The organism is Stenotrophomonas sp. 63632_Sma (assembly GCF_056482875.1).
Genome location: NZ_CM151220.1, coordinates 3,844,996 through 4,295,070, shown reverse-complemented (window position 1 = coordinate 4,295,070; position 450,075 = coordinate 3,844,996). Strand labels below are relative to the sequence as shown.

Annotated in this window: 408 protein-coding genes, 1 tRNA gene, 4 pseudogenes and 3 riboswitches (1 of these 416 only partly in view); of the genes and pseudogenes, 240 read left to right on the top strand and 173 right to left on the bottom strand. The window is 66.4% G+C overall.

Going from position 1 to position 450,075, the window contains the following annotated elements; genetic code table 11:
- Positions 1-376 precede the first annotated feature (376 nt).
- From queF to ACZK45_RS19900, 10 genes are all read left to right on the top strand, one after another.
- Positions 377-1,195 (top strand): NADPH-dependent 7-cyano-7-deazaguanine reductase QueF, encoded by an 819-nt coding sequence (gene queF / locus ACZK45_RS19945; RefSeq protein ID WP_478445133.1) that lies wholly within the window; start codon positions 377-379, stop codon positions 1,193-1,195.
- Between the two features lie 219 nt (positions 1,196-1,414).
- Positions 1,415-1,708: a LysM peptidoglycan-binding domain-containing protein gene (locus ACZK45_RS19940; RefSeq protein WP_005419771.1), complete on the top strand. Its 294-nt coding sequence runs from the start codon at positions 1,415-1,417 to the stop codon at positions 1,706-1,708.
- Positions 1,709-1,752: 44 nt separating this feature from the next.
- Positions 1,753-2,265 carry a hypothetical protein gene (locus tag ACZK45_RS19935; RefSeq protein WP_125895952.1) on the top strand — a complete coding sequence of 171 codons (513 nt, stop codon included), beginning with the start codon at positions 1,753-1,755 and terminating at the stop codon, positions 2,263-2,265.
- A 916-nt stretch (positions 2,266-3,181) separates the two neighbouring features.
- Positions 3,182-5,404, top strand: coding sequence for an NADP-dependent isocitrate dehydrogenase (locus tag ACZK45_RS19930; RefSeq protein ID WP_478445132.1), 2,223 nt, complete (start codon positions 3,182-3,184; stop codon positions 5,402-5,404).
- Positions 5,405-5,712: 308 nt separating this feature from the next.
- Positions 5,713-6,675 (top strand): hypothetical protein, encoded by a 963-nt coding sequence (locus ACZK45_RS19925; protein ID WP_478445131.1) that lies wholly within the window; start codon positions 5,713-5,715, stop codon positions 6,673-6,675.
- Positions 6,668-7,216, top strand: coding sequence for a GTP-binding protein (locus ACZK45_RS19920; protein ID WP_005411282.1), 549 nt, complete (start codon positions 6,668-6,670; stop codon positions 7,214-7,216). Before ACZK45_RS19925 ends, ACZK45_RS19920 begins: the two co-directional genes overlap by 8 nt.
- The gene (locus tag ACZK45_RS19915; protein WP_478445130.1) at positions 7,209-7,625 is read left to right on the top strand and encodes a roadblock/LC7 domain-containing protein; all 417 of its coding nucleotides are present in this window, start codon (positions 7,209-7,211) and stop codon (positions 7,623-7,625) included. The genes ACZK45_RS19920 and ACZK45_RS19915 overlap by 8 nt, the downstream gene beginning before the upstream one ends.
- Positions 7,626-7,678: 53 nt before the next feature.
- Positions 7,679-8,038, top strand: coding sequence for a hypothetical protein (locus ACZK45_RS19910; protein ID WP_005419760.1), 360 nt, complete (start codon positions 7,679-7,681; stop codon positions 8,036-8,038).
- A 168-nt stretch (positions 8,039-8,206) separates the two neighbouring features.
- Positions 8,207-9,937: a bifunctional isocitrate dehydrogenase kinase/phosphatase gene (gene aceK / locus ACZK45_RS19905; RefSeq protein ID WP_071229347.1), complete on the top strand. Its 1,731-nt coding sequence runs from the start codon at positions 8,207-8,209 to the stop codon at positions 9,935-9,937.
- Positions 9,938-10,012: 75 nt separating this feature from the next.
- Positions 10,013-10,903 (top strand): energy transducer TonB, encoded by an 891-nt coding sequence (locus ACZK45_RS19900; RefSeq protein WP_032130286.1) that lies wholly within the window; start codon positions 10,013-10,015, stop codon positions 10,901-10,903.
- 34 nt (positions 10,904-10,937) lie between these two features.
- Here ACZK45_RS19900 and ACZK45_RS19895 read toward each other — a convergent pair whose 3' ends face one another.
- From ACZK45_RS19895 to trxA (ACZK45_RS19885), 3 genes are all read right to left on the bottom strand, one after another.
- Positions 10,938-12,512: a sensor domain-containing diguanylate cyclase gene (locus ACZK45_RS19895; protein WP_032130287.1), complete on the bottom strand. Its 1,575-nt coding sequence runs from the start codon at positions 12,510-12,512 to the stop codon at positions 10,938-10,940.
- 210 nt (positions 12,513-12,722) lie between these two features.
- A complete protein-coding gene (rho, locus tag ACZK45_RS19890; protein WP_029379723.1) occupies positions 12,723-14,465 on the bottom strand; it encodes a transcription termination factor Rho in 1,743 nt (580 codons plus the stop codon).
- A gap of 228 nt (positions 14,466-14,693) precedes the next feature.
- Positions 14,694-15,023, bottom strand: a complete 330-nt coding sequence (gene trxA, locus ACZK45_RS19885; protein WP_005411275.1) for a thioredoxin — start codon at positions 15,021-15,023, stop codon at positions 14,694-14,696.
- A gap of 510 nt (positions 15,024-15,533) precedes the next feature.
- On the opposite strand from trxA (ACZK45_RS19885), the gene rhlB reads away from it, so the two are divergent.
- From rhlB to ACZK45_RS19845, 8 genes are all read left to right on the top strand, one after another.
- On the top strand, positions 15,534-17,258 hold the full coding sequence (gene rhlB, locus ACZK45_RS19880; protein ID WP_478445129.1) for an ATP-dependent RNA helicase RhlB: 1,725 nt from the start codon (positions 15,534-15,536) through the stop codon (positions 17,256-17,258).
- Positions 17,259-17,432: 174 nt separating this feature from the next.
- Positions 17,433-18,119 carry a cell division ATP-binding protein FtsE gene (gene ftsE / locus ACZK45_RS19875; RefSeq protein WP_032129538.1) on the top strand — a complete coding sequence of 229 codons (687 nt, stop codon included), beginning with the start codon at positions 17,433-17,435 and terminating at the stop codon, positions 18,117-18,119.
- 3 nt (positions 18,120-18,122) lie between these two features.
- Positions 18,123-19,070 (top strand): permease-like cell division protein FtsX, encoded by a 948-nt coding sequence (gene ftsX, locus ACZK45_RS19870; protein WP_180838255.1) that lies wholly within the window; start codon positions 18,123-18,125, stop codon positions 19,068-19,070.
- Between the two features lie 7 nt (positions 19,071-19,077).
- Positions 19,078-19,920, top strand: coding sequence for a response regulator (locus tag ACZK45_RS19865; protein WP_032129540.1), 843 nt, complete (start codon positions 19,078-19,080; stop codon positions 19,918-19,920).
- A gap of 9 nt (positions 19,921-19,929) precedes the next feature.
- Positions 19,930-20,643 carry a uracil-DNA glycosylase gene (gene ung, locus ACZK45_RS19860; RefSeq protein ID WP_049400766.1) on the top strand — a complete coding sequence of 238 codons (714 nt, stop codon included), beginning with the start codon at positions 19,930-19,932 and terminating at the stop codon, positions 20,641-20,643.
- A gap of 278 nt (positions 20,644-20,921) precedes the next feature.
- Complete coding sequence (gene rpoH / locus ACZK45_RS19855) at positions 20,922-21,797, top strand: RNA polymerase sigma factor RpoH (RefSeq protein ID WP_180838257.1); 876 nt, start codon at positions 20,922-20,924, stop codon at positions 21,795-21,797.
- A 273-nt stretch (positions 21,798-22,070) separates the two neighbouring features.
- Positions 22,071-23,117, top strand: coding sequence for an RHS repeat domain-containing protein (locus tag ACZK45_RS19850; RefSeq protein ID WP_478445128.1), 1,047 nt, complete (start codon positions 22,071-22,073; stop codon positions 23,115-23,117).
- Entirely contained in the window at positions 23,114-23,608 is a 495-nt protein-coding gene (locus ACZK45_RS19845) for a DUF2247 family protein (protein ID WP_478445127.1), read from the top strand. Before ACZK45_RS19850 ends, ACZK45_RS19845 begins: the two co-directional genes overlap by 4 nt.
- A 225-nt stretch (positions 23,609-23,833) precedes the next feature.
- Here the strand turns inward: ACZK45_RS19845 and purD are convergent, their stop codons facing one another.
- Genes purD through purH form a run of 3 tightly spaced genes read right to left on the bottom strand, consistent with a single transcriptional unit; the run spans position 23,834 to position 27,654 of the window.
- Positions 23,834-25,117, bottom strand: a complete 1,284-nt coding sequence (purD, locus tag ACZK45_RS19840) for a phosphoribosylamine--glycine ligase (protein ID WP_478445126.1) — start codon at positions 25,115-25,117, stop codon at positions 23,834-23,836.
- A gap of 58 nt (positions 25,118-25,175) precedes the next feature.
- Positions 25,176-26,054 carry a hypothetical protein gene (locus ACZK45_RS19835; protein WP_478445125.1) on the bottom strand — a complete coding sequence of 293 codons (879 nt, stop codon included), beginning with the start codon at positions 26,052-26,054 and terminating at the stop codon, positions 25,176-25,178.
- Positions 26,055-26,070: 16 nt separating this feature from the next.
- The gene (gene purH / locus ACZK45_RS19830) at positions 26,071-27,654 is read right to left on the bottom strand and encodes a bifunctional phosphoribosylaminoimidazolecarboxamide formyltransferase/IMP cyclohydrolase (RefSeq protein WP_049423484.1); all 1,584 of its coding nucleotides are present in this window, start codon (positions 27,652-27,654) and stop codon (positions 26,071-26,073) included.
- 223 nt (positions 27,655-27,877) lie between these two features.
- Here purH and ACZK45_RS19825 point away from each other — a divergent pair, with 223 nt between their 5' ends.
- Genes ACZK45_RS19825 through ACZK45_RS19800 form a run of 6 tightly spaced genes read left to right on the top strand, consistent with a single transcriptional unit; the run spans position 27,878 to position 33,678 of the window.
- On the top strand, positions 27,878-28,495 hold the full coding sequence (locus ACZK45_RS19825; RefSeq protein WP_071229372.1) for a CDP-alcohol phosphatidyltransferase family protein: 618 nt from the start codon (positions 27,878-27,880) through the stop codon (positions 28,493-28,495).
- Positions 28,496-28,529: 34 nt separating this feature from the next.
- The gene (locus ACZK45_RS19820) at positions 28,530-30,281 is read left to right on the top strand and encodes a bifunctional alpha/beta hydrolase/class I SAM-dependent methyltransferase (RefSeq protein WP_180838261.1); all 1,752 of its coding nucleotides are present in this window, start codon (positions 28,530-28,532) and stop codon (positions 30,279-30,281) included.
- Entirely contained in the window at positions 30,281-31,609 is a 1,329-nt protein-coding gene (locus ACZK45_RS19815; protein WP_478445124.1) for a phosphatase PAP2/dual specificity phosphatase family protein, read from the top strand. The genes ACZK45_RS19820 and ACZK45_RS19815 overlap by 1 nt, the downstream gene beginning before the upstream one ends.
- A complete protein-coding gene (locus ACZK45_RS19810) occupies positions 31,606-32,043 on the top strand; it encodes a hypothetical protein (RefSeq protein WP_180838262.1) in 438 nt (145 codons plus the stop codon). The genes ACZK45_RS19815 and ACZK45_RS19810 overlap by 4 nt, the downstream gene beginning before the upstream one ends.
- A gap of 13 nt (positions 32,044-32,056) precedes the next feature.
- Positions 32,057-32,686, top strand: coding sequence for a lysophospholipid acyltransferase family protein (locus tag ACZK45_RS19805; RefSeq protein WP_032129554.1), 630 nt, complete (start codon positions 32,057-32,059; stop codon positions 32,684-32,686).
- Positions 32,683-33,678: a phosphatidate cytidylyltransferase gene (locus ACZK45_RS19800; RefSeq protein WP_032129555.1), complete on the top strand. Its 996-nt coding sequence runs from the start codon at positions 32,683-32,685 to the stop codon at positions 33,676-33,678. The genes ACZK45_RS19805 and ACZK45_RS19800 overlap by 4 nt, the downstream gene beginning before the upstream one ends.
- Before the next feature lie 185 nt (positions 33,679-33,863).
- Here the strand turns inward: ACZK45_RS19800 and fis are convergent, their stop codons facing one another.
- The 3 genes from fis to prmA form a co-directional block, all read right to left on the bottom strand.
- The gene (gene fis / locus ACZK45_RS19795; RefSeq protein WP_005419706.1) at positions 33,864-34,139 is read right to left on the bottom strand and encodes a DNA-binding transcriptional regulator Fis; all 276 of its coding nucleotides are present in this window, start codon (positions 34,137-34,139) and stop codon (positions 33,864-33,866) included.
- 115 nt (positions 34,140-34,254) lie between these two features.
- On the bottom strand, positions 34,255-35,025 hold the full coding sequence (locus tag ACZK45_RS19790) for a DUF3426 domain-containing protein (RefSeq protein ID WP_478445123.1): 771 nt from the start codon (positions 35,023-35,025) through the stop codon (positions 34,255-34,257).
- 42 nt (positions 35,026-35,067) lie between these two features.
- Positions 35,068-35,988: a 50S ribosomal protein L11 methyltransferase gene (gene prmA, locus ACZK45_RS19785; RefSeq protein WP_049463300.1), complete on the bottom strand. Its 921-nt coding sequence runs from the start codon at positions 35,986-35,988 to the stop codon at positions 35,068-35,070.
- A gap of 163 nt (positions 35,989-36,151) precedes the next feature.
- Between prmA and ACZK45_RS19780 the strand changes: the two genes are divergently transcribed.
- Positions 36,152-37,117, top strand: a complete 966-nt coding sequence (locus tag ACZK45_RS19780) for a hypothetical protein (protein WP_032129558.1) — start codon at positions 36,152-36,154, stop codon at positions 37,115-37,117.
- Positions 37,114-37,488 (top strand): hypothetical protein, encoded by a 375-nt coding sequence (locus ACZK45_RS19775; protein ID WP_010481078.1) that lies wholly within the window; start codon positions 37,114-37,116, stop codon positions 37,486-37,488. The genes ACZK45_RS19780 and ACZK45_RS19775 overlap by 4 nt, the downstream gene beginning before the upstream one ends.
- 129 nt (positions 37,489-37,617) lie before the next feature.
- Here the strand turns inward: ACZK45_RS19775 and accC are convergent, their stop codons facing one another.
- The 5 genes from accC to ACZK45_RS19750 form a co-directional block, all read right to left on the bottom strand.
- Positions 37,618-38,985, bottom strand: coding sequence for an acetyl-CoA carboxylase biotin carboxylase subunit (gene accC / locus ACZK45_RS19770; protein WP_032129559.1), 1,368 nt, complete (start codon positions 38,983-38,985; stop codon positions 37,618-37,620).
- A gap of 10 nt (positions 38,986-38,995) precedes the next feature.
- A complete protein-coding gene (accB, locus tag ACZK45_RS19765) occupies positions 38,996-39,475 on the bottom strand; it encodes an acetyl-CoA carboxylase biotin carboxyl carrier protein (protein WP_032129560.1) in 480 nt (159 codons plus the stop codon).
- 53 nt (positions 39,476-39,528) lie between these two features.
- Entirely contained in the window at positions 39,529-39,954 is a 426-nt protein-coding gene (locus ACZK45_RS19760; RefSeq protein ID WP_097048608.1) for a lysozyme inhibitor LprI family protein, read from the bottom strand.
- Positions 39,951-40,400, bottom strand: coding sequence for a type II 3-dehydroquinate dehydratase (aroQ, locus tag ACZK45_RS19755; RefSeq protein ID WP_049423471.1), 450 nt, complete (start codon positions 40,398-40,400; stop codon positions 39,951-39,953). Before aroQ ends, ACZK45_RS19760 begins: the two co-directional genes overlap by 4 nt.
- 350 nt (positions 40,401-40,750) lie before the next feature.
- Positions 40,751-41,479 (bottom strand): DOPA 4,5-dioxygenase family protein, encoded by a 729-nt coding sequence (locus ACZK45_RS19750; RefSeq protein ID WP_049401742.1) that lies wholly within the window; start codon positions 41,477-41,479, stop codon positions 40,751-40,753.
- A 165-nt stretch (positions 41,480-41,644) separates the two neighbouring features.
- On the opposite strand from ACZK45_RS19750, the gene ACZK45_RS19745 reads away from it, so the two are divergent.
- A complete protein-coding gene (locus ACZK45_RS19745; protein ID WP_478445122.1) occupies positions 41,645-42,472 on the top strand; it encodes an isocitrate lyase/PEP mutase family protein in 828 nt (275 codons plus the stop codon).
- A gap of 74 nt (positions 42,473-42,546) precedes the next feature.
- On the opposite strand, the gene ACZK45_RS19740 is transcribed toward ACZK45_RS19745, so the two are convergent.
- Positions 42,547-43,080, bottom strand: coding sequence for a hypothetical protein (locus ACZK45_RS19740; RefSeq protein WP_180838671.1), 534 nt, complete (start codon positions 43,078-43,080; stop codon positions 42,547-42,549).
- A gap of 126 nt (positions 43,081-43,206) precedes the next feature.
- On the opposite strand from ACZK45_RS19740, the gene ACZK45_RS19735 reads away from it, so the two are divergent.
- The gene (locus ACZK45_RS19735) at positions 43,207-43,803 is read left to right on the top strand and encodes an NAD(P)H-dependent oxidoreductase (protein ID WP_277778241.1); all 597 of its coding nucleotides are present in this window, start codon (positions 43,207-43,209) and stop codon (positions 43,801-43,803) included.
- Between the two features lie 16 nt (positions 43,804-43,819).
- Positions 43,820-44,413 carry a TetR/AcrR family transcriptional regulator gene (locus ACZK45_RS19730; protein WP_180838672.1) on the top strand — a complete coding sequence of 198 codons (594 nt, stop codon included), beginning with the start codon at positions 43,820-43,822 and terminating at the stop codon, positions 44,411-44,413.
- 5 nt (positions 44,414-44,418) lie between these two features.
- Here the strand turns inward: ACZK45_RS19730 and ACZK45_RS19725 are convergent, their stop codons facing one another.
- Positions 44,419-45,213 (bottom strand): D-alanyl-D-alanine carboxypeptidase family protein, encoded by a 795-nt coding sequence (locus tag ACZK45_RS19725; protein WP_180838673.1) that lies wholly within the window; start codon positions 45,211-45,213, stop codon positions 44,419-44,421.
- A 118-nt stretch (positions 45,214-45,331) separates the two neighbouring features.
- Here ACZK45_RS19725 and ACZK45_RS19720 point away from each other — a divergent pair, with 118 nt between their 5' ends.
- Positions 45,332-46,885, top strand: coding sequence for an alkaline phosphatase (locus ACZK45_RS19720; RefSeq protein ID WP_478445121.1), 1,554 nt, complete (start codon positions 45,332-45,334; stop codon positions 46,883-46,885).
- Between the two features lie 42 nt (positions 46,886-46,927).
- Positions 46,928-47,494 (top strand): GIY-YIG nuclease family protein, encoded by a 567-nt coding sequence (locus ACZK45_RS19715; protein WP_317217635.1) that lies wholly within the window; start codon positions 46,928-46,930, stop codon positions 47,492-47,494.
- Between the two features lie 7 nt (positions 47,495-47,501).
- Here the strand turns inward: ACZK45_RS19715 and ACZK45_RS19710 are convergent, their stop codons facing one another.
- Complete coding sequence (locus ACZK45_RS19710; RefSeq protein WP_180838676.1) at positions 47,502-47,645, bottom strand: hypothetical protein; 144 nt, start codon at positions 47,643-47,645, stop codon at positions 47,502-47,504.
- A gap of 98 nt (positions 47,646-47,743) precedes the next feature.
- On the opposite strand from ACZK45_RS19710, the gene ACZK45_RS19705 reads away from it, so the two are divergent.
- Positions 47,744-48,643: a LysR substrate-binding domain-containing protein gene (locus ACZK45_RS19705; RefSeq protein ID WP_478445120.1), complete on the top strand. Its 900-nt coding sequence runs from the start codon at positions 47,744-47,746 to the stop codon at positions 48,641-48,643.
- Between the two features lie 72 nt (positions 48,644-48,715).
- Here ACZK45_RS19705 and ACZK45_RS19700 read toward each other — a convergent pair whose 3' ends face one another.
- The 3 genes from ACZK45_RS19700 to ACZK45_RS19690 form a co-directional block, all read right to left on the bottom strand.
- On the bottom strand, positions 48,716-49,432 hold the full coding sequence (locus tag ACZK45_RS19700) for an ABC transporter substrate-binding protein (protein WP_253145239.1): 717 nt from the start codon (positions 49,430-49,432) through the stop codon (positions 48,716-48,718).
- Between the two features lie 62 nt (positions 49,433-49,494).
- Positions 49,495-51,018 carry a carotenoid oxygenase family protein gene (locus ACZK45_RS19695; RefSeq protein WP_279912993.1) on the bottom strand — a complete coding sequence of 508 codons (1,524 nt, stop codon included), beginning with the start codon at positions 51,016-51,018 and terminating at the stop codon, positions 49,495-49,497.
- Between the two features lie 25 nt (positions 51,019-51,043).
- Positions 51,044-51,466 (bottom strand): DUF2141 domain-containing protein, encoded by a 423-nt coding sequence (locus ACZK45_RS19690; protein WP_478445119.1) that lies wholly within the window; start codon positions 51,464-51,466, stop codon positions 51,044-51,046.
- Positions 51,467-51,622: 156 nt separating this feature from the next.
- Here ACZK45_RS19690 and ACZK45_RS19685 point away from each other — a divergent pair, with 156 nt between their 5' ends.
- From ACZK45_RS19685 to ACZK45_RS19675, 3 genes are read left to right on the top strand one after another with little or no spacing between them, the layout of a single operon-like run.
- Complete coding sequence (locus ACZK45_RS19685; RefSeq protein WP_107433198.1) at positions 51,623-52,723, top strand: sensor histidine kinase; 1,101 nt, start codon at positions 51,623-51,625, stop codon at positions 52,721-52,723.
- The gene (locus ACZK45_RS19680; RefSeq protein ID WP_478445118.1) at positions 52,720-53,358 is read left to right on the top strand and encodes a response regulator transcription factor; all 639 of its coding nucleotides are present in this window, start codon (positions 52,720-52,722) and stop codon (positions 53,356-53,358) included. Before ACZK45_RS19685 ends, ACZK45_RS19680 begins: the two co-directional genes overlap by 4 nt.
- 22 nt (positions 53,359-53,380) lie before the next feature.
- Positions 53,381-53,752, top strand: a complete 372-nt coding sequence (locus tag ACZK45_RS19675) for a VOC family protein (RefSeq protein ID WP_125895608.1) — start codon at positions 53,381-53,383, stop codon at positions 53,750-53,752.
- Between the two features lie 8 nt (positions 53,753-53,760).
- Here the strand turns inward: ACZK45_RS19675 and ACZK45_RS19670 are convergent, their stop codons facing one another.
- Positions 53,761-54,600: an arylamine N-acetyltransferase family protein gene (locus ACZK45_RS19670; RefSeq protein ID WP_125895609.1), complete on the bottom strand. Its 840-nt coding sequence runs from the start codon at positions 54,598-54,600 to the stop codon at positions 53,761-53,763.
- 203 nt (positions 54,601-54,803) lie between these two features.
- Between ACZK45_RS19670 and ACZK45_RS19665 the strand changes: the two genes are divergently transcribed.
- Positions 54,804-57,341, top strand: coding sequence for a methyl-accepting chemotaxis protein (locus ACZK45_RS19665; RefSeq protein ID WP_478445117.1), 2,538 nt, complete (start codon positions 54,804-54,806; stop codon positions 57,339-57,341).
- Positions 57,342-57,419: 78 nt separating this feature from the next.
- Here ACZK45_RS19665 and ACZK45_RS19660 read toward each other — a convergent pair whose 3' ends face one another.
- The 5 genes from ACZK45_RS19660 to ACZK45_RS19640 all read right to left on the bottom strand — a co-directional run bounded on the left by ACZK45_RS19660 (position 57,420) and on the right by ACZK45_RS19640 (position 65,884).
- Complete coding sequence (locus ACZK45_RS19660) at positions 57,420-59,942, bottom strand: PepSY domain-containing protein (RefSeq protein WP_478445116.1); 2,523 nt, start codon at positions 59,940-59,942, stop codon at positions 57,420-57,422.
- 806 nt (positions 59,943-60,748) lie between these two features.
- On the bottom strand, positions 60,749-61,312 hold the full coding sequence (locus ACZK45_RS19655) for a TlpA family protein disulfide reductase (protein ID WP_478445115.1): 564 nt from the start codon (positions 61,310-61,312) through the stop codon (positions 60,749-60,751).
- Positions 61,309-63,690: a protein-disulfide reductase DsbD family protein gene (locus tag ACZK45_RS19650; protein WP_125892151.1), complete on the bottom strand. Its 2,382-nt coding sequence runs from the start codon at positions 63,688-63,690 to the stop codon at positions 61,309-61,311. The genes ACZK45_RS19655 and ACZK45_RS19650 overlap by 4 nt, the downstream gene beginning before the upstream one ends.
- Positions 63,687-64,025 carry a divalent-cation tolerance protein CutA gene (cutA, locus tag ACZK45_RS19645; RefSeq protein WP_006396762.1) on the bottom strand — a complete coding sequence of 113 codons (339 nt, stop codon included), beginning with the start codon at positions 64,023-64,025 and terminating at the stop codon, positions 63,687-63,689. The genes ACZK45_RS19650 and cutA overlap by 4 nt, the downstream gene beginning before the upstream one ends.
- Positions 64,026-64,093: 68 nt before the next feature.
- On the bottom strand, positions 64,094-65,884 hold the full coding sequence (locus tag ACZK45_RS19640) for an endonuclease (protein WP_125892153.1): 1,791 nt from the start codon (positions 65,882-65,884) through the stop codon (positions 64,094-64,096).
- A gap of 351 nt (positions 65,885-66,235) precedes the next feature.
- Here ACZK45_RS19640 and ACZK45_RS19635 point away from each other — a divergent pair, with 351 nt between their 5' ends.
- Both ACZK45_RS19635 and groL read left to right on the top strand, forming a co-directional pair.
- Entirely contained in the window at positions 66,236-66,523 is a 288-nt protein-coding gene (locus ACZK45_RS19635; RefSeq protein WP_006396661.1) for a co-chaperone GroES, read from the top strand.
- A gap of 81 nt (positions 66,524-66,604) precedes the next feature.
- Positions 66,605-68,254 carry a chaperonin GroEL gene (groL, locus tag ACZK45_RS19630; protein ID WP_014038666.1) on the top strand — a complete coding sequence of 550 codons (1,650 nt, stop codon included), beginning with the start codon at positions 66,605-66,607 and terminating at the stop codon, positions 68,252-68,254.
- Positions 68,255-68,342: 88 nt separating this feature from the next.
- On the opposite strand, the gene ACZK45_RS19625 is transcribed toward groL, so the two are convergent.
- On the bottom strand, positions 68,343-69,266 hold the full coding sequence (locus ACZK45_RS19625; RefSeq protein ID WP_125892155.1) for a LysR substrate-binding domain-containing protein: 924 nt from the start codon (positions 69,264-69,266) through the stop codon (positions 68,343-68,345).
- Positions 69,267-69,511: 245 nt separating this feature from the next.
- On the opposite strand from ACZK45_RS19625, the gene ACZK45_RS19620 reads away from it, so the two are divergent.
- From ACZK45_RS19620 to ACZK45_RS19585, 8 genes are all read left to right on the top strand, one after another.
- Positions 69,512-70,147 (top strand): glutathione S-transferase family protein, encoded by a 636-nt coding sequence (locus ACZK45_RS19620; protein ID WP_478445114.1) that lies wholly within the window; start codon positions 69,512-69,514, stop codon positions 70,145-70,147.
- Between the two features lie 13 nt (positions 70,148-70,160).
- Complete coding sequence (locus ACZK45_RS19615; protein WP_293794631.1) at positions 70,161-71,189, top strand: LLM class oxidoreductase; 1,029 nt, start codon at positions 70,161-70,163, stop codon at positions 71,187-71,189.
- A gap of 55 nt (positions 71,190-71,244) precedes the next feature.
- A complete protein-coding gene (locus ACZK45_RS19610) occupies positions 71,245-71,745 on the top strand; it encodes a MarR family winged helix-turn-helix transcriptional regulator (RefSeq protein WP_032130045.1) in 501 nt (166 codons plus the stop codon).
- Positions 71,742-72,485, top strand: a complete 744-nt coding sequence (locus ACZK45_RS19605) for a DNA alkylation repair protein (RefSeq protein WP_478445113.1) — start codon at positions 71,742-71,744, stop codon at positions 72,483-72,485. Before ACZK45_RS19610 ends, ACZK45_RS19605 begins: the two co-directional genes overlap by 4 nt.
- 54 nt (positions 72,486-72,539) lie before the next feature.
- Positions 72,540-72,878 (top strand): DUF6616 family protein, encoded by a 339-nt coding sequence (locus ACZK45_RS19600; protein WP_088027429.1) that lies wholly within the window; start codon positions 72,540-72,542, stop codon positions 72,876-72,878.
- 112 nt (positions 72,879-72,990) lie between these two features.
- A complete protein-coding gene (locus ACZK45_RS19595; protein ID WP_005414620.1) occupies positions 72,991-73,248 on the top strand; it encodes a hypothetical protein in 258 nt (85 codons plus the stop codon).
- Between the two features lie 295 nt (positions 73,249-73,543).
- Entirely contained in the window at positions 73,544-74,617 is a 1,074-nt protein-coding gene (locus ACZK45_RS19590) for a 3-deoxy-7-phosphoheptulonate synthase (protein WP_049462798.1), read from the top strand.
- Between the two features lie 955 nt (positions 74,618-75,572).
- Positions 75,573-76,109, top strand: coding sequence for a type II TA system antitoxin MqsA family protein (locus ACZK45_RS19585; protein ID WP_478445112.1), 537 nt, complete (start codon positions 75,573-75,575; stop codon positions 76,107-76,109).
- A gap of 203 nt (positions 76,110-76,312) precedes the next feature.
- On the opposite strand, the gene ACZK45_RS19580 is transcribed toward ACZK45_RS19585, so the two are convergent.
- From ACZK45_RS19580 to ACZK45_RS19565, 4 genes are all read right to left on the bottom strand, one after another.
- Positions 76,313-79,378, bottom strand: coding sequence for an efflux RND transporter permease subunit (locus tag ACZK45_RS19580; RefSeq protein WP_478445111.1), 3,066 nt, complete (start codon positions 79,376-79,378; stop codon positions 76,313-76,315).
- On the bottom strand, positions 79,375-82,452 hold the full coding sequence (locus ACZK45_RS19575; protein ID WP_478445110.1) for a multidrug efflux RND transporter permease subunit: 3,078 nt from the start codon (positions 82,450-82,452) through the stop codon (positions 79,375-79,377). Before ACZK45_RS19575 ends, ACZK45_RS19580 begins: the two co-directional genes overlap by 4 nt.
- Entirely contained in the window at positions 82,449-83,615 is a 1,167-nt protein-coding gene (locus tag ACZK45_RS19570) for an MdtA/MuxA family multidrug efflux RND transporter periplasmic adaptor subunit (protein ID WP_478445109.1), read from the bottom strand. Before ACZK45_RS19570 ends, ACZK45_RS19575 begins: the two co-directional genes overlap by 4 nt.
- A gap of 290 nt (positions 83,616-83,905) precedes the next feature.
- Positions 83,906-84,523: a trimeric intracellular cation channel family protein gene (locus ACZK45_RS19565; protein ID WP_005411215.1), complete on the bottom strand. Its 618-nt coding sequence runs from the start codon at positions 84,521-84,523 to the stop codon at positions 83,906-83,908.
- An 84-nt stretch (positions 84,524-84,607) separates the two neighbouring features.
- A riboswitch (glycine riboswitch) is annotated at positions 84,608-84,711 on the bottom strand.
- Between the two features lie 13 nt (positions 84,712-84,724).
- Positions 84,725-84,814, bottom strand: a riboswitch (glycine riboswitch).
- 40 nt (positions 84,815-84,854) lie between these two features.
- On the opposite strand from ACZK45_RS19565, the gene ACZK45_RS19560 reads away from it, so the two are divergent.
- From ACZK45_RS19560 to ACZK45_RS19545, 4 genes and pseudogenes are all read left to right on the top strand, one after another.
- Positions 84,855-85,121: a GIY-YIG nuclease family protein gene (locus ACZK45_RS19560; protein WP_005419660.1), complete on the top strand. Its 267-nt coding sequence runs from the start codon at positions 84,855-84,857 to the stop codon at positions 85,119-85,121.
- A 73-nt stretch (positions 85,122-85,194) separates the two neighbouring features.
- Entirely contained in the window at positions 85,195-85,608 is a 414-nt protein-coding gene (locus ACZK45_RS19555) for a hypothetical protein (protein WP_049400991.1), read from the top strand.
- 68 nt (positions 85,609-85,676) lie between these two features.
- A complete protein-coding gene (locus ACZK45_RS19550; RefSeq protein WP_478445108.1) occupies positions 85,677-86,108 on the top strand; it encodes a nuclear transport factor 2 family protein in 432 nt (143 codons plus the stop codon).
- Positions 86,109-86,112: 4 nt separating this feature from the next.
- Positions 86,113-86,550: pseudogene (locus ACZK45_RS19545) on the top strand (hypothetical protein).
- A 99-nt stretch (positions 86,551-86,649) separates the two neighbouring features.
- Here the strand turns inward: ACZK45_RS19545 and ACZK45_RS19540 are convergent.
- A complete protein-coding gene (locus tag ACZK45_RS19540) occupies positions 86,650-87,930 on the bottom strand; it encodes an NAD(P)/FAD-dependent oxidoreductase (RefSeq protein ID WP_478445107.1) in 1,281 nt (426 codons plus the stop codon).
- 123 nt (positions 87,931-88,053) lie between these two features.
- Between ACZK45_RS19540 and ACZK45_RS19535 the strand changes: the two genes are divergently transcribed.
- Together ACZK45_RS19535 and ACZK45_RS19530 are read left to right on the top strand one after the other, a co-directional pair.
- Positions 88,054-88,833: an NYN domain-containing protein gene (locus ACZK45_RS19535; RefSeq protein WP_010481148.1), complete on the top strand. Its 780-nt coding sequence runs from the start codon at positions 88,054-88,056 to the stop codon at positions 88,831-88,833.
- Between the two features lie 144 nt (positions 88,834-88,977).
- A complete protein-coding gene (locus tag ACZK45_RS19530; RefSeq protein ID WP_478445106.1) occupies positions 88,978-89,598 on the top strand; it encodes a glutathione S-transferase family protein in 621 nt (206 codons plus the stop codon).
- An 80-nt stretch (positions 89,599-89,678) separates the two neighbouring features.
- Here ACZK45_RS19530 and ACZK45_RS19525 read toward each other — a convergent pair whose 3' ends face one another.
- Positions 89,679-91,856: a primosomal protein N' gene (locus ACZK45_RS19525; RefSeq protein WP_125892178.1), complete on the bottom strand. Its 2,178-nt coding sequence runs from the start codon at positions 91,854-91,856 to the stop codon at positions 89,679-89,681.
- A 412-nt stretch (positions 91,857-92,268) separates the two neighbouring features.
- Between ACZK45_RS19525 and ACZK45_RS19520 the strand changes: the two genes are divergently transcribed.
- From ACZK45_RS19520 to sppA, 4 genes are all read left to right on the top strand, one after another.
- The gene (locus ACZK45_RS19520) at positions 92,269-93,273 is read left to right on the top strand and encodes a hypothetical protein (RefSeq protein WP_478445105.1); all 1,005 of its coding nucleotides are present in this window, start codon (positions 92,269-92,271) and stop codon (positions 93,271-93,273) included.
- Entirely contained in the window at positions 93,266-93,844 is a 579-nt protein-coding gene (locus tag ACZK45_RS19515) for a DUF3106 domain-containing protein (protein WP_293794621.1), read from the top strand. Before ACZK45_RS19520 ends, ACZK45_RS19515 begins: the two co-directional genes overlap by 8 nt.
- Before the next feature lie 239 nt (positions 93,845-94,083).
- Positions 94,084-95,448: an MATE family efflux transporter gene (locus tag ACZK45_RS19510; RefSeq protein WP_110713888.1), complete on the top strand. Its 1,365-nt coding sequence runs from the start codon at positions 94,084-94,086 to the stop codon at positions 95,446-95,448.
- 116 nt (positions 95,449-95,564) lie between these two features.
- A complete protein-coding gene (gene sppA / locus ACZK45_RS19505) occupies positions 95,565-97,487 on the top strand; it encodes a signal peptide peptidase SppA (RefSeq protein WP_049400998.1) in 1,923 nt (640 codons plus the stop codon).
- A gap of 73 nt (positions 97,488-97,560) precedes the next feature.
- Here the strand turns inward: sppA and ACZK45_RS19500 are convergent, their stop codons facing one another.
- A complete protein-coding gene (locus tag ACZK45_RS19500) occupies positions 97,561-97,773 on the bottom strand; it encodes a hypothetical protein (protein WP_125892184.1) in 213 nt (70 codons plus the stop codon).
- A 111-nt stretch (positions 97,774-97,884) separates the two neighbouring features.
- On the opposite strand from ACZK45_RS19500, the gene ACZK45_RS19495 reads away from it, so the two are divergent.
- On the top strand, positions 97,885-98,661 hold the full coding sequence (locus ACZK45_RS19495) for an SDR family oxidoreductase (protein ID WP_010481164.1): 777 nt from the start codon (positions 97,885-97,887) through the stop codon (positions 98,659-98,661).
- A 94-nt stretch (positions 98,662-98,755) separates the two neighbouring features.
- Here the strand turns inward: ACZK45_RS19495 and ACZK45_RS19490 are convergent, their stop codons facing one another.
- The 9 genes from ACZK45_RS19490 to ACZK45_RS19450 all read right to left on the bottom strand — a co-directional run bounded on the left by ACZK45_RS19490 (position 98,756) and on the right by ACZK45_RS19450 (position 108,363).
- Positions 98,756-99,502, bottom strand: a complete 747-nt coding sequence (locus ACZK45_RS19490) for a hypothetical protein (RefSeq protein WP_125892186.1) — start codon at positions 99,500-99,502, stop codon at positions 98,756-98,758.
- 35 nt (positions 99,503-99,537) lie between these two features.
- A complete protein-coding gene (locus tag ACZK45_RS19485; protein WP_049401000.1) occupies positions 99,538-100,215 on the bottom strand; it encodes a DUF4124 domain-containing protein in 678 nt (225 codons plus the stop codon).
- Between the two features lie 43 nt (positions 100,216-100,258).
- A complete protein-coding gene (gene tsaC / locus ACZK45_RS19480; protein ID WP_019338925.1) occupies positions 100,259-100,849 on the bottom strand; it encodes an L-threonylcarbamoyladenylate synthase type 1 TsaC in 591 nt (196 codons plus the stop codon).
- Positions 100,850-100,996: 147 nt separating this feature from the next.
- Positions 100,997-103,483: a DNA topoisomerase I gene (locus ACZK45_RS19475; protein WP_336685182.1), complete on the bottom strand. Its 2,487-nt coding sequence runs from the start codon at positions 103,481-103,483 to the stop codon at positions 100,997-100,999.
- 193 nt (positions 103,484-103,676) lie between these two features.
- The gene (locus ACZK45_RS19470; protein WP_478445104.1) at positions 103,677-104,609 is read right to left on the bottom strand and encodes an RDD family protein; all 933 of its coding nucleotides are present in this window, start codon (positions 104,607-104,609) and stop codon (positions 103,677-103,679) included.
- A gap of 49 nt (positions 104,610-104,658) precedes the next feature.
- Complete coding sequence (locus ACZK45_RS19465) at positions 104,659-105,417, bottom strand: pilin (RefSeq protein WP_478445103.1); 759 nt, start codon at positions 105,415-105,417, stop codon at positions 104,659-104,661.
- A 39-nt stretch (positions 105,418-105,456) separates the two neighbouring features.
- The gene (locus ACZK45_RS19460; RefSeq protein WP_005411195.1) at positions 105,457-105,930 is read right to left on the bottom strand and encodes a DUF494 family protein; all 474 of its coding nucleotides are present in this window, start codon (positions 105,928-105,930) and stop codon (positions 105,457-105,459) included.
- A gap of 43 nt (positions 105,931-105,973) precedes the next feature.
- A complete protein-coding gene (gene dprA / locus ACZK45_RS19455) occupies positions 105,974-107,101 on the bottom strand; it encodes a DNA-processing protein DprA (RefSeq protein ID WP_125892190.1) in 1,128 nt (375 codons plus the stop codon).
- Positions 107,102-107,229: 128 nt separating this feature from the next.
- Positions 107,230-108,363 (bottom strand): LysM peptidoglycan-binding domain-containing protein, encoded by a 1,134-nt coding sequence (locus tag ACZK45_RS19450; RefSeq protein WP_032128553.1) that lies wholly within the window; start codon positions 108,361-108,363, stop codon positions 107,230-107,232.
- Positions 108,364-108,489: 126 nt separating this feature from the next.
- On the opposite strand from ACZK45_RS19450, the gene def reads away from it, so the two are divergent.
- The 4 genes from def (at position 108,490) to ACZK45_RS19430 (ending at position 113,126) form a co-directional block, all read left to right on the top strand.
- On the top strand, positions 108,490-109,002 hold the full coding sequence (gene def, locus ACZK45_RS19445; protein ID WP_008267110.1) for a peptide deformylase: 513 nt from the start codon (positions 108,490-108,492) through the stop codon (positions 109,000-109,002).
- A 120-nt stretch (positions 109,003-109,122) separates the two neighbouring features.
- A complete protein-coding gene (gene fmt, locus ACZK45_RS19440) occupies positions 109,123-110,046 on the top strand; it encodes a methionyl-tRNA formyltransferase (protein WP_478445102.1) in 924 nt (307 codons plus the stop codon).
- Between the two features lie 3 nt (positions 110,047-110,049).
- Complete coding sequence (gene rsmB, locus ACZK45_RS19435; RefSeq protein WP_010481181.1) at positions 110,050-111,381, top strand: 16S rRNA (cytosine(967)-C(5))-methyltransferase RsmB; 1,332 nt, start codon at positions 110,050-110,052, stop codon at positions 111,379-111,381.
- 23 nt (positions 111,382-111,404) lie between these two features.
- Positions 111,405-113,126, top strand: a complete 1,722-nt coding sequence (locus ACZK45_RS19430) for an ArnT family glycosyltransferase (RefSeq protein ID WP_478445101.1) — start codon at positions 111,405-111,407, stop codon at positions 113,124-113,126.
- A gap of 18 nt (positions 113,127-113,144) precedes the next feature.
- Here the strand turns inward: ACZK45_RS19430 and ACZK45_RS19425 are convergent, their stop codons facing one another.
- Together ACZK45_RS19425 and ACZK45_RS19420 are read right to left on the bottom strand one after the other, a co-directional pair.
- On the bottom strand, positions 113,145-114,266 hold the full coding sequence (locus tag ACZK45_RS19425; protein WP_125892196.1) for a glycosyltransferase family 4 protein: 1,122 nt from the start codon (positions 114,264-114,266) through the stop codon (positions 113,145-113,147).
- Positions 114,267-114,309: 43 nt separating this feature from the next.
- Entirely contained in the window at positions 114,310-115,128 is an 819-nt protein-coding gene (locus ACZK45_RS19420; RefSeq protein ID WP_107433229.1) for a glycosyltransferase family 2 protein, read from the bottom strand.
- Here ACZK45_RS19420 and ACZK45_RS19415 point away from each other — a divergent pair.
- Positions 115,127-116,185, top strand: coding sequence for a CDP-glycerol glycerophosphotransferase family protein (locus ACZK45_RS19415; RefSeq protein WP_478445901.1), 1,059 nt, complete (start codon positions 115,127-115,129; stop codon positions 116,183-116,185). The two genes, ACZK45_RS19420 and ACZK45_RS19415, sit on opposite strands and share 2 nt — an antisense overlap.
- Before the next feature lie 97 nt (positions 116,186-116,282).
- On the opposite strand, the gene ACZK45_RS19410 is transcribed toward ACZK45_RS19415, so the two are convergent.
- The 4 genes from ACZK45_RS19410 to ACZK45_RS19395 form a co-directional block, all read right to left on the bottom strand.
- The gene (locus ACZK45_RS19410) at positions 116,283-117,827 is read right to left on the bottom strand and encodes a PH domain-containing protein (RefSeq protein WP_293794017.1); all 1,545 of its coding nucleotides are present in this window, start codon (positions 117,825-117,827) and stop codon (positions 116,283-116,285) included.
- A complete protein-coding gene (locus tag ACZK45_RS19405; RefSeq protein WP_478445100.1) occupies positions 117,824-118,324 on the bottom strand; it encodes a PH domain-containing protein in 501 nt (166 codons plus the stop codon). The genes ACZK45_RS19410 and ACZK45_RS19405 overlap by 4 nt, the downstream gene beginning before the upstream one ends.
- A 75-nt stretch (positions 118,325-118,399) precedes the next feature.
- Positions 118,400-119,536, bottom strand: a complete 1,137-nt coding sequence (gene ribA, locus ACZK45_RS19400; protein WP_125892204.1) for a GTP cyclohydrolase II RibA — start codon at positions 119,534-119,536, stop codon at positions 118,400-118,402.
- An 87-nt stretch (positions 119,537-119,623) separates the two neighbouring features.
- Positions 119,624-120,544, bottom strand: a complete 921-nt coding sequence (locus ACZK45_RS19395; protein WP_032128563.1) for a lauroyl acyltransferase — start codon at positions 120,542-120,544, stop codon at positions 119,624-119,626.
- A gap of 60 nt (positions 120,545-120,604) precedes the next feature.
- On the opposite strand from ACZK45_RS19395, the gene dtd reads away from it, so the two are divergent.
- The 17 genes from dtd to ACZK45_RS19310 all read left to right on the top strand — a co-directional run bounded on the left by dtd (position 120,605) and on the right by ACZK45_RS19310 (position 136,917).
- Complete coding sequence (gene dtd / locus ACZK45_RS19390) at positions 120,605-121,045, top strand: D-aminoacyl-tRNA deacylase (RefSeq protein ID WP_478445099.1); 441 nt, start codon at positions 120,605-120,607, stop codon at positions 121,043-121,045.
- Between the two features lie 90 nt (positions 121,046-121,135).
- Positions 121,136-122,989 (top strand): RNA polymerase sigma factor RpoD, encoded by a 1,854-nt coding sequence (rpoD, locus tag ACZK45_RS19385; protein ID WP_032128565.1) that lies wholly within the window; start codon positions 121,136-121,138, stop codon positions 122,987-122,989.
- A gap of 258 nt (positions 122,990-123,247) precedes the next feature.
- Positions 123,248-124,648: a type II toxin-antitoxin system HipA family toxin YjjJ gene (gene yjjJ, locus ACZK45_RS19380; RefSeq protein ID WP_065428852.1), complete on the top strand. Its 1,401-nt coding sequence runs from the start codon at positions 123,248-123,250 to the stop codon at positions 124,646-124,648.
- Between the two features lie 124 nt (positions 124,649-124,772).
- A tRNA-Ile gene (locus ACZK45_RS19375) sits at positions 124,773-124,848 on the top strand.
- Positions 124,849-125,024: 176 nt separating this feature from the next.
- Positions 125,025-126,239: a tyrosine-type recombinase/integrase gene (locus ACZK45_RS19370; protein WP_478445098.1), complete on the top strand. Its 1,215-nt coding sequence runs from the start codon at positions 125,025-125,027 to the stop codon at positions 126,237-126,239.
- Between the two features lie 322 nt (positions 126,240-126,561).
- Entirely contained in the window at positions 126,562-126,792 is a 231-nt protein-coding gene (locus ACZK45_RS19365) for a hypothetical protein (protein WP_180847077.1), read from the top strand.
- A complete protein-coding gene (locus tag ACZK45_RS19360; protein WP_401740923.1) occupies positions 126,792-127,478 on the top strand; it encodes a hypothetical protein in 687 nt (228 codons plus the stop codon). The genes ACZK45_RS19365 and ACZK45_RS19360 overlap by 1 nt, the downstream gene beginning before the upstream one ends.
- A gap of 560 nt (positions 127,479-128,038) precedes the next feature.
- On the top strand, positions 128,039-128,950 hold the full coding sequence (locus ACZK45_RS19355; protein WP_180847081.1) for a DUF6387 family protein: 912 nt from the start codon (positions 128,039-128,041) through the stop codon (positions 128,948-128,950).
- Positions 128,951-129,109: 159 nt separating this feature from the next.
- Positions 129,110-129,310: a helix-turn-helix transcriptional regulator gene (locus ACZK45_RS19350; protein WP_019338908.1), complete on the top strand. Its 201-nt coding sequence runs from the start codon at positions 129,110-129,112 to the stop codon at positions 129,308-129,310.
- Positions 129,307-129,561, top strand: coding sequence for a hypothetical protein (locus ACZK45_RS19345; RefSeq protein ID WP_478445097.1), 255 nt, complete (start codon positions 129,307-129,309; stop codon positions 129,559-129,561). The genes ACZK45_RS19350 and ACZK45_RS19345 overlap by 4 nt, the downstream gene beginning before the upstream one ends.
- Entirely contained in the window at positions 129,558-129,788 is a 231-nt protein-coding gene (locus ACZK45_RS19340) for a helix-turn-helix transcriptional regulator (protein ID WP_164115661.1), read from the top strand. Before ACZK45_RS19345 ends, ACZK45_RS19340 begins: the two co-directional genes overlap by 4 nt.
- Complete coding sequence (locus ACZK45_RS19335; protein WP_401740929.1) at positions 129,788-130,483, top strand: phage antirepressor N-terminal domain-containing protein; 696 nt, start codon at positions 129,788-129,790, stop codon at positions 130,481-130,483. The genes ACZK45_RS19340 and ACZK45_RS19335 overlap by 1 nt, the downstream gene beginning before the upstream one ends.
- Entirely contained in the window at positions 130,425-131,006 is a 582-nt protein-coding gene (locus tag ACZK45_RS19330; protein WP_081352269.1) for an HNH endonuclease signature motif containing protein, read from the top strand. Before ACZK45_RS19335 ends, ACZK45_RS19330 begins: the two co-directional genes overlap by 59 nt.
- A gap of 4 nt (positions 131,007-131,010) precedes the next feature.
- Complete coding sequence (locus tag ACZK45_RS19325) at positions 131,011-131,511, top strand: hypothetical protein (protein WP_478445096.1); 501 nt, start codon at positions 131,011-131,013, stop codon at positions 131,509-131,511.
- Positions 131,512-131,837: 326 nt separating this feature from the next.
- On the top strand, positions 131,838-132,554 hold the full coding sequence (locus ACZK45_RS19320) for a hypothetical protein (protein WP_401740935.1): 717 nt from the start codon (positions 131,838-131,840) through the stop codon (positions 132,552-132,554).
- A 202-nt stretch (positions 132,555-132,756) separates the two neighbouring features.
- Positions 132,757-134,211, top strand: a complete 1,455-nt coding sequence (locus ACZK45_RS19315; protein WP_401740938.1) for a hypothetical protein — start codon at positions 132,757-132,759, stop codon at positions 134,209-134,211.
- A gap of 3 nt (positions 134,212-134,214) precedes the next feature.
- Positions 134,215-136,917, top strand: coding sequence for a hypothetical protein (locus ACZK45_RS19310; RefSeq protein WP_478445095.1), 2,703 nt, complete (start codon positions 134,215-134,217; stop codon positions 136,915-136,917).
- On the opposite strand, the gene ACZK45_RS19305 is transcribed toward ACZK45_RS19310, so the two are convergent.
- Positions 136,914-137,105 (bottom strand): hypothetical protein, encoded by a 192-nt coding sequence (locus ACZK45_RS19305; protein WP_401740943.1) that lies wholly within the window; start codon positions 137,103-137,105, stop codon positions 136,914-136,916. The genes ACZK45_RS19310 and ACZK45_RS19305 overlap by 4 nt on opposite strands.
- 569 nt (positions 137,106-137,674) lie before the next feature.
- On the opposite strand from ACZK45_RS19305, the gene ACZK45_RS19300 reads away from it, so the two are divergent.
- Positions 137,675-138,346 carry a hypothetical protein gene (locus ACZK45_RS19300; protein WP_401740945.1) on the top strand — a complete coding sequence of 224 codons (672 nt, stop codon included), beginning with the start codon at positions 137,675-137,677 and terminating at the stop codon, positions 138,344-138,346.
- Between the two features lie 164 nt (positions 138,347-138,510).
- On the opposite strand, the gene ACZK45_RS19295 is transcribed toward ACZK45_RS19300, so the two are convergent.
- On the bottom strand, positions 138,511-139,131 hold the full coding sequence (locus ACZK45_RS19295) for a hypothetical protein (RefSeq protein ID WP_401740948.1): 621 nt from the start codon (positions 139,129-139,131) through the stop codon (positions 138,511-138,513).
- A 355-nt stretch (positions 139,132-139,486) separates the two neighbouring features.
- On the opposite strand from ACZK45_RS19295, the gene ACZK45_RS19290 reads away from it, so the two are divergent.
- From ACZK45_RS19290 to ACZK45_RS19270, 5 genes are all read left to right on the top strand, one after another.
- On the top strand, positions 139,487-139,738 hold the full coding sequence (locus ACZK45_RS19290; RefSeq protein WP_447906918.1) for a hypothetical protein: 252 nt from the start codon (positions 139,487-139,489) through the stop codon (positions 139,736-139,738).
- A gap of 89 nt (positions 139,739-139,827) precedes the next feature.
- Positions 139,828-140,037, top strand: coding sequence for a hypothetical protein (locus ACZK45_RS19285; RefSeq protein ID WP_478445094.1), 210 nt, complete (start codon positions 139,828-139,830; stop codon positions 140,035-140,037).
- Between the two features lie 741 nt (positions 140,038-140,778).
- Entirely contained in the window at positions 140,779-141,867 is a 1,089-nt protein-coding gene (locus ACZK45_RS19280; protein WP_478445093.1) for a hypothetical protein, read from the top strand.
- Between the two features lie 529 nt (positions 141,868-142,396).
- On the top strand, positions 142,397-142,705 hold the full coding sequence (locus ACZK45_RS19275) for a hypothetical protein (protein WP_478445092.1): 309 nt from the start codon (positions 142,397-142,399) through the stop codon (positions 142,703-142,705).
- 626 nt (positions 142,706-143,331) lie between these two features.
- Entirely contained in the window at positions 143,332-143,601 is a 270-nt protein-coding gene (locus ACZK45_RS19270) for a hypothetical protein (RefSeq protein WP_329855328.1), read from the top strand.
- A gap of 59 nt (positions 143,602-143,660) precedes the next feature.
- Here the strand turns inward: ACZK45_RS19270 and ACZK45_RS19265 are convergent, their stop codons facing one another.
- Complete coding sequence (locus ACZK45_RS19265; RefSeq protein ID WP_478445091.1) at positions 143,661-143,894, bottom strand: hypothetical protein; 234 nt, start codon at positions 143,892-143,894, stop codon at positions 143,661-143,663.
- 264 nt (positions 143,895-144,158) lie between these two features.
- A complete protein-coding gene (locus ACZK45_RS19260; protein WP_478445090.1) occupies positions 144,159-144,350 on the bottom strand; it encodes a hypothetical protein in 192 nt (63 codons plus the stop codon).
- A gap of 549 nt (positions 144,351-144,899) precedes the next feature.
- Here ACZK45_RS19260 and ACZK45_RS19255 point away from each other — a divergent pair.
- On the top strand, positions 144,900-145,349 hold the full coding sequence (locus tag ACZK45_RS19255; RefSeq protein WP_478445089.1) for a BLUF domain-containing protein: 450 nt from the start codon (positions 144,900-144,902) through the stop codon (positions 145,347-145,349).
- Here the strand turns inward: ACZK45_RS19255 and ACZK45_RS19250 are convergent.
- Positions 145,346-145,621 carry a hypothetical protein gene (locus ACZK45_RS19250; protein WP_478445088.1) on the bottom strand — a complete coding sequence of 92 codons (276 nt, stop codon included), beginning with the start codon at positions 145,619-145,621 and terminating at the stop codon, positions 145,346-145,348. The genes ACZK45_RS19255 and ACZK45_RS19250 overlap by 4 nt on opposite strands.
- 470 nt (positions 145,622-146,091) lie before the next feature.
- On the opposite strand from ACZK45_RS19250, the gene ACZK45_RS19245 reads away from it, so the two are divergent.
- Positions 146,092-146,592 carry a hypothetical protein gene (locus ACZK45_RS19245; protein ID WP_478445087.1) on the top strand — a complete coding sequence of 167 codons (501 nt, stop codon included), beginning with the start codon at positions 146,092-146,094 and terminating at the stop codon, positions 146,590-146,592.
- A 145-nt stretch (positions 146,593-146,737) separates the two neighbouring features.
- Here ACZK45_RS19245 and ACZK45_RS19240 read toward each other — a convergent pair whose 3' ends face one another.
- The 4 genes from ACZK45_RS19240 to ACZK45_RS19225 all read right to left on the bottom strand — a co-directional run bounded on the left by ACZK45_RS19240 (position 146,738) and on the right by ACZK45_RS19225 (position 148,714).
- Positions 146,738-147,067: a helix-turn-helix domain-containing protein gene (locus ACZK45_RS19240; protein ID WP_478445086.1), complete on the bottom strand. Its 330-nt coding sequence runs from the start codon at positions 147,065-147,067 to the stop codon at positions 146,738-146,740.
- Positions 147,067-147,435 carry a hypothetical protein gene (locus tag ACZK45_RS19235; protein ID WP_478445085.1) on the bottom strand — a complete coding sequence of 123 codons (369 nt, stop codon included), beginning with the start codon at positions 147,433-147,435 and terminating at the stop codon, positions 147,067-147,069. Before ACZK45_RS19235 ends, ACZK45_RS19240 begins: the two co-directional genes overlap by 1 nt.
- Before the next feature lie 269 nt (positions 147,436-147,704).
- Complete coding sequence (locus ACZK45_RS19230) at positions 147,705-148,427, bottom strand: type II TA system antitoxin MqsA family protein (RefSeq protein ID WP_478445084.1); 723 nt, start codon at positions 148,425-148,427, stop codon at positions 147,705-147,707.
- A gap of 2 nt (positions 148,428-148,429) precedes the next feature.
- Entirely contained in the window at positions 148,430-148,714 is a 285-nt protein-coding gene (locus tag ACZK45_RS19225) for a type II toxin-antitoxin system MqsR family toxin (protein WP_478445083.1), read from the bottom strand.
- Positions 148,715-149,245: 531 nt separating this feature from the next.
- Here ACZK45_RS19225 and ACZK45_RS19220 point away from each other — a divergent pair.
- Positions 149,246-149,893, top strand: a complete 648-nt coding sequence (locus ACZK45_RS19220) for a hypothetical protein (RefSeq protein ID WP_478445082.1) — start codon at positions 149,246-149,248, stop codon at positions 149,891-149,893.
- A gap of 60 nt (positions 149,894-149,953) precedes the next feature.
- Positions 149,954-150,640, top strand: a complete 687-nt coding sequence (locus ACZK45_RS19215; protein ID WP_478445081.1) for a hypothetical protein — start codon at positions 149,954-149,956, stop codon at positions 150,638-150,640.
- A gap of 24 nt (positions 150,641-150,664) precedes the next feature.
- Here ACZK45_RS19215 and ACZK45_RS19210 read toward each other — a convergent pair whose 3' ends face one another.
- Positions 150,665-151,057: a DoxX family protein gene (locus ACZK45_RS19210; protein ID WP_032128569.1), complete on the bottom strand. Its 393-nt coding sequence runs from the start codon at positions 151,055-151,057 to the stop codon at positions 150,665-150,667.
- A 118-nt stretch (positions 151,058-151,175) separates the two neighbouring features.
- On the opposite strand from ACZK45_RS19210, the gene ACZK45_RS19205 reads away from it, so the two are divergent.
- Together ACZK45_RS19205 and ACZK45_RS19200 are read left to right on the top strand one after the other, a co-directional pair.
- Positions 151,176-151,595 carry an H-NS histone family protein gene (locus tag ACZK45_RS19205; RefSeq protein WP_006395620.1) on the top strand — a complete coding sequence of 140 codons (420 nt, stop codon included), beginning with the start codon at positions 151,176-151,178 and terminating at the stop codon, positions 151,593-151,595.
- 49 nt (positions 151,596-151,644) lie between these two features.
- Complete coding sequence (locus tag ACZK45_RS19200; RefSeq protein ID WP_125892319.1) at positions 151,645-152,052, top strand: hypothetical protein; 408 nt, start codon at positions 151,645-151,647, stop codon at positions 152,050-152,052.
- A 21-nt stretch (positions 152,053-152,073) separates the two neighbouring features.
- Here the strand turns inward: ACZK45_RS19200 and ACZK45_RS19195 are convergent.
- Positions 152,074-152,715 (bottom strand): annotated as a pseudogene (locus tag ACZK45_RS19195) (glutathione S-transferase family protein).
- Positions 152,716-152,842: 127 nt separating this feature from the next.
- On the opposite strand from ACZK45_RS19195, the gene ACZK45_RS19190 reads away from it, so the two are divergent.
- Complete coding sequence (locus ACZK45_RS19190) at positions 152,843-153,259, top strand: hypothetical protein (RefSeq protein WP_125892323.1); 417 nt, start codon at positions 152,843-152,845, stop codon at positions 153,257-153,259.
- 7 nt (positions 153,260-153,266) lie between these two features.
- Here the strand turns inward: ACZK45_RS19190 and ACZK45_RS19185 are convergent, their stop codons facing one another.
- Positions 153,267-154,070 carry an AraC family transcriptional regulator gene (locus ACZK45_RS19185; RefSeq protein WP_125892380.1) on the bottom strand — a complete coding sequence of 268 codons (804 nt, stop codon included), beginning with the start codon at positions 154,068-154,070 and terminating at the stop codon, positions 153,267-153,269.
- A gap of 65 nt (positions 154,071-154,135) precedes the next feature.
- On the opposite strand from ACZK45_RS19185, the gene ACZK45_RS19180 reads away from it, so the two are divergent.
- Complete coding sequence (locus tag ACZK45_RS19180) at positions 154,136-155,029, top strand: DMT family transporter (protein ID WP_253143463.1); 894 nt, start codon at positions 154,136-154,138, stop codon at positions 155,027-155,029.
- Positions 155,030-155,037: 8 nt separating this feature from the next.
- Here ACZK45_RS19180 and ACZK45_RS19175 read toward each other — a convergent pair whose 3' ends face one another.
- Positions 155,038-156,066, bottom strand: a complete 1,029-nt coding sequence (locus ACZK45_RS19175) for an IclR family transcriptional regulator (protein WP_049423782.1) — start codon at positions 156,064-156,066, stop codon at positions 155,038-155,040.
- A gap of 258 nt (positions 156,067-156,324) precedes the next feature.
- Positions 156,325-159,159 (bottom strand): TonB-dependent receptor, encoded by a 2,835-nt coding sequence (locus ACZK45_RS19170; RefSeq protein WP_125892328.1) that lies wholly within the window; start codon positions 159,157-159,159, stop codon positions 156,325-156,327.
- A gap of 554 nt (positions 159,160-159,713) precedes the next feature.
- On the opposite strand from ACZK45_RS19170, the gene ACZK45_RS19165 reads away from it, so the two are divergent.
- Entirely contained in the window at positions 159,714-160,166 is a 453-nt protein-coding gene (locus ACZK45_RS19165) for a PA2169 family four-helix-bundle protein (protein ID WP_005419568.1), read from the top strand.
- Positions 160,167-160,251: 85 nt separating this feature from the next.
- Here the strand turns inward: ACZK45_RS19165 and ACZK45_RS19160 are convergent, their stop codons facing one another.
- Positions 160,252-161,742 carry an MFS transporter gene (locus ACZK45_RS19160; RefSeq protein WP_346485215.1) on the bottom strand — a complete coding sequence of 497 codons (1,491 nt, stop codon included), beginning with the start codon at positions 161,740-161,742 and terminating at the stop codon, positions 160,252-160,254.
- Between the two features lie 107 nt (positions 161,743-161,849).
- On the opposite strand from ACZK45_RS19160, the gene ACZK45_RS19155 reads away from it, so the two are divergent.
- Together ACZK45_RS19155 and cml are read left to right on the top strand one after the other, a co-directional pair.
- On the top strand, positions 161,850-162,755 hold the full coding sequence (locus ACZK45_RS19155; RefSeq protein WP_180837313.1) for a LysR family transcriptional regulator: 906 nt from the start codon (positions 161,850-161,852) through the stop codon (positions 162,753-162,755).
- Between the two features lie 198 nt (positions 162,756-162,953).
- Entirely contained in the window at positions 162,954-164,141 is a 1,188-nt protein-coding gene (cml, locus tag ACZK45_RS19150; protein ID WP_125892332.1) for a CmlA/FloR family chloramphenicol efflux MFS transporter, read from the top strand.
- A gap of 66 nt (positions 164,142-164,207) precedes the next feature.
- Here cml and ACZK45_RS19145 read toward each other — a convergent pair whose 3' ends face one another.
- Positions 164,208-167,564 carry an autotransporter domain-containing protein gene (locus tag ACZK45_RS19145; RefSeq protein ID WP_180837309.1) on the bottom strand — a complete coding sequence of 1,119 codons (3,357 nt, stop codon included), beginning with the start codon at positions 167,562-167,564 and terminating at the stop codon, positions 164,208-164,210.
- A 188-nt stretch (positions 167,565-167,752) separates the two neighbouring features.
- On the opposite strand from ACZK45_RS19145, the gene ACZK45_RS19140 reads away from it, so the two are divergent.
- The gene (locus ACZK45_RS19140) at positions 167,753-167,953 is read left to right on the top strand and encodes a hypothetical protein (RefSeq protein ID WP_125892384.1); all 201 of its coding nucleotides are present in this window, start codon (positions 167,753-167,755) and stop codon (positions 167,951-167,953) included.
- A 77-nt stretch (positions 167,954-168,030) separates the two neighbouring features.
- Here ACZK45_RS19140 and ACZK45_RS19135 read toward each other — a convergent pair whose 3' ends face one another.
- Complete coding sequence (locus ACZK45_RS19135; RefSeq protein ID WP_125892336.1) at positions 168,031-168,654, bottom strand: TetR/AcrR family transcriptional regulator; 624 nt, start codon at positions 168,652-168,654, stop codon at positions 168,031-168,033.
- Between the two features lie 121 nt (positions 168,655-168,775).
- Here ACZK45_RS19135 and trxA (ACZK45_RS19130) point away from each other — a divergent pair, with 121 nt between their 5' ends.
- Together trxA (ACZK45_RS19130) and ACZK45_RS19125 are read left to right on the top strand one after the other, a co-directional pair.
- Positions 168,776-169,096, top strand: a complete 321-nt coding sequence (gene trxA, locus ACZK45_RS19130) for a thioredoxin (RefSeq protein WP_478445080.1) — start codon at positions 168,776-168,778, stop codon at positions 169,094-169,096.
- Positions 169,097-169,157: 61 nt separating this feature from the next.
- On the top strand, positions 169,158-169,508 hold the full coding sequence (locus tag ACZK45_RS19125; RefSeq protein ID WP_049423747.1) for a VOC family protein: 351 nt from the start codon (positions 169,158-169,160) through the stop codon (positions 169,506-169,508).
- Positions 169,509-169,523: 15 nt separating this feature from the next.
- On the opposite strand, the gene ACZK45_RS19120 is transcribed toward ACZK45_RS19125, so the two are convergent.
- Positions 169,524-170,144: a TetR/AcrR family transcriptional regulator gene (locus tag ACZK45_RS19120; RefSeq protein ID WP_125892340.1), complete on the bottom strand. Its 621-nt coding sequence runs from the start codon at positions 170,142-170,144 to the stop codon at positions 169,524-169,526.
- Positions 170,145-170,270: 126 nt separating this feature from the next.
- Here ACZK45_RS19120 and ACZK45_RS19115 point away from each other — a divergent pair, with 126 nt between their 5' ends.
- Positions 170,271-171,743, top strand: coding sequence for an MFS transporter (locus ACZK45_RS19115; RefSeq protein ID WP_478445079.1), 1,473 nt, complete (start codon positions 170,271-170,273; stop codon positions 171,741-171,743).
- 10 nt (positions 171,744-171,753) lie between these two features.
- Here the strand turns inward: ACZK45_RS19115 and ACZK45_RS19110 are convergent, their stop codons facing one another.
- The 3 genes from ACZK45_RS19110 to ACZK45_RS19100 all read right to left on the bottom strand — a co-directional run bounded on the left by ACZK45_RS19110 (position 171,754) and on the right by ACZK45_RS19100 (position 174,118).
- Positions 171,754-172,059, bottom strand: coding sequence for a KGG domain-containing protein (locus ACZK45_RS19110; protein ID WP_032128582.1), 306 nt, complete (start codon positions 172,057-172,059; stop codon positions 171,754-171,756).
- A gap of 135 nt (positions 172,060-172,194) precedes the next feature.
- Positions 172,195-172,869 (bottom strand): CerR family C-terminal domain-containing protein, encoded by a 675-nt coding sequence (locus ACZK45_RS19105; protein WP_478445078.1) that lies wholly within the window; start codon positions 172,867-172,869, stop codon positions 172,195-172,197.
- Positions 172,862-174,118, bottom strand: a complete 1,257-nt coding sequence (locus ACZK45_RS19100; RefSeq protein ID WP_180837301.1) for a M24 family metallopeptidase — start codon at positions 174,116-174,118, stop codon at positions 172,862-172,864. Before ACZK45_RS19100 ends, ACZK45_RS19105 begins: the two co-directional genes overlap by 8 nt.
- Before the next feature lie 207 nt (positions 174,119-174,325).
- Here ACZK45_RS19100 and ACZK45_RS19095 point away from each other — a divergent pair, with 207 nt between their 5' ends.
- Entirely contained in the window at positions 174,326-175,810 is a 1,485-nt protein-coding gene (locus ACZK45_RS19095; protein ID WP_125892348.1) for a DUF4434 domain-containing protein, read from the top strand.
- A gap of 5 nt (positions 175,811-175,815) precedes the next feature.
- Here the strand turns inward: ACZK45_RS19095 and ACZK45_RS19090 are convergent, their stop codons facing one another.
- The gene (locus ACZK45_RS19090) at positions 175,816-176,280 is read right to left on the bottom strand and encodes a MarR family winged helix-turn-helix transcriptional regulator (protein WP_049423760.1); all 465 of its coding nucleotides are present in this window, start codon (positions 176,278-176,280) and stop codon (positions 175,816-175,818) included.
- Positions 176,281-176,330: 50 nt separating this feature from the next.
- Between ACZK45_RS19090 and ACZK45_RS19085 the strand changes: the two genes are divergently transcribed.
- From ACZK45_RS19085 to ACZK45_RS19075, 3 genes are all read left to right on the top strand, one after another.
- Positions 176,331-177,242 carry a S41 family peptidase gene (locus ACZK45_RS19085; RefSeq protein WP_125892350.1) on the top strand — a complete coding sequence of 304 codons (912 nt, stop codon included), beginning with the start codon at positions 176,331-176,333 and terminating at the stop codon, positions 177,240-177,242.
- A gap of 98 nt (positions 177,243-177,340) precedes the next feature.
- Entirely contained in the window at positions 177,341-178,234 is an 894-nt protein-coding gene (locus ACZK45_RS19080; RefSeq protein ID WP_125892352.1) for an NAD-dependent epimerase/dehydratase family protein, read from the top strand.
- Between the two features lie 210 nt (positions 178,235-178,444).
- Complete coding sequence (locus tag ACZK45_RS19075) at positions 178,445-180,976, top strand: methyl-accepting chemotaxis protein (protein WP_478445077.1); 2,532 nt, start codon at positions 178,445-178,447, stop codon at positions 180,974-180,976.
- Between the two features lie 95 nt (positions 180,977-181,071).
- Here ACZK45_RS19075 and ACZK45_RS19070 read toward each other — a convergent pair whose 3' ends face one another.
- Complete coding sequence (locus ACZK45_RS19070) at positions 181,072-181,458, bottom strand: DUF2628 domain-containing protein (protein WP_071227807.1); 387 nt, start codon at positions 181,456-181,458, stop codon at positions 181,072-181,074.
- 217 nt (positions 181,459-181,675) lie between these two features.
- On the opposite strand from ACZK45_RS19070, the gene ACZK45_RS19065 reads away from it, so the two are divergent.
- Positions 181,676-181,846, top strand: coding sequence for a hypothetical protein (locus ACZK45_RS19065; RefSeq protein WP_165929944.1), 171 nt, complete (start codon positions 181,676-181,678; stop codon positions 181,844-181,846).
- Between the two features lie 60 nt (positions 181,847-181,906).
- Here the strand turns inward: ACZK45_RS19065 and ACZK45_RS19060 are convergent, their stop codons facing one another.
- A complete protein-coding gene (locus ACZK45_RS19060; RefSeq protein WP_478445076.1) occupies positions 181,907-183,952 on the bottom strand; it encodes a TonB-dependent receptor domain-containing protein in 2,046 nt (681 codons plus the stop codon).
- Between the two features lie 493 nt (positions 183,953-184,445).
- On the opposite strand from ACZK45_RS19060, the gene mdoH reads away from it, so the two are divergent.
- From mdoH to hemC, 5 genes are all read left to right on the top strand, one after another.
- Complete coding sequence (gene mdoH / locus ACZK45_RS19055; RefSeq protein WP_032128590.1) at positions 184,446-186,371, top strand: glucans biosynthesis glucosyltransferase MdoH; 1,926 nt, start codon at positions 184,446-184,448, stop codon at positions 186,369-186,371.
- A gap of 50 nt (positions 186,372-186,421) precedes the next feature.
- A complete protein-coding gene (locus ACZK45_RS19050; RefSeq protein WP_080291776.1) occupies positions 186,422-187,081 on the top strand; it encodes an alpha/beta hydrolase in 660 nt (219 codons plus the stop codon).
- A 3-nt stretch (positions 187,082-187,084) separates the two neighbouring features.
- Positions 187,085-188,128 carry a histidine kinase gene (locus ACZK45_RS19045; protein ID WP_279912289.1) on the top strand — a complete coding sequence of 348 codons (1,044 nt, stop codon included), beginning with the start codon at positions 187,085-187,087 and terminating at the stop codon, positions 188,126-188,128.
- Positions 188,129-188,138: 10 nt separating this feature from the next.
- On the top strand, positions 188,139-188,870 hold the full coding sequence (locus ACZK45_RS19040; RefSeq protein WP_010481294.1) for a LytR/AlgR family response regulator transcription factor: 732 nt from the start codon (positions 188,139-188,141) through the stop codon (positions 188,868-188,870).
- A gap of 627 nt (positions 188,871-189,497) precedes the next feature.
- Positions 189,498-190,409 carry a hydroxymethylbilane synthase gene (gene hemC, locus ACZK45_RS19035; protein ID WP_478445075.1) on the top strand — a complete coding sequence of 304 codons (912 nt, stop codon included), beginning with the start codon at positions 189,498-189,500 and terminating at the stop codon, positions 190,407-190,409.
- Between the two features lie 115 nt (positions 190,410-190,524).
- Here the strand turns inward: hemC and ACZK45_RS19030 are convergent, their stop codons facing one another.
- Together ACZK45_RS19030 and ACZK45_RS19025 are read right to left on the bottom strand one after the other, a co-directional pair.
- On the bottom strand, positions 190,525-191,301 hold the full coding sequence (locus ACZK45_RS19030) for a DUF481 domain-containing protein (RefSeq protein WP_010481298.1): 777 nt from the start codon (positions 191,299-191,301) through the stop codon (positions 190,525-190,527).
- 107 nt (positions 191,302-191,408) lie between these two features.
- Entirely contained in the window at positions 191,409-192,011 is a 603-nt protein-coding gene (locus tag ACZK45_RS19025; protein WP_049399177.1) for a LolA family protein, read from the bottom strand.
- Positions 192,012-192,092: 81 nt separating this feature from the next.
- On the opposite strand from ACZK45_RS19025, the gene ACZK45_RS19020 reads away from it, so the two are divergent.
- Positions 192,093-193,064, top strand: a complete 972-nt coding sequence (locus ACZK45_RS19020; RefSeq protein WP_010481302.1) for a helix-turn-helix transcriptional regulator — start codon at positions 192,093-192,095, stop codon at positions 193,062-193,064.
- A gap of 26 nt (positions 193,065-193,090) precedes the next feature.
- Positions 193,091-193,885, top strand: a complete 795-nt coding sequence (locus ACZK45_RS19015; protein WP_049399178.1) for a MetQ/NlpA family ABC transporter substrate-binding protein — start codon at positions 193,091-193,093, stop codon at positions 193,883-193,885.
- Positions 193,886-193,980: 95 nt separating this feature from the next.
- On the opposite strand, the gene glpK is transcribed toward ACZK45_RS19015, so the two are convergent.
- The 3 genes from glpK to ACZK45_RS19000 all read right to left on the bottom strand — a co-directional run bounded on the left by glpK (position 193,981) and on the right by ACZK45_RS19000 (position 197,856).
- Positions 193,981-195,480, bottom strand: coding sequence for a glycerol kinase GlpK (glpK, locus tag ACZK45_RS19010; protein ID WP_125893384.1), 1,500 nt, complete (start codon positions 195,478-195,480; stop codon positions 193,981-193,983).
- 79 nt (positions 195,481-195,559) lie between these two features.
- Positions 195,560-197,038: a glycerol-3-phosphate dehydrogenase gene (gene glpD, locus ACZK45_RS19005; protein WP_253143449.1), complete on the bottom strand. Its 1,479-nt coding sequence runs from the start codon at positions 197,036-197,038 to the stop codon at positions 195,560-195,562.
- 182 nt (positions 197,039-197,220) lie between these two features.
- Entirely contained in the window at positions 197,221-197,856 is a 636-nt protein-coding gene (locus ACZK45_RS19000) for an OmpW/AlkL family protein (protein WP_032129052.1), read from the bottom strand.
- A 186-nt stretch (positions 197,857-198,042) separates the two neighbouring features.
- Between ACZK45_RS19000 and ACZK45_RS18995 the strand changes: the two genes are divergently transcribed.
- The 3 genes from ACZK45_RS18995 (at position 198,043) to lpdA (ending at position 202,354) form a co-directional block, all read left to right on the top strand.
- Positions 198,043-198,558, top strand: coding sequence for a DNA-deoxyinosine glycosylase (locus ACZK45_RS18995; RefSeq protein ID WP_478057580.1), 516 nt, complete (start codon positions 198,043-198,045; stop codon positions 198,556-198,558).
- Between the two features lie 167 nt (positions 198,559-198,725).
- The gene (gene aceF, locus ACZK45_RS18990) at positions 198,726-200,438 is read left to right on the top strand and encodes a dihydrolipoyllysine-residue acetyltransferase (RefSeq protein ID WP_071229582.1); all 1,713 of its coding nucleotides are present in this window, start codon (positions 198,726-198,728) and stop codon (positions 200,436-200,438) included.
- Positions 200,439-200,545: 107 nt separating this feature from the next.
- Positions 200,546-202,354, top strand: a complete 1,809-nt coding sequence (gene lpdA / locus ACZK45_RS18985; RefSeq protein ID WP_478445074.1) for a dihydrolipoyl dehydrogenase — start codon at positions 200,546-200,548, stop codon at positions 202,352-202,354.
- Positions 202,355-202,807: 453 nt separating this feature from the next.
- Here lpdA and ACZK45_RS18980 read toward each other — a convergent pair whose 3' ends face one another.
- On the bottom strand, positions 202,808-203,626 hold the full coding sequence (locus ACZK45_RS18980) for a hypothetical protein (protein WP_010481314.1): 819 nt from the start codon (positions 203,624-203,626) through the stop codon (positions 202,808-202,810).
- Positions 203,627-204,085: 459 nt separating this feature from the next.
- On the opposite strand from ACZK45_RS18980, the gene ACZK45_RS18975 reads away from it, so the two are divergent.
- The 9 genes from ACZK45_RS18975 to ACZK45_RS18935 all read left to right on the top strand — a co-directional run bounded on the left by ACZK45_RS18975 (position 204,086) and on the right by ACZK45_RS18935 (position 211,303).
- A complete protein-coding gene (locus ACZK45_RS18975; RefSeq protein ID WP_006394654.1) occupies positions 204,086-204,451 on the top strand; it encodes a hypothetical protein in 366 nt (121 codons plus the stop codon).
- Between the two features lie 31 nt (positions 204,452-204,482).
- Complete coding sequence (gene atpB / locus ACZK45_RS18970) at positions 204,483-205,283, top strand: F0F1 ATP synthase subunit A (protein WP_010481316.1); 801 nt, start codon at positions 204,483-204,485, stop codon at positions 205,281-205,283.
- A 73-nt stretch (positions 205,284-205,356) separates the two neighbouring features.
- Positions 205,357-205,662 (top strand): F0F1 ATP synthase subunit C, encoded by a 306-nt coding sequence (gene atpE / locus ACZK45_RS18965; RefSeq protein ID WP_005411133.1) that lies wholly within the window; start codon positions 205,357-205,359, stop codon positions 205,660-205,662.
- Positions 205,663-205,768: 106 nt separating this feature from the next.
- Positions 205,769-206,239 carry a F0F1 ATP synthase subunit B gene (locus ACZK45_RS18960; RefSeq protein ID WP_005419512.1) on the top strand — a complete coding sequence of 157 codons (471 nt, stop codon included), beginning with the start codon at positions 205,769-205,771 and terminating at the stop codon, positions 206,237-206,239.
- A 2-nt stretch (positions 206,240-206,241) separates the two neighbouring features.
- Complete coding sequence (locus ACZK45_RS18955) at positions 206,242-206,769, top strand: F0F1 ATP synthase subunit delta (protein ID WP_032129048.1); 528 nt, start codon at positions 206,242-206,244, stop codon at positions 206,767-206,769.
- 44 nt (positions 206,770-206,813) lie between these two features.
- Entirely contained in the window at positions 206,814-208,361 is a 1,548-nt protein-coding gene (atpA, locus tag ACZK45_RS18950) for a F0F1 ATP synthase subunit alpha (RefSeq protein WP_478445073.1), read from the top strand.
- A gap of 97 nt (positions 208,362-208,458) precedes the next feature.
- Positions 208,459-209,322: a F0F1 ATP synthase subunit gamma gene (gene atpG, locus ACZK45_RS18945; protein WP_032129046.1), complete on the top strand. Its 864-nt coding sequence runs from the start codon at positions 208,459-208,461 to the stop codon at positions 209,320-209,322.
- Positions 209,323-209,360: 38 nt separating this feature from the next.
- Positions 209,361-210,767 carry a F0F1 ATP synthase subunit beta gene (atpD, locus tag ACZK45_RS18940; protein WP_032129045.1) on the top strand — a complete coding sequence of 469 codons (1,407 nt, stop codon included), beginning with the start codon at positions 209,361-209,363 and terminating at the stop codon, positions 210,765-210,767.
- A gap of 113 nt (positions 210,768-210,880) precedes the next feature.
- On the top strand, positions 210,881-211,303 hold the full coding sequence (locus ACZK45_RS18935) for a F0F1 ATP synthase subunit epsilon (protein WP_005419509.1): 423 nt from the start codon (positions 210,881-210,883) through the stop codon (positions 211,301-211,303).
- A gap of 204 nt (positions 211,304-211,507) precedes the next feature.
- Here ACZK45_RS18935 and ACZK45_RS18930 read toward each other — a convergent pair whose 3' ends face one another.
- Positions 211,508-211,891, bottom strand: coding sequence for a GtrA family protein (locus ACZK45_RS18930; RefSeq protein ID WP_478445072.1), 384 nt, complete (start codon positions 211,889-211,891; stop codon positions 211,508-211,510).
- Positions 211,892-211,974: 83 nt separating this feature from the next.
- On the opposite strand from ACZK45_RS18930, the gene glmU reads away from it, so the two are divergent.
- Positions 211,975-213,342 carry a bifunctional UDP-N-acetylglucosamine diphosphorylase/glucosamine-1-phosphate N-acetyltransferase GlmU gene (gene glmU, locus ACZK45_RS18925; protein ID WP_478057578.1) on the top strand — a complete coding sequence of 456 codons (1,368 nt, stop codon included), beginning with the start codon at positions 211,975-211,977 and terminating at the stop codon, positions 213,340-213,342.
- Complete coding sequence (locus tag ACZK45_RS18920) at positions 213,311-213,844, top strand: GNAT family N-acetyltransferase (RefSeq protein ID WP_478445071.1); 534 nt, start codon at positions 213,311-213,313, stop codon at positions 213,842-213,844. Before glmU ends, ACZK45_RS18920 begins: the two co-directional genes overlap by 32 nt.
- 47 nt (positions 213,845-213,891) lie before the next feature.
- Here ACZK45_RS18920 and ACZK45_RS18915 read toward each other — a convergent pair whose 3' ends face one another.
- The 7 genes from ACZK45_RS18915 to ACZK45_RS18885 form a co-directional block, all read right to left on the bottom strand.
- Complete coding sequence (locus ACZK45_RS18915; protein WP_049399192.1) at positions 213,892-215,244, bottom strand: sensor histidine kinase; 1,353 nt, start codon at positions 215,242-215,244, stop codon at positions 213,892-213,894.
- Complete coding sequence (locus tag ACZK45_RS18910; RefSeq protein ID WP_346485708.1) at positions 215,241-216,587, bottom strand: sigma-54-dependent transcriptional regulator; 1,347 nt, start codon at positions 216,585-216,587, stop codon at positions 215,241-215,243. The genes ACZK45_RS18915 and ACZK45_RS18910 overlap by 4 nt, the downstream gene beginning before the upstream one ends.
- Positions 216,588-216,710: 123 nt before the next feature.
- Positions 216,711-217,088, bottom strand: a complete 378-nt coding sequence (locus tag ACZK45_RS18905; protein ID WP_478445900.1) for a PDZ domain-containing protein — start codon at positions 217,086-217,088, stop codon at positions 216,711-216,713.
- Positions 217,089-217,104: 16 nt separating this feature from the next.
- A complete protein-coding gene (locus ACZK45_RS18900) occupies positions 217,105-218,322 on the bottom strand; it encodes an ABC transporter permease (RefSeq protein WP_049399196.1) in 1,218 nt (405 codons plus the stop codon).
- Between the two features lie 20 nt (positions 218,323-218,342).
- Positions 218,343-219,641 carry an ABC transporter permease gene (locus tag ACZK45_RS18895; RefSeq protein ID WP_478445070.1) on the bottom strand — a complete coding sequence of 433 codons (1,299 nt, stop codon included), beginning with the start codon at positions 219,639-219,641 and terminating at the stop codon, positions 218,343-218,345.
- 10 nt (positions 219,642-219,651) lie between these two features.
- Entirely contained in the window at positions 219,652-220,377 is a 726-nt protein-coding gene (locus ACZK45_RS18890; RefSeq protein WP_032129038.1) for an ABC transporter ATP-binding protein, read from the bottom strand.
- A 35-nt stretch (positions 220,378-220,412) separates the two neighbouring features.
- Positions 220,413-221,690, bottom strand: coding sequence for an efflux RND transporter periplasmic adaptor subunit (locus tag ACZK45_RS18885; RefSeq protein WP_180837270.1), 1,278 nt, complete (start codon positions 221,688-221,690; stop codon positions 220,413-220,415).
- 203 nt (positions 221,691-221,893) lie between these two features.
- Here ACZK45_RS18885 and glmS point away from each other — a divergent pair, with 203 nt between their 5' ends.
- Positions 221,894-223,732: a glutamine--fructose-6-phosphate transaminase (isomerizing) gene (gene glmS, locus ACZK45_RS18880; RefSeq protein ID WP_478445069.1), complete on the top strand. Its 1,839-nt coding sequence runs from the start codon at positions 221,894-221,896 to the stop codon at positions 223,730-223,732.
- Positions 223,733-224,175: 443 nt separating this feature from the next.
- Positions 224,176-224,607, top strand: a complete 432-nt coding sequence (locus ACZK45_RS18875) for a CBS domain-containing protein (RefSeq protein WP_006394252.1) — start codon at positions 224,176-224,178, stop codon at positions 224,605-224,607.
- A gap of 67 nt (positions 224,608-224,674) precedes the next feature.
- On the opposite strand, the gene ACZK45_RS18870 is transcribed toward ACZK45_RS18875, so the two are convergent.
- Both ACZK45_RS18870 and gloA read right to left on the bottom strand, forming a co-directional pair.
- Positions 224,675-225,103, bottom strand: a complete 429-nt coding sequence (locus tag ACZK45_RS18870) for a VOC family protein (protein ID WP_049399207.1) — start codon at positions 225,101-225,103, stop codon at positions 224,675-224,677.
- Positions 225,104-225,195: 92 nt separating this feature from the next.
- A complete protein-coding gene (gloA, locus tag ACZK45_RS18865; protein WP_293791893.1) occupies positions 225,196-225,714 on the bottom strand; it encodes a lactoylglutathione lyase in 519 nt (172 codons plus the stop codon).
- Between the two features lie 122 nt (positions 225,715-225,836).
- Here gloA and ACZK45_RS18860 point away from each other — a divergent pair, with 122 nt between their 5' ends.
- Positions 225,837-226,949, top strand: coding sequence for a PLP-dependent cysteine synthase family protein (locus ACZK45_RS18860; RefSeq protein WP_478445068.1), 1,113 nt, complete (start codon positions 225,837-225,839; stop codon positions 226,947-226,949).
- A 69-nt stretch (positions 226,950-227,018) separates the two neighbouring features.
- Here ACZK45_RS18860 and ACZK45_RS18855 read toward each other — a convergent pair whose 3' ends face one another.
- Complete coding sequence (locus tag ACZK45_RS18855; protein WP_005411111.1) at positions 227,019-227,423, bottom strand: hypothetical protein; 405 nt, start codon at positions 227,421-227,423, stop codon at positions 227,019-227,021.
- 170 nt (positions 227,424-227,593) lie between these two features.
- Between ACZK45_RS18855 and ACZK45_RS18850 the strand changes: the two genes are divergently transcribed.
- Positions 227,594-229,624 (top strand): M3 family metallopeptidase, encoded by a 2,031-nt coding sequence (locus ACZK45_RS18850; RefSeq protein WP_478445067.1) that lies wholly within the window; start codon positions 227,594-227,596, stop codon positions 229,622-229,624.
- A 152-nt stretch (positions 229,625-229,776) separates the two neighbouring features.
- Here the strand turns inward: ACZK45_RS18850 and ACZK45_RS18845 are convergent, their stop codons facing one another.
- Complete coding sequence (locus tag ACZK45_RS18845) at positions 229,777-230,580, bottom strand: SDR family oxidoreductase (protein WP_478445066.1); 804 nt, start codon at positions 230,578-230,580, stop codon at positions 229,777-229,779.
- Positions 230,577-231,143 (bottom strand): DUF1415 domain-containing protein, encoded by a 567-nt coding sequence (locus ACZK45_RS18840; protein ID WP_032129027.1) that lies wholly within the window; start codon positions 231,141-231,143, stop codon positions 230,577-230,579. Before ACZK45_RS18840 ends, ACZK45_RS18845 begins: the two co-directional genes overlap by 4 nt.
- 193 nt (positions 231,144-231,336) lie before the next feature.
- On the opposite strand from ACZK45_RS18840, the gene ACZK45_RS18835 reads away from it, so the two are divergent.
- The 3 genes from ACZK45_RS18835 (at position 231,337) to ACZK45_RS18825 (ending at position 235,200) form a co-directional block, all read left to right on the top strand.
- Positions 231,337-232,803: a benzaldehyde dehydrogenase gene (locus ACZK45_RS18835; RefSeq protein ID WP_478445065.1), complete on the top strand. Its 1,467-nt coding sequence runs from the start codon at positions 231,337-231,339 to the stop codon at positions 232,801-232,803.
- 17 nt (positions 232,804-232,820) lie between these two features.
- Positions 232,821-233,948 (top strand): NAD(P)-dependent alcohol dehydrogenase, encoded by a 1,128-nt coding sequence (locus tag ACZK45_RS18830; protein WP_049399218.1) that lies wholly within the window; start codon positions 232,821-232,823, stop codon positions 233,946-233,948.
- A 157-nt stretch (positions 233,949-234,105) separates the two neighbouring features.
- On the top strand, positions 234,106-235,200 hold the full coding sequence (locus ACZK45_RS18825) for a helix-turn-helix domain-containing protein (RefSeq protein WP_478445064.1): 1,095 nt from the start codon (positions 234,106-234,108) through the stop codon (positions 235,198-235,200).
- 35 nt (positions 235,201-235,235) lie between these two features.
- Here the strand turns inward: ACZK45_RS18825 and ACZK45_RS18820 are convergent, their stop codons facing one another.
- Complete coding sequence (locus ACZK45_RS18820; protein WP_006471121.1) at positions 235,236-235,718, bottom strand: YajQ family cyclic di-GMP-binding protein; 483 nt, start codon at positions 235,716-235,718, stop codon at positions 235,236-235,238.
- A 219-nt stretch (positions 235,719-235,937) separates the two neighbouring features.
- Here ACZK45_RS18820 and ACZK45_RS18815 point away from each other — a divergent pair, with 219 nt between their 5' ends.
- From ACZK45_RS18815 to ACZK45_RS18795, 5 genes are all read left to right on the top strand, one after another.
- Positions 235,938-236,834 carry a DMT family transporter gene (locus ACZK45_RS18815; RefSeq protein ID WP_049399222.1) on the top strand — a complete coding sequence of 299 codons (897 nt, stop codon included), beginning with the start codon at positions 235,938-235,940 and terminating at the stop codon, positions 236,832-236,834.
- A gap of 200 nt (positions 236,835-237,034) precedes the next feature.
- Positions 237,035-238,042, top strand: a complete 1,008-nt coding sequence (locus ACZK45_RS18810) for a methionine ABC transporter ATP-binding protein (protein ID WP_032129022.1) — start codon at positions 237,035-237,037, stop codon at positions 238,040-238,042.
- Positions 238,039-238,728, top strand: a complete 690-nt coding sequence (locus ACZK45_RS18805) for a methionine ABC transporter permease (protein ID WP_032129021.1) — start codon at positions 238,039-238,041, stop codon at positions 238,726-238,728. The genes ACZK45_RS18810 and ACZK45_RS18805 overlap by 4 nt, the downstream gene beginning before the upstream one ends.
- Positions 238,729-238,992: 264 nt before the next feature.
- A complete protein-coding gene (locus ACZK45_RS18800) occupies positions 238,993-239,271 on the top strand; it encodes a type II toxin-antitoxin system RelE/ParE family toxin (RefSeq protein ID WP_080356578.1) in 279 nt (92 codons plus the stop codon).
- A gap of 10 nt (positions 239,272-239,281) precedes the next feature.
- Positions 239,282-239,581, top strand: a complete 300-nt coding sequence (locus ACZK45_RS18795; protein WP_049463234.1) for a HigA family addiction module antitoxin — start codon at positions 239,282-239,284, stop codon at positions 239,579-239,581.
- Between the two features lie 40 nt (positions 239,582-239,621).
- On the opposite strand, the gene ACZK45_RS18790 is transcribed toward ACZK45_RS18795, so the two are convergent.
- The gene (locus ACZK45_RS18790; protein WP_180838455.1) at positions 239,622-240,224 is read right to left on the bottom strand and encodes a lipocalin family protein; all 603 of its coding nucleotides are present in this window, start codon (positions 240,222-240,224) and stop codon (positions 239,622-239,624) included.
- A gap of 127 nt (positions 240,225-240,351) precedes the next feature.
- On the opposite strand from ACZK45_RS18790, the gene ACZK45_RS18785 reads away from it, so the two are divergent.
- Positions 240,352-240,678: a hypothetical protein gene (locus ACZK45_RS18785; RefSeq protein ID WP_049399225.1), complete on the top strand. Its 327-nt coding sequence runs from the start codon at positions 240,352-240,354 to the stop codon at positions 240,676-240,678.
- Positions 240,679-240,747: 69 nt separating this feature from the next.
- A complete protein-coding gene (locus tag ACZK45_RS18780) occupies positions 240,748-242,844 on the top strand; it encodes a prolyl oligopeptidase family serine peptidase (protein ID WP_180838454.1) in 2,097 nt (698 codons plus the stop codon).
- A 136-nt stretch (positions 242,845-242,980) separates the two neighbouring features.
- On the opposite strand, the gene ACZK45_RS18775 is transcribed toward ACZK45_RS18780, so the two are convergent.
- Entirely contained in the window at positions 242,981-244,168 is a 1,188-nt protein-coding gene (locus ACZK45_RS18775; RefSeq protein WP_125893421.1) for a pyridoxal phosphate-dependent aminotransferase, read from the bottom strand.
- A gap of 192 nt (positions 244,169-244,360) precedes the next feature.
- On the opposite strand from ACZK45_RS18775, the gene ACZK45_RS18770 reads away from it, so the two are divergent.
- The 9 genes from ACZK45_RS18770 (at position 244,361) to hslU (ending at position 252,209) form a co-directional block, all read left to right on the top strand.
- Positions 244,361-246,472, top strand: coding sequence for a S9 family peptidase (locus tag ACZK45_RS18770; RefSeq protein WP_049399231.1), 2,112 nt, complete (start codon positions 244,361-244,363; stop codon positions 246,470-246,472).
- A 54-nt stretch (positions 246,473-246,526) separates the two neighbouring features.
- On the top strand, positions 246,527-246,952 hold the full coding sequence (locus ACZK45_RS18765; RefSeq protein ID WP_125893423.1) for a YbaN family protein: 426 nt from the start codon (positions 246,527-246,529) through the stop codon (positions 246,950-246,952).
- A gap of 87 nt (positions 246,953-247,039) precedes the next feature.
- Complete coding sequence (gene lptM / locus ACZK45_RS18760) at positions 247,040-247,312, top strand: LPS translocon maturation chaperone LptM (protein WP_180838450.1); 273 nt, start codon at positions 247,040-247,042, stop codon at positions 247,310-247,312.
- A complete protein-coding gene (gene dapF / locus ACZK45_RS18755; protein ID WP_478445063.1) occupies positions 247,305-248,156 on the top strand; it encodes a diaminopimelate epimerase in 852 nt (283 codons plus the stop codon). The genes lptM and dapF overlap by 8 nt, the downstream gene beginning before the upstream one ends.
- Complete coding sequence (locus ACZK45_RS18750; protein ID WP_032129013.1) at positions 248,153-248,827, top strand: DUF484 family protein; 675 nt, start codon at positions 248,153-248,155, stop codon at positions 248,825-248,827. Before dapF ends, ACZK45_RS18750 begins: the two co-directional genes overlap by 4 nt.
- Positions 248,828-248,840: 13 nt before the next feature.
- Positions 248,841-249,731, top strand: a complete 891-nt coding sequence (xerC, locus tag ACZK45_RS18745) for a tyrosine recombinase XerC (RefSeq protein ID WP_032129012.1) — start codon at positions 248,841-248,843, stop codon at positions 249,729-249,731.
- A gap of 77 nt (positions 249,732-249,808) precedes the next feature.
- Positions 249,809-250,009, top strand: a complete 201-nt coding sequence (locus ACZK45_RS18740; RefSeq protein WP_010481389.1) for a DUF3079 domain-containing protein — start codon at positions 249,809-249,811, stop codon at positions 250,007-250,009.
- Positions 250,010-250,181: 172 nt separating this feature from the next.
- Positions 250,182-250,733 carry an ATP-dependent protease subunit HslV gene (hslV, locus tag ACZK45_RS18735; RefSeq protein WP_005411093.1) on the top strand — a complete coding sequence of 184 codons (552 nt, stop codon included), beginning with the start codon at positions 250,182-250,184 and terminating at the stop codon, positions 250,731-250,733.
- A gap of 102 nt (positions 250,734-250,835) precedes the next feature.
- Complete coding sequence (hslU, locus tag ACZK45_RS18730) at positions 250,836-252,209, top strand: ATP-dependent protease ATPase subunit HslU (protein WP_014038532.1); 1,374 nt, start codon at positions 250,836-250,838, stop codon at positions 252,207-252,209.
- Positions 252,210-252,263: 54 nt separating this feature from the next.
- On the opposite strand, the gene ACZK45_RS18725 is transcribed toward hslU, so the two are convergent.
- The 3 genes from ACZK45_RS18725 to smeT are packed head-to-tail and all read right to left on the bottom strand — an operon-like array spanning position 252,264 to position 254,457.
- Entirely contained in the window at positions 252,264-253,256 is a 993-nt protein-coding gene (locus ACZK45_RS18725; RefSeq protein ID WP_121504353.1) for a Gfo/Idh/MocA family protein, read from the bottom strand.
- A gap of 35 nt (positions 253,257-253,291) precedes the next feature.
- Positions 253,292-253,801 (bottom strand): MepB family protein, encoded by a 510-nt coding sequence (locus tag ACZK45_RS18720; RefSeq protein WP_478445062.1) that lies wholly within the window; start codon positions 253,799-253,801, stop codon positions 253,292-253,294.
- The gene (smeT, locus tag ACZK45_RS18715) at positions 253,798-254,457 is read right to left on the bottom strand and encodes an efflux transporter SmeDEF transcriptional repressor SmeT (protein WP_032129009.1); all 660 of its coding nucleotides are present in this window, start codon (positions 254,455-254,457) and stop codon (positions 253,798-253,800) included. Before smeT ends, ACZK45_RS18720 begins: the two co-directional genes overlap by 4 nt.
- 227 nt (positions 254,458-254,684) lie before the next feature.
- Here smeT and smeD point away from each other — a divergent pair, with 227 nt between their 5' ends.
- The 3 genes from smeD to smeF all read left to right on the top strand — a co-directional run bounded on the left by smeD (position 254,685) and on the right by smeF (position 260,515).
- The gene (gene smeD, locus ACZK45_RS18710) at positions 254,685-255,869 is read left to right on the top strand and encodes a multidrug efflux RND transporter periplasmic adaptor subunit SmeD (protein WP_032129008.1); all 1,185 of its coding nucleotides are present in this window, start codon (positions 254,685-254,687) and stop codon (positions 255,867-255,869) included.
- Between the two features lie 12 nt (positions 255,870-255,881).
- Positions 255,882-259,004: a multidrug efflux RND transporter permease subunit SmeE gene (gene smeE, locus ACZK45_RS18705; protein ID WP_049399247.1), complete on the top strand. Its 3,123-nt coding sequence runs from the start codon at positions 255,882-255,884 to the stop codon at positions 259,002-259,004.
- A gap of 110 nt (positions 259,005-259,114) precedes the next feature.
- Positions 259,115-260,515: a multidrug efflux RND transporter outer membrane subunit SmeF gene (gene smeF / locus ACZK45_RS18700; protein WP_125893439.1), complete on the top strand. Its 1,401-nt coding sequence runs from the start codon at positions 259,115-259,117 to the stop codon at positions 260,513-260,515.
- A 142-nt stretch (positions 260,516-260,657) separates the two neighbouring features.
- Here smeF and ACZK45_RS18695 read toward each other — a convergent pair whose 3' ends face one another.
- The 4 genes from ACZK45_RS18695 to ACZK45_RS18680 all read right to left on the bottom strand — a co-directional run bounded on the left by ACZK45_RS18695 (position 260,658) and on the right by ACZK45_RS18680 (position 262,456).
- Entirely contained in the window at positions 260,658-261,080 is a 423-nt protein-coding gene (locus tag ACZK45_RS18695) for a low affinity iron permease family protein (RefSeq protein WP_032129005.1), read from the bottom strand.
- Positions 261,081-261,142: 62 nt separating this feature from the next.
- Positions 261,143-261,469 carry a hypothetical protein gene (locus ACZK45_RS18690; RefSeq protein ID WP_014038526.1) on the bottom strand — a complete coding sequence of 109 codons (327 nt, stop codon included), beginning with the start codon at positions 261,467-261,469 and terminating at the stop codon, positions 261,143-261,145.
- 75 nt (positions 261,470-261,544) lie between these two features.
- Complete coding sequence (locus ACZK45_RS18685) at positions 261,545-261,805, bottom strand: hypothetical protein (protein WP_125893441.1); 261 nt, start codon at positions 261,803-261,805, stop codon at positions 261,545-261,547.
- 198 nt (positions 261,806-262,003) lie between these two features.
- The gene (locus ACZK45_RS18680) at positions 262,004-262,456 is read right to left on the bottom strand and encodes a nucleoside deaminase (protein ID WP_005411083.1); all 453 of its coding nucleotides are present in this window, start codon (positions 262,454-262,456) and stop codon (positions 262,004-262,006) included.
- A gap of 80 nt (positions 262,457-262,536) precedes the next feature.
- Here ACZK45_RS18680 and ubiE point away from each other — a divergent pair, with 80 nt between their 5' ends.
- The 4 genes from ubiE (at position 262,537) to ACZK45_RS18660 (ending at position 266,928) form a co-directional block, all read left to right on the top strand.
- Positions 262,537-263,298 (top strand): bifunctional demethylmenaquinone methyltransferase/2-methoxy-6-polyprenyl-1,4-benzoquinol methylase UbiE, encoded by a 762-nt coding sequence (ubiE, locus tag ACZK45_RS18675; protein WP_005411082.1) that lies wholly within the window; start codon positions 262,537-262,539, stop codon positions 263,296-263,298.
- A gap of 223 nt (positions 263,299-263,521) precedes the next feature.
- Positions 263,522-265,450 carry a M1 family metallopeptidase gene (locus ACZK45_RS18670; protein WP_125893445.1) on the top strand — a complete coding sequence of 643 codons (1,929 nt, stop codon included), beginning with the start codon at positions 263,522-263,524 and terminating at the stop codon, positions 265,448-265,450.
- Between the two features lie 123 nt (positions 265,451-265,573).
- Positions 265,574-266,305 (top strand): hypothetical protein, encoded by a 732-nt coding sequence (locus tag ACZK45_RS18665; RefSeq protein ID WP_019337678.1) that lies wholly within the window; start codon positions 265,574-265,576, stop codon positions 266,303-266,305.
- Positions 266,305-266,928, top strand: coding sequence for an HAD family hydrolase (locus ACZK45_RS18660; RefSeq protein WP_125893461.1), 624 nt, complete (start codon positions 266,305-266,307; stop codon positions 266,926-266,928). The genes ACZK45_RS18665 and ACZK45_RS18660 overlap by 1 nt, the downstream gene beginning before the upstream one ends.
- Before the next feature lie 102 nt (positions 266,929-267,030).
- On the opposite strand, the gene ACZK45_RS18655 is transcribed toward ACZK45_RS18660, so the two are convergent.
- A complete protein-coding gene (locus ACZK45_RS18655) occupies positions 267,031-267,969 on the bottom strand; it encodes a carbohydrate kinase family protein (protein WP_049463230.1) in 939 nt (312 codons plus the stop codon).
- 283 nt (positions 267,970-268,252) lie between these two features.
- Between ACZK45_RS18655 and ACZK45_RS18650 the strand changes: the two genes are divergently transcribed.
- The 9 genes from ACZK45_RS18650 to ACZK45_RS18610 all read left to right on the top strand — a co-directional run bounded on the left by ACZK45_RS18650 (position 268,253) and on the right by ACZK45_RS18610 (position 280,411).
- Positions 268,253-269,299 (top strand): rod shape-determining protein, encoded by a 1,047-nt coding sequence (locus tag ACZK45_RS18650; protein ID WP_005419402.1) that lies wholly within the window; start codon positions 268,253-268,255, stop codon positions 269,297-269,299.
- A 121-nt stretch (positions 269,300-269,420) separates the two neighbouring features.
- Positions 269,421-270,659: a rod shape-determining protein MreC gene (gene mreC / locus ACZK45_RS18645; RefSeq protein WP_478445061.1), complete on the top strand. Its 1,239-nt coding sequence runs from the start codon at positions 269,421-269,423 to the stop codon at positions 270,657-270,659.
- On the top strand, positions 270,656-271,141 hold the full coding sequence (gene mreD, locus ACZK45_RS18640; RefSeq protein WP_032130319.1) for a rod shape-determining protein MreD: 486 nt from the start codon (positions 270,656-270,658) through the stop codon (positions 271,139-271,141). Before mreC ends, mreD begins: the two co-directional genes overlap by 4 nt.
- Before the next feature lie 3 nt (positions 271,142-271,144).
- On the top strand, positions 271,145-273,232 hold the full coding sequence (mrdA, locus tag ACZK45_RS18635) for a penicillin-binding protein 2 (protein WP_125893449.1): 2,088 nt from the start codon (positions 271,145-271,147) through the stop codon (positions 273,230-273,232).
- Positions 273,229-274,341 carry a rod shape-determining protein RodA gene (rodA, locus tag ACZK45_RS18630; protein ID WP_032130317.1) on the top strand — a complete coding sequence of 371 codons (1,113 nt, stop codon included), beginning with the start codon at positions 273,229-273,231 and terminating at the stop codon, positions 274,339-274,341. The genes mrdA and rodA (ACZK45_RS18630) overlap by 4 nt, the downstream gene beginning before the upstream one ends.
- 192 nt (positions 274,342-274,533) lie before the next feature.
- The gene (gene rodA, locus ACZK45_RS18625) at positions 274,534-275,613 is read left to right on the top strand and encodes a rod shape-determining protein RodA (RefSeq protein ID WP_049421382.1); all 1,080 of its coding nucleotides are present in this window, start codon (positions 274,534-274,536) and stop codon (positions 275,611-275,613) included.
- Positions 275,614-276,673: 1,060 nt separating this feature from the next.
- On the top strand, positions 276,674-277,819 hold the full coding sequence (gene mltB, locus ACZK45_RS18620) for a lytic murein transglycosylase B (RefSeq protein WP_478445060.1): 1,146 nt from the start codon (positions 276,674-276,676) through the stop codon (positions 277,817-277,819).
- Complete coding sequence (locus ACZK45_RS18615; RefSeq protein ID WP_478445059.1) at positions 277,816-279,090, top strand: septal ring lytic transglycosylase RlpA family protein; 1,275 nt, start codon at positions 277,816-277,818, stop codon at positions 279,088-279,090. Before mltB ends, ACZK45_RS18615 begins: the two co-directional genes overlap by 4 nt.
- Positions 279,091-279,190: 100 nt before the next feature.
- Complete coding sequence (locus ACZK45_RS18610) at positions 279,191-280,411, top strand: D-alanyl-D-alanine carboxypeptidase family protein (RefSeq protein WP_032130313.1); 1,221 nt, start codon at positions 279,191-279,193, stop codon at positions 280,409-280,411.
- A 174-nt stretch (positions 280,412-280,585) separates the two neighbouring features.
- On the opposite strand, the gene ACZK45_RS18605 is transcribed toward ACZK45_RS18610, so the two are convergent.
- On the bottom strand, positions 280,586-281,659 hold the full coding sequence (locus ACZK45_RS18605) for a lipid A deacylase LpxR family protein (RefSeq protein WP_032130312.1): 1,074 nt from the start codon (positions 281,657-281,659) through the stop codon (positions 280,586-280,588).
- A gap of 261 nt (positions 281,660-281,920) precedes the next feature.
- On the opposite strand from ACZK45_RS18605, the gene ACZK45_RS18600 reads away from it, so the two are divergent.
- The 7 genes from ACZK45_RS18600 to gnd all read left to right on the top strand — a co-directional run bounded on the left by ACZK45_RS18600 (position 281,921) and on the right by gnd (position 289,379).
- Positions 281,921-282,199 carry a YbeD family protein gene (locus tag ACZK45_RS18600; protein WP_005411067.1) on the top strand — a complete coding sequence of 93 codons (279 nt, stop codon included), beginning with the start codon at positions 281,921-281,923 and terminating at the stop codon, positions 282,197-282,199.
- Positions 282,187-282,897, top strand: a complete 711-nt coding sequence (lipB, locus tag ACZK45_RS18595; RefSeq protein ID WP_032130311.1) for a lipoyl(octanoyl) transferase LipB — start codon at positions 282,187-282,189, stop codon at positions 282,895-282,897. The genes ACZK45_RS18600 and lipB overlap by 13 nt, the downstream gene beginning before the upstream one ends.
- Before the next feature lie 18 nt (positions 282,898-282,915).
- Complete coding sequence (lipA, locus tag ACZK45_RS18590; protein ID WP_049421379.1) at positions 282,916-283,926, top strand: lipoyl synthase; 1,011 nt, start codon at positions 282,916-282,918, stop codon at positions 283,924-283,926.
- A 252-nt stretch (positions 283,927-284,178) separates the two neighbouring features.
- A complete protein-coding gene (locus ACZK45_RS18585) occupies positions 284,179-286,356 on the top strand; it encodes a carboxy terminal-processing peptidase (protein WP_032130309.1) in 2,178 nt (725 codons plus the stop codon).
- Between the two features lie 242 nt (positions 286,357-286,598).
- The gene (locus ACZK45_RS18580) at positions 286,599-287,207 is read left to right on the top strand and encodes a DUF2242 domain-containing protein (protein ID WP_032130308.1); all 609 of its coding nucleotides are present in this window, start codon (positions 286,599-286,601) and stop codon (positions 287,205-287,207) included.
- Positions 287,208-287,224: 17 nt separating this feature from the next.
- Positions 287,225-288,463, top strand: coding sequence for a hypothetical protein (locus ACZK45_RS18575; protein ID WP_478445899.1), 1,239 nt, complete (start codon positions 287,225-287,227; stop codon positions 288,461-288,463).
- A gap of 10 nt (positions 288,464-288,473) precedes the next feature.
- Positions 288,474-289,379 carry a phosphogluconate dehydrogenase (NAD(+)-dependent, decarboxylating) gene (gene gnd / locus ACZK45_RS18570; protein WP_014648435.1) on the top strand — a complete coding sequence of 302 codons (906 nt, stop codon included), beginning with the start codon at positions 288,474-288,476 and terminating at the stop codon, positions 289,377-289,379.
- 232 nt (positions 289,380-289,611) lie between these two features.
- Here the strand turns inward: gnd and ACZK45_RS18565 are convergent, their stop codons facing one another.
- Positions 289,612-290,655 (bottom strand): oxidoreductase, encoded by a 1,044-nt coding sequence (locus tag ACZK45_RS18565; protein WP_293794433.1) that lies wholly within the window; start codon positions 290,653-290,655, stop codon positions 289,612-289,614.
- Between the two features lie 171 nt (positions 290,656-290,826).
- Between ACZK45_RS18565 and ACZK45_RS18560 the strand changes: the two genes are divergently transcribed.
- The 4 genes from ACZK45_RS18560 (at position 290,827) to ACZK45_RS18545 (ending at position 295,213) form a co-directional block, all read left to right on the top strand.
- The gene (locus ACZK45_RS18560; protein WP_006470382.1) at positions 290,827-291,210 is read left to right on the top strand and encodes a BON domain-containing protein; all 384 of its coding nucleotides are present in this window, start codon (positions 290,827-290,829) and stop codon (positions 291,208-291,210) included.
- A gap of 232 nt (positions 291,211-291,442) precedes the next feature.
- The gene (locus ACZK45_RS18555) at positions 291,443-293,260 is read left to right on the top strand and encodes a sensor histidine kinase (protein ID WP_032130516.1); all 1,818 of its coding nucleotides are present in this window, start codon (positions 291,443-291,445) and stop codon (positions 293,258-293,260) included.
- Positions 293,257-293,697, top strand: coding sequence for a response regulator (locus ACZK45_RS18550; protein ID WP_005411057.1), 441 nt, complete (start codon positions 293,257-293,259; stop codon positions 293,695-293,697). The genes ACZK45_RS18555 and ACZK45_RS18550 overlap by 4 nt, the downstream gene beginning before the upstream one ends.
- A 4-nt stretch (positions 293,698-293,701) precedes the next feature.
- A complete protein-coding gene (locus ACZK45_RS18545) occupies positions 293,702-295,213 on the top strand; it encodes a two-component system sensor histidine kinase NtrB (protein WP_478445058.1) in 1,512 nt (503 codons plus the stop codon).
- Positions 295,214-296,167: 954 nt separating this feature from the next.
- Here the strand turns inward: ACZK45_RS18545 and ACZK45_RS18540 are convergent.
- A complete protein-coding gene (locus ACZK45_RS18540) occupies positions 296,168-296,911 on the bottom strand; it encodes a proteasome-type protease (protein WP_149908680.1) in 744 nt (247 codons plus the stop codon).
- Between the two features lie 92 nt (positions 296,912-297,003).
- Here ACZK45_RS18540 and folK point away from each other — a divergent pair, with 92 nt between their 5' ends.
- Positions 297,004-297,489 carry a 2-amino-4-hydroxy-6-hydroxymethyldihydropteridine diphosphokinase gene (gene folK / locus ACZK45_RS18535; protein WP_164138662.1) on the top strand — a complete coding sequence of 162 codons (486 nt, stop codon included), beginning with the start codon at positions 297,004-297,006 and terminating at the stop codon, positions 297,487-297,489.
- Between the two features lie 31 nt (positions 297,490-297,520).
- On the opposite strand, the gene ACZK45_RS18530 is transcribed toward folK, so the two are convergent.
- Complete coding sequence (locus ACZK45_RS18530) at positions 297,521-298,258, bottom strand: pteridine reductase (protein ID WP_293794463.1); 738 nt, start codon at positions 298,256-298,258, stop codon at positions 297,521-297,523.
- Between the two features lie 59 nt (positions 298,259-298,317).
- Between ACZK45_RS18530 and ACZK45_RS18525 the strand changes: the two genes are divergently transcribed.
- Both ACZK45_RS18525 and ACZK45_RS18520 read left to right on the top strand, forming a co-directional pair.
- On the top strand, positions 298,318-299,502 hold the full coding sequence (locus ACZK45_RS18525) for a class I SAM-dependent methyltransferase (protein WP_478445057.1): 1,185 nt from the start codon (positions 298,318-298,320) through the stop codon (positions 299,500-299,502).
- Complete coding sequence (locus tag ACZK45_RS18520) at positions 299,499-299,891, top strand: VanZ family protein (RefSeq protein ID WP_125895637.1); 393 nt, start codon at positions 299,499-299,501, stop codon at positions 299,889-299,891. The genes ACZK45_RS18525 and ACZK45_RS18520 overlap by 4 nt, the downstream gene beginning before the upstream one ends.
- 145 nt (positions 299,892-300,036) lie before the next feature.
- Here the strand turns inward: ACZK45_RS18520 and ACZK45_RS18515 are convergent, their stop codons facing one another.
- The 3 genes from ACZK45_RS18515 to ACZK45_RS18505 form a co-directional block, all read right to left on the bottom strand.
- Positions 300,037-302,394, bottom strand: coding sequence for a beta-N-acetylhexosaminidase (locus tag ACZK45_RS18515; protein ID WP_478445056.1), 2,358 nt, complete (start codon positions 302,392-302,394; stop codon positions 300,037-300,039).
- Positions 302,395-302,505: 111 nt separating this feature from the next.
- Positions 302,506-305,214 carry a TonB-dependent receptor gene (locus ACZK45_RS18510; RefSeq protein ID WP_478445055.1) on the bottom strand — a complete coding sequence of 903 codons (2,709 nt, stop codon included), beginning with the start codon at positions 305,212-305,214 and terminating at the stop codon, positions 302,506-302,508.
- Positions 305,215-305,357: 143 nt separating this feature from the next.
- Positions 305,358-306,374, bottom strand: coding sequence for a glucokinase family protein (locus ACZK45_RS18505; protein ID WP_032130422.1), 1,017 nt, complete (start codon positions 306,372-306,374; stop codon positions 305,358-305,360).
- 376 nt (positions 306,375-306,750) lie between these two features.
- Between ACZK45_RS18505 and ACZK45_RS18500 the strand changes: the two genes are divergently transcribed.
- The 6 genes from ACZK45_RS18500 (at position 306,751) to ACZK45_RS18475 (ending at position 315,742) form a co-directional block, all read left to right on the top strand.
- Positions 306,751-308,040 (top strand): sugar MFS transporter, encoded by a 1,290-nt coding sequence (locus ACZK45_RS18500; protein ID WP_106469126.1) that lies wholly within the window; start codon positions 306,751-306,753, stop codon positions 308,038-308,040.
- 39 nt (positions 308,041-308,079) lie between these two features.
- Positions 308,080-309,147, top strand: a complete 1,068-nt coding sequence (locus ACZK45_RS18495) for a LacI family DNA-binding transcriptional regulator (RefSeq protein WP_006391719.1) — start codon at positions 308,080-308,082, stop codon at positions 309,145-309,147.
- A 7-nt stretch (positions 309,148-309,154) separates the two neighbouring features.
- On the top strand, positions 309,155-310,183 hold the full coding sequence (locus ACZK45_RS18490; RefSeq protein ID WP_049400482.1) for an SIS domain-containing protein: 1,029 nt from the start codon (positions 309,155-309,157) through the stop codon (positions 310,181-310,183).
- Positions 310,183-311,331 (top strand): N-acetylglucosamine-6-phosphate deacetylase, encoded by a 1,149-nt coding sequence (nagA, locus tag ACZK45_RS18485; RefSeq protein WP_478445054.1) that lies wholly within the window; start codon positions 310,183-310,185, stop codon positions 311,329-311,331. Before ACZK45_RS18490 ends, nagA begins: the two co-directional genes overlap by 1 nt.
- Positions 311,331-312,413: an acyltransferase family protein gene (locus tag ACZK45_RS18480; RefSeq protein ID WP_478445053.1), complete on the top strand. Its 1,083-nt coding sequence runs from the start codon at positions 311,331-311,333 to the stop codon at positions 312,411-312,413. Before nagA ends, ACZK45_RS18480 begins: the two co-directional genes overlap by 1 nt.
- A gap of 299 nt (positions 312,414-312,712) precedes the next feature.
- Positions 312,713-315,742, top strand: a complete 3,030-nt coding sequence (locus tag ACZK45_RS18475) for an autotransporter family protein (RefSeq protein WP_478445052.1) — start codon at positions 312,713-312,715, stop codon at positions 315,740-315,742.
- A gap of 108 nt (positions 315,743-315,850) precedes the next feature.
- Here ACZK45_RS18475 and ACZK45_RS18470 read toward each other — a convergent pair whose 3' ends face one another.
- A complete protein-coding gene (locus ACZK45_RS18470; RefSeq protein ID WP_478445051.1) occupies positions 315,851-316,279 on the bottom strand; it encodes a hypothetical protein in 429 nt (142 codons plus the stop codon).
- A gap of 417 nt (positions 316,280-316,696) precedes the next feature.
- Between ACZK45_RS18470 and ACZK45_RS18465 the strand changes: the two are divergent.
- The 4 genes and pseudogenes from ACZK45_RS18465 to ACZK45_RS18450 all read left to right on the top strand — a co-directional run bounded on the left by ACZK45_RS18465 (position 316,697) and on the right by ACZK45_RS18450 (position 318,855).
- Positions 316,697-317,732 (top strand): annotated as a pseudogene (locus tag ACZK45_RS18465) (S41 family peptidase).
- A gap of 3 nt (positions 317,733-317,735) precedes the next feature.
- The gene (locus ACZK45_RS18460; RefSeq protein WP_478445050.1) at positions 317,736-318,071 is read left to right on the top strand and encodes a hypothetical protein; all 336 of its coding nucleotides are present in this window, start codon (positions 317,736-317,738) and stop codon (positions 318,069-318,071) included.
- A gap of 49 nt (positions 318,072-318,120) precedes the next feature.
- On the top strand, positions 318,121-318,555 hold the full coding sequence (locus ACZK45_RS18455; RefSeq protein WP_125895628.1) for an SseB family protein: 435 nt from the start codon (positions 318,121-318,123) through the stop codon (positions 318,553-318,555).
- Positions 318,556-318,657: 102 nt separating this feature from the next.
- Entirely contained in the window at positions 318,658-318,855 is a 198-nt protein-coding gene (locus ACZK45_RS18450; RefSeq protein WP_125895627.1) for a hypothetical protein, read from the top strand.
- 46 nt (positions 318,856-318,901) lie between these two features.
- On the opposite strand, the gene ACZK45_RS18445 is transcribed toward ACZK45_RS18450, so the two are convergent.
- From ACZK45_RS18445 to ACZK45_RS18435, 3 genes are all read right to left on the bottom strand, one after another.
- Positions 318,902-320,122 (bottom strand): multifunctional CCA addition/repair protein, encoded by a 1,221-nt coding sequence (locus ACZK45_RS18445; protein ID WP_478445049.1) that lies wholly within the window; start codon positions 320,120-320,122, stop codon positions 318,902-318,904.
- Positions 320,123-320,230: 108 nt separating this feature from the next.
- On the bottom strand, positions 320,231-320,467 hold the full coding sequence (locus ACZK45_RS18440; protein ID WP_049429401.1) for a hypothetical protein: 237 nt from the start codon (positions 320,465-320,467) through the stop codon (positions 320,231-320,233).
- 68 nt (positions 320,468-320,535) lie between these two features.
- A complete protein-coding gene (locus tag ACZK45_RS18435; protein ID WP_478445898.1) occupies positions 320,536-322,521 on the bottom strand; it encodes a transglycosylase SLT domain-containing protein in 1,986 nt (661 codons plus the stop codon).
- A 151-nt stretch (positions 322,522-322,672) separates the two neighbouring features.
- Here ACZK45_RS18435 and ACZK45_RS18430 point away from each other — a divergent pair, with 151 nt between their 5' ends.
- A complete protein-coding gene (locus ACZK45_RS18430) occupies positions 322,673-323,080 on the top strand; it encodes an ExbD/TolR family protein (protein ID WP_478445048.1) in 408 nt (135 codons plus the stop codon).
- 9 nt (positions 323,081-323,089) lie between these two features.
- On the opposite strand, the gene ACZK45_RS18425 is transcribed toward ACZK45_RS18430, so the two are convergent.
- Positions 323,090-323,695, bottom strand: a complete 606-nt coding sequence (locus ACZK45_RS18425; RefSeq protein WP_478445047.1) for a hypothetical protein — start codon at positions 323,693-323,695, stop codon at positions 323,090-323,092.
- 99 nt (positions 323,696-323,794) lie between these two features.
- Between ACZK45_RS18425 and ACZK45_RS18420 the strand changes: the two genes are divergently transcribed.
- Positions 323,795-326,656: a TonB-dependent receptor gene (locus ACZK45_RS18420; RefSeq protein WP_032128961.1), complete on the top strand. Its 2,862-nt coding sequence runs from the start codon at positions 323,795-323,797 to the stop codon at positions 326,654-326,656.
- A 70-nt stretch (positions 326,657-326,726) separates the two neighbouring features.
- Here ACZK45_RS18420 and ACZK45_RS18415 read toward each other — a convergent pair whose 3' ends face one another.
- From ACZK45_RS18415 to ACZK45_RS18400, 4 genes are all read right to left on the bottom strand, one after another.
- Entirely contained in the window at positions 326,727-327,161 is a 435-nt protein-coding gene (locus ACZK45_RS18415; protein ID WP_121504385.1) for a hypothetical protein, read from the bottom strand.
- Between the two features lie 172 nt (positions 327,162-327,333).
- Entirely contained in the window at positions 327,334-329,478 is a 2,145-nt protein-coding gene (gene fhuE, locus ACZK45_RS18410; RefSeq protein ID WP_049421357.1) for a ferric-rhodotorulic acid/ferric-coprogen receptor FhuE, read from the bottom strand.
- Between the two features lie 172 nt (positions 329,479-329,650).
- Positions 329,651-330,202 carry a M23 family metallopeptidase gene (locus tag ACZK45_RS18405; RefSeq protein WP_125895801.1) on the bottom strand — a complete coding sequence of 184 codons (552 nt, stop codon included), beginning with the start codon at positions 330,200-330,202 and terminating at the stop codon, positions 329,651-329,653.
- A 77-nt stretch (positions 330,203-330,279) separates the two neighbouring features.
- Positions 330,280-330,762 carry an Lrp/AsnC family transcriptional regulator gene (locus tag ACZK45_RS18400; protein ID WP_032128965.1) on the bottom strand — a complete coding sequence of 161 codons (483 nt, stop codon included), beginning with the start codon at positions 330,760-330,762 and terminating at the stop codon, positions 330,280-330,282.
- A 72-nt stretch (positions 330,763-330,834) separates the two neighbouring features.
- On the opposite strand from ACZK45_RS18400, the gene ACZK45_RS18395 reads away from it, so the two are divergent.
- The gene (locus ACZK45_RS18395) at positions 330,835-331,710 is read left to right on the top strand and encodes an EamA family transporter (RefSeq protein WP_032128972.1); all 876 of its coding nucleotides are present in this window, start codon (positions 330,835-330,837) and stop codon (positions 331,708-331,710) included.
- Between the two features lie 58 nt (positions 331,711-331,768).
- On the opposite strand, the gene ACZK45_RS18390 is transcribed toward ACZK45_RS18395, so the two are convergent.
- The 4 genes from ACZK45_RS18390 to ACZK45_RS18375 all read right to left on the bottom strand — a co-directional run bounded on the left by ACZK45_RS18390 (position 331,769) and on the right by ACZK45_RS18375 (position 335,054).
- Positions 331,769-332,506 carry an endonuclease/exonuclease/phosphatase family protein gene (locus tag ACZK45_RS18390; RefSeq protein ID WP_005419292.1) on the bottom strand — a complete coding sequence of 246 codons (738 nt, stop codon included), beginning with the start codon at positions 332,504-332,506 and terminating at the stop codon, positions 331,769-331,771.
- A gap of 53 nt (positions 332,507-332,559) precedes the next feature.
- Positions 332,560-333,390: a thiol:disulfide interchange protein DsbA/DsbL gene (locus ACZK45_RS18385; RefSeq protein ID WP_032128967.1), complete on the bottom strand. Its 831-nt coding sequence runs from the start codon at positions 333,388-333,390 to the stop codon at positions 332,560-332,562.
- Between the two features lie 106 nt (positions 333,391-333,496).
- Positions 333,497-334,147: a thiol:disulfide interchange protein DsbA/DsbL gene (locus ACZK45_RS18380; protein ID WP_478445046.1), complete on the bottom strand. Its 651-nt coding sequence runs from the start codon at positions 334,145-334,147 to the stop codon at positions 333,497-333,499.
- Positions 334,148-334,253: 106 nt separating this feature from the next.
- Positions 334,254-335,054 carry a c-type cytochrome gene (locus ACZK45_RS18375; protein WP_032128969.1) on the bottom strand — a complete coding sequence of 267 codons (801 nt, stop codon included), beginning with the start codon at positions 335,052-335,054 and terminating at the stop codon, positions 334,254-334,256.
- Between the two features lie 155 nt (positions 335,055-335,209).
- Between ACZK45_RS18375 and yihA the strand changes: the two genes are divergently transcribed.
- Both yihA and ACZK45_RS18365 read left to right on the top strand, forming a co-directional pair.
- On the top strand, positions 335,210-335,812 hold the full coding sequence (gene yihA / locus ACZK45_RS18370; RefSeq protein WP_041864681.1) for a ribosome biogenesis GTP-binding protein YihA/YsxC: 603 nt from the start codon (positions 335,210-335,212) through the stop codon (positions 335,810-335,812).
- 40 nt (positions 335,813-335,852) lie between these two features.
- Positions 335,853-336,284, top strand: a complete 432-nt coding sequence (locus ACZK45_RS18365; RefSeq protein WP_478445045.1) for a hypothetical protein — start codon at positions 335,853-335,855, stop codon at positions 336,282-336,284.
- A 65-nt stretch (positions 336,285-336,349) separates the two neighbouring features.
- Here ACZK45_RS18365 and ACZK45_RS18360 read toward each other — a convergent pair whose 3' ends face one another.
- The 3 genes from ACZK45_RS18360 to ACZK45_RS18350 all read right to left on the bottom strand — a co-directional run bounded on the left by ACZK45_RS18360 (position 336,350) and on the right by ACZK45_RS18350 (position 339,533).
- Positions 336,350-337,324 carry an MBL fold metallo-hydrolase gene (locus ACZK45_RS18360; protein ID WP_180838416.1) on the bottom strand — a complete coding sequence of 325 codons (975 nt, stop codon included), beginning with the start codon at positions 337,322-337,324 and terminating at the stop codon, positions 336,350-336,352.
- 683 nt (positions 337,325-338,007) lie between these two features.
- On the bottom strand, positions 338,008-338,832 hold the full coding sequence (locus tag ACZK45_RS18355; protein WP_049400270.1) for a helix-turn-helix transcriptional regulator: 825 nt from the start codon (positions 338,830-338,832) through the stop codon (positions 338,008-338,010).
- A complete protein-coding gene (locus tag ACZK45_RS18350) occupies positions 338,829-339,533 on the bottom strand; it encodes a VIT1/CCC1 transporter family protein (protein ID WP_049421856.1) in 705 nt (234 codons plus the stop codon). The genes ACZK45_RS18355 and ACZK45_RS18350 overlap by 4 nt, the downstream gene beginning before the upstream one ends.
- Before the next feature lie 152 nt (positions 339,534-339,685).
- Here ACZK45_RS18350 and ACZK45_RS18345 point away from each other — a divergent pair, with 152 nt between their 5' ends.
- Positions 339,686-341,050 carry a glutamate--cysteine ligase gene (locus ACZK45_RS18345; protein WP_478445044.1) on the top strand — a complete coding sequence of 455 codons (1,365 nt, stop codon included), beginning with the start codon at positions 339,686-339,688 and terminating at the stop codon, positions 341,048-341,050.
- Positions 341,051-341,095: 45 nt separating this feature from the next.
- Here ACZK45_RS18345 and ACZK45_RS18340 read toward each other — a convergent pair whose 3' ends face one another.
- Both ACZK45_RS18340 and ACZK45_RS18335 read right to left on the bottom strand, forming a co-directional pair.
- Positions 341,096-341,692: a GrpB family protein gene (locus tag ACZK45_RS18340; protein ID WP_346487065.1), complete on the bottom strand. Its 597-nt coding sequence runs from the start codon at positions 341,690-341,692 to the stop codon at positions 341,096-341,098.
- A gap of 31 nt (positions 341,693-341,723) precedes the next feature.
- Positions 341,724-342,980 (bottom strand): NnrS family protein, encoded by a 1,257-nt coding sequence (locus ACZK45_RS18335; RefSeq protein WP_478445043.1) that lies wholly within the window; start codon positions 342,978-342,980, stop codon positions 341,724-341,726.
- A 162-nt stretch (positions 342,981-343,142) separates the two neighbouring features.
- Here ACZK45_RS18335 and ACZK45_RS18330 point away from each other — a divergent pair, with 162 nt between their 5' ends.
- Positions 343,143-344,468: an IS4 family transposase gene (locus tag ACZK45_RS18330; protein ID WP_478445890.1), complete on the top strand. Its 1,326-nt coding sequence runs from the start codon at positions 343,143-343,145 to the stop codon at positions 344,466-344,468.
- 48 nt (positions 344,469-344,516) lie between these two features.
- Here ACZK45_RS18330 and ACZK45_RS18325 read toward each other — a convergent pair whose 3' ends face one another.
- A complete protein-coding gene (locus ACZK45_RS18325; protein WP_005419275.1) occupies positions 344,517-345,575 on the bottom strand; it encodes an NAD(P)-dependent alcohol dehydrogenase in 1,059 nt (352 codons plus the stop codon).
- Between the two features lie 107 nt (positions 345,576-345,682).
- On the opposite strand from ACZK45_RS18325, the gene ACZK45_RS18320 reads away from it, so the two are divergent.
- Positions 345,683-346,567 (top strand): LysR family transcriptional regulator, encoded by an 885-nt coding sequence (locus tag ACZK45_RS18320; protein ID WP_049400266.1) that lies wholly within the window; start codon positions 345,683-345,685, stop codon positions 346,565-346,567.
- Positions 346,568-346,696: 129 nt separating this feature from the next.
- Positions 346,697-347,359, top strand: coding sequence for an SMI1/KNR4 family protein (locus tag ACZK45_RS18315; protein WP_478445042.1), 663 nt, complete (start codon positions 346,697-346,699; stop codon positions 347,357-347,359).
- Between the two features lie 51 nt (positions 347,360-347,410).
- On the opposite strand, the gene ACZK45_RS18310 is transcribed toward ACZK45_RS18315, so the two are convergent.
- Entirely contained in the window at positions 347,411-348,073 is a 663-nt protein-coding gene (locus ACZK45_RS18310) for a TetR/AcrR family transcriptional regulator (protein WP_049421841.1), read from the bottom strand.
- 75 nt (positions 348,074-348,148) lie between these two features.
- Here ACZK45_RS18310 and ACZK45_RS18305 point away from each other — a divergent pair, with 75 nt between their 5' ends.
- Complete coding sequence (locus ACZK45_RS18305; RefSeq protein WP_107433164.1) at positions 348,149-348,844, top strand: DAPG hydrolase family protein; 696 nt, start codon at positions 348,149-348,151, stop codon at positions 348,842-348,844.
- Positions 348,845-348,856: 12 nt separating this feature from the next.
- Here ACZK45_RS18305 and ACZK45_RS18300 read toward each other — a convergent pair whose 3' ends face one another.
- Positions 348,857-349,273 (bottom strand): VOC family protein, encoded by a 417-nt coding sequence (locus tag ACZK45_RS18300; RefSeq protein ID WP_478445041.1) that lies wholly within the window; start codon positions 349,271-349,273, stop codon positions 348,857-348,859.
- A gap of 59 nt (positions 349,274-349,332) precedes the next feature.
- Positions 349,333-350,436 carry an alkene reductase gene (locus tag ACZK45_RS18295; RefSeq protein ID WP_478445040.1) on the bottom strand — a complete coding sequence of 368 codons (1,104 nt, stop codon included), beginning with the start codon at positions 350,434-350,436 and terminating at the stop codon, positions 349,333-349,335.
- A 129-nt stretch (positions 350,437-350,565) separates the two neighbouring features.
- Here ACZK45_RS18295 and ACZK45_RS18290 point away from each other — a divergent pair, with 129 nt between their 5' ends.
- Positions 350,566-351,471: a LysR family transcriptional regulator gene (locus tag ACZK45_RS18290; protein WP_049461842.1), complete on the top strand. Its 906-nt coding sequence runs from the start codon at positions 350,566-350,568 to the stop codon at positions 351,469-351,471.
- Positions 351,472-351,518: 47 nt separating this feature from the next.
- Here ACZK45_RS18290 and ACZK45_RS18285 read toward each other — a convergent pair whose 3' ends face one another.
- On the bottom strand, positions 351,519-354,608 hold the full coding sequence (locus tag ACZK45_RS18285) for a TonB-dependent receptor domain-containing protein (RefSeq protein ID WP_121504397.1): 3,090 nt from the start codon (positions 354,606-354,608) through the stop codon (positions 351,519-351,521).
- A gap of 212 nt (positions 354,609-354,820) precedes the next feature.
- Between ACZK45_RS18285 and frmR the strand changes: the two genes are divergently transcribed.
- The 5 genes from frmR to ACZK45_RS18260 all read left to right on the top strand — a co-directional run bounded on the left by frmR (position 354,821) and on the right by ACZK45_RS18260 (position 359,167).
- Complete coding sequence (frmR, locus tag ACZK45_RS18280) at positions 354,821-355,096, top strand: formaldehyde-responsive transcriptional repressor FrmR (protein WP_005411009.1); 276 nt, start codon at positions 354,821-354,823, stop codon at positions 355,094-355,096.
- Positions 355,097-355,162: 66 nt separating this feature from the next.
- Positions 355,163-356,272: an S-(hydroxymethyl)glutathione dehydrogenase/class III alcohol dehydrogenase gene (locus ACZK45_RS18275; RefSeq protein ID WP_012512082.1), complete on the top strand. Its 1,110-nt coding sequence runs from the start codon at positions 355,163-355,165 to the stop codon at positions 356,270-356,272.
- Between the two features lie 8 nt (positions 356,273-356,280).
- On the top strand, positions 356,281-356,640 hold the full coding sequence (locus tag ACZK45_RS18270; protein ID WP_012512081.1) for a YqcC family protein: 360 nt from the start codon (positions 356,281-356,283) through the stop codon (positions 356,638-356,640).
- A gap of 63 nt (positions 356,641-356,703) precedes the next feature.
- Positions 356,704-357,534, top strand: coding sequence for an S-formylglutathione hydrolase (fghA, locus tag ACZK45_RS18265; protein ID WP_253143910.1), 831 nt, complete (start codon positions 356,704-356,706; stop codon positions 357,532-357,534).
- Positions 357,535-357,721: 187 nt separating this feature from the next.
- Positions 357,722-359,167, top strand: a complete 1,446-nt coding sequence (locus ACZK45_RS18260) for a GGDEF domain-containing protein (protein ID WP_125895596.1) — start codon at positions 357,722-357,724, stop codon at positions 359,165-359,167.
- A gap of 54 nt (positions 359,168-359,221) precedes the next feature.
- On the opposite strand, the gene ACZK45_RS18255 is transcribed toward ACZK45_RS18260, so the two are convergent.
- The gene (locus ACZK45_RS18255) at positions 359,222-359,692 is read right to left on the bottom strand and encodes a hypothetical protein (RefSeq protein WP_049400257.1); all 471 of its coding nucleotides are present in this window, start codon (positions 359,690-359,692) and stop codon (positions 359,222-359,224) included.
- 5 nt (positions 359,693-359,697) lie between these two features.
- The gene (locus ACZK45_RS18250) at positions 359,698-360,144 is read right to left on the bottom strand and encodes a universal stress protein (protein WP_253143913.1); all 447 of its coding nucleotides are present in this window, start codon (positions 360,142-360,144) and stop codon (positions 359,698-359,700) included.
- 141 nt (positions 360,145-360,285) lie between these two features.
- On the opposite strand from ACZK45_RS18250, the gene ACZK45_RS18245 reads away from it, so the two are divergent.
- The 4 genes from ACZK45_RS18245 to ACZK45_RS18230 all read left to right on the top strand — a co-directional run bounded on the left by ACZK45_RS18245 (position 360,286) and on the right by ACZK45_RS18230 (position 365,399).
- Positions 360,286-361,203, top strand: a complete 918-nt coding sequence (locus ACZK45_RS18245) for a LysR family transcriptional regulator (RefSeq protein WP_032129879.1) — start codon at positions 360,286-360,288, stop codon at positions 361,201-361,203.
- A 153-nt stretch (positions 361,204-361,356) separates the two neighbouring features.
- On the top strand, positions 361,357-362,886 hold the full coding sequence (locus ACZK45_RS18240; protein ID WP_032129878.1) for an MFS transporter: 1,530 nt from the start codon (positions 361,357-361,359) through the stop codon (positions 362,884-362,886).
- A 21-nt stretch (positions 362,887-362,907) separates the two neighbouring features.
- A complete protein-coding gene (locus ACZK45_RS18235) occupies positions 362,908-363,990 on the top strand; it encodes an HlyD family secretion protein (RefSeq protein ID WP_006384446.1) in 1,083 nt (360 codons plus the stop codon).
- On the top strand, positions 363,987-365,399 hold the full coding sequence (locus ACZK45_RS18230) for an efflux transporter outer membrane subunit (RefSeq protein WP_125895595.1): 1,413 nt from the start codon (positions 363,987-363,989) through the stop codon (positions 365,397-365,399). The genes ACZK45_RS18235 and ACZK45_RS18230 overlap by 4 nt, the downstream gene beginning before the upstream one ends.
- 216 nt (positions 365,400-365,615) lie before the next feature.
- Here the strand turns inward: ACZK45_RS18230 and ACZK45_RS18225 are convergent, their stop codons facing one another.
- The 5 genes from ACZK45_RS18225 to ACZK45_RS18205 form a co-directional block, all read right to left on the bottom strand.
- Positions 365,616-365,954, bottom strand: coding sequence for a hypothetical protein (locus tag ACZK45_RS18225; protein ID WP_032129876.1), 339 nt, complete (start codon positions 365,952-365,954; stop codon positions 365,616-365,618).
- Positions 365,955-366,031: 77 nt separating this feature from the next.
- Entirely contained in the window at positions 366,032-366,973 is a 942-nt protein-coding gene (locus ACZK45_RS18220; protein ID WP_032129875.1) for a DegV family protein, read from the bottom strand.
- Positions 366,974-367,068: 95 nt separating this feature from the next.
- The gene (locus ACZK45_RS18215; protein ID WP_049421816.1) at positions 367,069-367,701 is read right to left on the bottom strand and encodes a 2-hydroxychromene-2-carboxylate isomerase; all 633 of its coding nucleotides are present in this window, start codon (positions 367,699-367,701) and stop codon (positions 367,069-367,071) included.
- A 20-nt stretch (positions 367,702-367,721) separates the two neighbouring features.
- On the bottom strand, positions 367,722-368,984 hold the full coding sequence (locus ACZK45_RS18210) for an amidohydrolase family protein (RefSeq protein ID WP_253143916.1): 1,263 nt from the start codon (positions 368,982-368,984) through the stop codon (positions 367,722-367,724).
- The gene (locus ACZK45_RS18205) at positions 368,984-370,393 is read right to left on the bottom strand and encodes an amidohydrolase (RefSeq protein WP_049462465.1); all 1,410 of its coding nucleotides are present in this window, start codon (positions 370,391-370,393) and stop codon (positions 368,984-368,986) included. Before ACZK45_RS18205 ends, ACZK45_RS18210 begins: the two co-directional genes overlap by 1 nt.
- Positions 370,394-370,544: 151 nt before the next feature.
- On the opposite strand from ACZK45_RS18205, the gene ACZK45_RS18200 reads away from it, so the two are divergent.
- Both ACZK45_RS18200 and ACZK45_RS18195 read left to right on the top strand, forming a co-directional pair.
- A complete protein-coding gene (locus ACZK45_RS18200; RefSeq protein WP_005414446.1) occupies positions 370,545-371,321 on the top strand; it encodes an AMP nucleosidase in 777 nt (258 codons plus the stop codon).
- Positions 371,322-371,364: 43 nt separating this feature from the next.
- Complete coding sequence (locus tag ACZK45_RS18195) at positions 371,365-371,904, top strand: DUF924 family protein (RefSeq protein ID WP_006384394.1); 540 nt, start codon at positions 371,365-371,367, stop codon at positions 371,902-371,904.
- Positions 371,905-371,981: 77 nt separating this feature from the next.
- On the opposite strand, the gene grxD is transcribed toward ACZK45_RS18195, so the two are convergent.
- The gene (gene grxD, locus ACZK45_RS18190; RefSeq protein ID WP_049421809.1) at positions 371,982-372,908 is read right to left on the bottom strand and encodes a Grx4 family monothiol glutaredoxin; all 927 of its coding nucleotides are present in this window, start codon (positions 372,906-372,908) and stop codon (positions 371,982-371,984) included.
- A gap of 59 nt (positions 372,909-372,967) precedes the next feature.
- Between grxD and ACZK45_RS18185 the strand changes: the two genes are divergently transcribed.
- Positions 372,968-373,747: a polysaccharide deacetylase family protein gene (locus ACZK45_RS18185; RefSeq protein WP_125895592.1), complete on the top strand. Its 780-nt coding sequence runs from the start codon at positions 372,968-372,970 to the stop codon at positions 373,745-373,747.
- A gap of 68 nt (positions 373,748-373,815) precedes the next feature.
- Here the strand turns inward: ACZK45_RS18185 and ACZK45_RS18180 are convergent, their stop codons facing one another.
- The 3 genes from ACZK45_RS18180 to ACZK45_RS18170 are packed head-to-tail and all read right to left on the bottom strand — an operon-like array spanning position 373,816 to position 376,432.
- Positions 373,816-374,532 carry a class I SAM-dependent methyltransferase gene (locus tag ACZK45_RS18180; protein ID WP_125895591.1) on the bottom strand — a complete coding sequence of 239 codons (717 nt, stop codon included), beginning with the start codon at positions 374,530-374,532 and terminating at the stop codon, positions 373,816-373,818.
- Between the two features lie 4 nt (positions 374,533-374,536).
- Positions 374,537-375,154 carry an SGNH/GDSL hydrolase family protein gene (locus ACZK45_RS18175; RefSeq protein ID WP_478445039.1) on the bottom strand — a complete coding sequence of 206 codons (618 nt, stop codon included), beginning with the start codon at positions 375,152-375,154 and terminating at the stop codon, positions 374,537-374,539.
- A 3-nt stretch (positions 375,155-375,157) separates the two neighbouring features.
- Entirely contained in the window at positions 375,158-376,432 is a 1,275-nt protein-coding gene (locus ACZK45_RS18170; protein WP_125895589.1) for a pyridoxal phosphate-dependent aminotransferase, read from the bottom strand.
- Positions 376,433-376,546: 114 nt separating this feature from the next.
- On the opposite strand from ACZK45_RS18170, the gene rsgA reads away from it, so the two are divergent.
- On the top strand, positions 376,547-377,656 hold the full coding sequence (rsgA, locus tag ACZK45_RS18165) for a ribosome small subunit-dependent GTPase A (RefSeq protein ID WP_478445897.1): 1,110 nt from the start codon (positions 376,547-376,549) through the stop codon (positions 377,654-377,656).
- Positions 377,657-377,860: 204 nt separating this feature from the next.
- The gene (locus ACZK45_RS18160; RefSeq protein WP_049463662.1) at positions 377,861-379,114 is read left to right on the top strand and encodes a flavohemoglobin expression-modulating QEGLA motif protein; all 1,254 of its coding nucleotides are present in this window, start codon (positions 377,861-377,863) and stop codon (positions 379,112-379,114) included.
- Between the two features lie 423 nt (positions 379,115-379,537).
- Here ACZK45_RS18160 and ACZK45_RS18155 read toward each other — a convergent pair whose 3' ends face one another.
- The 5 genes from ACZK45_RS18155 to ACZK45_RS18135 form a co-directional block, all read right to left on the bottom strand.
- Positions 379,538-381,835 carry a TonB-dependent receptor gene (locus tag ACZK45_RS18155; RefSeq protein ID WP_478445038.1) on the bottom strand — a complete coding sequence of 766 codons (2,298 nt, stop codon included), beginning with the start codon at positions 381,833-381,835 and terminating at the stop codon, positions 379,538-379,540.
- A 160-nt stretch (positions 381,836-381,995) separates the two neighbouring features.
- Positions 381,996-382,520 (bottom strand): hypothetical protein, encoded by a 525-nt coding sequence (locus ACZK45_RS18150; RefSeq protein WP_125895072.1) that lies wholly within the window; start codon positions 382,518-382,520, stop codon positions 381,996-381,998.
- Positions 382,521-382,727: 207 nt separating this feature from the next.
- On the bottom strand, positions 382,728-383,468 hold the full coding sequence (phbB, locus tag ACZK45_RS18145) for an acetoacetyl-CoA reductase (protein WP_005419193.1): 741 nt from the start codon (positions 383,466-383,468) through the stop codon (positions 382,728-382,730).
- Positions 383,469-383,492: 24 nt separating this feature from the next.
- Positions 383,493-384,821 (bottom strand): CitMHS family transporter, encoded by a 1,329-nt coding sequence (locus ACZK45_RS18140; RefSeq protein ID WP_125895106.1) that lies wholly within the window; start codon positions 384,819-384,821, stop codon positions 383,493-383,495.
- Positions 384,822-384,896: 75 nt separating this feature from the next.
- Positions 384,897-386,036, bottom strand: a complete 1,140-nt coding sequence (locus ACZK45_RS18135) for an OprO/OprP family phosphate-selective porin (protein ID WP_253143950.1) — start codon at positions 386,034-386,036, stop codon at positions 384,897-384,899.
- Positions 386,037-386,278: 242 nt separating this feature from the next.
- Here ACZK45_RS18135 and ACZK45_RS18130 point away from each other — a divergent pair, with 242 nt between their 5' ends.
- The 5 genes from ACZK45_RS18130 (at position 386,279) to ACZK45_RS18110 (ending at position 390,788) form a co-directional block, all read left to right on the top strand.
- Positions 386,279-386,968 carry a response regulator transcription factor gene (locus ACZK45_RS18130; RefSeq protein WP_049463657.1) on the top strand — a complete coding sequence of 230 codons (690 nt, stop codon included), beginning with the start codon at positions 386,279-386,281 and terminating at the stop codon, positions 386,966-386,968.
- A complete protein-coding gene (locus ACZK45_RS18125; RefSeq protein WP_478445896.1) occupies positions 386,961-388,352 on the top strand; it encodes a sensor histidine kinase N-terminal domain-containing protein in 1,392 nt (463 codons plus the stop codon). The genes ACZK45_RS18130 and ACZK45_RS18125 overlap by 8 nt, the downstream gene beginning before the upstream one ends.
- Entirely contained in the window at positions 388,349-389,404 is a 1,056-nt protein-coding gene (locus ACZK45_RS18120) for an ABC transporter substrate-binding protein (RefSeq protein ID WP_121504409.1), read from the top strand. Before ACZK45_RS18125 ends, ACZK45_RS18120 begins: the two co-directional genes overlap by 4 nt.
- Before the next feature lie 180 nt (positions 389,405-389,584).
- Positions 389,585-390,169 (top strand): hypothetical protein, encoded by a 585-nt coding sequence (locus ACZK45_RS18115; RefSeq protein WP_146257004.1) that lies wholly within the window; start codon positions 389,585-389,587, stop codon positions 390,167-390,169.
- Positions 390,138-390,788 (top strand): response regulator, encoded by a 651-nt coding sequence (locus tag ACZK45_RS18110; RefSeq protein ID WP_005414428.1) that lies wholly within the window; start codon positions 390,138-390,140, stop codon positions 390,786-390,788. The genes ACZK45_RS18115 and ACZK45_RS18110 overlap by 32 nt, the downstream gene beginning before the upstream one ends.
- A gap of 518 nt (positions 390,789-391,306) precedes the next feature.
- Here the strand turns inward: ACZK45_RS18110 and ACZK45_RS18105 are convergent.
- Positions 391,307-393,949 (bottom strand): hybrid sensor histidine kinase/response regulator, encoded by a 2,643-nt coding sequence (locus tag ACZK45_RS18105; protein ID WP_478445037.1) that lies wholly within the window; start codon positions 393,947-393,949, stop codon positions 391,307-391,309.
- 66 nt (positions 393,950-394,015) lie between these two features.
- Entirely contained in the window at positions 394,016-395,185 is a 1,170-nt protein-coding gene (locus ACZK45_RS18100; RefSeq protein WP_071228137.1) for an OprO/OprP family phosphate-selective porin, read from the bottom strand.
- A 332-nt stretch (positions 395,186-395,517) separates the two neighbouring features.
- Here ACZK45_RS18100 and ACZK45_RS18095 point away from each other — a divergent pair, with 332 nt between their 5' ends.
- Positions 395,518-396,861: a dicarboxylate/amino acid:cation symporter gene (locus ACZK45_RS18095; protein ID WP_049398388.1), complete on the top strand. Its 1,344-nt coding sequence runs from the start codon at positions 395,518-395,520 to the stop codon at positions 396,859-396,861.
- Positions 396,862-397,091: 230 nt separating this feature from the next.
- Entirely contained in the window at positions 397,092-399,383 is a 2,292-nt protein-coding gene (locus tag ACZK45_RS18090) for an NADP-dependent malic enzyme (protein ID WP_032129106.1), read from the top strand.
- A 523-nt stretch (positions 399,384-399,906) separates the two neighbouring features.
- Here the strand turns inward: ACZK45_RS18090 and ACZK45_RS18085 are convergent.
- The 4 genes from ACZK45_RS18085 to ACZK45_RS18070 form a co-directional block, all read right to left on the bottom strand.
- On the bottom strand, positions 399,907-400,050 hold the full coding sequence (locus ACZK45_RS18085) for a hypothetical protein (protein WP_478445036.1): 144 nt from the start codon (positions 400,048-400,050) through the stop codon (positions 399,907-399,909).
- A complete protein-coding gene (locus ACZK45_RS18080; protein ID WP_071228138.1) occupies positions 400,047-400,862 on the bottom strand; it encodes a hypothetical protein in 816 nt (271 codons plus the stop codon). The genes ACZK45_RS18085 and ACZK45_RS18080 overlap by 4 nt, the downstream gene beginning before the upstream one ends.
- A gap of 206 nt (positions 400,863-401,068) precedes the next feature.
- Positions 401,069-401,809 (bottom strand): basic secretory protein-like protein, encoded by a 741-nt coding sequence (locus tag ACZK45_RS18075; RefSeq protein WP_293796018.1) that lies wholly within the window; start codon positions 401,807-401,809, stop codon positions 401,069-401,071.
- Positions 401,806-405,150, bottom strand: a complete 3,345-nt coding sequence (locus tag ACZK45_RS18070) for a GH92 family glycosyl hydrolase (protein WP_478445035.1) — start codon at positions 405,148-405,150, stop codon at positions 401,806-401,808. Before ACZK45_RS18070 ends, ACZK45_RS18075 begins: the two co-directional genes overlap by 4 nt.
- A gap of 421 nt (positions 405,151-405,571) precedes the next feature.
- Between ACZK45_RS18070 and ACZK45_RS18065 the strand changes: the two genes are divergently transcribed.
- The 4 genes from ACZK45_RS18065 to ACZK45_RS18050 all read left to right on the top strand — a co-directional run bounded on the left by ACZK45_RS18065 (position 405,572) and on the right by ACZK45_RS18050 (position 408,865).
- Positions 405,572-405,769 carry a zinc-finger domain-containing protein gene (locus ACZK45_RS18065; RefSeq protein ID WP_005410967.1) on the top strand — a complete coding sequence of 66 codons (198 nt, stop codon included), beginning with the start codon at positions 405,572-405,574 and terminating at the stop codon, positions 405,767-405,769.
- A gap of 15 nt (positions 405,770-405,784) precedes the next feature.
- Positions 405,785-406,900: a glycosyltransferase gene (locus ACZK45_RS18060; RefSeq protein ID WP_180838230.1), complete on the top strand. Its 1,116-nt coding sequence runs from the start codon at positions 405,785-405,787 to the stop codon at positions 406,898-406,900.
- Positions 406,881-408,212, top strand: coding sequence for an O-antigen ligase family protein (locus tag ACZK45_RS18055; protein WP_478445034.1), 1,332 nt, complete (start codon positions 406,881-406,883; stop codon positions 408,210-408,212). The genes ACZK45_RS18060 and ACZK45_RS18055 overlap by 20 nt, the downstream gene beginning before the upstream one ends.
- A gap of 203 nt (positions 408,213-408,415) precedes the next feature.
- On the top strand, positions 408,416-408,865 hold the full coding sequence (locus tag ACZK45_RS18050) for an REP-associated tyrosine transposase (RefSeq protein WP_478445033.1): 450 nt from the start codon (positions 408,416-408,418) through the stop codon (positions 408,863-408,865).
- Between the two features lie 146 nt (positions 408,866-409,011).
- Here ACZK45_RS18050 and ACZK45_RS18045 read toward each other — a convergent pair whose 3' ends face one another.
- Complete coding sequence (locus ACZK45_RS18045) at positions 409,012-409,929, bottom strand: LpxL/LpxP family Kdo(2)-lipid IV(A) lauroyl/palmitoleoyl acyltransferase (RefSeq protein WP_293796000.1); 918 nt, start codon at positions 409,927-409,929, stop codon at positions 409,012-409,014.
- A gap of 60 nt (positions 409,930-409,989) precedes the next feature.
- On the opposite strand from ACZK45_RS18045, the gene waaA reads away from it, so the two are divergent.
- Together waaA and ACZK45_RS18035 are read left to right on the top strand one after the other, a co-directional pair.
- On the top strand, positions 409,990-411,288 hold the full coding sequence (gene waaA, locus ACZK45_RS18040) for a lipid IV(A) 3-deoxy-D-manno-octulosonic acid transferase (RefSeq protein WP_049398381.1): 1,299 nt from the start codon (positions 409,990-409,992) through the stop codon (positions 411,286-411,288).
- 229 nt (positions 411,289-411,517) lie between these two features.
- Entirely contained in the window at positions 411,518-412,735 is a 1,218-nt protein-coding gene (locus ACZK45_RS18035; RefSeq protein WP_478445032.1) for an APC family permease, read from the top strand.
- A gap of 100 nt (positions 412,736-412,835) precedes the next feature.
- Here the strand turns inward: ACZK45_RS18035 and ACZK45_RS18030 are convergent, their stop codons facing one another.
- The 3 genes from ACZK45_RS18030 to ACZK45_RS18020 all read right to left on the bottom strand — a co-directional run bounded on the left by ACZK45_RS18030 (position 412,836) and on the right by ACZK45_RS18020 (position 415,675).
- The gene (locus tag ACZK45_RS18030; RefSeq protein ID WP_049460783.1) at positions 412,836-414,194 is read right to left on the bottom strand and encodes a TolC family outer membrane protein; all 1,359 of its coding nucleotides are present in this window, start codon (positions 414,192-414,194) and stop codon (positions 412,836-412,838) included.
- Between the two features lie 16 nt (positions 414,195-414,210).
- On the bottom strand, positions 414,211-414,858 hold the full coding sequence (locus ACZK45_RS18025) for a protein-L-isoaspartate O-methyltransferase family protein (RefSeq protein WP_478445031.1): 648 nt from the start codon (positions 414,856-414,858) through the stop codon (positions 414,211-414,213).
- 136 nt (positions 414,859-414,994) lie between these two features.
- Positions 414,995-415,675, bottom strand: a complete 681-nt coding sequence (locus ACZK45_RS18020; RefSeq protein WP_125895088.1) for a TetR/AcrR family transcriptional regulator — start codon at positions 415,673-415,675, stop codon at positions 414,995-414,997.
- 123 nt (positions 415,676-415,798) lie between these two features.
- Here ACZK45_RS18020 and ACZK45_RS18015 point away from each other — a divergent pair, with 123 nt between their 5' ends.
- Both ACZK45_RS18015 and ACZK45_RS18010 read left to right on the top strand, forming a co-directional pair.
- Positions 415,799-416,938, top strand: a complete 1,140-nt coding sequence (locus tag ACZK45_RS18015; RefSeq protein WP_478445030.1) for an efflux RND transporter periplasmic adaptor subunit — start codon at positions 415,799-415,801, stop codon at positions 416,936-416,938.
- Between the two features lie 3 nt (positions 416,939-416,941).
- Positions 416,942-420,103 (top strand): efflux RND transporter permease subunit, encoded by a 3,162-nt coding sequence (locus ACZK45_RS18010; RefSeq protein WP_478445029.1) that lies wholly within the window; start codon positions 416,942-416,944, stop codon positions 420,101-420,103.
- 157 nt (positions 420,104-420,260) lie between these two features.
- Here the strand turns inward: ACZK45_RS18010 and ACZK45_RS18005 are convergent.
- Together ACZK45_RS18005 and ACZK45_RS18000 are read right to left on the bottom strand one after the other, a co-directional pair.
- Positions 420,261-420,404 (bottom strand): annotated as a pseudogene (locus tag ACZK45_RS18005) (LysR family transcriptional regulator); the annotation flags it as partial.
- Between the two features lie 119 nt (positions 420,405-420,523).
- Positions 420,524-421,429: a LysR family transcriptional regulator gene (locus ACZK45_RS18000; protein WP_478445028.1), complete on the bottom strand. Its 906-nt coding sequence runs from the start codon at positions 421,427-421,429 to the stop codon at positions 420,524-420,526.
- A 117-nt stretch (positions 421,430-421,546) separates the two neighbouring features.
- On the opposite strand from ACZK45_RS18000, the gene ACZK45_RS17995 reads away from it, so the two are divergent.
- Entirely contained in the window at positions 421,547-422,320 is a 774-nt protein-coding gene (locus tag ACZK45_RS17995) for an SDR family oxidoreductase (protein WP_012512043.1), read from the top strand.
- 269 nt (positions 422,321-422,589) lie between these two features.
- Here the strand turns inward: ACZK45_RS17995 and leuB are convergent, their stop codons facing one another.
- The 9 genes from leuB to ilvC all read right to left on the bottom strand — a co-directional run bounded on the left by leuB (position 422,590) and on the right by ilvC (position 432,244).
- Positions 422,590-423,651: a 3-isopropylmalate dehydrogenase gene (leuB, locus tag ACZK45_RS17990; RefSeq protein WP_180838222.1), complete on the bottom strand. Its 1,062-nt coding sequence runs from the start codon at positions 423,649-423,651 to the stop codon at positions 422,590-422,592.
- Positions 423,641-424,219, bottom strand: a complete 579-nt coding sequence (gene leuD / locus ACZK45_RS17985; protein WP_125895096.1) for a 3-isopropylmalate dehydratase small subunit — start codon at positions 424,217-424,219, stop codon at positions 423,641-423,643. Before leuD ends, leuB begins: the two co-directional genes overlap by 11 nt.
- Positions 424,219-425,637 carry a 3-isopropylmalate dehydratase large subunit gene (gene leuC, locus ACZK45_RS17980; RefSeq protein ID WP_125895098.1) on the bottom strand — a complete coding sequence of 473 codons (1,419 nt, stop codon included), beginning with the start codon at positions 425,635-425,637 and terminating at the stop codon, positions 424,219-424,221. The genes leuD and leuC overlap by 1 nt, the downstream gene beginning before the upstream one ends.
- A 60-nt stretch (positions 425,638-425,697) precedes the next feature.
- Positions 425,698-426,477 carry a class I SAM-dependent methyltransferase gene (locus ACZK45_RS17975; protein WP_125895100.1) on the bottom strand — a complete coding sequence of 260 codons (780 nt, stop codon included), beginning with the start codon at positions 426,475-426,477 and terminating at the stop codon, positions 425,698-425,700.
- A gap of 10 nt (positions 426,478-426,487) precedes the next feature.
- Positions 426,488-428,074, bottom strand: coding sequence for a 2-isopropylmalate synthase (locus tag ACZK45_RS17970; RefSeq protein ID WP_032130450.1), 1,587 nt, complete (start codon positions 428,072-428,074; stop codon positions 426,488-426,490).
- Positions 428,071-429,162, bottom strand: coding sequence for a threonine dehydratase (locus tag ACZK45_RS17965; protein WP_032130451.1), 1,092 nt, complete (start codon positions 429,160-429,162; stop codon positions 428,071-428,073). Before ACZK45_RS17965 ends, ACZK45_RS17970 begins: the two co-directional genes overlap by 4 nt.
- A gap of 96 nt (positions 429,163-429,258) precedes the next feature.
- Positions 429,259-429,510, bottom strand: a complete 252-nt coding sequence (locus ACZK45_RS17960) for an ACT domain-containing protein (protein ID WP_014038403.1) — start codon at positions 429,508-429,510, stop codon at positions 429,259-429,261.
- Entirely contained in the window at positions 429,494-431,230 is a 1,737-nt protein-coding gene (ilvG, locus tag ACZK45_RS17955) for an acetolactate synthase 2 catalytic subunit (protein ID WP_478445027.1), read from the bottom strand. Before ilvG ends, ACZK45_RS17960 begins: the two co-directional genes overlap by 17 nt.
- A gap of 39 nt (positions 431,231-431,269) precedes the next feature.
- On the bottom strand, positions 431,270-432,244 hold the full coding sequence (ilvC, locus tag ACZK45_RS17950; RefSeq protein WP_049450533.1) for a ketol-acid reductoisomerase: 975 nt from the start codon (positions 432,242-432,244) through the stop codon (positions 431,270-431,272).
- 613 nt (positions 432,245-432,857) lie between these two features.
- Here ilvC and ggt point away from each other — a divergent pair.
- A complete protein-coding gene (gene ggt, locus ACZK45_RS17945) occupies positions 432,858-434,651 on the top strand; it encodes a gamma-glutamyltransferase (protein ID WP_478445026.1) in 1,794 nt (597 codons plus the stop codon).
- A 558-nt stretch (positions 434,652-435,209) separates the two neighbouring features.
- On the opposite strand, the gene ACZK45_RS17940 is transcribed toward ggt, so the two are convergent.
- Complete coding sequence (locus tag ACZK45_RS17940) at positions 435,210-436,787, bottom strand: BCCT family transporter (RefSeq protein ID WP_049400562.1); 1,578 nt, start codon at positions 436,785-436,787, stop codon at positions 435,210-435,212.
- 245 nt (positions 436,788-437,032) lie between these two features.
- A riboswitch (TPP riboswitch) is annotated at positions 437,033-437,134 on the top strand.
- 82 nt (positions 437,135-437,216) lie between these two features.
- Between ACZK45_RS17940 and thiC the strand changes: the two genes are divergently transcribed.
- The 6 genes from thiC to ACZK45_RS17910 all read left to right on the top strand — a co-directional run bounded on the left by thiC (position 437,217) and on the right by ACZK45_RS17910 (position 446,758).
- Entirely contained in the window at positions 437,217-439,061 is a 1,845-nt protein-coding gene (thiC, locus tag ACZK45_RS17935; RefSeq protein ID WP_071228157.1) for a phosphomethylpyrimidine synthase ThiC, read from the top strand.
- A gap of 137 nt (positions 439,062-439,198) precedes the next feature.
- Positions 439,199-439,870, top strand: a complete 672-nt coding sequence (locus tag ACZK45_RS17930) for an ion channel (protein ID WP_032128402.1) — start codon at positions 439,199-439,201, stop codon at positions 439,868-439,870.
- A 260-nt stretch (positions 439,871-440,130) separates the two neighbouring features.
- Complete coding sequence (locus ACZK45_RS17925; RefSeq protein ID WP_107431606.1) at positions 440,131-442,455, top strand: winged helix-turn-helix domain-containing protein; 2,325 nt, start codon at positions 440,131-440,133, stop codon at positions 442,453-442,455.
- A gap of 115 nt (positions 442,456-442,570) precedes the next feature.
- Positions 442,571-443,470 carry a helix-turn-helix transcriptional regulator gene (locus ACZK45_RS17920; protein ID WP_032128400.1) on the top strand — a complete coding sequence of 300 codons (900 nt, stop codon included), beginning with the start codon at positions 442,571-442,573 and terminating at the stop codon, positions 443,468-443,470.
- A 49-nt stretch (positions 443,471-443,519) separates the two neighbouring features.
- Positions 443,520-446,378: a TonB-dependent receptor gene (locus ACZK45_RS17915; protein ID WP_293795575.1), complete on the top strand. Its 2,859-nt coding sequence runs from the start codon at positions 443,520-443,522 to the stop codon at positions 446,376-446,378.
- A 170-nt stretch (positions 446,379-446,548) separates the two neighbouring features.
- Positions 446,549-446,758 (top strand): hypothetical protein, encoded by a 210-nt coding sequence (locus tag ACZK45_RS17910; RefSeq protein ID WP_032128398.1) that lies wholly within the window; start codon positions 446,549-446,551, stop codon positions 446,756-446,758.
- A 56-nt stretch (positions 446,759-446,814) separates the two neighbouring features.
- Here ACZK45_RS17910 and ACZK45_RS17905 read toward each other — a convergent pair whose 3' ends face one another.
- Positions 446,815-447,936, bottom strand: coding sequence for an HDOD domain-containing protein (locus ACZK45_RS17905; protein ID WP_032128397.1), 1,122 nt, complete (start codon positions 447,934-447,936; stop codon positions 446,815-446,817).
- Between the two features lie 152 nt (positions 447,937-448,088).
- Positions 448,089-448,625 (bottom strand): inorganic diphosphatase, encoded by a 537-nt coding sequence (gene ppa, locus ACZK45_RS17900; protein WP_005410935.1) that lies wholly within the window; start codon positions 448,623-448,625, stop codon positions 448,089-448,091.
- A 184-nt stretch (positions 448,626-448,809) separates the two neighbouring features.
- Here ppa and ACZK45_RS17895 point away from each other — a divergent pair, with 184 nt between their 5' ends.
- From ACZK45_RS17895 to ACZK45_RS17885, 3 genes are all read left to right on the top strand, one after another.
- Positions 448,810-449,283 carry a hypothetical protein gene (locus ACZK45_RS17895; RefSeq protein WP_197616267.1) on the top strand — a complete coding sequence of 158 codons (474 nt, stop codon included), beginning with the start codon at positions 448,810-448,812 and terminating at the stop codon, positions 449,281-449,283.
- A gap of 72 nt (positions 449,284-449,355) precedes the next feature.
- Positions 449,356-449,856, top strand: coding sequence for an RNA polymerase sigma factor (locus ACZK45_RS17890; protein ID WP_014038389.1), 501 nt, complete (start codon positions 449,356-449,358; stop codon positions 449,854-449,856).
- 104 nt (positions 449,857-449,960) lie between these two features.
- On the top strand, positions 449,961-450,075 hold the 5' portion of the coding sequence (locus ACZK45_RS17885; RefSeq protein ID WP_478445025.1) for a FecR family protein. Its footprint extends 818 nt past the window's final position; the window shows 115 of its 933 coding nt (coding positions 1-115); its start codon is at positions 449,961-449,963; its stop codon lies off the right edge, out of view.

Below are 450,075 nucleotides of genomic sequence, written 5' to 3'. Positions count from 1 at the left end.
CATCCGGAATGTCTGAAGGATTGGCTTTTGATTTTGATTTTTCTGATCTTTCCCGTGGTGGTGGCCGCGTGCAGGGAACTGTCAGGGGCCGGGTGGGTAGGCGGGGCGGGGGTGTCCGCGGCATGGGCCCGAGGCATGCCTCGGGCGGGCTGGGCAGGACGCCCAACCCCGGTTTTGCCGTGTGCGCAGGACAGCGCACACGAGCAAGCCGCGGCCAAGCCCCCAAGGACGGGTTAACGGCGTCCCCCGACCCGCCTGCCCACCCGGCCAGGCCGATAGACCGCCTTTCGCGACCATCCAACACAACCACCACGGAGGGGCTCCGCCGTTGGCCGGCCCGGCCGAAGGCCCGCCGTCCGCGCGATACAATGCCCCCATGAACACCCCACAGGATTCCAGCCTCGGTCGCGAGGTCAGTTACCCGTCGCAGTACGATCCCGGCCTGCTGTTTCCCATCCCCCGCAGCGGTGCCCGCGCCGAGATCGGCCTCGACGACGCCGCGCTGCCGTTCGTCGGCCATGACCGCTGGCATGCCTTCGAGCTGAGCTGGCTCGACACGCGTGGCAAGCCGCAGGTCGCCGTCGCCACCGTGCAGGTGCCGTGCACCTCGCCGCGGCTGATCGAATCTAAGTCGTTCAAGCTGTACCTGAATTCCCTCAACAGCACCCGTATCGACAGCGCCGAGGCACTGCGCGCGCGCATCGTCGACGACCTGTCTGCCTGCGCCGGTGCGCCGGTCCAGATCGAGTTCGGCCTGCCGGGCCTGCGTGAGACGCCGCTCGGTGAATCCATCGACGGACTGGACGTGGAGATCGACTGCTACGGCCCGCCGCAGGCGGACTTTCTGACTGCCGACGCGGGCGAGGTGGTGGAGGAGACCCTGGTCTCGTCGCTGCTGAAGTCCAACTGCCCGGTCACCGGCCAGCCGGACTGGGCGACGGTCAGCCTGCGTTACCGCGGGGCGAAGATCGACCGCGCCGGCTTGCTGCGCTATCTGGTCAGCTACCGCGAGCACGCCGAGTTCCACGAGCAGTGCGTTGAGCGGATCTTCAGCGAGGTGTCCGCCCGCTGCCAGCCGCAGTGGCTGGAAGTGGAGGCGCGCTATACCCGCCGTGGTGGCCTTGATATCAACCCTTGGCGTGCCAGTCCCGGCATCGCCGCCCCCGCTGCGACCTACCGCGAACTGCGGCAATAACTGCCGCAGGCGATTACGGGTAGTGCCGGCCGCTGGCCGGCAACCGCAGGGAACCCGCATCCAGGGCCAGCGCAAGCCGGCCAGCGGCCGGCACTACCGGGCGTCTATTCCCCCGATTGTTCAGCCGCCCCGGGGGGCGGCTTCACATCTGCACCATCCCCATTTAACAACCTCCATGGCACCGTGCGAATCACGTAGTCATGCAGACGGGAGTTGTGGATGAGTACCGAGAAGAAAGCCGATTTCTCCGGCGTCAGTGGCAGTGTCGACAGTACCGCCGAGCAGGTGCCGAAGGCGGACTTCTCCGGCGTCAGCGCTTCGGTGGACAGCACCGCAGACGTTGTCAGCGGCGGCACCTATACCGTGCAGAAGGGTGACTCGCTGTCGAAGATCGCCAAGCAGCATCTGGGCGACGCCAATGCCTGGAAGAAGATCTTCGAAGCCAATCGCGATGTGCTTGACGACCCGGACAAGATCTTCCCGGGCCAGACCCTGAAACTGCCGCCGAAGTAAACGGCGATCGAACGCCGTCCGACAATCCCTGGGAGGAACCCCGAATGATCAAGACCACCCCGCTCCAGACCGCCCTGATTGCCGCCCTGCTGGGCAGCGTTGCCCTGGTCGGTTGCAAGAAGAAAGAAGAGTCGACCGACAGCAACGCCGCCCCGGCAGCGACCACCCCGGCCGAACCTGCAGCTCCCGCGCCGATGACCGGCGCACCGCCGCCGATGGCCGAAGCCGCTGCGGTCAGCGTCTCCTCGGTCACCGTCGGCAAGACCGCAGCCGCCGACAAGTCGGTTGCGACGACGGCATTGTTCGCACCGAAGGATGACGTCATCGTCTCGGTCAAGACCGACGGTGCTGCCAACAACGTCACCGTTGGCGCGAAGCTGACCTACCAGGACGGCCAGGTGGCCGGCGAACAGAACGCCACCCTGAACACCAGCGGTGCGGAAACCACCAACGTCACGTTCAAGAATGCAAAGGGCTGGCCGGCCGGCAAGTACCGCGCCGAAGTCACCGTCGATGGCAAGGCGGCCGGAACGCCGCAGGAGTTCGAGGTCAAGTAAGTCCTGCCGACTCTCTCCCGGCAGGGCTCACGATGGACGCAGCCGCGAGGCTGCGTCCTTTTTTGTTGGGCGATGCCCGCTTTAGGGAGGCTAGCGGGGTACGCTGAACGGAACACGGACAGGTCGGGGGACAGCATGCTCAGCTGGATTGCGCTCACACTCGCAATGGGACCCGCGAATCTCTGGAGCTACAGCTGCGACCACTTCCTATACGGCGCCTGTCTGCGCGTGCCAACAGGCATGTCCGTGACCTACGAGGCACCTGTTGACTTTGGTCTGCACCGCATCAGGCATGAAGGTAGGGAAGTCGCCTTGATCTACGAGGGCGATGCCCCCGAAAAGCCTGCGTCAGGAAGCACGCCGGATCTGCGCTTCACGGACGGCGGATATGTCGTGTCGGGGTATGCAAGGGCGGAAGGACCTTCCACCCGGTACGACGTCTACGTTCGACCCGGATCATCTGGCGCCGGTTCGCTGCATATCCGAGGCTCTGCAGCGACGGCTGATGAACTCGCCAGCCTGGCCGCCGTCGTTGGGGGATTCCGAATCTGCAACTTCCAGCAAAGCAAGCGCTCGCAGACCTTGATCTGTCCAAGGCGTGCCGAGTGGGGGCAGCGATTGTCGGAGTGGGTCATGCGTGCCTCAACGAGCGAGAAGTCGAATTAGCCATCAAGCCTCAGCTTCCTGACCGGAAGCGAGCCAACGACGAAACACAGCGGTCCAGTACCGCCGCGTATGGCACAGCTTTGCCCCGCGCGGCTGAAAACGCGACAATGCAGGGGTTTCCCCGCCGCGCGCCCACCCTGACGGCGACGGGGGAAAGCGCGGGGCCCGGCCTCGCGCGCGACACGGTTGCACGTGGCCCGGCGCTGGCGCCGGCCTTCCCCTGAGCATTGCTACAGAGTCCAAGTCCCCCATGTCCAAGATCCTCTACACGCTGACCGACGAAGCACCGTTCCTGGCCACCCAGTCGCTGCTGCCGATCGTCGACGCCTATACCTCCACCGCAGGCATCGCGGTGGAAACCCGTGACATCTCGCTGTCCGGCCGCATCCTGTCGCTGTTCCCGGAACTGCTCAGCGACGCGCAGAAGGTCAGCGACGATCTGGCCGAGCTGGGCCAGCTGGCGACCACGCCGGACGCCAACATCATCAAGCTGCCGAACATCTCCGCCTCGGTGCCGCAGCTGAAGGCGGCCATCAAGGAACTGCAGGACCAGGGCTATCCGCTGCCGGATTACCCGGAAACCCCGGCCGACGACCAGCAGCGCGACTACAAGGCGCGCTATGACAAGGTCAAGGGCAGCGCGGTGAACCCGGTGCTGCGCGAAGGCAATTCGGACCGCCGCGCGCCGCTGTCGGTGAAGAACTACGCGCGCAAGCACCCGCACCGCATGGGTGCCTGGGCGCCGGATTCGAAGTCGCACGTCGCGCACATGGCCGCCGGTGACTTCTACGGCAGCGAAAAGTCGGCCACCCTGGCCAACGCCGGTTCGCTGAAGATCACCTTCCACGGCAAGGACGGCAGCACCGTCGTGCTGAAGGAAAAGACCGCAGTGAAGGCGGGCGAGATCGTCGATGCCGCCGTCATGAGCCGCAAGGCGCTGGCCGCGTTCATCGCTGAGCAGATTGCCGATGCCAAGGCCCAGGGCGTGCTGTTCTCGCTGCACCTGAAGGCGACCATGATGAAGGTCTCCGACCCGATCATGTTCGGCGTGGCGGTCAACGAGTTCTACAAGGACGTGCTGGCCAAGCACGCCGACGTGCTCAAGCAGGCCGGTTTCGATGCAAACAACGGCATCGGTGACCTGGCTGCGCGCCTGCCGTCGCTGCCAGAGGCCACCCGCGCTGCGATCGAAGCCGACCTGGCGGCCGAGTACGCACAGCGCCCGGGCGTGGCCATGGTCAACTCGGACAAGGGCATCACCAACCTGCACGTGCCGAGCGACGTGATCGTCGACGCCTCGATGCCGGCGATGATCCGTGACTCCGGCAAGATGTGGAACGCCGAAGGCAAGCTGCAGGACACCAAGGCCGTCATCCCGGACCGCTGCTACGCCGGTGTGTACCAGGCCGTCATCGACGACTGCAAGGCGCACGGCGCCTTCGACCCGGCCACCATGGGTTCGGTGCCGAACGTCGGCCTGATGGCACAGAAGGCCGAAGAGTACGGCTCGCACGACAAGACCTTCCAGATCGCCGCCGACGGCGTGGTCAAGGTCACCGACGATGCCGGCACCGTGGTGTTCGAGCACGCCGTGGAAGCCGGTGACATCTGGCGCATGTGCCAGACCAAGGACGCGCCGATCCAGGACTGGGTCAAGCTGGCCGTCGAGCGCGCCCGCCTGAGCAGCACCCCGGCCGTGTTCTGGCTGGACGCCGCCCGCGCCCACGACGCGCAGGTCATCGCCAAGGTCGAGCAGTACCTGAAGAACCACGACACCGCCGGCCTGGACATCCGCATCCTGCCGCCGGTGGAAGCCACCGCGTTCTCGCTGGACCGCATCCGCAAGGGCGAGGACACCATCTCGGTGACCGGCAACGTGCTGCGCGACTACCTGACCGATCTGTTCCCGATCATGGAGCTGGGCACCAGCGCCAAGATGCTGTCGATCGTGCCGCTGATGGCTGGTGGTGGCCTGTTCGAGACCGGTGCCGGTGGTTCGGCCCCGAAGCACGTGCAGCAGTTTGTTGAAGAGGACTACCTGCGCTGGGATTCGCTGGGTGAGTTCCTGGCCCTGGCCGCGTCGCTGGAACACCTGGGCAACCGCTACGACAACGCCGCGGCCCGTGTGCTGGCCAAGGCGCTGGACGAAGCCAACGGCCAGTTCCTGGACAACGACAAGTCGCCGTCGCGCAAGCTGGGTGGCATCGACAACCGTGGCAGCCACTTCTACATCGCGCTGTACTGGGCCCAGGCCCTGGCCGCGCAGGACGAGGACGCCGCACTGAAGGCGCGCTTCGCCCCGCTGGCCAAGGCGCTGACCGACAACGAGCAGAAGATCGTCGAAGAGCTGATCGCAGTGCAGGGCAAGGCCGTGGACATCGGCGGCTACTATCGCCCGGACGTGGCCAAGGCCAGCAAGGCGATGCGCCCGAGCGCGACCTTCAACGCCGCGCTGGAGCAGCTGCGCGGCTGATCCATCGCCGTTCGGCCGTGACACCGGAACCCGCGCTTCGGCGCGGGTTTCTTTTTGGGCCAGGATTACTGCGGCCCTTCATCCACGCATGGCGTGGATCTACCGGGGTCCAGAACCGTGACATCCATCGGCTGTCGGAATGCCGTCAAAGGGGCATGAAACTTGCCCGCGATGGCCGTCGCAGAAACGATAGGAGGCAGTCTGCAACCGCCTTCAATCTGAGCAGTCGATCACGACGGTCTTCGCTGGCAATGCCCTAGCCTTGGCGACGCGAGACCACCGGGGAGGTGGTCGCTCGGGGAACACGGATGGCACGCGTGCTGGTAGTGGGAACCGACATCCAGGGCGAGCAGGCCCTGCTGCAACGGCTGCGCCTGGCGTCGGCACTGCCGGATGGCCAGATCCGCCGCAGCCAGGATCTGGACGATTGCGACCTGCTGGTCATCCGCGATACCCCTGCACTGCGCAACGCGGCCCAGCGCATGCGCCAGCAACGCCCGCGATTGCAGTGCTGGATCGAGGATATCGGCGGCCAGCTGCGCGATGGCGACGGGCACCAGGACGTGCTTGATGACAGTGCCATCGGCCGCGCGCTGCGCCGCATGCAGTTGATACCGGAGCCCCTGGCCATGCATGCACCTGCGCCGATCCGCCTGGCCGATGGTGCACATGCCATCACCCGCCTGCTGCGCGAGCGGCTGCCGCTGCGACAGGGCCAGGCCCTGCTGAGTGATGCGGGTGATCCCGTCCTGCTGATGGACCTTGAGCATGACCAGGCCGTGCTGCTGCAGGAACCGGCTACGGCCCTGGTGGAGCGTTTGGCCGATGCCTTCGAACGCCTGCAGCTGGATGCGCTGACACCCGCACGCCTGCATGGCCTGGCCGGCGAGCGGCCACGCCAGCCACTGCGGCCGCTGCTGTGGCAATGGGCGCAACGCAGCCGCCATTGGCAGGCACTGGACGAACGCCTGCGCGGTGCTTCGGTAAAGCTGCTGCGCTGGCCCGATTTCCGTGTGCTGGGCCATGACCATGATGGCTTCCGCCTGTGCTCGCTGCTGCTCAAGCGCGCGTGCACGGTGGACGAGTGCGCGATGTTGCTTGATCTGCCGCCTGCGGCCGTGCGCGATTTCATTCATGCCGCTTACCTGTGCGGTTACGCGCAGCTGCAGGCAGCGCCGGCGGTACCGCTGGCGGAACGCGCTGTCGGCGCTGACAACGGCCTGCTCGCCCGCCTGTGGCGTCACCTGCGTGGGAGCGAGCGCAATGCGTGAGCACAAGGTGGTGGTGCTGGGCGGCATGGGCAGTGGCAAGTCGACCCTGGTGCGCAGCATCGCGGCCGGCGCGGTGGTCGACACCGACGTGGCCAACAGCGACCGCCTCGGTGCCGACAAGGCCTCCACCACGGTCGCCCTGGACTATGCGGATATCGACCTGCCCAATGGCGAGCGGCTGCGCCTGTATGGCACGCCGGGACAGCAGCGTTTCGATTTCCTCTGGCCGATCCTGCTGCAGGGCGCCCGCGGCGCCGTGCTGCTGCTGGATGCGCGGCGCGCGGGCGTGGTTGCCGAACTGGAGGATTACCTGCAGGTGCTGCGGCCGTTCGCATCGTCATTGGCGCTGGTGGTGGCCGTCACCCATCTCGACCAGGCACCGCACGCCGCGCTGGATGACTGGGCCGCCCGTGCCTGCCTTGATGACCAGCCGCTGCCGCTACTGGCCGTGGATACCCGCGACCGCGAACAGGGATTGCTGCTGATGGATGTATTGATGGGCGAGATGGAAGCGCACGCACTGGTGGCCGCGCATGGCTGACGGGCAGGTGGCGCTACTGCCCGACGCCGGCCAGCGTGAGCGCCTGCAGCCCTTGCTGCAGGACCTGCAGCAGCGGGTCGAAGGCGTGCGTACGGTAGTGCTGGCCAGCGTCGATGGCTTTGCCCTGGTCAGTGCCGGCGCCGATGGGCGTGGCGAACGACTGGCAGCGATGACCAGCGCGATGCTGGCGCTGGCCGCGGCAGTGGGCCGCGAACTGCTGCTGGGCGATCTGCAGACGCTGATGCTGGAGGCCGCGGGCGGCAAGGTACTGATGCTGGCGATCCAGGCTGAAGGGCGCGCACCGCTGCTGCTGATGGCGGCCTGCGACCAGCGCAGCGTGATCGGCCAGGTGCTGTGGCAGAGCAGGGAATGTGGCCAGGCGATCCTGGCCGAACTCGGCGGATCGTGAGCCCGGCCGCAGGGGAACGAGGGGCTCGAACCAACATCGACAAGGGGTGCGACGTGGCTGGATTGAATGAATCGTTGAACGCACTGATGGGCATCGACGGCGCGCAGGCAGTGGCGCTGGTCGACTACGAAAGCGGCATGCTGCTGGGCGAAGCCGGTGCCGGCATGGACATGGAAGTGGCCGCCGCCGGTAACACTGAAGTGATCCGCGCCAAGATGAAGACCGCCGCGTCGCTGAACCTCAACGACAGCATCGAGGACATCCTGATCTCGCTGGGCAAGGCGTACCACATCATGCGCCCGGTGGCGAAGAAGAAGGGCCTGTTCTTCTACATCGTGCTGGACCGGACCAAATCCAACCTGGCGCTGGCGCGGCGCAAGGTGCAGGACGTAGAGGCCGAACTGGCGATCTGATCCGCCGGCGCGTTGTAGAGTCGAGCTTGCTCGACTGCTTCTGCCCCTGCCTTCTGTAGAGTCGAGCCGTGCTCGACTTCGGCCAAAAGCAGTCGAGCATGGCTCGACTCTACACAAGCCACCCCACGCCAGCGTATGGTGAAGCCGGTCCTCCCGGATGAGCCCTGCATGTCCACGCCTGACATCGTTGCCGAGCTGGCGCCGCGTATCGCCGGTGCCATCCGCGATGGTTTCGAGCAGTACCATGCCCGCTTCGCGGCGATCACCGCGCGGGCGCGGCAGCGCTTCGAGCAGCGCGATTGGGCTGGTGCGCGACAGGATGCGGTCGAGCGCATCGCCCTGTACGACCTGTGCATCGCCGAGCAGATGGATGCGTTGCGCCGCCTCGCCGGTGACGCGATCGGCGAGCGTGCGCTGTGGCTGCAGGTGCACGCGCAGTACAGCGGGCTGCTGCAGGGCCTGATCGACGCCGAGCTGTACAAGACCTTCTACAACACGCTGTCGCGGCGCCTGTTCGCTACCCGCGGCGTGGACCCGGCGCTGGAATTCATTGCTTTCGACGTCGAGCCCTCCGATGCAATCACCCATCCTGTCGCGCGGCATACCTACGCGGTCTCGCCGACGCGGCCGGTGGAGGCCCTGCAACGCGTGCTGGCCGACTACCGTTTCGACATCCCCTATGCGCACCAGCTGCGCTGTGCGGCGGCCATCGCCGTGCGCCTGCAGGACGACCTCGCCCATTGGGGGGACACGCCGGTACGCAGCATCGAACTGCTCGACACGGTGTTCTACCGCGAGCGCCGCGCTTACCTGGTTGGCCGCGTGTTCGGCGAGCATCGCTTTTCGCCATGCGTGATTGCCCTGGTCAACGATGCGCGCGGCCTGCGTGCCGATGCGGTGCTGACCCGGCGCCGTGATGTCGCCCATCTGTTTGGCGTGTCGCGCAGCTACTTCCAGGCTGACCTGGGCACCGTGGGCGACGCGGTGGTGTTCCTGCGCAGCCTGCTGCCGGGCAAGCCGATCGACGAGATCTACACGGTGCTGGGACGTGCCAAGCAGGGCAAGACCGAGCGCTACCGAACCTTCTTCCGCCACTTCAACGAGCATCCGCAGGAACGGCTGGTGCATGCCGAAGGCACGCCGGGCATGGTCATGGCGGTGTTCACCCTGCCCAGTTATCCATTGGTGTTCAAGCTGATCCGCGACCGTTTCGCCTGGCCCAAGGCAATGTCGCGGCAGCAGGTGGAAGAGAAGTACGCGCTGGTGTTCAATCTCGATCGTGTCGGCCGCCTGCTTGATGCGCAGCCTTATCGCCACCTGCGTTTCCCGCGCGAGCGCTTCGCGCCGGCCCTGCTGGAAGAGCTGCTGCAGCAGTGCGCGCAGAGCGTACGTGTCGATGGCGACGAGGTCGAAGTCGCACTGTGCTATGTGCAACGTCGTTTCCGTCCTTTGAATCTGTACCTGCGCGAGCAGTCCGGCGAGGCGGTGCGTGCGGCGGTGCTCGACTACGCGCAGGCGATCACCGACATGGCGCGCAACAACATCTTCCCCGGCGACATGCTGCCGAAGAACTTCGGTGTGTCACGGCACGGCCGGGCCGTGTTCTATGACTATGACGAGCTGTGCCTGGTCAGCGACTGCGTGTTCCGCGCCTGGCCGCAGCCACGCACGCCGGAGGAAGCGATGGCCGACGAGCCGTGGTTCCATGTCGGCCCGCGCGACGTGTTTCCCGAGCGCTTCGGTCCGTTCATGGGCCTGCCTGCTGCGGAGCTGGCAGCCGTGCGCGAGCACTACCGGCACCTGTTCGACCCGGGCTGGTGGCAGGGCCTGCAGGAACGCTTCGCCCGGGGTGATTATCCGGACACGCCGCCCTACGCGGGCGCACACCGGCTGGCGTGAACCGGCTGGCGTGAACCGGCTGTCATGGCGGCTGGGACTGGGATAGGCTCGCCGTTCATCACCAAGGATCCGGCAATGATGCGTTCCCCACTGTTTCTCGCCCTCGCGCTGGCCGTAGGTGCCGGCGCCCCCCTGCTTGCAGGCGATGCCACTGCGCAGACCGCACGTGCTGTACGTGCGACTGCGGAAATGAGCATGGTGCTGTCCGGTCATATCGAGGTCACGCCGGAGGGCGCGGTCCGTTCGCTGGTGCTGGACCAGAAAGCCATGGTGGCCCCGAGCATCGCCTCCTTCGTGGAAGGCACCATCGGTGGCTGGCGCTTCGAGCCCACGCTGCGCGATGGCCAGGCGGTGGCCACGCGGGCCCCTTTGCGCGTTCGCCTGCGCGGCAAGGCTGCGGCCGATGGCGGTTATGAAATCAGCATGACCAGTGTCGACTTCAGCGAGTACGATCCGAAGGCCACCGATTCGGTGACCCAGCTGCACATGACGCCGCCGCGCTACCCGGAAGCGGCCTACCGTAACGGTGGCCAGGGTGAGGTGCTGCTGTTGGTCAAGGTGGCCCGTGACGGAACGGTGGCCGATGTGGCCGCCGAGCAGGTGAACATGGCCGTGGTCGCACCTGAGCGGACCCTGGCGAAGATGCGCGACATCCTGGCCAGAGCCAGTGTCAGCACCGCCCGCACGTGGACCTTCAAGCCGCCGACCACCGGCGAGGACAGCACCCGGGACAGCTGGACGGTTCGCATCCCGGTGAACTTCGCCCTGAACAATGATCCCAATGCAGTGGCGGAACGCTATGGCCGCTGGCGCGCCTTCATTCCGGGGCCGCGGCAGACCGTCCCGTGGCGCGAGGCGGACCCGGTCGAGCAGGTCGGCAGCGATCTGCTGCCGGAAGGCGGCGTCTACATGGTGGACGGCGCCAAGCGCGGCCTGCGCCTGCTGACCCCGCTGGCGCAGGGCTGAGACCCGCTGCGGAGCCGGGCAGCCCGGCTCCGCGTCAGTCGGCGTACGGGTAGACCACCACCCGGTTGCGGCCCTGTTCCTTGGCCATGTACAGGGCCTTGTCGGCCAGCCGCAGCGCCTGTTCTGCGTCGACATGGAAGCTGGGGAAGTGGGCCACGCCCAGCGATACGGTGATGGTGCCGACCGGTTCGAACGGATGGTCGGCGATGTGCTGGCGCAGGCGTTCACCGGCCTGGCGGGCCGATTCAGTACTGATGCCCGGCAGCAGCAGCAGGAACTCCTCGCCGCCGGCGCGGCAGAGGATGTCGCTGTCGCGCGAGTAGCGGCGCATCTGGTCGGCGATGTGGACGATGGCGTTGTCGCCGACGTCATGCCCGTAACTGTCGTTGATCGACTTGAAGCGATCGATGTCCAGCGCCAGGATCGCGAACGGAATGCCCTGCACCTGCAGCGCATCCAGCGCCTGCTGCAGCCCGCGGCGGTTGAGCAGGCCGGTCAGCGGGTCGGTGCGGCTGGCACGGTTGAGCGTGCCGATACGATCCTGCAGCGCATTGAAGCTGTGCAGCACCGCCTGTTTGAGCTGGGCGACCTCGAAGTACCAGGCGCGGATGCCGCTGACGTGGTTGATCGCGTTGCCGGTGTCCTCGCCGCCCTGCACATTGCGCGCCAGTTGCCACAGCGGCATCGAAATGCGGCGCGCGAACCACCAGGTGACCAGCAGCGACAGCAGGCCGAGTGGAATCGCATTCCAGATCACTGCGGTCATCAACCGCGACAGCGGCTGCAGGGTGGCCTCGGTCGGGCGCTGCGCGATGATGCCCCAGCCGGTGGCCGCCACCGGTGCATAGCCGGCCAGCATCGACACGCCGCGGTTGTTGCGTACCTGCTGTGCGCCCCGTTCTCCGCGCACCACGGCCTTCACCGCCGGGTTGCCGACCACGTAGTCACCCACCCGCTTGCCATCGGCGTGGTACAGCAGGCGGCCATTGCGGTCCACCACGTACAGGTAGGAACCGTCGCGGTAGTAGTGCTTGCCCAGCAGCGTGTGCAGTGCACTGCGCTGGCGCAGGTACAGGGTGCCGCTGACATAGCCGCGATAGCGGCCCTGGCGGTCGAAGATCGGGTGCGACAGCGACACCAGCAGCTTGCCGGTGGCCGATTGGTAGGGATCGCTGATCATCGGCTGGCGCGCCGCCAGTGCCGCGTTGTTGCCGACACTGTGCAGCACCTCACCCTGCAGCTGCAGGGTCTGCGGCGAGGTGGCGATCACCAGGCCGTCGGCGTCCACCACCAGTGAGGAGTTGAAGCTGCTGGACTGCAGCTGCAGGCGGCTGGCTTCATCCTGGGCCTGCTTCGGATCAAGGTCGTCCTCGCCCAGGCGGGTCGCGGCATAGGCCAGCTGCTGCTGCGCGGCCAGCAGGAAGTTCTGGGTGGTCTCGGCCAGCTTGGTGGCGTAGACGCGGTTGGCTTCCAGGGTATTGCCGACCAGCTGGTCGCGCTGCACCCGGTAGCTGGCCAGCAGGGTGTTGGCCAGCGCGATGATGGCGCTGAGCAGGGCCAGGGCGAGGATCAGCTTGCCCAGGTTGAGGCGGGGAGACAGCGTTCGCATGCGTCGACGGATCCGGCAGAAGGCTGGACCCGACCGGTTCTCCGGAAGGGGCGACAGCGGGAATCGGTGGCAGGGCCCACGGGGGCCGGGCAGGGTATCGCGCGGATTATCGCCAAAAGCGGGCGCCAGCGAAGTGAAGTGCGTCGCCCTGCAGGCAAAAAAAAACCTGCCGCAGCGAGCGGCAGGTTTCTTCTGATGCAGCGCCAGGGATCAGCGCTTCATCGAACCGAAGAACTCGTCGTTGGACTTGGTGTTCTTCATCTTGTCCAGCAGGAACTCCATCGCGGCCATTTCATCCATCGGATGCAGCAGCTTGCGCAGGATCCAGATCTTCTGCAGCAGCTCCGGTTCGATCAGCAGGTCTTCGCGGCGGGTGCCGGAACGGTTGATGTCGATGGCCGGGAACACGCGCTTTTCAGCGATACGGCGGCTCAGGTGCACTTCGCTGTTGCCGGTGCCCTTGAACTCTTCGTAGATCACCTCGTCCATCTTCGAGCCGGTGTCGACCAGCGCGGTGGCGATGATGGTCAGGCTGCCGCCTTCTTCCACGTTGCGCGCGGCACCGAAGAAGCGCTTCGGGCGGTGCAGGGCGTTGGCGTCCACACCACCGGTCAGCACCTTGCCCGAGCTCGGCACCACGTTGTTGTAGGCGCGGGCCAGGCGGGTGATCGAGTCGAGCAGGATCACCACGTCCTTCTTGTGCTCGACCAGGCGCTTGGCGCGCTCGATGACCATTTCGGCCACCTGCACGTGGCGCGCGGCCGGCTCGTCGAAGGTCGAGCTGATGACCTCGCCGCGCACGGTGCGCTGCATCTCGGTCACTTCTTCCGGGCGCTCGTCGATCAGCAGCACGATCAGGTGCACGTCCGGATGGTTGGTGGTGATGGCGGTGGCGACCTGCTGCATCATCATGGTCTTGCCGGCCTTCGGCTGCGACACGATGAGCGAGCGCTGGCCCTTGCCCTGCGGGGCCATCAGGTCGAGGATGCGGCCGGTGATGTCTTCCGACGAACCGTTGCCGCGCTCCAGGGTGAAGCGGCGGCGCGGGAACAGTGCGGTCAGGTTCTCGAACAGCACCTTGTTCTTCGACGCTTCGATCGGCTCGCCGTTGATGGTGTCGACGATGTTCAGCGCGAAGTAGCGCTCGCCGTCCTTCGGGAAGCGGATGCGGCCGGAGATGTGGTCGCCGGTGCGCAGGTTGAAGCGGCGGATCTGGCTGGGCGAGATGTAGGTGTCGTCTGGGCCGGCCAGGTAGCTGGCTTCAGCCGCGCGCAGGAAGCCGAAGCCGTCCGGCAGGATTTCCAGCACGCCATCGGCGGCAACGCCGTCACCGTGGCGGGTCAGCACCTTCAGCAGGGCGAAGATCACGTCCTGCTTGCGGGCACGGGCCACGCCTTCGGAGATCTGCAGCTGCTCGGCGATTTCCAGCAGCTTCTGTGCCGGCATGCGCTTGAGGTCGCTCAGCGAGTAGACCGGGAAGCCCTCGGGCACGTTGGCGTGCGGGCGCGGCACGAACGGCTGCTGCTCGCCGCCGTCGTTGGGCAGGCCATCGTCGCGGAAGCGGTTGTTGCGGTCACGGTCGCGGCGGTTGCGGAAGCGGTCACGGCGGTTGCCCTGACCTTGTCCCTGGCCCTGCTGGCCGTTCTGGTTGTACGGGTTCTGGCCCTGGTTCTGGCCGCCCCCCTGGTGGTTCTGCTGGCGCGGCTGGCCGGATTCGCGACCCTCACCGCCTTCGCCACCGCCACTGCTGGCAGGGGCCTCGGCGGCGGGCGCGCTCGGTGCAGGGGCAGCAGCCGGTGCCTCGGGCGCGGCGGCCAGCGGCAGGGTCGGCTGCGCCGGCGCGGCGCTGGTTTCGGCGGCTGCCGGAGCGGCGGCCTTGCTCACGCGGGGCTTGCGCACGCGCTTTTCGGCGGGCGCATCGGCGCTGCCGGTTTCGGAAGTGTTATCGGACAAGAGCGTTATTCCTCGCTTGAAGGTGCGAGCGCCCGGCTGGGGCGGCGAACGTTGGGAATGGGTCTGGAAGAAACTGCGTCCAGAGGGTGCGGCACGCGAACGCGGCCGGATATGCCGACACTATCATCGGCCTGCGGCGCCACGCAAGGGTCGCCGGGAACAGCATTCATCATGGGCGCGGGGCGCCCGCCGGCAGCCGCGGTCGGCGGCTGCCGGAGAACAGCAGGATCAGGCCAGGGCCTTGTCCAGCAGGCCAGCCAGCTGGGCCTTGCCCACCGCACCGATCTGCTCGCCGACCTTCTCGCCGTCCTTGAACACGACCAGGTACGGAATCGAACGCACGTGGTACTTGGCGGCCAGCGCACGGTTGTGGTCGACGTTGACCTTGGCGATCTTGGCGCGGCCCTGGTAGGCATCGGCCAGTTCGTCCAGCGCCGGGGCGATCATCTTGCACGGGCCACACCACTCGGCCCAGAAATCGACCAGCACCGGTTCCTTGGAATTCAGCACTGCGCTATCAAAGTCGGCGTCGCCGACATGTACAACCTTGTCGCTCATCTTGGTTTCTCGTCTTGGATTGCACCCGGCCATGCCGGAGGTGGGTGAACTGGGCCATGCCCGGTGGCGCGACCCTCGTCGTTGCCTCGCGGCGCACTGCCGCGGTGCGTTCGGCGGGATGCCTGGACGCTCACGGCCGGCAGTGTACCCCTATCGCAGGGCGGGGACAGGCGCCGGCTGGAACCCAGCGTATCGTGATCGCTTCGATGCCTGGTATGTGTCGGATTTCACTGTCTTCCTGTACATGGGGCTGGCAGCGGGCGACACCAGCGGCCCTGGCAGGGCCGTTCAAGTCCGGTGTGGCTGGGTGAAGGGTGCCGTCTCTTGACTTTATGAGACAGCTCATTCCGGTTTGCCGGCCCGAGTGCGTTAAACTGGGGCATTGTGCGGCGCGCGGACCGGGTGGTCCCAGCCTGCCAACCCGCCGCAGGGGCCGCAGTTTGCGACGGTGCCCCTAGACGATGAAGTGCCAGCCGCCCCACGGGCCGGCGGCCATACCAAGACGGACTCATGAGCGACAAACCGCTGACCGATTTGACCTTCTCCTCCTTCGAGCTGCATCCGGCCCTGCAGGCCGGCCTTGAAGGAGCCGGATTCACCCGCTGCACCCCGATCCAGGCGCTGACCCTGCCGGTCGCGCTGCCCGGTGGTGATGTTGCCGGCCAGGCCCAGACCGGCACCGGCAAGACCCTGGCCTTCCTGGTCGCTGTCGTGAACCGCCTGCTGACGCGTCCGGCCCTGGCCGACCGCAAGCCGGAGGATCCGCGCGCGCTGATCCTCGCCCCGACCCGCGAACTGGCCATCCAGATCCACAAGGATGCAGTGAAGTTCGGTTCCGACCTGGGCCTGCGTTTCGCCCTGGTCTACGGCGGCGTGGATTACGACAAGCAGCGCGAACTGCTGCAGCAGGGCGTGGACGTGATCATCGCCACCCCGGGCCGCCTGATCGACTACGTGAAGCAGCACAAGGTGGTCTCGCTGCACGCCTGCGAGATCTGCGTGCTGGACGAAGCCGACCGCATGTTCGACCTGGGCTTCATCAAGGACATCCGCTTCCTGCTGCGCCGCATGCCCGAGCGCACCACCCGCCAGACCCTGCTGTTCAGTGCCACCCTCAGCCACCGCGTGCTTGAGCTGGCCTACGAGCACATGAACGAACCGCAGAAGCTGGTGGTTGAAGCCGAGACCATCACCGCCGCGCGCGTGCGCCAGCGCATCTACTTCCCGGCCGACGACGAGAAGATCCCGCTGCTGCTGGGTCTGCTGTCGCGCAGCGAGGGCGCGCGCACCATGGTCTTCGTCAACACCAAGGTGTTCGTCGAACGCGTCGCCCGTTCGCTGGAAAAGGCCGGCTACCGCGTCGGCGTGCTGTCCGGCGACGTGCCGCAGAAGAAGCGTGAGAGCCTGCTCAACCGCTTCCAGAAGGGCCAGCTGGAAATCCTGGTGGCCACCGACGTGGCCGCGCGTGGCCTGCACATCGATGGCATCAAGTACGTCTACAACTACGACCTGCCGTTCGACGCCGAAGACTACGTGCACCGCATCGGCCGTACCGCGCGCCTGGGCGAAGAGGGCGATGCGATCAGCTTCGCCTGCGAACGCTATGCGATGGGCCTGCCGGACATCGAGGCCTACATCGAGCAGAAGATTCCGTCCGAGCCGGTCACCAAGGAACTGCTGACCCCGCTGCCGCGCCCGGAACGCCCGGCCCCGGCTGCGGGCGAGGAAGGCGAGGACAACGAAAGCGTCGGCCAGATCTTCCGCGAAGCGCGCGAAGCCCGCGCTGCCGAGGAAGAGCGCCGTGGCGGTGGCCGCAGTGGCGGCCGTTCCGGCAGTGGTGGTGGCCGCGGTGGCCGCGACGGTGAGTGCAGCGGCGAGCGCCGTTCGCGTGGCCCGCGCAAGCCGCGCGTGGAAGGCGAGCAGGGCGCTGCCGCCCCGGCCGCCGGTGCCGAAGGCGCTGCCGCGCAGGCCCCGCGTCCGCCGCGCCCGCCGCGTGCTGAAGGCGCACCGGAAGGTGCGGTGGACGGTGAGCACAAGCCGCGCAAGCGCCGTCGTCGTCGCCACGGCCGTCCGGTCGAAGGTGCCGAGGGTGTGCAGAACGCCGCCGGCAATGGCGCCAGCCCGGTCACCCCGGTGCAGGTGGTGGCCAAGCCGGTGCGCACGGCTGCTGATACCGGCGATTCGTTCCTGACCCGCATCGGCCGCAAGATCCGCCGGATGCTGTCGGGTAGCTGATCGGCGCTGCCGATCAGCGGGTAGCACCCGACCGTTGGTCGGGTGACCTTGGTGTGCCGACCAACGGTCGGCACCCACCCTGGCCGGCAACCCACACCGCCGCCGGCCAGCGGCCGGCACTACCGATGGCGCGACCGTCTCCACGACGTCGCGCCGGTCCTGCATAATCGGGGCATGAGTGTCCTGCGCTTCGACAATGTCAGCAAACAGTACGCCGGTGGCCACGAGGCGCTGACCGATGTCAGCTTCGAGGTCGCGCCGGGCGAGATGCTGTTCGTCACCGGCCATTCCGGTGCGGGCAAGAGCACCCTGCTCAAGTTGATCCACCTGGACGAGCGGCCCAGCCGCGGCGCGGTGGTGTTCGACGAGCGCAACCTGCTGAAGGTGCGCGGTGGCGACGTGCCCCGCCATCGACGCGCGGTCGGCGCGGTCTACCAGGACCACCGCCTGCTGATGGACCGCTCTATTGCCGAGAACGTGGCGCTGCCGCTGATCCTGCGCGGCACCCGCCGTAGCGACATCAACAAGCGCGTGCGCTCGGTGCTCGAGCGGATGGGCCTGGGCCATCGCGAGAAGGCGCTGCCCTCGCAGCTGTCGGCCGGTGAGCAGCAGCGCGTCGGCATCGCCCGCGCCATTGTCGGTGAGCCCAAGCTGCTGGTGGCCGATGAGCCGACCGGCAACCTCGACCCGACCCTGGCGGCGGAGATCATGGCCCTGTTCGCCGAGCTGCCCGCGCGCGGCACCAGCGTGCTGGTGGTCAGTCACGACCTGCCGCTGTTGCGCCGCATGCGCAAGCGCGTGCTGATCCTTGACCACGGCCGGCTGGTGGATGACATCTCGCCGCAGGACCTGGCGGAGTAATCGATGGCGAAGAACGAAAACAGCGAAGCCGCCGCCCCGTCGCGTGTGGGCGTCTGGTTCCAGCACCACGTGCACAGCGTGGTGTTCAGCCTCGGCCGCGCCTGCCGCAAGCCGTGGGCGACCCTGCTGACGGTGATGGTCATGGCGCTGGCGCTGGCCCTGCCGCTGGGCCTGTCGATCGCGCTGGACAACCTCAAGCAGTTCGCCGGCAGCGTGCAGCAGTCGCGCGACATCAACGTGTTCCTGAAGGGCAACGTCGATGGTCCCGGCGCGCTGCGCCTGGCCGGCCAGCTGCGCGATCGCGATGACGTGGCCGAAGTGAACGTGCGCACGCCCGAGCAGGGCCTGCAGGAACTGCGCGATGCCGGCCTCGGCGAGGCGATCGATGCACTCAACGACAACCCGCTGCCCTCGCTGCTGGTGATCACTCCGGGCCAGGGCAAGGACGACGCACGCCTGGCGCGCACGCTGGAAAGCCTGCCCGAGGCCGACCTGGTGCAGCACGATGCGCTGTGGCGCCAGCGCCTGGATGCCTGGCTGGCGTTCGGTGCGCGGCTGGTGCAGGTGCTGTCGGTGCTGCTCGGCGTGGGCGCCGCGCTGGTGGTCGGCAACACCGTGCGCCTGGACATCCAGGCCCGCCGCGAAGAGATCGGCGTGCTGCAGCTGCTCGGCGCCAGTGATGGCTTCATCCGCCGCCCGTTCCTGTACCTGGGCGCGTGGTATGGCCTGGGTGCCGGCGCGGTGGCGCTGGCCCTGATTGCTGCGGCCGGCGCTGCCCTGCGCGTGCCGCTGGCCGAACTCTCGCGCAGCTACGGCAGCCCGTTCGTGCTGCACGGCCTGGACCTGCTGCATGGCAGCCTGGTCCTGCTCGGCACACTGCTGCTGGGCTGGCTGGGCGCGTGGCTGGTGACCGGCCATTTCCTTCGCCAGACCCGCCCGACCGATACCTGAGACCGGCATGCAACCGCAAGCGCTGAAGCACCTTGAAGGGCCCGCGACGCGGGTGATGGTGGTCGATGGGTCAAAGCTGGTCCGCAAGCTGATCGCCGACGTCCTGCAGCGCGACCTGCCGGGCGTGGAAGTGATCGGCTGCGACAGCATCGAGGATGCGCAGCTGGCGCTGGCGCAGGGCCCGGTGGATCTGGTGACCACCTCGCTGACCCTGCGCGATGGCGACGGCCTGGCGCTGGCGCGGATGGTGCGCGAAGCGGCCGGCCAGGCCTATGTGCCGGTGATCGTGGTCTCCGGCGATGCCCAGCAGCACCTGGAGCAGCGCCGCTTCACCGAGTACGTCACCGACTATTTCGACAAGGCGCTGGGCCACGAGGCACTGGCGACCTTCATCCGCGGCTACGTGCAGCCGCAGACCATTCCCGGCGCCACCATCCTCTATATCGAGGACAGCCGCGTGGTCGCCGAGGCTACCAAGCGCATGCTGGAACGCCAGCAGTTGAACGTGCTGCACGTGGTCAGCGCCGAAGAGGCGTTCACCCTGCTCACTGCCGAGTCGCTGGGCCGCAGTCGCCACCGCATCGACCTGGTGCTGACCGACGTCACCCTGAAGGGCGAACTGAGCGGTCGCGACGTGGTGCAGCGCGTGCGCGTGGACTTCGGCTACGGCAAGCGTCGCCTGCCGGTGCTGGTGATGACCGGCGATGGCAACCCGCACAACCAGACCGGGCTGCTGCAGTCCGGTGCCAACGACCTGGTGCTCAAGCCGATCGAAGAGCGCCTGCTGGTCACCAAGGTGCTGTTCCAGCTGCGCCTGGCCCGGTTGAACGATGGACCCCTGATTCGATGAAGTGGCGTGATGATTGATGAAGTAGCCGGCACCCCGACGATCCAGCTCGAGCCGAGCTGGAAGCAGCATGTCGGCGATTACCTGATGCAGCCGCAGATGCGCGAGCTGTCCAGCTTCCTGCGCCAGCGCAAGGCCAGCGGTGCGGCGGTGTTCCCGCCCGGCCCGCAGATCTTCGCTGCGTTCGATGCCACGCCGTTCGAGCAGGTGAAGGTGGTGATCCTCGGCCAGGACCCGTACCACGGCCGCGGTCAGGCGCATGGGCTGAGCTTCTCGGTGGCGCCCGGAGTGCCGGTGCCGCCGTCGCTGCTGAACATCTACAAGGAGATCGAGAGCGATCTCGGTATCCCGCGTCCGGACCATGGCTGCCTGATCCCGTGGGCGCAGCGCGGTGTGCTGCTGCTCAATGCCGTGCTGACGGTGGAAGAGGGCCAGGCCGGTGCCCACCAGGGGCGTGGCTGGGAAGGTTTCACCGACCACGTGGTGGATGTGCTCAACCGCGAACGCGACGGCCTGGTGTTCATGCTCTGGGGCGCGTACGCGCAGAAGAAGGGCAAGGTCATCGACACCCGCCGCCACCGTGTGCTGAAGTCGCCGCACCCGTCGCCGCTGTCGGCCCACCGCGGCTTCCTGGGCTGCCAGCATTTCTCGATGGCCAACGAGTACCTGCAGCGCCGCGGCCAGGCCCCGATCGACTGGTCGCTGCCGCCGCGTTCGGCGCTCTGACCGCCGGCGGGTGACCGGGGCTGAACGCCGGGCAACGTTTCCGGGCCTGAATGGGCTTTGCGGACGGCCCGTTCAGCTCCGCTTGACCGGAATCGGCCGGTTTCCAGCAGGTAATTGATTGAATTCCAAGGGATTGTGAATCCCGAAAAGCGTGCTCGCCACTGTCATCAAATCGCGCTACGGTAGGGCTCTGTTTGGGACCAGTGTTGCATCAATAGGATGCTGGAACTTTTTCCTCCTTTAGCAGTCCAAATGCCGGACTGCTAAGATGGGTGCCTATGAGCCAGAACACCTCTACTGCCCTTGTGGCAAACAATCTCCCGATTCCCAGTGCGCTCGGTTCGCTGGACGCCTACATCGGTGCCGTGCACCAGATTCCGGTGCTGTCGGTCGATGACGAACAGGACCTGGCCCGTCGCTTCCGCGACGGCAACGATCTGGACGCCGCCCGCGAGCTGGTGCATTCGCACCTGCGCTTCGTGGTGCACGTGGCCCGCGGCTACAACGGCTACGGCCTTGCGCTGGGCGACCTGATCCAGGAAGGCAACATCGGCCTGATGAAGGCGGTCAAGCGCTTCGACCCGGACATGGGCGTGCGCCTGGTCTCCTTTGCCGTGCACTGGATCCGTGCCGAGATGCACGAGTTCATCCTGAAGAACTGGCGCATCGTGAAGGTCGCCACCACCAAGGCGCAGCGCAAGCTGTTCTTCAACCTGCGCAAGTCGAAGACGCGCCTGGGCTGGATGAACGCGGCTGAGGTCAGCGCGGTGGCGAAGGACCTGAACGTGTCCGAGCGCGAGGTCATGGAAATGGAGTCGCGCCTGTCCGGTCGCGATATCGGTTTCGATGCGCCGGCCGACGAAGACAACGAACACGCGCCGCCGTCGCCGGCTGCGTACCTGGTTGCCAACGACGAAGACCCGTCGATGGCCTACGAACGTGCAGACAGCGAAGACAACCAGATGCAGCTGCTGCGCGAAGGCCTCGCCGAGCTGGACGCCCGCTCGCGCGACATCATCCGCCGCCGCTGGCTGGATGCCGACAGCAAGGTGACGCTGCAGGAGCTGGCCGACGAGTACGGCGTGTCGGCCGAGCGTATCCGCCAGGTTGAAGCCAATGCGCTGAAGAAGATGAAGGCGCTGTTCACCGCGTAAGGCATAGATCTTTGGTTCGGTTCCTTTTTCCGGCCCCCGTTCTGATGAAAAGCCCCGGCGTTGGTCGGGGCTTTTCGTTTGACCGGCATGGCTGTTGGTAATGCGGGCCGCTGATCGGCTGCTTCAGTAGTACCAGCCCATGGCGGGCAATCATGCGCTTCCAGTAGCCGTTCAATCCCTCGCGAGGTTTATAGCCGAGGGCCTGGTCCAATTCAGAATGGTCCCTCTGGCCTCAGTCCTGGAGTTGGACTCCGATGACTGCCTTCCTGTGCTATGAATGCCAAGCCTTGCTTCAAGGCTCTTTCATGGATTGGAATGATGCGTAGGTTCGGGGGAACTGCAGGCGGTGTGTCGACCCGCTTCGGGGGATCTGAAGATCGAACTCGCAAGCTTGGTGCCATAGGCGCCTGGCTGTGCTGCGTGCTGCTGATGGGCCTTGGCCTGTCACCATCCGCAATCGCCCAGACAACGATCACATACATTCACACTGATGCCCTCGGCTCGGTTGTGGCCGAAAGCGATGCCAACGGCAACGTCATCAAGCGATATGACTACGAGCCCTACGGGGCCGTGGTAGGCGGTCAGGTCACGGATGGACCTGGGTACGCCGGACATGTGAGCGACTCGGCCACAGGGCTGAGCTACATGCAACAGCGCTACATGGATCCACAATTGGGTGTGTTTTTGTCGGTAGACCCAGTCACCGCTCACCAAATGCCAGTTGAGCAGTTCAATCGGTATCGATACGCGAACGGGAATCCGTACAGGTTCGTCGATGCGGATGGAAGGCAGGCCGCAGAGCGATTCGTTGAGCAGCATCGGAGGGATATTGCTGCCGGAAATGGCGCCGTATACGAGCCGATGAGACCGGCCGCAATCGCTGTTACAGCGGCAATGGCTGCCCCAGTGCTGATCGAAGCTGGCATGGTTGCAATGGCCAATCCAAGTGTCGTATCGGCAGCTACCAGTATCGCTGCTGATATCGCAGGAGTTACAGGTGCCGGTGGAGCAGGTGTGGCGGCATCCAAAGCTCTGAGTGCAGAAGGTCGGGCACTTTTGAATTCCCGGCCTGTGGGAAGTGCACTCAAAGCGGACGCTGGGCACAATTCAGCGACCTTTATGCGAGAGACCGCTGCAGAAGCAGGTGTTCATACTCCATTGACAGGAGGCGACGGCGTGGTTCGCACTCTGACTCAGCTCCCCGGTGAACTCAATGGAAAGGCCGGTCGTTTTGAATACATAGTAGACAAAGCTGGCGACTTGACCCATCAAAGATTTGTAGAAGGTGGCAGCATGAACGGAATACCAAACAAGAGATGAGTGTCTATATGAGAACGTATGATTGTATTCAACCCTACGGGCCCTGGAGTCAGACCGAGGTGGCGTGGGCAATGGGGCGCCATCTGATCGACTTTGAGGTGGTGAAACAATGCGAGTCCGGGCAGAAGGAGCTGAAGGGGGAATTCAATCTGAATTCCCTGATTCAAAGACTGGAAAGCGTTTCTCCTGAGGAACGCAACAGAGTAGCTACACAGCTGACGGTACTCGATGAAAATCTAAACGAAGATGAAGTCTCCAGAAGGTGGCTTGTTGCACTCCTCGCGGATCTTTATGCCAAGCGCGATGTGGTTGCTGATCCGCTCGGAGAGGTCGAGAAGATCTACGCTGATTTTGACTATCCGGAGTCTGTGGAAAGCTTTGTAAGGTACATGCCAGCTTCTGGTGGCTATGATCCCGCAGCGCATTCACATGAGCAGAACGTGGCGCGGCTCTTTGAGAACTGGAAAGCGTTTCTTGATTCCGCGAGATAGCGGATGAATTCCAGACAATCTCCCTCGCTTGGCGTGCGCCGCCTTGTCAGCGAGAGTACCGTCCTGGCTTTCCATGCCGAGGACGGTGAAGACATCCAGAATCCCTTATCTGGTCCATCGCAAGGGTGAAGCGCTCGAATCAACGTATTGCGACAGCCCTGCGCCGATACCTTCCGCCTGAATCCATCGACGGAAGGGCTGCAGAGGCTGGACATGGCGCCTCCCTCACCCCTCGCGTGCGATCGCGCGCCAGCCGATGTCGGTGCGGTGGAATTCGTTGGCCCAGGTTACCTTGGCCACGCCGGCATAGGCCTTTGCCTGCGCATCGCGCACGCTGTCGCCCAGCGCCGCCACGCACAGCACGCGGCCGCCGGCGCTGACCACCTGGCCCTGTGCATCCAATGCCGTACCGGCGTGGAATACCTTGGAAGTGGCCGGCACGCCGTCCAGGCCGGAAATCACGTCACCGGTGATCGGCGCTTCCGGGTACGGCCTGGCCGCCAGCACCACGCCCAGCGACGGGCGCGCGTCCCAGTGTGCTTCCACCTGGTCCAGGCGGCCGTCGATGGCGGCTTCCACCAGCTCGACCAGATCCGACTGCAGGCGCAGCATCACCGGCTGGGTTTCCGGGTCGCCGAAGCGCACGTTGAATTCGATCACCTTCGGTGCGCCGTTGGCATCGATCATCAGGCCGGCGTAGAGAAAGCCAGTGAACGGGATGCCGTCGGCGATCATGCCCTGCACGGTCGGGTTCACCACCTCGCGCATCACGCGGGCATGCACCTCCGGCGTCACCACCGGGGCCGGCGAATAGGCGCCCATGCCGCCGGTGTTCGGGCCGGTATCGCCGTCGCCGACGCGCTTGTGGTCCTGCGAGGTGGCCATCGGCAGCGCATGCACGCCGTCCACCATCGAAATGAAGCTGGCTTCCTCGCCGTCGAGGAATTCCTCGATCACCACACGTGCGCCGGCATCGCCGAACGCGTTGCCGGAGAGCATGTCACGCACCGCGTCTTCGGCTTCGGCCAGGGTCATTGCGACGATCACGCCCTTGCCAGCGGCCAGGCCATCGGCCTTGACCACGATCGGTGCGCCCTTCTCGCGGATGTAGGCTAGGGCGGCGTCCACGTCGGTGTGCACGGCGTAGAACGCGGTGGGGATGTCGTGGCGGGCCAGGAAGTCCTTGGCGTAGGCCTTGCTGCCTTCCAGCTGCGCGGCAGCGGCGGTCGGCCCGAAGATACGCAGGCCAGCAGCGCGGAAGCGGTCGACCACACCGGCCACCAGCGGTACTTCCGGGCCGACCACGGTCAGCGCCACGCCTTCGGCCTGTGCCAGCGCCAGCAGGCCGTCGATATCGGTGACCTTGACCGCCACGTTGCGGCACTTGTCTTCGCTGGCAGTGCCGGCGTTGCCGGGCGCCACGATCACTTCGGTGACACGGGAGGACTGGGCCAGCTTCCATGCCAGGGCGTGTTCGCGGCCGCCAGAGCCGATGACAAGTACGTTCATCACGAGATTCCAGATTGCGTGGGAAGGGAAGATCGATATCCCCGGCGGCGCGCGTGGTTCACTCGCAGCCTTCGCGTCGCAGCGATTCGGGGAAGGAATAGGCCCAGGTCTTCGGGTCCAGGGTGAAGCGGTGTTGCTGCCGGACCTGCTTGCCACCGCAGGTGGTGCCGGTTTCGTCGATCAGCAGCGGCCAGACCCGCGCGCTGCGGTCGCTGTCGTCGAAACGCAGGGCGAAATCGATGCTGAAGCGGCGGGTGCGGCAGTCATTGGCGGTGTCCGGGTCGGTACTGGCGTCGACCGTGTCGCACTCGTACTGGGCGTCATTGTCGATATGGCTGCGCACGTTGCCACTGGCCACCAGGCCGTTCGGGCCCGGCAGGATCAGCGACTGCGAGAGCAGCGAGAAGCCCTGCCCGAACCAGCCGTCCTCGACGCGGAAACCATAGAAGTCACTGCCGGCGCGGATGATGCTGGCGGTGCCGGGCTGGCCGCCGCTACCGAAGCGCTCGCCGGTCAGTTCGCTAGTCACCTCGAAGCCATCGCCCTTGGGGCGCAGCACAAAGAACTCGATGGTTCCCGGGTCGATGTGCGCGCCATCGACCAGCGCACCGCACACGGCCAACAACTGCTGCCAGCTGTCCCCGCTCACCACCGGTTGTTCCGCGCAGACCTGCCAGTCCACCGCATGGGTATCGCCATCGTCGGTCCAGCTGCCGCGCCATTCAGCGGAGAGCGTGGCGTTGCTGCCGTAGCGCTGGACCAGGAAAGCCTGCAGTCGTGCGGTGCGGCTGACATGCTGCGCCGGTGAGGCGGGGGCCATCGCAGGCGCATCTGCCTTCGGGCTCGCGCTGGGCTCGACAGCAGGCTTGCAGCCGGCCAGCATGGCCGCGCCCGCGAGGGCGAGGGCGGCCAGCGATTTCATTGAAACTGTGGACATCCGTGTCGCTCCAGGATCAGTGGCGGAAGTGGCGCACGCCGGTGAACACCATGGCCAGGCCATGTTCGTCGGCGGCGGCGATCACTTCGGCATCGCGCATCGAACCGCCCGGCTGGATGACCGCCTTGATGCCGGCGGCGGCAGCGGCATCGATGCCGTCGCGGAACGGGAAGAACGCGTCGGAGGCCATCACCGAGCCCTCGACCACCAGGTTCGCATCGGCGGCCTTGATGCCAGCGATGCGGGCCGAGTACACGCGGCTCATCTGGCCGGCGCCGACACCGATGGTGCGGTTGTCCTTGGCATAGACGATCGCGTTGGACTTCACGAACTTGGCCACCTTCCAGGCGAACAGCAGGTCGGTGAACTGCTTGTCGGTCGGCGCCAGCTTGCTGACCACCTTCAGTTCGTCGCGGGTCATGCCGCGGTTGTCCGAGGACTGCAGCAGCAGGCCCGAGCCGACGCGCTTGCTGTCGAAGTTGTTCAGGCCATCGCCGTGCGGGATGCGCAGCACGCGCACGTTGGCCTTCTTCTGCGCGTATTCCAGCGCGGCCGGCTCGTAGTCCGGGGCGATCAGCACTTCGACGAACTGGCGGTCCAGAATCACCTTGGCGGTGGCGGCGTCCAGCGGTTTGTTGAAGGCAATGATGCCGCCGAAGGCGCTGGTCGGGTCGGTGGCGTAGGCCAGCTCGTAGGCATCGCCGTTGCCGGCACCGACGGCCACGCCGCACGGGTTGGCGTGCTTGACGATGACGCAGGCCGGCGCATCGAACTGGCGCACGCATTCCCACGCCGCGTCGGCATCGGCCAGGTTGTTGTAGCTCAGTTCCTTGCCCTGCAGCTGCTGGAAGGTGGCCAGCGTGCCCGGCACCGGATACAGGTCGCGGTAGAACGCGCCGCTCTGGTGCGGGTTCTCGCCGTAGCGCAGGTCCATCACCTTCACGAAGGTGGAGTTCATCTGTGCCGGGTACTCGGTACGCGCCGGCACCGCAGCGTCGGTGGCGGTGACCGCCGACAGGTAGTTGCTGATCGCGGCGTCGTACTGGGCGACGCGGTTGAACGCGGCCACCGAGAACGCGAAGCGGGTGGCAGCCGACAGCTGGCCGTTGTTGGCCTCCAGCGAGGCCAGCAGCTCGGCGTACTGCGACGGATCGGTGGACACCGCCACGCGGGCGAAGTTCTTGGCCGCCGAGCGCAGCATGGCCGGGCCGCCGATGTCGATGTTCTCGACCGCGTCGGCCAGGGTGCAATCGGCCTTGGCGGTGACCGACTCGAACGGGTACAGGTTCAGCACCAGCAGGTCGATGGCGCCGATGCCGTGCTCGGCCATCACCGCATCATCCAGGCCCGAACGGCCCAGCAGGCCGCCGTGCACCATCGGGTGCAGGGTCTTGACCCGGCCGTCCATCATTTCCGGGAAGCCGGTGACGTCGGCCACGTCCTTCACGGCCAGGCCGGCATCGCGGATCGCCTTGGCGGTGCCGCCGGTGGACAGCAGCTCCACGCCGCGTGCCGCCAGCGCAGTGGCCAGCTCGACCAGACCGGTCTTGTCGGAAACGGAGAGGAGGGCCCGGCGGACGGGCAACAGATCAGCAGTCATGGGACAGAATCGGCAGCGGAGCGGGGCCGATATTGTAGGCGGTGGGGGCCGGTGGCGGGCGCTGGAAGGGGCAATTTGCCATGGCAATCGACGTAAGGCCGGGTCGGGCACATCGATCCGGACCGGTCCGGGGGCTGGGCTGTGGACCGGAGCCGGGTTGTCGGAATCTGCCGACGATGGGGTAGGCTGTGCCCGCACTGCCAAGGATCAGCGGGTACGGATCATGTCGATCTATGCATTGAAAGGACGTTTCCAGGACCTGTTGCGTCCAGCCGTACGCGGTCTGTACCGCATGGGGATCACCGCCAATACGGTGACCGTGGCCGCCGCCGTGGTCTCGCTGCTGGTGGCTGCCGCCGTGTGGTGCTGCGCGCCGGCCCAGCCCCTGCTGTACCTGCTGCTGCCGCTGTGGATGCTGCTGCGCATGGCACTCAACGCGGTGGACGGCATGCTGGCCCGCGAGTTCGGCCAGCAGTCGAGGCTGGGCGCCTATCTGAACGAGCTGTGCGATGTGATCGCCGACGCGGCGCTGTACCTGAGCCTGCTCAGCGTGCCGGGCGTGCGCCCGGAAGCGCTGTGGCTGCTGGCCTGGACGGCGGCCCTGAGCGAGTACACCGGGGTGCTGGGGCTGATGGTCGGTGCCAGCCGCCGCTATGACGGCCCGATGGGCAAGAGCGACCGCGCGTTCGTCATCGGCGTGCTGGGCCTGCTGCTGGCGTTCGGCTGGGGGGCTGCGATGACTGTCACTGGCGTGGCCGCGGCCATGGCGGTGCTGTGCGTGCTGACGATGATCAATCGCGTCCGTCGCGGACTGCGGGAAGCGGCGGTTTCGCCGAATTAATCAAGCAGATACAAAAAGACAATCAGGAGATTGCATGCGTCAGGCGCAGGAACGGGAATTCCACAGCTTCGACCAGGTACCGCTGTTCTACCGGTACTGGGCGAGCACCACCGCGACCCCAGCCACCAAGGCTGTCGTGCTGCTGCATCGCGGCCATGAACATTCTGGCCGGGTCACCCACCTGGTCGATGAGCTGGACCTGCCCGACACCGCCTTCTTCGCCTGGGATGCACGCGGTAATGGGCGTTCGCCCGGCGCACGAGGCGATGCCCCGGGCTTCCCGGCGCTGGTGCGTGATCTGGACAGCTTCATCGCCCACATCGGCGCCGAGCATGGCATCGCGGTGGAAGACATCGTGGTGATCGCACAGAGCGTGGGGGCGGTGGTCGCCGCCACCTGGGTGCACGACTACGCGCCGCGCCTGCGCGCGCTGGTGATGGCTTCGCCGGCGTTCAAGGTGAAGCTGTACGTGCCGTTCGCACGCCCGGGCCTGGCCTTGATGCAGAAGCTGCGCGGCAATTTCTTCGTCAACAGCTACGTCAAGCCGCAGTGGCTGACCCACGATCCGGCGCGGGTGGAAAGCTACCGCACCGATCCGCTGATCACCCGGCCGATCTCGGTGCGCGTGTTGCTGGGCCTGTACGAAGCGGCCGACCGCATCGTCGCCGATGCGCAGGCGATCAGCGTGCCGGTGCAGCTGCTGGTGTCCGGCTCGGATTTCGTGGTGCACCGTGGCCCGCAGGACCGCTTCTACGAGCGCCTGTCCAGCCCGATCAAGGAGCGCGTGCATCTGCCGGGCTTCTTCCACGACACGCTGGGCGAGCGCGATCGGGCGCCGGCGCTGGCGCGTATCCGCAGTTTCATCCAGGCACGTTTCGCCGAGCCGCTGCGCGAACTGTCGCGGCGCGATGCGCACCGCCATGGGCCGACTTTCGAAGAATCGGAGATCCTGGCCTGGCCACCGGAACGCAACAGCCTGGCCGACCTGCGCTGGCGCGTGGTACGTGGCGGCCTGCGCTTCGGCGGAACGTTGTCCGAAGGCATCGCGCTGGGCCTGCAGACCGGATTCGATTCGGGCAGCACGCTCGACTACATCTATCGCGATGAGGCGCGCGGCAAGGGCCCGTTGGGGCGCATGATCGACCGCAACTATCTGGATGCGATCGGCTGGCGCGGCATCCGCGTGCGTGGCAAGCACCTGCAGGAGCTGCTGCGCGATGCCGCCCAGCGCCTGCGCGGGCAGGGCGCGCCGGTACGCGTGCTGGACGTGGCCGCTGGTCATGGCCGCTACGTGCTGGAAGCGTTGGGAACGGGCGAGCAGCGTGCGGACCGCATCGTGCTGCGCGATTTCAGCGATCTGAACGTGACCCAGGGCAAGGCGCTGATCGAGCGCCTCGGCGCGACCGACATTGCCCGCTTCGAACAGGGCGATGCGTTCGATCCCGCGCAGCTGGCGACCGTGGACCCCGCACCCACGCTGGCGGTGGTTTCGGGGCTGTATGAATTGTTCCCGGACAACGATGCGGTGCTGCGATCGCTGCAGGGGATTGCTGCAACGGTGCCGGTCGGTGGCTACCTGGCCTACACCGGCCAGCCGTGGCACCCGCAGCTGGAGTTCATCGCACGCGCACTGACCAGCCACCGTGGCGGCGCCGCGTGGGTGATGCGCCGCCGTACCCAGCAGGAAATGGACGAGCTGGTGCGCCTGGCCGGGTTCGAGAAGGTGGCGCAGCGTATCGACGAATTCGGCATCTTCACGGTGTCGCTGGCGCGCCGGACAGAGTGATGGCGACGCTCGCCGCATCCCCGCTGGCCGCAGAGGGGCGCCCCTGGCGGCGCGCCCTGTTGTGGCTGGCCCTGCTGGGCCCATTCTTCTTCGCCAGCTATGGCTTCGCCAACTGGATGGCCGGCCGCCATGCCGAACTGCCGGTGATGGCGTTCGGATGGGAAACGCAGATTCCGTTCGTACCGTGGACGATCGTGCCGTACTGGTCGATCGATCTGTTCTATGCGGTTTCCTTCTTCCTGTGCCGGCAACGGTTGGAGCTGGACCGGCATGCGTTGCGGTTGTTCAGTGCACAGTTGATCGCGGTGACCTGCTTCCTGCTGTGGCCACTGCGCTTCAGTTTCGAGCGGCCGGAGATCGGCGGTGTGTTCGGCTGGTTGTTTGATGTACTGCTGGGCTTCGACAAGCCGTTCAACCAGGCGCCATCACTGCACATCGTGTTGCTGATCGTGCTGTGGGTGAAATTCGCGCAGTACCTGCATGGGGTGTGGCGTTGGGTACTGCATGTGTGGGCGCTGCTGATCGGCGTCTCGGTGCTGACCACATTCCAGCATCATTTCATCGATATCCCGACCGGCCTGCTGGCCGGTTGGCTGTGCGTCTGGCTGTGGCCGGAGCAGGGCACGCCACCCTTGCGTGCCTGGCGCACCGCGCGTGACGCCAAACGTTGGCGCCTGGCAGCGCTGTACCTGCTGGGGGCCGCTGCATTGCTGGTGCCGGTGGTGCTTCTGCGTGGCGCGGCGTTGTGGCTGCTGTGGCCGGTGGTATCGCTGCTGCTGGTGGCGCTGGCCTATGCCGGGCTGGGTACGGCGGTGTTCCAGAAGCGCGCCGATGGACGTCTGGCAATGGCGGCACGCTGGCTGCTGGCGCCGTACCTGGGCGCAGCCTGGATCAATTCGCGGCTGTGGACGCGGCGTGCGCCGCAGCCGGTGCCGGTGATGGACGGTGTATGGCTGGGGCGTGTTCCCTGCGCTGCATTGCCGGCACCCTTGGTCGGCGTGGTCGATGCCTGTGCCGAACTGTCCTGTCGTGCACCGGGCGCGGCGTATGCCAGCGTGCCGATGCTGGACCTGGTGGTGCCCACGCCGCACCAGTTGCGCGAGGCGGCCGAGGCGATCGAGCGGCTGCGTGCGCATGGACCGTTGCTGGTGTGCTGCGCACTGGGCTATTCGCGCAGTGCTGCCAGTGTGGCGGCCTGGCTGTTGCGCAGTGGTCGTGCCACCGATACCGATGCCGCGGTGGCGATCGTGCGCACGGCACGTCCGGGCATCGTGCTGGGCGCGGCGCATCTGCATGCCATCACTGCTGCAGCGGGAGCACGCACGTGAGTAGGGTTCCCGATCTGGCGACCATGCAGCTGCTGCTGCGGCAGGGCCGTTGGCCGGCCGGCCTGTCGCTGGGCCTGCTGCTGGTGGCGCTGCTGCTGCTCGGCACCGAACCTGGCCTGGCGATGATTGCCGCCGGCGTGTTGCTGCTCAGTGTTGCCGCGGGCATCGCACAGATCTACCACGCGTGGCGGGTGGCGCTGGATGCCAGCCTGCTGCAGCTGCTGCGCGATGAAGGCCTGGAGGGTGACGCCGCCGCGCGCCGCACCGACCAGCTGCTGCACGCCAGTGGCCTGCGCCGCATGCAGCCCGACGCGCCGCTGCGCGGCTGGGATGCGCGCTGGGCCGGCATGCGCCGCCTGCTGCTGCGCCAGTACCTGCTGACAGCGGTGCAGTTCGCACTGCTGGTGCTGGCCGTGTTGTGGCCGCAGACGTGAACGGGAGGGACCGATGTTCGCTGAATTGATTGCGCGCGCCTGCAGTGGCGCGATCCATGTAGTGACCGGCGCCCGCGCGCTGTGGATCGGCTGTGCGCCGTCCAGCGAACGGCGCGTGTATTACGGCAACCACGCCAGCCATGGTGACTTCGTGCTGATCTGGTCGTCGATGCCACCGGCACTGCGGCGCCAGGTGCGCCCGGTGGCCGCGGCCGAATACTGGCAGCGCGATGGCCTGCGTCGCTACCTGATCGATGCGGTGTTCAACGGCGTGCTGGTCGAGCGCGAGGCCGGCCATCGCCAGCAGGATCCACTGCAGGCCCTGCGTGACGCGGTGGACGAAGACTGCTCGCTGATTCTGTTTCCGGAAGGTACCCGCAACGTGGGCGAAGAGCCGCTGCTGCCGTTCAAGAGCGGCATCTATCACCTGGCACGGCAACGCCCGGAGCTGGAATTCGTACCGGTGTGGATCGACAACCTGAAGCGGGTGATGCCCAAGGGCCGGTTCCTGCCGCTGCCGCTGCTGTGCACGGCCACCTTCGGTACGCCGCTGCGGCTGCAGGCCGACGAGGACAAGGCCGCCTTCCTGGCCCGCAGCCGGCAGGCGCTGCTGGACCTGGCGCCGAACGGGGGCAGGGCATGAGCTTCCTGATCGATGTGTCCGGCGACCTGGCCACGCAGAGTGTCGGCCAGCAGACCGGCCTGCTGTTTGCTGGCGTGGGTGCGGTGCTGGTGCTGGCCACGCTGGTGGCCGAGACATTGCGCTGGCGCCAGCGTGGGCAGCCCAGCGCGGTGATCGCCAACCTGGTCTCGCGCATCCGCGCGTGGTGGGTGATGGCGATCGTGGTCGGGCTGGCGCTGTTCTTCGGTCGTGCCGGGGTGATCGTGTTGTTCGCGATCATCTCGCTGTTCGCACTGCGCGAGTTCATCACCCTGGCGCCGACCCGCTCGGGCGACTACTACGCGCTGCTGGCCGCGTTCTACATCGTGCTGCCGTGGCAGTACTACCTGGTCTGGATCGACTGGTACGGCATGTACACGCTGTTGATTCCGGTCTATGCGTTCCTGTTCCTGCCGATCCTGTCGACCATTGGCGGTGATACCACGCACTACCTGGAGCGGACCGCGAAGGTGCAGTGGGGATTGATGATCTGCGTGTTCTGCATCTCGCATGTGCCGCTGCTGCTGAACCTGCACGTGCCCGGCCATGACCCGTCGCGCAACGTGCTGCTGTTCGCCTTCCTGGTGATCGTGGTGCAGTCTTCGGACGTGCTGCAGTACATCTGGGGCAAGTTGCTGGGCAGGCATCTGATTGCGCCGAAGCTGTCGCCGTCGAAGACGGTGGAGGGCTTCGTGGGCGGTGTGCTGAGTGCCAGTGCGCTGGGTGCGGCGCTGTGGTGGATCACCCCGTTCACGCCGCTGCAGGCGTTCGGCCTGTCGCTGCTGATCAACCTGATGGGGTTCTGGGGCGGCCTGGTGATGTCGGCGATCAAGCGCGACCGTGGCATCAAGGACTGGGGCCACATGATCGAGGGTCATGGCGGCATGCTCGACCGGCTTGACTCGGTATGCTTCGCCGCGCCGGTGTTCTTCCATGTGGTGCGGTACTACTGGAAGGCGGGCGGCGGCGGTTGATTCTGCCGGCTTCCATCCACGCATGGCGTGGATCTACTGGCGGGCGGGGGCGGTTTACTCTGCCGGGCTTTCATCCACGCATGGCGTGGATCTACCGGTAGTGCCGGCCGCTGGCCGGGCACTGCAACATCCTGCCGTCGTTCATGGGGTTGCCGGCCAGCGGCCGGCACTACCCTCGTGCGCGCTTACGCGCTGATGCCGTATTCCTTCAGCTTCTTGCGCAGGGTGGCACGGTGGATGCCCAGCATCGCGGCGGCGCGGCTCTGGTTGCCTTCGCAGTGATTGAGCACTTCCACGAACAGCGGAATCTCCATCTCGCGCAGCACGATCTCGTAGACATCGTCCGCATCGCAGCCATCAAGGTCACGCAGGTAGCGGCGCACGGACTGGGCGACGTGTTCACGCAGCGGTGGCCGGGGAGCGCCACGACTGTTGTCAGGACGAGAAAGGACAGCGTTCAAGGGGGGTTCCCGATTCGGTTGGCCCGTGCGCGCGGAGCGCGCGGCCGGACGAGGTGGTGGCGGCCAGTCTAGCGCGAGCGTGCCCGGCCTGCCACGGCTGGTCGCCTCTCCCCGGTCAGAGGAAGTCGAAGGTGAATGCGACGGTGGACGCAGCGGGCTCCTGCAACCGGAAGGCGACGCGCGCGCTCTGGCCCGGTTCCAGCAGGGCTGCACCGGGGTTCTCGCCCAGGTACTGCGCGGGCGTGAACACGCCGCTGCCGATCACCCGGCCATCGGCATCGGACAATGACAACCGCAGGTCCGGCCACGCCTGTGCCCAGCGCGCATCGTTGCGGATGCTGGCCTGTACCTGCAGCACACCGGCCTGGCCCGGCAGGGGGCGGATCTCGCGGCTGGTCATGGTGAACGCAGCGGGTTCGTGCCAGGCAGGCAGGCTGCAGCGCAGCACGCCGCACAGCGTGCCCAGCCATGCGCGGTTGCCGGCGTCGGCGGCCAGCCGCGCGCGGTCGGCCAGCACGCTCTGCAGTACCAGCAGCAATGCCAGCCCGGCGACCAGCAGCCAGTGCCAGCGGGGTGTTGGCAGCGTGCGCGTGCGCGCGCTGCCGAGGAAGCTGGGGGCATCATTGGCGACCGCCGTTGCCTGCACCGCGACCGGCGCCGGTTCGATGGCCGCTGCTTCATCAACGATGACAACGTCATCGTCGTGTCGCATCTCTGTCGCCGGTGGGCGTACCAGGTCGATGGGCTCGGCCTGCATCTGCTCCACAGGCGTTGAGTGCCCGGCTTCGTCCTGCATGCGCGCATCGGTCGCAGGCGCAGGCTCACCCTCCGGCGTCGTGCGCAGGAAGGTGGCCAGGGGACGGCGCGGTGGGTTCGGCTCGGACATGCTCAGGGCGCGGGCTCGGATCCAGCGGTCATTCAACCACGATCAGGCGCGGCGCACGCCGGTGATGCGCATCCAGTCGCCATCCTGGGTGGCCTGCAGATCGTCGAACCATGCTGCGTAGCGCTGCAGCAGTTCGCCTTCCTGGCCATGCAGGATGCCGGACAGGGCGATGCGGCCACCGGCAGCAACGCGCGCAGCCAACAGTTCGGCCAGCGCATCCAGCGCCGAGGCGAGGATGTTGGCGACCACGATCGGATAGGTCGCGACCGGTTCGTCCTGCGGCAGGTACACATGCATGCGGGCCTGCTCGCCGTTGCGCTCGGCATTGTCGGCGGTGGCGACCAGGGCCTGCGGATCGTTGTCCACGCCGATGGCTTCGGCGGCGCCCAGCTTCAGCGCGGCCAGTGCGAGGATGCCCGAGCCGCAACCGAAGTCGAGCACGCGCTGGCCCTGCAGCAGGCCATCGACCGCCAACTGGTCCAGCCAGCGCAGGCACAGTGCGGTGGTCGGGTGGGTGCCCGAACCGAACGCCAGGCCCGGGTCCAACCGCACCACGGCGGCATCGGCGGCCTGTGCGGCATCGGGCAGTTCATGGTTCCACGGCACGATCCAGGTGCGGCTGCCGAAGTCCATCGGCTGGAACTGGTCGAGCCAGGCACGTTCCCAGTCTTCATCCTCGACCGCGCGGAAGCTGCCGCTGCTCCAGTCCAGCTCCGGATCGAAGGATTCCAGTGCGGCCAGCAGCAACAGCGCGTTGCTGTCGGCGGGGAACAGTGCGCTCAGCACCAGCGTGTCCCACAGCGGGGTCTCGCCCACGCCCGGTTCGAGAATGGCCTGTTCGTTGCTGGTATCGGCCTCGGCATCGAGCAGGGTCACGGCCAGTGCACCAACGTCCTCCAGCGCATTTTCATAGCGGGGCTGGGTGGCTTCGGTGCAGCGCAGGGTCAGTTCCAGGAACGGCATGGTGGTGGGGGCAATCGCAGGAAAGGGGGCCATGCTAGACCATCGGGGCGTCTCCGTATTGCCTGAGATGCCGCTCCGAGATGAACGAAGCCCGTTCAGACAGGCCCGTCGGGCCTTGCTAAACTTCGTGCTTTCCTATGCGCCGCATCGCCTACCGCCGCCGATGGCCTTCGCTCCGACCCTGAAAACCTGGTTGCTCGTACTGCCGGCTGTGGCCGTGCTGGGCGTGGCCGGTTATCGGGCCAGCGGCCATGCTGCGACGTCTTCGGTAGCGTCGGCGGATCTGGCAGGTGCGGTCGCGGCCGCTGACAGTGCGGCGCCGCTGCCGGTGATGCCGGAGGCGCTCGCGCGCCGCCTGGCACCCTTCGAGCGTGGCAACGCATTGCCGTCCGGGCTGCCCCTGGATCTCCGCGCCGATATCGAAGACGCCACCGACCTGTATGCCTATGCTCAGCGGTTGCGTGCCCAGGCGGACGAAGGCAACCACGAGGCGCGCTGGATGCTCAGCCGTGTCTATGACTACTGCGCGCAGTACGCGGTCGATCCGGGTGGCTACCGCTTGGACAACAACGTGCTGGCCGGGCTGGGCCTGACCGCCGCACCGGCGATGGTGCAGGCGCGCGAACGCGTCGCGCAGCGTTGTGGTGGTTTCGTGCCGGGCGACAAGCTGGGCACGGCCTTGGTGCTGTCCGAACGTCGCAAGGCGGCCGCACAAGGCAATCTGGCTGCTGAGGCTGCGTTGTTCGCCGAGGGCGAACCGCTGCAGGACAGCCCCGAGTACCGCCGTGACCTGGTTGAACGGGTGCGCACCTCGCGCGACCCGGAGGCCTTCATGGCGATCGCACCGGGCATGGGCGTGCGCGCCTCGGGTGACCGCGCGCTCAACGGCCTGGTGGCGGGCGAGCAGCTCAGTGAACTCGCATGGCGGCTTGCGGCCTGCGAACTCGGTCTACCGTGTGGGGCAGACAGTGTGCTGGTCAACAGTTTTTGTGCGAACGGAGGGATCTGTTCGCAGGATGGTACGCAGGATTTCCGGGATTTCGTGTATGACGCTGCGGTATCGCGGCAGGGCGCTGGGAAGATGAAGGAATGGATCAAGCGATTGGTTGGAAAGAGGAACGAGCAATGAACTACCGCCGATTCCTGCACGGGGCCAAGTTCTGGTTCTGGGTGGCCCTGTTCGTGGCCTACTCGGCCGGCGCGGTTGGCCTGTTGATGATCGATACCTATGAAGATCGCTACCGGCATCTGTCGAAGGTGGAACTGACCACGGTGAAGGCGCAGGAAGACGTGCGCCGTGCCGGTGCCAGCCAGGTGGCCGCGGTCTATCGCGCGCAGAGTGGCATGCCGTTCGCGTCGCTGCCGGCGGGCAGCACCTTCCAGGTGGTGTGGCCGGATGGTTCGACCGAGACCATGGTGATCGTCGACCCGACGTCGCCCAATGGCGTGCGTCCGCTGGCGAACTCGCAGATTCCGGCCGAAGCTGCCGACAAGCGCTGATGCGCCTGCTGTAGCGCCGAGCCCACGCTCGGCTGAGCTTTCCGGCAAGCCGAGCATGGGCTCGGCGCTGCAGCAACAGAAAAGGGCGGGGATATTCCCGCCCTTTTCATGTCCAGCACGTGGCGCCGATCAGGTCAGCGCGATCGGCTTGTTCTTGCGTTCGGCCAGGCGCTTTTCCAGGTAGTGGATGTTCTGGCCACCGGCCTGGAAGCCCTTGTCGCGCATGATCCGCTGCTGCAGGGCGACGTTGGTCTTGATGCCATCGACCACCATTTCGCTCAGTGCCACCCGCATGCGGGCAATGGCGGTTTCGCGGTCCGGGCCGTGCACGATCAGCTTGCCGATCATCGAGTCGTAGTTCGACGGCACGCGGTAGCCACTGTAGATGTGGGTGTCCACGCGCACGCCGGGGCCGCCCGGAGGATGGAAGCCGGTGATGGTGCCCGGGCTCGGCACGAAGGTTTCAGCATCTTCGGCGTTGATGCGGCACTCGATGGCATGGCCGGTCAGCACCACGTCGCTCTGCTTGATCGACAGCTTCTGGCCGGCGGCGATCTTCAGCTGCTCGGCCACCAGGTCGATGCCGGTGACCATTTCGGTGACCGGATGTTCCACCTGGATGCGGGTGTTCATTTCGATGAAGTAGAAGCGGCCGTCCTCGTACAGGAACTCGAACGTGCCGGCACCACGGTAGCCGATGCGTACGCAGGCTTCGGTGCAGACCTTGCCGATCTGCTCGCGCTGCTCGGCGGTGATGCCCGGTGCCGGCGCTTCTTCCACCACCTTCTGGTGGCGGCGCTGCATCGAGCAGTCACGCTCGCCCAGGTGGATGGCGTTGCCCTGGCCGTCGGCCAGTACCTGGATTTCCACGTGGCGCGGGTTCTCCAGGAACTTCTCCATGTAGACCTCGCCATTGCCGAACGCGGCCTTGGCCTCGCTCTTGGTGGTTTCGATCGAGGTCTTCAGCGAGGCTTCGGCGTGCACCACGCGCATGCCGCGGCCACCGCCACCACCGGCCGCCTTGATGATGACCGGGTAGCCGATCTCACGGGCGATCTTGGTGTTGGCGACGATGTCTTCGCCCAGCGGGCCGCCCGAGCCGGGCACGCACGGCACGCCGGCGGACTTCATCGCGCGGATGGCTTCGACCTTGTCACCCATCATGCGGATGGTGTCGGCCTTGGGGCCGATGAAGATGAAACCGGACTCTTCCACGCGCTCGGCGAAGTCGGCGTTCTCCGACAGGAAGCCGTAGCCCGGGTGGATGGCCTGGGCGTCGGTGACTTCCGCCGCGGCGATCAGTGCCGGGATGTTGAGGTAGCTCTGCGGCGACGGCGCCGGACCGATGCAGACCGACTCGTCGGCCATGGCCACGTGCTTGAGGTTGCGGTCGACCGTGGAATGCACGGCCACCGTGCGGATGCCGAGGGTGTGGCACGCGCGCAGGATGCGCAGCGCGATTTCCCCTCGGTTGGCGATGACGACTTTGTCGAGCATGGCGTGCCCCTCAGCCGATCACGAACAGCGGCTGGTCGAATTCGACCGGCTGGCCGTTCTCGCCGAGGATGGCGACGATGGTGCCGGACTTGTCGGCTTCGATCGGGTTGAACATCTTCATCGCTTCGATGATGGCCAGGGTCTCGCCTTCCTTGACCTGCTGGCCAACGCTGACGAACGCAGGCTTGTCCGGGGCGGACGACGCGTAGAAGGTGCCGACCATCGGCGAGCGCAGCACGTGGCCTTCCGGCAGCGCCGGGCCCGGCTTGGCGGTGCCACCGGTGGAGGCTTCGGTCGGCGACTGCATCGGCATCGCCTGCGGCGCCGGAGCGGCCGGAGCGGCGTACACCGGGGCGGCGACCGGGGCGGCATAGCCGGCCACCGGGGCGCGCGACAGGCGCACCGACTCTTCGCCTTCCTTGATTTCGATTTCAGCCAGGTTCGACTCTTCCAGCAGGTCGATCAGCTTCTTGATTTTGCGGAGATCCATGGTGGCCTCTTTGCTCTTGATGTCAGTGTGGTGGGAAGCGCATCGCGCTCGGGTCAAAGCAGTTCGTAGAACTCGCGCAGCTGCCGCGTACGGTCGCGCGTCTGGGTGATCAGGCACTGCATCTTCGCAGGGTTGCGCGAGGTGCCGTCTGCATTGAAGGCGTAGACTGCCTCGCAGTCTGCATCGCGCAGGGTTATCCAGATGCGCTGGGCCTTCACCAGCTGCTGTTCGGCCGCTGCGCAGCGACTGCAGCTGCCATCGGCGGCCTGCGCCTTCAGTTCGCCGCGCGCCTGGACGTAAACGGCGTTCAATGCGCTGTCGGCGTCATCCAGGCGATCGGAATCGCACATGTCGCGCTCGTAGCCGCCGGTCGCCTGCGCGCAATCAATGCCGGCGGCCGCGCGCTCGGCGGCGACGCTGGCGCCGCACACGCCGGCCCACAGCACGATGCAGGCAAGCACTCTTGGGAGCATCTTCACGCGCGGGCCGCCTGCACGCGCAGCAGCGCCGCGTCCATCGCGTAGCGGTAGCTGTCGGCGCCGAAACCGCAGACCACGCCCACGGCTTTGTCACTGAAGTAGCTGTGCTGGCGGAACGGTTCGCGGGTATGCGGGTTGGACAGGTGGATCTCGATGAACGGCACCGCCACCGCCGCCAGCGCATCGCGCAGGGCGACCGAGGTGTGGGTGAAGGCGGCGGGGTTGATCAGGATGAAAGCGGTTCCGTCGTCGCGTGCGGCCTGCACGCGGTCCACCAGCACGTGCTCGGCATTGGACTGCAGGCTCTCCACCGCGTGCCCGGCAGCCGAGGCCTGGGCGGCCAGCGCCTGGTCGATGTCGGCCAGCGTGGTGTGGCCGTAGACCTCCGGCTCGCGGGTGCCGAGCAGGTTGAGGTTGGGGCCGTGCAGGACCAGCAGCTTCGCCATGGGATCCGGAAGACGGGAAAGGGCGGCAGTCTGGCGGAACCGGCGGATGCTGTCCAGTTCGGCGAAGTTTGCAGCGTTTCAATCGATTGTTTGAAATTCCCCGGAGGGCTTGCGGCCGTATGGCGCGCGCTGGATCAAGGCGCGCTGAACGCCGTGCAGCTGGGGGATGCGTGCACGTAGGCCGACGATGGCGGCAGGCCGGGCGATGACCGATGCCGCAACGGGCGGTGATGCGGTAGATCCGCGCCATGCGTGGATGAAGGAAGTTCGGTGCGCAGCAGGCTACGCACCCAACGAGGGGCAGCCCAAGGTCCGCTGCACGCCACCCACCGCCCCCGCCACGCACCCGCTCACGTCTCCAGCGGCACCGTCGGCACCACGTTCGGGAACACCTCCTCCAAGGGCTCCCGTTCCCCCGGCTTCGGTGCCGGCCAGTTGTAGGCGTTCACCGGCTGCGCGCGGTTCACCCACAACGCGTAATACAGATGGTCGGCGCGGCCATCACCGGTATTGGGGTGGATCAGGATGGTCAGGCCCAGGCTGTTGAGCTGCAACCAGGGCACCAGCACCGGCAGCAGGTCGTTGGTGAAGCCGAAATAGAACGACGGGGTGACGTGCGGTCCGCGTGGTTCCAGGTTCCAGTTGCCCAGCTCCACCGGGAAGCGTTCGGCCGCCCAGCGCCGCAGCAGCGCAGCTTTCTCGAAGCTGTCCTCGTCGAAGTAGATATGCGCGTGATAGCTCTTGATGTCGGTGTAGGCACGTGGGGTCGCGGGCAGGGTGGCCTCCCCGGGACGCACGCTGGCTGGGCGCGGGGTCGGTTCGCTGGCGGTGACCTGGCCCCAGGGGCTGCTGCCCTTCACCGGCGGCGGGACGATGGCACGGAAGCCGGGGCGCCCGGGTTCGGTGGTGTTCACCGTGCTTTCGCCGCGCGGGGCTGCGGCGGCGGTCGACGCACTGGCCAGGCCGCCGGCGGCCAGACCGGCCGATGCGATCAGGCGGCGGCGTGTGGGCGAAAGCAGGTCGGCCCAGTGGGCGTCATCGTCGCCGGCGTCGATCAAGGTCAGCGGGTCCGGGTGCATGAAGGGCTCCGTGGCGGCATCGTGTGGGCAGGCAAGCACGCTCGGGCACCTGCATCCACAGCGTCCAATAAGCAGGTGGCATCACCTCATGCAGGTTTGCGCCGTCGTCGTTGAGCCCGGCTGCAGGGCGGGCTAGGGTGCAGGTCTGCCGCCCCGGAGCCCGCCATGACCTCGCCCGATGCCGATACCCAACGCAAGCGCGCGGCCTTCCGCCAGCTGCATGCAGCAGGGTGCTTCGTACTGCCCAATCCATGGGACGTGGGCAGTGCGCGCTACCTGCAGCGGCAGGGCTTCCAGGCACTGGCCACGACCAGTGCCGGCTGTGCCTGGAGCGAAGGGCGGCCGGACGGAGCGGTTTCGCTGCAGGCCACGCTGGACCATCTGCGCCTGATGGCGGCAGCGACGCCGCTGCCGTTGAACGCCGATTTCGGCGATGGTTTCGGTGATACGCCGCAGAAGGTGCAGGAGGCGGTGGCCGCAGCAATCGACACCGGCATCGCGGCGTTGTCGATCGAGGATGCCAGCGGCGTCGCCGATGCACCGCTGCGTCCGATCGATCAGGCGGTGGAGCGCCTGCGCGCTGCCCGTGCAGCCATCGACCGCGCGGGCGGCGACGTGCTGCTGGTTGGCCGTGCCGAGAACTTCTTCGTCGGCGTGCCGGATCTGCCGGACACCCTGCAACGCCTGCGCGCCTATGCCGAGGCCGGTGCAGACGTGCTGTATGCACCTGGCATCAGCACGCGCGAGCAGATCAGCGCGGTGGTCGCCGCTGCGGGGCTGAAGCCGGTGAACCTGCTGGTTGGTGGGCCAACACCGCTGAGCCTGCAGGACATCGCCGCACTCGGCGTGCGCCGGGTCAGCCTGGGCGGTGCGCTGGCGCGTGCGGCGTGGGGTGGGCTGATGCAGGCGACCCAGCCGATCGTGCAGGACGGCCGCTTCGATGGCCTGCAGCAGGCGGCTTCCGGGGCCGCGTTGAACGCGCTGTTCCGTTGAGGGAAACGCCGGCACTGGCCCAGGCCAGCAGACGGAAGTAGATCCACGCCATGCGTGGATGGATGCGCCTGCGATTACAGCGCTTCCATTCCACCCTTGGGCAGCGTCACCCCAGGCTCCAACGCCGGCAGCAGTTGCCGCAGCAGCGCGGGATTGTCCAGCAACGCAGCACCGTCAATGAAACTCCATTGGGCTGTGCCGACGCGGCGCACGGCGAGCATGAACGAGGTGCTGCGCATCGGCGCCTCGCGCACGCGCAGCAGCGACTGGCGTGGCACGAAGCAGACTTCCTCATCACCGGCTGCATAGGTGCGGCCCGGCACGCCGGCCTCGTCGCTGATGATGGTGACCCCGGCCTTGCGCAGCTCTTTCAGGGTGTCGCGAGTCATACGCGCATAGGCCTCATCGCCCCCGGCCAGGCGCTTCAGGCTGGGATGGGTTCGGGCGATGATCAACTCGGCATCGCCGCGGGCGAATGCGCCCATCATCGCCTGCACGTCCTGGCGCAATGCGGCTGAGTCTTCCGGACTGAGCTCACCGGCCAGCGCTGGCGCAACGGCCATTGCCATCGGCAGGGCCAGCAGAAGGGCGAGCAGGTATCGGTGCATCGTCGGGTATCTCAGCGGGAACCGCCGCACTATACGGCGGATGCGGAAACAGCGTCCCACGCATGGCGCTGGTGTCCCGGGCGCCATTACCTACTATTGGTAGATAGTAAATTCCGGACATCCCCCATGCACACCCTCATCGTTACCGCCCATCCTGAATCCGCCGCGTTGACCCATGCCATCGCCAGGCGCATCGGCGAAGCCATCACCGCAACGGATGCCGCCAATACCGTGACCCATGCCGATCTGATGGCCGAAGGCTTCGATCCGCGCTTCAACACGCACGACCAGGCGCTGTTCCGTGGCACCGGCGCACCTCCAGCCGACGTCGCCGCCGAGCAGGCGCGGCTGGATGCTGCCGATACGCTGGTACTGGTCTACCCGCTGTACTGGTGGTCGTTTCCCGCGCTGCTGAAGGGCTGGATCGATCGCGTGTTCACCCAGGGCTGGGCCTACCAGGACGGTGCAGACGGCAAGGTGCAGAAGAAGCTGCAGCGGTTGCGCGTGCACCTGGTCGGCATCGGTGGAGCGGGCGCGGACATGATCGAACGGCGCGGTTACGGCGCCGCGATGAAGACGCAGATCGACATGGGCATCTTCGACTACTGCGGCGCGCGCGTGCTGACGTCAGACCTGCTGCTGGATGCCGATACCGGTGCGGCCGAAACGCATCTGCAGACCGCGCTGGCGATCGGCCGTAAAATCGGAACTCCGATGCACTGATCGCCGTGTTCCGCCGATGCCTGCCAACGCCGCTCCCACGCGCCGCCGATTGACCCGCGAGCAACGCGCCCGCCAGTTGCTGGACGTGGCCTGGGCGCTGGTTGGCGAAGAAGGCACCGACGCGTTGACCCTGGGTCGGCTGGCCGAGGCCGCGGGCGTGACCAAGCCGGTGGCCTACGATCACTTCGTGACCCGCAACGGCCTGCTGGCCGCGCTCTACGATGACTACGACGGTCGCCAGACGGTGGTCTTCAACGAGCGCATCGGCCGCGCACGGGCGCAGTTGGCCGATCGTGCGGCGGCCATCGCCTCCGGCTACATCGACTGCATCCTCAGCCAGGGCAGTGAAGTGCAGGGCATCCTCGCCGCGCTGGTGGGCGCTCCGGAACTGCACGAGGTACGGCGGCGTTACCAGCAGGATTTCATCGACAACTGCGACGCCTGGCTGGGCCCGTTTGCTGCCGACGGCACGGTATCGCTGGCGGGACGCTGGGCGATTCTCGGTGCGGCCGAAGCCCTGTCCGAAGCCGTGGCAGCAGGCGCGCTGGACAAGGCCGCAGCCGAAGCCGAGCTGCAGCGGCTGATCGTGGCAACGGTCAAGCGACGCTGAGCCGCTCAGGCGTCGGCGGTGCTGTCGGCCAGCGCCGCGAACCCGGCGGCCAGCCGCTCGCGCACAAGGGCATCGCGTGCGTCGCGGCTTTCAGAACCCAGCACCACGGTGATCAGGCGTACCGGCTGATCCCGCCCGGGCACTGCCCGGCAGGCGGTGGCGGCCAGGCAGAAGCCTGCGGCCTGGGTGTAGCCGGTCTTCAAGCCATCCACGCCGTCATCGCCAAGCAGGGCGTTCTGGTTGCTGCGGCTGAAGCTGCCGTGCGCGAACACGCGCTGCGCGGTGATCGCCAGGATCTGCGGATGATCGTTCAACAGGCAGGCGGCCAGCACCGCCATGTCGCGCGCGCTGGACGCATGGTGCGGGGTGGTGATGCCGGACACGCTGGCGAACCAGCTGCTGCGCAGGCCGAGCTGGCGCGCGTGCCGGTTCATGCGCTCCAGGAACGCAGGCTGTGATCCGTCCAGATGGCGCGCGATGGCCAGCGCCGCGTCATTGCCGGAGACGATCATCAGTCCTTCCAGCAGGCGCGCGAGGGTGACTGTTTCACCGGGCACCAGGCCCATGCGTGTTTCATCATCGGCCACCGCGTGCACATCCCCGGTGGCGATGGTGACCGCTTCGTCCCACGCGCCTCCGTTCTCTTCGACGCATTCGTACGCCGCATAGGCGGTCATCAGCTTGGTCAGCGAGGCCGGTTGCCTGGCGATGTCCGCGTTGTGCTGGTGCATCACCGCGAACGTTGCCGCATCGAGGGTGATGGAGGACAGCGGTGCACGCGCAGGAGCAGGAGACGGCATGGAAGGGCCGATGGAGGAGGGCCTGCAGGATAGCCCGCGGCGGCTGCATGAAGCTGCAATATTGCAACGATATAACGTATCGACATTGTGGGCCGCCGATGGCCCGACGGGACACCCGATGACTGCACGCATTCCACGCCGCTGGCTTCATTCTTCGTTGCTGCTCGCGCTGGCCGCACTTGGCGGCTGCCAGCCCAATCTGCGCGCCGAGGCTGTTGCTTCCGGCCCAGCGCGCCCGCACAACGTGATCGTGATGATCAACGACGGTGCCGGTTGGGGCACCTGGGACGCCGCCGCCTACTGGCAATACGGCAGCCGCGAACGGGCGCCGTATGCGGATTTTCCGCAGCGCCTGGCGGTAACCACCTTCCCGTTGAATGCCAGCAGCCAGCCGACCCGCGACAACGCGCAGACCCTGGGCTACGACGCGGGCAAGGCCTGGGATGACACGCCGGTTCCTGCGCAGGACCTGCCGTTTGCGGGCTACCAGTACCTGGCTGCGGTGGCTACCGACAGTGCGGCGGCGGGCACCGCGTTGTCCTCGGGCATCAAGACCTACAACAACGCCATCAACTTCAACAACGATGGCAATCCGGTCGAGTTCAATACGCTGCGCGCCAAGCGGCTGGGCATGGCCACCGGCGTGGTGACTTCGGTACCGTTCGCGCATGCCACGCCGGCCGCGTTCGCGGCGCAGAACGAATCGCGCAACAACTATCACGCCATCGCCCATCAGATGCTGGCGCAGGGGCATATGGATCTGGTGATGGGCACCGGAGGCCCGGGCTACAGCGTTGATGGTCGCGCCTGTGACGAGAGTGCCGGCGCGGCCAAGGCCGAGGGCTGCGCGAACCCGTGGGAATGGGTGTCGCAGCAGGATTGGCAGCAGCTGGAAGCGGGCAGCACCATCGGCGGCAATCCGTCGGGGCCGTGGCGCCTGATCCGCAGCAAGGAAGCGTTCGCCGCGCTGGCGCAGGGACGGTTGCCGGCAGACCGGCCGCTGATCGGCGTGCCGCGCGTGGCCAACACGCTGCAGCAGGCGCGCCAGCTGCAGGTGCTGGGCAAGGATGCGGCCACACCTTCCGGTGTGAGGAAGATCGACAGCGTGCCGGATCTTGCGACCATGACCCGTGGTGCGCTGCAATTCCTGCAGCAGCGTTCGTCCAAGGGGCTGTTCCTGATGGTGGAAGGTGGCGCCACCGACTGGGCCGCCCATACCAGTGCCTGCGGCACTGAATGGCACTACGGCCAGTGCAGCGACCAGCCGCAGTACGGCCGGCTGATCGAGGAAACCGTGGAGTTCAACGACGCGGTGACAGCAGTGATCGAGTGGATCGAACGCAACGGTGGCTGGGAGCGCAACCTGCTGATCGTCACCACCGACCACGACAACAGCATGCCGATGGGCCCGGATGCACAGAACGTCGCCTTCGAGCCGGTGCGCAACAACGGCCGTGGGCGCATGCCGGGGATGAGCTTCCGTCCCACCGGCAACCATTCCAATGCGCTGGTGCCGTTGTGGGCCAAGGGCGCGGGCGCGGAGCTGCTGGGCCAGCGCGTGCGGGGCGTTGATGCCGGCTACCGTCAGCACGTGCGCTGGAACGACGGCAGTTACATCGACAACACCGATGTGGCTGCGGCGGTGCAGGAAGCGCTGCAGCGTCCACGGTAACGCCCGGTTGCACGCGGGCTGTTGTCGAGGCAGCCTGCGTACATGCAGTCGGATATCCGCATCGACGGTCGTGTCTTCGCCTACGTCTTCCCCTGTGCGTGGGAAGACTACGCGAAGATTGGTTTCTCACGTGATCCGCTTGGGCGCATCAGCGCATTGCATCGGCGTTGGTTCGAGTTCTTCGATCTCGACGCCGGTGCGCTGGTGGAAGCGGAAAGCGAGCGCGATGCGCGGGATCTGGAGCTGCAGCTGCGTTCGCCGTTCAAAGCGCACCGCGCGCCGGCGCCGATGACGGTCCAGGACAAGGCTGGAGGCCGCACCGAATGGGTGCGTGGTGCCAACCACGCTTTGTCGCTCGCGGTTGCCGGCCTGGGCGAACAGGGCTATCGCTGTTATCCACTGAAGGGGTGGCTGCGAGCCGCCCTTCGCCTGCGCATGGACCGGTTGCACGACTGGGCTGCGGTGCAGCTTCCCGAAGAGGAAGGCCTGCGGATCCCCGGTGGCCCCGGCGAGGGCGCGCTGCGTGACACCCTCGACGGTTGTCGGGCATTGGACATCGATCCGATCCCGTGGCTGCCTGAACACATCCAACGCTGGTATGCAGGTTGAGGAGCGTTCAACGGGCTCGCGGCGGCTGAACCGGCGCGGCCGGTTGCCGCGCGCACTGCGGGGCAGGTGTGGACGGGCTGGCCAGCTGGCATGCCAGCTCGGCACTGGCCACGTGGCCGTGCAGGAACAACAAGCCGCTGAAGATGTTCATGAGCGTGCCTCCACTTGAGTGGATTGCACGATACGGGCAGCATGGACGGGCAAAAAGCGACATTTCCGCAAGCATGCCTTGAGAGAAATTCAAGCCTGATGTCCCGCCCTCCGCTCCATGCCCTGCAGGGCTTCGTGGCTGCTGCCCGGCTCGGCAACCTGTCGCGCGCGGCGGCGTCGATGAACCTGACCGTCAGTGCGCTCAGCCATCAGATGCGGCAACTGGAAGAACGGCTCGGGCAGCCGCTGCTGATCCGCCAGCCGCGTGGTGTCACCCTCACCCTTGAGGGGCAGCGCCTGCTCGACCAGGTCGGACCGCATCTGGATGCGATCAACGAAGCCTTCCAGCCCTATGCCGCACGTGCCGAGCACGTGTTGACGATCAGCGCGGTGCCGTCGATGGCGTCGGCCTGGCTGGTGCCGCGCCTGGGTCACTTCGTGGCCGAGCATCCACAGATCGAGATCAACCTGCAGTCGAGTGAACGCCTGATCGATTTCGAGCGGCAGCGCCAGTTCGACGCCGCGCTGCGTCTGGGCAGCGGGCAATGGCCGGGCCTGGTGGTGGAACCGCTGTTCGACGAGTGGCTGGTGCCGATGGCGAGCCCGGCGCTGATCGAACGCATAGGCGGCATTGACCGTGTGCCGTTGACCCGGTGGCCGCTGCTCGGTGATCCGGACGGCGCGTGGGGCGCCTGGTTCGCGTTGAGCGGGCAGAGCCCGCCGTCGCGTTTCGTGGCGGTGCTGGATGATTCGGAGGCGCACCATCGCGCCGCTCTGGATGGCGTGGGCGTAGCGCTCGGGCGGGTGACGCGGGCGCGGCTGCTGCTGGATTCGGGCCAGCTGGTTGCACTGTCCAGCCAGCGCCTGAAAACCGACTGGCCGCATTGGCTGGTGTACCCGCAGCGCTCGGCCAGCCATCGCGGCTTCCTCGCGTTCCGCGACTGGCTGCATGCGCAGGCCGCCGAGCATGTGCGGCACATGGCAGACGCACATCTATAGCGCCGAGCCATGCTCGACCATTGCATCTGGATCTGTAGCGTCGAGCCATGCTCGACTGCTGGTGCTCTGCAGTCACCGAACCAGCGTGACCGCCTGCCCGGCACGCGCGAACGCTGCCTCAAGCAACGGGCCGGCCTTGATCGCCTCCACTTCCTCGAACAACGCCCGCAATGCATCGGCCGGGCGTGAGGCCGGCGCCGCCACTGCCTGCTGGATCGCGGTGAAGCGGTCGGCCAGCACACGGTGGCCGGGATGCGCCTGCGCCCATGCTTCCAGCGGCTGGCGTACACCGGCGGCGGCATCCAGGCGCTGCTGATCGAACAGGGTGATGGCCGCCGCCGAGGTCTCCGCCCGCTCGATCGTGGCATGGCGCAGTTCGCGACTGAGGAACAGGTCATAGGCCGCGCCACGCCCCACCGCGATGCACAGCCCCTCGCGATCCAGGTCGGCCACCTGCTGCGCCGGGCTGTCCTCGCGCACCAGATAGGTGCCTTCGATCTCCACATACGGAGCACTGAAGGCAATGCGGTCGGCACGTGCCGGATCGATGGCCAGGAAGGCCAGATCCCAGCCGTCTTCGCCTGCTGCCTCGACCACCGAGGCTGCGGCATCGTGGCAGGTGAAGCGTGCCTGCACCCCCATCCGTTGCGCCAACGCGGTAGCCAGTTCCAGCGAGGGGCCGCGCGGTGAGCGCGCATCGCCCTGTGCCAGCACCGGGTTGCCCAGGTTGATCGCCACGCGCAGGAAACCGTGCGGTGCCAGCGTACTTCGGTGGTCGGCCAGGGACATGCGGGACTCCACGGGGCAGGGGAGACCCAGCATGCCAATAACGGTGTCCGCGTGGCGTGGAATCAGCCGCGCGCGGCGAAGGTGCCGTGGAAGCCCAATGGCACCGCATACGGCAGCCAGGCCTGTGCCAGCGGACCGTCGTCCAGGTGGCGGGCATCGAGCACCGCCAGGCCGCTGCGCTTGTTCACCGGGTCAAGCAGGGTGCCGATCAGCCAGCCATCATCGGCGTTGCGGCTGCCCGGGCGCGGTACGAACACATGCTCTTCGGCCATGATGTCCGGGCCATAGTTCCACAGCTGGCGGCGCCCGTGCTCGATGTCGAACGCGGCCACGGCGTTGAAGTACGGCGCATTGGCCGTGCCGTCGATGGTCGGCGCATACAGCCGTGCGCCACGTGTGTTCGCCGAGCGCGGGTCGAACAACGGGAACTCCACTGCGCTGATGCCCAACATCTGCCAGCGGGCCTGTCCACGACGCAGGTCCAGATGCAGCTCGACCAAGCTGGCGCCACTGTTGGCAGCGTGTGCGCCATCACCGGCCATCGCTTCCTTCATCGGCGAGCGCGCCTCATTGATGTCGTCGTGGCGCACTGCACGCAGCACGATGCCGCCATCGCGGGTGAACGCGTCGCCGAAGTGGTAGATCGCCGCGAACGGGGCCTCGAACCATTGCGCCTTGTCCGGCGCATCCTTGGCGACCACCGCGATGCGTACAGGACGCTGAGGCGCGAACTGCATGCGCTCGAAGAAGCTGCCGCCTGCGCCGGTGAAATCGAACGGCATCATCACGAACACCAGGTGCTGGTCGGTCATCGCGAAGGCATGCAGGTAGCCATGCTCGGGTGTTTCGATCACATTGGCGCTGCGCAGCTGGCCGTTCGCACCGATGTGCCAGACCAGCAGGCCATGGCCCCCCATCAGGCTGATCGAGCCGAAGTTCCAGAGGCTGCCGTCGCGGTCGCGCAGCGGGTGCGCCGAGAACGGCAGTGCAGCGAGGTCCGGACGCCAGGTCACCGGACCCAGTGTCTGCAGCGAATCGGGATCCACTTCGAACGCCGAGCCGGACTCGCACAGCGCGAACAGGCGGCCATTGATCATGGTTACCGAGGTGTTTGCCACGTTGGCATCGTCGTTGTTTCGAACTGCCAGCGCACCGGGAACGCTGGTGCCGGCAGCCGGATACTGGAAGCGGCCGGCCTTCTGTTCACGGGTGAATTTCGGCGTGGCGACCATGCGCCCGTGATGGGTCAGGCTGCCGTCACCATTGAAGCGCCAGCCATGCACCATGCCGTCGCCGTCGAACCAGTGGTCGTAGCGGAAGCCATCGCGCTCGGTCCAGGCCGGGCCGTTGCGGTAGAGCGTACCGGCCAGGCCTGACGGCAGCTTTCCCTGCAACTGCACGGTGGCCGGGCCGAGGCTTTCGCTGCCGACGCTGCGCCAGCCGAGCAGCCACGGGTGTTCCTGCATGCCCTGCGCGAACCGCGCCGGGTCGCCGGCGAAGGCAGGAGCGCTGCGCAGCGCGGTGGCGCCCAGGGCCAGACAGGCACTGCTGCTGAGCAGGGTACGAAGGAAGCGGCGACGGTCCATGGTGGCCTCGGGTATGGATGCGGAATCAGCGCAGGGTGATGTCGATGGCGGTGCCGGCGGCCGGCACGTCGACGCTCGCCTCGTCGAAGGTCGGCTTGCGCATCACCTGCGGGTTGTTGCTGAAGCCGTAGCCTTCCACCGGCATCCCGACCAGGTTGGTGTCGAGCTTGCCGTTGTCGTTCTCGTCGTGGGTGAGCAGCACGGCATAGCTGCCGGCCGGCACGCCCTTGAACGTGAAGTGGGCGCTGTCGCCGCTGGGCGCCGCCTGCTGGGCCTGCACGGGCCTGGCCTTGCCGTCCCAGGCGGCGGCGCTGTCGACCAGCGCAACGCGCAGGGTGCCGGTCTGCACGCGAACGTCGTGCACGGTCACGGCCAGGTCGGCGGCGTGGACACTGCCGGCCAGGGCCAGGGCAGTCAGGGCGGTGCTGAGCAGGGCGGTGCGGATCATGGCAGTGGCTCCGGAAGTGTGTGTGGCGGTGTGGCGCCAGTCTGCGTGGGGTGCTGCACCGGGTTCAGGGCCAGTGGTCATCGATTCGACGTGCCAGAAGTCACTTTCTGCGCCGGACCCATTGCCGCCGGCGTGCGCGGCCGTCAGCATCTGGCCATGCCCAGCCTGTTCCGCCATCTGTTGCGTCCGCTCAGCCTTGCCGGCCTGATCACCGTGCTGGTGGTCGGCCTGTCGTTCGCAGTGCAGCGCAGTGGCGCCGGGCTGAGCCTGCTGTTGCTTGCTGTGTTCCTGCTGCTGTTCGTGGTGCACGGCTGGGCGTCGATGCCATCCCGCGTGCGCGCCGCTGCTGCGGTGTTGCAGGCGCTGCTGGCGGTTGTGCTGGTTGCGCTGCAGCCGCGTACCGGTACCGCCCCGGTGCTGCTGGTGGTGCTGGTTGCACAGCTGGCCGAACACTGGCCGCCGCGCTTCGTGCTGGGCGTTGCGCTGCTGGCCAACCTGGCGGTGTATGCCGTGCTGCGCCACAGCGGCTTCAGCCAGCCGCTGCTGGTGGTGCTGCTGTATGGCGGTTTCCAGGCCTTCGCCGCGCTGACCGCGCACTATGCGCGCAGCACGGCGCTGGCCCGCGATGATCTTGCACGGGTCAATGCCGACCTGCTGGCCACCCGCGCGCTGCTGGCCGACAGCGCACGCGATGCCGAGCGCCTTCGCCTTGCGCGCGAGCTGCACGATGTGGCCGGGCACAAGCTCACCGCGATGCGGCTCAACCTGCGCGCCCTGGCCGCTGACCCTGCGCTGGCCGGCCGCGAAGGGCTGGTGCTGGCCGAACAGTTGTCCGGCGAGTTGCTGGCCGACATCCGCCAGGTGGTGCAGTCGATGCGCGATGATCGCGGCCTCGATCTGGCCACCGCGCTGCATGCGCTGGCCGCACCCTTCCCACGACCGAAGCTGCAGCTGCAGATCGGCGACGGGGTGCGCGTGGCTGACCCGTTGATGGCCGAGACCGTGCTGCGGCTGGTACAGGAAGCCCTGACCAACGCCGCCCGGCACGGCAATGCAGACACCGTGTGGCTGACGATCAGTGAAGAGGATTCCCAGTTGCGTATCGATATCCGCGATGATGGCCAGCGCGCCGAACGCATCCGCGAGGGCAATGGCATCGCCGGCATGCGCGAGCGTCTGGCGGCCGTACAGGGGCGGCTGGAGTTGGCCCGAACGGCGCAGGGCGGCATGCATCTGACCGCGCGGTTGCCGGCATGAGTACCGCCATGATCAGGGTGGCGCTGGCCGATGACCAGGCGCTGGTCCGCGCCGGCCTGCGTGCGCTGCTGCAGGGCCTGGGGGTGGACGTGGTGCTGGAGGCCGAGGATGGCCAGGCCCTGCTGGATGCGCTGGATACGCAGCGCGTGGACGTGGTGCTCAGTGACATCCGCATGCCCGGGCTGGATGGGATCGAGGCACTGCGCCAGCTGCGGGCGCGCGGCGATGCCACGCCGTGGCTGCTGCTGACCACCTTCGATGAAAGTGATCTGCTGCTGCGCGCCAGCGAGGCCGGCGCACAGGGCTTCCTGCTCAAGGATGCCGCGCCGGCCGACCTGCGCGAGGCCATCGAACGCGTCGCCGCTGGCGAAACCCTGCTGCTGCCGGTCAGCACCGAGCCGGTACGCGCCCGCTACCGCTTCCACGATGAAGCACCGCCCACCGATACCTTCGGCGAACGTGAAGTGGCAATCCTGCGCCTGCTGGCCGGGGGCTACAGCAACAAGGAGATCGCGCGCAGCCTGTTCCTGGCCGAGGGCACGGTGAAGAACTACGTGTCCGCCATCCTCGACAAGCTCGGCACCCGCGACCGTACCCGCGCGGTCCTGAAGGCGATTACCCTGCGCATCATCTGAGTGGAGGTGGCAAGGAGTGTCTGTGAACCCGATCCTGCATGTGGAAATCCCGGCCAGTGACCTGGACCGGGCCATCACGTTCTACCAGCGATGGCTGCAGGTTGCGGTGGACGAACCCATCGTGCTGCACGACTGCCGGATGGCCTATCTGCCGTTTTCCGATGAGGCCGCCGGTGCCAGCATTGCGCTGGTGCACGGCGCGGACTATCTGCCTTCCGAGCAGGGCGCGCGCATCTACATCGGCGTCGATGACCTGGATGCCAGCCTCGACCGTGCGCTGCAGGCCGGAGCCGAGCTGCGCTTCGGACCGGCCGATGCCGGCGATTGGCGCGTGGCCGAGATCCGCGACAGCGAAGGCAACCGCATTGCGTTGCAGGCGCGCACAGCGCCGTAACGTCGACTCTACAGCGTCGCGGCGCGCGAGCGCTGCAGCCAGTCGTTGATCGCTGGATCCAGCCGCGGGTCGTCCGGCAGCTGGATGCCGAAGCGCTGCTCCAGCACGTCGCGCACATCACCCACATCATGCAGCGGGCGCTTGTCCGGTGCCTGTCCGGGGCGGTACTCGGTGTAGTTGCCGCTGCCGATGGTGCAGCGCCAGTCCGGCCCGGTCAGCGACGCGCGCAGCTGGCCGGGGAAACTGGAATCGGGATGGGTACAGACGTACCAGTTGCCCACCACGTTGTCGATCGGCGCCGGCGCCTGCAGATCGAAGCGGTACATCGCCCGCCAGCCCTCGCTGGATTCGGCCGACAGCATGAAATCTCCGCCGTCTTCCAACCGCTGCAACAGGTAGCGTTCGTGCGGGGTGGCCTGCGGCTGCGGGTCATGCAGGCGCAGCGGTACGGTCGGGGTCAGGCTGCCAAAACCGGCATCCACCAGCCAGTCATCGCCGTCCACGTGCACGCGCAGCAGCAGATGGGTACGCGCGGTCAGTTCGCCGTCCTGGGCGGCCAGCAGTACGCGCGCGCTCAATGGCTGGGCATCGAAGCCCAAGGCCTGCAGCAGCGCCAGCAACCCACCATTGAGTTCGAAGCAGTAGCCACCGCGGCGCTCGTCAATCAGCTTGCGCTGCACGCTGTCCAGGTCGATCGGCACCGCATCGCGCAGCAGGCAGCTGAGGGTTTCGAAGGGCAGCAGTGCGTTGTGGCGCTGCTGCAGCAGGGTCAGGCCGGCCAGGGTCCGTGGTGGCGGCGCATCCAGCTGCAGGCGCTGCAGGTAGCGGGGGACATCAAGCGTCGTCATGGGGGCACCGGGCGGGGAAGGGAGGTCCACTTTGCTCCCCCAACCGGGGTTGAGGTCAAGCACGGCGGCCGTGTCATGCCCCCGTCGCCTGCACCCGGTACAAAGACCGCGTCCGCCAGCGACGGCGGGACGCAGACGAAGAAAGGTCTAAAGTTGCTCTGAATCCGGCCGATACAGGTGCGTCCTTCCGCCTGGAGTCTGTCATGTCGGCCGTTGTCCCCCACCTCCGGTCCCTGCGCACGCGTCTTGCCACGTTGCGCTCGGCGTCCCCCGGCCTGCTGCTGTGGCTGCAGCCGCATCGGCTCAGCGTGGCCAACAAGCTCAAGGCGACCCTGTGGGTCTGTGGTCTGGGCCTGGTGGCGATCGCCGCTGTCTACGCCTGGACTGGCCATGCCAACGCCCTGGCCGCGCGCGGCCAGGCCAGCTACCAGCGCGGCAGCGATCTGGCTGCCAGCCTGTCCACGCGGGTGGCCGAAGCGCGCCGCCTGCAGACCCAGTATGCACGCAGTTTCGATGATGCTGACCGCAGCCAGTTGCTGGCAACACAGAAGGCCCTGCAGGCTGACCTGCAGGCGCTTCGCGCGATGCCGATGGACGCCGGCCGGCGCAAGGCGCTGCAGGTGCTGACCGAATCGGCCGACGCGTTCTCGCAGGGTGTCGCCGCCCTGTTTGAACGTGTCGATGAAATGGGCCGCGGTGATGCCGGTCTTGCCGCACAGCTGCAGCAGGCCGCCGACACCCTGCAGGTGCAGGTGGATGCGCTGCAGCGGCCGTCGCTGGCGCTGTCCCTGCAGAAGATGCGTAGGCAGGAGGCACTGCTGCTGCTCGACGGTGATTCCACTCACGCCGACCGCGCCAGCGAGGAAAAGCTGCCGTTCGACCTCGCGCTGGCGGGCCTGCCTGCGGATGCGCAGGACGCCCTGCGCAGCGGGATGGAGGGCTATCAGGGCGCACTGCTGGGGTATACCGCTGCCCGCGTCGGCCTGGATGTGGAAGCGCAGTCGCTGCTGGATACCGCCGCGGGCGTAGCGCCGGCGCTTGCCGCTTTCCAGCAGGCACAGGTGGCAGCGCTGGCCAGGGCTCAGGCGCGCCAGCAGGCCGGTGCGCGGACGATGAGCGTGCTGTTCGCACTCACCCTGCTGCTGGTGGCCGGCGTGCTGATCACCAGCCTGGTGCTGGTGCTGCGTGCGGTGCGCCAGCCGATCCAGGACACCCTGCGTTTCGCCAGCGATATCGCCGACGACCGCCTCGACACCACCCTGCGCGTCTACAACGCCAACGATGAGATCGGCCAGCTTGCCCAGCGCCTGGTCGACATGCAGCAGCGCCTGCGCGCGCGCATCGAGACCGAACGTGCTGTGGCGCGCGGCAACACCCGGGTGCGCCAGGCGCTGGACAGTGCGCAGACCGGGCTGATGGTGGTCGATGCCGAAGGCCTGGTGGCGTACGCCAATCCGGCGCTGCTGGAGCAGCTTGAACTCCAGGTTGAAGATCTGGTGGGGAGCGATGCGGTACGCCTGCATCCGGCGCTGGCCAGCCTGGCTGGCGTGCGACAACGCGAAGAACGCGAGATCGGCCATTGCGGTGTCCGCTATCAGCTGATCGCCAATCCCATTGTCGACGAGGGGCATTTCCTCGGCGTGGCAGTGGAGTGGCGCAGCCGCGCGCTGGAAACGCTGCTGGAAACCGAAGTGGCAGCACTGGTCGACGCCGCCGCACATGGCGACCTGCACGGCCGCATCGCGCTGGAGGGAAAACAGGGCTTCGTGCGCACGTTGTCGACCAGCATCAACCGCCTGCTGGCGACCTTCGAGACCAACCTCGGCGATCTGCAGGCGCTTCTGGCGGCGCTGGCCCGTGGTGACCTCAGCGTGCGCATGGAAGGTGAGCTGCAGGGCGTGTTCGCACGCATGCGCGACGATGCCAACGCCACGGTCGCGCAACTGGGCCGCATCGTCACCCGCATCCAGCAGGCGACGTCCAGCCTCGACACCGGCGTTGGTGAGATCGTTGCCGGGCACCATGATCTGTCGCAGCGTACCGAACAGCAGGCGGCCAACCTGGAAGAGACGGCAGCGTCGATGCACGAGTTGACCGACACCGTTGGCCGCAATGCCGATGCCGCGGGCCGCGCCGATGCCTTGGTGCAGGGGGCGGCGGCGGTGGCCCAGCGCGGTGGCGAGGCCGTCGGCCAGGTGGTCGCGACCATGCATGGCATCAGCGAGGCCTCGCGGCGGATCGGCGACATCACCCAGCTGATCGATGGCATCGCTTTCCAGACCAACATCCTCGCGCTGAATGCCGCGGTGGAAGCCGCGCGCGCAGGTGAGCAGGGCCGCAGCTTCGCCGTGGTGGCTGCGGAAGTGCGCCTGCTGGCCCAGCGCAGTGCCGAAGCGGCCAAGCAGATCAAAGGACTGATCGAGGATTCGGTGGCGCGTGTTGGCCAGGGCAACCAGCAGGCCGAGCAGGCGGGCATCACGATGGGCGAGATCGTTGGCAGCGTGCAGCAGCTGGCCGAGCTGCTGGCCGGTATCCGCAGTGCATCGCAGGACCAGCATGCCGGCATCGCGCAGGTGAAGCAGACCATCGTGCAGATGGAAGCCAGTACACAGCGCAACGCCAGTCTGGTGGAAGAGGCGGGGGCCTCGACCGCGCAGATGCAGGCGCAGGTGCATGCCCTGGCAGAAGCCGTGGGCGCGTTCCGTCTGCAGTCGATGCCACAGGCGCGCGCTGCGGCCTGATCCCGCTCCGGTAGTGTCGGCCGCTGGCCGGCACCGTCGATGATCCTGCCGGCCAGCGGCCGGCACTACCCTTGTGGCTCAGTACACGTCGCGCCGGTAGCGCCCGGTCTCCAGTAGCGTTTCCACAACCTCATCGCCCAGCGCAGCGCGCAGCACCTGGTCCACGCCTTCGGCCATGCCCTGCAGCGAGCCGCAGACATGAATCACCGCGCCACGCTGCATCCATTCGCGCAGCGCATCGGTGGCGGCATGCAGGCAATCCTGCACGTAACCACCTTCGCCATCGCGCGAGAACGCCAGGTCCACCCGCGCGAGATGGCCATCGGCCTGCCACGCTTGGATCTCGTCGGCGAACAGGAAGTCGTGCGCGCGCTGGCGCTCACCGAACAGCAGCCAGTGCCCGTGCTCGCCTGTGTGGGCAGCTTCGCGCAACAAGCTGCGCAGACCCGCGATGCCGGTGCCGTTGCCGATCAGCACCATCGGCACACCGCCAATGCGATGGAAACCGGGGTTGCGATGCACACGGGCCACGATGCTGGCACCGACCGGGGCATGCAGCGCCAGCCAGCCCGAGCCCAGCCCGGCTCGACCCGACAGGTCATGCACCAGGCGCACCACCAGTTCCACCACTTCATCACTCGTGGAGGAGGCGATGGAGTATTCGCGTCCGGGCAGCGTTGGCAATCCGGACAGCCACAGGCAGGCATCCTGCACCGCCAGCGCGGCGTCGGCCTCGGGCAGCTCGCGTTCACTGGCCAGCGCCAGCAGGGTGCGTGGGTGGCCGTCCACCAGCAGCGGCTGCAGCGGATCCAACCCATGTGCCTTCAACACGGCGCTGGCGTGCCGTGCGTTGTGCCGGGGCGCGATATGCAGGATGTCGCCCGCCTGCCACTGCACGTCGGCCGGTGGCGCAAGACGGATGCGCCAGATTGCACCACCGATGCTGCCCGGATTGAGCGGGTCGCGGCCGAGCAGCCGCCACTCATGCATCTGCGTGGCCGCCGGCAGCACGCTGTCATCGGTGACGATGCCGGTCAGCGCGCCCAGCTGCAGCTGCCATTGGCGCAAGGCCGCTACCGAGGCGGCATCGACTTCGACGCGGTCGAACAACGGGCGCGCGCCGTTGCCGAGCAGCCAGCCATCAACCTGGCGACCGAAGCCGCAGTAGTGCGGGTACTGTCGGTCACCCAGCGCCAGCAGTCCAAACTGCAGGCCTGACAGGTCGAGTGTCTGTGCCATCAGCCGTCGTGCAGCGCCTCGCGCCGCATCCGGTGGCTCGCCGTCGCCGAAGGTGCTCAGTACCCACAGCACCTGCGCGGTGCGTGCCAGCTGCGCGGCATCGACGCGGGCCAGTGGCAGCACCTGCACCGCATGACCGGACGCCTGCAGCTGCGCGGCGGCGCGCCATGCCAGTTGTTCTCCCAGTCCACTCTGGCTGGCATGCACCACCAGCCACGGCGTACCACCGCCATCGGCAGGCGTTGCTGGCAGCGACTGGCGCAGGTCACGCGCGGCGCGCTGGCTGCGGCGGCGGTCCAGGTAGAGCATCCAGCCGGTGATGAAGAACAGGCTCATGCCCAGGCTGCTGAGCATCACCACCACGCGCCCGGGCACGCCGAAGTAGCTGCCCGAGTGCAGCGCGAACACGCTGGTGGCCAGCTGCGCGCCGGCGCCCTGGCGCGCATAGGGGCGGGCATCGAGCGTGGCCCCCGTGCCTGGGTCCAGCTGCAGCAGATCATGCGCGCGGTCATGCTGGCCGCCGCGCTGCGACGGATCACCGGCCATCACCCGCACGTTCAGTGCCTGCCCCGGCTTCTCCGGCAGGCGCAGGTCGATGTAGCCGGTGCGCACGCCGGGCAGTGCGTACAGCGTGGCTTCGATGCGTTCCAGGTTCAGGGCGGCGTCGGTGGCGACCTTGTGCCTGGCGGCCGGTGCGACGCCCAGCAGGGTGTTGGCGGCACTGCGATACCAGTCGAACGACCACCACAGGCCGGTCAGCGCACTCATCAGGTAGATCAACAGCACCCAGGTGCCGACCACCGAGTGCAGGCTCCACAGGAAGCCACGGCCGCGGCGTTTCCATTCCACCGCCAGCCAGCTGCGCCAGTGCCACCAGCGCCGCGGCCAGCGCAGGTAGAGCCCGGACAGGGTGAAGAACAGCAGCGCGATGGCACAACTGCCGGTGATCCATTTGCCGCGCTCGCCGGCGGCGAGGTGGCGATGCAGATCCTCGACGAAATCGAACAACGCCTGCCCGCGCAGGGCGCTGAAGCGCTCGCCGGTGTACGGATCGAAGTAGACCCAGTGTTCCTTGCCACCGGCGAAGCGCGCCACCGAGGGCCGTTGCCCGGTGGCATCCACGCGCAGGCGTTGCAGGGGGCGATCACTGCCGGCCTGCAGCAGCGGCACCAGTTCGCTGAGTTCAAGCGGAAGCTGGCCGTCGGCATGGTGCTCGGCGATCTCGGCGAAGCCGGGATTGGCCGCCCGCAGCAGTTCATCCTCGAAGGACAGCACGGCGCCGCTGAGGCCCATCACGGCCAGCACGGCACCAGCGGTGATGCCCAGCAGCCAGTGCAGTTGGAACAGGACGTTCTTGAACATCGAAGGAGGAGGGCCTGGAAGGCTGCCGCCCGCATCCTGCGCAACAGCAAATGAGAATTAGTCGCGGAATTCTCCGTGGCGCCCCGGCTGTGGTCAAGCAGGGGATATCGGCCGGGCGGCGCCCGGCACCCGCGGTAGTGCCGGCCGCTGGCCGGCAACCTCAGAAGCAACAGCCGAAGCAACAGCGGGTTTCCTGTGAGGAGGCGGGGTGGGTCCGGTTGCGGGGGACGGCGTGAATACGTCCATGTAGCCTCGGTCGCGCCATCCATGGCGCTCACGCCCCCTCAACCGGACCCACCCCGCCTTCGACAGTTTCCTACGATCTGTCGGAACGGCGTTTTGCTTTGGTGGGTGCCGACCGTTGGTCGGCACGGGGTCTGATTCCGCTCTGAATATCGATATCTGACAGATGTGTCGACCAAGGTCGACACCTACCAACAGCCGCGAAGATCTGTCAGAGGTAGGGCGGTGTGGGTGTGCAGGACCGTTGGCGCCATGGGCCCGCGGCATGCCTCGGGCGGGTTGGGCAGGACGCCCAACCCCGGTCTTGCCGGGCGCGCAGGATTGCGCGCACGAGCAAGGCGCCATCGAGCCCCCATGGGTGAGGGCGCTTTGCTTGCGAAGCACTGCTTCGCAAGCGCCCGAACGCACAGCCGCCAGCGGCTGGGCCGGACCGCGGAGCGGGGTTTACGGCGTGTCCTGACCACCCACAGTGCCCCGCCATCCCACGGAATGCCCGCTTTGGCTTTGGCTGTTGCCGTTGCATTGAGCAGGGTGCAGGGCTGCAAGCCCTGCAAAAAACACCCTCACTTCACCCAGCTGTCGATCTCGCCGTGGGCGAACGGTCCCAGCTTCGCCTTCACCAGCCGGCCCTGTGCATCGAACAGCACGCTGTAGGGCAGCAGGCCCTGCGTATTGCCCAGCTGCACGCTGGCATCGCGCGGCCCCGGGGTCTCGATCACGATCGGGTAGTCCACCGGTACCTGCTGCAGGAAGCGGCGCACGTCTTCCGGCGTATCCAATGCCAGGCCCAGCACCTGCACGCCTTTGCTGCCCTGGGTATGGGCAAAGCGTGCCAGCTCCGGCATCTCTTCCACGCAGGGGGCACACCAGCTGGCCCAGACGTTGATCAGCAGCGGGCGACCGGCGAAGCGCTGGCGCAGGCCCAATGGTTGGCCCTCTAGATCCGGCAGCGTCAGCGCCGGCAGTGGGTCACCTACCTGCAGCGCAGGCGTCGCGGGGGCGGCAGGGGAAGCGACCGGCGCTGCGGCAGGTGCAGCCGGCGTTGGTGCCAGCCGGTACCCGGCCCACAGGCCGAGGCCGGCGGCCAGCACCGCTGTCCACAGCAGCGCTGGCCGTTGCCATTTCATCGTGCGGTGCGCAGCAGCGCTTCCTCGACCACCGCCTGGGTCAGCAGGGTCGGCAGCACGGTCGGCGGTGCGCCGGGGCCGTACACCACGTACAGCGGCACGCCCACGGCCTTGTGCTCTTCCAGGAACGTGGTGATCTGCGGATCGACGTTGGTGTAGTCACCGCGCATGTACACCGCGTTGGTGCGCTTGAGCAGTTCCTTGAACTCTGGGCGCGACAGCACGGCGCGCTCGTTGGCCTTGCAGCTCACGCACCAGTCGGCGGTCATGTTCACGAACACCACGCGGTTGTCGGCGCGCAGGCGATCCAGCAGCTGCGGCGAGTATTCGACCACGTTGTCAGTGGCCGCCTGTGCGGCACGCGCCGGCGCTGCCAGCTGGGTCACGCCCCAGGCCGGAACCAGTGCACCGATCGCCAGCAGCACGCCGAGCAGGGTGACGGCGCGCGAGCCGGTCCAGCGGTTGCGTTCAAACAGCCACAGGCCGAAGGCCAGCAGCAGTAGGCCACCCAGCACCAGCGCCATGCCGTCCACGCCGCGCTGCTTGCCCAGCACCCACAGCAGCCACAGCACGGTGGCATACATCGGGAAGGCCAGCACGTGCTTGAGCGTTTCCATCCACGGGCCCGGCTTGGGCAGGCGGCGCGCCAGCGCCGGCACGAAGCCGATCAGCAGGAACGGCAGCGCCAGGCCCAGGCCGAGGAACAGGAACACGGTCATCGCCTTCAGCGGCGGGGCAATGAACGCGTAGGCAATCGCGCCGCCCATGAACGGGCCGACGCAGGCACTGCCGACCACGCAGGCCAGCGCACCGGTGAAGAAATCACCGGCCGGGCCACTGCGGCTGGCCAGCGACTGGCCGAGGTTGCCGATGCCGCCGCCCAGTGTGAACACGCCGGACAGGCTCAGGCCCACCGCGAACATGATGTAGGCCAGCGCCGCCACCACGCCCGGGTGCTGCAGCTGGAAGCCGATGCCGACGGCGTTGCCGATCGCGCGCAGGCCAACCATCAACGCACCGATCACCGCGAACGCGACCAGTACGCCCAGCGTGTACCAGAGGGCATGGCTGCGCGCGCGCTGCGGGCTTTCGCCGCTCTGCGCCAGGCTCAGGACCTTCAGCGACAGGATCGGCAGCACGCAGGGCATCAGGTTCAGTACCAGGCCACCGGCCAGCGCCAGCAGCAGGACCCATACGAACGAACGGTCCGGATTCGGCGTGGTCACCGGCGGTCGCGTGCGCAGCGCGTTGTCACCCTGTGCATCGGCGGCGAACTCACGGCTGGCGGTGCCGTCACCTGCAGCAGGGGCCGTTGCATCCGTATTGGGCACGGTTGGCAGCAGGCGCAGCGGTGCGCCGTTGGCGGCTTCGCGTGGTGCGCCGTTGGCAGCGGGCAGCGGGCTGATCACTTCATTGCGCGGTGGCGCCTGGTCGGCGCTGCTGCTGACCTTCCCGGCCGGAATGGACAGCTTCACCCGGCGGGTCATCGGCGGGTAGCAGATGCCATCGGTCTGGCAGCCCTGGAAGGTCACCACCAGGGTGCTGTCGACCGCATCGGCGACGGAGCGGCGCAGCGGCAGCGGCACTTCCACCTGGTTGAAGTAGACCGAGACATCGCCGAAGTGCTCGTCGCGATGCGACTGCGCGGCCGGCCAGCGCGGCTTGTCGGCCAGCACACCGGTGCTGCCTTCCAGCTTCAGCGAGGTGCGGTCGCGATACAGGTAGTAGCCCGGTGCCGGGCTGAAGCGCAGCAGCAGGGTATTGCCGTCGCTGGCGATGGCGTCGAAGCCGAACGCCTGCTCCGACGGCAGCGGCAGCGCCTGGCTGTTGCTGGCCGCACCCGGCAGGCGCAGGCCGCCGCTGTTGCCGGCACCGGCCAGCGGGTTGTTGAACGGGCTGGCCGCACCGGTGCGTGCAGCCGGGGCGTTGGCCTGTGCACCGGCACCGGGCAGGGTGACCTGCACCACGCGCTTCTGCGGCGGGTAGCAGACACCGGCATCGGCGCAGCCCTGGTAACGCACTTCCAGGCTGATGGTGCCGGCGGCGTCGGTCGGCGTGCCGGGCAGGGTGGCCTGCAGCCGCTCGCGATAGGTTTCAACCTCGCCGAAGAAATCGTCGTGGTGCTTGTCGCCCTTGGGCATCTGCAGCGCGCCGGCGTTGAAGGCCGGGTCGGCCTTGACGCTGGTGCGGTGGCGATACAGGTAGTAGCCCGGCGCGATCTTGAACTGCAGCTGCACCTGGCCGCGTTCGGGGGCGGTCGCTGTCAGCGCGAACGCCTGGTCCACCGGCAGCAGGTCCTTCTCATCCAGCGCGAAGGCCGGCAGCGAGAGCCACAACAGGGCGCACAGGGCGGCGCCACGCGCAAACAAAGTCTTCAATCAGTGTCCTCCCGGGTCTGTGCCCGGATCCAGTCCAGATACGCCGGCAAGCCGGCCCGGGTTTCGACCGCGATGCACTCCGGGAGTTCATACGGATGCAGTTCGACGATCCGGGCGATTGCGTCATCGACGCGGCTCGCGGTGGTCTTCACCAGCAGCTGCAGTTCGGTGTCGGTAGTGACCTCGCCCTGCCAGCGGTAGGTCGACTGCGCGCCCTCCAGCCGTGTGACGCACGCGGCCAGGCGCTCGCCAACAAGCGCGTGCGCGATGCGCTCGGCACTGGCCCGGTCCGGGCAGGTGGTCAACAGCAGCAGGACGGGATCGACGGTCGACATGACCGTCGAGTATAGGGCCGCCGCCGGGTCAGGGCCCGGCGGCGGCAATGGACCGCTGCGTTGCGCGGTCAGTTGGCCAGCTGGCAGGTGGCCGGCTTGGCCGAGGTGAACAGGGCCGGGGTGGCCCACTCGGGGTGGTCGATGAACGGGTTGCGGTTGCCCTGGAAGCTGTAGATCACGTCGTTGCGGGCACGCTCGGCATCATCCGGCGGATCGGACAGGTGCCAGTCGATCAGCGTCGAGAGCAGGCCCATGTAGGCCGGCGAACTGCTGGTCTTGACGATCCTGCTGCGGTCGTCGGTCAGCTCCAGGTCCGGCTCGGACTGGCCGGTGGCCGCATCCTTGCCGCCCTCGTAGCGGATCGCCATGTACATCACCGCACGCGCCATGTCGCCCTTGCGCTTGCCCCACACCTCGAAGGTGCCGGTGTTACCGTCCGGCGTGCGCACCCAGTTGGAGTTGCCCGGGTAGCCGCCGCTGCCGCCGCCCTGGCCGTTGTTGGCCTCGGTGGCGCGCTCGCCGCAGTTGGCGTCGCACTTGCCGAACGGCTTGTTGCCACGGTCGGCGTTCCACTGCGCATCGGTCAGGTACAGCATGTGGGTGTCGGTGTACGGCGCGTAAGGCAGGCCCTTGTCACCGGTGGTGCTGGCAAAGCCCAGCGAGTTCGGCCAGGTGTGCTCGCGGTTGTACTTCAGGCCACTGCCGCTGCCGGCGCGGTCGGTCACCTTGGCGTAGCTGCGGTTGCGGTACGCATCCAGGATCCTGCCGCTGTTGTTCGGATCCTCGTCGGCGATTTCCAGGATGGTCCACGTACTGGTGCCCGAGCCGCTGTACGGGTAGGCGGTGTGGCCCTTGATGGTGGCGTGCAGCGAGCAGCGAAGCTGGCTGGGGCTGCTGGTGTTGACCCTGGAGTAGTAACCGGCCGGCACGCCGGGGTTGCCCGGGTCCGGATTGCCGCCGGTGGTTGCCACGGTGAAGGCGATGCGGCTGTCGGCAGCCGGGTGTGCGCCCTGCAGGTCGGTGATGCGCGCGGCGCGGATGTCGAAGCGGCAGGCTTCACCGGCCACCAGCGCGGTGTTGGTGGACAGCTTCACGCTGCGGCCGCTGGCCGGGTAGGTCAGCGGCACGCTGCCGGAGGTGCCGCAGCTCAGGGCGAAGGCGCCACTGGCCAGGTTCACCGTCTCGCTGAACACCACTTCCAGGTCGGCGGCAGCCGGGAAGGTGCTGCTGCCCTGCGCCGGGGTGGTGGTGGACACCGACGGCGGCGTGTTCGGGCCCGGGGTGCCACCCCCGCTGAAGGTCTGGCCGTTGTTGCAGCTGCCAAACGTCTGCTTGGCCGATTCGGCCCAGGTGAAGTGGGCGTACTGGCTGCCACTGCCGGTAAGCTGAAGCGAGGTGCCCGGGGCCGTGCTGTTGGTCTCGGCCACCGGAATGTTCTGGCTGGTCATGCCGGCGGCAGGGCCACCGGAGGCGGTGATGGCGCCCTCGTAGCTGAGGAACTGGACCACCTTGCCGCTGGCATCGACCAGGGCGATGCCGTCGTTCGGACCGTTCTGCAGGCCGTTGGTCGGGTAGCTGACCACGGCCAGGGTGGCGCTGCCGCAACCCGCGGCGGTGCCGGCCGGGACCGGGTTGTTGGCGTAGACCGTGGCCGCCGAAGGATTGCTGCCGTTGTAGAGGTGGAGGCGGTAGCCGGACAGGTCCTCGCCCGCGGTAGCGACCACTTCGATGGCTTCGCCGACGTCACCGGCGGCGGTGCTGTCGTCGTAATGCAGTTCGTTGATGAAGACCTCGGCCTGGGCCGGCGCGGCGGCCAGCGCCAGCAGGCAGGCGGCGGCAAGCGGGGACAGCAATCGCATCGACTACTCCTTGTGATTGGGAATGCGCGGCCGAGCCTAAGGCCGATCCAGTGACACTTTGTCGTAAATGAACGTCAGATATCTGACAGTGGGACATCTATCACTAAATAGCACCCCTTGCCCCCTTGGCTTGCCGCACTGCATCCCTATACAGGCGTCCACGCAGGGAGGCAGGTTTCCCGGTCCCGAGAAAAATTTCGGGATCAGCCCTTGAAAGGTCTGTGGAGGTCTCCATCTCTGTCGTGCTCCCGACTTGTCGGGCTTTTTCACGCGCGTTGCTGGCACTCGTCTGGTGCGACTGCTAACATCGCCGGACTTTTTTAGACCAATCAATAACTTAAGAGGTCTCTCATGAGCATCAAGCCGCTGCACGACCGCGTTGTGGTCAAGCCGATCGAAGCCGACGAAATCTCCGCCGGTGGCATCGTCATTCCGGATTCGGCCAAGGAAAAGTCCACCAAGGGTGAAGTCGTGGCCGTCGGCCCGGGCAAGCCGCTGGACAACGGCAGCGTGCGCGCTCCGTCGCTGAAGGTCGGCGACAAGGTCATCTACGGCCAGTACGCCGGCAGCTCGTACAAGAGCGAAGGCGTCGAGTACAAGGTCCTGCGCGAAGACGACGTGCTCGCCGTCATCGGCTGAGCCTCGGCGCGACCTGCTTTTCTGTAAGACATCCCCTTTCGTCGCCGGGCCCGGCCCGGTGCAAACATCGAGGTAATCGCAATGGCTGCCAAGGATATTCGTTTCGGTGAAGACGCCCGTTCGCGCATGGTGCGCGGCGTCAACGTTCTCGCCAATGCCGTCAAGGCCACCCTGGGCCCGAAGGGCCGCAACGTCGTGCTGGAAAAGAGCTTCGGCGCGCCGACCATCACCAAGGACGGCGTGTCCGTCGCCAAGGAAATCGAACTGGCTGACAAGTTCGAGAACATGGGCGCGCAGATGGTGAAGGAAGTTGCTTCGCGCACCAACGACGACGCCGGCGACGGCACCACCACCGCCACCGTGCTGGCCCAGGCCCTGATCCGCGAAGGCGCCAAGGCCGTTGCCGCCGGCATGAACCCGATGGACCTCAAGCGTGGTATCGACAAGGCCGTCGTGGCCGCCGTTGCCGAGCTGAAGACCATCTCCAAGCCGACCGCCGACGACAAGGCGATTGCCCAGGTCGGTACCATCTCGGCCAACTCGGACGAGTCGATCGGCCAGATCATCGCTGACGCGATGAAGGAAGTCGGCAAGGAAGGCGTGATCACCGTTGAAGAAGGCTCGGGCCTGGACAACGAGCTGGACGTGGTCAAGGGCATGCAGTTCGACCGCGGCTACCTGTCCCCGTACTTCATCAACAACCAGCAGTCGCAGACCGCTGACCTGGATGACCCGTTCATCCTGTTGCACGACAAGAAGATCTCCAACGTCCGTGACCTGCTGCCGGTGCTGGAAGGCGTCGCCAAGGCCGGCAAGCCGCTGCTGATCGTTGCCGAAGAAGTTGAAGGCGAAGCGCTGGCGACCCTGGTGGTCAACACCATCCGTGGCATCGTCAAGGTCGTGGCCGTCAAGGCTCCGGGCTTCGGCGACCGTCGCAAGGCGATGCTGGAAGACATGGCCGTGCTGACCGGCGGCACCGTGATCTCCGAAGAAGTGGGCCTGTCGCTGGAAAAGGCCACCATCAAGGACCTGGGCCGCGCCAAGAAGGTGCAGGTCTCCAAGGAAAACACCACCATCATCGATGGCGTGGGTGACAAGGCTGCCGTCGACGCACGCGTCGGCCAGATCAAGACCCAGATCCAGGACACCTCCTCGGATTACGACCGCGAGAAGCTGCAGGAACGCGTGGCCAAGCTGGCCGGTGGCGTTGCCGTGATCAAGGTCGGTGCTTCGACCGAAATCGAAATGAAGGAAAAGAAGGATCGCGTCGACGACGCCCTGCACGCTACCCGTGCAGCCGTTGAAGAAGGCGTGGTCCCGGGCGGCGGCGTGGCCCTGGTCCGTGCGGTCACCGCACTGGCCGGCCTGAAGGGTGCCAACGAAGACCAGAACCACGGCATCCAGATCGCCCTGCGCGCGATGGAAGCCCCGTTGCGCGAAATCGTGGCCAACGCCGGTGAAGAACCGTCGGTCATCATCAACAAGGTCAAGGAAGGCACCGGCAGCTTCGGCTACAACGCCGCCACCGGCGAGTTCGGTGACATGCTGCAGTTCGGCATCCTGGACCCGACCAAGGTGACCCGTTCGGCGCTGCAGAACGCAGCTTCGATCGCTGGCCTGATGATCACCACCGAAGCCATGGTTGCCGAAGCTCCGAAGAAGGACGAGCCGGCCATGGGTGGCGCCGGTGGCATGGGCGGCATGGGTGGCATGGGCGGCATGGACTTCTAAGTCCCCACGTTCGCCCCGCAATGAAAAACCCCGCCGCAAGGCGGGGTTTTTTTGTGGCCGGCCGCAACGGCATCGCTTTCCGAGCGGCTCATCCTGCGTCCTGCAGGGTGTGTGTGCCTGCTTCCTGCGGCGTCATCAATGCTGCATGCAACCAGGTCATGAAAGCAGGTATCGCCGCGTTGGCCTCGCCGTCCGCACGCGTCACCGCGTAGTAGGCGAAGGCCTGTGGCCAGGGCTGGTCGATCACCACCTGCAGCCGGCCATTGGCGAGTTCTTCGGCCGCGTGGATGTCGCGCACCAGGGCGATGCCTTGCCCGGCCACCGCCGCGCGGATCAGCAACAGGTCGTCATCGAACGCAGGGCCGCGCTCCAGTCGTTCATCGACGGGCAGATCCAGTGCCTGGAACCACAGCCGCCAGTCGCTGCGGTCGGCGTCCTGCAGCAGCGGCAGCTGCAGGCAATCCTGTACCGAGCTGACCGTCGGTGCGCCGGCCAACAATGCTGGACTGGCCACCGGCAGCAGTACCGGCGCCAGAAGATGCTCGGCATGCAGGCCAGGGTAGCGGCCCAGTCCATGACGGATCGCGATGTCCACGCCGTCGCGGCGCAGGTCGACCAACGCCGCGCTCGAGTCCAGCTGCACGTCCACCTGCGGATGCAACGCACTGAACCCGCCCAGTCGCGGCGCCAACCACTGTGCGGCGAAGCTCGGTGCCGCGCTGATGCGTAGCGTGCACCGTGTTTCCCAGCGTTCGAGTGTCTGCAGGCTCTGTGCGATCTGATCGAAGGCCTGCAGCAGCTCCGGATACACGCGCGCGCCGGCTGCACTGAGCACCACGCCATGCCGGGTGCGGTCGAACAGGCTCACGCCCAGCCGCTCCTGCAGCTGTCGAAGCTGCTGGCTGATTGCACCAGGTGTCACCCCCATCGCATCGGCGGCGGCGGTCAGGCTGCCATGTCGGCCGGTTTCAACGAAGGCCCGCAGGCCCAGCAGCGGCAGCACCGCACCCATCTCAACTCTCCTGTAACCGCGTCGGCACGCGCCGCGCTGCGACAGCATATCGACCGCACTGCAGGCTGTCGCGCGCGCGTCGCGCACGTTGAGCCCCGCTCAACTCCCCGTGCAGAAGACATCGTTTCCCCGCGACGCAGGCCTTTCCTAGACTGCCTGCACGGCTGCTGCAGCGCCCGTTCCCGCATCGCCCGGCCACCTTCAACGGCCGATGCATGCCGTCGCTCCCTGCGTCCAGGATTCCCATGAACGAACCTTCGCTGCACCTGTACTCCGACAGTTCTCCCAATGGCTTCAAGGCCACCATCGCACTGGAAGAACTGGGTCTTCCCTATCACCTTCACCACGTCCACATCGCCGATGGTGAACATCGCCATCCCGACTTCCTGCGGCTCAACCCGCATGGCCGCATTCCCGTGCTGGAAGATCGCGCGCGCGGCATCGTTGTCTTCGAGTCGGCGGCGATCCTGATGTACCTGGCCGAACAGGGCAATGCGTTGCTGCCTTCCGAACCGGCTGCGCGCTGGGAGACGCTGACCTGGCTGATGTTCCATGCCGCCAGCGTCGGCCCGATCCTCGGCCAGCGCGTGCACTTCGAGCATTTCGCACAACAGCCCGATTTCGCGGCAATCGAACGCTACCGCCGCCTGAGCGACGAGCTGTTCGGCGTACTCGACCAGCGCCTGCAGGGACGCGAGTGGTTGGCTGGTGATCACTACTCGATTGCCGACATCGCCCACTTCGGCTGGCTGCACATCGCCCGCATCATCGACATCGATTTGTCGCGGCATCGCCATCTGGATGCGTGGTACGCACGGGTTGCCGCACGCCCTGCGGTACAGCGCGGCGTGCAGCTGCCCGAGCCGGCCACCGGACCGTAAGGAGGCGACGCATATGAACGATACCATTGCAGTGCCGGGCGCGTCGGCGCCGGTCTTTGCCACGCACCCGGGCTACCAGCGCATGTTCCGCGCCGACGCGCTGACCCTGGGCATCTACCTGCCGCTGCGCTTCTACCAGGGCGACATGGCCGTGCTGCAGGGCCAGGCGCGGCTGGTGGAGGAGATCGACCGCCATGGCTTCGCTGCGGTATGGGTGCGTGACGTACCGCTGTTCGATCCGTTGTTCGGCGATGCGGGGCAGCTGTTCGATCCATTCACCTACCTTGCGTGGCTGGCAGCGCGCACACAGCGCGTGGCCCTGGCCACCGGCAGCGTGGTGCTGCCACTGCGCCATCCGATCGATCTGGCCAAGGCCGCGGCGTCGATCGATCAGCTGTCCGGTGGGCGGCTGGTGATGGGTGTGGCGTCCGGTGATCGACCGCTGGAGTTCCCGGCCTATGGACTGGAGCACGCGGCGCGCGGAGAGCGTTTTGCCACCGCAATGAACGAGATGCGCCGTTGGCTGCAACCGGGCACGGATGGGCGGATGACACATGCCGGTGCCGGGCAGGGCGTGCAGTTGCTGCCGCCCACGGTCAGTGGCCGCGTTCCGCTGATCGTCACCGGTGGCGCACGCCAGCCACTGGAATGGATCGGCCAGCATGCCGATGGCTGGCTGACCTACCCAGAGGCCACCCATGACAACGCTGGTCCGCAGCGGCTGGCCGCGAAGATCGGCGCCTGGCGCGCGCTGATTCCGGACGGCGGCTTCCGTCCGCACATGACCAACGAATGGATCGACCTGGTGGATGATCCGGATCATCCACGCATGCCGCTGCGGGGTGGCTTCACCCTGCGCACCGGCCGCAAGGGTCTGATCGATCTGCTGCAGGCCTGGCAGCGGGCCGGCGTCAACCATGCCGCACTGGGGATCCAGTTCGCCGAGCGGCCTGCCGGCGAGGTGCTGCAGGAGCTGGCCGAGGAGGTACTGCCGTTGTTCCCGTCGCATCCCGGGCCGGCGGCGAAGGTGATGGACTGGTAGCCACGCCGAAGCGGATGGCATATGATTAGGCGCCTAAGCATATGCTCATCACGAGATGATCGAAGCCAAGCACCATGCCCTGATGGATGAGGCGCAGCGACGCGGCCACGCCAACGTCGCGCAGCTGCGCCTGTGCTTCCAGCTGCTCTCGTTGTCGTCGTCCATCGACCACGATTGCGCCACCCGGCTGGCGCCACACGGGCTCAGTGAGGGTCGCTTCATCGTGCTGTTCCTGCTGCATGGGGCCGGTGGCACGTTGTCGCCCCACGAGCTGGCCGAACGCGCAGGCGTGACCCGCGCCACCATCAGCGGCCTGCTCGATGGCCTGCAGCGCGAAGAACTGCTGCAGCGTCGCAGCGATGCTGAGGATGGCCGTCGCCTGCAGATCGTATTGACCGCACGGGGAAAACGCTTGGCCGAGACACTGTTTGACCAGCACACACAGTGGATCGGTGGCCTGTTCAATGGTCTGGATACCGATGAACAGCAGCAGCTGTCGCGGTTGCTGCACAAGGTCTGGCAGCACACCGATGCTGGACGAGAGTCTGCAGCATGAGCCCGGCGATTGCGGCGCAACGCCTGCATGAACTCAACACCGGTCGCGTTGCCACCACCCATCTGGCCGAATGCCTGGCAGTGGATTTCGCCGCGTTGCTGCAGGTGGTGGCGCCTGAGCTTGCACCGGAAGCGCTGCAACGCATGCGGGATGCCTCAGGCAAGAAGGGCATCACGCTGCGCATGGCCCTGGCCGCGCAACTGCTGCGTGAGGCGGGGCAGGGTGCGCCTGAGTTCTGGCAGGATCACAGCTCCGATACCGTGCGTGGCTGGGCCTGCTATCTGGTCGGCAGCGATGCCCGCGCAACGTTGGCAGAGAAGCTGCAGCAGATGCGCACGCTGGCCGATGACCCACACTTCGGTGTGCGCGAATGGGCGTGGCTGGCGCTACGCACGGACATCGTTGCCGCGCCGATGCAGGCGCTTGAGTACCTGCAACCCTGGACACAGGAAACATCGCCGTACCTGCGCCGCTTTGCCTGTGAAGCGCTGCGCCCACGCGGTGTCTGGGCCACGCATATCGCACTGTTCAAGCAGCATCCGGAACTTGCGTTACCCATGTTGGAAGCACTGGCTGACGACCCGGAGCGCTATGTGCAGGATTCGGTCGGCAACTGGCTCAATGACGCCGGCAAGACTCAGCCGCAGTGGCTGCGCGAGCTGTGCACGCGTTGGCAGCACGAGCGCCACAGCGACGCCAACGCCTACATCCGCAAACGCGCACTGCGCTCGTTCCGGTAGTGCCGGCCGCTGGCCGGCAACCCCGCAACCTCGTAAACCTCAAGGAAGAACCTCATGTCCCATACCTTCATCGAGCTCTACACCGCCACACCTGCCTGGACCACACTCCCACCCGAGCAGCGGAATGCCTTCTTCGCCCGTATTGGCGCCGGCATGCAGCAGTTCGATCCAGCCCGCATCACGCCGCTGGCGATGGGCCGCATTGCCACGGGCGTACCGCACGGCAGCGATGAGCAGTTCTATGCGGTCTGGCGCTGTGCAAGCCGCGAGGAGGTCGATGCGCTGGTGGCCGGCATCGCCGCGACCGGCTGGCATGCGTACTTCACCACCACCCATGCGGTAGGCGCGATGGACAGCATGGCCCAGCACCTGGCCGACCTGGCCGCCCTGTAGCGGGGCGGCAGACGCCGGCAGATCCCGGGCCTCGGCATGGGAGGCACATGCGCCTGTCACCCAGACACGGTAAACAGTGCATTGCCCATGTCCATCCGCAGGGAAGTTGATCATGCAGAGCACGCTCCAGGTCACGCTGTTCGGCCCTCTTGGCGACAGCCCGGCGTTGCAGTTGCCGGGCCTGGAGGGGCCGTCGGTGGCCATCCCGGAATCGGCCCTGCGGCGGTTGGTTTCCGACCTCTACACCGCGCGTTCCCTGCTCAACCCTGAGCAGCTGGACGAAGCCCGGCAGGAACTGGATCGCGTGCTGGAGCGCTGGGCCGACATCCATGAGGGCCTGCTGCTGGATGTGGAAGTGCATGGTAAATGAGCAACTTCGCGCGGCTGCCGCCGCGTAGGCATGGCTGGTGCGCACCTCGCTGAACCGCGTCCCCAGTTGCGGATGAAACATTTTGCACTGCGCAAAAGCTGTGTTATCAATAGATCCCATGAACGCAGCCGCCGCCCGCTTTTACTGGTATTACTTTCCGAAGCCACTGGCGGAGGAAGGACTGCGCTCACCCTGAAGAAAGCTTCAGACGCATTCCCGAAAGCCGCCAGCGAACCTGGCGGCTTTTTTCATGCCGCCACGCTGGGGACCCCCAACGTTCCGGAGATCTCCTGCAATGCCCCCGCACACCGACGACCTGCGTATCCGCACCATCGAACCGCTGACACCGCCTGCCCAGCTGCTGGCGATGCTGCCCTGTGACGATGAAGCCTCCGACACCGTCAGCGCCTCGCGCGCGGCCCTGCACCAGATCCTGCATGGCCGTGACGACCGCCTGGCGGTGGTGGTGGGCCCGTGCTCGATCCACGACCCGAACGCTGCCATTGAATACGCCCAGCGCCTGAAGCCGCTGCGTGACGCGCTGGCCGGAGAACTTGAAATCGTCATGCGCGTGTACTTCGAGAAGCCGCGCACCACGGTGGGCTGGAAGGGCCTGATCAACGACCCGGACCTGGACGGCAGCTTCAGGATCGATAAGGGCCTGCGCATCGCCCGCGGCCTGCTGCGCGACATCAACAAACTCGGCCTGCCGGCCGGTGTCGAATTCCTCGACGTGATCTCGCCGCAGTACATCGCCGACCTGGTGGCATGGGGCGCGATCGGGGCACGCACTACCGAAAGCCAGGTGCATCGCGAGCTGGCGTCGGGGCTGTCGTGCCCGGTCGGCTTCAAGAACGGCACCGATGGCAACGTGAAGATCGCCGCTGACGCGGTGGGTGCCGCGTCCAATCCGCATCACTTCCTGTCGGTCACCAAGCAGGGCGGTACCGCCATCGTGTCGACCACCGGCAACCCGGACTGCCATGTGATCCTGCGCGGCGGCAAGCAACCGAACTACGACGCGGGCAGTGTTGCCGAGGCCTGCCAGGTGCTGGCCAAGGCCAAGTTGCCGACGCGTCTGATGATCGACGCCAGCCATGCCAACAGCCTGAAGAACCCGGAGAACCAGCCGAAGGTGATCGAGGACATCGCCGTTCAGCTGGAAGACGGCGAACAGCGCATCGTTGGCGTGATGATCGAGAGCCATCTGGTCGGTGGCCGCCAGGAACTGGTGGAAGGCCAGCCGCTGGTCTATGGGCAGAGCATCACCGATGGCTGCATCGACTGGGACACCACCGTGACGGTGCTGGAGCGACTGGCTGCGGCCGTGCGCGCCCGTCGCGACGTGAAGGTGTCCGAAGCAGCTTGATGGAAGCCGCCTGAGTGCGGCACGTGTGTGGATGGCGGCCAGCGCCTGCGGGGGTGCGGCCGCGATCAGGGCCGGTCGGAGTTGGAGACCGGCCCATCTGCACCGGCGATGCGCCTGGCGCTGCGCATGAGCGACAGCGCCAGGTACATCGCCGGGGTGGCAGTAGATCCACGCCATGCGTGGACGATTCGCCGTCCCCGGCAATGACGGCTACGACCCGCTGGAGGCCACATCAGCGCCGCCAGCGCGCTTCAGGCTACTGATGAGCCTGCTTCTGGCAGATATCCGTCAGAACCATACTTCACTGATTTCGCTGAAAAATTTCCGCGCAGCAGGCGGGCCTTGCGTTTGTCACGCCTGGCCTGCCGCAAACGCCCATTCCGACCGTTCCGCCTATGGCTCACGGTTGTCCTTCCGGGAGTCGCCAACCCACGGCGGCAGGAGCGGAAGGCAAGTCATGGACTTGACAAAATTTATCACGGTGATAAATTGAGGCCCGAGCTGTGGAGGGTCGATCCGGCGCAGTTGCCGCAGCCAACGGAATGCGGCAGGTCGCGCCGAACGATCAATGTTCGCGGATCTCCCTTGATTGATCTGTTGGCTTTGCAGGAGTGCGTGCGCACAGGCGGGTTGCAGCCTGACGATGTCTGGGTGGCTACCCGCAAAGCACAGAGAGATCTGGAAAACCTTCGCTGGACGCTGGGCGACCTTCTGGACTGTCTGCTGTGCCTGCAAGCGGAGGACCATAGGGGATCAGAGTGGTGCAGGGACCAGTTGGGCACCTGGCATCCATGTGACGCCTACGCAGTTCGCTATGACGATGTGCAGAAGTGCCGGATGAACCGATCCGACATCAACTATTACCTGAAATTTTCTGTTGGCCGGTGTGGAACGTTGCGGCTCGTATTTCTCAGCTGCCATCTGTAGAGCATCATGCGTTTCATTGGAGCGCGCCATGAACAAAGCCACGTCCCGACTCTGTCCCGCCTGCGAGCAGGCACCGCTGGTGGCATCCACACGCGAACGGCACTTCACTCCGCGCGGCAATCCTGTGGTCGTCGAACTGCTGGCGATGGAGTGCCCCGCATGCGGCGCTACGGCAACCAGCGCCGCACAGCAGATCGAGAACCTGAGACGACTTGCCGCACGGCGCGCCCACTACGGCGGGCTGCTGCTGGGCGAGGATGTGTTGGCGTTCCGGCGCCGCTACGGCTTGACCCAGCGCGCAGCGGCCATGCTGTTTGGAAAAGGCGCGATCGCGTTTTCCCGCTACGAGAACGAGACGACCTATCCCGACGATGCCACAACCATGCTGCTGTCGTTGGCTATGGAGAAGCCCGAGGTCGTGCGCTGGCTTGCCGAGCGCACCGGCACGGCGGTCCCGCTGCTGGACAGGCTGCAGGACGTTGCAACCAAGCCTCCCCGGCGTGTGTCGCGGGCCCATCGGGTTGCACCCGGCACGCCAACTGGTCCAGTCCGCGCAGTGCGTTGATCCGACTTGGATACGTAGAGTCGAGCTTGCTCGACTGCGGAAAAACGTGCACCAACGGCAGTCGAGCAAGCTCGACTCTACTCAATGTCCGCCGTAGATCCACGCCACGCGTGGATACCGCTCTTCTGTAGCGTCGAGCCATGATCGACTTGCGCGAGAAGCGCGTTGGTTCCCTGCAAAGAGCAGTCGAGCATGGCTCCACGCTACATGGCCTTCTTCGCGCGCAACCTCGCCAAGGCCAGATACATCGCCGGGATCGTGTACAGCGTCAGCCACTGGCTGACCAGCAAGCCGCCGACAATCGCAATGCCCAGCGGTTGCCGCAGCTCCCAGCCTTCGCCGTTGGCCAGCATCAGCGGCAGCGTGCCCAGCAGCGCTGCCAGCGAGGTCATCAGGATCGGCCGCAGGCGCAACCGTGCGGCTTCCATCACTGAATCCTGCGCGCTCAGCCCGCGTCGCTCGCCGGCCAGCGCGAAATCCACCAGCAGGATGGTGTTCTTCATCACCACGCCCACCAGCAGGAACAGGCCGAGCAGGGCGATCAGGTTCAGTTCGTTGCCGAACAGCCACAGCGCCAGCAGCGCACCGACACCGGCCGAGGGCAGGGTGGACAGGATCACCAGCGGCTGCAGGAAGCTCTCGTAGAGGATGCCCAGCACCAGGTAGACCGCCAGCGTGGCGCCCAGCACCAGCCATAGCTGGCGCGCGCGCAGCTGATCCAGCCCGCCGGCTTCACCGGACAGTTTTCCCTGGACCGAACGCGGCAGCATCAGTTTCGACATCGCACCATCGATCGCCTGCGTGGCCTGTTCCAGGCCCATCCCCGGTGCCAGCGCGAACTCGATCCAGATCGAGGCGAACTGCTCGCTGTGGTACACCCGGTCCGGTGCCATGCCATAGCGCCAGCTGGCGATGCTCGACAGCGGAATGCGCTGGCCGTTGCCATCGATCACCTGCAGTCGTGACAGCGTGCCCGGGTCCTGGGTGTGCTTCGGGTCCAGCTCCATCACCACGCGGTACTGGTTGAGGCTGTCGTACAGCGTGGCGACCTGGCGCTGGCTGAAGGAGTTGTTGAGCATGTTGGCCACCGTGCGCAGGTCGACGCCGTGGCGCGCGGCTGCTTCGCGGTCGATGTCCAGCATCACCTGGCGCATGCCTGCTTCGCCCTGTGCTTCCACGTCCACCAGTTCGGGCAGGCCACGCAGCGCGGCCGCCACCTTTGGCGCCCATTCGCGCAGTGGTGCTGTATCGGCCGACAGCAGCTGGAACTCGTACTTGCCGCTGCTGCCGGCGCCCTCCAGGCGGATGTCCTGGTCCACCCACAGATAGAGATTGCCGCCGGGCAGCTTGGGCAGCCGCGCGCGCAGGCGGTCGATCACCTGTTGGCTGGACACCTTGCGCTCGGCCAGCGGCTTCATCTTGATCATGATGAAGGCGTTGTTGACCCCGTTGCTGCCACCGATGTAGCCGATGATGTCCTCGATGGCCGGATCGGACAGCAACAGCTTCCTGTACGCATCGATCTTCGGTTGCATGGCCTGGAAGGACAGGCCGTCATCGCCGCGCGCGAAGCCGCGCAGCTGCGCGGTGTCCTGCTTGGGCACGATGCCCTTGGGCACCTGCTGGAACAGCCACGTGTTAAGCGCGATGACTGCAACGAAGGCCAGCAACGGCCAGCGCAGCCGGCGCAGGCTGGCCTGAAGCGTGCGCAGGTAGGCGCTGCGCACACGTTCGAACAGCGCATTGCTGCCCCGCTGCCAGCGCGAGGGTTGCTGCGCGGCATCCACGAACAATCGTGCACACAGCATCGGCACCAGGCTCAGCGCGACCAGCACGGAGACCGTCATGGCCGCCACCAGGGTCAACGAGAATTCGCGGAACAGGCGTTCGACGAAGTCGTCCAGGAACAGGATGGAGACGAACACCACGGCCAGTGCAACGTTCATCGACAGCAGCGTGGCACCGACTTCCGATGCACCCCGTACTGCCGCCTGCCAGCGGTCGGCGCCCAGTTCGCGATGGCGGGCGATGTTCTCCAGCACCACGATGGCATCGTCCACCACCAGCACGGCGGCGACGATCAGCGCCATCAATGAAAGCGTATTGAGTGAGAAGCCCATCAGCGCGATCAGCGCCAGCGTGCCGAACAGCACCACCGGAATGGCCACGCTGGGCACCAACGCTGCACGCCAGTGGCCGAGGAAGCCGAGCACCACCAGCACCACCAGCACGATCGCCAGCACCAGCGTGAGCTCTGCTTCGTGCAGGGTGGCGCGGATCACCGGCGAGCGGTCCATCACCAGCCGCATGTCCACGCTGGAGGGCAACAGCGCATGCAGTTGCGGTAGCTGCGCCTGGATGGCATCAACGGTGGCGATGATGTTGGCGCCGGGTTGGCGGCTGACGATCAGCAGCACGGCGGGGCGTTCGTTGTGGAAGCCGCTGGCGTAACGGTCTTCCACGCCATCGGCAACGGCGGCGACATCGCCCAGCCGCAGCGTGCGGTCGTCGCTGACCTTCAATGCCAGTTCGCGGTACTGCGCGGCCTGGCGCAGCTGCAGCGGCGCTTCCAGCTGCCACTGCTGGCGGTCATCGCCCACGGCACCCAGCGGGCGCATGGCGTTGGCGCGGCCGATGGCCTGGGCCACGTCCTCCAGTGCCAGGCCTGCATGGTTCAGTGCATTCGGGTCCAGCGATACACGCACGGCGGGCAAGGCGCTGCCGCCCACCTGCACTTCGCCCACGCCCGGCACCTGCGACAGCTTCTGCGCCAGCACGGTGGAGGCCAGGTCATACAGCTGGCCTGGCGAACGCGTGTCCGAGGTCAGTGCCAGCGCCAGGATCGGTGCCTGTGAGGGATTGACCTTGCGGTACTGCGGCATGCCGGGCATGCCACTGGGCAACTGTCCGCGTGCAAGATTGATGGCGGCCTGCACTTCACGCGCTGCCTCATCGATGTCGCGGCCGAGTACGAACTTCAGTTCGATCTGGGTCTGGCCCTGGGTGCTGGCCGAGTCGATGCGTGAGATGCCGGGCAGGCTGCCCAGTGCGCGCTCCAGCGGCGTGGCGACGGTGGCTGCCATCGACTCGGGCGAGGCGCCGGGCAGGCTGGCACTGACTTCAATGGCCGGGTAATCGACCTGCGGCAGCGGCGCCACCGGCAACAGGCGCAATGCCAGCAGGCCGGCCAGCACCAGCGCCACCGCCAGCAGGATCGTCGCTACCGGGCGCTGCACGCAGGCCTGCGCCAGGCGCGCGATGGGGGTCACGCGCGCGCCTCGTCAACGGTCACCGGGGACGTCGCACGGCCACGCTGCAGGCGATCAAAGGCCAGGTAGATCACCGGCGTGGTGAACAGGGTCAGTACCTGGCTGACCAGCAGCCCCCCCACCATCACCCAGCCCAGTGGCTGCCGCAGCTCGGCGCCGGAACCACTGGCCAGCATCAGCGGCACTGCGCCGAACAGCGCGGCCAGCGTGGTCATCAGGATCGGCCGGAAGCGCAGCAGCGCGGCCTGATGGATCGCCTCGCGCGGTGACATGCCGCGTGTGCGCTGCGCGTCCAGCGCGAAGTCGATCATCATGATCGCGTTCTTCTTCACCAGGCCGATCAGCAGCACGATGCCGATCACCGCGATCAGGTCCAGGCTGCGTCCGCTTACCCACAGTGCCGCCAGCGCACCGACGGTGGCCGAGGGCAGGGTGGAGAGGATGGTGATGGGGTGGATGAAGCTCTCGTAGAGCACGCCCAGCACGATGTACATCACCACCACCGCAGCCAGGATCAGCCACAGTGTGGACGACAGCGAGCTGCTGAAGGCCGCTGCGGCACCCTGCAGGCGAAGTTCGATGCTCTGCGGCAGATCCACGTGTGTGCGTGCGGCGTGCACAGCCTCCACCGCTTCGCCCAGCGAAGCGCCCGGGGCAAGGTTGAACGACAGCGTGGCCGCCGGGAACTGGCCCACGTGATTGCGTAGCAGTGCGGACGGACCCACCTCTACCCGCGCCACTGCACCCAGCGGCACGGTCTGCCCACTGCTGCTGCGCACACGCAGGCCCGTGATCGCCTCCGGCCCGGGCTGTCGTGAAGGATCGGCCTCCAGCACCACCCGGTACTGGCTGGCCTGGGTGAAGATGGTCGAAATCTGGCGCTGCCCATAGGCGTCGTACAGCGCATCGGCGACTGCTTCCACGCTTACGCCCAGGCGCGCCGCCGCATCGCGGTCGATCGCCACGCGCGCCTGCCGGCCCTGCATCTGCAGATCGCTGGCGACATCGCGCAGTGCAGGTTGCTGGCGTAGCGCCTGCAGCAGCTTCGGGGTCCAGCGTTCCAGTGTTTCAAGATCCGGCGTGGTCAGGGTGAACTGGTACTGGGTGCGGCTGATGCGGTCTTCGATGCCCAGCTCCTGTACCGGCTGCAGGTACAGGGTGATGCCGGGGATCTTCGACACGCGCTGTTGCAGTCGCGCCATCACTACGGCGGCGCCATCGCGGTCGCCGTGCGGTTTCAGCTCGATCAGCAGGCGGCCGGTATTGAGCGTGGCATTGTTGCCGTCCACGCCGATGTGGGACGACACGCTGGCCACCGCCTCGTCGGCTTCGATGGCCGCCGCCAGCGCCTGCTGGCGCTCGCGCATGGCCTGGAACGAGATCGCCTGCGGCGCTTCGCTGATGCCCTGCACCAGGCCGGCATCCTGCACCGGGAAGAAACCCTTGGACACGGCGAAGTACAGCGCCACGGTCAGTGCGAGGGTGGCAACGGTGGCCAGCAGCATCAGCGGCTGGCGCTGCAGCACCCAGCGCAGCTGGCGGTCGTAGAGGCCGATGACGCGGTCGAAGACATCGGGCGCATGTGCAGTCTTCGCGTGCGGCTTCAGGAACCGCGCGCACAGCATCGGCGTCAGCGTCAGCGAGACCACCAGCGAAATGCCGATGGCTACCGCCAGTGTCACTGCGAACTCATGGAACAGTGCGCCCACCAGGTCGGCCATGAACAGCAGCGGGATCAGCACCGCGATCAGCGAAACGGTCAGCGACACCAGGGTGAAGCCGATTTCCGCTGCACCCTTGAGCGCCGCCTCGCGGGGGCTTTCGCCTTCCTCCAGATGGCGGGCGATGTTCTCCAGCATCACGATGGCATCGTCCACCACGAAGCCGGTGGCGATGGTCAGCGCCATCAGGGTGAGGTTGTTGAGCGAGTAGCCGGCCAGCAGCATCACCGCAAAGGTGCCGATGAGCGACAGCGGTACCGCGACGCTGGGAATGAGCGTGGCCGGCAGATTGCGCAGGAACACCCAGGTGACCAGCACTACCAGGCCGATGGCCAGTACCAGTTCTTTCTGCACGCCGCGCACCGACGCGCGGATCGATTCGGTACGGTCGCTCAGTACATTCATCTGCACGCCGGCGGGCAGCGTGGCCTGCAGCTGCGGCAGCAGCGTACGCACCTGCTCGACCACGGCGATCACGTTGGCGCCGGGCTGGCGCTGGATGTTCACCAGCACTGCCGGCGTGGTACCGCTCCAGGCGGCCAGCTGCCGGTTCTCGGCGCCATCGGTAATGGTGGCTACATCGCCCAGCCGCAGCGGCGCGCCGTCGCGCCAGGCCAGTACCAGGGCACGGTACTCATCCACGCTGCGCATCTGATCGTTGGCATCGAGCATCACCGCGCGGATCGGGCCGTCGAAACTGCCCTTGGGCAGGTTGACGTTGGCGGCGGCGATGGCGGTGCGGATGTGGTCCATGCCCAGGTTGTTGGCGGCCAGCGCCGCTGGATTGACCTGGATGCGCACCGCCGGGCGCTGGCCACCGGCCAGGCTGACCAGGCCGACGCCGGGCAACTGCGCCAGGCGCTGGGCGATGCGCGTATCCACCAGATCGTGCACCTGCGGCAGCGACAGGCCTTGCGAGGTCACCGCCAAGGTCAGGATGGGGGTGTCGGCCGGGTTGACCTTGCGGTACACCGGCGGCACCGGCAGGTCCCCGGGCAGGAAGCTGCCCGCCGCGTTGATGGCGGCCTGCACGTCCTGCTCGGCCACACCCAGCGACACCTCCAGCCCGAACTGCAGGGTAATGACCGAGGCGCCACCGGAACTGGTCGACGACAGTTGTTTCAGGCCGGGAATCTGGCCGAGCTGGCGCTCCAGCGGTGCGGTGATGGTGCGTGTGGTCAGTTCGGGGCTGGCCCCCGGATACAGCGTGGTGATCTGGATGATCGGGTAATCGACCTGCGGCAGCGCCGCCACCGGCAGCAGGCGATAGGCCAGCACGCCGGACAGCAGCAGCGCCACCATCAGGAGAGTCGTTGCGACCGGGCGCAGGATGAACGGGCGCGAGAGGTTCATGCGCCGGCCTTGGTCGCGGCCTCCTCGGTGATGATCTCCACCGCCGTGCCGTCTTCCAGCCCGTCGATGCCTTCGATCACCACCTTGTCCCCTGCGGCCAGCCCGGAGCGCACGGCCACGCGTCCATCATCGGCCGGACCGAGCACCACGGTGCGGCGCTGTGCCTTGCTGTCCTTGTCGACGATATGCACGTAGTTGCCCTGGCTGCCGAACTGCACGGCGGCATCGGGAATCAGCAGCGCGGGCTGCTCGCCCAACTGCAGGCGGACGTTGACGAACTGGTTGGGGAACAGCGCCAGATCGCGGTTGTCGAAGTGTGCACGCAGTTTCAACGTGCCGGTGGTGGTATCGATGCGGTTGTCGACGCTGGACAGCGAGCCGCGGGCCAGCTGCCGGCGTTCTTCGCGGTCCCAGGTTTCCACAGCCAGTGCCGGTTGCGCCTGCACGGCATCGAGCAGCGCCGGCAGCTCGGGTTCGGGCACGGTGAACAGCACGCTGATCGGCGCGGTCTGCGCCAGCGTCACCAGGCCTTCGGCATCGCTGGCGCGCACCAGGTTGCCCACGTCCAACCGGCGCAGCCCGACGCGGCCACTGACCGGCGCGGTGATGCGGGTGTACTGCAGCTGCAGGCGCGCTTCATCAACAGACGCCTGATCGCTGAGGCGGCGGCCCTGCAGCTGGCGCACCTTGCTCTGCTGGTCGCTCAGTTCCTGCCCGGACACGTAGTTCTGCTTCTGCAGTTCGCGGTAGCGCTGCAGCTGGCGCTCGGCGTTTTCCAGCTCGGCCAGATTCTGCTGCTGGGTACCCTGCGCCTGTGCCAGCTTCACTTCATACGGGCGCGGGTCGATCTGCGCCAGCAGATCGCCGGCCTTCACCTGCTGGCCTTCCTGGAAATGCAGCCGTAGCAGTTCGCCATCCACGCGGCTGCGTACCACCACGCTGTGCAGCGGGGTGACCGTACCGACCGCCTTCAGGCGCAGCACCAGCGGCTCGGCGCTGGCGCGTGCCACGCGTACCGGCACCGTCTTGCCCGGCGCATCGTCGCTGCTGCCGGCGCCGTTCCGGGGCCACAGCCACCACGCCAGAACGGCGACGAGGGCGATGGCCAGCACCGCCCACAACAGGCGGGCACGACGGAAGCGGGAATTTTCGGCGACAGACATGGGGCATCCTGCGCCCTGCGCGCGCAGGGACATGCGGGCCCGTCGGCGCGTTCACGGCACCACGGGCAGCGGGGAGGGAGTTGTCTGGCGGGGCCGCGGGCGCGGCGTGGCTGGATGCCGTCGCGGCAGCGACGGGGTGACAATGGTAGCCAATCACCCCGGCCAATGCCGCATGACCATGGTCATGTTCTGCAATGCGTCGAACGGGCTCGACCAATCTTGTAGAGTCGAGCCATGCTCGACTGCGTCTGCCAGGAATAGTCGAGCATGGCTCGACTCTACGAAGAGGCTCAATGCACTTCGTCGTGATAGACGAACTTCGGCATTTCCCAGCGGTAGTGGATCGCCAGCAGGCGCAGCGCGAAGCCGCCGCCGAGGCAGCACAGGATCGCGGTGGCGTCGGCCACGCCCCAGTGCAGCAGCAACAGGTAGGCCGCGCCGGTCAGCAGCGCGATGATCGCGTACAGCTCCTTCTGGAAGATCAGCGGCACCTCGTTGCAGAGAATGTCGCGCAGCACGCCGCCGAAGGCGCCGGTCAGCATGCCGGCGATCAGCACGATCGGCATGGCATGGCCGGCCTCGCGCGCGATCGAGCAGCCGATCAGGGTGAAGGCGATCAGGCCCAGGCCATCGAGCACCAGGAAGGTGCGGCGGAAGTGGTGCATCCAGCGCGCCACCCAGGTGGCGATCAGCGCCGCGCACACGGTGAAGCCCAGGTACTCGGGATGCTTCACCCAGCCCAGCGGGTAGTGGCCGAGCAGGATGTCGCGCAGCGAACCGCCCCCGAGGGCGGTGACGCAGGCGATCATGACCACCCCGAACAGGTCCATGCGGCGACGGCCGGCGGACAGCGCGCCGGTCATGGCTTCGGCGGAAATGGCGATCAGGTAGATGATGGACAGCAGCATGGGACAGGCTCCGGGCGCGGTGGGGCCGGCCATGCGCGACTACCGCCACTGCCTGCGCAATGACGGGATGACGATGACCGGTGCCGCTCCCGCTGTCCTTTTGCCTGAGAGTTCAGCGGCGTTGGCCGCGTGCCCCTTCGGCGGATCGTCCCGGGCGTGCCCGGTGACCTCTCTCCAGCTCGGCGAGTCGAATGCATGGTTGGTGGGATTCCAGCCCACCGGCCTGAGCGATCATGGGAGCCTGCGCCTTCGGCGGGCGCCAGCGCGGCGCCTCTCTCCTGCATTCGGGCGCCAGTATATCCGCTGCAGTGCAGCAAGGCATAATCCGGGCATGGCCCCGTCCCTCCGCCCGTGGTTCCTGTACCTGCTCGAATGCCGCGATGGCAGCTATTACGCCGGCATCAGCACCGACGTGGACGCGCGTTTTGCTGCCCACCAGGCCGGCAAGGGCGCACGCTACACCCGGGCCCGGCCGCCGCTGCGCGTGCTGGCCGTGCGCGAGTACCCGGACCGGGCCGCCGCCTCGCGCGCCGAGTGGCAGCTCAAGCAGCAGCCGCGCGAACGCAAGCTGGCCTGGCTGCAGGCGCCGGTCCTGTAGATCCACGCCATGCGTGGATGGTGTGCTGGGCCATGCCATCATCGCCACATCCATCGACACAGGAAGCGGTCCGATGAAATCCTGCTGGATGCTGATGTTGACGTTCTGTATCCCCCTGTCGGCCTGCGCCCAGACTCCGCCACCGCTGCAGCACGGGCAGATCGGCAGCGCCGCCGAACTGGCCGCACAGCGCGGCCCGGACACGCCCGAGCCCATCCACCTGCGCCGCGACCAGGTGCCGCCCGATCTGGTCGACCTGATCCCGCTGGCCGAAAAATGGGGCATCGGCGATGACCTGCTGCGCGATGAGATGCAGGAACATGCCACCGACGCGGAAAAGCGCGCGATAGCTGATGCGCTGAAGCATCGGCATGCGCGCATCTCCGCCTGGCTCGACAGTTTCCCGCAGGGCCAGCCGATGACCGACGAAGCGGCCGCGTTCCTGTACATGCAGCTGAGCGTCGACGAAATGGGCCTGATGCAGTAGATCCACGCCATGCGTGGATGCGGCTTGCCCATGCGATGATCGCCCCGCGCCCAGAGCCGGAGACCCGGATGTCCACGATTGCCCTGCTGTTCGCTCTTTCCGCAGCAACGAGCCCTGCCGCCGACCCGGCCACCATCGCGGCCATCGAAGCCACCTGCCACGATTACGTCGACGGCCAGCTGGAGGCCGACCCGCAGCGCGTCGCCCGCTCCCTGCACCCGGACCTGGCCAAGCGCGCGGTGCTCGGCGATACACCCGACGAACGCCTGGGCCTGCGCCGCATGTCGAAGGAAGAGCTGGTCGCGTTGACGAAGCAGGGCGCGCTGAAGACCCCGAAGGATCAATGGGACCGCCGCTGCACGGCGCTGGACGTGACCGGCAACGCCGCCTCGGTGCGGCTGGAAACCCCGTGGTTCGTCGACTACTTCCACATGGGCCGCTTCGACCAGCGCTGGGTCATCGTCAATGCACTGTGGTACCCGAAACCGAAGGCGCCGTAGAGCGATGCGTGCTGCCGGCAAAGCATGGATCTCCGTCGTCATGCTGGCCGCGGGCATCGCACTGCTGCCTGGCCTGCTGTACCTGCTCGGGCTGGCGCTGGTGGAAGGCCGGCCGAAGCCGGCGGACCGCGCACCCAGTGGTATGGCTGCGTGCAACAGTGAGCAGCGCACGGGATTCCAGCCGATGAATCCATAGAGCTTCACGACGCGGTTCTTCGATCCTGAAGCGTTGAAGAAGGCGACTGATGTCGAGCGCGAAGCGTTCTGGGTTGCACGCCGCCACCTGATGCGGCAGCCAAGGCACGACATGCTGCGCTGGCATCTCAGCAGTACCGCACTGACAGTCTGGATCACCCGGCATTGGAGTACCGCGCAGATTGCCGATGCCGCGAGGAAGGAGGATTTCTGCCGCACCTGGTCGAAACGGCGGGTGGCCCGATGAACCGGTAGATCCACGCCATGCGTGGATGGTGTTGACGGGGTCAGAGCCCTTTCCTGCGGAAAGGGATCCGACCGCGCAGCAGCCGGCCAGCGGCCGGCACTACCGTCGGGGTCGCCGGTCTTCCTGGTCATCACCGAAGATGATGCGCGCGCTGCGCTGGTAGCTCCAGTACGCCACCGCCCAGTTCAGCAGCACCACGATGCGGTTGCGGAAGCCGATCAGGAAGAACACGTGCGCGGCCAGCCAGAACCACCAGGCCAGGATGCCCGACAACTGCAGCCGGCCCAGGTGGACGATCGCGGCCATGCGGCCGATGGTGGCCAGGTTGCCGAAGTCGGCGTACTTGAACGGCCCCGGTGCTGCCTTGCCATGCAGACGCGCGCGGATCACCTCGGCCACGTACTTGCCCATCTGCTTGGCGGCGGGCGCGACGCCGGGCACCGGCTTGCCATTGGCCTGGTTCAGCGCGGCCAGATCGCCGGCCACGAACAGTTCGGGGTGCCCGGGCAGGGTGAGGTCGGGTTGCACCTGCACGCGGCCGGCGCGGTCCAGTGGCACCTCCAGGGTGCGCGCCAGTGGTGAAGCGGCCACACCGGCGGCCCACACCACGGTGCGTGCCGGCACGAATTGATCACCGAGCTTGAATCCCAGGCTGTCGATGTCGCTCACCGGGGTACCGGTCAGTACTTCCACGCCCAGTTTTTCCAGCTGCCGACGCGCCTTCAGCGAAAGCACTTCCGGGAACGAGGACAACACGCGCGGGCCGGCTTCGACCAGCCGCACCTTGGCGCTGGCCGGATCGATGTGGCGGAACTCGTTGCGCAGCGTATGCCGCGCGATTTCTGCCAGGGTGCCGGCCAGCTCAACACCGGTGGGACCGCCGCCGACCACGGCAAAGCTCAACCACGCCGCTTTCTTCGCCGGGTCCGGTTCGGCCTCGGCGCGCTCGAACGCCAGCAGCAGCTTGCGGCGCAGCGCGATGGCATCGTCCAGCGTCTTCAGCCCGGGCGCATCATCGGCCCACTGGTCGTTGCCGAAGTAGGCGTGGGTGGCGCCGGTAGCCAGCAGCAGGCTGTCGTAGTCCAGCGTGCTGCCATCGGCCATGCGGATCTGCCGGGCCTGCTTGTCGATGGTCACCACTTCGCCCAGGCGGACTTCCACATTGCGCTGGTGGCCGAGGATGTGGCGCAGCGGTGCGGCGATATCCGGGGCGGACAGGCCGGCGGTGGCCACCTGGTACAGCAGCGGCTGGAACAGATGGTGGTTGCGGCGGTCGACCAGGGTGATGCGTATGCGCTCGCGGGCCAGGGCACGGGTGGCCCAGAGGCCGGCAAAACCGCCGCCGACAACAACCAGGTGGGGAACGCGCTCGCGACTCATCGACTCACTCCAGTGGGGGCATTGGGGGAAGCGCCTGGCATCTTCGCACGATGGCGCCCTGTCACGTCAGCGCCCGCATGGATCGGCGATACTCGGGTTCAGGCAACCGCCCGTGAGGAGCCCATGAGCGAACCGGAAAAGCGCATCGCCCTGTTGATCGACGCCGACAATGCGCCGGCCTCGAAGATCGACGAGGTCCTGGCCGAAGTCGCCCGCTACGGTGTGGCCAACGTGCGCCGCGCCTATGGCAACTGGAAGAGCCCGCGGTTGAAGGGTTGGGAGGCCGTGCTGCACGAATATGCGATCCGCCCGATCCAGCAGTTCGCCTACAGCAAGGGCAAGAATGCCTCGGACATGGCGATGGTGATCGATGCCATGGACCTGCTGTACGCGCGCAATCTCGATGGCTTCGCCATCGTGTCCAGCGATGCCGATTTCACCCCGATGGTGATGCGCCTGCTGACCGACGGTGTGAAGGTCTATGGCTTCGGCGAGAAGAAAACCCCGGAGCCGTTCGTCAACGCGTGCTCGAAGTTCACCTATCTGGAAGCGCTGGGCCAGACCCATGCCAGCGTGCCGGATACCGAACAGGCGTCCAGCGAACAGGCATCGAACGAGCCTGTTGCCAACGACGATGCCCGGCCACGCAAGAGCGGTGCGGAAATGCGCAGCGATACGCGGCTGGTGAAGATGCTGCGCCGTGCGGTGTCCTCGGCCGAGGGCGAGGATGGCTGGTCGCACCTTGGCCCGGTCGGCAGCCAGATCGGCAACCAGGCCTCGTTCGATCCGCGCAACTACGGTTACGGCAAGCTCAGTGACCTGCTGGCAGCGATCGGGCTGTTCGAGCTGAAGAAGGACGGCAAATCCTCCTACGTGCGCGCGCTGCCGAAGAAAAACCGGTAGTGCCGGCCGCTGGCCGGAAAAGAACCGGTAGTGCCGGCCGCTGGCCCGCAAGCCCCAGATGCCAGATCCCGCATCCGGCACGCACATCTCCACTCCGATCAGGCGTATCGTTGCCGCTCGCATTGCCAGCAAGGAAAAACCCGCATGTTGAAGATCTGGGGCCGCCGCAATTCCAGCAACGTCCGCAAGGTGCTGTGGTGCGCCGAGGAAATCGGCCTGCCGTACGAATCCATCGAGGTTGGTGGCAGCCATGGCGGCACGCAGACGCCGGAGTACCTGGCGATGAATCCCAACAGCCTGGTGCCGGTGATCGAAGACCATGGCCTGCCGCTGTGGGAATCGAATGCCATCGTGCGCTATCTGAGTGCGCGCTACGCGCTGGGCACGCTGTACGCCGAAGACCCGATGGAACGCGCCCAAGCCGAGAAGTGGATGGACTGGAGCACCTCGCGCATGGCGCCGCTGTACACCGACCTGATCTGGGGCATCATGCGCACCGCCCCGGCCGACCGCGACGAAGCGCGCATCAATGCCGCCATCGTGCGTGCCGGTGACTACCTGGCGATTGCCGATGCCACGTTGGCCAGACAGCCGTGGCTGTCGGGCGAGACGTTCGCGATGGGTGACATCCCGCTGGGCTCGCTGATCTATGCCTGGTTCGAATTGCCCATCCAGCGCCCGGAACTGCCGCACCTGGCCGACTGGTACGCCCGCCTGCGCGAACGCCCGGCCTACCAGCGCGGCGTGATGTCGCCGCTGACCTGAGGGGTAGCGCCGGGCCATGCCCGGCGAGCGTGGTATGCGGAGGACCGCCGGGCATGGCCCGGCGCTAGCGTTCGTCTGCCTCAATACAGATCCGTCGGATCCACATCCAGCGACCAGCGCACCTTGCGTGCCTCCGGCAGCGCATACAGCTGCGGCACCAGCTGGGCCAGCACGCCATGCAGCGGTGGCCGCTGAAGCGCGGACAGCAACAGCTGCGTGCGCTGGTAACCGGCACGCCGCGGCATCGGCGCCGGCATCGGCCCATAGGCCTCGACCACGTTCTGTTCGCCCAGCAACTGCCGCGCCGCCAGCAGGAACGCATTGGCATGCTCGACCTGCTGTGCCTCGGCGCGCATCAGTGCCAGATGCGCGAACGGCGGGAATCCGGCGGCCTGGCGCTGGTTCAACTCGGCCTGCGCGAACGGGTGGTAGCCACCGCTCACCAGGGTTTCCAGCAGCGGATGCCCGGGGTGATGAGTCTGCAGCCAGACCTCACCAGGATCACGTGCACGGCCGGCGCGGCCAGCGACCTGGATCAGCTGCTGTGCCAGTTTTTCACTGGCGCGGAAGTCCGCGGAGAACAAACCTTCGTCGATGCCCACCACCACCACCAGTGTCAGCTTCGGCAGGTCGTGGCCCTTGGCCAGGATCTGCGTGCCGACCAGGATGCCGGGCTGGTCACCCAGTTTCGCCAGCTGCTGTTCCAGTGCGTCGCGTCGTGAGGTGGTGCCGCGGTCGATGCGCACCACCGGAAAATCGGCGAAGGCGGCGGTGAGGTGCTCTTCCAGGCGTTCGGTACCGATGCCCTGTGGCTGCAGCGCCAGGCTGCCGCAGGCCGGGCATGCCAGCGGCGCCGGTTGCCGCGCACCGCAGTGGTGGCACTGCAGCCGGCGGCCGCCACCATGCACGGTCATCGGTGCATCGCAGCGGTTGCACGGTGCGGTCCAGCCGCAGTCGTGGCACAGCAGCACCGGCGCATAGCCACGGCGGTTCTTGAACACCAGCACCTGCTGGCCACGCTGCAGGTGCTCGCCGATGCCGGCCAGAACATCGGCCGAGAGGCCATCGTGCAATGGCCGTTTGCGCACATCGAGGATGCGCACGCGCGGTGGTCGTGCATCGCCGGCACGCTGCTTCAGGCGCAGGTGGGCGTAGCGCCCGGCATAGGCGTTGTGCAGTGTTTCCAGCGAGGGCGTAGCACTGCCGAGCAGCACGGGAATGCCGAGCGCCTTGGCGCGCACCAGGGCGAAATCGCGCGCGTGGTAGCGGATGCCGTCCTGCTGCTTGTAGCTGCCGTCATGTTCCTCGTCGATGATCAGCAGACCGGCCTGCGGCAGCGGCGTGAACACTGCCGAGCGGGTGCCGACAATGACGCGTGCTTCACCACGTGAGGCGGCTGCCCAGACGCGAGCGCGCTCGTTATCGTTCAAGCCCGAATGCAGCGCATGCACGGCGATGCCGAGGCGGCCGCGGAAGCGTGCCAGGGTCTGCGGAGTCAGGCCGATTTCCGGCACCAGCACCAGCGCCTGCCTGCCCTGTGCCAGGCAATGGATGATCGCCTGCAGGTAGACCTCGGTCTTGCCGCTGCCGGTCACGCCATCCAGCAGGAAAGGCTGGAAGCCGTCGGCGGCGTTGATCGCAGTCACGGCCTCGGCCTGGTCCGGGTTGAGCGTGGGCCCGGGCAACGGCTGCGCATGCTGCGGTGCCACCGTCATCGCCACGCGCTCGGCCAGTGCACGCTTGGACAGACTGCGTGCGGCGGTGCGCCAGTCCTCCATGCGTTCGCCCAGTACGTCTTCATCCACCACGGCCTCGGCCAGCAGTTCGGCCAGCTGCCGCGGGCGGCTGCCGGCGCGCAGCTTCCCGCGCTGGGCATGGCCTTCGGGTGTCAGTTGCCAGCCCCAGTGATGGGTGTCGGGCAGGGCCTCGCCGTGGCGCAGCGGGCCGGGCAGGGCGGTGCTGAGTACTTCGCCCAACGGCGCGTGGGTGTAGCGCGCCAGCCACTGCAGGCTCTGCCACAGCTCACCCTGCAGCAGCGGCTGCGGGTCGCACCAGGCCAACGCCTGGCGGAGTCCCTGGCCGTCGTCGGTCTGGCCGTGTCCCACCACCACACCGACCAGCTCACGGTTGCCGAACGGCACCTTCAGGCGGCAGCCGACCGCAACCGTGGGGGCCACGCCCTCCGGCGACAGGTAGTCGAACAGGCGGGGCAGGGGGACGGGCAGGGCGACCTGCAGGGTCGGAATCGGTGAAAGCATCGGGCCAGTGTACCGGGCCATGCGCGCGCGAATGGCGGGGTGGGCGGCGGCGGGACGGCGCCCGTTGAATCATAAATGTCACCTAAATATCGGTGTCCATTGGAGATTCAGTCTTATCCACATGTTCTGTGGATAACGCTGTGCGTTACCGGTCGGCGGGCGCGCAGGAGGCCGATGGCGACGGCCTCACGCTCCGGTTGGTCAAAAAATCGCCATACTTTAAAATCCATCAAAATCAATTACTTAAGTTTGAAACAGTGCTGAAACAGAGTGAATTCAGCTGGATGCCACAGTTTCCTGCGCAGGCAGCGTGGTGCTGTGCACAACCTGCAGCACGAAGTGCCTGTGGGCGCAAGTCCTACGGGCGCCGATGGCCTGCCGCTATCATGCGGGCAGACCTTTGGAGTGATCGATGACGGCTGTGCCCGCCCCTGTTTCCTCGACCGCGGCCGGTGCGCTGTCGGCGTTCCTGCGAGGTGTTGAACGCCGCGCCCTGGTGGTGGCTGAACTGCAGTGCGGCGATGCTGCCCGGGCCGAACAGACACTGGTGGCGGTGATGCGCGCGTTTGCGGCGGTCGCCAGTGACCTGCCGATGGCGCAGTGGCCAACCCGCTTCTGGACCCTGCTGGGCCAGCGCCAGGCGCTGCGTGAGCCGGTGGGCGGCCAGTGGGAGCCGCCGCTTGCCGCCTTGGGCCAGATGGGACCGTTGCCGCGCCTGGCGCTGTTGCTGCGGGTGGGCGGCAGCCTGGATGAAGGTATCGCCACGCGCGTGCTCGACCAGGACGAAGCCGGCTACCAGCAGCTGCTGGCCGATGCCTGCCCGCGTGACGCGCACGGCCAGCCCGACGCCTCGGCCTGGCGCCAGCTGGCCGAACAGGTGCAGCTGCGCATCCGCGATCTGCCCGTCAAACGCCTGCAGCAGCTGCAACAGCCGGCCGCACCGACGAACAGCAGTGAAGCGCCGACCTCCAGCTGGCGCACCCCGCAGCGCGACGAGCGGGCTGCAGCCACTGGCAAGCGCCGCCGCGCCAATGCCAAGCCGCGCTGGCGCGGTCCGTTGATCCTGCTGATAACCGTGGTGGTACTGCTGGCCGCCGCGCTGGGCTGGCGCCATTGGCAGGGACATTCGTTCGGCAGCGACGCACCGCTGCCGGAAGGCGTGGTTGGTGAGGCGGGTCCCGTCACGGTGGAAGCACTGCCGCCGAGCAAGGTCAATGCCACGCCGGACGCGACCCCTGCGCAGGCGACGGACGACGCCACGATGCTGGCCGACAGCGACTATCCGCTGGTGGCCGATGCCGATCTGTATGCATGGACCGCCGCGGGCGGCCCGCTGCCGGTGGACGAGTCGCAATCCAAGCCGAGCCGGCCGGAGCCGGCCAGCGCCACGCTGGAAACCGCTGCTGCCGATGAATAAGACCGTATTCGCCAGCCTGCTGCTGGCCCTGCCGTTGTCGCTGTCCGCCGCGCCGCAGACCTTGAACGTGCCGCTGCCGCCGCCAGTGCCGGGCAGTTCACCGGCGGCCCCGGCCACCACAGGTACGACGCCCGCTACGTTCGCCCAGCTCGATGCCCAGCAGCAGCGCCAGCGCCGCGCCGACTACGCCGCATGGCGGGCATTGCCGGAGGGCGAGCGTGAGCGGATCCGTCAGGCCGCTGCGCGATTCAATGCGTTGCCGGCCGACCAGCAGCAGCGCCTGCGGCAGCAGTTCCAGGCGCAGGACCAGGCCTTCCGCGAAGGCTGGCGGCTGGGCCCGCAGCTGGGCCTGGAGTTCCCCAAGCTGCACGGCCTGTTCGGCTTCGTGCCGCCGGAACAGCGCGAGGCCGCGCTGGCCGTGCTGCGCCAGCTCAGCCCGGCGCAGCTGGCCCAACTGACCCTGGTGGCACAGCGCACGCCACCGCAGGAGCGCGACAAGGTCCGCGGCGCGTTCCTCGCGGTGCCGCCGGCCGAGCGCGATACCTGGCTCAAGCGCCAGGCCGGGCAGTAGAAAGAAAAGGGGACGGAGGGGATTAAGTCGTATTCGGCACAGTCGGGCTTGAAACGACTTAATCCCCTCCGTCCCCTTTTTCTGTTCGTAACGCGATCGCAACGCGTGATGCCGGGGCCTGCCGGAACCCAGCATTCACGCCATGTCATGGGAATGCGTGCGCTGCGCGCGTAAGATGGCGGCCCGCAACCCGGTGCCTGTGCCCTTCGCGCGCAACCGTAGTTCGCGTCAAGCACCTTATGTCTACTGCAACCTCCACGCCGCGCTTCAGCAAGGAAGTCGGCGCTACCGGTCTGCTCGCCCTGCCGCTTGTGCTCGGGCATGTGTCCACCGGTCTGATCTCCTTCGTCGACAATGTCATTGCCGGCCACCACGCCACGGCGACCCTGGCCGCGGTGACCATCGGCACCGCCCTGCTGTGGCTGCCGATGCTGATCCCGATCGGCACCCTGATCTCACTCACCGCCTCGGTGTCGCAGCTGCATGGCGCTGGCCGCGAGCGCGAGATCGGCCCGCTGTTCCGCCAGGCACTGTGGCTGGCGCTGGGCCTGGGCCTGATCATGTTCACCTTCCTCACCGTGGTGCCGCCGCTGCTGCCTGCGTTCGGCATCGCACCGGACATCGTGCCGGGGGCCACCGCGTTCCTGCACGCGGTGCGCTGGGGCGGACCTGCGCTGACCCTGTACTTCTGCATGCGCTATCTCAGCGAGGGCATGCACTGGACGCTGCCGACCATGCTGCTCGGCTTCGGTGGCCTGCTGGTGCTGGCACCGATGGGCTACGTGCTGGCCAACGGCAAGCTCGGCTTCCCGGAAATGGGCGCCGAGGGCCTGGGCATCGCCTCGGCGGTGATGATGTGGCTGCAGGCGATCGCCTTCGCCACCTACCTGTGGTTCACCAAGCGCTTTGCCCACCTGCAGCTGTTCTCGCACTTCGAAGGACCGCGCTGGAAGGCGATCTGGGACCTGCTGCGCACCGGCCTGCCGATCGGCATCACCGTGCTGATGGAGGGCGGCCTGTTCATCGTCACCGCGCTGCTGATCGGCCGCCTTGGTGCCAATGAAGCGGCCGCGCACCAGATCGCGATCAACGTCGCCCAGCTGTGCTTCATGATCCCGATGGGCGTGGCCGAGGCCACCACCGTGCGCGTCGGCCATGCGGTCGGCCGTGGCGATGGCTTCGGCGTACGCCGTGCGGCCTGGGCCGGCTACGCGATCATCATGGGTACGCAGACCCTGTCGGCGGCGGTGCTGCTGTTCGGCCATGACGCCATCGTCGGTGTCTACACCAACGACCTGGCAGTGGCCGGCCTGGCCTCCACCCTGCTGCTGTACGCGGCCACCTTCCAGTTCCCGGATGGCATCCAGGTGCTGTCGGCCGGCGCGCTGCGCGGGCTGAAGGACACCCGCGTGCCGATGTTCATCGCCATGTTCGCGTACTGGGGCCTGGGCATGCCGCTCGGCGCCGGGCTCGGCCTGGGCCTGGGCATGGGCCCGCAGGGCATGTGGATCGGCCTGATCGTCGGCCTGACCGCCGCCGCCATCCTGATGGGCTGGCGCCTGCGTCGCAGCAGCCTGCGCATCGGCCAGTCGGCACTGTCCTGATCCGCCCCGCCCGCCGCGATGACCCGTGGCGGGCGATCCCCTGACTTGTGTCCGATGCCGCATCACACGGCACCGGCTATGCTGGCACCACGGCAAGAAGCCATCCGGAGCGTTCCATGAATCAACCCGTGCCCCCGCTGCCCCCGGCGCGTCGCAACCCCGTCGCCAGTTTCTTCATCGGGCTGTGGGACGTCATGAACTTCACCCGCCGGTTGATCCTCAACCTGGTGTTCTTCGGCCTGCTGTTCCTGCTGCTGGTGATGTTCGTCATCGCCGCCGGCATGGGCGCCGGTGCCAGCAAATCGCTGCAGGACCGCACCACCCTGGTGATCGCGCCGGAAGGCCGCCTGGTCGAGCAGTTCAGCGCTGACCCGGTCAGCCGCGCGCTGGCCAAGGCGGTGGGCGACAACGGTGCCGAAGAGATCCAGCTGCGCGACCTGCTGCGGGTGATCGAGTCGGCCAAGGAAGACAAGAAGATCGAGCGCGTGGTGCTGGAGCTGGACAAGCTGCAGCCGTCGGGCTTCGCTTCGCTGCGTGAAGTGGCCGCGGCACTGCAGGACCTGCGTGCGTCCGGCAAGCAGCTGGTGGCCTACAGCGAGAGCATGGGCCAGTCGCAGTACCTGCTGGCCGCACAGGCCGACGAGGTCTACCTGGACCCGATGGGGTCGGTGGTGCTCGAGGGCCTGGGCCGCTATCGCCAGTACTTCCGCACCGGCCTGCAGGACAAGCTGGGTGTGGACGTGCACCTGTTCAAGGTGGGCGAGTACAAGTCCGCCGCCGAACCCTACGTGCTCGACGCCGCTTCGCCGGCCTCCAAGGAAGCCGACCTGTTCTGGATGAACGACGTGTGGCAGCGCTACCTGGGCGACATCGCCAAGGCCCGCCGCCTGGATCCGGCACAGCTGGCCGCCGGCATCGACACGCTGCCGGAAGGCATCGCCGCTGCCGGTGGTGACCTGGCCAAGTTCGCCCTGCAGCAGAAGCTGGTGACGTCGCTGAAGACCCGCGAGGAATTCGAGGATCTGATGATCGAGCGCGGCGTGGCTGACGACGATGCCGACGGTGGTTTCCGCAACATCGACTTCGGCTCCTACCTGGGCCAGCTCGATGCGCGCCGCAACCCGGTCGACAGCCGTCCGCAGGTGGCGGTGGTGGTGGCTGCTGGCGAAATCAGCGGTGGCGACCTGCCGGCCGGCCGCATCGGTGGCGAATCGACCTCGGCGCTGCTGCGTGCCGCGCGTGACGACGAGAACGTGAAGGCCGTGGTGCTGCGCGTGGATTCGCCGGGTGGTGAAGTGTTCGCCTCCGAGCAGATCCGCCGCGAAGTGGTGGCCCTGCAGGCCGCCGGCAAGCCGGTGGTGGTGTCGATGGGCGACCTGGCCGCCTCCGGTGGCTACTGGATCAGCATGAATGCCGATCGCATCTATGCCGATCCGTCGACCATCACCGGTTCGATCGGCATCTTCGGCATGGTGCCGAACTTCAGCCGCGCGCTGGACAAGATCGGCGTGCACACCGACGGTGTCGGCACCACCCGTTTCGCCGGTGCGTTCGATGTCACCCGCCCGATGGATCCGGCCGTGGGCCAGGTCATCCAGTCGGTGATCAACAAGGGTTACGCCGACTTCACCGGCCGCGTCGCCGACGCCCGCAAGAAGCCGGTCGAGGCCGTCGACGAAGTGGCCCGTGGACGCGTGTGGAGCGGTGCGCAGGCCAAGGAACGTGGCCTGGTCGATGCCTTCGGTGGCCTGAAGGATGCGGTGGCCGATGCCGCCAGCCGCGCCAAGCTGGGCAAGGCTGACGCCTACCGCGTGCGTTACATCGAGAAGGCGGCAACGCCGTTCGCGCAGTTCGTCAGCGGTTTCGCCGGCAGCCGTGCAGGTGCCTGGATGCTGTCCGACTCGGGCATGGCGCGGATGGTGCTGGCGCGCACGATGCCGGAAGTGGATACGCAGCTGCGCTTTGTCGAGAACGCGGCCCGCGAGAAGGGCAACGGCACGCCGGTGAAGGCGCTGGCGTACTGCTTCTGCGGGTTCTGATCGGAAGCCATCCACGCACGGCGTGGATCTACTGGAAGCGCCCGGCCTCGGCCGGGCGTTTTCGTCTGCGGGGTTACTGCGTCGCGTCGGCCTCGGCCTTGCGCTCACGCGCGGCGGCATCGTCCACGGTCTTCTGCACGCCCTTGGCGCGGTCCAGCGGTTCGTTGATTGCGCGCGACATCGCCCGGGGCACCGGTGGCTTTTCCGGGTTCGGCGCCGGTGGGCGCTGGCAGCCCGCCAGCAGCGCGGTGGCCAGCAGGGACGTGAACAGGATCAGGATGCGCATGGCGGCACTCCGTGATGGGCGTGCGGGCAGTGTCGCATCCTCGGTAGGGGGCGGCCGTGAGCGCGTATCCTTGCCGCATCGAAACACAGCGGGCGCGGCCCGGGAGAACACATGACCCAGCAACGGTGGCGCCTGGACGGCCAGACCGCCCTGATCACCGGCGCCAGCGCCGGCATCGGCCTGGCCATCGCGCATGAACTGGCTGGCTTCGGCGCCGATCTGATGATCGTCGGCCGTGATATCGACATGCTGGAGACCGCGCGCGACGAACTGCTGGACGTGTATCCGCAGATGCAGGTGCATGCGCTGGCCGCCGATGTCTCCGACGACGAGGACCGCCGCCAGATCCTGGACTGGGTGGAGGATCATAGTGATGGCCTGCACATCCTGGTCAACAACGCCGGCGGCAATGTCACCAAGGCGGCCACGGAGTATTCCGAGGACGAATGGCGGAAGATCTTCGAGACCAACCTGTTCTCGGCCTTCGAGCTGTCGCGCTATGCACATCCGTTGCTGGCACGCCACGCGTCGTCATCCATCGTCAACGTTGGCAGCGTGTCCGGCCTGACCCATGTGCGCAGCGGCGTGGTCTACGGCATGACCAAGGCGGCGATGCATCAGATGACCCGCAACCTGGCCGTCGAGTGGGCCGAGGATGGCATCCGGGTCAACGCGGTGGCGCCGTGGTACATCCGCACGCGGCGCACGTCCGGTCCGTTGGCGGACCCGGACTACTACGAGGAAGTGATCAACCGCACGCCAATGCGCCGCATTGGTGAACCGGAGGAAGTGGCCGCAGCCGTGGGCTTCCTGTGCCTGCCTGCGGCCAGCTATGTGACCGGCGAGTGCATCGCGGTGGACGGCGGTTTCCTGCGCTACGGGTTCTGATCTTTCAGCAGGTAGTGCCGGCCGCTGGCCGGCAACTGCAACCATCTGAAGATCCTGTGGTTGCCGGCCAGCGGCCGGCACTACCGGGTGGCCGTTACCCCGGTACCGGGCAGTTGCTGGCCTCCAGCACACCCTGCAGCCGCTCGCGTTCACCGCGCGCGGTATCGCGGTTCTCCGGCGCGGCGAAGCGCTCACGGCCGCGGGCATCGCGGAAGCGCTGCTGCCAACCACCGCAGCGCTGCGCTTCGGGAAGCGCTTCGCAGTGGTCGCGCACCACTTCACAGCTGGCGGCATTCACCGGCGTCACTCCGCCAAGGCCCTGTACCGTCATCAGCTCGCAGCGGCCGGGCGCGGCTTCGTACTCGTACAGGTAGCCGCCGCCCTGGCTGTCGGTGCACTGGAAGATCGGAGGAAGCGGCGGCTTCGGTGGACCGTCACCTGCGGCGGCGCGGGCCTCGGCATCGCGGCGCAGCGTCGCGCTGTCGAGGATCTGGTCGTCTCCTGCGTGTTCGACCATGCCTGCTTCCATGATCGTGCGTCCTTCGTCCGCGCGTCGTGGTTTTGCTGGGGCCGCAGGGGCAACGGCCGGTCCGGACGGCACCGGCGCGGGTGTTTCAACGGGCGCAGATGCAGGTTCGGCGGCTACAGGCGCAGCGGCGGCCGGCTGCGAGTTGGCCGGGTCGGGGATGCGCAGCACCTGCTGCTTGCTGCCGGTGGCGCACGGCGTGCGCTGCAGGGTAGGGACGTCACTGCTGCTGGAGGTACAGCGGTAGATCACGCCCTCTTCGGCCAACGCGCTTCCGGGCAGCAGGACCAGGAGCAGCCAGATCACTCGGTTCATGCGCACAGCGTACAGGCTGCGACGGCGTGCTGCGCTCAGCGTTCGCAATCGCGCGACAGGCGCGCATCGATACCGCGCTGTTCGTTGCTGATGGCGGTGCGTTCACTCTGCAGCGCGCTGTTGTAACGGCGATCCAGCTCCCAGCGGCGGTCACTCAGCCGTGCGCAGACTTCCTGTGGTGGCAACGCATGGCAGCTGTCGCGGACCAGCACGCTGCCGGCCGGCACCTGCACGTCCATGCCGATCGAGGGGCGCCGATAACCCGTGCCTTCGCCGATCGGCGTGCCGATGGCCGGGCGTGGTCCGGGATAGGCTGGACCACGATGGCCGTGCGGCAGCCAGACACTGGTCCACAGCGGCACCCAGCGCGGATTGCCTTCGTTGTTGTCGCTGGTATAGCGCCGTCCGTCCTCGCTCACGCACTCGTACATCGGCTGCGGCGGCTGGATGTAGACGTGGCGGACTTCGCGCTCGCGGATGACCGGGGTTTCGCTGGGCGGCGGAGGCGTGGCATCACTGCGCACCACCCGTGGAGCGGGATCGCGCGGGCGCTGCAGGTCGCGCACCTGCTGGCGGCCGCTGTTGCACGGCCTGTCCTGCAGGGCGACGGCACCGTTGCTGGCAACGCAGCGGTAGACACGCACGTCCTCGGCCGCGGGTGCCGTCCACGGCAGCAGCAGGCACAGGCTCAAGGTGGCGCGTAGCAGGGTCATGGCGGCAGGGTGCGTGATTGTCCGCAGCAGCGCAATCGCCGGCTCAGGAGCGCAGCACGTTGCCGCTGAGCGCGTCGCGGATCGGGGTGGGCTGGGCCAGGCCGCCGGTCTGCCCATCGAGGATGCCGTCGAGCAGGCGCAGCAGGCGCGGGTCCAGTTCTTCGCGGCTGCGTGCCGGTGGTTCGCCGGCCAGGTTGGCGCTGGTGGAGACCAGCGGGCCGCCCCAGGCGCGGCAGAGTTCGGCCACCAGCGGGTGCGCGCTGATGCGCACCGCGATACCGCTGTGTTCGCCGGTGACCCAGGGCTGCGCGCGCGGGCCGGCAGGCAGGATCCAGGTGTTGGCACCGGGCCAGCTGGCCAGCACCGCGCGCTGGCGGGCGTCGGGCAGCGCCTGCAGCCGCACCCAGCCTTCCAGCTGCGCCAGTTCGGCCGCGACCAGGATCATGCCTTTCTCGATCGGGCGCTGCTTCAGCCGCAGCACCATGTGCACCGCAGCTTCGTGCGAGGGATCACAGCCCAGACCCCAGACCGCTTCGGTCGGGTAGGCGATCACGCCGCCCGCGCGGAGCGTGGCGACAGCAGAGTCCAGGGTGAGTTCTTTCATGGCGGCGACCGGCCCGGCGTGGGCCTTCATTATCCCCCTGCCGCGTGCAGAAGGGGTGGACCCTGGCACCCGGTAGTGCCGGCCGCTGGCCGGCATCAGCGGTAGGTACTGACTGCTGATGGTGGGTGCGGACCGTTGGTCCGCACACCTTGACCCTCATCCACGCATGGCGTGGATCTACTTCTTTGCAGCGGCCTTCTTCGCCGGGGCTTTCTTCGCGGCGGCCTTCTTTACTGCTTTCTTGGCCGCGGCCTTCTTGGCAGGCGCTTTCTTTGCAGCGGCCTTCTTCGGCGCCGCTTCCTTCTTCACCGCGGCCTTCTTTGCCGGGGCCTTCTTCGCGGCAGCCTTCTTGGCGCCGAAGCCCTTGCGCACCGGCTTGCCGGTTTCTTCCATCAGCTGCTGCACTTCGGCCAGGGTCAGCGAGGCCGGTTCGCGATCCTTGGGGATCTTGCCGTTCATCTTGCCGTCGCTGATATACGGGCCGAAACGGCCGTTCAGCACCTGGATGTCGCTGCCCTCGAACTCCTTGATGATCCGGTTGCGCGCGATCTCTTCCTTCTCTTCGATCAGGAACACGGCGCGGGCCAGGTCGATGGTGTACGGGTCGTCTTCCTTCTTCAGCGAGGCATACGTGCTGCCGCGCTTGGCGAACGGACCGAAACGGCCGATGCCGACGCTGACCGGTTCGCCCTTGTCCTCACCCAGCGCGCGCGGCATCAGGAACAGTTCCAGCGCGTCTTCCAGCGAGATGGTGTGCATCGACTGGCCGGGGCGCAGCGAGGCGAACTTCGGCTTCTCCTCGGCGTCCTCGGCGGTGCTGCCGATGGCAGCGTAAGGCCCGAAGCGGCCGAGGCGTACGCTGACCGGCTTGCCGGTCTTGGGGTCGGTGCCGAGCTCGCGCGCGCCACTGGCCTCGGCACGGTCGACCGATTCCTTCTTGTCTTCCACCAGCTCCTTGAACGGCTCCCAGAAGCGGGCCATCAGCGGGATCCACTCTTCTTCGCCACGCGAGACGGCGTCGAGCTCGTCTTCCAGCTTGGCGGTGAAGTCGTAGTCCACGTACCGGGTGAAGTGGCTGGACAGGAACTTGGACACCGCGCGGCCGACGTCGGACGGGCGGAAGCTGCGGCCTTCCATTTCCACGTACTTGCGGAACAGCAGGGTCTGGATGATCGAGGCGTAGGTCGAGGGACGGCCGATGCCGTACTCTTCCAGCGCCTTCACCAGCGCCGCTTCGGTGTAGCGCGGCGGCGGCTGGGTGAAATGCTGTTCGGCCTGGATGCGTTCCAGCGGCACGCGGTCGCCGGGCTTCATCGCCGGCAGCTTGCGGCCTTCGTCCTCGTCTTCGGCGCTCTTGTTGTCCTTGCCTTCTTCGTACACGGCCAGGAAGCCGGGCACCACCACGGTGGTGCCGCTGGCGCGGAACACGTGTTCGCTGCCGGCGGACAGATCGACGCTGACGGTGTTGAGGGTGGCCGGAATCATCTGGCAGGCCACCGCACGCTTCCAGATCAGCTCGTACAGCTTGCGCTCGTCATCGGTCAGGTAGCGCGCCACCTGCGCAGGCGTGCGCAGCGCCGAGGTCGGGCGCACCGCTTCGTGCGCTTCCTGGGCGTTCTTCGACTTGGTCTGGTAGGTGTTCGGCTGGTCCGGCAGCGAGGCGATGCCGTAGTCGCGGGCGATCACGTCGCGGATCTCGGCCAGCGCGTCCTGCGACAGGTTCACCGAGTCGGTACGCATGTACGAGATCAGGCCGACGGTGCCTTCGTCGCCGATGGCCACGCCTTCATACAGCTTCTGCGCCACCTGCATGGTCTTGCGGGTGGTGAAGCCGAGCTTGCGCGAGGCTTCCTGCTGCAGGGTGGAGGTGGTGAACGGCGGTGCCGGGCGGCGCTTGCGCTCCTTGCTGGCCACGTCGGTGACATGCAGCGAGCCCTGCGCGGCCTGCTGGATGCGCAGGCGGGCGGCCTCGGCGGTGTCGCCGTCGGTGATGGTGAACTGTTCGAACTTCTGCCCGTCCAGCTTGATCAGCTTGGCGTTGAAGTGCTGCGACGGGTGCGCGCACTCGGCGGCGATCGACCAGTACTCGCGGGCGATGAAGGCTTCGATCTCTTCCTCGCGCTCGACGATCATGCGCAGCGCCGGGCTCTGCACGCGGCCGGCGGACAGGCCGCGCTGGACCTTGCGCCACAGCACCGGCGACAGGTTGAAACCGACCAGGTAGTCCAGCGCGCGGCGCGCCTGCTGGGCGTCGACCAGGTCGCTGGCGATCGCGCGTGGCTGGCTGATGGCTTCCTTGATGGCGCGCGGGGTGATCTCGGTGAACACCACGCGCTGCATCGGCTTGTCCTTGACCAGCCCGCGTTCCTTCAGGATCTCGGCGATGTGCCAGCTGATCGCTTCACCCTCGCGATCCGGGTCGGTCGCCAGCAGGATGTCGTCGGCGCCCTTGGCGGCCTTGGCGATTGCATCGACGTGCTTCTCGTTCTTGTCGATGACGTCGTAGTGCATGGCGAACCCGTTGTCCGGGTCGACTGCGCCTTCCTTCGGAATCAGGTCACGCACATGCCCATACGAGGCCAGGACCGTGTAGTCCTTGCCGAGGTATTTGTTGATCGTCTTGGCCTTGGCCGGCGATTCGACGATGAGCAGGTGCTTGGGCATGGCAGCAGGGTCTGTGGGGCGAACCGTGGGGAAGGGGCCGCTAGGGTGGAGCAAACGGCCGCATTAGTGAAGCGGCCACGGGCAAATCCATAAACTGAACGCCCGGTAATGTGCCGGGCGTTCAGGTTTCACCTTGTTAGAGGAATCACGCCCGGCCAGCCCCTGTCAAGCAGCCAGACGTGAGGATGGCCGTTCAGGAGGCCATCTTGGCGATGAAGCCGACCGCGAATACCAGCAGGGCCAGGCCCACCAGCGACAGCAGGCCGGTCAGCACCAGTACCAGCACGGTGACCGTTCCCAGCTCCCGGCGCTGCAGCTGCGGCTGGTCGGTGTAGGCCCAGCGGTCGACCACCAGGGTGTCGCAGATCATGTCGTGCAGGCCCTGCTTGCGCTCGGTGAAGGCGGCCATCAGGAAACCGATGCCGAGGGTGAAGGTGCTGAGCACCGCGGCCCAGTAGCGACCAAATGCGCGGGCCTTGGTCAGGCGCTCGCCATTGCTGCGCACGACCTTGATGCCGACCGCCATCTTGCCCAGCGTGGCACCGCCCTGCGAGGCATGGAACCAGGTGTAGTACGCCATGCCGATGGCCAGGTTGATCAGGGCACTGGCCAGCTGGGCCACGATTTCGATGGCCGATTCGCCGCTGCCCACCGCACCCATGCTGGCACCAAGCACCACACCGAGGATGGCGCCGATGATGCCGCCGGGGATGGCCAGCACGAAGTAGTCGATCATGTAGGCCGCCACGCGCTTCCAGAAGCCCGCGTAGACCACTTCGCCGCCCATCACCGGCTGGGCATGGCCGCCGCCGCCGAGCGCCGCAGGGGCGCTGTAGGGCGAACTGCTGAGCGCGCCGGTGCCAGGCAGTGGCGCCGTACCGTTGTCGATGGCGGCATAGTCGCCACGCAGGTCGAAGCCGCCACTGCCGGTGGCCGTGCTGGCGTCGGCCAGTGTCTGCAGTCCCAGTTCGTCGACCACCTGGCGCAGCGCAGCCCACTGCGCCATGCCTTCGCGCCAGACCAGGGTGTCCAGGTTCAGCTGGCCGCGCTGGAAGCGCTGGCGGATCTCCTGGACCGGCAGCGGGCCCTGGCGTTGCTGTCCTTCGGCGTAGTACCACTCAGTCATTGCATGTTCCCTGTTGAATCATCCTTGGAGGTGCTGGCGTGCGCGTGGTTCAGCCGCGGCACGTCGGCGGCAGGTACTTGTCGTTGCTTTCGCCACTGCATTCCCAGCGGCCGCTGTCGCGATCGTATTCCAGCCACAGCAGGTCGCCATCAAGGCTCTTGCCGGGCAGCGCCAGGGTGGCTTCGATGCCGCAGTGGCCATTGTTGAAGCGACCGATGTTCACTGCCGAGAGACCGACCTGGGTGAAGTCGCCCGGGGCCGGGAAGCCGGCGTCGTTGGCGCCCGGGCAACGGCCTTCGTCATCGGCGAAATGCTGCACCTGGTCCTTCAACGGCTGCAGCGCGGACACTGCGCCGGCGACCTTGGCGCGCACGGTGTAGTCCTTGTAGGCGGGCAGGGCGATGGCGGCCAGGATGGCGAGGATCGGTACCAGCACCAGCAGCAGGCCGCCGCCGATGATCGCAGTGAGGGCGCAGCCGGACAGCTTCTTCTTCGGCGCCGGCAGGGCGGTGGCCGATGCACTGGTGGTGTAGGGCGTGGACGGCGGCAGTACCGGCGGCTGCGGCGGAGGCGGTGCCACCGGTTCCGGATCGGGCTCGGGTTCCACCGGCGGTGCGGCAGCGTCCAGCGCCGGCACGATCAGGCCGAGTTCGTCGACCACGGTGCGCAACGGCTGCCATTGCGGCAGGCCGTCGCGCCAGACCAGGGTGTCCAGGGAGATCTGGTTGTTGCGGAACAACTCGACCAACTGTTCCGCCGGCAGCGGACCCTGCTGCCGGTTGCCTTCTGCATGGAACCACTCGCTCACGGGGACGCTCCTGAATGCGCTATGCCCCCAAGTGTACGGTCAGTGCAGGGGTTCTGGCTCGTCCATGAACATCTGCGTCTCCATCCAGGCGTACGCCGCCTCGGAGCCGGGCTGGTTGAACAGCACCATCAGCACGACCCACTTCAGGTCGTCCAGGTCCAGTTCGTCCTGGTCCAGGGCCATGGCCCGGTCCAGCACCAGCTCGCGCTGGTCGGCGTCGAGGATGCCGTGCTGTTCCAGGTACAGCAGGAAACCACGGCATTCCACGTCCAGCTTGTCCAGCTCGGGGCCGTGGTAGACGCGCACGGGGCCATCGACCCGTGCCTGGGCCACGCTCGGCCGCTGCGCGGCCAGGGCATCGAGCCAGTCGAATGCCTTGTTGATCTCGGTTGGGCTGAAACCGGCCTGGATCAGGCCGTTCTGGAGCGAATCGCGGTCACGGATCAGGTCCGCATCTTCGCTGAAATAGTGTTCAAACAGGTACAGCAGTACGTCCAGGATGCTCTCTTTCATTGCCCCTCGGCCTGCGTCGCGCGACGCTGTGGAGGTGAAGAAACTAGGGAGTTCGACAGTAGCGGCCGTGTACGCACACCACGATTCCCGCCAGTTCCATGGCCAGCAGCATGGAGGACACCTGGGGCGCCGTCAATCCACAGCGCGTGATCAGTGAATCCATACCGCTTGGGTTGTGGTCCAGGGCCCGCCACAAGCTCTGGTAGTCAGGGTCGTCGGCCCAGCGCGCCGGCAGGAGTGCCGGCGGTGCCTGTTCAGTGGGGGTGGCGAGCCGTGATTGCAAGCCCGGCAGCTGCTGGCGAAGGGCGGGCGCCAGCAGTTCAAGGACCTCCTCCGGGCGCTCGACCAGTGCGGCACCCTCGCGGATCAACCGGTGGCAGCCCGCGGCGCGTGGGTTGAGTACCGAACCGGGCAGGGCACAGACCTCGCGGCCGGCCTCGGCGGCCAGGCGTGCGGTGATCAATGCGCCGGAGCGCTGGGCGGCCTCGACCACCACCGTCGCCAGCGCCAGCCCGGCCACCAGGCGGTTGCGGGCTGGAAAGTGACCGGGGCGTGCCGGTGTGCCCGGGAGGTATTCGCTGAGCACTGCGCCTTCGGTGGCGATCCGGGCCTGCAGCCTGGCGTGGCTGTCCGGGTAAGCCCGGTCCGGGCCGGTGCCGATCACCGCCACGGTGCAGCCACCGGCGTCCAGCGTGGCCTGGTGGGCGGCCGCGTCGATGCCTGCCGCCAGGCCGCTGGTCACCGCCAGCCCGGCTTCGACGAAGCAGCCGGCAAACCGGGCGGCCAGGGCGCGTCCGCCCGGCGTCGGCGAGCGGCTGCCGACCAGCGCCACCGACGGGCGCCAGGCCAGGCTGGGGTCGCCGGCGATGAACAGCGCCAGGGGTGGGTTCGGGACATCCAGCAGGGGCGGGGGGAATGCCGGATCGGTGAAGGCCAGCAGGTGCTGGTTGTCGTCTTCCAGCCAGCGCCGTGCCACGGCCCAGGCCCGGGTGTCCGGGCATTCCAGCGCGGCGCACTGCTCGGGCGTGCAGCCGTGCGCGCGCCAGTTCGCGGCGCCCTGCGCGATCGCAATCTCCGCGCTGCCTGCGGCCTGCAGCAGTGCCCGCCGTGGCGCCAGCGCGCCGCCTGCCATCAACAGGCGCAGCAGCGCCTCGTCAGCTTGGTTGGTCATCTCCCCACTATCGAGCGCATACAACAAAGGCGCCCTAGGGCGCCTTCGCATGTGGCTGTCAGGTTTTGCCGGAGGTGCCTGTAGAAGCGGAAGTGACTACCTGCAGTGGCCGGGCAACCCGGGACTGGTTACTTCGCGTCCGGGTGCAGTGCGTTGAACCCCACGCGCACCGGCTTCACGCCCTGCATCACCAGCGCGTAGCTGACGTTGTCGAAGGTACGGAACACCATGGCGTGCGCGGCGTATTCGTCCGGCAGCGAAACCCGGCCGGCGCCGGTGCTGAGCGAATCGTCCATGCGCGACGAGGTGGGGTACTTCATGCGGTGCGCCACGTGGCGGCCCGGGCGCCACAGCGAGAACACGGTGCCGTTGTCCACGCCCTGGGCGCGACCTGCGGAAATCGCGATCACATCGCGCGGGCCAGCGGCGGTGAACATGTCGGTGACGGCCAGCACGCGCACATCGACGCCCTCGACACCGGCGGCCGGGACATGGGGGACGAACTGCAGGTCGTACGGCTTGGCCTCGACCGGGACCAGGCGGTCGCCGGCACGCACCTCGCGGCCGCCTTCGTTCTTGTCCAGCACCAGGGTGGACGCCTCGACCTTGCCGCCGGCGACATGGGTGATGGTGCCGGTGGCGACCTGGGCCAGCTCATAGCCGAGTATGCCGCGGCGGTGGTTGGGGGCGTTGTAGGCCCGCCACAGGTTGCCGCTGCCGGGGGTGACGTCGCCGTTGGCGGTCAGGTCCTCGGTCGGCTTGGGCTGGGCGTAGCGCACGGTCGGGCGGACCACGGCCCAGCGCTGGCCCAGCTGGGCGTCGGCCAGGCGCACGTAGACCGCACTGCCGCTGGTGACGCGCAGGCGTTCTTCTTCCAGGCCGGCCACGTAGGGTAGCTGCTCGATGCTGTCGACCACGCTCAGCTGCTTCAGGAACGGCTCGACCTGGGCCAGCGGAATGGCATCGATCGGGGCTTCCTGGCGCGGGCCGGGCTTGGCAGCGACGGTCACCCGGTCCAGATAGGCCAGGCTGAGCACGTCACCGGGATAGATCAGGTGCGGATTGGCGATCTGCGGATTGGCCTGCCAGATCTCCGGCCACAGCCACGGCTTCTGCAGGAAACGTGCGGCGATATCCCACAACGTATCCCCTTTTCGGACCACATAGGTGTCCGGGTGCCCGCCATTCACTTCCACGGCGGTAGCATAGGCAGCCACGGTCAGCATCGCCGCGGCGACGACCGTACGAAAACGAAGCAACATAGGTGTGAAGCCCTGATTCCCCAACAGGTCCGCGCACTATAGTCCAGAAACCGGGGCGCAAGGCAAGCGTTGGAGCTAGAATCTGCGACGTATGCCGGCGTGCCGGCCCCCTATCCGGAAACAGCCATGGCCCTTCTCCCCATTCTCGAGTTCCCCGATCCGCGCCTGCGTACCAAGGCTGCGTTGATCGAAGCCGCCGAAGTCACCACGCCGGCCTTCCAGGAACTGATCGACAACATGTTCCTGACCATGTACGACGCCCCGGGCATCGGCCTGGCCGCCACCCAGGTGGACGTGCACAAGCGCTTCATGGTCATCGACGTCAGCGAAGAAAAGAATGAACCGCATGTGTTCATCAACCCGGAAATCGTCGCCAAGGACGGAGGCCGGGTGTATCAGGAGGGCTGCCTGTCGGTTCCGGGCATCTTCGCCGACGTGACCCGCGCCGATACCATCACCGTGAAGTACCTGGACCGCAACGGCCAGGAACAGCAGCTGGAAGCCGGCGAAGTGCTGGCCACCTGCATCCAGCACGAGATGGATCACCTGGACGGCAAGCTGTTCATCGACTATCTGTCGCCGCTCAAGCGCGAGATGGTGCGCAAGAAGCTGGCCAAGCAGCGCAAGCACGTGGCGTGATCGCCAATCCGGGCCGCCCATCGGGTGGCCCGTGCCTGCGCGACGCGCGCGGGCTGTACGGCGCCGGCCGACGGCGCCGTTTTCTTTCCTGCACGAATCCATCCTGCAAGTGGGGTAGCCATGAGGATTGTCTTTGCCGGTACGCCGGAATTCGCGGTGTCGTCGCTGCGCGCGGCTGCGCGCCACCATGAGGTCGTGGCCGTCTACACCCAGCCTGATCGTCCGGCCGGCCGTGGCCGTGGCCTGGCGCCGTCGCCGGTCAAGCTTGAAGCCGTGGCCCGTGGCATTCCGGTCTATCAGCCCGAATCGCTGAAGGATGAAGCCGCCCAGCAGCAGCTGCGCGACCTGCAGCCGGACCTGATGGTGGTGGTGGCCTATGGCCTGATCCTGCCCAAGGCGGTGCTGGCCATTCCGACCCACGGCTGCTGGAACGTGCATGCCTCGCTGCTGCCGCGCTGGCGCGGTGCCGCGCCGATCCAGCGCGCGATCCAGGCCGGCGATGCGAAGACCGGCGTCTGCCTGATGCAGATGGAGGCCGGCCTGGATACCGGCCCGGTGCTGCTGCACCAGGAGCTGCCGATCGCGGCCACCGATACCGGTGGCCAGCTGCATGACAAGCTGGCGGAACTGGGCGCGCAGGTGCTGTCCGACGGCCTGGGCCTGCTGCGGGCCGGCATCAAGCCGATCGCGCGGCCGCAGCCGGAGCAGGGCGTGACCTATGCGCACAAGCTGGACAAGGCCGAGGCCCGTCTGGACTGGGCGCTGGATGCAGGGGCGCTGGCACGCACCGTGCGCGCCTTCAATCCGTGGCCGATCGCCGAGGCGACGCTGGCTGGCGAGCGGGTGCGCATCCATGGCGCGGTGGCGCTGGATGAGGCCCACGGCCAGGCGCAGGGCACGGTGCTGGCGGCCAGCCGCGATGGCATCGATATCGCCTGTGGCCAGGGCGCACTGCGCCTGCGTGTGCTGCAGCGGGAAGGTGGCAAGGCGATTACTGCGGCCGACTACCTCAACGCCCGCCGCGATCTGCGCGTGGGGGCATAAGCGGTGTCGAAGCAGAACGATTTCTCCGTCGCCAAGGCGGCGCCGGGCGCGGCCACGCGCATGCTGGCCGCACGTGTGCTGGCACAGGTGTTCACCCGTGGCCGTTCGCTGAAGGCCGAACTGGCCTGGGCGCTGCCGAAGCTGGCCGACAGCCGCGACCGTGCGCTGCTGGAAGCCCTGTGTTTCGCCGTCCTGCGCCGCCGCAGCACCTATGACGCGGCGCTGCAGTCGTGGATGCAGAAGCCGCTGTCGGCGCGTGATGCCGATCTGCGCACGCTGCTGATGGTCGGGTTCGCCCAGCTGGACGTGCTGGAGCTGCCGGCGCACGCGGCGCTGTCGGCCACCGTCGATGCCGCGCGTGCCCTGGGCCGTGAGCGCCAGGCGGGCCTGGTCAATGCGATCCTGCGCCGCGCGCAGCGCGAAGGTTTCCCGGAGCAGCCAGCGCGCGATGCCTTCCCGGAATGGCTGGCCGATGCGGTGGAACGCGATTGGCCGGCACAGGCCGACGCGATCTTCAGCGCCAGCCTGCAACCGGCGCCCCTGTGGCTGCGCGCCAACCGCCAGCAGGGCGGTCGTGACAAGGCACTGGCCGCGCTGGCCGAAGCCGGCATTGCCGCAGAAGCCAGTCCGCTCAGTGCCGACGCGTTGCGCCTGGCCTCTCCGGTTGCCGTGAATCAGCTGCCCGGCTTCGCCGAGGGCGCGATCTCGGTGCAGGACCTGTCGGCGCAGTGTGCCGCCGATGCGCTAGCCCCGGTGGCCGGTGCCCGCGTGCTGGATGCTTGTGCGGCCCCCGGCGGCAAGTCGGCGCACCTGCTCGAGCGCGACCCCAGCCTGCGCCTGCTGGCGCTGGATATCGACGCGCGCCGCCTGGCCCGTGCACGCGATACCTACACCCGTACCGGCGTGGGCGAGCATGCGCAGACCCTGGCGGCAGATGCCAGTGATCCGGGCGCCTGGTGGGATGGCGTGCCGTTCGACGCGATCCTGCTTGATGCGCCGTGCTCGGCGACCGGCGTGATCCGCCGCCAGCCTGATGTGATGTTCCACCGTCGCGCCGAAGACATCGATGCACTGGTCGGCGTGCAGGCGCGCCTGCTGGAAGCCTGCTGGTCGATGCTGCGCCCGGGCGGCGTTCTGTTGTATGCCACCTGTTCGATCCTGCGCGCCGAGAACATCGATCAGGTGCGCGCGTTCCTGAAGTGGCATCCGGATGCCGTGGCGCAGCCGCTGGGCGATGCATTCGGCGTGGATTGCGAAGGGGTGGCGCGCCAGCGGCTGCCGGGTGAAAACGATGCTGACGGTTTCTTCTACGCGCGTCTGTTAAAAGCAGCCTGACCCCCGCTGCCGTTTCGAGTCCCATGCTGAAAGCCCACGCGTCGCGCCAGACGTGGTTGTTGGTGGTGATGGCCCTGCTGGTGCTGGGGGCCGGCCTGGGCCTCCGTGATCCATGGCCCTCGGATGAGCCACGTTTCGCGCTGGTGGCCAAGCAGATGGTCGACAGTGGCTACTGGTTGTTCCCGCATCGCGGCCCCGAGCTGTATTCGGACAAGCCGCCGATGCTGATGTGGTTGCAGGCGGCGATGTACAGCCTGGTCGGCCACTGGCGGGTGGCGTTCCTGCTGCCCTCGCTGCTGGCCGCGCTGGGCACGCTGTGGTGCGTGGTCGATCTCGGCCGCCGCCTGTGGACGCGGCAGGTGGGGCTGTACGCGGGCTGGGCACTGCTGTTCGCGCTGCACTTCACCTTCCAGGCGAAGAAGGCGCAGATCGATCCGCTGGTGGTGCTGTTCATCACCCTGGCCAACTACGGCCTGCTGCGCCATCTGCTGTTGGGTCCGGCCTGGCGCTGGTGGTGGCTGGGCTGGTTCTTTGCCGGCATCGGTGTGATCACCAAGGGCGTAGGCGTGCTGGCGCTGATGATGATCGCGCCGGCGGCAGTCGCATCCGTGCTGCACTGGCCGCGGGTACGCCTGCACGTGCGCGACCTGCGTTTCTGGCTGGCACCGTTGGCCTTCCTGCTGGCGGTGTCGTTGTGGCTGGCGCCGATGCTGCTGGCAGGCTTCGCCACCGGTTCGGAGCCGTACCGCGCCTACATGGACGACATCCTGTTCCGGCAGACCGCGCGGCGCTATACGCAGTCCTGGGACCATCACCAGCCGTGGTGGTACTTCCTGGCGATCATGCCGTCGATGTGGATTCCCGCGTTTCTGCTGCTGCCCTGGGCGCTTCCGGCCTGGTTCCGGCGGCTGCGCCGGCGCGATGCGCGCTACCTGCTGCCGTTGGCCTGGTGGCTGCTGGTCGTGCTGTTCTTCTCCCTTCCGCACGGCAAGCGCGACGTCTACATCCTGCCGGCATTGCCGATGTTCTGCCTGGCGCTGGCGCCGTTGCTGCCCGGGTTGCTGAGGCGGCGCGATGTGCAGCGCGTGCTGGGCGCATTCACCGCGTTGCTGGCACTGGCGCTGGGGCTGGTCGGTGCGCTGGCGCTGCTGGGTGATCCGGATTTCGAAGTGCGCCTTACCCATGGCCGCGGGTTGCTTCCCGGTGCCACCGATGCGCTGGCCTGGGCGGCGCTGGCGATGGCGGTCTGGTCGGCCTTGAGCCTGTGGGTGTGCGGGCGCCAGCGTCGGCACGTTGCCCTGGCCTCTACCCTGGCAGGAGTCTGGGTGCTGTACAGCCTGGTCGGTTATCCGGTGTTGAACGACTCCAGCTCGGCCCGTGGCCTGATGCGTGAAGTGAGTGCACGCATCGGCCCGCAGGCCGAGCTGGGACTGGTGGCATGGAAAGAGCAGAACCTGCTGATGGCCGATCGCCCGGCGGCCACCTTTGGATTCGAAGCACGTTGGCATCAACAGCTGCAGGCGGCCGTGCGCTGGCAGCGGCTGGTTCCGCAGCAACGCTGGCTGCTGGTGAACGAGGATGCGATGCAGGCCTGCATCGATCGTGCGCGGGCCGAGATGGCGGGCATTTCCAATCGTCGCCGCTGGTGGCTGGTGCCTGCCGATGCGGTCGCCGGCGACTGCCGGCCGTCAGTGGCGGAACTCGAGCACGAGCGCCGCCTGCAGGGGCCCGGCATCACCGATTGAGCGTTCGGGGAGCGTGGCTCAGGTGCTGGCCAGGGCGGCGTGATAGCTGGCCAGCGTGGCGTCGGCGAATGTCTGCAGGCCGAACTCCCGCTGTGCATGGCGGCGTGCTGCGCGGCCCTGTTCCGGCAGCGCATCGCGCTGTGCGTACAGCGCCTGTACCTGGGCGGCGATGGCGTCGATGTCGCGTGTGGCAACCACCCAGCCATCGACGCCTTGTTCGATGTTCTCCGGCAGGCCCGCGTAGTCGCTGACCAGCATCGGCTTGGCGCTGGCCATCATCTCGCGGCAGGCGAAGGAGATCGTCTCGACGTCATGGGACAGTACGAAGCCAGCATCGCCGGCCGCGATCAGGACACGGGTATCGGCCAGCAGGCCGGTGAAGTGCACCTGCGCGGCCACCTCGCCCAGCGCCTGCACCTGTTCGCGCTGCTGCGCGCTGGGCAGGTGGCCGGCCACGGCCATGTGCACATGCGGACGCACCGCATCGGGCAGTCGTGCGATGGCCCGGGCCAGGTCGATCCAGCCCTTGTAATCGTCGGTGCCGGCGTTGCTGACCAGCACCAGCGCCTGTGGATCCTGCGTCCACTGCTGGCGCAGCGCGCTGCCGGTGCCGGCCGGCTGCGGTGAGTAGCGCTCCAGGTCAACGCCATTGCGGACCACGTCGATCGGGCAGCGACGGTACGGGCCCTGTTCCAGCAGGCGCTTGGTGTCGGCCGAGACCGCGATCAGCCGATCGGTGGCCCAGCGTGCGCGCAGCGCATTGCCAAAGGTATTGGTGGGTTTGCTGTTGTGCTTGGTCAGCACGATCGGCGGGCGGCGCATGCCCAGCAGCCCCTGCATCACGAAGCGGTGGTCGCGTGCACCGTTGACATGGATCAGGTCGATGCCTTCATCGTGCACCAGCCTGCGCAGCGCGCGCTGTTCGGCCAGCTGCCGGGGCAGCGTTGGCAGGCCGCTGCCGAACGCAATCGGCAGTGTGCGGGCAATGCCTTCATCGGCCATGGTCCGCAGCAGGCGGCTGTCGGCCGGCGCGGCGACGTGGAGCGTGTGCTGGCCGTGCAGCGCACGCGCCAGCGAGACGATGTACGTGGTGTGGCCGCCACCGTCGCCGTAGTGGAAGTTGGTGTACAGGATTTTCATGGGGGGTCTTCAGGCAACGCCCACGCAGTGTGACACAGCGTGGTCAAGGCTGGTCCGCGGAAGGTGCCGGGTCGGCCACCGCCTGTCCATTGCCCAGCATCCACAGCATGATGGTCTTCTGCCGCACGTAGTTGGCGCGGACGTAGGCGTAGACCAGACCATGCCAGCCGTCGCGGAAGCCGCCACGGAACAGGAAGCCGCGCCAGAACCGCCAGGCCGGCGCCAGCACCAGCTTGCCCAGCGTGGCCCGCTTGCCGCGTGCGAACTCGTGCTCGGCCATCATCCGCGCGTACTTCTCGGTCTTGGCCAGCTGCTGCTGCAATGACCGGTACGGATAGTGGATCAGGTCGCCGCGCAGGGTGCCCACACTACCGTCGACACTGGCCGCCTCGTGGATCTCGCGCTTGCCGCGCCAGCCGCCGCGGCGGCGGTCGAACAGGCGCATCACCCGGTCCGGGTAGGCATTGCCATGGCGCAGGAACTTCCCGAAGTACTCCGAGAGGCGGGCGAAGCGGTAGCCGGCCTGGCCGCCGAAGCCACCGTCGCGGGCCTGCTCGATGGCCGTGCGCAGCTCGGGGCTGATGCGCTCGTCGGCGTCCAGGCACAGCACCCAGTCGTGGCTGGCCTGCTCGACGCAGAACGCCTTCTGGCTGCGGAAGCCCTCGAACCGGCGCTGCAGCACGCGGGCACCGGCGGACTCGGCGATGGCTACGGTGGCATCGGTGGACTGCGAGTCCACCACCACGATCTCATCGCAGAAGGCCAGCGAGGCCAGGCAGTCGCCGATGCGCCCGGCCTCGTTGAACGCGATAATGCACGCCGAGATGCGAGGCCGTTCGATGGGAGCGGTCGTGGAGGACATGATGGCCGGGTACCTGTTGTTTGCGACGGAGCGCTATGCGCTGCCTATTCTCGCCCCGTTGGCGCAGGCCTTGCACGCGTCCGGGCAGGAGGTGGCGGCCTGGTTCGAGGACGGCGCGGCCGGCAGCAGCCTGCCGGGGGTGCCCAACGTGGGCCTGAAGCAGGCCCTGGCAATGCGTCCGCGGGCGGTGTTCAGCGCGGCCAACTGGGTGCCGACCTTCCTTTCGGGGGCCAAGGTGCAGCTGTTCCATGGCTTCAACGTGGAGAAGCGGGACAGTGCGCGCGGCCACTTCCGGGTGCGCGGCATGTTCGACCTGTACTGCACGCAGGGGCCGGCCACGACCGCACCGTTCCGCGAGATCGCCAGCCTGCAGGGCCACTTCGCCGTGGCCGAGACTGGCTGGCCGAAGCTGGACCCGCTGTTCCGCGATGACGGAGGCGAGAGTTCCGCGCTGCGCGCACCGGCCGGTGACCGCCCGGTGATCCTGTTCGGTTCCACCTTCACCGAGCGGCTCAGCGCGGCTCCGCACCTGCATGCGCAGATCGCCGCTGATATCGCCGCCGGTGACCACTACTGGCTGCTGACCCTGCACCCGAAGTGCCCACCGGAACTGTTCGAACGCTACCGCGCGCTGGCCGGTGCCAATGCCCGCTTCATCGAGCCGGAGCAGGTGATGGCCGCGCAGCGTGCCGCCGATGTGCTGGTGTCGGACACCTCATCGATCGTTTCGGAGTTCATCGTGCAGCACAAGCCGGTGGTGACCTTCCGCAACCGCGTGCCGAAGCTGCACATGATCGACTTCGATGATCCTGCGCAGCTGCAGGCGATGCTGCAGCGCGCGCTGCACCCGGACGCCGCGCTGCAGGCGGAAATCGTGCGCTACGCCGATGCCATCCACCCTTACCGCGATGGCCGCTCCAGTGAACGGGTGATCGCGGCCACCGAGGATTTCCTGTCCGGTGAAATGGGTGCGTTGCGGCGCAAGCCATTCGGCAGCTGGGTGCGCGATCTGCAGATCCGCAAGGACCTGGGGTATTGGGGCCCGTCGCAGCGCTGATGCCTCGCTGACCCCGCTCGCGGTAGTGCCGGCCGCTGGCCGGCAACCTCGGGAATGGCGGCAGTTGCCGGCCGGCGATCGGCACGACCTGTAGTGCTTACCAGCGCAGCTTGCGCCGCGCCAGCGCCACGGCCAGTTGATCCATCACCTGTTGGGCCTGTGCCTGCGGCAGATGATGCAGCGTCAGCGCCACATCACCATGCGCGCCGGCGGTATCCAGCTGCAGGCTGCTGGTGCCCAGCAGTTTGTCCAGCGGCGAGCGTTGCAGGCGCAGGCCCTGCACCTTGTCCAGCTCGGCCCAGCGCCACCAGCGCTTCCACCAGCCGCCGCGCACCGCCACATAGTGTTCGTCCAGGTACCAGCCCATGCGTGCCATCTGCCGGTGCGCGACCAGCAGCGCCACCGGTAGCCACGCCAGCACCAGCAGGCCCCATGGGCCCCAGCGCCAGTACGCGGCCGCAGCCAGCAGCGGCACCAGCACCAGTGCGCCCAGGCACAGCCGCCACCAGCCGCGCTGCGGAATGGACTGCCATTGCAGCGGAGGCCACTGCAGCTGCGGCAGCAGGTGCTGCACCAGCTGCTCACAACGTGTACTGGACGCCAGCGGCGCGAGTTCGCGCAGGGCGCGGTCCTCATCGCGCGCGGGGCCACCGGCGGCACTGTCGATGCGCAGCTGACGCAGCCCGAACCAGCGCTGCAAAGTACCTTCGCGCAGCGTCCAGGCCTGGATGCGCCGGCGCGCCACGCTGCTGCGGGTGCGGCTGAGCAGACCGGCCGATACGGTCAGGCGTCGGTCCTGCTCGCTGAGGGTGAAGCCGTGGTAGCGCAGCAGCGTCAGCACCACCGACAGCACGCGCAGCGCCAGCCAGCCCAGCAGCAGCGCGGCAGCCAGCAGCAGAAACGCGCCGGTCACGCCGGGGTGCAGATGGCTGGCGTAGCCAAAGGCTTCGCGTCCACCGCGCTGGAGGGCATCGTCCATCACCGGCCGTGGCACGGTCTGGAACAGCACGCCGAACGCGGCGATCGCCAGCGCCCAGCCGCGGTTGGAGAGCAGGCCCATGCGTACCACGTCCCAACTCGACAGGCGCAGCAGTACCTGCTCGTTCTCAGTCGCGGTGCTGGCAACCGGGTCGGGCTCGGTGATGCCGGCGGCCTGCGGCGCCTGCCCGCGCTGGCGGACCAGCCGTTCCAGCGCCAGCGCCTGGTCCAGCTTCAGCACCCGCATCTCCGCTTCCGGGCGCACGCCACCGGCCGATTCCAGGCGCAGCTCGGCCACACCAAACAGACGGTGCAGCGGGTTCTGTCGCACCTCCACGTTGTGGATGCGCGCGAACGGAATCTCGCGCCGGTTGCGCGCGAGCAGACCGCTGCGCACGGTGATCGCATCACTGCCGATACGGTAGCGGTAGCTGAGGTACTGCAGCACCGACACCAGTACCAGTGCGGCAATTGCCGTCAGCGGAATCAGCTGCGCCCACATCGGGTCGCGGTCGCCGCGCTGGCCGAACACCAGCAGTGCGACCAGCGGCAGGAAGTAATGGCGCAACTGCATCAACAGTACGAACAACCACGACCACGGATGCAGGCGGTGGTCCTCGCCACCGGCGGGCAGTGCTGCAGGCAGAGGCGGTGGCAGGCTCACAGGGCGTCGGCGTCCTGGTCGAGCTGGTGGGACAGGGTATCGCGCAGGCGCTCGGCATCCGCCTCGTCCAGGCCGCTGACGGTCACCGCGCTCATGCGGGTGCCGGCGGTGTGCACGATCAGCGTGGCCAGGCCAGCACGGCGTTCCAGTGGTCCACGGCGCAGGTCCAGGTGCTGCACGCGCGACAGGGGAATGCGGGTTTCCAGCTGCCACATCAGGTCACGGTGCAGGCCCAGGCCCTGTGCGTCCAGCCGCCAACGGGTGCGGACCAGGCGGCGGTGGCCGAGCCACGCGCCACATGCAGCCCCCACCAGCAGCCCAAGGGCGGCCGTCCACAGGCCGCCGGGCAGGTCGAAGAACCACGCGGCTGCGGCCAGCGGCAGGCCCGGCACAAACAGGCCGCCGAAGGCACCTTCCAGTGCGGCCAGCCGCGCGGCGCGGCGCGGCAGCGACTGCCAGGCATCGGTGGTCGGAGCAGTAAGGGGAACGTCGGTCACGCGGGCTCCGTCAGGTGGCAGGGCGGGCGGTGGCGGCCGTGGCCGCACCGCGCAGACGGTAGCAGGTCGGCTGCGTTACTGGGCAGCCTGGATCAGCGCGTCCACATCCAGCATGTGGCCGGCACGATCGGCCTTGGTACGCAGGTAGTGTTCGTTCTCGGCGGTGATCTCGCCGGTGACCGGAATGCAGTCCAGCACTTCGATGCCGGCATTGCGCAGGCGCTGCGCCTTGGTCGGGTTGTTGCTGAGCAGGGCCACACGCGAAATGCCCAGGCCGCGCAGCATCGCCACCGCGCTGCCGTAGCGCCGTTCGTCGGCGCCGAAGCCGAGCTGTGCATCGGCATCGATGGTGTCCAGGCCGTCATGCTGGTAGCCATAGGCACGCATCTTGGCCGCGATGCCGGTACCGCGGCCTTCCTGGTCCAGGTACAGCAGCACGCCGCCGCCCAGTTCCTTCAGCTTGCGCAGGCCGCGCCGCAGCTGGTCGCCGCAGTCGCACTTGAGCGAACCGAACAGGTCGCCGGTCAGGCACGAGGAGTGCACGCGTACCGGTACCACCGCCGACAGATCCGGTTCGCCGACGATGATCGCGACCTGGTCACGCTGGGCGACGCCACCACGGAACACCGCGAACGTGGTCATGCCGACATCGCGCAGCGGTACCGGCGAACGCGCCACCAGTTCGTAGTCATGCGCGGCATGTGCTGCGCCCTCGGCCAGGTCGCACAGCGCAACCTCGGCCGCGCCATCGAAGGTGCGGTCTTCGGCGTCCAGGCGCACCGCCACCATCGCCGGCAGCAACAGGCCGAGGCGGGCCAGTTCCACCGCGCCTGCATCGAAGGCGTCACCGGCGCTCCAGCCGTCCGGCATCGGGCCCGGTTCACGCAGGTAGCCCAGCGAGGGCAGGGCATCGAAGGCAATACCCGCCAGCGGCAGGCGTGCTCCTTCCGGGGCCTCCACGCCGAGCACGCGGGCGCGGGTAGCGGTCAGGAACAGGTAGTGGCGCTCGCGCGCGGCGCTGGCGAACGTGGCGAAGCTGCTGGCGGTGGCGCTGTCCAGTGCGATCACCGCCAGGCGCTGGCCCTGGCCATCGTGGAGCAGCACCGGGCGACCGGCGCGCAGTTCGGCCACCGCGCGTTCGCAGCGGATCGCGGCGGGATCGCCGAACAGGGAAGAGGCAGCAGGCATGGCAGGACCGGGGGAGGCGGACATCGCAGTCTCTATGGGGGCGCCGGCGTCGTATTCAACGTGGTGCGGCCGCCGGTCGCAGGTGCCAGGTGGGCCTGAGTGCGGCAGCCGTCAGTGCGGATGCTCTTCGGTCGCATACGGGTCTTCCTCGCCGCTGCCCGGTGGCCGCAGCGTATAGCGCTTGTAGGTCCACTGGTACTGGGCAGGATCGCGGCGCGCAATGCGCTCGATGCCGGCATTGAGCGCGGTGGCGGCCACCTGCGGGTCCGGGTCGGCCACGGCCGGGTCGGTCGGCTCGATGTGCAGGGCAAATTCCATGTCCGGCCCGATGCGCTCGCACCAGCCGTACAGCACGGTGGCGCCGGTGCGCTCGGCCAGCCGGTTGACCAGGGTCATGGTCAGCGCCTGCACGCCGAAGAACGGCACGAACACGCCGTCGCCTGCCTTGGGCTGCTGGTCGGGCAGGATGCCGGTGGCACCGCCGTCCTTGAGTACCTTGAACAACTGGCGCACGGCCGGGCCTTCGGCGCGCACCTGCTGTACGTTCTGGCCGCCCCGCACCAGCTGCAGGAAGGCATCGCTGGCCTCGTCCTCCGGTGGCTTGTAGACGATGGCGATCTGCCCGCGCGAGGCCAGCCACTGGTTCAGCAGCTCCCAGTTGCCGAAGTGAGGTGCGGCCACGATCACGCCCTTGCCGCTGGCCAGGGCCGCGTCGTACAGGGCCTCGCCGTGGCGCTGCTTCAGGTGCAGGCGCAGGTTGTCGGCCGGCGCCTGGCTCCACAGGCGCAGGGTCTCGATGGCCTGCAGGGCGGTGGAGCGCAGCAGCTCCCGGTGCAGGCGGTCGCGCGTGGCGCGGTCCAGGTCCGGGTAGGCCAGCTCCAGGTTGCGTCGGGTGACGCGGCTCTCACGGGCGTTGAGACTGATCCAGGTCCAGGACAGGGCACGGGCGATTCCCCGCAGCAGCGGCCAGGGCAGGCGGGCGAACAGGGTGGTGGCGCGGTAGACCAGCCGGGCTTTGCGTTGCGGATTCATCTGCGCCAGTTTAGCCAAGGGCGCTGCTATCGTGGCCGGCCCCGTTCATTGGAGCCCACGATGCTCGTCCTTATCCAGCGTGTCAGCCAGGCTGCCGTCCACGTCGATGACGAAGCGGTCGGCCAGATTGGTCCGGGCCTGCTGGCGCTGGTGGGCATGGAACCGGGCGATACCGAGGCCCAGCTGCGGCGCATGGCCGAGCGCCTGCTGGGCTACCGGGTGTTCGCCGACGAGGCCGGGAAGATGAACCGCTCGCTGCGCGACACCGGCGGCGGCCTGCTGCTGGTCAGCCAGTTCACCCTGGCGGCCGATACCCGTTCGGGCATGCGGCCCAGCTTCACCAGCGCCGCACCGCCGGACGAGGCTGAACGCGGGTTCAATCGATTTGTCGAGATCTGTCGTGAAAATCACGTGCCAGGGGTGGAAACGGGCCGATTTGGTGCCCATATGGTCGTCAGCCTGGTCAATGACGGTCCCGTGACCTTCCTTCTTAGGCCCTGAGCCTGCGGGACCACCGCCCGGCAGGCGGGGCCCCGGGCTGGTATAATGCTACGTTCCCTATTTCTCCCTAGCCGGTGGCGCGAGCACTACATGGCCAACGAACGTCCTGCCCAATCCGAAATCAAGCAACTGATCAGCAAGGGCCTGGAACAGGGCTACCTGACCTACGCCGAAGTCAATGACCATCTGCCGGACGACATGGTCGACCCGGAACAGATCGAAGACATCATCGGCATGATCAACGGCATGGGCATCGATGTCCATGAAGTTGCGCCGGATGTGGAAACCCTGCTTCTCAACGATGGCAACACCGGTAACCGCGAAGTCGATGACACCGCGGCCGAAGAAGCTGCCGCCGCGCTGAGCGCGCTCGACACCGAAGGTGGCCGTACCACCGACCCGGTGCGCATGTACATGCGCGAAATGGGCACCGTCGAGCTGCTGACCCGCGAAGGCGAAATCGCCATCGCCAAGCGCATCGAGGAAGGCCTTTCGCAGGTCCAGGCCGCCCTGGGCCAGTTCCCGGTCTCGGTCGAGTCGCTGCTGACCGACTACGAAGCCCACAAGGAAGGCAAGAAGCGCCTGGCCGAAGTGATCGTCGGCTTCAACGATCTGGCCGATGAAGTGCCTGCGCCGGCCGCTGCCGCGTCCGATGACAGCGATGATGCCGACGCCGAAGGCGACGAGGACGAGGACGATGATGTCGAGGGTGGCGAGGAAGAAGCCGCACCGACCGGTCCGGATCCGGAGGAAGTCGCTGCGCGCATGCAGGCGCTGAGCGATGCCTTCAATGCCTTCAAGAAGGCCGCCACCAAGGGCGACAAGAAGAACCTGCCGCGCCTGCGCGAAGAGATGTCGGCGGTGTTCGTCACCCTGAAGCTGCCGCTGCCGCTGACCGACGTGCTGACCAAGCAGCTGCGCGACACCATGGCGTCGATCAAGGCCCATGAGCGCCGCGTGCTGAATCTGGCGACCGTCACCGCCCGCATGCCGCGCAAGGACTTCATCCGTTCCTGGGAAGGCAACCAGACCAATCTGGAATGGGTGGAAGATGCGCTGAAGCGCAAGCAGAAGTGGTCGTCGGCCCTGCGCGAAGTGAAGGACCAGATCATCGCCGAACAGCAGGCGACGATCGACATCGAGAAGCTGACCCAGCTGGACCTGGAAGAGCTGAAGGAAATCAGCCGTGCCATGGCCTACGGTGAAGCCAAGGCGCGCAAGGCCAAGAAGGAAATGGTCGAGGCCAACCTGCGCCTGGTGATCTCGATCGCCAAGAAGTACACCAACCGCGGCCTGCAGTTCCTCGACCTGATCCAGGAAGGCAACATCGGCCTGATGAAGGCCGTGGACAAGTTCGAGTACCGCCGCGGTTACAAGTTCTCGACCTACGCCACCTGGTGGATCCGCCAGGCGATCACCCGCTCGATCGCCGACCAGGCGCGCACCATCCGTATTCCGGTGCACATGATCGAGACGATCAACAAGTTGAACCGCATTTCCCGCCAGATGCTCCAGCAGTACGGCCGCGAGGCTACGCCGGAGGAGCTGGCCAAGGAAATGGACATGCCGGAAGACAAGATCCGCAAGGTGATGAAGATCGCCAAGGAGCCGATCTCGATGGAAACCCCGATCGGCGACGACGAGGATTCCCATCTGGGCGACTTCATCGAGGACACCAACGTGGAGTCCCCGATCGAGAACACCACCAACATCAATCTGTCTGAAACCGTGCGCGACGTGCTGGCCGGCCTCACCCCGAGGGAAGCCAAGGTGCTGCGCATGCGCTTCGGTATCGATATGAACACCGACCACACCCTTGAGGAAGTCGGCAAGCAGTTCGACGTGACCCGCGAGCGCATCCGCCAGATCGAAGCGAAGGCCCTGCGCAAGCTGCGTCACCCGAGCCGCTCGGAGCAGCTGCGCAGCTTCCTGGATATCGATTGATTTCCAGCGGCTGTTGAAGCGTTGAGAGAAACCCCGCTTCGGCGGGGTTTTTCTTTGCCCACCATATCCCTGCAAAGGCCGGCCCATGCTCGGCTGAGGCTTATGATTACGTAACAAGTAATGTAACGGAAGGCCCGCGTCGAAGCTGGCTCTTCGTGAATATGCCCATTATTTTCAAGCTCATAGGTGCACTGCCGCGCTTGCAGTCCCGCTTTTTTGATGCTAATTACGTAACAAATTTCGTATTACGTAATGCACATGCCACGCGCTCAACGCCCACAGGTACTGGATCTGATCGCTCAGCTGGCCCCCGGCCAGCCGCTACCTGCCGCGGCGCTGGCCGAGCGTCTGGGGGTGGACCGGATGGCGCTCAGCCGGCTGGTGGCCGCCAGTGGCCCGCAGGTGGTGCGCATGGGCAGCACCCGGGCAACCGCCTATGCACTGCGGCGGCCCACCCGGGCCGGCAGCGAATGGCCGCTGTACCGGCTGCGCGAAGATGCGACGCTGGAGGAGCTGGGGCGGGTAATTGCGCTGGTAGGAGGCGGCTTCCACGTCGATGCCGGGCCTGACTGCCCGAACCTGCGACGCGCGCCCGAAGGTGACGTTGCCGCCTTCTTTCCTGACTTGCCGTGGTACCTGGATGACCTGCGACCGCAGGGATTTCTTGGTCGCAGCTTCGCCCATGGCCGTGCGCAGGCGCTCGGCCTGCCGAAGGACCTCAAGAGCTGGCAACCGGACGATGTGTTGATGGCCCTGGTAACCGCTGGCGGGACTGAAGCGGGCGATCTGCTGCTCGGTACCGCCGCCGTGGAGGCGGCGATGGAGACGTTGCAGGTGCCGATCGATCGGGTTGCGGCCGACGATCGTCTTGCACAGTATCGCGAGCGTGCGCGTGCTGCGCTGGACGGAGAGGACGTGGGCTCCTCGCCGGGTGGCGAGCAACCCAAGTTCACCGCCACCGTAGAGGCCTACGGCAGGCGCCGCTCGGTCCTGGTCAAGTTCGCGCAGCCCGATGAAGGCGCCGCCGCCCAGCGCTGGAGCGATCTGCTGGTCTGCGAACATCTGGCGCTTGAGGCCCTGCGCGAGTCCGGGCAAGCCGCGGCGTCCAGCGAACTGCTGCAGTCGCCTACGCACACCTTCCTGGAAATCGAGCGCTTCGACCGCACGCCCGATCTGCTGGGGCGGCGAGGCCTGGTCTCGCTGCTGTCGCTATCGTCTGCGTTCACCGGCGAGGTCACCCCAGCGTGGCCGGTTGCAGGCGCCGAACTGCGTGATCAAGGCTGGCTGACGGCCGACACCGTGCAGGCGATGGGCCGACGTCACGCGTTCGGGCGGCTGATCGGCAACAGCGACATGCACCACGGCAACATCGCCTTCCACTTCATTGATCGCGGCCCGCTGCCGCTGGCGCCGGTCTACGACATGCTGCCGATGTCGCTGGCGCCGTCAAAGCTGGGCGTGTTGCGCGCGGACGAGCCGCTGTCGCCGGTCGCGCCGCTGGGCAGTGGTGATCTGCAGCATCTGCGCTGGGCGGCACCGGTGGCTGAAGCATTCTGGCAGTGCGTGGCTGTTGACGGGCGGATCCAGTCGCCGGCAATGCGGTCGTTGGCGGGGGCGAACGCCGAGCGGGTGCGGGAGATGGGCGCGCGGTTTGGGTGAGCCAGCTGTTGCGCAAGCCTGGGCGCGTGGCGTTGCGCAGCGATGGCTGAGGGTTTTTCAGTGTGTCTTGGCGCCGGCGGGTAGCCGGTTGAGCGCAGGCTCCACTACACTGTAAAGCTGCGCAGGGCCTATAGCTCAACGGTTAGAGCAGGGGACTCATAATCCCTTGGTTCCAGGTTCGAATCCTGGTGGGCCCACCACATCAACGTCCAGCGAAGTCCAGAGACGTCCGCGAAGTCCTTAAGTGGCTTGATTTCAGCGCTACGACGCATCCATAGCCGTCCAGCGGCATCCACTTGCATCCACAAAAAAAGTGAGTCAGGCTGTGTGTCAGCGGGCTAGACGCCCCTGGACGACTCACAGGCGCTCGACTCACATGCTGACCGACACCAAGTTGCGCTCGCTCAAGCCGAAGGCCAGCCCCTTCCGTGTGGCTGATGCCAACGGCTTGTGCATTGAAGTGCGCCCCTCGGGAGCCAAGGTGTGGCGCTACCGTTACCGCTATCTGGGAAAGGCCAGCATCGTGACGCTCGATGAGTACCCGTCGATGTCGCTGCAGGCTGCCCGCGTCGAACGCGACCGTCTGCGCTCGCTCCTGCGCGGCGGGGCTAATCCCGCTCAAGTGGCCAAGGTCGAAAAGGCAGTCCAAGGAGAACGGGCCGCAAACACCTTCGGAGCCATCGGCTTGGAATTGCTCGCCAAGCGAACGAAGGAGGGCCTTTCCCCTGGATCCGTCGTGCGCGAGCGTCGGCTGATCGAGAAGGACCTGGCTGGGTTGGCGGATCTTCCGGTTGGAGACATCACTGCTCCGGTTCTGCTGGCTGCGCTTAGGAAGCTGGAACAGCGAGGCGTAGTCGAGACTGCCCATCGGGCGAGAGCCCACGCCGGCCGAATCTTCCGCTACGCCATCGCTACGGGTCGTGCTGACCGGAATCCCGCTCAGGACCTCACAGGAGCGCTTGAGCAGCCTCAGACCAAGCACTTTGCCAGCGTGACCGACCCTGCCGTTATAGGTGGTCTTCTGCGTGCGCTGTGGGGCTACCAGGGGGCACTGGTCACACAGGCCGCGCTAAAGCTAGCCCCGATGCTATTTGTCCGTCCCGGGGAGCTGAGGCAGGCGAAGTGGGCCGACATCGACCTTGATGCGGCAGAGTGGCGCTACGTCACCAGCAAGACCAAGACTCCGCACATCGTTCCGCTCTCGAGCCAAGCAGTGGAAGTGCTGAGGGACTTGTATCCCTACACCAAACGCAGCGAGTTCGTGTTCCCGGGTGTCCGTAGTGCTCAGAAACCTATGAGCGAGAACACTCTGAACGCGGCGCTGCGAAACCTTGGATTCGACTCAGACACGATGGTGGGCCATGGCTTCCGAGCGATGGCAAGAACGGTGCTGGATGAAGTGCTTGGCTATCGCCCGGACTACATCGAGCATCAGTTGGCGCATGCCGTAAAGGATCCGCTTGGGCGGGCCTACAACCGGGCAACCCACCTGCCGGAACGCCGGAAGATGATGCAGGCCTGGTCTGACTATCTCGACCAGCTGCGCGTTACAGAACCGAACGTGCTGGCCTTCAAAGCTAAGCGCGCCTAACCACCGGAGATAGGCCTTTGAGGAGGGCCGAACAAAGAAGCACAGCCGCATAAACAAAGCGGCCGAGAAAGGGGCTGGAACCCCTAGCTCGGCCTACCACAACCGACTATTGGAGAGTCGATCATGGATTGCAGCATTGTACTTGTTGCGCCTGAACGGGCGCGCTCGGCCGAAAACCGGCCCACATCTCAGGCCGTACTGGCCATCAGGATAGTCCGCGCTTGCCACAGCTGGTTCAGCGCCAACGACGACCTCAATACCTACCGAGTCTGCCTCGCACTTTTCGCCGCCGCACTGGCCCTCCAATTCTGGGGGCGCTCCAATGGCTAAGCGCAATCAAGGCGAGTCGGCGCCCCTGAGCAGGGAAGATGCCCTTTTCCAGGCGCTGAACTCAGCAAGCCTTGCCATGGGTGACATTGAGGGGATCTGCCAACTGCTCTTCAACGAGCAATCGATGTTCGAGGCCGATTTCCCGGCTCCGATAGCTGCTGCCATCAGCATGATCCGCGAGCGGGCTTCTGCTGCAGGAAACGCGATGCAGGAGGTGCTGTGATGCTCAGCTCGACTGTAGCGAGGGCTACGCAGGAAAAGGATGTACTCGAAGTCCGTATTGAGGCGCTGCTTGAAGCTGGCGTACCGATCCGAACTTTGATCGGACATCAGCTCTGCAGCATAGACTGGCTTGCTGCTCGAATCGACCACAAGTTCCGGCTTTGCTATCACGGCGAGCGCGGTGAAGTGATTGTTGAGTCCGTTTCTGCAGCCAGGCTCCTCACTCGTGGCAGGGAGCTAGGTTGGCATCCGCTGGATGAAGAACCATTTGAGCTTGGATGGCCAGACCTCTTCAGGGAGCCGCTGTATCACCACCGACACGGCGTTCATTGGTATGCGACCGCTATCTCGGACACGGATCGGATGCTCCCACTCGCGTTTCCTAAGTCTGTCCTCGAGAGAGACAGACTAGCCACGGAAGCAGCGGCTGAGAGGGCTGAAAGTCGATTGCGTCGCCAGCAGAAGACGAGGGACAGAGCCTTGGCTGCCAAAGACCGCCAAGCTGATCTGGATAACTTGACGCGTATCTCAGAGCGGATGCTGCAGGAGGCCGCACAGGCCGGACGCCCTATTTCAGTTTCGACCGCGCGGCGAAGGGCAAAGGCATGGATGCACCAATGGGAGAAGGACGTTGCCACCATCATGAAGCGCTTCACAGATAGCCAGGAGGGCAACCATGGCCAGTAATGCAAGTAGGTTCAGGCGGCCGGTCCGATTCAATCGGAACCGTGCAAACCCCATCCATCGCTTGCCCTTCTACCGCCAGAGCCATGCCAAGGTTGGGGACTACTGGCGGATGCCGGAAGCCCGTGGGCATCTGATGGGCCGAGAGGTGGGGCGGGTCTGTTGCATCGCGTTCCTCCAAGCTCTCCAGGAGGCTGCAGCAGACCCACGCACTAGCAAGAGTGCCCACCTGGCCGATATTGTCTGCTCGGCAGTTGAGGCCTACGGGGGGAGTCTGGACAGCGCTCAGCGAGGCGTTGTCGATGGATTCTTTGGGTCTGGATCACCGCTGAGGGAGGTTCTGATGCGAGGCCTTGGATCCAAGAGGGGGGCTGACTACACCATGGAGCAATTGGAGGGTGCTCTCAGCGACTTGGCATCGGTCACCCTTGAGGAGTACGCCGGTAGACGCATGGTTCCAGTGCAATGTCTGATCCCTGATAGGTCCGACCATCCTGCTTTCGAATTGTCATCCCTGGACGCAAGGCCTCAGTAAGAGGCAGCTTGAATTGAGGAACAACTACATGGCCCGTCCCAAACCCGCCAGCCGAATTCCCGACTGGTTCAATCTTGATGCATACGACCGCTTGTCTGGTTTGGACGCCAATGGCTGGCTCACTGTAGTCAGTGGACTTCGCCAGCTGCTTGATGAAATTCCAGAGTTCTATCGAATTGACGATGAAGACGCCGGGGTTAGTCTGGGGGAGCTTGAGGCGACCTTCATAAGCTTCCAAGAGGACGAGGGCATGGGATGGGCCGATTGGAAGAAGCAGGACTATGCCGTCGACAAGGATGCCTTTAACTTTGGCAGCGTACAGTCATTGAGCAACTGGACAGTTGCGCATATGGGTGCAACGCTCGAACACATCAGGAATGGCCCTGAATTGTTGGCCGGCATTAGGACGGCGGTTGAGCTTGAATCGAAGAGGGAATTCAAAGAATCGAGGAAAGCACTTAAGGCAATGGAATCTCTAGATGAATTTGCCAACACGCCTTTCTTCGTTTCGTTGCGAGATTCAAGGGAAGCTTCAGGTTCTGGTGTCGGGCTGCCCAGGCGTAGAACGCTCTCTGTCAACATGCGAGCTCCTGACGAAATACTCCGAAAGGACTTCGACCGGTGGCTTCAGGCGATGCGCGCTCTTCAAGGGCATCAGGCTGCGAAGAAGTCATTTACGGACACTGATTTCAAAAGGTGGGTGCGCAACGCGTACGTCCCGCTGCTCGTGCTGAACAAGTGGAAGGAACTCACCGGTGCGAGGATCACCTACGGGGACCTTTGTGAAGCGGCATTCCCACCAATGAGACGAGTGGAAGTAGATGACGTCCGCAAGACTTTCCTGCCAAACGCCAAGGCCTGGGCGTCGCTGGAGACAATTGATGCTCTTGCTGCGCAGGCAGCCCGGGAAGACGAAAAGTCGGAAGATTTTAGCGACTGAGTTTTTCCGGAAATTTCGGTAAGCATCGATGGCCCGGACAAGAATGAGGGCCTTATTTGGCCCTTCTAGTGCAAGCGCTATGTGCATAGTTTTACATCCGCCCGGACACAGCCGGGCGGGTGCGGACGCCGGTTCGTACCCATCTAACAGGTACGGACAATGGTCATTTCCACGAACGCTCTCGACCCCCTGCTCCACCGAATCCCCGACGCGTGCCGCCGGCTCAGCGTCAGCCGGACGACCCTCTACGAGTTGATCAAAGCGGGCGAGATCCGCTCGGTCAAAATTGGAACTCGATCCCTGATCCCTGAGGTCGATCTCCAGCGTGTGCTGTCCTCCAGACTGGAGGCCGTGCGATGAGCGGATTCGACTTCTCCGATCTGAGCCCAGATCAGCGACGTCTGCTGGACCTCGGTGGCTGGACCGTAGACCACCCCCATGCCGAGACCAAGCCGGGCCGTAAGGATGCCTGGGGCCTGATCGAGCGCGGGCTCCTTCTCGCTGTCAGCGTTCGGAGGCGTGACAGCTACGGCGCTTACTCCCTCACTGAGTACCGGGTGCCGGACACGGCCCGCCGGGTTTGGGCTCAGCATAAGGAGACCTCGGTATGACCTCCGATGCTATCCGGCTTGGGCGCGTGGCCGCTCAGGGCCGAACCCTAATGCGCCTGCCCGAGGTAATCGCGGCTTGCGGCATGTCCCGCTCTCTCATCTACAAGATGGCGAAGGATGGCCGGTTCCCCAGACCTATCCGAGTAGCTGCCCGCTTGTCTGCGTGGGACTCGGAGGCGGTGCGGTGCTGGATCGACTCCCGTTGCGAAGAGGGGAGGGCGGCCTGATGGCTACTGGAATCGTCCACGTCGAGTTCCACGGTGCCGAACTCACCGGCCGTCTCCATCAGGGACAACCCTTTGTCGCCATGCGGCCCATCGTGGAAGGCATGGGTCTGGATTGGTCCAAGCAGCTCGAGAAGCTGAAATCTCACCCCGTCCTGGCTCGACAACTGTCTACCTTAAGGGGGATGGTTGCTGGCGATGGCAAAGGTCGCCAGATGCAGGCATTGCCCCTGTCTAGGCTCCCGTTCTGGCTGGCCACAGTGAACCCTAACAAGGTGAAGGCTGCCATTCGGGAGCGCGTGGTGCTGTTCCAAGAGCAGGCGGCTGACGTTCTCGCAGCGGCATTCCTCTCAAATGGCACGAGGCAGGATGCGGCAATGGCAAAGCGTGTCGCAGGCACCGTAATGTGCCGGATCCTGCACGACACCCTGGTTGGGCTGGGCAGGGACCCGAAGGGTTACGACTACGCCACCGAGCATCGACTCGTGAATCACTGCATCACTGGGGTCTTTGGCAGTGTCTGTGAGGACTCGCTTTCCACAGACCAGCTCAAGCTGCAGCAAGAGCTCAGGATGCAGAACGCGGTGTGGATCGGGCAGGGCAAGCCATATCGTGATCGCAAGCCTCTCCTTGAGCAGCATGCAGCCACTTGGTGCAGCTCTCAGCGGATCGGTTGGGAGGCCCCCAATGCTTCCTAGCGCGACTGACAGGATATTGCATTGCGCCAGCGGTCTCCTCGTCTCGCCGAGTACTGGGGAGCTATGGAGCGCCTGCGGGCGGACAGTAGGCCGGAGATACCGTGACGGGTACATCAGGGTCATTCATCGCCGGGCAGGTGGTTCCTGCACAACCTGGTATGCCCACAGGCTCGTGTGGGAGGCCGTCCACGGTCCTGTACCCAAGAGGATGGAGGTGGACCACCTCGATGGTGATTCGTCGAACAACAGGCTGGACAACCTGCAATTGGTGACTGGTTCGGAGAATCGCCGACTTCAACGAGCACGGAACATAGCCAAATTCGGCAGCCCCTCCTCCCAGTGCAAGCTCAGCGTTGCAGAGGTGGAAGCGGTCCTGCGCACGGTGGGAATCGTTCCAACCAAGGTTTGGGCGCGCCGCTACGGCGTGAATAGTTCAACTATCAGGTGCATCCGCAAGAAGAAGACTTGGCGTCACGTGGATGCAGGGACGACCTGTAGAGCCAAACGTCCTAAGCGCGGCTGAGGCCGTGTTCCTTGCCCTTGGGGGGCACATGCACAGTACAAGCCAAGACCGCGCCCAGCGGTCTCCAGAGGGCGGCGCAAGCTATGGCCAGGCGCAACCCAAGAAGAACACTGACAGGCGGCGCCAGAAGCTCGTAGGGCGGTCGAAGGGCGCGCCGTTCCTGATGCTTGAGCACAGGATTTCCGACTCGCCGGAGTTCGGCCAGCTATCTGGTAACGCCGTAAAGCTGCTGCTGGAACTGGCCCGGCAATACAGGCCTGGCAAAAACGGCGATTTGAGCATCCCCTGGTCGATGCTCTCGACCCGTGGTTGGAGGAGCAAGGCGACCGTGCACGGCGCCAAGCTTGAGCTCCTCTCCGCAGGCTGGATCATCGAGACGCGCAAAGGTGGCAAGAACATGTGCAGCCTGTACGCGCTGACCTATTACGCCGTCGATGAGTCCGAAAAGCACCTTGAGCCACCGACCGTAACTCCACTGAACCTGTGGAGGAATCGCAATGGGTAGTCGCTATGTAGGCCAACTAGGTCGCTATGCAGGCCAATCCCGCTATGAGTTGGCCCGCATAGAGACCTACGAGGTCGCAATGCAGGCCAGTCAGGCGGTTATCCACACCCCTTCGAGGTCGCTATGTGTACACCCTTCTAGATATATACCAAGCGGAGCGCGCTCTTCTTGCTTCAAGGCATTGGCTTTAGGGCTTCAGGCCACGGCGGTCGTTTCTGGACGCCTCCAAGTAGAAGCGCGAACCGGTTCGCCAGGCGGAGTAGTCCGTCTGCCGGACTGGTCGCACTGGGAGGCCGCCCATGGCATCTCGAGACCATGAGCGGTACTTGGAGATGGTGCTGCTGGAGAACGAGGCAGTCGACTTGGTGGTGAGGAGCGTCGCTGGTGCGTTTGGCTTCGGGGCGCCCACACAGCACGCTGTCCGGCATGCGCCGAGGCCGCGCTCAAGCGAGGAGTCCTGCTCGGATGACTGTGCGTACCTGCCTATCCATCGGGTGCACTCGATTGAGCAGGCCGCAACTAAGTACCTGCCGACGCAGGCGGCGGCCCGTAAGCAAGTGCTGGATAGGTTCAACCCGAAGGATCGCCAATCGGTGCTGGATTTTGATCAGAAGGCATTGATGCGCTCGCCGGCTGCGGCTGATCGTACTCGCCAGCTACGGAGCTGGAAGACGCAAGGATCGTTTAAGGCCGCGCCTGTCAGGGGGCAGAGCAGGCTGGTGCTGCACGCTCTAGCGGATGCCCAGCTGGACGGTCCGCTTGGCGCCTGGCTGATGCTGTACGCCATCGGTGACGAGAGAAGATGGCCGTTGGTCTGTCGGCACATGACTGCGTGCGGACATCCAGACTGGGCTTCGCTGGAAGCGGTCCGGAGATTGCTGGCCGGCCGCCAGCAGCAGTCTTATCGGGAGTCCGCCAAGGGCCACGCCCGCCAAGAGCAGCGGTTTCGTGTCGAGGTGCAGTCGGCTGAGAGGCGCCTACTTGAATGGCTGGGCCGCGCCAGCCGGAGAGTTGCCGCCGCAATGGGCGCTTCCTGCGAGTAGTAGACCCATGTGGACGCCAGTGGACGCGGGAGTCAGAAACACCCGGATCCCGACCTATCTAGTAGGACCCCATGTCCCCCCAAGGGCGGGTCCAGGCGGCAGCCCCCGAGAGCTGCCGCCTTCTTTTTTTTGCCGATGAAGGCGCGCCAGACGCTCCTTCCCACTCGCAGCCAGGCGACTACAGACGGAGTACCCGAATCCAATGGCCACCTTCTATGATTCTTTCGCTCAAGGAATGCAGAACGGTCTTGAGCGCCAAAAGGCAGTCACGCAGCGCAATATGCTGGCAGAGTTGCAGCAGCTGGCACCCAAGGTCATCGCGGGAGATTTGTCCGCGACCGATCGTGCGTTTGCCCTTGATCCGAAGACTGCGCAGTCCTATCAGGCCGAAGGAAATCGACAGCAAGACAAGCTCGTTGGCTTGGCGAAGTCGCTCACCAAGTTCGCGGGCAATCCGCAGATGCAGGCTGGTATTTACCGAAGTGCCGTTCCGTATTTGAAGCGCAGTTTCGGCGCCGAGATCCCTGACGAGTTCGACGCCGCCTCGGTCATGCCGATTGTCGATCAGGTGCTGGCTGTTGCCGCTGGTCGACCGACAGCCCAGGGCGAGCAGTTCACGCTATCGCCAGGGTCCAAGCGTTTTGACGCGACGGGAAACGTGGTTGCCGAAGCCCCCTTCGCCCCGACCAATGCTGATGTGATTGATGTGCCTGACGGTCGAAACGGATCCTACAAGATGGTCTGGGACCCAAGGACGCGCCAGCTCTCGCCGCTACCCGGTGGGCGAGGTGGCAATCCCACGGCCGGCACTTCTTCAGCCGGTGCAACTGTGTTCCGGGCGCCCAATGGTGAGCTGGTAGATATAGAGCAGGTCACGGAGCCTGCGGTGCGTGAATCGATCCTACGGAATCCTGAAGAGTGGGGTCTCGTTCCCGATGGTAGCCATGCGCAGCTGCCCGATCGGAGTGTCTCCCCTACTGGGGCCCTAGGCTACACACCACCGAAGCCACAGAGCGCGCCCAGCGGATACACGTACCAGGGCGACAGCTTAGTGCCAATCCCTGGTGGGCCAGCAGACAACTCATCACCTCAAGCCGTAGCAAGCGGGGAGCAGAGTCTGCGGAAGGAAGTGACCCAGAACCTCAAGGATGACCAAGGCGTCCTCTCCATGTACCGCAATGTGCAATCAGCTGCCAGTCGACCTAGCGCGGCGGGTGACCTCAGCCTGATCTTCGCCTTCATGAAAATGCTGGATCCTGGCTCGGTTGTCCGAGAGCAAGAGTTTGCGAATGCGCAGAACGCGGCGGGCGTACCGGACCAGGTCCGTAATGCCTACAACAAAGCCATTAGTGGCCAGCGGCTGAATCCCACGCAGCGCCAGGATTTCCTCAACCAAGCTGCCCAGCTCGCAACCAATGCGGAAGGGCGAATCACCGGGACAACCCGCAAGTACCAGGAGATCGCACGCCAGTACGGATACGACCCGGTACGCGGCACGGGAATGGCCGATTTCTCCGGGGTCACTGGCAGCGTCAGTAGAGGTCCCGAGCCGGCCGCTGGCCCTGCGCGCCCTCAGACGGATGCAGACTTCAAAGCTCTTCCCAGCGGCTCTCTCTACATCGACCCGGACGATGGTCGAACCTACCGAAAGAGGTAAGCAATGGCCCGTTTCGATGGAATCCCGGTAGATTCGCCGGTTAAGAGCAAACCACGATTCTCTGGTGAGCTGGTGGAACCTGCGGGCTCCACTGCAGCTTTGGCGTCCACCGGTCAGCGCAGCCGAGTCGCACCGGATGGATGGCGGTACGGCCCTAGTCGCGACCTTGCCTATGGCGCTAGGTCGGTGCTGCAGGGGGCTGGCGGCTTGCTCGGCGCTGTCGGTGGCGATGCTTTCAATAACTACGTGGCCAATCCCATCGCGCGCGCTGTGGGAATGCAGGAGTCTCGCGCCTACCGTGAGGAAGCCTCCGCTCTGGCTGACCGGCTTGGCCTGCCGAAAGCTCAGACTTCTGGCGACCGCGTGCTGGGCGACGTGGGCGAGGCGCTGACCGGAACCGGATTGACGCTTGGCATTGGCGGCGGCATCAACGCCCTAGCTAACCTTGGGCGTCGCGCAGCGGCCCCGGTCACGAACCAGCTGGCCAGCTTCCTATCTGCTCAGCCGACCCTGCAGGCCGTGTCTGCTGCTACTGGCTCAGGAGCCTCTTCTGTTGCGCGAGAGGCGGGAGCTTCTCAAGGCAATCAGCTGTTGGCCGGTCTGGCAGGCGGTTTGGCGCCGGGGGCAGGAAGTGGGCTTGCCAGTCTCGCTACAGCAGGCCGTGTAAGTGCCGCCGGAACCGTGCCGACGCTTGCCGCCGGCGCCACTCGGCGGGCTGTCCGGGGAAACGATCCCAGCGCGATGCAGGCTGCGATAGATGACTTTGCTGCCGCTGGGGTTACCCCGAGCGTAGGCCAAGCGTCGGGTAGCCGTACCGCCAAGGCGATGGAAACCTATCTTGGCAATAGCCCTGGTGGTGCGGGTCGACTGGCTGCGCTTGCAGAGCAGCAGGCCAACGCAGCTCGCGGCGCAACCGACCGCCTGTCGAACAGTCTTGCCAATGGCGGCGCGGACCTTACTCCTACACAGGTCGGGTCCAACGTCCAGCAGGGGATTTATGGACCCGGGGGGTACTACGAGCGGACCAAGTCGGTATCTGATCGTCTCTATGACGAGGTCGGGCGCCAGATCGCCCCTGCTGCCAGGTTCGAAGTCTCGAAAACTAAAGAGGCGCTCAAGAGAGTCAATGGAAGCATCGAGGGGGCACCCAACGTAGGGCGGTACTTCCAGAATGCCAAGCTGCAGGGAATTGAGAGCGCACTCGTCAAGGACACTGACGGGATCCAAGGAGCCCTGTCCAGGCCGGGGGTTGCTGCTCAAGCTGATGAGCTTCGTGCCAATTTGACCGAACAGGCGGCCATCCGTAAGGCAGAGATTGCCCAAGGCACGAATCAACAGCGGCAGGACATGGTCTCCGAGATTGGTCGTCGTCGGCAGGAGCTGCAAGCTGACGCTCAGCGTCTTCGCGAACGAATCACCGATGCAGTAGAAGGCAGGCGGGCCGAGCTGTACAGACAGGCTGATGAACTGCAGCTCCAGCTTCGTGCGGAGCAGCAAGCTGCTGCGGCTGAGAACCGCCGACGAGCGATGTTCCCTGAGACGCGTAACTCGCTTGTGCGTGTCCTGAGTGACGACGAAATTGCCAGCCGAGTCCCGACTCGCAGGAGCATCGACTCCAGCATGCCGACTAGTGCCGAAATCGAGGCTCAGATCCCAAGTGCCCGGGATATTGATTCTCAGCTGATGCCTCTCCGCGAGGTGGAGCGCCGTCTCCCGCAGGAGGCTACATACGCATCTTCGAGCTTTGGCGATGACTTCATTGAGCAGCAGGTGAACGCTTATCTGCAATCTCAGGCTGATGGAAAGCTGCCTTATGAAGCGCTCTCCAAGCTTCGGACCATGGTCGGACGGGAAATCGATACCAATTCGTTGGTGGATCCCGTGCCCCGTAGCAAGTGGAAGGAGATTTACGGGGCGCTCACCCAGGACATGGAGGCCGCCGCGACCACTCCTGCGGCAAAGAAGGCCTGGGCACGCGCCAACAACTACTACCGCTTGAGGCAGGCCCGTTTGGAGAGCATCCGGCGAACGATCGACAAGGCGGGTGGTCCAGAGGCCGCCTATCAGGCGATGTTCTCGGGGGTGAACAATGGTGCTACTCCGCTCAAGCGAGTTATGGACGCACTTTCTCCGAGTGTGAGAGGCGACGTCGCCGCGGCCTTCCTGCAGAAGATGGGCAGGGCAACCAAGGGGCAGCAGGACGCGAGCCGGGACGCCTTCTCTATGAGCTCCTTCCTGACCAACTGGGCTGACGTAAGTCCGGAGGCGCGGAGGGTGCTGTTTAGCAATGCCAGGTTCGGTACTGACTACGTGCAGAACGTGGACAAGCTGGCTCGAATGGCGGGAGCCATCAGATCGGGCAGCGGTGTTTTCGGTAACCCGTCCGGTACAGCCAGGCAGACAGCTCTCGGGCTCACTTTAGGCGGTACGACGCTGATGGCGGCTCAAAGCCTGATGCAAGGGCAGCCGAAGCAGGCAGCTATTGTCACCGCGTCGACGTTGGGGTTGGCCGGCGCCAACAACCTTCTGGCCAGAATGATGACCAACCCCAAGGCGGTGCGCTGGCTGGCGCGGAATACAGAGCGAGATACCAGCGACGTCATGGGACAGCTTAACGCGCTGATCCAGATCGGGCGGGAAGAGGACGACGACGGCATCGTCGAGCTGGGCCAGCGCTTGAAGGCAGACGCAGCTGTGCAGCGTTAGCCGCCGAAGAAGGTCAGAACCGAGTACACCAGCCCAGCGACTGCGGCGAGACCCAGGGGGACGGCAACGACGGCCAAGGCGATGGATCTGCCGCCAGCCTTCCCCTCAGGGTAGCGCTGGTTGAAGGCCTCGCTCTTCATGGCGTCCCAGCTCTTCTGGGGATCGTAGTTGTTGGTCTTCCAGTCCATAGCGATGCCTCAGTTGGTCTTGGCGCCGTTGCGCTTGGTCTTGGATGTCACATAGGCCATGCAGCCTTCCACGAACGACTTGGAGCTCCCTCGGCAGTTCTGCACGGAAGACGTGCCTTGCTCTGAGGCCCAAGCATAACCTGCCTTGTGTCCGCTGCAGTCTGAGGAGCACTTGTAGCCCATAAACGTCCCAGGTGGATCGGGCTGTACAGGGCGCTTGTCCACCCAACGGTACTTGATGGTCCGGCATGCACTGTCAGTCGGTAGGGGCGTAGAGGTGTACGTCCGTAGCCCATCTCGAACGCAGGCGTACAGGACCCCCTCGTTGCCCTCATAGGTCTGGGCGGAGGTGACGCCGGTGGCCGTCAAGAGGGCCATAAAGGCGAGCGCGGTCGGGAACAGTCTGTCCATGAGTCCTCCCCTGTTTGGGCGGATCGTACACCAGTGGGCTGGCGCGGACCTTAGGCCGACTACCACCGATTTTGAGACCAGTACGCGCGCGTTGGGCCGTCCAGCGACGTCCACATAGATCCAGCAGTTTGAACGAGACAAGTGAGGGGAAGTACCCGATGGACCCAAGCATCGCCGAGCTGAAGATCACACGCCGCCCAGGCCAATCGGACGAGGAGCTCCATGCCAAGCAACTGGCAGATGGGGTTAACAGCAACGCGTTCCTGGCGCTTCTGTTTGCTCAGCATTCTGGCTTTGCCAAGGGTTCGGAGATTGGCGAGCTTGTAGGGGCCACTCAGCAGGCAGTGGAGCGAGCTAAGCGGGGAGGAACCGAGCAGGCGGACTCACTTCTCACCAGTCAAGCCATAGCTCTCAATGCGGTGTTTCTGGAGATGAGTCGGCGAGCAGCTCTCAACATGGGCAGCCATCTTAGGGCCACCGAGACGTACATGCGGCTCGCCTTGAAGGCTCAGTCCCAGTGCCGCTCGACCCTGGAGACCTTGGCCGAGATCAAGAACCCCAGAGCCGTGGCGTTCGTGAAGCAGGCCAACATTGCCGGTGGCCACCAGCAGGTGAACAACCTTGCCCCGGAAAGTCCCGGGCTGGTCCCGGAAGAGGCTGGGCGCGCGGGAACAAAAAGTCGGCCGAACGAACTATTGGAGGAGATCTCAGATGCGCAATGGCTGGACCCCAGAGCGGCGCCAGCGGCAGGCGCAGGCAATCCAGAACTGGCGACCGTGGGAGCGGGCGACCGGCCCGCGAAGCGTCGAAGGAAAGGCCAAGGCGGCTAGGAACGCCTGGAAGGGGGGCGAACGCCCGCTGCTGCGCAATCTGGCCGCAATCCTCAGAGAGGTGAGTTGCTGATGTTGGGCCATGGCGATGTGCTTTGCCTTGCCTCAGCCGGCATTGACCTTGATGGGATCGAACTCCTCGATTGCATGTGCGTGGCTCACGACTACAGGCCGGATGGAGGCGGCAAGCACCGGAGATAAGTCTGCGGAGAAGTCAGCGCAGATGCCGATGCAGACACTGAAGGCTGAGGCTGTTCCTTATGTTTCGGGAACAAGGGGCCGCCGGCGGCGAATTGCCAGGCGGAAGAAATGATTAGCAACACCACCGCTATCGTATTAAAAAGACTTCCGGTTGCCATGATTCTGCCCATCTCAGCCACCGAGACTTGGCCACCCTGACGGAGGCGCGCTGCTGTATTTCTATCCGCATATGCGCCGTAGCCAGTAAAGAGGGCCGCACAAAAAGCCATTGCTATGGGGCCGCTGTCAAGTGATCGATTGAACATGGGCAGCACTGACAGACTGAAGACACCAGCCAGAACAACAAAGGCTATCGCTCCTAGAATCAGGGTTGAACGTCGGGCAACTGCGTCAGCCGGTTTGCCAGTCAGCGTGTTGAGCTGCTGACTGAGCTGGGCAAGCTTTGTTTCCAGCTCTGCGACCTTGGCCGCGAGATCCTCCTGCTTCTTAGGAAGGGGCAAGATGAGGTGACGCAGGCGAAGGATGGCTACGGTATTTCTCTCGTCGCGAAAAATCTTGCCAAGAAACTTCGTGAGTACGGTCATTCTTCTGCATCCATGCGATTCGATGCAGATCCTATCGGCAGAGTTCGGGAAAATTTGAGCCAAGGTCGGGTGATCGCCTGCAGACGGCGAGGGGTCAGGGCTTTGGCTCAAAAAACAGACAAGTAATTGATTCTCAAGCAAAACTCAAAATTGAGTTTTGCAGCACCATCGGGCGCCTACTTTGCGGACCTCTTTCCCCAGCAGTTGCCGCCTATTTCGAGACCAGTACGCACACGCGAGCGGGGCCGGCCGGGTCTTCGAGTTTTCCGACGCCTTTACGCGGGCGCGCGATGCGAGCGGAACGGCCTAGGTAGGCCTACGTCCAGTTTTTGGAGTCCCTAACAGGAGCGGTTCCATGTTGCTTTGTGATGCCCCCCAGGTCCTTTCGGCAGAGGGGGAGGTGGACTACGTAGACCTGATCACCCGCGCCGGCCTGGCGAAAGACCTGATCGGCAAGATCAACTGGCACTATCTCCTGCATGAAGACGGGTGCCCTGGGGAGATCGGTGAGGCGTGTGCCTGTGGCCTTGTCGTGGCCTTCGTAGGCCGGACCGCCATGGTCATGGTAGATAGCCAATACCGACACAGGACCGATCTGATCAACTAGTCCAGGTGTGCTGGGGTCTTAGAAGCATGGTTGACCCTGATAGGATGAACGAAGGCCCTGGATTGGCCGGGGCTGCCAAGGGGATGGTGATGAGCATCGAAAATCAGGTCGACCAGAGTTTAGTCGCCCACATCTACGCGACAGCGGCAGCAGAAGCCATTGCCAGACAGAATGGTCCTGCATTCGAGGATATCTTGGCTCAGTCCATCGTAGCTGCAAGGGTTTTCGCTGACGAGATGGGTAAGCGCAATGGCCAGCAGATTGATGGCTGGCTTGGCGCCGTGAAAGGCATGAGGTGATGACCGGCACCGGCCAGTGGTCGGCCGGTGCTCCCAACCGCCCATCAAGGAGATTGAATGGGCAATTCCGATTGGCTAGCCGTCCAGGCCGAGCACGAGAAGAACAGGCGGCTCTATGGCGGGAAGTCGCCGCGTGGGTCGGTTTGGCGTGCGCTACTAGCTGCACTCGCTTGGTCCATTGGCTCTGTTGTTGCGCTATCTGTGGCTCTCGGCCTGGCCGGCTTCCTTCTGGCTCGGTATGGCTCTGATGAGTACGTGCTGGTGTGCGAAGGGACAATCTCCGCAGAGGGTAGGGATCGAGCGCCCGCGACCATGTACGCCGAGATGCGCGAGTTTGGGCAGATCATCCGGCTATGGAGCAAGGATGCGGGAACAGTGAGGATGGAGATCCCCAATGACTTTTACGACGCTGGCCAGCTTCGCTCTACCGGCAGTCTTACGTCCATTTACACTTTCACGGGTCTCTCTGGCCACTTCTCGGACCTGAGCGGCGCCGTAGCCATGCGTATGGGAAAAGGCCGAGAGTTCCAAGGGAAGTGCGTGCGCCGTGGTCAGCCGACCAGTTAGCCAGATAGGCCGGTTCGCTCGCTAAGAGGATGATTAGAGCATGGCCCGGGGACTTGATTAGGCGGCCCCAGCAACTGAATTTTGCCAGGCCCTAGACCAAGTCATCGCGGGCGGCTGTCCCCGGGCGCAACTTCAATAGAATCGAACCCGTAGGGGGACGAGGGATCATTCAAGATGTCCGGATACTTCAAGGTATCGATGAGTGCGGCAAAGGCCATCGCAAGCGCAAGCGAAGGGCCGGATCTGCTCGCTGGCTATATGACGCTGGCGTCATACGCCTATGGTCCGAAGCGTGAGCACACAGCTGCGGGCGCGAAAGCGATTCGCCTGACAACTGGATGCTCTGACTTCCGGTCAAAGAAGGTTCTGAAGCGTCTTCTTTCATTCGGGGCGGACCACGAGTTGCCTCAAGGTCTGATAAGCGCGACCGGATGTAAGAAGGCCAACGCTGACGAATACAGGATCGAGCATTGGGGGGATGAATTTGCCTATCTACCATCCCTGCTCACCGATCGGCATCCTGATTTCGGGTCGCACCTTGCCCGTCTCCTGCTGATGGATGAGCCAGAGTCGGTCACCAGAGATGCCTTGATCGTGCTGCTGCACGTGTATGCGTCCACTGATTACGCTGAGTGGTTCGGTTGCCCGCCTGACACCATGCCCTACAGAGATTGGGAACTGTCCGGGACTGCCGGCCAGGACTTTGAGCTTGGATATCAAGGGGACGTAGGGGCGCTTCAGCTGTGGCTCGTCTCCGAAAAAGATGAGGACGCTTGGCAAGTTCCGCGCCAGGTAGTTGCGAGTCTCTTCGGGTCTGACTCTGAGGAGAACATTGTCCGCTTCTGGAGGGCTTGGGACTGCCTGATCCAAGCGGGGTCGCTCGTCACCGTGGTGTCGGTGCAATCCGGGGGGAGGGCCTACCCGCTATGGGTGTACTCCAGGGGCTATCGGCAATCCCTAGTGGAGCATCATGGAATTGTTGCGGATCTAGGGAGGGAGGCGCAGCTCGCTGCCTGTGCAAGCGGGCTGGATCCAGACAACCTGGTGATCCGATACGCGGTAGACGACTTGGGGGGATCCGGCTCGGGGCTCTTCTACTGTTTCGGCAAGTCGCCGAAAGTCCGAACGATCGTAGCCCCCCGCCTGCATGCGCCGACACCCCTCAATCTCGATGGATTGAAGGAGGCAGCTGCGGTGACTAGGAACATCTCCCGGGAAATCAGGGCGGCCCGCCGCGCCGACCGCGAAGCCTACGCTGGGTAAACCGCTACTTCCATGGTACTTCCATGACCTTCCATGTGATTTCCAAGACAACAGGCGCAAAGCGGAGCCTGACAGCCTCAGGAGCCAAACCCGCCAATGGCATTTGCCAAACACTGGCAGACGACTACTTCACTGAGCTGGAGCGTTGGCAGGCAAGGCGTAAAATTGCCCTTCGGTCAAACACGCACCCTGAAAACGTGATCGACCTCTGCGCGGTGCGCCGTAGTCGGAAGAGTGCGCCATGAGTCAGGCTCTGGACTGGAGGTTACGGCACGGCAACGCCGCCTTCCAACGCTCGGGTTGCTCAAGGAGCGCAGTTACTTCGGCTCCCATTTGAGACCATTAGGAGAAATGGAGATGGAACTACTGAATCGAGACTACCAGCGACAGCTACTGTTCTCGCTGGCAGAGCACTATCCCCAACCAGTTGAAGCTGGGACGCTGGCTCAGAGCGCGTTCGGGCCAGTCAATGTCAACATTGCCTACCATGCATGAGCATGGGCTGGTTCGCGGGGAATGGATAGGCAGCTTGGACCGTGGCGAGACGCTTTTGCAGGCGACTATCACTGCGCGCGGAATGGACTTTCTTGCCGATGATGGGGGGTTAGGCGCAATTTTGGGCGTCGTCACCATCAGACTTGACGATGAGACTCTGAAGGCAATTATTGAGCAGAGGGTTCGTGGTTCCGAACTTTCTGAGGACGAGAAAAATCGTTTCGTGGATCAGTTGCGGAAGCTGCCGGGTGAGACAACGAAGCATCTAGTTCTCAAGCTGGTGGACGCAGGTTTGGACAACTGGCAGAGGGCCCTTCCAGTGCTTCAGGGATTGCTGAGCTAATTGGCGCTAAGCGAAGTTCCTCGGACTCAGTCGTTAGGGGCCGTTGAGCGGGGCGCAATCCCGCCACCGGCTGCGCCTGGCATCTCAAAATGCGTCGCAGCGCGAGGTGTTCGAGTCCTAATTGGAAATAGATGACGAGAGCGGCGATCCTGGCTAGGCTGATTGGTCCAGCCGTTGTAAACGGGTGTGGCCATGAACGAACGCCATAGCTCGGTGCCATTTGAGCTCAGAGCGATAAACGCGGCTGCTGTCGGGGAACTCTTGGGGCTGACGCCTCGATCCGTCCTAGAGACGGTGGCGTGTCGCCCAGACTTCCCGGTACGCCTGACCATGCGCCCGGCCACGTGGGTAGCCGGGGAGGTGTTGAAGTGGCGAGAGACTAACCGATACGGTCAGCGAGCTCGTCGGCATCGGAAAAGCTAAGGATGGGCGCGTAGGCAGAGCCGTTGAAGAGGTGTCCTCTAGTCTTCTTGGATGGTGACATATCGGCGATGGCACCAAATCCAGTCTCCGGCGCGTGGTGGATGCTCTCAGGCGATGGCTTGTAGGGCCGGAGCACACGGTGCACAAGTTTCTGTGTCGTTTGCCGATATCGCTCCAGATGTCTAAACAAAGGAGCGGAGAACATGGACGATCAGATGATCTGCCCGATGTGCATGGGATACGTGCCACGCGGTGCCGTCGTGTGCCGGGGGTGCAAGGCCAGGATTGAGTACGGCAGTCCCGGATGGGCTTCTTTGTTGGTCTTGATCTGTTCCATTTCCTTCGGAATCTGGTCGGGCGCCGTCCTGGCATGGTGGATTGGGCTGATCGGTGGCGTGGTCTTGTTCGGCCTTGGATCTGCTGGGCTCGAGCGCCTGTTTCGCAACCGGGTCGTCTTCCGCCTCAAGTACTGAGTACGGTCTGAGGTGCCTGAGAGAAGTCGATCTAGTGGCCGAAAGGCGCATTGGCCCCGTCAGAAGTCATCAGGATCGTAGGGCTCAAGATCTGGCGTTGCTCCGGCTAGGCCGAGGGCTTCATTGAGCGCCCCCATAGTTGTCCAGATCCCGCCGCTTCCGTCGTACAGAAAGCGGATGCCGCATTCGTTGGCCCATCGAATCACAGTGGCAAGCCTAGGCTTCTTGCCTGGCTGGCAGAGTTCCTGCAGGTCGCGGAACTGAAGGATCGCTTGTTCAAGCGGATAGCTCATCTGGCGGGGAACGTGCGCCCTTCCTTCAGGCATTGGGACAGTCTCTTCTCAAGCGCGGAAGAGTCGTTCTGAAGCGCCTCCAGTCCTGTGCAAGCGCGCCGATCGTGCAGATCAAGGTGGAAACGGAGATACATGCCGCCTACCCACAGGGACAGGAGTACGGATAGGGAGATGGGCAGCCACATGGGTAACTCGATTTCTAGGATGTCCAGCATGGCTTCGCGCAGGCTTGTCTGGTTGTAGCCGTACCGTCTCAGACGCAGCTTATAGCCGCCAGTCAGGACAATCCTGACGTCCCTCTTGTGCCGATAGCCGACACCGAGTCGGTTTCGTGGCCACGGCCTCGATGCGGGTATTGATGGTTGAACCCATGGCCCAGAACGGCAGCAGGCCCCAGGACAGGCGAGTGATCTGCCTGCCATCGCCGCGACCCAGGATCACCGACGCGCGCTGCATCGGCGCCAAGTTTTAGCGCGCCTAGAACTCGCGCAGGCCGGGGGCAAGGTCAGTCAGCCCCGGCTGGCCGAAGTCGACAACGGGCAGCTGGACGAATCGGCCGCACATGGAATCAGGCCGGCATCGCTTGGGGTAGCGTGTGCCCCAGCACGTGGTCACATTCGACCAGGCGAGCATTGCTGACAGCCTGACGCTCGCCGCATGCGGCGCAGGCGAGTAGGGTGCCGCCTTGCATCGTCTGCAGCTGCGGCGCCTTGGAATGGGTGATGTGCTTGCAGTGGTTGCAACGGACGCTGATAGCGGTCACGCGGTCGAGGTTGCCATCGGGGTTGCGTACTGCGTCAAGGTCTAGAACGTAGAAAAGGCCTGTATCTGGCATTGCTAACTACCGGGAAATTTTGCGCATGCTGCGCTTTGTGGTGCCTGCATCTTGTGACGAAGGTCCGAATTCAGCAACACCCGAACCTGACGCGTTCAGAACGATCCAACGACCTCACGCTCACATGAGCCCGCTGCTGCTACGGTGGTCCTTCATCAGGGAGGTGCGCAATGCCCATCAGGGCGGTTGTATATGTGAGCGGTGCCGGAGAGGGAATCGCCGGCGACAAGCTGGGCCTGTCCAACGGAAAGCTGGATCAGATTGTGGACGACGCGGCCCGGTTCAACCGTAACGCTGGGGTTACGGGGGTGCTCCTCTTCGATGGCGAGCGCTTCCTCCAATATTTGGAGGGGCCAGAGGACGGATTGGCAGTGGCCTATTCCAGGGTCTTGGGTGCCACCAGCCACAACGGCATTGTGGAGCTGCAGCGGGGACGGGTAGGACAACGCCGCCTGCCGTTCTGGCCCATGAAGTGGCTGCCAGTTGAGCCCGAGGAGCTTAAGCGCGCGGCCCATGCGGATTGGACCCGGTTCAATCAGCGCGGCGATGCCCAGGCCGCCTACGCGACTGCGATGGATCTGTTAGTCGCGTTAGTCGAGCCGTACGCGATCGCAGCCTAGCGCTTGCTGTTTGGCTCGCCGATTTGCTCGGTCAGAACCGTCAGCGATTGCTCAAAAGCGGCGGCGAAGAGATCGCCGCCGTCGCGCTTATGCTTCGCCGCAATGCTGGGTAGCAGACGCAACCAAGCATCAGTCAACTGCTCGGGTGCCGGGTGGGTCAGGACAGAAACCCGCAGCGCATACTCCATTGCCTTGAGATAGCCGCGATGAACCTCGATCGCGACTTCGCAGGAGTGGAGGCGGTCGAGCAGTTCGGGGATGCCATCGGTCATTTCGGGTCCTCGATATCGAGTTGCTCGTCGGGCTTGGGGTCGAAGAGCGCCAGGAGTCGTTCGCGACGGCACTGCTCGAGCCAGTGATGCCAGATCTCCATTTCGTCCATCAATCCTGTAGCTCCGCAAGCAGGGCACGTAAGCGTGGTTCCCGTTCGATCCTTTTGAAAGCCTGCACCCTCAGTCATCGACGACCTGAGTCCACAGTTTTTGCAGGTTGCTCGCACCTGCTCCAATCGGATGATTGCGCCATTGGGCGCAAGCAGGGGCAGGATCGAATGGATCCTGAAGGCGTTAGGTGGGTGCATAGCCGTGCCATTTGAGGGCTGGACACGGGAGCAAAGGATTCTGCACCGAAGAAGAGCCGCGAAGCAGCAGTCTGTGCCACCCAAGGTGAACTGTTCATCACAGCAAGCTGAAGCGAAGACCACATCGCAGAGTGTGAGACCGCCGGCCGTATCCTTCCGGCCATGCTTCCCTCTCACGGCTACCAAGGTTTCCGCACCGCTCCCGTTCCCTCTGGCTGGGTCCAGATGGGGGAGGGCTGGGTCTTGTGGTGGAGCGGCCGACAGATCGCCAACATCAGACGCGGCAAGGATGGCGCTGTGCGTGTGCGTCTGGATGCCCGGAAGTTGTGGCAGATCACGGAAGTTCCGGCCGCCAGCATCGCCCAAGGCAGGCGCTACGCCGAGCGCTGGTGCGCGGCCAGACTCTACCCAGAGATGCGTCTGCGCGCCGCCGTGGCTCGGATGGTGGACGACAGCCCGAGGGAACCTCTACCTCCACCGCCCGGCCTGCCGCCTACTCCCGAGCAGTTGCAGCAGGCTCGCCGCTTGGCCGAGGCAGGATTGAAGGAGCTGGAGCGGGTCAAGGAGGCCCTGGAGCCACGTCGGCCGCCAGCGGTGACCAAGCCCAGGGTGGAAGACCCGATGAAGACTTGGCTTAGGACGGGTAGGGCTCGGCCGAGGTGATGGCAACTTGGCTCGCAAAGGGCAACTCGCGGCTTTCCCACCTGATCGGGGATGCTGGACCATCACCGACATCGGACGAACTGGCCCTAGCTACGAAGATCTGCAGACGGACTAGTCCGGCTCCCGGACATCTCCGCCTCACGGACTACTTCTTCTTTCGACGTACAGCCTCAGTCTTGGCAGCAGACTTGGTTGTCTTCGTCGCCAAGAGTTTTTCGAGACGCTCATCAGCATCAGAAACGAGCGATCCGATGAAAGTTGCCTTCGGGAAGACCGGCATGGGTGGGGGTATGTACCGCGACCGCTGCCACCATGCCTCTAGATCGGCGACATGAATTCGATCAGATTTCGCGCTTTGCCCCAGACGCATCGCAGTGAGCTGTCCGTCGTTGATCGCCCTGCGAAGGGTTCGAGGGTGGCATGCACAAAGCTCAGCTGCCTGAGCGAGCGTCATCAGCTTGTCAGCCAGATCCATCAGCCCTTCCCCCTTCGTTGGTCATAGCGCCTCAGGCGGGCAAGAGCCTCTTCCACCTGCGCAGACCTTGGGGGAATAGATGGAGTGTTGGAGCCAACACGCCCACGCGTGGTCCAGTCGCTGGCGTTGTGAATAGCCCGATAGAGTTCACTCTTCTCATAGAGCTGCTTGCCCATGAAGTTCCTAGGAACAAGGCCGAGATCGGGAGCGTTCTTCCGAAACTGGCCGGACGACACGCCGCAATAGTGCGCCGCCTCGTCAACAGTGAGCCACTCCTTGCCTGAAATATCGAAACGAAGGACCGCCAACTGCTGGCGGAGAGCTTTGATCTCGTCCTGCAGGGAAATGTCGGATTCAGGGGTGTCCATCAAGATCTCCGCCTACGTGTCCCCGAACACCCTGCCACAGCACGAGCCACGCCGGAACCCTGCAGGTCAATCAACGGGATTTCAAACCCATAACACGATAGGGAGAGGCCGCAGCCTCTCTTCTATGCCGACACAACGCCGGTTCCCTACTGACTACTGACCAGGGGCCTATCGTGCTTACCGAATCACCCCTGCCTCCGCGTCCAACCTCTCAGCAATACAAGGTTAATAGCTGTAATCCAGCGCGGCGCGGATGCGGGAGTCGGAAGTCAGCGACTCTTTTTGGCAACCGAAGCCTTAGCTGCACTGCGCTTCGCATGGGGGATATTAGGTCGTTCGGCCGCCGCCTTTGCTGCAACAAGTCGACCCACATCAACTTGTTTACGCTTTCCTGCCCGGTTGACTTGGCCTAGCACACCGCCAGCCCTGACGTTGATAATCACGTCCTGGCCCGCCACTTTGATGACCTTATTGGGCTTAAAGCTCTTGGCCTGTGCGCCCGTCGCGTAGCGCTGCGTGCGTACATTGACCTTGGTCACCACCACGCCAGGAAGTTCAGCGGCTAGCAGGGGATTCTTATCCAACAGGTGCATGAGATTGAACGCGGCCGGGCCTGGGTCAGCTTTACCACTTTCATATCTGGAAACACCGTTGTGGCCACCACCAACCAACAGGCCGACTTCGCCCTGCGTCAACCCGAGGCGCTTGCGTATCGCTTTGAAGATGGCTCCTTCGGAACGCCGCTCTTCCATGACCAACTCGTCGCCGGCAGCCGCAAAACGGCGGTCGCTCTCGTCATCAAGAAAAACTTCTTCGCAAACTTGGCACCGGTCACCGGCCAAGTCCCTGACAGTGCCGGACAGGTCGCCCACGGTGACGGGGAACGTCTCGCGATTGAAATGAACCAACGACCCCGCCGAACCGCAGACAGGGCACTGGCCAACCGCGAGGCGGGGCAGGGTGTCGTGATGGGTGGTCTTGGTCTTAGTCATAGTTATTTCGCCTTGAATGAAATCACAGCCTTAGGCGTGTCGCCGTTCGGTGGGATGTACAACTGGACCTTCACATAAGCCAATCCCTTGCCAGTAGGGACGTGGTAGACGTCTTGCCACATCGATTCATTGGCAAAGCTGGTCATCGACTTGTAGAAGCAAAGGTCTGGGTCCATTGCAAGAATCGCGGCCTTGGCCTCTTGTTCGGACAACTGCATGAGTTGGTAGCCTTGCCGGGCGCTAAGGGTGAAACACTTCTCGCCGTGCTGGGCAACCAACGCTTTCATCTGGCCTACATCGAAATGGGGGGTTTGCTTTTCAAGCACCCCGTCAGCCCGTCGGACTACGCCCTTAGGAAATTTTTTTGATGCCATTGGGATTGGTCCATGCCTTGTGGGATCGGATCAACGTCCCTGTTGTCCCGGGCTAAAAATACCCTAACAGGTGAAATTTTTCAATGATCCCTGAGTCGGCTGGTGTCCCACGTCGGGAAGGGTTCATGCCTAGTCGTTCAGCTTGATCTGGTCGGCTACGTCGCACTTGAAGAGCGCCTCGGCATGTGGACGGGCTAAGGGTTCACCACGTGGCGGAACTGACAGCGTGGCAGGGGGGGGCATCTATTTGGCCGACGATACACAAGCACTCGATGGAAAGTGAGGCAAAAAGAGAGTCAAGGAAGCAATTAAGTGTGAATTTCACAATTAAAATCAATTGGTTATCCGGCGTGTGCGGTTGCTGGTGGGCCACCAACCCAGCGTGCATGAACGGCTGCTGGTCTGCCTTCAAGGCAACATCTGATCCACACGCAAGGATCGAACATGCCCGACACCCGCCCCCCGGTGGAAGACTTCACCACTGAAATCGAAGACAGCCGGCATCTGTTCGCCTGGTGCCTGGTGCGCTACGGCCAGATTCCCGAAGCGCTGGCAATCGAACAGGCACGCGAACGCTATCCGGACCAGGCCGCCGGCCACGAATACGAGCACGAACTGCTCTTCCACGACGAGCCCTGGCATTGGGCGATGCTGCATGTGCTGGGCGAAGGGTACTGGCACCAGAACCCGGAACTGTTGCAGCCGTCGCTGGAGTACGACACCGAATCGGACGCGCTGTGCCTGGCGCGCGGCGAGCCGATTCCCTTGCTGGATGAGGATGAGTATCTCGGTGCGCTTGCGCACGCGCGCCATATGCATGCGTGGACGTTGATCCATCAGGCAGGGATTGACGAAGAGCAGGCACAGCGGCAGGCGCTTGAGTACTACGCGTACTTCCAGCCGCATCATCGCTGGCGCATGTGCGTCCACGATGCGCGCGCTGCATGGGTCGACGTGATGAGCGTACTGCACATCAATGACTACTGGAGCCGGCCCGAACTGCAGAGGCCGCCTGAGGCGTACTGGCGCGCGTCACGTGCATTCGCCCTGGCACAGGGGCTCCAGCTGCCGGAAATTCCGCCTCCCTCATGAGAGGGCGCTGCAAGGGTGGCATGATGCGGCTTCCGCCGATCCGTACGACAAGGAGCCCGCATGAAGCGCAGTGCCCGTATGTTCGTCGCCCTGACTACCCTTGCGGCACTGCCTGCCGCTGCCGAGCCGTCCGACTCACCCAGGCGCCCGTTGGTTGACACCCTGCAACGCCTGATCGTCGACAAGGCACCGCAGACGCGCGTAGCAACACCGGACCACGAGCGCATCACCGCACGGCGCATCGATATCGTCGATGACACGGGGGTGATCCGCATGACGCTGTCCGGAAAGACACCGGCACCGATCATCGATGGCCTGCAGTACAAGCGCGCCTTCAACGTGGCCGGCATAGTGCTGTACGACGACAAGGGCAGCGAACGCGGTGGCTTCGGCACCGCCGATGTCGACGGCGGCATGGCGGTGCTTGCGCTGGACCATCCGGCGATGGATGCGATCGGCTGGCGGGTATCACCCGATGGTGCGGTGAGTTTTTCGATCAACCAGGCGCCGAAGCTGATCCGCGAGCCTGCGCTGGGCAACAAGCTGATTCCTGGGGTGCAAGCACCGACCCGCATCGGTCTGGTGGTCGGGCCTGACGGCACGCCGGCCATCGCCTTGAACGACAAGGCAGACCGCACGCGACTGCGCCTGACTGTCACTGCGGAAGGCTACGGTGCGATCGAGTTCCTCGATGCGCAGGGCAAGGTGATCCACACATTGGCGCCGGAGGCTGAGCTTCGGCGCTAGCGCGTGGGGGGCGCCGATCGGCGCTTACCCGCGCCGCCCTCTGCCATCAATGCTGTACCGCCCGGCCCCGGTGCAGGCCAGCAGCAGGAAGCCACCGGCCAGCCCCAGGTTCTTCAGGAACATGATCTGTTGGGTCTGGTCGGCGAAGTTGTGATGGAAGATGAAAGCGGTGACCAGGCTGAAACCCACCAGCACGATCGACACCAGCCGGGTCTGGAAGCCGAACAGGATGCACAGTCCGCTGCCGATCTCGAAGGCGATGGTGGGCCAGAGCAGGATGCCGGGCACGCCCATCGCTTCCATGTAGCCCTGGGTGCCGCTGAGATCACCGAGCTTGCCCAGGCCGGAGATGAGGAACAGCGCCATCAGCAGGATGCGTGCAAGCAGGTAAGCGAGCGAATGGGATGAGTGGCTCACGTCGGTGTCCTCGGAGATGGCCGGCGAAGGCGATCGGAGCCCACCGGCAGTGAAGCCCGTGTCTACGCCAAAGGCAAGGCGCCTTGACAGCTGGCCGTCCGCAGGAGACCTTTCTCCCATGACGATTGATATTGAATCGCTCAGCCTTCGGGAGCTGGGCGCCTTGGTGGTTGCCGCTGAACAGCGGAAACAGCTGATTTCCAGCCGCCGTCCGGCCAGTGCGGTACGGCGGATGTTGAAGGCCGCCGCGGCCGAAGCCGGTTACACCCTCGAAGAACTCTTCGGTGGCGAAGCCTCGGAAACACCTGCGCCCGCCCGCAAATCCGCCCGCCGTAAATCCGGCAAAGTCGCGCCCAAGTATCGCGACCCGGAATACAAGCGCCTGACCTGGACCGGTCGCGGACGCATGCCGCGCTGGTTGGCGTCCAAGGTGTCGATGGGCCACAAGGCGACCGATTTCCTGATTCCTGGCTTGGCCAGGCCGACCGCTGGCAAGACCAGCACCATCGGCAAGCGGACCGTCATCAAGAAGGGATGAGGCTGCGGCACTGCTACCCTGCCCGGGTCTTTCAACCAAGGAGCACGGGATGGCACACGAGGGTGGCATGACGATCACGCCGAAAGTCCTGTACACAGCCGCAGGCGCGGCCGTGCTGGTCAGCCTGCTGGCCTGGGCGGTGGAATGGAGCGGGATGGCCTATGTCTGCCCGTACTGCCGCGTGCAGCGCACGGTCATCGGCGTGCTGGGTGTGCTGACGCTGTTCGCGCGACCGGGCGGCTTCATCGTGCCGTGGTTGTCGTATACCGCGGGCGGCTTCGCATTCGTGGTCGCGGCGATGCAGCACTTCAACGGCTGGAAGCGTATTTCCGCCGGAGATTTCAGCTTCAACGCGCAGTGGTATATCGACCCGTGGCTGCTGTCAGGTTGCGCGATGCTGATCCTGGTGGCGCAGCTGATGCTGGTGCAGACCGCATGTCGGCGCAGTCTGCACTGAAGCCTGCCCACGGGCGTAGCGTCAGGCGTTCTGGAACACCGCCAGCTGCGCAGCAAACGCACGCTGGTAGGCGGGGCGCTGCGTTGCACGGCCCACATAGGCCACCACCTGCGGGTACTCATCGAGGAGGCCGCTGCTCTTCAGGCGCAGCAGCACCGAAACCATCATCAGGTCGCCGGCGCTGAACTCGCCCTCCAGCCACAACGCCGATCCCAACCAGGCGGACAGCTGTGACAGCCGCATACGCACGCGCTCATCGAGCATCGGCAGACGCTGCGCATACCAGGGCTGCTCGCGCTCCAGCACCCAGGCCATCGAGCGCTCGACGATGGGCGGCTCCACCGTATTCAATGCAGCGAACACCCACATGATCGCGCGCATGCGTGCATCTGGATCAGCAGGAAGCAGGCCGACATGCTGCTCGGCCAGGTGCAGCACGATCGCGCCGGATTCGAACAGGACCTGGCCGCCGTCCTGCTAGGTGGGGATCTGCCCGAAGGGGTTGCGCGCCAGGTGCGCGGGCTGCTTCAGCTCGGCAAAGCCGAGCAGCTGCACGTCATAGGGCACGGCCAGCTCCTCCAGCGCCCAGCGTGCGCGCATGTCACGGGCCAGGCCCTGGCCGCGGTCCGGGGAAGTGGCGAAGGCTGTGAGGATCGGGCACATCGTGGCACTCCTGCAGGTCGAAGGGCCTGCCTTTCCTGTTCCGACGAACCACGGGGCGGGAAATCGACACCCTTCCCGGGACGGCGGGCGATACACTGCCCGCCACCCACCACTCCTGTGCCTCCTCATGTGGCAGCGCCGCACTTCCCTGGCCGAACTGCAGCAGCAACGCGATGTGCTGCAGGCTGAGATGGATGCTGACGCCCAGCGATGGGTCTCACAGCTTCCGCCGGATGATCTCGTGGCAGCGCTGACGCCGCAGGCGCGCCGGCTTCAGGAGCTCAATCAGCTGATCCTGCGGGCTACACCACCGCGTGAGCTGATGAAGCGCCTGAAGGCGCTTGAGCGCCAGCTGCTCGAGCCCGGTACACAGAGCGCAGGCGTGCGGAGGGGACTGGAAGATGAACTGCGCGATCTGCACCTCTACTTCAGCAATCCCCGCCGTCGCCCATTGACGGCAAAGGTCATTCTCATCCTGTTCGCCTGCGTTCTGGCCGCCTTGTTCCTGCCGAGGCTGCTTGTGGACCTGCTGATCGCTCTCTAGGCCGGCCTCACCCCGCCCGATGCAGTTTCCGGTACTGGTCCGGCGTGCACTGCGCGTGCCGCTTGAACATCTCGGCGAAGGCGCTGACGCCGGAATAGCCCAGCTCCTCGGCGATCCGGCTGATCGGCCTGCGGGTGCACAGCGCCTCGGTGGCGCGCACGAACTTCACCCGTCCACGCCAGTCGCCGAGCGACATGCCCAGCTCGCTACGTGCCAGGCGTTCGAGCTTGCGCACGCTCATGTGGTGGCGCAGCGCGATTTCGGCAACCGATTCGGCCATCGACAGGTGTTTCTCCATGTACGCCATCACCTGCTTCAGCGCATCGCTGCTGGCGATCGGCAGGAAGCTGGGCAGTACGGCCGCATTGACGATCTGGTCGATCACCACGGCGGCCATGCGCCGCTGGGCCGGGGTCTGCGGATCGGTCACGCCCTGTCGTGCCAGTTCGTGCAGCAGCTCGCGCAGCAGCGGGCTGACTTCCAGTGCACGGCAGCGATCAGGCAAGCGGCGTGACAAGGCCGGCGACAGATAGGCCGAGCGGTAGGCCAGCTGCGAGCGGTTGCGCGAGTAGTGGGCCATTCCCGGTGGAATCCAGATCGCGTAGTGCGGCGGGGACACCATCCATTCGCCGTCGATCTTCATCTCCATCACACCCTGCGCGACGAAGTTGAACTGGCCCCACGGATGGCTGTGCGTGCCCCAGTCCGTGGGCTCCATCGCACCCTGCCGGAAGTAGATCGGACCGGGCAGCTTGTGGAAGGTGGGGATTGGCTCCATCGGTTGCCGCAAGCCGGGGTCGGTGTGGCGCATTTTCGGGATGTCCTCGATATGCGCCAAGCGTACGCTGGCCATTCCCCTACGTACACCCGCGTTCCGTGAACTATCTTTTCCCGATCCTCGCCTGCCTGCTGTGGGGCGCGAACACCATCGTTACCAAGCTTGCTTCGGGCTCGGTCGGTCCCATCGACATCGGCTTCTTCCGCTGGCTGGTCGCGGCGGTGGTCCTGCTGCCGTTGGCGCTGCCACGTCTGCGCGAAAACCTGCCGACCGTGCGCGCCAATCTCGGGCGCTTCCTGGTGCTGGGCTGCCTGGGTGGGGTGATGTACCAGTGCCTGGCCTACTATGCGGCGCACTTCACCTCGGCCACCAACATGGGGGTGATCCAGGCGCTGATTCCGTTGATCGCGCTGGCGCTGTCGCGCGTGTTCATGGGCCATCCGGTGCGAGGCACTTCCATTCTTGGCGCGGTGATCTCCACTGCCGGTGTGGTGGCGGTGGTCTCGCAGGGCGACCTGGCACGGCTGGCGGCGCAGGGCCTGAACCGCGGCGACGCGATCATGCTGATCGGCGCATTGGCCTTCGCCGCCTACAACGTGCTGATGCAGCGCTGGAAGATTCCGCTGTCGGTGCTGGAGTCGCTGTTCCTGCAGGCCATCGCTGCATCGCTGATCCTGTTGCCGGTACAGCTGCTGGTCGGCACCGGGGTGAACAACCTCACGGCGGTCGGCTGCATCGGCTTCGCCGCCGTGTGCGCTTCGATCCTGGCGCCGCTGACCTGGATGACCGGACTGTCACGCCTGGGCGCTGCGCGCGTCTCTGGCTTCTTCAACCTGGTGCCAATCGTGACCGCCGCGTTGGCTGTACTGCTGCTGGGAGAATCGCTCAGTGGCTGGGTACTGGGCGGTGGCCTGCTGGCGGTGTCCGGCGTGGTGTTCGCCGAGTACAGCGCCAGGCGCGCCGCCGCAGTGCCGAGCGAGCAGCCCGCATAGGGCTTCGGTCATGCGGGATACGTGTCTCCGCTCAGCGCCTGTTCCACCCGCTGTTGCAGCGCGTCTGCATCATGGCCGCGTTTGCCCTGCAGGCTGAGATACAGCGAAAGCGGATCCACCACATCGCCAATACTGGTGAATGCCGGCGGATAGGCCCAGATCTGCAGCCGTGCGCTCTGAAGGCAGTCCGGGCCGGGCATGGGAAGTGCGCCCAGCAACCGCCACGCATCGATGTGCAGTGCGCGGGTGCCACCGATCGGGGGCGGTGACGTTTCAGCAAGCGCATCGAGGCCTGCCATCGGCGCCGGATGCCCCGCATCGCGGAGTGCCTCGGCGGTCGGGCCCCAGCAGACATCCACTTCCTTCAGGATGGGGGAACGCAGGAACGGCTGTGCCCTGGCCCAGACCTCGTCGCGGTTGCCGGCCAGCTTCAGGAAGCGCTCGCGGCCCCCGGTGGAGCGTTCAACCAGGCCGCGACCGACCAGTTCGGCAGACAGGCGCGACGCCGTCATCGAGGTGTAGCCGGCGACGGCACTGATCTCGCGCGGCGACCACCAGCGCGACTGGCCGCTCAGCAGCACGTGGATCAGTACGGCCTGCGCCGAAGGCAGCAGCGAGATGGCTTTCTTCTCATGATCGGGGTCGTCGCGGAACTCAATGGCCAGGCTCGGCGCGAACAACTGGGTGTGCGGGACCACGAAGTCGATGTGGTTCTCGACCAGGAAGCGGCGCTGGGTCGGCGTGAGATAGGGCGATACGTACAGCACCAGTGCATTCGCTGCAGAGCGCAGGCAGCGCACATCCTGGATCACACGGGTGCTGGATTCGCCCGGCTCGCGGGCCACGGCGAGCATGGCGGGGGTTTCCCCGTACAGCATCAGCCCGGCGAGGTGGTAGCGCGATGCCATCGCGTGGGGAATGGCATGCAATGAAGCAAGTGGATGCACTGCCGAGGCGAGCCCGGGAAGAATCCTGCGCAGGTACCGCTGCGCGTCAGCGACCAGGTCGGTCAGGCCGGTGCGAACTGCCGTCGTCATCTCGTACTTCCCTTGCGGCGGCATGTCCGGAAGATCGGAACCCGGCCACACCGTCACATTCAGTGGTGAACCTGGAGACGGGTGTGCAGTGTCGGGGCGCGTGGCGATCCATGCGGTCCTGCTCCTTAGCCGTCATGACATCAAGTGTTGCCGGGAACCTTGGAGATTCCGTCGAAAAACGATGGAGATTGGGTGGAGGCGGTGTGCATCGTGGCCGGCGGACTCCCCTTCCGCCGGCCACGAGCACGGACCTGCCCGTCAGAAGCGCTGCGAGTACTTCACGTACACGGTGCGGCCGATATCGAAGCCGCCGTAATAGGGGAAGGAGCTGGACGGCTTGGAGAACATGATCGGGCCCTGGTGGTTGAACACGTTGTTCGAACCCAGCGCCACGGTGCCGTCCCACGGCAGCTTGTAGCTGACCTGGATGTCGTGGAAGGCATTGGAGCCGACCTTGCGCAGGGCATCCGGTTCACCGTAGGCGTAGCGGTCGGGCAGGGTGCACGGACGGTTCGGTACGCAGTTTTCAACCATGCCGGAGTAGTAGCGCACGGTGTACTGCGTGCTGAAGTTGCCGAGCTGCCAGTTCACACCCAGGTTCGAGCGCAGGCGGGAAATGCCCGGCTGGCCGATCCGGCCCATCATGATCGTATCGCCGGCCGAGTTCTGGTTCTCCTCGTCGTACTTGGAGACATAGCTGTTCTGCAGGTCGATGGTGAAGCGGCCGAACGAGAACTCGGGCAGGCGGTAGCGGATACCCAGGTCCCAGCCTTCGGTTTCCATCGAGCCCAGATTGGCCAGACCGTAGAACATGCTGGTGATGTGGCCATCGCCAGCGCGCTTGACGCTGCCACAACGCGAAGCGTTGCCGAGCACGTAGCAGTCACGCAGGATGCGGTCGACGCTGTCCTGGATGATCATGTTGGTGATCTTGTAGCTGTACCAGTCGAGGTTGATGTCCAGCCCGTCCACCCAGCGCGGGCTCCAGACCACGCCCACGGTCTTGCTCTTGGACTCTTCCGGGCGCAGCTTCGGATCGGAGCCGGTGGTGAACTCGTCAGGCGTGGCGCACGGATAGCTGGCGCAGGGCTTCAGGCTCTGGTTCAGCTGCTGGTAGCCCAGCGGGACGCCGGCGGCGTTGCAGGCGGCATTGCCGTTGACGCTGTTGGTGGCGCCGATGCCGCACGGGTCGACATAGGTTTCGAAGCTGGTTCCCAGGCCGCCATACAGATCGGAGATGCTCGGTGCGCGGAAGCCTTCGGCGAAGGTGCCACGGATCATGAGCTCTTCGATCGGACGCCAGGCGAAGCTCGCCTTGGAGTTGGTGGTGCTGCCGAAGTTGCTGTAGTCGGAGTAGCGCGTAGCCAGGTTCACGGTCAGTTCCTTGGCGAACGGCAGGTCGCGCAGGATCGGCACGTTCACTTCGGCGAAGAACTCGTTGAGGCTGTAGTCACCGGCGGTGGTGGATGCGCCCAGTGCAGTGCTCTGGCGCGACTGGGCGAAGGCATCGGGCACGAAGCGGCCTTCTTCCTTGCGGTACTGATACCCCAGGGCGACGGACAGGTCACCGGCAGGCAGTTCGATCACCGGGCCGGAGATGTTGGCGAAGTAACTGCGGGTCTTGGTGATGCCGGTATCGTTGAACGTCGGGAACAAGAAGCGCTGCAGTTCGGGATCGGAGAGAGAGCCAGCCCCCGCGACCCCGAACGGCAGCAAAGGATTCCAGGCCAGGCAACCCGAGACCGGCGATGCCGCCGTGCCACACCGGGCCACACCGTTGGCATCGAGGTAGGAGGGCCCCAATGCCTGCCGGGAAGCGATCAGGCTCATGTCGCCACGGCCTGTTTTTGTAACTTCATTGCGGTTGAACAACGCGCCGACTTCCCAGTCGTACGTCTTGGTCCCCAGCTCGAAGTAGCCGGACAGACTGGGTGCAACCCGCAGCGACTTCAGCTTGCTTTCGGTCGTGCGCGGCACTTCCCACAGGCGGCGATTGAACGCGATGCCGTGGTCGAGCGGGTTGAATACGCTGGCCGCGTCCAGGGGCGTGCCGAACTTGGTCGACTGGTACGGGTAGCCCGCGATCTGCTGGTCGGTGGTGCGCTCGTTGTAGCCGATGTCGGCAGTGAACTTGATCTGGTCGGTCAGCGCATAGTCCGTGCTCAGGAACAGCGAGCGGCGCTCGATGCCGGTCTGCAGGTGCATCTGGTCGTTGCCGTTGGCGAACTCGGCCGGCGTGATCGGGTGGTAGTCGTTCGGGTTCTTCGGATCGCCGCCACGATTGAGGGTCTTGAATACGGCATCACCGGTATTGCACTTGTAGAGCGCCGGGTCGCACCACGAACCGTTCTGGCTGATGTTGCTCCAGTCCGCGCCCGGATAGTTGGGGCCGGCGCCGCCGTACCGGGAGAACTCCCGGTCGCGGGCAAACACCGGGTCTGACTTCTGGTATTCCAGTGCGAGCGTGTACCCGCCACGCTCCCCACGGGCGCCGGTGACCAGCGAGAATGTGCTGTCCTTGCCATCGCCCTGGCTGAACTGCCCGTGCTGCATGGACACTTCCAGGCCTTCGTAGTTCTTGCGGGTGATGATGTTGACCACGCCAGCGATTGCATCCGAGCCGTACAGCGAGGAGGCGCCGTCCTTCAGCACGTCGATGCGTTCCACCGCGCTCATCGGAATCTGGCTGAGATCCTGCAGGCCGCTGGTGGTGGCGCCGAGCCGCTTGCCGTTGACCAGAACCAGGGTGCGCGTGGCACCCAGATTGCGGATGTTGACGTAGTAGCCGCCAACGTTCTCGCCGGACGCCAACGCGCGCGCACGCGAGATGGTCGGCGCGCCGGTGGAGGTCAGGTTCTGCAGCAGGTCGGCGATGGTGGTGAAGCCCTGCTGCTCGATCATCGCGCGGGTGATGGCGATGATCGGCTGCTGCGTTTCGATATCCACGCTGCGGATGGCCGAACCGGTAACCTGGATGCGATCGAGGTTCTTCGGTGTTCTATCGCTGTCATCCTGCGCATGCGCGGCCGGTGACCAGGCAGCGGCCAAGGCCGTGCCCACTGCCAGGGAAAGCAGGGTGTACTTGTAGTGCATTTGGCTCTCTCCAAATCCAGTTGAATGGGTTTCCGCATCGCTGCGTGGAAACCGATCTGAAATCCCGCTGTGCGGAATCGGAAGGAACCTAACACTCCGTTTACAACTCGATTACGTTATGGACGCGTTATCGTCGCGCGCCGGATACAGCGTTCATGCACAGGCCATGCACGAAACCGCGACGCGCACCAAGGGTGCTCTGCTTCAGTCTGGCTGCGGGCTGATGACAGACTCCAGGAGACATCCGATGAATACCCCCGGCAAACCAAGACCCACGTGGAAACAGTGGCATGTGCTGTTGCTGGTGCTTGCCATCGCATTGTTGGTGACGCTGATCATCGTCATCGCGCCATGGTGAATCGTCGGCGTTCTGCTCAGGTACCGTGAACGCGGAAATGCGACGGGATGAAGGAGTCAGGGCGCGTTGAGGGTGGTGATGCATGCATCAATTCGTACTCACCCAATCGGCACATTCAAACCTCCACAGTGGTCCCGAAGGCAACGCACTCGCGCTGTCATTCTCCATAGACCATCGAGCACACAGGAGCGATTCCATGAGCACCCAGTCCACCATCGAACACCGCCTCAACGATCTGATCGAGATCGCCCGCGACGGAAAGTCGTTCTACGAGGAAGCTGCGACCAAGGTGAAGGATGCCGAACTGTCGGCCCTGTTCACTCGTATTGCCGGCGTCAAGGGCCGCATCGTCGCCGCACTGAGTGGCTCCGTTGCTGCCAGCGGTGGCAAGCCGGCCGAGCACGGCACCGTGGTCGGTTCGATGCAGCAGTTCTATGGCAAGGTCCGCGCTGCATTCGGCGACACCAACTATGGTTACGTGGCCGAGCTGGAAGAGTCCGAAGACCGGCTGCTTGGCGCGTTCAAGGACGTGCTGAAGGATAACGAACTGCCGCCGGCCGTGCGCCAGGAAGTCACCCAGCTGCTGCCTGAAGTGCAGGAGTGCCATAACGTGATGCGTGCTCGCAAGCACGCCATGAAGGCGGCCTGACGATCATCGGCGGCCTTCTCCCCGGGGCCGCCACGGTCGGGGCAGCGTGGCTGCCCCGGCCATCTTTGCAACCAGCGCTCCAACATCATCGCCGCGTGGTGCTACGGCCCAGCAGCAACACCGCAAGGCTGGCCAGCAGCGCGGCGATGGCCGACGTCCACAGTGCACTGGCAAATCCATGGCTGTAGATCGCCTGTGCGAAGGCGGCGGTGCGCGCATCGGCGAAGGTGCCGGTAGCGATCGCATCGGCCATGGGCAGTACGTTGCGCGCGGGAACCGCCGCGGACAGTGCGCTGCGGATGCCCAGGCTCAAGGCACTGGACAGTACGGTGAATCCGAGCAGGATGCCGACAAAGCGCGTGGTCGCGCTGATGCCGGAGGCCATGCCGGCGCGCTCGCGCGGTGCCGCGCCGATGATGGCTTTGGATGTCTCGCCATTGAGGATGCCGCCGCCGGCACCGATCACCACCATTGCGACGAGTGCCAGCCACGGCAGGTGCTGCCACGCGGCCAGTCCGGCCACGGCATTGCCCGCGGCGGTGACCGACAGCCCGATCGCCAGCACCGCCGGACTGGTCAGATGGCGACCGAGCCGCCGGCCCACGCTGGGAAACAGCAGCATCGCCGCAGCGAACGGAAGCATGCCAGCACCGGCAGCCAGTACGCTCAGGCCGATGCCGTTCTGCAGGTACTGCGGCAGCATCGATGCCATCACCTGTGCGCTGACCGAATAGCCGACCATGGCAATGAGTGCGCCGACGAAACGCGGACTGGCCAGCAGCCCGAGATCGACCATGGGATGTGACCGTGCCCGTTCAACGATGACGAAGGCAACAGCCATGATGATGGCCAGGCCCAGCCCAATCAGCGCCGGGGCCGATGACCATCCTTCTGCCAGTCCTTCCACCAGGAAGAACACGATGCCGAAGATGGCAGCGCTGAACGTGATGATGCCGGGTGGATCGAGCGGGCGGACCACGCTGTCTGACGACTCGGGTATCCAGCGCAGCGTGCCGTAGCCGAGCAGGCCCAGGAACGGCAGGATCGCGACGAACACCGCGCGCCAGCCCCAGAGTGCGGACAGCACGCCGCCGATCAGCGGTGAGAGCACCATCATCACGCCCATGGCTGTGCCCCAGAACGCCCATGCAGTGTCCTTGGCGGCCCCCTCGTGGTACGTGTGGCCGATGATCGACAGCGAGGGTGCCAGCAGAAAGGCCGCGCCAATGCCCTGCAGAGCCCGCGCCAGGTAGAGCAGGGCAGCACCGGGCGCCAGTGCACAGAGCAGAGAGGTGAGGGCGAACAGGCTGATGCCGATCAGCAGCACCCGGCGGCGGCCGTAGCGGTCGGCGACAGCGCCGGCGGGCAGCAGCAGTGAGGTGAAGGACAGGATGTAGGCACTGATCACCCACTCGATATCCGCGAATCCGGCGTGCAGGTCACGCGCGATGCTGGGCAATGCGACCGCGACGGCATTGGTCTCCAGCACGGTCATCGTGCAGCCCAGCGAGGCCACCAGCAGGACCGCGTCAGGCAGCGTGTGCCGTGCAGGCGAAGGGGGAGGAGAGGGCGGCACCGGTCACTCGCAGGAAGGGGAGGACGGCCATTCCATCAATGATCGGTGTTTGTTTCATTCTCGGTGTTTTCTGGTTACGTTAGCTTTAACCTAACGAAATGCCGCCCATGGAACGCCGTCACCTGGAGTACTTCGTGACCCTGGCCGAGGAACTGCACTTCGGTCGTGCGGCCCTGCGCCTGGGAATTGCCACTCCCACGCTGAGCGTGCAGATCCAGGACATCGAGCGTCGGCTCGGCACGCGCCTGTTCGACCGCGGCCGGCGCGAGGTGCTGCTGACCTCGGCAGGCGAGGTGTTCCTGGCGGAAGCCCGTGATGTGCTGCGCCGGTTCGAACAGGCCGAAACCCTGGGCCGGCGCGCGGGGCGGGGTGAAATCGGCAAGATCGAGATCGGCTATGTCGGCTCGGCGCTGTATGCCGGAGCATTGCAGGATCAGCTCAGCCGGTTCCGCAGCCGCTACCCGGGCGTGGAACTGCAGGTGAGCGAATGGCCGATGGGCGAGCTCCCGCAGCTGCTGCAGGAAGGACGGGTGGATGTGGTGTTCTGCCGGCCTCCGATGGATGTGCCCGACAGTTTCGGCGAACACACCCTGGTCGAAGACCAGTTCTGCGTGGCCCTGCCGGAAACCCATCCGCTGGCGCAGGCCCGGTCGCCGGTGCAGCCGGCGTCATTGGCCCGGGAGGGTTTCGTCATGCCGGAGCAGCCGGTGGGCGCAATGGAAGTCGGGCGCCGCGGCGGGTTCATTCCACGTATCCGTTCCCAGCCCGGGCATCTGGCGGCGGTGTTGGCCGAGGTGTCGGTCGGCGTTGGTTCGGTGGCGATCGTGCCATCGGTACTGCAACGCACGCTGGTGCTGCCCGGAATGATCTATCTGCCACTGGCGGGCCCCACCATCGTCTCGACCATCGCTGTGCAGTACCGGCGGGCAGAGACTTCGCCAGTGGTGCGGCGGCTGATCGAGCAGGTGAAGGATACACCGTGCAGGCGCATCGACATGTTGCCCCTGGCCTGAGCGCCGCGCGGCAGGTGGACGATTGCTACACTGGTGCCACCTGCATTCGCATTCGATGGACACCATGAACAACGGGAACGGTCCGCAGACAGTTCGCTGAGCCGCAACAACGATGCAGACGTTGTTGCGGTGATCATCCCTGCGATGCACGCGAATTGGATGGATCACCGCCGGATTCACTCTGGGCGGAGACTCCCCATGTTCAATCGACAGGCCCCGCGTTGGGCCCACCCGCTGCCATCGGCCATTGTGCTGATGGCGCCGTTCGACCTCCTGGCCTCGCTGGCCATGGACATCTATCTTCCTGTGGTGCCGGTGATGCCGCAGGCATTGCAGACATCACCGACGCTGGTGCAGCTCACCTTGAGCATCTACCTGCTGGTACTTGGCCTCGGCCAGTTGCTGTTCGGCCCGTTGTCCGACCGCATCGGGCGGCGGCCGGTCCTGTTGCTGGGGGCGTTGCTGTTCGCGCTTTCGTCGTTCGCGCTGGCCATGTCCAGCAGTGGCGCGGCATTCCTGGCCTGGCGAACCGTACAGGCGGTGGGGGCGTCGGCGGCACTGGTGGCGACCTTTGCCACGGTGCGTGATGTGTATGCTGATACAGCCGAAGGCGCGTCGCTGTACGGGCTGTTTGCCTCGATGCTGGCCTTCGTGCCGGCGCTGGGACCGATCCTCGGCGCGCTGCTGGCAGGCGCCTTCGGCTGGCGCGCGATCTTCGTTCTGCTCGGCGTACTGGGCATGATCGCCGGCATGCGCGCGGTACGGCATTGGCAGGAAACCCGCCCGCAGTGCCGGGACGCGTCGCGACCCGCGGTACGACGCATCCTCGGCAGCGGCGCGTTCTGGGTCTACACGCTGGGCTTCAGTGCGGGCATGGGCACGTTCTTCGTGTTCTTCTCGGTCGCGCCCCGGCTGCTGGTCGGGCGCATGCAGTACTCGCCGCTGTCGTTCAGCCTGGCCTTCGCCACGGTGGCGCTGGTGATGATCGTCACGGCGCGGATGGCGAACGTGTGCATTGCCCGCTGGAACGTGCGCGGTACCTTCCTGCGTGGCCTGTGGGTGATGGTGGCCGGGGTACTGCTGATGGCGTTGGCCGCAGCGCGGCCTCCCTCGTTCGTCGGAGTGGTGCTGCCCATGTGGGGCATCGCGGTGGGGCTGGTGATGGTGGTTTCGGTGGCTGCAAGCGGCGCGCTGCGTGATTTCGCCGATGCGTCAGGTACGGCGGTGGCCCTGTACTACGCCGTGCAGAGCCTGATCGTGGCAGGCATCGGCACGCTGGTTACCCTCGTGCTGCCCGGCGATACAGTGTGGCCGCTGGTGGCCTATGGGTTGCTGTTGCCACTTGCCAGCCTGGCAGGTGCCGCCGCGCTGCGGCATCGCGCATAACGCTGGGTGGCGGGCAAAAAAGGGGGCGGCCGCAAGGCCGCCCCAACCCGTCAAGAGAGCACGTGTTTAGAAGCGCACAGACCAGCGTGCGGTGGCGCCATGGTCGCGGCTTTCACTGCCGAACTGGCCGCTGTAGCCCAGCTCCAGCTGCTGCCGCGGGGTCAGCCACGCCGACAGGCCCAGCTCGGCCACCACGGCGTTGTCGGCAATTGGTGCGCCCTCGACCGCGAAGGTGCTGCTGCTGTTGGCGAAGGCCAGGTTGGCCACCTGGCTGCGGTCGCCAGAGGCGCGGCGATAGCCCACGCCACCGCGCAGGTGCAGCCAGCTGTCCTGCTGGAACGATGCCTTCAGGCCCTTGTCGAAGCGCAGGCCAGCGGTGGCGATGGTGGTGCCGGTGTCGTCCACCTTGCCGTGCAGTGCGGCCGCGCCGCCACGCTCGTTGATCTGCTTCAGGTCCACTTCCACGCGGGCGACCTGCAGGTACGGCTCCAGCCCGCCTTCCGCATTGCCGAAGCGGTAGCCCGCTTCGATGAAGGCCTGGCGCGTACGTGCGTTGTAGCGCGCGCTGAGGCTGTCGCTGAAGCCGGCGAAGGCAACATCACGCGTGCTCTTCACTTCGTTGCGGCTCCATGCCACGCCACCACGCAGGCCGAAGCCGCCCCAGGTGTGGCTGGCATAGGCGCCGAAGTGCGTGTTGTCGATCTTCGACTTGGCACGACGCTCCTGCTGCTTCACGTCGGTGCGGCCTGTACCGGCCAGCACGCCGATCTGCCAGCCACCGAACTCGCGGTCGATGCCGACCAGCAGGCCGTTGCTGTTGGCGTCGGTGCGCGCGGTGTTGCTGTTGCCATCCAGCTTGCTGTTGCCGCCCAGTGCCTGCACCCAGGCGCCGGTGGCATCACCCGCATCGGCACCGGGTGCGGTGGCACCGGCACGACGTGACAGTGCGGCATCGCGCACATAGCGGCTGCCCTCGACCAGGGCCAGCGCCGTGGCCGGATGCAGCTCGCCGCTGAGGCCATCGAGCACGCCACCCACCTGTTGCGGGAACAGTTGGGTCAGCGGCTTGGGCAGGCCCTGGTTGATCGCCAGTCCATCGGCCACCGCCGCGGCCGCACGCTGGTTCGGCGTGGTGGCGGCGCTGGCGAGCGAGGCACCCCGGGTCACGTCGATGCGGGTGCCATTGGCGCCGTAGGCCAGGCTGAACTGCAGGAACGGCGAGAACGCGCTGAAGTCGGTTTTCGCGAACTGGCCGCTGACACCGCCGTCGGCGCGGATGAAATTGAACTGCTCGCCGAGGTAGTAGGTACCCGGCTCCGGCAGCGCGACCAGGGTGCCGCCGAGAGTGGCGGTGCCGGTTACGTGCAACTGGTCACTGCGGCCGCCCGGGGCAAGTTCGGCGGCATAGACGCCGGTTGCACCCTGCACGTAGTTGCCGTTGATGGTCAGCGTGCCGATCGAATTGCCGGGCGCGATGATGCCGTCCACACGGGTGTTGCCCAGCGTGCCGATGCCCTTCAGCAGGCCGTTGGCACCGACCGTGGTGGTGCCGCCGGTCTGCGTGCCGTTGAAGGACACCACGCCACCGTTGACCGTCAGGTTGCTGTCCTTCAGCAGGCCGCTGCTGCTGACCGTGCTCACGCCTCCAGTGGTGTTCAGGGCGGTGGAGACCAGCGAGCCGTTGAGCAGGAACTGGCCACCCTGGACTTCGACCGCTGACGTGAGTGTGTTGGTGCCGTTCAATTCCAGCGTGCCGTCCTGCAGCACTGCGCCGTTGAAGGTGTTGCCACCACTCAGGCGCAGCCAGCCGATGCCGGACTTGGTCAGCTTGCCGGGGCCGCCGATGTCGTTGGTCCAGTCATCCCAGGCATCGCCTTCCCACACCTTCAGGCCACCGGCCTTCTGGTTCATCACCACGTTGGTGTCCACGCGCAGCGAGCCGTAGCCTTCGATGGCCTTGCGCAGGTCGACCATGCCCCAGCCGTAGATCGGATCGATGCCTGCTGCACCCAGGTCGCGTGCGGTGGTCAGCAACACGTCGCGGACCTGGGCGTTGTCCAGATAGGGGAAGCGCTCCATCAGCAGGCCGAGCGCGCCGGTGATGTGTGGCGCCGCCATCGACGTGCCCGTCTTGGTGCCATAGACGTACTGGGTGCTCTCGCTGTCGATGATCAGGCGGACATAGGCGGAAGTGTTCTCGACGCGACCCTGGATATCACCGGACACAATGGTGCTCAGGATGTCGGTGCCCGGTGCCGAGATGCACCAGTTGGCGGCAACGCCGCAGATGCTGGAACTGCCATCGATCACGTAGTCGGTTTCGCCCGCAGCAGCGTTGGGCCGGCGGACGTTGGCCACGGCCAGCCAGTACGGTTCAAGTTCCGGCCTCCAGCGCGGCATGGCGGCCGTGATTCCGGCGACGGCGCCACTGCCGTTACCAGCCGACCACACCTGGATGAGGGTGGAGGAGGGGGCATCGCCATCGTTGGCGTAGATGCTGCCATACACGCCGTAGCCGTCACCGATCGCTGCATACTGTGCATCCAGCGCGGCAGCAGTCATGTTGCGGGTAGAGATACCCCAGCTGTGGTTGATGGCGCGCACGCCCTGCGCCTGGATCTGCGCATACATATCCAAGGTAGCGGTGTCATCGGGATCGGTGCGATATAGCGCGCGCGGACGATAGAAGTTGTCCGGATCCAGGCGCCACTCATAGTAGGTATCACCAAACACACGGGCTGCGGTCAGGTTCGAACCGAATGCTACGCCATGCATGCCTTTGCCATCGCGGTTGGCACCGATGGTACCCAGCACGTGGGTGCCGTGGTCGGCGTAGCTGAAGCCATAGGGCTGGCCTGCCGCGATCAGGCGTGCGGCCAGTGCGGCGGGAACGCCGGGGCCAAGGCCGTAGTAGTTGTAGCCTGGCTGCTCGCCACGGGTTTGTTCGCAGGCACCGGTACCGGCCACCACGCCTGGCGTGGCGCAGTCCGCGCCGATGGTGATGCTGGACGTATTGCGCCCCGCAAATTCCTGATGGGCCAGTGCCGAGCCCGAATCGAACAGGGCAAGACGTACGCCCTGGCCGGTCAGTCCACGTGCATAGGCGTAATCGGCCCCCATCGCACCCAGCCCCCAGTCAGCGTTGAATTCATCGCTGCGCCAACTGGCTGCATCGCCGGGGTTGCCGAGAACGGACGTGTTGGCCGCCGCTGGCGTGGTGGCCGTCGGTGCTGCGGACGCGCCGACGCCTGGTTGCGCCCAGGCCGCCTGCAACTGGCGCTGTTGTTGCCAGACCTCGAATGAGTCGTTGGCCATGGCGGGCAACGTGCTGGCAAGCAGCAATGTGCTGGTGACCGCCAGCGCGAGGCGGCTGTGCAGGGGAGAACGGGAGTGGGACGAACGGCCGTGCAGCGGGTGATTCATCGGACAACTTCCTTGATTGACGGACAACAAGGCCGTTAACCCCGCAGCGCGCCGATCACCCCCAGTGGTGTTAAGGAAATTTAATGAACAGGTTAATGTTCCGTGACACGGGCGTTCACTCCATCTCCCGAGGGCCTCGCTACCGTGGCCCGGCCTGGGCTCACCAGGCTTATCAAGGAGTGATGTCGATGCGTACTTTCAGGAAAATGATCGTGGGTGCGGTGTTCGCCTTGACCTGCAGCGGTTCGGTTGCTGTGGCTGGGCCGATTCCGCCATGCGATCTTCCCTGTTGGAAGGCTTACCAGGCCTGTCTGTCCGGTGGCGGTGACGCGATGGAATGCCAGTACGAATACGATCGTTGCGTCATGGATCGCTGCGGCGCCGTGTAAGCAGTGGCAACGCAGGACTGATGGCGAGCCCCGTCATTGACGGGGCTCTTCTGTTTCAGTGCAACGGACGCCTGCGATCAGTGCTGGCGCGCGGCCCGCAGTGCGTTGCAGTCCCAGATCGCCATCAGCGCATCCACGGCAGCATGCAGCTCGGTGGCACGGCGCCCATCCCGGGCCTGGATGGCGATGCCCTTGAGGAACACGTCGAAGGCGGTGGCCAGCGCGGTGCAGTCGACGTCCGGGCAAAGTTCGCCCACATCACGGCCAGCCTGCACGCAGGCGGTGATGGCCTGGCTGGTCTGCCGGCGCGCCTGCTCGACCTGTGCGGCGATGTCCTCATGGCCTTCGAAACAGTTCAGGCCGGACAGTACCGCCATGCAGCCGCGCGGGCGGGTGCGCGAGGTCTGTGCGGTCACAGCGGCATGCAGGGTGCGTCGCATCGCCTCGCGTGGGCCGTCGGTGGTGTCCGCCAGCAAAGTGGCCAACTGGCCGCAGGACTGCATGTAGAGCGACAGGCATTCGCCGAACAACGCCTCCTTGGAGCCGAACGCCGCATAGAAGCTTGCAGGCGAAAGCCCTCCCAGCGCGCTGCGCAGGTCGTTGAGCGTGGTTGCCTCGTAGCCGCGTTCCCAGAACAACAGCATCGCTTGTTCCACAGCGTCGTCGCGGTCGAATTCGCGGGGGCGGCCAGTGCGCGCCATGAGTAAGCCAGGGTCAGGGGAATGACTTAAAGACTAGTCATTCCAGAATTCATTGACAAGTCAGCCGGTGGCACTCAACTTATGGAGCGTACATTCCATAACTGATGCAGGGAGTTTGAACATGATCAGCCAGTTGACCAGCGGCAACTTCGACATGGCCGTACGCAACGCGCCGGGCGTGCACGTAATCCGTTTCTGGGCCGAGTGGTGTCACCCATGCCGGGTGATGCAGCCGATGTTCGAGCAGGCAGCGGATGAGTTGAACAGACTGGTTCATTTCGCTGAGGTGAACATCGACGAATCGCCGGCGCTGCCCAACGAGTTCGGCGTGATGAGCATTCCGACCATGGTGGTGGTGCGCGATGGCAAGCCGGTGGCCCGCACCGTTGGCGCGTTGCCGAAGAGCGCGATCACCCAGCTTGCGATGAGCCATCTGGGCTGAGCACGCTTGCAGGCCATGCACGCAGCGGCGAGGATGGGGAATCGCATCGGAGCCGCCGCACATGGCCGTCAAACGTGTCGTCGCCAACATCGCCACGCCTGACCCTGCGCGTGCCGCAGCGTTCTATGGCGAGCTACTGGGCATGCCGGTGGTGATGGACCACGGCTGGATCGTCACCCATGGCGGCGAGGGTAGCGCGCTGGCGCAGGTCAGCTTTGCCACTGAAGGGGGATCCGGCACCGCAGTGCCGGACCTGTCGATAGAAGTGGACAATCTGCAACAGGTACTGGAGCGCATGCGCGCGGCCGGCATCCCGCTGGAATATGGCCCCGCCGATGAGCCCTGGGGGGTGCGCCGCTTCTTCGTCCGTGACCCGTTCGGGCGGTTGTTGAACATCCTCGCCCACATCTGAGCAACAGAAAGCCCGTCAGCGACGTTTGGCACCGGTTGGTGGCACGCCGACCATGCGCAGGCAATCGGCCTGCACGGCTTCGATGAACGCATCGGCATCCTGTGTCGGCGTGGCGATCAGGTCGTCGGCGGCGCCGTGCACGCCGGCGTAGATCAGCGAGGCGGTGACCTGCGGCGCTGGAAGCTGCCACAGTCCAGCGGCGTTGCCCGCCTCGAGGATGCCCAGCAGTTGCTGCTGGATCGCATTGCGTTCGGCATTGCCGCGCTGGTGGTGGTGATGGTTGGCGTACACCACATCGTGCAGTGCATGGGTGCGCACGTAGAGCTCGATGTTGGCGCGGATCCAGGCACGCAGGCGTGCCACGCCATCGCCGTCGGGCTGCTGCTGCACCGTCTGGTCGACCGCTTCCATGAACTGCCGCGTGTAGCGTTGTGCCAGCGCCTGCTGGATCTCGGTGCGCGAGGCGAAGTAGGTATAGAACGTGCCCTTGGCCACATCAGCCGCGGCGACGATGTCGCTGATGGTGGTGGCGTCTACCCCCTTTGACAGGAACAGTGCCTGCGCGGCGTCCATCAGTTCTTCCTGACGGGTTTCCGCGGGCTTGGTGCGAGGCCTGGCGACAGCTGGGGTCTGCATGGTGGGCAAGGTCCGGGTGCGACGGTGGCCATTCTAGCTGTCCTACGGCATTGACTGACCGCCAGTCATTGACCGACGGTCAGTCAATGGCTACGATGCGCGGACGTCCTCCCCCGGGATCCACCCATGCAGCGTTTCCAACGTCCGGCCCTGGTGCTGGCCGCCTACCTCGGCACGTTCCTCGCGTCGCTGGACATCAGCATCGTCAACGTCGCGCTGCCGACCCTGCAGCAGGCGTTGAATACCGACATGGCCGGCCTGCAGTGGGTGATCAATGCGTATGCGATCGCGTTGTCGGCGCTGATGCTGTCGGCGGGGCCGCTCGGGGACCGTTACGGTCATCGGCGGATGTGGCTGCTCAGCGTCGCCACCTTCACTCTTGGCTCGTTGCTCTGTGCCTGTGCCGGCAATCTTGCGACGCTGGTGGCTGGACGCGCGGTGCAGGGCATCGCGGGCGCGCTGCTGATTCCCAGCGCGATGCCGATTCTCAGTCATGCATTCCCTGATCCGCGCCAGCGCGCGCGGGCGATCGGTGGCTGGTCGGCGTTCAGTGCGCTGGCCCTGGTGCTTGGCCCGCTGCTGGGAGGCGTGCTGGTACAGCGCGTCGGATGGCCCAGCATCTTCCTGATCAACTTGCCGTTGGGCCTGCCCGCACTGGCGCTGGGCGCCTGGGGAATTCCGGAGCGGCGGCATCCGCAGCACGCTGCGCTGGACCCTGCCGGGCAGCTGCTCAGCGTCATCGCCCTGGGTGCGCTGAGCTATGGCCTGATCGCGATCGGCGCGCATGGCCTGCTGGCCCCGGTGACGCTGCTGGCGCTGGGCGTGGCAGCTGCCGGGTTGATCCTGTTCGGCATCGTCGAACGCCGGGTGGCACGCCCATTGCTGCCGCTGGACCTGTTTGCCGACCGCCGCTTCGGCATGTTCAACCTGGCCTCGTTCGTGCTGGGCTTCACTGCCTATGCCAGCCTGTTCTTCCTGTCGCTGTTCTTCCAGCAGGCGCAGGGGCACAACGCTGCGCTGGCAGGCTCCCAGTTGGCCCCGCAGTTCCTGTTGATGGGTGCCGTCTCGCTGTTGTTCGGGCGTCTGGTCGCCCACCTCGGGCTGCACGCCGCGCTGGTGCTGGGCTATGCCCTGGCCGGGGCGGCGCTGTGCGCGATGGCCACGTTCGAACCGGCTACTTCGCACGCCTATTCCAGTGCTGTGCTGGTGCTGCTTGGCATTGGAATGGGGCTGGCAGTGCCGGCGACCGGCATGGCGGTCATGGCCAGCGCGCCGGTCGAGCGCGCGGGTATTGCCTCAGCCACGATGAACGCGTTACGTCAGGCAGGCATGAGCCTGGGCATCGCGCTGCTGGGCAGCCTGATGGGCCAGCGCGCCGTGCAGCAGTTCGCCGCGTCCGCGCAGGCGGCCGGGCAGCGGGGGCTGGTGGCACAGGCGCGCGAACTGATCCTGCAACCGGGCTCGATGCACGCCACGCCGCAGATGCTGACGTGGTATCGCAGTGCGATGGCCAGTGGTTTCGGATGGGCGATGGCTGTGGCCGGTGCGCTGGCCCTGCTTGCGGCGCTCGGGCTGTATCGGCAGCGCGCACCGGCCTGACGCGCTGCATTCAGCCCTGCTGGCGTTGCGGACCCGCTGCCGTGCGTTCGATCTCCTGAGGCTGTTGTTGCTGCTGGCGCGCATTGGCGTGGCGAGCGTGTCCACCTTCACGACCGATCTCGGCCATGTGCTGGCGGTTGCGGCTGATCGCCTCGCCGCCCTTGCGGCCTGCGACACGTGCCTCGGCCGGACTGAATTCATGCGCGTTCCCGGAGGCATGTGCGGCGCGCCCGCCCTTGGCAGCGATCGCGCGCTGCTTTTCCTGGTCCATTGATGCGAAACCCCGGTTGGAGCTGCGCGGGTTCTGCTCAGTCATGTGAAATCTCCTGCGGTGTGGGCGTCGCCTTCGTAGACGACGGCATCCATGCTTGGCCATCGCACGCTAAGTCCAGGTCGCCATCTTCGCCCCGGTTTTCACGCGCCCTGCGCACGGGGCTGATCAGGCAGCCATTCAGGCGGGCGCTGCCTTCGCTGCCGCCAGTGCCATGCCACTGACCACCGACCCGATCGTCTCTACGTCCGCCAAGGGAGCTCCCTGGTTCAGTCGCGCCTGCAGAGCCCCATGGGAGACCGCGAAGACGATCGCTTGGCCGAGCAGGGCGTGGGTACGCAGCACCGTCTCGGCGCTGGATGGTTCGCTGCCGCGCAGGCACGCTACGCACGCGGCCAGCGTGGTGTGCAAGGGTTCGAACAGCGTACGGTGGGCACTGGCGAACGCCGCCGTCGGTTGGATCTGTTCGCGCGCCAACAGCAGCGTGCGTGGACCCGCATCCGGCGCCGAAAGCAAGGCATGGACGAATGCCCGCATCAACTGCTGCAGCTGCTGCGCGGCCTGCCGCGCGCCCTTGGGTGGCGTTGCCGGCAGCGGCAATCGCTCGGCAATGGCTTGAGCGCAGCGCTGCAGTACGGCGGCATACAGTTCCTGCTTGCCACCGAAGTGATAGGGAATGGCTGACTGGCTGCAGCCGGCCATGTCCACCAGCTGGCGGGTACGCACACCCTCCACGCCGAACGCGCTGAACAGCTGCAGCCCCGCGTGCAGCAGTCGGCCTCGGGTCTGCCCGCTGCGCGTCTCGGCCGCGCGCCGTCGTGCCGGTGTCTGCAGATGGGCGATGAACTCAGGCATCGGCCTGCATCAGCCGTGTCGAGTTTTCATTGAGCGCGGTACCCGCGTCCGCGCCGACGATGACCGTACCGCCGATGTTGGCCATGTGCCGGCCGAATGCACAGTTCGGTTCGAAGGCGAAGCACATGCCGGCCTGAAGGGGCAGTTCGCGCCCGACAGTCGGCAGCGGCGCGATGTGCGCATAGCGCGCGGCCTCCGGCAGCGCTTCGATGCCCGGTGCACGGCCGAAGCCAATCGGTCCATAGGGGTTGAGGCTGTGGACCAACGGGTGCACGTGCCAGCCACCCGCCTCCAGCAGGGGCGCTTCCATCGCGTCGACGACATCGCCGAAGGTATTGCCCACGCGCAGTGCGGACAGGCCTGCTTCGTAGCTGCTGCGTGCGACGGCAGCGGCGCGATGGATGTCGTCGTGCACCTCGCCAATGGCAACCGCGGCCTGATGCTGGGTTTCCATCAGCCCGTACAGTGCGAAGATCTCCGACAACACCAGATCACCATCGCGCAGAATGCGCGGCGGCTGCGCACGATACTGCCAGGCGGGTGGTCCCCAGCCCACATACTCCGGACCCGAGCCGAGCAACACCTCGGCGGTATAGCCCCCCAGCGAGAAACAGTCGGCGGTCACTGCGGCAACCAGTTCGGCTTCCGAAACACCGGGGCGAGCAGTGGCACGCAGCGCCTCGCTCATGGATTCACCGATCCAGGCGGCATGCGCAATCAGCGCCAGTTCCTCCTGGCTCTTTACCGAGGCGCGCTGGAAGAACGCACGATATACCGGTACGAATTCCGCGTTCGGCACCGCCGCCTGCATGCCCTGCAGGGTGCGCGCGGGCATCGCGCCGTCGAAGTAGAACGGTGGATAGGGCTCCAGCCCCAGCACGCCGATACGTGCCGTGTGCAGGCCACATTGCTGCAGCCAGCGGCCAACCTCCAGACCGGATTTTCCAACCCACAGCTGTTCGGGTGCGATCCACTGCAGGTCGCCGCGCAGGCAGGCCTGCAGGTGGTCGGCAATCATCAGCGAGGCAAAGGTGAACACCCGTGGCGGCTGGTCGCCGACGAACACCACGATCGAGCCTGGCCGGTCATTGGTGAAGTAGCAGTCCGGCGAGAACCCGGCCGGTGCGGCGGCTTCCCGGTCGCCATGCACAACCAGGGCATCGAGGCGTTCACTGGCCATGAGGTCGCGGGCCAGGGCCCAGCGGCGGTCGCGTTCCATCAGGCTGAGCGGTGCGGGCGGCGTGCGCATGAGGAGTATTCCAGGGGAAGGAGCGCGCAGGCTCGATTACGCAGTTGAATGAATCAACCGCTTGAATCGGCATTGCACGTGCGCTGCTGCGGGGGCAGCTGAAGTCGGCGATTGCGCAGCGTTGTCGATGATCATGATGGGGCCACCGTCGCTGTTGATAGGATGCGCAACAACGCCACTCGCTTGGCCACGACAGGGAAGTAGAACATGAACAGGATTGGATTGATCGCAGTGCTGGCCTGTACCGCTCCGGTCCATGCAGCCAGCCCCCTGTTGTCCGGCAGCTTTGTCCACGTCGGCTATTCGGCTACCGACGAACAACTACCGGCTGCGCAGTTGCCGCTGTTCCTGGATGAGCTGCAGGACCTGGGCAACGACACGATCATCCTCGGTCAGGTGCGTGCCACTCGTGCCGGCGTCGGCTGCGCCAGCGGCGTGCAGGATTTCGAATGGATTGCCGGCTTTCCCGGCAAGCTCGGCACCGTGCTCGATGCGGCGGCCGCGCGCGGCATGAAGGTCGTGGTCGGCACCACCTACAGCTCGGGGCAGTGCGCCACCTTCTGGCAGGGGCAGAACGCAACGGCCGTGGCACAGGATGCGGCGCAGTCGCTGGCCCAGCTGGGCCAACAGTACGGATCGCATCCGGCGTTCGCTGGCTGGTACATCACCGACGAGCCAGCACAGGTGCCGGCTGATCGCGCGCCGTTCTACCGTGCGATCGTGACGGCGCTCAAAGGCAGTACACCCTCGCGGCCGGTGATGGTGGCCCCCTACCTGGCGTCATCCAGCGTGGATCCGGCCAGCGTGGGCCGGGCTGCTGCACAGTTCCGTACGGCCACCGGCGTGGATGTGCAGATCTGGCAGGACGGCATCGGCGCCGCCTCGCATGCACGCCTGTTCCAGTGGGATCGCCCGGGTCATTCGACCGAGGCGTATTACGAGGCGCTGTCGGTGGCGCTGGGGGCCAGCGGCCTGTGGGCCGACATCGAACTGTTCAACCATGGCAGTCCTTTATTCCTGGAAACCGGCAACGGATTGTCCGGTGCCTATCGCTCCGCGTCGGTGCAGCGCATCAACCAGCAGTTGTGGAGCGCGCGTTCGGCCGGCAAGCGCGTTGCCTGGCTCAACCAGTACCACATGTCCGAGGTGGTCGGCCCCGGCCAGGGCTATGCCGAATCGCCGCGGCTGATGAACACCTATCGCGGGCTGTATGGGCTCGGCGCGTCCTACCTCGTCGATCCGGTGCAGACCACGTACAGCTACAGCGTGGCACCGGATGCGAACTATCCGGACAGCAGTGGCCACGAGCTGTTCGATCGTCGGGTGGGGGATCCGCGCAACCCGATGGATGCAGGCTGGGTAGGCGTGCATGGCAACGCCAGCATCACCATCGACCTGGGCCAGCGCCGGCGGGTGGACTGGATCGGCCTGCATACGATGACCCGCCCGGCGTGGGGCATCGTCACGCCGACAGCTGTGGACGTGATGTGTGCCGAGCCGGGCGCCGCTGCGGTGAAGATCGGTGTGCTGTCGGCGCCATTCACCCAGGCCGGACTGAGCGGTTCGACCGGAGAGGAATACGTGCTGGGCAACGCCGCGCCGCTGGCCGCGCAGTGCCGCACGCTGGAGCTGCGGTTGGCCAATGGCAGCTGGACGTTCCTCAGCGAAATCGAGATGGCGGTCGAGCAGTAAGCGCCTCAGCGTTGGGGCGTGCCGCGCAGTCGCTGCGCGAACGGTCGCTGTTCAAGTGCCTGCAGTGCCTCGCGCAGCACCTGCTCCAATGACTGTCCAAGATCGGCATCGAGGCTGCGCGCCGCGCGTGCCGTGGCCTGCCACTGCGCCTGCAGCGCCGGCAACGCCTGCAACGCGCGCGGGCTCAGCTGCAGGATGCGCTCGCGGCTGTCTTCACCGACCGCAGCGTGCAGCCAGCCGTCGCGCACCATTGCTGAAACCGTCTGGCTGAGCGCCGAATGGCTGAGCCCGCAGGCCAGTGCGAGATCCTTGATGCGGCAGGGTCCCTGCGCCATCAGCGTGCGCAGCACCGGGGTGTAGCGCGGCCGGTAGTCCAGCTTCAGGTCGCGGTAGGCCTGCTCGACCGCCGGGTCCAGCTGGTCGAGCAGGGCCCGCAGCAGTGTTCCCAGGGTGGCATGTTGGAGATCCATGGTGGCGATGATATATAAGCACTTATATATCATCAACATGGGGTGCGGTCATGGCGGTTTCGTGGATGCTGGGCGCGCTGCTGGCGGCGTCCTGCCCGGCCCAGGACGCGGTGCTGCAGGCGGCGGCCACGGCGATACAGGCGCAGTACCTGGACGTGGCCGAAGGCGCGCACATTGCCGAGGCCGTTCGCGGCTGGTCCACCCAGCAGCGCTATGTGGACAGCTGCGCGGACCCCAAGGCGTTCAGCGCACGCTTGAACCAGGATCTGGACGTGTTCGATGGCCACTTCCATGTCGAGCGGGTGGATGCCCGCGCCGGCCAGGACGACTGGCTGATGGCCTGGCGCGCGGATGCGCGCAGCAATGGTGCGGGCGTGCGCGAGGTGCGGGTGCTGGAAGGCAACATCGGTTACCTGCGCCTGAGCACCTTCTATCCGCTCGATCTGGCCCGGCCGAAGCTGGCCGCAGCCTTCACCCTGCTGGCCGACACCGATGGCCTGGTGCTGGACCTGCGCCAGAACGGTGGTGGCGATGACGGCAGTGCGGACCTGCTGGTGCGGACCCTGCTGGCGGCGGAGATCACCCAGGTGCAGTCACTGCAACGCCGTGGCCAGCGCCGTCCGGTACCGTTGCCACCGGCGAGCCTGGGGCTGTACCTGAAGCCGCTGGTGGTGCTGATCGACCGCCGCACCGGGTCGGCCGCCGAATTCGTCGCGTACTCGCTGCAGGCGCAGGGGCGGGCACGTGTCGTTGGTAGTCGAAGTGGCGGCGCGGCACATATGTTCGATGATCCTGTGCTGCTGCCGGATGGCTATCAGATCAGCATTCCCGACCGGCAGCCGATCAACCTCCGTACCGGAACCAACTGGGAACGCACCGGCGTCACGCCTGATGCAGCAGGCGGTGACGATCCGCTGTTCGTCGCCCGCCAGCTGCTGGCCCAATCGGTATCGCCAGAATGAACGCACAATTGCAACCGTGCCCTATCGCAGACGACATGCGGCGTGCCTAGAATCGAAACATCCCGGTAGTTCCCGGGCGCTTCGAGTGAATGGACTCAATGAAGATTCTGTTGACCGGCAGTTCCGGGCGGATCGGGCGTGCAATCTTCGGCGCGCTGGCGGCGGCCCACGAAGTGGTGGGGCTGGATCGCAGCCCATTCGCCACCACCCGCATCATTGCCGATGTCACCGATCGTCAGGCCGTGATGCGGGCAGTGCAGGGCGTCGACGCGGTGATCCATACCGCCGCCCTGCACGCACCCCATGTCGGCTTGGTGCCGGATGCGGTATTCCAGCAGATCAATGTGGAGGCGACTGCACACCTGTTGCAGGCTGCCCGCGAGGCCGGTGCACGCCGCTTCGTGCTGACCAGCACCACGGCGCTGTATGGCCATGCGGTGGTGGCGGGCGGTTGCCGCTGGATCGATGAAGATACCGAGCCGCTGCCACGCACCATCTACCATCGCAGCAAGCTGCAGGCCGAGGCGTTGGCTGAAGCCGCTGCGGCGCCGGGCTTCAGCGTGCGCGTGCTGCGCATGGCCCGCTGTTTCCCCGAGCCACCGGAGCGGATGGCGATGTTCCGCCTGCACCGCGGTATCGACGCGCGCGACGTGGCCAGCGCACATGCCGCGCTGCTGCACGATGAGGGCGCTGCCTTCGCACGCTACATTGCCTGCGCACCGACGCCGTTCCTGCGTGAGGATTGCCTGGAACTGGCGACCCAGCCGCGCAGGGTGCTGGCCCGCCGCGCCCCGCAGTTGCTGGCCGAGTTCGAGCGCCGTGGCTGGCCGCTGCCGCTGAGCATTGACCGCGTCTACGACAGTGCACTGGTGCGCAGCACATTGGGCTGGCAGCCGCGCTTCGGCCCGGACGACGTGCTGCAGCAGTACGCGGTTGGCAGTATCGAGGTGCTGCCGCGGGCGGAATGGATCAAGGACCGCGTGGCCGAGTAGGGCGGCAGCGGGGCGGGTTCCTGACCCGACCCTGAGCAGGTTCAGGAATGTGCAGATGGACCGCCTCAACCTCGTTCGCAGGCGGCCGCTAACCCGGTGCGCTTCCAGCGCCGGGCGTGTCCCGGCGGCCGGTGGCCTGCGCGACGGATCGCGCACCTGCGCGGTGCCCTCGCGGTGCCGGTCGTCCTGAACTGCCTTGCGGATCCTTCCATGCCTTCTCCCCGTTCCGCCGCTGCCCGCCGCCCGGGCAGCATCGCCCACAAGCTGATGCTGGGCACCGCTGCGATCGCGCTGCTGTGCTTCGGCCTGACTGCGTTCCTGATCTACCGCCAGGCCAGCGCCAGCCTGATCGACGCCTCGCGCCAGACCATGGCCAGCGAAGCCACCGCCGAAGCCCGCCAGGTCGCGGCCGATCTGGGCACCGCCTTTGCCAGCAACGACGCCATGGTCGAGGCCGTGCTCGCCCAGCGCGCGCGCGGCGATGTTCCGGACCGTGCCAGCCTGGCTGCCGTGCTGGGCGAGCAGCTGCGCACCCACCCCGAGTGGCTGGGCAAGAGCACCATGTGGGAGGCCGACGCCTTCGATGGCAAGGATGCCGAGTACGTCAACACTGAAGCGCACGATGCCACCGGTCGTTACATGAGCTACTGGGCCTGGCACGATGGCAAGCCGCAGCAGTCGACGATGACCGACTACACCGAGACGGCCAGTGGCTCCGGTGACTGGTATATGGTGCCCAGCCGCGACAAGCTGGCGAAGGTAAGCGAGCCCTATGCCTACGACATCGGTGGCCAGCAGGTGCTGATGAGCACGCTGAGCACGCCGATCATCGAAAACGGCCGGTTCCTCGGTGTATTCACTGTGGACTTCTCGCTGGCGGCGCTGCAGAAGCACCTGGCCACGCTGAAGCCGATGGGCGCCGGGCGCGTCGAACTGCTCTCGCCGAATGGCGTGGTGCTGGCCTCGGCCAATGCCGCCGAAATCGGCAAGCCACGTGGCGACGCATTGACCCGCAGCATGCTGGCAGACATCGCCGCCGACCGCCGGTTCGAAGCCTTCACTCCGGATGCCGCCGGCAACGTGCGCGTATACGTGCCGCTGCGTGTGGGCGATGCGCCGCAGCGCTTTGCACTGGGTGTGGTGATGCCGCACGCGGTGATCGTGGCCGAGGCGCGCCAGCTGCTGTGGCTGACCCTGCTGGTTGGTGTGGTGGCCGCGCTGACCCTGAGTGCCGGTGTCTATGTGCTGCTGCGCCGGTTGGCGATCCGCCCACTGGCCGAAGCCGTGCGCGTGGCCGGCGACGTCGCCGCGGGCAAGCTGGACAGCACCCTGCCGGCACGCAGCAACGACGAAGTGGGCCGCCTGCTGGACGCGATGCAGGGCATGCGGGGGCAGCTGCAGTCGGTGATGGCGGCGCAGGCGGAAATGGCGCGTCGCCATGACGCCGGTGAAATCAGCTACCGCATGGACGCCTCGGCGTTCCCGGGTGAGTACGGCCGGATGGTGGCTGACAGCAACAAGCTGGTGGCCTCCAGCAACGCCGTCACCCAGCGCCTGGTCGACGTGATGCAACGCTATGCGGTGGGTGACCTGAGCGTGGACATGGAAGCGCTGCCGGGCGAGAAGGCGGTGTTCACCGCTGCAATGGCCACTACCAAGAGCAACCTGGCTGCGATCAACGATCAGATCCAGCAGCTGGCCGCTGCCGCCGCCGCCGGCGATTTTGCGGTGCGCGGCGACACGCTGCGTTTCGACCACGACTTCCGCCGCATGGTGGAAACCCTCAACACCATGATGCAGGTCAGCGACCACAACCTGGCCGAGCTGTCGACGCTGCTGCGCGCGATTGCCGCAGGCGACCTCAGCGCGCGCATGCAGGGCGACTTCCACGGCGTGTTCGCGGTGATGCGCGACGATGCCAACAGCACCGTGCAGCAGCTGACCCAGATCGTTGGCCAGATCCAGCAGTCGGCGGCCAGCATCCGCCTGGCGGCGGGTGAGATTGCCGCCGGCAACAGTGATCTGTCGCGCCGCACCGAGCAGCAGGCGGCGAACCTGGAAGAGACCGCGGCCTCGATGGAAGAGCTGACCTCCACGGTGCGCCAGAATGCCGACCACGCGCTGCAGGCCAACACCCTGGCCGGCTCCGCAGCGGGCGTGGCCAGCGAAGGCGGGCAGGTGGTCAGCCAGGTGGTGCAGACCATGGAACAGATCGAGGCCTCCTCGCAGCGCATTGCCGAGATCATTTCGGTAATCGATGGCATCGCGTTCCAGACCAACATCCTGGCGTTGAACGCGGCGGTGGAAGCGGCGCGTGCCGGCGAACAGGGCCGCGGATTCGCCGTGGTCGCCAGCGAAGTGCGTGCGCTGGCCCAGCGCTCGGCAGGCGCGGCCAAGGAGATCAAGGAGCTGATCGACGCCTCGGTGGCGCAGGTCGGTGCCGGTGCGCAGCTGGTGCACGGCGCGGGCCGCACCATGCAGGAAATCGTCGGCCAGGTCGGCCGAGTGAACGAGATCATGGCCGAGATCTCGGCAGCCTCGCGCGAGCAGTCGGCGGGCATCGAGCAGGTCAACCAGACCGTGGTGCAGATGGACGAGACCACCCAGCAGAACGCCGCACTGGTGGAAGAGGCCAGTGCCGCCGCGCGTGCGATGGAAGAACAGGCCGAGCAGCTGGCGGTGGCGGTCTCGCGCTTCCGCCTGCAGGCCGAGCCGGTGGCTACGGTCCGCCGCGCGGCCTGATCCTGTTGCGCGCACATGAAGACGCCCGGCCAAGGCCGGGCGTCTTCATGTCTGCTTGATGCTATGCCAGGCCGGAGTGCGGCGGCAGCATCGCGTCAGAACATGCCTTCGAAGGGATTCCAGCTGGCTTTGCCCTTCACCTGCTCCAGGTAGTAGCTGTAGTTGGTGCTGGCGGCAACCAGGAAGTTCATGGCGATGAACAGCGGGCGCGCGATGATGTCCGGCAGGAACAGGGACACGATGCCCAGCACGAGGCCGATGCCGATCACCACCAGCGCCTTGCGCCACATGCCCAGAATGAACAGGTAGATGAAGCCGAAGAAGAAGGCGAAGAAGTTGATGTTGATCTTGAGGCGGTCGCCGAAGGACAGCGCCTTCCAGGCTTCCTTGAAGCGCGGCTCCTTCGGAGCGCCGTGCTGCTGGAAGAAATTGAAGCGGAACTGCCACTTCGGGCTGAATCGGGAGAGGTCGACGGCGTTCATTGACGATTACGTCCTTGTAGAAAAACGGTTACATGATACGAGGCCGACGGTTCAGGAAACTACCCCCAACCGTCAAAAATGTGACGCGCCCGGCATGTGCAGGCTTGCGGCGGGGCGCCGCACCGTCACCCATCCGCCTTGTTTTTAGGATAGGGTGCGCAGTTCCGCTGCCGCCCCAGCTGAACCCGGGCGGCGGCGGGATGTCCATGGAGGTTGCATGACCACACCTGCTATACCGGAAAACGCACCGGGACCGGTGCTCCTGCCGACACCTGAAGTGGTGCAGGCACAACAACTGCTCGCACGCCAGCAACTGGCGGTAGCGATGGACCGTGCACGCACGGCCGCTACGCAGAACGCGGCCGCGGCCGCGCTGGAAAGCGAGTAATCCGCAACACCGCCGATCGCGCTGGCGTGCTGCCAGCGCGATCGCGGCGCGCGCAGCCGGTCAGAACCGCGCGGTCATGCTCATGAAGTAGCTGCGCCCGGCCACGAAGTAGTCGGTGGAGCCTTCCGCATACAGCTTCTTGTCGGCCAGGTTGCTGACACCGCCGCGCAGGGTCAGCACCTCGTTGACGTTCCAGGCAGCGGTCAGGTCATACAGGGTGTAGGCCTTGAGGAAGGTCGTGGCCGTACCGGTCTGCTTGCCGGTGTACTGCGCCGACAGGCTGCTGGAAAACACCGTGTTGGGCGTCCAGTCCAGCGACGAATAGCCGGAAAACTCCGGCGTATCGATCAGGTTCCTGCCGATGGTCAGGTTCTTGGCTTCCTTCATCCAGGTGGCCGAGGTGCGCCAGCGCCACTGCTCGCCGAAGCGGACATTGAAGTTGCCTTCCATGCCACTGGTGCGCGCGCGCTGCACGTTGCTCATGCGCGTCCACCAGATGCCGTTGAACTTGCCCAGGGGCGCGTACTCGATCTTGTTCTTGAAGTCGGTATGGAAGTAGGTCAGGCCGGCATCGAACAGGTCATTGTCGAAGCTGATGCCGATCTCTCGGTTGGTGCTGGTTTCAGGGTCCAGGTCCGGGTTGCCGGCCATGTAGCAGCCGCCACGGGTATAGCCCAGCGGGATCAGCGAGGTGCAGCCGCGGCCGCCGGACTGGGTGGCCGCGCTGGGCGAGTTCTCGGTCAGGCTGGGCGCGCGGAAGCCCTTGGAAACACCACCACGTATCGTCCACTGTTCGGCCGGGTGCCAGACCAGGTAGGCGCGGGGGCTGACGTGGCTGCCGAACTTCTCATGATGATCCAGGCGTGCGCCCAGGGTCAGCGCCAGCGTGCGGTGCAGCTTCAGTTCGTCCTCGACAAACAGTGCCCAGGTATCCACTTCCAGGTTGGAGCCGCTGACGGCATTGCCGGCATAGTCGATCGGCGCGCGGCCGATGGTATCGGTGTTGGTCAGTTCCTGGCGCTTCCACTGGCCACCGACGGCGAACTGGTGTTCAACCCCCAGCGTGAACGGCGTGGTCAGGCTGCCTTCGATGATGGTATCGGTGGCCTCGGAGCGGCCGGTGGCGCCGATGTCGTTCTTGTACTCGGTCCAGTACGCGCTGAGCTTCGAGTTGCCGAAGCTCCACTTGCCATCGTGGTTGAGTGCCAGCGAGCTGCGCTTGAGTTCGCTGGCACCCCAGGCGCCTTCGTCCTGCTTTTCCAGCGATGCGTCGATGAAGGCCTGCTGCACGCCGTGGCCGGCTTCCAGCGACAGTTCCTGCGCATCGCTGAGCTTCCACTGCAGCAGCGCGTCGACATTGCGGTCCTTCTCGCCGGCGTAGGCATTGCCATAGACACCACCGTTGGAGCGGTCCGAGTCGCGGCGCATGCTGTTGGCACCGATGCGCAGGCCGAAGCGCTCGCCGAGCGGGCCGGAGAACGTCGCACCGATCTGCTGGGTATCACCGCGCTTGCTATCACCCGGGCGGGTATAGCTGTGGGTGGCGCTGCCGTTCCAGTCATCACCGATGCGCTTGGTGATGATGTTGATCACGCCGCCCATGGCGTCGGAGCCGTACAGCGACGACATTGGTCCGCGCACCACCTCGATGCGTTCGATCTGGTCGGGCGAGATCCAGTTCAGATCCTGGCGGCCGAGGTCGGGACGGTAGTTGGTCGAGGCCGAGCTGCCCATGCGCTTGCCGTCCACCAGCACCAGCGTGTAATTGGACGGCATGCCACGCAGCTTGATCTTGGACTGCTCGCCGACCGCGCTGAGGCCACCGGTCACGCCCGGCACGCGGCTGAGCAGGGTGGCCAGGTCGTGCACCGGCTGGCGCTCGATGTCCTCGCGGCTGATCACGCTGATGCTGGCCGGTGCATCCTTGATCCATTGCTGGTTGCCCGAGGCGGTGACCACCACGGTATCCAGATCCTTGGTGGAGGCATCGGCGCTGGCCTCTGCGGCGGCCAGGCCGGGCAGGGCCAGCAGGCAGGCGGTGGCCAGAGCGCAGGCCAAGCGGGTGCGCGGCAGGCGCGCGGAAGGGGTACGGAACGACAGGGACATGACGGCTTCCATCGGAGGAGGGGGACCCGGTGGAAGCAGCAGGCGCACGCAGACAGCAGGCAGCCCCCTTCCATGGGTCGTTGGGCGCTGGGTTGGAACCGGCGCAGCTGGGTGGGTCTCGGCCGTGCGGAAGACGGTGACCTGCCTGGTTAATGAAATGATAACCGTTCGCGTTTGTTACGATCCAGTACCTGGGGCGACCAAGTGACATCCGTTCCCCTGCCCCGGCACTCGCCTGCTGTTTGCTGAATGGGGACAAATCCCGGCGTAGACCTTCGCACTCGGCTTACATCCGGCGCCCTAGACTGAGCCGCATTTTCGATTCCGCCCCGTTGGAGATCGTGTGGGTTCCGGTAGTGACAGACAGCGACTGCGTGGCGTGACGCCGACGCAGCCAGGACAAGTGCGGGCGCCGGGAAAGCGCGCCGGGAACCTTGGTGCATGCAGCCCGGCCGGGATGGCCGGCCGTGCCGACTGCGCGGAGTAGGCGGCAATGGAGGTGCAGACCATCCATGCGGAAGCAGATACGTCCCGGCTTGATGCCGGCTGGACGCTGCTGCCGGCCGAATCGCCGTTGCAGATGCCCGAGCAGACCCTGCGCGAAGGCCAACTGAAGGTTCGCCGCCACCGCACCTCGCCGCGGCTGATCGGCCTGCGCCGGTTCTATATCTTCGGCGGCACGCTGGCGATGACCGCCATCGCTACCCGGATGATGTGGCGGGTGCTGTCGGCCAATGGCATCAGCGTGCTCGAGGCCTGCCTGCTGGTGCTGTTTGTCGGCCTGTTCGCCTGGATCGCGCTGTCTTTCGCCAGCGCCGTGGCCGGCTTCCTGACTGCCGTGTTCGACCGGGGGTATCGCCTCGGCATCGACCCGGACAAGCCACTGCCGACGGTGCACAGCCGCACCGCGCTGCTGATGCCGACCTACAACGAAGATCCGCGCCGGCTGCTGGCCGGCCTGCAGGCGATCTACGAGTCGGTGGCCGCCACCGGCCAGCTCGACCGGTTCGACTTCTTCGTGCTCAGTGATACCCGGCGCGAAGACATCGCGCGGGCCGAAGAGCAGGTGTTCGCCGAACTGCGCGAGCGCGTGCCCGATGGCCAGGCGCGGCTGTTCTACCGCCGCCGTGGCGACAACAGCGGGCGCAAGGCCGGCAACATCGCCGACTGGGTCCGCCGCTTCGGCGGTGCCTACCCGCAGATGCTGATCCTCGACGCCGACAGCCTGATGACCGGCGACAGCATCGTGCGCCTGGTCGCGGGCATGGAGCACAACGCCGACGTCGGCCTGATCCAGACCCTGCCGTCGGTGATCGGCGGGCGCACCCTGTTCGCGCGCATGCAGCAGTTCGGCGGCCGTGTGTACGGTCCGGTGATCGCCCGTGGCGTGGCCTGGTGGCACGGTGCCGAGAGCAATTACTGGGGCCACAATGCCATCATCCGCACCCGCGCCTTCGCCGATCAGGCCGGGCTGCCGGCGCTGCCGGGGCGCAAGCCGTTCGGTGGCCACGTGCTCAGCCATGACTTCGTCGAAGCGGCGCTGATGCGTCGTGGCGGCTGGGCCGCGCACATGGTGCCGTACCTGGGCGGCAGCTATGAAGAAGGTCCGCCGACCCTGACCGACCTGCTGGTGCGCGACCGCCGCTGGTGCCAGGGCAACCTGCAGCACGGCAAGGTGGTCGGCAGCCGTGGCCTGCACTGGATCAGCCGCATGCACATGCTGATCGGCATCGGTCATTACTTCACTGCGCCGATGTGGGCGATGCTGATGCTGATCGGCATCGCCATCCCGTTGTTCCAGGAAGGCATCGATTTCAACGCGCTGCTGCACCTGTCGCCCAGCGTGTACTGGCGGGCCCAGGATGAGGAACAGGTGGTGCGCCTGTTCGCGGCGACCATGGCGGTGCTGCTGCTGCCCAAGGTGCTGGGTTACCTGGCGATGCTGCTGGACCCGGTCGACCGCCGCGGGTGTGGCGGTGCCCTGCGCGCGTTCGTCTCGATGCTGGTGGAAACCGTATTGGCCGCGCTGATGGCGCCAGTGGTGATGTACGTGCAGTCGCGCGGCGTGGCCGAAGTACTGTCCGGCCGCGATTCGGGGTGGGACGCGCAGCAGCGTGACGATGGTGGCATTTCGTGGCTGGCGCTGATCCGTGGCTACGGTGGGCTGGGGGTGTTCGGCGCCTTCATGGGCATGCTGGCCTGGGCGGTGTCGCCATCGCTGGCCGCGTGGATGGCGCCGGTGGTGATCGGCATGGTGCTGGCGGTACCGGTGGTGGCACTGACGTCTTCGCGTGGCCCCGGCGCCTTCCTGCACCGTCTTGGCCTGCTTGATATCCCCGAGGAGAACATCCCGCCGCCGGTGCTGGTACGTGCCGCGCAGCTGCGCCGGGAAGCGGCCGAACAACCGCCGCTGTACTGATCGTCCCGCGGCAGCGGCATAATGCGGCTCGAACTTGAAGGAGCCGCATCATGCTGCAAACGGTGGAACAGGAGACCGGCGCCTCGCCGCAGTGGTCGGTGATCTGGCTGCACGGCCTCGGTGCCGATGGCCACGACTTCGCGCCGATCGTGCCGGAGCTGGTGCGTCCGCATTGGCCGGCGCTGCGCTTCGTGTTCCCGCATGCACCGGTGCGGCCGATCACGATCAACAACGGCGTGCCGATGCGCGGCTGGTACGACATCGTCGGCATGGATTTCCGATCGCGCGCCGACATGGTGGGCGTGCAGGAATCGGTGGTGCAGCTGGATGCGCTGATCGCGCGCGAGATCGAGCGTGGCATCGCGCCGGAGAAGATCTTCCTGGCCGGTTTCTCGCAGGGGGGCGCGATCATCCTGACCGCCGCGCTGTCACGCACTGCGCCGCTGGCCGGCCTGATCGCGCTGTCCACCTACCTGCCCGAAGCCGACGGCGCAAAGCGCGCTGAAGGCGCCGTGCAGGTGCCGGTGTTCATGGCCCATGGCAGCAGCGATCCGGTGATTCCGCAGGCGGTGGCCGCACACAGTGCGCAGGCACTGCAGGCGCTGGGCCTGGAGGTGGAATGGCACAGTTACCCGATGGCCCACCAGGTCTGCGCCGAAGAGATCCAGGCGCTGGGTGACTGGTTGCAGGAACGCCTGGGCGCTGCCTGACCCATGCCGCCGGCCAGCGCCCCGCCCTGGATGCCGGAACTGTGCCGCCTGCCGCGGCTGGCGGCGATGCTCGGCCTGGCCGAACTGGTGGTGGTGGTGCTGGCCCTGGCCCCGGATGGCAGCCGCCACTGGACTGTGGGCGAACTGCTGTCGGCCAGTGGTTTCGCGTTGTGGCTGGCGCTGGCCGTAACGGCCAGCCTGTGCCTGCTGCGGAACGCGTTGTCGAGGTTGCCACAGGTTCTGGGGGCGGTCTCGGCCATCGCACTGGCGACGCTGATCGCGGTGGTCTGCGCGGGCATCGTGCATGCCCTGTACGCGGTGCTTGGCGACAGCTTCGCCCGCGGCATCAGCTTCTGGCGCTTCACGCTGGGCAGCGCGGCGACGACGGCGCTGATCACTGCCTTGGCCCTGCGCTACTTCTACGTGAGTGATCGCTGGGCCGCGCAGGTACAGGCCAACGCACGCGCACAGGCCGATGCCCTGCAGGCGCGGATCCGCCCGCATTTCCTGTTCAACAGCATGAACCTGATCGCCAGCCTGCTGCATCGCGACCCGGTCGTGGCCGAGCGTGCGGTGCTGGACCTGTCCGATCTGTTCCGTGCCGCGCTGGGGGCGGGCGAGGGTGATTCCACCCTGCGTGACGAATGCGAGCTGGCCGAGCGCTACCTGTCGATCGAATCACTGCGCCTTGGCGAGCGCCTGCAGGTGCGCTGGCAGCGCGACGAACCGCTGCCCTGGGATCTTCCCCTGCCTCGCCTGGTACTGCAGCCGCTGGTGGAGAACGCCGTGCTGCATGGCATCTCGCGGCTGCCCGAGGGTGGCACCATCGAGTTGCAGCTGATGCGCCAGGGCAATGAACTGCAGATCTGCGTGCGCAATCCGGCGCCCGACCCGCAGGCCCCCGGGCTGGCCCTGGCGCGCGGTGCCGGCCATGCCCAGCACAGCATCGGCCATCGGCTGGCCTGGCGCTTCGGCAGCGCCGCGCGGATGACGGCTGGCTGGAGCGAGGGCTACTATGCCTGCCAGGTGACAGTGCCGATCCAGTGAGGGAGCGATCGTGAGGGTAGTCATCGCCGATGACGAACCGCTGGCGCGTGAGCGCCTGCGCAGCCTGTTGGCCGCGCAGGACGGCGTGGATGTGGTGGCCGAGGCCGGCAACGGCGAGCAGGCCCTGCACGCGTGCGCGGAGCTGCAGCCGGACCTGGTCCTGCTGGATATCGCCATGCCCGGGCTGGATGGCCTGGAAGCCGCCCGCCACCTGGCCAGCTTCGAGCCGCGGCCGGCGGTGGTGTTCTGCACCGCTTACGATGCGCATGCGCTGTCGGCGTTCGAGGCGGCCGCGATTGATTACCTGATGAAGCCGGTACGTGCCGAGCGTCTGGCCGCGGCCATCGCGCGCGCGCGCACGTTCCTGGCCGGCCGCGATGGCCAGCCACAGGACCACCGCGGGCAGCAGGCGCGCAGCATGCTGTGCGCGCGCCTGCGCGGCAGCCTGCGCTTGATTCCGCTGGACGACATCCATTACCTGCAGGCCGAAGAGAAGTACGTGGTGGTGCACCACGCGCGCGGCGAGGACCTGATCGAAGAGTCGCTGAAGTCGCTGGAAGAAGAGTTCGCCAGCCGCTTCATCCGCATCCATCGCAACTGCCTGGTGGCGCGCCATGAGCTGGTGGAGCTGCGTCGTGGCACGGGTGGGCAGGTGCAGGCGATGTTGCGCCATGGCAAGCAACCGCTGGAAGTCAGCCGCCGCTGCGTGGCGACGCTGAAGCAGGAGTTGCGGCACCTGTGAGGTGTCCGCGCGGCCTGCGGCCGCGACTGCTTACGAGCAACGTCTGAAGCAACAGCAACAGCAACAGCGGGTCATGGCTCGGTGTTTCTACGTGCTGGGTGAGGCGGGATGGGCGAGCGGGACACGCCGTAAACCCATCCATGGGGTCTCGATGGCGCCTTGCACGTGTGCGCAATCCTGCGCACACGGCAAGACCGGGGTAGGGCGTCCTGCCCAACCCGCCCGAGGCATGCCTCGGGCCCATGGCGCCAACGGTCCCGCCACCCCACCCCGGCCCAACCCTCTCGTTCTCCACTGCATCGGACAGCAAAAGCATTGTTGTTATCGGGTGGGGAGAGAAATGTAGAGTCGAGCCATGCTCGACTCAGAGCGAAGCGACCCGCTGTTGCTCTGCTTTTCTTTTGATCTTCCGTGGCTGGCGCGCACGGAAACTGTCATAGGCCGGGCGGGGTGGGTTCGCGGGGGTGTCCGCGGCATGGATGCCGCGGCCAAGCCTCCATGGACGGATTCACGGCGTCCCCCGCGAACCCACCCCGTCCGGCCAAGCGCGATAGATCCAGCCGACGCACCAGCCACGAGGGGCTCCGCCGTTGGCCGTATCCCGCCGATAGGCGCGATAATGACCGGATGGAAACCGTCCGCATCGCCACCCGCAAGAGCCCGCTCGCCCTCTGGCAGAGCGAACACGTCGCCGATCGCCTGCGCCAGGCCCACCCCGGCCTGCATGTGGAACTGGTGCCGATGAGCACCCGCGGTGACGAGGTGCTGGACCGCTCGCTGGCCGCCATCGGTGGCAAGGGCCTGTTCCTGAAGGAACTGGAGCTGGCCATGCTGCGTGGCGAGGCCGACTGCGCCGTGCATTCGCTGAAGGATGTGCCGATGGAACTGGATGAACCCTTCGCGCTGCCGGCGATGCTGACCCGCCACGATCCGGCCGATGGTTTCGTCTCCAACCTGTACGCCTCGCTGGATGCGCTGCCGATCGGTGCGCGGGTTGGCACCTCGTCGCTGCGCCGCCAGGCCCAGCTGCGCGCGCTGCGCCCGGACCTGGAACTGCTGGACCTGCGCGGCAACGTCAACACCCGCCTGGCCAAGCTCGACAACGGTGGCTACGACGCCATCGTGCTGGCCGTGGCCGGCCTGGAGCGTCTGGGCCTGGGAGCGCGCATCGTCGCGCGCCTGCAACCGCCGCAGTGGCTGCCGGCCCCGGCGCAGGGCGCGGTGGCGGTGGAGTGCGACGGTGGCAATGCGCGCCTGATGGCGCTGTTCGCGGGCTTGGATGACGCGGAAACCCGTGCCTGCGTGGAAGCCGAGCGAGCGATGAATCGTGCGTTGCATGGCAGCTGCCACGTGCCGGTGGCGGCGATCGCGCAGTGGCAGGGGACCGACCTGCACCTGCAGGGCCTGGTCGGCAGTGCCAGTGATGGCCGTGCGGTGCGTGCCGAGGCGATCGGCCAGGCCAGTGACCCGGAAGCACTGGGCCAGCGCGTGGCGAAGATGCTGCTGGATGCCGGTGCCGGCGAACTGCTGAACGTCTGAGCCATCGCAGGTAGTGTCGGCCGCTGGCCGGCAACCTCGTGCTCCGATTGAATGCAGTTGCCGGCCAGTGGCCGGCACTACCGAAAGAAGAACGGGCGCCTTTGGCGCCCGTTTCTTATTTGAATTTGTAGACCACGTTCATCGTGGTCAGCGTATCGGTCTTGCGCTTGTCCTCGGCCACGTCACTGTTGTAACGCGCCTGCCAGCCGGCCTTCAGCGCCAGATGTTCGTTCATGCTCACCGAAACACCGAAGTCGTTCTGGCCGAAGGTGTTGTAGGAACCCGACTCGACCAGCAGGGTGTTGACCAGGTCGGTGTTGTCGGTCAGCGAGTACTTCATGTCGAACAGGCCGCGGCCGATCATGCCGGTGCGGGTGCGGTCGTCCTCGGTGCTGTGGGTGCGGCGCACACCGGGGCCGATCTGCGCGTCGAACGAGAAACGCTCGGTGTTCCACAGGCGGGTGCCGTAACCCAGACCGAACGAGCTCTGGCGGTCGTAGGTGGCGAAGTCATCGCGCTCGGTACGCACCGTGGCCGTCAGCTGGCGGTGCTCGCCCAGCTGCAGCGCGCTGCCGGCACTGCCGGTATAACGGTTGGCGGTGGTGTTGTTGCGGCGGCTGGTGGAGCCGTCGTCGCGGGTCTCGATCACCTTGGAGCTGGAGCGCAGGCCAGCCAGGTCCATGCTGTGCACCCAGTCGCCATCGGTGTAGCGCAGGCGCAGGCGGCCGTTGAAGCTCTCGGTGCTGCTGTTGCCGCGTGCCGAAGCGAAACCGAGCTCGCCGCCACTGCCGCTCCACGGCGAGGACATCGCCGCCAGTTCGGAGGCATCCTGCGCATACGCGAGCGGTGCGCACAGCAGCAGGGGGATCAGCAGGGACACGCGCAGGGACATCGGGGCTTCTCCGAAGCGGTTGACAGCCGGTGATGATACTGGAAGCGTGATGGCGGTCCGAATCGATCCAAACGGTTTCTTCAGCAGGCGTTGCCGCGATCGCCTATTCAGGGCAGATCGACGCGCAATGCCGGGTCGTTGAAGCGCGAATAGCGCAGGCGCAGCTGGAAGCTGCGGCCATTGCTGCTGCCGCTGCGTACGATCTGCCGCGGCAGGCCCTGCGCGTCCACCCAGTACTCCAGGCGTTCGCCGGGCTGCGCGCCACGCAGGCGGTAGTGACGCGTCTCGACCCCGTCCAGCGACTGGCTGCCCAGGTCTTCGGCCTGCAGATCGGCGGGCAGGGCATCGGCCGGCAGCGGGTTGCGCCATTGCTCGAGCAGGCCCGGCGGGGTCGGCACCTGCCGGATCGCGTCGTCGGCCTGCAGGAACATGGTGTCGCCGATGATCGTCTGCGGACCGGCCGGGGTCTGCACCCGGAAGCGGTCGGGGGCGACGAAGTCCATGGCGCTGCGCACCGGCTGCGGCGCGCCCAGCACCTCCAGTTCGGCGTGGAAGCTGCGCAGGGCCGAGAAGCGCTGGCTGGCGCCCAGCACCGCCTGCGCCGGATCCGCCGCAGGCACGGGCGCTTCGGTGCTGGCCGGGGCGGGCGCGCGATCACAGGCGGCCAGCAGCAGGCAGGCCAGCAGGGACAGGGCAGGCAACCGGCGCATCGGGTGTTCCAGAGGGGTGGGGGCGACCACGATAGCCCAAACGTCCCACACAAGACCCGCGACTCGGACATAATCGGGGGTATGGACCGATACGAACGCATCACCGCCCTGCATCGTCTGCTCAAGTCCGCACGCTATCCGGTGACGGTGGCGACCCTGCAGGACAAGCTCGGTTGCTCCCGTGCCACCGTCTACCGCGATCTGGCCTTCCTGCGCGATGCGCTGATGGCACCGATCGAGGGCGACGGCGAAGCCGGCTTCCGTTACCAGGCCGACGAGAGCGACCGCTTCGAGCTGCCCGGCCTGTGGCTGAGCTCGGAGGAGCTGCATGCCCTGCTGGCCTCGCAGCACCTGCTGGCGCGGACCGGAGGCGGCGTGCTGTCCTCGGTGCTGGCACCGCTGCAGCAGCGCATCGAGAGCCTGCTGGCGGCCCAGGCTGGCGTTTCCAGCTGGCCGGTGGACCGGGTGCGGGTGATTCCGCACCGTGGCCGCAAGTTCGATGAAGGCAGCTTCCGCAGCGTGGCTTCGGCGGTGCTGGAGCGCCGCCAGCTGGCGTTCGAGTACCGCGCCCGTTCCACCGACGAGCCGACCAAGCGCACCGTTTCGCCGCAGCGCCTGACCCACTATCGCGACAACTGGTACCTGGATGCCTGGGACCATGACCGCGAGGCGCTGCGCAGCTTTGCCGTGGATCGCATCCACAAGGCGCGGGTGATCGACAGCACCGCCCGCGACGTGGCCGACAGCGAGCTGGACGAGCAGCTCGGGGCCAGCTACGGCATCTTCTCCGGTGCGCCGAAGGGCTGGGCGACCATCCTGTTCAGCGCCAAGGCCGCCCGCTGGGTGGCCGACGAGCACTGGCATTCCAAGCAGCAGGGCCGCTTCCTGGCCGATGGCCGCTATGAACTGAAGGTGCCGTACAGCGTCTCGCGCGAGCTGCTGATGGACGTGCTGCACTACGGCTCGGATGCCGAGATCGTCGAACCGGTGATGCTGCGCGAGCAGGCCAAGGCGCTGCTTGAGCTCGCCCTGAGCAACTACGACAACTCCTGACACTCCCCCCGAGAACCCTTCCGCCCATGAAGAAGACCCTGTTGCTGCCCCTGCTCGCCGCTGCGCTGGCCCTGACCGCCTGCGGCAAGTCCGGCGAGCCCTCGCAGAAGCTGGTGGTGGCCGCCACGGCCGTGCCGCATGCCGAGATCCTTGAAGTGGTCAAGCCCATCCTCAAGCAGGAAGGCGTGGACCTGGACGTGCGCGTGTTCAACGACTACGTGCAGCCCAACGACCAGCTGGTGCAGAAGCAGGTGGATGCCAACTACTTCCAGACCGAGCCGTATCTGGATGCCTACAACCGCGATCGCAAGACCGATCTGGTGAAGGTGATCGGCGTGCACATCGAGCCGTTCGGTGCGTATTCGCGCAAGATCAAGTCGCTGGCCGAGCTGCGCGAAGGTGCTGACGTGGTGATCCCGAACGACCCGAGCAACAACAGCCGTGCACTGATCCTGCTGCACAAGGCCGGTGTGATCGAGCTGAAGGATCCGACCAACGCGCTGTCGACCCAGCGTGACATCAGCGCCAATCCGAAGAACCTGAAGTTCCGCGAGCTGGACTCGGCGATGCTGCCGCGCGTGCTGGACCAGGTCGACCTGGCCCTGATCAACACCAACTACGCACTGGACGCTGGCCTCAACCCGACCAAGGATGCACTGGCGATCGAGAGCAAGGACTCGCCGTACGTGAACTTCCTGGTCGCACGCCCGGACAACAAGGACGACGCCCGCGTGCAGAAGCTGGCCAAGGCCCTGACCAGCCCGCAGGTGAAGGCCTTCATCGAGACCAAGTACAAGGGCGCGGTGCTGCCGGCGTTCTGACGGCCGCTGGCCATGTGGTAGTGCCGGCCGCTGGCCGGCAATCTCCAGGCGCCCCCAAACATCATAGGGTTGCCGGCCAGCGGCCGGCACTACCGTCAGTCGACGTGGAAGGCGAGGGTGGCCGCCACGGCCTGCTGCCATCCCGCATACAGCTTCTCGCGCCGCGCCACCTCCATCTGTGGCTCGAAGCGCCGGTCCAGGCCCCATTGCGTGGCGATCTGTTCGCGGCTGGTCCAGAACCCCACCGCCAGGCCGGCCAGGTAGGCCGCACCCAGTGCGGTGGTCTCGGTCAGCCGCGGCCGCAGCAGCGGCACGCCAAGGATGTCGGCCTGGAATCCGGCCAGGAAGTCGTTGCCGATCGCACCGCCATCGGCGCGCAGCTCGGTCAGCGCGATACCGGCATCGGACTGCATCGCATCGAGCACGTCGCGGGTCTGGTAGGCCATCGACTCCAGCGCGGCACGCACGAAGTGCGCTTTGCGGGTGCCACGGGTCAGGCCGAACATCGCGCCGCGCACATCACTTCGCCAATAGGGCGCACCGAGGCCGACAAATGCTGGTACCAGGTAAGCACCGCCGCTGTCGGGCACCTGCGCGGCCAGCGCCTGGCTGTCGCTGGCGCGTTCGATCATGCGCAACCCATCGCGCAGCCACTGCACCACCGAGCCGGCGATGAAGATCGAGCCTTCCAGCGCATATTCCACGCGCCCGTCCAGGCCCCAGGCGATGGTGGTCAGCAGTCCATTGCGCGAACGCACCGCCTGCGCGCCGGTGTGCATCAGCATGAAGCAGCCGGTGCCATAGGTGTTCTTGACCATGCCCGGCTGGAAGCAGGCCTGGCCGAACAGCGCCGCCTGCTGGTCACCGGCGATGCCGGCGATCGGAATCGGGTGATCGAAGAAGAACTGCGGCCGGGTATGCGCGTACACCGCGCTGGAATCGCGCACCTGCGGCAGCATCGCGCGCGGGATGTCCAGCAGCGCCAGCAGGTCGTCATCCCAGTCCAGCGTGTGGATGTTGAACAGCAGCGTGCGCGCCGCGTTGCTGTAGTCGGTCACATGCGCCTGGCCACCACTGAGGTTCCAGACCAGCCAGCTGTCGATGGTGCCGAACAGCAGCTCGCCGCGCTCGGCACGCTGCTGCGCGCCCTCCACGTGGTCGAGGATCCAGCGCACCTTGGTGGCGGAGAAATAGGCATCGATCAGCAGGCCGGTGCGCTCGCGGATCAGCGCCTCATGCCCTTCGGACTTCAGCCGCTCGCAGATGGCGTGGCTCTGCCGCGACTGCCAGACGATGGCGTTGTGGATCGGCTGTCCGGTGGCACGGTCCCAGACCACGGTGGTTTCGCGCTGGTTGGTGATGCCCAGTGCGGCGATGTGGCGCGGGTCGATCTGCCCGCGGCTGAGCAGTTCGGTCAGCGTGGCATAGACGCTGGTGAGAATCTCGCGCGGGTCATGCTCGACCCAACCCGGCTGCGGGAAGATCTGCGCGAATTCGCGCTGCGCGCTGCCGACGATGTCGCCGGTGCGGTCGAACAGGATCGCGCGCGAACTGGTGGTGCCCTGGTCGATGGCCAGCACGTAGCGGGGCGTCATGTAGCGTCTCCGGTAGCGATGGTGTTGGTAGAGTCGAGCCTGCTCGACTGCTTTTCATGCCAGTCGAGCAAGCTCGACTCTACCGTCTATCGATCCACGCCTGCAGCCGCGCCACCTGCGCAGCATCCAGCCGCAACCCCAGCTTGCTCCGCCGCCACAGCACGTCCTCGGCGTCCCAGGCCCATTCGTGGTCGCGCAGGAAAGCCACTTCCCGCGCATGCAGGCCGCCGCCGAAGTCCTCTCCAAGATCGTCCATGCCCCGTGCACCCTGCAGAAGGGCGGCGCTGCGGCTGCCGTAGGCTTCGGCCCAACGCCGTGCGATCTCCACGGGCAACCACGGTGCCAGCGCCTGCAGGCGGGAGCGCGCCTGTGTGGCGTCACCCCAGTCGCTGCCCGGCAGCGGGTCCCCGCCTGCCGTCCAGGCCGGTCCCATCTGTGGCAGGGCAGGGCGCAGCAGGTTCAGCGCTTCCTCGGCCAGCACCCGGTAGGTGGTCAGCTTGCCGCCCAGCACATGCAGCGCCGGCGCCGGGTTGGACTGCAGCTGAAGGCGGTAGTCGCGGCTCAGCGTTGCCGCACGCGGGTCCGGGTCGGCCAGCAGGGGACGTACACCGGCGAACTGCCAGACCACGTCTTCCGGAGTGATCGGCTCACGCAGATAGCGGCTGGCGGCCGCGCACAGATAGCTCACCTCGGAAGGCAGCACGCTGCAGCGCGCCGGGTCACCGCGGTAGTCGGTGTCGGTGGTGCCAATCAGCAGATGATCGTGGGTGAACGGCAGCAGGAACACCACGCGGCCATCGGGCTGCTGCAGCAGGCAGGCACTGTCATCGGGCCAGGGGCGGCGCAGCACGATGTGGCTGCCCTGTACCAGCCGCAGCGCGGGGCCGCCGCTGCGGGCCTCCATCTGCTCCAGCAGGCCACCGGCCCATGGGCCAGCCGCATTGGCGACGGCGCGCGCGGTCACATGCTGCTGGCCATCGGCGGATTCCAGCACGGCCTGCCAACGGCCCTGCACAGGGCGCAGTTCGGTGCAGCGGCTGCGCACATGTACCTGTGCGCCACGCGAGGCAGCATCCAGGGCATTGAGCAGTACCAGACGCGCGTCATCGACCTGCGCGTCGGCGTAGCTGAAGGCCTGCCGCAGATCCGGGGAGAGCCAGGGGCCGAGCGGATCACGCTGAAGGTCCAGGGCGCGCGAGGCGGGAAATGCCGGGCTGCGTGGGCCCAGGTGGTCGTACAGCCACAGTCCCACGCGCAGCATCCAGCGTGGGCGCAGGTGCGGTTCCCACGGCAGCACGAAACGCAGCGGGCGGACCAGGTACGGTGCCTGCCGGCGTACCACTTCGCGTTCGCCCAAGGCCTTGCGTACCAGACCGAACTCGCGCTGTTCCAGGTAGCGCAGGCCACCGTGGATCAGCTTGCTGCTGGCGCTGGAGGTATGCGCAGCGAGGTCGTGCTGCTCGCACAGCAGCACGCGCAGGCCGCGGCCGCTGGCATCACGGGCGATGCCGGCACCGTTGATACCGCCACCGATCACCAGCAGGTCGACGTCGTGCATCGCGCCTCCGCATCCTGTGTGTAGAGTCGACTGTCAGTCGACTGCTCTTGCAAAAGTCGAGCAAGCTCGACTCTACGAAAGGCAGTCGAGCAAGCTCGACTCTACAGAACGCGGGTGACGGAAACGACGACGGGCCCCGAAGGGCCCGTCGCGTTACATCAGTGAAGCAGGTGCAGCCTGGATCAGAAGCGGGCGCCGATGCCGAAGCCGACGGTCCACGGATCCATCTTGGCTTCGCCGATCTTCTCGCCGCCAACCTTCACGTCCGGGCGGGCGCGCATGTAGCGGGCGTCAGCACGGGCGAACCAGGTGGAGTTGATGTTCATGTCCACGCCGACGGTGCCGATCACGCCCTTGGCATCCTTGAAGCGGATGTCGGTGTCAGCGCCGTTGCCCAGCTTCTCGTTGCTGAAGCTCGACTGGTAGTAGCCCACGCCCACGAACGGACGGAACACGTTGTCAGCCTGGCCGAAGTGGTACTGGCCGCTCAGCGCGATCGGCTGCTGCTCGACCGAGCCCAGGCGGGCGTTGTTCGGGCCCTTGAACTTGTTGTCGAACTTGTCGGCAGCGCCCCACAGTTCAACGGCCCAGTTGTCGTTGATGTAGTAGCTGAAGCTGACGGTCGGCGCCGGGCCACCATCGGTCTTCTTGACGCCGGTGATCGGGTCGTTCTTCGGTTCCAGCAGCGAGATGCCGCCAACAACGGCAAAATGCTTGCCCGAAGCGGTGTCGGTGCTGCTGCTGTCCTGGGCGAAAGCGGCCGGCGCGAAGGCGGCGGAGGTCAGCAGGGCGAGACTCAGGATACGGATGGAGCGCATGGGGGTATCTCCTAATGTTTCTTGTTTTGGGCCCCCGGTTGCGGGGCGAGCACACCGTAGTCGCCCCAACATGAATCGAATCCGACGCACGTTAAAAAATAGTTTCCCTTGTTCAGCGACTGGAGCGAAAAGCCTGTTTTCATGGGCTTTTCGGCCTTCGGCGACATTCATGCAGTTGGAGAAGATGTGAGCGAAGCAACGGTGTGCATCGGCCTGCAAGCGCAGGTGAACATGGAGTGCAGGGTGCTGCTGCTGGGTTCGATGCCCGGCGTTGTGTCATTGCAGGAGCAGCGCTACTACGCGCATCCGCGCAATCGCTTCTGGCCTGTGCTGGCCGATATCTGTGGCTTCGATGTGGCCCTGGCGTACCCGCAACGGCTGCGCGCACTGCAGGCAGCCGGTGTGGGTCTGTGGGATGTGATCGGTCAGTGCGAGCGGCGTGGCAGCCTGGATGCCGACATCGTGCGTGGCACGGAAGTACCCAATGCGCTGCCGGCATTGATCGCTTCGCTTCCTGAGCTGGAGCTGATCGGCTGCAACGGTGCGGCATCGCTGAAGGCATTCCAGCGTTGGGTGCTGCCCGGCCTGGAGGCGCCGCCAAGGCTGCTGGCGCTGCCGTCCACCAGCCCGGCCAACGCGGCCTGGTCACTGCCGCGGCTGCGCCAGGCCTGGCAGCCGGTAGCCGACGCACTGGCGACATGAAGCGGACATCGTCCGGACAATACGCTACCGACTGGTCGCGGCCGCAACCCATGAGCAACAGCGTGTCCCGGCTGCGTGAGTACTGAAAACACCTGTAACGGTTGGCGCTGGCCCCCGCTGGCCGCACAATAGACGTTTCCCTACACCAGATTGCCGGAGTTATCCCCATGGCCGAAATCAAGGAAGCACTTGTCCCCGATATCGGTGACTACAGCGATATCCCGGTAATCGAGGTGCTTGTCGCCGTCGGCGACACGGTCAAGAAGGACCAGGGCCTGGTGACGCTGGAAAGCGACAAGGCGACCATGGAAGTGCCGTCGGCCGTGGCCGGCGTGGTCAAGGAGATCAAGGTCAAGGTCGGTGACACCCTGTCCGAGGGCAAGGTCGTGGCGCTGATCGAAGTGGCTGAAGGCGAGGCTGCCAAGCCGGCAGCTGCCGCGCCGGCACCGGCCAAGGCCGCAGCTCCGGCTGCCGCCACCCAGAGCGCGCCGGCCCCGGCCGCAGCTGCGCCGGCCGCTCCGGCTGCCAGCGGTGGTGCGGTTGAAGCGCTGGTGCCGGATATCGGCGACTATTCCGGCATTCCGGTCATCGAAGTGCTGGTCGCCGTCGGCGACACGGTCAAGAAGGACCAGGGCCTGGTCACGCTGGAAAGCGACAAGGCCACCATGGAAGTGCCGTCGTCGGTGGCTGGCGTGGTCAAGGAACTGAAGGTCAAGGTCGGCGACACTCTGTCGCAGGGCAATGTGGTCGCCATCATCGAGGCCGAGGGCGCTGCCGCGCCGGCGCCGACCAAGGCAGCCGCTGCTGCCGCTCCGGCTGCCGCCGAGACCGCCACCAAGGTCGAGCCGGTCGCTGTGCCGGCGCAGCCGGACAAGCTGGCGGCCCGCGAGGTCGCCTCGGCCGGTACCCCGTCCAGCCCGCCGGTGCAGTTCAACGCCGATGGCGTGCTGCCGGCCAAGGTGCCGTATGCCACCCCGGCGGTGCGTGTGTTCGCCCGCGAACTGGGTGTGGACCTGCTGCAGATCAACGGCACCGAGAAGGGTGGCCGCATCACCAAGGGTGACGTGCAGAAGTTCGTCAAGGCCGCACTCAGCGGCGGCGTGCCGGCTGCCGGCGGTGCTGCTGTCGCTGCCGGTGGTGGCCTGAACCTGCTGCCGTGGCCGAAGGTCGACTTCAGCAAGTTCGGCGAGACCGAAGTCCAGCCGCTGTCGCGCATCAAGAAGATCTCGGGTGCGAACCTGGCCCGCAACTGGGCCATGATCCCGCACGTCACCCAGTTCGAACAGGCCGACATTACCGACCTGGAAGGCCTGCGCGTGGCGCTGAACAAGGAAAACGAGAAGGCCGGCATCAAGCTGACCATGCTCGCCTTCCTGATCAAGGCCAGCGCCGCGGCGCTGAAGAAGTTCCCGGAGTTCAACGCCTCGCTCGATGCCAGCGGTGAAAACCTGACCCTGAAGAAGTACTTCCACATCGGCTTTGCCGCCGACACGCCGAACGGCCTGGTCGTGCCGGTCATCCGCGACGTGGACAAGAAGGGCGTGGTGCAGATCGCGCAGGAAACCGGCGAACTGGCCAAGAAGGCGCGCGACGGCAAGCTCGGCCCGGCCGACATGAGTGGCGGCTGCTTCTCGATCAGCTCGCTGGGCGGCATCGGCGGCACCGCGTTCACCCCGATCGTCAATGCACCGGAAGTGGCCATCCTCGGCGTCTCCAAGTCGTCCATCCAGCCGGTCTGGAACGGCAAGGAATTCGCACCGAAGCTGATGCTGCCGCTGTCGCTGAGCTACGACCACCGCGTCATCGATGGCGCCCTGGCCGCACGCTTCACCACGTACCTGTCGCAGGTACTGGCCGACATGCGCCGCGTGCTGCTGTAAGGCACCGCTTCGCCCCCACCGTGCGGCCGCCGCCCCTGGCGCGGCCGCGTGAACAGATGCAGTGACAGCCCGCCGGTACCGCCGCGCGGGCACGAGGAAAACCCACCATGGCCACGATTGAAGTCAAGGTTCCCGACATCGGCGATTACAGCGATGTGCCGGTGATCGAAGTGTTGGTCGCCGTCGGCGACACGGTGAAGAAGGATCAGGGTCTGGTGACCCTGGAATCGGACAAGGCCACCCTGGAAGTGCCGTCCTCGGCTGCCGGCGTGGTCAAGGAAATCAAGGTCAAGCTCGGCGACACCCTGTCCGAAGGCGCCGTGGTCGTGGTGCTGGACGCCGAAGGCGCCGCCGAAGCCCCGGCCAAGGCCGCCGCGCCGGCCGCAGCTGCGGCCGCCCCGGCCAGCAAGCCGCCGGTGACCCCGTCGCACCGCGCCCCGGCTGAGCCGGCGGCGCCGAAGCCGGCGCTGTCCAGCGGCAAGCCGGCCGACATCGAATGCGAAATGGTCGTGCTGGGCTCGGGCCCGGGCGGCTATACCGCCGCCTTCCGCGCCGCCGACGTCGGCCTGGATACGGTGCTGGTCGAGCGTTACGCCAGCCTCGGTGGCGTCTGCCTCAACGTGGGCTGCATTCCGTCCAAGGCGCTGCTGCACGCCGCAGCGGTGATCGACGAAGTGGCCCATGCCGGTGATTTCGGCGTCGAGTTCGGCAAGCCGACCATCACCCTGGACAAGCTGCGCGAGTACAAGGAAAAGGTCGTCAACCAGCTGACCAAGGGCCTGGCCGGCATGGCCAAGCAGCGCAAGGTCCGCAGCGTGCAGGGCGTCGGCAAATTCGTTTCGGCCAACGAGCTGGAAATCACCGCCGCTGATGGCAGCACCCAGCTGCTGCGCTTCCAGAAGTGCATCATCGCCGCCGGTTCGCAGGCGGTGAAGCTGCCGAACTTCCCGTGGGACGACAAGCGCGTGATGGACTCCACCGACGCGCTGGAGCTGGCCGAAGTGCCGGGCTCGCTGCTGGTCGTCGGCGGCGGCATCATCGGCCTGGAAATGGCCACCGTGTACAGCGCGCTGGGCAGCAAGGTCACCGTGGTCGAGTTCATGGACCAGCTGATGCCGGGCGCCGACAAGGACCTGGTCAAGCCGCTGGCCGACCGCCTGAAGAAGCAGGGCATCGAAGTCCACCTGAAGACCAAGGCGTCGGGCGTCACCGCCGATGCCAAGGGCATCACCGTGACCTTCGACGCCGCCGAGGAAGGCCAGGCGCCTGCGCTGGCGCAGGGCACCTTCGACCGCGTGCTGGTGGCCGTGGGCCGCTCGCCGAACGGCAAGAAGATCGATGCCGAGAAGGCCGGCGTGCAGGTCACCGACCGTGGCTTCATCCCGGTCGACCGCCAGATGCGCACCAACGTGCCGCACATCTTTGCCATCGGCGACATCGTCGGCAACCCGATGCTGGCCCACAAGGCCACGCACGAGGGCAAGCTGGCCGCCGAAGTGGCTGCCGGCCACAAGAAGGAATGGGTGGCCCGCGTGATCCCGTCGGTGGCCTACACCAACCCGGAAATCGCCTGGGTCGGTGTGACCGAGACCGAAGCCAAGGCCAAGGGCCTGAAGGTCGGCGTGGCCAAGTTCCCGTGGGCCGCCAGTGGCCGTGCGATCGGCATCGGCCGCACCGAGGGCTTCACCAAGCTGATCTTCGACGAAGAGACCCACCGCATCATCGGTGGTGCCATCGTTGGCGTGCATGCCGGTGACCTGCTGGCCGAGATCGGCCTGGCCATCGAGATGGGTGCCGAAGCTGAAGACATCGGCCACACCATCCATGCCCACCCGACGCTGAGCGAATCGGTGGCGATGGCCTCGGAAATCTACGACGGCACGATCACCGATCTATACATGCCGAAGAAGAAGTAAGGCGCCCGCGCCTTCGCGAACGAGAAGCCCCGGCATCTGCCGGGGCTTTTTTTCTTCGATCAGTGCTGCAGCGAAGGGTGGGGCCGCTGCGCGGGTGGCAGGCGTTTGGACAAAGTAAAGGAGGAGGCGACCGCCGCAGGCGGACGACGGGGGACATTTGTCCAAACGCCTGCCACCCGCGCAGCGGCTCGGCTTGCGGACAGTCGAGAGCCACCGCCTAGGCCGCCTGGACGCCTGACACGCGGAGGGAGAGGGGCTGGGTACGAAGTAAAGGAGGAGGTGACGGCCGCAGGCCGGCGCCGGGGGACATTCGCACCCAGCCCCCTCTCCCTCAAGCGCTCGACCCAGCTGCTCTTGCTCCTGCACGCAGGGAAAAACAGTACAAAAAAGCGCGGCCCCGATGTTCCGGAGGCCGCGCCAGGAGAGAGAGAGTGCCGTGGAAGGGGCGTGGGATCAGAACACGAAGCTGACGCCGGCCACCGGGCCCTTGAATTCCTGCTTCAGGCCGATGGTGCCGTCGCTGCCCTTCTTGTCCGCGTCGAGCTTGAACCAGTCGTAGCCAGCGAACACACCGAAGTTCTTCGTGAAGCGGTAATCCACGATGGCGTTGGCGCGGCTCAGGTCGCCCTTGTAGTCATCGAAGCTGCCCCAGCGCGTGTTGAGATACTGGCCCTGCAGCGTGATCATCCACTTTTCCGACGGGGTGAAGCTCAGGCGCGCACCGACCACCGGCGCCACGCCGTCCGTCTTCTCATTGAGGAACTGGCCTTCGTAGACGGTGCCCAGATCGGCGTAGGCCTTGGTGCTGACCTTGGCGTACTCGGCACCCAGCTGCAGGCCGAGGTCGAAGGTATCGGTGTCCACCACCGAGTAGTCATAGACCAGGCTGGCGACCTGGTACTTCAGTTCGCCCTTGACGAAGCTGCCGGACGGCACGTTGACGTCACCGAAGGAGATGTCCTGGCCAAGGGTCTCGCGGCGGTCCTTGTCGTACTTGAAGTAGTTGAACAGCAGGCGCTGGCGGTTGCTGATGCGGAACATGCCGTCGATGCGCGGTTCCCACTCCTTGCCACCCAGCTTGAAGTCCTCGGAGAAGCCGATGTCCTGGCCGGCGACGTTGGTCTTGCCGCGAAGGGTGTTGTCCGAGTCGATGTTCATCGCACCCAGGCGCAGGGCGAAGCGGTCGTCGCCTTCAGCGGCGTGGGCGGCAGTGGCGAACGAAGCACCAGCGGCGAGCAGGGAGAGGGCGAGCAGGGTGGGTACGGGGCGCATCGAAGAGTCCTTGCAGTGGTTCATCAGAATGAAGGCCACTGTGCCGGACAGGCCCGTCCACCATCCGTGAACGTATGGTCCACGAAGTGTGCACGGTTCAGCGCTGTCGCGACGATGCAAAAAGATGGCCCCGGAGCCGGGCTTCGGGGCCATCGTGGGACCTGCGGGGCGGAGCGTCGACGAGGTTGCTGCAGGCAGGTCGAAAGATCGGACCGGCGCATTCGGCGAAAGTTCCGCGGCCTGCGACCAAAGTTCAATACTGCGCTGCAACATCATACGGACGTCATTGTCCCCTGGGTGGCACGCAAAAATGTAACCGTTACCGCAACTTGCGGCCTCCCGGGATGAACAGGGAGCGGTTGTCTCGCAAATTGTCCCATTGCTATAATTTGGCGGCTCGATGAGGCCCCCCTGCTGTAGTCGCCTCAGCCCTCCACTTGCAACCACGCGGGACGTCCTGTGCTGAACTCCGTTGATGCGGGTCGGCGACTGATGCTGCGCGCCGCGGTCTACCCGCTGGCCGCAGTGGCTGTCCTGGCCCTGGCCTTCCTGCTGGTAGGTCCGAAATATGCCCTCGGCGCGCTGGCGTCCGGTGTGGCCATTTCGGCCGGTGGCTGGGTGGCGGCACGGATGGCACTGGGCGGTGGGGCACTGGCCGCAGGTTCGGCGATGGCTCGCCTGATCATTGCGATCGTGGCCAAGTGGGTGGTGGTTTTCGGCGTCCTGCTGGTGGGGTTCCTGGTCTTCAAGCTGCCTGCATTGGCGCTGTTGGCCGGTATCGCCGTCGGCTTGATGTTCCAGGTCCTGGCGATGGCCAGGCGTTGACAGAATTCAATTAACTGAAGGTTCCGGACACATGGCGGGCGAGGCTCTAACCCCTACCAGCTACATCCAGCATCACCTGCACAACCTGACCGCGCCGGTCGGCAAGGGTGAGGGTATGTTCTGGCATATCCACGTCGATACCTTCCTCACCGCGGTCCTGATGGGCCTGGTGATCGTTGTCGCGTTCTGGCTGGGCACCCGCAAGGCCACCGCCGGCGTGCCGGGCAAGTGGCAGGCCTTCGTCGAGATCTGCCTGGAGTTCGTCGACCGCCAGGCCAAGGACACCTACCACGGCAAGAGCAAGCTGGTCACGCCGATCGCCATCACGATCTTCTTCTGGATCCTGTTGATGAATCTGCTGAAGATGATCCCGGCCGATTTCATCGCCAAGCCGCTGGAATGGGTGGGCGTGCACTACTGGAAGCCGGTCCCGACCGCTGACGTCAATGCCACCCTGGGCATGGCCATCAGCGTGTTCTTCCTGATGCTGTTCTTCGCGCTCAAGTCCAAGGGCCTGGGCGGCTTCATCAAGGAATTCCTGACGGCGCCGTTCGGCAAGTGGATGATGCCGTTCAACCTGATCCTCAACATCGTCGAGTGGCTGAGCAAGCCGATCTCGCTGGCGATGCGACTGTTCGGCAACATGTTCGGCGGCGAAATCGTGTTCCTGCTGATCTGGGTGCTGGGTGGTGCCGGTTTCTTCGGTGCCATTGCCGGTGGTGTGTTCGGCCTCGGCTGGATGCTGTTCCACCTGCTGGTGATCCCGCTGCAGGCCTTCATCTTCATGATGCTGTCGATCGTGTACCTGAGCCTGTCGGAAGACGCTCACTGAGTTTCAAGCTTCAACGCGTTTCAACCTTCATCCGTTTCATCACCCTTAGCAACTTAAGTTCCTGGAGATAACCATGTACTTCGCCGTCCTGACCAACTTCGCGCAGATTCAGAGCTCCACCGCCCTTGCCGTCGGCATCATGATCGGCCTGGCCGCGCTGGGCGCCGGTCTGGGTCTGGCCATCATGGCTGGTAAGTTCCTGGAGTCGGCCGCCCGCCAGCCGGAACTGATCCCGGTCCTGCAGGTCCGCATGTTCATCACCGCCGGCCTGATCGACGCCGCGTTCATCATCTCGGTCGCCGTCGGCCTGCTGCTGGCCTTCGCCAACCCGCTGTCGGCTGCCTTCGCTGGCGCCGTCACCAAGGCTCTGGCCGGCTGATACAGCGGTTTGAGACGACCGGGTGCTGATGCACCCGGTTTCGGATGAAGGCCGGATGCGCCGCTACGGCGGCGCGTCCACCCCGAAACCAGCGATCGAGCTAACCATGAATATCAATTTCACCCTTCTTGCGCAGGCGCTGGCCTTCGCTGGTCTGATCTGGATCATCGCGACCAAGATCTGGCCGCCGCTGATGAACGCGATCGAAGAGCGCCAGCAGAAGATTGCTGAAGGCCTCGCTGCTGCCGACCGCAGCCAGAAAGATCTGGCCCAGGCGCAGGAGAAGGTCAACGAAGCGCTGAAGGAAGCACGTACCAAGGCCAACGAGATCATCGATCAGGCCCACGCACGTGCCAACCAGATCGTTGATGCTGCCCGTAACGAAGCGATCACCGAAGCCACCCGTCAGAAGGAACTGGCCCAGGCTGAAATCGACGCCGCCGCCAACCGTGCCCGTGAAGATCTGCGCAAGCAGGTGTCTGCGCTGGCCGTGACCGGTGCCGAAAAGCTGCTCAAGCGCGAAATCGACGCCAACGCCCACAAGGCGCTGCTCGACGAGCTGGCCTCGGAGATCTAAGGATGAGCCAGGCCCTCACGCTTGCCCGCCCGTACGCCCGCGCCGCGTTCGCGACCGCGCGCGACGAAGGCGCGTTCGCGCCGTGGTCGGACGCCCTGGCGTTCTCCGCCCACGTCGCCGCCGATCCGCGCGTGGCGGCCCTGCTCGCCAACCCGGAGCTGGGTCGTGACGACGCCGTCGCCCTGCTGGCGCCGGTGTCCCACGGCGAGACCTACTCGCGCTTCCTGGCCATCCTGGCCGAATCGCATCGTCTGCCGCTGCTGCCGGAAATCTCCGGCATGTTCGACGCCCTGCGCGCCGAAGCCGAGCACGTGGTCAAGGCCACGGTGACCTCGGCTTCCGAGCTGTCGGCCGGAGAGCTGGACGCGATCAAGGTTGCGCTGCGCAAGCGCTTCAACCGCGAGGTCGACGTGACCACCGCGGTCGATGCTTCGCTGATCGGCGGCGCCGTGATCGACGCCGGCGACGTGGTCATCGATGGTTCGCTGAAGGGCAAGCTGGCCCGTCTGCAGACCGCGCTCGCTAACTGAATTCATTTAACGTCCGGCCCCGCTGCCGGCACTAGGACTTGACGATGGCAACCACGCTCAACCCCTCCGAAATCAGCGAACTGATCAAGAACCGCATCGAGAAGGTCAAGCTGGCCGCGGAATCGCGCAACGAAGGCACCGTGACCAGCGTGTCCGACGGCATCGTGCGCATCTTCGGTCTGGCCGACGTGATGCAGGGCGAAATGATCGAACTGCCGAACAACACCTTCGCCCTGGCCCTGAACCTGGAGCGCGACTCGGTCGGCGCCGTGGTCCTGGGTGACTACGAAAACCTGCGCGAAGGCGACGTCGCCAAGACCACCGGCCGCATCCTGGAAGTGCCGGTCGGTCCGGAACTGCTGGGCCGCGTCGTGAACGCGCTGGGCGAGCCGATCGACGGCAAGGGCCCGCTGGGCACCGACCTGACCGCTCCGGTGGAGCGCGTTGCTCCGGGCGTGATCTGGCGCAAGTCGGTCGACCAGCCGGTGCAGACCGGTTACAAGTCGGTCGACTCGATGATCCCGATCGGCCGTGGTCAGCGCGAGCTGATCATCGGTGACCGCCAGACCGGCAAGACCGCGATGGCGATCGATGCGGTGATCAACCAGAAGGGCACCGGCATCAAGTGCGTGTACGTTGCGATCGGCCAGAAGGCTTCGACCATCGCCAACATCGTGCGCAAGCTGGAAGAGAACGGCGCGCTGGCCCACACCATCGTGGTGGCCGCGACTGCTTCCGAATCGGCTGCCATGCAGTACATCAGCGCCTACTCGGGCTGCACCATGGGTGAGTACTTCATGGACCGCGGCGAAGACGCGCTGATCGTGTACGACGATCTGTCCAAGCAGGCCGTCGCCTACCGCCAGATCTCGCTGCTGCTGAAGCGCCCGCCGGGCCGTGAAGCCTACCCGGGTGACGTGTTCTACCTGCACTCCCGTCTGCTCGAGCGCGCTGCCCGCGTGTCCGAGGAATACGTCGAGAAGTTCACCGAAGGCAAGGTCACCGGCAAGACCGGTTCGCTGACCGCGCTGCCGATCATCGAAACCCAGGCCGGCGACGTGTCCGCCTTCGTTCCGACCAACGTGATCTCGATCACCGACGGCCAGATCTTCCTGGAAACCGACCTGTTCAACGCCGGCATCCGCCCGGCCGTGAACGCCGGTATCTCGGTGTCGCGCGTCGGTGGCTCGGCCCAGACCAAGATCATCAAGAGGCTGTCGGGCGGCATCCGTATCTCGCTGGCCCAGTACCGCGAGCTGGCTGCGTTCGCGCAGTTCGCCTCGGACCTGGACGAAGCGACCCGCAAGCAGCTGGAGCGTGGTCAGCGCGTCACCGAGCTGATGAAGCAGAAGCAGTACGCGCCGATGTCGATCGCCAACCAGGCGCTGTCGATCTACGCCGTCAACGAGGGTTACCTCGACGACGTGCCGGTCAACAAGCTGCTGGCGTTCGAAGAAGGCCTGCACGCCCACTTCGCCAACACCCAGGGCGAACTGGTCAGCAAGGTCAACGCCACCGGCGGTTGGGACAACGACATCGAAGGTGCCTTCAAGAAGGGCATCGCCGAGTTCAAGACCACCGGCAGCTGGTAATCGCGGTCCTGTAGAGCGGAGCCTCTGGCTCCGCTGGACCAGATGACAAACGGTTGAACAACGCGGGGCAGCAGCCCCGCGCCACGGGAAACAAGAGATGGCAAGCGGACGCGAAATCAAAACCAAGATCAAGAGCGTGCAGAACACCCGCAAGGTGACGCGCGCCCTGGAAATGGTCTCGGCCTCCAAGATCCGCAAGGCGCAGGATCGGATGAAGACCTCGCGTCCGTACGCGCAGGCGATGAAGCAGGTGATCGGTCACCTGGCCCAGGCCAGCACCGACTACCAGCATCCGTTCCTGGTCGAGCGCGAGCAGGTCAAGCGGGTCGGCTTCATCGTGATCTCCTCCGATCGCGGCCTGGCCGGCGGCCTGAACAACAACCTGTTCCGCAGGATGCTGGGCGAAGCCAAGGCATGGCAGGACAAGGGCGCGGAAGTGGACCTGGTGACCATCGGCCAGAAGGCATCGACCTTCTTCCGCCGCGTGAAGGTCAACATGGTCGGCAGCGTGACCCACATCGGCGACGTGCCGAAGCTGGAATCGCTGATCGGCGTGATCAAGGTCATGCTCGACGCCTTCACCGAAGGCAAGGTCGACCGCGTGTACCTGGTCTACAACCGCTTCGTGAACACCATGACGCAGAAGGCCAGCTTCGATCAGCTGCTGCCGCTGCCGCCGGCTGAGAAGCAGGTCGCTCACCACGACTGGGATTACCTGTACGAACCCGATGCCGCGACCGTGCTGGAGCACGTGATGACGCGTTACATCGAGTCGCTGGTGTACCAGGCGCTGCTGGAAAACGTTGCCTCCGAACATGCCGCACGCATGGTCGCGATGAAGGCGGCGAGCGACAACGCCAACAAGCTGATCGGTGAGCTGCAGCTGGTCTACAACAAGGCACGCCAGGCAGCGATCACCCAGGAAATCTCCGAAATCGTCGGCGGCGCGGCAGCAGTCTGACCGCGTTCGTTCAAAGCACACATTTAGAGGATGCAGCAATGAGTCAGGGCAAGATCGTTCAGATCATCGGCGCGGTCGTCGACGTCGAATTCCCGCGTGAGTCGGTGCCGAAGGTGTACGACGCACTGAAGGTCGACAACACCGAAATCACCCTCGAAGTCCAGCAGCAGCTGGGCGACGGCGTGGTGCGTACCATCGCCCTCGGTTCCACCGACGGCCTGAAGCGCAACCTGGTCGCCACCAACACCGACCGCGGTATCTCCGTGCCGGTCGGCGCTGGCACCCTGGGCCGCATCATGGACGTGCTGGGCCGTCCGATCGACGAAGCCGGCCCGGTGGCCGCCAGCGACAGCTGGGAAATCCACCGTGCGGCCCCGTCGTACGAAGACCAGTCCCCGGCTACCGAGCTGCTGGAAACCGGCATCAAGGTCATCGACCTGATGTGCCCGTTCGCCAAGGGCGGCAAGGTCGGCCTGTTCGGCGGCGCCGGCGTCGGCAAGACCGTCAACATGATGGAGCTGATCAACAACATCGCCAAGGCGCACAGCGGTCTGTCCGTGTTCGCCGGCGTGGGTGAGCGTACCCGTGAGGGCAACGACTTCTACCACGAAATGAAGGACTCCAACGTCCTCGACAAGGTGGCGATGGTGTACGGCCAGATGAACGAGCCGCCGGGCAACCGTCTGCGCGTCGCCCTGACCGGCCTGACCATGGCCGAGTACTTCCGCGACGAGAAGGACGAAAACGGCAAGGGTAAGGACGTCCTGCTGTTCGTCGACAACATCTACCGCTACACCCTGGCCGGTACCGAAGTGTCGGCACTGCTGGGCCGCATGCCGTCCGCCGTGGGTTACCAGCCGACCCTGGCCGAGGAAATGGGCGTCCTGCAGGAGCGCATCACCTCGACCAAGAACGGTTCGATCACCTCGATCCAGGCCGTCTACGTTCCCGCGGACGACCTGACCGACCCGTCGCCGGCGACCACCTTCGCCCACCTGGACTCGACCGTCACCCTGTCGCGTTCGATCGCCTCGCTGGGTATCTACCCGGCCGTCGATCCGCTGGACTCCACCAGCCGCCAGATGGACCCGCTGGTCATCGGCCACGAGCACTACGACACCGCCCAGCGCGTCCAGCAGACCCTGCAGAAGTACAAGGAACTGAAGGACATCATCGCGATCCTGGGCATGGACGAGCTGTCCGAAGAGGACAAGCAGGCCGTGTCGCGCGCCCGTAAGATCGAGCGCTTCTTCAGCCAGCCGTTCCACGTGGCCGAAGTGTTCACCGGTTCGCCGGGCAAGTACGTGCCGCTGAAGGACACCATCCGTGGCTTCAAGGCCATCGTCGATGGCGAGTACGACCACCTGCCGGAGCAGGCGTTCTACATGGTCGGCGGCATCGAAGAAGCGGTCGAGAAGGCCAAGAAGATGGCCGAGAAGGCCTGATCCGGGACGGGCGGGAGCGATCCTGCCCGACCTGACGCCGGCGCCGGGCAACCGCCCGCGCCGGTGGACTCCCACGGTGGCATTGCGCCGCCGCGAACAGCGAAGAGATTTGCATGAGCACGATCCGTTGCGACATCGTCAGCGCCGAGCAGGAAATCTTCCGTGGCGAAGCGACCCTGGTCGTGGCCACCGGTGAGCTGGGCGAACTGGGCATCGCGCCCAAGCACGCGCCGCTGATCACCCGCCTGAAGCCGGGCAAGGTGGTGGTAACCACGCCGAACGGCGAGCAGCTGGATTTCGCCATTTCCGGCGGCATCCTGGAAGTGCAGCCGCAGGTGGTGACCGTGCTGGCCGACACCGCGATCCGCGCGCAGGACATCGACGAAGCCTCGGTCCGCAAGGCCAAGGAAGAAGCCGAGCGCATCCTGGCCAACCGCGGCGAGGCGATGGAAGTGGCTGAAGCCCAGCAGAAGCTGGCCGAAGCCGTCGTCCAGCTGCAGGCCCTGGAGCGCCTGCGCAAGAACCTCAAGCACTGAGGTTTCTCGCGCTGCATCCACGAGAACGCCGGCCCTGTGCCGGCGTTTTTGTTTGTGCGAGGTAGAGTGTCGGCTGGGCAGAGTCGACTGTCAGTCGACTATCGCGCGCAGCGCGGGATTTCCGCAGTCTGATGGAAGAGCAGTCGACCAACAGTCGACTCTACCGATCCCGATCCCGATCCCGATCCCGATCCCAGCGCCGTATCAGCGGTAGACCACGTAGCGCATCAGCAGGAAGGAAACGCACGCCAGCCCGCCTTCCACCAGCGGCTTGGCCAGCCAGGTGTACTGCAGGCCCAGCGCGTGGTCGACCAGGCTCACCAGCAACGTGCTTGTCGCGGTCAGCGGCAGCCACAGCCCGAAGAAGCGTGAAAATCGACGCCAGCCAAGGCGCGCGTCACCTGCGTTGGCAAAGGTGTAACGGCCGTTGAGCCAGAAGCCCAGCAGCATCCCGACCAGGCGACCGGCAATGTTGGCAGGCACCACCGGCAGGCCCAGCGCGGTCGCGGTGACGAACACCAGCCAGTCGAGCAGCAGCTGCACGAGCCCGATGATGAGATAGGTGCTTCCCTGGCGGACGAGGCCCATCAGTGCGGTGAAGGAGGTGGGATGCACATGTTAACGGCCCACGCTCTAGAATCATCGGCAACGAACCACGGACTGCCGTTTCCATGACCCAACCCCTGCACGTCATCATCCTCGCCGCTGGCGCGGGCAAGCGCATGAAGTCGGTGCTGCCGAAGGTGCTGCAGCCGATCGCCGGCCAGCCGATGCTGGCGCATGTGATCGATGCGGCCCGCGAACTGCAGCCCTCGGCGATCCACGTGGTCTACGGCCATGGTGGTGAAGCGGTGCGCCAGTACTTCGCCGACCAGCCCGACCTGCAATGGGCTGAACAGGCACGGCAGCTCGGCACCGGCCATGCGGTGGCCCAGGCGATGCCGCAGGTGCCCGACGCCGCGCAGGTGCTGGTGCTGTACGGCGACGTGCCGCTGATCCGCGCGCAGACCCTGCGCGACCTGCTGGCGCAGCCGGGTCGCCTGGCGGTGCTGGTCGCCGATGTCGATGACCCGACCGGCTACGGCCGCGTGCTGCGCGATGCCGAAGGCAAGGTGGGCTCCATTGTCGAGCAGAAGGACGCTACCGGCGACCAGCTGCGTGTGCGCACGATCAATACCGGCATCATTGCCGCCGAGTCGACCGCGCTGCGGCGCTGGCTGTCGCAGTTGTCCAACAGCAACGCTCAGGGCGAGTACTACCTGACCGACGTGTTCGCCTTTGCCGCGCACGAGTACACCCCGGCCGAAATGGCACTGGTGGCCGACGCGCAGGAAGCCGAAGGGGCAAACGATCCCTGGCAGCTTTCGCAGCTGGAGCGTGCCTGGCAGCGCCGCGCGGTACGGGCCCTGTGCGCGCAGGGCGCGCGCGTGCGTGACCCGGCACGACTGGATATCCGTGGCACCGTCACCGTGGGCAGCGATGTGCTGATCGATGTCGACGTCGTTCTGGAAGGCCACATCGTGCTCGGCGACGGCGTCACCGTGGGCCCGTTCAACCGGCTGAAGGACGTCAATCTTGGCCCGGGCACCGAAGTGCGCGCGCATTGTGATCTTGAAGGCGTGGTCACCGAAGGCGCAGCACTGGTGGGACCGTTCGCGCGGCTGCGCCCGGGGACCGTGCTCGCCGACGGCGTGCACGTGGGCAACTTCGTCGAGACCAAGAAGGTCACCCTCGGTGTTGGCAGCAAGGCCAACCACCTGACCTACCTGGGCGATGCGGTGATCGGCAGCAAGGTAAACATCGGTGCCGGCACCATCACCTGCAACTACGACGGCGTGAACAAGTCGACCACCACCATCGGCGACAACGCCTTCATCGGTTCCAACAGTTCGCTGGTAGCACCGGTGACCATTGGCGACAGCGCGACGATTGCCGCCGGTTCGGTCATCACCCGCGACGCCCCGGATGGCAAGCTGACACTGGCACGTGCACGACAGGAAACCATCGATGGCTGGAAGCGCCCGCTCAAGAAGTCCTGAGCCACGCATCCCGCATGCCGACGAACTCGGCATGCTGCCGGCAATTGAACAACGTGCCGGTGAACTGCTGAAGGGGCACCAGGCCTACCCGGTGTTTGCCGGGCATGGTCTGGACCTGCCGACGCTGCAGGATGGCCTTCAACGTGGCCAGTTGTGGCTGGTGGATGCGGCTGACGGTGGTATCGCGGGTTACCTGCTGGCCGGCGAACTCTGCGGTGAATTCCATGTGCTGCAGATGGACGTGGATCCCGCACACGCGCGGCGTGGCCACGGCCGCGCTTTGCTGCGCCATGCCTTGGCGCAGGCGAGGGCGGGAGGCTACGCGGCCGCGGTGCTGACCACGCTGTCCGATGTGCCGTGGAATGCGGCCTTCTATGCCAGCGAAGGATTCGACGTAGTGCCCGAGGCGCAGTGGAACGATGGCCTGCGCGCGGTGATGGCCGAAGAGGCTGCGCTCGGGTTCCCGATGCACCTGCGGGTGGCGATGCGGCAGGTTTGGTAGGTGCCGACCTTGGTCGGCACATCCGCGCATGGCGTGGACCTACCCGCTCAACCCACCGGCAACAGGATCGACACGCACAACCCGCCATCGCCGCGATTCTGCAGTGATACCCGGCCGCCATGCGCTTCCACGATCTCGCGGGTCAAGGCCAAGCCCAGCCCGGTGCCATTGCGCTTGGTCGAATAGAACGGCATCAGCGCATTCTGCAGCACCTGCTCGTTCATGCCCTTGCCGCGATCCAGTACGTCCAGGCGCAGCCACTGCGGCAGCCGCGTGAGTTGCACCTGTACGTCGTCGTTGGGCGGTTCTGCTTCGGCGCAGGCTTCGTGCGCGTTCTTCAACAGGTTCAGCAGTGCCTGCCCGAACTGGGCGATGTCGATGCGGCTGCTCAGTTCCTCATCCGGCTCACGTTCCATGCCGAATGGGATCTGCTGGCGCAGGCTGGACAGGAAGGGGGCCCAGTGCACGGTCTGCAACTGCGGTTGCGGCAGCTTGGCAAAGCGCGCATAGCCGCGGATGAAGCCTTCCAGGTGGCGAGCACGATCCTCGATGGTGGTGAAGATCTCCGGCAGCCGGTCAAAGCGCTCACGCTGCACCAGTACACCGCCGGAGTGGGCCAGCGAGGCAATCGGTGCCAGCGAGTTGTTGAGCTCGTGGCTGATCACCCGGATCACCTTCTTCCAGGTCTGTACTTCCTGGCGGCGCAGCTCGGCGGTCAGCAGGCGCACCAGCAGCAGGTCGTGCGGACGACCATTGAGCTGGAAGGCGCGGCGCGAGAGGTGGTACACCTGCTCGTCGTCCTCATCGCCGTCCTCGCCCTCGGCATGCACCGCGAACAGGCTGTCGCCACCGCGGGCGATGGCATCGCGCAGCTCCACCGGCACCTGTTCCAGCACGTCCTCCAGGCGCTGGCCTTCCAGCTTCCAGCCGCCATGCAGCAGCTTGCGCGCAGCCAGATTGGAGAACACCACGCGGGCGATGCCATCACCGCCCGAGGCGATCAGCAGCATCGCCACCGGCGTGTTCTGCACCATCGTGTCCAGCAGAAGTTCGCGTTGCACCAGGCCCTGCCGCTGTGCACGCAGCACATCGCCCAGTTCGCGGTGCGCCTGCACCAGGTCGCCGAGCTCGTCATTGCCGGGCCAGTGCACCCCGAAGTTGTATTCGCCGTCGCGATAGCTGCTGGTGGTGCCCGCCAGGGCCCGCATCAGTGACCGCACCGGGGCGGTAGCGCGACGCAGGGTCCACCACATCAGCGATAGCAGGATCAACGCCGACACCGTGGTCACCACCCAGCCATGGTCCATCCAGTAGGCCAGCAGCCACGGCAACGCGGCGGCCAGCGCCAGCACCGGCAGCAGGCGCAGGAACAGGCGGAAAGTGAACGAGCGCCGTTTCATTCTCGCGGGATACCGTGGCGGTCCATGCGCCGGTACAGCGCCTGGCGGCTCAGGCCGAGTTCGGCGGCGGCCTGGGCGATGACGCCATGGTTGCGCGCCAGTACCTCCTCGATGCGCGCGCGGTCGGGGTCATTGCCCGCACTGGGGGCCGGGCGCGGTGCGGCGGCTGCGCGCGGCAGGTTGAGATCGGCCACTTCAATGCGGTTGCCGGTGGCCAGCAGTTCGGCGCGCTGGATCACGTTGCGCAGTTCGCGCACGTTGCCTGGCCACGGGTGCCGCTGCAGGGCGGCGGTGGCGGCGCTGGACAGGGGCTTGCCAGCGGTCAGGAAGCGCTCGGCCAGCGGCACGATGTCGCCCGGGCGTTCAGCCAGCGGCGGCAGCACCAGTTCCACCGTGTTGAGGCGGTAATAGAGGTCTTCGCGGAAGGTGCCGTCGCGGATCATCGCCGGCAGGTCGGCATTGGTCGCGCTGACCACGCGGACCTTGACCTGGCGTTCGCGGTTGGAGCCCAGGCGCTCGAAGCGGCCGGTTTCCAGTACACGCAGCAGCTTCATCTGCCCGCCCAGCGACAGGTTGCCGATCTCATCCAGGAACAGGGTGCCACCATCGGCGGCCTCGAACTTGCCTTCGCGTGCCTTGTTGGCGCCGGTATACGCCCCGGCCTCGGCACCGAACAGTTCGGCCTCGATCAGTTCCGAAGGCAGCGCGCCACAGTTGACCGCCACGAATGGACCCTTGGCCACCAGGGAATTGGCCTGGATGATCTGCGCGATCTTCTCCTTGCCGGCACCGTTCGCGCCGGTGATCAGTACCGGCAGTTCCGAGCGTGCGACCTGGCAGGCGAGAGCGATGACGCGCTCGCTGGCGGGGTCGGCGAAGACCGCGCCGCACAGGTCGTACTTCTCTTCCAGCGCATTGCGCTGGCGCAGTTCACGGCTGCGGCGCCGGTCCAGTTCGCGGCGCGCCTCGGACAGTTCCAGCAGGTTGTTGACCGTGGTCATCAGCTTGCGGTCGTCCCAGGGCTTGGCCAGGTAGTCGGCCGCACCGGCCTTGACCAGATCCACCGCGCTGCTGAGGTGGGTCCAGGCGGTCAGCAGGATCACCGGCAGATCGGGATGGCGCGCGCGGATCTGCGCGAACAGGGCCTCGCCTTCTTCGCCGGAGGTGGTGTCCTCGCTGAAGTTCATGTCCTGGATCACCAGGTCGACCGGCTGCGACTCCAGCAGGGCCAGCCCTTCGGACGGGCTCTGCGCCTGCAGGGTGTCGATGTCGTGCAGGGAGAACAGCACGTCCAGCGCGGTACCCACGCTGGCGTTGTCGTCGATGATCAGGATCGCAGGCATCAAGCGGTTCTGCAGAAAGGGATGGGCGGCGCCGTTGGAGCCGTTCGTGTCCACGCACCGGGAGAGCCCGGCGCCACCCATCAAGCATAGCCAAACCCGTGGCTGTGCAGGAGCGGCCCTCGCTCAGCGCCGGGGAGGCGCCGGGGGCCGTGGCGGTGCAGGTGGCGGCGGCACCTCCAGCGCCTGGCGCCAGGCTGCGGCGTCGACCGCCACCGTCAGTTCGCGCTTGTCGCGGCGCAGCAACAGATAGGCGGTGGCTGCCTTGGAATGACGCAGGGCCTCGGCAAGGTGTTCGACCCGGCGCACCGCCGTGTCGTCCACGCGCAGGATGCGATCGCCACTGCGCACGCCGAAGCGCATTTCCGGGCTGGCGGCCTCCACGCGCACCTGGCCCTCAGTTGAGCGCAATGACAACCGCGCGGCATCCTGGCGCCACTCCAGTGTCTGCGCACTGCCACCGCCGGCCAGCGCCGGCAATGGCAGGAGCAGCATCAGGCACATCGCGCAGGCGCGCATCTCACGCGCCCCGCGTGGCGACCGCAGGCGGCACCGCCGCCGCACGCCGCGCCGGTCCGAACACCGCGATCTGGCCCAGCACCCACAGCAGCAGTGCACCCAGCGGCAGGTAGTACAGCGGCATGCGCGGCAGCTCGTACAGGTTCATCAGCGCCAGGTTGATGGCGTAGGCCGCCAGCATGCCCAGCACGATGCCCAGCGTGGCCAGCAGGAAGTTCTCGGTCTGGAAGTAGCGCAGGATCTGCCCGCGGGTCGCGCCCAGCGCACGGCGGATGCCGATCTGCTTGCTGCGCTGCTGCACCCAGAAGCTGGCCAGGCCGATGATGCCCAGCGCGGTGACCACCAGCAGCGAGATGCTGACGGTGATCAGCAGGCCGACCATCGCGCGGTCGTTCTTGAAGAAGTCTTTGCGCTGGTCTTCATAGGTCAGCTTGTCGCGCATCAGCCGGTTGGGGTCGTTGCGTTCCAGCGCGGCGGCACCGGCATCGAGTACTTCCTTGCGGCGTTCCGGCGAAGTGCGCAGCACATACGTGCCACCTTCGTCGAAGGTGCGCCGCATGGGCAGCAGCATCGAGTTGGTCCAGTTGTCATTCCAGCCATTGGGCGTGCTGAGCGTGTCGACGATGCCGACCACATGCAGCGGCTGCTTGCCCATGTAGTAGGTCTTGCCCAGCGCACTGCCATTGGGTTCCATCTTGGCGGCGGTGGCCTGGGTGAGGATGACCGGGATCGCGTTCTCCTTTGCGCCGCCCTTGCTGGCGTCTTCGAAGTTCTGGTACTCGTCGGGCAGGAAATCGCGGCCTGCGATCAGGTTGATGCCCATCGTGGCCAGCCCGTTCTCGGACAGGGTGTACATCGAGGCGTTGGTGGTCGGCCGTTCCTGGTCGATCACACGCGAAATGCTGCTGCTGGAGGAGCCGTTGCGGAAGGGGACCTGGTTGATGATGGTGACGTTGCTGACGCCGGGAATCGCGCGCAGCGATGCCAGGTCCTCGCGGGTGCGGGCCATGGCGTCGGTCTGCTTGCCGATGCCGCTGACGCGCAGCATGACCAGTTCGCTCTCGGCGATGCCGCTGGGCATGCTGATCTTCTCCACGCGCTGGCTGACCAGGAACAGCGCGTTGCAGACGATGGCGCAGGTCAGTGCGACTTCCAGCACGATCAGGGCAGCGGCGGTCTTGTGCCGGCGCAGCGTGCTGAGGATGGGGCGGATGTCCATGGGAGTCCTCGTTCGGGTGCTTACTGCGACTTGAGCTGGATGGCCGGGGTGACCTGCATGGCGCGCCAGGCGGGCAGGAACCCGGCGGCAAGACTGGCGAGCAGGGTCAGGCCCAGCGCGAGCAGCAGCATGTTGCCGTCCAGGTGGGCCAGCTTTGCGTATTCCACCGGTTGCTGGCGCACCGCGAACAGGCCAAGCAGGGCCAGACCGATACCCAGCACGCCACCGACAACGCCGACCGCACCGGCTTCCACCAGGCACTGCAGGAAGATCTGGCCACGGCTGGCACCGAGGGCGCGGCGCACGCCGATCTCACCACTGCGGCGCAGGAACTTGGCCAGCAGCAGGCCCACCGTGTTGACCAGGCAGACACCCAGGAAGCCCAGCGCCAGCCACAGCTGCAGGCGCACATCGCTGGGGACCGCGCCATTGAAGTCCAGCCATTCCATCACGGTGCGCAGGCGCACGTTCGGCGGATGCTTGAAGCGGCCGGCCTCGCGCTGCTGGGTCGAATAGTTCTCCAGGTAGCGGCGGTAGTCGGCGGCCTTGGCCGGGTCCATCTCCACCCAGTACTGCAGCCACGCGCACGGTGCGTTGAGCGAGTAGCTGTTGCCGTCGGGATTCTCGCCGAAGCAGTTCATGTTGCCGTTGTTGCCCAGCTTCAGGTCGAAGGAGGTGGAGATCGGCAGCAGCAGGTCCTCGTTCTTGCCGTAGCTGCCCGTGGTCAGGTCGTAGAAGTGCGGCTCCGGACTCCATTTCTTCATCACTCCGACGATGCGGTAGCTCTGACCTTCCATGCGCAGGTCGCGGCCCACGCTGTTGGCGCCCTGGTACAGCTTGTCATTGAGCGCCTTGGAGATGACCACCACGCGTGCACGGCCTTCATCGTCCTCGCGCGTCCAGGCGCGGCCGTACTGCATGGGCACCTCGAACATCGGGAAGAAGTCGGCCGAGGTCCAGCGGGTATCGATGCTGAAGGGCTTGAGGGTGCTGTTGTCCGGTTCGATGGTGCCGCCGCCGCCGCTCATCAGCGCCTGGCGCTCGCCCTTGGCTTCGCGCAGCAGGGCTTCACCGTCGAAGCGGGTCAGCTGGGTTTCCGGTTCCTCGCCAGCGACATAGGCGCCGGTCGCGGCATCAAGCTGCACATAGAACAGGCGGTCACTCTTGCCGGGAATCGGGTCACCGGACAGCACGTGGAACACGGTCAACGTGGTCATCGAGGCGCCGATGCCGAGCGCGATGGCAACCACCATCAACGCGGTCAGTATCTTGTTGCGGCGGAAGCTGCGCACCGCCAATCGGGCGTAGTAGGCGAACATGGTCGGGCCCTCACTCGTTGACGGCGACGATGTGGCGCGGCGGGGTGGCCAGCACCGGCTCGCGCACCAGGTCGGTCACCTGGCCATCGACGATGTGCACGTTGCGCTGCGCGCGCGCGGCCAGTTCCGGATCGTGGGTGACCATCACGATGGTGGTGCCGGCAGCGTTGATCTCTTCCAGCAGTTCCATCACGCCGCGGGCCATCTGTGTGTCCAGGTTGCCGGTCGGTTCGTCGGCCAGCAGCAGGCGCGGGCTGCCGGCAAGCGCACGCGCAATGGCCGCGCGCTGCTGCTGGCCACCCGACAGTTCATTCGGATAATGCTTCATGCGCGAGCCGAGGCCGACCTGGCTCAGCGCCTTCTCGATACGTTCGCGGCGCTCGTTGGCGCTCATCTTCCGGTAGCGCAGCGGCACGTCGACGTTGTCGAACAGGTTCAGGTCGGGGATCAGGTTGAAGCCCTGGAAGATGAAGCCGATCTTCTGGTTGCGCAGGCGGCTGCGCGCATCATCGCCCAGCGTGCTCACGTCCTGGCCGTCAAGCATGTAGGTGCCGCTGGTGAAGGTTTCCAGCAGGCCGGCGATATTGAGGAAGGTGGTCTTGCCGGAGCCTGACGGGCCGGTGACGGCGACGAACTCACCTTCCTTGACCTGCAGTTCCAGCGAGCGCAGTGCGTGGGTTTCCACCTGTTCGGTGCGGAAGACCTTGGCGACCGAACGCATTTCGAGCATGTACATGGGGTGTCCTCTCTCCAGGATTCAGGTATCAGGTATCAGTTGACGGAGACGCGTTCGGCGTCCTTGAACAGGTCGCTGCCAGAGACCACGATGCGGTCGCCCGGCTGCACACCCGACTTGATTTCCACTTCGCCCAGGCTGCTGACGCCCAGTTCCACCGGACGCCGCACCGCAGTGCGGCCGTCCATTACGTAGGCGATGCCGTTGCCCTGTTCGACGAACGGGCCGCGCTCGACCTTCAGCACGTCCTTGCGGGTGTCGAGCAGCACGCGCACCGACATCCGCTGGCTCTGGCGCAGGCCTTCCGGCTGCGCGCTGGCGAAGCGCACGCGGGCGTTGACCTCGCCGTTGACCACTTCCGGCGACACCGCACTGATCTCGCCCGGGAACGGCTTGCCGTTGCCGCCGGTCAGCTGTGCCGGCATGCCGATCGCCAGGTCGCGGGCGAAGCTTTCCGGCACCTTGATCTCGACCTCGAACTTGGACAGGTCGACCACGCCCAGCACGGGCGCATTGGCGGCCAGGTTGGTGGACTGGATAGCCTGCACCTGGCCGACCTGGCCGTCGAACGGCGCGCGCAGGGTCAGCGCGTCCACCTGGCGCTGCACCTCGGCCACCACGGCCTTCTGGCGGTCGGCCAGCAGGCGCTTGTTGCGGGCATCCAGGTCCGCGCCCTGGCTCTGCAGGCGGGCATCGGTGGTGGCGTTGGCCAGGGTGATGTCGGCCTTCTTCAGCGAGTCCTTGGCCTTGGCCAGATCGATCTGCGGTACTGCACCGCCGTCGTAACCGCGCTGGTAGCGCTGCAGGTCGCGGTCGGCGGCCTGGCGCTCGATGGTGGCCTGGTCGGTTTCCTTGCGCGACTTGGCGCGGGCCAGGGTGGCGTCCAGCGCGGCGCGGCTGGCCTCGGCTTCCAGGCCGGCCAGGGTGGCCTGCTCCTGGGCCAGCTTGCTGCGCAGTTCCGGGCTGTCGATGACCGCCAGCTCCTGGTCCTTCTTGACCACGTCACCGGCAACGACTTTCAGGTCCACGGTACCGGCCGAGATGGCGTACAGGATCGGGCTGTTGGCGGCGATCACGCGGCCGTCGGCGGCGATGTCGCGGACCAGGTCACCGCGCTTCACTTCGGCGATGCGCACGCGGCTGCTGTCGTAGGAGCGGCTGGCGTTGGACCAGGCGTACACGGCCCAGCCGATGCCGGCCAGCAGCGCGATGGCGCCCAGTGCCGGCCAGCGGTAACGCTGCCAGTTGGCGCGGGTGGTGCCGGCCGGGGCGGAGGAAACGATCTGGTCCTGTGCGGAGGTGTCGCGGATCATCGGGTGCGTGCCTGACGGTGGTAGTGGGTACCAAGCACGTAGCGTGCCAACTTTATTTCCTTGTGGGTCAATGGGTTGGGAGGCGCCCTGAAGTGTCCGGGTGTCCGCGGACACCTTTCCGGACACTTTCATTAAGCGGACAGGAGGGGGAGCGCGGGCCCGCAGGCTAGAATGCGGCGATCGTCTTCAAGGAAACGCGTGACATGTGTGGAATCGTGGGTGCGATCGCTGATCGCGACGTAGTGCCGGTGCTGATCGAAGGCCTGAAGCGCCTTGAGTACCGTGGTTACGATTCCTCGGGCATCGCGGTGATCGACCATGCCGAACGGCCGGATGTGCGCCGCGTGCGTCGTACCGGCCGTGTGTCGGAAATGGCCACTGCGGCCGAGGCCGAGGGCTTCAATTCAGTGCTGGGCATCGGCCACACCCGCTGGGCCACCCACGGTGGTGTCACCGAGGCCAACGCGCATCCGCACATCAGCCACGGCGTGGCGCTGGTGCACAACGGCATCATCGAAAATCACGAGGAGCAGCGCGAGAAGCTGCGTGCCCTGGGTTACACCTTCGAGTCGCAGACCGACACCGAAGTCATCGCGCACCTGATCCATCACCACCTGAAGGACGGCGACGACCTGCTGGTGGCGCTGCAGCATACGGTGAAGGAGCTGACCGGTGCCTACGCACTGGCCGTGGTCAGCCGCGCCGAGCCGGAACGCTTCGTCTGCGCGCGCATGGGCTGCCCGCTGCTGATCGGCCTGGGCGAGGGCGAGAACTTCGTGGCGTCCGACGTTTCGGCGGTGATCTCGGCCACCCGCAAGGTGATCTTCCTGGAAGAGGGCGACACCGCCGAAATCCGCCGCGACGGCGTGCGCATCTTCGATGAGCATGACCAGCCGATCGAGCGCGAGGTGCACCTGTCCGACGTATCGCTGGCATCGCTGGAGCTGGGCCCGTACCGCCACTTCATGCAGAAGGAAATCCACGAGCAGCCGCGCGCGCTGGGCGACACCATCGAGGCAGCGATCGACGCCGGTGGTTTCCCGGCCGAACTGTTCGGCAAGAATGCCGAGGCCGTGCTGTCAGGCATCGAAGGCGTGCAGATCATCGCCTGCGGCACCAGCTATTACGCCGGCCTGACCGCGCGCTACTGGATCGAAGCCATCGCCGGCCTGCCGTGCAGCGTGGAGATTGCCAGCGAGTACCGCTACCGCGCCGCCTATGCGAACCCGAAGCACCTGATCGTCACCATCTCCCAGTCCGGCGAAACGCTGGATACGATGGAGGCGCTGAAGTACGCCAAGTCGCTGGGCCACAGGCACACGCTGTCGATCTGCAACGTGCCGGAAAGCGCGATTCCGCGCGCCAGCGAGCTGGTCTGCTACACCCGCGCCGGCGCCGAGATCGGCGTGGCGTCGACCAAGGCCTTCACCACCCAGCTGGCCGCACTGTTCCAGCTGACCGTGGTGCTGGGCAAGCTGCATGGCCGCATCGACGCGGCGCAGGAAGCGGACTACCTGGAGCAGCTGCGCTTCCTGCCGGGCAGCGTGCAGCACGCGCTGAACATGGAGCCGCAGATCGCCGCCTGGGCCGAGCGTTTCGCGCGCAAGAGCAGCGCACTGTTCCTGGGTCGTGGCCTGCATTACCCGATCGCGCTGGAAGGCGCGCTCAAGCTCAAGGAAATCTCCTACATCCACGCCGAGGCCTATCCGGCGGGCGAGCTGAAGCATGGCCCGCTGGCGCTGGTGGACGAGGACATGCCGGTAGTGGTGATCGCGCCCAACGACAGCCTGCTGGAGAAGGTGAAGTCGAACATGCAGGAAGTACGCGCGCGCGGCGGCGAGCTGTTCGTATTCGCCGACCAGGACAGCAATTTCAACGAGTCCGAAGGCGTGCATGTGATCCGTACGCCGCGCCATGCCGGCGTGCTCAGCCCGATCGTGCACACCATCCCGGTGCAGCTGCTGGCGTACCACACCGCACTGGCACGTGGCACCGACGTGGACAAGCCGCGCAACCTGGCCAAGAGCGTGACGGTGGAGTAACTCCGCCGGAACCGCTGGAAGCTGCATGCGAAAGGGGCCCACGTGGCCCCTTTCGTTTGCGTCGCTGGCAATGCCAAGTGGGACAGCCGCCGGGTGTTCTGTCCGCTGTCGGCAGCAGGCAATCAATCTTTAATGCGCGACATCGCCTGTATTCAGCGGCGGTTTCAGCCGCGGTGCCATTCTCTGGATCGTCAGTTGGTTCCCACGACGAACTGTCCTATCGATGCCGGTAGTGACCGATGGTCGCAGTCGTAGAATCGATTTGACCGAGGGCCGGGTTGAGCGGTTGAACCCACCTCGTTCGCGTTGCAGCACGTCGTCTGCCGATCCATTTCCACCGGCAGCCGGGTGCGCCAGACGTGCGCTGAAAGGTCTGTTCCCGGGGAGGGGGCGTATCGGAAGAGCACACTTTTTGACTTAGTGACCTGCACCAGGAAACAAGAATGAACGTCCGCGAACTCCTGCAATCCAAGAAAGAAGCTGTCATCACCATCGACGCCGAAGACACCATCGGTGCCGCCGCCCACAAGATGAGCGCGAACAAGATCGCTGCGCTGGTGGTGATGAAGGACGATGCCCCAGTCGGCATCATTTCCGAGAAGGACATCGTGCGCACCCTGGCCGACGACGGCCCGCAGGCCGGCCGCCGGGTGATTTCCAGCCTGCCGTCCACCGGCCTGGAAGGCATTGCGCCGGAAGCGACCCTGAAGCAGGCCATGTCACTGATGACATACTCGCGGCGCCGTCATCTGATGGTCACCGAAGGCACCCTGCTGGTTGGCATCCTCAGCCTGGGTGACATCGTGAAGAACCTGCTGGGCGAGCTGGAGCTGGAAAAGGCCGTACTGCAGGACATCTACATGGCCGCCCACTGAGGGCTGGACTCTTGGATGCAGAGAAGCCGGGCATTGCCCGGCTTCTTCGTTCACGGCTTCGGTGATATCAGAAAGTGACCTTCACCGAATCGGCGCTGTAGTTCGCCGGACCGTGATAGACCACTTCGATGTTGTTGCCATCCGGATCGAGCACAAAGGCGCCGTAGTAGCCGGGATGGTAGGGGCGCTCGCCGGGTGCGCCGTTGTCCTTGCCTCCGGCGGCGATGGCCGCAGTGTGGAAGGCATCGACGGTGGCGCTGTCGCGTGCCTGGAACGCCAGATGGTGGCGCCCGGTCAGCTGGCCGGCGGCGGCCTCGCTGCTGGCGCTGGAAATGAACAGCTCATCGGCCCAGAAGAAGTCCGGCCCTTCGCCGCCCAGGGGCACGCCGATGGTGTCGAACACCGCCTGGTAGAAGCGGCGGCTGGCTGCCAGGTCACGCACCACCAGCTGCAGATGGTCGATCAAGCGCCCGCGGTGCAGTTCCATCGTTTCCATACGAACCTCGCAAAAAAGGGGACGGAGGGGATTAAGTCGCTTCCAGCCAATAGTGCCAGAAACGACTTAATCCCCTCCGTCCCCTTTTTGGGTCAGGCGTTGGAGATGATCTCGACCCAGTAGCCGTCCGGGTCCTTGATGAAGGCCAGGTTCTTCATGCGGCCGTCGGTCAGGCGCTTCTGGAAGGTCACGCCCAGGTCTTCAAATCGCTGGCAGGCGGTCTCGATGTCCGGCACCGACACGCAGATGTGGCCGAAGCCGCGCGGGTCGCTGTTGCCGTCGTGGTAGACCGCGCCGTCCTGGGTTTCGGTGCCGTGGTTATGGGTCAGTTCCAGCACGCCCGGCAGGCCGGCCATCCACACGCGGCGCTGGCTGTCGTCTTCCGGCACCACCGCGCCGGCCGGTACGTAGGCCAGGAAGTACAGGCTGAACTGGGCGTCCGGGAAGTCGCGCTTGTCGATCAGCTGGTAACCGAGCACGCGGGTGTAGAAGTCCAGCGAGGCGGTGATGTCCTTCACCCGCAGCATGGTGTGGTTGAACACGAAGCCGGTGGTTTCGGCCGGGGCCTGAGCGGCGACGCCGGGGACATCGCGCAGGGCGGGAATGGTCATGGGGGAGGTCCTTCAGACAGGGCCGTTGCTGGCCGGATGGGGCCATTCTACCGGCCGTCACCTGACGGCACCGCGACGTACAATGGGCGGATCGCACCGTTCCGTTCTGAGCATTGCCCGCCATGTCGCAGCGTGAATGGGTGGCTGCCGCCATCCGCAAGATCGAAGCCGATTTCAACCGTTCCGCCGATACCCACCTGATCCCGCTGGCGCTGCCGGGGTTCGCGGGCATCGATGTGTACCTGAAGGATGAATCGAGCCATCCCACCGGCAGCCTCAAGCACCGGCTGGCGCGCTCGCTGTTCCTGTATGCGTTGACCAACGGCTGGCTGCGCGAAGGACGGCCGGTGATCGACGCCTCCAGCGGCTCGACCGCCGTCTCCGAAGCCTATTTCGCGCGCCTGCTGGGGGTGCCGTTCATCGCGGTGATTCCGGCCACGACCTCGCCGGAGAAGATCGCCGCCATCGAGTTCCACGGGGGCCGCTGCCACCTGGTCGAGCGCGCCTGCGAACTCAACGGTGAATCGGAGAAGCTGGCCCGCGAAACCGGTGGCCACTTCATGGACCAGTTCACCTATGCCGAGCGGGCGACCGACTGGCGCGCCAACAACAACATTGCCGAGTCCATCTTCAAGCAGATGACCGAGGAGCCCAGCCCGGTTCCGGAATGGATCGTGTGCAGCCCCGGTACCGGCGGTACTGCGGCCACGCTGGGCCGCTATGTCAGCTACCGCCGGCACGACACCCGCATCCTCTGTGCAGACCCGGAAGTGTCGGTGTTCTTCGACGGTTACCAGGCCGCCGTGGCCGGTGAGCAGGACTGGCGTGGCCTGACCTGCAGTGGTGGTTCGCGCGTGGAAGGCATCGGCCGGCCGCGGGTGGAGCCGAGCTTCATCCCGACCAGCGTCGATGCGATGGTGAAGGTGCCCGACGCGCTGAGCCTGGCCGCGATGCGCCATGTCAGCCGCCAGCTCGGCCGCCGTGTCGGTGGCTCCACCGGCACCAACTTCATCGGTGTGCTGCAGGCGGCGCATTGGATGCGTGAGGCGGGCCACCAGGGCAGCATTGTCAGCATCCTGTGCGACAGTGGCGAGCGCTACGCGCAGAGCTATTACGACCCGGCGTGGTACGCGCGCCAGGGCATCGATGTCGACGGCGCCGATGCACAGCTGGCAGCGGCGGTGGCTGGGCAGGGACTGCCCGAACTGCCGTGGTGCAGCCTGGAAGCGTTGTAGAGCCCTTGTAGAGTCGAGCCATGCTCGACTCCGGGAAAGAGCCGTCGAGCATGGCTCGACGCTACAGATTCAATACCCCGCCGCGGTGAACGCATCCAGCACTGCATCTCGCAGCGCATCGGGCAAGGCCTCGATGTCCATCGCGCGATCATCCAGATGCAGGCTCGGGTCCAGGATGCTGGCACGGCCCTGGGCCAGCGCCTGCAGCCACAGCAGCACGCAGATCACGAACTCGCGCTCATGGCCCAGCCGCAGCTGGCTGGCGCCGCGTTCGATCACCTCGAACGGGTACCACTCCTGGGCATCGTTGAACGTGCCGCCCTGCTGCAGCACTGCCTGCAGTTGCTGCAGGTGACGCGGGGCGTCGTCGCCGGCATCGCACAATGCGGCGATCCAGGTCAGTTCGGCCGGGCTGGCGGACAATGCCAGTGACCGGGCCGGTGAGGCGGATGCAACTGCAGCCAGACCTTCCATGTAGGGCCTCGTTCGGTGCGTACCGCTGCGGACTCCCCCGCAGCCAGAGCTTCAGCGCGGGACCGTAAGGCCGACGTGAATGCCGGGCCGTGCCCCCTTGTCAGCCCCGCCTGCCAGCGCCATATCTACCAAGCTGCCCGCCCGCCGGGCCCGTTCCCTGGAGACCTGCCGTGACCGTTGCCAACCCCCTGCTCGATTTTTCCGGCCTGCCGCGCTTCGAGGCGATTCGCCCCGAGCACGTGGCGCCGGCGCTGGACGTGCTGCTGGCCGAGGCCGAAGCCGCCGTCAGCACGGCCGAGCAGGTGCAGCCGGTGCGCTGGGAGACCTTCGTTGCCCCGCTGGACGATGCCACCGAGCGGCTGTGGCGCGCCTGGGGCCTGGTCGGCCACCTGCAGGGCGTGGTCAACACCCCGGAACTGCGTGAGGCCTACAACAGCAACCTGCCGCGGGTGACCCGCTTCGCCAGTGCGCTCAGCCAGAACCTGGCGTTGTACCGGCAGTACCAGACACTGGCCGCCAGCACCGAGGCGGCGCGCTTCGACGAGGCCCAGCGCAAGGTGCTGGACAACACGCTGCGTGACTTCCGCCTCGGCGGCGCCGAGCTGGCGCCGGAGGCGCAGCAGCGCTTCGCGGCGATCAAGGAAGAGCTGTCGGCGCTGTCGGCGAAGTTCTCGCAGAACGTTCTTGACGCTACCGATGCCTGGTCGCTGATCGTCGAGGACGAAGCGCGATTGAAGGGCCTGCCGGAAGACGTGAAGGCCGCCGCGCATGCCGCAGCACAGAAGGACGGCAAGTCTGGCTGGAAACTGACCCTGCAGATGCCGTGCTACCTGCCGGTGCAGACCTGGGGTGAGGACCGCGACCTGCGCGAGATCCTGTACCGTGCCAGCGCACAGCGTGCGTCCGAATTCGGCGATGACACGCTGGACAACAGCGGCAACATCGACCGCATCCTCGCCCTGCGCGCGGAACTCGCCGCACTGCTCGGCTTCGGTTCGTATGGTGATTATTCGGTGGCGACCAAGATGGCGCAGGACCCGGCCGAGGTGCTCGGTTTCCTGCGTGACCTGGCCTCGCGCGCCAAGCCGTTCGCGGCCAAGGACCGTGCTGAACTGGAACAGTTCGCACGCGAGCAACTCGGTTTCGACAGCCTGCAGGCCTGGGACCTGGCATTCGCTGCCGATCGCCTGAAGCAGGCGCGTTACAGCTATTCCGAACAGGAAGTGAAGCAGTACTTCACCGAACCGAAGGTGCTGGGCGGCCTGTTCTCGGTGATCGAGCAGCTGTACGGCCTGCGCGTGCAGGAGGACAGCGCGCCGGTGTGGCACGAAGATGTGCGCTTCTTCCGCCTGGTCGATGCGCAGGGCGCGCTGGTTGGCCAGTTCTACCTGGACTTGTACGCGCGCGAAGGCAAGCGCGGTGGCGCGTGGATGGACGATTGCCGCAACCGTCGCGTGCGTGGGGATGGCAGCGTGCAGACGCCGCTGGTCTACCTGGTGTGCAACTTCGGCCGTGGTGCCAACGGCAAGCCGGCGACCTTCAGCCACAACGAAGTAACCACGTTGTTCCATGAGATGGGCCACGGCCTGCACCAGCTGCTGACCCGCATCGGCGAACTGGGTGTGGCCGGCATCAACGGCGTGGAATGGGACGCGGTGGAGCTGCCCAGCCAGTTCATGGAGAACTTCTGCTGGGAATGGGACCACCTGCAGGGCATGACCGCGCATGTTGAAACGGGTGAGCCGCTGCCGCGCGCGCTGTACGAGCGCATGCTGGCCGCGCGCAATTTCCACAGCGGCATGGCCACGGTGCGCCAGCTGGAGTTCGGCCTGTTCGACATGCTGCTGCACAGCCAGTTCGAACCGGCGCAGGACAGCGTGCTGGCACTGCTCGACCGCGTGCGTGCGGAAGTGGCAGTGAACCACCCGCCGGTCTGGAACCGCTTCCCGCACCAGTTCAGCCATATCTTCGCCGGCGGTTACGCCGCGGGTTACTACAGCTACAAGTGGGCCGAGGTGCTGAGCGCCGATGCCTATGCGGCGTTCGAGGAGGCGCCGCAGGCGCTGGCTGAAACCGGCGCGCGCTTCCGCGAAGAGATCCTGTCGCGCGGTGGCAGCCGCCCGGCGGCGGAGAACTTCAAGGCCTTCCGCGGCCGCGCGCCTCAGATCGACGCGCTGCTGCGCCACTCGGGCATGGCGTAAGGTGTTTGGTAGGTGCCAACCTTGGTTGGCACGTTACCGTTATCCACGCATGGCGTGGATCTACCGGAATGTTCGGACATGGTGTAACGCCTTGGTTGGCGAAAAGCCCAGGCCAACCAAGGTTGGCCTCTACCGGGCGTCGCGCCTTGGGGTCATTCGGCGTAGATCATCTTCCGGGTCATGCCACCGTCCACGATGAAGTCCTGGCCGGTGGTGAAACCGGACAGCGACGACAGCAGGTACACCGCCAGTGCACCGATGTCTTCGGGGCGGCCGACCCGGCCGACCGGGTGTTGCGCGTGGTCGATGGCTGAGTATTCCGGCGCGTGGCGCCGTGAGGGGGCCTGCCACGCAGTGGTGCCGATCCAGCCGGGGCTGATGCTGTTCACACGCACCGCCGGACCGGCGCTGATCGCAAGTGCATGGGTGAAGGCCACCAGCCCACCCTTGGCTGCCGCATAGGCTTCGCTGTGTGCTTCGGATTGCCAGGCCCGGGTGGAGGCGATGTTGATGATCGCACCGGCGGCGCTGGCGGTCAGTGCTGGCAACGTGTGCTTGCTGCACAGGAATGCACCGTGCAGTGACGACAGCCGGCGCTGCCACTCGTCCCAGTCCATATCCTGCAACTCTGTGCCGTGTAGACCGGCGATGCCCGCGTTGTTCACCAGTCCGTCGATACGGCCGAAACGCTGCAGGGCCACGGCGATGAAGTCGCGCACGCTGGCTTCGTCGGTGATGTCCAGGCGCTGGAACGCGGCATCCTCGCCGCGCTGCCATTCCGCCAGACACGCTTCTCCGGCCTCCACGTCCAGGTCGCCGATCAGCACGCGTCCGCCGGCACCGAGCACGGCCTGGGCGATGCCACGGCCGATGCCGTTGGCACCGCCGGTGACCAGCACAACCTTGCCCGACAGTGGCGCGGCCGGCCATGCGGCGATCGGCGGCACCGTGCTCACGTCAGGTCTTCGCCGCGCAGGCGGCGATGCCAGCCGTCCACACCGATGCGGTCCAGGGTCTGGATGTTGCGCTCGACGATCACGTCCGGGTCCGGATAGACATCCACCGCGCGTGCCACGCTGTCTTCGCGCAGCAGGTGCAGGGTGGGGAAGGGTGCACGGTTGGTGTAGTTGCTGGCGTCGTCCGCGGCCACGCCATCGAACTGGTAGTCCGGGTGGAAGCTGGCCACCTGCAGGATGCCCTGCAGGTCCAGTGCCTCGATCGCCGCATCGGCGTTGTCGAGGAAATCGTTGTAGTCGAGGAAATCGGTCAGCACCTGCGGATGCACGATCAGCGTCGTGTCGATCTGCTCGGCCGGCGTATCGCGCAGCAGCACCAGCTCCTCGGCCAGCTGTTCAACCAGCGCTTCCGGCGTGGTCGCATCGCTGAGCACGATGCGGACCTGGTCCTTCACGTACACCGCCTTGGCGAACGGGCACAGGTTCAGGCCGATGACGATGCGCTCCAGCCACAGGCGGGTGGCGGCGATCGGGTCATCGGTGGGCAGGTGGGAATCGGTCATGGCGGGCACGTGGGCTGGCGGGGCCGCCATTGTAGGCAGTGTGCCGGTGCTGCGCTGTCCACTGTGCAGGAACTGGACAGTGGCGAAGCTGGAAATTCCTGAAGATTCAAACCGTTGCGCGCTACCGATGGATGGCCGATTGCCAGTCCGGGGCGACGGGCGTGGAATGGATGCATGACACAGGAGGACACCCATGACTGCATCTTCCCCGTGGCTGCCGGACGCCCTCTGGGCCGGCGCCTTCTTTGATGGCCACTGGCAGGCTGCCCCGCAACGGCACCCGGTGATTGAACCGGCCACTGGCCGGGAGCTGGGCGAGATCGGCCTGGCCGACCCGGCGCAGATCGCGCGTTCGGCGGCTGCCGCGGCACAGGCGCAGCAGGCTTGGGCGGCGGCGCCCTACGAACAGCGTGCCGACGTGCTGCGCAAGGCCGCGCGTCTGGCCGAAGAGAACATCGACACCCTGGTCGAGTGGCTGGTGCGCGAAAGCGGCTCGACCCGCCTGAAGGCCGGCTTCGAGGCCAAGGTGACGATCAAGGCGCTGCACGAGGCCGCCGCACTGCCGTCGCGCAGCACGGGTGAGATCCTGCCCTCCGAGCCGGGCAAGCTGAACCTGGCGCGGCGCCGCCCGCTGGGCGTGGTCGGGGTCATCTCGCCGTTCAACTTCCCGCTCTACCTTGCGATGCGCGCGGTGGCCCCGGCGATCGCGCTGGGCAATGCTGTGGTTCTCAAGCCGGACCCGCGTACGGCGGTGTGTGGTGGCGCGGTGATCGCGCGCTTGTTCGAGCAGGCGGGCCTGCCGGCAGGCGTGCTGCACATGCTGCCCGGCGATGGCGCGGCCGGGGCCGCACTGACCAGTGATTCGCACGTGGCGATGATCCAGTTCACCGGTTCCACCGCCGCGGGGCGCAAGGTCGGCGAAGCGGCGGGCAAGCACCTGAAAAAGGTTTCGCTGGAGTTGGGTGGCAAGAATTCGTTGATCATCCTGGACGATGCGGACCTGGACCTGGCGGTGGCCAACACCGCGTGGGGCGTCTACCTGCACCAGGGCCAGATCTGCATGGCGACCGGCCGCGTGCTGGTGCACCGGAAGATCCACGACACGTTCCTGCAGAAACTGGTGGCCAAGGCCAACGCGCTGAAGGTAGGCGACCCGGCACGTGAGGACGTGGCGATCGGCCCGCTGATCAATGCTGGCCAGCGCGACCATGCCGCACGCGTGGTCGAGCAGGCGGTGCAGGCCGGTGCCACGCTGGAAGCGGGCGGCACACACCGGGAGCTGTTCTTCGCACCCACCGTGCTCGGCAACGTTGCGGCCGACAATCCGGCCTTCAGCGAGGAGATCTTCGCGCCGGTGGCGGTGGTGGTGCCGTTCGACGATGACGACGAAGCCGTGCGCCTGGCCAACGACAGCGAGTACGGGCTGTCGATGGCGATCGTGTCCAGCAACGTCGGCCGCGCGCTGAAGATCGGCGAGCGCCTGCGTACCGGTCTGCTGCACATCAACGACCAGACCGTGAATGACGAGGTGATCAACCCCTTCGGCGGCGTCGGCGCGTCCGGCAACGGCACCAGCATCGGTGGCCCGGCCAACGGCGAGGAGTTCACCCAGTGGCAGTGGTTGACCGTCAAGGGCGAAGCGCCCGCTTATCCGATCTGATCGAAGGAGCCATCACGATGAACGACAACAACGCAACGCGTGAGATCACCGCCGCCGTGGTACGCGGCAAGGAGCAGCCCTTCGTCATCGAGCAGGCGACGCTGCGCGGTCCCCAGGACGACGAGGTGCTGGTGAAGGTGGTGGCCACCGGCCTGTGCCATACCGACCTGATCGTGCGCGATCAGTACTATCCGGTGCCGCTGCCGGCGGTGCTGGGCCATGAGGGGGCGGGCATCGTCGAAGCGGTTGGCCCGAACGTGCGCGACCTCAAGGCGGGGGATCACGTGGTGCTGACCTACGGCGCCTGTGGTCACTGCAATCCCTGCCGGGGGGGACACGGTGCTTACTGCAGGGATTTCTTCGCCCTGAACTTCGGTGGCGATGATGGCCACGGCCATACCGCCATCACCGATGCACAGGGTCAGCCGCTGCACGATCATTTCTTCGCCCAGTCCTCGTTTGCCACCTACGCGCTGGCCCGCGAGATCAATGCGATCAAGGTGCCTGATGACGCACCACTGGAACTGCTGGGCCCGCTGGGGTGCGGCATCCAGACCGGTGCCGGTGCGGTGCTCAACTCGCTGCAGGTGCGGTCGGGCAGCAGCTTTGCAAGCTATGGTGCCGGTGCGGTGGGCCTGAGCGCGGTGATGGCGGCCAAGGTGGCCGGGGCCACCACCATCATTGCCATCGACGTGGTGCCTTCGCGCCTGGAGCTTGCTCTGGAGCTGGGGGCCACCCACGTGGTCAACAGCCGGGAGACCGATGTGGTCGAGGCGGTGCGTGCGATCACGGGTGGGGGTGCTGACTTCGCGCTGGAATCGACCGGTCGTCCGGACGTGCTGTCCGCTGGCGTCGAGGCGCTGGGTGGGCTGGGCATGATGGGCGTGGTCGGTGCGCCGAAGCTGGGCACCACCGCCAGTTTCGATGTGAACAACCTGCTGCTCGGCGGTCGCAGCATCCGCGGCATCGTCGAGGGCGACAGTGTGCCGCAGGTGTTCATTCCGCAGCTGGTGACCCTGTTCCAGCAGGGACGCTTCCCGTTCGACAAACTGGTGAAGTTCTATCCGCTGGAACAGATCAACCAGGCCGCCGAAGACAGTACCCGTGGCATTACCCTGAAGCCGGTGCTGCGCATCGCGGCGTAGTTTCCCCTGTTGGTAGTGCCGGCCGCTGGCCTGCATGGGGCAGATCCGTTTTCCATAACGGCTCTGCCCCTTTGTTTGAACGCGTCTTGAAACGGAAACGCTCCGTTGCCGAGACGTAACATGACGTTGCCGCTGGCGGGTGTACGCTGCGTCCATGATGGCCACGACAGTCGGGCAGCAACAACTGGTGGCGGCACGTGCCGCTTTCGCCGACGGCGATGCGCGCTCATTGGGCGTGTTGCCGCTGCCGCTGCAGCAGTCATGGCTGCGTTCGCGCGCGGCGGGCCTGCAGCCGGGGCAGGAGCCGGACTATCGGCCGCTGCTGGGCGATGGCCGCCATCTGTCCCATCCCGATGACCGGCGCCTGGCGCGTTGCGTGCAGCCGGAGCTGGAACAGCTCTGGGCGGCCTTCGGTGGGCGTGGCTGGACGATGTTCTGCGCCAACCGCGACGGCATGGTGATCGCCCAGCAGGCCCACGGGCTGGAAGATGCTCCCTTGCTGCGGCCGATCCAGGTCGAGCGACAGCTGGGCGAGACCGAGATCGGCACCACCGCGCCAGCGGTCAGCCTGGCCGACGATGTGCCGGCACTGGTGCGCGGCAACGAACACTACCTGCAGCGGTTCGCGCCGGTGTTCTGCCTGAGCGAGCCACTGCACGATCTCGACGGTCGGGTCTGCGGAGTGATCGACATCACCGGTCTTGGCGAGCGCGATCCCGCGCTGCTGCAGGGCTATTTCCGGCAGGCTGCACTGGCCAGCGAAAATCGCTTGTTCCACAGCCTCACTGACGTGCACCTGCTGGCCGTGCAACATGATCCGCGCTGGCTGGCGTCACCGCTGCAGGGGCTGCTGGCGGTGCAGGAGGATGGCCAGCTGCGTGCAGCCAACCGCGTTGCACGGCGCCTGCTGGGCCTGCCACGGCGCGGGCCGTTGCCGCTGCTGGGTCTGGAAGCGCTGTTTGCCGGTGCCAGTGCGGCGCAACGGCGTCGGCTGCTGCAACCGGGCGCAGCGCATCGGGTCCGGCTGGGCGAGGGCAGTGCGGTCTACCTGCAGCGTCTGCAGGGGCCGCGGGGCGCGACGCACCGGTCTACTCAGCGGAGCACCCCGGCAGATCCGGTCGCGCCGCTGCTGCGTGACCAGCAGCGTGAGGCCGCGCGTCGCGCGGCCCTGGCCGCTGACGGCAACCTCAGCCTGGCCGCACGCCAGTTGGGAATCTCGCGCACCACGCTGTACAAGCTGCTGCGCGATTGACCGCGTAGTCCACCGGGCAGGGCCCGGCGGGGGCATCAGTCGCGGAAGTTGTTGAACTGCAGCGGCAGTTCGAACTTGCCGGCCTTGAGCACGGCGATGGCGTCCTGCAGATCGTCGCGCTTCTTGCCCTGCACGCGCAGCTTGTCGCCGTTGATCTGGCTTTCCACCTTCAGCTTGGCGTCCTTCAGTGCCGCCGCGATCTTCTTGGCGATCTTCTGCTCGATGCCCTGCTTGACGGTGATCTTCTGCCGGGCCTGGGCCAGGTTGGTTTCGATGTCGCCGAACTCCAGGCTGAGCACGTCGATGCCGCGCGCGGCCAGGCGTGCGCGCAGGATGTCGTTCATCTGCTTGAGCTGGAACTCGGTCGGCGCCGTCTGGTTGATGACATCGCCATCGCGTTCGAACTTGGCGTCCACGCCCTTGAAGTCGAAGCGGGTGGCCAGTTCGCGGTTGGCCTGGTCGATGGCGTTGGTCAGCTCGTGGGTGTCGACTTCGGACACGACGTCGAAGGAAGGCATGGGCGGTGCTCCGCAGAATTCAGTGGCGGTCATTCTATCGTGCTGGCTGCATACCCGTTTTGTGGAGTCGAGCCATGCTCGACTCGCTCCCTCCCTTGTAGCGCCGAGCCATGCTCGGCGGCTTTGTGAAGAGCAGTTGAGCATGGCTCGACTCTACAAGACGGCCCGCCGAGCATGGCTCGGCGCTACATAAGAGCAACAGGCGGGCGATAATGGGCCATGAACGTGCAACGCTCCCCTTCGCGTGCGGTGGCCTGGATGGTCGCTGCGGTCGCCTGTTTCTCGCTGATGGATGCTGGCATGAAGCAGCTGTCGGCCAGCTATCCGACCCTGGAAGTGACCTTCCTGCGTGGTGCGGCTTCGTTGCCGTTCGTGCTGGTCTGGGTGCTGGTCAGCGCCGGCCCGCGCTCGCTGATCCCGCGCCGCTGGGGCCTGCACCTGCTGCGTGGTGGGCTGGGCATGGCGATGATCGGCTGCTTCGTGTTCGCCCTGCGTGACCTGCCGCTGTCCACCGCCTACACCATCTATTTCGTTGCCCCACTGCTGATCGCCGCGCTGTCGGTGCCGTTGCTGGGTGAGCGGGTTGGCCCGCGGCGCTGGGTGGCCATCGGCATCGGCCTGGTCGGCGTGCTGGTGGTACTGCGGCCGGGCGTGGACGGCTTCATTTCGGTGCCGGGGCTGATGGTGCTGGCCGCGGCCACCGCGTATGCCGTGGCGGCGATCACGGTCAGCCTGCTCACCCGCACCGATACCTCGCAGTCGATGGTGGTCTGGTTCCTGGTGATAATGGCCATCGGTGCCGGTCTGCTGGCCCTTCCCGGCTGGGTGCCGCTGCAGCTGGCGCATGCGCCGCTGATCGCCGGCATGGGTCTGGCCGGAGCGCTCGGTCAGATCGCCCTGACCAAGGCCTTCCAGCTGGGCGAGGCGTCGATGATCGCGCCGTTGGAGTACAGCGGCCTGGTGTGGGTGATCGGCTGGGACCTGGCCTTCTGGGGCCAGCTGCCGGACAGCTATACCTGGGTGGGCGCGGCGATCATCGTCGCCTCGGGGTTGTACCTGCTGCACCGTGAGCGGGTGAACCGGCAGGAACCGCCGAAGCCGCTGGATCATCCCTGAGCCGGGGTAGTGCCGGCCGCTGGCCGGCAACTCCTTGCCCCGGAGGGATCGCTGCAGGTGCCGGCCAGCGGCCGACACTACCGGGTGCGGGCGACTTAGAACCAAAAGGAATAACATTCTGGCCCATGGCGCGGGCGCGCGACCGCCTGCGCTGGTAGGCTGCACGCCCCCTTCCGTCACCCAGCCGGTGAGCCACGCCCGTGATCGAGTTCCAGCGCCTGCACAAATCCTATGCCGTTGCCGGCCGCGCAGTCAGCGCGCTGCAGCCGCTGGACCTGACCATCGAGGCCGGTGAGGTATTCGGCATCATCGGCCATTCCGGCGCCGGCAAGTCGACCCTGATCCGCATGATCAACCGCCTGGAAGAGCCCAGCGGTGGTCGCCTGCTGATCGGTGGCGAGGATGTCACCGCACTGGACGCGGATGGCCTGCGCGCGCTGCGCAGGCGCATCGGCATGATCTTCCAGCACTTCAACCTGCTGTCGTCGCGCACGGTGGCCGGCAACGTTGCCTTCCCGCTGGAGCTGGCGGGCACGCCGAAGGCGGAGATCGATGCACGCGTGGCCGAGCTGCTGCAGACCGTGGGCCTGGAGGCGCACGCGCAGAAGTACCCGGCACAGCTGTCCGGTGGCCAGAAGCAGCGCGTCGGCATCGCCCGTGCGCTGGCGACACGCCCGCAGATCCTGCTGTGCGACGAGGCCACCAGTGCGCTGGACCCGCAGACCACCGCCTCGGTGTTGTCGCTGCTGTCGAAGATCAATCGCGAGCTGGGCCTGACGATCGTGCTGATCACCCACGAGATGGACGTGATCCGCCGTGTCTGCGACCGTGTCGCCGTGCTCGACGCCGGCCAGATGGTCGAGACCGGGCCGGTCACCCGGGTGTTCCTGCACCCGCAGCACCCGACCACGCGCCGTTTCGTCAGCGAATCGGAGCACGTGGATGAAGGCGCGCTGCACCGTGATTTCGATGCTGTCGGTGGCCGCATCGTGCGCCTGACCTTCCTCGGCGGAGACACCTACGAACCCCTGCTCGGCAGTGTCGCGCGGGAGACCGGGGTCGACTACAACATCCTGTCCGGCCGTATCGACCGGATCAAGGACACCCCGTATGGCCAGCTGGTGGTCGCCCTGGTGGGCGGTGACCAGTCCGCCGCGCAGGCCGCGTTCGTGGCTGCCGGCGTGCACGTTGAGGAGCTGCGTCGATGATCATCGCCACTGCCGGCGGATTCTTCCGCCACCTGGATGCGGGCAAGTGGGCCGACATCGGCCAGGCCACCATCGACACCCTGCTGATGCTGCTCGGTTCGCTGCCGCTGACCCTGGCCATCGGCCTGCCGCTGGGCGTGCTGCTGTACCTGTTCGGCGCGCCGCAGATGAAGCGCCGTCCGTTCGCCTACGGCGTGCTGGCGCTGGTGGTGAACCTGTTGCGCTCGGTGCCTTTCATCATCCTGATGATCGTGCTGATCCCGGTCACCCTGTTCCTGATGGGGACGTCGCTGGGGGTACGCGGTGCGATCGTGCCGCTGGTGATCGGTGCCGCGCCGTTCTACGCGCGCCTGGTCGAAACCGCACTGCGCGAAGTGGACCGTGGCGTGATCGAAGCGACCCAGTCGATGGGTGCCACCACCTGGCAGCTGGTCACCCGCGTGCTGCTGCCCGAGGCGCGCCCCGGCCTGATCGCCGGTGCGACGGTCACCACCGTGGCGCTGATCGGCTTCACCGCGATGGGCGGCGCGATCGGCTCCGGCGGCCTCGGCGACCTGGCGTTCCGCGACGGCTACCAGCGCTCGCACACCGACGTGGCCCTGGTTACCGTGGTCCTGCTGCTGGTGCTGGTGCAGCTGCTGCAGATGCTCGGCGACCGCTTGGTCGCGCATTACAGCCGCAAATGACGAGGCGCCGGGGCGCTGCCCCCGGCGTCGCCCGGTGCATCGCGGCAGCCGGCCAGCGGCCGGCTCTACCCCATTGCCTGGAAACGGTAGTGCCGGCCGCTGGCCGGCAGAGCCTGCAGAACCTGCAGAACTTCGACAGTGTGCCTGTCATAGCGCCAGGCTCTGGAAGCCGCCACACCCATCAGGAATCGATATCGCCAGACTGGGACTGGCAGCACACCCCGTTCCTTGGTATGTTCCGTTCAACGTAATACGTTTTACGGAATGATCCGTTCATTCCGCTGCAAGCAGACCCGTGCCCTGTTTGAAGGAACCTGTCCACGTGCCTGGCTTTCGATCCGGCGGGCTGCCGAGCGCAAGCTGCAGCTGCTCGACTCGGCACAGACGTTGGCATTCCTGCGCAGCCCGCCCGGGAACCGACTCGAGGCGCTGTCAGGTGATCGGAGAGGGCAGTACAGCTTGCGTATCAATGACCAGTGGCGGCTGTGCTTTACCTGGACTGACAACGGTGCCGATGCCGTGGAAATTGTTGACTATCACTGAGGTGCCCGCCATGAAGCGTCCCCACAACGGCATGCGCGCCATCCATCCTGGCGAGATCCTGCGCGAAGAGTTCCTGATGCCTCTGGCGTTGAGCGTGAACGCGCTGGCAAGGGCCTTGGATGTTCCCGCAACACGGCTGCACGCCATCGTGCACGGGGAGCGCAGTATTTCGGCCGATACCGCGGCACGGCTGGCGCGACATTTTGGTGGGGATGCCGCGTCCTGGCTTGCGATGCAGGCGGCCTACGACCTCAAGACATTGCCAACGCGCAGCGAGATCGAGCGACGGGTACAGCCGCGGGCAGCGTGAATTCGGGGCGCACGGACCGAGGTCCGCGGCCACAATCCAGTCAACGCACGTTCGGTACTTCGTAGCCCAGCTTGCCGACCTGCTCCGGGTGCTGCGGCACGCGCTTGAGCTTGTCGGTGTTCACGCCGTACTCGTCACGCAGGCGCTCGGCCAGCTCCTTGTACAGGGCTTTGTCCATGTCCGGCGTACGCGAGAAGATCCAGGCCATTTCGCGGCCCGGGTAGCCGATCAGTGCCCACGAGTAATCCGGCGCTACTTCCAGCACCCTCGAATGCGTAGGCACGACACGGTAGAACCAGGTGCGCCAGCCGTGGTTGCCGCTGTCCGGGTCGACGCTGGCGCGGGCACGCACTTCCTGCAGCGGTTCGCCGAAGCCATCACGGTAGCGGTAGGTAATGCCGACCTTGTGCTCGTCGCGCAGTTCGTAGTTATTGACGCTGGCCACATGGCCGCGCTCGATGAAGTTCGGCACGCGGCCGATCACGTACCAGGTGCCCATGAAGCGCTTCAGGTCGATCGGTGCGTCCAGGGCAGCCGCACCAGGGGCGCTGGTACGGGGCGACGGCGGCTCACTGGCGGCCACGGCGGGGCCGGCCAGGGAAAGGGCCAGCAGCGCGGCGCAGAGCGGGCGGATCGAAGTCATGCGGGAGCGGGCTCCAGTGGGCTTGCACGCGCATGGTCGACTGTGTGCACGCGATCCGTCAATGGTGTCGCAACCTGTGAGAAGGGGGTTGCCCATGCTGTGTTGCATTGTCCACCGGAGAAGCCTCATGAACGCACGTTCCGTCCGCCGCTCTGCAACTGAACGCGTCATTCTCGAGCGTGCCGACCCGCGCCTGCTGCGCAGCGTGCAGCAGCTGGCCCTGGCCGGTATGGCGCTGGTACTGGTCTGGCCGGCCGCGCGCGGCAGCAGTGCCTGGCTGGGCTGGCTGCCGATGTGGCTGGTGGGCATGCCGCTGGTGGCCTGGTGGGCGTTGCTGCGCTTTCCGTTGCCGCGCCTGTCGTGGCTGCGGCTGGCGCGTCGTACCGGTGGACAGGCACGTCGCCGTAGCGGCGGGGCGGCGCGAGGCCGTCGCGGCTCCACCGCCGCGGCCTGACCTTCGACACGGGGGCGGCCGCGGCGATCCATGCTAGCGTTCCACGGCTTATGACTGCCTGGAGCTGCAATGTCTCGACTCGCTTCCGCCTGCCTGCTGGCCGGCATGATGACCGCTGCCTCGGTGGGGACCGCCGTGGCCGCTGAAGACACCGATCGCTACGCCTGGCTCGAAGACGTCACCGGCGACAAGCCGCTGACCTGGGTCAAGGAACAGAACGCCAAGTCCGAGGCGCGCCTGGCGCAGACCCCGGCCTTCAAGCAGATGGAGACCAGCATCCGCGAGGTGCTCGACTCCGATGCCAAGATCCCCGGCGTGCAGAAGATCGGCGACTACTACTACAACTTCTGGAAGGACCAGCAGCACGAGCGCGGCCTGTGGCGGCGCACCACCCTGGCCGAGTACCGCAAGGCCTCGCCGCAGTGGGAAACCGTGCTCGACCTGGATGCGCTGAACAAGGCCGAGGGTGAGAACTGGGTCTGGCATGGCGCCGATTGCCTGCGCCCGGACTACAGCCGCTGCCTGATCGCGCTGTCGCGCGGCGGCGCCGACGCCGACGTCACCCGTGAGTTCGACCTGGCCAACAAGACCTGGATCAAGGACGGCTTCTTCCGTCCCGAGTCCAAGGGCGGCCTCAACTGGGTCGACCGCGACACCGTGTTCGTCTACACCGACTTCGGTGCGGGCTCGATGACCACCTCCGGCTACCCGCGCGTGGCCAAGCTGTGGAAGCGCGGCACGCCGATGACCTCGGCCACCGTGGTGTACGAAGGCAAGCCGGAAGACATGTACATCGCGGCGATGCACGATGACACCCCGGGCTTCGAGCGCAACCTGGTCAGCCGCACGCTGGCGTTCTACAACAACGAGCTCTACCTGCGTGGCGACGATGGCACGCTGACCAAGATCGACGCGCCGAACTCGGCCGAGAAGGGCCTGCACAAACAGTGGCTGACCCTGGAACTGCGCGATCCGTGGACCGTAGGCGGCAAGACCTACGCGTCCGGTTCGCTGCTGGCGACGAAGCTGGACGACTTCCTGGCCGGCAAGCGCGACTTCGAGGTGCTGTTCACCCCGACCGCGACCACCTCGCTGGCCGGCGCCACCTGGACCAAGAGCCACCTGGTGCTGAACGTGCTGGATGACGTCAAGAACCGCCTGTCGGTGCTGACCCCGGGCGCCGATGGCTGGCAGACCAGCCGCTTCGTCGGCGCGCCGGCCTTTGGCACGCTGGCGGTGGGCGCAGTGGACAGCAACGACAGCGATGCGGTGTGGCTGACCGCCACCGACTACCTGACCCCGACCACGCTGGCTCTGGCCGAGATCGGCCAGGCGCCGGAAACGTTGAAGACCATGCCGGCCTTCTTCGATGCCAAGGGCAAGGTGATCGAGCAGCACTTCGCCACCAGCAAGGACGGCACCCGCGTGCCGTACTTCGTGGTGCACGACAAGGCGATGAAGCTGGACGGCTCCAACCCGACCCTGCTGTACGGCTATGGTGGCTTCGAGATCTCGCTGACCCCGAATTACTCCGGTGGCATGGGCCGCGCCTGGCTGGAGAAGGGCGGTGTGTACGTGGTCGCCAACATCCGTGGTGGTGGCGAGTACGGCCCGCGCTGGCACCAGGCAGCGCTGAAGCAGAACCGTCACAAGGCCTATGAAGACATGGCTGCGGTGGCGCGCGATCTGGTCAAGCGCAAGATCACCAGCGCCAAGCACCTGGGCGTGCAGGGTGGCAGCAACGGTGGCCTGTTGACCGGCAACATGCTGACCCAGTACCCGGAGCTGTTCGGTGCAGTGGTGGTGCAGGTGCCGCTGCTGGACATGAAGCGCTACAGCCACCTGTTGGCCGGTGCCTCGTGGATGGCCGAATACGGCAACCCGGACACCAGCGACTGGGAGTTCATCAAGACCTTCTCGCCGTACCACCTGTTCGACGCGAAGAAGAAGTACCCGCCGGTGCTGTTCACTACCTCCACCCGCGATGACCGCGTGCACCCGGGCCATGCCCGCAAGATGGCGGCGAAGATGATCGACGCCGGCAAGGACGTGACCTACTACGAGAACATCGAAGGTGGCCACGGCGGCGCAGCCAACAACGCGCAGGCCGCACACATGTCGGCGCTGGCCTACAGCTTCCTGTGGGAGCGGTTGGGCGGTAAATAAGCAGAACGGAAAACGCCGCCCCAGGGCGGCGTTTTTCGTTGGGTTCACGTATCCACGCATGGCGTGGATCTACCTACGTATCGTGCGCTGGGTCAGTAGATCCACGCCATGCGTGGATGCCGTTCGCGCAGATCGATCAGGCGCCCCAGCTCTTCAACCCGCGTGCAATCCGCGCCACCGCCTCCTGCAGCCGCGGCACTTCCTGGGTATAGGCCAGGCGCACATGCTGGTTGGCGCGATGGAAACCGAAATCCAGGCCCGGGGTGAACGCCACGTGTTCGGTTTCCAGGAAGTGCGCACAGAACGCCTGCGCGTCATCGGTGAACGCGCTGACGTCGGCGTACAGGTAGAACGCACCCTGCGGTTCCACTTCGATGCGGAAACCAAGCTCGCGCAGCGCCGGCAGCAGATAGTCGCGACGCTGGCGGAACGCCTCGCGGCGCTGTTCGAAGATCGACATCGATTCCTCGCTGAAGCAGGCCAGTGCGGCATGCTGGGCGATGCTCGACGCGCTGATGTACAGGTTCTGTGCCAGCTTCTCCAGGTCCGGCACCGCCGCCGGCGGCGCCACCAGCCAACCCAGCCGCCAGCCGGTCATGCCGAAATATTTGGAGAAGCTGTTCAGCACGAACGCGCTGTCATCCACCTGCAGGACGCTGGGTGCATCCAGGCCGTAGGTCAGGCCGTGGTAGATCTCGTCCACCACCAGATGGCCGCCACGCGCGTGCAGGGCCTGCGACAGTGCCGCCAGTTCGTCGGCGGACAGCACGGTGCCGGTCGGATTGGCGGGGGAGGCCACCAGTGCGCCGACGCTGTCGGCATTCCAGTGCTGTTCCACCAGCGACGGCGTGAGCTGGTAGGCGGTGTCCGGGCCGACCGGAACCAGCTGTGCACCGCCTTCCACCAGGCGCAGGAAATGACGGTTGCAGGGATATCCGGGGTCGGCCAGCAGCCAGTGGCGGCCCGGATCGACCAGCAGGCTGCTGGCCAGCAGCAGCGCACCGGAGCCGCCGGGAGTGACCAGGATGCGTTCGGGATCGATATCCAGCCCGTAATGGCTGCGATAGAAACCACTGATCGCCTGGCGCAGGGCCGGCAGGCCACGTGCGGCGGTGTAGCGGGTATGGCCGGCGGCCAATGCGGCCTGGCCGGCACGCACGACCGGTTCGGCCGTGGTGAAGTCCGGTTCGCCGATTTCCAGGTGGATCACATCGTGGCCCGCCTGTTCCAGCGCCTGCGCGCGGGCCAGCAGGGACATCACGTGGAACGGAGCGATTTCATGGCTGCGCCGGCTGTAGCCCGGCGTGTGGGGCAGGGTACTCATGTGCCCATGGTACGCCGCGCGTCCTGGTCGTGCCGGCCGCTGGCCGGCAACCACCCGCCTCTGTTTATCCAAAGGTTGCCGGCCAGCGGCAAGCACGACCCATGACGATCCGCAGGGTTGCCCGCAACCCTCCTGCAACCCAGACTCGAGCACAAGGACGCCATTGCATTGCGGCTCAAGGAGCCTTATCTCATGAAATCCACCCTCTGCCTGTTGCTTGCCAGCCTGATGACCACCACTGCCACCGCCGCCACGCCGCCCGTTCCGCCGGATGCCGCCAAGCATCCGCATGTGGTCAAGGCGCCGTTCGGCGCGACCCGCAACGACGACTATTACTGGCTGCGCGACGACAAGCGCGAGAACAAGGACATGCTGGCCTACCTGCAGGCCGAGAATGCCTACGCCGACCAGTTGCTGGCGCCGCTGAAGCCGCTGGAAGACACCCTGTACAAGGAGATCGTCGGCCGCATCAAGCAGGACGATTCCAGTGTGCCGGCGCGCGAGCGCGGCTACTGGTACTACAGCCGCTTCGAGACCGGCCAGGACTACCCGATCCACGCACGCCGCAAGGGCGGCATGGATGCCGCCGAGGAAATCCTGCTGGACGTCAACACGATGGCCGCCGGCAAGGGCTACTTCAGCGTCGGCTCGATGGAAGTCAGCCAGGACAACCAGCTGCTGGCCTGGGCCGATGACGATGTCGGTCGCCGCCAGTACACCATCCGCTTCAAGGACCTGGCCACCGGCAAGGTGCTGCCCGATGTGATCACCGGCAGCTCCGGCGACCTGGTCTGGGCCGACGACAACCGCACCGTGCTGTATGTCGAGAACGATCCGGAAACGCTGCTGACCGTACGCGTGAAGAAGCACGTGCTGGGCACCCCGGCCAGTGCCGACACCGTCGTCTACGAAGAGAAGGACGACAGCTTCTACATGGGCATCGGCCGCACCCGCGACGATCGCTTCATCACCATCGGTGTGCACAGCACCGTGTCCTCGGAAGAGCGCTACGCGCCGGCCAGCGACCCGACCACGTTCACCGTACTGGCGCCGCGCCAGCGCGATGTGGAGTACGACGCTGACCACTACGACGGCCGCTGGGTGATCCGCACCAACGACGGTGCGAAGAACTTCAAGCTGGTCACCGCACCGACCGATGCGACCTCGCGCGCACAGTGGAAGGACTGGATCGCGCATGACGATGCGGTGTTCATCGAAGGCTTCGAGCTGTTCGATGCGTACACCGCCATCGCCGAACGTTCCGAGGGCCTGGAACGCATCCGCCTGCTGTTCAAGGATGGCCGCAGCGACTACGTGAAGGCCGATGAGCCGGCGTACTCGATGGGCCTGGGCGACAACACCGAGGCCGATACGCCGTGGCTGCGCTACGTCTACACCTCGATGACCACCCCGACCACCGTGTTCGAGCTGAACACCGCCACCGGCGAGCGCCGCCAGCTGAAGGTGCAACCGGTGATCGGCTATGACGCGTCGAAGTACGAAACCGATCGTGTCTGGATCACCGCGCGCGATGGCGTGAAGGTGCCGGTGTCGCTGGTCTACCGCAAGGGCTACCAGAAGGATGGCAAGGGCGCGCTGTTCCAGTACGCCTATGGCAGCTACGGCATGTCGATGGATCCGTACTTCAACCAGACCGCGGTGAGCCTGCTCGATCGTGGCGTGGTGTATGCCATCGCCCATATCCGTGGCGGCCAGGAGATGGGCCGCGACTGGTACGAGAACGGCAAACTGCTGCACAAGCAGAACACCTTCAACGACTTCATCGACGTCACCCGCGGCCTGGTGGCGCAGGGCTGGGCGGCGAAGGATCGCGTCGCCGCGTCCGGCGGCAGCGCCGGTGGCCTGCTGATGGGCGCCGTGGCCAACCAGGCGCCGCAGGACTACCGGGTGATGGTGGCGCAGGTACCGTTCGTCGACGTGGTCACCACCATGCTCGACCCGACCATTCCGCTGACCACCAACGAATACGACGAGTGGGGCAACCCCGAGCAGAAGCAGTATTACGACTACATGCTGTCCTACTCGCCCTACGACAACGTGAAGCAGCAGGCGTACCCGGCGCTGTTCGTGGGCACCGGCCTGTGGGATTCGCAGGTGCAGTACTGGGAGCCGGCCAAGTGGGTGGCCAAGCTGCGTGACGACAACACCGGCCATTACCCGATCCTGTTCCGCACCAACATGGAAGCCGGCCACGGCGGCAAGTCGGGGCGCTTCCAGCGCTACCGTGAACTGTCCGAGTCGTACGCGTTCGTGCTGCAGCAGCTGGGCATCGCCCAGCCGTAATGGTGCAGGGGTGCCGGGCGTTGCCTGGCATCCCGAACCGGTATCCTTGCGGCCATGAGCCAGCCCGACCCCTCCGCATCCCGCGATGCTGCCACGCCACCGCGCGTGGTGCGTTTCCGCTGGGCGTGGTGGCTGCTGGCCTACGTCAGCCTGGGCACCGGTATCGTCGGCATCTTCGTGCCGGGCCTTCCCACCACCGTATTCATCCTGATCTCGGCCTGGGCTGCCTCGCGTGGTTCCGAGCGCCTGCACACCTGGCTGCTGCAGCACCCGCGCTTCGGCCCGGCCATCGCCAACTGGCAGGCACACGGGGCGGTCAGCCGCTACGGCAAGTGGATGGCCACGATCACCATGGCAGTGTGCGCCGGCATCATGCTGTGGTGCGTGCCGATCGCCTGGGTGAAGTGGTTCTCGATCGGCAGCATGACCGTGGTGGCGATCTGGCTGTGGACCCGGCCGCTGCCGCCGCCTGCAGATTGAACGCCTGCCCTGGCGGTGCCTTGCCGGCTGCTAAGCAACCCGATCCCCTGCACCAACCGCTCAGCCGCCAATGGCTATACTCGGGGCATGAAGATCCCCCATCGAAACGCCATCCTGATTCCGCTGGCAGCGGCCTCGCTGCTGCTCCTCGCCGCCTGCGGCAACAAGGGCCCGCTGGTACTGCCGCAGAAGCCGGTGCCGGTGGAAGAAACCGTCGAACCGGTTGCCGAGCCCGCTACCGAAGCGACCCCGGCGGAGACCCAGGGCAGCGCCACGCCGGCCACGACCGTGGACCCGGCTGCACCGACCCCACAACCGGCGCCTGCACCTGCGAAGAAGGTGGGCGGCGGGAATGAGTAAGGCCGGTTCCAAGGCGCTGCGCTTCAGCAAGATGCATGGCGCGGGCAATGATTTCGTAGTGATCGACCTGCGTGACGGCACTGCGCCGCCCACGCCTGAACTGGCCGCGCGCCTGGCCGACCGCCACACCGGCGTCGGCTGCGACCAGATCCTGACCATCGAAGCGCCGCGCGCGGAAGGCTCGGTGGCGTCGTACCGCATCTGGAATGCCGACGGTTCCAACTCCGAGCAGTGCGGCAACGGCGCGCGCTGCATCGCGGCCTGGCTGGTGCGTGAGGGCAGTGCGCAGGGGGATCAGTTCGTCATCGACAGCCCGCTGGCCAGTCATGGGGTGAAGGCCCTGGGCGATGGCCAGTTCGCGGTGACCATGGGCGTGCCTGCGTTCGAGCCGGTCAACGTGCCGCTGGTGGGCTTCGCCCATGCACGCGAGGAGTACCTGCTGCCGTTGCAGGGCGAGAGCATACGCTTCGCCGCGGTGTCGATGGGCAATCCACATGCGGTGATCGAAGTGGGCCTGATCGATGCAGCACCGGTCGAGCGCGTCGGTTCGCTGCTGCAGCAGCATGCCTCGTTCCCGCGCTCGGTGAACGTGGGTTTTGCCCAGGTGATGGGCCCGGCGCATGCACGTCTGCGTGTGAATGAACGTGGCGTCGGCGAAACCCTGGCCTGCGGCAGCGGCGCCTGCGCCGCTGCGGTGACCCTGATGCAGCGTGGCCGCCTGCAGCGCGATGCGCGCATCAGCCTGCCCGGGGGTGACCTGCGCATCCAGTGGCCGGGCGATGGCCAGCCGGTGGTGATGGCCGGCCCGACCGCATTCGTCTTCGAAGGGGAGTGGATGGCATGACCGAAACCGTCGACAAGCTCGGGGCCCATGAAGTCGCTGCGTGGTTGCGGCGACATCCCGGCTTCCTCAAGCAGTTCCCGGACCTGGCCCTGACCCTGGTGGTGCCACGCGACGACGGCCCGACCGCGTCGCTGGCCAGCTACCAGCTGGAAGTGCTGCGCGAGAAGAACCGCGAGCTGGCACGACGGTTGGCCGATCTGGGTGCCACCGCCCAGGTCAATGAACGCCTGGCAGTGCGCACGCATCAGCTGACCCTGGCGCTGATGAAGCAGGACAACGCCGCCGACACCCTGCGTGCGATGGCTGCCTCGCTGCAGGAAGATTTCGCCGGCGACCTGGTGCGATTGGTGGTGCACACACCGGTGGCCGGGCTGGAACAGGCCGACTGGCTGCAGGTGATCGCCGCCGATGATGCGCAGCTGGGCCCGTTCCGCGACTGCCTGAAGGACGGCGAGCCGATCTGCGGGCGCCTGCAGCCGGAAAAGAATGCCGTCCTGTACGGCGTGCGCAGCGAAGAAGTGCAGACCACCGCGCTGTTGCCGTTGCCGGGCGTGGGCCTGATTGCTGTGGGCAGCCACGACCCGAACCGCTTCTACCCGGGCATGGGCACGCTGTTCCTGCGCATGATGGGCGATGCGTTGGCCACCGGCCTGAAGCGCTTCCCGGGCTGAGCAGGATACGACGATGAGCGCGGTACAGGCCTTCCTGCAGCATCTGCAGGTAGAGCGGCGGATGTCGGCGCATACGCTCGATGCCTACCGCCGTGACCTGGACGCGTTGTCGGTCTGGGCCGAGCCGCGCGGTGTTGCGGTGGACGCACTCGATGCCGAGGCGCTGCGTCAGTTCGTCGCCGATGAGCATCGCCGAGGCCTGTCGGCCAAGAGCCTGCAACGCCGCTTGTCGGCGTGCCGCAGCTTCTACGCCTGGCTGTTGAAGCATGGACGCATCGAGGTCAGCCCGGCGGCGACGCTGAAGGCGCCACGCGCACCGCGCCGGTTGCCGCAGGTGCTCGATGCCGACGAAGCCGTGCAGCTGGTCGAGCTGGAACCGGAAGGTGAACTCGGCCGCCGTGACCGCGCGCTGCTGGAACTGTTCTATTCCTCTGGCCTGCGCCTGAGCGAAGTCTGCGCGCTGACCTGGCGCGACCTGGATTTCGACAGCGGCCTGGTCAACGTGCTGGGCAAGGGCAATCGCCAGCGTCGCGTGCCGTTCGGCCGGCCGGCGCGCGAAGCGCTGCAGGCGTGGCGTGCGGAAAGTGGCGGCGGCCCGGCCTCGCCGGTGTTTCCCGGTCGCAACGGGCCGATCAGCCAGCGTGCGGTGCAGATCCGCATCCGCCAGCTGGCGCAGCGCCAGGGCCTGTTCAAGCACGTGCACCCGCACATGCTGCGGCACAGTTTCGCCAGCCACATCCTGGAATCGTCCGGTGACCTGCGTGGCGTGCAGGAACTGCTTGGCCATGCCGACATCGCCACCACGCAGATCTACACCCACCTCGATTTCCAGCACCTGGCCAAGGTCTACGACGCCGCGCATCCACGTGCGAAGCGCCGCAGCAAGGACGACAAGGCTGAATAGACCGCCCTTGATCTGGATCAGGGCAGGGCGGCCGCTACCGGCGCATTGTGGCCGCAGGCCACGAGGACACCGCCACCATGGCGAAGCCCATTCCGCTGCATCCCAGGCACCCCGAACGCATCTGCTGGGGCTGCGATCGCTACTGCGCGGCTGACGCGCTGGCCTGCGGCAATGGCTCCGGCCGCACCCAGCACCCGATCGAGACGCAGGGTGAGGACTGGTACATCGCCTGGGGCATCGAGCCGAATCCGGATCGGCCTTCGCAGGCCAAGCGCTGAACGGCAGGCGTTCCACGTTCGGGCGGCGGGGTCCGCGCGCATTGCGATGCGCTCGTTAAAAGGGCGCCCTCTTCCCATGGGGCGCCGCCAAGCGCTGAACGGCAGCCATCCGCACAGGCTTGATCGCACCCGGCGCTGTCCCCATGTCCCGGGAACAGCTATCGGAGGCCGCATGGACCCCAGTCAGAATCCCAACGTTTTCCACGCCACCACCATCGTCTGCGTCCGTCGCGGCGAGCACGTGGCCATTGCCGGCGACGGCCAGGTCACGCTGGGCCACACCGTGATGAAGGGCAATGCGCGCAAGGTGCGCCGCCTCGGCCGAGACGGCCAGGTGCTGGCCGGCTTCGCCGGTGCCGCCGCCGATGCCTTCACCCTGTTCGAGCTGTTCGAGGCCAAGCTGGAAAAGCACGGCCAGCTGCAGCGCGCTGCGGTCGAACTGGCCAAGGATTGGCGCACCGAGCGCCGCCTCGGCAAGCTCGAGGCCCTGCTGGCAGTGGCCGACAAGGAAACCTCGCTGATCATCAGCGGCACCGGTGATGTGATCGAGCCGGAGGACGGCATCATCGCCATCGGTTCCGGTGGTTCCTATGCACTGTCGGCCGCGCGCGCGCTGATGGCGCACACCGAACTGGATGCGCGCACCATTGCCAGCGAAGCGATCGGCATTGCCGGCGACATCTGCATCTACACCAACCGCAACGTGGTGGTCGAGGAGCTGTGAGGGTCGTGCCGGCCGTTGGCCGGCAACCTCATGATCCCCGCACGCGTGCCTGGTTGCCGGCCAGCGGCCGGCACTACCGACAATGAATCCGTGAGCACATCCATGTCGAAGATCGAAGTTTCCTCCGCCACCATGACCCCGCGCGAGATCGTGCAGGAACTGGACCGGCATATCGTGGGCCAGCACGACGCCAAGCGCGCCGTGGCCATTGCCCTGCGCAACCGCTGGCGCCGCATGCAGCTGGTGCCCGAGCTGCGCAATGAAGTGATGCCGAAGAACATCCTGATGATCGGCCCGACCGGCGTCGGCAAGACCGAGATCGCACGCCGCCTGGCCACGCTGGCCAACGCGCCGTTCGTGAAGGTTGAAGCCACCCGCTTCACCGAAGTCGGCTACGTCGGCAAGGACGTCGAGCAGATCATCCGCGACCTGGCCGATACCGCGGTCAAGCTGTACCGCGAACAGGCCAAGGTGCGCGTGCGTACCCAGGCCGAAGAACGCGCCGAAGACCGCATCCTCGATGCGCTGCTGCCGCGCCGAAGCGGTGGCATCGGCTTCGATCCGGAAGTCGCCCGCAACGAACCGTCGGCGCAGGACAACGAGACCCGCATCAAGTTCCGCAAGATGCTGCGCAACGGTGAGCTGGACGAGCGCGAGATCGAGCTCGACCTGGCTGCCAACGTCAGCATGGACATCATGACCCCGCCGGGCATGGAGGAAATGGGCCAGCAGCTGAAGTCGATGTTCGCCAACCTCGGCGGCGGCGCCAAGGCGCACAAGCGCACGCTGACCATCAAGGCCGCGCGTCCGCTGCTGATCGAGGAAGAAGCCGGCAAGCTGGTCAACGAGGACGACATCCGCACTGCCGCGATCGAGGCCTGCGAGCAGCACGGCATCGTCTTCATCGACGAGATCGACAAGGTCGCCAAGCGTGGTGACAACGTGGGTGGTGGCGACGTGTCGCGCGAAGGCGTGCAGCGCGACCTGCTGCCGCTGGTGGAAGGCTCCAACGTGTCGACCAAGTACGGCACGATCAAGACCGACCACATCCTGTTCATTGCTTCGGGCGCGTTCCATCTGGCCAAGCCCAGCGACCTGATTCCGGAGCTGCAGGGCCGCTTCCCGATCCGCGTGGAGCTGGGTGCGCTGAGCAAGGGCGATTTCGTGCGCATCCTGACCGAGCCGAAGGCCGCGCTGACCAAACAGTACGAAGCGCTGCTGGCCACCGAAGGCGTCAAGGTCAGCTTCACTGCCGACGCCATCGATCGTCTGGCCGAGATCGCCTTCCAGGTGAACGAGCGCCAGGAGAACATCGGTGCCCGTCGCCTGCACACCGTACTGGAGCGCCTGTTGGATTCGCTCAGCTACGAGGCACCGGACCGCGACGGCGAAACCCTGGCCATCGACAGCGCTTACGTCGATGCGCACCTGGGTGAGCTGGTGCAGGACCCGGACCTGAGCCGCTACATCCTGTAATGCCCGACGCTGCAAAGCATGAGGCCGCCGAAAGGCGGCCTTCTGCTTTGGCAGTCAGCGCGAGTGCCGTGTGCGGTAGGCCTGCAGCACCTGGTCGATCACCGCGCTGGTGCGGGCGGCGCTGATGCCGTTCGATGGCGAGTGGCCGTTGCCGCGCAGCTCATCCACCAGAGTGGCGATCAACGGCTGCTGGATCGACGGCGGGTTCGGGATGTCGAACGCCTGCACGCCGGCCTCGGTCTCCAGAACCACCGGGACGTCCTCGAAGGTGGCAAAGCGCAGTTGTCCGCGATCGCCGGTGATTTCGATTTCATCCTGGCGGCGGAACGCGCAGAAACTCCATTGCGCGATGCCGTGCGCCCCCGTCCCGGTGCGGAAGCACATCGAAACGCTGTCCTCGGCGGCGTAGGCGCCGGTCAACGAGCTGGCCAGGCCACGCACATCGCTCAGCGGCCCCAGCAGATGATCCAGCAGGTCCAGGGTGTGCGAGCCCAGATCGACGAACAGGCCGCCGCCGGCGATCGCCGGGTTGGTCCGCCAGAAGTCCGGCGATGCAGCGTTCGCCGAATGCGGCCGGTGCAGGGTGGCGCGCACGCTGCGCGGCGTGCCGATCGTGCCGCTGTCCAGCAGCTGCTTCACCTGCGCGAAGCGGGGCAGGGCGCGGCGGTAGTAGGCCACGAACACCGGCACGCCGCTGCGCGCGCTGGCCTCCAGCACGCGTTCGCATTCCGCGTGATCCATGGCCATCGGCTTTTCGATGTAGACCGGCTTGCCCGCGGCAATCGCCTGCAACGCGTAGTGCATGTGCGTGGAGGGCGGCGTCGCAACGTAGATCGCGTTCACTTCCGGGTCGGCGATGAGTGCATCGGCGTCCGCGTACCAGCGGGGAATCGCATGGCGCCGCGCATAATCCTCGGCCAACGCCGCATTGCGGCGCATGACCGCCGCCACCCGTGAGCCCGGCGTGTTGGCCAGGGCCGGCCCGCTCTTCTTCTCGGTGACGCTGCCACAGCCGATGAAGCCCCACACCACGTTGTCCAGGATCATCACGATGCGTCCAGAAAAGGGAAGGTCCGCCGGGTTCAACCCAACAGTGAGCGTAATCGATCACCGGCGGAGGCGGAGACATCGGCGCCGGTGGGCAGGAAGCAACGAAGCTGCCACTGCCGGGTCCGGATCGCGTCCTTTGCGGTCGGCGTGCTCCACGGCGGATAGACACGGAGGGCGCGCTTTCCGCCCTCGCCATCGCGCGACATCACGCCGCGCTCGATCAGCAGGTCACGACTGAAGATGAACTGCCCGCGCTGTGTTCCGTCGAAGACCGCGATCACCACGAAGTGCACAGCATCGGCTGCATCCAATGGAGCGATATCAGAACCGGCGGCGGGGCGCTTCCACAGGGTTACGAACTGGCCGGTCTTGGTGGGGGTGATCTTCGCGACGCGGAACACGATGCTGTGACCCTCAAGGGTAAAGCGGCAGGCACCGTACTCTGCGCTTTCCGCTTCCGCCACGATCGGTCCGGTCAACTGCAGCCCTGCGGGCAGGTAGAGATCGTGCAGTGCCGCAGTGGCGGCAGCAATGCCGCTCATGCTTCGGGCAGCGGCTCGGGCACCGTTCCGGGCACGAACACGCCTTCTTTCACGTAGGCGGCCAGGGTCATGTCCAGCGCAAGCATGCCGTCGCGCTTGAGGTCCATCAGTTCCGGTTCGACCATCGCGCCATGCAGTACGCCCAGCACAGTGGCGTGCAGCATGCGCGCGGCGATCTTCGGGTCCGCGCCTTCGCGCAGCTGGCCCAGGTCCTGGGCCCGGCGCAGGGCGCGCTCCATCCGGTCCAGCGCATCGCGGAAGCCGGCCTGCTGCATTTCGGTCAGCACCTTGGTATCGGCCGAGGCGTCGCTGCGCAGCATGATCTCCATGGTCTTGCGCAGGCGTTCGTCCTCGGACAGCTCGATGAACGAGTGGATCATCACTGCGCGCAGGTCGTGCACCGGTGTGTCGCGCTGGTCGGTGGAGGTGCGCTCCAGTTCCTGCATGAAGGGCAGGTGCACCCGTTCGACGATCGCGGCCAGCACCTCGCTCTTGTTCTTGAAGTGCCAGTACACCGCGCCACGGGTATAGCCGGCGCGGGCACCGATCATCTCCAGCGTGGTACGGGCCACGCCGTGTTCATGGAAGCAGGCTTCGGCGGCGTCAAGGATGCCTTCCCGGGTTGCCTGGGTGTCCTCTTTGGTCTTGCGGGCCATGGGTGTGGGTACGAGTGCGGGTGAAACGTGGCTGAATTGTACCGGTTTACAAACAAACAAGCATGTATGTATATTTCGCACCCATCATTCCCGTCGTGTGCGTGGCAGGCCCGTCCGGCTCCCACTCCGCCCGGGTGGGCGCTGTTCGCACGGTCTTCACCTTCGCTGGTGGAGGGTCCGCCGTATCAGCGCTGGCTGAGACCCTTTCCTTCAAGAGCCTTTCCGTCATGTTGCTGAGCCGAATCCGACCCTTTGCACTGTCGCTGGCAATCGCCGCGACAGTGGCTGCCTGCGGCGGCCAACCCCAGGCCCCCGAACAGGGCCCGGGTGACGTCACCGTGGTCACGCTGAAGTCCGAGACCGTGGGCCTGACCCGCGAGCTGCCGGGCCGTACCAACGCCTTCCTGGTCGCCGAAGTGCGTCCGCAGGTCAACGGCATCGTCGCCAAGCGCCTGTTCACCGAGGGCGGCATGGTCAAGGCCGGCGAGCCGCTGTACCAGATCGAGGACGCCAGCTACCGCGCACAGGCCAACAGTGCCCGTGCCCAGCTGGCGCGTGCCGAGGCCACCGCCAACGCCGCGCGCCTGAGTGCCAAGCGCATCACCGAGCTGGCCAAGGTTGATGCGGTCAGCCAGCAGGACCTGGAAAACGCGGTGGCCGCGCAGAAGCAGGCCGAGGCTGACGTCGGCGCCGCCAAGGCCTCGCTGGATGCGGCCAACGTCACTCTGGGCTACGCCCGCATCACCGCGCCGATCAGCGGCCGCATCGGCAAGTCCAGCGTCACCCAGGGTGCGCTGGTCAGCGCCGGCCAGGCCAATGCGCTGGCCACCGTGCAGCAGCTGGACCCGATCTATGTGGACCTGACCCAGTCCTCGGCCGAGCTGCTGCAGCTGCGCCGTGAGCTGGCCGCGGGCCGCCTGCAGGACAACCAGACGCTGCCGGTCAGCATCCTGATGGAAGATGGCAGCACCTTCGAGCACAAGGGCACGCTGGAGTTCTCCGAAGTCAGCGTCGACCCGGCCACTGGCAGCTTCGGCCTGCGCGTGAAGGTGGACAATCCGGACGGCCTGCTGATGCCGGGCACGTACGTGCGCGCGGTGATCGGCGGCGGTGTGCGCAGCGATGCAGTGCTGGTGCCGATGGCCGGCATCGCCCGCGATCCGAAGGGTGACACCTCCGCGATGGTGGTCGACAAGGACAACAAGGTCGAAGTGCGCCCGGTCAAGGTCAGCCGCACGGTCGGCGACAAGTGGCTGGTCGAGGACGGTCTGAAGGCCGGCGACAAGGTCATTGTCGAAGGCCTGCAGAAGATCGGCCCCGGCATGCCGGTCAAGGCCACCGAGAAGGGCGCCGCTCCGGCCAAGCCGGCAGCGGCCGCCCAGCCTGCCGCTCCGGCCGGCGACGCGAAGTAAGCGGAGAACCCCATGGCACGCTTTTTCATCGATCGACCCATCTTTGCATGGGTGATCGCCATCATCATCATGCTCGCCGGCGGCCTGGCCCTGTTCAAGCTGCCGGTCTCGATGTACCCCAACGTCGCACCGCCGGCGGTGGAAATCAGCGCCACCTACCCGGGTGCATCGGCCAAGGTGGTCGAGGACTCGGTGACGCAGATCATCGAGCAGAACATGAAGGGCCTTGATGGCCTGATCTATTTCTCCTCCAACAGCTCGTCCAACGGCCAGGCCACCATCACCCTGACCTTCGAGAGCGGCACCAACCCGGACATCGCCCAGGTGCAGGTGCAGAACAAGCTGCAGCTGGCCATGCCGCTGCTGCCGCAGGAAGTGCAGCGGCAGGGCATCAACGTGGCCAAGTCCAGCTCGGGCTTCCTGAACGTCATCGCGTTCGTGTCCGAGAACGGCAGCATGGACGCCAACGACATCGCCGACTACGTTGGTTCCAATGTCGTCGACCGTCTGAGCCGCGTGCCGGGCGTGGGCAACATCCAGGTGTTCGGTGGCAAGTACGCCATGCGTATCTGGCTGGACCCGAACAAGCTGCACACCTACGGCCTGTCCGTTGCGGAAGTGACCGCAGCAGTCAAGGCACAGAACGCCCAGGTGGCCATCGGCCAGCTCGGCGGCGCGCCGTCGATCAAGGGCCAGCAGCTCAACGCCACCATCAATGCGCAGTCGCGCCTGCAGACCCCGGAACAGTTCCGCAACATCATCGTGCGCGGTGCGCAGGACGGTGCCGAGCTGCGCCTGGGCGATGTCGCCCGTGTCGAACTGGGTGCAGAGTCCTACGACTTCGTCACCCGCTACAACGGCCAGCCGGCCAGCGGCCTGGCGGTCACCCTGGCCACCGGCGCCAACGCGCTGGATACCGCGGCCGGCGTGGATGCCGCGCTGCAGGACATGAAGAGCTTCTTCCCGGCCGGCCTGAAGGCCGAGATCCCGTACGACACCACCCCGTTCGTGCGCGTGTCGATCAAGGGCGTGGTGCAGACCCTGATCGAAGCGATCGTGCTGGTGTTCGTGGTGATGTACCTGTTCCTGCAGAACTTCCGCGCCACCCTGATCCCGACCATCGCCGTGCCGGTGGTGCTGCTGGGTACCTTCGGCGTGCTGGCGATGCTGGGCTTCTCGGTGAACATGCTGACCATGTTCGCGATGGTGCTGGCGATCGGCCTGCTGGTGGACGATGCCATCGTGGTGGTGGAGAACGTCGAGCGCATCATGTCCGAGGAAGGACTGTCGCCGCTTGAGGCCACCCGCAAGTCGATGGGCCAGATCACCGGCGCGCTGGTGGGTATCGGCCTGGTGCTGTCGGCGGTGTTCGTGCCGATGGCCTTCATGAGCGGCTCCACCGGCGTGATCTATCGCCAGTTCTCGGCCACGATCGTTTCGGCGATGGCGCTGTCGGTGCTGGTCGCGATCGTGCTGACCCCGGCGCTGTGCGCGACCATGCTCAAGCCGCTGAAGAAGGGTGAGCACCACGTCGCACACAAGGGCTGGTCCGGTCGCTTCTTCAACGGTTTCAACCGCGGCTTCGACCGCACCAGCGAAAGCTACCAGCGCGGCGTGCGCGGCATCATCCACCGTCCGTGGCGCTTCATGGGCATCGTGGCGGCACTGTTCGTGCTGATGGGCGTGCTGTTCGTGCGCCTGCCCAGCTCGTTCCTGCCCAACGAAGACCAGGGCGTGCTGATGGCGCTGGTGCAGGCGCCGGTCGGTGCCACCCAGGAACGTACGCTGGAATCGATCGCGGCACTGGAAAACCACTTCCTGCAGAACGAGAAGGATGCGGTGGACTCGGTGTTCTCGGTGCAGGGCTTCAGCTTCGCCGGCATGGGCCAGAACGCGGGCATGGCATTCGTCAAGCTGAAGGACTGGAGCGAGCGTGACGCCGACAATGGCGTGATGCCGATCACCGGTCGCGCGATGGCGGCACTGGGCCAGATCAAGGATGCCTTCATCTTCGCCTTCCCGCCGCCGGCCATTCCGGAACTGGGTACCGCGTCGGGCTACACCTTCTTCCTGAAGGACAACAGCGGCCAGGGGCACGAGGCACTGGTGGCCGCGCGCAACCAGCTGCTGGGCCTCGCCGCCGGCAGCAAGAAGCTGGCCAACGTGCGCCCGAACGGCCAGGAAGACACGCCGCAGTTCCGCATCGACATCGATGCAGCCAAGGCGACCTCGCTGGGGCTGTCGATCGACCAGATCAACGGTACCTTGGCCGCCGCATGGGGCAGCTCGTACATCGACGACTTCGTCGATCGTGGCCGCGTCAAGCGTGTGTTCGTGCAGGCCGACCAGCCGTTCCGCATGGTGCCGGAGGACTTCGATCTGTGGTCCGTGAAGAACGACAAGGGCGAGATGGTGCCGTTCAGCGCGTTCGCCACCAAGCACTGGGACTACGGTTCGCCGCGTCTTGAGCGCTACAACGGTGTGTCGGCGATGGAAATCCAGGGCGAACCGGCCCCGGGTGTCGCGTCCGGTGATGCCATGGCCGAGATCGAACAGCTGGCCAAGCAGCTGCCGGCGGGCTTCGGCATCGAGTGGACGGCGATGTCCTACCAGGAACGCCAGGCCGGCTCGCAGACGCCGCTGTTGTACACGCTGTCGCTGATGATCGTGTTCCTGTGCCTGGCCGCGATGTATGAAAGCTGGAGCGTGCCGACCGCGGTGCTGCTGGCGGCCCCGCTGGGTATCCTCGGCGCGGTGCTGGCCAACACCTTCAAGGGCCTGGAGCGCGACATCTACTTCCAGGTGGCGATGCTGACCACGGTGGGCCTGACCAGCAAGAACGCGATCCTGATCGTCGAGTTCGCCAAGGAAAACCTGGAGAAGGGGGCCAGCCTGATCGAGTCGATCATGCACGCCGTGCGCGACCGCTTGCGCCCGATCGTGATGACCTCGCTGGCCTTCGGCATGGGCGTGGTGCCGCTGGCAATCTCCACCGGTGCCGGCTCCGGTGCCAAGCAGGCGATCGGCACCGGCGTGCTTGGCGGCATGATCGTCGGCACCGTGCTCGGCGTGTTCTTCGTGCCGCTGTTCTTCGTGGTGGTGCAGCGCGTGTTCAAGCGCAAGTCCACGACGTGACCTGAAACGGTAGTGCCGGCCGCTGGCCGGCACCTACTGCCCGCGTGATGTGAATCCAACGAGGTTGCCGGCCAGCGGCCGGCACTACCTCCTGCCATCCGGCAGTACCGATGGAAGTCATTCCCATGAAAAGTGCATCCCTGTTCCTTTCCATTGCCGCCGCGCTCGCGCTGGCCGGCTGTTCCACCCTGGTGCCGAAGAACACCGCCGTTGCTCCGGCCATTCCGGCGCAGTGGCCGGCCGAGGCCGCGCAGGGCGAGGTGGCCGATGTCGCCGCCGTCGGCTGGCGCGACTTCTTCACCGATGCGCGCCTGCAGCAGGTGATCGACCAGTCGCTGCAGAACAACCGCGACCTGCGCGTGGCCGTACTCAACGTTGAACGCGCGCGCGGCCAGTACCGCGTACAGCGCGCCGACCGTGTGCCCGGCGTGGCCGTCACCGGCCAGATGGACCGCCGTGGTACCGACGCCGGTGTCACCGAGCAGTTCACCGCGGGTGTCGGCGTAGCCGAGTTCGAACTGGATCTGTTCGGCCGCGTGCGCAATCTCAGTGAAGCGGCGCTGCAGCAGTACTTCGCCGTGGCCGCCAACCGCCGCAACGCGCAGCTGAGCCTGGTGGCCGAGACCGCCACGGCGTGGCTGACCTACGGGGCTGATGCGCAGCGGCTGAAGATCGCCGATGCCACGCTGAAGACCTACGAGGATTCGCTGCGCCTGGCCGAGGCCCGCCACGAGCGTGGTGGCAGTTCGGCGCTGGAGCTGACCCAGACCCGTACCCTGGTCGAGACCGCGCGCACCGATGCCGCACGCCTGCGTGGGCAGTTGGCCCAGGACCGCAACGCTCTGGCGCTGTTGGCTGGTGGCCAGCTGGATCCGGCACTGCTGCCGGACAGCATCGAACCGCAGCTGCTGGCACTGGCACCGCCGCCGGCCGGCCTGCCCAGCGACGTGCTGCTGCAGCGCCCGGACATCATGGCCGCCGAACACCAGCTGCTGGCGGCCAACGCCAACATCGGTGCGGCACGCGCGGCGTTCTTCCCGAGCATCTCGCTGACCGGCAGCATCGGTAGTGGTTCGAGCGAACTGTCCAACCTGTTCGACAGCGGCACCCGCGTGTGGAGCTTCCTGCCGAAGATCACGCTGCCAATCTTCCAGGGTGGCAAGCTGCGCGCCAACCTGGCCATCGCCAACGCGGACCGTGACATCGCGCTGGCGCAGTACGAGAAGTCGATCCAGGTGGGCTTCCGCGAAACCGCCGATGCGCTGGCGTTGAATGTCAGCCTGGATGAGCAGGTGAGTTCACAGCAGAGGTTGGTGGAAGCGGCCGAACAGGCCAACCGCCTGTCGCAGGCACGCTACGACGCTGGCCTGGACAGCTTCGTGACCCTGCTTGATGCGCGCCGTACCGCCTACAACGCGCAGCAGACCCAGCTGCAGGCGCAGCTGGCCCAGCAGGCCAACCGCATCACCCTGTACAAGGTGCTGGGCGGCGGCTGGCACGAGCGCGGGTAAGCAGTGCTTCTGGTAGGTGCCAACCTTGGTTGGCACGGATGCGTCAGCGCAGGCGGCTGGCCCTGTGCCAACCAAGGTTGGCACCTACCTGGAGATCGAGGGTAATGCCGGCCGCGGGCCGGCATTGTCATTTCAGGGCCTGCTACACCGCTTCATCGTCGCGCCGCGCTGCATGGCAGGCGCGCACACGCGCCAGCGCGTCGCCAGCCTCGCGCGCCATCTGCTCGTACTCGCGCCGGATCTCTTCCAGCCGCTCCTCGTCCAGTTCTTCCAGATCCAACAGTTCGTTGTTGGCTTCGGCCGTCGCGCGGATCAGCTCGTCCAGCTTGATCTGCATCGCGGCGGTATCTGCGTTCTGTGTGTGCTGGATCAGGAACACCATCAGGAAGGTGATGATGGTAGTACCGGTGTTGATCACCAGCTGCCAGGTGTCGTTGAAACCGAATACCGGGCCACTGATGCCCCAGATCACCACGATCGCTACCGCGGCCAGGAAGGTCCACGGCGAGCCGGTGGCGGCCGCGGCCTTCTTGGCGATCGTATTGAACAGGTTGCGTGCTTTCATCGTCGTCGTCCCACTCAGGTGACGAGGATGATCGGCGGTGGCTCGTGCAGGGGCCGTGCAGCTCAGGCGCGCAGGCGCGGGGCGTCCTGCAGGCGCACCGGGCTGGTCTGGTAGACGTGCTGCCAGCAACGGTCGACGAATTCGCGGGCCTGGGCTTCGCTCAGGCGCGGCATGATCTGCAGGGCGTACTGGGTCTGGAACATCTCGTCGCGCTGCGCATTGCTGGCGCGCGGCTGGGTGATCAGCGAATCACAGGCGAACTTGATCCACGGCACGTAGGAGCCGAACGAGTTGTGCGGTAGTGCGCCGTCGGCATGCTGGCGGCGCCAGTGGTCAAGCTCGGCGTCAACGTTGATGACCGGGGGAATGGTGGGGACTTCAGCGTGCATGACAATCCAGTTCGGTTGAGTGGAAAGGGAGTGGGGGTTCATCCGAGTGTGGCCGATGCGGCAGTGGAAGCCGCGTCAGCGCGATGTGCAGCCGGCGTTGCGATTGCCTATCAGTTGCGCATGCTCGACCGCGCCGAGGTCTTCGGCCATGTCGGCCATTGCATTGCACAGGCGCTCATGGTCGAGCGGGTGGCCGCGCACCAGTTCCAGCTGCAGGCCCTGGTAGGCAGTCCAGAACAGTGCTCCACGCTGGTGCAGCGCGTACTGCTGCTGCAGGCGCTTGCGGATGGCGTCGAGGATCGAGTCGGGCGTGGGGCGTACGGCGTGCGCGCACATGGCTGGCTCCGCCGGGGAAGGAAGTCCCGGTAACCCCACCCTAGGCGCGGCAGCGGGGTGGGGTGTTACCGCAGCGTGTGCACGCAGCGCAGCTGACTGTGCACAGGTTCACGGCATTGGCCGCAAACGCTGCCGGCACTAGGGCGTGCCGGCACTGAAGCGTTCATTAAGCGGGTTCAACAGCACACTGCGTGGTGATCATTCACCGATGTCTTCGTTCCAGATCTCCGGGTGTTGCGCAATGAAGCCGCCCAGCAGGTCCACGCATTCCTGGCTGTCCAGGTCGATCACGTTGACGCCGTTCTCGCGCAGCCAGTCGATGCCGCCCTGGAAGGTGCGCGATTCGCCCACCACTACGGTGCCGATGTTGAACTGGCGCACCAGGCCCGAGCAGTACCAGCACGGCGCCAGGGTGGTGACCATGATGGTGTCCTGGTAGCGGCGCTGGCGGCCGGCCTTGCGGAACGCATCGGTCTCGCCGTGTACCGACGGGTCGCCTTCCTGCACCCGGCGGTTGTGGCCGCAGCCGAGCAGGCGGCCGTCGTTGTGGTACAGCGCCGCGCCGATCGGCACGCCGCCCTCGGCCAGGCCCTGGCGGGCTTCGGCGATGGCGGTCTGCAGCAGGGCCTGGTAGTCGGGCGTGGTGATCATGCGGGGCTCCGGTAAGTCGTGGCCCGCCATGATACGGGCAGGGGGTGCCGCTGGCCCCCGGCGGTGCGATAATCGGGGCCATGAGCGAATCCCCCTACAAAGCCGGTACCACCCATTTCGGGTTCCGCGACGTCGCCGCCAAGGACAAGCAGAAGCTGGTCGGCCAGGTGTTCACCTCGGTCGCGCGCAACTACGACCTGATGAACGACCTGATGAGCCTGGGCGTGCACCGGGCGTGGAAGCGCTACTACGTGGCGACCGCGCAGGTGAAGCCGGGCGACCGTGTGCTCGACCTGGCAGGCGGCACCGGCGATATCGCCGCGCTGCTGAAGGAGCGCGTCGGCGCCGAGGGCTCGGTGGTGCTGGGCGACATCAACGCCGGCATGCTGTCGGTCGGCCGCGACCGCCTGACCAACCGCGGCCTCGTGCTCGGCCTGGACTATGTGCAGTGCAACGCCGAAGCCCTGCCGTTCCCGGACAACAGCTTCGACCTGGTGACCATCGCCTTCGGCCTGCGCAACGTGACCGACAAGGACGCTGGCCTGCGCGAGATGTACCGCGTGCTGAAGGTGGGTGGCCAGGCCCGCGTGCTGGAATTCTCCGAAGTCACCGCCGACTGGTTCAAGCCGATCTACGACTTCCACTCGTTCAAGATCCTGCCCAAGCTGGGCAAGCTGTTCGCCAACGATTCGGACAGCTACCAGTACCTGGCCGAGAGCATCCGCAAGCATCCGCCGCAGGATGAGCTGAAGGCGATGATGGGGCAGGCCGGCTTCGAGCGCTGCCACTACAAGAACCTGACCGGCGGCATCGTCTCGATCCACTCCGGCTACAAGCTGTAGTTCCTGCTCTGGTAGGTACCAACCTTGGTTGGCACACGCCGGCCGCGAGCGATGAAAGATCCGTGCCAACCAAGGTTGGCACCTACCTGTAGAAGCCAACCTTGGTTGGCATGCGCCGGAGGCGCAGGATCGGCCCCGCCCGCCATTACCCCGCACCGCGCAACGCCTGCGGGGCCGGAGGGAGTTACCATTGGGGGTCTGATCCCCGTAACGGTCCCGATTCATGCGTAATCCGCTGATGCTCCTTCCGCTGGCCGTGGCCCTGGCCGCCGGCTGCTCCCAGGAGGCGGCTGCACCCGCCGCCGCCCCGACTGCCGCCAAGGCCCCCGCCGCCCCCGTGAACGCCGAGAACCGCAGCCACGACGAAAGCTCGTACGCCGAGCCGGACAAGGTCGTCATCAAGGACATCGCGCTGGATCTGAAGCTGGACTTCGACCAGAAGCAGATCGGCGGCACCGCCACCTACACCCTGGAATGGAAGCAGAAGGATGCCAAGCAGCTGGTGCTCGACACCCGCGAGCTGACCGTGTCCAAGGTCGAGGCCGTCGCTGCCGATGGCGCGCGCAGCCCGTTGAAGTTCGAGCTGGCCGCCGCTGACAAGGTGTTCGGCAGCAAGCTGACCATCGAAGCCCCGGAACAGCCGGCCAAGGTGGAAGTGACCTACCACACCGCGCCGACCGCCTCGGGCCTGCAGTGGCTGGCACCGTCGATGACCGAGGGTAAGAAGCTGCCCTTCATGTTCAGCCAGTCGCAGGCCATCCACGCCCGTTCCTGGGTGCCGCTGCAGGACACCCCGAGCGTGCGCTTCACCTACAGCGCGCACGTGGTCTCGCGCCCGGACGTGATGGTGCTGATGAGCGCCGACAACGATCCGAAGGCCGCGCGTGACGGTGACTACACCTTCAAGATGCCGCAGCCGATTCCGTCGTACCTGCTGGCCATCGCCGCCGGCGACCTGGTGTTCGAGCCGATCTCCGGCCGCTCCGGCGTCTGGGCCGAGCCGACCATGGTCAACAAGGCCGCCAAGGAGTTCGAAGACACCGAGAAGATGATCGGTGCCGCCGAGAAGCTGTACGGCGAATACCGCTGGGGCCGCTACGACATGCTGGTGCTGCCGCCGTCATTCCCGTTCGGCGGCATGGAGAACCCGCGCCTGACCTTCGCCACCCCGACCGTGATCGTCGGTGACAAGTCGCTGGTCTCGCTGGTCGCCCACGAACTGGCGCACAGCTGGTCGGGCAACCTGGTGACCAACGCCAGCTGGAAGGACATCTGGCTCAATGAAGGCTTCACCACCTACGTCCAGGGCCGCATCACCGAAGCTCTGTACGGCAAGGAGATGGCCGAGATGGAGAAGCAGATCGACCAGACCGACCTGCTGGCCGAAGTGAAGGACATGAGCCCGGCCGACCAGGCGCTGGCGCTGCCGCCGCTGAACGAGCGTGACCCCGACGAAGCCCTCAGCCAGGTCGCCTACGTCAAGGGTTCGTGGTTCCTGGAATTCCTGGAGCAGCGCTTCGGCCGCGAAACCTTCGATCCGTTCCTGCGTGGCTGGTTCGATGACCACGCCTTCCAGAGCGCGAACACCGACCAGTTCGTCGAGTACCTGAAGAAGAACCTGCTGCCGAAGAATCCGTCGGCAGTGACCGAGGCCGAACTGAAGGCATGGCTGGACGAGCCGGGCATCCCGGCGTTCGCGGCCAAGGCGCAGTCGCGCAACTTCAGCAGCGTCGATACCGCGCGCATCGCGTTTGCCAGCGCCGGCACCGTGCCGAGCAGCCAGGTCATCGCCGACTGGAGCACGCAGGAATGGGTGCGCTTCATCGACGGCCTGGGCGCGACCCAGCCGCTGGACAAGCTGGCCACGCTGGACAAGGCGTTCCACTTCACCGGCACCCCGAATGGCGAGATCGCCATGCGCTGGTACCCGCTGGCAATCCGCAGCGGTTACGAGCAGGCCAACGAAGGGGCCGCTGCGTTCATCGAGCGCGTCGGCCGTCGCAAGCTGATCATGCCGATCTACGCTGAACTGGTGAAGACGCCGAAGGGGCTGGAGCTGGCCAAGCAGGCCTTCGAAAAGGCCAAGCCGGGATACCACCCGATCACCACCGGCTCGGTGCAGGACATGCTGTCCAAGGCTGAAGCCAAGTAAGAAAAAGCGCCGGGCACCCCCCGGCGCTTTTTTGTAGAGTCGAGCCATGCTCGACTGCTGTTGAAGCGCCAGTCGAGCATGGCTCGACTCTACAGAAATGCGAAAACACGAAGGACCTCCGCCATGAAACGACTGATCCTGCTCACCGCCTGCACCCTGGCCCTGGCTGCCTGCAGCAACCCCGAGGAAGAGCGCAAGGCGCAGGAAGCCGCCGCAGCCGCCGTGCAGGCACAGAAGGAAGCCAAGGCCGAAGACGTGGCCAAGCAGTACGACATGGCCGTGGCAGCACAGGACTGGGAGCGTGCGCGCCTGCATGGCGCCTCGCTGCTGGACCAGTACAAGGACACCGCCGCCGCCGAGCGCATCGCCGCCGGCTTCGACGAGGTCAAGGCCAAGGGCGATGCTGCGCGCGACCTGCGCCGCATGCAGGCGCTGTGGCAGTACAACCAGATCCCGGTGGGCAACAAGGGCAACCAGGTCTCGGCGCAGATCTACAGCAAGGAACGGGTGGACGTGGATGGCAGCGGTGCCAAGCCGGTGCAGCTGGTGTTCCGCGATCATCCGGAGTGGAAGCGGCATGCCTACCTGGTGCTGCAGGCCGGCGATTTCCGTTGCCCGCAGTGCACGGTGAAAGTAACCGTGGACGACGGCAAGCCGATTTCCATGGCGGCCTGGCGCCCGAAGACCGATGAAGCCATCGCGCTGTTCATCACCGACCAGAAGGCACTGTGGAAGCTGGCGCGCAAGGGCAAGTCGATCAGCATCGAGTTCCCGGTCAAGGCCGGCGGCACGCGTACTGCCGTGTTCGAAACCGGTGGTGTCGACGCCAGCCGCATGCCGCAGTGGTGGCAGTGATGGTTGCGGCGGGCAGCGCAGTGCACGCGTTGTCCGCGATCCGGCACTGGGTGTTCGACATGGACGGCACACTGACGGTGGCCGTGCATGACTTCGCCGCGATCCGCCGCGCGCTGCAGATCGCCGCGGAGGAAGATATCCTCGACCATATCGCAGCGCTGCCGGATGCGCCGGCGCAGGCCAAGCGCGAGTGGCTGCTGGATCACGAACGTGCGCTGGCCGAGGAGGCACTGCCGGCGCCGGGTGCGGTGAAGCTGCTGCGCGCGCTGTCGGCGGCGGGCTGCCGGCTGGGCATCCTGACCCGCAACGATCATGCGCTGGCGAAGCTGACCCTGGACGCGATCGGGGTCGGGGCGTTGTTCGACGATGCCGACATCATCGGCCGCGATGAAGCGGTGCCCAAGCCGTCGCCGGATGGCCTGCAGCAGCACCTGCAGCGTTGGGGCATCGCGGCGGCAGAGGCGGTGATGGTGGGAGACCACGCCTACGACCTGGAGTGCGGCCGCGCCGCGGGCACCCATACCGTGCTTGTCAACCTGCCGGAGAACCCGTGGCCGGGCAGTGCCGACTGGCATTTCGCTGATTGCCGTGCACTGTTGGCCGCCTGGCAGCAGAAGGGGTAGTGCCGGCCGCTGGCCGGCAGTGTCGACCAAGGTCGACACCTACCAGGGCACAGGGTGTCGACCAAGGTCGACACCCACCGAGCGGGTGCGCGGGCAGTTCGTTTACGCGCCCAGCGCGTAACCGAACTGCTGCTTGAACTGCTCGTTGAACTCGTCAAAGGTGAAGCGCTGGTTCTGCGTGCCCGGGTGCTCGACCTTCAGCGCGCCCATCAGGTTGCCCATGCGGCCGATGGTCAGCCAGTCGTAGCCCTTCTGGATGCCGTAGATCAGGCCGGCGCGGAATGCGTCGCCACAGCCGGTCGGGTCGACCACGCGGCGCTCGTGCGCCGGGGGGATGTCGTAGCTCTTTTCCGGGGTGTGGATGACCGCGCCCTTCGGGCCACGGGTGGTGATGTAGGCCTTGACCCGGCTGACGATCTCCTTCTCGTCCCAGCCGGTGCGCTCCTGCAGCAGGTTCGACTCGTAGTCGTTGACCACCACGTAGTCGGCCTGGTCGATGAAGGCGCGCAGCTCCGGGCCGTTGAACAGCGGCATGGCCTGGCCCGGGTCGAAGATGAACGGAATACCGTCTTCGTGGAATTCCTGCGCGTTCTGGATCATGCCTTCGCGGCCGTCCGGGCCGACCAGCCCCAGAGTCACGCCCGGTACGCCACGCACGTGGTTCTCGTAGGAGCGCATCATCGCGCCCGGGTGGAAGGCGGTGATCTGGTTGTTGTCGTGGTCGGTGGTGATGAACGCCTGCGGGGTGAACAGCTCATCAATCACGCGCACGCGCGACAGGTCGATGCCCAGGCCGTCGAAGTATTCGCGGTACGGGCCGAAGTCCGAACCCACGGTGCCCATCGGGATCGGCTGGCCGCCCAGCAGGTGCAGGTTGTAGGCGATGTTGCCGGCGCAGCCGCCGAACTCGCGGCGCATGCGCGGGACCAGGAAGGACACGTTCAGGATGTGCACCTTGTCCGGCAGGATGTGATTCTTGAACTGGTCCGGGAACACCATGATGGTGTCGAAGGCAAGAGAACCACAGATCAGAGCGGACATCGATGTAAGCCTATGCGGTGAATTTTGGGGTGGGCCGGCCCGGTTCGGCGGGCAAGCAAACGGCGCCCTTGGGCGCCCGACGGCGCAAAGGTTACCCGCTGGTGTCGCTCAGGGCCAGAACCGGGTGAGACCCGATCAGGCCGAAAGCCTGTGAAGACGCGGGTTCAGCTAGTTTTTTCCTTGCTCGGCGGCAGGCGGGTTGCTAGGCTTGTCGGCCTCGATTTCTGCCCATTTTTTCGCCATCCCGCGGCGGGCACGACACCCCTCAGGACTCCTTCCTCAGATGTTCAAGAAACTCCGTGGCATGTTCTCCAATGACCTGTCCATCGACCTGGGCACGGCCAACACCCTCATCTACGTGCGCGGGCAGGGGATCGTGCTGAACGAGCCATCGGTCGTGGCCGTGCGTCAGGACCGTGCCATTGGTGGCACCCGCTCGGTGGCAGCCGTAGGCGCCGAAGCCAAGCAGATGCTTGGCCGTACCCCGGGCCACATCACCACCATCCGCCCGATGAAGGACGGCGTCATCGCCGACTTCACCTACACCGAGGCGATGCTCAAGCACTTCATCAAGAAGGTGCACAAGTCGCGCGTGCTGCGCCCGAGCCCGCGCGTGCTGGTCTGCGTGCCGGCCGGCTCGACCCAGGTCGAGCGCCGCGCGATCAAGGAATCGGCCGAGGAAGCCGGTGCCCGTGACGTGTTCCTGATCGAAGAACCGATGGCCGCCGCGATCGGCGCCGGCATGCCGGTTACCGAAGCCCGTGGCTCGATGGTCATCGATATCGGCGGCGGCACCACCGAAGTGGCGGTGATCTCGCTCAACGGCATCGTCTATTCGGCCTCGGTCCGCATCGGCGGCGACCGCTTCGACGAGTCGATCACCAACTACGTGCGCCGCAACCACGGCATGCTGATCGGTGAAGCCACCGCCGAGCGCATCAAGGTCGAGCTGGGCTGTGCCTACCCCCAGGCGGAAGTGATCGAAATGGAAATCTCCGGCCGCAACCTCGCCGAGGGCGTGCCGAAGATGATCAAGATCAGCTCCAACGAGGTGCTTGAAGCCCTGCACGAGCCGCTGTCGGGCATCGTCAGCGCGGTCAAGCTGGCGCTGGAACAGACCCCGCCGGAACTGTGCGCCGACGTCGCCGAGCGCGGCATCGTGCTGACCGGTGGTGGCGCCCTGCTGCGTGACCTGGATCGCCTGATTTCCGAGGAAACCGGCCTGCACGTGCAGGTGGCGGACGATCCGCTGACCTGCGTGGCCCGCGGCGGTGGCCGTGCGCTGGAGCTGGTCGACATGCACGGCAACGAGTTCTTTGCGCCGGAATAAGCCGTCCCGGCTGCCTGCGCCCGCAGCGCCCCTCCGGGGTGCGGCCCACCATGAGGGTAGGCCGGCACCGGCGGGGCGTCCGCGTGTTTCCCTTCCGCCTTCTGCCAGTTGAATCGTTGCCGTGCCGCCCTACGCCGGACCTCCCGTTGCTTCCCGATCCGGTGATGCCGCCAGCCCGCTGCGTCTGCTGGCTTATCTCGCACTGGCCATCACCCTGATCGTGCTTGACGACCAGGCCGGCTGGCTTGCGCAGCTGCGCGGGCAGGCCAACAGCCTGGTGCAGCCGGTATGGGCACTGGCGGGACTGCCGGGCAAGCTCGGCAACCAGGTCAAGGACTCGGCGGCCAGCCACGGCCAGCTGGTCAACGAGAACCGTGAACTGCGCAACCAGCTGCTGCTGGCCAACGCCCGCCTGACCCGCCTGCAGACCGCCGCGCTGGACAACGCCCAGCTGCGCGAACTGCTGAACGTGGCCGAGCGCAGTGGCCTGGACGTGCAGCTGGCGCCGATCCTGGACATCGACCTGGATCCGGTGAAGCAGCGTCTGGTGCTCGACGCCGGCAGCCGCGAAGGCGTGCACGTCGGCCAGGCGGTGATCGATGCCGGCGGTCTGATGGGCCAGGTGATCAGCGTCACTGGCGGTACCTCCACCGTGCTGCTGCTGACCGACCCCGACCATGCCGTGCCGGTGACGGTGGCCCGCAACGGCGTTCGCCTGATCGTCTACGGCCGCGGCGACAAGCTGGAACTGCGCGACATCCCGCTCAGCGCCGGCGTGGAAGTGGGGGATGAGATCGTCACCTCCGGCCTCGGTGGCCGCTTCCCGGCCGGCTTCCCGGTCGGCACCATCACCGGCCTGCGTCCGGACGATACCCATGCCTTCCTGGTCGGCGAACTGAAGCCGGCGGCGCAGCTGGATCGCGGCCGCGACGTGCTGCTGCTGCGCCCGGGTGCAGCAATTCGCTTGCCTGCGGTCAGCGAACTGCCGCCGACTGCACCTTCGGTGCAACCGGCCCCCGCATCCTCCCTTACCCCCGCGCCTTCGGCGCGCCCCCCTCAACAAGAGGGGGGCTCTCCACCCGATGCTGGGTCGGCGACGGTAGTGCCGGCCGCTGGCCGGCAACCGACTCCGTCTTCGACGAAGCCGGTTGCCCCCGCATCCTCCCTTGACCCCGCGCCTTCGGCGCGCCCCCTTGAGCCGACTGCACCTTCGGCGCAACCGGCCCGCGCATCCTCCCTTACCCCCGCGCCTTCAGCGCGCCCCCCTCAACAAGAGGGGGGCTCTCCACCCGATGCTGGGTCGGCGACGGTAGTGCCGGCCGCTGGCCGGCAACCGACCACGCCGGAGGCCCAGCGATGAGCCGCCTGCGCGACAACCCGTGGGTGCTGCCGGCCAGCCTGGTGGTGGCGCTGCTGCTGGGCCTGCTGCCGTTGCCGGCGCTGCTGCAGCCGCTGCGCCCGTATTGGCTGGCGCTGGTGCTGGCCTATTGGGTGATTGAAGCGCCTGAGCGTGTCGGCCTGGGCGTCGCTTTCGCCAGTGGCGTGATCGCCGATCTGCTGTACGGCGGTGTACTCGGCGAACAGTCGCTGCGGCTGGTGATGCTGGCCTTCATCCTGCAGCGTTTCCGCGCCCGCATCCGCTTCTTCCCGATGTCCCAGCAGATGCTGGCCATCGGCGGCCTGCTGTTCAACGACCGCATCGTCAGCGCGCTGGTCCACATCGTGGTGGATGAGCCGACCCTGCCGTGGTCGTACTGGTGGGCACCGCTGCTGGGCATGGGCCTGTGGCCGCTGGTATTCGTGCTGCTGGACGCGGTGCGCTTCGGCAAGCGCGGGCGCTGAGCCATGATCCCGCGCCGCCAGGTCAAGAACCCCCACGCCGAAGCCGAACAGTTCCGCCGCCGCGCGGCGCTGGGCTTCCTGGGTGTGCTGGTCTGCCTGCTGGGCCTGGGCGGCTGGTACTTCAAGCTGCAGGTGCTGGACCACGACGTCTACGCCACGCGCTCGGAAGCCAACCGCATCAAGCCGCGGCCGGTGGTGCCCGGGCGCGGCATGATCTACGACCGCAACGGCCGCCTGCTGGCCGAGAACGTGCCGGCCTTCCGCCTGGACGTGACCCCGGACAAGGTCAAGGACATGGACGCCACCCTGGAAGGGCTGGCGAAGATCATCAGCATCAGCCCGGAAGAACTGGAAGCGTTCAACAAGTCGCGCAAGGCGCGCCGCAAGTTCCTGCCGGTCACGCTGAAGCTGCGCATGAGCGACGAGGAGATGGCACGCTTCGCCGTCGACCGCTGGCGCTTCCCCGGCGTCGAGCTGGAACCCTATCTGACCCGTCGCTATCCCTATGGCGACCTGTTCGCGCACATCATCGGTTACGTCGGCCGCGTCGATGACAAGGACCTGGAAATCCTCGGCGAGGGCAATGCCGCGCTGACCCACATCGGCAAATCCGGTCTGGAGCGCTATTACGAGCAGCAGCTGCGCGGCAAGGTCGGCTACGAGCAGGTCGAGACCAACGTGCAGGGGCGTGCGATCCGCACCATCGGCCGCGTCGCCGCGCAGTCCGGCGCCGACCTGCGGCTGTCGATCGACGCCGACCTGCAGCGCGCCATGGTGGCCGCCTTCGGCGACCAGGAAGGCTCGGCGGTGGCGATGGACCCGCGCACCGGCGAAGTGCTGGCGATGGTCAGCCTGCCGTCCTACGACCCCAACCTGTTCGTCAACGGTATTTCCCATGCCGACTTCAAGGCGCTGAACGACAACCCGTCGCGGCCGCAGTTCAACCGCCTGGTGCTGGGTGGCGTCGCGCCCGGTTCCACGCTGAAGCCGCTGATCGGCCTGGCGGGCCTCGATTCGGGCGTGCGCCGCCCGGAAGACAAGGTGCTGTCCACCGGCATGTTCTACCTGCCCGGCACCTCGCGTGGCTGGGGTGACTCGCACCGCGGCGGCCACGGCTGGACCGACCTGCGCAAGTCGATCGCGCAATCGGTCAACACGTACTACTACAAGCTGGCGCTGGATCTGGGCATCGAGCGCTTCGACCATTACATGGAGTACTACGGCTTCGGCCAGCCGACCGGCATCGACCTGACCGGCGAGATCGGGGGCATCCTGCCGTCGCCGGCCTACAAGCGGAAGAGCCGCAAGGAAGCCTGGTATCCGGGCGATACAGTCAACATCAGCATCGGCCAGGGTGACTGGAAGGTCACTCCGCTGCAGCTGGCGCGGGGCGTCAGTGGGCTGGCCAACGGGCAGCTGCGCACGCCCCATCTGGTGATCCAGCAGCGTGCGGGGTTCGACCACGACTGGATGGCGACCGACCCGGGCGAGAGCAAACCGGTCAGTCCGAACCCGAACAACCTGCAGGCGGTGCGCGAAGGCATGATGGCCACCATGCTGCCTGGCGGCAGCGCTGCGCGGATGGCGGCCGGCGCGCCTTACACGATGGCCGGCAAGACCGGTACCGCGCAGGTCATCAGCCGCAAGGGTACCGCCGCGGTGAATCCGAAGAGCCTGCCGATGCACCTGCGCCACCGCGCGTTGTTCGTCGGCTTTGCGCCGGTCGAACAGCCGGTGATCGCGCTGGCGATCGCAGTGGAGGGCGGTGGTTACGGCGGCGCGGCGGCAGCGCCGATCGCACGCAAGGTGTTCGACGCCTACCTGCTGGGCAAGATGCCCGAAGGCATGCAGCCGCTGGACAGCGAGCGCGGCACCACCGCCATCGGTGCAACCGCATTCGACAACGAAGATGTGGGCGCGCGCCAGGCCGGTGACCTTGCTGCGGCACAACTGGGGGAACACCCCGTGCTGATTGGCGTGCCTGCGCCGGAACCGGCACCCGCACCCGCACCCGCACCGCAGCCGGGGCCGCCGGCCGCCGCCGCGCTGCCGGCCACGCCACGCCCGACCACCGCGGAGCCCGCACGATGAGAGTGTTCCTGCGTTGGGCCGGCGACATGCTGCGCCGCTTCTTCAGCACGCTGGACTGGGTACTGTGCCTGGCCCTGGGCGCGCTGATGGTGATCGGCCTGGCCACCTTGAAGAGTGCCGGTGGCGACGGCCTGGTGATGGCCCAGGGCGCGCGCTTTGCAGTGGGCATGGCCGCGCTGTGGGGCATCTCACGGGTACCGATCCTGCGCATCCGCTCGGCCACACCGATGATCTACGCGATCTCGATGATCCCGTTGCTGGCGGTGTTCGTGCTGGGCACCGGCAAATACGGCCGGCAGTGGCTGGACCTGAAATTCTTCTACCTGCAGCCGGCCGAGCTGCTGAAGGTCAGCCTGCCGATGATGGTGGCCTGGTACCTGCACAAGATGCCGTTGCCACCGCGCTTCAATACCGTGCTCGTGTCCCTGGTCATCATCGGCGTACCGACCGGCCTGGTGATGCTGCAGCCGGACTTCGGTACTGGTGTGCTGATCGCCGCCAGCGGCGTGTTCGTGTTGCTGTTGGCCGGCCTGCCGTGGTGGTGGGTCGGGCTGGGCGTAGGTGGCGTGGCTGCGGTCGCGCCGGTGGCCTGGTTCTGGCTGCTGCGGCCGTACCAGAAGGACCGCATCATGATGTTCCTGGACCCGGAGATGGATGCACTGGGAGCCGGCTGGAACATCATCCAGTCGAAGATCGCGATCGGTTCCGGCGGCTTCGATGGCAAGGGCTGGGGCGAGGGCTCGCAGTCACATCTGAACTTCATTCCCGAGCAGACCACCGACTTCGCGTTCTCGGTGCTGAGCGAGGAGTTCGGCTGGATCGGCGTGGCCACCGTGCTGGCGCTGTACCTGGTGGTGATCGGGCGCTGCCTGTGGATCGCCAGCCAGTCGCGCGATTCCTATTCGCGCCTGCTGGCCGGCGCCACCGGCCTGGCGTTCTTCGTCTACGTGCTGGTGAACGGCGGGATGATCTCCGGCCTGCTGCCGGTGGTGGGCGTGCCGATGCCGCTGATCAGCTATGGCGGTACCTCGGCGGTCTCGCTGCTGGCCGGCTTCGGGTTGGTGATGGCCGTGCGTAGCCACAATCCAGTGCACGGCGGCTACGGGTAACACCGGCCCCGCGCTTCGTCGCGCTTCCATATGCTCGCTTGCTTCTCGCTGTTCTGTAGAGTCGAGCCATGCTCGACTGCTTCTGCTGCATGAAAGGCAGTCGAGCATGGTTCGACTCTACAGACGCAGAAGCACCCTGACAGCTTCACGCAAGCGCGCGTTGTTACCGTGGCCAGCGTGGACTGGAAACGAATGCTTGGCGGCTGCCGTGAGGCGGTGCGCACGATCGACCTGCCGTTGCTGGTCGCGTTGTTGATCCTGATGGGCGCGGGGCTGGCGGTGCTGCACAGCGTTTCCGGTCCGGTCACCGGGCAGGCGGCGCGCTTCGCCGGTGGCCTGCTGGCGATGTGGCTGCTGTCGCGTGTTTCGCTGCTGCGCCTGCGCGCGTGGACACCGGCGCTGTACGCGCTGTCGATGCTGCCGCTGATGGCGGTGTATGTGATCGGCACCGGCAAGTACGGGCAGCGCTGGCTCAACCTCGGCGTCTTCTACCTGCAGCCCTCCGAGCTGCTCAAGCTCAGCCTGCCGTTGATGATGGCCTGGTACCTGCACCGGCAACCGCTGCCACCGTCACCACGCACGGTACTGACGGCCGCAGTGCTGATCGGCGTTCCCGCCGTGCTGATCCTGATGCAGCCCAACCTCGGCACCGCCACGCTGGTCACCGCCAGCGGCGTGTTCGCGTTGTTGCTGGCGGGCCTGCACTGGGGCTGGGTGGCCACCGGCGCGGTGGGGCTGGCGGTGGCCGCGCCACTGGCCTGGCTCGGCGTGTTGCGGCAGTACCAGAAGGATCGCGTACTGACCTTCCTAGACCCGGCAGCAGACCCGCTCGGCACCGGCTGGAACATCCTGCAGTCGCGCATCGCGATCGGTTCCGGTGGCTGGCAGGGACGTGGCTGGGGGCAGGGCACCCAGGCCACACTGGATTTCCTGCCCGAGTACACCACCGACTTCGCGTTTTCGGTGCTGGCCGAGGAGTTCGGCTGGATCGGTGTGGCGACGCTGTTCGCGCTGTACCTGTTCGTGGTCGGGCGTTGCCTGTGGATCGCAGTGCACGCGCGCGACACGCATGCGCGGTTGCTGGCCGGCAGCCTGGGGCTGGCGTTCTTCGTCTACGTATTGGTGAACGGTGGAATGATTTCCGGCCTGCTGCCGGTGGTGGGCATTCCGATGCCGTTGATCAGTTATGGCGGGACATCAGCGGTCTCGCTGCTGGCCGGCATCGGACTGGTGATGGCGGTACGTGGGCACCGGCCCGTGCACGGGGGATAGGGTTTCCAGCCAACGGCGCAGCCCCTCGTGGGTGGTCGCGCAAAGCAGTTCATGGGTGGGGCCGGGTAGATGGGCTGCGCAGGGGACGCTGCAAGTACGTCCATGTAAGCTCGGTCGCCGCATCCATGCGGCTCACGCCCCTGCGCAGCCCATCTACCCGGCCACGGACAGGTTCCGTGCGCGTCCACCCACGGAGAAGAAAAAGAAGATCAAAAGCAAAAGCGGCCTGGCGGGTCGCTTCCTTGCTTTGTGTAGAGCCGAAGGCAGCGGCAGGAGCCGCTGCCAACGTCGCCCACGGCGACGGCCCGAAGGGTGCCGGTCAGGACGACCGGCATAGCCATGCTCGGCTCTCGAGCAAGCGCAGCGCGCGACCCGCTTGTGATCTTCTCTTTCTTCTCCGTGGGTGGCAGACCACCGAAATCTGTCAGAGGGCGGTCGGGTTGGGTATGCGGGGGTGCCAGCCGCATGGATGCGGCTGCCAAGCCTCCAGGGACGGATTCACGGCGTCCCCCGCGTACCCAACCTGACCGGCCCAGCGGCGGCTTCTGCTTTCCGCAACACACCCCACCCACGAGGGGCTGCGCCGTTGGCTGGAAACTTCCTGACTCTGCGCAACGCCCGTTGTGGAAGCGTTCTCACAACGATGCACGGCAGCACGCCCACTGACCAAAGTCCGGAAAAAGCGTTAGCTGGTTCACACTTTTACAGCGCGTTGATCCTGATCAATGGACTTGTCGTAATCGGCCTGCACAATGGCGGCCCGTTCGGCACGGCGCGCCGTCAATCGTTGCAGCGCGAGGGGGCGTCGGGCGGGAAGCAGTACTGATCCAACGGGTACAGGGAGCGCGGAGCACTGCCACTGGGGAGCGGCAGCCGCGCGGGTACCGACCGGATCCGGTCGCCGGTTGCGTCTGCGGGGATGGGGACGCAACCGGCAACCTCTATCTGAATGGGGAAGTGTGATCACGACGTCTTCACATTTCCCGCTGCTCGCAGGCAAATCGTTGTGATTCATGGTGTTAGGGGTTTTAATTCATCCATGACCTGCTAACCTGCGACGATGATTCGACGCACTCTGGCCTGCATGCTCACCCTCGGCCTGGTCGCCTGCGCGACCCAGCCGAAGTCCCCACCGTCTTCGCCCCAGGCCAGCAGTACGCCGCGCCAGCCCGCCGCCAAGGCCCATGGCCCGGCCGAGGCCGCGCCCGAAGCCGCTGCCGCCACCGCGCCGCCGGTCGATCTCACCCCGGTGCCGTTCGAGGTCGCACGGGCCCGCTTCATTGCCGATACCGCCAAGCGCTATGGCCTGAAGCCGGAGCAGATCAGCAGCGTGCTCGACCAGGCGCAGGTGCGCCAGCCGATCATCGCCGCGATGTCGCGCCCGGCCGAACGGGTCAAGCCGTGGAACGAGTACCGGCCGATGTTCATCAGCAAGGCGCGCATCGATGGCGGCCGCGCGTTCCTGGCCCAGCATCGCGCCGAACTGGATCGCGTCCAGCAGCGCACCGGTGTGCCGGCCGAAGTGATCGTGGCGATCATCGGCGTGGAAACCAGCTACGGGAAGAATGCCGGCAGCCACCGCGTGCTGGATGCGCTGTACACGCTGGCCTTCTATTACCCGCGCAGCGGCGACCCGGCCAAGCTGGAACGCGAAGTGCGCCGCGAGCTGTTCTTCCGCGATGAGCTGGCCAAGCTGTTCGAGCTGGGCCGCGAAGAGAACCTGGACATCACCACGCTCAAGGGCAGCTATGCCGGCGCGATGGGCATGGGCCAGTTCATGCCGTCCAGCTACCTCGATTACGCGGTGGACGGTAATGGCGACGGCCGTCGCGACCTGTTCACCAGCTACGACGACGTGTTCTCGTCCATCGCCAACTACTTCGTGAAGAAGGGTGGCTGGGTGCGTGGCGGGCAGGTGGCCGTGCCGGCCACGTTGGCGCCGGGCCGCGAGGAATTCAATCCGACCGAATGGATGCCGACCTGGTCGCTGGCCGACCTGACCAAGCGTGGCTACCAGCCCAGCGCAGCGGTGCAGCCGGGCGCCACCGCCACGCCGATCACGCTTGAAGGCAGCACCGGCAAGCAGTACTGGCTGGGCTTCCAGAACTACTACGCGATCACCCGCTACAACCTCTCGAAGATGTACGCGATGGCCGTGTTCCAGTTGTCCCAGGCCATCGCCGGACAGGAGCTGCCCCCGGCATGAACATCAGATGGCTGGTCCCAGGCTTGATCGTCCTCGCGCTGGCTGCCTGCAGCAGCGCGCCGAAGAAGCCGGCCACGGCCGGCCATGGTGGCAAGTCCGGCGGCACCCTGGTGCAGGGGCGCGGCCCGCGCCCGGCACACTGCCCGGAAGGATCGCCCTACGCGGCGGCCAAGGAAGACCTGAGCACCCGCGGCAACTACACCGCCGGTGGCCTGTACAAGCCGGGCGTGCGTGACAGCACGCCGGACTACATTCCCAACGTGGCCTGCATCCCCGAGCCGGAAGTGACCGCGGAAGAACGCTCGGCGATCGGCAACAAGACGCCGTACGTGGTGCTGGGCAAGTCGTACAAAGTGCTCGACGACACCCGCAACTATGTCGAGCGTGGCACTGCGTCGTACTACGGTGCCAAGTTCCATGGCCGCCTGACCTCCAATCGCGAGGTCTACGACATGTACCAGTTCACCGCTGCGCACAAGACGCTGCCGCTGCCCAGCTTCGCCCGCGTGACCAACCTCGACAACGGTGAGTCGGTGATCGTGCGCGTCAACGATCGCGGTCCGTTCCATGATGGCCGCGTGGTTGATCTCAGCTATGCCGCCGCTGTGCGCCTGGGCATCACCCAGCGCGGCACCGGCAACGTGGAAGTGCGCGCGCTGCAGCCGGGTGAGGGCAACCTGCTGGCGCAGAAGCCGTCGCGCCGCGAGCGTCGTGCTGCGGAAGCTGCCGCCGCCAGCGCTGTAGCCAGTGCGCGCCCGGCACCGCCCGCGCGTGCCGCCGTCGACAGCGACATCGATCGCCTGGTCAAGGGGCTGCCGGCCGATGGCATGCCGGCGCGTGGCCAGCCGGCCACCACCCAGGGCGTGGCCAGCACCGTGCCGGATGTGGCGGTCAGCAGCCTGCCGCCGAGTGCTCCGCCGGTGCGCAGCACCGCATACGCGCCAGCTCCGGCGGTCGTTGCCAGTACCACGCCGCGCGCCGCTGCGCAGGCACCGGTCCGCACCGCCGCCGCTACCCCCAGCCTGTCGCAGCAGGTGGTGGGCGCAGTCATGGTGCAGGTTGCCAGCTTCTCCAACCGTGACAACGCCAACCGCGCGATGGGCCAGCTCAACGCCGCCGGCATCGTCGGTGCGACCATCAGCGATATCGCCGCCGGTGGCCGCACCCTGTTCCGCCTGCGCGTCCCCGCCAGCGACCATGCCAGTGCCGCGGAACTTGTCGGCCGCATCGCCGGTCTGGGGCTGGGTTCGCCGCAGATCGTCAAGGATTGATCCACCCGGGCCGGTGCTGCCGGCCCACGCTGCCCCGGCCTTACAATGGCCGCTACGTTCCACCCTCCATTCCCGGCCGTCCCCTGGAGCCTGCTGTCCAATGAATTTCCGTTCCGCCGCCACCGCCCTGGCCGCCACCCTGGTGGTGGGCCTGGCTTCCGCCCAGACGCCGCTGCCGACTCCGGCCACGCCGGCGCCTGCCGCCGCCGCTGCCGCCCCGGCCACCGTCGCCACTCCGCCGGCGCCGGCGCCGAGTGTGTCCAAGGCCTGGGTGCTGATGGATTACGCCACCGGCCAGGTGCTGGCTGGTGAAAACATCAACGAACAGCTGGCTCCGGCCAGCATCACCAAGGTGATGACGTCCTACGTGATCGCCGCCGAGGTCAAGAACGGCAAGGTCCGTGCGGATGACCAGGTGATGATGAGCGAACGCGCCTGGCGCGAAGGTGGCGCGGGTACCGATGGCAGCTACAGCGGCTTCCCGGTCAACCAGACCGCGCGCCTGGAAGACATGGAAAAGGGCATGGCGATCCAGTCCGGCAACGACGCCGCGATCGCCCTGGCCGAGCACGTGGCAGGCAGCGAAGAAGCTTTTGCGTCGCTGATGAACAGCTATGCCGCCAAGATCGGCATGAAGAATTCGCACTTCGTCAACGCCCATGGCCTGACTGCGCAGGGCCACCACAGCACCGCCTACGACCTGGCGCTGCTGGGCCGTGCGATGGTGCGCGATTACCCGGAAACCTACGCGTACAACAAGATCAAGGAATTCCAGGTCGGCAACATCAAGCAGCCGAACCGCAACCTGCTGTTGTGGCGCGATGGCAGCGTGGACGGCATCAAGACCGGCCACACCTCGGAAGCCGGTTACTGCCTGATGAGCTCGGCCCAGCGCGGCGACCAGCGCCTGATCGCCGTGGTGCTGGGCGGCCAGTCGGAAAAGCAGCGTGCCGATGACAGCCTGGCCCTGCTGAACTGGGGTTTCCGCTTCTTCGAGACCCACCGCCTGTACGAGCCGGGCAAGGCCGTGGCCGAGCACAAGGTCTGGAAGGGCACCACCGACAAGGTGCAGCTGGGCGTGGCCCAGCCGATGCTGGTGAGCGTGCCGCGTGGCCGTTACAACGACCTGAAGCCGAGCATCGACGTGCCCAAAACCCTGGAAGCACCGTTCACCGCCGGCCAGCAGATCGGCACCGTGAAGGTGATGCTGGATGGCAAGCTGGTGGCCGAAGCGCCGCTGGTGGCGGTGGCTGCCGTCGAACAGGCCGGCTTCTTCAAGCGCCTGTGGGACAGCTTCTGGATGTGGTGGGAATCGGAATGATCCACGCCCCGGCGTGGTGAAGGAAAAGGCCGGCAAATGCCGGCCTTTTCTGTTTCGGGATGCCGCTTGCGCATGAATCCTGCCGGATGTGGGTAGTGCCGGCCGCTGGCCGGCTCCTCATGAACCCATCCGGATATGCCGGCCCCGGTGTGCCGACCAACGGTCGGCACCTACCTACAGCGAGCGGCTGATGGTGAAGCTGCCGAACACCGGCGCTTCGCGCTGGCCGTTGAACTCGCGCGTGCTGTGGTAACGCGCCGCGGCGAACTTCCAGCGTCCGTACATCACCGCCACGCCATAGCCGCCGTAGGCCACCACATGGCGCTTGTCCACACTGTGGCTGTTGCGGAACGTGTTGCCATCCAGCGTGATGTCACGGATCACCCAGGCGGCGTCCGAGGTCGCGAACAGGTGCCAGGACCAGCCATTGGGACGGCCGCCGCGGGTCGGCGCAGTGTTCTCACCGGCCGGGCGCAACGGCGTGCTGCCGAAGTCGTCCGGCAGCTTCCAGCCGAAGCGCACTTCACCGCCGAGATTGGCCTTGGTTTCCAGGTTGCCGATTGATCCGCCGTAGTGGCTGATCGCGTCCCAACCCCAGCCGTCGGCATTGACGCTGGCATCGCCCGGCCAGCGGCGCATGCGCTCATGGGTCAGCATGAACAGGGGCTCGTTGTGCAGCTGGTTGTCCCAGCCCTTGAATTTCTCGTCGCCCAGTACTTCGTGCACCGCATTTTGCACCTGCTTGCCCTGTGCCCACGGGCCAACCACGCCCAGCGTCAGCTGGGTGGTCTGCAGGCGGTCGCCGCTGCGCGCATTGAAACCGAAGTTTGCGATCAGTACGCCGGCGTAAGGGCGGTCGTCCTCGATCAGGTCCCTGCGGCTGAAATCGGTCGGGGTGAAGATGCCCTGGCCGATGCTGAAGATCATGTTCTGCTGTTCGAACTTGCCCGGATGCAGCCCTTCCAGGTACTGGTTCACCCAGCGGGCCATGCGTGGCAGGCAGGGGTCGTCGGTGTAATCGACCAGATTGGGCGAGACCAGGGTCAACAGTGCACCATTGGTATAGCCCTGGTCCTGGTGGCGGCCGCCGAACAGGTCGTTGTCAACGCGGAAATTGACCTGCGGAGGGTGGTCGCGCATCGCGTCCGGGCCACATTGTTCGGCCGCCTGGGCGGCGAGGGGGAGGGCAGCAGCCAGCAGGCCGGACAGCCCGAGGGCTGCAAGGCGGCGTTGGGAAGGGGGGCTCATGTGGAGGTTTTTTCTGTCTGTCGTTATATGCCGCGACACGGTACTCGTGCGGGCGTGATGGAACGAGCGCGTTCGAATCACTTGTCTGTTCCGAAAACGACATTGTCTCGTGAAGACAATCCTGCACTGTCCTGCGGCGCCCCAAGGGGCAACGGCCAATGCTGAACGGCCGTTCAGCTGCAACGCAGCGACTCACCGGTGCACTGTTTGACGTTGATGAATACTCTTGGGTTTGTTGGCCTGCGGCCCGATAATGGGGGCATGGAAATCAAGTCCGACAACCCCGACCACGGCTTCCAGTTCCCCGGCCAGTTCGAGCTCAGTGCCATGGGCCCGGCCAACCGCGGCCTGGAACATGAGCTTCCCCGCCTGCTGCTGGCTGCCGGCATCGATGTGGTGAATGAACGCATCAGCTGGAAGCATTCCTCCAACGGCAAGTACGTGTCCGTGCGCATCGTGTTCAAGGCCGAGAGCCGCGAACAGTACGACCTGGCGCACCAGGCACTGCGCGACCACCCGGAAGTGAAGTGGACGCTGTAGCCGACAGCTGCCCGGCCGAAGCCGCCCCGGAAGACCGCGCGCCGCGCCCGGCGCTGGTCCGCGACCTCGGCCGCCAGGCCTATGAACCGGTGTGGCGCGCCATGCAGCGCTTCACCGACCAGCGCAGCGAGGCCGACGCCGATGAGCTGTGGGTGGTCGAGCACGACCCGGTATTCACCCTGGGCCAGGCCGGCAAGGACGAGCATGTGCTGGCGCCGGGCGAGATCCCGGTGCTGCACGTGGACCGCGGCGGCCAGGTGACCTATCACGGCCCCGGCCAGCTGGTGGTCTATCCGCTGCTGCGCCTGCCACGGCTGGGCATCGGTGTGCGCGACTACGTGTGCCGCATCGAGCAGGCCATCATCGATACCCTGGCCGAGTGGAACATCGGCGCCGAACGCCGTGAGGGCGCCCCGGGCGTCTACGTCGGTGGCGCCAAGATCGCCGCGCTCGGCATCCGCGTGCGCCGCGGCTGTACCTTCCATGGCCTGGCCTTCAACGTGGCCATGGACCTGGAACCTTTCCACCGCATCAACCCCTGTGGCTATCAGGGGTTGCAGGTGACCTCGGTAGTAGACTTGGGCGGGCCCTCCGGGATGGAGGCCGTCAAGCCGGTGCTGCTGGACCACCTGGCCCGCCAGTTCGGCCTGCTGCTGCAGCCCACGCCCGAACTGCCTGATCTTTCTGCGGCCGCCTGACCGCCCCCCGGAACTGCCATGACTGAAACCACCGCCCGTTCCATTCCCCTGCAGATCGTGCAGGGCGACTCTCCGTCCGCCGCGCCGTTGCAGGCCGGGGTCAAGCAGCTGGGCGGTGACAAGATCAACCGCTCGCCGGTGCAGTTCGCCGATGCGCCGGTGCTGCGCAAGCCGTCCTGGATCCGCGTGCGCATTCCCTCGGGCAATGCGGTGCAGAACCTGAAGGCCAAGCTGCGCGAGAACCGCCTGGTGACGGTGTGCGAGGAAGCCAGCTGCCCGAACATCCACGAGTGCTTCGGCCACGGCACGGCAACGTTCATGATCCTCGGCGAGGTCTGCACCCGCCGCTGCTCGTTCTGCGACGTCGCCCACGGCCGCCCGAAGCCGCCGGATGCCAACGAACCGGCCAGCCTCGGCCAGACCGTGGCCGACATGGGGCTGAAGTACGTGGTGGTGACCAGCGTCGACCGCGATGACCTGCGCGACGGCGGTGCCCAGCACTTCGTCGACTGCATCAGTGCCATCCGCGCGAAGTCGCCGGGCACCCGCATCGAAGTGCTGACCCCGGATTTCCGTGGCAAGGGCCGCATGGAGCGCGCGCTGGAGATCCTGGCGCAGAACCCGCCGGACGTGTTCAACCACAACATCGAAACCGTGCCGGACCTGTACCGCAACGTGCGCCCGGGTGCGGACTACCAGTGGTCGCTGAACCTGCTGAAGAACTTCAAGGCGCAGCACCCGGACGTGCCGACCAAGAGCGGCATCATGCTGGGCCTGGGCGAAGAGTTCGAACAGATCAAGGCCACCATGCGCGACCTGCGCGCGCACGACGTGGACATGATCACCATCGGCCAGTACCTGCAGCCGACCGCGCATCACCACCCGGTGCTGAAGTACTGGACGCCCGAGGACTACAAGGCGCTGGAAGACTACGGCTACGAGCTGGGCTTCAGCCACGTGGCCTCCGGCCCGATGGTGCGCTCGTCGTACCACGCCGACGTGCAGGCCAAGGGCGCCGGCGTCTCCTGAGGTGGGTGCGGACCGTTGGTCCGCACGCCTTCGCCAAGCACGGCCCGGCGCTGCCAATGGGTGCCACCACCATCGTGGGTGCGGACCGTTGGTCCCACGCCTTCGCCTGCATTCACAATTTGCTACACCGGCCCGGCTAGGCTGGTTTTCCACCGAGCGCGGCCGGGTGACAAACCCGGCAACTTTCGGCACTGTCGTGGTGTCTTAACACCCCGCAGTCTCCCCCTTGGCAAGGCGCCTTCGAGCACGTCAATGAAATTCAAAGCCCCCGCATTCCTGATGGCCCTGGCGCTGGTCGCGCCGCTGGCGCTGGCGGCCAAGGCCGATTCGCCGGCATTGCCCGCTGCGGCAACCGCCGATCAGGTGACCACCTCCAAGCTGGTGTACGGCCTGCTGTCCGACAGCCGCTACGCGTACCGCCCGCGTGCGCTGGACGAGGCCACCTCCAAGGACGTGTTCAAGCGCTACCTGGAGACGCTGGACGGCGGCAAGCAGTACTTCACCCAGGCCGACGTGGCGCGCTTCGCGCCGTTCGAAGCCAACATTTCCTCGGCCATCCGTGGCGGCGAGCTGGAGCCGGCGTTCCAGGTGTTCGCGGTCTACAAGCAGCGCGTCGGCGAACGTGTGGCCTACGCGCGCAAGCTGCTCAAGCAGGAGCCGGACTTCACCACCGACGAGCGTTTCGAATACGACCGCAAGAAGGTGCCGTGGGCGGCCAGCAGCGCTGAACTGGATGAGCTGTGGCGCAAGTCGGTCAAGAACGACTGGCTGCGCCTGAAGCTGGCCGGCAAGAAGCCGGACGACATCCGCAAGACGCTGGACAAGCGCTACGCGACGCTGGAGAAGTCGGTCAATGAACTGAAGGGCGAAGACGTCTTCCAGTTCTTCATGAACTCGTACACCAGCGCCGTTGACCCGCACACGGATTACTTCACGCCGCGCACCGCCGAGAACTTCAACCAGGCGATGTCGCTGTCGCTGGAAGGCATTGGTGCGCAGCTGCAGCGCCAGGACGACGTAGTGGTGATCCGCGAGATCATCGCCGGTGGCCCGGCCGCAGTGGATGGCACGCTGAAGCCGGGTGACCGTATCGTCGGCGTCGGCCAGGGCAAGTCCGGCCTGGTCGAGGACGTGATCGGCTGGCGCATCGACGACGTCGTGGCCAAGATCCGCGGCGCCAAGGATACCCAGGTCAAGCTGGAGTTCATCCCGGCTGCTGAGGGCGCCGACGGCAAGCACCACACTCTGGTGCTGACCCGCCAGAAGGTGCGCCTGGCCGAACAGGCCGCCAAGGGCGAGACCATGACCATTCCGGCCGCCAATGGCGAGCCGGCGCGCAAGGTCGGCGTGATCAAGCTGCCGACCTTCTACCAGGACTTCGAAGGCCGTCGCCGCAACGCGGCCGACTACGCCTCGGCCACCCGCGACGTGGCCAAGCTGCTGGCCGGCTTCAAGAACGACAAGCTGGACGGCGTGGTGCTGGACCTGCGCAACAACGGTGGTGGTTCGCTGGATGAAGCCATTGAACTGACCGGTCTGTTCATCGAGCAGGGCCCGGTGGTGCAGGTGCGCGAGTCCGGTGGCCGCGTCACCGTCAACAGCGACCGCAACCAGGGCGTGGCATGGGATGGCCCGCTGGCAGTGCTGATCAACCGCGGTTCGGCCTCGGCTTCGGAAATCTTTGCCGGTGCCATCCAGGATTACGGCCGTGGCCTGGTGATCGGTGAGACCAGCTTCGGCAAGGGCACCGTGCAGAACATCGTCGACCTGGACCGTTGGCCGAGTGGCGAGACCCAGCGCTTCGGCCAGGTGAAGCTGACCATCGCCCAGTTCTTCCGCATCAGCGGCAGCAGCACCCAGCACAAGGGTGTGGTGCCGGACCTGGCCTTCCCGGCCAGCGTCGATGCCACCGAGTTCGGCGAGAGCACCTACGACAACGCGCTGCCGTGGACCCGCATCGCTGCCGTGCCGCACACCCAGTACGGCAACTTCGCGCCGCTGCTGCCGAAGCTGGAAACCCGCCATGACGCGCGCATCGCCGCCGACAAGGAATTCCAGTGGTGGAACGAGGACGTGCAGCAGTTCCGCACCGAGGCCGCGAAGAAGTACATCTCGCTCAACGAGGCCACCCGCCGCGCCGAGCGTGAGCGCCAGGACACCCAGCGCAAGGAGCGCCAGGCGATGCGCAAGGAGCTGGGCCTGGCCCTGGACCCGCTGGCCGATGACAGCAACGACGACGGCCTGACTGGCAACGAGCGCGACATCGTCAAGGATGCCGCCCGCGAGAAGGCTGCCGAGAAGCGTCCGGACCCGCTGCTGCGCGAGTCGGCCTCGATCCTGGCCGATGCGGTGAACCTGCTGGCCAATGATCGCCCGCTGTCGGCGCAGGTGCTGCCGCAGTCGACCGGCGCTGGTCGCTGGGCGGACTGAGCCGGCGACGGCATGTGATACCCGAGGGGCCGGCATTGCCGGCCCCTTTCTGTCTGGGGACCTCGTTCACGGTAGTGCCGGGCCATGCCCGGCGAGCGAAGTGCCACAAACGACTTAATCCCCTCCGTCCCCTTTTCTGTGCATGAACCGGCAGCAACGGGGTGGCTCGGTCACGCCGGTTTCAACCTGCCGCACACGGCCGCAGGGCTACCCTTGGCGGTACCGTCCTCGCAGGAGTACCCATGCGGGCCTCCCGTCTTTCCAGTGCTGCCGTGGCGCTCGCCAGCGCCCTGATCCTGTCGGCCTGTGGTGGCCGCGCCGCCGACAGTACGTTGCTGCGCGAATCCTTTGATTCCGGCGACACCTTCTCGCGTACCGTCGATGGCCGCCCCGGTGACGCCTGCGAGGCCGCGCGGCGCACCCTGCTCAGCCAAGGCTACGCCATCGCCCGCTCCGACGAAGCGCAGGTGGAAGGCAACAAGAACTTCCAGCCACGCGAGGACGACCACGAGCAGCTGGTGCTGCGCATCTCCTGCGCGCCGCGTGGCAGCCAGACGCTGGTGTTCGTCAGCGCGGTGCAGGACCGCTATGCGTTGAAGAAGAGCCCGACGTCGGCCAGCGTGGGCGTGGGTGCATTGGGCTCGGTGTCGCTGCCGTTCGGCAGCAATGACGATTCGCTGGTGAAAGTGGCCAGCAGCACCGTCACCGATGCCGGGTTCTATCAGCGCTTCTTCCAGCGCCTGCAACAGTACCTGCCGGCGGATGCTGGCAAACCCGCACCGCCTGCGCTCGCGCCGCCCGAGCCTGCATCGTCCGAGCCCGCACCGGCCCGCAGCACGGATCAAGGGTGATCGTGCGCGGCACGTTGATGGGCGTGGCACTCCTGCTGATGCCCGCGCTGGGCATTGCGTCCGCAACGCCGGACTGCACGCAGGGCCTGCTGCAGCGGCTGGGATGGCGCTTTGACGAGGTCACGGCCGGTGCACCACAGGTGCACGGCGGCCCGGTGTGTACACGTGCCTCGCTGGCTGAAGCACAGGCGGCAGGCGATCTGCGCGTGGGGTGGCCGGCCGGAATGTCCGCTGCAGCACGCCAGGCGTTGCTGCAACAGTTGCTGGACGATCCAGCCACGGTCTGCGCCTATGCCTTCGAACTGGGCGCGGCCACGCAACGTGCGGCTTCGGCACTGCAGGACAACCCCACCTTCCGCTTCTCCGGCCCGCAGCTGGGCTGGATCGGCTTCGGCCTGCAGGGCCCACGCGCGCAAGGCTGGCAGCGCACACGCAGTTTCGGTCGTGGCTTCGTGCCGAGCGCGGGTAACAGTCATGCACTGGAGGCGTTCTACAGCGGTGCCGTGCGTGCCGAATGCGGGGTCGGCCGCCAGGTCGCGCAGCTGGCTACGCAACGAGAGCTTTATGGTGATGCCGCGTTCGATACTGAGTTCGCAGCGGATGAACTGTCGATCGGCACCTTCCTCGCCCTGCACGAGACCGACAGCATCCTGCTCGGCGCACATGCCGGCGATTTCTTCGCCGATGGCAAGGCGGTGCGCACCTCGGCGATGGGGCGGCAGGCCTTCGTTGGCGTGCCCGGTTTCATCGAACATGTGTACGACAAAGGCACGCTGGACGACCTGAGCAACCAGGCCGAGAACTTCGTGGTAGCCGACGTGGGCGCAGATGCTGCGCAGGCACTGGCGATGCACGGTGGGCTGGCCTGGTACGACCAGCGCAATGTCGAACTCTGGAAACTCGCGCAGGGTATCCCGCGCATCGGCCAGCGCTACTTCGAGCGCCTGCTGTTCGAGCGCGATCCCAACCTTCGTGCACGGCTGGAACCGCGCTACCACGACACGCTGGCACGCATGGACCAGCTGCTGGACGATCCGTTCTACCAGCAGTTCGTGATCTATGTGCATCCACGCGGTATACGTCCCATCGGCTACCACATCGCCCGCCTGCTCGATCGCAACCCGCGGACGCCGTTTTCGATCGACCTGGCGGTGCACAATCTGCATACCACGCTCTACCGGCGTTGGCGCGAGGCGCAGCTGCGCCAGTGCGCGGCTACCGGCAGGCCAGGCAGCCTGACCCTAGACCCCAACTGAAGGTGAAACAATGGACATTGCAATGATCGGCCTTGGCCGCATGGGCGCCAACATGGCCCAGCGCCTGCATCGCGGCGGCCACCGCGTGGTCGGCTACGACCCGGGCGAGGGTGCCCGCCAGCGCGCTGCCGAGGCCGGCCTGGAAGTGGTTGATTCGCTGGCCGCCGCGGTTGCCGCGCTGCCGGTGCCGCGCGTGGTGTGGCTGATGGTGCCGGCCGGCGAAACCGTCGACCAGACCCTGGGCCAGCTGACCCCGCACCTGGCCGAGGGTGACATCGTCATCGATGGCGGCAACTCCAACTACCAGGACTCGATCCGTCGCGCCAAGGCACTGGCCGAAGACGATCTGGGCTACGTCGACTGCGGCACCAGTGGTGGCGTGTGGGGCCTGCAGGAGGGCTACAGCCTGATGGTCGGTGGCGAAGCGTCGGTGGTGGAGCAGATCGCACCGCTGCTGCGCACGCTGGCACCGGCCGAAGATCGTGGCTGGGGTCGTGTCGGCCCGTCCGGCGCTGGCCACTTCACCAAGATGGTCCACAACGGCATCGAGTACGGAATGATGCAGGCCTACGCCGAAGGCTTCGCGCTGATGGAGCGCAAGCAGGAAATGGAACTGGACCTGGCCCAGGTCGCCGAAGTCTGGCGCCACGGCAGCGTGGTGCGTTCGTGGCTGCTGGACCTGAGCACTGAAGCCCTCAAGCGCAATCCCTCGCTGGATGGCATCGCCCCGTACGTGGAGGATTCCGGCGAAGGCCGCTGGACCGTGGCCGAAGCGATCGCGCTCGATGTGCCGGCACCGGTGATCACCCTGTCGCTGCTGGAACGCCTGCGCTCGCGCGAATCGAATTCGTTCACCGATCGCCTGCTGTCGGCGATGCGCAATGAATTCGGCGGCCACGCCATCAAGAAATCGTAAGCACCGCGGTGGGGTCGGAGCCCTTCGGCGTTGCCGAAGGGCTCCGACCCCATGAAGCCAGTCGAGCATGGCTCGACTCTACAAAAGCCGTCTCCGATGGTTTCCACGTCGATGTGTCGACCAAGGTCGACACCTACCGTCGGACCCACCCCGCCATCCACGGAATGCCCGCTTTTGACGTTGACGTTGACGTTGCCGTTGATTCGGCAGGTGCAGGGCGCAGCCCTGCCGATCACCCCAACGCGATTCGCCGCCCTTCGCGCGCGCTGTCCATGCCGGCCTGCAGCAACCGCATCAGCTGCAGTGCCTGCACCGCACTGACCGTCGGCTCGCCATCGCCGTGCATCGCCGCCGCGAACTGCGAATACAGCCGCCGGTAGTCGCCCGGCAGGTTGTCCACGGTACTGCGCTGCACATTGTCCTCAGCATCACAGCGCACCAGCTCGCCGTGCCGTGGGTCGATGCCCCAGCCTGGCGCTCCTGGCGCAACACCGCGCCGCAGCTGTGCCTCCTGCACGTCCAGCCCATGCTTGATCCAGCTGCCACGACTGCCATGCACACTGAAGTGCGGCGTGGGGGCCGCCACCAGCGAACCGGCATGCACGATCGCGCGATGCCTCGGGTAGTGCAGTACCGCGTGGAAGTAATCGATGCCGCTGCCACCTTCGCGTTGCACGGCCAGATCGGCATCGATGGCCTCGGGCCAGCCGAACAGCACCAGCATCTGGTCCAGCAGGTGCGGTCCGAGGTCGTACCACAGGCCGCTGCCCGGTCCGTCCTGCTCGCGCCAGCGGTCGCGCACCTGCGGCCGGTAGCGGTCGAAGTGCGCATGGCACTCGGCCACGTCACCGAGCGCGCCTTCGGCCAGCAGCGCCTGCAGGGTGAGGAAGTCGGCATCGAAGCGCCGGTTCTGGAACACGGTCGCGATGCGTCCGGCATCACGTGCCGCAGCCAGCACCGCTTCGGCTTCAGCGACATCCAGCGCGAACGGCTTGTCGACCAGCACATGCTTGCCCGCGGCCAACGCCGCGATCGCCAGCGGTGCGTGTTGTGCGTTCGGAGTGGCGATCACCACCGCGTCCACCGCCGGGTCGTCGAACACCTCCTGCGGCGTGGCGCGCACGTGCACGTCGCTGAACGCGCGCAGCAACGTGTCGCGCTGCGAACTGACGATGCTGTGCAGCACCAGCCCGGGCGTGTGCTGGATCAGCGGCGCATGGAAGACGCGGCCGGCGAGGCCGTAGCCGATCAGGGCCAGTTGCAGGTCGGGGCGCATGAGACGGCTCCGGCAATGGGGAAGGGCAGGGTAAACGACACCTGCGTACAGGCCAAAACTGAACCGTTGCCGTTGGAATCGCCTCGATTCACAGCGGCATGACCGCAACGCCACGCCTGCTCTACGGCGGCTTGTCCAGACTGGCAGCACATCCCGAAGGAGTACGACACGATGAGCAATACCACCCGCACGCTGATTGCTTCCGCCCTGACCCTGGGCCTGGCGCTGTCCTCCTCGGCTGCATTCGCCAAGGACCCGGCCGCGAAGAGCCCGCCGACCAGCACCCATCCGGCAACCCATGCTGATCGCCATGACTCCAACGAGCCGGTGACCGATACCTGGATCACCACCAAGGTGAAGGCCGATCTGCTGGCCAGCAGCAACGTTCCGGGCACTGAAATCAAGGTGGAAACCGTGAACGGCGTGGTCAGCCTGAGTGGTGCCGTGGCCACCCAGGCCGAGAAGGACAAGGCGGTCACCACCGCCAAGGGCATCAAGGGCGTGACCCGCGTCGATGCCGCTGCATTGAAGGTCAGCGCTGCTGCCAAGCGCTGACCCCGGAGGGCGCCCCGCATGGGGCGCCCGCTGCCTGGGTAGAGTCGAGCTTGCTCGACTGCCCTTTGGGTTGCAGCCGAGCGTGGGCTCGGCTCTACAGCACCGGATTCCGAACCCGTTCAGCCAACCAGGCTGGAAACTCCAGAGTTGTGACCGCCTGCGCTATATTGCCCGTTCCGCCGCAGCCGGGCCGGTATCGGCCTACGCTCCGCGGCTGTGCTGACGAGGAACTATGGCGCTGGTTTTCAGTGATGACATCTGGGACCGTTGGCGGTTGCCAGCCTTGGCGCTGGCTGCTGCCGCGATCATCGTGGTGCCGTGGTTGACCCTGCGCCAACTGCAGCAGGACAGCGAAGATGCGATGGCCTGGGTCAATCATACCCAGGCCGTGGGTGTGGCCCTGCAGCAGCTGCAGGCCGATGTACGCGATGTCGAATCGGCTGCGCTGACCCTGTCCAAGGGTGTGGATGCGCCTGGCCTGCGCGAGCGCATGGCCAAAGCCAATGACCTTCCCGGTCGCCTGGCTGAACTGGGCCGGATGACCCGCGACAATCCTGAGCAGCTGATCCGCATCGGCCGTATCGAGTCGATGCTGGAAGGGCGCATGGCGCTTGCCCGCGAACTGGCAAAGTCCGAACCCAACAGTGATCAGCGCGAGCTGGTGCAGGACCTGAGCACGCGCTATCCGATCCGTGGCCTGGTGGAGGAACTGCAGGCGAGCGAGCAGAAGCTGCTGACACAGCGCGCCGAGCAGGCCGCACGCCAGCGCAAGCAGACCGAGCTGGTGTCGTGGAGTTCGCTGGTGATCCAGCTGGCGCTGCTTGGCCTGGTGCTGTGGCTGCTGCAGCGGCAGATCGGTCGCCGCCTGCATGCCGAACGACAGTCGCTGCGTTCGGCCGCGCGTGCAGCCTCGGTGCTGCAGACCGTGCGTGAGCCGATCGTGCTGCTCGACCGCGACCTGCGTGTGCAGCTGCACAACCCTGCCTTCGCCGAGCTGTACGGGCTGCAGGATGAACGCGCCGATGGCCTGTTGCTGGACACTGTCGGCGACGGTGCATGGAAAGACCCCGTGATGCGCCAGCGACTGTCCGATGTGCTGTTGCGCGGCCGCGAACTGTGGGACTTCGAGCATGAACAGCGCGCCGCCGATGGCATGGTGCGCTACATGCTGCTCAACGCGCGGCGCATGCCGCTGCCGGACACCGACGACGAAGTGGTGTTGCTCACGGTCAGCGACGTCACCGTGCAGCGTGCCGTGCAGCTGCGGGTGGAGGAACTGAACCGCCAGCTGGAAGGCAAGGTTGCGCAGGTGTCCGAGGTCAACAGGGAACTGGAAGCCTTCAGCTACTCGGTGTCGCACGACCTGCGTGCACCACTGCGCCACGTGGCCGGTTTCTCCGACAAGCTGTCGCGCCATCTGGGCGACGCCGCCGATGACAAGAGCCGCCATTACCTGGAGGTGATCTCCAGTTCGGCGCGGCGCATGGCGGCACTGATCGACGACCTGCTGGTCTACTCGCGGCTGGGCCGTGCGGCAATGCGCCAGCAGGCGGTGGACATGCAGTCGCTGGTGGCCGATACGCGCGCAATGCTCGATTCCAACCTGCAGGCCGAAGCCGAGAACAGCGGCCATGCGCACCACGTGGAGTGGAGCATCGCGCCGCTGCCGATCGTGGTGGGCGATGAGAACATGATCCGCCAGGTCTGGCTGAACCTGCTCGGCAACGCGGTGAAGTACTCGGGCAACCGCGAACCAGCGAAGATCCGCGTGGACTACCAGCCGCAGCCTGACGGCGGTCATCAGTTCACGGTCAGCGACAATGGTGCAGGCTTTGACATGGCCTACGCCGGCAAGCTGTTTGGTGTCTTCCAGCGCCTGCACAAGGCCAGCGACTACCCGGGTACCGGCATTGGCCTGGCCAGCGTGCGCCGCGTGCTCACCCGTCATGGCGGCCGTATCTGGGCCGAGGCCGAACCGGACGTCGGCGCCACCTTCCACTTCTACCTGCCTCCCGCGATCGATGCGGACAAACAAGGGCCTTCTGCATGACCACTCTGCGCACCATTCTTCTCGCCGAAGACAGCCCGGCTGATGCCGAAATGGCGATCGACGCCCTGGAAGAGGCGCGTCTGGCCAACCCCATCGTGCACGTCGAGGATGGCGTGGAAGTGATGGACTACCTGTTGCGCCGTGGTGCCTTCGCCAACCGCGAGGAAGGCCTGCCGGCGGTGCTGCTGCTGGACATCAAGATGCCGCGCATGGATGGCCTGGAAGTGCTGCGGCAGATCCGCGAGCACGAAGAGCTCAAGCGCCTGCCGGTGGTGATCCTGTCGTCCTCGCGCGAGGAAAGCGACCTGGCCCGCAGCTGGGACATGGGCGTGAACGCCTATGTGGTCAAGCCGGTGGACGTGGACCAGTTCTTCGGCGCGGTGCAGACCCTGGGCAAGTTCTGGGCGTTGATCAACCAGGCACCGGAACTCGAGTGAGCCCATGCCCCTGACCGGTCCCGCCCTGGGGGCGCTGCGCATCCTGCTGGTGGAGGACTCACCGGAAGATGCCGAGCTGATGTCCGAACAGATGCTCGACGCGGGCCTGGAGGCCCGTTTCGAGCGCGTCGAAAGCGAGGCCGAGCTGCGCCAGGCACTGGTCGCGTTCCAGCCGGACATCGTGCTGTCCGACCTGAGCATGCCAGGGTTCTCCGGTGACGACGCGCTGCGCATCGTGCGCGAGACCTCACCGGAAGTGCCCTTCATCTTCGTCTCCGGCACCATGGGTGAGGAGAATGCGGTGGCGGCGCTGCAGAAGGGCGCCAACGATTACATCATCAAGCACCTTCCGGCGCGCCTGCCGTCGGCGGTGGCGCGTGCGATCCGCGATGCACGCAGCGCCATAGAGCGCGCGCGGGTGGAAACCGAACTGATGCGCGCGCAGCGCCTGGAAAGCCTGTCGCTGCTTGCCGCCGGCCTCAGCCACGACCTGCGCAACATCCTGCAGCCGCTGCTGATCATGCCGGACCTGCTGAAGGCGCGCACCGAGGATCCGCAGCTGCACCACCTGGCCGATGTCATCGCCGAGTGCGGCCGCCGTGGCCACGAGATGGCCGAATCGATGCTGTCGTTCGTGCGCGGCTCGCGCAAGCCGAGCGAGCGCATCGAGATCGATGGCCTGTTCGATGCGGTGGCGCTGCTGTTGCGCAGCAACGTGCCCGATGCGGTGCGCCTGGAGTTGCAGGTGCAGGACGAAGGCCTGGTGGTCGACGCCAACTACACCGAACTGCAGCAGGTGATGCTGAACCTGGCGCTCAACGCGATCCAGGCGATGCCCAACGGCGGCCGCCTGAGCCTGACTGCCAGCCATGCCGGCCAGCGCGATGGCGTGGACTGGATGCAGATCTGCGTGGCCGATGAAGGCATCGGCATGGATGCGGACACGCTGTCACACCTGTTCAATCCGTTCTTCACCACCAAGGCCGATGGCACCGGCCTGGGGCTGATTTCCTGCAAGCGCATCGTTGAAGGCGCCGGTGGCAGCATCCACGTCAACAGCCAGCCGGGGCAGGGCACCTGCTTCGAGCTGCGCCTGCCGATGCATGAGGCCATCGATGGCAGCGAGCCGATCGAGCAGCTGGTGGCGCTGGGCAGTGGCCAGTCGATCCTGGTGGTTGACGGCGAAGCCACGCGCCTGTCGCTGCTCGGCAACGCGCTGTCCAGCCAGGGTTACCAGTTGCAGCTGGCCTCCGATGGCCCGGCGGCGTTGCGCTGGATGCAGCAGGAGGCGATGCCGGCGCTGGTGATTGCCGATGCCGGTTCCAAGCTGCTGCCGGCCAGCCAGCTGCTGGGCGAGATGGCCACGCTTGGCTACCGCGGTCCGGCGCTGGTGCTGGAAGACGCAACGGTGGATGTATCGGCCGATGCATTCCCCGCTGGCGTGGAAGTGCACGTGCTGCGTAAGCCGCTGCAGATGCAGCAGGTGTTCCGCGCGGTGGCCGAAGCGCTGGGCTGATGCCGCGGTAGTGCCGGCCGCTGGCCGGCATCGCCGTGCGATGGGATCACTGCGGTTGCCGGCCAGCGGCCGGCACTACCGGTCCCCGGTTTCCCTGGAGATGCGTGGCTGGTATTGGCCGCTGCCGATGCAGCAGGTCTTCCGCGCGGTGGCCGAAGCGCTGGGCTGATGCCCGGCACTACCGGTCCCCGGTTTCCCTGGAGATGCGTGGCTGGTATTGGCCGCTGCCGATGCAGCAGGTCTTCCGCGCGGTGGCCGAAGCGCTGGGCTGATGCCCGGCACTACCGGTCCCCGGTTTCCCTGGAGATGCGTGGCTGGTATTGGCCGCTGCCGATGCAGCAGGTGTTCCGCGCGGTGGCTGAAGCGCTGGGCTGATGCCCCGGTAGTGCAGGCCGCTGGTAAGCATTCCCGTGCAGTGGGATCACTGCGGTTGTACCAGCGGTAGGCACTACCGGTCCCCGGTTTCCCTGGAGATGCGTGGCTGGATTTGGCCGCTGCCGATGCAGCAGGTCTTCCGCGCGGTGGCTGAAGCGCTGGGCTGATGCCGCGGTAGTGTACGCCGCTGGTAGGCATCGCCGTGCGATGGGATCACTGCGGTTGTAGGCCAGCGGTGGCACTACCGGTCCCCGGTTTCCCTGGAGATGCGTGGCTGGTATTGGCCGCTGCCGATGCAGCAGGTCTTCCGCGCGGTGGCCGAAGCGCTGGGCTGATGCCGCGGTAGTGTAGGCCGCTGGTCGGCATTCCCGTGCAGTGGGATCACTGCGGTTGTAGCCAGCGGTAGACACCTACCGGTCCCCGGTTTCTCTGGAGATGCGTGGCTGGTATTGGCCGCTGCCGATGCAGCAGGTCTTCCGCGCGGTGGCCGAAGCGCTGGGCTGATGCCGCGGTAGTGCCGGCCGCTGGCCGGCATTCCCGTGCGGTAGGATCACTGCGGTTGCCGGCCAGCGGCCGGCACTACCGGTCCAGGGTTTCCCACGGGAAGCGTGGCAGCGCGTCCACCGCCTGTTCCAGCCGCCGCGACCAGTTCTGGTGAATATCGGCATACAACGCCGAATCCGCGCCCAGCCGCAGCTGCTGGCCGATGCGCAGCTCGCCGTCGCGCAGCAGCGCCAGATCGATCGGCAGGCCCACCGACAGGTTGGAACGGATGGTGGAGTCCAGCGAGACGATCGCCGTACGCGCGGCATCCTCCAGGTGTGTGGCCGGGCTGAGGATGCGGTCCAGGATGGGCTTGCCGTACTTGGACTCACCGATCTGAAGATAGGGCGTCTCCGGCGAAGCGGCGATGGCGTTGCCGAGCGGGTAGATCATGTACAGCCCGGGCCGCTCGCCAGCGATCTGGCCACCGAAAATCAGCGTCGCCTGGGTGTTGACCCCGTCATGGCCGTGCTCGCTGTGGCTGCTGTGCACCTGGCTGTCCACCAGCAGCTGGCCGACGTACTCGGCAGCTTCGAACAGATGGGTCATGTCGCGCAGGTTGGGCGTGCGCCGTTCACCGGCGTCGCGCCCCAGGCGTGACACCAGCAGCTGGGTGGTGGCCAGGTTGCCAGCCGCCATCAGCACGTAGGCTGCCTGGCCGGGGTACTCGAACACGTGCAGCTTGCGGTGCACGCGCACATCGTCCAGCGAGGCATTGGTCCGGGTGTCGGCAGCGAAGACAAGGCCTTCGTCCACCTCGATTCCAACGCAATAGGTCATGTCGGTGCCCTATCATGTGCGTCCCGGATTGTAGGCAGGCCGCCGTGACGACGGCATGTCCACGCCCCCTCAAGTGCCGTCACCTGAACCGCATGACCACCGTGCTCCTGAGCCTGGGCAGCAACGTCCAGCCCCGCCGCTACCTCCACGCCGCGGTGACGGCCCTGCGCGAGCGCTTTGGCGCACTGCAGGTGTCACCCGCCTACCGTACTGCCGCGGTCGGCTTCGATGGCCCGGCCTTCCTCAACAATGCGGTGGCGATCGAGACCGATCTGCCGCTGCAGGAACTGGACGACTGGCTGCATGCGCTGGAAGACGCGCATGGCCGCGATCGCAGCGGGCCGCGCTTCTCCGACCGGACCCTGGACATCGACGTGGTGTTCTACGGCGACCTGGTGGTGGAAGGCCCCGGCCACCTGCGCATTCCGCGCCCGGAACTGAAGCATGCCTTCGTGCTGAAGCCGCTGGCGGACATCGCGCCGGGCTTCATCGACCCGGTCAGCGGGCAGGACCTGGCAACGCTGTGGCGTGCGCACAGACAGTTTGGCGAGGCGTTCGAGGTGGTGGACCTCGGATGACGGAGGTTGCCGGCCAGCGGCCGGCACTACCTCAACTGACCGTACGCCCACCATCCACGCGCAGGGTGTGGCCGGTGACGAAGCTGGCTTCGGCCACCAGCCAGTAGACCGCCTCGGCGATCTCCTCGACCGTGCCGATCCGTGCCAGCGGCGTGCGTGCCAACAGCGCCTCGCGGGCGAAATCGTCCTTGCCCTGTTCCGGCCACAGGATCGCCCCCGGCGCTACCGCATTGACCCGCACTTTCGGCGCCAGCTCCAGCGCCAGCGAGCGGGTGGCCATCTCCAGCGCGGCCTTGGCCATGGTGTAGGCGATGTGGTCGCGCATCGGGTCGGTGCCGTGCAGGTCGGTCAGGTTGACGATGCAGCCCTGCTGGCGGCGCAGGTAGGGCGCCGCCGCCTGTGACAGCAGCAGCGGCGCGCGCGCATTGACCGCATACAGCTCGTCCATCGCCTTGGCAGTGACCTGGCCCAGCGGGGTAGGGAAGAAGTTGGAGGCGTTGTTGACCAGTGCATCCAGTCGCCCGAAGTGGGTGACGGCCTGCTCCACCAGGTCGGCCAGGGCGTCGGCGTCGCGCAGGTCGGCCTGCAGGGCCAGCACGCTGCCCGGGCGCACGTTGTCGAAATCGAACGCGGCCTGCTGCAGCTCCGCGCTGGAGGTGTTGGCGTGCAGCACCACCGACCAGCCACAGGCATGGAACTGGCGGGCGATGGCTGCACCGATCCGGCGCGCGCTGCCGGTGATCAGGACCACGGGGTGGGTGTCGCTCATCGAGGGTCCTCCAAGGCTCGGCTATCCTGTGCACCATTGTCACCGCATTCGAAGACGCCATGCAGCCCACCTTCCCCCTGCCCGAAGCCGATGCCCTGGCCCACAGCGACCAGCTGGCCGCCGCCCTGCGTGCCGAAATCCTTGCGCAGGGCGGGGCGATGCCGTTCTCGCGCTTCATGGAACTGTGCCTGTACACCCCCGGCTGGGGCTATTACAGCGCCGGCGCCAGCAAGTTCGGTGGCAGCGGTGACTTCATCACCGCGCCCGAGCTCGGCAGCCTGTTCGCCGGCAGCGTGGCCAATGCGCTGGCGCCGGTGTTCGCCCAGCTGGGTGCGCAGGCGCGGATGCTGGAACTGGGCGGTGGTACCGGCGCCTTCGCCGAAGCGGTGCTGCTGCGCCTGGCTGAGTTGGACGCGCTGCCGTCGCGCTACGCCATCCTCGAACCCAGCGCCGACCTGCGCGAGCGCCAGCAGCAGCGCCTGCAGCAGAACCTGCCGGCCGAGCTGGCGGCGCGCATGGACTGGGTCGACCGCCCGTTCGAGGAGGACTGGGAGGGCGTGGTGTTTGCCAACGAGGTGATCGACGCGCTGCCGACCCCGCGCTTCCTGATCCGCGATGGCGAGGTCTACGAGGAAACCGTCGAGCTGGATGCCGAAGGCAACTTCATCCGCGGCGCGCAGCCGGCCGACATCCTGCTCAATGGCGCGGTACGCCACATCGAGCGCTACCTGGAAAAGCCCTTCGCCGAGGGCTACCGCTCCGAAGTGCTGCCGCAGCTGCCGTACTGGCTGCAGGCGGTCGCCGGTGGCCTGCAGCGTGGCGCGATGCTGTTCGTCGACTACGGTTACAACCGCGGCGAGTTCTACCAGCACGACCGCGATGATGGCACCGTGCGTGCGTTCTACCGCCACCACGTGCACAACGACGTGCATCGTTGGCCGGGCCTGCAGGACATCACGGCGTCGGTGGATTTCACCGCGATGGCCGAGGCCGGCATGCACGCCGGTTTCGAGCTGGCCGGTTACTGCAGCCAGGCCAGTTTCCTGCTTGGCAACGGCCTGGACCAGGTGCTGCTGCTGGCCGAGGAACGCACCGATGAAGTGGGGCGCATCCAGCTGCGTGACCAGGTGAAGAAGCTGACCCTGCCGACCGAGATGGGCGAGCGCTTCCAGGCCATCGGCCTGCAGCGCGACGTCGATTTCGAGCCGGCGTTCGAGCTGGGTGACCTGAGCTGGCGCCTGTGAGCCACGCGTTGCCGGTGATCAAGCCGCTGCAGCGGCCGCGCCTGTGGGCCGTGCTGTGGGCGCTGGCGGTGCTGCTGGTGATCGTGGTCTGCCTGATCCCGCCGCCGCCGATTCCGCTGCCGGAAAACAGCGACAAGGGCGAGCACTTCCTCGCCTATTTCATCCTCGCCGGCAGCGCGGTGCAGCTGTTCCGTCGCGGCCGCCCGCTGCTGTGGGTGGGCGTAGGCCTGGTACTGATGGGCATCGGCATCGAGTTCGCGCAGGGCGCGCTGACCAGCAACCGCATGGCCGACCCGATGGATGCGCTGGCCAACACCATTGGCGTGCTGGCCGGCATGGCCACCGCACTGACCCCGATGCGCGACCTGCTGCTGCGCTGGCGCGGGTAAAGGCGTGCCAACCAAGGTTGGCACCCACCTGTAGATCCACGCCATGCGCGGATGGAATCCGTAGATCCACGCCGTGCGTGGCCATGCGTGGATGAACTGCCCGGGGTGCCGACCAGGGTCGGCACCCACCAGGACAGACCTGCCGTCATTTCCCCAGCGTGACCTCATCCAGCACCCACATCGCCGGGCGCGTGTCGCCGGTGAAGTTGATGCACAGGTCGCCGTTACCCTGGGTGCCCTTCGGCAGCGTCGCACGCAGGGTCAGGAAGCCATCGGCATCGGGCTTGGCCGGCAGCGGTACCTCAGCCAGCACCTTGCCGCTGCAGTCGCCGCGACGCACCTGCATCTCGCCATGCGCGCGCTTGGCCTTCTCGAAGCGACGCTTGGGCTCGTCGTGGGCAAGCTGGAAGTAGTACGGAATACGCCCCGCGCGGACCTCCAGGCTGCCGATGCCGTCCAGCTGTGCCTGCGGCCAGCGCCAGCACGGCTGGAAGATGTCCACGATGAACACCGCACGGTTGCCTTCGCGGGGGCCATCGTCTTCCAGGCGCAGCACCAGGCCCTTCTTGCCCACGCAGCTGAGCAGCTCATCGCTGCGGCGGCTGAGCAGCGACTGTGCGGTGAAGGTGGCAATGGTCGGTTTCGCCGCCAGCATCTGGCCCTGGTAGAACGCGGCAGCCTGCACGGTGGTTGGCAGTTTTCCGGTCAGCGGCTGCTGGTACAGCGGTGACTGCGCGCTCACCGGCTGGCCATCGGTGCTGTAGCGCACTTCATAGCCCAGCGGATTGGCCAGCGACACCGTCACCGTGTTGTCCGCGCGATTGTCGGTGTAGTCCACGCCCACTTCGAACGGAGTCTGCGCATAGGCCAGGCCCCAGGCACGGTAGCGCTGCAGCTGGGACGGCAGGCGCGCGAGGAAATCGCGGAAATCGCGATGTTCCGGCGTGCTCCAGCCGGTCTCGGCCACGGCGGCCAGGCGTGGGAACAGGTTGTGCTGCAGGCGTGCGTAGCTGCGCGTGTGCTCGGTGAACATGTTGGCCTGCAGGCCGAGGATGTGCCCGCGCTTGTCAGCGGCCAGCTCGGCCGGCACCGGCTCGAAGTTGTACAGCTTGCCGAGGTTGACCTGGGTCGGGCGGCCGGGCGGTTCGTTCGGCGAGGCCGTCTGCAGGTAATCCAGATAGAGGTAGCCGACCGGCGACATGATCACGTCATGGCCGGCGCTGGCCGCAGCCAGGCCGCCTTCGGTGCCCTGCCAGGACATCACCGTGGCCTGCGGCGGCAGCCCGCCTTCGAGGATCTCATCCCAGCCGATCAGGCGCCGGTCGTGCTCCTCCAGGAAGGTCTCCAGGCGCTTGATGATGTGGCTCTGCATGGCCATTTCATCCTTGATGCCCAGCGCACGCATGCGCTGCTGCACCTGCTTCGACGCTTCCCACTGGTCCTTCACCGCCTCGTCGCCACCGACGTGCACGTACTTGGCCGGGAACAGGTCGATCACTTCTTCCAGCACGTTTTCCAGGAAGGTGACGGTGCTGTCTTCAGTGTTGAACAGGTTGGGGAACACGCCCCATTCGCTGATCGGCTTCAACGGCGTATCGATGGTGCCCAGCTCCGGATACGCAGCAATCGCGGCAGTCGCGTGGCCCGGGACATCGATTTCCGGGATCACCTGGATATGCAGCTTCGCGGCATAGGCGATCACTTCGCGGATCTGGTCCTGCGTGTAGAAGCCGCAGTACGGATGCTCCTGGCCGCTGACCGGATCGATGCCGCCATCGCCGGCCGGGAGGCGGCAGCTGCCCACTTCGGTCAGCTTCGGGTAGCGCTTGATCTCCATGCGCCAGCCCTGGTCATCGGTAAGGTGCCAGTGGAAGGTGTTGAGCTTGTGCGCAGCCATTGCGTCGAGCACGCGCTTGATCTCGTCCAGGCTCTGGAAATGCCGTGCCGAGTCGAGCATGAAGCCGCGCCAGCTGAAGCGCGGCGCATCCTGGATCTGCACCGCTGGCAGCACCCCGTTGCTGCCGCCGGTGGCGAGCTGGGCGAGGGTGGTCGCGCCATAGAACAGGCCGGTTTCGTTGCCGGCCTGGATCAGCACGCCCTGCGCGGTGCTCTCCAGCGTGTAGCTTTCGCCGCTGTCGCGGAAGGTGGGCACGATCTGGAAGCGGATGCTGCCGGTCTTGGCTGCAGCCTTGCCCTTGGCCAGGACCAGGCGCGGGCCACCACTGCGGGCCAGCAGGTCGGCGAACTGGGCGGCGACGCGCTGCGCGACTTCGCCTTCGGCCTGCAGCACGGTGTCGGCGCGAACGGTGATGCCGCTGCCCTGGCCGGCCTGCACATTGCTGGGGGCGGGAATCAGCATCAGGCTGCCGGCGCGCAGCTGCGGGCCGGGTGCTTCAGCGGCAGGCGTGGGATCGGCGGCAAGCGCCGGCAGTGCCGGCAGCAGGGCGAGCAGGCTGCCCAGCAGCACTGCGCTGCGCATCCGGGCGCGGGAAGGCTTGACCATCGGAACGACTCCTTGGAACGGTGCGATGAACGCTATACATGAAAAACGCCGGGCCCGGAATGACCCAGGCCCGGCGTGCGTGCACGACTCGGCGATGTTGCCGCCGCTGGATCAGTACTTGAAGCGGAAGTTGAGGTAGTACTGGCGGCCGTTGCTGTAGAACGAGGTCGGGATGGCCGCGGTCTGGTAGTACTTGTAGGTCGGGTTGTTGAGGTTGAGCGCATCGAAGCTGATGCTCAGCCAGTCGGTGGCCTTGTAGCTCAGCGATGCCGACAGGGTGCCGAAGTCATCCTGGTAGTACGGGTTGGCGCCGGACAGGCCGATCAGGAACGACGAACGGCGGGTGTAGCTGACGCGTGCACCGAAGGTATCGTTCTCGAAGTAGGCACCGACGTTGTAGGTGTTCTTCGAAGTACCCAGCAGGTTGTCGCTGCCATCGGCCCAGGTGTGGTCGGTGCTGCCATCGGCGTAGGTGTAGTTGGCATTGACACCGAAGTACTCGCCGATCGGCTGCTCATAGGCCACTTCGATACCGCGCACCTTGCCGTCGGCATTGCGCGGGCGGGAGATGTTGTATTCCTCGAGACGGTTGGTCAGCTCGCTGAACAGCATTTCCTTCTCGGTGCTGAAGGCGACGTAGTCCTTCAGGCGCATCGAGTAGGCACCGATCGACAACATGCCGCGCGGCATGAAGTACCACTCCAGGTTGGCGTCGAAGTTGGTCGACACCACCGGCTTCAACTTCGGATTGCCGCCACCGCCGGTACGGTTCAGGTCCGAACCGTAGGATGAAGCGCCCAGGGCCGAGAAGTCCGGCAGAGTCTGCGTCTGCGACGCAGCCACGCGCAGTACCAGGTCGTCACGCAGGTCGTACTTGAAGTTGGCGCTCGGCAGCACACGGTTGTGCTTGTTCTCGAATGCTTCGCGGGTCCACGCGCCGAACAGGCTGCTCACGTCCGGCACGGTCGAACCGGTGGCGGCGGCGTAGGTATCGATATCCTGCTTGATGTTGACGTAGCGCAGGCCGACGTTGCCGCTCCAGCGGTCGCCGCTGAAGTTGCCCTGTACGTAGGCAGCGAAGTTCTTCTCGGACACCGTCCACTCGGCGCCGTAGTTGTGGCGGCCGGTCGGGCCGTCATTGCCGGACAGCCAGGTGGAGTTGTTGGTCACTGCTTCCTTCAGTGCGCCCGGGGTGAAGTACCACAGGTCACGCGGGAAGCTGCCACCGATGCCGTTGGCGAAGCCACCGGGGAAGTTGGCGGTGGCGCCGTTCTTCAGCGCATTCCAGATCGCGCCCGGGGTTGCGCCTTCCGGCGACTTGGCCTCGCGCTTGTGGTCGCCGAAGCGGGCGCCGAAATCAATCGAGTTCAGTACGCCAGCGTCGGCGAAGTACTGGTTGAAATCGAGCGTGGCCCACTTTTCCTTGTCGATCGCGGTGACCTGCTGGTTGCCCCAGGTGCCGAAGTCGGTCACGCCGCTCGGGCCGATGTTGCCCCCGACGTTCCAGTCGATCGGCGAGCCGTTGCCGTGGGTCGCCCAGGTGGCGCCGCCACCACGGGCCAGGTTGACTTCGGCGATGTACTGGCGCGGCGTTTCGCCGGTGCCCTTGGTGCTGCCAGCCTGGAATTTCATGCCCAGGTTGTCGCTGATCTGCCAGTCGGCATCGAAGGTGATGTAGTTGGTCTTGGCCTTCGACTCGCGGTAGATCATGTCGTACACCGCGTAGTCGCGGTCGGCCTGGCCGGCGAAGGTGGCGTTGGACAGCACGCCATCCTTGATGACGTAACCCGGATTCGGGGCCTGGCCCGGAATCAGGATCTTGTTGCCATTGGCATCTTCAACGGTGCGGTCATTGAGGATGCGGCCACCCCACAGCATGAAGTTGCGGTTGTAGTTGTTCGCCTTCAGTTCCGAGCTGAAGCCTTCCAGGCCCAGGGTCAGGTTGTCCATCGGCTTGAACTGCAGCGACACTAGGCCGCCCTTGCGCTCGCGGGTCTGTTCGAACAGGGTCGAGCCGAGCAGGCCCGGGGCATAGACGCCGGCCAGGTCCGGGTTGGACTTGGCCACGGTGCCATTCGGATCGATCTGGAAGAAACCGCCCGGGATTTCCTGCGCTTCGCGGCGCAGCTCGCGCTTCTGGCTGAAGGCCTGCACCATCACGCCGAAGTTGCCTTCGTCGTTCTTGTAGTTGAACAGTGCCGACAGCTGGGGGTCGTTCGACTTGGCCTGGTCCGAGCGCACCGCGCCGATCGAGCCTTCCGCGGTGAACTGCTTGGAGAATTCCAGCGGCTTGCGGGTGATGATGTTGACGGTACCGGTGGTGCCGCCGTCCTGCAGCTTGGCCTGCGAGGACTTGTTCACTTCCACCGAGCTGACCAGTTCCGACGGCAGCAGCGAGTAGCTGACGCTGCGGCCGACGTTGTTGCCCTGGCTGAGCACGAACCAGTCGGCCGAGCCGACGGTATGGCCGTTGATCAGGGTCTGGGTCAGGCTCGGGCTGGTGCCGCGCAGGCTGACACGGTCGGCTTCGTCGAAGCCGCCTTCGTCGGCGCTGGACGAGCTGATGTTCACACCCGGCAGGCGCTGCAGGGTGTCGGCGACGTTGTGCGCGGGCAGCTTGCCCACGTCTTCGGCGGTGACCACTTCCACGCGCGCATTGGCTTCGCGCTTGGTGTCCAGCGATTTTTCCATCGAACCACGGATGCCGGTGACCTGCACGGTATCCAGGTCGGTGGCGGTCTGGGTGGCCTGCTGCGCGTGCGCGCTGAAGGCGAGGCAGCTGACGATGGCGGCCGAAAGCAGGGTCTTGCGGGTGTTCATGATGTCTCTCCTCATCACTCGATTGGATGCCGGCGGCGGTGTTCGATTACGGTTGCGATGACATGCGCGGGGCGGCGGCGAAGTCCCGTGCGTTGGCGTGCCACGTACTGCGTGCTGCGATTGCGTTGAAGCCTGTTGCGGTGTCAGGCGGCCGACTGCTGCAGGTACCAGCTGGCAGCGCCGACCACGCCCAGCTGGCCGTGCTCGACGACCTTCACCGGGATGCGTGCCAGCGCTTCGCCCATCGGTCCCTTCTGCAGGTAGCGTTCGACGAAGGTGCTGGCGTGCAGGTATTCACGGATCTGCGGCAGGATGCCGCCGGCCAGGTAGACGCCACCGTGGGCGCCGTAGAACAGCGCCATGTCGCCGATGGTGCTGCCGAGCAGGCCGCAGAACACATCCAGCGCCTGGCGCGCATGTGCATCGCTGTCGGCCATGGCCGCAGCGGTAACCGCGTCGGGGCTGGCCAGGGTCGGCGCCTGGCCCTGCAGTGCGCACACCGCGCGGTACAGGTTCATCAGGCCCGGGCCGGAGATCGCGTGTTCGATCGACACGTGCGCGCGGTCGCGCTGCATGTGGCGGACGATGGCCATTTCCAGTTCGGTGCTGGCGGCCAGGGTCGGTTGCCCGGCTTCGGTCGGGAGCACCACCGGGCCGTGCGCGGTGGGGATCCACAGCGCGGCGCCGAGGCCGGTGCCGGGGCCGACCACCAGGGTCGGGCCGCGGGCGGCGGTTTCCGGTCCGCACAGGTGCAGCACGCCACTGGCGTCAACCTGCGCAGCGGCGTAGGCCACGGCTTCGAAGTCGTTGACGATGTAGACCCGCTGCAGGCCGACGTCGGCTTCCACCTGGCGCGCCGACAGCGGCCACGGCAGGTTGGCGGTGATCACCGTGCCGTCCTCGCGGGCGTAGCCGGCACTGGCGACCACGCAATGCGTGGGCCGCGGGCCTTCGCCGAGGAAGTCGGACAGGATCGCGCTGAGGCCGGCATGGTCGGCGTTGCGGTACTTGCGGTACTCCAGCACCTGCACCGGATGGGCGGCATCACCGCTGGCCTGGACCCGGGCCACGCGCACATGGGTGCCACCGACGTCGGCGGCCAGGAACGTCGGCGCGACTCGGGACAGGACATGGGCCGGGGCGGGGTGGCTGGCGGTCACGCGGGCTCCTGCTGCAGGTGGGGCCGGACCCGGGATCGGGGGCGGCGATTGGGGCGGAGTCTGTAACCCCGCTGACAACGATGTCAACGAGTTCGTGACACTTTCGTTGCTGCATCGCAACGAATGCGACATGCAGTAAACGTTTACATGGCGTGAGTGCAGGTTTCACGTGGGAACCGTTGCCGCACATGGGCCAAGGCCTTCGGCGCATTCAGCACGATGCGTTGCGATCGGGTTGCGCAGTGCAGCACGAGGTTCACAGGGCTGCGTGTGGAAGTTGACAAACCGCAGCTGTCCATCGAAAGAATGTGACAACGTTGTTCCCAGCCACTCTCCGACGCCGCGTTCTGCGGCCGTCGCCGCAGGAGCCCTCCTGATGTCCGCCGTCCCCGCTGCAAGCGCGCGCCCGAACGTGGCCACTTCCATCGCCATCGTTGGCGTGTTGTTCTTCCTGATCGGCTTCTTCACCTGGCTCAACGGCCCGCTGATCACCTTCGTCAAGCTCGCCTTCGAACTCAGCGAGGTCGGCGCCTTCCTGGTGCTGATGGTGTTCTACCTGTCCTACTTCTTCCTGGCCCTGCCGGCGTCGTGGATCCTGCGCCGCACCGGCATGAAGAAGGGCCTCAGCCTGAGCCTGCTGGTGATGGCCGGTGGTGCTGCGTTGTTCGGTGAATTCGCCACCCAGCGCTGGTATCCGGGGGCGCTCGGCGGCCTGTTCGTGATCGGTAGCGGCCTGGCGCTGCTGCAGACCGCGATCAACCCCTACATCTCCATCCTCGGCCCGATCGAGACGGCGGCACGCCGCATCGCGCTGATGGGCATCTGCAACAAGATCGCCGGCATGCTGGCGCCGGTGCTGATCGGCACGCTGGTGCTGCACGGCATCGGTGACCTCGATGCACAGGTGCAGGCCGCAGATGCGGTCACAAAGGCCGCGCTGCTGAACGAGTTTGCCGCCAAGATCCACACCCCGTACCTGGCGATGGCTGCGCTGCTGGTGGTGCTGGCGGTGGCGGTGCTGTTCTCGCCGCTGCCGGAAATCAAGTCGTCCGAAGCCAACGCCACGCCGGCGGCTGCCGGTGCCGCCGAGCGTCGCAGCATCTTCCAGTTCCCGCATCTGTGGCTGGGCGTGCTGTGCCTGTTCGTCTACGTGGGCGTGGAGGTGATGGCCGGCGATGCCATCGGTACCTACGGCCACGGCTTCGACCTGCCGCTGGACCAGACCAAGATGTTCACCTCGCTTACCCTGGGCGCAATGCTGGTCGGTTACGTGGTCGGCCTGCTGCTGATCCCCAAGGTTGTCTCGCAGTCGCGCTACCTGACCATTTCGGCGGTGCTTGGCGTGGTGTTCTGTCTTGGCGCCTGGGCCACCCACGGCTATGTGTCGGTAGCCTTCGTGGCCCTGCTGGGCTTTGCCAACGCCATGATGTGGCCGGCCATCTTCCCGCTGGCGATCCGTGGCCTGGGCCGCTTCACCGAAACCGGCTCGGCCCTGCTGGTGATGGGCATCGCCGGTGGCGCGATCATTCCGCAGCTGTTCGCCGTGCTCAAGCAGCACATCGACTTCCAGCTGGTGTTCGTGCTGCTGATGGTGCCGTGCTACCTGTACATCCTGTTCTATTCGGTGATCGGGCATCGCGCCGGCCTGCCGCAGGACAAGGCCTGATCGGCGATGATGGACGGCAGCCAACCCCAGGGAAAACCCATGCGCAGAGCGACTATCAAGGACGTTGCGGAGAAAGCCAAGGTCTCGCTGAAGACGGTCTCGCGCGTGATCAACAACGAGCCCTCGGTGATGCAGGCCACCCGCGCGCGGGTGCTGCGTGCCATCGCCGAGCTCGACTACGAACCCGATCCGTCCGCGCGCAACCTGCGCAGCGGCACCACCTTCGTGATCGGGCTGGTCTACGACAACCCGAACCCGTACCACATCATCGGCGTGCAGAACGGCGTGCTGGCCGCGTGCCGCGAGACCGGTTTCGGCCTGCAGATCCATCCCTGCGATTCCAGCTCGCCGCTGCTGGCCGATGAGCTGGCCGACTGGGTGCAGCGTTCGCGCCTGGCCGGGTTGGTGCTGACCGCACCGATGTCCGAGCGCCGCGACCTGATCCAGGCGCTGACCGCGCGCGGCATCAAGCTGGTGCGCATCATTGCGGCCACCGAAGACCCGGCCGATGGTGCCTGCGTATTCGTCGACGACCGCGAGGCCGCCTACGAGATCACCGAGCACCTGATCCAGCTGGGCCACCAGCGCATCGGCTTCCTCTGGGGCGGCATCTCGCACCGCTCCTCGGGCGAACGCTATGCCGGTTACGAAGCCGCGCTGAAGGACTACGGCATGACCGTGGACAAGCATCTGGTGGTGCAGGGCGACTACACCTTCGACGATGGTTTCCGCGGCGCGCGCCGCCTGCTGGCGCTGCGCGAGCCGCCCACCGCCATCTTCGGTTCCAACGACGAAATCGCTGCCGGCGTGCTGGCCGCTGCCAAGTCGGCCGGCATGAACGTGCCCTACGACCTGTCCATTGCCGGTTTCGAGGACAGCCCGTTCTCGCGCCAGTCGTGGCCACCGCTGACCACCGCCAAGCAGGCCACCGAAGACATCGCCCGCCACGCCGCGCGCTTGCTGATCGCACAGCTGCGCAGCGACGCCTACGACGATGCGCCGGCACCGCTGCACAACCAGGGCTTCGTGCCACAACTGGTGGTGCGCGGCTCGACCGCGCCGATGCGCCCGGCCGGCGCACGCCCCCTTCCTTCCGATCCTGCCTGAGCCTGCCATGTCGCTGTCAGACCCCACGTCCACCCTGATGTTCGCCGAAGCCGCTGAAGCGGCCGACGTGGTCGCGCGCCAGTTCTCGCGCAACCACGCCACCATGGAAACCCTGGCTGCCAGCCTGCGCGCCGCGCCGCCGCCGTTCGTGGTCACCTGCGCACGCGGCAGCTCCGACCATGCCGCCACCTATGGCAAGTACCTGCTGGAAACCCAGCTGGGCCTGGTGGTCGCATCGGCTTCGCCGTCGGTGGGTTCGGTCTATGCCGCACCGCTGCAGCTGCGTGGCGCGCTGTTCATCGTCATCTCGCAGTCGGGCAAGAGCCCGGACCTGCTGCGCAACGCGGAAGCTGCCAAGGCTGCCGGCGCGCGCGTGATCGCACTGGTCAACGTCGAGGATTCGCCGCTGGCGCAGCTGGCCGATACGGTCATTCCGCTGCACGCCGGTGCCGAGAAGAGTGTGGCGGCGACCAAGAGCTACCTGGCGTCGCTGGCTGCGCTGCTGCAGCTGGCTGCCTACTGGAAGCAGGACGCAAGCCTGCGTGCGGCGCTGGACCTGCTGCCGGACGCGATGCGCGAGGCCTGGCAGTGCGACTGGACGCCGGTGACCGAGGGCCTGGTCGAGGCGACCAACCTGTTCGTGCTCGGCCGTGGCCTGGGCCTCGGCGCTGCGCAGGAAGCTGCATTGAAGTTCAAGGAAACCTGCAGCCTGCATGCCGAAGCCTACAGCTCGGCTGAAGTGAAGCATGGCCCGATGGCGCTGGTCGACCGCGGTTTCCCGGTGCTGGCCTTTGCGCAGCCTGATGAAACCGGCGCCGGCACCCGTGCCGTCGTCGAGGAATTCACCGCGCGCGGTGCACAGGTGTGGATGGCCGGTGCCGGTGGCAACCTGCCGGTAGCGGCCGCGCCGCATCCGCTGTGCGCACCGCTGCTGACCGTGCAGAGCTTCTACCGCGCGATCAACGCGCTGGCGCTGCGTCGTGGCTTCAACCCGGATCTGCCGCCGCACCTGAACAAGGTCACGGAGACGGTGTGATGGCCACGGTCCTGCGCAATGCCCGCATCCTGGCAGGCGACGAGTTCCGCGACGATCTGGCGGTCGTGATCGAGCATGGCCGCATCAGCGCGCTGCTGCCCGATGCAGCGCCGCAGCTGGGCCAGGCCGCCGAGCAGGTTGATCTGAGCGGTGGCTGGCTGCTGCCCGGTTTCATCGATGTGCAGGTCAATGGTGGCGGCGGCGCGCTGTTCAACAACACGCCAGACGTGGCGGCACTGCGCACCATCGCGCAGGCGCACCGTCGTTTCGGTACCACCGCGATGCTGCCAACGCTGATCAGTGATGATGTGGGCGTGATGCGCGAGGCCATCGGTGCGCTGCGCGAGGCAATCGCACAGGGGGTGCCGGGCGTGATCGGCATCCATCTGGAAGGCCCGTACATCGCGCCGGCCCGCAAGGGTACGCACGATGCCAGCAAGTTCCGTGTGCCAGACGAAGCAGAGATCGCTCTGGCCGCATCGCTGGACAACGGTGTGACACTGCTGACGCTGGCACCGGAACGCGTGCCGCTGGAGACCATTCGCGCGCTGGTCGAGCGCGGCGTGATCGTTGCCGCTGGGCATACCGCAGGCACCTACGAAGAGATCCGCGCCGGTCTGAATGCAGGCGTGCGTGGCTTCACCCACCTGTACAACGCGATGTCGCCGCTGCAGGGCCGTGAGCCCGGCGCGGTGGGCGCTGCGCTGGAAGACCGCGACAGCTGGATCGGCATCATCGTCGATGGCGTGCATGTGCATCCGGCCAGCCTGCGCGTGGCGCTGGCAGCCAAGCCGCGTGGTCGCCTGCTGCTGGTCACCGATGCGATGCCGCCGGTTGGCGCCGACGATCCCAGTTACGTGCTGTACGGCGAAACCATCACCGCCATCGACGGCGTGGTGCGCAATGCCGCCGGTTCGCTGGCGGGCTCGGCGCTGGACATGGCCACCGCGGTGCGCAACACCGTGCAGCTGCTCGGCCAGCCACTGGCCGAAGCCGCGCGCATGGCCTCGACCTATCCGGCGCAGTTCCTCAACGTTGACGATCGTCTGGGCCACATCGCCGCGGGCTACCAGGCCGACCTGGTGCTGCTGGACGATGCCCTGCAGGTGCGTGGCACCTGGATTGCCGGACAATACGAGGCCGCCTGATGGCCGATCCCTTGAAGGGAAGTATGCCGCCGCGCCGCCTGGGCTCGATCGATGCCCTGCGCGGCATCACCGTGGCGGCAATGCTGCTGGTCAACAACCCGGGTGACTGGAGCGCGGTGTTCGCGCCGCTGCGTCATTCGGAATGGCATGGCTGCACGCCCACCGACCTGGTGTTCCCGTTCTTCCTGTTCCTGGTGGGCGTGTCGATGGCCTTCAGCGTGGCGCCACGCGCGCTGGACGCGTCGGCGCGACCGGCATTGGCACGCGGCGTGCTGGAACGCGCGCTGCGCATCCTGCTGGCTGGAGCGCTGCTGCACCTGCTGATCTGGTGGGCGCTGCATACCCCTCACTTCCGCATCTGGGGCGTGCTGCAGCGGATCGCGGTATGCGCGGCGCTGGTGGGCGTACTGGCGGTGTATGCGCGGCCGCGCATGCAGGCGGGCGTGCTGGTCACGTTGCTGGTGGGGTACACGGTGCTGCTGCTGGGCATCGGTGACCTGGCGCCATGGACCAACCCGGCCAGCCGTCTGGATACCACGCTGTTCGCACCGTGGATCTACCAGTGGCATGCCGATACCGGACTCGGCCACGACCCGGAAGGATTGCTGAGCACGCTGGGTGCGCTGGCCAGTACCGTGCTTGGCCTGTTGGCCGGAAGACTGCTGCGCAGCGGGCGTGCCGCGGCGCTGGCGGGGCTGGGTGCGGTGACTGCCGCGCTGGGCCTGCTGCTGGCCGTGGTGCTGCCGTTGAACAAGCAGCTGTGGACACCCAGCTACGTGCTGTGGACCGGCGGCCTGGCCGCGCTGGCGCTGTGGCTGGGCCATGTGTTGATCGACCAGAAGGGTTGGCCGGCGCTGGGCCGGCGCTTCGGTGTCAACGCGATCACCGCGTATCTGGGTGCATCGATAATGTCGGTGGTGCTGATGGCCAGCGGCGCCTGGGGCTGGTTCTGGCAGCAGCTGGCCACCGCGATGCCGCAGTCGCTTGAGCTGGCGTCGATGCTGCAGGCGCTGGCGTTCGTCGCGCTGTGGTGGGGCGTGGCGTGGTGGCTGGACCGGCGGAAGATCTATCTGAAGATCTGACCCCATCCGCCAACGGCATCCACGCATGGCGTGGATCTACCAGGTGCCATGAGTGAATCGATTGGCGATGCAGGGTCAGTAGATCCACGCCATGCGTGGATGCTTTGCGCGTGATTCCCAAGTGCCGAAAAAATGAGCGATTTCAGCCACGTCACATTGGCGTGAGGACCGGGCGATTTCACATCTGAACTGTGATTCTCCGCACGCAAGTTCACCTGTCGAAACGGTTCACCACACGGCAGACTGCAAGCGCAGTGCCGCACATACGCAGTTCCTGATTTCCCGTCCAGGAGTGCCCCATGTCCCGTGCCGTTCCGCGTGCGTTCCGCCCGCGCCGCCTTGCTGTTTCCGTGTTGCAGGCCCTCGCCGTTCCCTCCCTGCTTCTGACGACCGCCAGCGTCGCCTGGGCCGGCTGTAACAACTCGACACCGACCGCCGGCCAGACGGTCACCTGTGATGCCAACGCACCGAATCCGCAGACCACTCCCGTTACCGCCAGTGGCGCGGCTGGCGTCACCGTCAACGTCGGCAATGGTGCCCAGTTGCAGCAGAGTGGTGGTGGATCGGCCCTCGTGCTGGTCGGTGCCGGTGGTCACCTGCTGTCAAACCAGGGCACGATCAGTTCGGTGGGCGGTGCGGCCGTGCAGCTTGGGGGCGGCAGCCGCGTCGACAACCGCGGCAGCATCAGCACCGGCAACAACATTGCCCTGCAGTTCATCGGCGCAGGTGACAGCGTGCTGGTCAATCGGGGAACGATCAGTGGTCAGACCGGCGTGCAGTTCGATGCGGGCAACGATCGCCTCGAGATGCAGGCCGGCAGCATCACCGGAGGCGTACTGCAGGGCGATGGAAACGATGTGCTGCTGCTCAGTGACGGCACGATCGACAGCGTCGACCAGGGCGGTGGCGATGACCAGATGACTGTCACCGGCGGCACCGTCACCGGCGTGGTGGTGCAGGGCAGCGGCCGCGACGATTTCGTCATGACCGGCGGCACCGTCGGGGCCCTCCAGCAGGGTGACAACATCGATACCTTCCGCATGAGCGGTGGCCGCATCGTCGGTGCGTTCGAGGATGGCGACCAGGCCTGGATGACCGCTGGCCGCATCGGCCGCGTCAACATGAAGCTGGACAAGAATCTGTGGGATCAGTCCGGCGGCATCGTTGAGGGCAACGTGGTCACCGGCTTCGACACCGACACCATCATCATCTCGGGTACGGCCTACATCGGCGGCAACATCAGTGTCAGTGGTGGTGCCGACAGCGTGACCATCACCGATGGCACCGTGCGCGGCCAGGTACTGCTCAGCACCGGCAACGACACCTTCAACTGGAACGGCGGCGGCATCGTCTACGGCGCGATCGACATGGGGCCGGACAACGACGTGGCCAACCTCAGCAACCTCAACCAGGGAAACCTTGGTGCAGTGCCGCTGTTCGACGGTGGCAGTGGCATCGATCAGCTCAACTTCAACAACGTCAAGGCTGCGGGCGTGGGACGCTTCCAGAACTGGGAGACAATCAGCCTGGCCAACAGCACCGAGCTGACCTTCGATGGTGATCTGGTGCTGGGTGACAGCGGAACCGGCACCGGCACGCTCACGGTGGATGACACCAGCACTGTCTACGCGGGCAGTGGCGGCCATGCCGTCCGTCCGTTCAACAGTGGCACACTGGTGGAGATGGTCAATGCCGGGCGCATCGACCTGACCGGTGCCGGCGCTGGCGACGTGTTCACCGTGCGTGGCAACTACCGCGGTGACGGTGGCGGCCTGTACCTGCGTACCGTGCTGGGTGCGGACAATTCCACCAGCGATCGACTGGTGATCGATGGCGGTGTCGCCACCGGCACGACCGGCATCGGCGTCATCAACGCTGGAGGCAGTGGAGCGGCCACGTTGGCCGATGGCATCCTGGTGGTGCAGGCCCTGAATGGTGGTCGCACCGCGCCGGGCGCGTTTTCGCTGTTCGCACCGGTGGCGGCCGGTGCCTACGAGTACTTCCTGTTCAAGGGCGGTGTCAGTGCCGGTACCAGCGAGAACTGGTACCTGCGCTCGACCGTGGTGGCCGGGCCTGCACCGGCGCCCAACGGAAGCGGTATCAATGGCGCGCCGCCGCCGCCGACGCCACCCGTCGCACCCCCACCACCGATCACCCCGGCACCGCCACCGCCGCCCGAAGGCGCCACCGATCCGGATCTGACCGCAGGCGAGACCGCGCCGCCACCACCGCCGCCGGAACCCGTGCCGGTGGCGCCGCCCAGTGATCCAGCGGTGCCGGACGTGCCGGTGGCTGGCGGAGCGCTGCCCGGAACCGGTGCGCCGCCGACGCCGGGTGCACGCCCCGCCGAGGGCGCAGTGGTACCGCTGTACCGCGTGGAAACCGCCACCTACGCCGTGGTGCCGCCGCTGCTGCGCGAGACCTCGCTGGCCAGCCTCGGCACGTTCCATGAGCGGCAGGGCGAGCAGCGCCTGCTGTACAACAAGGGCGCATTCCGCACGGCCTGGGGCCGGTTGGTGGGGCAGAGCAGCGAGATCCATTGGAAGGGCGATGCGCAGCCGGGCTTCGATGGCGATGTGATGGGCCTGCAGGCCGGCCTCGATGTGTGGGCCACGGCCAATGACAGCCATCGGAATCAGATCGGCGTGTTCGTCGGCCGCACCCGCGCGCAGGGCAAGACCACCGGCCTGGCACTCGGCTGGGAGAACGTACAGGTGGGCCAGAACCGCCTGGATGACAAGCACGTGGGCCTGTACTGGACGTTCACCGACAGCAGCGGGGGGTACATCGACGCCGTGGCGATGCAGAGCCGTTACGACGGCCGCGTACGTTCCTCTCGCGGGCTCGGCTTCGGCCTGAGCGGCGACGGCACCAGCGTGTCGGTGGAGGCCGGCAAGCCGCTGCTGCACTTCGGTCAGTCCGCATGGTGGCTGGAACCGCAGGTGCAGGTGATCTGGCAGCGCACCTCGCTGGACGACCGTCGCGATGAAGTATCGAGCGTGCGTTTCGACAACGACAATGCCTGGACCGGCCGCATCGGCCTACGCCTGGCCGGCGATTACCAGTTGGCCGACAACGGCTGGCAACCGTACTTCAAGCTCAATTACTGGCATGGCCGTTCCGGCGAGGACCGCGTCGGCTTCGACAACGACACGATCATCAATTCGCAGCGCTCGCGCGCACTGGAAGCCGGCGTAGGTGTGGTCGGGCGCTTCAACCGCACCATCAGTGCGTACGCCGTGGCCGACTACACGCGCGAGTTGGGCGGCGACCGCAACGAGAAGCGCCGCATCATCGAAGGCAACATCGGCCTGCGCGCGGACTGGTGACCACCGCAGGATTGGGTAGGTGCCGACCTGGGTCGGCACTCATCCCGTCACCGCCATGCTCCGCTCTGGTAGGTGTCGACCTTTGTCGACACGAATCCATCGGTGCCATTACCCCGCGCATGCACCCGGCGCCACCAGCGCGCTGGCATGATCGGCCAACACCACCACCGCGTGCAGCAGGCCTTCCTCCACCTGCGGCGGACACTGCGCCTGCGCATCGTCCGTCTCGCGCGCCGACTGTGCAGCCAGCAGTACCCCGCCGCACGCAGGCAATGCTGCCAAGCAGCGCGTCGCCTCCGCCAGTTCCCGGCCACGCACATCGCTGAGTTGCCGTTCGCGCCAGACCTGACCATCGGCGGCGTGGCTTTGCGCGATGCCGTGCAACCGGGCGAAGAAGGCCGGCGGCGGAGCGTGTTCATGGGCTTCTGTGAGCGCATCTTCCAACGCTTCGGCTGCGGCATTGGAGAGCTGCAGGCCGGGCATTGCGGCACCGAGCAGTACATGCAGACGTGGGTAGGTGGGGTAGAGCGTGGTCATGGCAGCAACCTCACAAGGCTGGGCCACCTGCAGGGTTGCAAGGTGGCGGGCGGTGCGGGTTGGCGTGCCGGTGAAGCTACCCAAAGGAAACGAAGCCGGCGGATCGGAAGGATCCCCACGCACCGCCCGCCGCAGGACGACGGACGGTGCATTATTCGAGCCCGCGACATGGTCGCAAGCCCGACTTCAAGTAGCTTCATTCAGGACGCCAATCCCGGCCAGCGCAGGAGGCGCCGACGGAGGCAACCTTCTGGCGTTCTACGTGGCGATGACATGGGCAAAGTTGCAATCTACTGATCGCGTGCAAGCTGTCTTGCTGCAATCCGCGGCGGGGCCAGATACGACAGTCCGCGCATGGCGAAAGCCATCACCTGCGGGCTATGCTGTGCGCCTGCCTCAACGACAAGGAAACGTCACATGCAGGTTCGCAAGGGAGTGCGTCGCATTGGTGCGCTGGTGATCGCGCTGGTGGCTGCCAACGCCATGGCCGATACGCCCAAGGCAATCGAGGTGCCCTCGCCGGAGGCGGAGGCCGAGATCCTCAACCTGCTTGAACGGCAGGCGCTGTATCGCGACCGGGTGGACTGGCCTGGCACCCGCACACGACTGCAATCGGTGCAGGGTGACCCCGTGAAGCGGCTGGCGTTTCTGCGCGAAGCCATTGCGGTCAGCACGGGCAATCATGGCGTATGGACGACGACCCAGCGCCAGAGCGAATCCCTTGCGCGCGCAGCAGGTCGGCGCCGCCGCCGTGGAAAGGGCCAAGGCCGCCGATGCGGTGGATGCGCGCATCGGCTGGTTGGTCATCGAGGGATATGCCTCCACGCCCGGCGCGACGCCACAGGAAGCGTTCCGCCAGAACATCCAGCGCGCCGCGCGGTGGCAGCAGGTCATCCGCAGCAAGGACGACGGCATGCGCTGTGGCTGGATCGTCGACCTGCGTGACAACAGCGGTGGCAACATGTGGCCGATGCTGCTGGGCATGGCACCGCTGCTGCGCACCTCGGTGGTGAACAACGAAGATGTGGGGTCGTTCGAAACCGCACAGGGGCCGGAGCGCTGGACGTTGACCGCGACCGCCGTGCAGCGTGCAGGCAAGCCGGTGCTGGACTTCGGCCAGACCGGCTATGTGCTGCGGCAGCCTGGCACGCCGGTGGCGGTGCTGTTCGGACAGCGTACCGGCAGTTCGGGCGAGGCCTCGGCGCTGGCGTGGCGTGGCCGTGCGCAGACGCGCAGCTTCGGCCAGCCGACGGCAGGGGTCTCGACTGGCAACAACGTGCGCACACTGGCCGATGGCAGCCGCCTGTTGTTGACCACCACCGTGATGCGCGACCGCAATGATCGTGGTGATGGGTTGAAGATCGAGCCCGACCAGCGCATCGAGGGTGATGCCGCCACTTTGGCCGCCGCCCAAGCCTGGCTGCTGGCCCAACCCGCCTGCCAGGGCCGCTGATCCATGATCCTGATCGGCCAGCAGGAGCGGGTGGTGGTGGTCGGCCCGACCGAAGCCCACCACTGCCTGCGCTGCCAGACGGAAACCGAGTTCGCGCCCCAGCTGCGCTACAGGATGGCGCGCATCGACCTGCTGTTTGGCCTCACTTACCACCGCCGTTATGAGCTGGCCTGCACCCGGTGCGGGCACGGCTGGGTGCTGGACACCGACACCATGGACCAGCAGCTGGGTGGGGTGCCGATCTCGTGGCGGCACCGCTTCGGCCTGCCGCTGATGCTGGTGGTGGTGGCCGGTCTGGCGGCGTTGGGCTGGCTGTGGCGGCACGGATTCCTCGGTTGAGGACCGGGCCTGTTAAAGTCTGCCCTGCAATCACGTACCGGAAGCGACCATGGACCACGACACCCCGTTCGACCCCCTCAACGACCTCGAGGTGCGCCTGTTGCAGGCCCAGGACGGCACGCTGACCGCAGCGCAGTTCCTCGACGGCCTGCTGACCTCGACGGCGTTCGTGCTGCTGGACAAGGCCATTGGCGAAGACGGCGCCTGGGACGAGAGCATCTCGCCGCTGGTGCTGACCAGCGAGAGCGGCGAGGCGATGTTCGCGGTGTTCACCGCGCCCGAGCGTGCTGGCCTGTGGCACGAGCAGCTGCCGCAGTTCGCCCATGCCATGCCGATTGCGGTGCATGCGCTGTTGGCCGGTATCGGCGACGGCGTCGGCCTGGTGCTGAACCCGGGCCTGGACGTGGGCATGGAGATGATTCCCGATGCCGTGGCCCAGCTGAAGCAGCGTGCAGCGGCGATCACCCGCGGCATGGCGCACTGAATCCAGGGATTGTCTGGTTGCCGGCCAGCGGCCGGCACTACCCGTGATGCCGGACGGCGGCGATGGTTTGCAAGTGCGTCCTGTTCAATGGAGAGGAGCATCGTGGGCAAGCGTTCTAACCGATCGCTGTGGGTCTATGAGATCGGCCTTCTTGCGGGTTTGGCACTGGCAGCTGCGTTCATCACCCGGTTCAATCCGGTGGAGACGCTCCGGTTGGGTGGTTGGCTCTTCCTCTTGATGCAACCTATCTTGTTGGGTGCTCATGCAGTCGACCACTTCTCGCGCAAGCGTCGTCGATAGACGGGCGATGTGAAGGTGCCGGCCAGCGGCCGGCACTACCCGGGCTTCAGCGGGCGGCGGCGATGGCTTTCACCCGCGCCTTGGCCAGTGCTTCGCCGATGGCCGGGCCCTTCAGATGCGTGGTATCCAGATCCCGTGCCTGCACTGACAGCGCCGCCTGGTGCAGGCGCTTGAGCGTCTCGCCCTGCGGGTAGTCGCTGTCCTCGAAACCGAGCCGGCCGCGCTTGTCGGCCTCGCAGCACAGCGCGATGCGGGCCACGCGTTCCGGCCGGCGCAATGCATCGCAGCGACCCAGCAGTTCCAGCACGGTGGCATCGCGCAGTTCGTCGATGCGGTGCACGTTCAAGTGCTCGCGGCAGACCGCTTCGGCCAGTTGCTGGTGCTCGGTGGGAATCTTCAACCTCGCGCACAATGCCTTCAGCGGTTTGATGCCGCGCTGCTCGTGCATGATGTGGCGTGGCCATTCCTCCGGCGGGGTCAGGCCCTTGCCGAGGTCGTGGGTGAGGGCAGCGAAGCCGACCAGGTCATCACCCGGTGCCAGTTTCGCGGCCATGTCGCTGACCATTTCCTGGTGGATGCCGGTGTCGACTTCCGGATGGAATTCGGCACGCTGCGGCACGCCATACAGCGCTTCCAGCTCGGGCAGGATCGGGCCCAACGCATGCGCAGCGTGCAGCGTGCGCAGGAAGGCGGAGGGCCGTTCACTGACCAGCGCCTTGCGCAGTTCCTGCCAGACGCGTTCCGGCACCAGCGCGTCCAGCTCGCCACTGGCGGCGACCTCGCGCATCAGCGCCATGGTCTCTTCGGCGATGGTGAAGCCCAGTGGCGCGAAGCGCGCCATGAAGCGCGCCGCACGCAGCACGCGCAGCGGGTCTTCCACGAACGCAGGACCGATGTGGCGCAGCACGCGCTGTTCAATATCGCGCACGCCACCGTAAGGATCGACCAGCGTGCCGGTCTCCTCATCGCAGGCGATCGCGTTGATGGTGAAGTCGCGGCGCTGCAGGTCCTCTTCCAGCGTCACCGCCGGATCGGCATCGACCACGAAGCCGCGATAGCCACGGCCGGATTTGCGCTCGGTGCGCGCCAGCGCGTACTCCTCGCCGGTCTTCGGGTGCAGGAACACCGGGAAATCGCGGCCCACCGCAGTAAAGCCCTGCGCTTCCATCTGCGGGGGCGTGGCGCCGACGACGACCCAGTCACGGTCGCCGGCCGGGCGTTGCAGCAGGCGGTCGCGCACGGCGCCGCCGACAAGATAGATCTTCATGGGAGGATGATCGCATGCCCGGCGCAGATGCACTGGTAGCTGCTGGCCGGCAACCGCTATTTGCCCAGGGGGTGCCGGCCAGCGGCCGGCACTACCGACGCAGATGCATCACGGCAGGCCGCGCCACTCCGGCACGAACAGGCCGGCCAGGAACCACAGGCCGTAGACGATCCACAGGCAGAGGAAGTAGAGCTTGATCTGCGCTTCGTCCCACAGGCTGCCCCAGCTGTCGACGAAGGCCAGCGACTTCCAGCCTTCCATCCAGGCCGCGCCACCCCAGCGCAGCACCCAGGTGGCGAACAGGCTCCAGGCGGCGAATATCCCGATCCAGGCCAGCAGGCTCATCGCTTTCCCCTCCCCGGGAAGTGGAGATCGGGTCGTGCCGGCCAGCGGCCGGCACGACCGCAGTGCGATCAATCGCCGCCCTGGTCAGCGTTGGCGGCGCAGCTGAAGCTCTTGCGCTTGTCCACCAGGCGGCCCATCAGACGGTCGCTCAGAGGCAGCGCATCACCATTGAGGCGCCAGTCGTAGATCACGCTGAAGGCCAGCACGCGTGCGACGTACTCGCGGGTTTCCTTGTAGCTGATGGTCTCGATCCACAGGTCCGGGTCATAACCCGGGCGCTGGCCCTGCCAACGCGCGGTCGGGGTCGGGCCGGCGTTGTAGGCGGCGATGGTCACGTACGGCAGACCGTCGTACTTGTTCATCAGCTGGCGCAGATAGGCGGTACCGATGGCGATGTTGGTGTCCGGGTCGTACAGGCTGTCGGCGCCGCCGTAGCCGGTCAGGCCGATCGACTTGGCCACGCCGGCACCGGTGGCCGGCAGCACCTGCATCAGGCCCATGGCGTTGGCAGGCGAGCGCGCGCGCGGGGTGAAGGTGCTCTCGGCGCGGATCTCTGCCGCCACCCAGGCCGGATCGATCGCGTTGCGTGCCGATTCGCGGCGGATGGTGGCGTCGTGGTGCAGCGGGAAACGCAGGTCGTACAGGCGCTGTTCCTGCGGCTGCTTGCCGAGTGCGAACACGGCGCGGTCGAACCAGCCATTGTCCTGCGCCACGCGAACGGCGAGGCGGCGCTGGGTGTCATCGAAGCGCGACAGCGCGCTGTTCCATTCGGCCACGGCCCAGCCGGCGCGATCGATCTGGTACAGCGCCATCGCGCGCTGGATGGCTGGGTCGCGCGCGATCACCGCTTGTGCCTGCGTGCTGTCGTTCGGCTTCCACGGGCACAGCGTGTAGCCCTGCTGCAGTTTGTCGGCGGCGAGGAAACCATGGAAGGTCGGTGCGCGCGCGGCCTCGCGGAACAGCGGCTGCGCCTGTTGGGCCTGGCCGGTCTTCTCCAGCATGCGGCCTTCGAAGTAGCGCCAGCGCGGGTCACTGCGCTGCTTGCTGCCCATCTTGCGGATCGCGGTCAGCGCCGCCGGCCAGTCACCGCGCGACATCGCTTCGCGCACGCGCCACTCGTGCAGGCGTTCGTCGTACGCCGATTCCGGCACCGCGTTGAGGCGCCGCGCCGAATCCGGAAGATAGGAAGCGACCGTCCACAGTGCGATCTGGTACAGCACCTGGCCCTGCTGCTCGGCACTCAGGCCCAGTGCCTGCGCGTACTGCGGCAGCTGCTGTTCGGTGGCGCCGGGATCGGCCTTGGCCAGCTTGGCCAGGCCATCGGTGGCGATGCGCCGGCTGCGCTCGTTGCGCGGCCAGTTCAACGCGCTGGCGTTGGGCTTGTCGACAAACGCGGCGTAATTGTTGGCCAGCGCCAGGTCGGTGGCAGGCAGGCCCCGTGCGGCGCTGCGCATCACAGCGGGTTGCTGGGCGTCGGCGGCAGCGTCGATGCGTTCCCAGCGCAGGGCGTCGCTCAGACCTCCCTGTGCCTGCAGCACGGCAAAAACGGCATCACAGCCGTCCGGCAGCGACTTGCCGTTCTTGCGCCACAGATCCTGCGCTTCGCTGATCCACTGCGGATCAACCTTGCCGGTCACCTGGCGCGCGGTCAGCTGCGCACAGCGCAGGCCGGCGTTGTCGGTGGGCGCCCAGTTGGCGAGCAGGGTCGGCCAGTCCTGGCGGCGCGCGACCGAGGGCAGCCATACGCTGCGGAACGTGTTGGCCACGGCTTGGCCGTCATAGCGCTTGAGGAAGGCCTGCGCCTGCGCGGTATCGACGGTGTCGATGTTGCGGCGCAGGTTGGCGTACTCCAGCCAGCCGTATGCCGGATGGCGGCTGAGTGCGGCGGCCTGGCCGGGATCGAACTGGCCGCGTTCGGCGGCAGCGATCGCGGCCTTCAGCTGCGCGTTCTGGGCGTCGAGGGACTGGGCATTGGCGCAACCGATCAGCAGCGTGGTGGCCAAGGGCAGCAGGGACAGGGCGGTCGAAGAGCGTCGGGTCATGGCGGGCAGCATAGCGGGCAATGGCTGAATTCAGTTTCGCATTGCGTGCACGCGATGGGTCGGCAACGGCAGCTGAATGCTCGTGCAGCAGGCACTGCCTCGCGAGCCTGCGGGCGACGTAGTGTCGAGCTTGGGCGAACGGCCCGGCTGCAGGGAGCGGCACATGGCGTTCAGTAGCGCAGGAAGAAGCGGCCCGCTGGCGGACATCAATGTCACGCCACTGGTGGATGTGATGCTGGTGCTGTTGATCATCTTCATCGTGACCGCGCCGATCGTGGCCCGGCCGATTGCCGTGCCGTTGCCACAGGCCACCGATCGCACGATCGATCGCCCCGAACCGCCGCCGCCGATCGAGCTGCGCCTGGACGCTGCCAACCAGCTCAGCTGGAATGGCCAGCCGATGGCGATCAGTGAGCTGCAGGCGCGCCTGCAGGCACAGGCGGGCGAACATGCCGGCAACCTGCCGGAGCTGCGTATCGCCACCGATCCGGCGGCCGAATACGAAGGCATGGCGAGGATTCTGGCCGCAGCCGAGGCGACCGGCATGGAGCGCATTGCGTTCGTGCGGTAGTGCGATGTCTCACTGCCGCTCATGCGGTGATTGCTGCATGAGCGGCGCTTCCCCTGCTGACAGCGTCGCATCCAGGATCCGCAGAAAGGCCATTTCAATCTGCGCTGGAACCGGGGTTGGATGTGCTCGCCACCTTCCGGTCCCAGGGGCACGTTCAACGTCGAAAGCAGTCAACTCGGCTCTCTCGAAATCCACCACAACCGTCAATCCCTCTCCCGAGGCCAAGGCCGCATCGTTGGGAGAAGGGCAGTTGTTGCACTCGATCACGCCGCCTGCTCTCGATTCGCCCGCCAGGGAAAAAAGCAGCGTCATCACCGTCGTGACACCCAGCACCGCACTCACCGCTTTCATGATCGACCCTCCCGCGAATGGCTGGAGGTGCGAGTCTGCGCTAGATCGACTAGCGGCGCCTTCTGAAAGAGGGAATTTCAAACTATTCCTGAAACGGTCCGGCAGAGACCCTTTCCATGAATGTGGCAGCCCCCGGCGCGCGCTGTCGCAGCCGGCATCAAGGCTGCCTGTCGTGAACAATATCGTCCGGTCATAACCTGCAGCCATCTGACGCAATCGGCCTGCAATTGCGTCAATTCCGCGTGAAAGAGTGTCGATCATCACGCCGCGATTTTTACCACTTGTTTACAAAGGAGACGGCGCCGCCATGCAGGGAGGGAGTGCGGCAGCCCATGTCCCGACATTCCTTTGGAGAGAGAGCGAATGAATCACCTGCACCACCGCCCTTTGGCGGTTGCCGTCGCGCTGTGCGTGATGACCCTGGCACCGTTGGGTGCCGCTGCACAATCCACCACCAACCTCGATGCGGTGGAAGTCACCGGTACCCGCATCAAGCGCGCTGAAGTCGAAGGCCAGGTGCCGATCCAGACGCTGACCCGCGGTGATATCGAACGCACCGGCCTGACCTCGATCGGCGAAGTGCTGCAGCAGCTCACCGGTTCCGGTTCCGCGCTCAATGCCAAGTTCAATTCGTCCGGCAACTTCGGCTTCCCGCCCGATGGCAGTGGTGTAGGTGCTGGCTCGGCGCAGGTGGACCTGCGCCATCTGGGCGCCAAGCGCGTGCTGGTGCTGGTTGACGGCATCCGCTGGGTCAATGAGTCGTCCGCCTCCGGTGTGGGCTCGGCCACCGACCTCAACACCATTCCGCTGGCCATCGTCGAGCGCATCGAAGTGCTCGAAGATGGCGCGTCGTCGCTGTATGGCTCCGATGCCATTGCCGGTGTGGTCAACATCATCACCCGCCGCGACTTCGATGGCGGCCAGGTGACCCTGAACTACGGCGAGTACAGCAAGGGCGATGGCACGCAGAAGGGCGTGGATCTGGCCTGGGGCAAGAGCGGCGACCGCTTCAGCCTGTTCCTCGGCGCCAGCTGGACCAAGCAGGATCCGGTGTTCGCCAAGGACCGCGAGCAGTCGCGCTTCCCGATTCCCGGCACCGGCCTGGCCTTCGGCAGCGGTGGCATTCCGCAGGGCCGTTTCATGTTCACCGACCCGAACACCGGTGCGGTGCAGAACATCGTGCCCAATACCGGCGTGAGCAACCCGCGCTACGACGGCAGTGCCGGCTGCGCGCGCACCGATGACTATCACTGCTTCACCAGTGCTGATCGCTTCAACTTCGCCGAATACAACATGGTGCTGACACCGTCGGAGCGTAAGGGCCTGTTCGGTCAGTTCCGCTTCGACATCACCGACAACGTGCAGTGGTACGTCAAGGCACTGGGCAACCGCCGTGAGTCGACCAACCAGGCCGGCCCGGAGCCGCTGTTCTTCGGTCCCGATGGCGCCACCGGCAATCCGCTGGCCGACAACATCACCGTGTCTGCGCTCAACCCGTACAACCCGTTCGGCTTCGACCTGGTCTCGGGTGACAACCTGAGCCTGATCGGTCGCCGTCCAGTAGAGGGCGGCGCGCGCGTGTTCAAGCAGGAAGTGGACACCACGTATTTCGCCACCGGCTTCGTCGGCAACTTCCAGGCGGCTGACCGCAGCTGGTACTGGGACGTCAACGGCATGTACAGCAAGAACAAGGCCGAACAGACCAACTACGGCAGCTACAACATCTACAACGTCAACATGGCGCTGGGCGATCCGTCCGTCTGTGCGGCGACCCCGGGCTGCGTGCCGCTGAACATCTTCGGCGGTGCCGGTTCGATCACTCCGGACATGCTGAAGTGGATCCAGCCGGTGGTGCGTGACCGCAGCCAGAACGAACTGAGCCTGTTCACCGCCAACCTGTCCAGCGACCTGTTCACGCTGCCGGCCGGCCCGGTGTCGTTCGCTACCGGCTTCGAGTATCGCAAGTACGAGGGTTCGTACCAGCCCGATCCGCTGACGGTGGCGGGCCACTACAACGGCGTGCCTTCGCAGCCGACATCCGGCTCGTATGACGTCAACGAGGCCTACCTGGAGTTGAGCGTGCCGATCTTCGCCGACTCTTCATTCGGCAAGAAGCTGGACCTCAGCCTGGCCGGCCGCTATTCGGACTACTCCACCTTCGGTGGCGAATTCACGCCCAAGTACGGCCTGCGTTGGCAGGTGACCGACGATTTCGTGCTGCGCACGACCTATGCCGAGGGCTTCCGTGCACCGTCGATCGGTGAGTTGTACGGTTCGGCCGCGCGTGCCGACCTGCAGTTGTTCGATCCATGCTCGGTGGGCCTGGGCGGTACGCCGCCGCGCGGCAGCGCCGCCAACTGTGCCGCGCTGGGCGTGCCGGCCGGCTTCCAGCAGGCCAACTCGCAGATCTCGGTGACCACCGGCGGCAACCGCGAGCTGGATCCGGAGCGCTCGCGCAGTTTCAGTGCCGGTTTCGTGTGGAGCCCGTGGTTTGGCAACAACACCTCGTGGTCCGAGCGCTTCGACGTGGAGGTGACCTTCTATCGCCATGCCATCGATGGCGCGATCCAGGCAATCAACGCGCAGACCCAGCTGGACCTGTGCGTGGAAACGCTGGATCCGATCTACTGCGATGGCATCACCCGCGCCAATACCGGTGCAGTGAGCAGCTTCAACAACCGCCTGACCAATCTCGGCTCGATCAAGACCGATGGCTGGGACGTGGATCTGTTCTGGACGTTGCCGCAGAGCTCGATCGGCCAGTTCAAGCTGGGCTGGAAGAACACGTTCGTCGGCCGCTACGAGGCCACCGGTGCGGCGGGCCAGAAGCAGCCGCAGAAGCCGGGCGTGGAAGTGGCCGACAGCTCGATTCCGGAATGGACCAGCAATGCCAGCATCGGTTGGACGCTGGACCGCTGGAGTGCCAACTGGACCGTTCGGCATATCTCCGAATTGACCGAGAACTGCGGTGACGCCTCTGTATTCCCGGTCTGCAGCAACCAGGCCGCAGGCACCAATACGCTGTCGGCCACCACCTTCCATGACATGCAGGTGGGCTACAAGATCGACTGGATGAAGGGGCTGCAGCTGACCGCTGGCCTGAACAACGTGTTCGACAAGGATCCGCCGATCTGCCTGTCGTGCTCGTTGAACGGTTACGACGCTTCGACCTATGACATCCCGCGTGGCCGCTACTGGTACCTGCGCGCGGACCTGCGTTTCTGATGAAGGGACGGCGCCGGGCTCAGCCCGGCGCCGTTGCAGCGTCGAGCCATGCTCGACTCCATGAAGGTGGTCAATCCGGAATGTCCTGTTCTGGGTCATCCTGTTCAAGGCTGGCACGGCGGAACGCGGTGCGTGCCCATCCCAGCCCGGCCACGATCATCATCGGCCCGACCGCGAAGGCGGGCAGTGAGGGAATGCGGAACTGTGGCAGTGTTTGGACCAGCAGGTTGTACAGGATCCAGGCCACCAGGATCAGGCCGATCCCCGCGCACAACAGTCCGAACAGCACCTGTGGAATGCCCATTGCCAATCCCAGCGCGCGCTCGGAGCGGGTGGGAGTGGGGATGGCGCGCAGTTCACGGCCCAGATCGAACCAGAACAGGATCGCTGCGGGCAGGCCGATCAGCAGAAGCAGGATGAAGTAGCCATTGCCTGTAGCGACCATCAGCGGCAGCGAAGAGAACAGGGCCACGAGCGAGAGACCGAGTTTCGTGCGGGTGCGCATGGCCGGTCGTCTTGGAGGGGAAAGGCGCGGAGGTATCCGTCTGCGCGACGCTACACCTGCAAGGGCAGCGCGGCAAAGGGGGCGCCGAGCGCCCCCGTTGTGGTGTCGAGCCGTGCTCGACGACCCCGTGTGATCGAGTCGAGCATGGCTCGACGCTACAAGGCCGGTTGGATCAGAACGCCCAGGTGAACGTCAGCGAGCCATTGCGGCCGTCGCCGTAGGCACCGTAGCCGGTGATCTGCGAGTAGTACTTCTTGTCCAGCAGGTTGTTGAGGTTGGCCTGCACGCTGAACTCCGGCGAGATGCGGTAGCGCACGAAGGCACTGACCAGCGCGTAGCCTTCCTGTTCGAAACGGCCCACTACCGGCGCAGCGTAGTAGATGCGGTTCTGCCAGTTGGCACCGCCGCCGACGGTCAGTTCCTGCAGCGATTGCGGGGTGTAGCTGGTGAACAGCTTCAGCGCGGTCTGCGGCAGGTTGGTGTTGATGTCGGCGCCGTTGATGTCCTTGGCCACGTAACGTGAAGCACCGAAGGTCGCGTTCCAGCCCGGTGCCAGTTCGCCATTCACTTCGAACTCGAAGCCACGGCTGACGGTGCCACGTGCAGCGATGTAGGCGGTCTCGTTCATTTGCCCGTCGACCTTGTCCATGGTTGCCTGGCCAACGTTGTCCTGCTCGATGCGGAACACTGCCACGGATGCATTCAGCCGGTTGTCGAACCACGCGCCCTTGACGCCGACTTCGTAGCTCTTGCCATCGACCGGATCGAGGTAGCTGCCCTGCTTGTTGCGCAGCGTCTGCGGCTGGAAGATCTCGGTATAGCTGGCGTAGGCGGAGTAGGTATCGTTGATGTCGTAGACCAGGCCGGCATACGGCGTGGTCACTTTGTGCGAGCGGTCGTTGCCTTCGTCTTCGCTCTTCCAGTCGGTGTAGCGCGCACCGATGATCAGCTTCAGTGGATCAGCCAGCGACAGGCGTGCGGCGGCATAGCCGGCCTTCTGGGTGATGGTGCCCTGGCTGGCAAGCTTCAGCGGTCGCCAGTTCGGCTGCGGGAAATCACCGGTCCAGCCGAAGTAGCTGGCCAGCGGCAGGTACTGTGCATTCGGATCGTTGAAGTCAGGCTGGAAATCACCATAGTTGGCGAACTCACGCTTGTTGTAGCTCAGGCCGGCCATGAACTGGTGCTCGCGGCCGAACAGCTGGAACGGCCCATCGATGTAGCCATCGATGCCATCAACCTTGCGCTCGGTGTTGTAGAAGCCGGCCATCGGCGTGATGCCGGCGCCGGTGGTCTTGTTGAACGCGGTGTAGGCCGGATAGAACAGCTTGTCGTCGGCCTTGGTGCGGTCGTGGGTGGCGCCGATCTTGAACTTCCAGCCGTTGCTGAAGGCATGCTGCAGGGTGGCGAACGCACGCTTGCTGGTGGTGTCCCAGTAGGTCCAGTCCGGCGACGGATTGAACGAGGTCGGATAGTTGGTCGGGCTGCCATCGGCGTACCACATCGGGAAGCCGCCCCAGGTCGCGCCGTTGGCGCGCTTCTGCTGGTAGTCGTAGCCTACGCTGAGCTGCGTGTCCGGGGTCAGGTCGGCGTCGATGACGGCATAACCCAGCGTCTTGCGCTGGTTGTAGCGGTCCATCTGACCATCGGTGTCCAGGTAGCTGCCGATCACCCGGCCGCGCACCGTGCCACTGGCGTTCAGCGCGGTGCCCACGTCCACGGTGGTGCGTGTGCGGCCCCAACTGCCGACGTTCACCGAGATGCTGCCGGTCAGTTCTGCGCTGTCGGCGTGTTTGCGGATGAGGTTCACCGAGGCGGACGGATTGCCGGCACCGCTGAGCAGGCCGGTAGCGCCGCGTACCACTTCCACGCGGTCGTACAGCGCAAGATCGAGGCCGGAATCGCCGTAGCTCCAGTTCTGCACCATCTGCGTCGGCAGGCCATCGAACTGGTAGGCATCGATGTAGAAGCCACGCGCGTAGAACTCGGTGCGCTCGCTGTCGGACTGGGTGCTGGTCACGCCGGTGGTGTTGGCCAGCACGTCGATGATGTCGTCCAGCTTCTGATCTTCGATGCGCTGGTGGCTGATGATGCTGACCGACTGCGGGATCTCGCGCGGTGCCAGATCGAAGCGGGTACCGGCCGAGGTGCGGCGCACCGAATAGCCTTCGGCACGTTCGCCCTTGACCACCACCTTGTCCAGCGTGGTCGGATCGGCGGCGGTGTCGGCGAAGGCGGCCGGGGCCACGGCGCAGAGAACGGCAAGCACGGCAACGGACAGCCGCTGCGGCTGCAGGGTACGGAAGGCGGGACGGGTCATGGGGGTCCTGGACGAGCACGCGCGTTCGGCCGGCATCCAGGAGGCGAGGCGCTACGGGTAGGGGAAGGGCGGGCAGGCCGTCCTGGCACCACCGGAAACGAAAGAAATGGTAATACGAACAATTCCTATTTACAAATCATGAACGGATCGATCCGCGGGGGCGCAATGGTGGTCAGCGCAGCAGCGGCAACGGGTCGCGGGGGCCGTTCGTGGCGTAGATGCCCCAGTGCAGATGCGGCGGCGTGCCCTTGGCATTGCCGCTGTCGCCCACGTGGCCGAGCAGGTCACCGGCCTGCACCACCTGGCCGCGCGCCAGGCCCTCGGCCCAGCCTTCCAGATGCGCGTAGTAGTAGCGTTCCCGCCCGGGCCCGATCACCCAGACCTGGCGGCCACCGAGGCCGCGTTCGCTGACATCCGCGATGACGCCGGCAGTGACGCTGCGCACCGGCGTGCCGCGCTGGGCGAAGATATCGATGCCGGCGTGGGAGCGGTCGCGGCCGCGCGGCGCGCCGAAGGTATCGGCGATCTGGCGGGGGCGCACACCCTCCACCGGCACCGGGAGTTCGGTGGCCGGCGGCATGCGCGAGAGTCTCCACAGCATCCTCGGCGTGGCCGCCCATGGGCTGTTCCACAGCGCCATCGCGGCAACGACGGCAATGGCCAGCCACAGGCCGCGCAGCAGCCAGCGGCGCAGGCGACCGGCAGGAGAGGAAGGAGTGCTCATGGTCTCCGACTGTAGCGTCGAGCCATGCTCGACGGCTGTTGCTCTGCGGTAAAAACGCAGTCGAGCATGGCTCGACGCTACAGAACCGGTGCCAGCGGGACCTCGAAACTCCGCTTCAAGGTGCCCAGTGCCACCGAGGTACGGAAGCGCTCGATGTTGTCATCGCCGCCGAACAAGCGCTCGGTGATCGCCTCGTACTCTTCCATCGACGCCGCCGAAAGCAGCAGCAGGAAATCGCCGTCACCGGTGATCGAGTAGCACTGCTGCACGGCCGGGTCGTCCTGCACGCGGCGCTTGAACGGCGCCACCCGCTCGCGCTGCTCGCTGACCACGCGCACCTCGACGATGATGGTCAGCGGCCGCCCGACCTTGGCGGCGGCGACCACCGCTACATTGGCCGCGATCACGCCGCTGTCCTGCAGGCGCTTGATGCGGCGCTGCACGGCCGGGGTGGACAGGTGCACGGCCTCGGCGATTTCGCGCTGCGGCAGGGTGTTGTCCCGCTGCAGCAGGTCGAGGATGGCGCGGTCGAAACTGTCGAGCACGGGGGCGATGGCCATGGCGAGCAGAAGTTGCACGAACGGGCCGTCAATTGAGCCAAGTGCTCGGCGCCGGCGCAATAGACTTTGCGCATGCAGACTTCACGACTCGCGCCGATGTTGCCGGCGCTGGCGGTGCTCGGCTCGGTCACCTCGCTGGCCATCGGCACCTCCTACGCAAAACACCTGTTCCCGCTGATCGGTGCCCAGGGCACCAGCGCGCTGCGCGTGGGCTTTTCGGCGCTGTTGCTGCTGCTGTTCTGGCGGCCATGGCGCTGGAAGACCAGCCGCGTGGATGCGATCACCATCCTGCGCTACGGGCTCACCCTGGGCCTGATGAACCTGCTGTTCTACATGGCCCTGCGCACGATTCCCTTCGGCATCGCGGTGGCCATCGAGTTCACCGGGCCGCTGACGGTGGCGATGCTGTCATCACGACGACCGATCGACTTCCTGTGGGTGGGCTGCGCGGCGGTGGGGCTGCTGTTGCTGTTGCCGATCGGTGGCGGCCCGGCGCTGGATCCGGCCGGCGTGCTGTATGCCATGGGTGCGGCGGCGTGCTGGGGCCTGTACATCGTGTTCGGCAAGCGTGCCGGCCATCTGCACGCCGGGCATTCGGTGTCGCTGGGGCTGCTGGCGGCGTCGCTGGTGGTGGTGCCGGTGGGCGTGGTGCATGCCGGCGCCGCACTGCTCGATCCGAAGATCCTGGCCGCTGGCCTGCTGGTGGCGTTGGTGTCCAGCGCGATCCCGATGTCGCTGGAGATGATGGCGCTCAAGCGCCTGCCCAAGGAGACCTTCGGCATCCTGATCAGCATGGAGCCGGCAGTAGCCGCGCTGTGGGCGATGCTGCTGCTGCACGAGCACCTGCATGGATTGCAGTGGCTGGCGATCGGCTGCACGGTGCTGGCCTCGGTGGGCAGCACGATGACCGCGCGGCGGCTGAAGGTGCCGGTGGTGCAGGCGGGGTAGCGCCGGGCCATGCCCGGCGGAGAGCGTGCCAACCAAGGTTGGCACCCACCAGGAGCGGTCAGCGCAGGGCGTCCGCCGGGACGTCGATCTGCATCGCCAGGGCGAGGTGATCGGAGAACGCGGCCGGTACGGCTTCCACGGTGCGGGTCTGCAGGCCGCTGCTGACCAGGATGTGGTCGATGGCGCGATCGGGGCGCCAGCTGGGGAAGGTCGGCACGATGCAGCCCGGTGGTTGCAGGCGGGTCTTCTGGTACAGCACCTGCATTTCCGGGCGTTCGGCCAGGCAGTTGAAGTCGCCCATCAGCACCGCATTGGGATGGTCGGACAGCAGCTCGGCGATGAAGCCCAGCTGCGACATCCGCGAACCCGCGCCCAGCGACAGATGGGCTACCGCTACCGCCAGGCCATCGGCGCCGTCGCCGAACTTGGCCAGCAGCACGCCGCGCCCGCCGATGCGGCCGGGCAGGGCGTGATCCTGCACTTCCACCGGTTCCAGCTTGCTCAGCAGGCCGTTGGCGCTGGAGGCGACCCCGCCCATGCGCCGGTTCGGCTGGTGGCTCCAGTAGTTGAAGCCGGCACGCTGGGCCAGGTAGTGGGTCTGGTTGGTGAAGCCCGAGCGCAGGCTGCCCGGGTCGGCCTCCTGCAGGCCGACGATGTCATGTTCGCGCGCCAGGGTGGCGATCGCGTCCAGGCTGCTGCGCTTGCGGCCCGCCGGCAGCGCATGTGACCAGCTGCGGGTCACATAGTCGCTGTAGCGGCGGGTACTTGAGCCGGCCTGGATGTTGGCCGTCAGCAAGCGCAGGGTCCGTGTACGGGGGGAATTCACGGCCGGGAAACGCTTCTCTTGGATCAGTGAGCCTGGGCCGCACCGCGTTCGCGGGCGATCAGGTGGTCGGCAATGCGCAGCATGTCCGGGAAGCTCTTGCCCTTCACCAGGTACTTGCCATTGACGATGATCGACGGGGTGCCGCTGATCTGGCTGCGCTGGGCGAACTGCTTGGCCGAGTTGGTCTTGGCATTCACCGCGAAGCTGCCCATGGTGGCGGCGAACTGCTTCGGATCCACGCCGTAGGCACCGTAGAACTTGGCGATGTCGTCAACCGAATCGGTGCCGCGCTCGCCCTTCAGGGTCTTCTGCGAATGGATGGCAGCGTACAGGGCTTCGTGGGTCTTCTCCTGCACGCCCAGGGTCTGCGCGGCGTAGAAGGCACGGGCGTAGTTGTCCCAGGTACCGCCGAACATGGCCGGCACGTAGACGAAGTTCACGTCGCTCGGCAGGCCGGCCTTCCACGGGCCGACCAGCGGCTGGAACGCGGCGCAGGCCGGGCAGACATAGCCGAAGATCTCGGTCACTTCGATCTTGCCGGCGGCCGGCTGGAACGGCTGGCCGTTCGGGATCACCTGGTAGTCGGCGCCTTCCACCGGGGCCGGGCCGGTCAGTGCGGTGGTGGTCGGGGCCGGTGCAGCGGCCGGGGCGGATTCAGCCGCGGCCTTCTCGCCTTCGGCAGCGGCCGGGGCGGCGCCTTCGGTACCCGCGGCCGGAGCGGCCGGTTCGGTGGTCGCCGGAGCTGCAGCCGGTTCGGCCGGGGCCGCGGTGGTGTTGGTGCTGCCGTCGTCGGCCTTGCAGGCCGCCAGGATCGGCAGCAGCGCTGCGAGGGCGAGGGCGTAACGGATCTTCATGGAAACGTCTCCAGCATCTGGAAAGGTGGGGCCGGCGTCATGCGCCGGCCAGGGGGAAATGATGACACGCGGCGGCGACAGCGCCGTGTCGGTGGTGGGTGTTGGTTCAGCGGCCGCGGGCTGCGCGGGCCTGGGCGATCAGCGCCGAGGCGATGCGCAGCTGGTCGTCGAAGCTGTCGCCACGGACCAGGTACTGGCCGTTGATGATCAGCGCCGGGGTCCCGGGGATCTTGGTGCGCTGGGCGAACGCGCGGGCGGCATCGACCTTCTTCTGTACGGCATCGCCGCGCAGGACCTGCAGGTAACGGTCCGGGGTCACGCCATAGGCCTTGTAGAAGTTGGCGAGCTCATCGGCCGAGACGTTCTGCATCGGCAGCGAGCCGTCCTGGTGCAGGGCCTTGAACACGGCGGCATGGCTGCGCTTGGCCACGCCGACTTCGTCGGCGGCGTAGTAGGCCAGTGCCCAGGCATCCCAGGCGCCGCCGAAGGCTGCCGGAACCGGAGTGAAGCGCACATCGGCCGGCAGCTTCGCTGCCCAGGCTTCAAGCTGCGGTTCGAAACGGGCGCAGTGCGGGCAGGTGTAGCCGAAGACCTCGACCACCTCGATCTTGCCGGCCAGCGGCTGGAACGGGCCCGGCTGGGCGATGCGCTCGTAATCCTTGCCTTCAACCAGCGGGGCATTGGCGGGGGTGGCGGCGCAGGCTACCAGCGGCAGCAGCACCAGCAAAGACAACAGCAGGCGGGAAATCAACCTCATCGACACGCATCTCCGTTGAAAAAAGCAACGCCGGCGCGGTCGCCGGCGTGAAGGAAACATACCGCAGCCGCGGGCCGGCGTGGCGACCCGGGCCGACCAGTGGTGGTCAGGGGGCGGCAGCCGGTTGTGCCGGCGCGGTGGCAACGGCCACGTCGTCGGCCTTGTTGTGCAGGCCCTGCAGGTAGCTCGACAGCGCCTGCACCTCCTGCTCGCTCAGCTTCTGCGCAACCGCAGCCATGATCTGGAAGTGCGCCTTGTCGGTCTCGTTGGTCTGGCCGGCCTGGTATTCCTGCAGGCGGCGCGCGACATAGCTGGCGTGCTGGCCACCGATGTGCGGATAGGCCGGCCCCGGATTACCGGCGCCGCTGGGGCCGTGGCAGGCCATGCAGGCCGGCAGGCCACGCTTGGCATCGCCGCCACGGTACAGCTGCTGGCCGATCTCGTAGAACTTCATGCCCTTGTAGGGGCCGTCGGTGACCGCCGTGTCATCGGCGATGCCGGCAGTGGCCTTCTGCGTGGCGAAGAACGCGCCGATGTCGCGCATGTCCTGCGGGGTGAGGTTCTGCACGAACGGCACCATCGCCACCGCCGCGCCGGAGCTGCGCTGCCCATTGGCGATCAGGGCCATCTGCTGGGCGACGTAGCGTTCGCTCTGGCCGGCGATGGACGGGTACATCTCCACCGTGGAATTGCCGTCGGCGCCATGGCAGGCCGCGCAGGCCGAGGCCTTGGTCTGGCCGGCCTTGGCATCGCCCCAGTGGGTCTTGCTGAAATCGACCTCCAGCGAGGCGGTGTTGATCGGCCCGTTGTCGGGCAGCGGGGTCAACGTGGTCTGCGCGAACGCAGCGGCGGCAACGACTACGGCAGTGGCAAGGGCGGATACGGCAAGAACGCGAGCGTGGCGCATGCTAAAGCTCCGTATGGACCGGGCCGGGCGGCAGCCACGGCATCGTCCGGATTATCAACGCCGTTTCCGCGCACGGTCAACGCAGCAGTGCAGCATTTTCCCGGCGGAGGGCCCGGGGCCGGGCGCGCGGTGCCACAACATGCGATCCTATGCACATGTCATTGCTCATCGAACGCGCCCAATACCACCTCTCTGCCCACAACATGGGGCAGCTGCCGCCCGATGAGGGGGCCGAAGTGGCCTTTGCGGGCCGCTCCAACGCCGGCAAGTCCAGTGCTCTCAACGCATTGACCCGCCAGAACAGCCTGGCCCGGGTCTCCAAGACCCCCGGCCGCACCCAGCAGTTGGTGTTCTTCCAGGTGACCCCGGAAGCCCATCTGGTCGATCTGCCCGGTTACGGCTACGCCAAGGTGCCGCTGGACCTGCAGGCGCACTGGCAGGCCTTCATCGACCGCTACTTCCGCACCCGCAATGCGCTGAGGGGCCTGGTGGTGGTGATGGATATCCGCCACCCGCTGAAGGACTACGACCGGCAGATGCTGGCCTATGCCGTGCAGCGTGGCCTGCCGGCGCATGCGTTGCTGACCAAGGCCGACAAGCTGAGCCGCAGCCAGCAGATGCAGACCCTGCAGAAGGTGCGCAAGGAACTGCACTCCTCCTTCGGTGATACGGTCAGCGTGCAGGTGTTCTCCGGCGCCGCCCGCACCGGTGTGGACGAAGCCCGCGGCATCATCGGCGGCTGGCTGGGGCTGGAATAAGGCGGCCAGCGGTCGCCTGCCTTTTCATCGGGGTGTACGGATGGAAGGATTTGCAGCAACGTTCTGGCAATGGCACGGGGCGGGTGACGGTGCCCGCGTCGAAGCGGCCTGCACCTTGCTCTCTGCCCTCGATTTCCTCCAGCAGGACGCATTGGGCCAAGCGGCAAAGCTGCCGCAGTGTCTTGCCTGTGAGGTCCAGTCGTCGGTCCTGACGCCTCTGGTGGCCGTCATGGACGGTCTGGCCGATCAGGTGCCGCCATTGGGCCAGCAGGCGCTGCTGAGGCTTCGCGCATCCTGCGCTGAGCTTGATGCGACCTCGCTCAGCTGTTCTGATGACGGGATCTTCGAACACGCGCAGTGGCAGGCGATCCGGATGGACGCGCGGCAAGCGGGTTTGTACTTGGCGCTGCAGGAACTGTTGCCGTACCTGGACGAACTACGGGACGCGCAGCGCTCGGCACCCGGCCGGTAGGGCCGGGCATGGCCCGGCGCGACCGGTCTGCTTCCGGGTAGTACCGGCCGCTGGTCGGCGATACCTCATTTCAACGGCGAATACTCCGCCGGCACCCACGCATAGGCCTTGCCCTCGCCACGCACATGGCCCAGACCGGGGAACGGCAGGTGCGCACCGGCCACCCACCAACCGTTGGCGGTGGCCTGCTGCAGCAGGCCGCGACGGCTGGCGATGGCCGCCTTGCGGTCCGAATCGGCCTCGAAGGCCGCCTCCGGGTGCGCGAACTGCACTGCGTGGAAGTGCAGCACATCACCCCACACCAGTAGCGACTGGCCCTGGCTGTCGAACCGGTAGGAGACATGGCCGGGCGTATGGCCATGGGTGTCCATCGCCACCGCGCCACCGGGCAGGGCATCGCCGGGACTGAAGGTGCGCAGGTGGCCGCTGGCCTGATAGGGCGCTACCGCGTTGCGCGCCAGCGGGAAGGCAAAGCGCACGCCCTTCGGCGCGGTGGCCTCGCTGGCCGGGTTGAGCCAGTAGTCGGCATCGGCCTTGGACAGCCACACCGTGGCGTTCGGGTAGGCCGGCTTGCCCTGCGCGTCGAGCACGCCGCACAGATGGTCCGGATGGGCGTGGGTCAGCAGCACCTCATCCACCTCGGCCGGGTCCACGCCGGAGGCGCGCAGGTTGCCCAGCACCTGGCCCAGGCCGGGGCCGAAGCACTGCGCGGTACCGGTATCGACCAGGGTCAGGTGGTTGCCCTGGCGCACCAGGAAAGCATTGATCGCGGTCTGCAGGCCCTTCTTGTCTTCGGGCACGTAACGGCCTTCCAGCAGGCGGCTGACCAGCGTCGGCGGCACGCCCACGACTTCCTGCCGGCCCAGCGCGACCACGCCATCGAACAGGGCGGTGACCTGCAGCGCACCGACGCGCTGGTGGTAGACGCCTGGGACCTGCTGGGTGGGGGCAGGCGACGTGGTTTCGGCCAGCGCGGCCAGTGGCAGGGATGACAGGGCCAACAGCAGGGCGCGGTGCAGCGGCAGGGGACGCAGGGTCATGGTGGTTCTCGGTGGACGACGGGCGGTTCCGTTGCCGTATAGCGTGCCGTGGTCGACGTGTGTGCGGCGCTCAAACCACTACGCGGAATGCTCAGGGAAGGGGTGTTGTCTGCAGGGCTGCGCCCTGCACCCGCAGAGGCAACAGCAACAGCCGAAGCAACAGCAACAGCCGAAGCAACAGCAACAGCAACAGCCGAGGCAACAGCAACAGCGGGCTATCCGTGGGATGGCGGGGTGGGTCCGGTTGCGGGGGCCGCTGCAAGTACGTCCATGTAAGCTCGGTCGCCGCATCCATGCGGCTCACGCCCCCGCAACCGGACCCACCCCGCCTTCGACAGTTTTCTGCGATCTGTCGGAACGGCAAACTGCTCTGGTGGGTGTCGACCTTGGTCGACACAGTAGATCCACGCCATGCGTGGATGACTCATTCGATATCTGACAGAAGTGTCGACCAAGGTCGACACCTACCAACAGCCGCGGAGATCTGTCGGAGGTGGGGCGGTGTCGGAGTGCGGGGTGTCAGCCGCATGGATGCGGCTGCCAAGCTTACAGGGACGTACTTGCAGCGTCCCCGCACTCCGACACCGCCCCGCCATCCCTCGGATAGCCGCTGTTGCTGTTGCTGTTGCTTCGGCCGTTGCCGTTGCCTCTGCGGGTGCAGGGCGCAGCCCTGCCGAACCCCTTCAAATGTCTGTGGGAGCCAGTCCGTACTGCTCGGCGAAGCGCTTGCTGAAACTCGCCGCAGACCGGTAGCCCGCGCGTGCTGCGACGGTCTTCAATGGCAGGTCCGTGGTGTAGAGCAGCTGCATGCCATGCGCCAGCCTGGCCTCGGTGAGCAGCTGGCGCAGGCTGGTGTCCTCGGCGGCGAGACGACGACGCAGGGTCGCACCGCTCAGCGCGAACTGTTCTTCCACATCACGCGATTGCCAGTCGCGTGCCGGTTCGGCGGCGATGCGGTCGCGGATCTGTTCGCCCAGGCTCGGCGCCTGCGGCAGCAGCAGGTTGCCGTGGCCCTGCCGGCACAGGGTCAGCACCAGCGAGGCCAGGGCCAATCGTGCCTCGCTGTAGCGGCCGTCCTGCAGCGATTGCCGCCACTGCCGCAGCACCGGGCCATGGTCGATCAACGGCAGACGTGCCATCGCCTGGCCAGGGGCGGGAAGGTCCTCGCTCCACAGCGTGCGTGCGGCCGCCAGCACTTCGGCACACAGCGGCACGATGGCACTGAGGTAGCGGCCGGTCCCCGGGTCGGGCGTGTTGACCACATCGATCCGGCAGCGCTGGGTCAGCAGCAGGATGTCGCCGGGGATGAATTCCAGCGACTGGTGCGCGGTGCGCACCTGCTTGCGGCCCTCCAGCAGGATCGCGAACTGCGGTTGCGGAATCTCCACCGAGCTGGCGCCATGCTCGCGACGGGCGGTGATGCAGGCATAGCCTTCGGCGCGCTCACAGCCTGCCAGACTGGCCATCTCGGCCAGCAGTGCGGTGGCCGGGGGCAGCATGGCGGTCATGTCACGTGTGCGCCGAGCAGGCGACCGACGCCGGCGGCCGCGGCCATCGCCAACGCGCCCCAGAACATCACCCGGATCGCGCCGCGTACCGGCGGTGCGCCGCCGGCCTGGGCCGCCATCGCGCCGGTCAGGCACAGGCCGAGCAGGGTGCTGGCGGTGGTCATCATCGCGACCTTGTCGACCGGCGCGAGCAGCGCGGTCAGCACCGGCAGTGCCGCACCACAGGTGAAGGCGCCGGCCGAGGCCAGCGCTGCCTGCAGCGGGCGCGCGCGCAGGGTATCGGTGATGCCCAGCTCGTCGCGGGCGTGGGCGCCCAGTGCGTCGTGGGCGGTGAGCTGCTCGGCCACCTGCCGCGCCAGCGCCGGCTCCAGGCCGCGGTGGCGGTAGATCGCGGTCAGCTCTTCCAGCTCGCTGTGCGGATCTTCGTGCAGTTCGCGCTTTTCCATCGCCAGGTCGGCGTCTTCGGTGTCGGCCTGGGTCTGCACGGAGACATACTCTCCAGCAGCCATCGACATCGCGCCGGCCACGGTGCCAGCCACGCCGGTGGCCAGAATGGTCGCCGCGGAGGCGCCGCTGGCGGCCACGCCGACCACCAGGCCGGCCACCGAGACGATGCCATCGTTGGCCCCCAGCACGGCGGCACGCAGCCAGCCGACGCGCTCGGAGCGGTGCAGTTCGGGGTGTCGTGAATGGCGGCTCATGGCCCCGAGTGTACGAGGGTCAAGAGGGCGTCGGTAGGATGCTGAAAACCGTCTCCGTCGCATGACGCAACGGGTCGCCACGCTATAGTGCGCCCTTGCGATGGAAGGCCCCGGGCCCCACATCCCCCGCCACTGTCCAGCGAGCCTTCCCCTTGTCGAGCCCCAGCCACGTCGCCGATACACCCATTACCGACCGCTCGCAGCTGGTGGAGGTGATCGCCTCCGGCGAGAAACCCCGCGCGCAGTGGCGCATCGGCACCGAGCACGAGAAGTTCGGGTTCCGCCTGGATGACCTGCGCCCGCCGACCTTCGAGGGCGAGCGCGGCATTGAGGCACTGCTCAACGGCCTGGTCCGCTTCGGCTGGGAGCCGGTGCAGGAGAACGGCAACACGATCGCCCTGCTGCGCGATGGTGCCTCGGTCACGCTGGAACCGGCGGGCCAGTTGGAACTGTCCGGCGCGGCGCTGGAGACCATCCACCAGACCTGCGTGGAGACCGGCACCCATCTCAACGAAGTGGCACAGGTGGCAGGTGAGCTGCAGCTCGGCTTCCTCGGCATGGGCTTCCAGCCGAAGTGGAAGCGCGATGAGATGCCGTGGATGCCGAAGGGCCGCTACAAGATCATGCGCGCCTACATGCCCAAGGTCGGCTCGCTGGGCCTGGACATGATGACCCGCACCTGCACGGTGCAGGTGAACCTGGATTACGCCACCGAAGCGGACATGGTGAAGAAGTTCCGCGTGTCGCTGGCGCTGCAGCCGATCGCCACCGCGCTATTCGCCGATTCGCCGTTCACCGAAGGCAAGCCGAACGGCTACCTGAGCTACCGCTCGCACATCTGGACCGACACCGACGCCGACCGCACCGGCATGCTCGACTTCGTGTTCGAGGATGGCTTCGGTTACGAGCGCTATGTCGATTACCTGCTCGACGTGCCGATGTATTTCTCCTACCGCGATGGCATCTACCACGACGCCAGCGGGCAGAGCTTCCGCGATTTCATGCAGGCCAAGCTGCCGGTGCTGCCGGGCGCGCTGCCGACGCTGCGCGACTGGTCGGACCACATGACCACCGCGTTCCCGGAAGTGCGCCTGAAGAAGTATCTGGAAATGCGCGGTGCCGACGGTGGCCCGTGGAGCCGCCTGTGTGCGCTGCCGGCATTCTGGGTGGGCCTGTTGTACGACGACACCGCACTGGATGCGGCCTGGGACCTGGTACGGGATTTCACCCTGGCCGAGCGCCATGCACTGCGCGACGGCGTGCCATCGCATGCGATGAACCTGCCGTTCCGCACTGGCAGCGTGCGCGACCTGGCCCGTGAAGCGGTGAAGATTTCCGTCGAAGGCCTCAAGCGCCGCGCGGCGCGCAATGCCGACGGCCAGGACGAGAGCAAGTTCCTGGACGTGCTGCAGGAGATCGTCGAGTCCGGCCTGACCCCGGCCGAACGCAAGCTGGCGCTGTTCCATGGCCGCTGGCACGGCGACGTCGATCCGGTGTTCCGCGAGTTCGCGTACTGACACTGTTCCGGCGGGTGCCAACCGGGGCGGGCACCTGCCGTTGCGTCACCACCCGCGCGCTGCGAACAGGCGCGCGTAGATGCCGCGAACCACATCCTGCTTGCTGCGGTTGTAGGCCTGCACGTTGGCATTGCCCTGCAGTGCTGCCTGCTTGGCCTGTGCATAGCGCCTGCGGTCGTCTTCATGGCTGCGCAGCCAATCGCGGAACAAGCAGTGGCGGATGTGCTCGGCGCAACCAGGTGCGAACACGTGCAGGTTCACGCGCGGCACGTCCAGCCGCAGCATGCGGTGCTGGTACCACGAGGGTTCGCGGATGGTAAGCACGTAGCCCAGTGCCTGCAGCGGTGGCAGCCAGGCCGCTTCGTCGGCGGGATCGGCAACCAGCAGGTCGACGTCCAGTACCGGTTTGGCGGGCAAGCCCGGCACCGCGGTGGAGCCGACGTGCTCAATGCCCAGCGCGTTGTTGCCGAGTGCCGCCTGCAGCTGCGTGCGCTGCTGCTCGAACTGGTCGGCCCACAGCGTGGACCAGGGCACCACCTGCAGCGCTTCCGGCTGCGGCGCGCCGAGAACCCAGGGATTCTCGTCAGGGTCGCCATCGGCGAAGGTAGTGATTGCGGTGGGATCGAACGGGATATCGGACATGCCCACCATGGTGCCATGCCCAGCGGTGATGTCAGCCCGGCTTGCCGTCGCGCCGTGGGCACAGGTAGATCCAGCCCAGCCGCGCCACCCACGGTGCCAAGGCCAGCAACCAGCCGATGGCTGCGGCGAAATGCCACGCATAGGCGTCGGGCATCAGTTCGGCAGCGATGCGCATGATCGCCACCGCCTGCAGCGCGACGAACGCAAACCAGGCCACTGCCGGCATCACCAGCGGTCGGCCGGAATGGCCCTGGGTGACCCGGGTCACCATCGCCACCAGCAGGCTGCCGAACAGGCCCACGGCGAGGGCATGCAGCGGCGCGCGGCCGAGCAGTTGCGGATGGCCCAGCATCTGGCCGATGTCCTGCAGCAGATACAACGCGAAGCTGATCGGCAGCCACGCCAGTGCCAGGAACAGGGCCGCGAGCAGGCCCGGCATCGGCCCGCGTGGCCACCAGTGCCATAGCGCCTGCAGCGACAACATCAGCAGCGGCGCATCGGCCAGCCACAGCAGGTGGTCGACCTGCAACGCGCTCAACAGCAGGCGCAGCATCAGCAGCGCCCACATCGCAGCCAACCAGCGCAGCGGGCGCCACGCCACATAGTCATCCACCACGTTGTTGGCGAAGAACGGGATCATCCGGTGCGCGACGGTGAGGTAGACCGGTAGCAGCAGGCCGAAGGTGCCGAGTGCCACCGTGACTGGCATCAGCGTGGCGTGGCCGCGCCCCACCGCCATGAACAGCAGCAGCCCCAGCCAGCCCAGCAGCAGTGCGGCATAGCAGGCGCGCGCATGCCAGTTGCGGTTGGGACCGGCGGCCTTGAGCACGCGTCCCAGCACGATCAGTCCGGCGCTCCAGCCGGCCAGTGCCAGCAGCAGGCCGGGCCACAGCCCGGGTGTCCACCCGCAGGCGGCGGCAATCAGCAACGCCTGCCCACCAAACAGGCCGATGCCGACCGGCGCATAACGGCTGCGTGGCAGCTCCGGCTGTGCCATCCAGCGCGGGAACACGGTGAGCAGGAAGCCGAAGATGAAACTGGGCAGTACCAGGTACTGCATCAGCAGGGCGTGCAGCCATGCCGCAGGTAGGGGCGGCGGTTGTGGTGCCCACAGCCCGCGCAGCGCGCCCAGCCACAACGCCCACCACAGCATCGCCAGCAGCAGGTTGCTGGCGCCGATGAAGAACAGCAGCCGGTGTGGCGCACGCATCAGCATCGCGGGGGAGGGCAGGCGGGCCATGCAGCGAGTCTGCGCCCGGCTGGTGGCCGGGTCCTTGATCTTCGTCATGCCCAAGGAGGGAGGCAACCGCTTCGCTCGCCGGGCATGGCCCGGCGGACGGGCCGTGCAACGCAAACAAGAAACCCCGGCAGTGCCGTAATGCTGTTCACTTAAGCAGCTGAGCCAATCAGAATCCGATGCCAGTCTTCTGGCATCGGATTTTTTGTGCCCATCCAACAGCAACTGCTCGACCTTGGTGACCTGTTCAATTTCTCCGACCTGAGCACCTTCACCCAGAACATCCCGGTGGAATGGGTGTCCAGCGCGCTGGAACTCTCCTCGCAGGCCTCCATCCGCAGGCGCAGATTACCCAGCGATCAGGTGTTGTGGCTGGTGCTGGGCATGGCCCTGTTCCGCGATGAACCGGTGCATGAGGTGGCCAGGCGACTGAACATCTGTGCCCAAGGCCTTGCATCGCTGGATCTGCCTGCACGCAGCGGCATCAGCCAGGCTCGCGCGCGGCTTGGCGCAGATCCGGTAGAGGATCTTTTCCGCAGGTGCGGCCAGCATTGGGGTGCCGAGCGCTATCCCGACGATGACTGGCAGGGCCTGCAGGTGCTGGCCGTTGACGGTGCCCTGCTGCGCACCGCAGACACGCCAGAACTACGTGCGCATTTTGGGTCGGGCAATACCGGCACCGAACGGCAGACGCCTTATCCGCTGATGCGGCTGGTGGCGCTGATGAACGTGCGCTCGCACATCATGCTCGATGCCCGGCTCAGCCCCTACCGTCGAGGCGAAATGCGTTTGGCAGAGGACTTCTTCGAGAAGATCCCGGATCGCTCGATTACTCTGTTGGACAAGGGTTTCTGGGGCGCGGATCTGCTGTTGAGCCTGGCCGGAAACGGTACTGAGCGGCACTGGCTTACGCCCTCGCGGAGCAATCTGGTGGCCGAAGAAGTGGAGCGCTACAACGCGCATGATCGGCTGCTGGAAATGCGCGTTTCTCCACAGGCGCGGAAGAAGAATCCCGCACTGCCCACGCACTGGCGGGTGCGTGAAGTGAGCTACGAGCATCAGGGCAGGATCAAGACGGTGCTGACGTCGCTACCGGCAGGGACCTACAGCACAAAAGCCGTAGCCGCGCTCTATCAGGAGCGCTGGGAAATCGAGCTGGGTTTCCGCGATCTCAAAAGCTCGATGCAGCGAAATGCAGTGACCCTGCGCAGCAAGACCGTCGAGCTGGTGTATCAGGAAGTATGGGGGCTGCTGCTGGCGTACAACATCATCCGCCGCGAGGCGAGCCAAGCGGCGGTTGCCTACGGCCGCGCACCCTCGGAGATACGTTTCAAACCTGCCTGCCACTACATCGCCGCGCAGCTGATCGTGATGGCGGCGGCACAACCCGCTTCGGCTACCGGAAGGCGTTTATCCCAGCTGCGATCCGGCGTCGCCAGCCTCTTCCTGGAGCACCGTCCCCGGCCAACAACTCCGAGGACGGTGAAGATCTCCAAAACCCGTTATCCCGTCGATCGCAAGGCTGCACCGCTTAAGTGAACAGCATTACGGCAGTGCCGGGGTTCTTCGTTCACAGTCGCCGATCGATCAGGCGGCGTTCTTCATCGTCGCCATGTCGATCACGAAGCGGTAGCGCACATCGTTCTTCGCCATGCGCTCCCAGGCTTCGTTGACGTTCTTGATGTCGATCATCTCGACATCGCTGACGATGCCGTGCTCGGCGCAGAAATCCATCATTTCCTGGGTTTCGGCCATGCCGCCGATCGCAGAGCCGGTCAGGTGCTTGCGGCCGAAGATCACGCTGCCGCCGGTCAGCGGCGGATCCAGTTCGGTCAGCACGCCGACCAGGCACATGGTGGCCTCGCGCTTGAGCAGGCCCATGTACGGGTTGGTGTCATGGCCAACCGGAATAGTGTTGAGCAGGAAGTCGAAGCTGCCGGCGTGCGCCTTCATCTGCGCGGCATCGCGCGAGACCAGCACTTCATCGGCGCCCAGGCGCTTGGCATCGGCACCCTTTTCAGGCGTGGTGGTGATCATCACCACGTGCGCGCCGAGGGCCTTGGCGAACTTCACGCCCATGTGGCCGAGGCCACCGAGGCCGATCACGCCGACCTTCTGGCCCGGGCCGACCTTCCAGTGGCGCAGCGGCGACCAGGTGGTGATGCCGGCGCACAGCAGCGGGGCGGCGGCCTTGAGGTCGAGGGTGTCGGACACCTTCACCACGAAGCGCTGCTCGACCACCACGTGGTCGGAATAGCCGCCATACGTCGGCGCGCCGCTTTCGCGCTCACGGCCGTTGTAGGTCCAGGTCGCGCCTTCGGCGCAGTACTGCTCCAGGTCGTGCTCGCAGGCGTCGCAGTGGCGGCACGAGTCGACCATGCAGCCCACGCCGGCGTGGTCGCCGACCTTGAAGCGGGTGACGTTGCTGCCGACCTCGGTGACGCGGCCGATGATCTCGTGGCCGGGCACCATCGGGTAGATCGAGCCACCCCAGTCGTCGCGGGCCTGGTGCAGGTCGGAATGGCAGATGCCGCTGTAGAGGATCTCGATGCGCACATCGTCCGGGCCGACCGCGCGGCGTTCGAATTCGTACGGGATCAGCGGGTCGGTATGTGAATGGGCGGCGTAACCACGGGCGAGGGACATGGGGAATCCTTGGCAGGGTTTGTCGAAAGGCGCTTTACAATACGCCCCGTACCCAGCGGCCAGAAGCCCGGATATCGGCATGATTCATCAAGTGAAACTGCACAATCGTGGCCACTGACAATCTCTCCCACCTGGCCGCGTTCGCTGCGGTCGCCCGCCATCGCAGCTTCCGCCGTGCCGGTGCGGAGCTGGCGCTGTCGACCTCGGCGGTGAGCTATGCGATCCGCGCGCTGGAAGAACGGTTGGGCGTGGGCCTGTTCCATCGCACCACCCGCAGCGTGGCCCTGACCGAGGCCGGGCAGCGGCTGCTGGAGCGCCTGCAGCCGGCCTTGGGGCAGGTGCATGACGCACTGGAAGAGATGAACCAGTTCCGCGCCGCACCGGCTGGCCTGCTGCGCATCAATGCTACCCGTGCGGCGGTGGCGACACAGCTGGGACCACGGCTGGCGCGCTTCCTGCACGCCCATCCCGACGTGCGGGTGGAGCTGACCGAGAACGATGGCCTGGTCGACATCGTGGCCGAGGGCTACGACGCCGGCGTGCGCCTGCATGAATTCGTGCCCGAGGACATGGTGGCAGTGCCGATGGGGCCACCGCTGCGCGGGCTGATTGTCGGCTCGCCGGACTACCTGCGGCGGCACCCGGCGCCACAGCATCCGCGCGATCTCGCTGCACACGAATGCATCCGCTTCCGCTTCGCCAGCGGGCATCTGTACAAATGGCAGTTCGAGCGCGGTGGGCAGGCGCTGGAGATCGACGTGCCGGGGCGGCTGACGCTGGGCGAGCAGGGCACCGTGGTCGGCGCGGTACTCGATGGCATCGGCCTGGCTTACGTGCTGGAAGACACGGCAAGGCCGTACATCGAATCGGGCCAGATGGTGGCGGTGCTGGAAGACTGGAGCGAGCCGTTCGCCGGCTTCGCGCTGTACTACCCGAAGCAGCGGCAGATGCCCGGTGCGCTGCGTGCGTTCGTGGATATGCTGCGCGAGTGAATCGCGGTGGATGGCGCAGTGCCGTCCAATGACCGGCTCCAACGAGAGCTTTCCGAGTGGATCCGCGCCATGCGGGGATGGCGTTCACCCGCTAGAGTGAGTCTTCTCAACAAAAGGACGTCATTGAGCATGCTCGCCGATCTCGAACAGGCTTCCGGCCAGACCTTCCCGCCGTTGTTCCGCCAGCTGGTGGAAGGCAACCGTTTCAGCTGGGGCGAGCAGGGCCCGAACTGGTACCGCACGGTGTTCCCGCAGGTGCAGCCGCAGCCGCCGGTACTGCTGTATGCCAACGACTATGAACCGATCGAGCCGAGCGAACTGCGCGCAGCGTGGGAAGATCTGACTACCGAAGATCATTACAACCCGCTGCGCGATGACCTGAAACTGCTGCCGTTCGCGCGCACCGGCGCGGGTGATCATTACTGTTTCTGGACCAATGCACCGGGTTCCAGCGATTCGCCGGTGCTGCTGGTCTGGCATGACGATGATCGCGCCGATCTGCTGGCCGCGAACTTCCAGGACTTCCTGTTCCGCAAGATGGCCGAAGCGGTGGTGGAGCTGGAGGAAGAGGAGTCGCTGCTTTCGGAGGGCGATATCAGAACCAATCTGCAGGCTTGGCTCGGTACCCATCGTGGCTGGCTGCGAGGGGACCAGGTAGCGGCGCTGGAGGCGTTGTATGCACGCGTGGATGACATCACTGCGGGTGAGATCAGTGACGAGGACGTGCAGCCGCTGCTGCAGCTGATCGCGTTCGACGGTATCGACAGCGAAATGCCCTACGTGCAGGCGTGACCTGATCCGAAGCGCTGCCGGTAGAACCTCGCCATGCGTGGATGCGGCCGGCTACGGCACCTGCAGTACGGGTGCCAACAATTCCAGGCAATCACGCAGATGCACCTCTACCGGCGCATCCTCGGCCACCACACCGATCACGCGTTCGCGCAGCGGCTCGGCCACGGCCATCGCCAGGATCAGCCGTGCCATGCACGCGGCATCTCCCTCGCGCAGCAGCCCGCGCTGCTGCTGACGCGCCAGCCAGTCGGCCAGCAGCGCACGGCCGCGTTCGATGCCATTGTCCAGATAGGCCTGCAGCAGCGCGTCCTTGCCGGGAAAGTCGGTGGCCAGCAGGCGGAATACCTGCACTGCCTGCGCCGACAGTGCCTGCGCGCACACCGCGTGCAGGATGGCCTGCAGCAACGGCATCACCTCGTCGGCGTCGTGCGCATCGCGCTGCAACTGCGGCGCGAAGCCGTCGGTCCACTCGCGCACGGCCAACCCGACCAGTTCCTCGCGGTTGCTGGCGTGGCGGTACACGGTCTTCTTCGCTACCCCGGCGTGCGCCGCCACCGCTTCGATGGTGGTGGCCTCGTAACCCTGTGCCAGCAGCAGCTCCAGCGTGGCCTGCAGCACGGCGTGGCGGACTTCGGCTTCCGGCCGCGCAGGGCGGCCGCGGCGGCGGATTGGTGAGGGTGGCTCGGGCAGGGTGGTGCTGTTCATTGCGCCCATCTTACCGCATTCGGATAATTGCGAAACGAAGAGCGTTTCCGTATTGTCGGGTCTCCCGACATGCAGGAGACCCCGATGGATACCGCTGTGAACGCCCGCGCCTGGCTGGACCACCACGATCTGCTCGACCCCGCACCGATGCGCTTGGAAACCGGCATCCAGCGCCGCGAAGATGGCACCCTGCTGGTGGCGGTGCGTACCGATCTGCACGGTTGCAAGGGCCGCATGCTGGACTGGTGGTTCACCTTCTTCGAGACCACACAGCACATCCGCTGGTGGCATCCGGTCGATCATGTCGAGCATCGCGGCTGGGACGCGGCCTGGCAGCGCGGACGCAGCTACCACGGTGCCAGCATCCACGCGGTGGAATCGCTGGCCGATATTCCGCCGGTGGCGGCGCGTTTGAAGTTCCATGACCCGCGCACGTTGCTGGTGCCCGAGCGCCTGCAGGTGGCACAGGATGCAGGCGATGTGTCGGCGGTGATCGCCGCGCGCATCGGCTTCGGAGATCACGTACGCCTGGATGCAAACGGTGATCCCTGCGACGGGCAGATGCTGCATGTCGCGCGCGATACGCCGTTTGGCTGCGTGCTGCGCAGCCGCTTCGTGCTCGGCCTGGACAGCACCGATCCGCACTGCGATGCCGGCGATGCGGTCGGCCTGGGCCTGCTCAAGCACTGCTACACGGAGTTCAGTTTCCTCTCGCGCCTGCTGCCGTCGCTGTACTACGGTGAGCGCGCCAACGGTGAAGCAGTGCCGTTGCCGTGGTGAACGGCGCGCCGGTCATTCGACCAGCGCGTTGTAGCCTTCGCCGCTGAACTGGATCAGGCAGAAGCCATGCCCGAACGGATCGGCCAGCACGGCGATGCGGCCCCAGCGGCGCTCGCGCACAGGCTGTTCGAGCGTCGCCCCGGCCGCAACCGCACGGACCAGTGCGGCCTCGATGTCATCCACCACCCAGTCCAGGTGCAGCGGGGTCCAGTGGCGCTCGTAGTCGCGCACGTCGCCATCATCGGTGGCGGCGCTGCCGGCCTCGTTCTGCAGCAGGTACAGCGGCGCTGGCCCACCGAGCAGCTCCACGGCGCCCGGGCCTAGACGGCGGCCGATGCGCAGGCCGAAGGCTGCGGTGTAGAAGGCTTCGGCTGTGGCGAGATCGGGGACGTCGAGGTTGACGATGAACGATGCGGTGCGCGTATCCATGGGCAGATCCGGTGGATGCGGGTGGGCAGTGTACGCCCGCATCCACGCATCGCGTGGCTCTACTGCGCGCGCGGGTAATCGAGGTAGCCTGCCTCGCCGCCACCGTAATAGGTATTGCGGTCGGGCGTGGCCAGTGCGACGTTGTGCTGCAGGCGTTCGACCAGATCCGGGTTGGCGATGAACGGCTGGCCGAATGCGGCCAGGTCGATGGTGCCGGCCTCGACCAGCTGCAGGGCGCGTTCGCGGGTCATGCCACCGGCCAGGATCAACGTGCCACCGTAGACCTGCTTCAACTGCTGCAGGAACGCCTCGCCCAGCACCGACTGCCCCGCCTGCAGGTTGTCGTTGAGATGCACATAGGCCAGCCCGCGCTTGCCCAGTTCCTCGGCCAGGTACAGATAGGTGGCTTCGTTGTCGGGGTAGAACGGCATGTCGAAGGTGAGGTTGTTCGGTGCCAGGCGTACGCCGATTCGGTGCGCGCCGATGCGCTGGGCCATCGCATCCACCGTCTCCAGGATCAATCGCGCGCGGTTCGGCAGCGAGCCGCCGTAGCGGTCCTCGCGTTCGTTGATGAGCGGGTTGAGGAACTGCTCGAACAGGTAGCCGTTGGCGGCATGCAGTTCGATGCCGTCGAAGCCGGCGGCAATGGCGTTGTCCGCCCCGCGTACGAAGTCGTCAATGATGCCGGGGATCTCCGCAGTCTCCAGTGCACGTGCCGGGGTGGGATCGGCGTGGCCGCGGCTGCCGTCGTCCAGGTACACGAACGAGGTGTTCTTCGGTGCGCTGGCCACCGGGCGGGTGCCGGCGCTGACCGGTTGTCCACCCCCGGGCTGCAGCGAGGCATGCGACATGCGGCCGACGTGCCAGAGCTGGGCGAAGATCGTGCCCTGCGCGGCATGCACCGCCTCGGTGACGAGCTTCCACCCGGCCACCTGCTCGGCCGACCAGATACCCGGCACGTCGATGTAGCCCTGGCCCTGCGGCGAGACCGGCGTGCCTTCGCTGATGATCAGGCCGGCGCTGGCACGCTGCCGGTAGTACTGCGCGGTGAGCTCATTGGCGACCGAGCCGGGGTTGCGGGCACGGGTCATCGGCGCCATCGCGATGCGGTTGCGCAGGGCGATGCCTGTCAGGTCGAACGGGCGGAACAGGGCGGCGGTCATGTTGGTCACCTCGGTACGGGGAAGAGCGCCAGCGGCGCGATGCACACAGGATGGAGTTGACATGCAGGCGCATAAAGCGCTTCGATCTCCCTTGGTGGGGGAATATTTGTCCCCAATGGAGTGCGAACGATGCTGCCGCTGGAATCCTTGAATGGCCTGGTGACGTTCGTCACGACCGCACGCTCGGGCAGCTTCACCGAGGCGGCAGACGCGCTGGGCATCTCGCGCTCGGCGGTGGGCAAGGCCATCGCCCGTCTGGAAGCGCGGCTGGGGGTGCGCCTGTTCCATCGCACTACGCGGCGCATCGCACTGACCACTGATGGCGAGGCGTACTACGCCTCCTGTGCGGCGGCGCTGGAAGAAATCTCCGCGGCCGAGGCCTGTCTGGGTTCGGCGGGCCTACCCAGCGGGCGGCTGCGCATCGACATGCCGTCTTCGTTCGGGCGGCTGGTGGTGCTGCCGGTGCTGCTGCGGTTGTGCCGCCAGTATCCGGACCTGCAGTTGACGATGACCTTCACCGATCACTTCGTCGATCCGGTCGAAGAGGGCATCGACCTGCTGATCCGTTTCGGTGGGCTGCACCAGGCCGAGCACCTGGTCGCGCGCCGGTTGGGGCGCCAGCGCCTGGTCACCTGCGCATCGCCGGCGTACCTGCAGGCGCATGGCGTGCCGCGCACGGTGCAGGAACTGGCGCAGCACCGCAGCATCGTCGGCTTCCGCCACGGGCAACCGATCTGGTGGCGGATCGGCAGCGAGGAGGACGAGGGAACGTTCATTCCCAGTGCGCCCTATCAACTCAACGATGGCGACGCGGTGATCGAAGCGGCCATCGCCGGCCTCGGCATCTGCCAGATGCCCATTTCACTGGTGCGCCGCCATCTCGATTCCGGCGTGCTGCAATCGGTGCTGGACGAACACATGCAGCGGCACATCGACATCCATGCGCTGTGGCCACCGACGCGCCACCTGCGGCCGAAGGTGCGCTACGTGGTGGATGAGCTGACCCGGTTGGCGGAACAAGGTCTGTTTGATTGAGCGGGGCCCGTACACCGGGCCCCGCCTGTGGAAACGCTGCGCCAGGCCTACTTGAAGTTGTAGCGCAGGCTGGCCATATAGCGACGGCCCAGTGCATCCAGCACATACGGGAACGGCCCGATGTCATCGCCCACGTTGATCACCGACAACGTCACGCGCGCGGCGTCGGTGATGCGGTAGGTGACGTTGGCGTCCCAGGTGGTCCAGCTGTCGCGGTAGAAGTACTGACGGCTTTCCGGGGTATCGGTCATCGTGTACTGGGCGCGGCTGGTGTAGTTGGAGGCCACGCCGTAGTTCCAGTTGCCGATGCGATGCTGGGCGGTCCAACGGAACTGGCGCTTGGGCTCGTTGAAGCTGCCCGCCTGTTCGACGAACGGCACGTCCCGGTTCGCGGCCTGGCCACGGTTCTTCGGCATGTAGCCGTAGAAGTCCAGGTCCAGTACGCCGAAGCGCGACAGGTCCCAACGGTAGCCGACTTCGGCGGTCCAGCCACGGAACATCAGCACCGGGCCGTTGCCATACTCGGTCTTGATGCTGGTAGCCACGCCGGTGTTCGGATCACGCGTCACCAGGCTGCAGAAGCGGTTGGCGTTGGGCACGTTGGCGGCGTTGAAGTCGGCAGTGTCGAAGCAACCGGTGATGATGTCGTTGGCGCTCAGTGACGTGATCACGTTGTTGATCTTGATGTCATACCAGTCGGCAGCGACGCGCAGGCCTGGGATCCATTCTGGGGCGAACACGATGCCGGCCGTCCACGACTTCGCCGTTTCGTTCTGCAGGCGGGTGCTGCCGTTGGTCGAACCCAGCGTATTGGTCGGCTGCTGGCGGAAGGTGTTCGGATCGGCACCCGGGTAGGCGGCGAAGAACGCCTCGCAGTTGCGGCGACGCACCGCCGGATTTGAGCCGCCGCTGATGTTGTCCAGCGAGCACACTTCCGGGATGTTGTAGTAGGCCGGCTGCTGGGTGGTGTAGAGCTCGGCGATGGAGGGCGCGCGTAGTGACTGGGTCTTGTTGCCGCGCAGCTGCAGGCCGGCGATCGGTTCGTACTGGATGCCGTAGGTGAACGCATTGAACGCGCCGGCGACGGAGTTGTCGACGCGGCGGAATTTGGCGGTCAGGTCCAGGCGATGCAGGCCCGGAATATCCCAGTCGGGATTGAACAGCGGTGCCAGCACTTCGGCGAACACTTCATTGGTGTGGTACTTGCCTTCCGCCGCCTGGGTCGGCACTGAGCGGCCCTGGCCCAGGCGCTGGTACTCGCTGGGGGTGAAGGAGCCTTCTTCGCGGCGGTGTTCGAAGCCGGCCGCCGCGGACAGCTCGCCGCCGGGAAGATCGAACAGGCCGCCGGATACCGACGCATTGATGACGGTCTGGCGGGTCTGCGCCTTGGCCACGGTCCGGGTGGAGACATAGTCCAGGGCTTCGCGCGACGCCTGGTTCTCGCCGAACAGATTCAGCGGGCGGCAGTTCGCATCGGCCGTGGTGCCCGGGCGGGTGGCATCACAGATGATGCGCCCGCTGGCGTCGGTGGTGACGTTGATCGCATTGATGAAGTTCTGCTGGATCAGGCCGGTGCCGAGGTAGTCGAAGTCACCGCGGCCGTGGGTGACGCTGGCTTCCCAGTTGAAGCTGCGCTTTCCGACCTCGAAGAAGCCGTTCAGGCCGAGCACCGCACGGGTCAGGCGGGTTTCGGTGCTGGCGTTGTTCATCGACAGGTCGCGCGAAGATCGCGACAGGCGGAACGAGGTGATGCCGTTGTCGGCGAGGATCTTGCGGGTTTCCGCACTGAGGAACGGATTGCTGGCGCTGAAGGTCAGTGCACCGCTGGCGGTACCGCCGCCGTCCAGGCGCGCATTGCCGAAGGACACCGCGTTGTAGACGTTCTGGTCGAGGGTTTCGCGGGCGGTCGCTTCGTATCGCGAAAGTTCGAAGAAGCCGCGCACGTTGTCGGTGAAGTCGAAGCTGCCGGTGGAGAACACCGAGCGTCGTTCGAGGTCGGCGATCAGCGGCACCGTCTCGAACAGGTTCAGGCCGTCACCGCCGGAGGCGTTGCCGCCCGCGTAGCTGGTGCCGGGATTGAACTCGACCAGCTTGCCCTCGTTGTTGAACTGCCACAGTTTGTCTTTGTTCGGGCCGAAGCCAAGGATGTCGCCCAGGCCGTTGCGCGTGTAGCTGCCGGTCGCCGGCATCACCAGGCCACCGAAGGTCATGCTGGCAATGCGCCGGTTGCGGATCCAGACCTGGTCGGGGATACCATCGCGGGGCCCGGTGTTGAACGGAATGCTGCCGTCGATGCGGCCATCATTGGTCGGCCGGCGCAGGGGCTGGGCAGTGGCATTGGCCGCCGTGGGATTGGCCTGCAGGCTGTAGCCCTGGCGGTAGAAATCGCGTTGCAGCGCGTTCACCCCATCGGCGTTGTCCAGCTCGGCGGCAACCACGATGTGGCCACGGCCATCAGCGAAGTCGGTACCGAAGATGGCCGACCAGGAGTAGCGCTCGTTGTCGTTCTTGCTGGTCCTGCCGTAGCCCAGTTCGACTTCGGCACCCTCGAACCGGTCGCGCAGGATGATGTTGTTGACGCCGGAGATCGCATCCGAGCCATAGGTGGGGGCACCGCCAACGCTCAGGCTTTCAATGCGTTGCACCATGACGCTGGGAATGGCGTTCATGTCGACCTGGATGCCCGAGCCGCCGCCGGCTCCGAAGATGGTGGGCGGTGTAGAGGTGACGAAGCGGCGTCCATTGACCAAGGTCAGCAGGCGATTGCTGCCCAGCCCGAACTTGCTGGCGAAGTTGACGCCTGCACCGAAGCCGGCCTGGTCGCCGCGCGAACTGACGCCGGCACTGACCCCGGGAATCCGGGTCAGGGCATCGATGAGGTTGGTGTCGCCATAGTTCTCGATCGATTCACGGCTGACCACCGCGGCGGGCTCGAGCGTGTCGAAACCGGCGCGGTAGATGCGCGAGCCGGTGACGGTCATCCGGTCCAGCTGCACGGGGGTCTTGCTGCTGGCGGGCTCGGCCTTCTGTTCCTGCGTGGCGGCCTGCTGCGCCATGGCCGGTGCGGCGGCCACCAGCACCAATGCCGAACCCAGCGCGACAGACAAGCGACTGCGGGCGAACAACGGTCGGTACATGATTTCTCCCTGGTCACGCCAATGTGACTCAGGGGTAAACGCAGGCGCGAATGCGACACCCTACGTCATGAAAAAGTAACAAATGAATCTATTTATTGTTCATTCATATTCTGGGCTGATCTGTCCCTGGGGCATGCCTCGGCAGCACCAGATGGCTTCATTCGCCCCTCTGTGTATACTATCCCCCAGTATAGTTCCGAAGTGGCCCCGCCATGCCGCACTCCCCCGAAGAGAAGAAGAAGGTCCTGGCCCGCGTGCGCCGCATCCGCGGCCAGTGCGATGCGCTGGATCGCGCGCTGGAAGCCGGTGCCGACTGCGGGCCGGTGCTGCAGCAGATCGCCGCCATCCGTGGCGCGGTCAATGGCCTGATGTCCGAAGTGATGGAGGCCCATCTGCGCGAGGAGTTCGGGCAACCCGCTGCCTCAGACGAACAACGCGCCGAACGCGTGCGCGACATGAGCGCGTTGATCCGCTCGTACCTGAAATAAGCATCGGCGCCATATCGCGCCGATCGTCCTGCCATTCCCTTTCCGCCTGATCCTGGAGAAGCCACCATGAAGTCCCGTGCCGCCGTCGCCTTTGGTCCCGGCCAGCCGCTGCAGATCGTCGAGATCGACGTCGCCCCGCCGAAGAAGGGCGAGGTGCTGGTCAAGATCACCCACACCGGTGTCTGCCACACCGATGCCTTCACCCTGTCCGGCGATGATCCGGAAGGCCTGTTCCCGGTGGTGCTGGGCCATGAAGGCGCCGGCATCGTGGTGGAGGTCGGTGAGGGCGTGACCAGCGTCAAGCCCGGCGACCACGTGATTCCGCTGTACACCGCCGAGTGTGGCGAGTGCCTGTTCTGCAAGAGCGGCAAGACCAACCTGTGCGTGTCGGTGCGTGCCACCCAGGGCAAGGGCGTGATGCCCGACGGCACCAGCCGCTTCAGCTACAACGGCGAGCCGCTGTACCACTACATGGGTTGCTCGACCTTCAGCGAGTACACCGTGGTGGCCGAAGTCTCGCTGGCGAAGATCAATCCGGACGCGAACCCGGAGCACGTCTGCCTGCTCGGTTGTGGCGTCACCACCGGCATCGGCGCGGTGCACAACACCGCCAAGGTGCAGGAGGGCGACAGCGTGGCGGTGTTCGGCCTGGGTGGCATCGGCCTGGCGGTGATCCAGGGTGCGCGCCAGGCCAAGGCCGGCCGCATCATCGCGGTGGACACCAACCCGTCCAAGTTCGAACTGGCGCGCGAATTCGGCGCCACCGACTGCATCAACCCGAAGGACTACGACAAGCCGATCCAGCAGGTCATCGTCGAGATGACCACCTGGGGCGTGGACCACAGCTTCGAGTGCATCGGCAACGTCAACGTGATGCGCGCGGCGCTGGAATGCGCGCACCGTGGCTGGGGCCAGAGCGTGGTGATCGGCGTGGCCGGTTCGGGCCAGGAGATCTCCACCCGTCCGTTCCAGCTGGTGACCGGGCGCAAATGGATGGGCACTGCCTTCGGCGGCGTGAAGGGCCGCAGCCAGTTGCCGGGCATGGTGGAGGACGCGATGAAGGGCGATATCGAACTGGCACCGTTCGTCACCCACACCATGGACCTGGACAAGATCAACGAAGCCTTCGACCTGATGCACGAAGGCAAGTCGATCCGTTCGGTGGTCCACTACTGAGCCGCGTCATGGGCTGGCTGGATGCCCTGCGCCGGCCGCGTGCGGAAGACCCGCGCGCGGCCCTGGTGGTTCCGATCGAGCAGGCGTTGCGTGCGCTGGGCTGGGTAGTGGGCGAGGTGGGGCCACCGCGTGCGGTGACCTCGGCCTTCGGCAGCGACGATGGCATGCCGTTCGAGCAGTGGCTTGCGCAGGTATTCCTGCCGCGCCTTCATGAGGCGCGCGCAGCCGGACAGTGGCCGCCGCGCAGCGATGTGGCCGTGGCGGCCTGGCGCAATCTTGATGGCCAGCCTGGCGTCGAATCGTTGCTGCGCCTGCTGGCGCAGCTGGATGAACGGATCAACAAAGGCATCCACGCCGCGCGTGGATAAGCCGACCAAGGTCGGCATCTACCAGAAGCACGCGTGCGCTGACGCGCCGCGCAGGAGAGCACCATGGAACGCATTGAACACCGCGCCTGTTTCGGCGGCTGGCAGGACGTCTACCGCCATCATTCCACCACGCTGGGCTGCGACATGCAGTTCGCCGTGTACCTGCCGCCGCAGGCGGAAACGCAGAAACTGCCGGTGCTTTACTGGCTGAGCGGGCTGACCTGCACCGAGCAGAACGTCATCACCAAGGCGGGCGCGCAGCGCTACGCGGCCGAGCATGGCGTGATCATCGTCGCGCCCGATACCAGCCCACGCGGCGATGACGTGGCCGATGCCGAGGGCTATGACCTGGGCAAGGGGGCGGGGTTCTACCTCAATGCCACCCGTGCACCGTGGGCGAAGTACTACCGCATGCACGACTACGTGGCGCAGGAACTGCCGGCACTGATCGAGGCGAATTTCCCGGTCACCGATGCGCGCGGCATCAGCGGCCACTCGATGGGCGGTCACGGTGCGCTGGTGATCGCGCTGCGCAACCCGGGGCGCTACCGCAGCGTGTCGGCGTTCTCGCCGATCGTTGCGCCCAGCCACGTGCCGTGGGGGCAGAAGGCCTTCCACGCCTACCTGGGCGACAACCCGGCGGACTGGGCGCAGTGGGATGCCAGCGAACTGGTCGCCGTGGCCACTGAGCGCCTGCCGTTGCTGGTCGACCAGGGCCAGGCGGACGAATTCCTGCAGACCCAGCTGCAACCGCAGCGCCTGCAGCAGGCCTGTGATGCCGCCGGCCATCCGCTGACCCTGCGCCTGCAGCCGGGCTACGACCACAGCTACTACTTCATCGCCAGTTTCATCGGCGAGCACATCGCCCACCACGCCCGCGCCCTGCACGGCTGACGGCTTTCCGGTAGTGCCGGCCGCTGGCCGGCAACCTGCAGCCCTGTGATTCCCCGGGATTGCCGGCCAGCGGCCGGCACTCCCATGGCGGGGCACGCGACGTGTCGTATTTGCTGTATTGGATCACGTGGCCGTGGCGCGAGCGGGGCTATCGTGCGCCCATACGGCCTTGCGGATCGGGGGATGCATGCCGGTAGTGCTGGCGCTGCTGTATGTGCTCTGCCACGGCCTAGTCGTGGCCCTGTGGTCGGGTCCGGCCGGTGCGGGTTCCTTCGGGTTCCTCACGGGTGCCCCGTTGCTGGCGGCGGCGGCCTGCCTGTGGCGGGCGCGCCGCGACCGTGCCGCGCTCGGCTGGCGCGCCACCGCCCTGGCGCTGCTGCTCTGGGCGGGTGGCATGGCCGTCAACATGATCGATGCGCTCGGTGCCGGCCGTGCCGATGTCACGCCGCAGGCCAGCCTGTTCCTGTATGTGCTGTACGGCGTGCCGCTGGTGTTCATCCTGGCCCGTGCACGCCGCGAGCGGCTGAGCATCAGCCTGATCGACGCGGCGATGGCCGCGTTGCTGGGCGTGCTGTTCTTCGTGCATGCGCAGTCGTTCGCCGCGCGCGTCGACATCGACGACCACGCGTTGTCCAACATGCAGCGCATGTTCGATATCCAGAATCTGTGCATTGCCGGGTTTGCGGTGGTGCGCTGGCTGGTGGGAGACGTTCCGGAGCGGCGCAACTTCTTCCGCGCGCTGGCGATCTACGCGGTGGGCTACCTGATGGTGGCGTACTACATCAACCACTACACCTCGGAACAGTCCTTCGGTGCCTACAACGATCTGCTGATCGACCTGCCGTTCCTGCTGCTGGCGTTGCTGGCGATGAGCCAGGCGCCTGCGCCGACGTTCGTGATGCACCCGAGGCTGGGCAGAACGGTGCAGGCGGCGGGGCCGATGATCCTGCCATTGCTGCTGCTGGTGGTCGGTACCCTGGTGGTTGATCATGCGCGGCCGCTGGCGGTCACTGGCTTCGTGGTGGCAACGCTGGGCTTCGGCGTGCGCAGCATCCTGTTGCAGGTGGACCTGATGGAACGGCAGGCATCGCTGGACCAGCTCGCTCGGCAGGATGGCCTGACCGGTGTGGCCAACCGGCGTGAGTTCGATGCACTGCTGCTGGCGGAATGGAACCGTGCGCGGCGCAGCGGCACCGAGCTGGGCCTGCTGCTGGTGGATATCGACCACTTCAAGGCCTTCAACGACCGCCACGGACATCCGGCCGGGGACCGCTGCCTGCAGGCCGTGGCCACGGTCCTGAAGATCAGTGCCGGCCGTGCCGGTGACAGTGTTGCCCGTTACGGCGGCGAGGAATTTGCGGTGATCGTGCCCGGAAGCCCGCTGTCGGGCGTGCTGGCGCTGGCCGAGCGCCTGCGTGAGGCGGTGGCGGCGCTGCCACTGCCGGAAGGGTCGGTCAGTATCAGCATCGGCGTGGGCTACCTGCACCCGCCGGCTCTGGCCAGCGCGGATCAGTTGCTGGCGGATGCCGATGCCGGCCTGTACGCCGCCAAGCGTGCCGGTCGCAACCAGGTGATCCTGCATGCGCACGTGCTCGACGACGAAGGCAGTGCGCACGGCAGGATGGATTGCTGAGCGCGCCGGGTGCCCGGTCCCCGTGCGTGATTACGCACGGGCGGCGCGGCCGGGTCAGCGCTGCCGCAACCAGCCAGTGGGATCGAGCAGCCTCAGCCCGACCGGTGACAAAGAGCGCTGGCGCAACGGCAGGTTTGCCGCCTGCACGGCCATCGCACAGCGCGCCAGCTGCTGGCGCAACGGTGCCAGCGTGTCATCTTCGCGCGGGCGTGCATGCCGCCACTGGGCGATGCGCAGCAGGCAGACCAGCAGGTCCAGTTCGCTGGCCGCGATGAACGGTGAGCCAGCGGGCAGCAGGTCGATCGGGGCGGTGGGCGTGGCCAGCAGCGGCAGCAGGCCGACGAACGCGTCGCAGCCTTCGGGATCAATACCGAGGCTGCTCAGCTGGGCGAGTCCATCGGCCTGTTGATCAGGATCGTGCAGCTGGCGTATCGCCGCCAGCAGTGCCTGTTCGCCGCGGCCGAACTGGCGGCCGAAGGCGCGGTAGTTGACGCGGGTGGGAAACAACGGGGAACGGGAGGCCATGGTTGCTAGGGTTGTGGGTCGCGGGTTTCCACCAGCACGGGACAGGGCGCGTGGTCGATGGTCCATTGCCCGATCGAGGGTTCGAACAGGCGTTCCAGGCGGGACAGGTGGCGGTGGCCGATGACGATCAGGTCGCACTTCAGGCGCCGGGCCTGCTCGCTGATCACTTCGCCCGGGTCACCCGAGGGAATCTGCGCGATGGCGTCGACGCCGCGCTCGCGCAGCTCGGCCAGGGCTTCGGCCAGCACCGCTTCGGCCCGCGAGCGCTGGCGGGCGGCTTCCGGGTACTCGATGCGGTCGGCGTCGCTGGCATCGGCCGCCAGCGCGAATTCGGGGTCGAGCACGCACAGCAGGTGCAGGCGGCTGTGGGGGCCGGCGATGGCTGCGGCCAGGTCCAGCACGCGTGCGTGCTGGGGGCCACCGTCCAGGGCGACCAGCAGGGTATTGAACATGGATGTCTCCTTGGCAGGCCGGGGATGGTCGCCGATGTCACTGCGCGCACCCATGCCGTGCGCGGCAGTCAATGAATGCGTAAAACGCAATCCTCCGTGGTTACAAGTGTCGTAGAGTCATCTGATTTACTGGAGACTGTCATGCCCCTGCCGGACCTGAACCTGTTGCTGGCACTGGACGTGCTGATTGACGAATGCAGCGTGGCCGCCGCCGCGCGGCGGATGAACCTGAGCGCGCCGGCGATGAGCCGTACCCTGGGCCGGATCCGCACCGCGCTGGGCGACCCGGTGCTGGTGCGTGCCGGCCGCGGTCTGGCCCCCACGCCCCGCGCGCTGCAGCTGCGTGAGCAGGTCCGCGATGTGATCGAGCAGGCCCACCGTGTGTTCAACGCCGGTCGCGAGATCGACCTGCGCACCCTGGAGCGCACCTTCAATGTCCGCGCCAATGATGTCTTCATCGGTGGATTCGGCGGACGCCTGCGTGAACTGTTCCGCCAGCAGGCGCCGCGCGCGGTGCTGCGCTTCGTGCCCGAGGGCGATACCGACGACGACGCGATGGCGCAGGGCCGGATCGACCTGTACATCAGCACCGCCGGCAAGCACGCGCCCGATACCAAGGTGCAGAACCTGTTCAGTACCTCGTTCATGGGCGCCGCGCGCGAAGATCATCCGTTGTTCGATGAGGAGATCAGCGCCGAGCGTTTTGCTGCCTGCGACCACATCGCGGTGTCGCGGCGGGGGCTGCCGCGTGGCCCGATCGATGACGACCTGGCCACGCTGGGCCTGCAGCGGCGGGTGGCGCTGATCAGCCCGACCTTCCACGGCGCGATCTTCGCGGCCGCCGAGTCGGACCTGATCCTGCCGCAGATGCCGAGCGTGATGCTGGAGCGGATCGTCAGCATGCGCCTGCCGCTGCGCCTGTTCCCGCTGCCGATCCCGGTGCGCACCGCCGCCATCGTCCAGGCCTGGCACCCGCGGCTGGACAACGATGCTGCGCACCAGTGGCTGCGGCGCTCGATCAAGACCATGTGCGAAAGCGCAGGGGAGGCTCCGCGCTGACACTTTCATGCGTGCGCGTGACGCACGCCTGGGATGCGGGCTGCGCCATTTTTCGCAGGGTACCAGCTCCCTAGACTGCGCTCCCCGGAGTTTCACTGAGCGCATTCCAATGACCCCCAACATGCCGTGCACTGCACGGATCGGTGCCCGGCGATGAGTACGCCGGCCGCCGCTGTCCCGGCCGCTGCTGCGCCCCGTCCTGCCGCCGCCCCCGGGCTCGACCGCCGCGTTCTGGTCGGCCTGTGTGGCGTGCTGCTGGCGGTGCTGGTGTCGGGCTTCAACGAGAACATCACCAAGGTCGCCCTGGCCGACATCCGCGGTGCGATGGGTTTCAGCGTCGATGACGGCAGCTGGATCGTCGCCCTCTACAGCGCGATGTCGGTCAGCGCGATGGCCTTCGCCCCGTGGTGTGCCGCCACCTTCTCGCTGCGCCGCTTCGCGCTGGCGATGATCGGTGGCTTCATGGTGCTGGGCGTGCTCTGCCCGCTTGCCCCGAACCTGCAGGTGTTCCTGCTGCTGCGCGCGCTGCAGGGGCTGTGTGGTGGTGCGCTGCCGCCGCTGCTGATGAGCGTGGCACTGCGCTTCCTGCCGCCGGGCATCAAGTTGTATGGCCTGGCCGGCTACGCGTTGACCGCCACCTTCGGCCCGAGCATGGGCACGCCGCTGGCCGCGTTCTGGGTCGAGCAGGTGGGCTGGCACTGGGCGTTCTGGCAGATCGTGCCGTACTGCCTGGCTGCCATGGCGATGGTCAGCTGGGGCCTGCCGCAGGACCCGCTGCGGCTGGAGCGTTTTGCCCAGTTCGATGGCGTGGGCCTGGCGCTGGGCCTGCCGGCGCTGGTGCTGCTGGTGCTGGGCCTGGTGCAGGGCCCGCGCCTGAACTGGTTCGACTCGCCGATGATCACCCTGATGATTGGTGGCGGCGCCGGCCTGATGGTGCTGTTCATGATCAATGAATGGTTCCACCCGCTGCCGTTCTTCAAGCTGCAGCTGCTGGCCAACCGCAACCTCAGCTACTCGCTGGTGACGCTGGGCGGCGTGCTGTTCGTGCTGCTGGCAGTGATCTCGATTCCCTCCGGTTTCCTGGCCAGCGTGCAGGGCTACCGGCCATTGCAGACCGCACCGATGCTGCTGTGGGTGGCGCTGCCACAGGTGATCGCACTGCCGTTGGTGGCGGCGTTGTTGAACATCCGCGCAGTGGATTGCCGCTGGGTGCAGGCCACCGGCCTGGCGATGCTGGCGCTGGCCTGCTGGCTGGGCTCGCACCTGGATGTGGCCTGGATCCGCGACAACTTCCTGTGGGTACAGCTGCTGCAGGTATTCGCCCAGCCGATGGCGGTGTTGCCGCTGCTGATGCTGGCCACTGGCGGGCTGGCACCGCAGGACGGTCCGTTCGCCTCGGCGTGGTTCAACACGGTCAAGGGCTTTGCTGCCGTGCTCGCCAGCGGCGTGCTGGATGCCGTCGCCCAGGGCCGCCGTCATTTCCATTCCACCGTGCTGGTCGACCGCCTTGGCGAGCAGCCGTGGCTGGCCGAGGGCCCGCAGCTGGGCGCGCGCCTGCATGCGCAGGTGCAGGCGCTGACCTCGGCCGACCTGTACTGGGTGGTCGCGCTGGTGGCGCTGGCCTTCATTCCCCTCATTGCCTGGATGCCCACCCGCATCCATCCGCCACGTGCCGTGGCCTGAACCTTTCGCAGGAACCCCCTCATGACGATCAATCGAACCACTCTCAATACCGGCCTGGGCCTGGGCGTGCTCGCCCTGGCCATCGGTGCCTGGCTGCTGCTGCGCGACGGCGGTCACCAGACCACCAACAATGCCTATGTCGTTGCCGACTACACGCTGGTCGCGCCGAAGATTCCCGGCTTCGTCAGTGCCGTGGAAGTAGAGGACAACCAGTCGGTGAAGGCGGGCGACGTGCTTGCCCGCATCGACGACCGCGACTACCAGGTGGCCCTGCAGGCGGCCCGTGCCGACCTCGCCAACGCCCGTGCACAGCTGGCCAACGCGCAGGCCGCACTGGCCCAGCAGGACTCGCTGATTGAACAGGCCAGGGCCAGTGTCGATGTCAGCCGCTCCGAACTGACCCTGGCCAGCGCCGACCAGCAGCGTTACCGCGAACTGGCCCGTGATGGCGCCGGCACCGTGCAGAACGCGCAGCAGGCGCAGTCGAAGCAGGCCGTGGCCAGTGCGCACCTGCAGCAGGGCCAGGCCGCGCTGTCGACCGCACGCCAGCGCACCGACATCCTCAGCGCTGGCGTGCAGGCCGCACAGGCGGCGGTACAGCGTGCAGAAGCGGCGCAGGCGCGTGCCGAACTGGACCTGTCGCACACCGTGCTGCGCGCGCCGATCGACGGCATGGTCGGCCGCCGTGCGGTACGCGTGGGCGCCTACCTGACCCCGGGTACGCCGGTGGCTGCGGTGGTACCGCTGAAGCGCGCCTTCGTGGTCGCCAACTTCCAGGAAACGCAGATGACCCGCATGCAGGCCGGCCAACAGGTCGAGCTGAAGGTGGACGTGTTCCCGGGCAAGCCGCTGCGCGGGCACATCGACAGCATCGCACCGGCCACCGGCGTCACCTTCGCCGCCGTCGCACCGGAAAACGCCACCGGCAACTTCACCAAGGTGGTGCAGCGCATTCCCGTCAAGATCGTGCTGGAACCCGGCCAGCCACTGCTGGACCAGCTGCGTGCCGGCATGTCGGTGGAAGCCAGTGTTGACCTGGGCAGCCGCGCCCGCGCGCAGAGCGTGCAGCACAGTCCGGGCCACAAGAGCGGGGAGGGTGCATGAGCGCAGTCACCCTGTTCCGCACCTTCGTTGCGGCCAGCCTGTGCACGGCCCTGGCTGCTTGCACGATGGGTCCGGACTTCGTACGCCCGCAGGCGGAACTGCCCAGCCACTGGCAGGGTGAGGCGGTCGCCGGCAACGCCATCGACCAGGACGCGGCCTGGTGGGCCGGCTTCGACGATCCACTGCTGGGGCAGCTTGCCGGCCAGGTGCTCGCGGCCAACCTGGACCTGCAGCTGGCCGCCAACCGCGTGCAGCAGAGCCGCGCCGCACGTGGCATCACCGCCGCCGATCGCCTGCCCAGCGTCAGCGCGAGCGCCAGTGGCGTGCGTGCACGCAACAGCGAGGTGGGCCTGAATGATCCGTCCGGCAACGGCGGCCGTGATGACTACGGGCTGTTCCAGGCCGGCATCGGCCTGAGCTGGGAACTGGATCTGTGGGGGCGTGTGCGCCGCCAGGTGGAAGCGGCCGACGCACGCGTGCAGATGGCCGAGGAGGATGCACACGCGGTGCGCATCGCGCTGCTGGCGGAAACCGCGCGTGATTACCTGCAGCTGCGCGCGACGCGGCAGCTGCTGGCGATCACCGAGGACAACCTCAGCATCGCCCTCGACATGAAGCGCCTGACCGAGGCACGCCAGCAACAGGGCGTGGCCAGCACGCTGCAGGTGTCCAGCGCGTCCGCGCAGGTGGCATCGCTGCAGGCACGCATCGCGCCGCTGCGGCATCGCGAATCGCAGCTGCGCAATGCGCTGGCGTTCCTGTTGGCGCAGCCGCCGCAGGCGCTGGACGCGCAGCTGCAGGATGCACGCCGTGACTGGCCGGCGTTGCCGGCGGTGGCGGTGGGGCTGCCCAGTGAACTGGCCGAGCGTCGCCCGGACATCCGTCGTGCCGAAGCGGCACTGCATGCGGCAACGGCCGGCATCGGCGTGGCCAAGGCCAGTTTCCTGCCGCGCATCACCTTGAATGGCGACGCTGGGTTCCAGGCCAAGCAGCTGGATGATCTGGATGGCTGGAACGCGCACCGCTTCAGCATCGGGCCGTCCATCAGCGTACCGATCTTCCAGGGCGGGCGGCTGAAGGCCAACCTCGCGCTGAGCAGGCTGCAGCAGCAACAGTCGGCGCTGCAGTTCCGCCGTACCGTGCTGCAGGCCTGGCACGAAGTGGACGACGCCATCGATGGCTATGCCGCCGAGCAGCAGCGCACGGTGCAGCTGCATGTGGCGGTGGACGAGAGCGAGAGCGCACTGGGCGCGGCGCGCCGGCAGTACCAGGCTGGCGTGGTCGACATGCTGGATGTGCTGACCACCCAGCGCATCGCGCTGGACAACCAGGCTGCGCTGGCCAACAGCCAGGCCACGGCTGCGATCGCGCGGGTGGAGCTGTACCGCGCGCTGGGCGGTGGTTGGTAGGGAAATGGAACCGCCTGGCCATGCCCGGCGGTTCGTCGGTAGTTGCCAACCTTGGTTGGCGATTTTCCCGGAAGCGCCAACCAAGGTTGGCGTCGACCAGAGCACGGCCTTGGGCGGGGGCTGGTAGGAAATCGTCGGGGTAGTGCCGGCCGCTGGCCGGCACCTCCATCGATCTTGCGGTTGCCGGCCAGCGGCCGGCACTACCAGGGCATGGCCTCAACGCACGTCGCGCAGTTCCCAATGGTGGCCTGCCAGAAGGCGCAGGCGCTGCTTGAACACGTCACTGTCGATGCGGGTGGTGGCCACCAGGTTGATGCGCAGGTCCTTCTGCTCGCCGGTCACGGTGGCATCCGGGTCGGTCACGCCCCACTGCGGTTCCACCGCGTCCGGGTCAGGCTGCTTGGCCTTCCAGCGCTCGAACAGGCTGCCATTGCGCAGCGCATCCTGCAGCTCTTCGGCGAAACCGGCGGCGCCCTGCGAATGGAAGGACAGGTCAGGGTCATTGCCGCGGGCCTTGGACGGGTCGGGCAGGCTGATGTGGTACTGCGCAGGCATGGAGTTCTCCTTGAAGTGCGGGAAGACTGGCACAACCGCGGTGGAATCGATGTGCAGATCCGCGCCGCGTCGGGGCCTCACTCGAACCGATGCGGCCCATCGGCGAAGCCCACGGTGACTGCGCCCTTGCCGACGTTGACCATGCCGGTCAGGCTCATCACCGATTCGTACACGGTCACGCCATGGGTGGCGCAGACCTCTTTCAGCTGTGCATAGCCGGGCAGGGTGCGCAGCTCTTCCAGCTCACCGCCGTAGCTGACGCACACCGTCGGTGTCATCAGCCCGGCGCGTACGCGCTGGCCAACTACCGCGAACAACTTCTGCACGGCGTTGTCGAAGCCCTTGATCTTGGCCACCGGTCCGGTCTCGCCGCGGTAACCGTGCAGCACCGGCTTGATGTCCAGCGCACTGCCCAGTGCGGCGCTGAGCAGGCCGACACTGCGGTCGCCCTTGTGCCGCGCACGCGCGCGCATGTAGTACAGGTCACGGGTGACCATGTAGCCGTGCACGTTGCTGGCCAGCTCCTCCAGCCGCTCGCGGATCTGCTGCACGCTGGCGTTGCTGTCGCGCAGGCGCACCGCTTCCACTGCGGTCACCGCCTGCGCGGCGAACAGGTTCTGGGTGTCGAGCACGCGCAGCGCGAACGGCGAGTTGTAGCCCGCTGCCTGCCGCACCGGCTTGTAGTCGTTGAGGATGGCGAAACTGGCCTGCAGCGCGTTGTCATGGATCGGGCTGCGGGTCTTGGTGATGGTCATGCAGAACACGTGGTCGTAATCGATCACCAGCTGCTGCAGGAACAGGTCGCGGATCTGGTTGACGCTGAAGGGGATGGTTTCCGCTTCAGCACCGTGTTCGGCCACGTGCGCGTGCAGAAAGCTCAGTGTGGCCTGTTCATCGCGATGATCGGCCAGCACCGCTTCGCCGATGCGTACGGTGATCGGCAGCAGCACGATGTTGTGGGTGGCGATGAAGTCCGGCGGCAGGTCGCAGGCCGAGTCGACGACGATTCCGATGCGCATCCGCGGCTCCCCCTCCAGGGCGGTTGTAGGTTCGGAAACGTGAAATCTATCTCAAATCCCAGCCAGGCGCGCGAGGGAAACGCGCCACGCCCTGTTCAGCGACTGCGCTGCACCGCCACCGGCAGGGTGGCCAGGCGCAGCCATTCGGGCTGCCGCAGCAGGCCCGGATCGGCCAGCACCGCCGCCATCAGAGGGTGCGCGTCGTTGCCCCAGAACAGCTCCTCATCGATAGCCAGGGTCGGCACACCGAACACCCCGGCGCCAATTGCGGCCTCGGTGTTACGGCGCAGCTGCTCCTTCACCGCCGGGTCGGCGATGGCGCTGGCGACATCGTCAATACCCAGCTGTGCGGCCGGTTCGCGCAGGGCGTCAGGGCTGTCGGCCGCGTTGCCGTCGCGCCAGATCCAGTCGAACAGGACGTCCACCGCCTGCACGCTGGCACCGGCGGCCAGGCACAGGCGCAGGGCGGGCAGCGGGTTGAACGGATGGCCGGGCGGGAATCGCAGCGGTGTGCCCTCGGCCTGCGCGGTCCACAACAGCTGGCGGTAGATGAAGCGGCGCTTGGCCGGAATCTCGGCCGGCCCTAGGTTGCCCAGGTGATGCAGCACCGCACCGAAGGCAATTGGCACGGTCTGGATCTGCGCGAACTGCGGCAGCTGCTTCAGCTTCTGCCAGTGCAGGTAGGAGTAGGGCGAGATGAGGTCGAAGTACCAGCGCAGTGTCGCCATCGGTGTGTCCTCGTGTGCGGTCAGGGCTGCGCGTTGCGCTGCAGGTAGCGGTCACGCAGTTCGGTCTGGCGTGAGCGCATCGGCATCGCACGGCCGCCCAGCCAGACCTGCTCGGCATAGTGCGCCACGTCCAGCGGATCGCCCTCCCACAGCACCAAGTCGGCGCGCTTGCCGGGTTCGATGCTGCCGATCTGGTCGGCCACCCCGAACGCCTGTGCAGGCACCCGGGTCAGCCCAGCCAGGCCATCGATCCACGGCAGGCCGTTGGCCACCGCGTTGCCGGCCAGCTGGCGCATCTTGCGCGCGTTGTGGGTGGCGTCGCCGCGCTGCACGAACGACACCGGCACGCCGGCACGCTGCAGGCGCGCGGCGTTTTCCAGGGTGGCGCCGATCTGGTCGAAGCTGGCCGGCAGGTTGGCCAGCACGTCAACGAACACCGGCACCTGTGCGGCGGCCAGCTCCGGCGCGACCTGCCAGGCTTCGCTGGCACCGGCGATGGCGATCTTCACCTTTTCGCGGGTGGCCCAGCGCAGCAGCTGGCGGATATCGGCGGCGCGATCCACCTCCACCACGATGCGGCCCTGGCCGGCCAGGTAGCGACTGAGCGTGCGGCGTCCGGCTGGCGTCAGCAGCGCGTGCGGCGAGTCCGCAGCCACCTGTCCGCGTGCTTCGTCGATCATCTGCTGCAACAGCATCCATTGCGCGGCGCGCGAATGCCCGGTCAGTTCGGAGGCTGCCGCGCCGATGCGCAGGAACAGGGCACGCGGGCCGATCGGATCGGTGCTGCCATCGAGCCGCATCACGCCGCCCTGGCCGGCCACGAAACCACCGCCGGTGGCAGCGCCCAGCGCGGTGAAGCCGATGCCTTCCAGGCGCGTGACCGGAATCAGCACTGAGGCCGGGTTGTAGGCGAGGGTGACGTCGAATTCCGGCCGCAGTGGCTGCTCACCGAGCTTCAGCGAACTGTCCACCGTGCTCGATTCACCGGAAACTTCTTCGATACCGGTCTCGGTGATGCCACCGAACAGTGCCGGTGTCAGGGGACGGCCATTGGCCTCGACCACGCTGGCGCCGGCCGGCGCCGACAGGCCGTTGCCCACCGCGCGGATGATGCCGCCCTGCACCAGCACATCGGCGTTCTGCAGGCTGCCACGCGTGCTGGCCGTATGCACGGTCGCGTTGCGCACCAGCAGGTCCTGCGCCGAGGCTGCGGTTGTCATCAACAACAGCGCAACCAAGGTAGCGCCGGGCCATGCCCGGCGACGCTTGTTCAACACGCCCATCAGCGCACCTCCTGGCCAAGCTGGAAATCGGAACGCGGCGTCGCTGCCGGTGCACTGCGGTCGTACAACCTGCGGCCATCAATGAAGACCTGCTCGGCCAGCGCGTACGAGCTGAAGGGATTGCCGTTCCAGACCACCACATCGGCCATCTTGCCGGCCTCCAGGGTGCCGGTCTGGCCTTCAATGCCCAGTGCCTTGGCGGCGTTGGCGGTCATCCAGGTGATGGCGTGTTCGGGCGTGATCTCCGGCATGCGCGCGCGGCGCGCGGACGCCATCACCTTGGCCGCTTCCTGGTTCAGGCGCTGGATGCCTTCGGGTGAGTCGGAGTGGACGATGGCGCAGCTGTTCTTCGGCCGGTCGACCAGCGCGATGTTCTCCGGGATACCGTCGAAGGCTTCCATCTTGAAGCCCCACCAGTCGGCCCACAGCGCACCGCAGACGCCGTCGGCGGCCAGCCGGTCGGCCAGCTTGTAGGCCTCCACGCCGTGGTGGAAGGCGGCTACCTTGAAGCCGAATTCCTTGGCCAGATCGAGCATGGTGGCCATCTCGTCGGCGCGGTAGCAGTGGATGTGCACGCGGATGTCGCCTTCGATCGCACCGGCCAGCGTGTCCAGCTTGAGATCGCGCTTGCCGCCGGCATCACCGGCGCTGTCGCCCTTGTCGCTGCCGAACCAACCCTTGCGCTTGGCCGGCTTCGGCTTGTTCTTGGCGATGTAGTCGGCGGCATCGATGAAGGCGGCGCGGTAGCCGGCCACGTTGCCCATGCGCGTGGCTGGGGTCACGCCCTTGCCTTCGCCATAGACGCGCTTGGGGTTCTCGCCGCAGGCCATCTTCAGGCCCCACGGTGCACCGGGGAACTTCATCGCCTGGTAGGTCACCGCGGGTACGTTCTTGAGGGTCACGCCGCGGCCACCCACCAGGTTGGCCGAGCCCGGCAGCACCTGCATGCTGGTCACACCGCCGGCCAGTGCGGTGGCGAAGCCCGGGTCCTGCGGCCACACCGAGTGCTCGGCCCAGACGTTGGCGGTGACCGGTGCGGTCATCTCGTTGCCGTCGCTGTGCGCGCCGACGCCGGGGCTGGGGTACACGCCCAGGTGCGAGTGCACGTCGATCAGGCCAGGGGTGACCCACTTGCCCTGCGCATCGATGCGGGTGACACCGGCATCGGCCTGCAGCTGGCGGCCAACGGCGACGATGCGGCCTTCGCGCAGCAGCACGTCGGCATTGTCCAGGCGCTGGCCGGTGCCGGTCAGCACGGTGGCGTTCTGGATCAGCACCGGCGCATCGGGATGCGCCTGGTAGGTGCTGGGGTAGGGATCGGCGACGAAGCGCGAGGCGCCCACCGCCGGAGCCGTGCTCAATGAAAGCAGTGCCAGGGCTACCCCGGCGCGCAACAACGTCGATGCCATGCAGTTCCCCTTGCAGCTGGTCCAACCGTCGACGCTAGCCCGGAGGCGGCGGGCTTGCCAAGTGACCTTCTTCACAGGCCTGTCGACGGTGGCTCGACGGCACCGGCCGGGTGGCTGAAAATACCCGGTCCCCCGCCGTACCGGACTGCCCATGAAGAGCAAGCAGGAAATCGTCGACAACTGGCTGCCGCGCTATACCGGCGTACCGCTGGACCAGTTCGGCCAGCACATTCTGCTGACCAACTTCGGCGGCTACCTGCATACGTTCTCCGAGCTGACCGGCGCGCCGGTCATCGGCCTGGACCGGCCGATGGCCAGTGCCACCATCGATGGCATCACCATGATCAACTTCGGCATGGGCAGTCCCAATGCCGCGATCATCATGGACCTGCTGTCGGCGGTGATGCCCAAGGCGGTGCTGTTCCTGGGCAAGTGCGGTGGTCTCAAGCGCAAGAACCAGCTGGGCGACCTGGTGCTGCCGATCGCGGCGATCCGCGGCGAGGGTACCTCGGGCGACTACCTGCCGCCGGAAGTACCGGCGCTGCCGGCCTTCGCGCTGCAGCGTGCGGTTTCGACCATGATCCGCGACCTCGGCCACGATTACTGGACCGGCACCGTCTACACCACCAACCGCCGGGTCTGGGAGCACGACGAGGCCTTCAAGGAGCGGCTGCGGGCGATGCGCTGCATGGCCATCGACATGGAAACGGCCACGGTGTTCGCCGCCGGCTTCGCCAACCACATCCCCAGCGGCGCGCTGCTGCTGGTTTCGGACCAGCCGATGATCCCGGACGGGGTCAAGACCGAGGCCTCCGATGCCAAGGTCAGCTCCCAGTTCGTGGAAAACCATATCCAGATCGGCATCGAGGCGCTTAAGCTTATCCGGCGCAACGGCAAGTCGGTCCGCCACCTGCGCTTCGACGAATGATGATGAAGGCCGGGCGCGGGGCGTCCGGGCCTGGGAGTAGGTAATGGACGTTGCCGCGCAAGTGGTGGAATTCTGGAAGGAGGCGGGCCCTGCGAAGTGGTTCGCCCGCGACGACGCGTTCGACGCGCAGTTCCGCCAGTTGTTTCTGGATGAGCATTTCGCCGCCGCTTCGCGCGGGCGCGAGCATTGGCTGGGCAGTGCCGAAGGGGCGCTGGCCCTGATGCTGCTGCTGGACCAGTTCCCGCGCAACTGCTTCAGGGGCACTGCCCATTCCTACGCCACCGATGGCCTGGCCCGGCACTACGCCATGCGTGCCATCGAGGAAGGCCTGGACCTGCAGCTGGTGCCGAAGCTGCGCGCCTTCATCTACCTGCCGTTCGAGCACTCCGAGGATCCGCTGGACCAGGACCGCTCGGTGGCGATGTTCGACGTGCTGGGTGACAAGGAATACCTGCAGTACGCCGAACTGCACCGCGACATCATCCGCCGTTTCGGGCGCTTCCCGCATCGCAACGCCGTGCTGGGCCGCATCCCCACGCCGGAAGAACTGGATTACCTGGCCGAAGGCGGGTTCGCCGGCTAAGAAAAAGGGGACGGAGGGGATTAAGTCGTTTATGGCAAAAACGACTTAATCCCCTCCGTCCCCTTTTTCAGTGCCGATCAGTACTTCGGCACGCCGTTGTCCACGTCTTCCGACCAGGCGTTGATGCCGCCGGTGACGTTGAACACCTTGGTGAAGCCGAGGGCGCGGAACTGCTCGGCGGCCTGCGCGCTGCGGCCACCGTGGTGGCACATGAAGGCCAGTGCGGTGTCCTTCGGCAGGGCTTCCAGCGCGGCGCGGCCGTTGCCGTCGAAGCTCTTGAACGGTACGCCGACGGCTGCGATGGCGCGCTCGTCGGCCGGGCGCACGTCCACCAGGGTGATGTTGCCGGCGCGCACCAGGTCGTCGGCATCGCGCACGCTGATTTCCTGTACCGGCTTCGGCGCGTTCGGGTTGTCGATGGCCAGGCCCTTGCCGCGGATGTCGTCCACCCAGTCGATGGTGATGCCGTTGGCGCGACGCGCGCTGGCCAGGTCGAACTGCACGCGCAGGCCGTTGGACTCGGCGGCAATCGCGCCTTCGTCGTGCGGGGCCAGCTGGAAGTTCGGCTGGAAACCGGCGTCGATGGACAGCTGCAGGGCCGCGCCCGGGGCATCGGCCAGCGCGCCCTTGAGCATTTCCACGGCTGCCGGGGTGACGGTGATGCTCGGCGGGGTACGGTCCGGCGCAGCCAGGCCCAGCACGCTGCTCAGCTCGCCGCTGGCGGCCATCTGCAGCACGATGTCGCTGCCGCCGACCAGTTCGCCGTCGATGTACAGCTGCGGGATGGTCGGCCAGTCGCCGTAGGCCTTGATGCCTTCACGGATTTCCTGGTCGGCCAGCACGTTGACGTGGGCGAACTCGACGCCGAGGTCCTGCAGGGCGCCCACGGCCTTGGCCGAGAAACCGCACTGCGGCATCGACGGCTGGCCCTTCATGAACAGCACGACGCGGTTGGCGTTGAGGATGGATTCGATGCGCGAACGCAGGGCGGGATCGAGGGACATGGACGTCGGGGTTCCGGGAATTCGAATCATCAATTCTAACCCCCATGGCATCATGGGGGATGAGCAACGCAGGAACATTGCATCGCATCCCGCCCCGCCCCTGGCGCTGGCTGCCCTGGCTGGTGGCGTCGCAGCTGGCCGTGATCCTGGTCTGGGCCCTGGCCGGCTGGCAGTGGGGGCTGCCGCTGATGGTGGCCAGCCATGCGCTGTTCATGGTGCCGGTGTTCCTGCCCAACAGCCGCTTCTATGCGCCGGTGCTGAGCCGACTGCCGGAGGCCGGCAACACGGTATGGCTGACCATCGATGACGGTCCTGGCCCGGAAACCCGCGCCATGCTCGACCTGCTGGACCGCCACCAGGCGCGCGCCACCTTCTTCCTGGTGGGCGAACGTGCGCTGGCGCAGCCGGAACTGGTCGCCGAGATCCTGCGCCGTGGCCATGACCTGGGCAATCACAGCCACAGCCATCCGCAGGCGCGCTTCTGGCGGCTGGGCCCGGCGGCGATGCGCGCCGAGATCGAGGGCTGCCAGCATGCCCTGCAGGCGGTAAGCGGCCAGCCGGTGCGCTGGTACCGCTCGGTGGTGGGCATGACCAATCCGTTCGTGGCGCCGGTGCTGCAGCGGTTGGGGCTGGTCCGGGTAGGCTGGAGCGCGCGCGGCTACGACGGCGTCGGCTGCACGCCGGACGGCGTGCTGGCACGGTTGCTGCCGGATCTGCGCCCGGGCGCGATCGTGCTGCTGCACGAAGGTGCCGCCCATGGGCATAACCTGGTGATCATCGAGCGCGTGCTGCAGGCACTGCACGAGCGCGGGCTGAAGGCGCAGCTGCCGGCCGGATAACCGGTAGCGCCGGGCCACGCCCGGCGAGCGCAGCGGCATGGATGGAATCCGCCGGGCATGGCCCCGCGCTACCGGATGCGGTGCGCCACCAGCAGCCAGCTGTTGAACGGGGTACGCCCGTGCAGCGGCCGGGGCGACGTCACCTGCAATCCGGCCTCGATCAATGTCGCCTGCAACACCTGCGGATCGGGATAGTGGCGCGGTCGTGTGCCCATCCAGCCGATCAGCCAGGCCAGCCGGTCGGCGACCCGCGTGGTGCGGTCGCGGCCATCGCCGGTGGCCAGCGGTGTACGCAGCAACAGGCAGCCGCCGTGGGCCACCTGTGCGCTGGCCGCGCGCAGCAGGGCCTGCTGTGGGCCCGCGTCCAGATACTGAAGCACGTCCAGCAGCAGGACGTGCCCGGATTGGGCCGGCAGCGGCGCCTGCACATCCACGCAGTCGAAGCGCACGTCCTGCAGGTCGGCGGCAGCACGTTGCGCGCGGGTGATCTTGCCGGCATCCACGTCCACGCCCAGGTAATGCTGGGTACCGCCGCGCTGGCGCAGCACATGGGCGAACAGGCCCAGCCCGCAGCCCAGGTCCAGCACAGGCTGCCCATCGTCAGGCAGATGCTGCAGCACGCCGTCGTACAGCGGATCGCTGCCGAGCTTGCCGCGGGTGTAGTAGTAGTCGCGGCGGCTGCCCCAGGCCTGCGCTGGCCGGAATGCTTCTGCGATCAAGCGGGCCTGCGGGGCGGTCAGGGGCGTGCAGGGCAGGGGCGGGCCGTTCCGTGGCGTGCCGTCCATCGCCTCAGTCCGTGCCGCCAAGCAGATGCGCGGCCACCGGCAGAGCGCGCGCGCTCCACAGCGCATACATCCGCGCTGAAGGATGCAGGCCGTCCTCGGCAATCATCGTCGGGTCTTCGCCCTGCGCGCGGCTGATATCGGTGATGTCGACGAAGGCCACGCCCTGCTGGGTGCTGATCACCTCGGCAGCCGCGTTGAACTCGTCGGTCTCGATCTCGATGGCGGCCAGGTCGCGGCCACTGCCGGCGCCGAACGGGGTCGCACCCCAATCGGGGAAGGACAGCACCAGCACGCGGCCGGCGTCACCGCCAGCGAAGCCGATCGCCCGCTGCAGCAGCGCCTGGAACTGGCTGCGGTATTCGTCCAGCGGACGCCCGCGGTACTGGTTGTTGACGCCGATCAGCAGGCTGACGAAATCGAACGGCCCCTGCGGCGCGGCCGCATCGATGCCTGTATCAAGTTCGTCGGTGGTCCAGCCGGTGGTCGCAATGGTCTGCGGATCGGACAGCTCAGTGCCCTGTGCACGCAGCGCGGCAGCCAGCTGGTGCGGCCAGCGGCCTTCGACTGCAACCGCTTCACCGATGGTGTACGAATCGCCCAGCGCCAGGTAGGACAGGGTCACAGGTCAGGCCACCGAACGGCGCGGCTTCAGCGGCACGACCTTGGTCGCGTCCTCGGCACGGCGGGCCAGGGCACGGTCAATGCGCGCGAATACATCGCGCATCACCGAGGCTTCCGGCATCAGGGTCACGCGGAAATGGTGGCGGTAGGGCACGTTGAAGCTCGAGCCCGGCACCACCAGCACGCCCTCGTTGTTCATCAGGTCCAGCGCGAAGTTGTGGTCGTCGAAGCCCTTTGCCGCAGCGCCTACCACGGCCGGGAACGCGTACAGCGCACCGGAGGGAGCGACCAGCGACAGGTGCTCGCTGGCTTCGCAGGCTTCGATCACCGCACGGCGGGTTTCGTACAGGCGGCCGCCCGGCGTGCACAGCTCGGAAATGGTGTCCGGGCCGTTCACCGCGGCCTCGATGGCGTACTGGCCCGGCACGTTGGCGCACAGGCGCAGCGCACCGAGCAGGTCCAGCGCCGCGCGGAAGTCACCCAGGCGGGCATCGTCGCCGCTGAGGTGGGCCCAGCCCACGCGCCAGCCGCAGGCGCGGTGCACCTTGCTCAGGCCGCTGAAGGTCAGGCACGGATGATCACCGGCCAGCGGCGCGACCGGCTGGAACACCGCGTCGTCGTACAGGATCTGGTCGTAGATCTCATCAACCAGCAACAGCAGGTTGTGGCGGCGCGCGATCTCGACCACGCGCTCCAGCAGTTCGCGCGGGTAGCTTGCGCCGCTGGGGTTGTTCGGGTTGATCAGCACGATGGCGCGGGTGCGCGAGGACACCAGTGTCTCGATCTCGCTCGGGTCCGGCTGGAAGCCGTTCTCCGGTGCGCAGCGGTAGTACACCGGGCGGCCATCGTTGAGGATGGTCGAGGCCGACCACAGCGGGTAGTCGGGCGAGGGCACCAGCACTTCGTCGCCGGGATTGAGCAGCGCACGCAGCGACAGGTCGATCAGTTCGCTGACGCCATTGCCGAGGAAGACGCGGTCCGGGTGCGCATCGGGCGCGCCACGGCGGGCGTAGTAGCTGGCGATGGCTTCACGCGCGACCGGCAGGCCCTGCTGGTGCGTGTAGGGGTCGGTGCGGCCCATGTCGTCGGCGATCGCACGCTGAAGGTGCTCCGGCGCGCGGAAACCGAAGGCGCCGGGATTGCCGATGTTGAGCTTGATCAGCTTGCGGCCCTGCGCCTCCAGCTCCCGGGCTCGCCGCGCCAGTTCTCCGCGGATTTCGTAGCGCACTTCGGAAAGGCGCTCGCGGATGGCCAGGGGCTTGGGCGAGTTGGTGGACATGGGAGCTGGGCCGTCAAAAGGCATGGGGCTTCCATCCTACCGGAATTGCTGCAATGCATGGCAAGGGCTCCGGGCCCGTCATTGCTGGGCTGGCAGGGCGCCGGCACAGGTAGAATGGCGGCGATGACCCAGACCCCCGATTTCATCGCCCTGCAGACCATTGGCTGGCCCTGGCCGGGCCCGGCGCAGCAGGCCGACTGGCAGGCCGCGATGGCCGCACATCCGCAGGCCCGCCCGGCACGGGTGATCGAACAGCACCGCACCCACTACGTGGTGGCCGATGGCCCGGATGCGTCGATCAAGGCCGAGTCGCTGCCGGAATGGCAGCGCCCGCGCTTCCCCAGCCATGAACGGCCAGCGGTGGGTGACTGGGTGCTGCTCGATGGCATCCGCATCGTCGCCCTGCTGCCGCGGCGTACCGCGATCAAGCGCGGTGCGGCCGGCGAGCATTACCACCAGCAGGTGATCGCCGCCAACATCGATACGGTGTTCATCGTCTGTGGCCTGGATGCCGACTTCAATCCGCGCCGCATCGAACGCTACCTGCTGCTGGTCGGTGGTGGCGGTGCAGAGCCGGTGGTGGTGCTGACCAAGGCCGACCAGACCGAGTACAGCGAAGACGCACTGGCGGTGCTGGAAGAGCTGGAGATGCAGGGCATCGCGCTGCATGCGATCAACGGCCTGGATGCCGACAGCGTGACGGTGCTGCAGCCGTGGCTGGGCCCGGGCCGCACGGTGGTGCTGGTCGGTTCCTCCGGTGCCGGCAAGTCCACGCTGACCAACACTCTGCTCGGCGAGCAGCGGATGAAGACCAACGCAGTGCGCGCCAACGATTCGCGTGGCCGCCACACCACCACGCACCGCGCGCTGATGCCGCTGCCGACCGGCGCCTGCCTGATCGACACCCCCGGCATGCGCGAGCTGAAGCCGACCGGCGAAGAGACCCTGTCCGAGGGTGGGTTCGCGGACATCGAAGCGCTGGCCGCACAGTGCCGTTTCAACGACTGCAAGCACCAGCAGGAACCGGGCTGTGCCGTGCGTGCAGCGATCGAGGCCGGCGAGATCGAAGAGAGCCGGCTGCTGAACTACTTCAAGCTGAAGGAAGAAGTGGCCGCCGCTGCCGCCAAGCTGGCCGTGCGCCAGGCCGAAACCGCGCAGGAGCGTGGCGGCAAGAAGGGCAAGGGCCAGCAGTTCCGCCCGGCCGGCAAGCCGCGCAGGCGCTGATCGGTATCGCGGGGTCGGATCCCATTGCACCGCAATGGGCTCTGACCCCTGCAATGAAACCCGCCTCTGCCCGCTCCTGGTAGGTGCCAACCTTGGTTGGCACGGATGTATCCGAAGCCCGCCTTCGGCGGATGCCAACCAAGGTTGGCAGCTACCCGATCCATTGCACCTACCAACGCGCGGGCAGGGCGCTATAGTCCGCGCATGGAACCGACTGCGACGCTGGACCGTGACGTGGCCCACCATGCAGCGCTCGATGCGCGCCTGGTCGAGGCCGTGGGAGGCATCCGCCTGCTGGGCCTGACCAGCTGGCCAGCCACGGTGCAGGCACCGTTCCTGGACAGCGTGGCGCGTGGCCAGCCGGTACTGCCGAAGGTGGACTACCCGAAGCTGGATTTCAGCGAGGAACGTCGTGCGCTGGCCGCGATTGCCGCCGACTGCGACGACAGCCATCCACTGGGTCACTACGTGCGGCAGTCAGCGCAGAGCTGGGACCTGGCCGCACAGCTGCTGGAAGGGCTGGGCACTGCTGCAGTCGATACCTGTTCGGTGCAGCTGTTCGGCGCCCCCGAGCAGCCGTTGCCGGGCAATGGCCCGAGTACGCGTGAGGCTGCACGCCACTTCATCCAGATCGCCGCCGAACTGGACCACGAACTGCTGGCGCCGGAAGAACAGGTGCCGGTCTCGGCCATCGCGCTGCAACTGCAGCTGCAGAACGATCTGGACGCGTTCTTCGAATCGCGCATCATCCAGGTGCAGCTCGACCCGGAGCTGGTGTCCAAGGCCGCCGCCGGCCCGACCCGCATCCGCCTGCGCACCAGTGCACGCTTCAGCGCCTACGACCGCGCGCAGCTGTTCCACCATGAAGCGCTGGTGCATTCACTGACCGCCCTGAACGGCCGCGAGCAGCCGGTGCTGCCCAGCCTGGCACTGTCCTCGCCGCGGGTGACGGCAACCCAGGAAGGGTTGGCCACCTTCGCCGAGCAGATCACCGGCAGCATCGACATCGAGCGCCTCAAGCGCATCAGCCTGCGTACCGAAGCGATTGCGATGGCCCGCGAAGGTGCTGATTTCATCGAAGTGTTCCGCTATTTCTGCGATGCCGGGCAGAACGCGGAAGAGAGTTTCGCTTCGGCGCAGCGCGTGTTCCGTGGCGTGCCGCCCAGTGGCGGCCTGGCCTTCACCAAGGACACGGTGTACCTGCGCGGCCTGGTGTCGGTGCACACCTTCTTCCGCCACATGCTGGCCGAGGACCGCCTGCAGGTCTGCCGCTGGTTGTTTGCCGGCAAGATGAGCCTGACCGATGCGATCGCGTTTGCGCCGTTGTTCGATGCGGGGGTGCTGAAGCCGCCGCGTTGGCTGCCGCACTGGGTGAGCCGGGCGAATGGCCTGGCCGGGATGCTGGCGTTCTCGCTGTTCGCCAACCGGATACGGATGGACCAGCTGGCGCCGGAATGAAATGCGTTGGCGGACCCGCCAGCGCCTGCCTGCTATCGGTGGGGAGGAGGCGGGACACCCTGGCCAGGACACGCAAAAGCCCCTCCATGGTGCTCGATGGCGCCATCCATGGCGCCAACGGTCCTGACCAAGGTGCCCCGCCTCCTCCAGACAGTTTCCTGCGGGCGCGGCAGCAGGCCCACCAGAGGGATTGCGCTTGAAAAGCAAAGAGCCGGGCAATGCCCGGCTCTTTGCTTTTGCTTTTCATTGCCTCCGCGCCGGCGCAGGAAATTGTCGAGCGTGGTGGGACGGGCCGAGGCAGGACCGTGAGGCGCATGGATGCGCCGACCGAGCCTACAGGGACGTACTTGCGGCGTGTCCTGCCTCGGCCCGTCCCACCTCGCCCCGCTGCGGTACTGATGCGCCGCAGCGCCCGCTTCTGACTTAGAACTCCGCCGCCACCGTCATGAACAGCTGCCGCGGCGCGCTCGCATGGATCGCATAGCGCTTGCCCTCCGGATCGGTCGGTGCGAACGAACTCAGCTGGCCCGCATAGCGCTTGTTGGTCAGATTGGTCGCGTTCAACGACACCCGCACATTGCGCAGGCCCAGGCCCGGGCCGAAGTCGTAGCCCGCACCGGCGTCGAAGGTAGTCACGCCCGGCACCGACTGGTCGTTGGTGTAAGTGTAGTAGCGCTTGCCGGTGTACTTGGCACGCAGGCTGGCGAAGAAGCCATCGCGGTTCCAGCTGATTTCACTGGAGGCCATGCGCTGCGGCGTATCCACGGTGATCTTGCCGGCCACCGGCACTACCGCGCCGCCGGACAGGTAGTCGTCCTCGTAGGTGGTCTTGTTCCAGGACAGCGCGTTGTACCACTGCAGGCCGTCGATCGGCTTGAGGATGAAGGTCAGTTCCGCGCCGTAGCTCTTCACCGAACCGACGTTGATGAAGCGCGTCACGCACTCCGGACGCGTGCCGACTTCGATGCTCGAGCACGGGTTCAGCGACAGCAGGCGGTTGTCGAACTTCACGTTGTAGCCCGCGATCGACGCCTGGTACTTCTCACCGAAAGTACGGAAACCGGCTTCCAGGCTCTTGGACTTCTCCGGCTCCAGGCCGACGCTGGCCGCGAACGATTCCGGCGACACCTGCAGCGGGCCGCCGCTGCCACCGCCGACGAAGGCAGCGATGTTTTCGGCATACGAGGCGAACAGCTCGTTGTTGGCGTTGAGCTTGAAGCCCAGGCCCAGCTGCGGCAGCACCGATTCCTTGGCAGTCAGCGTGCCCGAGGCGATGCTGGTTTCCACACCCGGGTTGGCGGTGGCGCGCATGCGGGTGTTCGGGCTCTTGATGCCGACGTCCACGGTCAGGCGCTGGTCGAGGAAGCGCATGCGGTCCTGTACGTAGAACTGGCGCGTGCGGATGTCGAAGTCCTGGTTGAACAGCAGGCGGTCCGGGTTCTTCAAGTACAGGTCGTCCAGGAACGGACCGCTGATGTAGTAGAAGTTGCGCGAGACGTTATGGTCGTTCTGCTCGTACCACAGGCCGGCTTCCAGCTCGTGGATACCGACCGTCCACGACAGTGCGGCGGTCAGGCCATCGCGGTTGATCGTGTAGTTGGTGCTGCGGATCGAGATCGGCAACATCTTGTCGGTGCCAGGGTAGGACGGCTGGCCCGGTGCCCACCAGTGGCCCTGGCCACGGTTGTCGTGGTGATAGGCCAGCAGCTTCAGGCGACCCTGCTCGCCCAGACGCAGGTCGGCATCCACCGAGTACAGGTTGTCGTCACGCAGTGCACGGCTCTGGTAGTACGCATCGTCGATGCTGTTGACGCCACCGCTGAACTTGCACTTGCTGCGGTCCAGCGTGCCCGGTGCGCAGTATGCGGCGGCGACGGCGCGATCCCAGTCCGGCGCGTAGATGTTCCAGTCATAGCCCAGGCCGCGCGCCAGCATGTCCTTGGACAGATAGGCGTAGTTGGCCTGGCTGGCGCGCGAGGTGGCCACGAACGCACCGAAACGATGGTCGCCCACGTTCCACACCGCCTTGGCGTTGAACTGGCGGGTGGTCTGGTTCTGGTACGGCGCAGCCCACATGTCCTGGTCCTGGTGCACGCCGGACACATAGGCCGAGAAGCCGTTGATGTCGCCGGTATCCACGCGCAGGTAGCCACGGCGCTGGCTGTTGTCGCCAACGGTGACGCTGGCGCGACCGCCGAATTCGGTGGACGGGTCCATCGAGAAGTACTGGATGGTGCCGCCCAGGTTGCTGGTCGAGGCCACGCCCAGCGAACCGATGCCCTGCGACAGCTCGGCGCCGGCCAGGTTCTCGGCGATGATCGCGCGGGCGATGCTCAGGCCGTTGTAGTTGCCGTAGCTGTTGTCGCCCAGCGGGATGCCGTCCAGCGTGTAGCCCAGGCGGCTCTTGTCGAAGCCACGCAGGCTGATGGTCTGCGATTCCTCGTTGGCACCGAAGGCGTCGTTGGACTGCACCGACACGCCCGGCAGGCGATCGAGGATCTTCTGGCCGCTGGTGCCCGGCGGCAGCACCTGCTTGTCGACGGCGGTGATGCGCTGCACCTGGCGGGTCTCGCCCTGGCCGATCACGGAGACGGTATCCAGCGTCTGCGCGCTCAGCGCGGCATCGGTGCTGGCGCCGGCATCGGCGGCGGTGGCGGCATGGGCGCTGGCGGCGGCGGAGAGCGCGATCGCCACGGCGATCGTCAGGTGTCGGGTCTGCATGGTGGTCCGTTGCATTGGGGGTGGTCACCGGCACGCGTGCGCGGTGCATGGCCACTATGCGAACGGAACATGAAACCTTCTTTACGGAAAACCAACGAACGATGCAGGGCAGTGGTGTGCGTCCTGCAACCTGTTCGTCATGGTGGTATGCCGGAGAGAATCAGAAGCGCTCACCGGGCCACCTGAATTTGAGCTGGTCCATGCAGTCACGATCATGTTCGGAGAATGAGAACCCGATCTGGATGCCGTTCAGTACCGTGCCGAACACCGTCGACTCGTCCAGACTATGCCCTGACGGGACGGAAAGGACGTTGAAGTCGGGGTAGCGACGACCCATCTGCTTTCGCGAGATGCAGGCGCCGCCCAGCGACAGCGTAATGCCTTTGATGATTCGCCCCGACGCGTCGGTGTGGATCTGGCCAGAAGGCCCCTTGATCCTTCCGGCGACCACGAATGGCGCCAGATCGATGGTGGCGCTGTCGCCCCGGCCCCTTCCTGCTTCCGAACGCGGGCCGGCCGGAGCCAGGGGGGACAGCTGCGCGACAAGGTCAGAGCGTGCCAGTTGCAAGGACCAGCGCTCCACGAGCCGCCAGGTTGCGTCCGCCTCTTCTGCAGTGGCAGCGGGTGGGGTTGCCGCCAGTGGCGTGGTGGCGACCGCAACAAGCGCAATCAGCATTGCACGCATGCCAACCTCCTTGATCCGCGATGTCAGCCGTTCGTCCATTGGGCACGGCAAGCGCTGGCAGGTATAGCACCGGTTCTGCCGATGCATCGGGAAGTGCGTCTCAGAAATGCAGAAACAAAAAGGGGCCGGATCCCCCTCGCGAACGAAGGTTCACCGGCCCCGCGCACTCCGTGGGGGAGGCGGTCCACGCGCTGCGTGGAGACGGGCTCAACCCATGTACAGGCCACCGTTGACCGGATAATCGGCGCCGGTCACGTACGAGGCTTCGTCCGAGGCCAGCCATGCGCACAGGCCGGCCACTTCTTCCGGACGGCCCAGGCGTCGCACCGGCACCGAGGCGGCCAGCCGGTCCAGCACGTCCGGCGGGAAGCTGCTGATCGCCTGGCTGGCGATGTAGCCCGGCGACAGCGTGTTGACGGTGACCCCGCGTGAGGCCACTTCGGCGGCCAGCGCACGGCTGAAACCATGCATCGCGGCCTTGGCGGTGGCGTAGTTCACCTGGCCGATCTGGCCCTTGTGGGCGCTGACCGAACCGATGTTGATGATGCGGCCCCAGCCCCGCGTGGCCATACCGTCGACCACCTGCTTGGTGAGGTTGAACAGCGCATTGAGGTTGGAGGCGATCACCGCGTTCCAGTCCTCCACCGTCATCTGCCGGAACAGCAGGTCGCGACTGCCACCGGAGTTGTTGACCAGCACGTCCACTTCACCGACTTCGGCGCGGACCTTGGCAAACGCCGCGCTGGTCGAGGCCCAGTCGGTCGCGTTGCCTTCGGAGGCGATGAAGTCGAAGCCCTGTTCGCGCTGCTCGCGCAGCCAGTTGGCCTTGCGCGGTGAGTTCGGCGCGCAACCGGCGACCACGGTGTGGCCGCTGCGGGCCAGGCTCTGGCAGATGGCAGTACCGACACTGCCCATGCCGCTGGTGACGTAAGCGATTCGAAGCGTCATTGCAGAAGGCTCCTTGATAAGGGGTCAGGCCGCGAGCGGGTACAGGCCGAACAGCAGGCTGCCGACCATCAGCAGCATCGAGATGGCGATGGCCCACTTCAGGGTGAACTTCTGGTGGTCGGCGAACTCGACCTTGGCCAGGCCCACCAGCAGGTAGGTGGACGGCACCAGCGGGCTGAGCAGGTGCACCGGCTGACCGGCCAGCGAGGCGCGCGCCATTTCCACCGGGGTGATGCCGTAGTTGCCGGCGGCTTCGGACAGGATCGGCAGCACGCCGAAGTAGAACGCGTCGTTGGACATGAAGAAGGTGAACGGCATCGACGCCACCGCCGTGATCACCGCCAGGTACGGGCCCCACGATTCCGGGATCACCGCCAGGAAGCTGTGCGACATCGCTTCGACCATGCCAGTGTTGTTGAGGATGCCGGTGAAGATGCCTGCGGCGAAGATCAGCGACACCACCGACAGCACGTTGCCGGCGTGGTTGACTACGCGGCGGCGCTGTTCGGCCAGGTTCGGGTAGTTGATCACCAGGGCGATGGCGAAGCCGACCATGAACAGCACCGGCATCGGCAGCACGCCGATGATCAGCGCCGTCATCAGCGCCACGGTCAGGGCCAGGTTGACCCACAGCAGCTTCGGACGCTTGATGTCCTCGGCGTCTTCCACGGTCGGCAGCGCATTGCTGTCGTCGGACACGCTGTTGTCCATCCAGCTGCCACCCTTGGGCAGGGTCACCACGCCCAGGCGACGGCGTTCCTTCAGGCCCAGGTACCAGGCCAGCAGCAGCACGCCGGCACAGGCGATCACCATCGACGGGATCAGCGGCACGAACACATCGGCCGGGTCCACGTGCAGCGCGGTGGCCGCGCGGGCGGTCGGGCCGCCCCACGGGGTCAGGTTCATCACGCCGCCGGCGAGGATGGTCACGCAGGTCATGTTCAGCGCGTTCATGCCCAGCCGCTGGTACAACGGCAGCATCGCCGAGACGGTGATCATGTAGGTGGTCGAGCCATCACCGTCCAGCGAGATCAGCATCGCCAGCACCGCGGTGCCGAGCACGATCTTCATCGGATCGCCCTTCACGAAGCGCAGGATCACCCGCACCAGTGGATCGAACAGGCCGGCGTCGATCATCACCCCGAAGTAGAGGATGGCGAACATCAGCATCACGCCGGTCGGCGCGATCTTCTTGATGCCCTCCAGCATCATCTCGTCGATGTTGGCGCCGAAGCCGCCGATCAGCGCGAACAGGATGGGGATGGTGATCAGGGCGACGAGCGGCGACAGGCGTTTGCTCATGATCAAGTACATGAACGTAATGACCATGCCAAAGCCGAGGATGCTCAGCATCATCTGCGGACTCCTTGCGAAAACAGGACGTGGGGGAGTGGAAGGGGCCCGGGCGGCATGCCCGGAATATCAGGTCTAGAAGTCGTACTGCAGGCGGCCGGTGACCGCACGCGTGCGGTCCACCGTGATCCCGGCGAGGCGGTCGCGGTTGCGGCTTTCGATCACGTTGAGCATGAAGCGCAGGTTGTCGCGCAGGTACCAGTTGCCACCCAGCGTCCACGCTTCGGTGCTGCCGCGGCGCAGGTCCGGTGCACCATCGAGGTGCTGTGCGCCCCACATCTGGTCGTAGCGCAGCGCCACTTCGAAGGCACCGGCCTTGTGCCGGATGTCCTTCACCCGCGCGAAGCGGCCGGTCTTGCGGTCGTAGGCGCGGCTTTCGCCGGTGACGAACCAGCTGAGCATGCCGTAGGCGGCCATTACGTCGCCGCGCTGCGCGCCGTCATCGAAGGTGGCGCCACTGAACTCGCCCTGCCACGACAGCGGGCCGCGCACCTGCGCGTATTCCAGCGACCACTTGTTGACATCGGTATCGCGGCCGGCGGAGAAGTCGACCAGGGTCAGGCGGCTCTCGTCGGACAGGTGGCCGGCCGGGCGCGGGCGGATGCGCAGGCCAGGCACGCCATTGGCGCCGGGGTTGTCGTAGGCCTCACGGGCCAGCGACAGGCCCAGGTGCAGCACGTCGCCATCGCTGGGCGAGGGCGCCCAGGTGACGCGGCCACCGGCGGCACGGCCCTTCACCTGCCAGGCGTCGATGCTTTCCAGGCTGTAGATGCTGGCCGCCCAGGTGAAGTCACCGGGGTTGGCCTGCCACGACGCACCCAGGCGGTACAGCGGCGCCAGCGTGGTGCCGGCGTTGCCGCGCTCCAGGAAGCTGCCGTAGTTGGAGCTGGTGCGGTCATCCAGCGAGAAGTACTGCTTGAACTGGCCCACGGTCAGCTTGCCGGCCTTGCCGAGGCTGCGTGCCAGGTACACGTCCTTGGCCTCGACGCGGTCGCCGGAGAAATCGGCTTCCAGCTTGTAGTCGACCACGAAGAACTTGCCGGACACGTCCAGCCAGGCGCGACGGATCTCGGTGTCGTCCTTGTTCGGCGTACCGCGGTTGTCGTTGTCGAAGGTGGCGAAGTCCAGGTGCAGGCGGCCTCCGAGCGAGGCCGTGACCGGACGGTCGTCTTCGGCGGCAAAGGCCGGCGCCGACAGGGCAGCCAGCGCCATCATGGCGGCAGGGCGCCGCCAGGCAAACGTGAATTCCACAAACCCTCCCAGGTGCGCGCCAGGCGCGCGGCAATCGTGGGCACCGGACGGTGCGCGGCCGCAGTCTGGGTCGGGCAAGCTGTCATCGTCCTGTCAACAGATTGTGCGGTGCAGCGTAAAACCGGCCGCTGCGCTCACTGGGCCACGCCCGGCAAGCGCGGCGGCGGCATGCGGTAGCATTCGTTTCCCCTCCCACCCGTGTGCCCATGCGCCTGCTGCTGGTCGAAGACAACCCGGATCTGGCCGATGCGATCATCCGTCGCATGCGTCGCAGCGGCCACGCCGTGGACTGGCAGGCCGATGGCCTGGCCGCCGCCAGCGTGCTGCGCTACCAGAGCTTCGACCTGGTGGTGCTGGATATCGGGTTGCCCAAGCTTGATGGCCTGCGCGTGCTGGCCGGCATGCGCGAGCGCGGTGACAGCACACCGGTGCTGATGCTGACCGCGCGTGATGGCATCGAAGATCGCGTGCAGGCGCTGGACGTGGGTGCCGACGACTACCTGGGCAAGCCGTTCGATTTCCGCGAGTTCGAAGCGCGCTGCCGCGTGCTGCTGCGACGCGCGCGCGGCCAGGCCAGCGAAGTGGTGCAGATCGGTGGCTTCCAGTTCGACAATGCCGCGCACCGGGTCAGCCTCGACGGCGAACCGATCGAACTGCCGAACCGCGAGTACCGGCTGCTGGAGATTCTGGTCGGCCGCCTCGGCCAGGTGGTCGGCAAGGATGAGATAGGCAATGGCCTGTTCGGCTTCGACGATGAAGCCGGCCCGAATGCCATCGAGCTGTATGTGGGGCGCCTGAGAAAGAAGCTGGCAGGTGCACCGCTGCGCATCACCACGGTGCGCGGCGTTGGCTACCTGCTGGAAGCCAGTGATGACAGCGCCGACGCCGATGGCTGACGCGCGGACCGCGAACGCCGCACCGGGCTCGCTGCGGCGCACGCTGCTGCTCTACCTCGGCGCGTTGCTGGCGGTGTTCGCGGTGGCTCTGCTGTTTGCCGCGCGCGGCTATGGCCAGCGCGCCGCCAACCGTTCCTACGATCACCTGTTGGTGTCCTCGGCGTTGTCCATTGCCGATTCGGTGGCCCTGGTCGATGGCCAATGGCAGGTCGATCTGCCCTATGCGGCGCTGGACCTGCTGGCGATGGCCCCGGAAGACCGCGTGTTCTATCGGGTCGCCGACAGCCGTGGCAACCTGATCACCGGCTATGGCGACCTGCCGGCGCCGCCGCGCCGGTCCGGCACGCAACCGCAGCTGTTTGATGCGGCGTACAGTGGCGAGACCGTGCGCTTCGTGGTGGTCGGCCGCAGTTTCGCCGCCGCCTCGGCGCAGGGCGAAGTACAGGTGCAGGTCGGCCAGACCCGGCTTGCGCGCGAAGCGGTCGCGCAGGACATGGTCAACCGCGCACTGCTGGCGATCGGTGTGCTGTCCGGCCTGCTGCTGGCGCTGGTGGCCTTTGGCGTGCATCGCGCATTCCGGCCATTGGTGCGGGTGGAACGCGAGCTGTCACGCCGCGAGCCCTCTGACCTGAAGCCGCTGGATGCCCGTGTACCGCGCGAGATGGACCAGATGGTGGCGGCGTTGAACCGCTTCATGGAACGCCTGTCCAGCAGCAACGAGACCTTGCGTGCGTTCATGGCCGAGGCCGCGCACCAGATGCGCACGCCGTTGGCGGCATTGCGTGCGCAGGCACAGCTGGCGCTGGATGACGACGATCCCGAAGACATGCGGCGCAGCCTGCAGGCGATCGAGCGCAACGCCACCCACATGAGCCGGCTGTTGAATCAGTTGCTCAGCGATGCCAGCGTGATCCATCGTTCGCATCTGCAGCGCTTTGCTGCAGTGGATCTGGCCGAGACCGTGCACCAGGCCCTGCATGAAGCGCTGCCGCAGGCCGGCCCGGCGCCGCGCGTGCAGCTGGCGATGACTGCCGAGCCGGTACAGGTGCATGGCGATGCGCTGCTGCTGCGCGAGGCGATCAAGAACCTGGTCGACAACGCGTTGAAGTACGGTGGTGATGGGCCGTTGCAGATCGCATTGACCGTGGAAGGCGGGCAGGCCGTGCTGACTATCGCCGACCACGGTGCCGGCATTGCCGCCGCCGATGCCGAACGCGTGTTCGAGCGCTTCGCCCGTGGCGAGGGCGCGCCGTCCGGCGGCGCCGGGCTTGGCCTTGCCATCGTCAAGCGTGTGGTCGACAGCCACGGTGGCCGCATCGACCTCAGCAATCGTCCTCAGGGCGGGCTGATCGCCACCATCCGCCTGCCCCGGAGCAGTCCATGATCCGCCTGTTCACTGCTGCCGTTGCCTTGCTGCTGGCCCTGCCGGTGCTGGCTGCGCCCGGCGATGTGCGCCGTTTTCCCGCACAGGCAAAGACCACGGCGCAGCTGCGCATCCACGGCACCACCGACATCGAAGTGTTCGCGGTGGTCATCGCCGACTACCAGCGGCTGCACCCGGGCACCGAAGTGGTGTACGAGGACATCATCACCCAGGACCTGTACGCGCGGTACCTGCACGACCGCGGCGGACCGGCATCGCCGGACCTGCTGATCTCCAGTGGCATGGACCTGCAGACCAAGCTGGTCAACGATGGTCATGCACTGCCGCACCGCTCCGCGCAGACCGCCGCGCTGCCGGCCTGGGCGCAGTGGCGCAACGAGGCATTCGGCATCAGCTACGAGCCGGTGGTGATGGTCTACAACACCCGTGCACTGCCGTCGGCGAAGGTGCCGCACACGCGCCGGCAACTGCTGGACCGGTTGCGCGCCGAAGGCGCACCGCTGCGCGGCAGGGTCGGCACCTATGACATCGAACGCAGCAGCGTCGGCTACCTGCTGTCAACGCAGGATGCGCAGCGTGGCAGCATCGCCGGTGCGCTGCTGGGCGCGCTGGGCGACAACGACGTGGTGCGCGAGGAGCGCACCGGCGTGCTACTGGATAAGGTGGCCAGCGGACAGCTGTCGCTGGTCTACAACGTGCTCGGCTCTTACGCGCAGGCGCGCATCGACGCGGGTGCTCCGCTGGCGATTGTGGAACCTGAGGACTACACGCTGGTGGTACTGCGTACCGCGGTGATTCCACGCACCGGCCCACACCCGGAAGAAGCCCGGCGCTTCCTCGACTACCTGTTGTCGCCGCGTGGCCAGCAGGTGCTGTCACGCGAGGCACGGCTGATGCCGATCGTGACCGGCAGCGCACGTGGCGACGATGCGCCCGGCCGCAGCCGCCGCCCGATCCAGCTGGGTCCGGGCCTGCTGGTGTACCTGGATGCACTCAAGCGCCGCCAGTTCCTCGATGCCTGGCGCAGCAGCGTGGAGCCGGCAGGGCGCTAAACCTAGGTGCCATTCCCGCCGATATCCTGTTTCCAGTCGTGTGAGGAATGATCATTGGGAAGGCTGAAGGACAACTTCGAAGACGTGGAAATGATTGGCTCAGGGGTCATGCGTAGCATTCACTGGGCCCGTACAACGGCGGTAAGGCGAGTCCTTCTAGTTATAGGCTCCTCGGTGGTTATGGTCGGCCTGTACCTTTTGCTAATCAATCATCTGAGCTCGTATCAATTGGAGCGAAGTGACTATCGAGCCAAAGCGGCTAGCCAGGACTATGACGCGATTCAATATGCGGAGTTGCTGGACCTGATCGATGAATGCCTGGCTCCACGTAATGCTGCGCTGGCGGGATTTGCCTGCAGGGCAGCGGACCTGAAGTACTCCGAGGTCCAGCGGGGATCGGCTGTGGTAAATCGAAAAGAGGTTCTGGAGAGAGGTGACTACCCTCGGATGCGGATTGACGTCCGGTCGGCGCAGCGATTGTTGGATCTTCAGCGCATTGGTAGCGTTCCTTCAACCCTGCGTGAGGATCTGTACGAGGTGATGCGCAGTACGTATGGCAAAGTTGGAACAGCCCTACTGATCGGTGTCCTGTATCTGACGATCTGGTTGGTGCCGCATTTTCTTAATTACAGAGAGTCTACACAGCAGTCGCGGCAGCCCTTTCTGGGGCATCGACTGGCCGGCGAAGCAAATGAAGAAGGTATTCCCTTTGGTGACATGCCAAACTTGCCCCATGAGCGAATACACCATCCTGATCGCCGATGACCACCCGCTGCTGCGTTCGGCGGTGGTGCAGTCATTGCGGCAGAGCCTGCCGCTGGCGCAGGTGCGCGAGGTCGCCAGCGCCGAGGCATTGGCCGAAGCCCTCGACGCGCACCCGGACGTGGACCTGGTGCTGCTCGACCTGACCATGCCTGGCGCACACGGTTTTTCCGCGCTGCTGCACGTGCGCGGCTCGCATCCGGACATTCCGGTGGTGATCCTCTCGTCCAACGACCATCCCCGTGTGATCCGCCGCGCGCAGCAGTTCGGTGCTGCCGGTTTCATTCCGAAGTCGGCCCCGGCCGAGACCATTGGCGAGGCCGTGCAGGCGGTGCTCGATGGTGGACTGTGGTTCCCGGCGATGGCCGCCGAGCGCTCGGAGGCCGATGCGCTGCTGGCCAGCCGCCTGGCCCAGCTGACCCCGCAGCAGTTCCGCGTGTTGCTGTGCCTGGCCGATGGCCTGCTCAACAAGCAGATCGCCTATACGCTGGGATTGGCCGAGAACACGGTGAAGGTGCATGTCACCGCGATCCTGAAGAAGCTCGAATGCCATAGCCGCACGCAGGCGGCGGTGCTGGTGAAGGCGCTGGAGCCCGAGGGCGACGCCGGCATCGGGTTGTAGTTTCCAGCCAACGGCGCAGCCCCTCGTGGGTGGGTTTGGGTTGGTCGCTGAAAGCAGAAGCCGCGAGTGGGCCGGTCGGGGAGGGTGCGCGGGGGACGCCGTGAATCCGTCCCTGGAGGCTTGGCAGCCGCATCCATGCGGCTGACACCCCCGCGCACCCAACCCGACCGGCCTCTGACAGATTTCGGTGGCCTGCCACCCACGGAGAAGAAAAAAGATCAAAAGCAAAAGCAGGCTGTCAGGCCGCCTTTTGTAGAGCCGAGCATGGGCTCGGCTTTACACGAGCAAGCGCAGCGCGCGATCCGCTTTTGATCTTCTTTTTCTTCTCCGTGGGTGGACGCGCACGGAACTTGTCCGTGGTCGGGTAGATGGGCTGCGCAGGGGCGTGAGCCGCATGGATGCGGCGACCGAGCTTACAGGGACGTACTTGCAGCGACCCCTGCGCAGCCCATCTACCCGGCCTCACCCATGAACCGCGTTACGCCTCCACCCACGAGGGGCTGTGCCGTTGGCTGGAATCACCCGCGATGCCGGATCAGCAACTGACTCATCAGCGCCCGCAGCGCCGGCGGCTTCACCGGCTTGGCCATCATTCCCCAGCCACGCTCGGCAGCCATCTCACGCAATCCCGCATCGCGCTCGGCAGTGACCAGCACCACCGGCGGGCGGGCCTGCCACAGCTCTGCCAATGTCTCGTACAGCACCGGGCCGTGGTGGTCACCCATGCGCACATCCAGCAGCACCAGCTCCGGCACGGTTGCCGTCGTGGCCAACTGCAGCGCTGCCTGCGGGCCATCGGCCAGCAGCACCTCGCAGCCCCACCGCTCCAGCAGCGCGCGGCTGGCCGCGCACACGTGCGGATCGTCATCGATTACCCACACACGGCGCCCTCGCAGCGGGTTGTCCGCCGCCGGTTCCTGCGCCAGCACCGGCGCGGGCGCGGTGGCGGGAATCGCGCTGGCGTCGCCGAACGGCACGCCCACAGCGAACACGCTGCCCTGGCCCAGCTGCGAGCGCAGTCGGATCGGGTGTCCGAGCAGGCGGCCGATGCGGTCGACGATGGCCAGGCCAAGCCCGGCACCGCGCTGCTGGCCGTCGTGCAGGCGGCGGAATTCCTCGAAGATCTCGCCCTGCAACGCATCGGGGATGCCGGGGCCCTGGTCGTGCACTTCGATCCACAGCAGGCCCTCGCGGCGGCGGCAGCCGAGCAGCACGCGGCCACGTTCGCTGTAGCGCAGTGCGTTGGACAGGAAATTCTGCAGGATGCGGCGCAGCAGCGCTTCATCGCTGACCACCACCGCATCGGTATCGACCCAGTCCACCACCAGGCCACGTGACTGCGCGGCGATGCCGAATTCGCGCGCCAGTGTCTGCAGCAGCGGCCCGAGCCGGAACGCCTGCACACGGGTCGGCAGGCTGCCCGATTCCAACCGCGCGATATCCAGCAGGCTGTTGAGGATCGCATCCTGCGCGGCCAATGCAGCGTCGATGTGATCGCTGGTCTGCTGTTGCGCCGGGTCGCTCAGCTTGCCGCGCAGCACCGAGACGAACATGCGTGCTGCGTTGAGCGGTTGCAGCAGGTCGTGCACGGCCGAGGCGACGAAGCGGGTCTTGTAGCGATTGGCCTGCTCGGCTTCGCGACGTGCTTCGTCCAGGTCGTGGGTACGTTCGGCGATGCGGTGTTCCAGTGCATCGGCCAGCGAGCGCAGTTCGCGTGCAGCATTCTTGTAGCTGGTGATGTCGGCGTAGCTGGTGACGAAACCGCCGTCGGGCAGCGGGTTGCCGCGGATCTCCAGCACCGTACCGTCGTCCTTCTCACTTTCGCGCATGTGCGGACGGCCGCTGCGCAGGTGGTTGAGGCGACGCTCGATGGCCTCGTCGACCGGGCCGGGACCGAGCAGGCCACGGCGTGCGTTGAAGCGGAACAGTTCCTCGATGGGCCGCCCCACGCGCACCAGGTCCAGCGGGAAACGGAACAGTTCCAGGTAGCGCGAATTCCATGCGACCAGACGCAGGTCCCGGTCGATCACCACCACGCCCTGCGGCAGGTGTTCAAGGCTGCGGCTGAGGCCGCTGTCGGCATCGGTGGCGGCCTGCAGCAGGCCATCCTGTGCGGTGCGCAGTTCCTGTGCATGCTGCTTGAGCAGGGTTTCCAGCTCGCGGCGGCTGCGCAGGCGATGCTTGGCCAGGCGCCGGCGCTGCTGTATGAACAGCACCAGGAAGCCCAGCGCCAGCCATGCGGCACCTCCGGTAAGCGCGGCCGCACGGCCGGCGGCGGTGGCGGCACTGGCGTCGTGCAGCAGGTGCAGGTTCCAGTCTTCGGCCGGCAGCGCAAGGCTCTGCCACAGCATCGGCTGCGGCAATGCCGGATCCAGCAGGCGCACCATGCGGCCGCCATCGGCCAGTACATCCTCGGTACGTGCGCGCAGTGGCTGCAGGGTGCGATCGGCGTACTGGCGGGCGTCCAGCATCTCGCGGCGCTCATCGGCGCCCAGTGGGCGCAGCAGGCGGTAGCGCCAGCTGTCACGGTTGGCCAGGAACACCACGTCGTGGTCGTCGCTGGTCAGCACCACGTCAGGGCTGCTCAGCCACTCCTGCTCCAGTGCCGACAGCTCGACCTTGATCACCACCACGCCGAGCCGCCTGCCGTCTTCCTCGATGGCCTGCGACAGGTAGTAGCCGGGCACGCCGGTGGTCATGCCGATGCCGTAGAAGCGGCCGCGGCCCTGGGCCAGCGCCTGGCGGTAATAGGGACGATAGCTGTAGTTCTCACCGACGTTGGTGGTCGGCTGGTCCCAGTTGCTCGCCGCCACCGCCACGCCATCGTGACCGACCAGGGTCAGGGTCGAGGCACGGGTGACTTCATTGGCGCGTTGCAGCTTGAGGTTCAGCCGCTGCCGTTCGGTGGGCGAGGGCGGTACGCGCAGCGCGTGCAGCAGATCCGGATCCAGTGCCAGTACCTGCGGCAAGGTGCCGAAGCGGTCGATGCGCTGCTGCAGGCCCTGGCCATACAACTGCAGCTGGCGTTGTACCTGGCTGCTTTCCTCACCGAGGGCGCGCCGCCAGGCGTAGTGGCCGGCGGCGACCGCACACAGCACGGTGCCGCCGACCATCACCGCGATGGTCAGCAACAGCATCCGGTGGCGGCTGAGCCAGTACATGGCGGCAGTCTACGCAGGGCCGGCGGGCGTGGCGTACACGCCCGCCGGGATCTGACGTGGAAGGGGTCAGAAGTGCATCTGCGCGCGCAGTTCGAAGATCTCCGGCGTGCTGTGCACGCCGCGACGGCTGGCGTCGACCTTGACGTAGTTGGCCTGGAACTTGAAGTGGCTGGTCAGGTACCAGTTCGCACCCAGAGTGAGGTCGTGCTGGCGGCCGCCGAGGATGCTGCCATCGTCGAGGTCCATGCGGCTGTAACGGGCCACCAGTTCCACCGCGCCGTAGTCGTGCGCCGGCTTGATGTTGGCCACCGCACCGGCGTTGTACGGGCGCGATTCGCCGGTCAATACCCAGCTGGCCATCGCGTACTGGCCGCTGCCGGTGTAGTCGGGCTTGCCGTCATGGCGGGTGACCGTGGCGCGCAGGGCTTCGGCCTGCACCGAGAACGGGCCGCGGATCCAGATGCCTTCCAGGCCGGTGCGGCGGATCTGGTCGGCGGTGACCAGCGCGCCGGAATCGACATAGCGGATGTCGGTCAGGCCGGCTTCCGGACGTGCGCGCAGGCGCGCGCTGGCCTCGTGGTGCACGTCGCGGCCATCGCTGTAACCGCGCGGATTTTCCTGCGAGTAGGCCAGGCCCAGGTGGATCACGTCACCCGGCGCCTTCACCGGGGTCCACACCGCACGCACGGCCTGGGTGGTGCCCGGGTTGTCACCCTGCAGGTCCTTGCCGCCATAGGCGCCGGCCTGCAGCAGGTACTGCGGGCGCTCCAGCACCCATTCCACGCCGGTGCGGCGGCCTGCGTAGAAGGCCTGCACCGGCAGCGCGGTTTCCAGGAAGCTGCCGGCGCGCGAGGACGTGTTCGCGTCCAGACCGACCGGGGTCTTCATGTAGCCGAAGCGGAAGCGGCCGATGTCGCGGCCGAAGAAGGCCTTGCTTTCGAAGCGCACGAACACGTCCAGCCAGGTATCGGACTGGAAGTCGTAATAGACCATCGCGTCGTAGACGCCCTTCTTCTTCAGCGTCGCACCGAACTCCTTGCGGCGCACGGCGTCGTCGTCCTCAAGGCCACTGCCCGAGGAGAAATCGTTGTAGTCGTAGGCGATGTTGGCGGTAGCGGCCAGCTCGGTGCCGTCGCCGAAGGCGTACTTGGTCGGCCAGTTGTCGAAATCGGCAGCCGAAGCGAAGGCGGGAAGCGCGGCCAGCGACAGGGCCAGCAAGGTGGGAATCGGGCGCATGTTGGGTGCGGCTCTCTCAGATTGCGTGTGGACAGGACAACAACGGCCGCAAGGGCCGGAACTTTCGCAATGACGCGCCCGGCCGTTCAGCTCGGGCCACCGGCCTCCCCGTGATCGGGCGGTGCGGCGCCAGTGTAGGCATCGCGGCCACCTGAACCGGGGGGCTAGTACCAATAGGTTATCTGCGCCAGCGTGCCCGGCGCGTACAAAGGCGTCCATTGGTCGCACCCCCTGCGCGTGCTGCACAGGGCCTGCGGTCAGTTTCCACGGTAACGGTTCCCGTGCAGTCCCGGGGCCGTACGTGCCTGAAAACGCCCCTTCCGGAGTCCGCCATGCACATCCCGACCGCAGCACCGGTGCCTGCAAAGCCGTTGCCGATCTATCGCCAGCTGTACTTCCAGGTGATCGTGGCGATCGTCCTGGGCGCCATCCTCGGCCACTACGAACCGTTGATCGGCGAGAAGATGAAGCCACTCGGCGATGCCTTCATCAACCTGGTGAAGATGATCATCGCACCGGTGATCTTCCTGACCATCGTCACCGGCATCGCCGGCATGACCCACCTGCGCACGGTGGGCCGCGTATTCGCCAAGGCGATGGCGTACTTCCTGTTCTTCTCCACGCTGGCGCTGATCGTCGGCATGATCGTGGCGCACGTGGTGCAGCCCGGCGCCGGCATGAACATCAACCCGGCCGAGCTGGACCAGACCGCGGTGCACAGCTACGTCGAGAAGTCGCATGACCTGACCCTGGTCGGCTTCCTGATGGACATCATCCCGAAGACGCTGCTCAGCGCGTTCGTCGATGGCAACATCCTGCAGGTGCTGTTCGTGGCCGTGCTGTTCGGCATCGCGCTGGCATCGGTGGGCGAGAAGGGCAAGCCGATCGTGAACTTCCTGGAGGCGCTGGTCGCCCCGGTGTTCAAGCTGGTCCACATCCTGATGAAGGCCGCGCCGATCGGTGCCTTCGGCGCAATCGCCTTCACCATCGGCAAGTACGGTGTTGGCTCGCTGATCAACCTGGCCTGGCTGGTGGGTTCGTTCTACCTCACCGCCTTCCTGTTCGTGGCGGTCATCCTGGGCCTGGTCTGCCGCCTGTGCGGCTTCTCGGTGTTCAAGCTGGCGCGCTACCTGAAGGCCGAACTGCTGCTGGTGCTGGGCACCTCCTCGTCGGAGTCGGCGCTGCCGTCGCTGATGGAGAAGATGGAACGCGCCGGCTGCAGCAAGTCGGTGGTGGGCCTGGTGGTCCCGACCGGCTACTCGTTCAACCTGGACGGCACCAACATCTACATGACCCTGGCGGCGCTGTTCATCGCCCAGGCCACCAACACCGAACTGACCCTGGGCCATCAGATTGCCCTGCTGCTGGTCGCCATGCTCAGCTCCAAGGGCGCGGCCGGCGTCACCGGCGCCGGCTTCATCACCCTGGCCGCCACCCTGGCCGTGGTGCCGGAGGTGCCGGTGGCCGGCATGGCGCTGATCCTGGGCGTGGACCGCTTCATGAGCGAATGCCGCTCGCTGACCAACTTCATCGGCAATGCCGTGGCCACGGTGGTGGTCTCGCGCTGGGAGGGGGCGCTGGACCGCAACCGCCTGAAGCTGGCGCTGGACGGCCGCGAAAGCGAACTGCCGCCGCTGATCGATGCCGTGCCCGAGGCGCTGCCGGCCAGGGGCTGATCCAGGTGTGTGGTACCGCGGGGCCGATCACGACAGTGGTACGGCCCCGCGGCGTTTCAAGGCGTCCCATGGCTGTCATGGGACGCACCGAAGCTGGTGTCGCGGTACCGTCGCATACGGCACGGAATTGTGCGGTCGCAGCATGCCTGCGACAGGATAGCGACAGGTCCAGACGCTCCAACGGGGGTATCATCCCCTGTCCCTTCTGCCCATTCATGTAACCCACATCGATGTCCAACGAAGATTTCAAACAGGCCGCCCTCGATTACCACCGGATGTCCCCGCCGGGAAAGATCAAGGTTTCCGCTACCAAGCCCATGCTGACCCAGCGCGACCTGTCGCTGGCGTATTCGCCGGGCGTGGCGTACGCCTGTGAAGCGATCAAGGCCGACCCGCAGCAGGCCAGCGAGCTGACCGCCCGTGGCAACCTGGTGGCGGTGATCTCCAACGGCACCGCGGTGCTGGGCCTGGGCAACATCGGCGCGCTGGCCGGCAAGCCGGTGATGGAAGGCAAGGGTGTGCTGTTCCAGAAGTTCGCCGGCATCGATGTGTTCGACATCGAAGTGGATGAAACCGACCCGGACAAGCTGGTCGACATCATCGCCTCGCTGGAGCCGACCTTCGGCGGCATCAACCTGGAAGACATCAAGGCACCGGAATGCTTCGTGGTCGAGCGCAAGCTGCGCGAGCGCATGAAGATCCCGGTGTTCCATGACGACCAGCACGGCACGGCGATCATCGTCGGCGCAGCGGTGCTCAACGCCATGGCGATCACCGGCAAGAAGATCGAGGAAGTGAAGCTGGCGACCACGGGCATGGGCGCAGCTGGCATTTCCTGCGTGAACATGCTGGTGCAGCTGGGCCTGAAGCCGGAGAACATCCTGGCCTTCGACCGCGAGGGCGTGATCCACACCGGTCGTACCGACCTGGACCCGGAAAAGCAGCGCTATGCGCGCGACACCGACAAGCGCACCCTGGCCGAGATCGTCGACGGCGCGGACATCTTCCTGGGCCTGTCTGCGCCGGGCATCCTGACTGCCGACATGGTCAAGACCATGGCGCCGGATCCGGTGATCTTCGCGCTGGCCAACCCGACCCCGGAAATCATGCCGGAACTGGCGCGCGCCGCCCGTCCGGACGCGATCATCGGCACCGGCCGTTCGGACTACCCGAACCAGGTCAACAACGTGCTGTGCTTCCCGTACCTGTTCCGTGGTGCGCTGGACGTGGGCGCGACCGCGATCAACGAGGAAATGAAGATCGCCTGCGTGCGCGCCATCGCGGCGCTGGCGCGTCGTGCGGCCACCGACATGGGTTCGGCCTATGGCGGCGAGACCCCGAGCTTCGGTCGTGAATACCTGATCCCGCGCCCGTTCGACCGCCGCCTGCTGGTGGAGCTGTCGGCCGCCGTGGCCCAGGCCGCGATGGACTCGGGCGTGGCCTCGCGCCCGATCGACGACATGGGCGCTTACCGCGACAAGCTGGCCCAGTTCGTCTACCGCACCAGCCTGATGATGAAGCCGGTCTACGACCGCGCGCGCAGCGACAAGCAGCGCGTTGTGTATGCCGAGGGCGAAGAGGAAGTGGTGCTGCAGGCGGTGCAGAACGTGGTCGATGACGGCCTGGCGCACCCGATCCTGATCGGCCGCCCGGAAGTGATCGAGTCGCGCATCGAGCGCCTCGGCCTGCGCCTGAAGATCGGCGAGAACGTTGAAGTCACCAACATCAACGACGACCCGCGCTTCAACGAGTACTGGCAGTACTACCACGGCCTGACCGGCCGTCGTGGCGTGACCGTGGCCGCGGCGAAGAACCTGATGCGTTCGCGCCCGACCCTGATCGCGGCAGTGATGGTGGCCCGTGGCGAAGCCGATGCGATGCTGACCGGCATCGTCGGCCGCTTCCACAAGAAGCTGGGTTACGTGCGCAGCGTGCTGCCGCTGGAGCCGAAGGTCACCTCGACCTCGGCGATGACCGGCGTGATCAACCAGCAGGGCGTGTTCTTCTTCGTCGATACCCACGTGCAGGAAGACCCGACCGCCGAGCAGCTGTGCGAAGCGACCCTGCAGGCGGCCTACCGCATGAAGCTGTTCGGCATCGAGCCGAAGGTGGCGCTGCTGTCGCACTCCAACTTCGGCAGCCACGATTCGAAGGACGCGCTGAAGATGCGCCAGGTGCGCGAGCTGCTGCTCAAGCGCAACCCGCGTCTGAACGTGGACGGCGAAATGCAGGGTGACACCGCATGGGACGAAGCGCTGCGCCAGAAGCTGCTGCCGGGCTCGACCCTGCAGGGTCGCGCCAACCTGTTCGTGCTGCCGAACCTGGAAGCGGCCAACATCGCCTACAACCTGGTGCGTGTGTTCACCGACGGCGTGGCGATCGGCCCGATCCTGATGGGCGTGAACAAGCCGGTGCATATCCTGACCACCAGCGCGACCTCGCGCAGGATCCTGAACATGACCGCCATTGCGGCGGTGGATGCGCAGATCCGCAAGCAGCTGGAAGCGGAAAAGAAGGCGTAAGCCTTCTTTCCAGCGTCAGCTGCAGAAGCGCGCCCCCCGGGGCGCGTTTCTGTTTCCGCAAAGCGGAAACGGGTAGTGCCGGCCGCTGGCCAGCAACCGCAATCATGTCCACCACCACCGCAGCCGGCCAGCGGCTTACTACCGCCCGCCGGCCTGTGCCACACGCGCTACGCCGCCCGGTCATGTCCCTGCAACGCCGTTGCGGCCCAATACGCCCACGCGGCCCGGCCGTGGGAAGGGACCGGACCGGCCTTCCCACCCTGGGCCCGACCAACTTTTCATGGGCGAGGGTGTCATGCGCAATCGAGTGACGCGGCGGTACTTCCAGCAGCTGTTCGCGCTCTACGCCGGCTTCGTGCGGTCGCGCTGAGGCAGCGATGTGGTAGCGCCGGGCCATGCCCGGCGAGCGCGCAGCGTGGCGAATCAGGCATTTCGCCGGGTGTGGCCTGGCGCTACCGAGCGAATGTGGCAACCAAGGTGTGCCGCAGTGGTAGCTATTGAGCTACCGAAATATCTCCGATGGTCACCCTTCCTCCGCCACCGTATCCCCGGCTACATTGCAGGCCTTGCCGCAGTAGAATTTCCCAACCGACGCTGCGATTGCTGTGCCACCCAGGCACGCGACCACGATCATCAGCCAGCGATTGCGTTTCGACTTTCCTTTCATTTCATTTCTCCTTTTCTTCGATTCGATATCTCGATATGCCATCGGTTCGATTCCCGTTGCTGGTCCGGTGAGAGTTGGCTCCAGAGCCGCTCGGCATAGCGAAGCCCCTTGCCGCCACTGGCCTGGCTGAATGCGCGCGCATAGGCGTGTGCGCGTGCTGCATCGCGAGGCACATGCAGGCCATCCTCAAAGGTGGCCGCAAGAAGCATCAGGGCATTGCTGTCACCCGAGTCCGCGGCTTCGTTGAGAAATCTCACTGTCGCTTCCTTGAATCGCTTGACGAGCTCTTCATCGAACATGGAGTGCTCATCGTCGAACTGATGAGACGCCAGTCCCGAGAACATCAATTTCGCAGTGGAGTCGCCGTCTGACGCCGCGTAGTAGGCGAGGTCATAGATGGAGTGTTCTGATTCAAGAGCGGAGCAGTCTGAGTCACCCAGAACGTTTTCCCGGAACTCACGCTGCTGGTCGGGAGTCAGTCCCGTCGGAATGTCTGTTTCCGCCAAGCTTGCGGCGTTTGTGCAACGCGCTATGTCCTGCGCCAGCAGAAGGGCCTGCTGGGGCGACAACTTTCGGCGAATTGCAATCAACTGAGTCCCGGCGGCGGCAACGCTTGCGGCCTGCGTCGTCTCGATCGCAGCATCTTTTCCGTTGATACGAACCCGTACGGTCTGCTGCTCTTGGGGGGCAACAGCGAGAACGCTCGGCGTGTTGCTTCTCGTCCAGATCGCGGTCGTGATCAGTGCAATGGCTGCTCCTGTCACCAGCACAACGACCGCTTTGCGCCTACCGACCTTGGTTCTGATTTTCATGCAAGCAAGGTTAGCGACCCTCGCTCAGTCACGATGTCGGTTGCTGCCGCGTGCTGTTGTGAACAGGCGTCTATCCGACTTGTCGGATTACTCCGCGCGAGATCGTAATGAGATCCCGTTGGGCAGGTCGTGCCGGGCCATGCCAGGCGAGCGCGCAGCGCGGCGAAACAGGCGTTTCGCCGGGCAAGCCCCGGTGCTACCTGCGGTCAGCGCTTGCCGCGCCGTGCCGGCGCCGGCGGCGGTGCGTCCGAACGCGGCTTGGCGTACTGCGCCCACAGCGCCGGCAGTGCCTTGCCGGTGTGCTTCTGCCACAGCGCCGGTGCATAGCGGCCGTCGCGCAGAGCCTTGTCCAGTGCCAGCACCAGGCCGGGATGTTCCGCCTCCGCCCACTTCAGGAACGCACCGGTCACCCGGTAGCCGCTGTCGACGTTCTGCCCCTTCTCGACCTTCACCGGCAATGCCCAGCCAGCAGCGGCGTTGTCCATGCCGTAGCGGTCGCGCGCGTAGTCGGCGATGCCTTCCACCAGCCAGCCCGGCACCCGTGCATCGCCATAGCCGGGATACCCCTGCACGATGTGCATCGCCTCATGGGTGACCAGGTCGACGTCGTTCGGGTGCTGCGCCAGCCAACCCGGATTGATGGTGATCGTCGCTGCCTGGTCCTTGTCGCCGACGAAGGCGATGCCGGTGTAGGCCGGATCGATCACGATGCGCACCATTGACGGCGCAGCGGGATGGAAGTCCGCACGTTCGCGCAGGTACGCGAAGAAGAACGTATCGATCACCCGCTTGCGCTGCGGTGCGGCCAGGGCGCCACGGGCATCCTGGTAGTTCAGCGTCACGCCGTCGCGGGTCAGCTGCGTATCGAACGCCTGGGTCTGGCCGAAGCTTGAGAAGGACAGGGCAACAAGGGCCAGAGGCAGTAGACGGAAGCGCATGCAGCTCATTGTACGGTGCCGGGCGCCAGCAGTTCGATCTCCGCCAGCGGCAGCCGTGCCGGTGCCGCCAGGCGCAGGCGGTACTCGCTGTAGCGACCGGGTTTTGCGATGCGGAACGGACGGGTCTGGCGGGCGGATTCGAAGTCTTCGCCACGGCGCTGGTCGAGCACGGTCCAGCTGCCGCTGCCATTGCGCGCCTCCAGCGTCCATTCGCCGCCCTGGATGCGGCCGTCACCGCTGGTCAGCGTGTACATCGTCGGGGTGCCCTCGGCCAGGCCGGTCAGCGCGATGGTTGCACCGGCGCCCAGACCCACCGTGGTGCCGGCATCGTCATCGACCAGCGCGGGCAGGGCACGGCCATCGGCCAGCGTCGCCTTCGCGCCGCTGCCGAGCAGGTCGTGCAGCAGCTGCGGGTGCTGGCCGCGCGCGGTCAACGAGCGCGGCACATCGTCCACGCCGCTGCCCCAGCGCGAGGGGCGGGGTCCCATCACGAAGTCGAGGGTCGCGCCCTTGGCGATCAGGTCGTGCGGCACCCAGGTCTTCGTCCACGGCGTACCGTTGATCTTCAGCGACTGCACGTAGACGTTCTCACGCGAGTTGTTGGCCGCGTTCACGGTCAGCACCGCGCCACCCTGCAGCTCCACCCGTGCATGCTCGAATGCCGGCGAGCCGATCACGTACTCCGGGGCGCCCATGCGCAGCGGGTACAGGCCCAGCGAGGCCAGTACGTACCATGCCGAGGTTTCACCGTTGTCCTCATCGCCCGGGTAGCCCTGGCCGATCTCGCTGCCGACGTACAACCGCGACAGGATCTCGCGCACGTGCTGCTGGGTCTTCCACGGCTGCCCGGCGTACAGGTACATCCACGGGATGTGGTGCGCCGGCTGGTTGCTGTGCGCATACATGCCCATGCGCACGTCGCGCGCTTCGGTCATCTCGTGGATGGTGCCGCCGTACGAGCCGGCCAGTGCCGGGTCCGCGGTTTCAGGTGTGGCGAAGAAGGTATCCAGCTTCGCCGCCAGCTTTTCGCGGCCGCCATACAACGCGGCCAGGCCTTCGCCATCGTGGGCGGCGGTGAAGGCGAAGGTCCAGCCATTGGATTCGGTGTAGTCGTGGCCCCACACGCGCGGATCGTAGGCCTTTGCGTCCACGCGCCAGCGACCATCGGTCTTGCGGCCCTGGAAGAAGCCTGCCGCCGGATCGAACATCGTCGCGTAACTGGCGGCGCGATGGCGGAAGTAGTCGGCCTCGGTGCTGTAGCGCTCGCGTGCGGCGGGCGCGGTCGCGCGCTTGGCCAGGGCATCGGCCATGTTGGCGATGCCAAAGTCATTGAGTGCGCCTTCCATCGTCCACGACATGCCTTCGTGCACGTCGGCACTGGCATAGCCGCGGAAGGTCGAACGGTTCATGCCCTTGCGGCCGACATGGCGGTCCGGCGGCACCACGGTCGCGTTCTTCAGCGCGGCGGCATAGGCCTCGGCCGGATCGAAACCGCCGACGCCCTTCAGCCATGCATCGGCGAAGGCCACATCGGAGCTGGTGCCGACCATCAGATCGGCGTAGCCCGGCGACGACCAGCGTGCGATCCAGCCGCCGGCGCGGTACTGCTCGATGAAGCCCTGCACCAGCTGCCCGGCATCGTCGGGCGTGAACAGCGCATAGGCCGGCCAGGTGGTGCGGAAGGTGTCCCAGAAGCCGTTGTTGACGAATACCTTGCCGTCGCGCACGGCGGCATAGCTGCGGGTCGCGCTGCCCTCGGTGTTGTCATCGCTGGCACTGGCCTGGTTGGCGTAGCGCCACTCCGGTTCGGCGGCGCTGCCCACGTTCTCATGGCCGGAATTGGGGTACAGGAACAGCCGGTACAGGCTGGAATACAGCGTGGTCTTCTGGTCGTCGCTGGCATCGCCGATGTCGAAACGGGCCAGGCGCGCATCCCATGCATCCTGCGCACGGCCGGCCACGCTTTCCAGCGTATCGGCTGCGGAGATTTCCAGGGCCAGGTTGTGCCGTGCCTGCTCCACCGAGATCAGCGAGGTGGCGATGCGCATGGTCACCCGCCGGTCGCTGCCGGCATCGAGTTTGATGTAACCGGTCGGTCGGCCGGTGTTGAGGCGCCCACTGCTGCGCCACGGCCTGTCGAAGCTGGCCACCACGTACATGCGACTGGCGCCGTTGGACAGGCCGCTGCGCGTATCGGTGTAGCCGGACAGTGTCTGCGTGGCAGCGTCCAGGGTCAGGCCACCGCGTGCATCGACATTGTCGAACAGCAGGTTGGCGTCGCCGCCCTCGGGGAACTCGAAGCGGAACAGCGCGGCATGATCGGTCGGCGCGATGGCGGCCGCGATGCCGTTGTCGAAGCGCACGTCGTAGCGATACGGGCGCGCGCTTTCATGGCTGCGCTCGAATGACAGCGCGCGCTTGCGACGGTCGGCCTCCGGCACGCCACGGCTGGCCGAGGGCATCACCTGGAAGGTCTGGCGGTCGCCCATCCACGGGCTGGGCTGATGGCTCAGCGCAAGCGCCTGCAGCTGCGGACGGTTCTGTGCGTCGTTCTGTTCGTTCCAGCGGTACAGCCAGTTCAGTGCGCCAGCATCGGTCACCGGGGTCCAGAAGTTGAATCCGTGCGGTACCGCGGTGGCCGGGAAATTGTTGCCGCGCGAGAAGGTGCCGTTGGCCTGGGTGCCACGGGTGGTCAGCACCCAGTCGGAGACGCGCGCTGGCTGCTGACGTGGCACTGTGTCCAGGCGCACGTCATCGATCCAGCCCGAGACCGGTGCACCGTCGGCACTGGCCACCTCCAGTTCGATCGCCACCACGCGGCGGCCCTTCAGCGCGGGCACGTCGCCCAGCCGCACCGCCTTGCGCGCCCACTGCTGCGGATACAGCGTCTTCGAATCGCCCTGCGCGCGCGCACCGATGGCCACGCCATGCTGGTCGCGTGCAGCGCTGGCCGAAACGCGGCTGCCATCGTCCAGCAGCAGGTCCAGTGACACATAGGTCGAGGCCACGGTGTCCTTGCCGACGATCTCCGGCAGCACCAGCCACGAGAGGGTGGTATCGGCCTCGATCGGCAGGTCGGTCTTGAACAGCTCGCGTCGCGCGCTGCCGCCTTCGCTGCTGTAGCGCAGTGCATGCAGGCCGCTGTAGCCCGCATTGCGCTTGGCGGCGTAAGGCGCCGCAGGGCCGTTGCCGATCGTGACCTGCAGTGCGCCTGCGGCCGGTGCCGGCGCCGGCTGGCCCGGTTCGAACGAGGTCTGCAGTCCCTGTGCCAGCACCGGCATCGCGGTAGTCGCACAGGCCAGGGCCAGGGCGAGCGGAAGCAGGGCGCGGCGTGGATCGGACAGGGTCATGCAAGGGTCTCCCGGAAGGGCAGGCGGCGGGCAGAACCCGCATCGGCGGACACCACGGACAGCACCGCTCCGCCCGCCGGGATGGCAGTGGAAGAGGCGATGCCGGTCCGGTGGGGGCGGGCCATGCGATCGGGTCGGATTGGAGTGGGCCGGTTTACGACCTGGCCCGATCCTGCAACAGCCGTGGCAACCTGACAAGTGCCATTTAGTTCGATCCAAATGCGGGAAATATCGTTGTCGGCGGATTTTCGGCGTGAACCTGCAGGATCGATCGGGAATTTCCACTGGCACCCCGTCCCGAGGTGGCATGCATGGCCGCAGGGAATCGGCCCGGTACGCGCAAAGACCCGTTGCGGCGCAATGTCGGGGCGGCCCAGATGCTAGAATCACAGGCCTCGCAACCCGTTCATCGACATCCGCCATGAGCCATACCGCCACCGCGCCCGCCAACGCCGAGAAGCGCTACACCGTGCACCGCAGCGATCTGCCGCTGAGCTGCCCGACCCCGGAAATGGCGCTGTGGAACTCGCATCCGCGCGTGTACCTGCCGATCGAAGACGAACCCAATGGCGAAGCGCAGTGCCCGTACTGCGGTTCCGTGTTCGTGCTGGCCGACTAAGCGGCCGCCCCTTCGATGCGCCGATTGACCGTGGTGCAGTTGCTGCCGGCGCTGCACTCCGGAGGTGTCGAGCGCTCGACCCTGGAAATTGCTGCGGCCCTGGTCGCTGCCGGCCATCGTGCGCTGGTGGTCTCCGCCGGTGGCCGCCTGGTGCAGCCGCTGCTCGATAGCGGTGCCGAGCACCTCACCCTTGATATCGGCCGCAAATCGCTGCTGACCCTGCGCCACCTGCCGACCCTGCGCCGCCTGTTCGCTGAAGTTGGCGCCGACATCGTGCATGCCCGTTCGCGGCTGCCGGCCTGGCTGGGCCTGTACGCGATCCGCGCGATGCCTGCCGCACAGCGCCCGCATTGGGTGACCACCGTGCACGGGTTGAACTCGCCCAGCCGCTACAGCGCGGTGATGACCAGCGGTGAACGCGTGATCTGCGTGTCCAATACCGTGCGCGACTATGTGCAGCGGCACTACCCCACGGTTCCCGGAGCGAGGCTGCAGGTGATTCCGCGCGGCGTCGATGTCGCACAGTTTCCCCGCGTGGCCCGCGCCGACCGTCGGCCACGACTGGCGCTCGCAGCCGATTACCCGTGGCTGGCGCAGGTTGAGGGCCCGCTGCTGCTGCTGCCGGGGCGGGGCACCCGGCTGAAGGGGCATGCTCATGCGCTGCAGTTGCTGGCGGATGTGCGCGCGGCCGGTGTGCCGGCACAGCTGTGGATGCTGGGCACCGATGAACCCGGCCGTGAAGCCTACGTGGCCGACCTGCGCCGGCAGGCGGCTGCTTTGGGCGTGACCGACGCCGTGCAGATCAGCACGCCGACCGCGCGCATCGCCCAGGCCTATGCGGCCAGCGATCTGGTGCTGCAGCTGTCGGACAAGCCCGAAGCGTTCGGCCGCACCGTGGTCGAAGCGTTGTCGGTCGGTCGCCCGGTACTGGGCTGGGACCATGGCGGCGTCGGCGAACTGCTGCAGCAGCTGCAGCCGGCCGGCGCCGTGCCGCTGGGCGATGCACGGGCGCTGGGTGAACGTGCGCTGGCCCTGCTGGCGCAGCCGCCGTCCTTGCCGACCCGCATCCCGTTTACCCTGCAGGCCATGCAGCGCGACACCCTCCGCCTCTATGCCGACCTCGCCGGCTGACCCCGCAACCCTCGTGCGCGAGGACCGCGCCGGGCGCTGGGCGCCCTGGTGGGTGCTGGCGTACGTGGCGCTGTGGCCGTTGCCGGGCATCGCTGAAACCGTGCTGGGTCTTGGTGCGCTCTATGCCGCGGTGCGCATGATCATGCGCCGCCTGCAGCGCCGCCCGCACCTGCTGACACCCGCCGCGTGGGCGCTGACCTCGATCCTGTTCCTCGGTTACTGGCTGCCGCAGGCGTTCTCCGCCTTCGATGCGATCGATCCGGCGGCGTCGTGGACCAAGGCGGCCGCCGGCCTGCGCTACCTGCCCTTCATGTGGCTGGTGGCGATCGCCGTGGCCACGCCGCAGCGGCGCCCCCTGATCTTCGGTGGCCTGGCGCTGATCACCGCGCTGTGGACGTTGGATGCGCTGGTGCAGTCGGTGGCGGGCACCAGCCCGTGGTTCTGGTCGCTGCAGCAGCTGAAGCTCGCCGTCAGCGGCCATGCGCTGTGCCCGGCCGAGGAAGCCGCGCTGGCCGACCGCCTCAGTGGCGCGCTCGGGCCGTGCAACCTGAAATTCGGCCAGGTGCTGGCCAGCCTCTCGCCGTTCCTGCTGCTCCCCGCCGCACGCCGCTTCGGCACGCCGGGCTGGCTGCTCGCCGGTGCGGCGCTGGCCATCGTGCTGCTGCTGGCCGGTTCGCGCGCGTCCTGGATCACCTTCGCGGTGATCGTGGCCTACAGCGGCGTGCGCCAGCTCGGTTGGAAGCGCCTGGGCCTGCTGGCGGTGGTCGGCCTGCTGGCCGCGGCGGCACTGACCGCCAGCGTGCCGCAGCTGCGCGAGCGTGTGGCGCGCACCGCGATGGCCTGGGACGGCGGCACCGAGGGCGTCGACCAGGCGCTGTCCGGACGTGGGCGCATCTGGAGTGCGGCCGGTTGCATGATTGCCGGGCACCCGATCAACGGCGTGGGCGCACGCGGCTTCCGCGATGCGTACCCGCAGTGCGTCGGTGACGATGGGCCCGCGGTGTGGGGCGCCGAACCGGCGCTGCACGCACACCAGATCGTGCTGGAAATCCTTGCCGAAACCGGCGTGCTGGGCCTGCTGTTGTGGCTGGCCGCCGTCGCCCAGGCGTGGCGCGCCTGGCGTTTCGCACCGCCCGCGGCCCGTGACCGCGCGCGCCCTGCGATGCTGGCGCTGGCCGCCACCGTGTTCCCGCTCAACACCCACCTTGCGTTCTATTCCGCATTCTGGGGGGGGCTGACCGTGCTGCTGGCCGCGTTGTTCGCCGGCAGCCTGTTGGCCCGCGAAACGGACGACACGCCGACGGTGGTGTGATCGTCCATCCACGCATGGCGTGGCTCTACTCCACGTACCGAACAAACGTCCCCATGGTGGATCCACGCCATGGCGTGCATGGGGCGGTCACCGAACGAACGTCGCCGTAGTAGATCCACGCCATGCGTGGATGGGGCTTTACCGACGCAAACACGCGCCAACCTCCACTAGCCGTGCCTCCGTGTGTATCGCACGCTTAGGCCATGGCCAGCCCAAGACTCCGCTACGGTCGTTACTCCTGCACCGGTAACGTCTATTCACTGACTACGGTAACCCTCGATCGTGAACCCTTCTTTGCCGATGCTTCCAACGTAGCGATTCTGGTTGAAGCACTGCGCTTCGTAGAGCGCAAGGGCGTGAGCCGCAGCTTCACCTGGGTGGTGATGCCCGACCATCTGCACTGGTTGATGGAATTGCGCGGGGGAACCCTGGCCGAGTGCATGGCCCTGCTCAAATCACGCAGCAGCCGGCTGCTGAATCGGCGATTGGAGCGGCGAGGGTCGCTGTGGCAGCACGGTTACCACGATCACGCCGTACGCAGCGATGAATCCCTTCACGAGAAGGCGATGTACATCCTGGCCAATCCGGTCCGTGCGGGCTTGGCGTGCGTGATGGGGGAGTACCCGTACGCCTGGTGCCGCTGGCCGTTGTGAATCCCGGCACGGAATCGAAGAGCATCCACGCATGGCGTGGATCTACTTCAGAATGCCCCACGTCATTGAATCCACGCCATACGCGGATGAAGCCGCACAAGGCAGTAGATCCACGCCATGCGTGGATGAAGCCATCCCTCCCACCGCTACTTGTAGAAATCGCTCCGGCCGCCGGGCTGGCGCTTGAACCGCCGATGGATCCACAGGTACTGGTCCGGGGCTTCGCGCACCATTTCTTCGATGGCCTGGTTGACCCGCGTGGTATCGGCTTCCACATCCTCGCTGGGGAAATTCTCCAGCGGTGCGCCGATCTTCAGGAAGTACTTTCCGCCCTCGCGGCGGTGGAAGTACGGAATCACCGCGCAGCCGGTCATCCGCGCCAGCTGGTGGGTGGCGGTAATGGTGGATGCGGTATGGCCGAAGAACGGCACGAACACGGTGTCCTTGCCACGCATGTCCTGATCCGGCGCATACCAGAGGAAGCCGCCCTTCTTCAGGTGGCGCACGGTCGCGCGGATGTCCTCGTTGGCGAACATCGCCTTGGCATAACGCAGGCGGCCAAACTTCACCGCCCATTCGTACACCGGGTTCTTGTGCTTGCGGTACATGCCCGACAGGTCAACGTAGTCGCACAGCAGGCGGCCACACATCTCCAGGGTCATGAAATGGCCGGAGACCAGCAGCACGCCGCGGCCCTCGGCCTGCATCTGCCGCAGATGTTCCAGACCCTCGATCTGCACCTGCGGGCGGATGCGGTCGATGCTGCCCCACCAGGCGCGGATGCACTCGAGCACGCCCACGCCCAGCGCGTCGAAGCTGTCGCGCACCAGGCGCTGGCGCCAGGCTTCGTCCTTCTCCGGGAAGCACAGCTGCAGGTTGACCTCGGCGGCGCGACGGCGGCTGCCGAGCAGGCGCCAGCTGATCCAGCCGACGCCCCGGCCGAGCGCACGCTGCAGCATCCACGGCAGGCGGGCGATGGCGAAGGCGCCGAGCATGGCGGCGAACATCGGCCAGTTGCGGGGATCGCGCAGCGACGGGCGGACGGCGGTGGTGGCATCTGACATGGCGCCATTCTACCAACCCGGCTGCGTGTCTTTCCCGGGGGGCTCCCGTATCCTTGCCGCATGCGTAAAGACCCTGTCGAATGGATCCTGCGCGGCCTGTACTCGGCCGTGCTCTACATCCTGCTGCCGATCACCGTGTACCACCTGGTCTGGCGCGGTTTCCGGGTCCGTGAATACTTCCGGCGCTGGGACGAGCGTTATGCCTCGTATCCGCAGCCGACCGGCCAGCCGCGGGTCTGGCTGCACGCGGTCTCGGTGGGCGAGGTCAATGCCGCCGCGCCGCTGGTGAATGCCCTGCGCCAGCAGCGTCCGGACATCCGCTGGGTCATCACCACCATCACCCCGACCGGTTCGGAGCGCGTGCGCGCGCTGTGGGGAGACGCGCTGGATCACGTCTATCTGCCGTACGACGTACCGGGCAGTGTCAACCGCTTCCTCGGCCATTTCCAGCCCAGCCTGGCACTGATCCTGGAAACCGAGCTGTGGCCGAACATGCTGTTCGGCTGCCGCGACCGTCGCATCCCGGTCTACATCCTCAACGCCCGCCTGTCCGCGCGTTCGCTGCGCGGTTACCGGGTGCTGGCGGCGCTGATCCGCCGTGCGCTGCGCACGGTCACCTGCGTGGCCGCGCAGTCGCAGGACGACGCCGAGCGCTTCGTGCAGCTGGGTGCTGCGCGTGAACAGGTGCAGGCGCTGGGCAACCTCAAGTTCGATATCGCCACGCCGGATGTGCAGGGCTTCGTCGAGCAGTTCCACGCCTGCGTGCCCGCCGGGCGCCCGGTGTGGATCGCGGCCAGTACCCACGATGGTGAGGAGCAGGCGGTGATCGACCTGCATCGGCGCCTGCGCCAGCAGCACCCCGACCTGTTGTTGCTGTGGGCGCCGCGGCACCCCGAGCGCTTCCCGAAGGTGGAGGCGCTGGCGCGCGAGCAGGGCTGGAACGTGACGACCCGTCGCGCGAAGCAATGGCCGGAGGCCGGCACGGATGTATTCGTCATCGACACCCTGGGCGAGCTGATGCCGTTCTATGCCTGCGCGCAGGTCGCTTTCGTCGGCGGCAGCCTGCAGCCGATCGGTGGCCACAATCTGCTGGAACCGGCGGCGATGGGCACTGCCGCTGTGACCGGTCCGCACCTGCACAACTTCGCCGAGATCTCACGGCGCATGCGTGAGGCCGGTGCCTTGCTGATCGGCGAGGACGTGCAGGCGGTAGGTGACCTGCTGCAGCACCTGCTGGGCGACGCAGCGGCGCGCGAGGACATGGCCCGTGCTGGATGCACGCTGGTCAGCAATGGCCGCGGTGCCCTGCAGCGCACGTTGGCGCTGGTCGCGCCACATCTGCCGCCGCCGCGCAGCTGAGCCGGGCAGCAACACCGCCAGGGCGGACACTACGTGGACCGACTGACGTGATCGACTGCATCAATTCTGCTTAGCAACCGGATTCCTGTCGCAGCAGGACCGGATGCGTGGCTGCGAACGTGTTTGTGGTCACATCGCGATGCGCACGGTACGGATTCTGATACCGCCCTTTGGCGCAGGCTGCCAGCCTGCTGTCGACCGCGCATGGGCGGAATCAAGAGGGCTTGCGATGGACAGCGACAACCGCCGTGGCCGGCACGCGCTGCTGGGAATGGATCACTTCACGTTGGTGGCGTTGACCTTGTTGCTGGGGGGCAGCGTGATCGCCCTGGTCGGCCAGTACACCGCCGCCCAGGCCGGCCCGGCCATCGTACTGAGTCTGCTGCTGGCCGCACTGGGCACAGCGCCGATGCTGTATTGCCTGCACGTGCTGAACCAGCAGCAGCCGGAAGCCGATGGCCTGTACGGCCCGCTGCGGGCCGCCTGGGGCACAGCAGTCGCGCGCCTGCTGGGTGCTGTGCTGCTGCTGGAGCTGGTGGTGACCAGCGCCGGCGTGGCGCAGTCCATGGCGGGCCACGCGCGTGCGGTGTTTGCCAGTCGCGGTATTGAAACCGGCAGCGCATTGCCGGATCCGGTGATGGCCGTCACCAGCCTGCTGGTGCTGGGTGCGTTCGTGTTGCTGCCTCCGCGTCGCATCGCGCTGATGGTCTGCGTGCTGTTGACGGCGAAGATCGGTGTTGGGCTGTTGCTGCTGGCGCTGGCGGTCCGCCACGTGCACTACGCGAACTGGATCCCGTGGCTGCCGGACGCCACCGCGCCCTATCGGTTCGGACCCGGCGGGGTGCTGGCGGCAAGCGTGCCCTTGCTGGCGGTGTTTGCCAGTGTGGGTCTGGCATTGGGGTTTCCTGGGCGTGGCCCGCAGGTGCGTGCGCGGTCATCAGGGCTGCTGGCGGCCGCGCTGCTGCTGGCAATGCTGCTGCTGATCGTGCTGGCGGCGTTGCAGGCCGGCCTGGTCGAGTTCCCGGCATTGGCCGGTACGCGGCCGTTGTCGGTGGCATTGCAGGGCCATCCGCAGTTGCAGTGGCTGCTGCCGTTGCTGCCGCTGGCGGGCATGGCTGGGCTGGCAGCACTGCTGCTGGTGCTGTTGTCGTTGGCCACACAGCTGGCAGCGCAGCTCTGGCCTGTGGCCGTGGATGAAGCGCCCGGGTTCCGGACACGGCTGATACCGGTCACCGTGGTGCTGGCGGCGCTGCTGGCGTTGGGAACGCCCGTCGATGCATTGCCGGTGCTGCCAGGTCCGGCAACCCTGCTGGTGATGGCGGCTTTGTGCCTGGCAGTACTGCGTGTGCGCGCGCCGATGCCGGGGGCTGCGATGGTGCTTGCGCCGCTGGCCGCGGCGCTGTGCGTGCTGGCCGCAGTGGAGCGGGCAGGCGCGTGGCCGGGCTGACGGCCGGCGGATCTGCGCCATGCCTGGGTGGGGCCGTACGCGCTGCCCACAAAAAAGCCACCCTCCCGGGTGGCTTCTTCGTTGCCGACAGGGCGACGACTCAGTGCGTGGTCGTCGACGGGTTGCCCGCGTCCTGGGTCAGCAGGCGGTTCACGTCCTGCAGCTCGGCCACGTCCAGCGCACCCAGCGACTGGCTCAGCAGCAAGCGGTTCTGCAGGAAGGTGTAGCGGGCCTGTGCATAATCCAGCTGCGCCGAGAACAGGATGCGCTGGTTCTGGATCACGTCCAGCACGGTACGGGTACCGACTTCCAGGCCGACCTGCGACGCGTCGTACGCGCTCTGCGCCGAGACCACCGCCAGGCGGCGGGCTTCCACTTCGCTGATGCCCTGCACCAGGGTCTGGTAGGCATTGCGGGTGTTGCGGTCCAGGGCACGCTTCTGCTGCTCGTAGCCGTCCTGGGCGATGTCGCGCTGGGCCAGTGCCTGGCGCACGCCGGACTGGGTGGCACCACCGGCGAAGATCGGCACGCTCAGGGTCAGCCCGATGCTGTTGGTGCGTGCATCCGGCGACAACGAGCCGGCACCAGTGCTGTCACCCCAGGTTGCGCTCTTGCCCCAGCTGCCGCCCAGCGACAGGGTCGGGTAATGGCCGCCACGAGCGGCCTGCACGCCAGCCTCGGCGGCGCTGACCTTCAGTTCCTGGGCCTTCAGCGCCGGATTCTGGTTGGTGGCCTGGTGCACCAGCTCATCGATGTTGCCACGGTTGGCCGGCACTTCCGGGCGGAAGTCCGCCGGCAGGCCGCGCAGGTTGACCACCGGCTGGCCGGTCAGTTCGGTCAGGGCCTGGTAGTTATCGGCCAGGGTGTTCTGCGCAACGATGGTGTTGGCACGCGCCTGGTCGTACTGGGCGCGTGCTTCGTGCACGTCGGTGATCGGCGCCAGGCCCACTTCCAGGCGCTTGTCGGCGAAGTCGAACTGCTTCTTCGCGGCCGCTTCATTGGTCTGTGCGGCGTTCAGCGATTCGATTGCCACCAGCACGTTGAAGTAGGCCGCCGAGGTGCGCACGATCAGGCTGTCGTTGGCCGAATCGAGGGTGAAGTCCGCGGCCTTGCTCAGCTCGCGCTGCGAACGCAGGTTGTTGATCTGGGTCCAGTTGAACAGCGTCTGGCTCCCTTCGATCGTGTAGTTGCGGCGCTTGCTGGTCACGGTGCCGGAGTTGGCGTCATGGTCCGCCTCGCTGCGCGAGCGGTTCAGCGTGGCCTGGCCGTTGATCTGCGGCAGCAGGGCAGCGCGGGCCTGCACGGCGCCTTCCTTGTCGTACAGCCGGGTGGATTCGGCGGCGGACAGCTGCGGATCGCCATTGCGCGCCATTTCGTAGACCTGCAGCAGGTCGGCGGCATGGGCGGACAACGGCAGCAGGGCAGTGGCCAGCGCAACAGCGAGGGATCGGCGGATCATTGCGGCTTCCTTGGACTCAGAGGTGGAACTGGGGGGCCGGGGCGGCACCACGCAGGTAATCAATATCGGTCTCGAACAGGGACTCGGTGCTGCCGTCGGCCTTGACCAGCAGGGCCTCCATCGCCGGCGAACGGCCATGGATCACGAACAGGCGACCACCCGGACGCAGCCACGAGGCGAACTGTGACGGCACCACGTCGACCGCACCAGTGACACAGATCACGTCAAAGCGGCGTTCGGTCTGCCAGGACAGGGCGTCGGCCACTTCCACGCGGACGTTGGTGCTCAGGCCGGAAGCGTCCAGGCGGGCACGCGCGGCGGCGGCCAGTTCCGGGTCGATCTCCAGGCTCAGCACGTCGCGCGCCAGCGCGCCGATGCAGGCTGCCAGGAAGCCGCTGCCGGTGCCGATTTCCAGCACTTCGTCACCCGGCTGCAGATCCAGTGCCTGCAGGGTACGGCCCTCGATGACCGGCTTCATCATCTTCTGGCCATGGCCGATCGGGAGTTCAACATCGGCGTAGGCCAGCGCCCGGTGCGCGTCGGCGACGAAGGCCTCGCGCGGCAGGCGGGCCAGGACGTCGAGCACCTTGATGTCCAGCACGTCCCAGGGACGGATCTGCTGTTCCACCATCAGTTCGCGGGCGTGGGCGTAATCAATCGTCATGAGGTTCAAATCCAGCGCAGTGGGCCGGCCATTTTACCGGTGCCGGAGGCCGGCGGCGCGCCCAGAGCATCAGCTGCCGGGTGGCCGGGGTCGCAGTGCCGGAAGTCATCGCGACCTCCGGTTCGTTCAGTTTTGGTTATCCGGCCGTCCTGGCCCCTCGTGGCGCATAGGCGCGCAGGAAGAAGTCGATGCTGGCGGTCACGTGGGTGAGAGGGTCGCATTCCACTGGTGACAGTGGCATGCCGCACATCATATGCATGTGCACTTCGCCCTTGACCAGGGTCAGGAACTGCTGGCCGGCCAGGTAATAGTCGGGGATGTCCAGCTCGCCGCGTTCGCCGCGCGCGCGCAGGAAATCGGCCAGGGCCTCGCAGGTACGTTCCGGGCCGGCCTGCCAGAACAGCTCGCGCAGGCGTTCGTCGGTCTCCGGCGCCATCATCATGCGCTGGATCGAGATCGCTGCGTCGGAGGTGATCAGCTCGAAGAAGGCCAGGCCGATGCCGATCAGCTGGTCGCGCAGGGGGCCGTCCGCGTCGGCCACGAACAGCGCGTCAGGCAGCATTTCAATGCATTTTGACTGCACGGCCTCGGAGAACAGGGTTTCCTTGTCGCCGAAGTGGCTGTACACAGTCAGCTTCGAGACGCCGGCCTGAGCGGCGATGGTGTCCATGCTCACGCCGGTATAGCCCTGTTCGATGAACAGTGCCTTGGCTGCTTCAAGGATCGCCGCGCGCTTGCCGAGGTCCTTGGGACGCCCGGGTCCGGCGGCCTTGGCAGCGGGCTTGGCCGACGGCTTGCGGGAAGTGGGAGAACTCATCGCGACAATACTAGACCAAGCGGTTCGATATTTATACTATACCGGCTGGTTCACTAATGTCCGTGTCGCAACAGTATGTTGCCGGCGCGTTCCCCCGGATCCCCTTTTCAGGTCTTGTACCTCATGAAGAACATGCGTTGGTTGGGTGTTGGCGTGCTGGCGGTGGTGGTGGCAGCCTGTGGCAGGCAGGCCGCCGAACCGGTGGCGGCCATTCCGGTGCTGGTGGTGCATCCCACCACGCAGGACGGACAGGCGCCGGCGGCCTACCCCGGCGAGGTACGCGCCCGCCAGGAGAGCCCGCTGTCGTTCCGGGTCGGCGGCAACCTGATCAAGCGTCATGTCGACGCCGGGCAACGCGTGAAGAAGGGCCAGCTGCTGGCCGAGCTGGACGTGGCCGACTACGCCTCGCAGGCAGCCGCCTCGCAGGCGCAGCTGGCGGCGGCGGAAGCCGACCTGGTGCGCGCCCGCGATGACCAGAAGCGCTACGCCAAGCTGGCCGAAGACCAACTGGTCAGCCGCTCGGCGCTGGACCAGCAGACCGCCGCGTTCAAGGCCGCGCAGGGCCAGGCCAATGCCGCCCGCGCCAACCTGGCGGTGGCCCGCAACCAGGCCGAGTACGCGCAGCTGCGCGCGCCGGCCGACGGCGTGATCGCCAGCCGCCAGGCCGAAGCCGGGCAGGTGGTCAGTGCCGGGCAGACGGTGTTCACCCTGGCCGCAGATGGTGGCCGCGAAGTGCTGATCGCGCTGCCGGAAAGCAACATCCGTGATTACAAGGTCGGGCAGCCGGTGCAGGTGGAACTGTGGAACCGCCCGGGCCAGCTGCTGCCGGGTACCCTGCGCGAGATCGCGCCGGCCGCTGATGCGCAGGCACGCACCTATGCCACGCGGGTCAGCCTTGCGCCGGAAGCCTTGAGCGAAGTCGAACTGGGCCAGAGCGCGCGGGTGTTCGCCGCCGCTGGCCGCAGTGGCACCCTGCAGCTTCCGCTCGGCTCGGTGCTGCGCGGCAGTGATGGCAAGGCCAGCGTGTGGGTAGTCAATCCGTCCAATGGTGCGTTGAAGGCAACCGCGGTGACGGTCGGTGCCTACGGCGCGCAGGCGGTGCCGGTGCTGTCCGGCGTGGCCGCGGGTGACTGGGTGGTGGCTGCCGGCGGCCATCTGCTGCGCGAAGGACAGGTGGTGACGCCGGTCGACCGCCAGAATCGTCCGGTGCTGGCACCGGCGGCCACGCCGGCCGCTGAGCCGGCCGCAGGCAAGGGGCACTGATCCGTGCGCCGCTTCAACCTCTCCGAATGGGCGTTGGGCAATCGCCCGCTGGTGCTGTTTGCGATGCTGGCCTTCGCTGTCATCGGCGCCTGGTCCTACAAACACCTGGGCCAGTCTGAAGATCCACCCTTCACCTTCAAGGCGATGGTGGTACGCACGATGTGGCCTGGCGCCACTGCCGAGCAGGTCTCGCGGCAGGTGACCGAGCCGATCGAGAAGGCGCTGATGAACACCGGCGAGTACGAGTTCATCCGCTCGTACTCGCGCCCGGGCGAGTCGCAGGTGATCTTCATGGCCCGCGACAGCCTGCGTTCCAAGCAGATTCCCGACCTCTGGTACCAGGTGCGAAAGCGCGTGGGTGACATCAAGGCGACGCTGCCGCGCGAGATCGTCGGGCCGTTCTACAACGATGAGTTCGGCGATACCTTCGGCAACATCTATGCGCTGACAGGCGAAGGCTTCGACTACGCGGTGATGCGCGATTACGCAGACCGCATCCAGCTGGAACTGCAGCGCGTGCCCGACGTCGGCAAGATCGATCTGGTCGGCCTGCAGGACGAGAAGGTCTGGATCGAACTGTCCAACACCAAGCTGGCCACGCTGGGCGTGTCGCTGCAGCAGGTGCAGCAGGCGTTGGCCGACCAGAATGCGGTGACCGCCACCAGCTTCTTCGAAACCCCGACCGATCGCGTGCAGCTGCGCGTGACCGGCCAGTTCGATTCGATCGAGGACATCCGCAAGTTCCCGATCCAGGCCGGCGAGCGGACCTTGCACCTGGGTGACATCGCCGAGGTGAAGCGTGGATTTGCCGATCCGGCGTCGCCGAAGATGCGCTTCATGGGCCAGGATGCGATCGGCCTGGCAGTTGCGATGAAAGATGGCGGCGACATCCTGAAACTCGGTGCCACCCTGGATGCCGAGTTCGAGCGCCTGCAGAAGACCCTGCCGGCCGGCATGCAGCTGCGCAAGGTGTCCGACCAGCCGCATGCGGTGGAAGAGTCGGTAGGCGAGTTCGTGCAGGTGCTGACCGAAGCGGTAGTGATCGTGCTGCTGGTCAGCTTCTTCTCGCTGGGCCTGCGCACCGGCCTGGTGGTGGGCGTGACCATTCCGCTGGTGCTGGCGATGACCTTCTTCGTCATGCACTACTTCGACATCGGCCTGCACAAGATCTCGCTGGGCGCGCTGGTGCTGGCGCTGGGCCTGCTGGTGGATGATGCGATCATCGCGGTGGAGATGATGGCCACCAAGATGGAGCAGGGCTACGATCGCCTGCGTGCGGCCAGTTTTGCCTGGGAATCGACCGCGTTCCCGATGCTGACCGGCACGCTGATCACCGCGGCCGGCTTCCTGCCGATCGCAACGGCGGCCTCGAGCACCGGCGAGTACACCCGTTCGCTCTTCCAGGTGGTGACCATCGCTCTGGTGGTGTCCTGGATCGCAGCGGTCCTGTTCATCCCGTACCTGGGCGACAAGATGCTGCCGGACCTGTTCAACCCGCAGCTGCCCAAGCCTGACAGCCTGGCCGGTCGCTGGCGTGCCAGGCGCCTGCAGTGGGCCGACCGCCATCCGGCGCTCGCGCGCTGGATCGCGCCGAAGGAGCATGCGCACGACCATGACCCGTACCAGCGGCCGTTCTACACCCGCTTCCGTGGTTTCCTGGATACCTGCCTGCGCCATCGCTGGTGGGTGATCGGTGCGACCATCGCGTTGTTCATCGGCTCGCTGATGCTGTTCCGCTTCGTTCCGCAGCAGTTCTTCCCCGATTCCACCCGGCCCGAGCTGATGGTGGACATCGAACTGGCCGAAGGCGCATCGCTGGCCGCCACCCAGGCGCAGGCCAGCAAGCTGGAAACGCTGCTGAAGCAGCGCGAGGGCATCAGCAACTATGTGGCCTACGTCGGCACCGGTTCGCCGCGCTTCTACCTGCCGCTGGACCAGCAGCTGCCGGCGACCAACTTCGCCCAGTTCGTGGTGCTCACCGAAGACGCCAAGGCCCGCGAAGCGACCCGCGACTGGATGCTGAAGGACGTGATCAAGCAGTTCCCGGACGTGCAGATGCGCGTGACCCGGCTTGAGAACGGCCCGCCGGTCGGCTACCCGGTACAGATGCGCGTATCCGGCGAGCACATTGCGCAGGTGCAGGCGATCGCGCGCCAGGTCGAGGCCAAGGTGCGGGAGAACCCGCACGTGATGAACGTCAATCTGGACTGGAGCGAGCCGAGCAAAGTGGTGCGGCTGGTGATCGACCAGGACCGTGCGCGCGCGCTGGGCGTCAGCAGCGCGCAGGTCAGCCAGTTCCTCAGCAGTTCGCTGTCGGGCATGAGCGTCAGCACCTACCGCGAAGGCAACCGCCAGATCGAGATGCTGCTGCGTGGCCCGGACAACGAACGCGCGCAGCTGGACCTGATCGGCAGCCTGGCGATGCCCACCAGCAGTGGCACGGCAGTGACGCTGTCGCAGGTCGCGCGGCTGGAGTACGCCTTCGAGGACGGCATCATCTGGCATCGCAATCGCCTGCCGACGGTGACCGTGCGTGCCGACATCAGCGACGGCATGCAGGCGCTGGACGTGGTGCAGCAGATCGTACCGACGCTGGACGGCATCCGTGCCGAACTGCCTAGTGGCTACCTGCTGGAAACCGGCGGCTCGGTGGAGGATTCGGCCCGTGGGCAGAACTCGATCAAGGCCGGCATGCCGTTGTTCCTGATCGTGGTGGCCACGCTGCTGATGCTGCAGCTGCGTAGTTTCTCGCGTGCGGCGATGGTGCTGGTGACCGCGCCGCTGGGCATCATTGGCGCCACGTTGTTCCTGCTGCTGTTCCGCGCGCCGTTCGGCTTCGTGGCGTTGCTGGGCACGATCGCGCTGGCGGGCATGATCATGCGCAACTCGGTGATCCTGATCGACCAGATCCAGCAGGACATCGATGCCGGGCATGACCGCTGGCATTCGATCATCGATGCCACGGTGCGCCGCTTCCGCCCGATCGTGCTGACCGCGCTGGCGGCGGTGCTGGCGATGATTCCGCTCTCGCGCAGTGCGTTCTATGGCTCGATGGCGATCTCGATCATGGGCGGCCTGATCGTGGGCACCGTGCTGACCCTGGTGTTCCTGCCGGCGCTGTACGCCGCGTGGTTCCGGGTCAAGCCGGACGAATCCGGGGCGTAACGCCCCGGGTTGGCGGCCACTGCCCTGGTAGGTGCCAACCTTGGTTGGCACTGATGCACGCATCCGCGCATGGCGCGGATTTACCGCAGCGGGTCTTGGCCCTGGTAGGTGCCAACTTGGGTTGGCACTGATGCGTGCATCCACGCATGGCGTGGATCTACTGCAGCTGCAGGCCGTTCCGCAGCACCGGCAGCAGCCATTCGATGAACACCCGCACGCGTTGCGCGCGGTGCTGCCGATGCGGCTGCAACAGGGTCACCGGCAGCGGTTGCGCCACGTGCTGTGGCATCACTTCCACCAAGGTTGGTAGTTTCTGCAGTAGAGCCACCCCATGGGTGGCTGCGGAGGACCAGGCTCAGTCATCCACGCATGGCGTGGATCTACTGATCTGCGTGGCGTGCATCTACGCATGGCGTGGATCTACTGCAGCTGCAGGCCGCTCCGCAGCACCGGCAGCAGCCATTCGATGAACACCTGCACGCGTTGCGCGCGGTGCTGCCGATGCGGTTGCAACAGGGTCACCGGCAGCGGTTGCGCCACGTGCTGTGGCATCACTTCCACCAGCGCACCGGATTGCAGTTCGACCTGCACGTCGTAGCGCGGAATCTGCAGCAGGCCGAGCCCCGCCACGCAGCACGCGATCGAGGCCTCGGCGCTGTTTACCCGTACCCAGCCAGGCATCGGCAGCGTGCGCAGCTGGCCACCGTCCTGCCATTCCCACGGTTCCACCCGCGCCGTGGTCGGCGATGCGTAGTTCACCGCGCGGTGCTGCTGCAGGTCGGCAGGATGCTGCGGTACGCCGTGTTCGCGCAGGTAGGCCGGCGCGGCGACGTTGACGAAGTCGAGCTGTCCCAGCATGCGGGCCACCAGGCTGGAGTCACCCAGCTGGCCGACCCGCAGCACCGCATCACAGCCGTCTTCGATCAGGTTCACCGCGCGATCGGTCATGCCCAGGTCCAGTTCCACCTGCGGGTAGCGCGCAAAGAAATCCGGCAGGGCAGGGGCGATGATGCGTCGGCCGATGCGGCTGGGCACGTCGATCTTCAGCAGGCCAATCGGTTGCGCGTCATCCTGGCGGAACAGCGATTCGGCGTCTTCAACCTCGGCGATCAGGCGCAGGCAGCGGGCATGGAACACGTCGCCGTCGTGGGTGGTGGAGACCCGCCGGGTCGAGCGCTGTAGCAGGCGGGTGCCGAGCCGCTGCTCCAGCTCGGCCACCGCCGCGGAAACGGTGGAGCGGGGCAGGCCGAGCTGGTCGGCGGCGCGGGTGAAGCTGGCGCATTCCACCACCCGGGTGAAGATGCGGAAGCGATCGATCCGGTCCATTGTTCGCCTATTCTGGAAAGTTAAGTCAATGTGGCGGGCTTTATCCGCATTTTCTGCACGATATCGTCGTCAGGGCAGGGTTGCCACCCCGGGCAGCCCCCTCCTGAGACAAACGCCATGACCGACCATTCCCTCAAGGGCAAGACCGTGCTGATCGCCGGTGGCGCCAAGAACCTGGGCGGCCTGCTGGCCCGCGACTTCGCCAGCCAGGGCGCCAAAGCCATCGTCATCCACTACAACAGCGCCGCCACCCAGGCCGATGCAGAAGCAACCGTTGCCGCCGTGCAGGCGGCCGGCAGCAAGGCGGTGGCCCTGCAGGGCGACCTGACGTCGGCCGCAGCGATGGAGCGCTTGTTCGCCGATGCCGTGGCTGCAGTCGGCCGTCCCGACATCGCCATCAATACCGTCGGCAAAGTGCTGAAGAAGCCGATGCTGGAGATCAGCGAAGCCGAGTACGACGAGATGAGCGCGGTCAATGCGAAGTCCGCGTTCTTCTTCCTCAAGGAAGCCGGTCGAAACGTCAATGACGGCGGCCGCATCTGCACCCTGGTCACCTCGTTGCTGGGCGCATTCACGCCGTTCTATTCCAGCTATGCCGGTACCAAGGCGCCGGTCGAGCACTTCACCCGTGCGGCGTCGAAGGAGTTCGGCGAACGCGGCATCTCGGTGACTGCGATCGGGCCTGGCCCGATGGACACGCCGTTCTTCTATCCGGCCGAGAGTGCCGATGCGCAGGCGTATCACAAGACCGCGGCGGCACTGTCGGCATTCACCCGCACTGGCCTGACCGACATCGCCGACATCGTGCCGTGGATCCGCTTCCTGGTCACCGATGGCTGGTGGATGACTGGGCAGACGATCCTGGTCAATGGTGGGTATACCACCAAGTAAAGCAGCCACGCATGGCGTGGCCCTACTGCGGTGGTGGGTGCCGACCTTGGCTGGTACGGATGGCTGCATCCACGCATGGCGTGGATCTACTGCGGTGGTGGGTGCCGACCTTGGTTGGCACGGATGGCTGCATCCACGCATGGCGTGGATCTACTGCACGGGGTTCGAACCATCCACGCATGGCGTGGATCTACAGTAGAGCCACCCCATGGGTGGCTGCGCACAATGTCCAAAGGGAGGGGCGCCACGCATGGCGTGGCGCTATCGGATCAGTTGAGCTTCGCCAGCACCGCATCTGTCGCAGCGGCGGTACTCACCGCCTGGCCCTTGGCGGCCAGGTCGGCAGTGAACACACCATCATCCAGCACGGCGTGCACCGCCGCTTCCACCGCAGCGGCTTCCGCTTCCAGCCCCAGCGAATGGCGCAGCAGCATCGCCGCGCTGAAGATCGTTGCGTAGGGATTGGCGATGCCCTTGCCGGCAATGTCCGGGGCCGAACCGTGGATCGGTTCGTAGATGCCGACCGCACCCGGCTCGCCCAGCGAAGCCGACGGCAGCAGGCCGAGCGAGCCGGCCAGCATCGACGCCTCATCGGTGAGGATGTCGCCGAACATGTTCTCGGTGACGATCACGTCGTACTCGCGCGGCTTGGCCAGCAGGTGCATCGCCATTGAATCGACCAGCTGGTGCTCCAGCGCAACGTCCGGGAACTCCTCGCGGCCGATGCGCGCGGCCACGTCACGCCACAGGCGCGAGGTTTCCAGCACATTGGCCTTGTCCACCGAGGTGACCTTGCCGCGACGCTGCTGCGCCAGACGGAACGCGCTGCGCAGTACGCGCTCGATCTCGGCCACGGTGTAGCGGCACAGATCGCTGGCGCTGTCGGCGTCGCGGGTCTTGTCGCCGAAATAGATGCCACCGGTCAGCTCGCGCACCACCACGAAGTCCACGCCCTGCAGCAGCTCGGCCTTGATCGGCGAGGCGTGCAGCGCGGCTTCATGGGTGCGCACCGGGCGCAGGTTGGCGTACAGGCCCAGCGCCTTGCGGATCGCCAGCAGACCCTGCTCCGGGCGCACCTTGGCATTCGGGTCGGACCACTTCGGGCCGCCGACCGCACCCAGCAGCACGGCGTTGGCGGCCTGGCAGGCGGTCAACGTAGAGGCGGGCAATGGCTCGCCATGGCGATCGATGGCGACGCCACCGATGTCGTGCTCGCTGAAGGTGAAGGTGTGGTTGAAGCGTTCGGCGACGGCCTTCAGGACGGCGACTGCCGCGGCGGCCACTTCCGGGCCAATGCCATCACCGGGCAGGACAACAATTTCAGCGTGCATGCTCACTCTCGTAGCGTTCGATTTCAGGGACACGGCCCAACAGATACCCCAACTGGTCGACACCTTCCAGCAGGCAGGTCTGCGAGAAGCCATCCAGCGGGAAGGAATAGACGCGACCATCTGGCGTGCGCAGTTCGCGCGCGGCCACGTCGATGGTCAGCTCGTCGTCCGGGCGCTGCATCAGCGCCTGCACATCGGCCTCGTCCAGCACGATCGGCAGCAGGCCGTTCTTCAGCGAGTTGCCGCGGAAGATGTCGGCGATCTCGCTGCTGACGATGGCACGCAGGCCGAGGTCGGTCAGCGCCCATGGTGCATGCTCGCGCGAGGAACCGCAGCCGAAGTTGCGGCCCGCCAGCAGGATGCTGCGGCCGGCGTTGTGTGGCTGGTTGAAGGCGAAGTCAGCCACCGGGGAACCGTCGGCCTGCCAGCGCCAGTCATTGAACGCGTTGCGGCCGAGGCCGGCGCGCTCGGTGGTGGACAGGAACCGTGCGGGAATGATCTGGTCGGTATCGATGTTGGTCTGGCGCAGCACCACGCTGGCCGAGGTCAGGGTACGGAATCCGCTCATCACGCCACCTCCTGTGCGAACAGTTCGCGGGTATCGGCAACGTGCCCGTTCACTGCGGCCCATGCCGCGCTCATTGGCGAGGCCAACAGCGTGCGCGAACCGGGGCCCTGGCGGCCTTCGAAATTGCGGTTGCTGGTGCTCACGGCCAGCTGGCCGGGCGCGACCAGATCGCCGTTCATGGCGATGCACATCGAGCAGCCCGGCTCGCGCCACTCAGCACCGGCCGCGCGCACGATCTCATGGATGCCTTCAGCCTCGGCCTCGCGCTTGACGATTTCCGAGCCCGGCACCACCAGCATGCGCACCCGCTCGGCAACCCGGCGGCCGCGCAGCACCTGCGCCACCTCGCGCATGTCACTCAGGCGGCCGTTGGTGCATGAGCCGACGAACACCACGTCCACCGGAGTTCCTGCCAGCGCCTTGCCGGCCTGGAAATGCATGTAGTCCAGGCCTTTCTGTGCGGCGGCATCGTTGGCCGCCGGAATCGGCGCATCCACTGCGATCGCGGTGCCCGGATGGGTGCCCCAGGTCAGGGTCGGGCGGATGTCGGCAGCGTCGATGTGCACTTCGCTGTCGAAATGCGCGCCGTCATCGCTGCGCAGCTGCTGCCAGCGTGCCACGGCGGCGTCGAAGTCGGCGCCCTTGGGGCCGCGCGGGGTCGCGGCGACGAAGTCGAAGGTGACCTGGTCCGGCGCCACCATGCCGGCACGTGCACCGGCCTCGATCGACATGTTGCACAGGGTCATGCGCTGTTCCATGTCCATCGCTTCGATGGTGCTGCCACGGAACTCGATCACGTGGCCGGTGCCACCATTGACGCCGATCACGCCGATGATGTGCAGGACCACGTCCTTGGCGCCAACGCCGGGTGCCAGCGGCCCATCAACGGTGATCGCGAAGGTCTTCGCCTTGCGCTGCAGCAGGCATTGCGTGGCCAGCACGTGGCCGACCTCGCTGGTACCGATGCCGAACGCCAGCGAACCGAACGCACCATGGGTGGAGGTGTGGCTGTCGCCGCAGACGATGGTCATGCCGGGCTGGGTGAAGCCCTGCTCGGGCGCGATCACGTGGACGATGCCGCGGTTGTCCGAAGCCATGTCGAACAGCTCGATGCCGTGCTCTGCGCAGTTGCGTGCCAGCGTGGCCACCTGTGCCTCGGAGGCGGCGCTGGCGTAAGGCAGCGTGCCGTCGGCACGCACAGGCAGGGTCGGCGTGGAGTGGTCCATCGTCGCCTTGGTGCGATCCGGGCGGCGCGGCGACAGGCCGCGCTCGCGCAGCTCGGTGAATGCCTGCGGCGAGGTCACCTCGTGGATCAGGTGCAGGTCGATGTACAGCACGGCGGGCGCGCTGTCGGATTCGGGAACCACCACGTGGGCGTCCCACAGTTTGTCGTACAGGGTGCGGGGTGCGGAAGTCATGCGTGTGCCTGGCAGAAGTACGAAGGTGCGGACATCAGGAAAGATAGCGAAAAGGTCGAGTCAGCGGCGACGGGCAAGCACCCGCAGCCGCACGTAGTCGGCCAGCGGCTGACCGCCGGCGTTGCGCGGCAGCTCGGCCAGCAGAACGGTGGCGGCCTCGCGCACGGTGGCGCGTGCCTCGGCTGGCAGGTCATCCAGCAGCGGTGTGGCGAATACCCGCAGCCAGCCGGCCACGCCGGTCGGCAGTGCGGTCGGTCGCGGCGTGCACTCGATCAGCTGCACCTGGAAGCCATGCTGGCGCAGGCGGTCGGCGTAGGCATCGGCAGTGGGGAAGTACCACTGGAATGCGCTGGCGCCGTGGCCATGGGCCACGCGTGCGGCCTGCACCGCGGCAATGATCGTGGCCACGTTGCCATGCCCGCCGAACTCGGCAACGAAGCGGCCGCCCGGGCGCAGGGCGCGGCGCACGCCTTCCATCACCCGGTCGGGGTTGCCCATCCAATGCAGCGCTGCGTTGCTGAATACCGCATCGAACTCACTGTCGAACGACAGCGCGTGGCCATCCATCACCTGCGCATCGACGCCGCGCGCACGCGCGGCGATCACCAGCTCCGGCGAGGCATCCACGCCGTGGATGTGTGCGCCGCTGAGCGCCAGCTCAGTGCTGAGCACGCCATCGCCACAGCCCAGGTCGAGGATGCGTTCACCGGCGCGCGGGTCGAGCAGGCGCGATACCGCGCCGCCGAGCAGCGGCACGAAGCCGGCGTCGATCGCATAATCCTGGGCGTTCCACTGCTGGCCAGCGGCGCTGGTCGGGGTGGGGGTGTCGAAGGCGCTCATGGCGGGGTCCTCAGGCGGTGGCGGGGGTGGCAACGTCGGTGTTGCTGTGGGCGGCAGCCTGGCGCTGGCGCAGCAGGCGGTTGGCAACATCCAGCCAGGCCAGCGCGGAGGCTTCGATGATGTCCTTGCTGGTGCCGGTGCCGTCGTACTCCACGCCCTCGTGGCGTACGCTCAGATTGGCTTCGCCGCGCGCATCGGCGCCGATGCCGACGCTGTGCACGTGGTAGCTGTCCAGCATCAGCTGCACGCCGGTAGCGGCCGACAGCGCGCCGAACAGCGCATCGACCGGGCCATCGCCCTGCGCGGTCTCGGCCACGCGGTTGCCGTCCGGGTCGGACAGTTCCACCAGCGCATTGGCGCGGCTGCCGACGTCGCTGATGGTCATCGACGCCAGGCGATAGCCCTGCGCGTTGGAGCCGCCCTGCATCAGCGTCTGCAGGTCGGCATCGGTGACCACGCGCTGCTGTTCGCACAGGCCCTTGAACTGCTCGAACACCAGCTTCAGTTCGTCTTCGTCCAGCCAGAAGCCCAGCGCACGCAGGCGCGCTTCGACGGCGGCGCGGCCACTGTGGCGGCCCAGCACCATCTGCGAATCCTCCCAGCCCACGTCTTCCGGACGCATGATTTCGTAGGTGCCGCGATGACGCAGCATGCCGTGCTGGTGGATGCCCGATTCGTGGGCGAAGGCATTGGCACCGACGATGGCCTTGTTGCGCTGTACCGGCATGCCGACCAGGCGCTGCAGCAGCTGTGAGGTGCCGACGATGCGCGGGGTGTTGATCGAGCTGTCCTGTTCGTAGAAGGCCTGGCGCACCTTCAGCACCATCGCGATCTCTTCCAGCGAGCAGTTGCCGGCGCGCTCGCCGATGCCGTTGATGGTGCACTCGACCTGGCGTGCACCGCCTTCGATGGCGGCCAGCGAGTTGGCCACGGCCAGGCCCAGGTCGTTGTGGCAGTGCGCGCTGAAGATCACATTGGCGGCATTCGGCACGTCGGCGACGCCGGCGATGACCTGCTGGAACATCGCGCGGATCTCTTCCGGCGTGGTGAAGCCGACGGTGTCGGGCAGGTTGATGGTGGTGGCGCCGGCAGCGATGGCCACGCGCGCGACTTCGATCAGGTAGTCCAGCTCGGTGCGGGTGGCATCCTCGGCCGAGAATTCGACATCGTCGATATAGGACCGGGCCAGCGATACGTGCTTGCGTACCGACTCCAGTACCTGCTCGCGGGTCATCCGCAGCTTGTGCTCGCGGTGCAGCGGGCTGGTCGACAGGAACACGTGCAGGCGCGGGTTGGCAGCGGCCTCCAGCGCACGTGCGGAGGTTTCGATGTCGGCCTGCAGGCAGCGCGACAGCACCGCCAGGGTCAGGCTCGGGCGGCGCAGTTCGCGGCCGATCAGTGCCATCGCCTCACGGTCGGACTGCGAGCTGGCCGGGAAGCCGGTCTCGATGATGTCCACGCCCAGTTCGTCCAGCGCACGCGCCATCACCAGCTTCTGCGGCGGGCTCATGCTGCAGCCGGGGGACTGCTCGCCGTCACGCAGGGTGGTGTCGAAGATGCGGATGCGCGGGGTGGTAATTCGTTCGATGGTGGTCACAGGGAAATCTCCTCGACAGCGGGTGCGACGGCTTGCAGGGGGGAAGGGGAAGAGGTGGGGGAAGCGATGGCGCTGGCCTTGGCGGGCGAGCGCGGTGTTTCGCTGCGCCGTCGCCGTGGTTTGCGTGGTGGGCGCGGGCGGATGTCGGTGAGCAGGCCGGCGAGGACGCCGGCATCGATGTTGCCGCCGGAGACCACCGCGCACTTGCGGCGGCCGGCGACGCGGCGGCCGGCGGCCAGCGCCAGCGCACCGGCACCCTCGGCGATGATGTGTTCTTCCAGTGCCAGGCGGACCAGGGTTTCGCGCAGTTCGGCTTCGCGCACGATCACCACGTCGTCCAGCAGCGAGGTGCACAGGCGGCGGGTCAGGAAGCCGGGAATCTTCACCCGCACGCCGTCGGCCAGCGAAGCAACGGGGGCGATCTCGCGCACGTCACCGCGGATCGCGCGGGCCATCGAATCGACGCCTTCCACCTGCGCGCCAACGACGCGGACGCCCTGCGATTTCAGTGCCAACGCAACGCCGGAGGCCAGCCCGCCGCCGCCGATCGGCACGATCACCACGTCCGGCGCGTGTGCGGCCAGCTCGATGCCGACCGTGCCCTGGCCGGCGATCACATCGGCATCGTCGAACGCGGACAGGAAGCGGTAGCCGTGGCGTTGTGCCAGTTCGACCGCGAAGGCGTAGGCCTCGTCATAGCTGGTGCCGTGCTGGCGCACGGTCGCGCCCCAGTGGGCGACGCCGGCGATCTTGGTGGCCGGTGCGCCGTGCGGCATCACGGTGATGGCCGGCACGTCCAGGCGGTAGGCCGCCCACGCCACGCCCTGGGCATGGTTGCCGGCCGAGGCGCAGATCACCGGCCGGGTGTCGCCGCGCTCGCGGCCGGCCAGCAGCGCGTTCAATGCACCGCGTACCTTGTAGGAGCCGGTGCGCTGCAGGTTTTCCAGCTTCAGCCAGGTGCCGAAGCGCTCGGCATGGTGCAGCGGGGTGGGCGGCAGGAAGCGGCGCAGACGAGCCTGCGCCGCCAGTACGTCGGCGACGCTTACGTCGCCGACATCGCTTTCCTGGCTGGTGTCAGCGGCCGGCATGGGCCACCAGCGCAGTGCAGAAGACCGCCGCATGCGGGCGCGGGCGGCGAAGAAGACGCCTCCGTACCGGCACCGTGGTCGCTACGGTACGGGCGTTCATACGGATGCTCCTTCCACGGCGGTGACCTGCACGGACACACAGTCGTAGATCTTCTCGATCTGCCGGCACAGCGTTTCCGCCGGACGCTGGCCATCCACCACCAGCTGCAGGTGCCAGCGGCCATCGTCGGCGGCCACCGGCGCACCACTGATCGCACGCGGCGCGAAGCCACGGCGTTCGGCCATGCCGATCACGCGCAGCAGCGCGCCTTCGGCCGGGTGCAGCACCAGGTCAAGCCGGTATTGCATTGGGGGTCTCCTGGCGGGCGTGGGCGGGATTGCTTTCCAGCATCGTGCTGTTGGCGGTGTTCGGCGGCACCAGCGGCCACACGTTGGCGCGGGCATCGATGGCCACGTGCAGCAGCGCCGGGCCGGGCTCGGCCAGCAGCGCGGCCAGGCCGCCTTCCACGTCGTCGCGGTTGTCGATGCGGGTGGCGGCGATGCCGAACACCTGTGCCAGTGCCACGAAGTCCGGGTTGTCGGACAGGTCGATCTCGCTGTAACGCTCGGCGAAGAACAGCTCCTGCCACTGCCGCACCATGCCCAGCGAACTGTTGTCCAGCAGCACGATCTTCACCGGCAGGCGGCAACGCGCGATGGTGGCCAGCTCCTGCACGTTCATCATGAAGCTGCCGTCGCCGGAGACCAGCACCACGGTGCGCTCGGGGTATGCGAACTGCGCACCCATCGCGGCCGGCAGGCCGAAGCCCATGGTGCCCAGCGCGCCACTGGTCAGATGATTGCGCGGGTGGTTGAAACGGCAGTGCTGGGCGACCCACATCTGGTGCTGGCCGACATCGCAGGCGATCACTGCATCGGCCGGTGCCAGCTCGCTCAGGCGCTTCAGCAGCGCCGGGGCGTAGATATGCTGGCCGGGGGCGTCGTAACGCGCAGCGAAACGATCACGATGCTGTGCACAGCGCTTGCGCCATGCGTCCTGGTGGGCCTTGGGGGAGGGGAAGGCCGCACGCAGGGCGCGGATGGCATGGCCGACGTTGCCGGGCACGGCGACGTCGGCGCTGCGCAGCTTGGAGATCTCGTAGGCGTCGGCGTCGATGTGAACGACGCGGGCGAACGGTGCGAACTCGGCCAGCTTGCCGGTGGCACGGTCATCGAAGCGCGCACCCAGCACCAGCAGCAGGTCGCTTTCCTGCACCGCCATGTTGGCCGCGCGGGTACCGTGCATGCCCAGCATGCCCAGCGACTGCGGGTGGTTGGCCGGCAACGCGCCCAGCCCACGCAGGGTCATCACCGTGGGGATGGCACTGGCCTCGACGAAGTCGCGCAGGTCCTGCACCGCGTCGCCCAGCGCGATGCCACCACCGGCGTAGACCACCGGCTTTTCGGCGGCTGCCAGTGCGGCGATGGCCTCGGCGATGGCCGCTTCGGCCGGCGCAGGCGGCGGCTCGATGCTGCTCGGCACGTGCGCTGGCAGATGACTGGCATCGGCCAGCTGCACGTCCTTGGGCAGGTCGATCAGCACCGGGCCGGGCCGGCCTTCGCGGGCGATCCGGAATGCATCGGCGACCACGCGCGGCAGGTCATCGACGCTGCGCACCAGCCAGCTGTGCTTGACGATCGGCATCGTCAGGCCGAACACATCCAGTTCCTGGAAGGCGTCGGTGCCCAGCAGCGGCGTGCCGACCTGGCCGGTGATGCAGACCATCGGTACCGAATCCAGCATCGCATCGGCAATGCCGGTGACCAGGTTGGAGGCGCCCGGGCCGGAGGTGGCCACGCAGACACCCACCTGGTTGCTGGCGCGGGCAAAACCGTTGGCGGCCAGCGCCGCGCCCTGCTCATGGCGTACCAGGATGTGCTTCAGCGACGAATCCACCAGCGCGTCGTAGAACGGCATGATGGTGCCACCGGGATAGCCGAACAGCGTGCGGACGCCTTCGGCCTCCAGCGCCTGGGTCAGCCAGCGCGCGCCGTTGGGCGGCGCGCTGCGATGTGTCGAAGAGTTCATGGGGGAACCTTGCAAAGCGGGTGGGGGAGGGCCGCGCGGTTACGCGGCCTGTCCTTGCAACCAGACCATCTTGGCGCGCAGTTCCTTGCCTACCTTTTCGATCGGGTGCTCCAGGTCGGCCTGCTTGAACCTGTTGTAGTTCGGCAGGCCCGCTTCGTATTCGGCTACCCAGTTCTTGGTGAAGGTGCCGTCCTGGATGTCTTTCAGGACCTCCTTCATGCGCTCCTTGGTACCGGCGTCGATCACCCGCGGGCCACTGACGTAGTCGCCGTACTGCGCGGTCTCGGAGATGAACTCCAGCATGCGCGAGATGCCGCCTTCGTAGAACAGGTCCACGATCAGCTTCAGTTCGTGCAGCACTTCGTAATAGGCGATCTCCGGCTGGTAACCGGCTTCGACCAGGGTTTCGAAACCGGCCTGCACCAGTGCCGAGGCACCGCCGCACAGCACCGCCTGCTCGCCGAACAGATCGGTCTCGGTCTCTTCCTTGAAGGTGGTCTGGATCAGGTTGGCGCGAGCGCCGCCGAGGCCGGCCGCATAGGCCTGCGCGTGCTGCGCAGCCTTGCCGCTGACATCCTGGTAGACCGCCCAGATGCACGGTACGCCGCGCCCGATCTCATACTCACGACGCACCAGCGCACCCGGGCCCTTCGGCGCAACCAGCACCACGTCCAGGTCGGCGCGCGGCTCGATCATGCCGTAGTGCACGTTCAGGCCATGCGCGAACAGCAGGCAGGCGCCCTGCTTCATGTTCGGCGCCAGCACGTCGTTGTAGAGCTTCTTCTGCACCATGTCCGGGGTCAGCACGGCGACCAGGTCGGCGTCTTTCACCGCTTCAGCGGGCGCGATCACGGTGAAGCCATCGGCCTGCGCCTTGGCTTCGGTCGGGCCGCCCGGACGCAGGCCTACCACCACATCGAAGCCGGATTCACGCAGGTTCAGCGCGTGGGCGCGGCCCTGGCTGCCGTAGCCGATGACGGCGATCTTGGTCTGGGGCAGGTCGTTGGTGCTCATGGGGGAGGTTCCTTGCGGTGGGAAGAAAAAAGAACGGCCGGTCGTCGAGGTGACGTGCCGGCCGGTCAGGGGAAAGCGGTGGAGGAGGCGCCGCGCGTTGCACAGGCACAGCCACCACGAGGCGTCGCGGTGGTGCAGGTCCGGGTTGTGCGATCGGCGTTGTGCATGGTGGTTGCGTCTGAAACCAGGTTCTGAAATGAAAAAACCCGCACCGGGGCGGGTGCGGGTTTTTGAAGAGTTCCGGTGTGTTTGTTGCTTACACGCTGGCTCGTCCCGCACCTGTTGGTTGGGTAATAAGTACGAGCACAAGAATCGAACGCAGCGAAGCGGCGCCGATGTCGGCGGCTTCGATGTGGGTTCGCGGTGGCGTGTTGTGATGCAACATGTGATCGAGAGAAACACAGCCGTTTCGGCGCTGTCAACCCTCGCAACGGATTTTCCATCGGTTTCCGGTGCATCCAGCGCAATCGCTTGCGGCACAAGGATGGTTGCCGCTGAAAGTGTTTCGGTGAACCCCAATTCACTCCTTTCAGGCCGGCTTTTGCGCGGAATCCGGCGGATTTTCGCCTTGGCGGGTGCGGAGCTTCCGCACCCCATCCCAGGATCAACGTCCATGACCTCTGCCCGATACCGCGTGAAGGCCGCAGCGGCGAAGATCGAGGGACCACCCTTCCATCGGAACCCGACCGTGTCCCGACGCCTTGCCCGTTCCCTGCTGGCCGCTGCTCTACTGGCCGCTGTGCCCGCACTGTCTTCTGCCGCCGACCGCATCACCGGCCACACCTTTGCCACCCGTTCGGAGGTGATCGCCCCGCATGCGATGGCCGCCACCTCGCAGCCGCTGGCCACCCAGATCGCGCTGGACGTGATGAAGGGCGGTGGCTCGGCGGTGGACGCGGCGATTGCCGCCAACGCCGCGCTCGGCCTGATGGAGCCCACCGGCAACGGCATCGGGGGCGACCTGTTCGCCATCGTGTGGGACCCGAAGACGCAGAAGCTCTACGGCTACAACGGCTCGGGCCGTTCGCCGAAGTCACTCACCCTGGCCGAGTTCCAGCGCCGTGGCCTGAAGGACATCCCGGCTACCGGCCCGCTGCCGGTCTCCGTGCCCGGCGCAGTCGATGGCTGGTTCGCGCTGCACGACCGCTTCGGCCGCAAGCCGATGGCCGACAACCTGGCGCCGGCGATCCGCTACGCCCGCGAGGGCCATCCGGTGGCCGAGGTGATCGCCTACTACTGGGACCGCTCGGTGCCCAAGCTGTCACAGTACCCGGGCTTCAAGGAACAGTTCACGATCAACGGCCATGCCCCGCGCAAGGGCGAGATGTGGAAGAACCCGAATCTGGCCAGCACGCTGCAGAAAATCGCCGACGGCGGCCGTGATGCCTTCTACAAGGGCGATATCGCCCGCACCATCGGCGACTATTTCAAGGCCAACGGTGGCTACCTGAGCTACCAGGACATGGCTGACCACCACGGTGAGTGGGTCGAACCGGTCAGCAGCAACTACCGCGGCTACGACGTGTGGGAGCTGCCGCCGAACAGCCAGGGCATCGCCGCGCTGCAGATCCTCAACGTGCTGGAAGGCTACGACTTCTCGAAGATTCCCTTCGGTTCACCGGAGCATGTGCACCTGTTCGTTGAAGCGAAGAAGCTGGCCTTCGCCGACCGTGCGCGCTTCTATGCCGACATGGCGTTCCAGCCGGCGCCGGTGCAGAAGCTGATCTCCAAGGAGTACGCCGCACAGCGCCGCGCACTGATCTCGATGGACAAGGCGCTGAAGGAAGTGCAGCCGGGCACGCCGAAGCAGCTGGAGGAGGGCGACACGATCTACATGACCGTGGCCGACGCCGACGGCATGATGGTTTCGCTGATCCAGTCCAACTACCGTGGCATGGGCAGCGGCATGGCACCGCCCGGTCTGGGTTTCATTCTGCAGGACCGTGGCGAGATGTTCGTGCTGCAGAAGAACCATCCCAACGGCTACGCGCCGGGCAAGCGTCCCTTCCAGACCATCATCCCGGGGTTCATCACCAAGGGCGGCAAGCCGTATGCCAGCTTCGGCGTGATGGGGGGCGCGATGCAGCCGCAGGGCCACGCGCAGATCGTGATGAACCTTGTGGATTTCGGCATGAACCTGCAGGAAGCCGGTGATGCACCGCGCATCCAGCACGAGGGCTCGACTGAACCGACAGGTCAGGCCACGGCGATGACCGACGGTGGTGAAGTGAATCTGGAAACCGGCTTCCCGTATGAAACGGTGCGTGCGTTGATGCGCAAGGGGCATCGCATCGTGTTCGCCGACGGTCCGTATGGTGGGTATCAGGCGATCATGCGTGATCCGGAATCCGGCGTTTACTACGGTGCGTCTGAGAGTCGAAAGGATGGGCAGGCGGCGGGGTATTGAGGTTTCCCGGCCACCGGGCGCAGCCCCCTCCGCGGTGATGGTTCGTGGAAGCGGGATCATGTGATTGGGCCGGGCGGGTGGGCTGGTCGGGGGACGCCGTGAATCCGTCCCTGGAGGCTTGGCCGCGGCATCCATGCCGCGGACACCCCCGCCCAGCCCACCCGCCCGGCCCCTGACAGTTTCCGTGGCCATCACCGCAGGAAAAGAAAAAAGAAGATCAAGATCAAAGGCAACAGCAACAGCCGCGTGCTGTGGGTTGGGGTCGGATCCGTTTTCCACAGGAAAACGGATCCGACCCCTTCTTGTTTTCCGATACACCTCATCCACGCATGGCGTGGATGGACCAACCGTCACACGTAACCTGTCGGGGGTGGGGCGGTGTGGGTAGGCAGGACCGTTGGCGCCATGGATGGCGCCATCGAGCCCCCAGGGACGGGTTTACGGCGTGTCCTGCCTACCCACACCGCCCCGCCCAACCAGCAGAAACCCAGAGCTGCCCTGGCTTTTGAATTTGCACTTGCTTGAAAGAGCGGTGCAGCCGCAGGCTGCAAAACCCACTCAATCCTGATCGTGCGCGCGCGCCGCCTCCGCCTGGGTCTCCTCCTGCGCCGCCATCTCGCGCGCGATCCACGCATCGATCATGTGCCGCTGGCGCTGCGCCTGCCGCCGCTCGCGCGTGTACTCCTGGTCCAGCACCCGGTACAGCGACACCATCACCAGCACCATCAGCAGCGCGAATGGCAACGCCGCAATCGTGATCATGCCCTGCAGTGCATCCAGGCCACCGGCCAGCAGCAACGCCGCTGCAATCAGCGCCACCGCGATGCCCCAGGCCAGCTTGCGCTTCAACGGCGGATCGCCTGCCTCGTCAGTGGACATGCTGGCCAGTACCAGCACCGCCGAATCGGCTGATGTCACGAAGAAGATCATCAGCAGCACCAGTGCGATGCAGGAAAGCAGCAAGGGCAGCGGCATGCTGTCAAACAGGGTGAACAGCACCGTTTCATAGCCATTGCCCAGCGCCTGCACCAGGTCGGCGTGGCCGAAGATCTGCGCCCACAGCGCAGTACCACCAAACACCGCGAACCAGAAGAAGCCCAGCACCGTGGGTGCCAGCACGACGCCGATGACGAACTCGCGGACGCTGCGCCCACGCGAGATGCGCGCGATGAACGAGCCGACGAACGGGGCCCAGGAAATCCACCACGCCCAGTAGAAGATGGTCCAGTCCGCCACCCATGTGCTGCCCGAGAACGGCGACATGCGCAGGCTCATCGTCACCAGCTGGTTGAGGTACGACCCCAGTGTGGTGGTGAACGTATCGAAGATGAATCCGGTCGGACCCAGCACCAGTACGGTGGCCGCAAGAAGCGCGGCCAGCGCAAGGTTGAAGTTGGACAGCCACTTCACCCCGCGCTCGACTCCGCTGGCGGTGGACGCCATGTACAGCACGAACGCGATGGCGATGATGGTCAGCTGCAGTGGCACACCCGCGTGCAAGCCGAACACGCGTTCCATGCCGGCAGCGATCTGGATGGTGCCGAAGCCCAGCGTGGTGGCCACGCCAATGGCAGTGGCAACAACCGCGGCGATGTTGACCACGCGTCCGATCCAGCCGCGATGGTGCCGGCCGATGATCGGTTGCAGCATGTCACTGACCAGTCCACGGCCATTGCGGTTGAACTGGAACCAGGCCATGGCCAGGCCGATCAGCGCGTAGATCGCCCATGGATGCAGACCCCAATGGAAGAATGCATAGCGCATCGAAGCCCGCGCCGCGTCCATGCTCTGCGGTGCGAGGCCTTCCGGAGGCTTGGTGAAGTGGGAAATCGGCTCGGCGGCGCCCCAGAACACAAGGCCGATGCCCATGCCGGCGGCGAACAGCATCGACATCCAGCTGGCGCGCGAGAACTCCGGCTCGGCATCTTCACCGCCGATGCGCAGGTTGCCGAAGCGACCGAATGCCAGATACATCAGGAACGTCAGTGCCAGGAACACGACCAGAAGATAGAGCCAGCCGACACTGCGGATGACATCGGCCAGTACCGACTGCACCACGGTATTGAAGGGGCCGGGTGCAACACCGGCAAGCAGCACCAGAAGCAGAACCAGTGCGATGGAAACGCGAAACACCATGAAGGAGCTTCTCCGATCAAGGGATTGAGGGGAGCGAGCAGAGCTTGCTGCGAGGGGCCGGCGACATGCAGCACAGACCGGGCAGGGGCCGCGGAGGCGGCGGGGAAACACCGGCCGCAGCGGCACGATGCGCGTGCACGTTACTGAATGCGATGTCACGGTTCTGTTAATACAGAAACAGCAGATCCACGCCGTGCGTGGATGGAACCACCAGGAGCTGCAGTGCGTTCTATGCTCTAATGCACACCAAGAAGCGGGGGTACCGCGGCCATGTGGCCACGGTTGAGACAGTCCCTTGGAACCTGATCCGGCTCATACCGGCGTAGGGAAGCTTTGTAGTGCAGCCATGCCCGGACTCCGCCCAAGGACCGTCCGGGCGCGGCAGCAGTGCGCCGCCGCTTCGTCCCTGACCTTCCTGGACGATGCCCGATGAACGCACAGCTCTCCGCCCTGCAGCAACAGGCCCAGCAACTCTCCGAATCCGTGACCCGGCCCATTCCCGGCTCGCGCAAGATCCACGTGCCCGGTTCACGCCCGGATCTGCAGGTGCCGATGCGCGAGATCGCGCTGACCCGCACGCCGACCTTGTTCGGCGGCGAAGAGAATGCACCGGTGACCGTTTACGACACGTCGGGCCCGTACACCGATCCGGAGGTGCGCATCGATCTGTCCGCTGGTTTGCCGGCACTGCGTCGCGGCTGGGTGGAAGAACGCGGTGATACCGAGCGGCTGGAAGGACTGAGCTCTTCGTTCGGTCGCGATCGCGAGCATGACCCGAAGCTTGATGCGGTGCGCTTCCCCGCGCGCAGCCTGCCTCGCCGTGCGCGTGCAGGTGCCAACGTCACCCAGATGCACTACGCGCGCCGCGGCATCATCACGCCGGAAATGGAATTCGTCGCCATCCGCGAGAACCAGCGGCTGGACGCGATCCGCGATGCCGGGCTGCTGCAGCAGCACCCGGGCGAGGCGTTCGGCGCTTCGATCCAGAAGATCATCACCCCGGAGTTCGTGCGCGACGAAATCGCCCGCGGCCGTGCGGTGCTGCCCAACAACATCAACCATCCGGAAAGCGAGCCGATGATCATCGGCCGCAATTTCCTGACCAAGATCAACGCAAACATCGGCAACAGCGCTGTTTCCTCGGGCATTGCCGAGGAGGTGGAGAAGCTGGTGTGGGCGATCCGCTGGGGCGGTGACACGGTGATGGACCTGTCCACTGGCAAGCACATCCATGAGACCCGCGAGTGGATCATCCGCAACTCGCCGGTGGCGATCGGTACCGTGCCGATCTACCAGGCGCTGGAGAAGGTCGACGGCCGCGCCGAGGCGCTCACCTGGGAAATTTTCCGTGACACGCTGATCGAACAGGCCGAGCAGGGCGTGGACTACTTCACCATCCACGCTGGCGTGCTGCTGCGCTATGTTCCGCTCACCGCCAAGCGGGTCACCGGCATCGTCAGCCGCGGTGGCTCGATCATGGCCAAGTGGTGCCTGGCACACCACAAGGAGAACTTCCTCTACACGCATTTCGAAGACATCTGCGAAATCATGAAGGCCTACGACGTGACCTTCTCGCTGGGCGATGGCCTGCGCCCGGGCTGCATCGCCGATGCCAACGACGCTGCGCAGTTCGGTGAGCTGGAGACGCTGGGCGAACTGACGAAGATCGCCTGGAAGCACGACGTGCAGACCATGATCGAAGGCCCCGGCCACGTGCCGATGCAGCTGATCAAGGAGAACATGGACAAGCAGCTGCGCGAGTGTGGCGAAGCGCCGTTCTATACGCTGGGCCCCCTGACCACCGACATCGCACCGGGCTACGACCACATCACCAGCGCGATCGGTGCGGCAATGATCGGCTGGTTTGGTACGGCCATGCTCTGCTACGTGACGCCGAAGGAGCACCTCGGCCTGCCCAACCGCCAGGACGTACGCGACGGCATCATGGCCTACCGCATCGCCGCGCATGCGGCCGACCTGGCCAAGGGACACCCCGGCGCGCAGGTGCGCGACAACGCGCTGAGCAAGGCGCGCTTCGAGTTCCGCTGGGAAGACCAGTTCCATCTCGGGCTGGACCCGGAGAAGGCCAAGGAATTCCATGATGAGACCCTGCCGAAGGATGCGCACAAGCTGGCGCACTTCTGCTCGATGTGCGGCCCGCACTTCTGCTCGATGAAGATCACCCAGGACGTGCGCGACTACGCCGAGGCCGGCATGAAGGAGAAGTCGGAAGAGTTTCGCGCGGCCGGCGCCGAGGTCTATCACCAGGGCTGACGTGTAACGGGTAGTGCCGGCCGCTGGCCGGCATTCCGTCGTGCGTGGGACCGGGAGAGTGCCGGCCACTGGCCGGCACTACCGCTCATCACGTCGCTCCCGGCTATCCTCCGCCCATCACCCTGGGGAAGGACGCCATGCCCGTTGCCATCACCACCCGCTGGCTGGCCATTGCCCGCCGCCATCCTTCGGCCTGGCTGCTGGGTGCCCAGTTGATCGCGGTGCTGCTGTATCCCGCACTTGATGACACCGCCGGCGGCCGTGCGGCACTGGGCATGTTCGGCATGGCGGTACTCGGCCTGGCGCTGTGGGTGGTCCAGCGCAGTCCGCTGGGCACCTGGCTGGCACTGCTGCTGGCCATTCCTTCGGTGGTGTTCTCGCTGGCCGGCGCACTGCTGGATCGCAGTGCGCTGCTGACCACCGCGCAGCTGCTGGAAAGCCTGCTGTACTTCTATACGGCCGGTGCGCTCATCGCCTACATGCTCCAGGACCATAAAGTCACCCGCGATGAACTGTTCGCAGCAGGTGCGACATTCACGTTGCTGGCGTGGGCCTTCGCGTTTGCTTTCGCCGTGTGCCAGCAATGGTATCCGGGCAGTTTCCAGGGCACCGGTGGTGGCGCGCAGCGCACCTGGATGGAGCTTCTTTATCTGAGCTTCAGTTTGCTCTCGGGTGTTGGCTTGAGCGACGTTGTGCCACTGCATCCGCAGGCGCGCGCCTTGGTCATGCTGGAGCAGTTTTCAGGCGTGATGTACGTAGCTTTGGTGGTTTCGCGACTGGTTGGATTGACCATGCTGCGGCGCATGTGAAAATGAACGCCAGATAAAAATTTCGCGCCCCGCAGGGCGCGAATGGTGCAGCAAATTATGTGAATGCGTCGGCGAGAGAGAGCCTGGATGTCGACCACGCGATAGGCGAGGTAACCCGCATAGGCTAGTATTCGCCCGCTTCATTGTTTTTGCGGTATGCGCCGATGCTTTGTGCGGAGTCTGGCTTTTTGCTGTTCCCAGGACGGGAGGGTATCGAAGGCAAACGCTGCCCCGGACCTGTCTCTACTGTGTAGCGGAAAATGAACAGCAGTGAAAACCAGCCCCCCGGATTCGATCGGATCCGGATAGGAGAGTGCACTGTCACTCTGTCCTCGCGCGAAGTCGAGGTCGTGGGTGCGCGTCGCCCGCGTCGGCTGACGCCGAAGGCGCTGGGCGTGCTGCGTGTGCTGCTGCGCCAGCCGGGGCGTGTTGTCACCCGCGATGAACTGTTCGCGGAAGTCTGGCCGGACACGCTGCCGACCAATGATGTGCTTACCCAGGCCGTCACCCAGCTGCGCAAGGCGTTCAGCAACGACGACGACAACGGCCAGGCCTATATCGAGACCATCGCCAAGACCGGCTATCGCCTGCTGGTGCCGGTGCAGGTACTGGACGATGTCGAGCCGGCGCCGCCCGCGGGAGCCGATGACGAAATCGTGGACATGCAACCGGCGATGGCCATCGCCGAGATGATGCCGCCACACGTGCAGGCATCGCGCCGCCGCTGGCGCCACGTCCGCCGGCGCGTACTGCTGGTGCTGGGCGTGCTGATGCTGGCCACGGTGGTGGTGCTGACCGCGCTGCTGCTGCGGCGGGCACCGGCCAGCAGTTCAGCTGTGGACGCGGCCGTGGAGAACGGCACGCGCGTGATCGGCAGCCCGCAGCGTCCCTATCGGTTGATCACCGCGACCAGCGGCTTTGAAACCTATCCCACGCTTTCACCCGATGGTTCATTGGTGGCCTATGAGGGCGCCAACGAAGACGGGCAGGGCGGTGGCGCGATCAAGGTGCAGACCTCCGGCAACGCGCCTGCGCGGCAGCTGCTGGCTCCGCCGGCCGGCTCGGTCGATCGCTTCCCGAGCTGGTCGCCGGATGGACGCGAGATCGCCTTCGCGCGGTTCAGCAACAACGGCGGTTGCCAGGTGCTGATCGCCAGCGCGACCGGTGGTGCCCTGCGCCAGGCCACACGGTGCGATGGCACCGAGCTGCTCAGTTTCGACTGGACGCCGGACGGCCGTGGTCTGGTGTTCGGCAGCATGGTGGGGCGCTATGCCCATCGCGGCATCCGCAAGCTTGATCTGGCCAGTGGCCAATGGGAGGCGCTGGACTACGGTGTCGCCGAGGATGACTTCGACTATGCGCCGCGCTACTCGCCTGATGGCAAGTGGCTGGTATTCGTGCGCAATCCGCAGCTGGGCGACCTGTGGCGCATGCCGGCCGCAGGTGGCACGCCCGAGCAGCTGACCAACGAGGCCGCTGAACTGCGTGGCTGGGCCTGGTTGCGTGATGGCCGGACGATCGTGTTTGGACGCCGTGTCGACAGTGAGGTGCGCCTGTATTACCTGGACGTCGAGAGCCGCACGCTGCGCGACGCCGGGCTCGACGACGCACAATGGCCGGCGACGGCGCGCCGCGCGGGCATGCTGGCCTTCGTTCACCGCCGCGCGCAGTTCGGCATCTTCAAGGTGCCGATGGAGGGCGGTTCACCCCCGCAGCGTCTGTTTGCGTCCAGCGGCCGGGATGGGCAGCCGATGGCGGCGCCGGATGGACGCCAACTGGTGTTCACGTCCGATCGTTCAGGCAGCTTCGCGCTGTGGTGGGCGGACATGGAGCGCCCCGATTCGCTGCGGCCTATCGAAGGATTGCGGCCTGAGGCACGTCAGGCACCGGACTGGTCGGCCGACAGCCGGCGGTTGCTGGTGGTCGGGCGCGACGAACACGGACGCACGGTGGTCTATGAGATCGCACCGCGTGACGAACGCGTCCAGCCGTTGCCGGTACCGTCGGAGCAGCCGCTGCAGGCACTGTACGGCGCAAACCCGGACCAGCTGCTGGTAGTCGAGCGCGATGACCAGCAACAGACGCGGCTGAGCCTGTTTGATCGAAGCGTGCAGCCTTGGCGCCGCCTTGCCAGCATCGAGGGCGTCTCTCAGGCGCGGTTCGATCGCAGCAGCGGGCGAGTGCTGTTCACCCGCCTGGCGGCAGGTGGCCTGTGGTCGGTGGATGCGGCGCTGGCGCCAGGCAGCGTGCAGCAGATCAGCGATGACCAGCCCAGCCGGTGGCGGTACCGGGCCTGGACCGTGGCCGGCAACAGTGCGATCGGCTATCTCGGTACGTCCACCCGCTGCGGTACGACACTGGTGCTGATCCAGGCCGGGCGCGAGGAACCGGAACGCTGCCTGGATGCGGAACGCCTCAGTGCCGGCAACGGGCTGAGTGCCGGCGCCGATGGGCGCACCCTGTTCGTGGCAATGGCGGTCAGCGACGGTGCCGACATCGGTGTGATGCGTTTGCCCGAGCGCTCGCCGACGCTGCTTCCGGCGTTCTCCAAGTTGTTGTTGTTCAACGGAAATGGGCCTTCGTAATTTCTTCGTGGCGACCTCGCCGCGAATTCGTGGCGATCTCGTCTGACTTTCCTGACGTGGTGCCGCCTGATTTGGCAAAACGGAGGCCTGTACTAGGCAAATCCGTGGTGCCCCCATGCGTCAACTCTCGCTGGCCGATCGCGGCCAAACCGTCTCTCTGGACCGGTCGCTCGACGATGCTGCGCCGACCTGCCTGGGCGTGGCCCGGCTCGGCAGCCTGCAGACCGCAGGCAGCAGCTTCACTGTGTGGATGCAGGTGCGCGGCAGCTCCTGGGTGGAAGCCAAGGAAGGACGCTTCCGCTTGCGCCAGGGCGAGTGGATCGCCTTCGAGAAGGAGTCGCGGCCGCTGGTCCAGGCCGGTCGCAACGGCTTGTGCGTTGGCCTGAACCTGACGGTCGAAGCGCTGCGCGTGCTGGCCGAGATGGCCGATTGCGGTCTGTATGCCGGGCGTGGCCGCATGAACCGTGGCGATGCCCGCGTTGCGCTGCGCCTGTGGCGCGATGCGCTGGCCAGTGGCCAGCCGGCACAGGCACTGCGCCCGCTGCTGCTGCACCTGGCGGGCCTGCAGCGTGGGCTGGCCGACAACGTGCAGCGTTGCCCGGGGCGCTCGCGCAGCCGCAAGCGCCAGGTGTTCGGCCGCATGCAGCGCGCCCGCCTGTACCTGGAAGGCAACAGCCACCGCGTGGTGCGCATCGGTGAACTGGCCGAGCTGACCAACTTCTCCAGCTGGTATCTCTCCAAGACCTTCCAGAGCCTGTACGAGGAAAGCCCGCAGTCGCTTTCGGCGCGGCTGCGCCTTGAGCGCGCTGCCGACCTGCTGCGTGACACCGACATGATGGTCGGCGAAGTTGCTGCAGCCAGTGGCTTCGACAACTGCTGCAGCTTCGCGCGTGCGTTCCGCGCCCGCTACGGCCAGTCCGCATCGCGCTTCAGGGAGAACGGCGGCTTGCTGCCGCCACAATCTGCAAAGTCTCCGGTTGGTTCGCGCAAATACAGCGCTGCAACGCAATCGTAACGTGCTGGGGTGTTTTAACACGCTGCTAACACGTACCTTGGAGAGATAGATGAACGTTCGTAATCCCGCAGTGCGGCTGGGCCTTCTGCCGGCTGGCATTGCGTTGGCGCTGACGCCCGCCTTTGCTTCTGCACAGGAAGCAAAGGATGCGACCACCCTGGATCGCATCGAAATCACGGGCTCGCGCATCCGCGGCGCCTCGATGGAGACCCAGCAGCCGGTCCTCACCCTGAGCCGTGAGAACCTGGAAAAGCAGGGCTACACCACCGTCGCCGATGTCCTGCAGAACCTGACCTCGGCAGGTTCGCCGGCCATTTCCCGTGCGGACTCGCTGTCCTCCGGCGAAAACGTTGGCGGCTACTACGTCGACCTGCGCAACCTGGGCGCGCAGCGCACCCTGGTGCTGATGAACGGCAAGCGGCTGGGCGCGACCACTGCCGGCTACCAGGATCTGAGCCAGATTCCGATGGCCGCCGTCGAGCGCATCGAAGTGCTGAAGGATGGCGCCTCCGCCATCTACGGTTCGGACGCCATCGCTGGCGTGGTCAATGTGATCACCCGCAAGCGCTTCGACGGTGCTGAAGCCAGCGTCTACGTCGGCCAGTACGGCCGCGGCGACGGCGACACCAACACCTACTCGTTCACCCTCGGCTCCGAAGGCGAGCGTGGCGGCGTGACCCTGTCGGCCGAATACTCCAAGCAGGATCCGGTGTGGGCGAAGGATCGTTGGTTCAGCCGCGACGGCGGCCTGGGCCCGAACACCACCTCCGGTGATTGGAGCCCGCTGAGCCAGAACAGCACCTGGTGCGATCCGCGCGTGTGGGGCGACTGCAAGCCGCGCGCTGCAGGCCAGCCGCAGCCGGAGTGGATGACCCTGAACCCGGGCGGTGACCCGAAGAATGCGGCCGACTACCACCAGCTGACCCCGGCCGAGTACTCCAATGCCAACCAGCAGATGATGGTGCAGACCGGCATCGAGCGTAAGTCCGTGTACGTCAACGGCAGCTATGATCTGGCCGACTCGATCACTTTCAATGCTGACGTGCTGTACAACCAGCGCACCACTGACCAGCAGATCGCGGGTTACCCGTACCAGTCGCTGTCGTTCGGTACCCCGCTGTCGAAGGACAGCGCGTTCAACCCGATCGGTCAGGACGTCGAGTTCCGTCGCCGCCTGTGGGAAGTGCCGCGTACCACCAAGAGCGACCTCAAGACCCTGCGCTTCGCGCCGAGCCTGAGCGGCTTCTTCGAATTCGCTGGCAAGACCTGGGATTGGGACGTCGGCGCGCTGTGGAACCGCAACGAGCTGACCAAGACCGGCTACGGCGACATGAGCCTGATCGCATCCGAGCAGGCACTTGGCAAGTCGTTCATCAACGGCCAGGGTGTTGCCCAGTGCGGTACCGACGCCAACCCGATCCCGCTGAGCCAGTGCCGTCCGTGGAACCCGCTGCTGCCGTATGGCGTCAACGGCCAGGGCTCGCTTGCCGACCGTGATCTGCAGAACTTCCTGTTCCCGACCTACACCGACACCGGTGTAACCAAGACCACCAGCTACACCGCCAACCTGTCCGGTTCGCTGTTCGAGCTGCCGGCCGGTGACCTGGGCGTGGCCATGGGCTACGAGCACCGCAAGGAAGAAGGCCGCTTCGTGCCGGACGCCTTCCGTCAGTCGGGCCAGTCGACCGGCCTGGCGTCGACCACCACCTCGGGCAACTACTCGCTGGATGAGTTCTACCTGGAACTGAACGTGCCGATCCTGTCGGACCTGCCGTTTGCCAAGGAACTGACCTTCAACGTCGCCAGCCGCTACTCCGACTACAGCAACTTCGGTGACACGATCAACTCGAAGTTCGGCCTGGTGTGGCGCCCGATCGAAGAGCTGCTGGTCCGCGGTACCTACGCCGAAGGCTTCCGCGCGCCGACCGTCGACGATCTGTACGGCGGCACCAACTCGAGCTTCGAGCGTTACACCGATCCGTGCGGTTCGACCTCGCCGGGCAACGTCGCTGGCAATGCTGCCTGCGCCGGGGCTGGCGTGCCGGCCAACTACGTGCAGGTCGGCCAGGGCTTCGCGCCTTGCAGCACCTTCCCGTGCGCGACCCCGGACCAGTTCGTCAGCGGTTCGAATTCGGCTCTGAAGCCGGAAACCTCCAAGAGCAAGACGGTTGGCCTGGTCTGGAGCCCGCGTTGGGTGCAGGGCCTGGACATCTCGCTCGACTGGTACCGCTACGAGCTGAAGAACATGATCATCGCTGACAGCGTTGATCGCATCCTGCGTGACTGCTACGTGCTGGGCAACGCAGCTCGCTGTGAAGGCGTCACCCGTGCCGCCGATGGCCATATCGAGGCGCTGACCTACGGCCTGGCCAACCTCGGCTCGATGGAGACCGAAGGCTACGACCTGGGTGTCAAGTACCGCCTGCCGGAACTGTCGATCGGCAAGTTCAGCATCGACTGGCAGACCAGCTACCTGGCCAAGTACGACGAAGCCGGCCAGAACAAGAAGGGTGAGAACATCACCATCGGTCGCGTTGGTGAGCCGGGCCTGTTCCGCGTCCGTTCGAACCTGGGCGTGAACTGGGAACTGGGTGACTTCGGTGTCAACTGGACTGCGCGTTACTACTCGGGCATGAAGGAAAGCTGCATCGACGACGCATGGTGCGACGCCCCGAACCACTACGCCAATGGTGAGCCGGATCCGCTGCGCCACACCGGCTCCAACACCTTCCACGACGTGCAGGTCAGCTGGAAGGCTCCGTGGGATGCCACCATCGCCCTGGGTGCGAACAACGTGTTCGATCACCGCGGTGCGCTGCAGTACTCGGCGCCGAACTCGAGCTTCGCCTACTACGGTGGCTTCGACGTCGGTCGCTTCCTGTACATGAAGTACACCCAGCGCTTCTGATCGTTCGAAGTGCGATAGCAATACAGGGAGGGCGGACCGCAAGGTCCGCCCTCTTTTTTTGTAGGGGAATTCCGAAATGTCGTGGAAGGTGAGCAGAGTCACGTTCCTGTCGTGTCGTAATCAACACAGTTGCTGGGTCCACTTGCGGACACTTGCACATGGAGAGAGTGATGAAGAGCACGCTGTTGCACAAACTGTCTGCTGCTGCACTGATCTATGCAACATTGGTGGGTGCGGTGTTCGCCCAGACCGGTGGCGTCTGTGGGGGCGGGCTGTACTGCGAAGAGCTGCGCCAGCAATGCCTGGCTGCAGGCAATTCGAAGGTCATGTGCGATCTGCAGTATCGCCACTGCGTGCAGGATGCCTGCGGCGCGCGCTGATGCAAAAAAAGGCGCGCCTTTGGGCGCGCCTTCGAGGTTGTTCCTGCGTTGACAGCTCAGGCCTCGCTGGGTACCAGTCCCATCAACGCATTGGCATGCTCGCGCCACTGCGGCAGCCTGTTGAGTACACCTGCGCGCTGCAGGTAGTCCTCATCCACCGGATCGCCGTTGACCAGCGCCAGCGCCACATGCACCGCACCGGTCACCCAGAAGCTGCGCGTATTGGCGCGCTGCGGCTGCAGATGGAAGGCAACCGCTTCGATGATCGGCATCGGCAGGCCCCACAGGCCCAGCAGGTAGGCGCCGGCCTCGGCATGGCCGGGGCGGGTGTCACCGGCCAGCGACGGTTCGCTGCGCTCGTTGCGTACGCCGGGCAGCAGCAGGCCGATGTCGGCCAGCAGGGCGGCGGTCGCGCCCAGTTCGGCACTGGATTCGGGCAGCAGGCGCGCGGCCAGGCGCGAGGCGAGCAGGGCGCGCTGCTGCAGCGAATTGCGTTCGGCGGTGGACAACGTGGGTGCGGAAAACACCTCGCTGGCCAGCACCAGGTCGCGCAGCGTCGACAGGCCCAGGCGGGTCACGGCCGTGCGCAGGTCAGCGATGGTGCGTCCCTGGCTGAAGAACGCCGAGTTCGACAGCTGCAGCACCTTCGCGGCAATGGCCGGGTCGGCCGCCACCAGCTTGGCGACGTCGGCGCTGTCAGCGTCGTCGTCATGCTCCAGCGCCTGGGTCAGGCTCAGGTACAGGTGCGGCGGCGAGGGCAGCTTCTCGATACGGCCGATGGCATCGCGCAGGCGTGGGCTGTCCAGTACTTCGCGCAGCTCTTCCAGGCTGGTCAGCGCTTCCAGCAGCACTTCCGGTGCCAGTGGCAACGGCAGGAAACGGTGAGCGACACCGATCAGGCGTGCCGGCGGCGGCCGGTTGCCGTGCTGGGCATCGATCAGCGCGATGCGGATGGTTTCCGGGCGCAAGGTCCGGATCTGGCCCAGCAGCGTGGTGGCATTGAGATCCGGCAGCTGCGGGCAGACGATCACCGCATCCACGCCCTGCGTGGCCACCGCAGTCATCGCGGTCTGGCCATCGGTGGCGGTCAGCGGCTGCCAGTCTTCCCCAAGATCGGCAATGAATTCGGTCAGCTCGGCCGGCAGGCTGGCTGCATCCCCAACAAGCAGAATACGCACGACACATTCCCCTGGCTGTCTCGACGATGGATGTCGACGACGTGTGAAGTGACGCAATTTACCTAATACGGCGGCACGTGTGATGTGCCGTCGTCATGAAACGTGACCCGCATCGCTCCGGCGGGGTGCCGCCGGAGCGATCCGGTTCAGGCTCAGGCCTTGCTGTCGAGATGGCGCTGGTGCGCCTCGATCAGGATCTGCTTGGCCTCAGCGGCGCCGCCCCAGCCGTCGAGCTTGACCCACTTGCCCTTCTCCAGGTCCTTGTAGTGCTCGAAGAAGTGGCCGATGCGCTCCAGCCAGTGGCTGGACACCTGGGCGATGTCTTCGACGTGGGCATAGCCACTGAAGATCTTCGACACCGGCACGGCCAGGATCTTCTCGTCGCTGCCCGCCTCATCGCTCATCTTAAGCACGCCGACCGGACGGCAGCGCACGACCGAGCCCGGCACCAGCGGCAGCGGCAGCACCACCAGCACGTCGGCCGGATCGCCGTCGCCGCACAGGGTGCTCGGCACGTAGCCGTAGTTGCAGGGGTAGCGCATCGGGGTGGACAGGATACGGTCGACGAAGATCGCGCCGGTTTCCTTGTCCACTTCGTACTTCACCGGCTCCGAGTCCTTCGGGATCTCGATGATGACGTTGATTTCTTCCGGCGGGTTCTTGCCGGGCGAGACGAGTTCCAGACCCATGGTCGTGCTCCAGGTGGGGGATGTAGACGGATAGCCCCCCATTTTATGCCTTTGCCGGGCGCTGTGCAGAGGGAGGGGCCGACGGCGCTGCGGGGCGGGGGCCTACCGGGCAGGCCGGGATTGGCTGATGGGGGCGGCCGGCATGGGAGCGCAGGCTGGACCAACCTTCCCAAGGAGTCTGCCCATGAACGTGTCTGCCCTGCCGTTTGGCCTGACCTGCATGTTGCTGGTTGCGCCTTTGGCCCAGGCGTCCCCTTATGTCGACCTGATCGACTACCCGCACCAGGAGGCCAACTGGGACCGCTTCTTTGCCCTGGAAGGCCGTTTGCAGCATGGCTTCGATGCCATCTGTGGCGACACCTTCTGCGAGGGCGAATACAGCGATATCCGCGCCCTGCGCCTGCGCTGTTCGGTGGATGCGGTGCGGGGAACCGTGCATGAATGCCTGTGGGCATTCGCCGCCAGCGATCTGGAGGTGTCCCGCAACGATGGCGCGATCGTGGCCCGGCAACCGACCTGGCTGTGCCGCCTGCCGCTGGTGGCGGGAACCCCGGTGGAAGCCTTCCATGCCGCGCTCGCCGCACGCAATCCACTGCATGACCCGCTGCCGGGGACCTCGCAGAGCGTCTATGACGGGCTGACCGGATGCATCCATTGATGAGAACGTGACTGATTCTCATTAACGGAGTAGCATGCGCCGCGCCTTCCGTCTGTCGTCCCGGTTCCGCGCATGTCCTCCAATGCCGCCTCCCTCACCGAACTGCTGATCCGCGAGCGGCCTGCGTTGCTGCGCCGGGTGCAACGCATCCTGGGGGGCGACAACGGCGCCGAGGACGTGATCCAGGCGGTGTGGTTCAAGGCACGTGGCGTCGATGACAGCCAGGCCATCGACAACCCGCGCGCCTATCTGTACCGGCTGGCCGCCAACCTGGCCACCGACCATGGCCGCGAATCGACCCGGCGCAACCGTCTGCTGGCCGACCACTACCTTTGGGGGCCGGACGAGGTGATCTCGACTGAGGAGCAGGCGATGGCACAGGACGAGCTGCAGCGGGTGCTCGACGCGGCGGGACACCTGCCGGAGCCGACCCGCACCATTTTCCGGCTCAACCGCCTGCAGGGCCTGACCCAGGCCGAGATCGCCCGCCGTCTGGGTGTGTCGGTGACTACCGTCGAGAACCATGTGCGCACCGCGCTGCAACGCCTGGCCTGGGCGCGCAGCGGCCGATGATCGCCCCGGCTTGGGGCTGGCCCTCGCTGAAACGTCTTGATCACTGGACCGTGGATGCGGTCTAGTTCCTCCGCCCGCGCTTGAATGCGCCTGTCCGCCAGCCGATGAGCCCGCCGAACACGCTGCCCGCCGCCAATGACGATGCCCTGGCCGAACAGGCCCGGGGCTGGATCGCGTGGCTGGCCTCGGGTGACATCGGCGAGGGGCGCATGCATGAGT

Excerpts from the sequence above, each read along its gene's own strand:
- queF (WP_478445133.1), top strand. The coding sequence starts at position 377 with ATGAACACCCCACAGGATTCCAGCCTCGGTCGCGAGGTCAGTTACCCG.
- ACZK45_RS19940 (WP_005419771.1), top strand. The coding sequence starts at position 1,415 with ATGAGTACCGAGAAGAAAGCCGATTTCTCCGGCGTCAGTGGCAGTGTC.
- ACZK45_RS19935 (WP_125895952.1), top strand. The coding sequence starts at position 1,753 with ATGATCAAGACCACCCCGCTCCAGACCGCCCTGATTGCCGCCCTGCTG.
- ACZK45_RS19930 (WP_478445132.1), top strand. The coding sequence starts at position 3,182 with ATGTCCAAGATCCTCTACACGCTGACCGACGAAGCACCGTTCCTGGCC.
- ACZK45_RS19925 (WP_478445131.1), top strand. The coding sequence starts at position 5,713 with ATGGCACGCGTGCTGGTAGTGGGAACCGACATCCAGGGCGAGCAGGCC.
- ACZK45_RS19920 (WP_005411282.1), top strand. The coding sequence starts at position 6,668 with ATGCGTGAGCACAAGGTGGTGGTGCTGGGCGGCATGGGCAGTGGCAAG.
- ACZK45_RS19915 (WP_478445130.1), top strand. The coding sequence starts at position 7,209 with ATGGCTGACGGGCAGGTGGCGCTACTGCCCGACGCCGGCCAGCGTGAG.
- aceK (WP_071229347.1), top strand. The coding sequence starts at position 8,207 with ATGTCCACGCCTGACATCGTTGCCGAGCTGGCGCCGCGTATCGCCGGT.
- ACZK45_RS19900 (WP_032130286.1), top strand. The coding sequence starts at position 10,013 with ATGATGCGTTCCCCACTGTTTCTCGCCCTCGCGCTGGCCGTAGGTGCC.
- ACZK45_RS19895 (WP_032130287.1), bottom strand. The coding sequence starts at position 12,512 with ATGCGAACGCTGTCTCCCCGCCTCAACCTGGGCAAGCTGATCCTCGCC.
- trxA (WP_005411275.1), bottom strand. The coding sequence starts at position 15,023 with ATGAGCGACAAGGTTGTACATGTCGGCGACGCCGACTTTGATAGCGCA.
- rhlB (WP_478445129.1), top strand. The coding sequence starts at position 15,534 with ATGAGCGACAAACCGCTGACCGATTTGACCTTCTCCTCCTTCGAGCTG.
- ftsE (WP_032129538.1), top strand. The coding sequence starts at position 17,433 with ATGAGTGTCCTGCGCTTCGACAATGTCAGCAAACAGTACGCCGGTGGC.
- ftsX (WP_180838255.1), top strand. The coding sequence starts at position 18,123 with ATGGCGAAGAACGAAAACAGCGAAGCCGCCGCCCCGTCGCGTGTGGGC.
- ACZK45_RS19865 (WP_032129540.1), top strand. The coding sequence starts at position 19,078 with ATGCAACCGCAAGCGCTGAAGCACCTTGAAGGGCCCGCGACGCGGGTG.
- ung (WP_049400766.1), top strand. The coding sequence starts at position 19,930 with ATGATTGATGAAGTAGCCGGCACCCCGACGATCCAGCTCGAGCCGAGC.
- rpoH (WP_180838257.1), top strand. The coding sequence starts at position 20,922 with ATGAGCCAGAACACCTCTACTGCCCTTGTGGCAAACAATCTCCCGATT.
- ACZK45_RS19850 (WP_478445128.1), top strand. The coding sequence starts at position 22,071 with ATGAATGCCAAGCCTTGCTTCAAGGCTCTTTCATGGATTGGAATGATG.
- ACZK45_RS19845 (WP_478445127.1), top strand. The coding sequence starts at position 23,114 with ATGAGTGTCTATATGAGAACGTATGATTGTATTCAACCCTACGGGCCC.
- purD (WP_478445126.1), bottom strand. The coding sequence starts at position 25,117 with ATGAACGTACTTGTCATCGGCTCTGGCGGCCGCGAACACGCCCTGGCA.
- ACZK45_RS19835 (WP_478445125.1), bottom strand. The coding sequence starts at position 26,054 with ATGTCCACAGTTTCAATGAAATCGCTGGCCGCCCTCGCCCTCGCGGGC.
- purH (WP_049423484.1), bottom strand. The coding sequence starts at position 27,654 with ATGACTGCTGATCTGTTGCCCGTCCGCCGGGCCCTCCTCTCCGTTTCC.
- ACZK45_RS19825 (WP_071229372.1), top strand. The coding sequence starts at position 27,878 with ATGTCGATCTATGCATTGAAAGGACGTTTCCAGGACCTGTTGCGTCCA.
- ACZK45_RS19820 (WP_180838261.1), top strand. The coding sequence starts at position 28,530 with ATGCGTCAGGCGCAGGAACGGGAATTCCACAGCTTCGACCAGGTACCG.
- ACZK45_RS19815 (WP_478445124.1), top strand. The coding sequence starts at position 30,281 with ATGGCGACGCTCGCCGCATCCCCGCTGGCCGCAGAGGGGCGCCCCTGG.
- ACZK45_RS19805 (WP_032129554.1), top strand. The coding sequence starts at position 32,057 with ATGTTCGCTGAATTGATTGCGCGCGCCTGCAGTGGCGCGATCCATGTA.
- ACZK45_RS19800 (WP_032129555.1), top strand. The coding sequence starts at position 32,683 with ATGAGCTTCCTGATCGATGTGTCCGGCGACCTGGCCACGCAGAGTGTC.
- ACZK45_RS19790 (WP_478445123.1), bottom strand. The coding sequence starts at position 35,025 with ATGTCCGAGCCGAACCCACCGCGCCGTCCCCTGGCCACCTTCCTGCGC.
- prmA (WP_049463300.1), bottom strand. The coding sequence starts at position 35,988 with ATGCCGTTCCTGGAACTGACCCTGCGCTGCACCGAAGCCACCCAGCCC.
- ACZK45_RS19780 (WP_032129558.1), top strand. The coding sequence starts at position 36,152 with ATGGCCTTCGCTCCGACCCTGAAAACCTGGTTGCTCGTACTGCCGGCT.
- ACZK45_RS19775 (WP_010481078.1), top strand. The coding sequence starts at position 37,114 with ATGAACTACCGCCGATTCCTGCACGGGGCCAAGTTCTGGTTCTGGGTG.
- accC (WP_032129559.1), bottom strand. The coding sequence starts at position 38,985 with ATGCTCGACAAAGTCGTCATCGCCAACCGAGGGGAAATCGCGCTGCGC.
- accB (WP_032129560.1), bottom strand. The coding sequence starts at position 39,475 with ATGGATCTCCGCAAAATCAAGAAGCTGATCGACCTGCTGGAAGAGTCG.
- aroQ (WP_049423471.1), bottom strand. The coding sequence starts at position 40,400 with ATGGCGAAGCTGCTGGTCCTGCACGGCCCCAACCTCAACCTGCTCGGC.
- ACZK45_RS19750 (WP_049401742.1), bottom strand. The coding sequence starts at position 41,479 with ATGCACCCGGACCCGCTGACCTTGATCGACGCCGGCGACGATGACGCC.
- ACZK45_RS19745 (WP_478445122.1), top strand. The coding sequence starts at position 41,645 with ATGACCTCGCCCGATGCCGATACCCAACGCAAGCGCGCGGCCTTCCGC.
- ACZK45_RS19740 (WP_180838671.1), bottom strand. The coding sequence starts at position 43,080 with ATGCACCGATACCTGCTCGCCCTTCTGCTGGCCCTGCCGATGGCAATG.
- ACZK45_RS19735 (WP_277778241.1), top strand. The coding sequence starts at position 43,207 with ATGCACACCCTCATCGTTACCGCCCATCCTGAATCCGCCGCGTTGACC.
- ACZK45_RS19730 (WP_180838672.1), top strand. The coding sequence starts at position 43,820 with ATGCCTGCCAACGCCGCTCCCACGCGCCGCCGATTGACCCGCGAGCAA.
- ACZK45_RS19725 (WP_180838673.1), bottom strand. The coding sequence starts at position 45,213 with ATGCCGTCTCCTGCTCCTGCGCGTGCACCGCTGTCCTCCATCACCCTC.
- ACZK45_RS19720 (WP_478445121.1), top strand. The coding sequence starts at position 45,332 with ATGACTGCACGCATTCCACGCCGCTGGCTTCATTCTTCGTTGCTGCTC.
- ACZK45_RS19715 (WP_317217635.1), top strand. The coding sequence starts at position 46,928 with ATGCAGTCGGATATCCGCATCGACGGTCGTGTCTTCGCCTACGTCTTC.
- ACZK45_RS19710 (WP_180838676.1), bottom strand. The coding sequence starts at position 47,645 with ATGAACATCTTCAGCGGCTTGTTGTTCCTGCACGGCCACGTGGCCAGT.
- ACZK45_RS19705 (WP_478445120.1), top strand. The coding sequence starts at position 47,744 with ATGTCCCGCCCTCCGCTCCATGCCCTGCAGGGCTTCGTGGCTGCTGCC.
- ACZK45_RS19700 (WP_253145239.1), bottom strand. The coding sequence starts at position 49,432 with ATGTCCCTGGCCGACCACCGAAGTACGCTGGCACCGCACGGTTTCCTG.
- ACZK45_RS19695 (WP_279912993.1), bottom strand. The coding sequence starts at position 51,018 with ATGGACCGTCGCCGCTTCCTTCGTACCCTGCTCAGCAGCAGTGCCTGT.
- ACZK45_RS19690 (WP_478445119.1), bottom strand. The coding sequence starts at position 51,466 with ATGATCCGCACCGCCCTGCTCAGCACCGCCCTGACTGCCCTGGCCCTG.
- ACZK45_RS19685 (WP_107433198.1), top strand. The coding sequence starts at position 51,623 with ATGCCCAGCCTGTTCCGCCATCTGTTGCGTCCGCTCAGCCTTGCCGGC.
- ACZK45_RS19680 (WP_478445118.1), top strand. The coding sequence starts at position 52,720 with ATGAGTACCGCCATGATCAGGGTGGCGCTGGCCGATGACCAGGCGCTG.
- ACZK45_RS19670 (WP_125895609.1), bottom strand. The coding sequence starts at position 54,600 with ATGACGACGCTTGATGTCCCCCGCTACCTGCAGCGCCTGCAGCTGGAT.
- ACZK45_RS19665 (WP_478445117.1), top strand. The coding sequence starts at position 54,804 with ATGTCGGCCGTTGTCCCCCACCTCCGGTCCCTGCGCACGCGTCTTGCC.
- ACZK45_RS19660 (WP_478445116.1), bottom strand. The coding sequence starts at position 59,942 with ATGTTCAAGAACGTCCTGTTCCAACTGCACTGGCTGCTGGGCATCACC.
- ACZK45_RS19655 (WP_478445115.1), bottom strand. The coding sequence starts at position 61,312 with ATGAAATGGCAACGGCCAGCGCTGCTGTGGACAGCGGTGCTGGCCGCC.
- cutA (WP_006396762.1), bottom strand. The coding sequence starts at position 64,025 with ATGTCGACCGTCGATCCCGTCCTGCTGCTGTTGACCACCTGCCCGGAC.
- ACZK45_RS19640 (WP_125892153.1), bottom strand. The coding sequence starts at position 65,884 with ATGCGATTGCTGTCCCCGCTTGCCGCCGCCTGCCTGCTGGCGCTGGCC.
- ACZK45_RS19635 (WP_006396661.1), top strand. The coding sequence starts at position 66,236 with ATGAGCATCAAGCCGCTGCACGACCGCGTTGTGGTCAAGCCGATCGAA.
- groL (WP_014038666.1), top strand. The coding sequence starts at position 66,605 with ATGGCTGCCAAGGATATTCGTTTCGGTGAAGACGCCCGTTCGCGCATG.
- ACZK45_RS19625 (WP_125892155.1), bottom strand. The coding sequence starts at position 69,266 with ATGGGTGCGGTGCTGCCGCTGCTGGGCCTGCGGGCCTTCGTTGAAACC.
- ACZK45_RS19620 (WP_478445114.1), top strand. The coding sequence starts at position 69,512 with ATGAACGAACCTTCGCTGCACCTGTACTCCGACAGTTCTCCCAATGGC.
- ACZK45_RS19615 (WP_293794631.1), top strand. The coding sequence starts at position 70,161 with ATGAACGATACCATTGCAGTGCCGGGCGCGTCGGCGCCGGTCTTTGCC.
- ACZK45_RS19610 (WP_032130045.1), top strand. The coding sequence starts at position 71,245 with ATGATCGAAGCCAAGCACCATGCCCTGATGGATGAGGCGCAGCGACGC.
- ACZK45_RS19605 (WP_478445113.1), top strand. The coding sequence starts at position 71,742 with ATGAGCCCGGCGATTGCGGCGCAACGCCTGCATGAACTCAACACCGGT.
- ACZK45_RS19600 (WP_088027429.1), top strand. The coding sequence starts at position 72,540 with ATGTCCCATACCTTCATCGAGCTCTACACCGCCACACCTGCCTGGACC.
- ACZK45_RS19595 (WP_005414620.1), top strand. The coding sequence starts at position 72,991 with ATGCAGAGCACGCTCCAGGTCACGCTGTTCGGCCCTCTTGGCGACAGC.
- ACZK45_RS19590 (WP_049462798.1), top strand. The coding sequence starts at position 73,544 with ATGCCCCCGCACACCGACGACCTGCGTATCCGCACCATCGAACCGCTG.
- ACZK45_RS19585 (WP_478445112.1), top strand. The coding sequence starts at position 75,573 with ATGAACAAAGCCACGTCCCGACTCTGTCCCGCCTGCGAGCAGGCACCG.
- ACZK45_RS19575 (WP_478445110.1), bottom strand. The coding sequence starts at position 82,452 with ATGAACCTCTCGCGCCCGTTCATCCTGCGCCCGGTCGCAACGACTCTC.
- ACZK45_RS19570 (WP_478445109.1), bottom strand. The coding sequence starts at position 83,615 with ATGTCTGTCGCCGAAAATTCCCGCTTCCGTCGTGCCCGCCTGTTGTGG.
- ACZK45_RS19565 (WP_005411215.1), bottom strand. The coding sequence starts at position 84,523 with ATGCTGCTGTCCATCATCTACCTGATCGCCATTTCCGCCGAAGCCATG.
- ACZK45_RS19560 (WP_005419660.1), top strand. The coding sequence starts at position 84,855 with ATGGCCCCGTCCCTCCGCCCGTGGTTCCTGTACCTGCTCGAATGCCGC.
- ACZK45_RS19555 (WP_049400991.1), top strand. The coding sequence starts at position 85,195 with ATGAAATCCTGCTGGATGCTGATGTTGACGTTCTGTATCCCCCTGTCG.
- ACZK45_RS19550 (WP_478445108.1), top strand. The coding sequence starts at position 85,677 with ATGTCCACGATTGCCCTGCTGTTCGCTCTTTCCGCAGCAACGAGCCCT.
- ACZK45_RS19540 (WP_478445107.1), bottom strand. The coding sequence starts at position 87,930 with ATGAGTCGCGAGCGCGTTCCCCACCTGGTTGTTGTCGGCGGCGGTTTT.
- ACZK45_RS19535 (WP_010481148.1), top strand. The coding sequence starts at position 88,054 with ATGAGCGAACCGGAAAAGCGCATCGCCCTGTTGATCGACGCCGACAAT.
- ACZK45_RS19530 (WP_478445106.1), top strand. The coding sequence starts at position 88,978 with ATGTTGAAGATCTGGGGCCGCCGCAATTCCAGCAACGTCCGCAAGGTG.
- ACZK45_RS19525 (WP_125892178.1), bottom strand. The coding sequence starts at position 91,856 with ATGCTTTCACCGATTCCGACCCTGCAGGTCGCCCTGCCCGTCCCCCTG.
- ACZK45_RS19520 (WP_478445105.1), top strand. The coding sequence starts at position 92,269 with ATGACGGCTGTGCCCGCCCCTGTTTCCTCGACCGCGGCCGGTGCGCTG.
- ACZK45_RS19515 (WP_293794621.1), top strand. The coding sequence starts at position 93,266 with ATGAATAAGACCGTATTCGCCAGCCTGCTGCTGGCCCTGCCGTTGTCG.
- ACZK45_RS19510 (WP_110713888.1), top strand. The coding sequence starts at position 94,084 with ATGTCTACTGCAACCTCCACGCCGCGCTTCAGCAAGGAAGTCGGCGCT.
- sppA (WP_049400998.1), top strand. The coding sequence starts at position 95,565 with ATGAATCAACCCGTGCCCCCGCTGCCCCCGGCGCGTCGCAACCCCGTC.
- ACZK45_RS19500 (WP_125892184.1), bottom strand. The coding sequence starts at position 97,773 with ATGCGCATCCTGATCCTGTTCACGTCCCTGCTGGCCACCGCGCTGCTG.
- ACZK45_RS19495 (WP_010481164.1), top strand. The coding sequence starts at position 97,885 with ATGACCCAGCAACGGTGGCGCCTGGACGGCCAGACCGCCCTGATCACC.
- ACZK45_RS19490 (WP_125892186.1), bottom strand. The coding sequence starts at position 99,502 with ATGAACCGAGTGATCTGGCTGCTCCTGGTCCTGCTGCCCGGAAGCGCG.
- ACZK45_RS19485 (WP_049401000.1), bottom strand. The coding sequence starts at position 100,215 with ATGACCCTGCTACGCGCCACCTTGAGCCTGTGCCTGCTGCTGCCGTGG.
- tsaC (WP_019338925.1), bottom strand. The coding sequence starts at position 100,849 with ATGAAGGCCCACGCCGGGCCGGTCGCCGCCATGAAAGAACTCACCCTG.
- ACZK45_RS19475 (WP_336685182.1), bottom strand. The coding sequence starts at position 103,483 with ATGCCCAAGCACCTGCTCATCGTCGAATCGCCGGCCAAGGCCAAGACG.
- ACZK45_RS19470 (WP_478445104.1), bottom strand. The coding sequence starts at position 104,609 with ATGACTGAGTGGTACTACGCCGAAGGACAGCAACGCCAGGGCCCGCTG.
- ACZK45_RS19460 (WP_005411195.1), bottom strand. The coding sequence starts at position 105,930 with ATGAAAGAGAGCATCCTGGACGTACTGCTGTACCTGTTTGAACACTAT.
- dprA (WP_125892190.1), bottom strand. The coding sequence starts at position 107,101 with ATGACCAACCAAGCTGACGAGGCGCTGCTGCGCCTGTTGATGGCAGGC.
- ACZK45_RS19450 (WP_032128553.1), bottom strand. The coding sequence starts at position 108,363 with ATGTTGCTTCGTTTTCGTACGGTCGTCGCCGCGGCGATGCTGACCGTG.
- def (WP_008267110.1), top strand. The coding sequence starts at position 108,490 with ATGGCCCTTCTCCCCATTCTCGAGTTCCCCGATCCGCGCCTGCGTACC.
- fmt (WP_478445102.1), top strand. The coding sequence starts at position 109,123 with ATGAGGATTGTCTTTGCCGGTACGCCGGAATTCGCGGTGTCGTCGCTG.
- ACZK45_RS19430 (WP_478445101.1), top strand. The coding sequence starts at position 111,405 with ATGCTGAAAGCCCACGCGTCGCGCCAGACGTGGTTGTTGGTGGTGATG.
- ACZK45_RS19425 (WP_125892196.1), bottom strand. The coding sequence starts at position 114,266 with ATGAAAATCCTGTACACCAACTTCCACTACGGCGACGGTGGCGGCCAC.
- ACZK45_RS19415 (WP_478445901.1), top strand. The coding sequence starts at position 115,127 with ATGATGGCCGGGTACCTGTTGTTTGCGACGGAGCGCTATGCGCTGCCT.
- ACZK45_RS19420 (WP_107433229.1), bottom strand. The coding sequence starts at position 115,128 with ATGTCCTCCACGACCGCTCCCATCGAACGGCCTCGCATCTCGGCGTGC.
- ribA (WP_125892204.1), bottom strand. The coding sequence starts at position 119,536 with ATGTCCGCCTCCCCCGGTCCTGCCATGCCTGCTGCCTCTTCCCTGTTC.
- ACZK45_RS19395 (WP_032128563.1), bottom strand. The coding sequence starts at position 120,544 with ATGAATCCGCAACGCAAAGCCCGGCTGGTCTACCGCGCCACCACCCTG.
- dtd (WP_478445099.1), top strand. The coding sequence starts at position 120,605 with ATGCTCGTCCTTATCCAGCGTGTCAGCCAGGCTGCCGTCCACGTCGAT.
- rpoD (WP_032128565.1), top strand. The coding sequence starts at position 121,136 with ATGGCCAACGAACGTCCTGCCCAATCCGAAATCAAGCAACTGATCAGC.
- yjjJ (WP_065428852.1), top strand. The coding sequence starts at position 123,248 with ATGCCACGCGCTCAACGCCCACAGGTACTGGATCTGATCGCTCAGCTG.
- ACZK45_RS19370 (WP_478445098.1), top strand. The coding sequence starts at position 125,025 with ATGCTGACCGACACCAAGTTGCGCTCGCTCAAGCCGAAGGCCAGCCCC.
- ACZK45_RS19365 (WP_180847077.1), top strand. The coding sequence starts at position 126,562 with ATGGCTAAGCGCAATCAAGGCGAGTCGGCGCCCCTGAGCAGGGAAGAT.
- ACZK45_RS19360 (WP_401740923.1), top strand. The coding sequence starts at position 126,792 with ATGCTCAGCTCGACTGTAGCGAGGGCTACGCAGGAAAAGGATGTACTC.
- ACZK45_RS19355 (WP_180847081.1), top strand. The coding sequence starts at position 128,039 with ATGGCCCGTCCCAAACCCGCCAGCCGAATTCCCGACTGGTTCAATCTT.
- ACZK45_RS19350 (WP_019338908.1), top strand. The coding sequence starts at position 129,110 with ATGGTCATTTCCACGAACGCTCTCGACCCCCTGCTCCACCGAATCCCC.
- ACZK45_RS19345 (WP_478445097.1), top strand. The coding sequence starts at position 129,307 with ATGAGCGGATTCGACTTCTCCGATCTGAGCCCAGATCAGCGACGTCTG.
- ACZK45_RS19340 (WP_164115661.1), top strand. The coding sequence starts at position 129,558 with ATGACCTCCGATGCTATCCGGCTTGGGCGCGTGGCCGCTCAGGGCCGA.
- ACZK45_RS19335 (WP_401740929.1), top strand. The coding sequence starts at position 129,788 with ATGGCTACTGGAATCGTCCACGTCGAGTTCCACGGTGCCGAACTCACC.
- ACZK45_RS19330 (WP_081352269.1), top strand. The coding sequence starts at position 130,425 with ATGCAGCCACTTGGTGCAGCTCTCAGCGGATCGGTTGGGAGGCCCCCA.
- ACZK45_RS19315 (WP_401740938.1), top strand. The coding sequence starts at position 132,757 with ATGGCCACCTTCTATGATTCTTTCGCTCAAGGAATGCAGAACGGTCTT.
- ACZK45_RS19310 (WP_478445095.1), top strand. The coding sequence starts at position 134,215 with ATGGCCCGTTTCGATGGAATCCCGGTAGATTCGCCGGTTAAGAGCAAA.
- ACZK45_RS19305 (WP_401740943.1), bottom strand. The coding sequence starts at position 137,105 with ATGGACTGGAAGACCAACAACTACGATCCCCAGAAGAGCTGGGACGCC.
- ACZK45_RS19300 (WP_401740945.1), top strand. The coding sequence starts at position 137,675 with ATGGACCCAAGCATCGCCGAGCTGAAGATCACACGCCGCCCAGGCCAA.
- ACZK45_RS19295 (WP_401740948.1), bottom strand. The coding sequence starts at position 139,131 with ATGACCGTACTCACGAAGTTTCTTGGCAAGATTTTTCGCGACGAGAGA.
- ACZK45_RS19290 (WP_447906918.1), top strand. The coding sequence starts at position 139,487 with ATGTTGCTTTGTGATGCCCCCCAGGTCCTTTCGGCAGAGGGGGAGGTG.
- ACZK45_RS19285 (WP_478445094.1), top strand. The coding sequence starts at position 139,828 with ATGAGCATCGAAAATCAGGTCGACCAGAGTTTAGTCGCCCACATCTAC.
- ACZK45_RS19280 (WP_478445093.1), top strand. The coding sequence starts at position 140,779 with ATGTCCGGATACTTCAAGGTATCGATGAGTGCGGCAAAGGCCATCGCA.
- ACZK45_RS19270 (WP_329855328.1), top strand. The coding sequence starts at position 143,332 with ATGGACGATCAGATGATCTGCCCGATGTGCATGGGATACGTGCCACGC.
- ACZK45_RS19265 (WP_478445091.1), bottom strand. The coding sequence starts at position 143,894 with ATGAGCTATCCGCTTGAACAAGCGATCCTTCAGTTCCGCGACCTGCAG.
- ACZK45_RS19260 (WP_478445090.1), bottom strand. The coding sequence starts at position 144,350 with ATGCAGCGCGCGTCGGTGATCCTGGGTCGCGGCGATGGCAGGCAGATC.
- ACZK45_RS19255 (WP_478445089.1), top strand. The coding sequence starts at position 144,900 with ATGCCCATCAGGGCGGTTGTATATGTGAGCGGTGCCGGAGAGGGAATC.
- ACZK45_RS19250 (WP_478445088.1), bottom strand. The coding sequence starts at position 145,621 with ATGACCGATGGCATCCCCGAACTGCTCGACCGCCTCCACTCCTGCGAA.
- ACZK45_RS19245 (WP_478445087.1), top strand. The coding sequence starts at position 146,092 with ATGCTTCCCTCTCACGGCTACCAAGGTTTCCGCACCGCTCCCGTTCCC.
- ACZK45_RS19240 (WP_478445086.1), bottom strand. The coding sequence starts at position 147,067 with ATGGATCTGGCTGACAAGCTGATGACGCTCGCTCAGGCAGCTGAGCTT.
- ACZK45_RS19235 (WP_478445085.1), bottom strand. The coding sequence starts at position 147,435 with ATGGACACCCCTGAATCCGACATTTCCCTGCAGGACGAGATCAAAGCT.
- ACZK45_RS19230 (WP_478445084.1), bottom strand. The coding sequence starts at position 148,427 with ATGACTAAGACCAAGACCACCCATCACGACACCCTGCCCCGCCTCGCG.
- ACZK45_RS19225 (WP_478445083.1), bottom strand. The coding sequence starts at position 148,714 with ATGAAAGCGTTGGTTGCCCAGCACGGCGAGAAGTGTTTCACCCTTAGC.
- ACZK45_RS19220 (WP_478445082.1), top strand. The coding sequence starts at position 149,246 with ATGCCCGACACCCGCCCCCCGGTGGAAGACTTCACCACTGAAATCGAA.
- ACZK45_RS19215 (WP_478445081.1), top strand. The coding sequence starts at position 149,954 with ATGAAGCGCAGTGCCCGTATGTTCGTCGCCCTGACTACCCTTGCGGCA.
- ACZK45_RS19205 (WP_006395620.1), top strand. The coding sequence starts at position 151,176 with ATGACGATTGATATTGAATCGCTCAGCCTTCGGGAGCTGGGCGCCTTG.
- ACZK45_RS19200 (WP_125892319.1), top strand. The coding sequence starts at position 151,645 with ATGGCACACGAGGGTGGCATGACGATCACGCCGAAAGTCCTGTACACA.
- ACZK45_RS19190 (WP_125892323.1), top strand. The coding sequence starts at position 152,843 with ATGTGGCAGCGCCGCACTTCCCTGGCCGAACTGCAGCAGCAACGCGAT.
- ACZK45_RS19185 (WP_125892380.1), bottom strand. The coding sequence starts at position 154,070 with ATGCGCCACACCGACCCCGGCTTGCGGCAACCGATGGAGCCAATCCCC.
- ACZK45_RS19175 (WP_049423782.1), bottom strand. The coding sequence starts at position 156,066 with ATGACGACGGCAGTTCGCACCGGCCTGACCGACCTGGTCGCTGACGCG.
- ACZK45_RS19170 (WP_125892328.1), bottom strand. The coding sequence starts at position 159,159 with ATGCACTACAAGTACACCCTGCTTTCCCTGGCAGTGGGCACGGCCTTG.
- ACZK45_RS19165 (WP_005419568.1), top strand. The coding sequence starts at position 159,714 with ATGAGCACCCAGTCCACCATCGAACACCGCCTCAACGATCTGATCGAG.
- ACZK45_RS19155 (WP_180837313.1), top strand. The coding sequence starts at position 161,850 with ATGGAACGCCGTCACCTGGAGTACTTCGTGACCCTGGCCGAGGAACTG.
- cml (WP_125892332.1), top strand. The coding sequence starts at position 162,954 with ATGTTCAATCGACAGGCCCCGCGTTGGGCCCACCCGCTGCCATCGGCC.
- ACZK45_RS19145 (WP_180837309.1), bottom strand. The coding sequence starts at position 167,564 with ATGAATCACCCGCTGCACGGCCGTTCGTCCCACTCCCGTTCTCCCCTG.
- ACZK45_RS19140 (WP_125892384.1), top strand. The coding sequence starts at position 167,753 with ATGCGTACTTTCAGGAAAATGATCGTGGGTGCGGTGTTCGCCTTGACC.
- ACZK45_RS19135 (WP_125892336.1), bottom strand. The coding sequence starts at position 168,654 with ATGGCGCGCACTGGCCGCCCCCGCGAATTCGACCGCGACGACGCTGTG.
- trxA (WP_478445080.1), top strand. The coding sequence starts at position 168,776 with ATGATCAGCCAGTTGACCAGCGGCAACTTCGACATGGCCGTACGCAAC.
- ACZK45_RS19125 (WP_049423747.1), top strand. The coding sequence starts at position 169,158 with ATGGCCGTCAAACGTGTCGTCGCCAACATCGCCACGCCTGACCCTGCG.
- ACZK45_RS19120 (WP_125892340.1), bottom strand. The coding sequence starts at position 170,144 with ATGCAGACCCCAGCTGTCGCCAGGCCTCGCACCAAGCCCGCGGAAACC.
- ACZK45_RS19115 (WP_478445079.1), top strand. The coding sequence starts at position 170,271 with ATGCAGCGTTTCCAACGTCCGGCCCTGGTGCTGGCCGCCTACCTCGGC.
- ACZK45_RS19110 (WP_032128582.1), bottom strand. The coding sequence starts at position 172,059 with ATGACTGAGCAGAACCCGCGCAGCTCCAACCGGGGTTTCGCATCAATG.
- ACZK45_RS19105 (WP_478445078.1), bottom strand. The coding sequence starts at position 172,869 with ATGCCTGAGTTCATCGCCCATCTGCAGACACCGGCACGACGGCGCGCG.
- ACZK45_RS19100 (WP_180837301.1), bottom strand. The coding sequence starts at position 174,118 with ATGCGCACGCCGCCCGCACCGCTCAGCCTGATGGAACGCGACCGCCGC.
- ACZK45_RS19095 (WP_125892348.1), top strand. The coding sequence starts at position 174,326 with ATGAACAGGATTGGATTGATCGCAGTGCTGGCCTGTACCGCTCCGGTC.
- ACZK45_RS19090 (WP_049423760.1), bottom strand. The coding sequence starts at position 176,280 with ATGGATCTCCAACATGCCACCCTGGGAACACTGCTGCGGGCCCTGCTC.
- ACZK45_RS19085 (WP_125892350.1), top strand. The coding sequence starts at position 176,331 with ATGGCGGTTTCGTGGATGCTGGGCGCGCTGCTGGCGGCGTCCTGCCCG.
- ACZK45_RS19080 (WP_125892352.1), top strand. The coding sequence starts at position 177,341 with ATGAAGATTCTGTTGACCGGCAGTTCCGGGCGGATCGGGCGTGCAATC.
- ACZK45_RS19075 (WP_478445077.1), top strand. The coding sequence starts at position 178,445 with ATGCCTTCTCCCCGTTCCGCCGCTGCCCGCCGCCCGGGCAGCATCGCC.
- ACZK45_RS19070 (WP_071227807.1), bottom strand. The coding sequence starts at position 181,458 with ATGAACGCCGTCGACCTCTCCCGATTCAGCCCGAAGTGGCAGTTCCGC.
- ACZK45_RS19065 (WP_165929944.1), top strand. The coding sequence starts at position 181,676 with ATGACCACACCTGCTATACCGGAAAACGCACCGGGACCGGTGCTCCTG.
- ACZK45_RS19060 (WP_478445076.1), bottom strand. The coding sequence starts at position 183,952 with ATGTCCCTGTCGTTCCGTACCCCTTCCGCGCGCCTGCCGCGCACCCGC.
- mdoH (WP_032128590.1), top strand. The coding sequence starts at position 184,446 with ATGGAGGTGCAGACCATCCATGCGGAAGCAGATACGTCCCGGCTTGAT.
- ACZK45_RS19050 (WP_080291776.1), top strand. The coding sequence starts at position 186,422 with ATGCTGCAAACGGTGGAACAGGAGACCGGCGCCTCGCCGCAGTGGTCG.
- ACZK45_RS19045 (WP_279912289.1), top strand. The coding sequence starts at position 187,085 with ATGCCGCCGGCCAGCGCCCCGCCCTGGATGCCGGAACTGTGCCGCCTG.
- hemC (WP_478445075.1), top strand. The coding sequence starts at position 189,498 with ATGGAAACCGTCCGCATCGCCACCCGCAAGAGCCCGCTCGCCCTCTGG.
- ACZK45_RS19030 (WP_010481298.1), bottom strand. The coding sequence starts at position 191,301 with ATGTCCCTGCGCGTGTCCCTGCTGATCCCCCTGCTGCTGTGCGCACCG.
- ACZK45_RS19025 (WP_049399177.1), bottom strand. The coding sequence starts at position 192,011 with ATGCGCCGGTTGCCTGCCCTGTCCCTGCTGGCCTGCCTGCTGCTGGCC.
- ACZK45_RS19020 (WP_010481302.1), top strand. The coding sequence starts at position 192,093 with ATGGACCGATACGAACGCATCACCGCCCTGCATCGTCTGCTCAAGTCC.
- ACZK45_RS19015 (WP_049399178.1), top strand. The coding sequence starts at position 193,091 with ATGAAGAAGACCCTGTTGCTGCCCCTGCTCGCCGCTGCGCTGGCCCTG.
- glpK (WP_125893384.1), bottom strand. The coding sequence starts at position 195,480 with ATGACGCCCCGCTACGTGCTGGCCATCGACCAGGGCACCACCAGTTCG.
- glpD (WP_253143449.1), bottom strand. The coding sequence starts at position 197,038 with ATGCACGACGTCGACCTGCTGGTGATCGGTGGCGGTATCAACGGTGCC.
- ACZK45_RS19000 (WP_032129052.1), bottom strand. The coding sequence starts at position 197,856 with ATGCGCTCCATCCGTATCCTGAGTCTCGCCCTGCTGACCTCCGCCGCC.
- aceF (WP_071229582.1), top strand. The coding sequence starts at position 198,726 with ATGGCCGAAATCAAGGAAGCACTTGTCCCCGATATCGGTGACTACAGC.
- lpdA (WP_478445074.1), top strand. The coding sequence starts at position 200,546 with ATGGCCACGATTGAAGTCAAGGTTCCCGACATCGGCGATTACAGCGAT.
- ACZK45_RS18980 (WP_010481314.1), bottom strand. The coding sequence starts at position 203,626 with ATGCGCCCCGTACCCACCCTGCTCGCCCTCTCCCTGCTCGCCGCTGGT.
- atpB (WP_010481316.1), top strand. The coding sequence starts at position 204,483 with ATGGCGGGCGAGGCTCTAACCCCTACCAGCTACATCCAGCATCACCTG.
- atpE (WP_005411133.1), top strand. The coding sequence starts at position 205,357 with ATGTACTTCGCCGTCCTGACCAACTTCGCGCAGATTCAGAGCTCCACC.
- ACZK45_RS18960 (WP_005419512.1), top strand. The coding sequence starts at position 205,769 with ATGAATATCAATTTCACCCTTCTTGCGCAGGCGCTGGCCTTCGCTGGT.
- ACZK45_RS18955 (WP_032129048.1), top strand. The coding sequence starts at position 206,242 with ATGAGCCAGGCCCTCACGCTTGCCCGCCCGTACGCCCGCGCCGCGTTC.
- atpA (WP_478445073.1), top strand. The coding sequence starts at position 206,814 with ATGGCAACCACGCTCAACCCCTCCGAAATCAGCGAACTGATCAAGAAC.
- atpG (WP_032129046.1), top strand. The coding sequence starts at position 208,459 with ATGGCAAGCGGACGCGAAATCAAAACCAAGATCAAGAGCGTGCAGAAC.
- atpD (WP_032129045.1), top strand. The coding sequence starts at position 209,361 with ATGAGTCAGGGCAAGATCGTTCAGATCATCGGCGCGGTCGTCGACGTC.
- ACZK45_RS18935 (WP_005419509.1), top strand. The coding sequence starts at position 210,881 with ATGAGCACGATCCGTTGCGACATCGTCAGCGCCGAGCAGGAAATCTTC.
- ACZK45_RS18930 (WP_478445072.1), bottom strand. The coding sequence starts at position 211,891 with ATGGGCCTCGTCCGCCAGGGAAGCACCTATCTCATCATCGGGCTCGTG.
- glmU (WP_478057578.1), top strand. The coding sequence starts at position 211,975 with ATGACCCAACCCCTGCACGTCATCATCCTCGCCGCTGGCGCGGGCAAG.
- ACZK45_RS18920 (WP_478445071.1), top strand. The coding sequence starts at position 213,311 with ATGGCTGGAAGCGCCCGCTCAAGAAGTCCTGAGCCACGCATCCCGCAT.
- ACZK45_RS18915 (WP_049399192.1), bottom strand. The coding sequence starts at position 215,244 with ATGAAACGGCGCTCGTTCACTTTCCGCCTGTTCCTGCGCCTGCTGCCG.
- ACZK45_RS18910 (WP_346485708.1), bottom strand. The coding sequence starts at position 216,587 with ATGCCTGCGATCCTGATCATCGACGACAACGCCAGCGTGGGTACCGCG.
- ACZK45_RS18905 (WP_478445900.1), bottom strand. The coding sequence starts at position 217,088 with ATGTGCCTGATGCTGCTCCTGCCATTGCCGGCGCTGGCCGGCGGTGGC.
- ACZK45_RS18900 (WP_049399196.1), bottom strand. The coding sequence starts at position 218,322 with ATGGACATCCGCCCCATCCTCAGCACGCTGCGCCGGCACAAGACCGCC.
- ACZK45_RS18895 (WP_478445070.1), bottom strand. The coding sequence starts at position 219,641 with ATGTTCGCCTACTACGCCCGATTGGCGGTGCGCAGCTTCCGCCGCAAC.
- ACZK45_RS18890 (WP_032129038.1), bottom strand. The coding sequence starts at position 220,377 with ATGTACATGCTCGAAATGCGTTCGGTCGCCAAGGTCTTCCGCACCGAA.
- ACZK45_RS18885 (WP_180837270.1), bottom strand. The coding sequence starts at position 221,690 with ATGATCCGCGACACCTCCGCACAGGACCAGATCGTTTCCTCCGCCCCG.
- glmS (WP_478445069.1), top strand. The coding sequence starts at position 221,894 with ATGTGTGGAATCGTGGGTGCGATCGCTGATCGCGACGTAGTGCCGGTG.
- ACZK45_RS18875 (WP_006394252.1), top strand. The coding sequence starts at position 224,176 with ATGAACGTCCGCGAACTCCTGCAATCCAAGAAAGAAGCTGTCATCACC.
- ACZK45_RS18870 (WP_049399207.1), bottom strand. The coding sequence starts at position 225,103 with ATGGAAACGATGGAACTGCACCGCGGGCGCTTGATCGACCATCTGCAG.
- gloA (WP_293791893.1), bottom strand. The coding sequence starts at position 225,714 with ATGACCATTCCCGCCCTGCGCGATGTCCCCGGCGTCGCCGCTCAGGCC.
- ACZK45_RS18860 (WP_478445068.1), top strand. The coding sequence starts at position 225,837 with ATGTCGCAGCGTGAATGGGTGGCTGCCGCCATCCGCAAGATCGAAGCC.
- ACZK45_RS18855 (WP_005411111.1), bottom strand. The coding sequence starts at position 227,423 with ATGGAAGGTCTGGCTGCAGTTGCATCCGCCTCACCGGCCCGGTCACTG.
- ACZK45_RS18840 (WP_032129027.1), bottom strand. The coding sequence starts at position 231,143 with ATGACCGATTCCCACCTGCCCACCGATGACCCGATCGCCGCCACCCGC.
- ACZK45_RS18835 (WP_478445065.1), top strand. The coding sequence starts at position 231,337 with ATGACTGCATCTTCCCCGTGGCTGCCGGACGCCCTCTGGGCCGGCGCC.
- ACZK45_RS18830 (WP_049399218.1), top strand. The coding sequence starts at position 232,821 with ATGAACGACAACAACGCAACGCGTGAGATCACCGCCGCCGTGGTACGC.
- ACZK45_RS18825 (WP_478445064.1), top strand. The coding sequence starts at position 234,106 with ATGGCCACGACAGTCGGGCAGCAACAACTGGTGGCGGCACGTGCCGCT.
- ACZK45_RS18820 (WP_006471121.1), bottom strand. The coding sequence starts at position 235,718 with ATGCCTTCCTTCGACGTCGTGTCCGAAGTCGACACCCACGAGCTGACC.
- ACZK45_RS18815 (WP_049399222.1), top strand. The coding sequence starts at position 235,938 with ATGAACGTGCAACGCTCCCCTTCGCGTGCGGTGGCCTGGATGGTCGCT.
- ACZK45_RS18805 (WP_032129021.1), top strand. The coding sequence starts at position 238,039 with ATGATCATCGCCACTGCCGGCGGATTCTTCCGCCACCTGGATGCGGGC.
- ACZK45_RS18800 (WP_080356578.1), top strand. The coding sequence starts at position 238,993 with ATGATCCGTTCATTCCGCTGCAAGCAGACCCGTGCCCTGTTTGAAGGA.
- ACZK45_RS18795 (WP_049463234.1), top strand. The coding sequence starts at position 239,282 with ATGAAGCGTCCCCACAACGGCATGCGCGCCATCCATCCTGGCGAGATC.
- ACZK45_RS18790 (WP_180838455.1), bottom strand. The coding sequence starts at position 240,224 with ATGACTTCGATCCGCCCGCTCTGCGCCGCGCTGCTGGCCCTTTCCCTG.
- ACZK45_RS18785 (WP_049399225.1), top strand. The coding sequence starts at position 240,352 with ATGAACGCACGTTCCGTCCGCCGCTCTGCAACTGAACGCGTCATTCTC.
- ACZK45_RS18780 (WP_180838454.1), top strand. The coding sequence starts at position 240,748 with ATGTCTCGACTCGCTTCCGCCTGCCTGCTGGCCGGCATGATGACCGCT.
- ACZK45_RS18775 (WP_125893421.1), bottom strand. The coding sequence starts at position 244,168 with ATGAGTACCCTGCCCCACACGCCGGGCTACAGCCGGCGCAGCCATGAA.
- ACZK45_RS18770 (WP_049399231.1), top strand. The coding sequence starts at position 244,361 with ATGAAATCCACCCTCTGCCTGTTGCTTGCCAGCCTGATGACCACCACT.
- ACZK45_RS18765 (WP_125893423.1), top strand. The coding sequence starts at position 246,527 with ATGAGCCAGCCCGACCCCTCCGCATCCCGCGATGCTGCCACGCCACCG.
- lptM (WP_180838450.1), top strand. The coding sequence starts at position 247,040 with ATGAAGATCCCCCATCGAAACGCCATCCTGATTCCGCTGGCAGCGGCC.
- dapF (WP_478445063.1), top strand. The coding sequence starts at position 247,305 with ATGAGTAAGGCCGGTTCCAAGGCGCTGCGCTTCAGCAAGATGCATGGC.
- ACZK45_RS18750 (WP_032129013.1), top strand. The coding sequence starts at position 248,153 with ATGACCGAAACCGTCGACAAGCTCGGGGCCCATGAAGTCGCTGCGTGG.
- xerC (WP_032129012.1), top strand. The coding sequence starts at position 248,841 with ATGAGCGCGGTACAGGCCTTCCTGCAGCATCTGCAGGTAGAGCGGCGG.
- ACZK45_RS18740 (WP_010481389.1), top strand. The coding sequence starts at position 249,809 with ATGGCGAAGCCCATTCCGCTGCATCCCAGGCACCCCGAACGCATCTGC.
- hslV (WP_005411093.1), top strand. The coding sequence starts at position 250,182 with ATGGACCCCAGTCAGAATCCCAACGTTTTCCACGCCACCACCATCGTC.
- hslU (WP_014038532.1), top strand. The coding sequence starts at position 250,836 with ATGTCGAAGATCGAAGTTTCCTCCGCCACCATGACCCCGCGCGAGATC.
- ACZK45_RS18725 (WP_121504353.1), bottom strand. The coding sequence starts at position 253,256 with ATGATCCTGGACAACGTGGTGTGGGGCTTCATCGGCTGTGGCAGCGTC.
- ACZK45_RS18720 (WP_478445062.1), bottom strand. The coding sequence starts at position 253,801 with ATGAGCGGCATTGCTGCCGCCACTGCGGCACTGCACGATCTCTACCTG.
- smeT (WP_032129009.1), bottom strand. The coding sequence starts at position 254,457 with ATGGCCCGCAAGACCAAAGAGGACACCCAGGCAACCCGGGAAGGCATC.
- smeD (WP_032129008.1), top strand. The coding sequence starts at position 254,685 with ATGTTGCTGAGCCGAATCCGACCCTTTGCACTGTCGCTGGCAATCGCC.
- smeE (WP_049399247.1), top strand. The coding sequence starts at position 255,882 with ATGGCACGCTTTTTCATCGATCGACCCATCTTTGCATGGGTGATCGCC.
- smeF (WP_125893439.1), top strand. The coding sequence starts at position 259,115 with ATGGAAGTCATTCCCATGAAAAGTGCATCCCTGTTCCTTTCCATTGCC.
- ACZK45_RS18695 (WP_032129005.1), bottom strand. The coding sequence starts at position 261,080 with ATGAAAGCACGCAACCTGTTCAATACGATCGCCAAGAAGGCCGCGGCC.
- ACZK45_RS18690 (WP_014038526.1), bottom strand. The coding sequence starts at position 261,469 with ATGCACGCTGAAGTCCCCACCATTCCCCCGGTCATCAACGTTGACGCC.
- ACZK45_RS18685 (WP_125893441.1), bottom strand. The coding sequence starts at position 261,805 with ATGTGCGCGCACGCCGTACGCCCCACGCCCGACTCGATCCTCGACGCC.
- ACZK45_RS18680 (WP_005411083.1), bottom strand. The coding sequence starts at position 262,456 with ATGATCACCACGCCCGACTACCAGGCCCTGCTGCAGACCGCCATCGCC.
- ubiE (WP_005411082.1), top strand. The coding sequence starts at position 262,537 with ATGAGCGAATCCCCCTACAAAGCCGGTACCACCCATTTCGGGTTCCGC.
- ACZK45_RS18670 (WP_125893445.1), top strand. The coding sequence starts at position 263,522 with ATGCGTAATCCGCTGATGCTCCTTCCGCTGGCCGTGGCCCTGGCCGCC.
- ACZK45_RS18665 (WP_019337678.1), top strand. The coding sequence starts at position 265,574 with ATGAAACGACTGATCCTGCTCACCGCCTGCACCCTGGCCCTGGCTGCC.
- ACZK45_RS18660 (WP_125893461.1), top strand. The coding sequence starts at position 266,305 with ATGGTTGCGGCGGGCAGCGCAGTGCACGCGTTGTCCGCGATCCGGCAC.
- ACZK45_RS18655 (WP_049463230.1), bottom strand. The coding sequence starts at position 267,969 with ATGTCCGCTCTGATCTGTGGTTCTCTTGCCTTCGACACCATCATGGTG.
- ACZK45_RS18650 (WP_005419402.1), top strand. The coding sequence starts at position 268,253 with ATGTTCAAGAAACTCCGTGGCATGTTCTCCAATGACCTGTCCATCGAC.
- mreD (WP_032130319.1), top strand. The coding sequence starts at position 270,656 with ATGAGCCGCCTGCGCGACAACCCGTGGGTGCTGCCGGCCAGCCTGGTG.
- mrdA (WP_125893449.1), top strand. The coding sequence starts at position 271,145 with ATGATCCCGCGCCGCCAGGTCAAGAACCCCCACGCCGAAGCCGAACAG.
- rodA (WP_032130317.1), top strand. The coding sequence starts at position 273,229 with ATGAGAGTGTTCCTGCGTTGGGCCGGCGACATGCTGCGCCGCTTCTTC.
- rodA (WP_049421382.1), top strand. The coding sequence starts at position 274,534 with ATGCTTGGCGGCTGCCGTGAGGCGGTGCGCACGATCGACCTGCCGTTG.
- mltB (WP_478445060.1), top strand. The coding sequence starts at position 276,674 with ATGATTCGACGCACTCTGGCCTGCATGCTCACCCTCGGCCTGGTCGCC.
- ACZK45_RS18615 (WP_478445059.1), top strand. The coding sequence starts at position 277,816 with ATGAACATCAGATGGCTGGTCCCAGGCTTGATCGTCCTCGCGCTGGCT.
- ACZK45_RS18610 (WP_032130313.1), top strand. The coding sequence starts at position 279,191 with ATGAATTTCCGTTCCGCCGCCACCGCCCTGGCCGCCACCCTGGTGGTG.
- ACZK45_RS18605 (WP_032130312.1), bottom strand. The coding sequence starts at position 281,659 with ATGAGCCCCCCTTCCCAACGCCGCCTTGCAGCCCTCGGGCTGTCCGGC.
- ACZK45_RS18600 (WP_005411067.1), top strand. The coding sequence starts at position 281,921 with ATGGAAATCAAGTCCGACAACCCCGACCACGGCTTCCAGTTCCCCGGC.
- lipA (WP_049421379.1), top strand. The coding sequence starts at position 282,916 with ATGACTGAAACCACCGCCCGTTCCATTCCCCTGCAGATCGTGCAGGGC.
- ACZK45_RS18585 (WP_032130309.1), top strand. The coding sequence starts at position 284,179 with ATGAAATTCAAAGCCCCCGCATTCCTGATGGCCCTGGCGCTGGTCGCG.
- ACZK45_RS18580 (WP_032130308.1), top strand. The coding sequence starts at position 286,599 with ATGCGGGCCTCCCGTCTTTCCAGTGCTGCCGTGGCGCTCGCCAGCGCC.
- ACZK45_RS18575 (WP_478445899.1), top strand. The coding sequence starts at position 287,225 with ATGGGCGTGGCACTCCTGCTGATGCCCGCGCTGGGCATTGCGTCCGCA.
- gnd (WP_014648435.1), top strand. The coding sequence starts at position 288,474 with ATGGACATTGCAATGATCGGCCTTGGCCGCATGGGCGCCAACATGGCC.
- ACZK45_RS18565 (WP_293794433.1), bottom strand. The coding sequence starts at position 290,655 with ATGCGCCCCGACCTGCAACTGGCCCTGATCGGCTACGGCCTCGCCGGC.
- ACZK45_RS18560 (WP_006470382.1), top strand. The coding sequence starts at position 290,827 with ATGAGCAATACCACCCGCACGCTGATTGCTTCCGCCCTGACCCTGGGC.
- ACZK45_RS18555 (WP_032130516.1), top strand. The coding sequence starts at position 291,443 with ATGGCGCTGGTTTTCAGTGATGACATCTGGGACCGTTGGCGGTTGCCA.
- ACZK45_RS18550 (WP_005411057.1), top strand. The coding sequence starts at position 293,257 with ATGACCACTCTGCGCACCATTCTTCTCGCCGAAGACAGCCCGGCTGAT.
- ACZK45_RS18545 (WP_478445058.1), top strand. The coding sequence starts at position 293,702 with ATGCCCCTGACCGGTCCCGCCCTGGGGGCGCTGCGCATCCTGCTGGTG.
- ACZK45_RS18540 (WP_149908680.1), bottom strand. The coding sequence starts at position 296,911 with ATGACCTATTGCGTTGGAATCGAGGTGGACGAAGGCCTTGTCTTCGCT.
- folK (WP_164138662.1), top strand. The coding sequence starts at position 297,004 with ATGACCACCGTGCTCCTGAGCCTGGGCAGCAACGTCCAGCCCCGCCGC.
- ACZK45_RS18530 (WP_293794463.1), bottom strand. The coding sequence starts at position 298,258 with ATGAGCGACACCCACCCCGTGGTCCTGATCACCGGCAGCGCGCGCCGG.
- ACZK45_RS18525 (WP_478445057.1), top strand. The coding sequence starts at position 298,318 with ATGCAGCCCACCTTCCCCCTGCCCGAAGCCGATGCCCTGGCCCACAGC.
- ACZK45_RS18515 (WP_478445056.1), bottom strand. The coding sequence starts at position 302,394 with ATGGTCAAGCCTTCCCGCGCCCGGATGCGCAGCGCAGTGCTGCTGGGC.
- ACZK45_RS18510 (WP_478445055.1), bottom strand. The coding sequence starts at position 305,214 with ATGAACACCCGCAAGACCCTGCTTTCGGCCGCCATCGTCAGCTGCCTC.
- ACZK45_RS18500 (WP_106469126.1), top strand. The coding sequence starts at position 306,751 with ATGTCCGCCGTCCCCGCTGCAAGCGCGCGCCCGAACGTGGCCACTTCC.
- ACZK45_RS18495 (WP_006391719.1), top strand. The coding sequence starts at position 308,080 with ATGCGCAGAGCGACTATCAAGGACGTTGCGGAGAAAGCCAAGGTCTCG.
- ACZK45_RS18490 (WP_049400482.1), top strand. The coding sequence starts at position 309,155 with ATGTCGCTGTCAGACCCCACGTCCACCCTGATGTTCGCCGAAGCCGCT.
- nagA (WP_478445054.1), top strand. The coding sequence starts at position 310,183 with ATGGCCACGGTCCTGCGCAATGCCCGCATCCTGGCAGGCGACGAGTTC.
- ACZK45_RS18480 (WP_478445053.1), top strand. The coding sequence starts at position 311,331 with ATGGCCGATCCCTTGAAGGGAAGTATGCCGCCGCGCCGCCTGGGCTCG.
- ACZK45_RS18475 (WP_478445052.1), top strand. The coding sequence starts at position 312,713 with ATGTCCCGTGCCGTTCCGCGTGCGTTCCGCCCGCGCCGCCTTGCTGTT.
- ACZK45_RS18470 (WP_478445051.1), bottom strand. The coding sequence starts at position 316,279 with ATGACCACGCTCTACCCCACCTACCCACGTCTGCATGTACTGCTCGGT.
- ACZK45_RS18460 (WP_478445050.1), top strand. The coding sequence starts at position 317,736 with ATGATCCTGATCGGCCAGCAGGAGCGGGTGGTGGTGGTCGGCCCGACC.
- ACZK45_RS18455 (WP_125895628.1), top strand. The coding sequence starts at position 318,121 with ATGGACCACGACACCCCGTTCGACCCCCTCAACGACCTCGAGGTGCGC.
- ACZK45_RS18445 (WP_478445049.1), bottom strand. The coding sequence starts at position 320,122 with ATGAAGATCTATCTTGTCGGCGGCGCCGTGCGCGACCGCCTGCTGCAA.
- ACZK45_RS18440 (WP_049429401.1), bottom strand. The coding sequence starts at position 320,467 with ATGAGCCTGCTGGCCTGGATCGGGATATTCGCCGCCTGGAGCCTGTTC.
- ACZK45_RS18435 (WP_478445898.1), bottom strand. The coding sequence starts at position 322,521 with ATGCTGCCCGCCATGACCCGACGCTCTTCGACCGCCCTGTCCCTGCTG.
- ACZK45_RS18430 (WP_478445048.1), top strand. The coding sequence starts at position 322,673 with ATGGCGTTCAGTAGCGCAGGAAGAAGCGGCCCGCTGGCGGACATCAAT.
- ACZK45_RS18420 (WP_032128961.1), top strand. The coding sequence starts at position 323,795 with ATGAATCACCTGCACCACCGCCCTTTGGCGGTTGCCGTCGCGCTGTGC.
- ACZK45_RS18415 (WP_121504385.1), bottom strand. The coding sequence starts at position 327,161 with ATGCGCACCCGCACGAAACTCGGTCTCTCGCTCGTGGCCCTGTTCTCT.
- fhuE (WP_049421357.1), bottom strand. The coding sequence starts at position 329,478 with ATGACCCGTCCCGCCTTCCGTACCCTGCAGCCGCAGCGGCTGTCCGTT.
- ACZK45_RS18405 (WP_125895801.1), bottom strand. The coding sequence starts at position 330,202 with ATGAGCACTCCTTCCTCTCCTGCCGGTCGCCTGCGCCGCTGGCTGCTG.
- ACZK45_RS18400 (WP_032128965.1), bottom strand. The coding sequence starts at position 330,762 with ATGGCCATCGCCCCCGTGCTCGACAGTTTCGACCGCGCCATCCTCGAC.
- ACZK45_RS18395 (WP_032128972.1), top strand. The coding sequence starts at position 330,835 with ATGCAGACTTCACGACTCGCGCCGATGTTGCCGGCGCTGGCGGTGCTC.
- ACZK45_RS18385 (WP_032128967.1), bottom strand. The coding sequence starts at position 333,390 with ATGAAGATCCGTTACGCCCTCGCCCTCGCAGCGCTGCTGCCGATCCTG.
- ACZK45_RS18380 (WP_478445046.1), bottom strand. The coding sequence starts at position 334,147 with ATGAGGTTGATTTCCCGCCTGCTGTTGTCTTTGCTGGTGCTGCTGCCG.
- ACZK45_RS18375 (WP_032128969.1), bottom strand. The coding sequence starts at position 335,054 with ATGCGCCACGCTCGCGTTCTTGCCGTATCCGCCCTTGCCACTGCCGTA.
- yihA (WP_041864681.1), top strand. The coding sequence starts at position 335,210 with ATGTCATTGCTCATCGAACGCGCCCAATACCACCTCTCTGCCCACAAC.
- ACZK45_RS18365 (WP_478445045.1), top strand. The coding sequence starts at position 335,853 with ATGGAAGGATTTGCAGCAACGTTCTGGCAATGGCACGGGGCGGGTGAC.
- ACZK45_RS18360 (WP_180838416.1), bottom strand. The coding sequence starts at position 337,324 with ATGACCCTGCGTCCCCTGCCGCTGCACCGCGCCCTGCTGTTGGCCCTG.
- ACZK45_RS18355 (WP_049400270.1), bottom strand. The coding sequence starts at position 338,832 with ATGACCGCCATGCTGCCCCCGGCCACCGCACTGCTGGCCGAGATGGCC.
- ACZK45_RS18350 (WP_049421856.1), bottom strand. The coding sequence starts at position 339,533 with ATGAGCCGCCATTCACGACACCCCGAACTGCACCGCTCCGAGCGCGTC.
- ACZK45_RS18340 (WP_346487065.1), bottom strand. The coding sequence starts at position 341,692 with ATGTCCGATATCCCGTTCGATCCCACCGCAATCACTACCTTCGCCGAT.
- ACZK45_RS18335 (WP_478445043.1), bottom strand. The coding sequence starts at position 342,980 with ATGACGAAGATCAAGGACCCGGCCACCAGCCGGGCGCAGACTCGCTGC.
- ACZK45_RS18325 (WP_005419275.1), bottom strand. The coding sequence starts at position 345,575 with ATGTCCCTCGCCCGTGGTTACGCCGCCCATTCACATACCGACCCGCTG.
- ACZK45_RS18315 (WP_478445042.1), top strand. The coding sequence starts at position 346,697 with ATGCTCGCCGATCTCGAACAGGCTTCCGGCCAGACCTTCCCGCCGTTG.
- ACZK45_RS18310 (WP_049421841.1), bottom strand. The coding sequence starts at position 348,073 with ATGGGCGCAATGAACAGCACCACCCTGCCCGAGCCACCCTCACCAATC.
- ACZK45_RS18305 (WP_107433164.1), top strand. The coding sequence starts at position 348,149 with ATGGATACCGCTGTGAACGCCCGCGCCTGGCTGGACCACCACGATCTG.
- ACZK45_RS18300 (WP_478445041.1), bottom strand. The coding sequence starts at position 349,273 with ATGGATACGCGCACCGCATCGTTCATCGTCAACCTCGACGTCCCCGAT.
- ACZK45_RS18295 (WP_478445040.1), bottom strand. The coding sequence starts at position 350,436 with ATGACCGCCGCCCTGTTCCGCCCGTTCGACCTGACAGGCATCGCCCTG.
- ACZK45_RS18290 (WP_049461842.1), top strand. The coding sequence starts at position 350,566 with ATGCTGCCGCTGGAATCCTTGAATGGCCTGGTGACGTTCGTCACGACC.
- ACZK45_RS18285 (WP_121504397.1), bottom strand. The coding sequence starts at position 354,608 with ATGTACCGACCGTTGTTCGCCCGCAGTCGCTTGTCTGTCGCGCTGGGT.
- frmR (WP_005411009.1), top strand. The coding sequence starts at position 354,821 with ATGCCGCACTCCCCCGAAGAGAAGAAGAAGGTCCTGGCCCGCGTGCGC.
- ACZK45_RS18275 (WP_012512082.1), top strand. The coding sequence starts at position 355,163 with ATGAAGTCCCGTGCCGCCGTCGCCTTTGGTCCCGGCCAGCCGCTGCAG.
- ACZK45_RS18270 (WP_012512081.1), top strand. The coding sequence starts at position 356,281 with ATGGGCTGGCTGGATGCCCTGCGCCGGCCGCGTGCGGAAGACCCGCGC.
- fghA (WP_253143910.1), top strand. The coding sequence starts at position 356,704 with ATGGAACGCATTGAACACCGCGCCTGTTTCGGCGGCTGGCAGGACGTC.
- ACZK45_RS18260 (WP_125895596.1), top strand. The coding sequence starts at position 357,722 with ATGCCGGTAGTGCTGGCGCTGCTGTATGTGCTCTGCCACGGCCTAGTC.
- ACZK45_RS18255 (WP_049400257.1), bottom strand. The coding sequence starts at position 359,692 with ATGGCCTCCCGTTCCCCGTTGTTTCCCACCCGCGTCAACTACCGCGCC.
- ACZK45_RS18250 (WP_253143913.1), bottom strand. The coding sequence starts at position 360,144 with ATGTTCAATACCCTGCTGGTCGCCCTGGACGGTGGCCCCCAGCACGCA.
- ACZK45_RS18245 (WP_032129879.1), top strand. The coding sequence starts at position 360,286 with ATGCCCCTGCCGGACCTGAACCTGTTGCTGGCACTGGACGTGCTGATT.
- ACZK45_RS18240 (WP_032129878.1), top strand. The coding sequence starts at position 361,357 with ATGAGTACGCCGGCCGCCGCTGTCCCGGCCGCTGCTGCGCCCCGTCCT.
- ACZK45_RS18235 (WP_006384446.1), top strand. The coding sequence starts at position 362,908 with ATGACGATCAATCGAACCACTCTCAATACCGGCCTGGGCCTGGGCGTG.
- ACZK45_RS18230 (WP_125895595.1), top strand. The coding sequence starts at position 363,987 with ATGAGCGCAGTCACCCTGTTCCGCACCTTCGTTGCGGCCAGCCTGTGC.
- ACZK45_RS18225 (WP_032129876.1), bottom strand. The coding sequence starts at position 365,954 with ATGCCTGCGCAGTACCACATCAGCCTGCCCGACCCGTCCAAGGCCCGC.
- ACZK45_RS18220 (WP_032129875.1), bottom strand. The coding sequence starts at position 366,973 with ATGCGCATCGGAATCGTCGTCGACTCGGCCTGCGACCTGCCGCCGGAC.
- ACZK45_RS18215 (WP_049421816.1), bottom strand. The coding sequence starts at position 367,701 with ATGGCGACACTGCGCTGGTACTTCGACCTCATCTCGCCCTACTCCTAC.
- ACZK45_RS18210 (WP_253143916.1), bottom strand. The coding sequence starts at position 368,984 with ATGGGCGTGTTGAACAAGCGTCGCCGGGCATGGCCCGGCGCTACCTTG.
- ACZK45_RS18205 (WP_049462465.1), bottom strand. The coding sequence starts at position 370,393 with ATGGCATCGACGTTGTTGCGCGCCGGGGTAGCCCTGGCACTGCTTTCA.
- ACZK45_RS18200 (WP_005414446.1), top strand. The coding sequence starts at position 370,545 with ATGAAGAGCAAGCAGGAAATCGTCGACAACTGGCTGCCGCGCTATACC.
- ACZK45_RS18195 (WP_006384394.1), top strand. The coding sequence starts at position 371,365 with ATGGACGTTGCCGCGCAAGTGGTGGAATTCTGGAAGGAGGCGGGCCCT.
- grxD (WP_049421809.1), bottom strand. The coding sequence starts at position 372,908 with ATGTCCCTCGATCCCGCCCTGCGTTCGCGCATCGAATCCATCCTCAAC.
- ACZK45_RS18185 (WP_125895592.1), top strand. The coding sequence starts at position 372,968 with ATGAGCAACGCAGGAACATTGCATCGCATCCCGCCCCGCCCCTGGCGC.
- ACZK45_RS18180 (WP_125895591.1), bottom strand. The coding sequence starts at position 374,532 with ATGGACGGCACGCCACGGAACGGCCCGCCCCTGCCCTGCACGCCCCTG.
- ACZK45_RS18170 (WP_125895589.1), bottom strand. The coding sequence starts at position 376,432 with ATGTCCACCAACTCGCCCAAGCCCCTGGCCATCCGCGAGCGCCTTTCC.
- rsgA (WP_478445897.1), top strand. The coding sequence starts at position 376,547 with ATGGCGGCGATGACCCAGACCCCCGATTTCATCGCCCTGCAGACCATT.
- ACZK45_RS18160 (WP_049463662.1), top strand. The coding sequence starts at position 377,861 with ATGGAACCGACTGCGACGCTGGACCGTGACGTGGCCCACCATGCAGCG.
- ACZK45_RS18155 (WP_478445038.1), bottom strand. The coding sequence starts at position 381,835 with ATGCAGACCCGACACCTGACGATCGCCGTGGCGATCGCGCTCTCCGCC.
- ACZK45_RS18150 (WP_125895072.1), bottom strand. The coding sequence starts at position 382,520 with ATGCGTGCAATGCTGATTGCGCTTGTTGCGGTCGCCACCACGCCACTG.
- phbB (WP_005419193.1), bottom strand. The coding sequence starts at position 383,468 with ATGACGCTTCGAATCGCTTACGTCACCAGCGGCATGGGCAGTGTCGGT.
- ACZK45_RS18140 (WP_125895106.1), bottom strand. The coding sequence starts at position 384,821 with ATGCTGAGCATCCTCGGCTTTGGCATGGTCATTACGTTCATGTACTTG.
- ACZK45_RS18135 (WP_253143950.1), bottom strand. The coding sequence starts at position 386,036 with ATGATGGCGCTGGCTGCCCTGTCGGCGCCGGCCTTTGCCGCCGAAGAC.
- ACZK45_RS18130 (WP_049463657.1), top strand. The coding sequence starts at position 386,279 with ATGCGCCTGCTGCTGGTCGAAGACAACCCGGATCTGGCCGATGCGATC.
- ACZK45_RS18125 (WP_478445896.1), top strand. The coding sequence starts at position 386,961 with ATGGCTGACGCGCGGACCGCGAACGCCGCACCGGGCTCGCTGCGGCGC.
- ACZK45_RS18120 (WP_121504409.1), top strand. The coding sequence starts at position 388,349 with ATGATCCGCCTGTTCACTGCTGCCGTTGCCTTGCTGCTGGCCCTGCCG.
- ACZK45_RS18115 (WP_146257004.1), top strand. The coding sequence starts at position 389,585 with ATGGTCGGCCTGTACCTTTTGCTAATCAATCATCTGAGCTCGTATCAA.
- ACZK45_RS18110 (WP_005414428.1), top strand. The coding sequence starts at position 390,138 with ATGAGCGAATACACCATCCTGATCGCCGATGACCACCCGCTGCTGCGT.
- ACZK45_RS18105 (WP_478445037.1), bottom strand. The coding sequence starts at position 393,949 with ATGTACTGGCTCAGCCGCCACCGGATGCTGTTGCTGACCATCGCGGTG.
- ACZK45_RS18100 (WP_071228137.1), bottom strand. The coding sequence starts at position 395,185 with ATGCGCCCGATTCCCACCTTGCTGGCCCTGTCGCTGGCCGCGCTTCCC.
- ACZK45_RS18095 (WP_049398388.1), top strand. The coding sequence starts at position 395,518 with ATGCACATCCCGACCGCAGCACCGGTGCCTGCAAAGCCGTTGCCGATC.
- ACZK45_RS18090 (WP_032129106.1), top strand. The coding sequence starts at position 397,092 with ATGTCCAACGAAGATTTCAAACAGGCCGCCCTCGATTACCACCGGATG.
- ACZK45_RS18085 (WP_478445036.1), bottom strand. The coding sequence starts at position 400,050 with ATGAAAGGAAAGTCGAAACGCAATCGCTGGCTGATGATCGTGGTCGCG.
- ACZK45_RS18080 (WP_071228138.1), bottom strand. The coding sequence starts at position 400,862 with ATGAAAATCAGAACCAAGGTCGGTAGGCGCAAAGCGGTCGTTGTGCTG.
- ACZK45_RS18075 (WP_293796018.1), bottom strand. The coding sequence starts at position 401,809 with ATGAGCTGCATGCGCTTCCGTCTACTGCCTCTGGCCCTTGTTGCCCTG.
- ACZK45_RS18070 (WP_478445035.1), bottom strand. The coding sequence starts at position 405,150 with ATGACCCTGTCCGATCCACGCCGCGCCCTGCTTCCGCTCGCCCTGGCC.
- ACZK45_RS18065 (WP_005410967.1), top strand. The coding sequence starts at position 405,572 with ATGAGCCATACCGCCACCGCGCCCGCCAACGCCGAGAAGCGCTACACC.
- ACZK45_RS18060 (WP_180838230.1), top strand. The coding sequence starts at position 405,785 with ATGCGCCGATTGACCGTGGTGCAGTTGCTGCCGGCGCTGCACTCCGGA.
- ACZK45_RS18055 (WP_478445034.1), top strand. The coding sequence starts at position 406,881 with ATGCCGACCTCGCCGGCTGACCCCGCAACCCTCGTGCGCGAGGACCGC.
- ACZK45_RS18050 (WP_478445033.1), top strand. The coding sequence starts at position 408,416 with ATGGCCAGCCCAAGACTCCGCTACGGTCGTTACTCCTGCACCGGTAAC.
- ACZK45_RS18045 (WP_293796000.1), bottom strand. The coding sequence starts at position 409,929 with ATGTCAGATGCCACCACCGCCGTCCGCCCGTCGCTGCGCGATCCCCGC.
- waaA (WP_049398381.1), top strand. The coding sequence starts at position 409,990 with ATGCGTAAAGACCCTGTCGAATGGATCCTGCGCGGCCTGTACTCGGCC.
- ACZK45_RS18035 (WP_478445032.1), top strand. The coding sequence starts at position 411,518 with ATGGACAGCGACAACCGCCGTGGCCGGCACGCGCTGCTGGGAATGGAT.
- ACZK45_RS18030 (WP_049460783.1), bottom strand. The coding sequence starts at position 414,194 with ATGATCCGCCGATCCCTCGCTGTTGCGCTGGCCACTGCCCTGCTGCCG.
- ACZK45_RS18025 (WP_478445031.1), bottom strand. The coding sequence starts at position 414,858 with ATGACGATTGATTACGCCCACGCCCGCGAACTGATGGTGGAACAGCAG.
- ACZK45_RS18020 (WP_125895088.1), bottom strand. The coding sequence starts at position 415,675 with ATGAGTTCTCCCACTTCCCGCAAGCCGTCGGCCAAGCCCGCTGCCAAG.
- ACZK45_RS18015 (WP_478445030.1), top strand. The coding sequence starts at position 415,799 with ATGAAGAACATGCGTTGGTTGGGTGTTGGCGTGCTGGCGGTGGTGGTG.
- ACZK45_RS18000 (WP_478445028.1), bottom strand. The coding sequence starts at position 421,429 with ATGGACCGGATCGATCGCTTCCGCATCTTCACCCGGGTGGTGGAATGC.
- ACZK45_RS17995 (WP_012512043.1), top strand. The coding sequence starts at position 421,547 with ATGACCGACCATTCCCTCAAGGGCAAGACCGTGCTGATCGCCGGTGGC.
- leuB (WP_180838222.1), bottom strand. The coding sequence starts at position 423,651 with ATGCACGCTGAAATTGTTGTCCTGCCCGGTGATGGCATTGGCCCGGAA.
- leuD (WP_125895096.1), bottom strand. The coding sequence starts at position 424,219 with ATGAGCGGATTCCGTACCCTGACCTCGGCCAGCGTGGTGCTGCGCCAG.
- leuC (WP_125895098.1), bottom strand. The coding sequence starts at position 425,637 with ATGACTTCCGCACCCCGCACCCTGTACGACAAACTGTGGGACGCCCAC.
- ACZK45_RS17975 (WP_125895100.1), bottom strand. The coding sequence starts at position 426,477 with ATGAGCGCCTTCGACACCCCCACCCCGACCAGCGCCGCTGGCCAGCAG.
- ACZK45_RS17965 (WP_032130451.1), bottom strand. The coding sequence starts at position 429,162 with ATGCCGGCCGCTGACACCAGCCAGGAAAGCGATGTCGGCGACGTAAGC.
- ACZK45_RS17960 (WP_014038403.1), bottom strand. The coding sequence starts at position 429,510 with ATGCAATACCGGCTTGACCTGGTGCTGCACCCGGCCGAAGGCGCGCTG.
- ilvG (WP_478445027.1), bottom strand. The coding sequence starts at position 431,230 with ATGAACTCTTCGACACATCGCAGCGCGCCGCCCAACGGCGCGCGCTGG.
- ilvC (WP_049450533.1), bottom strand. The coding sequence starts at position 432,244 with ATGAGCACCAACGACCTGCCCCAGACCAAGATCGCCGTCATCGGCTAC.
- ggt (WP_478445026.1), top strand. The coding sequence starts at position 432,858 with ATGACCTCTGCCCGATACCGCGTGAAGGCCGCAGCGGCGAAGATCGAG.
- ACZK45_RS17940 (WP_049400562.1), bottom strand. The coding sequence starts at position 436,787 with ATGGTGTTTCGCGTTTCCATCGCACTGGTTCTGCTTCTGGTGCTGCTT.
- thiC (WP_071228157.1), top strand. The coding sequence starts at position 437,217 with ATGAACGCACAGCTCTCCGCCCTGCAGCAACAGGCCCAGCAACTCTCC.
- ACZK45_RS17930 (WP_032128402.1), top strand. The coding sequence starts at position 439,199 with ATGCCCGTTGCCATCACCACCCGCTGGCTGGCCATTGCCCGCCGCCAT.
- ACZK45_RS17925 (WP_107431606.1), top strand. The coding sequence starts at position 440,131 with ATGAACAGCAGTGAAAACCAGCCCCCCGGATTCGATCGGATCCGGATA.
- ACZK45_RS17920 (WP_032128400.1), top strand. The coding sequence starts at position 442,571 with ATGCGTCAACTCTCGCTGGCCGATCGCGGCCAAACCGTCTCTCTGGAC.
- ACZK45_RS17915 (WP_293795575.1), top strand. The coding sequence starts at position 443,520 with ATGAACGTTCGTAATCCCGCAGTGCGGCTGGGCCTTCTGCCGGCTGGC.
- ACZK45_RS17910 (WP_032128398.1), top strand. The coding sequence starts at position 446,549 with ATGAAGAGCACGCTGTTGCACAAACTGTCTGCTGCTGCACTGATCTAT.
- ppa (WP_005410935.1), bottom strand. The coding sequence starts at position 448,625 with ATGGGTCTGGAACTCGTCTCGCCCGGCAAGAACCCGCCGGAAGAAATC.
- ACZK45_RS17895 (WP_197616267.1), top strand. The coding sequence starts at position 448,810 with ATGAACGTGTCTGCCCTGCCGTTTGGCCTGACCTGCATGTTGCTGGTT.
- ACZK45_RS17890 (WP_014038389.1), top strand. The coding sequence starts at position 449,356 with ATGTCCTCCAATGCCGCCTCCCTCACCGAACTGCTGATCCGCGAGCGG.